Origin of the sequence: Pseudomonas syringae group sp. 247E2 (genome assembly GCF_032587795.1) — a bacterium.
GTDB classification, from domain to species: Bacteria; Pseudomonadota; Gammaproteobacteria; order Pseudomonadales; family Pseudomonadaceae; genus Aquipseudomonas; species Aquipseudomonas amygdali.
Genome location: NZ_JAWHPK010000008.1, coordinates 1 through 382500, shown reverse-complemented (window position 1 = coordinate 382500; position 382500 = coordinate 1). Strand labels below are relative to the sequence as shown.

Genomic DNA, 382500 nt, shown 5'->3' with positions numbered 1-382500 from the left:
TGCCGCAGGAATTGCGCTTCATGATCGAGGTAATCTCTACGGCAGCCGTACCTTCGTCTTTCATGCGCCCCAAACGCAGGCAGCCTTGCAGCGCCAGAGTGATTTCAGTCTGCATGTCCGCCAGCTTTTTCTGGATCAACTGATTGGCCGCCAGCGGACGCCCAAACTGTTGACGGTCGAGGGTGTATTGCCGCGCGGTGTGCCAGCAGAACTCCGCCGCACCCAGCGCGCCCCAGGAAATACCGTAGCGCGCAGAATTGAGACAGGTGAACGGACCTTTCAGACCGCGCACGTCCGGGAAGATGTTTTCTTCAGGCACGAACACGTTATCCATGACGATCTCGCCAGTGATCGACGCACGCAGACCGACCTTGCCATGAATAGCCGGGGCGCTCAGACCTGCCCAGCCTTTTTCGAGAACGAAACCGCGGATATCGCCGGCATCGTCCTTGGCCCACACCACAAACACATCCGCGATCGGACTGTTGGTAATCCACATCTTGCTGCCGCTCAAGCGATAACCACCCTCGACACTCCGGGCACGAGTGATCATCGCCCCTGGGTCTGAACCATGGTTGGGCTCGGTCAGGCCGAAGCAGCCAATCCATTCGCCCGAGGCCAGCTTAGGCAGATATTTCTCTTTCTGGGCCTGCGTACCGAATTCATTGATTGGCACCATGACCAGCGAGGACTGCACACTCATCATTGATCGATAGCCTGAATCGATACGCTCGACTTCACGGGCGATCAGCCCATAACAGACGTAATTCAGGCCACTGCCGCCAAACGCTTCCGGAATCGTTGCACCCAGCAACCCCACTTCGCCCATCTCGCGAAAGATGGCCGGGTCGGTTTTCTCGTGACGGAAGGCTTCAAGCACGCGCGGGGCCAGCTTGCTCTGGGCGAACTGCTCGGCAGTGTCGCGAACCATGCGCTCTTCTTCAGTGAGCTGTTGATCCAGCAGCAATGGGTCGATCCAGTTAAAACTTGCTTTACCGCTCATGCCTGTTCCTCACGTTCAGCTGAAAAATCCTGTAACGATCCTAGTCCTGGTATCCCCGGGCGACAAACGAGGTTTTATCAACCTCTTGTGCTAATTTCTCACTCCAAAAGCCGCCTCAGGCCCGCACAACAAAAAGACCAGTGAGAAGAAAGGATATGAGACGCAAAATACCCAGCACCACTGCACTGGTCAGTTTCGAAGCAGCTGCCCGACACGAAAGCTTTACCAAAGCCGCTCACGAGCTGTCCCTGACACAAGGCGCGGTGTGCCGACAGATTGGCGGGCTTGAGGAGTTTCTCGGCGTTGAGCTGTTCCGGCGCTCTCGACGGGGAGTAAAGCTCACGGAGGCAGGGCTTTCCTATAGCCGCCGCGTGGCCCAGCAACTGGACGCAGTCGAGCGCGACACCCTGTCGGTCATGGGCCAACAAGGCGCCAACGCCATCGAGCTCGCCGTGGTGCCGACGTTCGGCACTCAATGGCTGTTGCCACGCCTTAAGGACTTCCAGCACAAGCACCCCGATGTCACGGTTCACCTGACCAACCGCACGCGCCCTTTTCTGTTTGCTGACACCGACTTCGATGCTGCTATCTATTTCGGCGACGCCGACTGGTCCGGCACCCAGTCGCATCGGCTGATGGGTGAAAACTCCATGCCGGTCTGCAGCCCCTCCTTCCTGAACGGGCGAGACCATCTGCAAGCAAGCGAGCTCGCCGAGCTGCCATTGCTTCAACAAACCACGCGCCCCTATGCGTGGCGCCAATGGTTCAACGCGCAGGGCATGGATGTGGCCCGCGATATGACCGGCCCTCGCTACGAGCTGTTTTCGATGCTCGCGCAGGCAGCCATGCACGACATGGGTGTGGCACTGATCCCACCCTTCCTTATTCAGCGCGAACTGCATGAAAAGCGCCTGGTGATTGCCAACGTCTGTTCGCTGCCCGGCAGCAAGGCCTACCACCTGATGATTCCCGAACGGAAAGTGGAGTCGGCATCACTCAGCGCATTTCGCGTCTGGCTGGTCGCTCAGGCCCGGAATTACCAGCTGCCCCAAGAGCAGATCTGAGCAGAATTTCAGGTAGTCAATGAAAGAAAACACCTACAGATGTAACCTTATGTCGCGTTAAAACAACTTCTCGCTCGCCGCAAAAAAAGGACTTACCCCCTAATAGTTACAGGTCTTTTGTCCTATTTTGGCTTGAATGCGAGATTTTCGAGCAAAAAAATATTAATCACCTTTTTTGTACGGAATAGCGCCAAAACCCATACGGGCAATGGCCTGCATCCACTTACTGCGACAATAGGTCACAGTGTGACTTGTAGTTCACCTATAGTTTCGTTACAGAATGTATTGAAGCCCGCAAACTTCGCCTGCAAAATGCCCCGCCCCTGCTGCAAAGGGGCGTGCTGCCTGGCCATGCCAGATGCACCAGCCGTAGTGCACTGGCCTACACACGAACGATAAAAAATCGCGCAGGAGATTTGTCGTGCACATTGGTGTTCCTCTCGAAACGCAAGCGGGCGAAACCCGGGTAGCTGCTACCCCGGAAACCATCAAAAAGCTGATCAGCCAAGGGCACAGGATTACCGTGCAGAGCGGCGCAGGCATTCAGGCCAGCGTTCCGGACAGCGCTTACGAAGCTGCAGGCGCTGTGATTGGGAGCGCGAACGAAGCGTTTGCGGGCGAGTTGATCCTCAAGGTTGTAGCGCCCGACGATAATGAGCTGAGACTGATCAAAAGCGGCTCGGTGGTCATCGGCATGCTCAACCCCTTCAACAATGAACTCATCGGCAAGATGGCCGCACAGGGCATCACCGCGTTCGCCCTGGAAGCCGCACCGCGCACTTCCCGCGCGCAGAGCCTTGATGTGCTGTCTTCGCAGGCCAATATCGCAGGCTATAAGGCCGTGCTGCTTGCCGCCCACCACTACCCGCGCTTCATGCCCATGCTGATGACCGCTGCCGGCACTGTCAAAGCCGCACGGGTGCTGATCCTGGGCGCAGGCGTTGCCGGTCTGCAGGCCATTGCCACCGCCAAACGGCTGGGTGCAGTGGTTGAGGCGTCGGATGTGCGTCCGGCAGTGAAGGAGCAGATCGAGTCGCTGGGTGCCAAGTTCATTGATGTGCCCTACGAGACCGACGAAGAGCGCGAATGCGCCGAAGGCGTTGGCGGTTACGCCCGCCCGATGCCTGCCAGCTGGATGCAACGCCAGGCCGCAGCCGTTCACGAGCGGGCCAGGCTGGCGGACATCGTCATTACTACCGCCCTGATCCCCGGCCGCAAGGCACCGGTGCTGCTCAGCGCCGAAACCGTGGCGCAGATGAAGCCCGGTTCGGTAGTAATCGACCTGGCCGCTGCACAAGGCGGCAATTGCCCGCTGACTGTGGCAGATCAAGTCGTCGTCGAGCACGGAGTGACCATCGTCGGCCACACCAACTTGCCAGCGCTGGTCGCAGCCGATGCTTCTGCACTCTATGCCCGCAACCTGCTGGACTTCATGAAGCTGCTGTTCGACAAGGACGGCACATTCTCGATCAACCTCGAAGACGACATCGTCGCCGCATGCCTGATGTGCCGCGACGGGCAAGTCGTGCGCAAGAACGGCTGAGGACACACCAATGGAAGAGCTGATTTCCCCCGGCGTCTACAACCTGATCATTTTCGTACTGGCAATTTATGTCGGTTACCACGTGGTCTGGAACGTCACGCCCGCGCTGCATACGCCGCTCATGGCCGTCACCAATGCTATCTCGGCCATCGTCATCGTTGGCGCCATGCTCGCCGCCGCACTCACGGTGACGCCGCTGGGCAAAACCATGGGCACGCTGGCTGTCGCACTGGCAGCGGTGAATGTGTTTGGCGGCTTTCTGGTCACTCGGCGGATGCTGGAGATGTTCAGGAAAAAGGCCCCCAAGGCAAAGGATGAGGCGCCGAAGTCATGAGCATGAATCTGGTCACCCTGCTGTATCTGATCGCGTCGATCTGCTTTATCCAGGCACTCAAAGGCTTGTCACACCCCACCACCTCACGCCGCGGCAATCTGTTCGGCATGCTCGGTATGGGTCTGGCGGTCATCACGACAATCGGGCTGGTGTTCAAACTGGCTGCGCTGTCTACCGCTGAAGGTACCAGTGCGGGCATTGGCTACATTGTGGTCGGCCTGCTGGTGGGCGGGACCGCTGGCTCGATCATGGCCAAGCGGGTTGAAATGACCAAAATGCCTGAGCTGGTCGCGTTCATGCACAGCATGATCGGCCTGGCAGCGGTATTCATCGCCATCGCTGCCGTAGTAGAGCCTCAGTCACTGGGCATCGTTGGTCATCTGGGCGATGCCATCCCCGCGGGTAATCGTCTTGAGCTGTTCCTCGGAGCGGCCATCGGCGCGATCACCTTTTCCGGCTCGGTAATCGCCTTTGGCAAGCTGTCGGGCAAGTACAAATTCCGGCTGTTTCAAGGTGCACCAGTACAGTTTGCCGGACAGCACAAGCTCAACCTGGTGCTTGGTCTGGCCACACTGTTCTTTGGTCTGACCTTCATGTTCACCGGTAGCCTTACTGCCTTTGCGATCATGCTCGCGCTGGCGTTCGTGATCGGTGTACTGTTGATCATCCCGATTGGCGGTGCAGACATGCCGGTGGTGGTCTCGATGCTCAACAGCTATTCAGGCTGGGCAGCGGCCGGGATCGGCTTTTCGCTGAACAACTCGATGCTGATTATCGCGGGCTCGCTGGTCGGTTCTTCGGGCGCGATCCTGTCTTACATCATGTGCAAGGCGATGAACCGCTCGTTCTTCAATGTGATCGGCGGTGGCTTCGGCGGCGCAACGGATTCGGCAGGGCCGGCAGGTAGCAAGGAAGCCCGCCCGGTGAAATCCGGCTCGGCAGACGATGCCACCTTCCTGCTGACCAACGCCGACACCGTGATCATCGTGCCGGGTTACGGGCTGGCAGTCGCGCGCGCGCAGCATGCACTCAAGGAACTGACGGAGAAGCTGGTGCACCGTGGTGTCACGGTGAAGTACGCCATTCACCCGGTGGCCGGGCGCATGCCGGGGCACATGAACGTACTGCTGGCCGAAGCCGAGGTGCCTTACGATCAGGTGTTCGAGATGGACGACATCAACTCCGAGTTCGGTCAGGCCGACGTGGTACTGGTGCTCGGCGCCAACGACGTGGTCAACCCGGCCGCCAAGAACGATCCGAAATCGCCCATTGCCGGGATGCCGATTCTGGAGGCATTCAAGGCCAAAACCATCATCGTCAACAAACGCTCGATGGCCAGTGGTTACGCAGGTCTGGATAACGAACTGTTCTATCTGGATAAAACCATGATGGTATTCGGAGACGCCAAAAAGGTGATCGAGGACATGGTGAAGGCCGTCGAAAACGCCTAGCCTGACCCTGCCACATTAAAGCCCCGGCTCGCTTGGCGACCGGGGCTTTTTACATTCTGCGTAACAGTGTTTTGCGCTGAAAGCCGCCAATTAGAGCCCTCAAATGCGACCTTGGTAGCAGGACGAACCTCGTTCAACGCTCTAGACTTGTCGCTCGCTTCTATCTACGAGACAGAATCCATGTACCGTGACCGTATCCGCCTGCCCTCCCTGATGAGCAAGGTTATGAGCGCAGCCGACGCTGCCGCCTTGATTGAAGACGGCATGACCGTCGGCATGAGTGGCTTCACCCGTGCAGGCGAAGCCAAGGCCGTGCCCCATGCGCTGGCCGAGCGCGCCAAAGTGACACCGCTGAAAATAAGCCTGATGACCGGTGCCAGCCTGGGCAATGATCTGGACAAGCAACTGACCGAGTCCGGCGTGCTGTCCCGGCGCATGCCCTTTCAGGTCGACAGCACACTGCGCAAGGCAATCAACAACGGCACGGTGATGTTCATCGATCAGCACTTGTCCGATACCGTCGAGATGCTGCGCAATCGGCAGATCAAGGCGGTGGACCTGGCGGTGATCGAATGCGTTGCGATCACCGAGGAAGGCCATCTGGTGCTCAGTACCTCTGTCGGCAACTCGGCCAGCTTCGCGATTCTGGCCAAGCAGGTGATCGTGGAAATCAACCTGTCGCAGCCGCTGGAGCTGGAAGGTCTGCACGACATCTATATACCCAGCTACCGGCCGACGCGCCTGCCGATTCCGGTGCTGGAAGCAGACTCGCGCATCGGTAGTCATGCAGTGAAGATAGATCCGGCGAAGATCGTCGGTATTGTCATCAGCAACCAGCCAGATTCACCGTCCACCGTCACGCCACCTGACGCCGACACGCAGGCCATCGCCAATCATCTGGTGGAGTTTTTCAAGAAGGAAGTGCGCGAAGACCGGCTTACCGACAAGCTGATGCCACTACAGGCGGGTATCGGCAATATCGCCAACGCCGTGATGCACGGCCTGCTGGCGTCTCCCTTCACGGACCTGACGATGTACTCCGAAGTGCTGCAGGACTCGACATTCGATCTGTTCGACGCGGGCAAACTGACCTTTGCTTCAGGCAGTTCCATGACGTTGTCGGCGACCAAACACGCGGAAGTCTTTGCCGATTTCAATCGCTACAAGTCCAGGCTGGTACTGCGTCCCCAGGAGATCTCCAATCACCCCGAGGTTATCCGCCGCCTGGGCATCATCGGCATCAACACTGCGCTGGAATTCGACCTGTACGGCAACGTGAATTCTACCCACGTGTGCGGGACGCGCATGATGAATGGCATTGGCGGCTCGGGGGATTTCTCGCGCAATGCGCACCTGGCGATATTCGTCACCAAGTCGATTGCCAAGGCCGGCGCGATTTCCAGCGTTGTGCCGATGGTCAGCCATGTCGACCACACCGAACATGACGTCGACATCCTGGTCACCGAGCAGGGCCTGGCAGATCTGCGCGGCCTGGCCCCTCGCGAACGTGCGCGGGTCATCATCGACAACTGCGTACACCCGGATTACCGCGACGCGCTGAACGCCTATTTCAATGCCGCTTGCGTGCTGGGCGGCCATACCCCGCACATCCTGCGCGAAGCACTGAGTTGGCACATCAACCTGGAAGAAACCGGGCGCATGCTGCCGGGCTGAACAGGACAGTTGGAAGTGAACGAGACCTTTCCCGACTCACTTCCTGCTCGTATTCAACAGCTTCTTGAAAAACTGTACTGCTGTACCGGTCATAAAACTGCCTCAAATCGCCAAAATCACCATAATCGACCACAAAATGCACTCATATGGTGCTGACCGGTACAGTTGCCCCATTTATGAACAAAACAGTGCCCAATCACAGTTAACTGAACCCTCACAATACAGGTGAACTGTGTCTATGGAAGCTGGACGCGTGCGAGGAAAATGGGCACCAGTCAAGCAACTCACTTATCCCGCCACAAGCGGAAGGAAGTCACACCATGGAACGTACAATCAGTTCCGATCTGTTCAGCGAAAGCACCGTTACCACTGCAAAAGCTTCTTTGCCTCTGCGTGTATTCGCCAACCTGATGCTCTGGCAGCGTCGCCTGTCCAGCCGCCATCAACTGGCTCGTCTGGATGCACGCCTGCTGGCTGACGCCGGTATCAGCGAATCCCAGCGTTACGAAGAGCTGAGCAAGCCGTTCTGGCGCTAAATCAGCGCTCGCTGGTCCCAGACCTTAAAGTCTCTCGCCAGCAACCCGAATTGCTTCATACACGACCCGTCTCAGGCAACCGAGACGGGTTTTGTCGTTTTCGGGCAGGTACTTAACAGATTGCCAATAACAGCACAGTTTCAGATAAATCAAAAACGTCAGGTACAGTTACCAAATAATGCAAACTGTGCAAGCTGCAGCCATCGACTGCCATGACAAGCGCGCTATCAGTGGGATAGTCTAGCGCTCTACCTCGGCCCTTCGGCCTCGCAGGCAGCCTGTGCCCTTTTGACCACAATGGAACTCGATCATGTCTCTGCTACGTACCCTCGGCGCTGCCTTCCTGTTGACTGCTGCTGCAGGTGCCAACGCCTCCAGCTTTATTGTGACCACTGACGCAGTGGTCGATGCAGTCAATGCATCGACACGTGCCACGTCCAACATTTCCTCCTCTCTGAAAGATGACAAGATCGTTCTGGCCGCCCGAGACGATGCCGCCAGCTTCGTGGCCAGCTCCGGCGACATCCGTAGCGCTCGCCTCGAAGGTGCGCTGCAACACATCCGCCAGGTTCTGCCTGAACTGCAAGCGACCGACAGCCAACTGGCTCAGGCCATTCTGGCCATCTGACCGTTGTGCCCCGGCCACGTGCCGGGGTAGCTCTGGCCAGAGCATTGCGCTAGCCTTGCTACCTGTTTTGCCGGTTCGTGAAAGTCATGCGTTTACTGCACCTTCTGTTTATCGCACCCGTTGCCAGCCTGATGTGCATCAGTCAGGTTCAAGCGTTCGATACGACCACGCAGGGTATGGTCAAGACCGGCTATGCAACCAGTCAGGTCACAACAGCACCTTTCGATAACAAACTCATGATGGCTGCCAGAGACGACGCTGCTGCGTTCATCGCCAGCGACGGAGATATACGCTGTGCCCGGCTTGAGGCCGCGCTGCACGCCCTGCGTCAGGCAGATGCAAAACTTCGTGCCAGCGACCTTGAACTGGCGCAGGCAATCCTCGTCCAATAGCCACTTTCCCCTCTTTGCGTAACTGGAGACGTCACCACATGCGTACCCCGCTGATTGCTGCTTCCCTTGGCCTGCTATTGCTGGCCGATTTTGCCCAGGCTCAGACCGTTGTAGCCACGAGCAACATCATCGTTCGCGCGTTTGGCCGTACCATTGATTTCACCTCGGACACCACTACATCAATTCGCGACTCAAAAGTCGTGCTCCAGGCCAAGGACGACGCCGCCAGTTACGTTGCCAGCGGCGGTGACATCCACGGTGCCCAGCTGGATGCTGCCTTCGATACACTGCGCACTCGCGTACCAGAAGCACGCGGCGCAAGCGATCAGACCCTGGCTGAAGCAATCCTCGCATTGTGAGGCGATTTCGCGCCTGGCTGCTTGCTGGCGCGCTGTCGCTGGTCGGGACGCATGCCTTTGCCAGCCTGAAGCTGGAACTGCACACGGACGGCCTCGATGCGCCGCAACAGCAAGCCAGCCAGATGCTGCTCGACGAAGCCATGCACGCGCTGCCGCCCAGCTTCGTCGAAGCACTGGACCGAACCGTCGAGGTAAGCTGGTCCAGCGACATGCCGCAAAACGCCTACGGTCAGGCGGCGGGCCCTTATCAGCTATACCTCAACAGCCACTTGCTGGCCTCGTTGACCGACGGTTCGGCAGCCACCGCCCAGACAGGCCGTCCACACGGAACGGTGCGCCAGGAGTTGCTCGCCACCGTCCTGCATGAGCTGACCCACGTCTACGACCGCGCCCGCCTGTGGTCGCCCAGCGAGCGAGCGGCGATTTTTCGCTGCACATCACGTAGCAGTTCACTGGGCAAGGTAGGTCTGCCTGACGACTGCCGCGGCCAGACCGAGCGTCGCTTTACCCTGAGTGACGACCCTCGCCTGCTGGACCTGGCGGGCTGGCAGCAATACGTCGGACGCCGCGGTGAACGCGAGGAACATAACGGCCAGGTCGCCCGCAGCCCGGACATCTACGAAACCACCAGCCCGCTGGAATTCGTGGCCGTGAACATGGAGTATTTCCTCCTCGACCCGGCCTACGCCTGTCGTCGCCCGGCGCTGTATGCGTATTACAAAGAGCGCTTTGGCTGGGCACCCGCAGCACGGGATAAATGCCCCACGTACTACCCTTATCTGAATGCCGGCAGCGACTTCGACCGTGAGCCGCTGGGCAAGCTGGACCCCGAGCGGGTCTACGCGGTGGATTATCTGCTCGCCGAGGCGAATCAGAACTGGGCAAGCCGCTGGGGTCACAGCATGTTACGCCTGGTGATCTGCAAACCTGGTCGTCCTCGCGGGCCGGACTGCCGCCTGGACCTCGACCAGCATCTGGTCCTGTCTTATCGGGCATTCGTCGGCGATGTACAGCTATCGAGCTGGGATGGCCTGATGGGTGCCTACCCGTCACGGCTGTTCGTCTTGCCGCTGGCGCAGGTCATCGATGAATACACCAAGACCGAACTGCGCAGCCTGGCCTCCGTGCCAATCAAGCTGTCGCGTCCGGAAATCGAAGGGCTGGTTCAGCACGCTGCCGAGATGCACTGGAGCTACGACGGCAATTACTACTTCCTCTCGAACAACTGCGCCGTTGAAAACCTCAAACTGCTGCGCGCCGGCACGCACAATCCCAAGCTCGTCGGCCTGGACAGCATTTTGCCCAACGGCCTGCTTGAAGTCCTCAAAGGCCGAGGGCTGGCCGATACCAGTGTGCTGGACGACCCCAGAGAAGCATTGCGTCTGGGCTACCGGTTCGATTCCTACCGTGACCGCTATCAAGCCATGTTCGAGGTTTTGAAGAAGCACCTGCCGATCAAGCAGAACACCGTGGAAGAATGGATGGCCCTGCCAGCCAGTGAGCGCAGCCAGTGGTTCGCTAAGGCCGATCTGCGTACCAGTGCTGCGATTCTGCTGCTGGAGCAGGCCAGCCTGCGCAGGCAACTGCTATTGGCCCAGGACGAAGTGAAGCAGAGCTATCTCGGTGCACGCGAAGTGAAAGATGGCAAGGTCTCCAATGCCACCAAAACGCTACAGGAGATCCTCGCCAGCAGTGGCTTTCTCAGCCGGCCAGCCGAGCTGCTCGGCAGCGGCGGGTACGGTTTGCCACAGGCGGGGGAATGGCAGCGGCTTGAAGCAGAAAGCAGTCAACGCCAGAAACAACTCAAGCGCCTGACCGGCGATCTCGACAAGGAAGTGCGCGCCCTGCTGGAGCCCGAACGCGCCAAGGAAATTGCAGCCAACGAAGCCAACCTCAAACAGGTGTCCGAGCACCTTCGGGCGCTGCACAAGGCGGCAGGCGGGCTGCAACTGCCGTGATCAGGCAGCTTTCTTTTTCGGCTTGAGGTATTTGACCAGGCCCTGGAACCAGATCACCAGGGCCGGGTTGCCCTTGATCTGAATATCCTTGTCCTGAATGCCCTTCATGAACGCCAGCTGCTTGTTCTTCGCCTGGAGGGTGTCAAAGCCAAAGGCTGCATCGCGAAACGAGATGGCAAAGGCTGGCTCTGCAACCACACCGCTGGCACTGCGAATGCGCTGATCGTGCACCACGAAGTGACGCGCGATTTTGCCATCTGCGGTCTGTAACTGAAATGTCAGGTCCTTGCCAGCCAACTGCTGCTGGAACGCGGGGTTGTTACGACTGGCGCGGGCCATCAGCATGCCCAGCATCCACAATAGAAAACGAAACTTCATGCTCGGCCTCTGTACGCACTGGATCCGGTGATCAGGATCGGCGTGGCAGTGTAGCGGTTTATTGGCCCAAAACCTGTAGGACAAGATGAATTTCGAAGGAGATCGGTACAAAAACACTTGTTGGACGCAAGGATGCTGCTTCGCGTGGGAAGCAGCATCACGGCAGCATTAACGAATGCTGTTGATGTTGCCTTTGCTGCCGGTGACCTTTACATCAACCTTCTTGAAGATGAAGTAGTCCTTGATGCTGACTTCATAACGCGGTGCCACGATCAGATCGGCACCGGAAGATTTGACCGCCTTGTAAGCCGCAGCAGCCTTGGTGGTCGATACCGGATCAGGCAGCGCCAGACCCAGGCCGCCACCGCCACTTGCACCACCGTAGGTCACGCCATCGGCGAACTCGTTATCGCCGCCGAAACTCAGGAAATTGAACAACACATTGGTGGACGACTCGCCGCTGATGGTACCGCCTACCTTGACGTCCGCCTTGAGGTCGGTTTTGACCGTGCCTTCCAGCGGTGCGCTTGGCTGGCTGACGTTGTAGCTCACGCAGCCGCTGGTAGCGGCGATCAGAGTTGCAACAGCAGCAAACTTCCATAGCTTTTTCATTCGAGATTTCCCAAGAGTAATTGAAGGGGTGCAGCAAGGGCGGGACTCTAAGGGAATCAGCAATAAGAAAAAGTCAGGCAAAGCCGGGGTTTGAGAAGGCATTCATACGAAATTGAGTAGGACAATTCTCACTGAGCGTTTCTACGAATCATCGGCGGTACAAACGACACAAACAAAAAGCGGGCACCCAGTCTGATTGGTATGCCCGCCTGTGAGTTGCCCGCCTCCCGCCGAGGCGCACAACAGGGTGTCAAGGGTTGACGCTGTCTTTCAGGGCTTTCCCCGGTTTGAAGGCCACTGTGTTGCTTGCCTTGATTTTAACCGGCTCCCCGGTCTGTGGGTTCTTGCCAGTCCGGGCACCGCGATGGCGTTGCAGAAAAGTACCGAAGCCTACCAGCGTGACACTGTCCTTACGGTGCAGTGCGCCAGTAATCTCTTCAAGGATGGCATTGAGAACACGATTGGATTGTTCTTTGGTGAGATCCGCCTTTTCAGCAATGGCGGCTGCAACTTCTGGTTTACGCATATGAAGCCTCTTTTACGGTTTTTTGTTTTTATGTCCCGCGCCGCTTTGTAAAAAACGGCAACAAGGCGCCGCGACGGCTCTACGTAGCGGCAGACAAGACCGAGGATGGCATGCCGAACCAGCCCGCGCCAGTGCGCAGGCGGGGTTTATTGACAAAAATACGTGGTCTATCCGACAAAATGACGCGAAATTATGCCAATAACGCAGGCAAAACCTTGTTCAGTGCGAGTTTTTCCATAACTGCCGCACCGGTCAGCGCATAGCCCAGCAGGTTGCCATCTGCGTCATGACACAGCGCCTTGATATCAGCCCCCTGCCCTTCGACACTCCAGCGGCCGTCGGTGCCACGCGGTGGCGGCGAAACCACCAGCGGGCAGGCTGGCGTCTTTACGGTGATCGGCATGGGGCCATATTTTACGGCCATTGGCGTTCCGGCCAGCGTCTGGGCCAACGCCCGAGCGCAGCTCATCAACGGCATGACATAGAGCAGGTTGAGGCCATCGACTTCAGCGCAGTCACCCAACGCATGGATGTTGGCGTGGGAGGTCTGCAACTGGCGATCCACCAGAATACCGCGCCCCGTCTGCAAGCCCGCGGCAGCGGCCAGATCGATGCGTGGGCGCAGACCAATGGCCGAAACCACCAGGTCGCAGTCCATCACCTGCCCGTCCGACAAATGTGCTTGCAGGCCGTCACCACTGCGATTCAGGCGGGTCAGCACCGGGCCCAGGTGGAAACGTGCACCCAGGCTTTCAAGGCCGGTCTTTACCGCAGCCGCAGCGGCAGGTGGTAACAGGGTTGGCATGACCTGCTCGCACGGCGCGACCAGATCCACTTCATAACCGCCCAGAATCAGATCGTTGGCAAACTCGCAGCCAATAAGCCCGGCCCCCAGAATCAGAACCCGACGCTTTCCCGCCGCAGCCGCTCGAAAACGGGCGTAGTCCTGAAGGTCGTTGATCGGGAAAATCGCATCGCCTGCATCACCTTCCACCGGTACGCGGATGGTTTCAGCCCCCCAGGCCAGCACCAGATCGCGGTAGTGAACCGCTTCTTCACCGATCCACAGACGCTTGTGACCCGGGTCGATCCCGCTGATCCGCGTATGCGTGCGAATTTCAGCCTTGAGCTGATCGGCCATTGCACCGGGCTCGGCCATGCTCAACCCGTCGGCTTCCTTGTTTTTGCCAAAGCCGGTGGAAAGCATCGGTTTGGAATAGGACCGCCCATCATCGGCCGTGATCAATAGCAGCGGCGTGTCTGCGTCCAGTTTGCGAAACTCTCGGGCGAGGTTGTAACCCGCAAGGCCGGTGCCGATGATGACCACAGGTGCGCTCATTGTTCTTCCCTATTCATTATTTTTCTGCTGGCTGCTATCAGCCGATTTCGATCATCTCAAAGTCCATTTTGCCCACACCGCAATCCGGGCACAGCCAGTCTTCCGGCACATCCTGCCAGAGCGTACCAGGCGCAATCCCGTCATCCGGCCAGCCGTCGGCTTCGTTATAGATCAGGCCACAGACGATGCATTGCCACTTCTTCATGTTCGGTTCTCTCGTTTATCAGGCTAAATAGCGTGTGACGGTCGATTGCCGTCTGAACGGGCGTTGTACTGATCGGCAGGCCCGGATGCAAGTCTGATTCTATAACCTGACGTACTACCGGCGGTCGGTCGGGGCCTGCAATCATGCTAAGCTCGCGGCCTCGTTGGCTGCCGGAACTGGCTTACCGTGACCCAGCAATCCCCCGCATTCATTAGCCCGATCTGGCTCAAGCGCGAGCAATTGATCGATGCGCCCGAACCAATAATGCTCGACTGGTTGTTCAATCAGGATTCCCTCACACGCCGGCTGGACCGTTTGTCTGACGGTGGCCTCAGCGTATTTCCGCAATTCGAAGGCTGGCAGGCTTTGCGCCGTGATGAGTGTCTGGCGCTGGGCCTGCCACTTGCCAGCGAAGGCTGGGTGCGCGAGGTGTACTTGTGCGGTAATGACAGCAACTGGGTATTCGCTCGCAGTGTAGCCGCCCGCAGCGCTTTGCAGGACGGTGGCCTGAATATGGATGAGCTGGGCACGCGCTCGCTGGGTGAGTTGCTGTTCAGCGACCCTGCGTTCGCGCGCGGCACCCTTGAAGTGTGTCATTACCCTGAAGCCTGGCTGCCTGACGCTGTTGCAGCTGGCGGACTATGGGCACGCCGCTCGCGATTCAGTCGTGGTGCGTTGAGCATGCTGGTCGCCGAAGTGTTCCTGCCCGCTCTGTGCAATGCGATCCATGACAAGGACCCTGTCTGATGTACCTGTCCCTTCTCAAATCCCTCAATCGTCTTAGCCCCCGCGCCTGGGACTTTATCCAGCTGACACGTATCGACAAGCCCATAGGCATTTACCTGCTGCTGTGGCCAACCCTGTGGGCAGTCTGGATTGCAGGCAAGGGCTCGCCGTCGCTGAAGACAGTGTTCATCTTTGTGGTGGGCGTATTTCTGATGCGCGCGGCAGGCTGCGTGATCAATGACTTCGCCGACCGCAAGGTGGATGGCCACGTCAAACGCACCGAGCAGCGTCCTCTGGTCAGTGGCAAAGTCAGCTCACGGGAAGCGCTGGCGCTGTTTGCGGTGCTGGTCGGCCTGAGCTTTGTGCTGGTGCTGTTTACCAATGCGACAACCATCTGGCTGTCGTTCGGCGGTCTGGCGCTGGCTGCCTGCTATCCATTCATGAAGCGTTACACCTATTACCCGCAAGTGGTGCTGGGTGCTGCGTTTTCGTGGGGCATGCCGATGGCATTTACCGCAGAAACCGGCGACCTGCCAGCTGCGGCCTGGCTGCTGTACATCGCCAACCTGCTATGGACCGTGGGCTACGACACCTATTACGCAATGGTCGATCGTGACGATGACCTGAAAATCGGCGTGAAATCCACTGCCGTACTGTTCGGCGATGCCGACCGGGTGATCATCCTGACCCTGCAAGGTCTGGCGCTGGGTTGCCTGATGCTGGCCGGCGCGCGTTTTGAATTGGGTGCGTGCTTCTACATAGGCCTGCTGGCAGCAGCAGGATGCTTTGCCTGGGAATTCTGGAGCACCCGTCAGCGCGAGCGGGACGCCTGCTTCAAGGCTTTTTTGCACAACCACTGGGCCGGGCTGGCGATATTTTTGGGTATCGTCGCCGACTATGCGGTGCGCTGAAAACAGCCACCGCCAGCCTCTTTCCGACTGAAATAAACGCAGGATCGCGAGGCCCACCGACCTCCCGAAACCTGTCGGCGTGCTAGCCTCAACCACACCTGTCACACGACTGCAATAATTCCGTTATCTAATGCGCCCCAAGACAGTTAAATGACAAGAGGTTCGAGCATGGCTGGCAGGAGCATCCTGATCGTTGACGACGAAGCGCCTATTCGTGAAATGATCGCCGTTGCGTTGGAAATGGCTGGATACGACTGTATTGAAGCCGAAAACTCTCAGCAGGCCCATGCGATTATCGTCGACCGCAAACCTGACCTGATTCTGCTCGACTGGATGCTGCCTGGCACATCCGGCATCGAACTGGCCCGTCGCCTTAAACGTGATGAACTGACCGGGGACATCCCGATCATCATGCTCACTGCAAAGGGTGAAGAGGACAACAAGATCCAGGGCCTGGAAGTCGGCGCTGACGATTACATCACCAAGCCCTTCTCGCCCCGCGAGCTGGTGGCACGTCTCAAGGCCGTGCTGCGTCGTGCCGGCCCGACTGATGGCGAAGCACCTATCGAAGTCGGCGGTCTGCTGCTCGACCCGATCAGCCACCGCGTCACCATCGACGGCAAACCGGCTGAAATGGGCCCCACCGAATACCGTCTGCTGCAATTTTTCATGACCCACCAGGAGCGCGCCTACACCCGTGGCCAGTTGCTGGATCAGGTCTGGGGCGGCAACGTCTACGTCGAAGAGCGTACGGTTGATGTGCACATCCGCCGCCTGCGCAAGGCCTTGGGCGATGCGTATGAAAATCTGGTACAAACCGTGCGCGGCACTGGCTATCGCTTCTCGACAAAGAGCTGACAGGCGTTGCGTCGACGCAGGGCAGTGACCAGACAAGGATTTACCCTTAATTGAATCAAAATTGGCACGGCACCTTGATACGCCACATGTTGTTGCTGGTCACCGCCTGCCTGTTGGTCGGCCTGATCAGTGGACAGTATGGCTGGAGCCTGGCCACCGGACTGGGCCTGTATCTGGCCTGGACCCTCAAACAACTGCTGCGTCTGCATGACTGGCTGAGCAGTCACAAGGCTGACGAGCCGCCTCCGGACGGTTATGGTCTGTGGGGCGAAGTCTTCGACAGCATCTACCACCTGCAACGTCGGGATCAGCGCGTCCGTGGCCGCCTTCAGGCCGTTATTGACCGCGTGCAGGAGTCCACCGCCGCGCTGCGTGATGCAGTGATCATGCTCGACAGCGACGGCAACCTGGAGTGGTGGAACCGTGCCGCTGAAACCCTGCTGGGTTTAAAGACGCCGCAGGACAGTGGTCAGCCCGTGACCAACCTGGTCCGGCATCCGCGCTTCAAAGAGTACTTTGCGCTGGGCGACTACAGCGAGCCGCTGGAGATTCCCTCACCGACCAATGATCGCTTGCGCATTCAGTTGTTGATTACCCGTTACGGCAACAATGAGCACCTGATGCTGGTGCGCGATGTGACGCGCATCCATCAGCTGGAGCAGATGCGCAAAGACTTCGTCGCCAACGTGTCTCATGAGTTGCGCACGCCACTGACGGTGATATTCGGTTATCTGGAAACCCTGCTCGATAACGTGGACGAGGTCAATCCGCGCTGGGTGCGGGCGCTGCAACAGATGCATCAGCAAGGCGGGCGCATGCAGACGCTGCTCAACGACTTGCTGCTGCTGGCCAAGCTCGAGGCTACCGATTACCCATCGGACAATCATCCGGTAATGGTCAGTACCTTGCTCAAAACCATCACCGCCGATGCCAACGCGTTGTCGGGCAGCAAGAACCAGCAGATCCACCTGAGCCTGGAAAGCGATATGCGCCTCAAGGGCAGCGAAAGCGAGCTGCGCAGCGCGTTTTCCAACCTGATCTTCAATGCCGTCAAGTACACCCCGGCAGAAGGCGTCATCCGTATCCGCTGGTGGGCCGACGAGCGGGGCGCGCACCTGAGCGTGCAGGATTCGGGGATCGGCATCGAGACCAAACACCTGCCGCGCCTGACTGAACGTTTCTACCGGGTCGATACCAGCCGCGCGTCGAATACCGGCGGTACAGGGCTCGGTCTGGCCATCGTCAAACATGTGCTGCTGCGCCATCGCGGCAACCTTGAAATCAACAGTGTTCCCGGCAAGGGCAGTGTTTTTACCTGTCACTTTGCCAGCGGCCAACTGTCCAAACCCGTACACGACGATTCAGACTACTAGGCAATCGCGCCTTGAGCCGCTACATTGCCGGGCTCATAGCGTCTTCTCTGGCGTGACATTACCCTCTTCTGTTAATACGGACCCTGCAAAACCCCATCATGGACCCTTCCCCTAGTTTCAACCTGTCTTCACTCTTCGCCGATTTCGGCATGATTCTTTTTGCTTTGTTCCTGGTCCTGCTCAACGGCTTTTTCGTTGCGGCAGAATTCGCCATGGTCAAACTGCGCTCGACCAAGGTTGAAGCCATTGCCGACAAGAACGGCTGGCGCGGGCACATTCTGCGCAAGGTACACGGCCAGCTGGATGCCTACCTTTCAGCCTGCCAGCTGGGTATCACCCTCGCCTCCCTGGGCCTGGGCTGGGTCGGTGAACCGGCGTTCGCGCATCTGCTGGAGCCGTTGCTCGCAGCGCTGGGCGTCGATACTCCGGAGCTGATCAAGGGCGTGTCGTTTTTCACTGCGTTCTTCATCATTTCCTACCTGCACATTGTCATCGGCGAGCTGGCCCCCAAATCCTGGGCGATCCGCAAACCGGAACTGCTGTCGCTGTGGACAGCGGCCCCGTTGTACTTCTTCTATTGGTTGATGTACCCGGCGATCTACCTGCTCAACGCCAGCGCCAACGCCATTTTACGTATTGCAGGCCAGGGTGAACCCGGTCCGCATCACGAACACAGCTACAGCCGCGATGAGCTGAAGCTGATTCTGCACTCCAGCCGTGGCCAGGACCCCAGCGATCAGGGCATGCGCGTGCTGGCGTCTGCTGTCGAAATGGGCGAGCTGGAAGTGGTCGACTGGGCCAACTCCCGCGAAGACATGGTGTCGCTGGACTTCAATGCGCCGCTCAAGGAAATCCTCGCCTTGTTCCGCCGCCACAAATTCAGCCGTTATCCGCTGTATGACGCTGAACGTGGCGAGTTTGTCGGCCTGCTGCACATCAAGGACCTGCTGCTGGAACTGGCAGCGCTGGACCACATCCCGGAGTCGTTCAACCTGGCTGAACTCACCCGCCCGCTGGAGCGTGTTTCGCGACACATGCCGCTTTCGCAGCTGCTGGAGCAGTTCCGCAAGGGCGGCGCGCACTTTGCCGTGGTCGAGGAAGCCGACGGCAAGATCGTCGGCTACCTGACCATGGAGGACGTGCTTGAAGTGTTGGTGGGCGACATCCAGGACGAACATCGCAAGGTGGAGCGCGGCATTCTCGCGTATCAGCCGGGCAAACTGCTGGTACGGGGCGATACACCGTTGTTCAAGATCGAGCGTCTGCTGGGCATCGATCTGGACCACATCGAAGCCGAGACACTGGCCGGTCTGATCTACGACACACTCAAGCGCGTGCCGGAAGAAGAAGAGCAAATGGAAGTCGAAGGCCTGCGCATCATCATCAAGAAGATGAAAGGCCCGAAAATCGTACTCGCCAAGGTGCTGAAGCTGGACTGACCCTATCAGGTCTACCCGTTCAAGAGCGGACGCAAGGTGTTCTACCGGACGCCTATCGTTCCTCACGCTCCAGCGTGGGAATGCCTTGGGTAACGCGCCGCGCCGCATACTCAAAACGGACGCAGAGCGTCCAGAACTGCATACCCACGCGGAGCATGGGCACGATAGGTGCTCTCCCGGACGCCTATCGTTCCTCACGCTCCAGCGTGGGAATGCCTTGGGTGAAGCTCCGCATCACAAATCTGCGCCGCGCCGCATACTCAAAAGCGGACGCAGAGCGTCCAGAACTGCATACCCACGCGGAGCATGGGCACGATAGGTGCTCTCCCGAACGCCTATCGTTCCTCACGCGCCAGCGTGGGAATGCCTTGGGTCACGCTCCGCGTCACAGATCTGCGCCGCGCCGCATACTCAAAGCGGACGCGGAGCGCCCAGAACTGCATACCCACGCGGAGCATGGGCACGATAGGTGCTCTCCGGACGCCTATCGTTCCTCACGCTCCAGCGTGGGAATGCCTTGGGTGACGCTCCGCATACTCAAAGCGGACGCGGAGCGCCCTGAACGGCATACCGACGCGGAGCGTCGGCACGATAGTCAAGAAATGCACGGTCGCCCCAGCAGTCAATTCCCGCCGACGGCGAAGTTGGGCAGGCTCTGCACTGGTCTGGCGAATTCGTAAGGGATCGATACCAGTTCATGGCCCGAATTGCGTTGCACGACAAAGTGCAGATGCGGGCCGGTGCTGTTGCCGGTATTACCCGACCGCGCCAGCGCGGTTCCGACGCTGACCCGCTGACCTTCCCTGACACTCACCGAACCGCGCATCAGGTGCAGGTAGACGCCCATCGTGCCGTCTTCGTGCAGAATCCGTACGAAGTTGCCTGACGCATTTGACCCCCTCCCTGACTGGCTGTTTTCGATCTTTATCACCGTCCCGCCGCGTGCGGCGATGATCGGCGTGCCTTCGGGCATGGCAATGTCCATCGCATAGCGGCCCTTGGCACCGTAATGACTGTATTTACCATTCGGCCCCTGAGTCAGGCGAAACGGTCCGCCAATCCACGGCAATGGGTATTTATAGGCCTGCACCGAACCTTTGGGATCGCCCAGGGTTGAAGTCAGCACCGAGGCGTAGTTCATCGGCTTGCTCCCCACTTTGGGGCTCAGCACCACCACACGTTCATTACTGCGCGCAGGGATCGTGCGGCGCAGCGTTGCTGACGAGCCAGAGACGCCCAGCACGTTGGTTACGCTGGAAAGCTTGAGTTCGACCTCGACCGGGGCGTACAGATCGTTGCGCACGTACAGGCTGTGCACGCCCTTTTCACGTCTGACGCTCAAATGCACCTGGCCGTCGATACGCTCGACCATCCGGTCCCGAAACACCATGACCGATGCGCCAGGTGTTGGCCGATCCGAGAACGACACCACGCCATCGGCATCGGTGAATTTATAGATCGTGACTGCCCCGGCCGACTGCACAGTCAACATCAGGGCAAACAGGATAAGCAAGCGTGCAAGCATCAGAGGCGTTCGGGTTCAAGGGCACTGGGTGCCAAGCCTAGCAGCCTTGCAGACAGAAGAGGACTCGTCGGTATCAATCGGACATGAATAACGCGCCAGACAAGCCACGGACACAGCATGATCAGCGAGGGGGTGATTGCAGCGGGGTGAAGTTATTAGGTAGCTGTGCAGTAGGTATTTGGGGCATGCCAACGCGAACGTCGGCATGCCAGTCAGCAGGAGGCGTGTATCAGGCTCCGGGGATAAAGTGCTTCTGAGCCGTGCCACGTGCGATCAGGCGCGACAGGTAGTCGAGCTTCTGCGCATCCTGATCGACAAAGCGGAAAGTCACTTGCAGCCATTCACTGTCAGGCTTCTGCTCGAACGCGGCAACGGAGTGCAGGTAGCCATTCAGGCGTGCGACCTCGTTGCTCTCGCCTTGCTCAAGGTCCAGTACCGCGCTGTCGAGCACCTGCGGCAGGTTTTCGCTGACGCGTATCACCAGTGTGGCGTCTTTCAGCGTCAAAGCCTTGATCACGCACGACTGAATGCCGTTGGGCAGGCGCAACTGACCCTGTCCACGACCGGCAGGCTCCGGCGATTTGGCTGCTACAGGCGGCGCCTTGGCGATACCGGCAGGCGCGGCAGCTGGCGTGGCGCGAACCACTTCGGCCTTGCCGCCGGTCAATGCACTGAGCGAGTCATTGAGCGGCGAGTTCATGCGTGCCGGAGCTGTGGACATGACCGCATCAAGCTTGCCGACCTTTGCCAGCGCCTTCTTGACCTTGGTCAGCAACTGCTCGTTGGTGAACGGTTTGCCGACAAAATCGGTCACGCCGGCCTGAATAGCCTGCACGACGTTTTCCTTGTCGCCACGGCTGGTCACCATGATGAACGGCACGGTTCTCAGGTAATTGTCTTGCTCACGACACCATGTCAACAGCTCCAGGCCGGACATCTCGGGCATTTCCCAGTCGCACAGAATCAGATCGAACGACTCTTTGCCCAGCAAAGCCTGAGCCTTGCGACCATTGACTGCGTCCTCGGTATGAATCCCGGGAAAATAATTGCGCAGCCCTTTCTTGACCAAGTCGCGAATGAAAGTCGCGTCATCCACCACCAATACACTGACCTTACTCATCGACGCTCCTGCGGGCGTGTTCACCTGGAGGCGAACTGCGGTATGCCAACACGCCCTTTGTTTCGGCAAGCATAGCGTTGACCGGTGGCCAACTGCCATATTGATTGACTGCGCCGCGACATTTAATCCGCAGGCGACGGGAATACTCGTCTGCACAACGAAAAACGCCCAGCGCATGCTGGGCGTTTTTCTCGCAGGCAATCTTACTTATCGTCAGCGTCGCCCGGAACATTAGCGGTTTCGCTCGAGATACCCTGCACTTCTTCCTTCATGCGCTTGAGCCCCATGTGCCGCACGTCGGTGCCACGCACCAGATAAATCACCAGCTCGGAAATGTTGCGAGCATGGTCGCCGATGCGCTCCAGAGAGCGCAGCACCCAGATGACGTCCAGCACGCGGGAGATCGAGCGTGGATCTTCCATCATGTAGGTCGCCAGCTCGCGCAGGGCGGTTTTGTACTCACGGTCGATGGTCTTGTCGTACTGCGCGACCGACAGGGCCAGCTCGGCGTCGAAACGCGCGAACGAGTCCAGGGCATCGCGAACCATGTTGCGCACCTGATCACCGATATGACGGACCTCGACGTAACCGCGTGGCGCCTCGCCCTCTTCGCAGAGTTTGATGGCGCGGCGGGCGATCTTGGTGGCTTCATCACCGATGCGCTCCAGGTCGATCACCGACTTGGAAATGCTGATGATCAGGCGCAGATCGGACGCCGCTGGCTGGCGACGAGCCAGAATGCGCAGGCATTCTTCGTCAATGCTGCGCTCCATCTGATTGATCCGGTCGTCGACCTCGCGAACGCGCTGGGCAAGACCAGAGTCGGCCTCGATCAGTGCCGTGACAGAATCGTTCACCTGCTTCTCGACCAGGCCACCCATTTCGAGCAAATGGCTGCGAACGTCTTCGAGTTCAGCGTTGAACTGTTGGGAAATGTGATGCGTATGGCTGTCTTTGTGGATCATGCTGGGTGTCCTTGGAACGTCCGGTTAATAGCGAAAACGCAGCGGTGGTTCAGGTCTGACGAAGCACGTCCTAGCCGTAACGACCGGTGATGTAGTCTTCTGTCTGTTTTTTTGCCGGGTTGGTGAACAAGGTATCTGTATCACCGAACTCGACAAGTTTGCCCATGTACATAAACGCGGTGTAATCCGACACCCGAGCCGCCTGCTGCATGTTGTGCGTAACGATCACAATGGTGTATTTCGATTTCAGTTCGTAGATCAGTTCTTCAACTTTAAGGGTCGAAATCGGGTCAAGTGCCGAACAGGGTTCGTCGAGCAGCAGCACTTCCGGCTCCACGGCGATCGTTCTGGCAATGACCAGACGCTGCTGCTGCCCCCCGGACAAACCCAATGCCGACTCATGCAGTCGATCCTTGACCTCATCCCAGAGCGCAGAGGCTTTCAGCGCCCACTCGACGGCTTCATCGAGTACGCGCTTCTTGTTGATGCCCTGAATGCGCAGGCCGTAGACCACGTTTTCATAAATCGTCTTGGGGAACGGGTTCGGCTTCTGGAACACCATGCCGACGCGCCGACGCAATTCAGCAACTTCCTCGCCTTTGGTGTAGATGTTGTGACCGTACAGGTTGATTGCGCCTTCAACGCGGCAGCCATCGACCAGATCGTTCATGCGATTGAAACTGCGCAACAGGGTCGACTTGCCACAACCGGACGGACCGATGAACGAGGTCACTTTCTGCTTGGGGATATTCAGGGCAATATCAAACAGCGCCTGCTTGTCGCCATAGAACAGATTCAGACCCGGCACTTCGATGGCCACGGTCTCATCGGCCAGATCCAGGCGTTGCTTGTGACGCCTCAGGGCCGACATGTTCATGCCGTGAGTCGGGCTTTCATGCTGCATGGATTGCTCCTGTGCGAACGATTCGCTTCATCGAACGGCTGCGTTTGCCAAAGGGCGAATTCGGGATCAATTGTCGAGCGCCTTATATTTTTCCCGCAAATGGTTACGGATACTCACAGCCGAGAGATTGAGCAAGGCGATGACCAGCACCAGCAACAGCGCGGTGGCGTAGACCAGCGGGCGCGCCGCCTCGACGTTCGGGCTCTGGAAGCCGACGTCGTAAATGTGGAAACCCAGGTGCATGATCTTCTGATCGAGATGCAGATAAGGATAGTTGCCATCCAGCGGCAGCGACGGGGCCAGTTTGACCACGCCCACCAGCATCAATGGCGCAACTTCCCCAGCGGCACGCGCCACCGCCAGAATCAGGCCGGTCATCATTGCCGGGCTGGCCATTGGCAATACAATCTTCCACAGCGTCTCGGCCTTGGTCGCGCCCAGCGCCAGCGAGCCTTCGCGCAGGGTCAGCGGAATACGCGCCAACCCTTCTTCGGTGGCCACGATCACCACCGGCACGGCCAGCAGCGCCAAGGTCAGCGAGGCCCATAACAGGCCTGGCGTACCAAACGTCGGGGCTGGCAGCGCTTCAGGAAAGAACAGCCGGTCTACCGAGCCGCCGAGCACATAAACGAAAAAACCGAGGCCGAACACGCCGTACACAATCGCCGGCACACCGGCCAGGTTGTTCACCGCAATGCGGATCAGCCGGGTAACCGGCCCCTGACGCGCGTACTCGCGCAGGTAAACCGCTGCCAGCACACCGAACGGCGTCACGATCACTGCCATGATCAGGGTCATCATCACCGTGCCGAAGATAGCCGGGAAAATACCCCCTTCGGTGTTGGCTTCGCGAGGGTCGTCACTGAGAAATTCCCACAGTTTCTGGAAGTAGAAACCCAGCTTGGTAAAGGTGCCCATCGCGTTGGGCTGGTAAGCACGCACCACTTTGCCCAGGCTGAGTTCGATTTCTTTGCCATTGCCATCGCGTGCCGTCAGGCTGTCGCGATCAAAAGCCTCATGCAGGCCGTCCAGACGCCCCTCGATGACCTTGTAACGCGCGTCCAGCTCGGCACGTTCTGCAGCCATGTCAGCTTGCGCAGCGGCATCGAGCCGGCCATTGAGTTCCAGCTTGCGGGCCTGCAGACGCAGGCGCTCAATACCGTGATTGATGGCCCCGATGTCTTTCTTTTCCAGAATATAGAGTTCGTCAGCCAGCTTTTCGACGCGTTTGATGCGCTCTTGCAGGATCGGCCAGGCAGCTTCGCCTTGCGCCACTATCCGGCCATCTTCCTTGACGTTGACCAGATAGCCGTAGAAATTGCCCCACTCCCGGCGCTCCAGTGTCATCAGTTCGGCAGGACGGCTCTGGTCGGTCAGCCAGTCGCCCACAACCCAGGTGAAATCGCTGGGGTTGAGGTCACGGTTGCCAACCTTGAACAGCTCACGGGTCATGAACTCCGGCCCTTGGTCAGGCACCGGCAGACCCGCGCTTTTCAAACGCGCACGAGGAACCTGTTCCTGCTCGACCCGCTCACCGACCAGCACACTCGATTCCTGATTGGGCACCGCATAACGTGCGACCACCAGATCAGCGGGCCAAAAGTGCCCAAGACCCCGCACGGCGATCACTGCCAGCAGGCCGATGGTCATGATGACAGCGATGGATACGGCACCCGCACTCATCCAGACGCCAGGGGCGCCGCTTTTGAACCAGCTCTTGAGGGAGTTCCGCTTCACCAACGCCTACCTTCTTTACAACGCCGAGTATTGCTTGCGCAGTCGCTGACGAATCAACTCTGCGAGGGTGTTCATCACGAAGGTGAACATCAACAGCACCAAGGCCGCCAGAAACAGCACCCGATAATGGCTGCCGCCCACTTCCGACTCCGGCATCTCCACCGCGACATTGGCCGCCAGCGTGCGCATGCCTTCAAACAGATTCATGTCCATGATCGGCGTGTTGCCGGTCGCCATCAGCACAATCATGGTTTCCCCCACGGCCCGGCCCATGCCGATCATCAAGGCCGAAAAAATACCGGGGCTGGCGGTCAGGATGACTACACGCGTCAGGGTCTGCCACGGCGTTGCGCCCAGCGCCAGAGAGCCCAGTGTCAGGCTGCGCGGCACGCTGAACACGGCGTCTTCGGCAATTGAATAGATGTTGGGGATCACCGCGAAACCCATTGCAATGCCGACCACCAACGCGTTGCGCTGATCGTAGGTGATGCCCAGTTGGTCGCGGATCCATGTGCTCATGTCGCCGCCGAAGAACCAGCTCTCCAGGTGCGGACTCATGCTCAGTGAAAACCAGCCCACCAATAGCACAACGGGAATCAGGATCGCGCCTTCCCAGCCATCGGGCACGCGCAGGCGAAGCGAGTCAGGCAGACGGGTCCAGAAAAAGCCTGCCAGCAAAATGCCGATCGGCGTGAGTAGCAGCAAACTGAAGATGCCCGGCAAATGACCTTCCAGGTACGGTGCCAGAAACAATCCGGCAAAGAAACCGAGAATCACCGTCGGCATCGCTTCCATCAATTCAATCACCGGCTTGACCTTGCGGCGCATGCCCGGCGCCATGAAGTAGGCGGTGTAGATCGCGGCAGCCACGGCCAGCGGCGCGGCCAGCAGCATGGCGTAGAAAGCCGCTTTCAGGGTGCCGTAGGTCAACGGTGCCAGGCTCAGCTTCGGCTCGAAGTCGGAGTTGGACGCCGTGGATTGCCAAACGTACTTGGGCTCGTCGTAATTCTCATACCAGACCTTGCCCCATAGCGAGCTCCAGGAGACTTCCGGGTGCGGGTTGTCCAGCGCCAGCGGCAACAGCTTGCCAGCGCTTTCGATCAGAACCCGGTTGGCGCGCGGCGATAACGCCAGAATGCCGGGACCGTCAGTTACCTTGTCGATCAGCAAGGTTCGGTGCGCGGTGCTGTGGAACACGCCAAGCTTTCCCGAGGCGTCCAGAGCAATGAAGCCCTTGCGCCGCTGTTCGGCCTTGATCTGCTCGATAGGTGCGCTGCCCATTTTAAAGTCGCGGATGCGCATCAGGCGCTGCTCGCCGTCAGTGTCCCGGGCCATGAACCACTGGGACATGCTGCCCTTTGAGTTGCCAATGATCAGCGAAATACCGCCGACCAGCTGGGCACTCGCCGTGATCTCGGCGTTACCGTCTTCCAGCAATTTATAGCGACCATTGAGGGTTCGGTCGCGCAGGCTGAACACATCCGCCTGCGCGCGACCATTGATGACATACAACCATTGCTGGCGCGGGTCGATGTAAATCGCTTTAACGGCGGCCGACATCTGCGGTAGCTCGATGCGCGTCTGCTCACGCGTCATCTCGCCGGTCATCATGTTTTCTTTCTGCTCGAGCGAGATAACGTGCAACTGAGTGCCGGTAGACCCTGCCAGCTTGAGGCTGTCGCCATCGGCACTGACGGTCACATGCTCGACTGCGCGACCGGCCTCATCCAGCACCAAAGGCGCTTCGCCGTAGGGCCAGGCCACGCTCGGGGTGATGGTTTTCTGATTGTTCGGATAGGTCGTCAGGTACGAGTGCCTGAACACCAGCACCTGGCCATTGGACAGGCCCAAGGCTATCAATGGCGCGCCGGGCTGATCCTTGCCGATGGAAGCGACGGACACGCCAGCGGGCAGTGGCAAGGCAACCTTATGCAGCTCTGCGCCATCCTTGACGTTGAAAAAGATGACTTCACCCTTGTCGGAAATGCGCATCCCGATCTGGTTCTGCTCTTCGATTGCGATCATCAACGGCGCACCCGCATCCTGCATCCAGGCGGTATTCAGCACGGGTTCGGAGGTGAGGCTTGCGCCTTTGAAGAGCGGCGCGACGACATAGGCCAGATAGAAGAAGATCAGTGTGATCGCCGCCAGAACGGCAAGGCCACCAATAGCGACGTACCAGTGAGTGAGGCGATCCTTGAACGCACGGACACGACGCTTTCTCACCATCGCAGGCGTATTGAAATCAATACGCGCTGGAGGCGAGCTTTGGTCCATCGTCGATTTGAACAGCTCATTCATGCGCACACACCGTAGACGCCTTGTATGACAGAAACATTACAGCAAGGTGACGCAAGAAAGCCCGCTGCCTGCGAAACCGGCGGCGGACTGTTCAATTTGTATGCAGGCCAGTCCATTGAGCCCCGCTCCAACGCGTACGTGACTACTTTACCGCCACGCCGCCCGCGCCCTGCAGGCCAAGATCGGCCAGCGTCTTCTCGACGACACGGGCGGGCAGCGGGATATAACCGTCCTTCATCACCACTTCCTGGCCCTGTCTCGACAGCACCAGTTTTACAAATTCGGCCTCCAGCGGCGCCAAGGGCTGGTTCGGCGCCTTGTTCACGTACACATAAAGGAAGCGCGACAGTGGATAACTGCCGTTCAAGGTATTGGCTTCGCTGTCTTCGACAAACTCGCCCCCTTCCTTCTTCGCCAGCGGCACAGTTCTGACATTGGATGTCTTGTAACCGATTCCCGAATAACCGATGCCGTTAAGCGAATTGCTGATCGCGCTGACCACCGAAGCAGAGCCGGGCTGCTCGTTGACGTTGGCCTTGAAGTCGCCTTTGCACAGGGCTTCTTCCTTGAAGTAACCGTAGGTACCCGACACCGAGTTACGACCGAACAACTGAATCGGCTTGCCTGCCAGGCTGCCGCTCACACCGACATCACCCCAGGTTTTCGCATCCGCCCTGGCACCGCACAGGCGGGTCGCGGAAAAGATCGCGTCCACTTGCTGCAGGGTCAGGCCCTTGATCGGGTTGTCCTTGTGCACGAAAACGGCCAGTGCATCCACCGCGACCGGGATGGCAGTGGGCTTGTAGCCATGCTTCTGCTCGAAAGCCGACAGCTCGCCGTCTTTCATCCTGCGGCTCATCGGGCCCAGATTGGCCGTGCCCTCGGTCAGCGCGGGTGGCGCCGTGGAAGAGCCGGCCGCTTGAATCTGGATGTTCACGCTCGGGTATTCTTTCTTGTAGGCCTCGGCCCACAGGGTCATCAGATTTGCCAGAGTATCGGAGCCGACACTGGAGAGATTGCCCGACACACCGGAGGTCCTGGTATAGGCCTTGATGGCAGGGTCGACGGCAGCCAGCGTATTGGCTGCCGTCGCGCTGGCGGCAACCCATATCAGTGCAGCCATCAAACGCTTGAGTGTCATCCTTGCGCTCCTGGCAGGGTATGTAGGTGTCCACAAGCCTTTTGGGCCAGTCTTGTGACTACTCTATGAATTGATTATGACAATAAGATGAAAAGGCCATCGCCCCTCGCAGGGAGATAGCCTTTCGCTGTAGCGGATACCTTGAGCGTTTTACCAGTGGGTGCTGATCAACGCTTTCTGGTGAGCAAAAACACGCCGATTGCCATACCCAGGCCGCAGAGAATCGCGACATACCAGGCCGGGCCCATCGGGCTGCTCTTGAGCATGAACGTCACCACCATCGGCGTCAGCCCCCCGAAAATGGCGTATGCCAGGTTGTAGGAGAACGACAGCCCGGAGAAACGCACCACGGGCGGGAAAGCCTTGACCATGACATAAGGAACCGCGCCGATAGTGCCGACGAACAGGCCCGTCACGGCATACAGCGGGAACAGCACTTCCGGATGGCTGCCGAGGACGTGATAGAACGTCCAGGAACTGACCAGCAACCCCGCGCTGCCCAGCAGAAACACCCAGCCTGCGCCGAAACGATCCGCCAGCGCGCCAGCAGCGATGCAACCCACGCTCAGGAAGACAATTGCCAGGCTGTTGGCTTTCAGCGCGGTAGCGGCCGGAAAGCCATAGATGGTTTGCAGAATGGTCGGCGTCATCAGGATAACGACGATGATGCCGGCCGAGAGCAACCAGGTCATCAGCATCGACAGCGCAACTGCACCACGATGATCACGCAGCACCGCCTTGAGCGGCACTTCTTCAGCCAGCGCCTTGCGCAGTTGCAGTTCGGCGAACACCGGCGTTTCGTGCAACAGACGGCGCAGATAAACCGACATCAGGCCAAACACGCCGCCCAGCAGGAAAGGGATCCGCCAGGCGTAATCCGACACTTCGACCGGGGTATAAATACTGTTGATCGCCGTGGCGACCAGCGAGCCCAGCAGGATGCCCGCTGTCAGCCCTGCGGTCAGGGTGCCGCAGGCATACCCGACACGCCGTGCAGGCACATGCTCGGACACGAAGACCCAGGCGCCAGGCACTTCACCGCCGATGGCGGCACCTTGAATGACGCGCATCAACAGCAGCAGAATCGGCGCCCACATGCCGATCTGTGCGTAGGTCGGTAGCAGACCCATGATCAGGGTCGGCACCGCCATCATGAAAATGCTCAGCGTGAACATTTTCTTGCGCCCCAGCAGATCGCCGAAGTGCGCCATGATAATGCCGCCCAGGGGCCTCGCCAGATAACCGGCGGCGAAAATGCCGAACGTCTGCATCATGCGCAGCCAGTCGGGCATGTCCACCGGGAAAAACAGCTTGCCGACCACCGCCGCGAAAAACACGAAAATGATGAAGTCGTAGAACTCCAGCGCGCCACCCAAAGCAGACAGCGAAAGGGTTTTGTAATCGCTGCGGGTCAAAGGCCGCGCAGGCTGCGTGGAACTTGAAGGAACAGATGACATGACAAGGCTTCTCTTTACTTGTTCTTTAAAAAGGGGCAAGCGACAGCAACGCTGGCTGCTGCGGGGTGCCGTGCAGAAGCGATTGTCGAGGGCAAAGGCGCAGATAGGCACCAAAATTGCGTGTACAGGCAGTCTTGTCACCTGTAGAGGTCCAGCAAGATAGCAAATTGCTCTTAAAAACACATGTCAAGAACTGCATCATTACAAAATGGAAACCCGACGGTCGTTCTATGACGCAACGCCCGATATACTCGCAAGTCGTCAGCAGCACTGGGAAGTTGTGCGAAAACGTCTGAATCAGCGGGTTTCGCAGAGTTTCTCTATGGGCCACACCGGCACTGAACACACAATGTTCATGCGCATGGTTTTGAATGGCGCCTGTTAACCGCGGCATACAATAATGAGAGTCATGGGTCAGAGGCACCCTAGGCATGATCGAGCTCGAACAAGAAGATCCAACTCCGCAAGGCGACCTTGCACTGCAAATTACCGCCCTTCCCCGCGAAACCAATGGCTTTGGCGACATCTTCGGCGGCTGGCTGGTCTCCCAGATGGACCTGGCGGGTACAGCCATGGCCAGTAAAGTGGCCGGCGGCCGTGTAGCGACCGTGGCGATTGATCGCATGGCGTTTCTGGTCCCGGTCGCAGTTGGCGAGCAGCTTTCCTTTTACACCCGCACCCTGGAAGTCGGACGCACCTCGATCAAGATGATGGTCGAAGTGTGGAGCGATGACCCGCTCACCAGCGAATGGCGCAAGGTCACTGAGGCCGCATTCGTGTTCGTGGCCATAGATTCCAGCGGGCGGACACGCTCGGTTCCCGCACGACGGTAACTGGTTGCTCAACCCAAGGATGGCTGCCCGGTTAAACTCACCTTGCGTGAAGCGGTCTATTTTCGTCACGGTCATTGAGTGAGAACTTTGCATGCCAACATCCCCGGTTGAACCCAACGTTGAATCTGTCCAGTACGACGAACTGAACTGCTGGCGTATTCGCCACGGCGAAGCAGAGCTGCTGGTTGCGCAGCAGGGCGCGCATATCCTCAGCTATCAAGTGGCCGGACAGCAGCCTCTGGTGTGGCTGAATGAAGAGGCGGTTTTCAAGCAAGGCAAACCCATTCGCGCGGGCATGCCCATCTGCTGGCCGTGGTTCGGTAATCTGGAACGCAACCCGCAAAGCGTGCAGGCAATGCGCGACAGCAGCGAACCTGCCAAGGCGCATGGTGAAGTGCGAGCGCTGGATTGGCAGTTGCTGGGGATCGGAGCAGATGGCGACGCACTGCTGGTGGAATTCGTCCTTCCGGAAGCCGAAGGCCACCTGCCAGGCTGGCCGCACAACGTCGCCCTGAAACTCAGCATCCGTCTGGACCATGCTCTGAACGTCAGCCTGGTCAGCTACAACTGCGGCACAGAATCTGTCGTTATCAGCCAGGCGCTGCACACCTATTTCGCCGTCAGCGATGTTCGTCAGGTCAGCGTCGAAGGGCTCGACGGCCTGCGCTACATCGAAACCCTGGCAAACTGGGAAGAACGTGAACAGGCCGGCGACCTGACGTTCACTGGCGAAACCGACCGTATCTACAAGGATACGCCGGGGGTACTCAGCATCGTTGACCCCCAATGGCAGCGCCGCATCCATATCCGCAGTACCGGCTCGAAATCAGCCATCCTGTGGAACCCGTGGATCGAGAAAACCGGCAAATTCACCGACATGGCAGCAGATGGCTGGCAGCGCATGGTCTGCGTCGAAACGGCCAACGTGCTGGACGACGTGGTGACGCTGGCCCCCGACCAGATGCATGTTCTGGGTGTGAGTATCTGGAGCGAGGCGCTCTGATCAGTTATTGATCAAGCCCATCAAAGGTCCGACTCAACCACAACGCGGACCTTTGACGCATCCATCGCATACGCCGCATCAGCCAGATCGTTACTGACCTTCTCGATTTTCAGGGTGCCTTCTACCCACAGTGGTGTGTAGATATCATCCAGTTTCAGGCCTTTGGGGTAACGCACCAGCACCAACTGGTTGGGCGGCGGTGGCGGAACGTGAATGCAGGCGCCTGGATAGGGCACGATGAAGAACAGCGTGCTGTGGCCCTTGGCATCGGTTTCGAGGGGTACAGGGTAACCGCCAAGACGAATGGTCTTGCCGTTCATTGCCGGGACGGTCTTGGTCGAATACATGACCGCTGGCAAACCCTTGCTCTGCTTCAAGCCACCCTTGCTGTCGAACGTGCCCATCGCTTCCGGAGAATTGTGGTCAATCTCGGGCATGGCTTCGAGGGCTTTTTGATCGGACTTGGGCATCAGCTCAAGCCAGTCGGTTTCCGGCAACTGGGCGTGTGCAAGCCCGGACAGCAGCAGAAGAGTCATCAACAAGAAGCGGCGCATGATAAAGCTCGGCAAAGAAGGAAGAGTTGCCGCGCATTCTAGCCCTCTGTACCGCGCAGAACAGAGGGCTGAACATTAAACGTTATTTCTTTTTGATCATGCCGTAGATAACCAGCAGGATGATTGCACCTACCAGCGCGCCGAGGAAACCTGCACCCTCGCCCGCTTGATAGATACCCAGCGCCTGACCACCATAAGTGGCTGCGAGCGAGCCGGCGATACCCAGTACGATGGTCATGATCCAGCCCATGCTGTCGTCGCCCGGCTTCAGGAAGCGAGCCAGCAGACCAACGATCAGGCCGATAAAGATGGTTCCAATGATACCCATGCCATTCCCCTCTGTATTAAGTGAATATGCCTGGGCTAATGAGCAGCCCCGACCTACTGCTATCTGAGAACAGCGGCAGGGAATGGTTCCGGCGCAATGGACAGTTTGCTTCGAGGTGGAGGATTCTTCATGAATGACAGGGCCTGGCGACAGCGCAGAACGGCTAAACAAGGCTGACACCCCGCTAATTCTCGTTCCCACGCTCCGCGTGGTAATGCATTTCGTGACGCGGAGCGTCACCCAATGCATGCCAACGCGGAGCATTGGCACGATAGTCAGTTGGATTTGTGTATTACGTCGAGCGCAGAGCATTGGCACGATAGCCGCGGGCCTGATCAGCCCTTGATCAACGCTTCAACCAGCTTCACCTGACGATCCAGCGTAGCGCGGTCAGCGCTGCGGACCGTAGCGTGCCCTACTTTGCGGCCTGCCTTGAACGCCTTGCCGTAGTGGTGCAGGTGGCAATCTTCGACGGCGATGACCTTGTCCACTGCTGGCACTTCACCGATGAAGTTGAGCATGGCGCTCTCGCCGACCTTGGCTGTGGAGCCCAGCGGCAGACCGGCAACCGCCCGCAGGTGATTTTCAAACTGGCTGCACTCGGCGCCTTCGGTGGTCCAGTGACCGGAGTTGTGTACCCGCGGCGCAATCTCGTTGGCTTTCAGGCCGCCGTCGACCTCAAAGAACTCGAATGCCAGCACGCCCACGTAATCCAGCTGCTTCAGGACACGACCGGCGTAGTCTTCGGCCAGTGCCTGCAATGGGTGATCGGTGCTGGCGATGGACAGGCGCAGGATGCCGCTGTCGTGCGTGTTGTGAACCAGCGGGTAGAACCGGGTCTCGCCATCACGTGCGCGAACGGCGATCAGCGACACTTCGCCAGTGAACGGCACGAAGCCTTCCAGCAGGCAAGGCACGCTGCCCAGCTCGGCGAACGTACCGGTCACATCTGCTGCCGAGCGCAGGACCTTCTGGCCCTTGCCGTCATAACCCAGCGTACGAGTCTTGAGCACGGCCGGCAGGCCAATGCTGGCCACCGCAGCATCCAGATCGGCCTGCGACTGAATATCGGCGAATGCGGGCGTCGGAATGCCCAGATCCTTGAACATGCTTTTTTCAAACCAGCGGTCACGCGCAATGCGCAACGCCTCGGCGCTCGGATAGACCGGTACGAACTGCGACAGAAACGCCACGGTCTCGGCCGGAACGCTTTCGAACTCGAAAGTCACCAGATCGACTTCATCAGCCAACTGACGCAGATGGTCCAGATCGCCGTAATCGGCACGCAGATGCTCGCCAAGTGCAGCAGCACAGGCATCCGGCGCGGGATCGAGAAAGGCGAAGTTCATGCCCAGCGGCGTACCTGCCAATGCCAACATGCGGCCGAGCTGGCCGCCACCGATTACACCGATCTTCATGGAAAAACCTCAGGCGTGGCGTGGGTCTGGATTGTCCAGGACGCTGTCTGTCTGCTCAGCGCGGAATTTCTTCAGCGCTGCGTGGAATTGAGGGTGTTTGGCGCCCAGGATACTGGCCGAAAGCAGCGCAGCGTTGATCGCCCCCGCTTTGCCGATGGCCAGGGTCGCTACCGGAATACCGGCAGGCATCTGCACGATCGACAGCAGGGAGTCGACACCCGACAGCATCGACGACTGTACCGGAACGCCCAGCACAGGCAGGTGGGTCTTGGCGGCACACATACCCGGCAAGTGAGCGGCACCGCCAGCACCGGCGATGATCACTTCAATGCCACGGCCCTCTGCTTCGTCGGCGTACTGGAACAGCAGGTCCGGCGTGCGGTGAGCTGAAACCACCTTGACTTCATAAGGGATGCCGAGCTTTTCCAGCATGTCGGCAGTGTGGCTAAGGGTGGACCAATCGGACTTGGAGCCCATGATCACGCCAACCAGTGCGCTCATCGTCGTGCCTCTCATCGGGCGCCCGCAGGCGCGTCTGAAAACAACAAGCCACGCGGGGGAACCGGCGTGGCTTGTTGTACGAATAGTGACCGATTTAGCCGGCCAAAGGCCGCGCAGTATACCGCAAAGTGGTGAGTTTAAAGCACCTGCGATCACCTTCTGTCAGCAGCACCGCCAGAGATCGACGCAAGCCGTGCCCTGGAGCCGGACACACTGAAATTCCAACACGTTAACCAGCGCGCCTTACAACATGAAAGGCCTTGCCCTACGACGCTAAACGACATAGCAGGACTGTCAGGCCCGGACAGTATTTGTTTAACTGGAAGCGCGACATTGAAGTCGCAATCTAACCTGACTCTCAAGGATGAGAACGTACCAATGAAAAACAAACTGACAGTCTGGCTGTCACTTGCCGTCTTTTTTTACCTGCCATTTGCCAGCGCCGACGGCCCCAATCTGGGACTGTTCGTGATCATGCACGATCAACTGACAAAATATGAACGCGCTGAACTGGGTGACAACTACTTGAATCCCTTTCTCGCTCAGTTGCAGGAAATCACGGGGCGCAGGACAACGGTCACATTCATCAACGACGAACCGGGCCTTACAGACTTCGCCTATCGTGGGGAGGAGGATGAACAGTCGTTATACAGGCTATTTCAGACGAGCACCGCTTACGCAGACGCTAAAAACCTGCCACGCCCGTCCGAGCGCCATAAATACGTGCTGGTGACTTCCAATAAAATCCACGGGACGTTACACGGCGTTGCAGCAACAAGCCATCACGTCGCGATGGCGTCTCTGAAAGATTACAACACGCTGCCGCATGAGATCGGCCACCTGTTTGGCGCTACGCATGAGGCGGCTAGCGGTTTTCCATGCCAGACGACTATGTGGGGATATTCCACCACTTCAATCATCCCCTGCTATTACTTCAGCGATGCCAACAAGGAATTGATTCGCAAATACGTCGATAACATATCTGTTCGCTGAGCAAACGGCCTGTTGTCATGCATCACAACAGGCCGTTTTTATGCTTCGCCCGGCGACGCTGCACTCTCAAGCTTGCGCCACAGCAGGCGCACATTGGCCTTGCGTACCAGAGCGCAACGGTAAAGGCGAATCTCCAGCGGCACATGCCACTGCGGCCCGCCACACACCACCAGTTCACCGCGCGCCAGTTCGGCGCGCACACTCAGTTGCGGAACCCAGGCGATGCCCAGCCCTTCCAGTGCCATGCTTTTCAGGCTATCGGCCATCGCCGTCTCGTAAACCGTCGTGAACCGCAGGTTGCGCTGACGCAGCAGCAGATTCACCGAGCGCCCGAGAAAGGCCCCGGCGCTGTAGGCAAGCAACGGCACACTGCCCTCGCCTTCCATATCGAATAACGGCTGCCCATCGGCATCTGCCGCACAGACCGGCAACATCTCGGTATGGCCCAGATGCAGCGAGGGGAAGATTTCAGCGTCCATTTGCAGCGCGGCGTCAGGATCATAGAACGCCAGCATCAGATCGCAGCCACCTTCACGCAACGCGTGTACGGCATCGCCAACGTTGGTGGCCACCAGCCGGGTGGCAATGTTCAGCCCTTCGTTACGTAGCTGGGCAATCCAGCGCGGAAAGAACCCCAACGCCAGCGAGTGTGCCGCAGCAACCTGCATCACCTCGCCCTGCCCACCTTCCAGATGATGCAGATGGCGCACGACTTCGCCCAGTTGCTCGACCACGGTACGCGCGGTGACCAGAAACAGCTGCCCGGCAGCCGTCAGTTCGATGGGCGTGCGCGAGCGATTGACCAGCGTCAGCCCCAAGGCCGACTCAAGACTGCGGATACGCCGACTGAACGCTGGCTGAGTCACGAAACGACGCTCGGCGGCCTGAGAAAAGCTGCGGGTGGCCGCCAGGGCGCTGAAATCCTCCAGCCATTTGCTTTCCAGATTCATCAGGTCCTCCCGGACAATGGATGACTGCTTCGACAGGCGACTGCGCATGCCCTGCACCCACCCGGCTTGAAGCGACCGCAGTGGGACGACCGGCAATGCGCTGCGGATACATGGCCAGACGGCTCTGGCAAGGCTGCAGAGGCAGCGTCCGGGTGCGACATTTTGCCCCCTTTACGCACTTAACGGAATCCGGGTCACACCCTGATTATGCCGTTATTGCATAGGCCAGCGTTTAACAGCATTGGTCAAGACAGGGTGGGAAGCCCACTATTCGCGGCGTTCCGGCATTGTCCGTGCCTTTTTGAGACTTCTTTTATCATGTCCTCGCCTGCATCATCGCGCATCGAAAAAGACCTGCTTGGTGTTCTCGAAGTACCTGCCAACGCGTATTACGGCATTCAGACCCTGCGAGCGGTGAACAACTTTCACCTCTCAGGCGTGCCGCTTTCGCACTACCCTAAACTGGTTGTGGCCCTGGCCATGGTCAAACAGGCGGCAGCTGATGCAAACCACCAGCTCGGACACCTCAACGATAAAAAGCATGCGGCCATTAGCGAGGCCTGCGCCCGCCTGATCCGTGGCGACTTCCACGATCAGTTCGTGGTCGACATGATTCAGGGCGGTGCCGGCACGTCCACCAACATGAACGCCAACGAAGTCATCGCCAACATCGCCCTGGAAACCATGGGCTTCGAGAAAGGCGAATACAAGCACCTGCACCCCAACAACGATGTAAACATGGCGCAGTCGACCAACGACGCCTACCCGACCGCGATCCGCCTGGGTCTGCTGCTGGGCCATGACGCCCTGCTCGCCAGCCTCTCCAGCCTGATCCAGTCGTTCGCCGCCAAGGGCGAAGAATTCAACCATGTGCTGAAAATGGGTCGTACTCAGTTGCAGGACGCCGTGCCAATGACCCTGGGTCAGGAGTTCCGCGCCTTTGCCACCACGCTGACAGAAGACCTCAACCGCCTGCGCAGCCTGGCACCCGAGCTGTTGACCGAAGTGAACCTGGGCGGTACGGCCATCGGCACCGGCATCAACGCCGACCCTGGCTACCAAAAGCTTGCCGTCGACCGCCTGGCGCTGATCAGCGGCCAGCCGCTGGTGCCGGCAGCCGACCTGATCGAAGCGACCTCCGACATGGGCGCGTTCGTACTGTTCTCGGGCATGCTCAAGCGTACTGCGGTCAAGCTGTCGAAGATCTGCAACGACCTGCGCCTGCTGTCCAGCGGCCCGCGTACCGGGATCAACGAAATCAACCTGCCGGCACGCCAGCCAGGCAGCTCGATCATGCCCGGCAAGGTCAACCCGGTAATCCCGGAAGCGGTCAATCAGGTTGCTTTCGAAATCATCGGCAACGACCTGTCGCTGACCATGGCCGCTGAAGGCGGACAATTGCAGCTCAACGTGATGGAGCCACTGATCGCTTACAAGATTTTCGACTCTATCCGCCTGTTGCAGCGCGCCATGGACATGCTGCGCGAGCACTGCATTGTGGGCATCACGGCCAACGAACAGCGCTGCCGCGAGTTGGTCGAGCATTCGATCGGCCTGGTGACCGCACTGAACCCCTACATCGGTTACGAAAACTCCACCCGTATCGCCCGCATCGCGCTGGAAACCGGCCGCGGCGTGCTGGAACTGGTGCGTGAGGAAGGTCTGCTCGACGATGCCATGCTCGACGACATCCTGCGCCCGGAAAACATGATCGCTCCGCGTCTGGCCCCCTTGAAGGCCTGACAGGAAATGACCTGCGCACCAAGCTCACCAGATTGAGGGCCTAGACACCCCTCAATTTTTTGAGGGTCTGGGAGTGATTCTCCAGACCCTTTTTTTTGCCCGCAGCAAAGGGCTCCGACACTGGACCCAGAGCCTTCGGCACCCCACTTTGGCGGAGTAATCCGTGGAAGTATTCATTCATCGTCGCGAATGAAGAATCAGACGTCCAAGAAAGCGACTACAGACGTAAAAACTTTGCACCGGTATAGTGCGCCCCCTCAAAAGTAGCGAGGAATAACAAAAATGCTGGAAATGATTAACGACTTTCTCTCCGGTAAGGTACTGATCGTACTTATCGTTGGCCTGGGTAGTTACTTCACGATCCGCTCGCGTTTCGTTCAGTTTCGACACTTTTTCCACATGTTCTCGGTTTTTCGCGACAGTCTGCGCAGCAGCGCGGGTCAGTTGAGTTCGTTCCAGGCCCTGATGCTCAGCCTTGCGGGCCGCGTCGGAGCAGGCAACATCGCAGGCGTCGGCATTGCCGTAACGCTGGGCGGTCCGGGCGCCGTATTCTGGATGTGGGTAACCGCACTGGTCGGCATGTCCAGCAGTTTCATCGAGTGTTCACTCGCCCAGCTCTATAAACGCAAGGATTCCGAAGGACAGTTCCGCGGCGGTCCGGCGTTTTACATCCAGCACGGTCTGGGCAAGCGCTGGCTAGGCATGGTCATGGCCGTACTGTTGCTGGTGACCTTCGGTTTTGCCTTCAACGGCCTGCAATCCCACGCCGTGACCGACTCGCTGAAAAGCGCGTTCAACATCGACACCCGAACCACCGGCATCTGTCTGGTCGTGCTGCTGGGTCTGGCCTTCGTCGGCGGCATCAAGCGTATCGCGGCAATTTCCGACCTGCTGGTTCCAGTCAAGACCCTGATCTACATCGCGGTCACCATCTACGTCATCGTTCTGCAGATCGACCACGTTCCCGGCATGCTGATGACCATCGTCAGAAGCGCCTTCGGTCTTGACCCGGTATTCGGCGGCCTGATCGGCAGCGCTATCGTGATGGGCGTCAAGCGTGGCGTGTTTGCCAACGAAGCCGGTCTGGGCAGTGCGCCCAACGTGGCTGCCGTGGCGCATGTAGAGCACCCGGTTGCACAAGGCGTGGTTCAGGCGTTCAGCGTGTTCCTCGACACCTTCGTGATCTGCACCTGCACTGCCTTGCTGATCCTGCTGTCCGGTATCTACGACATCGGTTACGACGGCAACGGCATCGTTCTGGCGCAGAACTCGCTGGCCGCAGTGGTCGGTGACTGGGGCAGAATCTTCATCAGCGTGGCGCTGGCACTGTTCGTCTTCACCTCGATTCTCTACAACTACTACCTGGGTGAAAACAGCCTGCGGTTCCTGTTTGGCGAGAAGATCCAGACCATCATCATCTACCGTATCGCGGTGCTGGTACTGATCATGTGGGGTGCCGTCGTCGACCTGAAAGATGTACTGGCGTTCGCCGACATCACCATGACCATGCTGGCGTTCGTTAACCTGATCGCACTCGCCATGCTGTTCAAAGTCGTCAAGCGCATTCTGAACGACTACGATTCGCAGCGTCGGGCGGGTATCAAGACGCCGGTGTTCGATTCCAGCCAGTTCCCTGATCTGGACCTGGACCGCAACGCATGGCCAGCCAATCCGACCCGTCAGTCGACACAGGACGCCGAAGCGGCCGCCAAGCCTGTACCCGAAGCACGATAACCAACGCGACCTTACGCCGGAGAACAACCATGACTGATCATGCACATAAACCCGCTCAGAGCGTCATGGTTCTTTACACCGGCGGCACCATTGGCATGCAGGCCAGCGCCAACGGCCTGGCACCTGCCTCGGGTTTCGAGGCGCGGATGGCCGGGCAACTGGCCGAGCACCCGGAACTGGTGGTGCCGCAGTGGCGCTTTCGCGAGATGTCGCCGCTGATCGACAGCGCCAACATGACCCCTTCCTACTGGCTGCGCCTGCGTGAGGCGGTGATCGAGGCGGTGGAGGTCGATGGCTGCGATGCTGTTCTGGTGCTGCATGGCACCGACACCCTGGCGTACAGCGCAGCGGCGATGAGCTTCCAGTTGCTGGGGTTCAGCGCACCGGTGCTGTTCACCGGCTCTATGCTGCCTGCCGGCGTGCAGGACAGCGATGCCTGGGAAAACGTCAACGGTGCCCTGCTGGCGCTGGGTTCGGGTCTGGTGTCAGGCGTTCAGCTGTATTTCCACGGGCAACTGATGACGCCTGTGCGCTGCGCGAAAATTCGCAGCTTCGGTCGTCAACCGTTCGCACCGCTGCAACGCTCGCGTGGCGGTCATGCGGTGGTTTCGCTGCCCGATGCACTGAACTACCGGCAGGCGAAGACGCTGGCGGAGGTCGCCGTGTTGCCGCTGTTTCCCGGCGTCGGCGCAGCTCAGCTGGACGGTCTGATCAACAGCGGTATTCGGGGTCTGGTGCTTGAGTGCTTCGGCAGCGGCACCGGGCCAAGTGATGATCCGCAGTTTCTGGCCAGCCTGGAAAATGCACGAGCGCTTGGTATCTGCGTGGTGGCGATTACCCAGTGCCACGAAGGCGGTGTCGAGCTGGATGTCTACGAAGCGGGGAGCCGTCTGCGCGGTGCAGGCGTGCTCTCCGGTGGCGGCATGACCCGTGAGGCAGCGCTTGGCAAACTGCATGCACTGCTGGGGGCAAGCCTGACGACCGAGGAAGTCAGGCGGCTGGTCGAATTGGACCTGTGTGGCGAGCTGCGTTAAGCCGCCGCAATCTCTGCGTTATCCGAGGCGTTCTGCACACGCGCAACGCCTCACCCTCTTTACGAAGCCTTGCTTTCTTCCTGCGCGCCCCTGAGCATCGAATCCAGATTACGCTCGATGTTTTCGCACAAAGCCGTCATCTGAATCTCATGTTCGCTGGCACGGAACGGACTCTGCAGGTCGGTGCCGATCTTTTCGATGGCCAACAGCATGAAACCCACCACGGTTGATGCCAGCGGCGTGAACCAGCCCAGGGTCTCCACCAGGCCAATCGGTACGATCAGGCAGAACAGTGTGATGAACAGACGCGGAAAAGCGACGTACGGATAAGGCAATGGTGTGTTGGCAATACGCTCCATACCGCCCTGGCAATTGGAGATGTCCACCATGGTCGACTCAAGACGCGCCAGACGAATGCTGTCCAGTCGCCCCGCCTGATACTCCTTGGCCAACAGCGCAGCCGACGTATTGAGCAGGTCGTTGGGAAAGTTGTTGGTGTCGTGACGACGTTCGAATTCCTCGCGAGGAATCAGCATCTGAACCTCATCACCACATTTGGCGCCCTTCAGGTGCGCGGACAGGCATTTCACGTAGGCAACATGGCGACGCAACAGCGTGGCCTTGACCGGGTTGATCCCGTCGTCATCCTCGACCAGCGTCAACACCTGCCGAGCGAAGCTGCGCGAACTATTGACCAGCGCGCCCCACAACGTTCGTGCTTCCCACCAGCGGTTGTAGGCGCTGGAATTACGAAAGCTGGTGAGGACCACAAGTGCCGAGCCCAGCAGGGTCAACGGCATGGAAGGCAACGTGATCTTGCGCTCCAGATACAGCATGAAGTCGACCGTGACGATCACATCCCAAATCAACAACCAGAAAAGCGACCAACCCACGTAACCGATGGTCTTGCCGAGAAAACGGATTTTCGAAATGATCGTTTGCTGCAAAAGAACTACCCCATCGAAAAATAAGCGAATCGCAGGCTGACATCTGCCGCATGGCCTTTGAATGCCAAACCGGCAGATGGTTCGCAAACGACCCGCTTTATCTTGGGGTTACAGACTTCCTCAGCAGCCAGTCAGCGTCACTTGCGGGCGTTCGCCAGCAAAGAAAATCGGCCTCAAACGCACGCCGATCACGTTACCGGCGTAGGCTGCAACCAGCCATAGCCAGCCGTGCAGGCTACCCGAGGCAATACCGCTGAAGTACGCGCCGATGTTGCAGCCGTAGGCCAGTCGAGAGCCATAACCCAGCAGCAACCCGCCGATGACCGCAGCAACCAGCGAGCGCGTGGGAATGTCCAGGCTCGGCGCAAAACGGCCGGCCAGCCCTGCCGCCAGCAAGGCACCGAGCATGATGCCGATGTCCATCACACTGGTGACGTCTTCCCACACCGGAGCCGCCAACGCCTTGGCATTCGCCGCGCTCTGCCAGAACACCCAGCTGCCGACGTCCACACCCAGACCACTGGCTACCTTCGCGCCCCATAGCGCAAACGCCGAGGTGATGCCCCACGGACGACCCGCCAGCGCCAGTGTTGCGTAATTGAGCAGCGCCAGCGCGACAGCGCCCCAGACCAGAACCCATGGCCCGCGCAGCACCCGGCTCAACCCACGATGGTCAGTGGTAACCGGCGTTTCAAGCTGTCCATGACGCCGCTTTTCGAGCTTCACGGTTATGAAAGCGATCAAGGCGAACAGAGCGAGATTCACGATCAGCGCAGGCAATACGCCGAAGGTCTTGACCACCGAAACTGCCGGGAACGAAGGCAGGGCAAACCACCAGTCGACGTGATGGGTCGCAATCAACGAACCGAGGATGAAAAACAGCAGCGTCACCAGCATGCGTGCATTGCCGCCACCTGCGGTGAACAACGTACCGGACGCACAGCCACCGCCCAGTTGCATGCCGATACCGAAGATGAACGCCCCCACGACGACCGAAATTCCGACCGGCGCAACCAGTCCGGTAACGGGCTGACCGAACAGCGTGCCAGCACCCAGCGCAGGGAAAAACAGCACCACAGCCACCGCCAGCATGACCATTTGCGCCCGCAAACCCGCACCGCGCCGCTCACGGATAAACACCCGCCACGCCGAGGTGAAGCCGAATGCCGCGTGATACAGCGTCACGCCCAGCGCTGCGCCGACGATCCACAGCATTACCTGGCGGGCGCCGACACTGAGCAGCAGAAACTGGGCGCCCATCAGCAGCAGGAACAGCGCAGCCAGCGGCGCGCCGAACTTGCGTCCGGGTGTTGCAGTAAGAGAGTTGTTCATGGGTATCTCAGGACAAGTAACAGAAAGTGCAGATTATACGCCTGCCAGCGGGACTACTCGGACCAGGCCTTGCGCAGCCTGTTCAATGCAACGGCGATCTCGACCTCGGGCACGGCGGCGAAACCCAAAACCAGCCCGGCGCGGTTATCCACTGGCTCACTGGAGTCGGGCAGCCAGTAATCACTCAAGGCATTCATCTCGACGCCAACGCTACCAGCCTTGGCAATCAGTGCCTGCTCACGCGCGACACTGTCTACCTTGACCATCACATGCAGCCCTGCAACCACCCTGGGCATTGCAGCGCACCCTGCTATGTGGGCAGGCCAGTTATCCAGCAGCGCATTGCGACGACTCAGCGCCGCGCGACGCATACGACGGATGTGTCGTTGGAAATGCCCCGACGCAATGAATTGCGCCATGACCGCCTGCACGCCAATCTCGGTATGGCGCATGTCTACCGCCTTGCGCTGGCTGAACGGGCGGACAAGTTGCTCAGGCAGAACCAGATACCCCAGGCGCAGCGCCGGAAAGGCGACTTTTCCGAATGTGCCGACATAGAGCACTCGACCACTCTGCTCCAACGCAGCCAACGGGGCCAATGGCGAACCGCTGTACCGATACTCCCCATCGTAATCGTCCTCGACAATCCAGCTCTGGTGCCTCTCGGCCCAGGCCAGTAACTCCAGGCGCCGTGCCAGGCTCATGACTACGCCAGTCGGGTACTGATGCGAAGGGGTCACATACGCCAATCTGCAATCGGCCTGCTCAAGCTCGGCGCAACGCATGCCCTCGTTATCCACAGGCACGCCGTGCAATCGCGCACCTGCCAGTGCAAACGCATGACCCGCCGCGCGATAGCCTGGATTTTCCACAGCAACGCCATCGCCCGGCGTCAAAAGCAACTGTGCACAAAGGCTGATTGCATGTTGCGCGCCACTGGTGATCACAATTTGCTCAGCCGTGCAGTGCAACCCACGCGATGAACGAAGATAAACGGCAATCAACTCACGCAGCCGCGAATCTCCCGCAGCGGTGCCGTAACCCAGCTGAGCAAGGTCCGGCTTGCGCCAAAAGGCCGCATACAGCTTGCCCCACAAGGCAAACGGAAAAAGATCGAAGGCTGGAACGCCTACCCGAAAAGCCCGCGGCCTACCCGTCGGCGGCTCGTGCAAATGATGCTTTTCGAGCCGCACGCGTGTCGGGTTGTGGATAACTTCATCGGAACAATTCGACGGCATTTCAGCCGCAATTGTGGACAAACCTGTGTGTAACCCTGTGGATACACCTGTGGGTAAGTTGGTGGATAGTTTTTTACGGCTTGGCCGTCGAGGCGCAGCGCTTCGTTCAGACAGCTGCGCAACATACGTACCGTCGCCAACGCGCCCTTCAATAAAACCCTCGGCATACAGCTGGTCATAGGCCCGTATGACGCTGTTACGGGAGATGCCCAGTGAATGCGCCAAATCGCGACTGGCGGGCAGACGCATGCCGCCACTCAAGCGCCCATCCAGCACTTGCTGGCGCAAAATCTCGTAGAGCTGCTTGCTCAAGCCGTGATTCGGGTCCAGCTCAATGCCGGTAAGCGTGGGTGGAAACGCGACAGGGGCGATGGGCATGAATTGGTCCCATGAAACTTATAAAAAATGGATCTTATATCAGACCAATACCTTGCCTACGATCGCTTCATCAGCCAAGGAACATGACCATGTACATACCTGCTGCCTTCAAGGAAAACGACACGCTCAGCCTGCACGAGCAGATGGATCAAACTCGCCTGGCTATTCTTGTCACACAGGGTGAAGAAGGATTGCACGCGACTCACTTGCCGCTGCTGTTGCGCCGCGATGAAGGTCCGCACGGCACGCTTTACGGGCATCTGGCCAGAGCCAACCCACAGTGGCAGCAGTTGAACTCAGGTGTCGAGGCGCTGGTGATTTTTCCCGGCGGCGATGCCTATGTGAGCCCGTCTTTCTACCCGAGCAAGGCAGAACACGGCAAGGTTGTACCTACCTGGAATTATCTGGCCGTGCATGCCTATGGGCAGGCCACGGTTTTTACCGATGCAGCGCAACTGCACCAATTGCTGGCTGACCTGACCCATCGCTATGAATCCAGCCGCCCGCAACCCTGGTCAATCGAGGATGCACCTGCGGACTACATTGCAAAAATGCTGGGAGCGATTGCAGGGTTTGCAATTCCCGTGCAGCGGCTGCAAGGCAAACGCAAACTCAGCCAGAACCGCAGCGCTTCGGACATGGCCGGTGTACGCGACGGCCTCGCAGCAAGCGAGAATGCAAACGACCAGCAAATCGCTCGTTTGATGAGCGCAGGGAGAACGTTTTGACCGATGTCCGGATTCGCGTCGTTACTGTCAACGACCATAAAGCCTGGTTGCCGCTATGGCAGGCCTATCTGCGCTTCTACAATACCGAGCTGGCCGAAAGTGTCAGCGACGTCACCTGGCAACGCCTTGTGGATTCGCACGAGCCGACCCACTCGGCGCTGGCCTGGCTGGATGGCGAAGCGGTGGGCATGGTGAACTTCATCTACCATCGCTCCAACTGGAGCATCAACAATGCCTGTTACCTGCAGGACCTGATTGTCGCGCCCGAACAACGCGGAACAGGCATTGGCAGGCAACTGATCGAGTTTGTTTACGCCACGGCCAAGGCAGACGGTTGCGACAAGGTGCATTGGCTGACCCACGAAACCAACGCCACGGCCATTCAGTTGTACGAAAGGATTGCCGAACGGCCTGGCCTTATACAATTTCGCAAAGCGCTCTGAAACAGGAAGTGATTGATGTCCGACACTCTGCTGGACTGGCAAGCCGCTGCATTGCCCACAACCAACACACTGACAGGCCGTTTCATTCGCCTGGAAAAACTCGATGCCACACGTCACGCCGATGACTTGTGGGCTGCGCTTCAGGGCCCGAATGCCGACCCGAAACTGTGGGATTACCTGCCTTACGGGCCTTTTATCGAGCGCAGTGCCTTTGATGCATGGCTGTCCGGGCATCAGGCAGCGTCCGACCCATGGTTTTATACGGTCGTCGATCAGCAGACCGGTAAAGCCGAAGGTGTCATCAGCCTGATGTCGATCGTCGCCGCCAATGGGCGTATCGAAATAGGTCATGTCACCTTCAGCGCGGCCATGCAACGAACCCCCAAAGGCACCGAAGCCATTTACCTGCTGGCCAGAGAAGCATTCACGCTGGGCTATCGCCGCCTGGAATGGAAGTGCAACGCCAACAACGCCCGTTCCAAACGCGCAGCCCAACGCTTTGGCTTCAGCTACGAAGGCGCCTTCCGCCAGCACATGGTAGTCAAGGGCCAGAGCAGGGACACAGCGTGGTACTCGATCCTTGACAGCGAATGGCCTGAATTGCAGAAGGCCTTTGAATGCTGGCTGGCTGTGGATAACTTCGCGGACGGGCAGCAGATCAAAGGGCTTGAGGCGTTTCGCTGATCCTTAGGACGCAGAGCGTCGAGAACGGCATTCCCACGCTGGAGCGTGCGCAACGATAGCGGTGACAACCGCGCCCGCCTGCACAGAATAAAAAAAGGGAAGCCACGAGTGCTTCCCTGAGGTAAATCGTTGAATTATCTGTATGTGCCCGGTCAGCCTTCGATCTCGACCAGAACCTCACCCGGATTGACGCGGTCGCCCTTGGCAACGTGAATCGCCACAACCTTGCCCGCGACCGACGCCTGGACCTCGGTTTCCATCTTCATGGCTTCGGTGATCAATACCGCCTGCCCTGCTTTGACCATATCGCCTTCCTTGACCAGCACATCGACGATATTGCCCGGCATGGTGGTGCTGACGTGGCCCGGTGCATGAGCCTGCTTGCGTTTGCTGGCACCGCCGCCGACAAATTCGTTGAGCGGTTCGAACACCACTTCTTCCGGCATGCCATCGATGGACAGGTAGAAGTGGCGCTTGCCCTCGGCCTTGACGCCCACGCCGGTGATGTCGACCCGATAGGTTTCGCCGTGCACATCAATGACGAACTCGGTCGGCACGCCCTCGCCGCCCGCTCTGGCCACGCTTCCGGCTTCGGGAATCGGCAGCAGCGCTTCCGGCGTCAGCGTTCCAGCTGCACGCTCTTCGAGAAACTTGCGGCCGATGTCCGGGAACATGGCAAACGTCAGCACGTCCTCTTCGGATTTGGCCAATGCGCCGATATCGGCACGCAGCTTGGTCATCTCCGGCCTGAGCAGATCGGCCGGACGAACATCGATCAGTTCTTCATTGCCAATGGCCTGACGACGCAGCTTTTCATCTACCGGCCCCGGCGCCTTGCCATAACCGCCCTGTAGATAAAGCTTCACTTCATTGGTGATGGTCTTGTAGCGCTCGCCAGCCAGCACATTGAAGAACGCCTGAGTACCGACGATCTGTGAGGTCGGCGTTACCAGCGGTGGATAACCGAGGTCTTTGCGCACGCGCGGAATTTCAGCCAGCACTTCGCCCATGCGATTGAGCGCGCCCTGCTCCTTGAGCTGATTGGCCAGGTTGGAAATCATCCCGCCAGGCACCTGATTGACCTGCACACGGGTATCGACCGCCGTGAATTCGCTTTCGAACTGGTGATACTTCTTACGCACCGCGTAGAAATACAGACCAATTTCCTGCAACAGCTCCAGGTCCAGCCCGGTGTCGAACTCGCTGCCCTTGAGCGCCGCAACCATCGACTCTGTGCCTGGATGACTGGTGCCCCAGGCAAAGCTGGAGATCGCCGTATCAATATGATCCGCGCCGCTTTCAATGGCCTTGAGCTGGCACATGGCAGCCAGGCCTGCGGTGTCGTGGGAGTGAATGAACACCGGTAGCGACTGTTCGGCTTTCAGCGCCTTGACCAGTTCACCCGTGGCATAGGGAGTCAGCAGACCGGCCATGTCCTTGATCGCCACCGAATCGCAGCCCATCGCTTCCATCTGCCGGGCCTGTGCGACGAACGCTTCGATGGTGTGCACCGGGCTGGTGGTGTAAGCGATGGTGCCCTGCGCATGCTTGCCCGCAGCTTTTACCGCTTCGATGGCAACGCGCAGGTTACGCACGTCGTTCATGGCATCGAAAATACGGAACACATCGATACCATTCACCGCCGCCTTGGCGACGAACGCCTTGACCACGTCATCGCTGTAATGCCGATAGCCCAGCAGGTTCTGGCCGCGCAGGAGCATTTGCAACCGGGTATTGGGCAAGGCCGCGCGCAGTTGACGCAGGCGCTCCCATGGATCTTCCTTGAGAAAACGCACGCAGGCATCGAAGGTCGCGCCGCCCCAGACTTCCAGCGACCAGTAACCGACCTTGTCGAGCTTGTCGCAGATCGGCAGCATGTCCTCGGTACGCATGCGGGTCGCCAGCAATGATTGGTGAGCGTCACGCAGGATGGTGTCGGTTACGAAAATCTTCTTGGACATTTCACTATTCCTTACAGACCGGCGTGTGCGGCAATGGCGGCGGCGATGGCCAGAGCCAGCTCTTCGGGTTTGCGCTTGATCGAATAATTGGTCAGCTCGGGGTGGCTCTCGACAAAGCTGGTGTTGAATTCACCGCTGCGAAATTCCGGGTTACGCAGAATTTCCTGGTAATAGGCAGCCGTGGTCTTCACTCCTTGCAGGCGCATGTCATCCAGCGCACGCAGGCCACGGTCCATCGCCTCCTCCCAGGTCAGCGCCCAGACGATCAGCTTCAGGCACATCGAGTCGTAAAACGGCGGAATGGTGTAGCCGGTGTAAATCGCCGTATCGGTGCGCACGCCTGGTCCTCCGGGCGCGTAATAGCGGGTGATCTTGCCGAAACTGGGCAGGAAATTGTTCTTTGGGTCTTCTGCGTTGATCCGGAATTGCAGGGCAAAACCGCGGTGAATGATGTCTTCCTGCTTGATCGACAGCGGCAGGCCGGACGCAATACGGATCTGCTCGCGAACAATATCGATGCCGGTGATTTCTTCGGTGATGGTGTGCTCGACCTGAACCCGGGTATTCATTTCCATGAAGTACACCTCGCCCTCGGCGAGCAAAAACTCCACGGTCCCTGCGTTCTCGTAACCGACAGCCTTGGCCGCACGCACCGACAGATCACCGATATAAGCACGCTGCTCGGGAGTCAGTTGCGGGCTGGGGGCGATTTCGATGAGCTTCTGGTTACGGCGCTGAATCGAGCAGTCGCGTTCGAACAGATGCACTACATTGCCGAAGCTGTCACCCAGAATCTGCGCTTCGATGTGCTTGGGATTGACGATGCACTTCTCGAGAAACACTTCCGCCGAGCCAAAGGCCTTGGTTGCTTCGGAAATCACCCGGGGGAAGGCCTGCTCGAGTTCTTCGCGGCTGTTGCAGCGGCGTATGCCGCGCCCGCCGCCGCCGGAAGTGGCCTTGAGCATTACCGGGTAACCAATACGCTCGCCTTCGACCAGCGCCTCGTCGATGTCCGCGACGTTGCCTTCGGTGCCGGGCGTAACCGGCACACCGGCCTTGATCATGCTGCGCCGCGCTTCGGTCTTGTCACCCATGCGACGAATCACTTCTGCGGACGGACCGATAAACTTAATGCCACGTTCAGCACAGATGTCGGCCAGCTCGGCGTTCTCCGACAGAAAGCCATAACCGGGATGCAGCGCATCGCAGCCCGTCTCTACCGCCAGATTCACCAGCTTGCGCGGGTTCAGGTAACCGGCCAACGGTTCGGCACCAATGCTATAGGCTTCGTCAGCACGCTTGACATGCAGGGCATGCCGGTCGGCATCGGAAAAGATCGCGACCGAGCGAATACCCATCTCGGCGCAGGCACGCACGATCCGGACGGCAATCTCCCCGCGGTTGGCAATCAGAATTTTTGTTATCACTGGCGTTTTCCTCGACCCGTTTTTGTAACAGGGCATGTGACTGAATGCCGCAGGGACACCCTATGCCGAATCAAGGATTAACAAAAATGAGTAAAAGTTGGGACATGCATAAGTAAAAGCTTATAGTTGAAGCTTCTTGTCGTCTCAGGAAGCTCTTATAAATGCGTAAGTCATTGATGCGTATGACATTGCGTCAGCTGCGTATTTTCAATGAAGTATGTGATCTGCGCTCATACAGCCGTGCAGCCGAAGAGATGTCTCTGACGCAGCCTGCCGTCAGCCTGCAGATTCGCCAGCTTGAGGAGCTGATCGGCCAGCCGCTGTTCGAATACGTCAGCAAAAAGCTCTACCTGACTGAGGCGGCGCAGGCACTGCAACTGGCCAGCCGGGATATTTTCGGACGCCTGGAAAGTCTCGACATGCAGCTTTCGGACATGCAGGGCTCGCTGCAAGGCCAGTTGAAGCTGGCGATTGAATCCAGCTGCAAGTATTTCATCCCTCACCTTTTCGCTGCATTCAAACGCCAGCACCCGGAAGTCAGCCTGAGCCTGATGGTGGTCAATCGTGCACAGATAATCAGACGATTATCGGACAACCGCGATGATCTTGTAGTGATGTCAGCGGTTCCGCTGGATATGGGCCTGGAGTTTCTACCCTTTCTCAACAACCCGATTGTCGCCATAGCACCACCCGACCACCCGCTGAGCAGCCATGCGACGCTGAATTTGAAAGACCTGGAGCCCTGGCCGTTGCTGACCCGGGAAACGGGATCAGGTACACGACGGGCCTGCGAGGAGTACTTCAAAGAGAAACGCGTGCATTTCACGCAGACGCTGGAGGTGTCTTCCAGCGAGGCGCAACGTGAATGCGTGGTCGCCGGACTGGGCCTGGCGATACTGACACGGCATGCGGTCTGCCAGGAACTCGCCACCGGTGCTCTCGTGGAGCTACCCGTGGCGGAGCTGCCGCTGTATCGAAGCTGGTGCGTGGCTCAGGCCCGAGACAAACGCCTTTCACCCGTGGCACATGCCTTTCTTGCGTTCATCCGCACCGAACGTGCGCAGATCAACCAGCTTGTCGAGCGTTTCGACGGTCGACCGCGGGCAACTTGATAGTCTGCCATACAGCGTTGTCGATACCATCCATATAGTCACACAGCTCCTGATTAAGCTGACGCGCTTCACTGTAGCTCTCAATAGCCCGACGAAACTCCATGCGGCGCTGGTCTTCCTGCTGGCGGCGGGTTTTCACGGTGCTGGTAGGTAAATCATCGTAATGCCGAGCCATATCCTGTCTCCCAATACGTTTTGTGGGAGCACCAGAATGGAGCGCGACAGTGACAATCAGGCGGCATGCAGATGACAGATCGATGAATTCCGCTCGGTTGAGCGATCAGTCTTCGTGAGTCTTTATCGACTTCGGCGACAGACGCAAGCCGCGCAGGCTGCGCTTGACGCTCTTGAGGTGATTGACCAGGCTCGGGCCGCGGGCCATTGCCACGCCCATCGCCAGCACATCGATCACCACCAGGTGCGCGATACGGGACGTCAGCGGCGTGTAGATTTCGGTGTCTTCATGTACATCGATGGCCAGATTGACCGATGACAGCTCGGCCAGCGGCGTCTGGCTTGGGCACAAGGTAATCAGCGTCGCGCCGCTCTCGCGGACCAGATTGGCGGTGATCAGCAAGTCCTTGGAGCGCCCCGACTGGGAAATGCATACCGCGACGTCTGTCGGCTTGAGCGTGACCGCCGACATCGCCTGCATGTGCGGGTCGGAATACGCTGCCGCGGTCAGCAGCAAACGAAAGAACTTGTGCTGCGCATCGGCAGCCACTGCACCGGAAGCGCCAAACCCATAAAATTCGACCCGATTGGCCCCGGCCATGGCCGTGACTGCCATCTGCAAAGCATGGGGGTCGAGGTTTTCGCGCACTTCCATCAGCGTGTGCAGGGTAGTGTCGAAAATCTTCAGGCTGTAGTCGGCGACCGAATCGTCTTCGTGAATCGCGAACTGGCCGAAACTCGCACCCGCCGCCAGACTCTGCGCCAGCTTGAGCTTGAGGTCCTGAAACCCGGTGCACCCAATGGCGCGGCAGAAGCGCACGATGGTCGGCTCACTGATGCCGACGCTGTGCGCCAGATCCGCCATGGAACTGTGCATCACAGCCGCAGGGTCAAGCAGCACATGATCGGCAACCTTGAGCTCCGATTTGCGCAGCAAATTACGTGACTGGGCGATGTGTTGCAGCAGATTCAAGGGGCAGACTCGGCAAAAGGAAGATGGGCTGGGTTGTAGCTTTCTTGTAGTTATACTACATGACCTGCAAACCGCCCAGTTAAACGACGCTGAAACCTGTTACACGGGCCCTGAATGGGTGAATCGAAAAAAATTGTGGGAATAATCCTACATTACGCGGAATCCTGCGCCTGGCCTGCGAATGGCCAATCTTCAAGGTCGACTGACCGCGCTCGACCCTGCAACGCTCGACGACCGGTCGTCAGCACCCGGTCATTTTTATTGCCTGACGCAAAGCATGGTTTGCCCGGCATGACGCAGCACCCTAGAATGCGCGGATGCGCGATGATCTCTCTCTTCTTCTGAATTCCCTCAACGATGCCCAACGTCAGGCCGTAGCCGCCTCATTGGGTCGTCAGTTGGTCCTGGCTGGTGCTGGCTCCGGCAAAACCCGTGTGCTGGTGCATCGCATCGCATGGCTGATGCAGGTTGAGCAAGCCTCCCCGCATTCGGTTCTGTCGGTGACGTTCACCAACAAGGCTGCCGCCGAAATGCGCCACCGTATCGAGCAGCTGATGGGCATCAGCCCTGCTGGCATGTGGGTGGGCACCTTCCACGGTCTGGCCCACCGCCTGCTGCGAGCGCACTGGCAGGAAGCCGGGCTGGTGCAGACCTTCCAGATTCTCGACAGCGATGACCAGCAGCGCTTGGTAAAACGCGTGATGCGCGAGCTGGGCCTGGATGAGCAACGCTGGCCTGCACGTCAGGCCCAGTGGTTCATCAACGGCCAGAAAGATGAAGGCCTGCGCCCGAAACATATTCAGGCCAGCGGCGATCTGTTCCTGACCACCATGAAAAGTGTCTACGAAGCCTACGAGGTCGCCTGTCAGCGGGCCGGCGTCATCGACTTCTCCGAACTGCTGCTGCGCGCACTCGACCTGTGGCGCGATAATCCGGGTTTGCTCGCGCATTATCAGCGTCGTTTCCGCCATGTATTGGTGGATGAATTCCAGGACACCAACGCCGTGCAATACGCGTGGCTGCGTCTGCTCGCTCAGGGTGGCGACAGCCTGATGGTGGTCGGCGATGACGATCAGTCCATTTACGGCTGGCGTGGCGCGAAGATCGAGAACATTCACCAGTATTCCTCTGACTTCCCGGACACCGAAGTCATCCGTCTGGAGCAGAATTACCGCTCCACAGCGAGCATCCTCAAGGCTGCCAACGGCTTGATCGTCAATAACAGCGGTCGCCTGGGCAAGGAGCTGTGGACTGACGTCGGCGATGGCGAGCTGATCAACCTGTATGCCGCTTTCAACGAACACGATGAGGCGCGCTATGTGGTCGAGACCATCGAAAGCGCGCTGAAAACCGGCATCTCGCGCAACGACATCGCCATTCTGTACCGTTCCAACGCCCAGTCGCGGGTGCTGGAAGAAGCCCTACTGCGCGAACGTATTCCATATCGCATTTACGGCGGGCAGCGCTTCTTCGAACGCGCCGAAATCAAGAACGCGATGGCGTATATGCGCTTGCTGGAAGGTCGTGGCAACGATGCAGCGCTGGAGCGGGTGATCAACGTTCCGGCTCGCGGCATCGGCGAAAAAACCGTCGAAGCGATTCGCGAGCATGCGCGTCATGCCGACGTCTCCATGTGGGAAGCCATGCGCCTGCTGGTCGCCAACAAGGGCCTGACCGGCCGCGCCGCCACGGCCCTGGGCGGGTTCATCGAGCTGATCGAGAACCTGTCGGCGAAGGTCATGGAGATGCCGCTGCACCTGATGACCCAGACGGTTATCGAGCAGTCCGGGCTGATCACCTATCACGAGCAGGAAAAAGGCGAGAAAGGCCAGGCGCGGGTAGAAAACCTTGAGGAACTGGTCAGCGCGGCCCGTGCTTTCGAGAATCACGAAAGCGAAGAAGGCCTGACGCCACTTGCAGCTTTTTTGGGGCATGCCTCGCTGGAAGCAGGCGACACCCAGGCGCAGGAGCATGAAGACAGCATTCAGCTGATGACCCTGCACAGCGCCAAGGGCCTGGAGTTTCCGCATGTGTTCCTGGTGGGCATGGAGGAAGGGCTGTTCCCGCACAAGATGAGTCTGGAAGAGCCGGGGCGCCTGGAAGAAGAGCGACGTCTGGCTTATGTCGGCATCACCCGCGCCATGAAACAGCTGGTGATGACCTACGCCGAAACGCGTCGTCTGTACGGCAGCGAAACCTACAACAAGGTCTCGCGTTTCGTACGCGAGATTCCGCCGGCGCTGATCCAGGAAGTGCGCCTGTCCAACAGCGTGAGTCGCCCGTTCGGTGGCACTCCGAAGTTCAACAGCAGCAGCCTGTTCAACGGCACCGGCATTCCGGAAACCGAGTTCACCATGGGCCAGCGCGTACAGCATGCGGTGTTCGGCGAAGGCGTGATCCTCAACTTCGAGGGCGCTGGCGCTCAGGCACGGGTGCAGGTCAACTTCGCCGAAGGCAGCAAGTGGCTGATGATGGGCTATGCGAAGCTGGTGCCGTTGTAGCGTTCAGGGGTTGGGCGCGGTGCCAGTTCTTGTTCCCGCGCTCGGCGTCATACATTAGTCCGCTTTTGATTCTGGCCGCAGGCCGTGGGAGCGAGCTTGCTCGCGAAGGCGCTGTTTCAGTCGATGCATTTTCGGCGATTATAAAGACCTTTTCGCGAACAAGTTCGCTCCCACGCCCTTCGGGCAGAAGCACAGGGGCCATTTATTCCGGGCGTTCCAAGACCTGTGTATAACCTCGGTGCGTGGGGCTAATCAAAAGTCTTACGAAGCGCGCTGAAAAGTCCTACGCTATTTATGTAAAAGTCCGAAACACTAACGCGCTGGTCATGTAGTCATCTGCTGTGCAACATGGCGCGCGTGCAATCACAAAACGGGAATACCCTTATGCAACGTTTTTTAAGCATCGCGATGGCGCTGTGCATCGGGCTCACCATGAGCCTGGATGTGAACGCCGCGCGTTTCGGTGGCGGCAAGAGCATGGGCTCGGCGCCTACGCATCAGGCACGCCAGACCGCACCTTCCACTCCGGCGGCTGCACCTAACGCTGCTGGCCGTCCTGCGCCTGCGGCAAGCGGTGCGTCGCGCTGGCTGGGCCCATTGGCCGGTATCGCTGCCGGTGGCCTGCTCGCGTCGATGTTCATGGGTGACGGCTTCAACGGCCTGCAACTGTTCGACATCCTGATCATGGGTCTCATCGCCTTCCTGATCTTCCGCTTCATTGCGCGTCGTCGTCAGCAGCAACAGCCGAAAATGGCCGCTGCCGGTGCACCGTACCAGCGTGAAAGCAGCCAGCCTGTGCAGAACCCGATCTTCGGCAGTTCCTCACCGGCCTCCGCTGCGCCAGTGATCAACGCCCCGGCCTGGTTCAACGAAGAGCGCTTTCTGGAAGCCGCTCGTGGCCACTTCCAGTCGCTGCAGCAGCACTGGGACGCCAACGAAATGGACAAGATCGCCGAGTTCGTTACCCCGCAAATGCTGCAGTTCCTGAAAAAGGAACGTGCGGACCTGGGCGATGGCTTTCAGTCGACCTACATCGACAACCTCCAGGTTCAACTGGACGGTGTGGATGATCGCGCCGACAAGACCATCGCTACCCTGACCTTCTCGGGCGTGTCCAAGTCGTCGCGCTTCGACCAGGGCGAAGTGTTCAGCGAAAGCTGGAATATGGAGCGCCCACAGGGTGATAACCAGCCGTGGCTGGTAGCAGGAATTCGCCAGAACGGTTGAACCAGATTCCTTTCTCGCGTTCAGAACCCCGGACATGTCCGGGGTTTTTGCTTATCCGTTCGGATAGTTATTTTGAGAAAGGCTTTACGCTACTGTATAACCCGCGCCATCAAGTGAGAGGATCTGTGTCGTGGAAGAAGTCATCGAAAAACTGCGTGAAGCAAACGAACCGGTCCCGGTTCCGCTTGAGCTGCCAGACGAAGACCAGCTGGTCGAAATTGAAGAACAACTGTTCATCAATATTCCGTTCGTCTTCAAAGAGTTTCTCCTGACGGTCAGCGATGTGGTGTACGGCAGCCTTGAGCCCGTCACCGTGACCGATCCGCAGTCGCACACCTATTTGCCGGACGTGGCCGCCACGGCCTGGGATCTGGGCGTGCCGCGCGAGCTGATTCCGATCTGCCAGGACGGCGACGACTATTACTGCGTCGAAGAGGACGGCACGGTCGTGCTGTGGTCCGCCGAAGAGGAACTGGTCACCGAGGAAAGCTGGGAGTCAGTCTGGCACTGGGCTCGGGATGTCTGGCTGGAAAGCTGAGACACCCCGTTCGGTAAAGACTGTAAGGTAATCGCCGGGCTCAATGCCCGGACGATTCCTGATTATTGCCCAGCGTCTCCAGCAGCGCGATCTGCATCCGCGTATGCACGCGGATCAGCCAGCGCCAGAGCAGCGCCGCAACCAGAGCGGCAATCAGGGCGATGACCAGCAGCAATTCGTTGGCAGGCAGAATGCTTGCCGACAATGCTGCCAACATCACGAAAATCACCACCAGCGACAACAGCGGAATCACTTCCGCCACGACCTTGCGCACCCGCACGGTATGTCGGCCCGCCATCTCGGGTTTGACGCCCATCTCCGCCAGCAGCATCGACAGCGCCTTGAGCTTGCGATACGCCGCAATCAGAAACGGCAGCGACAGCAGCAACGCCGCGCCGCAGATCCAGGCTTTCTGGTGACTGACATCCGCCACCCATTCGTCCATGTATCCGCCAAGACGCTCGGCAAAGTAACCACCGCTGAAGAAAATCGCCATTACCAGCGCCAGATTGACCCCGACCTGTAGCAGAATCCTCCGGATCATTCCGGCAAGCACTGCACTTTGCCCTTGTGGCTGAATGCTGCGCAGCCATTCACCGTACATGCCGAACACCCGCGCAACCCGCCGGGGCATGATCGACGCCAGCTTGAGTGACAGCGGATCAGCACCGCGAATCAGATAGGGCGTCAGCAAAGTAGTAATGGCTGATACCGCCACTGCCACCGGGTAGAGAAAGTCGCTGGTGACCTGCAGGGTCATGCCCAGCGCCGCGATGATGAAGGAGAACTCGCCAATTTGTGACAGCCCCATCCCCACGCGCAATGAGGTGCGACCGTCATTGCCGGCGATAAACGCCCCAAGGCCGCAAGACAGCATTTTGCCCAGCACCACAGCGACAGTGATAACTGCAATCGGCCAGGCATATTCCAGCAGGATTTTCGGGTCGATCATCAAACCGATGGCGACGAAAAAGATTGCGCTGAACATGTCGCGAACCGGTTCTATCAATCGCTCGATTTTCAGCAGCTCACGCGACTCGGCCATGATAGCGCCGATCAGGAACGCGCCCAGCACCATGCTGTATTCCAGCTTGACCACCAGCAGGCAGAAGCCGAAACACAGGCCCAGCACGGTAATCAACAGCATTTCATTGCTTTCGAACCTGGCGACATAAGACAGCAAACGGGGCACCAGCAGAATCCCGATCACCAGCGCTACGATCATGAACAGCGACAGTTTGCCGACCGTGGAAAACACTTCCCCCGAACTGACGGAGCCGCTGACTGCGATGCCGGACAACAGCGCAATAATGCCGATGCCGAGAATGTCTTCGACGATCAGCACACCGAAGATCAACTGGGCAAAATGCTGGTTCTTCATCTTCAGGTCGTTGAGCGCCTTGACGATGATGGTGGTGGAAGAGATCGCCAGAATCGCGCCGAGAAACAGCGAGTCCATGGTTTTCCAGCCAAAGAACTGGCCGATCTCGTAGCCGATCCAGATCATCAGGGCAATTTCCAGGAAAGCCGCGATGAACGCCGTCGCGCCGACCTTGAACAACTTGCGCAGGCTGAATTCCAGCCCCAGGCAGAACATCAGGAAAATCACTCCCAGCTCGGCCAGAATCTTGATGGTGTCCTCATCGTGAATCAGGCTGACCGGTGGTGTATGCGGACCGATAATGAAGCCCGCCACGATATAACCGAGCACCACTGGCTGCCTGAGACGGTGAAAAAGGATGGTCACCACGCCGGCCACCAGCATGATTACTGCCAGGTCCTGAATGAAATTGATGGCATGCATGGGGGTACGGCTCCTTGTGGGTGATGACTCCCAAAACCGCTGGCGCTGTTCTTGCAACGGCGTCGGCGGGTAATTGCGCCATCAAAATCGGATGAAAGCGTAGGAAAATTCCCGATCCACGGGTTTTTGCAGGTTAACACCGCCCCCTTCGACATAAAGCCGGTGCAATATATGGAAACAGATAGTTATGACGCGTGACGGCCGCCTGCTGGCCAGCGTCCCGATAACTGTCGCAAGCCCCATTGAGCGCCAGCATAGGCGCCCCTTGAACACCTTGACCGTGTGAGTACGCTATGGAACCCGGAAACGCCCAGCTGTCGATGACTGTATTGATGACCCCGGACATGGCCAACTTCTCTGGCAATGTACACGGCGGTACGTTGCTCAAGTACCTGGACGAAGTGGCCTACGCGTGTGCCAGCCGCTACGCCGGACGCTATGTGGTAACGCTGTCGGTGGACCAGGTGATTTTTCGCGAGCCGGTGCATGTCGGCGAACTGGTGACCTTTCTCGCCTCGGTCAATTACACCGGCAACACGTCCATGGAGGTGGGCATCAAGGTGGTCACCGAAAACATCCGCGAGCGCTCGGTACGCCATTCCAACAGTTGCTTCTTCACCATGGTTGCCGTGGACGACAATCGCAAACCCGCCAGCGTACCGCCTTTGGAACCGGAAACCCCGGAAGGCAAGCGTCGTTTCATTCAGGCGCAACAACGCCGCCAGATTCGTCAGGAACTGGAAAAGCGTTACCAGGACATCAAGGAAGAAGCCTTGTAAGGGACAGGCTCAGACATGGATGCTGAGCCCTCGGTTACATCTGAAGGTTACAGACGCACAGCGTCGAACTTCACCCGTGGGTGCGCGATGCGATCCTGGGCGCGCACCAGTTCCAGCTCGTAACTGCCGCAAGCCTGCGTTTCCAGCAACACTTCGTGGACTGCCGCTGCGGTGAATTCGAACGCTGCGACCAAATCGTCGCCCAGTAAAATGCGTGACAGGAACAACCCGGACGTCAGATCCCCCACACCGACCGGCTGGCGTGGAAATGCCAATAGCGGACGGCGCAGATGCCAGCTTGCCTCGGCGGTCACCAACAGCATTTCAAAGCCGTCGGCAGCCTTGCCGGGGTAATCAAGGTGTTTGACGACAACCGCTTTGGGACCCCGCGCCAGCAAGGCCCGCGCCATCGCCAGGCAGTCGGCCAGCGATTCGGGCTTGCGGCCAGAGAAGCTGTCCAGCTCCAGTTGATTGGGACACATGAAATCTGCCATGGCCGCAGCCTCTTCCAGCAGGAAGTCGCTGACTTCAGGCGCAACGATGCAGCCTTTTTCAGGATGGCCCATCACCGGGTCGCACAGGTACAGCGCCTTCGGATTGGCAGCCTTGATGCGCGCCACGCCGGTCAGAATCGCCCTGCCCTGCGCCGCACTGCCCAGATACCCGGACAGCACGGCATCACAGTTGCCCAGCTCGCCGATGGCGGCTATCCCCTCGATCAGCGCGGGAATCTGCTGCGGGGCCAGCACTTCGCCTGTCCACTGCTTGTATTGCGTGTGGTTGGAAAACTGAACCGTATTGAGCGGCCAGACATTGACCCCGATACGCTGCATCGGGAACACCGCTGCGCTGTTGCCGGCGTGGCCGAATACCACATGGGACTGGATAGCGAGCAAGTGAGGCGTACGTTTCATTGGGGGCGGAATCCTGAACACGATGCAAATGCAATAATGAGAAATATAAGTTGCGCAGTATGGCTGTAAATCACTCAGGGCAGTTAAGCTGGTAACTCCTACGCTGGAGCACTCCGTCATGCTGACCCTGGGAAACATCTTCGTGCTGATGCTGTTCGCAAGCGCTGCGGCCTGGTGGTGGCACGCCCATGGTCTGCGAGAGAAAGCGCTGGCGCGCGTCAAGCAGCATTGTGCACGTCTTGAGCTGCAACTGCTGGACGACGCCGTTGCCCTGCGCCGCCTGACCTTTGCCCTCGACGCTCAGGGTCGCAAGCGCCTGGCCCGCGTGTATGGCTTCGAGTTCACCGTGACCGGCGAGCAGCGTCACCCTGGCACGATCACCATGTTCGGCGCGCACACTGCGCAAATCGAACTGGCACCCTACCCGTTTGAAATCAAGACGCCACCACCCAGCGCTGAAATTATTCAAATGAGCGAGTGGCGTCAATCGCATCAGAAATGGAAGCAGTAGCGGCTGGTTAAATGCAAATCGTTGTGGGAGCGAGCTTGCTCGCGAAGAGGGCGTCAAAGCCTCCGAAAAGAGGGCGTTTGAAGGGTCGCCTTCGCGAGCAAGCGGCGCATCACGCCAGACACTCCACCATCTGCGCCTGCAACTTATCCACATCCTGCGGTGTAGAGAAGATCAATTCCAGGCGTGAATCCTGACGCCATTCGCTGATTTGCCAGGCCAGCGGAGCACCGTCGACCACGTTGCCGGAATACCAGCCGCCTTCGCTGTGGATAACCATCTTCGCGCGCCGCCACTCAATGCTTTCCAGCCAGTACAGAATGCGCTGCAGGTCAAAGCGTTGCGAGGGATGCCAGCGCCAGCCGATGCTCCAGCTTTCAGCACTGGCCTGAATCAGGCAGATCGGTACCTTCGGGTCGACCCATAGCGCAGGCAACTGGCCAACGCTGTTGGGCAGCATCAACTTATCCACAGCCTGTTTATCCACAACGGCAGCGGCGTTGAACCCCGGTATTTGGCTCGGGTGCAGCTCCCCGTATCGGGTCCAGATCAAGGCGTGCGGCAGCAACTGTTCGGCCAATGCCAAGCGAGAGACTTCATCCAGCTGCTCGGACTTGTTCATGACCACAAGCCCTGCATCCGCCAGTGCTTCCTGTTGAGTGCTCGGCAACGGTTGTCCGGCGAGCATTGCTTGCGCGTCCAGCACCACCACGCCGGGCTGAACATTCAGGACGCCACGCCAGGGCGCCTCGCGCAATTGCGCCATGAGTTGCGCAGGATGACCCAACCCCGAAGGCTCGATCAGCAGACGATCAGGCCGGGCCTTGCGCAACAACCGCCCCAGACCGATCTGGAACGGCACGCCATTGACGCAACACAGGCAGCCGCCAGCCACTTCGCCAAGTGCGATACCATCGGCATCCGTGGTCAGCAGGGCGGCATCCAGACCGATCTGCCCGAACTCATTGATTAACACGGCCCAGCGTTCATGGGCGGGTTTGTGCGCCAGCAGGCGTTTGATCAGGCTGGTCTTGCCGGCGCCCAGCGGGCCACCGATGACATGCGTCGGTATGTTTTGCAGCATGGGATCACTTTTGACGAATGCGTGGGTCATTGAAGAGCAAGGAAGGGTAATGATGCAAGTGATGTGGCTGCCCGTCCGCCTGGCACTGACGCTGCTGGCGGTGAGTTCGGGTACGGCGTGGGCCGAGGCGTGTCTGGTCCACAGCCAGGCCGAAAGGCTGGATGTGAAAGTCTGCCAGGAAAATATCAATATCCCGGCAGACCTGTTCCACGACAGCTTCTGCAAGCCACAACTGGCCGGGCAGAAGACCGAAACGACCTACTCGCAACAGTGCCCGGCAGGTGCCTTCGGTGTCTGTCGCAATGCGCAGGTCGCCAATCTGCCGTATCGCGAGCACATTCACTATTACGGGGTCGCCCGTGACGCGCTGTACCTCAAGCCCTTCTGTGAAGGCCAGAGCAAGGGGCAATGGGTAACGCCTGAATAAAGCTTCAGTCCAGCCAGTCCAGCGTCAGAATCAACCTGCGCTCGTTACGCAGCAGTTGCGGCGAGCGATGGATCAAACCGAAGCCTTCGTTACCGTGCCAGCGTTCACCCTTGAGCAACGCCACTTCCCCGCTGTTGATCTGCTGGATGTCGGCGGCATTGGTGGGCTCGGCATCGAGGCGACCGAGTTGTTTGCGGTCCATGACGTCTTCATGCAGCCACTGGCTGCCCACCCCGCCGTAAGTGGTGATGAGGCGCACCGGCACATGATCGACATGGAAACGCGGGCACATGGCTTTATCGAGCACCCGCAGGCGCAGGCCAACGCACTCGACACCCAGCAGACAGGCATAAGCGCTGACCAGCCAGGAAACGTCGGCAATGAAGCCCTGATACCCCTGCAAATCGGAATATCCCCGAGCCAGCGTGGTCAGGTCAGGCTCGACTTCACCCCCCCTTACTTGCAGGGGCATGGACTCGGCAAGGGGCTCGCCCATCGACAGCAACAAGGCACCGAAATCTTCGATGTGCGCAGGCAGCTGACGCTGCCAGACCGCAAGGTTGACGTCATCCTGGAGGATCTCGCTCAATACCTCAGGCGTGCCGCCGTGTGCCTGACGAACGGCGTTCTTGTCATTCAAACGATAGGCCAGCATCAGGCAGCCACCTCTTCTTCGTACCAGTCGCCAAAAGGATCGGCCAGCGTGCGCCAGCGCTCGACACCCGCCGCCATCTCGGTATCAGTGAGCAGGCATTTGTCCAGTTCGGCTGTCAGCAGGGCAAAATCAATGTTCTGACCGATGAACACCAGTTCCTGACGGCAGTCACCGGTTTCAGTCGACCAGTTCTCCAGAATGGATTTGACGCTTTCTCTGTCCTCTGGCCAGCTTTCACGGTTCACGAAGCGCCACCAGCGTCCGGCAAAACCGTGGCGCATCAAGCCGCCCGCCTGCGACCAGCTACCTGCATCCTTGTATTTGCTGGCCAGCCAGAAGAAGCCTTTGGAGCGCAGCAGTTTGCCATTGGTCCACGGGCGATTGATGAAATTGAAAAAACGCTCCGGATGGAACGGGCGCCGGGCACGATAGGCAGTTGATGCTATGCCGTACTCTTCGGTTTCCGGCGTGTGTTCGCCGCGCATTTCCTTGAGCCAGCCCGGTGCCTGAGACGCGCGCTGGAAGTCAAAACGCCCGGTGTTGAGAATCGTCGCCAACGGCACCTGGCCCATCACCATCGGCACAATCTCGGCTTCGGGGTTGAGGCGCTTCAGGATCGCCATCAGCTCTTCACGCTCACTGGAGCTGATCAGGTCGATCTTGCTGAGCAGGATGACGTCGGCAAATTCGATCTGCTCGATCAGCAGGTCGGTAATCGAGCGGTCATCGTCTTCACCCAGGCTTTCACCGCGTGTGGACAAGCCGTCCGCCGCTTCGTAGTCGAGCAGAAAATTCACGCCATCGACGACGGTGACCATGGTGTCCAGACGCGCCAGATCCATCAGGCTTTTGCCAGCTTCGTCACGAAAAGTGAAGGTCTCGGCCACTGGCAGTGGTTCGGAGATTCCAGTGGATTCGATCAATAAATAGTCAAAACGACCGTCCTGAGCAAGACGACTGACCTCTTCGAGCAAGTCCTCGCGCAAGGTGCAGCAGATACAGCCATTGCTCATCTCGATCAACTTTTCTTCCGCACGGTTCAGGCTGACATCGCGCTGAACTTCGCTGCCGTCGATATTGATCTCACTCATATCGTTGACTATTACGGCAACCCGCAGGTTTTCACGATTGCGCAGCACATAATTGAGTAAAGTGCTTTTACCGGCCCCTAGAAAACCGGACAGAACGGTAACGGGTAGAAGATTTGCCATCAGGATTCTCCAGGCAGCTGCAAGGCTTGAACCTTGTTCATGTCGGCTGCAACGAATCCCTCAGGCAGCCGGCTCTAATCACACTGAGATGTTATAGTATAACAACACATAATAGCTACGGCGTTGGTGAAGGGATCTTCATGAGACGGGTTTCAACAGGTTTGGTGGCGATGTTGATCAGCGCGCACTTGATGGCAGCACCACCCAGGCCTTCTGCCGACCTCGCCACCTGTACGCGTAGCGCGACGGTGCTGGCGTGCAGCGATGCCCAAGGCAATAGCTACAGCGTGACCACCGCCGGATCGACGACCTGGTTGAAGGGTTACGAGGTACTCGATAAGCGCCGCTGGACGCAGACCAACAGTCGCTATGGTCAGCTGACGTTTTTTACCGGGCTGGCTTCCAATGGCGAAGCCTGGGTAGGCACTGTCCAGCGCGTGGGCTGGACAACAATCACGCGGGTGTCCAGCTCAAGCGGTACGCGTAGCAAGATCACCTGCAGCCGGCTGAACGGCTGCCGTTGACCTGCTCAGACCTGCTCAGACCTGCTGTTCCTGCTTCTGCGCTTGCAGCCAGGCCATGTGCGAATCCACTGGCGGGTTGCGCTGGAAATAGCGCTGCAGGCCATCGAACAAGCCGTCTGCAACGGCCTGCTGATGGCGCGCTGTGACCAGACGCTGACTGTCTCGACTGTTGGAGATAAACCCGGTTTCGACCAGAATCGACGGTACGTCCGGTGACTTGAGCACGGCGAACCCGGCCTGCTCGACACGCTTCTGATGCAACGTGGTAATGCCTTCGAGACTGCCGAGAACGGTGTGGCCCAGTTGCAGGCTGGCTGCAATGGTAGCGTTCATCGACATGTCGAGAATGACCCCGGCGAGCATCGGGTCCTTGTCCTTGAGGTTGAGCAGCGACGAGGCACCCAACAAATCGGCACCGTTTTCCCGCTGCGCCATGAAACGCGCCGTTGCCGAGGTTGCACCGCCTTCGGAAAGGGCAAACACCGAAGCACCAGAGGCCGTCAGACGAGGCGCTGCGTCGGCATGTACGGAGATGAACATGTCGGCGTTGGACTTGTGCGCGAACTCGACGCGCTTGCGCAGTGGTACGAAGAAGTCATCGTTGCGCACCAGACGCACGTCGAAACCCTTCTCGCGCTTCAGGCGTTTGGCCAGCAACTGCGCGATGGAAAGCACCACATCTTTTTCGCGTTCACCCCGAGAACCTACAGCGCCCGGATCCTTGCCGCCATGACCGGCATCGACCACCACCATGATGTCGCGTCCGGTGTGCGCCTTGTTGGTCTGGATCGGGACGGGCACCGGTGGCGGCAGCTCAGCCATCTGCACGGGCGCATGGGCCGTGGAACTCATGTCCAGCACCAACCGGTGTCCCTGCCCACCTTCCGGGCCGAGCAGAAAACTATTGAGTTGCACTGGCACGGTCAGGTCCAGCACGATGCGCGTGTCGTCACCCTGGCCGTAGTGCCCGGAGCGAATGGACTTGATAACGGTACGGTCCAGCGCCAGCTGGCTGAAGTCGCCGGTGAGCCGCGAACCGCTGACATCGATGATCAGGCGGTCGGGGGCGGTAAGCGTGAAGGTTTTGTATTGCACCGGGCCGCTCAGGTCGAGGACCAGTCGCAGCTTGTCGTTGGTACGCCACAGGCGGGCGTTACGAATCTGTGTGGCATACGCACCCAACGGCAACGTCAGGGCCGCGCTGGCCAGCAGCATGTTGAGCAACACTTGGCGTCGGTGCATGGAACATCTCAAAGAGCAAATTGAGCATCCCGGCTCACGAAGGGTTCATCCACATCATTAGTAACAATATAACATGCAGTTACGGACGAAACATGAAGCCCTTCATGAAGATTCCGTCATCTGGCGCCCCGCCAACGTGACAAAAAATCACCGCCTTCAGACAGAGTGTTCCACGTGGAACATAACCCTCTGAATTTGATCAGGTACGCGGGGCGACATTGCCGCACTGTGGCCCCAGCCATACAGCGCGAGTGTCCATGCTGCCATTCTGTTGCTGACCAGTGGCATTGAAAGTACCCACCACATTTGTGGTGAACTCACGATCACTAAGGAACTGCGCCTGCCCGGTGCCCTGAGCTTTCGGGCAGCTAAACTGAAAGTTCCAGGTCTTGCCATTTCGCGCGGTGATTTTTTGCGTGCACCCGGAAGCCGGATCAGTCAGCGGGATGTTATCAGACTGTACCTGAGCCTGTGTCAGGCAGGCTCTCACGCCCTTGCCGCCGAGCGACACGCCCTGCTTCTTCATCATCTGTTCCATCATGGCGCGCTGCTCAGGCGGCAGATTCTGCAATTGCCCCAGCATCAATTGCATGTCCGGCAATTGCTGTCCGTCCACCTTCATATTGCTCGACGTCAGTTCCCACAAGCCGGGTTGCAGCATCTGCGCTTGAGCCAGGGGGGTTGCCAGGCAAAACATCCAGGCCAATATGCGTTTATTCATTTCAAGATTCCTGATGGGCGATTGCAGATGTAAACGGGGCCGGAATCATCCAGCCGGAAGATAAGCCTTAGACGGCACAGGCGTCGCCCAGTTGCATGGGTAATAAAATAGCGACATTCCCGTTCAGCTGTGGTCTGTTAGGCAGCAAAGACGAGGAGCATTGTTCCACATGGATTATCACGACCCGTACTTTTTCGGTTATGTCCTCGGCTTCATTCATTTGCTGGGCACATGCGCCGCTATTCACGCGCTGCTGACGGTGCGTACCTCTCAAGGTGCGATTGCCTGGGCGATGCCGCTGCTGTTCATTCCGTATTTCACCCTGCTGCCTTATCTGGTGTTCGGCAGAAGCTCGTTCGACGCGTACATCAAGGCGCGTCGCCAGGCCAACCAGGAAATGCGCATTGCGATTGGCAGCCTCAACTGGCGGCCGTGGATCGAGGAAGCTGTGGCAGCACGTCGCTCGGATGCCTATGCGGCGTTGCGCGCCATGCCCAAGTTGGGAAACATGCCTGCACTGGCCAACAACAAAGTCAGGTTATTGATTAATGGTGAGGAAACCTTCGGAGCGATCTTCAAAGCCATCCGTGAGGCGAAAAAGACAATCCTGATTCAGTTCTTCATCATTCATGACGACAACCTCGGTCGCCAACTGCAAACACTGCTGCTGGAAAAAGCCGCCGAGGGCGTAGGCATCTTTGTCCTTTATGACCGGATCGGTAGCCACGCACTGCCGGGGGCCTACATCGACAAATTGCGCGACGGTGGCGTGCAGATAAAAGCCTTTGCCACACGTGGCGGCTGGTTGAATCGCTTTCAGATCAACTTCCGCAACCACCGCAAGATCGTCGTCGTCGATGGCCTGAAAGGCTACATGGGCGGGCATAACGTGGGTGACGAATACATGGGGCTGAAGCCGCCGCTGGCTCCCTGGCGCGACACCCATGTAGAAGTCATCGGCCCGGTGGTCGCCTGCCTGCAGGAGTCGTTCGCCGAAGACTGGTTCTGGGCCACCCGCGAGCTGCCACCATTGAGCCTGCCTGATGAGTTTCCCGAGGATGGTGTGCTCTGCCAGTTGCTGACCAGTGGCCCGGCCGATGCGCAGGAAACCTGCTCGCTGTTCTTCGTCGAAGCCATCCACGCTGCCGAAGAGCGCGTATGGATCACCAGCCCTTACTTCATACCTGACGAAGCCGTGACCGCTGCGCTGACCCTGGCGGTACTGCGCGGGGTGGATGTGCGCCTGCTGCTGCCCTCACGGCCTGATCATTATGTGGTCTATGCCGCCTCCAGCCTGTACGCCTTCGATGCCGTGCGTGCCGGCGTGCGGGTATTCCGTTACGAACCAGGCTTCCTGCACCAGAAGGTCGTGCTGGTCGACAACGACATCACTGCCATAGGCAGCGCAAACCTCGACAACCGCTCGTTCCGTCTCAACTTCGAACTGATGCTACTGACGGTCGACAGCGACTTCTCCAGCCAGGTGGAATCCATGCTCACTGCCGACTTCAACCTCGCCCGCGAAATATCCGTGCAGGAAAGCCACGAAACGCGGCGCCTGCATCAACTGGGTATGCGCGTGGCGCGGCTGATTTCGCCGATTCTGTGAAGATTAAGGTGTACTACATTGTTGCACCTCAAACATTGGATAACCCATGAGTTTTCACTAGAATTTTGATAACCACGCGCATTGATGGATTTTACGAGGCTCAAGATGAAGGCGTCACTGCAGCAGGTGTTACAGGCTGATCGAATAGACGACCTGCAAAAGCTAGGAACATTTATTGAAGTGAAGAGAGGCATCGAAACTCAGCTGATGTTGAAGCTCGGGGTCAATGGCTGGGTAGCGTTATTCTCGAAACTGAATGTTCTGAAAACCGCGCTCTTGGCGAGTAAGACCTCCGTCCACATGGCCGCCCATGAAAACACCTTCAGAGAAGCCAAACGCAAACTCTCAAAAAGCCTGGGTTTTCAAATAACGGCACACAATCAAGCAGAGCTCGACCGGCTGATACAAACATGCTCACTGTATGTTCTCGGTCGTACGGTCGACCCGCATGAGCGTTTTGAAGAGAACAAACATAGAAATTTCATTAGCAGTTCGAAACTGGAAGGAATCCACATACCCTTCACCGACGAGAAAACGTCTTTGGAGATGATACTGGCCAAGCACAGAAGATGATCAATGGACAGATACGATGCTTCTCATGACCACTATTGCTATCCCGGCTCATCGGTACTGAAAAACAAGCTGAACATTCAAGACATGGATGACCTTGAAGCAGCAGAGCGAGACATCACTGCCGTTACCGTTAATCGCGTCCAGTACGTCGCACCTCCTTACAGTCTCGACAATTTAAAACAGCTGCATCACCTACTCTTTTCCGACCTCTATGAGTGGGCCGGAAACATCAGAAGTGTCGATATTTCAAAAGGTGGAACTCGCTTTTGTACCTGCGCACGAATTGAGGTGGAGGCGGCTAAAATTTTTGCCAGTCTTCAGAAGAAAAACTGGCTGGGCGCATTGGACAAAGACGATTTTTGCGGAGGCTTGGCAGAGTATTACTGTGAACTCAATATGATTCACCCCTTCCGCGAAGGCAACGGCAGGGTTCAGCGCATTCTCTTTGAGCACCTTGCCTTGTCTGCAGGCTATGAGCTCGATTGGGCAACCGTCAGTCAGGAGGAATGGGTAAGGGCCAATATTGATGGCGTCAACGTGAACTATGGCCCCATGAAAGACATATTCGAGCGCATCGTAACCCTCTGCTAATCGGCCTGCCGAGCACGAACGCCGCCTTGCGTGCTCAAGACACTTAAGACACTTAAGACTCTCAGAGTATCCCGGCCTCGATATTCGTAACTAAAGCTCATCCATAAATATCCTCCCGCGTCAGCGGCAACCCGGTCTTGCCATCGGCAAAGGGCTTCACGGCGAGTATCTGGTGCAGGTTGATCCAGCCCTTGGCGAATCCATAGGCGCAGCCCGCCAGGTACAGACGCCAGATGCGCAGGGTATGTTCGGGCACGATACGGGCGGCTTCGCCGAGCCTTGATTCAAGCCGCGCGCTCCAGTGTTCCAGCGTTCTGGCGTAGTGCGGGCGCAGGCTTTCCACGTCGACTATTTCCAGCCCGGCTTCACTGATATGGGCGCTGATCATGGCCACGTGCGGCAGCTCGCCGTTGGGGAATACATAGCGGTCGATGAACTCCCCGGCACCGCGCCCGACAGGACGCCCATCAGTATGCCGCGCGGTGATCCCGTGATTCATGACCAGGCCGCCCTCCTTCACCGCACCGAACAGGCATTGCGCATACAACGGCAAGTTAGCGTGCCCTACGTGCTCGAACATACCGACGCTGACCACCTTGTCGAAGCGCGCATCCTGCGGCAGGTCGCGGTAGTCGAGCAGTTGCAGGTCGACCTTGTCCTGCAAGCCCTCGGCCTGCACTCGTTGACGGGCCAGCGTCAGTTGTTGCTCGCTGAGCGTGATGCCGAAAACCTTCGCGCCATATTCGCGAGCGGCAAACCGCGCCAGTCCGCCCCAGCCGCACCCCACGTCCAGCAGATACTCACCTGGCTTGAGCCGTAACTTGCGGCACAGGTGGTGGAATTTATCCTGCTGCGCCTGCTCGAGCGATTCGTCACCGGTCTTGAAGTACGCGCAGGAGTAGACCATCTCTTTGTCGAGCCAGAGCTGGTAGAAGTCGTTGGATACGTCGTAATGGTAGGCAATCGACGCGGCGTCAGTGTCCTTGTCATGCTGGACGCGGATCGGGTTGTCGGTGCTGTCGTCATCATCCACAAGGGCATGAGTCAGTTCATCGCAAACCCGGACAACTTCGCTGATCGAACCTTCCAGCTCCAGCCGCCCCTCTACGAAGGCACTGCCGAGCAAGCCCAGGCTGGGGTGGTTGAAATCGGAGACCAGTTGCGGGTCCTTGACCACTATCGTGACGCTGGGCGCAGGCCCCAGGTCCATCTGATGGCCGTCCCAGAGCTTCAGCCGTAACGGCAGATGAAGGTTCTGCAAGGTCGTTGGAAGTTGTGTAAGCATTCAAAATCACCCCCTTATCCAGAAACTCAAAAAGAGTAATCCAGCAAGGGCCCCGCAAAAGGGCCCGCAAAGGCTATTGGCGACGGCAAAACTGCAATGAATCAACTTCGGGGAACAGCCCTGTACCCACTGATTCGAGCCGAAAGACAGCCTGAATTTGGATCACGCACTGAAACACAGCGCTTAATTTGTAACAGAATTCGTCAAAGCTCAAGCCGTTTTAAAGCGCTGATCAGCGCCGCTAGCCTGAGCCTTGTCGTTCACCAAATGCCTAGAGCTTCAGCAATGGCTCCTGAAAGCGCAGCAGACGTCCAGCATTGCCCAACACCAACAAGGTGCTCAGATTGTGCAGGATAGCTGCGACCATCGCGCCGGCAGCGCCGAGCAGACCAAAGGCGGCCAGCGCAACGATGGCCAGCGTCCAGCCCAGTCCGATGATTACGTTGACCTGTAAGGTCTGACGGCACTGACGGCTGAGCCGCACACAGGTGCCCAGACGACGCAGATCGCTGCCGATCAGCACGATATCGGCGGAAGCCAGGGCAATGTCCGCCCCGCCCGCCCCCATCGCGACGCCGACCACGCCTGCTTTTAGAGCCAGCGAATCGTTGACCCCGTCGCCGACCACCATCGGCCGGAAGCCACTGGCGATCTCGCCCATGACACGGTTCAGTTTGTCCTCCGGCAATGCCTGCGCCTGGACGTCTGCTATGCCAATATCGTGTGCCAGGTTGTCGGCCACACTTTGTCGGTCGCCGGTCAACAGCAACTGCCGTCCCATGCCCAGTTCACGTAATTCAAACAGCGCAGCCTGCGCTTCAGGCTTGACGCTGTCGGCCAGCAGCAGCCAGGCCAGGAAAACGCCATCCAGCGACAACCCGGCCAGCGGGCCGTCATGTGCAGGTACGCCGGGGGTGACAATGCCCAACTGCTCGAACAATTCCGGACGACCCAGCGCTGCCTCACCCTGCCCGGTGGACGCCACCACACCCAGTCCCTGCCGCTCACGGGTGTCCAGCAACGGCAACAGCCGAGTGTTATCCACAAGCCCGGCCAATGCACGGCTGACCGGGTGACTGCTGGCCGACCCCAGGCTGGCCGCCAGTTCGAGCAATTGCGGATGCTGCGGCCCTTCAGCCTGCACCGACTGCAAGCGCAGTCGGCCATAGGTCAGGGTGCCGGTTTTATCCACAACCAGTGAGTTCAGGTCAGCCAGTTCTTCGAGAAACGCCGAACTGCGGATCAAAATGCCGTGCCGCGCGGCGACTGCGATACCGGCAATAGCCGTGGCCGGAGCCGAAAGCACCAGTGCGCAGGGACAGGCAGCCACCAGCACCGCCAGCATCGCCTGAGCATCCTGAGTAATAAACCAAGTCAGCGCCGCGATCAGCAAAACCAGCACCATGTAGCTGCCTGCGTAGCGTTCCAGCAGGCGTGTGATCGGCGGCTTGGAACGCTCCGCGCTCTGCATCAGCGCGATGACCTTGCCCAGCGTGGACTCATCGCCGATGCGGGTCACTTCGATACGCAGCAGCCCGTCTAGGTTGATCGCCCCACCAAACACTTCGATGCCGATACTGGCTTCCAGTGGCACCGACTCGCCGGTAATTGATGAAGTGTCCAGACTGGCCTGCCCGGAAAGAACCCGACCATCCGCCGGGACCCGGTCACCCGCACGCACTTCAACCTGATCGCCAGCCTTGAGCGTTGCGTTGTCGACCTCGCGAATATTGCCATCAGGCCCCAGCAAACGTGCCTGGCTGCGGGTCAGACGACCCAGCGCTTCGATGGCTTCCTGCGAGCCGATCACGCTGCGCTCTTCCAGCACATGGCCAAAGATCATGATGATCGGCAGCAAGGCGGCGGTCATCAGATCGCCAGTGGCCCAGGCACCGAGCATCGCCAGCGCGATCAACTGATCGGTGATGCCATGCAGGCTTGGATGCCGCAGGCTGTGCCAACCGGCGCTGATCACAGGTATCGCCACCAGCAGCGAGGCAGCACCCAACAGCAATTGGCTGACACCTGCCTGTTCCGGAGCGAAAAAACGCCAGACCAGACCCAATGCCAACAGGCCCAGCGCCAGCATCGCGAGGGTCAATTGCCGGGCTGCGCTACGCTGCTCTGCGTTGCTCAGCAGACTGCCATCCGCTTGCGGTTTGATGGCGTGATGGGTGTGAACGGCTTCGCCACTCATTGCGGTGCTCCCTGAATAATCAGGCGGGAATCGTCTTTGGGATCGACGGTGGTGACCGAACCTGCCTGATGCAGAATGCCCGGCACACGTTCACGGTAAAGGCGCTGCATGAGGCCAGGATCGCTGCGGTTCTCGGCAGATTGCGTCAGGCTGACGACGGTCGCGGTGGCTGCCTGTGCCTTGGCCAGGCGCTCGGAAGCCTGTGCGTGCGCCACTTGCAGGGTCCGGTCAGCGTATTGATTAGCGGTCTGGGTCAGTTTTTCTGCATCCGTACGTGCGTTGGCCACGGCCTGGTCGGCCTGCTGACTGGCCGTCAGCACGGCATTGAAAGCATTGACCGCCGACGTCGGCAGACTCGACTGCACATCCACCCGAGCGACTTCGACGCCAATGCCCATCCCGGTCGCGTTGAGTTCAGTCAGGCGTTGATTGATACCGCGCACCAGGTCGCCGCGCAGCCGCTCACGGCGCTCTGCTGCCTGGCTGTCAGCGCCGATGAGCTCGGGGCGGGCAACCAGAATGGTGTCCAGGTCTCGCGCTGCAGTCAGCGCCACGGCGCTGCGATTGACCAGCCGGTCCAGTGCGGGCAATACATGATCGCCCTGCAATACGAAGGCGTTGGGGTCAGTCACTTTGTAGAACACGGTGACGTCCAGCTGCACCACACCGGCATCACCGGTCAGCAGAAAACCGGAACCAGCCAGAGCATCGCTCATCGGCGCCGACAGGGTCGCGATTTCATCGGCTTTCAGTGCCGCTGGCGAACGCAGCAAGGTTTCCACCCGTCGCTCGATCACCCGATCAGCCGAGGGCAGCAGCACTACCTGCTCGAACGGCTGCGGCCAGGCGGTCAGCAATCCTGCGTTCTGCACCCGCTCGAGCGCGCCGAAGCGCATGACCACGGCACGGTTCTGCGGATCGATCTGGCGCACGTTGGACGTCGCCCAGGCAAGCGCAGCCAGCAGGGTCACGCCATACAGCCCGATGAACGCCAGTCGGCTCGCCTGCAACCATGGGCTATTGGCAGGCGGTTGTTGCGTTACGGGCTCGTCGACCGGTTGGCTCATGGCTGCGTTCCGCTCTTGCCGTCCAGCGTTGGCGGGCCATCTACCAGCACGCGGAATGGCGCGGCGTCGGTGCGCAGTATCAGGCGAGTACCCGGCGTCACGATGGTGCCCAGCGTGTCCAGCGAGCGCAGCAGGTTGTAGAGCTGCGGCGAACCCGCATAGGCGCGGCCATAGATCTGCGCGGCTTCAACCCGGGATTGCGCTTCGATATCGGCCGCCTTGACCGTGGCATCTGCCTCTACAATGCGCGCGTCACGCTCCGCTGCCGAACGAATCTGCGCCGCTTCACGCTTGCCCACGGCGGTCCGCTCGGTGGCGATGGTCTCGCGCTCGGCGCGCATGCGATCCACGGTGGCGTTGAGCGTCACCGACGGCAAGGTCAGTCGTTCGACGCCTACCTGCAGAACACGAACGCCATAGGTCGCCAGCAGTTGCTGATCGATCTGCTGGCGCAACTGATTTTCGAACGCGGTGATATTCACCTTGTTGGCGTCGGTGTTCACCAGGCTGGACAGGTCGAAACTGCTCGCGGTGGTTTCCAGCGCCGAGCCGACAAAGGTGCGGATCTGCCGGGCTGCTTCGTCGGGCTGGTTCTGTACCGCGCGCATGAAGCGCTGCACGTTGTCGGCATCGCCCTGTACCTGCCACGCCACATAGGCCTGAACGATGATGCGCAAGCCGTCACGGGTGCCGACATCCTGCAAACCGCTGGATGTGGTACGCAGGCGCAGATCCACCGGAATGGTCGCTTCGAACGGTGCGGGCCAGCGCCAGTTAAGGCCCGGGTCGAGCAGAACGCGGGAAGGATTGCCGAAGCGGGTGACGACGGTCGCTTCACCCGAGCGCACCTGCACCAGGCTCGCCGCCGCAATCGCGAAGGCGATCAGCACCGCCGCCAGGCTTGCCCGTCGCCAAGGGAACGCTGCCGGACCGGTCGCGCCATGATGATGGTGATGATGGCCGTGGCCGCCATGACCGTGACTGTCATGGCTATCGTGGTCGGCGTGATCGTGATGATGATGAAACAGACTCAAGGGACGACTCCTTACTGAACGGCTTTACGCGGCGCCGTTGGGTCTGCCGGTGGGGTGAAGGTACGCAGGTCGATGGTCGGCGCGTTGTCGCCGCCCAGACGGTGGTCGAGTATCAGCAGCTTGGCATTGCCCAGGCCTTCGGTCAGTTGCGCCAGGTATTGTTCCAGCAAAAATGCCTGCCCTGCCTTGGCATAGGCCTGGCGCTCGGCACTGAAGCGCAGGTCCGCGCCTTGCGCTGTGGCCAGAACTTCACGGGCTGCAGCGCTGGCCTGATCTCGGGCAACGCTGGCATTGAGTTGCGCCTGGTTGGCCTTGTCACTGGCCGCACCGCGTTCGCGGGAGATCAGCGCCTGTGCGCCGATCTGCGCAGCCTGCACGGCATGATAGGCATTGGCGGCACCTGCTGGCGGATGGATGGCTTCGACCACCGTGGCGAGCAGTTCAACGCCGCTGTCCAGACGCTGCAAGTCAGCCTGCACGGCTTTGCCGATGTCATCGGCCAGCCCGCTGCGCTGTTCGCCGAGCAGCTCGTCCAGCGTGCGCGAGGCAAAGTCATGCACCAGCACGCGGCTGGCCGTGCTGCGGATCAGAGAAGGAATATCGGCGCTGTTATAGGTCGAGGCCATCGCCGCGGCATCTGTCAGGCCGATGCGGTAGACGAACCGCACATCCATATTGACGATCTGAAAGCTCTGCTTGTCGCCGGCACTGCTGGCAATGACCTGGGATTTTTCGTTGATATGGCTGGCATCCCATAGCCGGTTGGCGCTGCCCGGCGGCGGGCCTTCGGCCGGGTCCAGCGTCTGCTCGGCCGCGTCGGCCGCAGAAACACTGGTCGCCAGCTCATGAACCACACCGTTTTCAACCGCCAGGACCCGGCCGAACGGCCAAGGCAAACCGACATGCAGACCCGGTCCGAAGACCTCGACCGGCTTGCCGAACCGCTCGTAAATGCCTCGCCCCTGCATCGGAATTTCATGCACGCCGCTCAGCGCCCACCCCAGCGCCACCACCACCGCCAGCACCGGCAAAAAGGCGCGGCGCATGTAGGTAAAGGCCCAGATCTGGCGCAGATCAATGCCGAAGCGGTTGTGCAGCTCATGCTGCAAGGCGAGCAACGGGCGCGGTGGCCAGCGCAGCAGGTCAGCGATAAAACTGGCGGCCAGCAGGCGCGGCTCGAGACGCGGAGTGCGCGGGCTGAACACCGACAACACAGCCCGCAACAGAAATTCAAGCGCCACACCCAATGGCAGCAGGCCGATCAACACAGCCAGCCGTGCAGGCCAGACGCGATCAGCGCTGGAGAAGAACAGGCACAACGCGCCGACCAGCAGAACGATAAGCGTCATGCGCACCAGCTGCGCCAGCGCCCCGGCCTCTGGCGACTGGCCTTCGGGCTCGCTGCTCAGTTGCCGCTCGATGACCAATAGCCCGAACGCCAACAGCAACAGAATACTGCCCGCCAGATTGCCTGAAGTGGAAAGGTCGGAGCCAGACAACGTCAGGTTCCAGAAGGCGCGGATGACGATCAACGCCAGCACTGCCCACCCGGCAAGCCACAGGGTCGAGCTGCCGATGTGCCGAACCAGTGACTCGCCCGAATCGCTCAGCCGGGTAAGCAGGCGCTCATACCAGCCGGTTTCATCGAGCGCTTGCGCCGTCGCGGGAGAGTCTGCGGCAACAGGTGCAGCCAACGCGCGGGCACGCCACATCGCGACGTGCCTGGCCGACTGCAGGCCCGCAGCGAGCAGTATCAGCGCCGCCGACGCATTGCCCAGCACGGCCATCCACAATGAACCAGGGGAAAACAGATCGATGGACAGCGCCAGCAGCAGCCCGAACGCGCCCACCCCACCGCTCACATACATCAGTCGCCCGAGACGCCGAACCTGCTGCACCGCCATTTGAAAACGCGGCAGGCCTTCGAGGCCATCGTGCTCACCCAAATCAACCCGCATCACTACCCCGGCACCCGCTGATTATTGCCCTGTGGAGAGCCGTGTATCGGCATCCATTAATGCAGCTGCATCATAGCGTTACGATATAACACGCAGAGTGAAACTTTCGTCAGGACTATTGCCTGAACGAATACGATATAGCGGCAAATGATTGGGCTGGATATCGTGCAGATGCTCCGCACCAGCATGCGGTACTGGACGCTCGCCTGCGGCAGGCTGACATTTGCTCAGTTTGCGACCCGGCAAAATGGTTGCTGAATATTGCGCGCATATTCGGGCGCTCTGCGCCAACGCACCCTATCGCCCTGACCGGCGCTGCGCACCCACCTCGCTCGCAAGCCTTGCGCCAAGCGGTGCCGAGCGCATTCAACCCACCCCAACAGGCCTGAAAAACGCCCATTCCTGCCATCTGGATGCCACTTCCATTGAGCACAATCGGCGATTTTTTTTGACTGATTTCCGAACGGGATCTCGTCTTTGTTATCTGTTGTGGGTAGTTTGCGTTCGGCAAGGAGTCGTTGGCGCGCCATTTTTTGTGCAGGACGCACAGAATTACTCAGAGGCTTCACCCTTATGAATCGCAGAAATCTCCTGAAAGCGTCCATGGCGTTGGCCGCTTACGGCAGCGTGTCGGCCTCAGGGCTTTATGCTGCGCGAGCACTGGCCGCCGCAGCCGATGGCGAAATCGAACACTTCGATTTTGCAGAGCTGCAAGCCCATGCCAAGAAGCTCGCAGGCAAAGGCTATGTGAGCAACAAGCAAGTGCTGCCACCCGTCCTGGCAGATATGACGCCGCTGCAATTCAATGCTATTCGCTACGACCCGAACCACTCACTGTGGAAAGACGTCCACGGTCAGCTCGACGTGCATTTCTTCCACGTCGGTATGGGTTTCAAGACGCCGGTGCGCATGTACAGCGTCAACCCGCAGAACAAGCAGGCGCGCGAAGTGCATTTCCGCCATGACCTGTTCAATTACGAAAGCAGCGGCATCGACAAGAATCTGGTCAAGGGCGATCTGGGCTTTGCAGGCTTCAAGTTGTTCAAGGCGCCCGAAATCGCCATCAACGACGTTGTCTCGTTCCTCGGTGCCAGCTACTTCCGGGCCGTAGACAGCAACAAGCAATACGGTTTGTCGGCCCGCGGCCTGGCCATCGACAGTTACGCCAAGCGTCAGGAAGAATTCCCCGACTTCACCAAGTTCTGGTTTGAAACGCCAGATAAAAACGCCACACGCTTTGTGGTTTACGCACTGCTCGACTCACCCAGTGCAACCGGTGCCTACCGCTTCGACATCGACTGTCAGGCTGGCCAGGTAGTCATGGAAATCGACGCGCACATCAATGCCCGTACCGATATCCAGCAACTGGGCATTTCGCCGATGACCAGCATGTTCAGTTGCGGCACTCACGAGCGCCGCATGTGCGACACCATCCACCCGCAAATTCACGATTCGGATCGCCTGTCGATGTGGCGCGGTAATGGTGAGTGGATCTGCCGTCCGCTGAACAACCCGGCCAAACCGCAATTCAGCGCGTTCGCCGACACCGACCCGAAAGGTTTCGGGCTGGTGCAGAGCGATCACGAGTTTTCCAGCTATCAGGACACTGTAGTCTGGTACAGCCGCCGTCCGAGCCTGTGGGTCGAGCCGATTACCGCGTGGGGCGAGGGCGAGGTCAGCCTGCTGGAGCTGCCGACCACGGGCGAAACGATGGACAACATCGTGGTGTTCTGGACACCGAAGACGCCGGTCAAGGCCGGGGATTCGATGAACTACGGCTACAAGCTGTTCTGGAGCCCGTTGCCACCTGTAAGCACGCCGCTGGCGCAGGTCCACGCCACTCGTTCAGGCATGGGCGGCTTCCTCGAAGGCTGGGCACCGGGCGAGCATTACCCGAAAACCTGGGCGCGCCGTTTTGCCGTGGACTTCAACGGCGGCGGTCTGGATCGCTTGCCGGAAGGCACCGGGATCGAGCCTATCGTCACGGTCACGCATGGCAAGGTGCAGGACTTCAACATCCTCGTATTGCCGGACATCAAGGGCTACCGCGTCACCTTCGACTGGGTACCGGACAGCGACTCGGTCGAGCCGGTTGAAATGCGCATGTTCATCCGCACCGCCGACCGTACGCTGAGCGAAACGTGGATGTACCAGTACTTCCCGCCAGCACCGGACAGACGCAAGTACCCGTAGTCCGCAGATAGGTGACGCAGAGCGTCACGAAAGGCATTCCCACGCGGAGCGTGAGGAACGATAGGTGCAACTATCGTGCGACGCTCTGCGTCGCATGCCTTTCTGGACGCTCCGCGTCCGATCCTGAATGTGCAGTGCGGCGCAGAATTGTGACGCGGAGCGTCACGCACTGCTTTCCCACGCTGGAGCGTGAGGAACGATGAGCTCAACTAAGTGCCCGCCAAAACACTATCGTGCCCATGCTCCAGCGTGGGCACGCCGTTCTGGACGCTCCGCGTCCTGTCCCGGGTACTAAGTCCAGCGCATAGCCCTTAATCCTGACTAATTAATTGACAGTTGCCCGAACTGCGACTGATATACGTGTTGTCACGCCGTTGCGAGCGTTCGCTCCAGACCTTTCATCTCCCAGAGCCTTCCTGTGTCGACACATGCCCGTGATCGTCGGGCGGTAGCTTTGTCCGCGCAATTCCCCTGACGCATATCCAGAAGGCAGCCAGCATGGCGTTGACTACTGCGAACAGCGCCGACACCAGGTCGTCGGTGATATCCTTTGATAAATCCACGGTTGTGATGTGGGTCGCCATCAGCCTGATTCTGGTCGAGACCTTCTCCGGAGCCTTGCGCTTCTACTTCGATCAGGCAGGCATCAGCCTCCTGCTCTACACGCCCAAAGCTGCCTGCATCCTGTTGTTTGTGCTTGAGCTGTGCACCTTCAAAGCGGGACGGTTGTTCTGGGCGTTCATGGTGGTGTGGCTGATTTCCGGGCTGCTGGCCATGCTGCATCGCGCCAGCGTCCACAACCTGGCGTTCAGTCTGTTCGCCCTGAGCCCGCTGGTGTTCGGCCTGGTGTGCAGCAAGCACCTGCTCTACCGCCGCACGCTGTTGTACCGCGCCATCGGCTTTTGCCTGCTGGCCTCACTGCTGGGTATGGCTCTGGACAAGTACACCTCGGTGCCCTGGAAGGGCTACAGCTACAGCGTCGGTGAAACCGAACTGAGCGCCAACACCACATGGAGCGCGGACGAGGTAGACCGCATTGCCGGTTTCGCCAGAGTGTCCAACGTGCTGTCGATCATGATCGCCTTCTACACGCTGTACCTGATCATTTTCGTGCGCTCACGCCTGATGATGATGCTGCTCAGTGCCGTGGCGCTTTACGCCATCGTGCTGACCACCAGCAAAGCGCCAGCCGCGGCATTCGCCCTGACCCTCATTCTGCTGTTGCTGCGGCGAATGAGCTGGACCTGCCGAACGCTTTGCATCGTGGTGGTAGGCATCGGGCTGCTGCTACCGACTCTAGGGCTGATTGTGAGCCCCGATGCCTATGCGGTGAGTAGCGGCGGCTCTCTGGCCTCGCTGTATGACCGGATGATCAATACCTGGCCCAACCTGATCAATGCCATGAGCCGCGAAGGCTGGATGATCAGCGGCGCGGGCTTCGGCATGGTCGGCAGCACAATGGGGCTGTTTCCGGTCGAAGGTGCCGGCGTATTTCTCGGCATGGACAGCTCGGCGCTGTATCTGTGGGCGATGCTGGGCGTGCTGGGGCTGTTGCTGTACGCGCTACAGATTCCGCTTTTGTTCCGACTGATCGATGATCAGACCCGCATCGGCCACATGCTGCTGGCGATCAGTTTCTGCTGGTGCCTGATCAGCTGGACCACCGACATGTTCGAGGTCGCTGTCGCCAATCTGTTTATAGGCGTGGCCATTGGTCATGTGATTGCCAGCAGACAATCCGCTGCAAGCCATGCGCTCAGGCTGCCCTCCACTGCCCACTGACGGACCGCCAGATCATTTACCGGCCGCTGCACAGTGCCATTCTCCCTTACGATCATCCACCGGATGGCTTCATCAAATGGACTTCAGAAAAGACATCAATGGGCTGCGCGCCATCGCGGTGGCTGCGGTGCTGCTCTTTCACTTTCAGCCCGCCTGGATGCCTGGTGGTTTCGCAGGGGTGGACGTGTTTTTCGTGATCTCGGGGTATCTGATTACCGGGATCATCCTGCGTGGCTTGAGGAGCGGCAAATTCAGGCTGGCAACGTTCTACACGTCGCGGGCCAGACGCATCGTCCCGGCCCTCGCGGTGCTGTGTCTTGCCTTGCTGCTGCTGGGCTGGTTCTCTTTGCTGCCGCTGGACTACAGCGCGTTGGGCACTCATGTGGCCAGCAGCCTGGGATTCGTTTCCAACGTTGTCTATTGGCGCGAGGCCGGTTATTTCACCGCCAGTGCTCATGAGAAATGGCTGCTGCACACCTGGTCGCTGTCGGTGGAGTGGCAGTTTTACCTGCTGTACCCGATTGCACTGTTGCTCCTCAGTCGCTTTGTCGCGCTGCACAACCTGCGCTGGTGGGTGCTGGGCGCAAGTCTGGCGGGCTTTGTGGTGTGTGTGTTTGCCTCGTCCCGATGGCCAGAAGCTGCGTTTTACCTGCTGCCGACCCGTGCCTGGGAGTTGCTCGCGGGTGGCGTGGCCTGCCTGTTCCCGCTGCAACTCAGGCCCCTACAGCAGCGAGTTCTGGAACAGGTCGGACTGGCGCTGATCGTTGCCGGTTTCTGTCTGCTGTCCGTACAGGATACGTGGCCAGGGTATCTGGTGCTAATGCCGGTGCTGGGGACTTTCGCGGTGATCGAGGCGGCCCGCAATGATTCGCTGCTGACCTGCAACCCACTGTTTCAATGGGCAGGCAAACTGTCGTACTCGTTGTACCTGTGGCACTGGCCGGTGGTGGTGTGGATGAACTACACCGGTTTGCTGGGCGACACCCGCACGGTGCTATTGGGCATCGGCGTGGCTCTGACACTGGGGCTGATCTCATGGCGGTTGATCGAGCGGCCCGCCAGCCCACATCAACCTGACCAGCGCCGGAAATTTGCCATGCCTGGCGCACTGGTCGTTCTGGTCTTCGTGGCGGGGGCGCTGGTGGGTGCGACGCGAGGCGCGGTATCGCCACTTCGCCCGATCAGTGTTTCGGACAAGGCGCATTTCATCCAGGAATACGTTGATCGACAGCACAACCTGTACGAGCCCTACTGGCTGAAATGTGACGCCTTTTCCGCCCTGACCCAGCGTGGCCAGTCGGCCATCGACGAGACCTGCACGCGCAAACAGGGGCCGGGCGGAGTGTTCTTGTGGGGCGATTCTCACGCCCAGGCGTTGTCACTCGGGCTGCGTACCTTGCTGACACGCACGACCCCCTTCTATCAGGTGGCCTCGGCCAGTTGCGTTCCCGACCTGAATGACCACGAGGGACGCGCTTCAGCGACCAGCAAGGCCTGCGACTACTCCAACATGACTGCCCTGCAGAGCATCGAGAGGCTGCGTCCGGACATCGTGGTCATCGCGCAGAAGGATGGCCACGACAAGACCGACTGGAAGCAGATTGCGGCCCGCCTCAAGGGGTTTGGCGTGAAACATATCGTGCTGATCGGTCCGATGCCATCGTGGAGCCCATCGCTGCCCAGTGTCATCGTCAACCGTCACTGGGGGCTGAGCGAGTCGCATATCCGCGATCCGGCGCTGGATCAAAGCGTCATGCGGGTGGATCAGGCAACCCGCGCGCTGGCTGTATCGGCGGGCATCCAGTTTGTGTCGCTGATCGACAAGCTGTGCATCGCCGATGCCTGCCGGGTACGCCTGGAAAACAGCCGCTCATTGCTGCAGATCGACTCGGGACACTTGAGCGCAGAGGGTTCGTTGTACGTGGTACGCAACTACGTATTGCCACAATTGGTGAATGAGTCGAGCAAGCAGCGCGGCGCAGAGTTGTGACGCGGAGCCTCACGCAAGGCGGTCACACGCTGGAGCGCAAGGAACGACAGGTGTGCAGGCGTGGGTTAATCAACGGAGCTCTTTGAGCCGCTCGGCAAACTTGACCAGGTCAGCCAGCGAGTCGGCTTCCATCTTGCGCATGACCGAGCCACGCCGGACCTTGACGGTGATTTCACTCACGTTCAGGCGGGCTGCGATCTGTTTGTTGAGCAAGCCACTGACGACCAGTTCCATCACCTGCTGTTCGCCATGATTCAGGCTGGCGTGACGGCGCTGTAACTCGGCTTCGACGGCTGAGTTGCGGCGACGGCTGCGGTCTCGCTCAAGCCCTTGCTGGAGCGCATCCAGCAAGTCCTGGTCACGGAAGGGTTTGGTCAGAAACTCCACCGCACCGGCCTTCATCGCCCGCACGGACATGGGAATGTCGCCATGCCCGGTGATGAAAATGACCGGCAGAAAAATCCCCGACCTGGCCATGTGCTCCTGAAAATCCAGGCCACTCATGCCGGGCATGCGAATGTCCAGAATCAGACAGCCCGGCGCATCAGGACGAGGGGTGTCCATGAACTCGCGGGTCGAGCCGAACAACATGCTGCGCAAGCCGACTGACGCCAGCAGGTCTTCCAGCGAAGAACGCACCGAGAGGTCGTCATCGATGACAAAGATGACCGGCTCTTCGGCCTGCGGTGCAGTGGCGGCTGTGTTCATCAGGTTTCCATTTTTCCAGTGGGCAGCGTGAAATGAAACGTGGCCCCGATTGAGGGGTTGGGCGTCACCCAGATTCGCCCGCCATGCGCTTCGATGATAGACCGACTGATCGCCAGTCCAATCCCCATGCCTTCCTCTTTGGTGGTGTAGAAAGCGTCGAAAAGCCGGTCGGCTGCTTCCGGCTGAATCCCTACACCGCTGTCGCTGACAGTGAACTCGATTTCCCCGCCTCCGCGCCACTCGGCCCGCACGTCCAGTTGCGCCTGTTCCGGTTCGACTTTCCTCATCGCGTCCATGCCGTTGAGCATCAGGTTCAGCAGCACTTGCTGGATCTGCACCCGGTCAGCCAGCAGCGGTGGCATTCCCTCCGGCACGTCAACCGACAGTGTGACGCCCTGCCCGTCTATCTCGCTGTGCGCCAGCGCGACAATCTCGGCCACCGTGTCCGCCACACTGATCCACTCTTTGTGCGTCGACGAGCGCTTCGCCAGGGCGCGCACGCGCACAATGATATCTCCGGCGCGATTGGCATCACCGATCATGCGCTCGACTGCCTGACGGGCCTTTTCCAGATTGACCGGCTCGGTGGCCAGCCAGCGCTGACAGGCGTTACCGCTGATGACAATCGCCGACAGCGGCTGATTCACCTCATGGGCAATGGACGCAGCAAGCTCACCCAGCTGATTGACCCGAGCGATGTGCGCCAGTTGCGAGCGCGCTTCATGAACCGTGCGGATGGCCCGCGCCATACGCAGCGCCAGCCAGGTGGTCATGGCGATGGCGGCCAGGCTGATGACGCAGTTGATCAGCCCGGATGCCTCGCTGCCTCTGGAGGTGGTCATTTCGTAACTGACCACCGTCAGCAGCATGCACACCGCCGCCATGACAATAACGCCCCTGACCGGCAAAAGCCTGACCGCCAGCAACACCACCGCGATCTGGAACACCCCCACGGCGATCTCCAGATCGGTCAGGGTATCGGCAATCGCGATGACCAGCGCCAGCGCCAGCAAAGCGACCCACCTGACGACCATCGCGGCTCTGCTACAGGATTCTGGCTCGTGCATCTGCACCATCTCGCTCTTCAAAAGGCCTGCCGAGTATGTCGTACAAACCTCAGGACGGGTTATCCAGACTGAACTGATCGGCCAGCTCATCATAAGCGAACAGCTCGGCGTAACGCCCCCATTGCGTAACGACATTCAGGGTCTGCATGGCATCGCTTTCCGACATGAAGTCTTCCAGTTGATCGCGAAAACGCCGCGCCGGTGCCGTGTGCGTGGGGCGATCATCCAGCACTCGCCGAATGTGCGCGACCAGCGGCACGAAGCTCAGCAGGTGCTGTGCAAACAGTTGCTTGCGTTCGTCCACATCCGCCAACGCGTAGCGATTAGCGGCAGGCAGCAGGCGAATATCACCGCCCTTGAGCTCTGCAAAACGCAGCAGTTGCAGGACCTCGGCAATCGGGAACAGCTCATCGGCGTTGTAGTGCAGCGCGCTGGCCAGTTCCGGCAGGTCCGCTTTGAGGCTGTAGGGCGGCGCATGAATGGCTTCGATCAGCCCTGCCAGCGCATTGGTGGACACCTGCGGCAAGACCATGCCCAGCCCGGTGCCTGGAAACACGCCCTGACGTATTTCGCCTGCATCGTTGTCCTGGGTCATCAGCACGTAGATCTCCTCCACCAGCGCCCGGAAGATTGGGTCCTGGCGGTTGCGCGGCTGAGGCAGATCGACCTTGATCTCGCTGATCACCCGACCCGGATTGGAGGAGAACAGCAGAATGCGATCGCACATCAGCACGGCTTCGGCAATGTTGTGCGTCACCATCAGGATCGACTTGATGGGCATGCGCCCTTCGCTCCACATATCCAGCAAGTCGGTGCGCAGGGTTTCGGCCGTCAGCACATCGAGCGCGGAAAACGGCTCGTCCATCAGCAGTACATCAGGGTCGATAACCAGCGCACGTGCCATGCCCACGCGCTGGCGCATGCCGCCTGAAAGCTCTTTGGGGTAAGCACTCTCAAAGCCGTCCAGACCGATCAGGTCGATGGCCGCCAACGCGCGCTTGCGACGCACGGCAGGTGGCACACGTTGCGCTTCAAGCCCGACTTCGACATTTTCCAGCACGGTCAGCCACGGGAACAGGGCAAAGCTCTGAAAAACCATGCCTACCGACATCGCCCGCCCCTGCGCGCGGCGAGGAAAATTCACTTCGCCTTCCGTGGGCACCACCAACCCCGCGATGGAGCGCAGCAGGGTGGACTTGCCCGAGCCGGAGCGACCCAGCAAGCCCACAATTTCGTTCTCATTGAGCGTCAGTGTCACGTCATCCAGCACCAGGCGCTCTTTGCTGCCTTTGCCATACACATGTCGGACTTTCTGAACATCTACCAGGCAACGCGTTTCGACAGCCATCATGATGGCGCCCTCCTCAATCAAAATCACACAAGACTCAGACGCCGCTCGGCAAACCCGTACAGCGGACGCCACAGCAACCGGTTGAACGCGATCACGAAGATCGACATGACAACAATGCCCAACGCAACGCGTGGAAAGTCTCCCGCCTGAGTCGCGTTGGCGATGTAAGAACCCAGCCCTGCCGCTTCCAGATGCTGATCACCCCAGGACACCGCTTCAGCGACGATACTGGCGTTCCACGACCCACCCGATGCGGTCAGCGCCCCGGTGACGTAGTAGGGGAACACCCCCGGCAAGGCCACACGCCGCCACCACTGCCAGCCGCGCATGTTGAATATCGTGGCCGCTTCGCGCAGGTCAGTCGGCAAGGCGCTGGCCCCTGCGATCACGTTGAACAGGATGTACCACTGGGTGCCGAGCACCATCAGCGGCGAAAGCCAGATGTCCGGGTTCAGGTGCAGGCCGACAATCGCAATCACTGCAAAAGGAAACAGTACGTTGGCTGGAAAGGCCGCCATGAACTGCGCTATCGGCTGCAAGCGTTCAGCCCACACGGGGCGCAAGCCGATCCATACACCGACAGGCACCCAGATCAGGCTGGCAATGACGATCAGGACAATCACCCGCACCATTGTTGCCAGCCCCAATCCCAACGCGGTGACCAGGTCGCTCATGCCCAGCGATGTCTCGATGAACCTGAACAGGTAAACACTGCCGGTCAGGCAAGCAGCCATCACCAGGGCCAGCCATAGATAGTCGAGCAACCGGGCAACGCCAGGCGTGAGCTTTACGTTCCACAGCCGGGATACCACGCGCCAGTCGATCAGCATCAGGCATTTGCATGGCGCAGCGAGGATCGAGCCCAGCATCGGTGCCACCCGCGAGCGACCCAGCAGGCTGTACATCCAGGAGCGCGGACGCTTTGACGACGCGGTTTGCTCGAAGCGAAACTTGTCCGCCCATGCCACGATCGGCCTGAACAACAATTGGTCATAGGCCAGGATCACCAGCGCCATTGCGCCCACCGCCCAGGCAATCGCAGCAAGGTTTTTCTGCTCGATGGCCAGCGCCAGCCACGAGCCGATGCCGGGCAAATTGACCGTGGTGTCACCTACCGAAATGGCTTCGCAAGCGACCACAAAAAACCAGCCGCCGGACATCGACATCATCATGTTCCACACCAGCCCCGGTACGGCGAACGGCAGCTCCAGGCGGGTAAAACGCAGCAGTGGAGACAGTCCGAACTGCCAGGTGACTTCATTCAGGTCGCTCGGCACGGTACGCAGTGACTGATAGAAACTGAATGCGAGATTCCATGCCTGGCTGGTGAAGATGGCAAAAATCGCTGCGCATTCGACACCCATTTGCCGACCGGGGAACAGCCCCATGAAAAAGGTCACTGTGAACGTCAGAAACCCCAGTACCGGAACCGATTGAAGAATATCCAGCGCCGGGATAATCACCTGCTCGGCCTTACGGCTTTTGGCCGCCAGCGTGGCCACGACAAACGTGAAAACCAGCGAAGCGGCCAGCGCGATGAACATGCGCAGCGTGGTGCGCAATGCATATTCGGGCAGGCGCGCAGGGTCGAGGCTCATCGGGCTTGAGTTCAGCGCGGCAAGTGGCTGCATCATCTGGCCCACGCCATACAGCACCAGCGCAAGAAACACGGCAATAACGACCAGGCAAATACCATCGGCCCAATAAGGAGTGCGCGCACCGGGTTTTACAAAACGGGGCGTGCGCAGGCTTTTACCGAATTCAAATATCGAATGCATTGTTCACCTCGAATCGGCTGTGCAGGCGCGTACCCGCCAGCGTGATAAACAAACAGGCGGTCGGCGATAACAGAAAAAGGCCGTGAGTTAATAGTTGCCGGACAGTGAGTAAAGCTTATCGAGTTTTGAACAACTGTTAAAACCTGCAAACGTAGGTCATGTTTATCTGTGAGTATGAGTTATATATACCAACGTATATTTGCAGGACTAACGGGTATGCCGTTCTGAATGTTCTGCGCCCGATCGTGAACAGTCGGCGCTGCGTAGATTGGTGACGCGGAGCGTCACACACGGCATTCCTACGCTGGAGCGTGAGGAACGATAATCTAAGCTATCGTGCGACGCTCTGCGTCGCATGCCGTTCTGGACGCTCTGCGTCCTCTTTATGACTTCTTAGCTGGAGCGCAGGGAACGAGAGGTGTCCGAAAGAACACCTCACGCGCCCCGCGCCGCACGGGCACAACAGTGCGCTGGTTCAGACGCGGAAGTGGCTGACCATCGTTTGCAACTGGCCTCCCAGACGCGCCAGTTCGACGCTGGAGGCTGCGGTTTCTTCGCTGGCTTCGGCGGTCTGTTCGGATACGTCGCGAACGTTGACGATGCTGCGGCTGATTTCGTCGGCCACCGAGCTTTGTTGCTCGGCGGCGGCTGCGATCTGCTGGTTCATCGCCTGAATATTCGACACGGTCCGGGTGATGCTTTCCAGTGACGTACCGGCCCTGCGCGTCAACTCGACACTGCTGTCAGTCAGTGTGCGGCTGCCAAGCATGATGCCCGACACCTGACGCGTGCCATTCTGCAATGCCGCCACCAGGCCCTCGATCTCCTCGGTGGACTGCTGGGTCCGTTGCGCCAGGCCGCGGACCTCGTCGGCCACCACGGCAAAACCGCGACCGGCTTCCCCGGCACGCGCGGCCTCAATGGCTGCGTTGAGTGCCAACAGGTTGGTCTGCTCGGCAACCGCCTTGATTACATCCATAACCTTGCCGATCTTGTCGCTTTCCTGCTCCAGCACGTTCATTGCATCGGATGAGCGAACCACCTCGGCGGCCAGTCGCTCGATCTGCTGGATGGCTTCGCCGACGACCTTGTCACCCTCACGGGCCTGCTTGTCGGCATCGGAGGCAGCAACGGACGCCTGCTCGGCATTGCGTGCCACTTCGTGCACGGTGGCCGACATTTCATGCATGGCGGTCGCCACCTGATCGGTCTCGACCTTCTGGCTGTTGACCCCGGCGCTGGTCTGCTCGGTAACCGCCGACAGCTCTTCGGCAGCGCTGGCAATCTGCGTGACGCCGTCACGAATACCGGAAATCAGCTCGCGCAGGGTGGTGCCCATGCGCTGGATGCCCTGCTGCAATACGCCCAGTTCGTCACGTCGGGTGACGGCTTCGGTATGAGTCAGGTCGCCAGCAGCGATGCGCTCGACAATCGCCAGCGTGTCGCGCAGCGGCCGGGTGATCTGCCGGGTAATGACGATGGCCGCAAGAATGCCCAGCAACATGACCAACAGCACGCAACCGATCTGCAGATTACGCGCCTGAGCAGTGTCATCCTTGCCCATCTGCATCTGAATGCCATACAGCTCTTCGCCCAGTTTGACGATGGCAGCCCCTTGGGAAGTCAGGTCCTTACGCACGCTCGCAGCAGTCTGAGTGGTGGCCTTGAAAGCCTCGACCGAGCTGCGGTAGCTACGAAGAGCGCTTTCAAACTGGGCAATTTGTTCGCGGTTGGCAGCGCCAAAAGTGGTTTTGAGCCTGTCCAGATGACTGATCGCCGTATCCAGTTGCTGAAAAGCTGCTGTCTCGGTCTTGTCATTGGGGTTGCTGGTATAACCACGTACTTCATAGCGAACCAGAATCAGGTCTTGCCTGGCGGCAGTCGCCAGTTGGGCCTGATCAAAACGCGCCGGGTCCGCAGGATCGATCTGCGTGACGGCATCGTTCAACGAGTCGACAGCCCGCATGGCAACCATGGCATTGGCGGTCATCTCGTTACGCACTTTGGCGCCAGCCTGAAACGCAGCGCGCATGCTGTTCAACGAGGCTTCATAGTCACGGGTGACATCGGCCAGTTCGCGCAGAGGCTTGAGGTTGAGCGGGTTGTTGAAGCTGATGAGCAGTGATTGCTGCTGCGCCTTGAAGACATCCAGCTTGCTCTGCATGTTTTGTGCGGCGGTTTCATCGCCGTCAGTCAGCATATATTGCAGGCGCGCGACCCGCAGATTGGTCAAGTTGTCACTCAACTCAGTGATGTCGCCGATTCTGTCGGTGCGATTGATGAGTTTATCGAGGCTGGTCCAGCCGACCAAGGCGAGAATGGCAGTGAAAAAAAGAACCGTCCCAAAGCCCAATGCCAACTTCATGTTGACGCTGATATTCGCAAAGCTGCTGTTCATAAAATCTCCTGAAAATGCTTTTTGTGCGCGACGAAAGAGCTGAAGATTTGTTTTTATGGACAGCAAACCCGCGCGCCAGAGCTATCGGCTGCAGAAGAGCAAAACTTGATCAAAAAAAGGCAATCAGCGTTCGAACGCCGATTCGAGAGGAGAATCGGGGGGCTGCAAGCCCCCGATCCGGTCAGGCAGTCAGCTTGAAACGCGCCACGACATTGCGCATGTCGGTGGCAACTCGCGCCAGTTCTTCGGCAGTGACCGCATTGTTGTCGATACCCAGCATCAAGGTCCCGGAGCTGTTGCGGATCTCCATGACATTACGGTTGATGTCTTCGGAAACCGCATGCTGCTGCACCGCGGCGCTGGCGATCTGAGTGTTCATCTCGACGATACGCTCGACGCCCTGGCTGATGCTCGACAGGCTGCCAGAAGCATCGCTGGCGGCACTGATGCACGCTTGAGCCTTTTGCTGGCCGGCCTGCATCTGCTGCACGGCAACCTCGGTGGCACTTTGCAGTTGCTGGATGATGTTGCGGATTTCTTCGGTCGACGCCTGAGTGCGCGAAGCCAGTGTGCGGACTTCATCAGCCACCACAGCAAACCCACGGCCTTGCTCGCCAGCCCGGGCCGCTTCGATGGCAGCATTCAGGGCCAGCAAGTTGGTCTGATCGGCAATCGTACTGATGACCTGAATAACCCCACCAATCGACTGACTGTGCAGGGCCAGCGCCTGGACTTTCTGGGCGCTGACTTCCACTTCTTCAGCCAGAGCCTGAATGGTCGAGTGGGCCTGATGCATGATGCGCAGCCCGTTACGCGAGGCAGTGTTCGCTTCATCAGCAGCCAGCGCAGCACCTTCGGTGTTCTGCGCTACGTCGGCCACGCTTGTGGTCATTTCGTTGATGGCCGTCGCCACTTGCTCGGTTTCAGCCTGTTGCGCGTTCATCGACTGCTTGGCCAGACCGATGGAGGTGCCCAGGCGGGCAGCTACATCAGACAGCTCGTATGACGTGCGGTCCATGTGCGAAATGGAGCTGGCGAATGCTTCGGCCATCAGGTTCAGACCGTTGGCGATGTCAGCCACTTCGTCCTTGCTGCTCACCTGTACACGGGCGCTCAGATCACCGTCGGCCAGGCGACGGGTGACGCCCAGCAGACCATCAATGGTCAGGCGCAGGGCACGGTAGATGCTGAAGAACGCATAGAGCAACAGCAAGCCCATGATTACGCACATGGCAATCACGACTTCGCGTTGCAGCAAGAGCGCGTCGTAACGCGTATCCAGTTCACCTTGAAGCGCACTCTGGATTTCGTCCTGGGCCTTATAAAGCCCGGCTACCACGGCGTTACCGCGCGCGCTCAGCGCCTGCCCCTGCTGCACCGAGAACTCTGTACCTTTAACGTAGGCGTGCAGGTCGTTGCGAAAGCTGTCCATCGTCGAGGTGGCCGAAGCGATAGGGTCGCCAATGCGGGCAGCAAGCTCTGGAGCACGACGCTTGAGCAGTCGAATGCTTTGCTCCAGCTCCGCGCGAAATTGCAGTTCGATCTTCAACAGGCTTTCAAGCGAGCCGCGCATCGGTACGCTTAGCCCCTGACCGGTACTCAAACCGGCTGTGATACCCCGGATCTGACCAGCCACGTTGATTTCTCTGGGCATACGAATGGTGCTCAGGTCGATCAGAAACAGCGACGCATAATCTTCGTCGAGCACCATGCCCGAGGTAGCCGAGACGTAATAGATAAAGTTGAGTGTCTGGGCCAGTTGCTCATTCCACTGTGCAAACACCTCGTCTTGCGAAAGACCAGGCTTGAGACTTTCCATCAGGGAGCGCGCACCTTCGCGAAGACGCTGCACGCGACTCTCGGTCTCCAGCAGACGTCCTTGACGGGCATCCATGTCGGCGAGGTTACCAAGCGCTGTTTCAAGCTGGGTGCGGTTGCTGGCCAGATCCTGGGCAGCGGAGGCATCACCGGCGAGCAAACGGTTGGTTGCTGCACGCTGCAGCATGGAGAGTCGCAGAACGGGTGTCATGACATGCAGGTATTCGCGACCGATACGTTCCTGGGCAACGGTGTCGATGCTCGCATTCAGACTGTTGAAAACCCGAAGACCAAGAACGATCAGCGGGATGACAATGATGATGGCTAAAACGGCAAACTTGGCAGGGAACCGCAGGCGATTGGTAAGGTAAATACCAGGCGAAAGGATGTTCATAGTGGTCTCTATTTTAATTAGGGTGCCCGATCCGGCTGAAAAAGCTCCTTTATTTCTTTGCATCACGGCAGGTGCAAGGTCAGTGGTACCACCTCGAAGGGAATCATCCATTCAGATAGAGGCATAGTGACATCACTTCAGAGCTGTGCCCTATCAGGGAAGTTCAATGAGGCCATAATCTGATACCGGGCTATCGGCAGGGCCACGTAGAACGTGAGGTTGCGGGGATTTGCGGCGGGGAGCGGAAGCGGGGTGTGAGGTGCGGAGCTTGCGATGAACGCTGATCCAAATGAGGTGAATTCAGCTCAGTATGGCGGGAAACGGGTGTCCATCCGGCAGATCTGCCGACCACAGATTTTTCAGCGCGTACACCGTCGTGCGGCATCGTGACGCACGACGGTGAGCTTCATAGCGTTTTGAACGAGGACCTTTCAAGCCCTCGTCCACTCCACGTTCGACAACCCGAGCTTTTCAGCTTGAGGCTTGCTCAGCTTTGGTACCGGGTCGGAACGGTACTTGGGGATCGCACCGAATCCTGCATCCACCGACGCCCAGTGCCAGGCTTCTTTATTGTCCATGACAACCGCTCTTATATAGAACGTCTTGTAACTGCCATGCAGCAGGTAATCGATACGGTAGTGTTTTTCATCAGCCATTGTGGTGCTCCTGCTTTGTCGACTCGCAAAACAGATCGCAGGGTTTTCGAAAAATTCAAAATATTAATGCCATAATGTAAGCGATATCATATAGCCACCCTCACTCATGCCGATAGGGATGGCCGCAAGGCTATGACAACTAATAGACTTTGTTTATAACCCGTCTTTTTTGAATTTTTCGCCAACACAGACGGCTTACGCTCTGAGCATTGCCTGCGGGGCCTCTGAACTAAGAGTGTGTTGTTTTTCAAACATTCAGCGAATAAGAAAATTCTATTGAACCCGGATTTTCAGGCCGTTCATCCCGTTCACTAAATTTATACGCAACGTCTACATCCCCGCTTTCTCATATCCAGTGACTGCGTTGAATAAAACCCATCCAGGTGGGTTGACGCTTCCCAAAAGATCACGCCTGAGGATACGACATGTTTATTCATAACAAGCGGCTTCAATATACCGTGCGGGTAGCTAGACCAAACCCTGGACTGGCCAATCTTCTGCTGGAACAGTTCGGCGGTGCCCAAGGCGAGCTGGCAGCAGCCGGACGTTATTTCACTCAAGGGTTGAGCGAGGAGGATCCAGGCCGTAAAGACCTGCTGATGGACATCGCCACCGAAGAGTTGAGCCACCTGGAAATAGTCGGCTCGATTATTGTCATGCTCAACAAAGGCGCCAAAGGTCAATTGGCTGAAGGCATCGAAGAAGAAGGCGAGCTTTACCGCTCCATCAACGGCAATGGCAACGACTCCCATATCACCAGCCTGCTGTACGGGGCCGGTGCGCCGTTGACCAACTCTGCCGGTGTGCCTTTTACGGCGGCCTACATCGATACCATTGGCGAGCCAACGGCTGACTTCCGCTCCAACATCGCTGCGGAATCCAGAGCGAAGATTGTTTACGAGCGTTTGATGAACGTGACAGATGACCCGGGCGTGAAAGAGGCACTGGGCTTTCTGATGACACGTGAAATCGCTCACCAGTTGTCTTTCGAAAAAGCCCTGCACGCCATCCAGCCCAACTTCCCGCAGGGCAAGCTGCCAGGCATGCCGGAATTCACCAACAAGTACTTCAACATGTCCGGTGAACCCAATGTACGCGGTCCGTGGAACCAGGGCGGTGTCTGGGAGTATGTGGAATCGCCACAACCGGCTGTCGATGGCGGCGATGGCACTGCTTCCGTCACGCTGGATGCCAAGGATGCAGAAGTGCTGGAAATGATGAAGGAGCGGACCCAGTCAGATCCGACTGCCAACCCTATTACCGGTGCGGATCTGGGTTCTGGTTTTGTACAGGGCAAAAATGTTTGAAACGGGTTTAAGCCTGTCTTGTTCAGGAGAACGGAATCATGAAAAAACTTCGCTCCCGTAAATCTCTCCCGTCTCAGGGCGAGTTGGATACTGCGTTGACCGACGTGGTGTTTGTAAAAGGGCTTCGTGCTTTCGAGGCTCAGGCGCTGCTCGCACGTCGGGGTCTTCAGGTGGTGATGGCTATGAAGGTCTTCGGAGTTGGAACCTTGCTTGATAACAACCTGCCAGAACGCTGATCACATTCGGTCATCAATGGCACACGTTCTATAAGGCGAGTCCCCGGGCAGGCTGGACACCAGCCTTGCCTGTGGATAAGTCACTCGGTTACTGAAAAGGGTATAACCATGACTCGTATGACCATAGAAAATTTGTTCATTCACGAACGCTCAGATGTTTGCAGCGCCGAAAGTCATATCATTCAGTGACGTCTCAATAGCCGCATGACGTTACCTCTCGCCAGGAAGATGTCATCATGCGCAATATCCCATCACGTTTTTACAGTTACATCACTTTTTGGCAGCGTCGTCGCCATGCGCAGCAGAAAGTTTTTTCGCATGTTCAAGATGCTGCTCAAGTATTGGTAACGTGGCTTTGGCAAACGCCTTGAGCTCGGGGTCATCACCGTTCTCGGCCTCTTCCTTGTACAGTTTGGTCGCCTGCTCATGCGCAATGACCTGAGTATTGGCATACGCTTGATCAAACGACTTCTTGCGCATTTCCAGAATGGCGGCCTCGGCTTTGTCCATCAGTATGGGGTCCTCGGACAGTTCAAGGTTCTTGCTTTTGGCAATCGCTGCCAGCTTATCGTTAGCAGCCGTGTGGTCTGTGACCATTTGCTGAGCAAACTTCTTCACGTCGGCAGACACACCCTTCTCATCCTGTACAAGCTTGCCGACCAGAACTTCTGCGATCCCTGCTGCAGAAGCATCTTTTACAAAGTCATCAGCGTCCTGCGCAGCGGTAGCCACTTGAGAGCCTAGCGAAAGCACGATGGCAATGGCGCTCATGCGAAAATAATTGTTCATTTTCGATCATCCTTGTGTGGGCTGAATACATCATCGTTATCGACGATATAGACGTTTTGACCCACGCCCAAAACCTGTGTTCAGCCTGTCCGACCGCTTGCAGCAAAAGGCCGATGTCGATGATCCTGAACCCAGCAGGTGAGCCAGCCAGCTTATGTATTCAGACTGAGCAGTCGTAAAACTCGCTCAAGACAGTCATCCATTGATAATTGACTGGTATCAAGACAAAGGGCGGCGCCAGCAGGCGGTTCGTAAGGGGCGCTGATGCCGGTAAAGTCTTTCAACTCGCCTGCCAACGCCCGGCGATAAAGCCCTTTAGGGTCACGCTGAATGCAGGTTTCAAGCGGTGTGCTGATAAACACTTCGATGAAGCGTTCGTGACCAATGATCGAGCGAGCGGCTTCCCGGTCGGCCTCATAGGGCGAAATGAACGACGAGATAACGATCAGGCCTGCGTCATTCATCAACCGGGCGACTTCAGCGATGCGCCTGATGTTCTCCGAACGGTCTGCCGCAGCAAACCCCAGATCCCGGCACAAACCCTGACGTACGTTGTCGCCATCCAGGGTATACGCAAGCCTGCCAAGGTCCATCAACGCTCGCTCCAGTGCAAACGCTATGGTGGACTTTCCGGAGCCGCTGAATCCGGTCAGCCAGACTGTTTTCGGCGTTTGCTTCAAATGCTGCTCACGGTCTGTCGAGGACACTTGGCTGGTTTGCCAGACAAGGTTCTGTACGCCATGTGAGTTGTCCATGATCGCCTGTTCCTGATGTGCACACAGAACGAGAATACATTTTTTCCGCGAGGCATTCGTGCTCATGGAATAACCACATCTGCCACCTATCGGCCCTCGGCAAAATACGCTGAATTTCCCCGTATCACGATACTCACTTATCTACGCTGCATAGAAAACAGAAAGTCTCGCGTGACCGCGTCAATCGTGATTTTCAACTGCCGAGGTACGATTTTCATGACGTCTCTTCAAGTGATGACTGGCAATGCCGTCGTCAAAACCGTCGTTGAAGAAGCCTGTTCAAAAACCGTCTATCAATCATGGATGAGTGAACGTGCTCCAGAATATCAACACGATGCGGTCATGTTTCTGAATCACTGCCTGGCCCAGGCCGAGCGGGAAAACTGCGACCTTCCGGCTCAGCCTGAAGCGCTGGAACACTGGATGGAGCAGAACGTAGGGGGCGTAGCCGATCACTATGCGCTCTACCTTGAACAACGTCGCGCCGGGCAGCCCAGGCGATTTTTCAAGACCAAGGCTCACGCGATGTATTTCATTCAGCAGGTCGCGCCGACCAAGCTGGTTGACGGCGCATGGCTGTATGGCTTGCTGCCGCATTGGGCAGACTACCGTTTTCACGGTCTGATTCGTACTTACCTGGAAGAACTGGGCGACGGCGAACAGGCGCAGAATCATGTCTCCCTTTATCGCAAGTTGCTGGCCGACCTGGACTGCGACACCAGCGCCCCACTGGCAGATGACGCCTATCTGCAAGGCGCCATTCAGCTGTCATTGGGGCAACTGAGCGAGCAGTACCTTCCCGAGGTGATTGGTTACAACCTGGGCTATGAACAGCTGCCGCTGCATTTGCTCATCACATCGTTCGAACTGAATGAACTGGGCATCGACCCTTATTACTTCACGCTGCATGTGACGATCGATAACGCCAGCACCGGCCACGCACGCAAGGCTGCGCAGAGCGTTCTTGAGCTGTTGCCTGTGGGCCAGGAACGCGACGAATTTTATCGCCGTGTTGCCAATGGCTACAGGCTGAACGAGTTGGGCATGGGCTCTACCCAGGTCATCCAGTCGTTCGATCTGGAGCAGGAAGTGATCGCCATGCTGGAGCGCAAGCGGACCTTTGGTCAGCACATGCATTCCGACTATTGCCGTCTGGACGGCAAGACGGTCAACGAGTGGCTTGCCGAGCCCGACCAGATCCCGGAGTTTCTTGCCGTGCTGCAAAACAGGGGCTGGATCAAGCGTCACGAAGACCCTCTCAATAGCCGCTTCTGGAAATTGTTCGAAGGGGTCGGTGCACCGATGTTCGGCGTGTTCAATGGCTACGAAAAGCAATTGGTGCACGACTGGATCGCCGGCGAATGGCTGTCGGATGGCAGCGCTCAGCAGCCTGTCGGCAAGCGGCTGCCGGAAGCATTTCGATCCCGTTTCCGCAATCTGCAAGGCGGCGCTCAGCCATCGCCGGTTCTTGCCGTGCCTGCATCGGCGGATGCTGACCCGGATGTGCGCGAGCTGCACATGAAACTCGAGTCGGCAGCAGCGTCCGAGAAGATGTCCACGTTGATCGAAAGCATGTCCCCGGCAAGGCACGCGACAGCCGCCGGGCTGCATGCCACTCGCCTGTTTGTCAGCAGCATGGCCGAGCGAGTGACAGGAGCCCGCCCATGACTCATTCACTGCCCGACAGCGCCGCGCTGATTGCGCTCGCCCAGCGCCTCAAAACCAGTGGCTATCGTTTCATCACGCCCACGCCGTTGACTCATCAATACGTCAATCAACGCTCGGAAAACCGCATTGCCGCGTCACTGCGGGATGTCTTCGGCTGGAGCCGTACGATACCGGAATCCATGCTTCCGGTTGCAGAGGCTCAAGGGCTTTTGGAAGCCGGTATTCTTCAACGCAGCGAAGACGGCTTGAAGAGCCGGGTGAGATTTTCAAGCCTGAATGACTTGTTGCTGGTGCATTCCGCGTTTCCTACCGGCGATGAAGACTCGGTGTTTTTCGGTCCGGATACCTATCGCTTTGCGCACTCCATCAATCGTCATCTGCAAGGCACTTCACACTCGATCAGCCGTGCTGTCGACATCGGCTGTGGCACCGGCGCTGGTGCCCTGCTGATCGCAGTTGCGCGCCCGCAGGCGCAGGTCTACGCCGTCGACATCAACCCCAAGGCCCTGCATTTCGCTCAGACCAACGCCAGGGTGGCCGGGCTGGAAAACATGCAATGCTGCCACAGCGACATCCTCTCGGGTCTGACGGGCAACTTCGACCTCATCGTTGCCAACCCGCCGTACATGAAAGACGCCAAACGCCGCGCCTACCGCCACGGTGGTGACGCATTGGGCGCGGACCTGTCAGTGCGCATCCTGCGTGAATCACTGGATCGCCTTACCCCGGGCGGCTCGTTGGTGCTCTATACCGGCGTGGCCATGGTGGGCGAGCACGACCCGTTCTTCGAGGCCGTACGCGACGATATCGATCATGCGGCGCTGGCATGGACCTATCGCGAACTGGACCCGGATGTGTTTGGCGAAGAGTTGCTTGAAGAGGGTTACGAAGACGTGGACCGCATTGCAGCGGTGGAGCTGGTGGTGACAAGGCGGGCATAGAAATGCCCCGCAGGCCCACTTCGGTGTCCTTTAATAGTTCAGGCTTATAACGCACATAAGAACCGAGCATTGGTCAGCCCGTCGGCCTCCCGGTAAAACTTGCCACACGCCCTTGATCAACGAGAAGCCGTTGATCAGGGAAGACTTGTCGCAAAACGGAAGGGATGACACCACATGCTACGACTCAACAAAATTATCGAAACGGCGCTCTATGTAGAGAACCTCGCCAAGGCCAGGGACTTTTATTCCGACACCCTTGAACTGGATGTCATGTTTGAAAGCCCGACATTGGTGGCATTCAATGTGGGCGGTGTAAGTACCTTGCTGCTGTTCAAATGCGGAGCTTCACTGCAGACGCAGTATCTGAGCGGCGGAGAAATACCGCCTCATGATGCGCAAGGGCGAATTCATGTGTGCTTCGCTATCAACGCCGACCAGATGCAACCATGGTCTGATCGCCTTGCTCAGGCCAAAGTGGCCATCGAAGGCCGGACTGAATGGCCCCGGGGCGGATCAAGCATTTACTTCCGCGACCCCGATGAAAATCTCGTCGAGCTGCTGACGCCAGGGTGCTGGGCGATTTATTGAGTCGTTATTGATCCGTAATCCCAGCATATTTCTTTGCCGCATGCTGCTCAGCGAGCACGGCGTTCGTGATTTTTTCGATGTAATCAAACACCTCTTCCTGCACTGAATATACGCAATGCTCGCGGCGGTTTTTGGAGACAGTAAATGACCCGGCAGATCCTCCGGATCGAGCGAAACGCCTGGAGGCACGGCCAGGGTTTCGCCGGTTTGCTCAATCCTCGTGACAGGCTGAACCCTTGCCGGTCGATGCAGAGGGAAGCCCGCGAGCTTTAGCGATTCCTGATGCCGGGCATATCCAGCCAGATGCATGGGAAAATCCTTTGTCAGTCTACGCGTCCAGGTTTTTCTTACTCAGCAAAGAAAATCCTGACTTCGAGCGACTGCGCTCGTTTTTTCTTGATTAACCAGTGATAAGCGTAGGTCTTCTCACATCCTTGGAGAAAAACAGACGTGTATATCGCCGCCAAAATGTTATGTTATAACACTAACAAATCATCAAGCGCAGTCCTCCAAAGCGACCCTTCAATCCATGATCAGCCCTCTTTTCCAGTCCCGCCGTGTAGTCACAACCCTCTGCCTGCTGGCCAGCAGCGCAGGTTACGCAAACGCTTCCGAACAGGTCGAGCTTGCCCCGTCCATGATTAAGGCTACGGCCCAGTCGCAAGATGGAGAGCATCTCGATTCAGTTACCCATGCCGGTTCTCGCCTGTCATTGACGGCCTTGCAGACCCCGGCCAGCACCAGCTCGCTGAATGGGGACGAGGTGCGCAGTCGCGGTGACGAAAATGTGCAGCAGGCTGTGGCCCGCAGCCCCGGTATCACGGCGATCGGTACACCCGGCGACGGAGGCACGGCGTTGTCCGCGCGTGGTTTCACAGGTCAGGGCTCGGTGATGCAATTGTATGACGGCAGCCGCATGTACAGCGCCATGGGCACCGTCACCATGCCGGTGGATACCTGGGCAATCGACCGCATTGAAGTGCTGCGCGGCCCGGCCTCCGTGCTCTATGGCGAAGGCGCTACCGGGGCAGTGATCAATGTCATTCCCAAGAAACCTTTTGAAGGCGATATCGAAAACCACCTGCGCCTTGGCTACGGTTCGTACGATAGCCAGCAGACCGCGCTGGACAGCGGCGGCTCGTTAACCGATCAATTGAGTTACCGTTTGAACCTCAATCAGCTGCGCAGCAACGGCTGGATCGATGACGGCGACTCGCAAAGCACGTTCTTCAGTGGTGCCCTGCGCTGGCAGGCCAGCGAAGACCTGACGTTCACCCTCGCCCATGACGGCGGCAATCAGCGCCCGATGAACTACTTCGGCGTGCCGATGATCGATGGCCGTTATCACGAAGGCTTGCGAGACAAGAACTACAACATCGAGAACGACAAGCAACATTACGACGACCAATGGACGCGGCTGACCACCGACTGGCAGATCTCCGACCGGCTCACCTCATCCAACGAGCTTTACTACCTGACCTCGCACCGACGCTGGCAGAACGCCGAAAACTACAACTGGGACGCTGCTACTCAGCAGCTGTCGCGCAGCGGCTATTTCAGCATCAAGCACAATCAGGAGCAGGTGGGAGATCGGCAGACGTTCACCTTCAAACACAGCCTGGGCGGGCTGGATAGCCAGAGTGTGCTGGGAATGGACGTCAACCGTATCCGTTTCAAGCTGACCAACAATTCGCCCTACAACGATGTGAATCCCGCGGGAGACCCCATTGATATCGAACATCCGGCACCGGGCAATTTTCAGAGTGCGTCGCCCTATTCGGAGCTGTTCAAAAGCACGACCCGACAACTATCGGTCTTCGGGGAAAACCGCACGCAGCTGAGCGACCAACTCTCGGTGATCACAGGCGTGCGCCGTGACTACGTGGATATCGAACGCAACGCCCTGCGTGACGACAGCCGCACAGAAAAGGACCTGATCGGCAACAACTGGAAAATCGGACTGGTTTACGCGCTGACGCCGGACAGCTCTGCCTACGCTCAATACTCGACCAGCACCGATGGCGTTGGCAGCCTTGTCTCTCTCAACCCCACACAGCAACAATTCGACCTGGCCACCGCCAGGCAATCGGAGGTGGGTTTCAAACAGTCACTGTGGGACCAGCGCCTGGAGTGGACGCTGGCGGCTTACCATATCGTCAAGAAAAAGCTGCTCACTACCGATGCCGGCAATCCTGACCTCACCCAACAGGTAGGCCAGCAGTCTTCCGATGGACTTGAGGCCAGCATGAAGCTGCAACTGCCGCAGGACTGGGCCCTGACCGCCAACGCGGCCTTCGTTCGTGCGCGCTATGACCAATTTGATCAGAGCGTATCGGGCGTGGCCGTCTCGCGTGACGGCAATACACCCGTCGATGTGCCAAAGCGCACGGCCAACCTGTGGCTCGACAAACAGCTCGGCAGCGCTGTACAGATCGGCGCCGGGCTGCGCTACGTCGACAGCCGATACGCCGATATCGCCAACACCCGCGAACTGCCCGCCTACACCGTGGCGGACGCCAGCCTGTCATGGAAAGCACTGCGCAATACCACGCTCGGCTTGCAGGCGCGCAATCTGTTTGATCGGCAATACGCAGCGAGTCAGTACAACGAAGGCCAGCAATGGATTCTGGGTGAACCCCGCTCGCTGTACGTGACTGCGGACCTGAGTTTCTGATGCTTGCGCTAGAGCGTATCGCGTGGGCGCCGGAACAGGCGTCGGTCTGCGCGCACGAACACTTCGCCCTGAAAGATATCGACCTGCAGATCGCTGCCGGCGAGTTTGTCGGCCTGATCGGTCCCAATGGCAGCGGCAAGACCAGCCTGCTGCGTTGCGCATTCCGCTATAGCCGTCCGCACAGCGGCAAGGTCGCGATCAACGCTCACGATATCTGGTCCCGCAGCCCGCGCTGGTGCGCCCGGCACGTCGCAGTGGTCGCTCAGGAATTCCCCGATGCATTCGGCCTGACGCTGCTGGACGTGACGAGCATGGGCCGCGCGCCTCATCAGGGCTTCTTCGCTGCGGACAGCGCCCACGACCGCGCGATTGTGCAGAGCGCTTTGAACGCCGTAGGGCTGGCGGGCTATGAACAGCATCGGTTCGACACATTGTCCGGCGGCGAGAAACAGCGTTGCCTGCTGGCGCGGGCACTGGTGCAAGAACCTCGGTTGATGGTGCTGGACGAGCCGACCAATCACCTGGACCCGCGCCATCAACTGGAACTGCTGGGACTGGTCAAGCAGCTCGGCGTGGCGACGCTGGCCAGTATCCATGACCTGAACCTGGCGGCGGCATTCTGTGATCGCCTGTGTGTCATTCATCACGGCAGGCTCATTGCGCAAGGCACGCCCCAGGAAGTGCTGACCCCGGAAATGCTGCTCCACGTATTCGGCGCCAAGGCGCTGGTCGACAGCCACCCTCTGCGTGATTACCCGCGCATTACCTGGATACCCTGAAATGAACGCCCTGCTCACCCGCCTGGCTTTGATTACCTTGTTGTGCAGCCCGATGGTGCAAGCGCAACCCAGCGCCTACCCCGTCACCGTGCAAAGCTGCGACCGCTCGGTGACCTTCACGGCTGCGCCGCAGCGTGCAGTCAGCAACGATGTAAACCTCACCAAAATGATGGTTGCCCTGGGTTTGCAATCACACATGGTCGGCTACAGCGGTATCACCGGCTGGAACAAACCTGATCAGGCCCTGCTGCGCGACCTTGGCAACCTGCCCGAGCTGGCCAGCAAATACCCCTCTCTGGAAACACTGCTCAATGCCAACGCCGACTTCTATTTTGCCGGCTGGAACTATGGCATGCGGGTGGGTGGCGACGTCACGCCGCAGAGCCTGGCCCCATTGGGTATTCAGGCCTATGAACTGACCGAGTCCTGCGCGCAGATAATGCCGCGCGCTGAAGCCACACTTGCGGATGTCTACAACGACTTGCTGAACCTGGGCCGGATATTCGACGTGCAGGCGCGCGCAGAGGCGCTGGTTGCGCAAATGCGCCGCAGCGTGAGCGAGGTTCAGGCAAGCGTGGCAGGCAAATCGTCGCCCAGGGTTTTCCTGTATGACAGCGGTGAAGACCGGCCCATGACCGCCGGGCGTCTGGCCATACCCCAGGCACTGATCAGCGCCGCGGGCGGGCAGAATGTCATGGGCGACGTCGCGGCCAGCTGGACCCACGTCAACTGGGAATCGGTTGTGCAAAGCAACCCCGAGGTTATCGTGATCGTCGACTACGGCGAAGTCAGCGCCGCGCAGAAACAGCACTTCCTTGAAAGCAACCCGGCGCTGCAATCCATCGACGCGATCCGCAACCGACGCTATGTCGTGCTGCCCTACGTGGCGGTGACGCCAGGCATCGACAACGTCGCGGCCATCGAGACGCTTGCAGCAGCATTTCATGACGTGACGCGATGACCCTGGCGCAGTGGCTGACCGAGCACCCTCGCCGTTACACGGGTTTGCTGATCACTCTGACGCTCGTGCTGCTGATGTCATGTCTGGTGTGCATCACCTTCGGCGCGGCCCCTGTGCCGTTGAACCGGGTGATGGATATCCTGATGTTCAAGCTGTTCGGCGCCAGCGAAAACCCACCTCTCTGGACCGCGGGACAGGAAACCATCGTCTGGCTGATACGCACGCCCCGCGTGTTACTGGGCGTACTGGCAGGCGCGGGACTGGCTCTGATCGGCAGCGTCCTGCAAGCCGCGACGCGCAACCCGCTGGCAGACCCTCACCTGCTGGGCGCGACCTCGGGCGCGACACTTGGCGCGGTTATCGTGGTCATGCATGTAGGAGAAGTGCTTGGCACGCTGACATTGCCACTGGCTGCGTTTGTCGGCTCGCTGGTCAGCCTGTGCCTGGTGCTGTGGCTGGCCAGCCACAAAGGCCGACTGGACAGCCAACGCCTGCTGCTCGGCGGCGTGGCCGTGTCCTTTGTAATGATGGCGATCGCTAACCTGTCGTTGTTTCTGGGCGATCACCGCGCCAGCTCCTCAGTGCTGTTCTGGATGCTCGGCGGCCTGGGGCTGGCGCGCTGGGAGCTGCTCGTTGTGCCACTGATCACGGTTCTGTCTGGCTGGGTTCTTTTGCAAGGGCTGGGTCGTTCCCTGAACGCATTGATGGGCGGCGATCAGACCGCCACAAGCCTTGGTCTGCAAGTACGCAACGTGCGCCTGCTGGTTTTCCTGATCGCCTCACTGATGACCGGCGTGCTGGTTGCGCTGTGCGGCTCCATAGGTTTCGTCGGCCTGATGGTGCCGCACATCGCCAGACGTCTGGTGGGCTCGGAACATCGACGACTGTTGCCCGTCGCCACGCTTCTGGGTGCTTTATTGATGATCTGGGTGGATGTCGTCTCCCGCACGCTTATCGCGCCAGAGGATCTGCCTATAGGTATTGCGACGGCATTGTTGGGAGGGCTGTTTTTTATTTTCATGATGAAGCGCGGTTGAAGGAACCACTCGATAGGTAGAAGGGTAATTTCTCATGACACTCACGCAGCATCGCACTGAGCCTGACTGTTCACTGGCACTTCTGAACTACCGCACTAGAACCAGGTTTCCATCTGAATGCCAAATTGCCAGACACCACCGGAGTTGAAGTCGGTTTTGCCGAAGTTGCCGGTTGTGCTGTAGCGGTCCAGGTCCGAAGACCAGTTCATGAGGCTTGCGAACACTCGCAATTCGGGACGCGTTAGCAGGTCACCCATGTCCGGCTTGAAGGTCGGCGCAACCGTGAATTTCCAGAAGTTGCCGTCGACTGCATTGCGTTGCAGGTAGCCTTTGGGGTCAAGGTCCATGGTTTGCCAACTCAGCTCGTAGGCCATCTCGAAGTTACTGTTGATCTCGTTGGCCAGGCGCATGTTCAGCGTGAGCCAGCGGTAATCGTCGCCTTTGACGTAGCGGTCTTTGCTCTGCTCGGCCAGCAAGCTGGGACCGATGCGCCACCCCGGCGCAATAGGCGTCTCGCCATACATCGCCAGACGCACCGCGCGGGCGTCGTCGATCAGTTCGCCATCCGCGCCAATGTCCTTGACCTGAGCCCCCAGGCCCTGCCCATAGAGCAACGCCGTCTTGAAGAAGCCTTCCCTGCCGAAAAAGTCTTTCTGGTGATTGGCCAACATGGTGTGCAGGCCTGAATCTGCGGGCGCAAAACCCGCTTGATTGGTGCGCGTGCCGACGTCGTTTTTCTTTGCGCCAATGGCGTTGAACATCCACTGCCACTGACCATTGTCGAAGAATTGGTTGGAGGTCAGGATGTAGCTTTCCACATCGGCATCGACGCCGCCCTCACTGAAATCTCCGTAGTTACGTCCAATCAGGGAATAGTTCGATCGCCAGTCCTTGGTCATCTGCACATCGTAGATACCGCCACCGGTACCGGCCAGGAAGACCACGTCCGAGTCCAGCCAGTGGATATCGAAGTTATCCCTGTCGAATCGCTTGCCGGCCCACAGTGTGGCGTTCTCGAACACCGAATTCCCCTTGAAGGCGGCGATATGGTCGAGTTCGGTAAATACCTGACGCACGTTCAGGCTGCTTTCTTCGGCTGTCCAGTCGTTATAGCTCTCAACGCCATCGGCGATGGAGACCGTGAATTTGGAACGCGTGCCGTTCTGCGCGTAGATTTCTTTCGACAGATCGAAGCGCATGTAGGTGTCGTCTTCGTTACCCAGGCGCCCGACCGCTCCACCGACTGAACCGGCCGGGGTCGTATAAGGCCCACCGCGACCGCCGCCCAAACCGTCGTTGATCAACAGACCGGAGCGAGCGTAGCCCTTGAAGCTGAACCCGTCGGTGAGGTGTCCGGCACTGCCTGGCTTGTCCATGCTTTGCTGGCGGGCTTCGAGTTTTGCCACGCGATCATCCAGGGCGGGTGCTGGACTGGACGCCACAGCCGGGGCGGCAGGCTGCAAAGCGGGGTTGGCGAGTTTGATTTGCTGCAGTTCCCTGGCAAGTGCCTGAGTTTGCTGTTCGGCTGCGGCGGCACGCCGTTCAGCAGCGCTGGCACGAGCTTCAAATGCAGCCATCCGCTCTTCCAGAGTCGCGGCCTGAGAGACGGTTGTCGAGGTGCCGAGTACCCCTGCGAGTAGCCATCTTGATGCGTTCTGCATGTGGACTTCCTGTTTTGTTTTTATTGTTTTCGTGACGTTGGCCGAGCCCTTTTCCTTCAGCACAAAATTGTGCAAATCGGAGAAAAAAGGGTGCTACATCGAAAATACGCTGTTACATTGACGATGTTAACGTTAACTTTTATAAAAACAAAAATAAAGAGGGCTCTATGAAACAGCTGAAATCTCTTCTTCCCGCCGCGCTGCTCACCCTGTCTGCCGGGTTTTCTGCGCTGTCGAACGCAGCCGATCTGACGATCTCGTGCGGGGCCGTCGGCGCTGAATTGCAACTGTGCAAGGAGGCAGTCGATAGCTGGTCAAAACAGACCGGCAACAACGTTCAGGTGGTTTCCACGCCTAACTCGGCAACCGAGCGCCTGTCGTTCTACCAGCAGATCCTCAGCGCCCAGTCCACCGACATCGACATCATTCAAATCGACATGGTGTGGCCGGGGATGCTCGCCAAACACCTGACGGATCTGCGCGAACTGCTTCCGGCAAATGCGACACAAGGCTATTTCCAGGCACAGGTGGACAACGCCACCGTCGACGGCCGGCTGGTGTCGATGCCCTGGTTTACCGACTCGGGGCTGCTGTATTACCGCAAGGATCTGCTCGACAAGTACCAACAGCCGGTCCCCCAGACCTGGGAGGACATGACCGCTACCGCCAAAAAAGTGCAAAAAGCCGAACGCGATGCGGGGAATGCCACTATGTGGGGCTACGTGTTCCAGGGGCGCGCCTATGAAGGCCTGACGTGCAACGCCCTGGAATGGATCAGCAGCCAGCCGGACGGCGGACTGGTCAACCCGCGCGGAGACATCGTGGTCAACAGCCAGGCCTCACGAGTCGCGCTGACCCTGGCAAAAAGCTGGATCGGCGAGATCTCCCCGCCCGGCGTACTTAACTACACCGAGGAAGAAGGCCGTGGCGTATTCCAGTCGGGAAATGCGCTGTTCATGCGCAACTGGCCTTACGTCTGGGCCTTGGTGCAAAGCAAGGACAGCGCGATAAAAGACAAGGTCGGCGTCGCGCCCCTGCCCAGTGGCGGCGCAAACGGCACCCACGCTTCAACGCTCGGAGGCTGGGGCCTGGCGGTTTCGCGCTACAGCCGCAACCCCAAACTGGCGGCAGAACTGGTTGCCTACCTGACCAGCGCCCAGCAGCAAAAACAGCGTGCCCTGGCAGGCGCTTACAACCCGGTTATCGAGTCACTTTATACCGACCCCGAGTTGCTCGCGGCGATGCCTTACTACACCCAGTTGCACGGCATCCTCAGCAATGGGGTCATGCGCCCCGCCGCGATCACGGCCAACGGCTACCCACGCGTCTCCAACGCATTCTTCGATCGGGTGCATAGCGTGCTGGCGGGCGATATTCCGGTCGATCAGGCACTGGTCGAACTGGAACGCGAACTGACCCGCATCAAACGCCGGAACTGGTAAGCCACACGTAAGGAGATCAACATGCCGTCCTCTTCTATCGACTTTCCCGGTGACGACGAACTCGTCACCCGGGAAACGCCTGTACAACGTCGCAGGCTACGCGCCGCCTGGCTGTTTCTGACGCCGATGCTGGTGTGCCTGGTCCTGGTGGCGGCCTGGCCGTTGCTGCGCACATTCTGGTTCAGCCTGACCGATGCCGATCTGTCGGATACCGGCAGTGGCTCATTCGTGGGCCTGAGCAATTATCTGCTCTACGACGGCACCCTCTGGTCAGGCGTGCTGGTCGATCCGCAATGGTGGAACGCGGTGCGCAACACCCTGCACTTCACCGTGGTGTCGGTCGGGCTGGAAATGGTCCTGGGACTGATGGTGGCGTTGCTGTTGAACGTCAAGTTCACCGGCCGCGCGCTGGTCCGTGCGTTGATTCTGATCCCTTGGGCGATTCCGACCATCGTCTCGGCGAAGATCTGGTCATGGATGCTCAATGACCAGTTCGGCATCATCAACCACATGATGCTGAGCCTGGGCCTGATCGACGCGCCGCTGGCCTGGACGGCAGATGCGGACCTGTCGATGTGGGCAGTGATCATCGTCGACGTCTGGAAGACCGTGCCCTTTGTCACCCTGCTTATGCTCGCGGCACTGCAGATGCTGCCAAGCGATTGCTACGAAGCCGCCAGGGTCGACGGCATTCATCCGGTGCGGGTGTTCTGGCGAGTCACCTTGCCGTTGCTGATGCCCGCCTTGTTGGTCGCGGCGATCTTTCGCATCCTCGACTCACTGCGGGTGTTCGACGTCATCTATGTGCTGACCTCCAATTCCTCGAGCACCATGAGCATGTCGGTCTATGCCCGCCAACACCTGGTGGAGTTCCAGGACGTCGGCTACGGCAGCGCCGCCTCGACCCTGCTGTTTCTGGTCGTGGCAGTGATTGCCATGCTTTATCTGTACCTCGGCCGTCGCCAACTGGAGGTGCGTTCATGAACCTGCGCCAACTGAAGAAAGCCCTGCTACGTGTGGGTTTCTGGTGCCTGATCGGGATCTTGCTGCTCTACGCCATATTCCCTTTCTACTATGCCATCGTGACATCGCTGAAGCCGTCCAGTGCCTTGTTTGAAGTGAGCTACTGGATCACCGAAGCCGACTTCTCCAATTACGCAGCGGTCCTCGGTCAGGCGTCATTCCTGCAGGCCATCGCCAACTCGCTGGTGGTTGCGCTGAGTGTGGTAGCGCTGGCGCTGTTCCTGGGCCTGACGGCGTCCTACGCCCTGGGCAGGGTCAAGTTCCGAGGCCGCGGCACGGTGCTGATGATGGTGCTCGGCGTCTCGATGTTTCCTCAGGTCGCGGTGCTCTCGGGGCTGTTTGAAGTGATCCGCGCACTGGGTCTCTATAACACCTCATGGGCACTGATCCTGAGCTACACGATTTTTACCCTGCCCTTCACCGTCTGGGTGCTGACCACGTTCATGGGGCAACTGCCGCATGAGCTGGAAGAAGCGGCAATCATGGACGGCGCATCGCCCTGGGTCACGCTGACCCGCGTGCTGTTGCCGCTGCTGTGGCCCGCACTGGTCACGACCGGCCTGCTGGCTTTTATTGCCGCGTGGAACGAGTTCCTGTTTGCCCTGACCTTCACCCTGACAGACGCGCAACGAACGGTCCCGGTCGCCATCGCCCTGATTTCGGGCGGCAGCTCCCACGAATTGCCCTGGGGCCTGTTGATGGCGGCGTCGGTGCTGGTGACCGTCCCACTGGTGATTCTGGTGCTGATCTTCCAGCGCCGCATCGTTTCCGGCCTCACTGCCGGCGCGTTGAAAGGTTGATGCACACAACTGACAAGGAACAGCATCGTGATGAAATTGAAGCTAGCCAACATCAACAAGCAATTGGGCGGCACGCGCATTCTGCGCGATGTCAGCCTGGAAATCGCTGCGGGTGAGTTCGTTGTGTTCGTTGGCCCTTCGGGCTGCGGAAAGTCGACGCTGCTGCGCTTGATCGCCGGGCTTGATTCGATCTGTGGTGGCGACCTGCTGATCGACGGACGCCGGGTCAATGACCTGGAACCGCGCGAGCGTGGCGTCGGCATGGTCTTTCAGTCTTACGCTCTGTACCCGCACATGAGCGTCTACGACAACATCAGTTTCGGTCTCAAGCTGGCCAAGACTGAAAAAGGCAGCCTGCGCGAACGCGTACTGAAAACCGCACAGATCCTGCAACTGGAAAAACTGCTGCAACGCAAGCCCAGGGAGCTGTCCGGTGGGCAGCGCCAGCGTGTTGCAATGGGCAGAGCCATGGCGCGGGAACCGGACATTTTGTTGTTCGATGAACCACTCTCCAACCTCGATGCCTCGTTGCGGGTGCAGATGCGCAACGAAATCGCCCGGCTCCACAAACGGCTGGGCTCGACCATGATCTACGTCACTCACGATCAGGTAGAGGCCATGACCCTGGCTGACAAGATTGTCGTGCTCAACGGCGGTCAGGTCGAACAGGTTGGCTCACCACGCGAACTCTATGAGCGCCCCGCCAGCCTCTTCGTCGCCGGTTTTCTGGGCTCGCCAAGAATGAATTTTCTGCCAGTCCGCTTGCACGCACCAAGCCGCAACAGCCTGATCGATATCCCGGCACTGGGCATGACATCCCTGCCCTTCGACAGCTCGAACCTGGCCGACGACGCGCAATTGACCCTGGGTGTCCGTCCGGAACACATATCTCTAAGTGCAGCGAACAGTGGCACTGGCGTCACCGTGACCAGTGTCGAATACCTGGGTAGCGAGGTCTACGTGCATCTCGCTACAGACGAGAACGAACCCTTGATCTGCCGTTGCGAGGCAAAAGCCGGATGGCAGGTGGACGACCGGGTCGCGCTGCAGTTCGATACCGAAAATCTGCACGTGTTCGACGCCGATGGCCTGGCCTTGAAACGCCACTCTGACGCCGACCAACACCTGACACACGACACCACGCCGCACTTCGTACAAGCGGGTTCCCTATGAGTTTTTCTGTGAATGCCATGAACGGTCCAATATCCACCGCCCTTGAGCGCGCGCACCATGCATTGAGGGATAGCCTGGCGCAGGTAATCCACGACTATCGACCCGGTTACCACCTGGCCCCGCCTGCGGGCTGGATGAACGACCCTAACGGGGTGGTGTACTTTCGCGGCGAATACCATGTGTTTTATCAGCACCACCCCTTCGATGCGAAATGGGGACCAATGTACTGGGGCCATGCAAAGAGTGCCGATCTGGTCCATTGGCAGCACCTGCCCATTGCGTTGGCACCGGGCGATGACTGCGACCGGGACGGTTGTTTTTCCGGCAGCGCAGTGGTGTGTGGCGACACCCTGGCACTGATCTACACCGGGCACACCTGGCTGGGTGAGGTAGGCGACGAGCTTTTGATCCGTCAGGTGCAGTGCCTGGCCACTAGTCTCGACGGCATCAACTTCGTCAAACACGGCGCCGTCATCGACAGCCCGCCGCAAGACACGATCATTCATTTCCGTGATCCGAAGGTCTGGCAGCAGGATGACCACTGGTACCTGATTGCCGGTGCGCGTCTGGGCGACAGGCCGTTGCTGCCGTTGTATCGGTCTGTGGACCTGCACGCGTGGGAATTCGTGAGCTATGTATCCAGCGGCAACGAAGGCGATGGTTATATGTGGGAGTGCCCTGACCTGTTTCGCCTTGATGGACGCGATGTACTGCTTTACTCCCCCCAAGGCATGCCAGCCCAGGGCTACGAGCGACTGAACAAGTTTCATACCGGCTACCGAGTGGGCCAAATCGACAGCCAATGGCAGTTCAACGGCGGGCCTTTTATCGAACTGGATAACGGCCATGACTTTTATGCTGCGCAGACCCTCGTGGCTGCCGATGGCAGACGTCTGGTGTGGGCGTGGCTCGATATGTGGGAAAGCCCGACCCCCACAGCAACCCATCACTGGCGCGGAATGCTCGGCCTGCCACGCGAACTCGAACTGCGCGACGATCGCCTTTGCGTGTACCCCGCACGCGAACTGACAGCGCTGCGCAACACGCCATTGCCTGGCACTCCCTGGTGGAGCGAAGCGGGCACTCAGTGGCTGACTGACGTACACGGCGATCTGCTCGAAATCCACGTGCACCTGGACCTGCTCGACTGCACCGAAGGTCACCTGGGAGTGGCGTTGCGTTGCAGTTCAGATGGCAAGGAGCAAACTCTGCTTTACTACGATGCGTCGCTAAAACGTTTGATACTGGACCGCGATCAGTCGGGCACCCACGTCAGCGGTCAACGCAGCGTAGCAATACACCCACAACAGGACCGGCTTGAGCTGCGAGTCTTCCTGGATCGCTCGTCCATTGAAGTGTTTGACCAAAACGGCAGCTTCAGCTTCAGTAGTCGCCTTTATCCACAGACCGACAGCCTGGGGGTAAAGCTTATTGCCAACGGAACCGGAGGCCGGGTGTGCATTGCCAATGCCTGGGAACTCTCTTCGGGATGCTTACAGGTAAATCATTGAAGTCGCGAAAAAAATCAGGCCTCTGTAGCATGATAATTATCAGTCAACCTGACAGGCCCCGCCTTGCATGACCTCAGTTAAAGACGTTGCACGATTGGCCGGTGTGTCCCTGATGACGGTATCCCGGGCGCTTAATAATCCGGAAAAACTGAGCCCCGAGACGTATCAGCGAGTCCGTAGCGCGATTGACGAGCTTCAATTCGTACCCAGCCTGTCAGCGCGCAGGATTCGCGGCGACAACTTGCAGACACGAACCATCGGAGTGTTTGCGCTGGACACCGCGACAACGCCGTTTGCGGTAGAGCTGCTGCTGTCCATCGAGCAGACCGCACAGCAGGCAGGCTGGAACGTATTTATCCTCAACCTGCTAAGCAACCCGCCCACCGACCAGAACGTCGACCTGATGCTGTCCCACCGACCTGACGGGTTGATCTTCAGCGCTATGGGGTTGCGCGAAGTGACTATTCCCCAGCGCTTGAAAAGCAAACCGCTGGTGCTCGCCAACTGCGTAGCCGATGACAGCAGCCTCGTCAGTTATGTGCCGGACGACGAAACAGGGCAGTACCGCGCCTTGCACCATGCGTTCAGCCAGGGCTACCGACGTCCGTTGTTTATCAATCTGCCAAAAAAGAGCCTGGCCTGGAAAATTCGCCAGGCGGGTATGCAGCGGGCCTGCCATGCATTCGGCCTGGCTACCGGCGAACTCTTGCAATACGACCTCTCCGAGCATGACGCCTATGGGGAAACCGCAGCCATCCTCGAACGGCACATGATTGAAGGCCGTCCGCAGTTCGATATTCTGATCTGCGGCAATGACCGCATAGCCTTTTGTGCCTACCAACTGCTGCTGGGCCGTGGCCTGAAAATCCCCGGTGATGTCGCCGTGCTGGGCTATGACAATATGATCGGCATCTCCGAACTGTTCATCCCCGCGCTGACCACCGTGCAACTGCCGTATTACGAGATCGGTCGCAATGCCGCCCGGTACTTGATCGATGGCCTCGAAGTCTCGGGCGCCCAGCCGGTAGATTGCCCGCTTGTGGTCAGGGAATCGTTATGAAGGGCTTGCGGTTTCGGTAACGTCAGTTCGAAGCTGGCTTTGTAACCGCCAACATCATCACAGAGCAACTTGATCAGCGATCGGTTGCTATCGACTCGCGTCAACCCCAGCGCTTGACGACCCGACGATGACAATCGGCCGGAGTCAGCACCTTGCCCGCCTTGGAACGTACGGCGATGGTTTCTACTGGCTCCGACAATTCATTGTCGAGCAGCACCGAGTAGCTCTCCCCTGCGTTGAACAAGTAGCGCTCCCCCCACTGGCGCATGCTGACGACGATGGGGAACACCGCGCGGCCCATATCAGTCAGCACATATTCTTTGTAAGCACTGCCGTCGGAGGCCGGCTGAATGTTGAATACGCCCAACTCCACGAGCATTTTGAGCTTGACCGTGAGGATGTTCTTGGCGAGACCAAGACGTTTCTGAAATTCACTGAAGCGGCGAACGTCGTCGAACGCGTCGCGGATGATCATTAAAACCCAGCGATCTCCGATTGCTTCAAGCGTGCGGGCGACAGGGCATTCGCTCTGCGCCAATAATTGCTGTTTGGCCATGGGGCTCCTAGAGGCGAGGTAGCAGGAAATGTAAAAAGTTCTAACGTCAGACGAAAATGTTTTACACATGTGGTTGCATTTAACAACCTCGCTTGTTAAAAGTTCACACAAGGTTTTCTTTTGCAACCACATATTCCAAGGATGGAGCGATGCCGTTCAAGTCTCGTGCCCCGGTAAAGATGGAAATCGAAGCCGAAAAATCGAGCGGTGGGTACACGCAAGCTCCCCAACCCCGGGACACCCCCAAGCTTAGTCGCTATCAAACTTTTCTTTTTGCAATTACCTGCGCCATGGCGGTCGCAAACGTCTACTTCGCCCAGCCTTTGCTGGAATCGATGGCTGCCAGCCTGTCGGTTTCGCCGGGCACGATTGGTGTCGTAGTGACCGCGACACAAGCAGGTTATGCCGTCGGATTGTTGTTCATCGTTCCGCTGGGTGATTTGCTCAATCGCAAGAAACTTATCCTTACACAAATGCTGCTGTCAGCTCTGGCCCTGTGCGCAGTGGGTCTGTCGCAGGATTGGGGCATGTTGCTCGGCTCGATGGTGCTCGTTGGCCTGATGGCAGTCGTGGTGCAGGTGGTGGTTGCCTACGCCGCTTCGCTGGCGAGTCCCGAGCAACGTGGCGAAGCCGTCGGCACCGTGACCAGTGGCGTGGTGCTGGGAATTCTGCTGGCCCGCTTCGTCTCCGGTGCAGTGGCTGATCTGGCCGGCTGGCGCGGCGTTTATTTTGTCTCGGCCGCCCTGATGATCGGCATGGCACTGGTGCTGATGCGCGCCATGCCTGCCTCCACCACGCCACCGGCGAAAGGCAGCTACTGGCAATTGCTGCGATCGGTGTTCCAGTTGTACCTGACCGAACGCACATTGCGTGTCCGGGGCACCTTCGCCCTGCTGATCTTCGCCGCATTCAGTGTGTTGTGGACGTCGATGGTACTGCCGCTCAGCGCACCGCCGTTGTCGCTGTCACACACCCAGATTGGTTTGTTCGGACTCGCCGGTGTGGCCGGTGCGCTGGCAGCGGCACGGGCCGGACGGCTCGCCGACCAAGGGCTCGGCAATCGCACCACGGGCATCGCGCTGGCACTGTTGACCTTGTCCTGGCTGCCGACGGCGTTCGTTGAACACTCATTACTCGCCATGGTGGTGGGTGTGGTGTTACTGGATTTCGCCGTGCAAGCCGTCCATGTCACCAATCAGAGTCTGATCTTTGCCGCACGCCCCGATGCGCAAAGCCGACTGGTGGGTGCCTACATGTGTTTCTACTCGGTAGGCAGTGGTCTGGGTGCCATCGCTGCGACTTATACATATGCACACTTTGGCTGGGTCGCCGTTTGTAGTTTGGGTGCCGCCATCAGCGCAGTTGCCCTGCTGTACTGGACCTACCTGGAACTGACGTCCACATAACGTTCAACCCTAATAAACTTCTCGCGATCGTCAGTTAACGGATGGCGTGAAACAGCGGGAAGCCGGTGGCAAGAACATCATCCCGCTGGGCTGCCGCGTCGCGGACGACCACCTTCACCAAGGCAAATAATCCATGAAACCACTGCACGTAGTGTTGGCTGTATTGATAACGGCAATCTGGGGTGTGAATTTCTCGGTGATCAAACTCGGACTGGCCACCGTCGATCCGCTCATCCTGGCGGGTATACGCTTCAGTCTCTGTGCATTACCGGCGATTTTCTTCATCCGTAAACCCGACGTGCCGTGGCGCTACATCATCGGCTATGGCCTGGTGTTCGGCATTGGTCTGTGGGGCGTGGTCAACCTAGGTATCAAGGCAGGGCTGTCGGCGGGCATCGCGTCCTTGGTGCTTCAGTTCAGCGCGTTCTTCACCATCCTGCTCGGCGGTTGGGTGTTCAAGGAAGCGCTGACCCGCTTCCAGGTGCTGGGCATGTTGATCGCCCTCGCGGGGCTGTTGTGCATCATCAAGATCAGTGACGGTTCGGTGAGCCTCACCGGCGTGTTACTGGTGCTGATGGGCGCGGCATCCTGGAGCGTTGCCAACATCATCAACAAGAAGGCCAGCACCAAGGATGTTTTCGGCTTTCTGGTCTGGTCCAGCGCGTTTGCACCGATTCCGCTGTTCGCCCTCGATTACGCGGTGAACGGCAGCGCCGGCTACACCGCGTTTGTCAGTCAGGTGAATACGACTGCCGTGTTGTCGATCCTGTTTCAGGTCTATCCCAACACGCTGTTCGCTTACTGGATCTGGAACTCGCTGCTCAAAACCTATCCGGTTTCCACAGTGGCGCCGCTGTCTCTGCTGGTGCCTATCTTCGGCATGCTCGGCTCGGTAATGGTGTTCAACGAAAGCGTGCCGGTGAGCAAAGTACTGGCGGTGGTGTTGATCGTACTCGGCCTGGCCGTCGGCCTCTACGGTCAGCGTATGTTCAATGCTATGTTCGCGCGTCGTGCACGCACTTCAATGTGAGCCCAAGGGGCAAGATTTAACAACTCGAACACGACAAGAAAGCGGTTCTGACACAGCACTCTTGTCATGGTCTGTTTTATGTTTTTTGGCCCCTGGGGGATTCAAGCGCAGCGGCCAAGATGCTTGAGCGAAGTCTTGGCCACCGGCCTGCTTCCGTCCCAATGAAACCTCAAGGAGATGAGTGCAATGTCGCGTAAAGTTTTTGTAGCCGGCGCATCCGGCGTAATCGGCAGAGCCCTGCTCAAGCTCTTGGTGGCTGCGGACTACAGCGTGTATGGCGCTACCCGCCGCGCCGAAAAAGTGAAGGACATTGAGGCCACAGGTGCTATAGCAGTAGTGGTCGATGTCTATGACGCCGAGCGTTTAAACGAAGAGCTGGTCCGCATACAGCCATGGGCTGTTATTCATCAACTGACAGATCTGCCTCGTGGCCTAAGTCCTGAGTTGATGGCAAAAGCGGTCGAGAACAACGCACGTATCCGTACAGAAGGAACGCGTAATCTGGTAGCCGCCGCTCGAGCTGCTGGCGCTACCCGTCTGATAGCTCAAAGCATCGCCTGGGCCTACCGTCCAGGCGACACCCCTTATCTCGAAACATGTCCTCTGGACGTGGAGGCACAAGGCAGCCGTGGCATAAGCGTGGGGGGTGTGGCGGCCTTGGAAAAGCAAGTGCTCAGCGAGCCGACATTGAACGGAACCGTCTTGCGCTATGGCCAGTTATACGGGCCCGACACTGGCACTGACGAGCCGACAGGCACCAGCCCTGTGCACGTACAAGCCGCTGCCCGCGCCGCACTGCTGGCGTTGCAAACAGAGCAAAGTGGTGTTTTCAATATCACCCAGGACAGCCCGACCGTCAGCAACGAAAAAGCCAAGCGCATACTGGGGTGGTCGCCTACCGTGGAGGCTTGACGCCCCAACGCAGCTATTCCATACGAAGGCAGGCTTTGTATTTCCAGTCACTTGCCTGCCAAGGTCAACAGATGGCAACTTTCAGACAGGAAGTGTTATGAAACCACTGGACAATGTTTTTCATGAGTTGCACAAGAATGGCCTTTTGATCCTAGCCAATGTCAGCGATGCAGGCGGCGCAAAAGTCGTAGAGTCATTGGGTGCCGCCGCGATCGCCACCAGCAGTGCGGGCATGGCTTGGGCGCATGGTTACGCCGATGGCAATCAGCTTCCCCTGACGCGGCTGGCGGCCAGCGTTGAATCCATGACGCGAATACTGCACGTCCCCCTGACCGTAGACATTGAGGCCGGTTACTCCGACGACCTCCAGCACGTTGCCAGGGTTGTCGAAGCAGTTGTCGCTTCAGGTGCCGTGGGTATCAACATCGAAGACGGTGCCGCACCACCGGAGGTACTTGTGCGCAAAATCGAAGTTGCCCGAGAAGTCGCCAACAAACACGGCGTTAACCTATTCATCAATGCACGCAGTGACGTCTACCTGAAAAGCCTGGTGCCCGCCTCCCAGCGTCTGGATGAAATCATCCGGCGTACAGCGCTTTATGCACAGGCAGGAGCCAACGGCATTTTCGCCGCAGGTATGGTCACACCCGCCGAGATTTCCACACTGTGCAACACCTCCACACTACCGGTGAACCTGCTTGCCCGCGATGGGCTGTCAGCGCCCGAAGAACTGCAGCGCCTAGGCGTTAGACGCCTGAGCGCCGGCTCAAGTATTGCGGAGTTCCTGTACGGCGCGATGGAGGGGCTGGCCCGCTCTTTCATCGAGCGCGGACAGCTGGATACGCAGGCGCTCAAGGGTTTTACGTATGGGAAGTTGAATGGCTTGATGGCGGAGCGTGGATAAAGCGAAAAGCCCATGGGCAGATTGCGCGAAAGTACTCAGAAGCCTAGGGGCCATGACGTTTTCCGCGACATCCCTACTTAAGTAACGCGGCGCGGTGATAGGCCCCTTAAGGCCCATCACCGCGGATGCAGAACACTCCGGACCGGTGCTTTTCAGGGACCTAAGCCAGCGATGTTCATGTATTCAGGGAATCTCGGGGGGAAGGAAAAGCGGCGGCGTGCGAAGGTTCTAATTCACAAATACCACTGTCTCTTTTGAATAAAATTTGTACGTAAAATCGGCTTAAGTCATTGATTTTTCGTACCTACCGAAAGCGATCTTTGGAATAAAGTTTGGACATACGGCTAAATCCTGCCACTGACTATCGCCACCAGCCTTTCTGTAAGCTCCCTAGCGTTTCGCATCCGGCTCTTGGTGTGAGGTGGAGGATTGGAAATAGATACGGCTTTTCGAAAATCAATGGAACGATTACCTGGCATTGGCTGCCCTTTTACATTGATTTGACCGACACCACTTCCACGTATCGATATTTGCCTTGGCTGCTCTAACCGCTTCTTGCTCTGCTAGCAGGGTGCTGAGGGTCATCCTTCAAGGCGGTGACACCTGCTAGATGGCAAAGGATCAGCTAGGATGCCGGGATCTTTCTGGAAACTGCATCGGGAGCTAAAAGTAGAAAAATGGTACAAAGAAAATCTGCGAGAAATCGACGAGAAATCTTTGCCCGAGATCCGTTACCCCAACCGTCAAGCGCAGCTACCCAGTCAGTTCGCTGTGTCACTGGTGCCTGGGATGGGGTCGTGGTGAACGCGCGAGAGGCTTGGTTCAAGCCGACATCTTATGTCGTGGGCACGGCAAGGTACCTTGCTGCCCCGCCTGAAAACGCAGCGCAACCAGTGTGTCGTTCTCGTGTCGATGCGTCGGGCCCATACGCTCATGCCAAATGCCGTGCCTGCGAAAGTATCTTTCCAACTGCACCGTCGTGACCGCCACGACAGTATTGGCCCCCGATGCACCCGCTTCTAACAGCGCATGGCGAAAGAGCGCAGCCCCAACATCAGGACCGGCCTGTTTGGCAGCAGCGAAGCGCGATACTTCCCACACATGTGGATCGACCGGCAACGGAGCATCGCTGATCCACGCAAAAACCTCTCCCAGTAGATAAGGTTTGAGCGTGGGCAATAATCGAGCGCAACTCACGACCTGTCCGTCCTCCAGACCAACGATGTAGCGCGCATGAGGAGTATCGAACTGATCGGTCTCTACGCGGGCCGTCTGCTGATCCAAGGGAAGGCGCCATCGCAATTTACGGATGAAAACCTCGTAGCGAAAACGTATAAGCGATTGGTAGACACTGTCGCCCAGTTCACTCGCGCTGCCCGCCAGAATCTCCATCTGCATCACCCGAAGTTTGAAAGCACGCAATTACCCCATGACCGAGCGATCAACGACAACTACCTCTTCTGGTAGCGCGAGCGTTCAGATCAGATTCAATGCCACGGCGTGTGCGGCCGCGTGTGCCTTGTTGGGCGATCCAAACTTACCGACGATCTTCTTGATATGAAAATTCACCGTGTTATCGGAGATGCACAGGATCTGGGCGATATCACTGACGCATTTGCCGTCTGCAGTCCATCTGAGGATTTCCACTTCCCTGTCGGAAAGGACGCAGCGTTCGACTGCCGACAGGTTCCACCGCGCCAACGCCTGGCGGCTGGCATCGCTCAGGCAACGCAGCTTCACCCCCAGCTCCAGTTGCTCGATCTGACTGACCCGGCCACGGCCTCGAGCAAAAGAGATGACGTGCGTATCACGGCTGGTCGCCAAGGCACTGTAGGTCATTCCATGAACCAGGCCAAACTGAGCGGCCTCGGCGAAGAAACGTCGGTGGCAGCTGGCTTGAACATCACTCCAGTTCAAGACATCCGCTTTGGCCATGCTGTGCTCAATCACAGGATCAATCGCACCATAACTTTGCTCGTCATAGCGCTCCTGCCACTCAAGCGGATAGGTGCCCATGATGAGCGTCTTACGCCGAGTGAAAGGCGTGGGCGCTTGCAAGGCCAGACCAACATGTTCGAAGCCACACTCTATGGCCTCACGGTGCAGGATCGACACCAGATTTTCGATTTCATGAGCCGCCGAAATGTCTCTCATGACGTCGCTATACCACTCCAACATTCCCAATCCCACCGACGAGCCCTCCTGGTCATCCACCGGCTGAACAGTGTAGAGCGCTTTTGCCCGTCTCGCAGCCCCGGTCAGACCACACATCGCTTATACGAATAGACGCCACGATTAATCACCTACCAATTCTTGTAATTTCTTGCATCTGGCCACTGCCCTAGCATCCCTGTTCCCGCCCGCAGCCAGAAGGCAATGCCATGCAATCCGATGAGCGTTCGACTTGCCACACCGCGAAAATCGTATGGTCTGCCGAATCTTGCAGCCCTGCCTCGACCGGTAGAACGTGGCTTGCAATAGCAGATGGCCAACACTGCGATACCCCCGACGGCTGCATTCCGATCGATGCCGACCGGATCGCAGGCAGCGCCCTCGCGGCGGGCGACACTGTGCTGGTGGCTGTATCCGAAACCGAAACCTCTGGCCCATGGCAGCTGGCGCAAAGCCAGTTTGAGTCGATTCATCGCATCATCGCCGCGCTGCTGGCGACGGGCACGCCTCTGAAGCTTTTGCTTTTCAGCGGTATCGCCAACGCCGACGCAGCTGCTGCGCACGGCTTGTTGCAATCCCTGCGCTGCGAAACCGAACAACTGGCTCACACCTGGCTGGAAAGCGATGCGAGCCTGGCACAGTCACTCACCATCTGCGGGCTAATGCAGCAGGAAGGGCTTCGGCGCCTGCGAGTCGAGGGTGGCAAGCGCCTAGTGGCTCATCTGCACCAACAAGTAACGCCGCTCGCGAACGAACCCAGAAGCCAGGACGGGCCGGCGCTGATCATCGGCGGCTTGGGTGGCATCGGCCAGCACCTGCTGGAACATATCGTCGGCCAGCAACCGGTTTTCGTCATGGGCCGCTCGCCCTTGAGCGATGAACGACGCTCGCGCTTGAAAGCGCTGGGTTGCTCAGGCTACTTCCAAGGCGATGCGACGGACACCGAGAGCCTGCGACAGACGCTTTCGACGCTCCATGAACGCTACGGTTGGGTGGACACCGTCTTTCACCTCGCCGGTCATCTGGAAGATGGCCTTTTCCAATCGCAGACGACTCCCTCTTTGGAAAAGGTCATGAAGACCAAGATCGCGCCGGCCCTTGCCCTTGCGCATCTGCAGAACGAGATGGCAATACGCCGCGTGGTCATGTTCGGCTCGCTATCAGCAACCGTCGGTCTGGCCGGACAGACGGCCTACGCATCAGCCAACGCCTACCTGCATGCTCTGGCTGAGCGGCAATGCCTGCAAGGCCATACGGGCTGGTCAACCATCGGCTGGGGTATCTGGGATGTGAGCGGTATGGCGATGGGCCAGGACCGCGGACTGCTGTTGCCTATGGCCCCTGACAAAGCCCTGGCGGCGATGGATGAGCTGCTTGCCGCCCGCTGCGCCGACGCCCTGATTTACGCTGGCAGGCTGCTGACTGAGGCAGCCTCCGGTCGACAAGCGGCGAAAGCCAGTCGCGCGCCAACGCTGGATACTAAGCTGCTGGTGCGCCAAGCCATTGCCAAGTTTACTGGCCTGGAAAATCTCGCAGAGGCTGAAAACGTGCTGGATCACGGCGCTGACTCAGTCGCGGCGATCAGCATTGCCGCAGAGATCGAACGCCGCCTGGCCGAGGCAGGCATGGTCACTAGAGTCCCCCGCTCCATCCTGTTCGAGTACCCGAGTATCTCGAGCCTATCGGCCTACATAGAGGCTCGCGCGGCAACCATTGGACTGCAGCCCGAGCCCGCGGTGGCCCCCCAGTCCCCTCCCGAGCTCACTTGGCGAGCCCCCTCCCCACATGTGCGCGCTCACACCCAGGACGAGCCGCACTGGCGGGCGCAGGATATTGCCATCGTCGGTATGGCGGGCTCTTTTCCAGGTGCTACCAGCATGGAAGAATTGTGGCCGCTGCTGGCAGAAGCGCGATTGGCAGTGCGCCCCGTCCCATCGGAACGCTGGGACTGGCGCGCGTTCTATGACAGCGATGCCAGCGCCGCGGGCCGTAGCTATGCCCGCCATGGCGGCTTCATCGACAATGTCGAGATGTTCGACCCGCTGTTCTTCCAAACCACGTTCAAAGCTGCCGAGCGCATGGACCCAGCCGAGCGCAAACTGCTGCAGACGACTCACCATGCGCTGGAAAACTCAGGATTCTTCGCCGCGCCGACTCCTGACGTAGGGGTTTTCATCGCAGCGATGTACGGACACTACCAGCAATTGGAAGCGTCCCAGCCCATCGACACCTCGTTCTCTGCCCAGGCCAACCGGCTTTCTTATCATTTTGACTTCCGTGGGCCATCGCTGACCTTGGATACCATGTGCTCAGGATCGCTGACGGCCCTCCATCTGGCCATCGCAGCACTGCGCCGCGGCGAGTGCCGGCAGGCAATCGTAGGCGCAGCCAATATCATGGTCAGCCCACATAAATATCGGGTGCTCAGCCAGGGCAAATTCCTCAGCCCGACGGGCCGCTGTCATACCTTCGGGGCACAGGCAGACGGGTATGTCCCAGGTGAAGGGCACGTGGTCTTCGTCCTTCAGCCCTTGCAGGAGGCAATCGATGCCGACGCACGCATCCATGCGGTCATCCATGGTAGCGCGGTTAACGCAGGCGGGCGCAGCAGCGGCTTCACGGTACCCTCGGCAGCAGCGCAAACCAAGGTCATCGAAGCCGCACTGCGCGATGCCGACCGCCAGGCACACGACATCACCTACATCGAGGCGCATGGCACCGGCACTCGCTTAGGAGATCCGATCGAGATCGAAGCGCTGAACGGCATATATGGGGCACGTGATTACGGGCACTGCGCCGTAGGATCGATCAAAAGCAATATCGGCCATCTGGAGCCTGCCGCCGGTCTGGCGGGATTGGCCAAGATCGTGTTGCAACTTCGTCACCGCTCGCTCGCCCCTACGATCGGTTGCGACATCGCCAATCCATTGATACCCGTCGGTGAGGGAACAGTTCGTCCGCAGACCGAACTTGTGCCTTGGAACACACCTGACGGCCAGCGTCGCTACGCCGGTCTAAGCAGCTTCGGCGCTGGTGGTGCCAACGCCCATGTCATCGTGGGCGAATACATGCCGCCGCAGGTGAATGCACCGGCACGACATGACGCCGTACCCATGGCAGTGGCCATCAGCGCGCAAAGTGAAGCGTCGTTGAATGCGCTCAAGGCCGCCATCCTCGACTACCTGCTTAAGCAGGAGGGGCTGTGCCTGGAGGACGTCGCCTACACGTTAAACGTGACCCGTCCGGCAATGCGCTACAGGTTCTGCGCCTTGGTCACCGACCTGGATGACCTGGCCAACGCACTGGCATCGTCGACTGCGCACCAAGCGACCTTCAGCGCTCAGCTCGAGCAGGCAGCCAGCCGCTTTCAGGCAGGGGAAAGCATCGACTGGCGGCACCACAACCCACCGGGCAAGATGCTCGACCTCCCGAGTTATCCTTTCGAGAAAATACCACTGTGGGCCAATGAACTACGTGTATCACACGAACCACAAAGCTTGAATCCACCACCAGAAACCGATGATAGGCTTCTGCTCGCAGTTGCGGACTTCACGTCCAATGCGTCCGAGACAACGCGCACGTTCACCAGCCCCTTCACCTTAATTGTCGATCCGGAGCTGGATCGACAACTCCGAGGCCATGGGCATCGGATCGTCGTGCTGCACCCGGTCGACCCGGCGCCAACATCGTCCTGCGGTGCCCCCCGTACCACCAACCTCGTACAAGCCTGCAAGCGCGCACTCGACGACATCCCGCAAGAGCATCCCATCGTCATTGCCCTAGGCAACACATCGAGTACCCCTATCGCGCAGGAGCCTACCCAACGCGCGCTGCACTGGGCACTGTTCCAAGCCATTGCTCATCTGCAAGGCCCAAGATCACTGATGGTCTGTCTGCCAAACGAACCCGATGCCCAAGCAGGTCTCGTCGGCTTGCTGCGCAGTCTTTGCAAGGAACAACCGCAGCTGAGGATCTTGTCACTGCAGCTCGGCGGTTCGCTGGCGCACCCCAATGTTCTCCAGCAGGCCTTGGCACGCCTAGCGTTCATACCAGTCAGCGGCCACGTGCACGAACGTCTGCAGGGCACGCAAAGCCAACGCCTGCAATGGCGCCCGATAGAGTTGCCAGTCGCACCCCCGACGCTATGGCGTCAGGGCGGACATTACCTGATCGCCGGAGGCTTCGGCGGAATCGGCCAAGCCGTCGCTCGCCGACTGGCGAGTGACTTCGGTGCCCATATCAGCCTGGTAGGACGGCGACCTGACAGCGCGCACATCAGGCATGAGTGCCAACAAATGAGCGCGCAGGGCGGGACGGTTCGCTACTACAGCGCTGACCTGGCAGACGTCGGGGCAGCCAAGGCATTGCTCGCCCAAATGAGCCCACTGAACGGTGTGCTGATCGCGAGCGGCGTGCTGCGCGATGGGGTACTGACCGACAAGGCGTTCGAAGACTTTGAACAAGTCGCACGCAGCAAGATCGAGACCACCCTGGCGCTGGACGAAGCGATCGGCTCGGCCCCGTTGGACCTGTTCATGCTGTTCTCTTCAATCGCTGCGGCATTCGGCAACGCAGGGCAGACCGACTACGCCTACGCTAACGCCTGGCTCGATGGTTTCGCCCAGGCGCGCAGCCGTGCGGTGGCGCTCGGGCAGCGCCATGGCCGCACCCTCAGCGTCGCATGGCCGCTCTGGAAAGACACTGGCATGCAAGTCGATACCCAGACCCTTCAGTTCATGACACATGAAACCGGGCTCGAGCCCCTTGAAGCGAACACTGGGGTAGATCTGGTGCTGCGACTGCCCTCAGCACTGGCCGCAGATGTGTGGGCGGTGGCGGTACTTGGCGGCGATACCGGACGCATCACCGAACGGTTGCTCGCACCACCTCGCCAAGATCCCGCAGGCAATCGGGCTTGCGAGTCGAACTCACCTGATGCATTGCGTGAGGCAGTGAACGAACTGCTCGAGACGCTCACCGCCATTCCTGCGCAGAGGATTGATCCTGAGGCGCGTTGGGGCGAGATGGGGCTCGACTCGGTCGGCCTACAAGAACTGGCGAAAAACGTACAGGCTCGGTTCTCGGTGCCTATGGCCGCCAGCGCCCTGTTTCGCTACAACACCCCGAGTCAGTTGGTCCACTATCTCGACAGCCAACGGGCATCCGACACACAAGACCTGAGCACGAGCAGAGCACCCGACGCCGGCCATCCCGATGAATCGCTCACAGGCTATGCCATCATCGGTATGGCCGCCACGTTGCCAGGTGGGGACACTGTCGAGACATTCTGGGACTCGCTCCTGCATGGGCGCAGCGCCATCGTGCCGATGACGCGCTGGCCCGAGGAGGACCTCTACGGCGGTGCAGTGCGGAATATCGAGCATTTCGATGCACGCTTCTTTGGTCTCTCGGCACGTGAGGCGATGCTGATGGATCCCCAGCATCGACTGTTCCTGCAAACGGCATACAACGCCTGCCTCGACGCGGGCTATCGACCAGGCGACATCACCCGCACCGGTGTCTTCGCGGGCGTGCAGTTCAACGACTACCAGGTGCTGCTGCAGCTGTGGGGTCGCTCAAAACATCCCTTCGCCGCCACGGGCAACGCTCATGCGATGCTCTCCAACCGGGTGTCCTACCAATTCGGTTTCAGTGGCCCCAGCGAAACGGTCGACACCGCTTGCTCGTCAACACTGGTCGCCTTGCATCGCGGCATCAAGGCCCTGCAGGAACAGGAGTGCAATACGGTACTGTGTGGCGGAGTCAGCCTAATGATCGACCCGGTCGTAACCCACGCGGCCGCCAGCATGGGTGTGTTGTCGGCGAGCGCTCGCTGCGCCACGTTCGATGAATCGGCTGATGGCTATGTGCGCGGTGAAGGGTGTGGCGCCTTCCTCATCAAGCGCTACGCCGATGCGGTGCGCGATGGCGACAACATCAGAGCGCGGATCGTCGCCAGCCAGGTCAATCACGGGGGGCGTGCCAATTCGCTGACTTCCCCCAACCCGAACGCCCAGTGTGATCTGTTGCTGGCGGCGTACACGCCCGAGTTGGCAGAGCGCCTGGGCTACATCGAGGCGCATGGCACCGGTACGCGCCTTGGTGACCCGATAGAGCTGCAAGCCCTGAGTGCCTTCATCGCCCAGCAAGCCCCCGCAAAGCCACCGGCAAGCGTGCTGGTCGGAGCGGTCAAGACCAATACGGGCCACCTGGAACCTGCAGCAGCCGTACCGGCCTTGGTCAAGGTCATCAAGGCGATAGAGACCGGCTGGCTGCCTGCCAACTTGAACTTCCGTCAGCAAAATCGGGAAATCGACCTACAGGACACGCCTTTTTCACTGCTCACCGAAAAGCAGCCCTGGCGGTCAAACGACCGTGTCGCAGGCATCAGTTCCTTCGGCTTTGGCGGCACCAATGCGCATGTGGTGCTAACGCAGGCCGATGCACCGACACAACAAGTCACGGCACAACCTGGGCAACTGCACTTGGTAGGCCTGTGCGCCAGAACCAAGGAATCGCTTGAACGCATGCGCGATGAACTGATCGAGCATCTGCGCAGCAACCCGCACCTGCCCCTGGCAGACGTGGCCCGGACCTTGGCAATAGGGCGTGAAAGCTTCGAGCACCGACTGGTGGTAAGCGCCATGGATCTGCCCTCATTGATCGAGCAGTTGAGCAGCGCGGCCTTGCACTACGTCGAGCCCCAAGCCCTCAGGAGTCACGTCAACGAAGGGCCGCTGCTGGAGCTCGACAACAGCGTCGTCACCGAGCTTGCGTCAGCTTACCTGCAGGGCCGCGACACGCTCAGACGCATTTACCTGAAGGGCCCCGGCAGACGCATTTCGCTACCTGGCTATGCCTTCGACAGCAAACCTTACTGGTTCGAAACCGCCGCAGACCTGGAGGCCTCATGACTCACCCTGACGCATTATCGTTATCGGCCCTGCAGAAACTGTTCGCCGATGCGCTGCTCGAAGTCGAGCCGCTCGAAGCAGACGAACCCTACATCGAACGTGGCGTCGATTCGATCCTCGCGGCGCAGCTGGCGAAGGCCATTACCCAACGCTTCGCAGTGCCCTGCCGCACGGCGGACCTGTTTGAGGCCGCCTCGCTGCGCGAGCTATTGAAACTGCTTCAAGTACGCATCGAACCTTCGACCACAACACGGACAACGCCAAAAGAAAACCCTCGCTCCAAGACTGGACGCACACCGGTGATCGTGGGTGCCGCCGGTCGTTTCCCAGGTGCGGCATCGCTCGACGAACTGTGGGCAGTGCTCGAGAGCGGCAAACCGCAAACCGGCGTCATGGGTGAGCACAAACGAACCGGGAGCTTCAAGGGTGGGTTTCTGCGGGACATCGACGCCTTCGACAATGGCTTCTTCCATCTCTCGCCCAACGAGTCGGTCTGCGTCGATCCGCAGCAACGGCTTTCCCTGGAGCAGGCCTGGCACGCCATTGAGTGCAGCGGACTGACCCTGACCGAGCTCAAGACACTGCGTTGCGGCGTATTCGCCACCGGGCTGCCGGGCGACTACCGCCACGTACTCAGCGCACACAGCGAGCAAGCAATCAGTGCTGCGGCTTTCACCGGCAATGCGTTCTCCGCCTTGGCCGGTCGTATCGCCTACTGTTTCGACCTGCCGGGACCTGTGCTTTCGATCGACACCGCCTGCTCATCCTTCCTGGTGGCACTACACCAAGCCGCCATGGCGTTACGCAGTGGCGAGTGCGATGCCGCTATCGTCTGCGCAGCGACGCTGTTCTGCACCGATGAAGTTTTTCGCCTAGCACAGGCAAGCCAGGTGCTCTCTGCCTCCGGGCACTGTCTTGCATTCGACGAACGCGCTGACGGCTTCGCACCCGCCGAGGGCGCCGGAGCGCTGTTGTTGACCACCCAAGAGGTGGCCCAGAACCTGGGGCTGGCAATGCTTGCGCAGCTCGATGGCAGTGCTGTTGGCCACGATGGTCGCAGCAATGGCCTGATGTCGCCGAGTGTGAGCGGGCAAACCGAGGTCATCCGTGCAGCCTGGGAGGATGCGCGACGACAAGGTGGGCAAGGACCTGAGCACATTGCCCTGATCGAGACCCACGGTACAGGAACCCCAGTGGGCGATCCGCTCGAAGCCAAGGCGTTGGCGCAGACCTACGGGGAGCTCGAGGGACAAGGGCTGCGATACCTTGGAGCGAACAAAACGATCTTCGGTCATACCTTGGTCAGTTCTGGGCTACTCAGCGTGCTCAAGGCTCTATTGGCCCTGGACAGGCAGCAGATACCCGGGCCGCTGCTGAGGCCATCCTCTTCTTCGCACTGGCACGACATCATGCCGGTATCATCCCCGCACACCGCACATGCGCTGCCGCCCGGTGCCGGCATCGCCATCAGCGCGTTCGGCTTCACCGGTGTGAACGCCCATGTGTTGTTGCACAAGCCAGGCAGCGCAAGCGCTGTACAGGTCGATATCGAAGGCCTGTGCATCAGCGCCGCCAGTGAGGCCGGACTACAAAGAACGGCACTATTGCTGGCCCGATTTCTCGCCCAAGGCACACTGTCATATGCACAAGTGTGTGCCAGTTGTGCCGCCAGAACGCCTCAGGCCGTGCGGGCGGTGGTCTGCGCGGAGCAGGTCGACCAAGTGGTCGATGCTCTGGCGCGATGGGGGCGCTCGACTCCGACAGGGGTGGTTGTCGCTCGCGACTACCAAGAGCTGCCCGCCAGCACTCGTCGACCCGACGGCGTCGCTGCTCGCTGGCTGCAAGGCATGGCTACCCGCATCGGAGTATCCCAGGCCATCCATGTGCCCCCCTACCCCTTCGCCCGCCGCGCGTTCTGGCCTGGCCTGCCAAGCACAGCCACAGACCAGGACAACGCTGGCGGATCCGCCAACGTGCTGGAGGAACTGCGCCAACGCCTGGCGCAGCTGTGCGGCTACCGACTCGAAGAGGTCGATAGCCAAGCTCCGCTGTCCAGCCTTGGGCTCGACTCCCTGACGGTACTGCAACTGCTGGCACCCTTCCAGAAACGGAGCGGGAAGATAGCTGTCGAACAGGCCTTTGCCGCAAGCACTCTTGCCGAACTGGCCACGCTGATCGAACGTGCGGCGCAGTCGGGCCGGGTAGCTGACCAAGCGGCGACCGACCTGCCACTGGGCCTGCGCCGGCGTCAGACCCGCAGCGGCCTGACAGTGCTGGACCAGGCAGGCAACTTGCCGCCTGTGATACTGGTCAGCCCGCTCAATGCCTCACCCAGAATCTGGGTGCAGCAGTTGCCCATGCTGCGTCGTGATGGCTGGAATCCTTGCATCGTCGAATTGCCGCTGCATGACGCAGTACAGCCCGATACCCCAGAGATCGATCTGGGTAGGGTCGCTGCGCAATTGGCGCAATTGTGCGAGGAACTGTCCGTGACGGGTCAGCCAGTCCCGTGCATCGGCTGGTCGCTTGGAGGCTGCGTGGCACTGCATGCTGCGCTCCAACACTCGCCCTGCGTAGGGCCCATCACGGTGATCAGTGCCGCGCCGTGGTTCGGCGAGACGATCCTGGAAGACACTCTGCAAGCGCAAAGTGAACTGGAGGGGCGCGGCGAGATGTTCGACCAAATTCTACCGGGTAACGGCAGCGTCGCCTCACGGATCGGCGCGGGCCTGAACCTCAGGAGCCTGGGTGCCTACATTAATGCGCTGAGTACATTCGACATCCGCGAGGCATTGGGAGATCTGAACGTGCCGCTGCTGGTCATCCACGGCGCTCAGGACAATGTGATCCAGGCCCAGTGCGTCATGCCGCTGCGACAGCTCGAAAAGGCACGGTTCTTGGAGATTGCCGATGCCGGTCACTTCTCGCCTCTGACACACGCCACGCTCGTCAACCGAACGTTGCTCGACTGGCTACACGTCAGCAAGCCCTCCGCCAACGTCACTCAGGTAGCTTGAATGGACACACTCATTGCCGATTCCCGTCCTGCCACACCAGAAGAAACGCTGATCTGGCACCGCAGCCAGACGCATGCCGGCGATCCGGGACTGATATTGAGCTACCGCTTCGCGCTGGCATCATCGGTGGATGTCCAGCTTCTGGACCATGCACTGTATAGGTTGCTGGCCGGGCCCTTCGCCAGCCTGCGCAATACGTTTTTGCTCAACAACGGCACGCTGCTCAGCAAGCGCCTGGCCCTCAGCCCTGAGGTGCTGGAGTACGATAGTTGCCCGCAACCATTGCAATCCCTGACGCAGGGCCACTCAAGGCACTATCGCTTCGTCCTGCAGACACTTGAGGACGGGCAGTGCTACCTGGACTGCCTCTTCAGCCACCTGGTGATGGACGGCGTGAGTCTACAGCGCTTTCTGGCAGCCCTTAGCGAATGCTACGCCGGCCGCACGCCGGTGCCCTGCCCCGCAGCCGGCCCACGCACACCGGCGCCTGCAGGTTTCTGGAGCGAGCTGCTCGGCGGCTACACCCTTGAGCAATCCCTGCCGATGATGCCGCCTGCCTCAGGCCCCCGGTCAGGTCAGGTCAGGACAGCCACAATGACCTTGAGCCGGGTCACCCCCGATCAGTGCAACACCCTGCAAACCAGCGGATTTCGCCTGACCTGCGCGGCCATGGCACTGACCCTTGCCCGCTACCTGCGGGCTTGGGAGCAGAACGCCAAGATAATGCTGTGCCATACAGTACAAGTGCCTGGCGGCCCCGACGCAGGGACCTGCAGCAACCTTGTTCCTCTGCCTGTCGACGTGGATGCCTGTTCAGACGCTCACACACTGTTGCAACACATTGGCGAAACACGTCGACGCATCCGTCCCTTCCAGCACACACCATGGAACGAGCTGCTGGCTCAGTTCCCGGCGGGGAGCGCAGGCAATGTCGTCATCAATGAGTCGCCTGGGCTGCTTACACCGACCGCCCCAACGATAGGCGAGGTCTGCGAAGTTCGTGCCTTGCCATGCGCAGGTGGACCGTACGATCTGGCCGCCGTGTGCTCGATGGCCGGAGGATGTCTGCAAGTGCGCCTGGAAGCCAGTCACGAACGCAGCACGCCGCGCTGGTTCGCGCAGTTCGCAGAACAGTTTCAACACAGCCTACACGACCTGCTCGAGGACACGCAGCAGCCCTTCGCAGCGCTGGCAACACTGAAGCGACCAGAGCCTGGCGAACGAGGCCAACGAATCCCTCCCGTTTCGCTGGAGCAGATGCTGTGCGCACTGGAACAGGCCGAGGCAGAACGGATTGCGGTAATTGACGACGATGGTGAGCTGACCTACAGCGCACTGCGCAGCAGTATCGATGCCACCGTTGTACGCCTGGCGCAACAAGGAGTCAGCCAAGTCGGGGTCTGCATCGGCCGCAACCGTTGGCTGCCGATCGCACTGCTGGCAGCGCTCAAGCACGGCGTTCGCTTCACCCCACTTGAGGCCGGCCTGCCCGACGAAGCATTGAGCGATCTGATCCACCGAACCCAGATCAGCTACGTACTGTGCGATCGCTCTACCCATGCCCGTCTTGCCCATGCGGCTCCCCAAGCGGTGCTCCTGAACATCGAAACACAGGTGATGTCCGGGGCAGGAACGTCTACATCGTCTTCGCAAGAAATCGACCCCATTGCCTACCAGATGTTTTCCTCAGGCAGTACTGGCGTCCCCAAGGGTATCCAGATCGGCCGTGACAATCTGGCAGCCTTCCTGACGGCCATGGCCGCGATGCCGTTCTGCTATCCGGGTGCGCGCTGGATTGCGCTGACTCCACTCAGCTTTGACATTTCCTTGCTAGAAGCACTGCTACCGCTGTGCAGCAACGGCTGCATCGTGATGGCCGACGACCCTGTACGACGCAGTGGCCGACAACTGATCGATCGTATCGAGCGAGATCGGATCGAAATCCTGCAGCTCACCCCATCCAGCCTGCGTCTGTTGAAAGACTCCGACTGGCAGGCACGACGCCCCATCACCCTACTGTGCGGTGGCGAGCGTCTGAGTCAGGAAATGGCAGACTGGGTCCTGGCTGCAGGCCATACGCTGTTTCATGTCTACGGCCCTACCGAGGCCACCATCTGGGCCAGTTGCCAGCGCGTCACCCGCGGCATGCCGCTCAGCATCGGGCATCCGCTGGACAACACCGCCCTGCAGGTCGTGGACGATCAATTGCAGCCGCTCGCCTTGGGTGTTCCCGGCGAACTGCTCATCAGCGGATCGTTGGTCGGAGCGGGTTACCTGCCGCCGGCCCCGCAGCACAACTTCATCGAGCCATTCAGCGCGCAGAGCAATCGCGCCTACCGCACCGGCGATCGAGCTGTAGCCTGGGGCGAGCAACGTATCGACTACCTCGGTCGGCTGGACTCTCAGGTCAAGATACGCGGCCATCGCGTGGAGCTGTCCGAGGCTGAGGCGCTGATCAGGCGCCTTGCACCCGGTGTGGAGCCTTGCTGTGTGGTGCGCGAGGAGCCTGTCGCCTACCTGTGCGCATTCATTCGACCGGCTCAAGGCCGTCCATTCGACGTGGAAACGCTGCGCGCACAAGTCGAATCTCGGCTACCCGAGCAGCGTTGCCCATCACGCTATGTATTGGTGGACCAGTGGCCGCACACCCCCAACGGCAAGCTCGATTTGCGCAGGCTGATGCAAGCCGAGTTGCAGACGCTGGCTCGCTCGGCGCATGAGCAAGAGAGCGGTCCAAGCCGCGACAGCGAGTCGCAGGGAATCACCGAGCTGCGCAGATTAATTGCCGAAACATTGGGTGTACAGGTCCAAGACCCCAATCAGTCACTGGTCGCTGCGGGTGTGGATTCAATCGGCTTCAACTTGTTGGCAGAGCGCTTGCGCCACGAACTCGCAGTGGATATTGCGCCGCATCGCTTTTACGAACTCAGCAGTCTCACCGCCATCGCCAACGCATTGCATACCGAAACGCCAAGCGAACTTTCCAGTCCCAAACCAGCAGCCCAGTTTGAGGCTGCGCCGCTGGCCATCCTCGGGATGGCAGGCGTCGGCCCGGCAGGGCTGGACATCGATGAACTTTGGCAAGCGATGCTGGAGCAGCGCAATTGCATAGCCCCATGCGTCAGATCCGATTCGCCGAGCATCTTGCCGGGCGGCTACCTGAATGACATCGACAGCTTCGATGCCTCTTTTTTCGGCATTTCGGCCGTTGAGGCTGCGCACATGGACCCACGCCAGCGTCTGCTACTGCAAGAGTGCTGGCGGACGTTCGAAGATGCCGGCCTAGTCCCCGACGACTACCGCGGCGCGCGCGTTGGTTGTTATATCGCGGCCACAGGCTGCGAATACGCCACGGTCGTATCGGCGCGGCAAAAAACGGCCCATGCCTACGACATGACAGGCACCTCGGCGAGCATCCTGGCCAACCGGCTGTCGTACCAATTCGACTGGCGGGGGCCATCGGTGACGATCGACACGGCCTGCTCCAGCGGTCTGACCGTACTCGCCCGAGCTGCGGCCGATCTGCATCAGGGCCGCTGCGACATGGCGTTCGTAGGTGCGGTGAATCTTCTGATCGATTCACGCACAGATGATGCTTTGCGTGCAGGACAGTTCCTCTCACCGAACGGTGTCTGCTCCCCATTTGCCGAAGCTGCGAACGGGTATGTCAGGGGCGAAGGCGTTTTTGCCATGCTGTTGTGTAGGGCCGGAGAGACATTGCCCGGCCTGGGGCCGTGTGCGCTGCTGGCAGCGGTCGAGGACGGCCATTGCGGACGCTCCGCATCCTTGACCGCGCCAAGCGCCAGCGCCCAGGCTGACATGATCGCAAGTATTTATCGCTCCCTTGGCGGCACCTCAGATGTCGGATTCATCGAGACCCACGGAACAGGCACGCGCCTGGGCGACCCCATCGAGGCCGAAGGCATCAGTCGCGCACTGAGCAGCATGCACGTTCGGGGCGACGCACCGATCTGCCTTGGCACGTCCAAGGCCGCCTTCGGCCATCTGGAGGCTGCTGCCGGACTGTTCGGCCTGATCAAGGCGGTTAAGGTCGTCGCCGAAGCCATGGTGCCGGCAAACCCGGAGCGAGGCCCTGAGAACCCGCGGGTGAAACTGGAGGGTGCGGCACTAGCCAAGGCCGGCAACCAGAACTGGCCCAAGGCCGGCGATATTCGCCGGGCCGGGGTCTGCAGTTATGGCTTTGGAGGTTCCGGGGCACACGCGGTGGTGCAAAACGTTCCCTCACGGCCCGCCAGCCACGAACGAATGCAAAACCAAGCCCCCTGCCTTGCAGTGCTCTCGGGATTCGATGCGCCAGCACTCAAGCGTCAGGCCAAGGCTCTGAAAACCTGGCTGACGGAACATCCGGATGCGAGTCTTGCTGCCATTACCAAGACCCTGGGATTGCATCGCACCGCAATGGCCTCGCGCGTTGCCGTGGCGGTGCACGATCACCAGAGCCTGCTTCAGGCCCTGGAATGCATCATCGAAGACCATCCCCTACCTGCAATCGAAGACCTTGCACTGCAACAGGCAGCAAGCAACTACCTGCAGGGGGGCACGCTTGAGCCGTCACTGTTCGACCCCTCGATACTCCCAGTACGCTTGCCAACTTATCGCTTCGATGGCAGCTATCGCTACCCACTGCCATCGACCTTGCAGCTGAACTTGAAGCCCTGCCACGATCGCCCCTCGGAGGTGACCGCACGTCACCCTGTCTTCCAAGACCATCAGGTGAACCGCCAAGGCGTTCTACCCGGCGTATGCGCATTGTATTGGGGGTTACGTCTCGCCCGCCACGATACCTTGCACAGGAGCCTGGTGGACATCACCTGGCGCGTACCGCTCAGCCAGTTCGCCGCCGATAGCGCGCTGGATCTGACCCTTACAGACGATGGCACGTTCAGGTTGCTGGCAGGCGACACACCGTTGGTCAACGGGACGCTCTCGTTCGACCTGCATTACCCGGCTCCGACCAGCCAGGCATTGCAGCGCCTGCGTGAGGTCCAAGGACGCCTGCCGGATGCGCGGCGTATAGATGCTGCCCGTCTTTACGAGGCATTCGATGCCTTGGGTATCGAGTACAGCAGGGATTTTCGCAGCGTCATCTGGGTTGATCGGCAAGGGCCGCTCGCATGCGCACGCCTGATTTGCCACGGCACTGAAGCGATCCAGCAGTGGGGGTTGCTCGACGGGGCATTGCAATCGGGATTGGCCTTGACCCTGGAGAGCCGCAGTACACCCGTATTGCCATTCACCCTGGGCGCACTGGTCTGGAGCGCACCTGTGGACTGCCCGGCCGGCACCTACTACGCCTTGACGGAGAAGACCAGCGACTTCAGGACCCAGATCCTGCTCTGCGATGACCGTTTCCGAGTGATCGCGCAATTCATAGACCTGGGTATCAAGCCTTATTCCGGGAACATTTTGGGAGACGCGCATGAACAGCAACGCTGACACACCAAGCCTTGGCCTCTTCGAGCCTGACTGGCAATTCACCATGACCGCGCATTCGCCCCAAGAATCGGTGCCAGACTGGATTCTGGTGCCAGCAACACAGCCGTCGCTGGCAGAGGAAATGGCAGGACTACTGGGCGAGCAGAGGGTGCGAACCTTTACCGAAGCGCCGCTTGACCTGCCACCCGGTGATCACTACGCAATCATCGTACGCAGCCCTTGGGCACAAGGGGCACAAACGTCGGTGACAGTGGCGGTGCTGAATCTGCTCAAGACTCTGAGCCGGCTACAGCGCGCACGGATCGATGTGGTTGCCTGCCGAGCCCTTGCAGGACCACCCGGGCAGGATGTCCGTTATCCGTTGGATGCGACCTGCCTGGGGCTGGCCCAGACTGCCAGTCGCGAGTATCCCCACCTGAGCATCAATGCCTTCAGCCTGTGCGATTTCGCTGTAGCCACCTTGCACCGCGCGTTCAGCCACCGTCCCACACATGCCCCCGCGACACCGGTGCACATCACTCAGGACGGCTATGCCGTCCGCCACTTCAAACGGGCATCGCTGAACAGCAGCGTATCGGGCCTGGCCCTGCGCAAAGGCGGGCACTATCTGGTGCTGGGTGGCACGGGCGGTCTGGGACGGATGCTTGCCAGCTATCTGGTTGAGCGCCATCAGGCGCGGGTGCACCTGGTCTCGAGGTCTGCGCCCGACTTCGAACTGCATGAACTCATGCGTCATAGCTCCTGCGACATCAGCGTGCCTCAAGCGCTCGAGGCGATCTTCGAAGCGCACGGCCCGTTCGACGCGGTGATTCATTCTGCGATGGATCTGCACGACCAGACCCTAGACACGTTGCAGCCTGCCCAGCTTGAACGCAATCTGCGGCCCAAGCTCCTGGGCAGCTATGGTTTGATTCAAGCACTGCGCCAGCATCCGGTAGATTTCGTGCTGTTCTTTTCCTCGATCCAATCACACCTTGCCAATCCTGGCCAAGGCGCCTACACGGCCGCCTGCGCGGTCAAGGACGCCATGGCCGCCTTGCTTGAGGAGACCTTCCAGATCCCTTCGAAGATCATCAACTGGGGTTATTGGGGCAGTGTCGGCGCGGTGGCCGCGCCTTACTATCGGGAACGCATGGAAAAGGTCGGGGTTGGCTCACTCGAAGCCGAAGACGGCATCGCCACCATCGAAGCCCTGATCAGCAGCGACCAACGCCAGGTGATGGCGCTCAAGGCCAACGCACAAGCCCTGTTGGCCATGGGCTTCGAAACCGCCGACAGCCCAGGCGTCGTGCCAGTCGATGAACTTCAAAGCCTAATCCCCCCGTTTGATGATCAGGCCGAATGGGTCAGACGCAACGAGCAGGCCAGCGTGGCGCTGGATGAATACGCCCGTCGCGCCATTCATCGCATAGGCATTCCCACCAACATCGCAGCTCACCACCAAGCACTGGCCCAGGCACTGAGCGCCATAGAGGATGCGCCCCAGGCGCTGGATCGACACAGCTTGTTGCAGCGCTTTGCCCACCTGCGCGCGCACCTTGATCTGCTGGACGCCTGCATGGCCGACTTCGCCTCGATCCTGCAAGGCAAGACCGATCCGCTAGAGGTGCTGTTCCCCCATGGCAGCTTCGACCGGGTAGAGGGGGTGTACCGTAACAACCCCGTGGCCGACTATTACAACCAGACCATGGCGACCATCGTCGAGCGTCTGGCCGACAGCACTGAACAGCCGCTTCGCGTGCTCGAGATTGGCGCTGGCACAGGTAGCACTACCGAGCAAGTGATGGCGCGCGTGGGCCACAGGCTAGGCCAGTACCGCTTCACCGACCTCTCGCTATCTTTCATCAACCGGGCCAGAAGAACCTTCGACCAGCCCTGCTTCGAGGCCAGCATCTACAACGTGGAACAGCCTCCTCAATGGCTTGGCGCATTCGACATCGTGCTGGCGACCAACGTGATCCACGCCACCCGCGACATCCGCGAGTCACTGCGCAATATTCGTCGCGCATTGCGTCCAGGCGGCGTAATCGTGCTCAACGAGGTGACGGCACTGCAGCACTACGCAACCTTGACGTTCGGCCTGACCAAGGGCTGGTGGCTCAACACCGGCCCCGAGCGAATAGAAGGAAGCCCATTGCTCGACGCGGCCACCTGGCAGCGGCTGTTGCGCGAAACCGGCTTCGAAAACACCGAGCACCACGGCAATCAAACCCAAGGACTGATCGTCGCCCGCGTTCCTGTATCGGCCACGGCAGGCGCGCCAGCCGAAAGGGCCCCTGCCGCCAGCGCCAGCCAAACCTCGGGCGCAGCAGCCGCGAACATCGACGAGGTGCGCTTGAGCTCGGCGATGGCGTTCGCTCGGGACGCGATCGCCTCGGTCATGCACCTGACCCCTTCTGACCTCGACCCCACGCGAGCACTGAAGGACTATGGGATCGACTCCCTGATTGCGTTGGAGTTAGTAAAGCCGTTCAAAGACAAGGTCGGATACGTGCCAGCCACGCTGTTCTTCGAATACCCCACCCTCGCCGACCTGGCGGGCTATCTGGAGCAGTGCCACCCAGAAGCCTTCAAGGTTGCGGACAGCAGCGCCCCTGCAATCGCCTCGCAGCCTGGTGGGGAGTCCGACACCCTGCACTTCGTGCGTGAAAGCATCGCCAAGGTCATGCACATGTCCCTCGACGAACTCGACGATGACGCTGCATTCGCCAGCTACGGCATCGACTCACTGATCAGCCTGGAATTGATCAAGCCGATGCAGGCTCGTTACGGCTATCTGCCCGCGACCTTGCTGTTCGAATACCCAAGCATCGCGCAACTGGCCGGTCATCTGGGCCAGCACGCCACGAGCGCGCAAGCCAAGGTAACAGCTGCGGGTCATGCACACGCCACGACCGGGCAAGGACCACAGCCTGCTGACCTGCGCACCGATCAACCAGCGCAGGCGCAAGCGATCGCCATCATCGGCTACCGCGGACGTTTCCCGGGTGCGGAGGACACCGCACAGCTCTGGGAGCGACTGCTGCAGGACGTGCCTCTGAGCAGTCCGTTACCTCCCGCACGCTGGCCCCGGGAGCACATGCAAACGTCGACCTATGCCGGTGTTGGTGCATTTCTCAGTGACGTCGACAGGTTCGATCACGGGTTCTTCAACATCACACCAATGGACGCAACCCTGATGGATCCCCAGGAACGGTTGTTCCTGGAGACCGCGTACCAGACATTTCTGCATGGTGCTCATCCGGCATCGCGACTCAAGGGCAGCCGAACCGGCGTGTACGTCGGCGTGATGAATACCGGCTATGCCAACCTGACACCGATAGACAGCGACGGCCCGAGGCCGACATCACTGCATTGGTCGATCGCCAATCGGGTGTCATACCACTTTGATCTGCACGGTCCGAGCATGGCGGTCGATACCGCATGCTCTGCCTCCTTGACCGCTCTGCACACTGCGGTGAATGCGTTGCGCCTAGGCGACTGCGACATGGCCCTGGTCGGAGGCGTGAACGTGATCGCACACCCTCGACAGTACGACGACTTGTGCCGCTTGCACATGCTCTCGCTAGAGGGCGTATGCCGACCGTTCGGCGAGGGCGCCGATGGTTTCGTCGACGGCGAAGGGGTGTGCGCCATGCTGCTCAAACCGCTCGACCGGGCTCTGGCGGATGAGGATCCGTTGTACGGGGTGATAGAAGCCTCGGCACTAAATGCCGGAGGCAAATCCAACGGCTACAGCGCACCCAACCCGCAGGCGCAGTCCCGCCTGATTCGCGAGGCCTTGGACAAGGCCAAGTGGGCTCCGACGCAACTGGACTACGTCGAGGCTCACGGCACCGGCACCGCGCTCGGCGATCCGATCGAGTTCAAGAGCCTGGCGGCGGTGCTTGGCGAAGGACGCACGGAGACCTCGCGTCTGCCGATCGGCTCGATAAAGGGCCACATCGGCCACCTGGAGTCGGCAGCCGGACTGGCGGGTGCAGTGAAGATCCTGCTGCAGATGCGTCATCGCACACTGCTCCCGTCGCTGCATGCACACCCGGCCAATCCATTACTGGAGCCTCAGGCGACCGGACTGATGGTCAATCGCCATGCCAGGCCATGGCCTGCACGCGATAACCAACCCTATCGCGCGGCGTTGTCGTCCTTTGGCGCAGGAGGTGCCAACGCACACGTGCTGCTGAGCTCTGCGATCCAGACCTCGAGGCCGGCGAGACATCCAACATCGGCGAGACAGCTGATCATGCTGTCGGCCCATAGTGTTCAGGCACTGGATGCCTCTCGTATCGCGCTATTGCAATGGTTGGAGCAAAACGATGTGCCTCTGCCACGCCTGGCCTCCAGCCTTGCACACCAGCGTGATCACCTACGCCACCGCCTAGCCTTGTGCAGCGACTCGACGCAGGATCTGCGCCGCCAGTTGGCGCTATCGTTGGTAGACCTGCGTGGTAACGGTGAAAGCACTGCGGTGGCGGGTTGTGATGCAAACGCGATGAACTCGATGCGCATGCCGGGCCAGCAGCAAGACATGGACCTGGACAGCGTTCGCCTGGCTTATCTGGGTGGTGCACTGCCAGATTGGCACGCCCTGTTCGCAGCCGATGAACCGCTCGAGCTGCCGGAATATTGCTTCGACGGCACGCCACTCTGGGTGCAGGCTCGGGAGTCGGGTTTCGAAAGCCTTGACACGCTGCTGGCCGACCACAACATCGACGGACAGGCGATAGTACCGGCAGGCTACTACTTGGCACGCCTGCTGGCTGACACTTCAACCGCTGGACTGATGGATGTGCGATTCGAGGCCCGCGCCCAGTCGTTTGATTGCGTCGGCACGGAGCAGACAGCGGATAGGTTTGTAGTGACCATCGCCAACACTACTGTCGCCAGCGCCTCCACCCTGGAGCAGCACAGCCACGACCAGCAGCAGCCTTGGACGCTGGACTCGGGCCATTACCTGCAGCGCACAGCGATCTACCAGAAGTTCGCACGCATGGGCTATTGCTACGGTGACTCACTGCGCCTGCTGCGCTGGGCCTGTGTTGGAGACGACAAGGTGCAGGCGAGTGCGCTGCCCGCGCGCAGCTTCTCTATGCCACTGTCGCCCGCAATCATCGACGCCGGTCTGCAGACCGCGCTACTGCTCGACGACGGGGAGGCAGGTCCGGCCTGGGTACCCTGGATGGCCGAGAAGGTCGAGCGGCTGTCCACTCATGCGGCGATTGCCTACGTGTGCTGCCAGCGACGCGAAAAAACCGCCCGGAGCGTGACCCACGATTTCGAGTTTCTTGCGCAGGACATGAGTCCGGTTCTGCGTATCCAAGGCTTGGTTTCACTGAACCCAACCCATGATGTGGCGCGCGGGCAAAAGCCTGCGGCACGCCCGAAGGTGGTGCTGCATGAACTTTGAACGACCTGGCGCGCTGGCAATCGTCTTTCCTGGCCAAGGCTCGCAATTTCCTGGAATGGGGCTGGAGCTTCTGCCCAGGTTCCGCGAGATGACCGAAATCGCTGAGACACTGCTGGGCCTGCGGCTAGCCGAGTTGCTCGAAGATGCCGGCAGACTTGCCGACACCGCTTTCACGCAGCCTGCCGTATTCGTCGTCAGCGCGATGAGCTTCGAGGCAATGCGCCAGGACCGCGATATAGATCGAGCCGACCTGATGCTTGGCCACAGCCTGGGGCTGTTCGGCGCCATCCACGCCAGCGGCCGGCTCGGTTTCGCAGACACCTTGAAACTGGTGATCGAGCGTGGACAGCTGATGAAGGCTGCCGGGGACGGGGCGATGCTCGCGGTGATGGGCATCGACGCCCAGGGCCTGGAGGCCTGCCTGCTCGAACAGGGGCTGGACAGTCTCGACATTGCCAACGTGAACGGGCCGGAGCAAACCGTGCTCAGCGGTCCGAGCCAGGCCATCGAGCGCGCGGCACACGACCTTCAACAACGCGGCCTGCGCGCGGTGCAGCTGAATGTCAGCGGGGCGTTTCATTCCCGGTACATGGAAACCGCACGCGTAGCCCTGAGTCGCTATGTGGAGCGGGTCACTTTCAGCACCGGGACCTGTCCATTGATTTCCACCACCCATGGCGGACCGGTACCTGACACCCATCTGCTCGAAGAAATCGTTTTCCAGCTGACCAGCCCGGTGCGCTGGCTGCAGACAATCCAAGTGCTGAGGCAACGTTATTCACTGCTCGACTTCATCGAGCCGGGCCCGGGCCAGGTACTTACGCGCCTTATCGCTGCCATAGACGCCCATCACCAATCGAAAGAGGCATCGCGATGAAACCACAACGAATCGCTATCGTTGGTGGCGGGACCGCAGGCGCGACGCTTGCCTGGCATCTCGCCGCGCTGCACCAGGTCACCCTGTTCGAGGCGGGCGAGCAGTTGGGTGGCCACGCTTTCACCCACACCCTGATACATGAGGGCAAGCTAATCCATGCCGACATGGGTGTCGAATACTTCACGGAGCGGCTCGCACCCAATTTGATGGCGCATCTCAAGGCGCTCGATGTGGGAACCTTCGTCGCGCCCTTGTCATTCAGTTGCCTGGACCCCGACGCCTCCGAGCTATGGAGCAACCAGCACACCGGCAAAGCATTGAGTCCGGCGCTGCGACAGGCATTCGATCGGTTTCATCAGGACATGGTTGAGGTCAGCCTCCACCAGGAACGCTACAAGAGCTGGTCGGTGGGAGATTTCGTCAGGGAGCGGGGCTACGACTCCAGCTTTGTCCACCAAGCCTTGCTCCCGCTGTTGACCGTGTACTCCGGATGCAATGGTCCCTCACTGGACTACAGCCTGGTGTACTGCGCGGTCTCCTTCAACATGAACCTGCTGTCGTTCTTCTCACCCGCTTACTGGCGCAAGGCCACAGGCGGGATTGATGGATACCTGAAGATCATGCATCGCGTGCTCGGCCCGCGGGTGCGCCTGAATACCCCAGTGACGGCTGTCCGTCCGCACGAGCGGGGCGTGGAGGTCAGCACGTTTGCAGGATCACAGGATTTCGACCAGGTTGTACTGGCGAACCACGCCGATCAGGCGCTGCGCCTGCTCGAGACGCCCACTCCCGAACAGACAACCCTGCTCGGGGCGTACGAATATGTTCCGGTCGAAGCCATCCTGCACAGTGACAGCGCAGCGGTCGCCCACGGCTCGCCCGAAAGTTACTGCGTCTTCGTCAAAGCCGCAGACGCACCGGCCGAGGCGAACAATGCCTGGGGGACCCTGACCCGAGTAGTCACCCACTTCGAGCCCTCATCCACGCCGCTTTACGTGACGTTCGACCCGAAAATGGTGCTGGACCCATCCAAGGTCATCCTGCGCAAGCAGTGGAAGCTGCCCAAGCTGCGACCACTCGACCTGCATCGGCGCTCCCTGATAAGGGCGATCCAAGGCCGTGAACGAATCTGGTACTGCGGAACCGACTTCTCCTATGGCGGCCATGAAGGCGCCCTGACCTCAGGTCTGGTGCTGGCCCAGCGTTTCGGCGCGTCAGTGGACCAAGGCAGCAATGCCAGTGCACGCATCCAGTTCGAGCTGGTCAAGGACCTGATGGGCGTTGAATCGGCGTCCGGGAAACTGATACGCCAACTGGACCAGCGCCTGCTGCGCATCGCCGAAAAAATGGGCGCCGTCGAGCGTCTCGCACCGCGCGTGATGCGCCATTACTTGCAATGAGGCTTGCATGACATCTTCGATCCCTTCCCGTGCCCATGGCAAAAAAACCCTGATCATTAACAACATGCAAGTCGATCTGCTGCCCATGATCCAGGACGCTAGCCGCGTGCTGGAGCATTGCTGCTGGCTGGCGGAGCTTGCCCAGGAAATCGAGCTGCCCATTGCTCTAGTCTTCCATGAAAAGCTGGGCGCGCTGCCAGCACGACTACGCAAGGCAGCAGGTGTTTGCACAACATTTTCCAAATGCCACTTCAATGTGCTCGATGAACGGGGGATCGACATCTTCCGTACCGCTACGCCCGGCAATCACTGGATTTTCGCGGGTGTGGAAACCCACGTGTGTATCCTGCAATCGGCACTGGCGCTACGCGCACGCGGTGACCAGGTTTCGGTTGTGGTAGACGCAGTGGCGTCCCGCAGCGTCCTGGATCACGAGGTCGCGCTCTCGCGCATGTCACGCCACGGTGTGGAACTGATCACCCGCGAGATGTTGTTCTTCGAAACCATGGCGCAGTCGGAGCGATGCGATTACCTGGCGCTGAGCCAACGCTTTCTCGATGGCCGCTACCTGAGGACCTACGGCGAATGACTCGGATTGCCTCACCTGACACCATGCCCACTCGCACCTTTTTCGCAAGGAGCCAGCCATGACCGCCGTTCTCTCGCAGACACCCGCCACTGCCAAGGCCGCGCCCTTGATCCTGCTGATGATCATTTTCATCGACGGCCTGGGCACGGCATTGCTGCTGCCGATGCTACCGATGCTGCTCGACCCGGGCGACCCTGCGGGGGTGGTTTTCGGCAGCGCACCTACTGCCGCTCGGACCGCCGGGCTCTACGGCGTGCTGTTGGCAGGCTACGCCTTTGCGATGATGGTGGGCGCGCCTCTGCTGGGTGCGCTTTCAGACCGCATCGGGCGGCGCCCAACGCTTCTGCTTGCGGTGACAGGGTCGGTCGCCGGGTATGCCCTGAGCACTTGGGCCGTGAGCGTGGGCAGCGTGGGCTTGCTGATCGCCGGGCGCTTGCTGGGAGGCACCTTCGCCGGTAGCGTCCCGGTAGCACAGGCCATGCTGGTCCAGACCCCCGACAGCGCAATGAAACGCATTGGCTGGGTAATGTTTGCCATGACTGCGGGTTTTTTCACCGGTCCCGCGCTCACGGGCATCCTGCTAGCAGCTCATACACCGGGAGCAAGCCTGCTCCTGCCCTTGCAGGTCGCGCTGACCCTCAGCGTGCTGTGCCTGTTGATGGCCTTCTTGCTGCCCTCTACCCCAGCTCCGGCTGCAACAATGGGCCCATCGCTGATCAGACAGGTCTTGAACGGCTTCACCTCGCCAGCCACGCGCAGACCATTGTTTGCACTGCTCTGGCTGCAAATCGGCTGGAATCTCTTTTACCAGTACTTGCCCTGGATGCTCGCACGCCAGAGCCAGACCGTAGGCAGCATCAGCCTACTGCTAACAGTGGTCGGGATCGGCATGTGCATCGCCTTCATCTGGGTGGCCGGAGCCTTGCAAACCCGGTATCCAGCGCCACAGATCGCGCGCGCAGCCATCCCCGTGCTGGTGGTAAGCTGCGCATTGCTAGCGGCCACGCTCGACAACTCGCTTGCCCTGGTTTTCGGTGCGCTTGCCGCGATCGCCTATGGGGTGGCCTACACTGCTTTGATCGGGCATGCCTTGGCATGCGAGCAGTCAAGCCTGCGTGGCACGGTGCTGGGCATCGCCGCTTCACTAGCTGCCGGCGCCGCAGCCGTCACGGCGTTGCTCGGCGGGATAATCGGCGTCTGGGACAATCTGCTGCTGGCCTCGTTGAGCGTGGCTGCGCTGGCCCTGAGCTGGGTCATCCTGGTTTTGGGAAGAGATCGAGATGAGTAGCGACAACGCCACCTTGATCATCAAAGACCTGACCTTGCGCCTGCCAGACGGCAGGCCGCTGTTCTCGGGGCTCAACGCAACGTTCTCCAGGCAGTTCACCGGCATCGTCGGGCCCAACGGCAGCGGCAAATCGATGTTGGCGCAGATCATGGCGGGTCGCCTGACCGCGAGCGAAGGCAGCGTCCAGTGTGCTGGCAGTGTCGGTTATTTGCCGCAATGGCTCGGGCCTATCGACGGGACCGTTGCCGACCTGCTGGGGGTACATAACGCTTTGCAGGCCTTGGCAGAGGTCGAGGCGGGCGCCTGCGACCCAGCGCTGTTCGACCTGATCGACGACCGCTGGAACCTGCTGGGCGATATCCACGCCTGTCTGACGCGCTTGGGCCTAGCACATCTGCCGCTTGATCGCGCAAGCGAGGCCTTGAGCGGAGGCGAGACTGTACGCCTGATGCTCGCCGGTCTGCGCCTCGGCGGCGCGCGGGTATTGATACTCGACGAGCCCACCAACCATCTGGATCGCCAGGCCCGCGAGCAGTTGAGCAAAGAGCTGCGCCAAGGCAAGGAAACCCGCATTGTCATCTCCCACGACCGGGCGCTGCTGGAACATGCCGATCGTATCCTCGAGCTTCGCAGCGACGCGCTGGTTCAATACAGCGGCGGCTACAACAACTATCGCGAGCAGCGCCAGGCGGAGCAGGACAACGCACAGGCTACACTGGTCAGGGCACGCGCGGCACGCGACAGCGTCGAGCAGCAGATCACCATGGCCCGCCAGCGCGAAGTGCAAAGTGCCAGTCATGGTCGTAAGGTGGCGCGTGCCACAGGCACCCCGGCCATCGTCGCCAATGCGCAGGCAGAGCGCGCCGAGCAGCACAGCGGCCATCAGCGCATCCAGCAGGCGCGTCTGAGCCAAATGGCGCGAGAGCGGGTCGACCAGGCCAATGCGAACGTCGAGCCGGTACGCCCAAGCCAACTGCTCGCCCCGACCGGCCTGGTCGCCAACGCGACCCAAGTGGTCACGCTCGAACACTGCGAGCTCCCCTACGGCCCCCCCGACAGCCGCTTCATCGATCTCACCCTGCACGGCCCGATGCGAGTCGCGGTGATCGGGCCGAACGGCTGCGGAAAATCAACCCTGCTGAAGGTGATAGCCGGGCAACTGGCGCCCGCCAGCGGCATCGCCCGGCATATCTCACGCACTCACCTGATCGACCAGCACGCTCAAACCTTCGACCCCGAGCACAGTATCGAGCAGGTGCTACGCAATGAGCTAGGCACTGTCGAGGAGGGCCGCTTTCGCCAGGTCTTCGCCAACGCCGGGCTCGACGCTCGGCAGATGGCTACGCCATTCGGTCGGCTCAGTGGTGGCGAGCGCCTGCGCGCAACGCTCGCCTGGCTGGCAGGCGGCCCCGAACAGACGCAACTGTTGCTGCTCGACGAAGTGAACAACCATCTCGACATCGCGGCCTTGGAAGCAGTCGAGCAGTTGCTCGGACAATTCAAAGGCGCGCTCATAGTGAGTGCTCACGATCTTGATTTTCTGCAGGCCTTGGAATTGACGCACCAGTTCATCTGGCAACCAACAGGTTGGCGCTACGAGCCGTGGGATGATGGCGGGCAATGAATAGCGAAGGCTGAGTTACGATTCCGGGCATCGACAGGTAAGAAATTCCCGAATCTGAAGCCCGGTGTTATCGCTGATGCAGAATTGACCGATCTGCCGACCTGGCGTTGCCTCATAAGGAGTTACCCCAAAGTCAGACCTGCTAGTCGGTATCTAACAGAGCGAATAGGGTCCGTCACGTCGTCAGCGACACGAACGGACCCCAAGAGGCAAAGAGGCTGTCTAAGTGACGGGGCGAGAAACTATTTTGGAGAAACCTGCGACAGTTTTAATTCTCAAAAATCAAAACCCCCACCCCTGTGGATAACTCACTCCACCGTCACCGACTTCGCCAGGTTCCTCGGCTGGTCAACATCCGTCCCTTTCAACACAGCCACATAATACGAAAGCAGCTGCAGCGGAACGGTGTACAGAATCGGTGCCAAGGCATCGATGATGTGCGGCATGGCGATGACGTGAGTGCCTTCGCCGTTCTTGAGCCCAGCCAGCTCATCCGCGAACACGATTAACTCGCCGCCGCGGGCGCGTACTTCCTGCAGGTTGGATTTGAGTTTCTCCAGCAGCTCGTTGTTCGGCGCGACGGTGACGACCGGCATGTCGGCATCGACCAGCGCCAGCGGGCCGTGTTTGAGTTCGCCGGCCGGGTAGGCTTCGGCGTGGATGTAGGAGATTTCTTTGAGCTTGAGTGCGCCTTCCATTGCTACAGGGAATTGCGCGCCACGACCGAGGAACAGGGTGTGGTGCTTCTCGGCGAACAGCTCGGCGACTTTCTCGATGGTGCCGTCCATTGCCAGGGCTTCGCCGAGTCGGGTTGGCAGGCGGCGCAGTTCCTCGACCAGTTGTGCTTCAACGCCCTCTTCCAACGAACCTTTGACTTGGCCGAGTGACAGGGTCAGCAGCAGCAAGGCGACCAGTTGGGTGGTGAAGGCTTTGGTCGATGCCACGCCGATTTCCGGGCCAGCCTGGGTCAGCAGGGTCAGGTCGGATTCACGTACCAGTGAGCTGATGCCGACGTTGCAGATCGCCAGGCTGGCCAGAAAGCCCAGTTCCTTGGCGTTGCGCAGCGCTGCCAGTGTGTCGGCGGTTTCGCCGGATTGCGAGATCGAGACGAACAAGGTGTCCGGCTGAACCACGACCTTGCGGTAGCGGAACTCGCTGGCCACTTCCACCTGGCAAGGAATGCCGGCCAGACCTTCAAGCCAGTAACGCGCGACCATGCCTGCGTGGTAGCTGGTGCCACACGCCACTATCTGAACGTTGCGTACTTTGGCGAACAGTTCGGCAGCCTGTGGACCAAATGCGTGGACCAGCACTTGCTGTTGCCCCAGGCGACCTTCGAGGGTGCGCTGTACAACCTTGGGCTGCTCGTGGATTTCCTTGAGCATGAAGTGACGGTATTCGCCCTTGTCAGCGGCTTCAGCGCCTTCATGATATTGCACCACTTCACGCTCGACCGACACACCCTCGACGTTCCAGATCTGCACGCTGTCGCGACGGATCTCGGCGATATCGCCTTCTTCCAGGTACATGAAACGGTCGGTCACCTGACGCAGCGCCAGTTGATCGGAGGCCAGGAAGTTTTCACCCAGGCCCATGCCGATCACCAGCGGGCTGCCACTGCGGGCGGCCAGCAGGCGATCCGGTTGTGCAGCGTTGATCACGGCAAGACCATAGGCACCGTGCAATTCTTTCACGGCAGCCTTCAGGGCAACCGCCAGATCTGGCGTGTCCTTTAGCTTGTGGTGCAGCAGGTGAACGATGACTTCGGTGTCGGTATCGGATGCGAAGACGTAACCCAGGCTTTTCAGCTGTTCACGTAGCGCTTCGTGGTTCTCGATGATGCCGTTGTGGACAACTGCCAGTTTATCGGCCGAGAAGTGTGGATGAGCGTTACGTTCACACGGTGCACCGTGGGTCGCCCAACGTGTGTGGGCGATGCCCAGACGGCCGGTCAGCGGCTCGCCTGCCAGTGCCTGTTCCAGCTCACTGACCTTGCCCGAGCGACGACGGCGCTCAAGGGTGCCTTCGTTACTGAAAACAGCAACGCCTGCGCTGTCGTAACCGCGGTACTCAAGACGCTTGAGGCCTTCGAGCAAAATGGCCGTGATATTACGTTCAGCAACGGCGCCGACGATTCCACACATGGTTATCTCCTAGCTGACAGCAGCACAAATCAGATTGATGCCGCGGGCCTGTATCTGATCGCGAGCCTCGCTGGGCAGGCGATCATCAGTAATAAGGGTGTGGATACTGCTCCAGGGCAGCTCCAGATTGGGGATCTTGCGACCGACCTTGTCGGCCTCGACCATGACAACGACTTCCCGGGCGACTTCCGCCATGACCCGGCTTAAACCCAGCAGCTCATTAAACGTGGTGGTGCCACGAGTCAGATCGATGCCGTCGGCACCGATGAACAACTGATCGAAATCGTAGGAGCGCAGTACCTGTTCAGCGACCTGCCCCTGAAAAGACTCCGAGTGCGGATCCCATGTTCCGCCAGTCATCAACAGGACCGGTTCGTGTTCCAGTTCAGTAAGGGCTCGCGCCACATGCAGTGAGTTGGTCATGACCACCAGGCCAGGTTGCTGGCCCAGTTCAGGGATCAACGCAGCCGTGGTGCTGCCACTGTCGACAATAATTCTGGCGTGCTCGCGAATTCGGGAAACCGCAGCGCGGGCAATGGCCTGTTTGTAACGGGAAACCGGCTGGCTGCTTTCGCTGATCAGCTCGTGAGGAAGCGGCACTGCGCCCCCGTAACGGCGCAACAGCAAACCATTGGTTTCAAGGGCTGCCAAATCCTTTCGAATCGTAACTTCAGAAGTTTCAAAGCGTTTGGCCAAATCGTCGACACTGACTTCACCCAGCTCATTGAGCAAAGCAAGAATATTGTGGCGGCGTTGTGGTGTATTGCGCTTCGACATGACAGCCTCAAGTTTCGTTTCGAAAGATAACGAAGGCAATCAAAACCTATTTTTTGGGTTTGGTCAAGGCCAGAGGGTTTGGCAGGGTATTTTCAATGGAACTTTAGGAACGAGATTCCTGTAACTCTCGCTCCAGTGCTCCGCTCTCAGAAGTATGCATAGGCCAGTTGGACCAATCCGGAATGCATTTCGTGGGAGCGGACTCGTCCGCGAAAACTATTTACAAAGATTCCAGGACGGGGGATGGCTTTCGCGTACGAGTCCGCCCCCACAGAACATCATTTTTCCGGGCTGTGGATAACTCAGTCTTTCCTGATTTTTACCGGACGCTTCCAGCCTTCGATGTTGCGTTGGCGGGCGCGAGCCACGCCGAGTTGTTCAGCGGGCACGTTCTGCGTGATGGTCGAACCGGCTGCAGTCGTCGCACCGTCAAAGATATCCACAGGCGCAACCAGTGAGTTGTTAGAACCAATGAACACGTCTGCACCCAACGTGGTCTTGTGCTTGTTGGCCCCATCGTAATTGCAGGTAATCGTCCCGGCACCTATGTTGGTACGTGCGCCGACCTCGGCATCGCCCAGATAGGTCAGGTGGCCAACCTTGGCACCCTCGCCCAAGTTCGCATTCTTGAGTTCGACAAAGTTACCCACATGTGCTTTGGCACCCAGCACACTGCCAGGGCGAAGGCGTGCAAACGGGCCGGCATCGCTGCCCTCGCCCAGAATTGAACCTTCGATGTGGCTGTTGGCTTTGACGATGACCCCCTTGCGCAGGGTGCTGTCTTTGATGACGCAGTTAGGGCCGATGACCACGTTGTCCTCGATGACTACCTTGCCTTCAAGGATCACGTTGATGTCGATCAGCACATCGCGGCCGACGCTGACTTCGCCGCGCACATCGAATCGCGCAGGGTCACGCAGGGTCACACCACCTGCCATCAACCGGCGGGCTTCGCGCAGCTGATAATGGCGCTCCAGCTCGGAGAGCTGTTTGCGATCATTGGCACCCTGCACTTCCATTGCGTCGTAAGGCTGCTCTGTAGCAACAATCAGCCCATCATTGACGGCCATGGCGATTACGTCTGTGAGGTAATACTCGCCTTGGGCGTTGTTGTTCGACAGCCGCCCCAGCCAGTCAGCGAGACGCTTGGCAGGCACCGCGAGAATGCCAGTGTTGCCTTCGGTGATTGCCTTCTGTGCATCGTTCGCATCCTTGTGCTCGACAATCGCGCAGACACGATTCTGCTGGTCGCGAACGATGCGGCCGTAGCCGGTGGGGTCGTCCAGAGTAACGGTCAACAGGCCCAGTTGCTGCGGATTGACGAGTTTGAGCAGGCGCGCAAGCGTCTCCACTTCAATCAACGGCACATCGCCATAAAGAATCAACACGGTCTCAGCCGTAAGTGCAGGCAGCGCCTGAGCAACGGCGTGGCCTGTGCCCAGTTGCTTGTCCTGCATCACGAAATTCAGGTCATCGGCTGCCAGCTGTTCACGAACAGCATCCGCACCGTGTCCGATCACGACGTGTATTCCACTTGGGGATAACTGACGTGCGCTGTGGATAACATGACCAAGCATGGAGTTGCCAGCCACAGGATGCAGGACCTTGGGCAAGGCGGAACGCATCCGGGTACCTTGGCCAGCAGCGAGAATAACGATATCGAGAGACATGATAGGACTACCAACTGAGCGGCAACCGGGCCGAAGGCGGGCTGACTTGAAAGAGGAAATCTGAAAAAAGAAAAAGGGTAGCCGAGGCTACCCTTTTTCTCAATCGCGCATCGAATGCAGCGGGGTTAGCCGCCGAACTTCTTGCGAATTTGCTGAACGGTGCGCAGCTGAGCTGCAGCCTCGGCCAGACGAGCAGTTGCAGAGCCGTAGTCGAAATCTGCGCCTTTCTCGTTCAGAGCCTTCTCGGCAGCCAGTACGGCAGCCTGAGCAGAAGCTTCATCCAGGTCGGCAGCACGTTGCACAGTATCGGCAAGCACCTTGACCATGTTCGGCTGAACCTCAAGGAAACCACCGGAGATGTAAAACACCTCGGCTTCCCCACCCTGCTTGATCAAGCGGATCGGGCCCGGCTTCAGATCAGTGATCAGCGGCGCGTGGCCTGGAGCGATACCGAGATCACCCAGGTTGCCGTGCGCAATCACCATCTCGACCAGACCGGAGAAGATTTCCCCTTCCGCGCTGACGATGTCGCAATGGACTGTCATAGCCATTTGCTTGCCTCAACCTAATTAGCGCCCGTTTCCGGGCGCCGGGATTACAGTTTCTTGGCTTTCTCGATCGCTTCTTCGATGCCGCCGACCATGTAGAACGCTTGTTCTGGCAGGTGGTCGTAGTCACCGTTGAGGATGCCTTTGAAGCCAGCAATGGTGTCTTTCAGGGAAACGTATTTACCCGAAGCACCGGTGAAGACTTCTGCCACGAAGAAAGGCTGGGACAGGAAGCGCTGGATCTTACGAGCACGGTTAACCAACTGTTTGTCGGTCTCCGACAGCTCGTCCATACCCAGAATCGCGATGATGTCTTTCAGCTCTTTGTAACGCTGCAACACATACTGAACGCCGCGAGCGGTGTCGTAGTGTTCCTGGCCAATGACGTTCGGGTCCAGCTGACGCGAAGTCGAGTCCAGTGGGTCTACCGCAGGGTAGATACCCAGGGAAGCGATATCACGGGACAGTACGACGGTGGCGTCCAAGTGGGCAAACGTGGTCGCAGGCGACGGGTCAGTCAAGTCGTCCGCTGGTACGTATACGGCCTGGATCGAGGTGATCGAACCATTCTTGGTGGAAGTGATGCGCTCTTGCAGAGTGCCCATCTCTTCAGCCAGAGTCGGCTGGTAACCTACTGCGGAAGGCATACGGCCCAGCAGTGCGGATACTTCGGTACCGGCCAGGGTGTAACGATAGATGTTGTCGACGAACAGCAGAACGTCGTTACCTTCGTCACGGAACTTCTCGGCCATGGTCAGGCCGGTCAGTGCTACGCGCAGACGGTTACCCGGCGGCTCGTTCATCTGACCGTAAACCAGTGCCACTTTGTCCAGAACGTTGGAATCCTTCATCTCGTGGTAGAAGTCGTTACCCTCACGAGTACGCTCACCCACACCGGCGAACACGGAATAACCGCTGTGCTCGATGGCGATGTTACGGATCAGTTCCATCATGTTTACGGTCTTGCCGACACCGGCACCACCGAACAGACCGACTTTACCGCCTTTGGCGAACGGGCAAACCAGGTCGATAACCTTGATGCCGGTTTCCAGAAGGTCGTTGCCGCCAGCCTGCTCAGCGAAGGACGGTGCAGGACGGTGAATGCCCCAGCGCTCTTCGGTGGCAATCGGGCCAGCTTCGTCGATCGGGTTGCCCAGCACGTCCATGATCCGGCCCAGAGTCGCTTTACCGACCGGTACGGAGATGGCTGCGCCAGAGTCTGTTACTTCCAGACCACGCTTCAAGCCCTCGGTGGAGCCCATCGCAATGGTACGAACCACGCCGTCGCCCAGCTGCTGCTGAACTTCCAGGGTGGTTCCTGCCGCGCTTTGAACTTCCAGCGCGTTGTAGATACTCGGTACGCTATCGCGTGGGAATTCCACGTCGATCACGGCGCCGATGATTTGAACGATACGTCCGCTACTCATTAGCTGGTTCCTCTAATATTTGAACCGTTAAACCGCGGCAGCGCCGCCGACGATTTCCGAGATCTCTTGGGTGATCGCTGCCTGACGCGCCTTGTTGTAGATCAGCTGCAAATCGCTGATCAAATCACCGGCGTTGTCTGTGGCGTTCTTCATCGCGATCATCCGCGCTGCTTGTTCAGCTGCGTTGTTCTCGACCACCGCCTGGTACACCTGCGATTCCACGTAGCGAACCATGAGGCCGTCTAGCAGCTCTTTGGCATCGGGTTCGTAGAGATAGTCCCAGTGGTGCTTGAGCCCTTGATCCGGGGTTGCCACCAGCGGAATCAATTGCTCCACTGTTGGTTGCTGGGTCATGGTGTTGATGAACTTGTTGGATACCACGGACAGGCGATCAATACGGCCATCCAGGTAGGCATCCAGCATCACCTTGACGCTGCCGATCAAGTCGTTGATCGACGGCTCTTCGCCCAGGTGGCTGATCGCAGCGACGACGTTACCGCCGAAGTTGCGGAAAAATGCCGCACCTTTGCTGCCGACCACGCACAGATCGATCTCTACACCGTTTTCACGGTTCACCGCCATGTCCTTGACCAGAGTCTTGAACAGGTTGGTATTCAATCCACCACACAGACCACGGTCACTGCTCACTACGACATAACCGACGCGCTTCACAGGGCGCTCGATCATGAACGGGTGGCGGTACTCCGGGTTGGCGTTTGCCAGATGACCAATCACCTGACGAATGCGCTCCGCGTAAGGACGGCTAGCAGCCATGCGCATTTGAGCCTTGCGCATTTTGCTGACCGCCACTTTTTCCATGGCGCTGGTGATCTTTTGCGTGCTTTTGATGCTCGCAATCTTGCTGCGAATCTCTTTTGCGCCTGCCATGTAACACCTATCAGGTTAGCAAGCGGGAGCCTTGCGGCCCCCGCTGCGGCTTACCAGGTTTGGGTGGCCTTGAACTTCTCGATGCCGGCTTTCATGCCAGAATCGATTTCGTCATTGAAGTCACCCTTCACGTTGATCTTCGCCATCAAATCGGCGTGATCGCGGTTGAAGTAAGCAATCAGCGCTTGTTCAAAGCTGCCAATCTTGGCGATTTCGACGTCAGTCAGGAACCCACGCTCAGCGGCATACAGCGACAGCGCCATGTCAGCGATCGACATTGGTGCGTATTGCTTCTGCTTCATCAGCTCGGTAACGCGCTGACCATGCTCAAGTTGCTTGCGGGTCGCCTCGTCCAGGTCAGAAGCAAACTGGGCGAATGCCGCCAGTTCACGGTACTGAGCCAGAGCGGTACGGATACCACCGGAAAGCTTCTTGATGATCTTGGTCTGAGCGGCACCACCCACACGGGATACCGAAACACCGGCGTTCACAGCCGGACGGATGCCGGAGTTGAACATGGCCGATTCCAGGAAGATCTGACCGTCGGTGATGGAAATCACGTTGGTCGGAACGAACGCGGAAACGTCGCCAGCCTGGGTTTCGATGATCGGCAGTGCGGTCAGCGAGCCGGTTTTGCCGGTCACTGCGCCATTGGTGAACTTCTCTACGTACTCTTCGGAAACACGCGATGCGCGCTCCAGCAGACGGGAGTGGAGATAGAACACGTCGCCTGGGTAAGCTTCACGGCCTGGTGGACGGCGCAGCAGCAGGGAAATCTGGCGGTAAGCCACTGCTTGCTTGGACAGATCGTCATAAACGATCAGCGCGTCTTCACCGCGGTCGCGGAAGAACTCGCCCATGGTGCAACCCGAGTACGGTGCAAGGAATTGCAGCGCAGCGGATTCGGAAGCACTTGCAGCCACGACGATGGTGTTAGCCAGTGCGCCGTTTTCTTCGAGCTTGCGAACAACGTTGGCGATGGTCGATTGCTTCTGACCGATTGCTACGTAGACGCAGAAGATGCCGCTGTTCTTCTGGTTGATGATTGCGTCGATGGCCAGAGCGGTTTTACCGATCTGACGGTCACCGATGATCAGCTCACGCTGGCCACGCCCGACAGGAATCATGGCATCGACAGCCTTGTAGCCAGTCTGTACAGGCTGGTCTACCGACTTACGCCAGATCACGCCTGGAGCAACTTTCTCGACCGCATCGGTCTCGGTGTTGTTCAGCGGACCTTTGCCGTCAACTGGGTTACCCAGTGCATCGACAACGCGACCCAGCAGTTCCTTACCAACCGGAACTTCGAGGATGCGGCCAGTGCACTTGGCGCTCATGCCTTCAGCCAGAGTCGTGTAAGCGCCCAGTACAACGGCACCCACGGAGTCTTGCTCAAGGTTCAGCGCCATACCGTAGACGCCGCCCGGAAACTCGATCATCTCGCCGTACATTACGTCGGCCAGACCGTGAATCCGCACGATACCGTCAGACACGCTGACGACTGTGCCTTCGTTACGGGCTTGGGAGGTTACATCGAGCTTGTCGATGCGACCCTTGATGATTTCACTTATTTCGGAAGGATTGAGTTGCTGCATTGCTCTGCTGCCCCTTCAAACTCAAGATTTCAATGCTTCGGCTAGTTTCGCGATCTTGCCACGAACTGAGCCATCGATAACCAGGTCGCCGGCGCGGATTACGACACCCCCTATGAGAGAGGCATCCTCCGCAGCATGCAGGCGCACTTCCCGGCCGAGCCGTGCACTGAGAACCTTGGCGAGTTTGTCTTGCTGTTCTTGGTTCAATGCGAAAGCACTGGTGACATCCACATCGACCGATTTTTCCTGCTCGGCCTTGTACAGGTCGAACAGTTCGGCGATCTCCGGCAGAAGCGGGAGGCGGTCGTTTTCAGCAACGACGTGAATGAAATTCTGTGCCTTGGCATCGAACTTTTCGCCACACACTTCAATAAAAGTGGTGGCCTTTTGTGCGCTCGTCAGTCGCGGGGCCTTGAGCATGCGCTGCATGGTGTCGTCTTGCGACACCGCAGCAGCCAGGCCGAGCATGGCTGACCAATTGGCCAGCTGCTGGTGGGCCTGCGCGTGCTCGAAGGCCGCCTTCGCGTAAGGTCGGGCCAACGTGGTCAGTTCTGCCATGATCGCCCTCGCTTAAATTTCAGCAGCCAGTTTGTTAACCAGCTCCGCGTGCGCGTTTTGATCGATTGTGGCACCCAGAATCTTCTCTGCGCCATTGACTGCCAGGCTGCCCAACTGGGCGCGCAAGGCGTCTTTGACACCGTTCAGTTCCTGCTCGATCTCGGCCTGAGCCTGGGCCTTCACACGGTCAGCTTCAACGCGTGCCGTTTCACGGGCTTCGTCGACAATCTGAGTACCGCGTTTCTTGGCTTGCTCAATGATTTCAGCTGCTTGAGCCTTAGCTTCGCGCAGTTGTTGACCCGCTTTCTCTTGGGCCAGCTCCAGGTCGCGAGCTGCTCGGGAAGCAGCGTCCAGTCCATCCGCGATCTTCTTCTGACGTTCGTGCAAAGCCGCGATGACCGGAGGCCACACGAACTTCATGCAGAAAATCACAAAAATGAAGAACGCAACGGACTGGCCAATCAGGGTTGCATTAATGTTCACGCCAACACCTCGCTCGTTCGTTGTCCATCACACCAATCAACTCGAAAATTCGAGTGATCAGCCAGCGAGTTGACCAACGAAGGGGTTCGCAAAGGTGAAGAACAGAGCGATACCAACACCGATCATGGTCACGGCGTCGAGCAGGCCCGCAACGATGAACATTTTAACTTGCAGCATTGGAACCATTTCCGGCTGACGCGCAGCGCCTTCCAGGAATTTGCCGCCCAACAGGCCGAAACCGATTGCAGTACCCAGTGCGCCCAGGCCGATCAACAGTGCAACAGCGATAGCGGTTAGACCAACTACAGTTTCCATCTTTCCTCCCGACTTTTACGTCGTATTGGTTAGGTTTTTTTAATTGAAGCGGTAAAACAAAATCGTTTCTACATCAGCCCTTGCGGGCACCGTCCCGCCGATGGCGAGACGGTCATCAGACACGTCCTGAGACGAATCTCAATGGTTATCTTCGTGAGCCATCGACAGGTAGACGATGGTCAGCATCATGAAGATGAACGCTTGCAGGGTGATGATCAGGATGTGGAAAACAGCCCACGCCCACTGCAGCACTACACCCAGACCGCTGAGCCACAACAGACCGCTGCCGAACATCACGGCGATCAGAATGAAGACCAGCTCGCCAGCATACATGTTGCCGAACAGACGCAGAGCCAGAGAAATAGGCTTGGCGATCAGCGTCACGAATTCCAGCAGGAAGTTGACCGGGATCAACAGCGCCTGAACGAACAGGTTCTTGCTGCCGAACGGGTGAAGGGTCAGTTCGCCGATGAAACCGCCGATGCCCTTGACCTTGATGCTGTAGAAAATGATCAGTGCGAACACAGACAGGGCCATGCCCAGCGTGGCGTTCGGGTCAGTAGTCGGAACGGCACGGAACGGAATGTGCTCGTCGCCCGAAATCAGCATCGCCAGCTGCGGAATCCAGTCCACCGGTACCAGGTCGACCGCGTTCATCAGGAAAACCCAGACGAAAATGGTCAGCGCCAGTGGCGCGATAACCGCGCTGCGGCCGTGGAAGCTGTCTTTCACGCTGCCGTCGACGAAATCGACCAGCACTTCGACGAAGTTCTGCAGTGCGCCAGGCTGACCGGAAGTTGCCTTCTTGGCCGCCATGCGGAAGATCAGAACGAAAATCAGACCCAACGCAACCGACCAGCCAAGGGTATCGACGTGGAAGGCCCAGAAACCCATTTCCTTGGCTTCTGCTGCGGTGTGGGCAAAGCCCCATTCGCCATTGGGCAGGTGCCCGAATGTAAGGTTCTGCAAGTGGTGCTGGATATAGCCCGAAGCTGTTTGCTCTGCCATGGTTGCCTCAAACGCCCTAAGGTCTCGAAAGTCTTGTTCTCGTAAGCAGGGGAGCGAACCAGTTGACCACCTGGATCAACATGAACACACCGAATACCGCCAGCGGTGCCAGTGGCTTCACACCTGCGAACGTCAATGCAAAAAGCACTGCCGTGAAAATCAGTTTGCCTGCCTCGCCGGCGTAGAACGACCGCACGATGGCTTGCGCTGCTCTGGCCCCGGAAAACCGGAATGCCTTGTGAGCAAAGTATAAATTGGGTAGCCAGGCTATCAGGCCTCCACAGAGTCCCGAATATCCTGCAACGACTCCTTGCCACTGCCATAGCACCAATGCGGCCATGAGCAGCACGATCAATTGAGCCAGCAATAGCGGAAAAACCGCCAGGCGATAGAACGGCAAGCGGTCTGGCATGCGGGATTCCATCGCAACTGCTCCTTTGATGTCGGTCGCCATAATCAATAACTTGGCATAATTTGTGCCGACAAAATGCGCGCAGAGTATAGGGGCGGTTCAGCCCCTATTCAACAGTCGGGTAGTGATTTCCGACTATACGCTACAGAGCAATTGTTTCAGCGGATGTGAGCGAGCACTCCTTGCAGCTCATCCAGCGAGTTGTATCGGATGACCAATTGGCCTTTGCCCTTCTGTCCGTGGCGAATCTGCACCGCAGAGCCTAAACGCTCGGCCAGACGCTGTTCGAGGCGGCTGATATCAGGGTCGGCCTTGACTGGTTCGGCAGCCTCCGGCTTACCGCTCAGCCACTGCCTGACCAGTGCTTCAGTCTGGCGCACGGTAAGCCCGCGTGCGACAACATGTCGCGCACCTTCGACCTGCCGATCTTCGCTCAGACCGAGCAAGGCGCGTGCATGCCCCATTTCCAGGTCGCCGTGGGACAGCATGGTCTTGATGGCTTCAGGCAAGGCAATCAGGCGCAACAGGTTGGCCACACTGACACGCGACTTGCCGACGGCATCCGCCACCTGCTGCTGGGTCAGTTGAAACTCCTGCTGCAGGCGCTGTAGCGCCATGGCCTCCTCGATAGGGTTGAGGTCTTCGCGCTGAATGTTCTCGATCAACGCCATCGCAATCGCGGTCTCGTCCGGAACATCACGGACCATCGCCGGGATTGTCTCGACACCTGCCTGCTGGCTGGCACGCCAACGGCGTTCACCGGCGATGATTTCAAAGCGGTTGTCGCCGATAGGCCGAATCACGATCGGCTGCATCACACCCTGTGACTTGATCGACTGCGCCAGTTCTTCGAGCGCCTGAGGATCCATGTCGCGGCGCGGCTGATACTTGCCGCGCTGGATAAGGTCCAGCGGCACATGCTGCAACTCACTTGGCGGAGCCTTGACGGCCTGCTCTTCCAGCGAACTGACGGTTGGACTGCTCAGAAGTGCGTCCAACCCACGTCCGAGACCTCGTTTCTTGACGGCCATGGGAATTCCTTAGGTTGGCTGAGCGGTTTTTGCGCCGCGACGTTGACGACGAACCAGTTCACTTGCCAGGGCCAGATAGGCCAGCGCACCGCGAGACGATTTATCATACGCCAGCACCGGCATGCCGAAACTCGGCGCCTCGGCCAGCCTGATGTTCCTCGGGATCACCGTGTCGTACAACTGCTCGCCAAAGTGTTCCTTGAGCTGTGCCGAAACATCGTTGATCAGGCTCAGACGCGGGTCATACATGGTGCGCAGCAAACCTTCGATTTTCAGCTGCGGATTGAGCAGTTCAGCGATGCGCTTGATGTTATCCACAAGGTCGCTGAGACCCTCGAGCGCGAAATACTCGCACTGCATGGGGATAATTACCCCGTCTGCCGCAACCAGCGCGTTCAGGGTCAGCATCGACAACGAAGGTGGGCAGTCGATGAGAATGTAATCGTAATTTTCGCGGATCGGCGCCAGCGCATTGCGCAGACGACTCTCTTTCATCTGCATTTCCAGCAGAACCACTTCACCCGCCGTCAGATCACGGTTGGCCGGAAGCAGTTGATACCCGCCGTGCTCGGAAAACTGCATGGCCTCGCCCAGATCGCATTCGCCGATCAACAGGTCGTAGACGGAGTTTTCCAGGTTATGTTTATCCACACCGCTGCCCATGGTCGCGTTGCCCTGGGGATCGAGATCGATCAGCAGCACACGGCGCTTGGTCGCGACCAGCGATGCGGCGAGGTTGATGCATGTGGTGGTCTTGCCGACCCCACCTTTCTGGTTCGCTATCGCGAATACCTTAGCCATTCTTGCTTGTGTTCCCAGTCATGCCGTGCGGCGCAGTATCAGCAGATGGCGTTGGCCTTGGCAACCCGGAACGGTCAAGGCGTGTGCGCTATCGAGGTGAAAATCCGAGGGCAATGCTACCAGCTCATCGTCAGGATGCAGCCCTTTCATTGCCAGCCAGCGTGTATTCACGTCGCCCATATGGCGAGTCCAGCCCGTGAAGTCTTCAAGGCTGCTGAACGCCCGGGAAATGATCCCGTCGAACGGCGCATCAGGCTGATAGTTTTCTGCACGGCTGTGGATAACTTCAAGATTGTCCAGTTTCAGCTCCAGTTTGACCTGTGTCTGAAACCGGGTCTTCTTGCCGTTGCTGTCCAGCAGCGCCACTTTGCGCTCCGGAAACAGGATGGCCATGGGAATGCCAGGCATCCCACCGCCGCTGCCGACGTCGATCCAGCGTGTACCTTCGATGAAGGGCACCACACTGAGACTGTCGAGCAGATGCCTCGATACCATTTCGTCCGGGTTACGGACTGCAGTCAGGTTGTAGGCCTTGTTCCACTTGATCAACAACGCCAGATACGCCAGCAATTGCTCGTGCTGCGCCGGACTGAGGTCGATCCCCAATTCCCGGGCACCGGTGGATAACTCTTGGGCGTGTTGCGGGGTGACCATAGAACTCAAGCGCTTTGCTCCAACTGACGGCCCGCGCCGCGTTTTTTCAAATGGATCATCAACAGCGAAATAGCCGCCGGCGTAACGCCAGGAATGCGCGAAGCCTGTCCGAGTGTTTCTGGCCGAGTTATCCCCAGCTTGCTCTGGATTTCTTTCGACAGGCCGGATATCGCGGCGTAATCGATGTCTTCCGGCAGACGCGTGTCTTCACTGGCGCGCAGACGGGCGATTTCGTCCTGCTGGCGGTCAATGTAACCGGCGTATTTTGTCTTGATCTCGACCTGCTCGGCTACCTGAGGGTCAGTGCAGCCCTGCCCGGTAAGGGCAATCAGACTGGCATAGTCGATTTCCGGACGGGTCAGCAGGTTGAGCAGATTGTATTCGTGGGTCAGCGGCGTGCCAAAGTGCTCTGCAATCGCATCGCCCTGCGCGGTACCCGGGCGCACCCAGGTACTTTTCAAGCGCTGTTCTTCCAGCTCGATGCTTTCGCGTTTGGTGCAGAACGCAGCCCAGCGGGCATCGTCGACCAGACCCAGTTCGCGGCCTTTTTCGGTGAGTCGCAGGTCCGCGTTGTCTTCACGCAGGATCAACCGGTATTCGGCCCTGGACGTGAACATCCGGTAAGGCTCTTGCGTACCGAGCGTGATCAAGTCGTCGACCAGAACGCCGATGTACGCTTCATCGCGACGCGGGCACCAGCTGTCTCGACCCTGTGCGCGCAGCGCGGCATTGGTCCCGGCCAGCAAACCCTGGGCACCGGCCTCTTCATAACCGGTTGTGCCGTTGATCTGACCGGCAAAGAACAAACCGCCGATAACCTTGGTTTCCAGGCTGTATTTCAGATCACGAGGGTCGAAATAGTCATATTCGATGGCGTAACCAGGACGAACGATGTGTGCATTCTCCATGCCGCGAATCGACTGGACGATCTGCAGTTGCACGTCAAATGGCAACGATGTGGAGATACCGTTCGGATAAAGCTCGTGCGTGGTCAACCCCTCTGGTTCGATGAAGACCTGATGGCTTTCCTTGTCGGCAAACCGGTGGATCTTGTCCTCGATCGAAGGGCAGTAGCGCGGGCCAATCCCCTCGATCACGCCGGAATACATCGGCGATCGATCAAGGTTGGACGCAATGATTTCGTGAGTCCGGGCGTTGGTGTGGGTAATCCAGCAACTGACCTGCGGCGGATGTTGTTCTTTGGAGCCCAGGAACGACATGACCGGAATCGGCGTATCACCCGGTTGCTCGGTCATCACCGAGAAATCGACCGAGCGGCCATCAATGCGTGGCGGCGTCCCGGTTTTCAAGCGACCTACCCGCAGTGGCAGTTCACGTAAGCGGTGAGCCAGTGCGATCGATGGAGGATCGCCTGCGCGTCCGCCAGAGTAGTTCTGCATGCCGATGTGGATAAGTCCACCCAGGAATGTACCGGTGGTCAATACAACCGAATCGGCAAATATGCGCATCCCCATTTGGGTCACTACACCGCGCACCTGGTCCTGTTCGACGATCAGGTCATCACAGGCTTGCTGAAATATCCACAGGTTCGGCTGATTTTCCAGCGTTTCGCGGATGGCTGCCTTGTACAGCACGCGATCTGCCTGAGCACGAGTAGCCCGTACAGCCGGGCCCTTGCGACTGTTCAGCACACGGAACTGGATGCCACCCTTGTCAGTAGCCATGGCCATCGCACCGCCAAGGGCGTCGATTTCCTTGACCAGGTGACTTTTGCCAATGCCACCGATGGCCGGGTTGCAGCTCATCTGGCCGAGCGTTTCCACGTTGTGCGTCAGCAGCAGGGTTTTGACACCCATGCGCGCCGACGCCAGTGCGGCCTCGGTACCGGCATGACCGCCACCGATGACGATCACTTCAAAACGGGAAGGGAAATCCACCACGCACCTCGTGCCTGTTGTCGATGAGAAATTGGGATAGCTGACAAGTATAGGGACTTACCCCACCTGAATGAAACCCGTTGGACAAAATTTAACCAGCTGTGGAAAACTCACGAATAAAGAAAATAAAAAGGAAAGAAAGTTTATAAAGCCTTGTTTTTATGTTTATTCTTACTGAGCATGATTTCTGTGGATAGATCTCTACAAGCCTTTATATTCGATGTGTACAGAGAATCAAAAGTCTGTGTTCATGTAGGGATGAGGGGGTTGGATAACCGACTTGAGCCTGTTGATAAGATAGCCACTTGTCCACAGGGCAGTTTATCTTCAGGTTTGCACCCTGCTTACCCACCGAGCTGAAGGGCAGTTATTCACAGGGCTTAATCTGCATAAAAGCGCCCAGTCAGCAAAAATCAGGCGCAGAAAATCGCTTCGCCGAGGATTTTTGTTAGGCAAATTCAGCATGTGGGGAACGTTAGTGGGGAAATGGCAGACCGTGTGGATAACGACGCGACTAAAAAAGCGTCTTGTGACGCCTGAAAAGGCATGACCCCGGTGCGGGTCACGCCTGACTTCATTCAGCGGTAGTCACTTGCCGATGCAGAAGCTGGAGAAGATTCTGCCAAGCAAGTCGTCGGAGCTGAATGCGCCGGTAATCTCGCCAAGCGCTTGTTGTGCCTGACGAAGGTCTTCGGCCAGTAGCTCTCCAGCGCCTGCCAGGGTGAGTTGAGCCCTGCCGTGCTCCAGCGAGTCGCTGGCATGGCGCAGTGCCTCAAGATGGCGTCGACGTGCGCTAAAGCTGCTCTCCGAGGTTTGCTCATAGCCCATGCAGGCCTTGAGGTGCTCACGCAGCAGTTCAAGCCCCTCGCCCTCTGACCTGGCGCTCAGGCTGATAGTGACGTGGCCATCTACGCTGGTTTGCAGATCAATGTGGTCTCCACTCAAATCTGCCTTGTTGCGGATCAGCGTGACTTTCGCCGGATCCGGACGTTGCTCAAGGAACTCCGGCCACAGAGCAAACGGGTCGGCAGCCTCGGGTGCCGTTGCATCCACAACCAGCAGAATCCGGTCAGCTTCACCGATGGCCTTGAGTGCGCGCTGCACGCCGATCATTTCTACCTGATCCTGGGTATCACGCAGGCCTGCTGTGTCTACGACGTGCAACGGCATCCCGTCGATGTGGATATGTTCACGCAACACATCGCGCGTAGTGCCGGCGATCTCGGTGACGATGGCCGCTTCTCTGCCCGCCAGAGCATTCAGCAAGCTGGATTTGCCTGCATTGGGACGCCCGGCAATCACAACGGTCATCCCGTCGCGTAACAGGGCACCCTGCCCCGCTTCACGCAACACTGTGGATAACTCAGCACGCACGTCATCTAGCATATTCAGGACATGGCCATCGGCAAGGAAGTCGATTTCCTCCTCGGGGAAGTCGATTGCAGCTTCCACATAGATGCGCAAGCTGATCAACTTCTCGGTCAAGTTATCCACACGCCGCGAAAAAGCGCCCTGCAACGAGCGCAGTGCATTGCGCGCTGCCTGTGCAGAACTTGCCTCAATCAAGTCAGCGATGGCTTCTGCCTGGGCAAGATCGAGTTTGTCATTGAGGAACGCACGCTCACTGAATTCTCCCGGCCGTGCCAGGCGGCTACCCAATTGCAGACAGCGCTGCAGCAGCATGTCCAGAACGATGGGGCCGCCGTGGCCCTGAAGCTCAAGTACGTCTTCGCCGGTGAATGAGTTGGGCCCCGGAAAATACAGCGCGATCCCCTCATCGAGGGTCTGTCCGGCTTCGTCGACAAAAGGCCCGTAATGGGCAAATCGTGGCTTTGGCGTCCGGCCAATAATGGCTTCAGCAGCCTTGCTGGCCAAAGGACCTGACACCCGGACGATACCGACACCACCACGCCCTTGGGCTGTGGCAATGGCGGCAATGGTTTCACGAGGAACGTTCATGCTCCGGCTCCCGGACAAATGACGGATAGCAAAACGCCCCACGAGGGGGCGTCTTGTAGAACTTATTCACAGGTTAGATCAGGCAGCTGCTTTCTTGGTAGCCGCTTCGATCTTGCGAGTGATGTAAGCCTGCTGAGCGATCGACAGGGTGTTGTTCACAACCCAGTACAGAACCAGACCGGCAGGGAACCACAGGAAGAAGAACGTGAAAATGATTGGCATCATTTTCATGACCTTGGCCTGCATCGGGTCCGGCGGAGTCGGGTTCAGACGCTGCTGGATGAACATCGTCGCGCCCATGATGATCGGCAGGATGAAGAACGGGTCCTTGATCGACAGGTCGGTTATCCACAGGATCCAGGGAGCCTGACGCATTTCCACACTTTCCAGGAGTACCCAGTACAGCGAAAGGAAAACCGGCATCTGGACAAGAATCGGCAAGCATCCACCCAGCGGGTTGATCTTTTCTTTCTTGTACAGCTCCATCATTGCCTGGGACATCTTCTGGCGATCATCGCCATGTTGTTCCTTCAGCAGTGCAAGCTTGGGAGCCACGGCGCGCATGCGTGCCATCGACTTGTAGCTGGCTGCGGACAACGGGAAGAACAGGCCTTTGATCAGCATGGTCAGAACAATGATCGACCAGCCCCAGTTACCGAGAATGGCGTGGATATGTTGCAGCAGCCAGAAGATAGGCTGGGCAATGAACCACAGGAAACCATAATCGACGGTCAGCTCCAGACCTGGGGATAACTCTTTGAGTACCGCCTGGCTTTTTGGACCTGCATACAGGGTAGCGCTGGTTTCACCTTGTGCACCTGGTGCAACCGACAGAGTCGGGCTGGTGAAGCCGATGATGTAGTTGCCCTGGCTGTCTTTGCGGGTCTGAACAGCGTTGGTGGCGTTGTGATCCGGAATCCACGCAGTCACGAAGTAGTGCTGCAGCCATGCCACCCAACCGCCCTGGACAGTTTCCTTGACCTGACCCTTGTCGATATCTTTCATCGACACTTTCTTGTACGGCTCGGCCGCAGTCCACAGGGCAGCACCCAGATAGGTGGCTGTACCGGTAGCAGTCGTCGAAGAAGGATCGGAGCTGGCGTCACGCTTCAATTGCGCGAACAGATTACCGGCCCAGGGTTGTGCGCTCTGGTTATCCACAACGTAAGTCATGACCAGATCGTACAGACCGCGCTTGAAGGTGAAGCGCTTGATGTAGTTGATGCCGTTTTCCGAGAATTTCAGATCCACGACCATCGTGTCCTGGCCGTCAGCCAGTTGATAAGTCTTTTGTGTGGAGGTGTAAACCGGACGACCGGCAGCGCGTGCATCAGGACCATTGGTCCCGGTCAGGCCGCTTTGTGCCAGAAAAGTACGCTCGCCGCCGTTGTCGAACAACTGAAACGGAACGTCAGGACGATCCTGACGACGCGGGTACAGAGGCAAACGAAGCTGAACGACGTCGCCACCCACCGGATCGATCGCCAGATCGAGCACATCGGTCTTGACGTGGATAAGGTCTTTGCTGGCTACGGCCGGAGTTTCAAGAGGTGCTGCAGCCGTATTGGCCGTAGCGCTTGCGCTTGGAACATCGGCACTTGCAGAACCATTAGTACCAGCGGCCGTGTCCGGAATACCCGGTGCGGTGGTGCTGGCTGCAACATTCTGGGTCGGCATGGCAGCCTGGCCATAGTCTTGGTTCCATTTCAGAACCCCGACGTAGGTCACGATTGCCAGGGCGACGATCAGGATCGTGCGTTTAATATCCATGATTACTCGGCCATCGAAGAAGAACGGGAGGTGGGGACAGCTGGAACCGGGTCATAACCACCGGGATTCCATGGGTGACAGCGACCCAGGCGACGAATTGACAGCCAGCCACCGCGCAAAAGGCCATGATTTTCGATGGCTTCATACGCGTAGCAGGAGCAACTGGGGTAGAAACGACAGTGACTGGCCATCAGCGGGCTAATGGCATAGCGATAAAACTGGATCGGAACGAGTGCCAGTTTACGCATCTGGACTGTCTACCCCTGCAGGTTCGGATTTTTCTTCCGGAATGGGTCGGCTACGCGCCAGACGTTTCCAGAGCTTGCCGAAATGCTGAATCAGTTCAGGGTTTTCTACGTCACCCAAACCTTTACGCGCGACGATAACGATATCCCAACCGACCAAACTGTCTTGGTGTTGGCGAAATGATTCGCGCATCAGGCGTTTCAAGCGATTGCGCTCGACGGAGAGCTTGACGCTCTTTTTACCTATCACCAGCCCCAGACGGGGATGATCAAGGTCGTTGTTGCGCGCAAGGAGCAGGAGATTTTTCCCCGGAACCTTGCCGGTAGGGGAGTCAAAGACTGCCTTGAAATGCCGGGGAGTCAGCAAACGCTTTTCCCGACTGAAGTCTCGACTCACCTCCTGTGCCGATTTATCAAACTGCCAGACGCTTACGGCCTTTGGCACGACGACGCGAAAGGACTGCGCGGCCGTTTTTGGTGGCCATGCGTGCACGGAAACCGTGGGTGCGGGCGCGCTTGATAGTGCTGGGTTGGAAAGTACGTTTCATGGCGTGTTACCTGGTTCGTCCACTACGGGCCGGAATGGCCCCCGTTTTAAGAGACCGGGGATTCTAGAGAAAGCAGGCCCGCAGGTCAATTTCCAACCAGCTTTTCTTCATACGCGTCTTTTATAGGTAATTTCCCGCTGGCACTCGATTTGGAGCAGTCGGGCTCGTGTCAGTTATAGAAATAAAAAGAAGAGAGTATTTAAAGCTTCTTTATAAAGCTTATAACTCTTACGTAGCTGTTTTCTGTGGATAACATCCTATAGCCCTTGTAATTCAATGTGTACAGCGAAAAGAAAGATTGTCCAGAAGCGGTGCTTTGCCTGTGCCACACGGTCGGAAAAGCTGTGCATGGAATGCGGTTTTATCCACAGGCGAGTTATGCACAGAGTTTAACCCTGACTTATGCAATGGGCTGAAGAGGGGTTATCCACAGAGCTCACGATTTGACCGTTTGTCGTGTGACCACTGCATAAATCGTTGATTTATAGCTGCCTGTGAGCAACCTACATGTGGATAAGTCGTCTGCGGATCGTTACAATGGCGGCTGTTTTTGCCTCACCGGCTTTCAACTCAGGGGATATCCGTGTCAGTGGAACTTTGGCAGCAGTGCGTGGAGCTTTTGCGCGATGAGCTGCCTGCCCAGCAATTCAACACTTGGATCCGTCCGCTACAGGTCGAAGCCGAAGGCGACGAGTTGCGTGTGTACGCACCGAATCGTTTTGTTCTCGATTGGGTCAACGAAAAATACCTCGGCCGTTTGCTGGAGCTTCTTGGCGAGCATGGCCAAGGCATGGCGCCTGCCCTTTCCTTATTAATAGGAAGCAAGCGCAGCTCTGCACCGCGTGCCGCTCCGAATGCGCCATTAGCTGCCGCGGCGTCCCAGGCGCTGTCTGCCAATTCGGTCAGCAGCGTCTCGTCGTCTGCACCCGCCATGGCTGCTCCGGCTGCTCCGGCTGCTCCTGTCGCGGTGCCTGCACCGGTTCAGAACGTTGCAGCACACGATGAGCCTTCACGCGACAGCTTCGACCCAATGGCTGGTGCCAGCTCGCAACAGGCACCCGCTCGTGCGGAGCAACGTACCGTGCAGGTCGAAGGCGCGCTCAAGCACACCAGTTACCTGAACCGCACGTTCACGTTCGAGAATTTTGTCGAGGGTAAATCCAACCAGCTGGCACGCGCTGCAGCCTGGCAGGTTGCCGATAATCCCAAGCACGGCTATAACCCGCTGTTCCTTTATGGCGGTGTAGGTCTTGGTAAAACCCACTTGATGCATGCTGTGGGTAACCACCTGCTGAAGAAGAATCCGAACGCCAAGGTTGTTTACCTGCACTCGGAGCGCTTCGTCGCAGACATGGTCAAGGCCTTGCAGCTCAATGCAATCAACGAGTTCAAGCGCTTTTACCGTTCAGTCGATGCATTGCTGATCGATGACATTCAATTTTTTGCTCGCAAGGAACGTTCACAGGAAGAGTTTTTCCACACGTTCAACGCGCTGCTGGAGGGCGGGCAACAGGTCATTCTGACCAGCGACCGCTATCCGAAAGAAATCGAAGGCCTTGAAGAACGACTCAAGTCGCGTTTCGGCTGGGGTCTGACAGTTGCTGTCGAGCCTCCGGAGCTGGAAACCCGCGTGGCTATCCTCATGAAGAAAGCGGATCAGGCCAAGGTCGATCTGCCTCATGACGCGGCGTTCTTCATTGCCCAGCGGATTCGCTCCAACGTTCGAGAGCTGGAGGGCGCGCTCAAGCGTGTCATCGCTCACTCGCACTTCATGGGCCGCGACATCACCATCGAACTGATTCGCGAATCGCTGAAAGATTTGCTGGCGTTGCAGGACAAGCTGGTGAGTGTGGATAACATTCAGCGTACTGTCGCCGAGTACTACAAGATCAAGATCTCCGATCTGCTGTCCAAGCGTCGTTCCCGTTCTGTTGCCCGGCCTCGCCAGGTTGCAATGGCGCTTTCCAAGGAACTCACCAACCACAGTCTCCCGGAAATCGGTGACGTATTTGGTGGTCGGGACCATACGACTGTCTTGCACGCCTGCAGAAAGATCAACGAGCTCAAGGAATCCGATGCGGATATCCGCGAGGACTACAAGAACCTGCTGCGCACTCTGACTACGTGATAACGCCAGTGCAGCTTATTAAGGCAAGGGACTAGACCATGCATTTCACCATTCAACGCGAAGCCCTGTTGAAACCCCTGCAATTGGTCGCCGGCGTGGTAGAACGCCGCCAGACCTTGCCGGTTCTTTCCAATGTGCTTCTGGTCGTCGAAGGTCAGCAACTGTCGCTGACCGGTACGGATCTGGAAGTCGAACTGGTTGGCCGCGTCCAGCTGGAAGAGCCCGCCGAACCTGGAGAAATCACGGTTCCTGCGCGCAAGCTCATGGACATTTGCAAAAGCCTTTCCAATGACGCGCTGATCGATATCAAACTCGATGACTCGAAGCTGATCGTCAAGGCAGGTCGTAGCCGTTTTACTCTGTCCACGTTGCCTGCCAATGATTTCCCGACAGTGGAAGAAGGCCCGGGCTCGTTGACCTTCAATCTGGTGCAGAGCAAGTTGCGCCGCCTGATTGAACGCACCAGCTTTGCGATGGCCCAGCAGGATGTTCGCTACTACCTCAACGGCATGCTGCTTGAAGTGAGTGCCGGTATTTTGCGCGCCGTCGCTACTGACGGTCACCGCCTGGCGATGTGCTCGATGTCTGCCGATATCGAACATGCCGATCGTCATCAGGTGATCGTCCCGCGCAAAGGCATTCTCGAGATGGCGCGCCTGCTGACTGAGCAGGACGGTATGGTCAGCATCGTTCTGGGTCAGCATCACATCCGCGCGACTACCGGCGAGTTCACTTTCACTTCCAAACTGGTCGATGGAAAATTCCCGGATTATGAGCGCGTGTTGCCCAAAGGCGGCGACAAACTGGTGCTGGGTGACCGTCAGGCATTGCGCGAAGCGTTCAGTCGCACCGCAATTCTGTCCAACGAGAAGTACCGCGGTATCCGCCTGCAATTGGCCAGTGGTCAATTGAAAATTCAGGCCAACAACCCAGAGCAGGAAGAGGCAGAGGAAGAAATCAGCGTCGAGTACAACGGCGATTCGCTGGAGATAGGTTTTAACGTGAGCTATCTGCTCGACGTGTTGGGTGTGATGACGACCGAGCAGGTACGTCTGATTCTGTCGGACTCCAATAGCAGCGCCTTGGTGCAAGAGTCGGATAACGACGATTCCGCCTACGTTGTCATGCCGATGCGTCTGTAACTTCATGTCCAGCGCAACCTAGATGTCTCTTAGTCGCGTCTCGGTCACCGGGGTGCGCAATCTGCACCCGGTGACCCTCTCCCCCTCCCCGCGTATCAATATCCTCTACGGCGCAAACGGCAGTGGCAAAACCAGTGTTCTGGAAGCCATCCACCTGCTGGGGATCGCGCGTTCGTTTCGTAGCAGTCGACTGCTTCCTGTCATCCAGTACGAGCAGCCCTCCTGCACCGTCTTCGGACAGGTCGATCTTGCGCAAGGTGGTCACAGCAATCTCGGAGTTTCGCGCGACCGACAAGGCGAATTCCAGATTCGTATTGACGGGCAGAATGCGAGAAGTGCCGCTCAGCTTGCTGAAATATTGCCGCTGCAACTGATCAATCCGGACAGCTTCAGATTGCTGGAAGGTGCTCCGAAGATACGCAGGCAGTTTTTGGATTGGGGAGTGTTCCACGTGGAACCTCGCTTCATGGTCACTTGGCAGCGCCTGCAGAAGGCCCTCAAGCAGCGAAACTCGTGGCTTCGGCATGGTACACTTGACGCCGCTTCACAGGCGGCATGGGACCGAGAGCTGTGCTCGGCAAGTGACGAAATAGATGAATTCCGTCGCGCCTATATCAAGGCATTGAAGCCCGTTTTTGAACAGACTTTGAGCGAACTTGTTGAGCTTGAAGGTTTGACCCTGAGCTATTACCGAGGATGGGACAAGGAAAAAGAGCTGAGTACAGTGCTCGCCTCTTCCCTGCATCGTGATCAGCAAATGGGCCACACCCAGGCTGGACCACAACGAGCTGACCTGCGCCTTAGATTAGGCGCTCATAACGCGGCGGATATATTGTCTCGCGGTCAGCAAAAGTTGGTGGTCTGCGCATTGCGTATTGCTCAGGGACACTTGGTCAGCCAGGTCCGTCGCGGCCAGTGTATTTACCTGGTGGATGACTTGCCCTCCGAACTGGATGACAACCATCGACGCGCGCTTTGCCGCTTGCTGGAAGAATTACGCTGCCAGGTGTTTATCACCTGTGTAGATCAAGAATTTTTGAGGGAAGGCTGGCAGACGGAAACGCCAGTCGCTTTGTTCCACGTGGAACAAGGCCGTATCACCCAGACCCACGACCATCGGGAGTGATTGCATGAGCGAAAACCAAACGTACGACTCGTCCAGCATTAAGGTGCTGAAAGGACTTGATGCCGTACGCAAGCGTCCCGGAATGTACATCGGTGATACAGACGATGGCAGCGGTCTGCACCACATGGTGTTCGAGGTGGTTGATAACTCGATCGACGAAGCATTGGCAGGCCATTGCGACGACATCAGCATCATCATCCATCCAGACGAATCTATCACCGTGCGCGACAACGGCCGCGGTATTCCGGTAGACGTGCATAAAGAAGAAGGCGTGTCGGCAGCCGAGGTCATCATGACCGTGCTCCACGCTGGCGGTAAGTTCGATGACAACTCCTACAAAGTATCCGGCGGCTTGCACGGTGTAGGTGTGTCGGTTGTTAACGCCCTTTCAGAACTTCTGCTGCTGACGGTTCGTCGTAGCGGCAAGATCTGGGAACAGACCTACGTGCATGGTGTTCCACAGGAACCGATGAAAATCGTCGGTGAAAGTGACACCACGGGCACTCAGATCCACTTCAAGCCTTCTGCTGACACGTTCAAGAATATCCACTTCAGCTGGGACATCCTGGCCAAGCGGATTCGCGAACTGTCCTTCCTGAACTCCGGTGTTGGCATTGTCCTCAAGGACGAGCGCAGCGGCAAAGAAGAGCTGTTCAAATACGAAGGCGGTCTGCGTGCCTTCGTTGAATACCTGAACACCAACAAGACGCCGGTCAACGAAGTGTTCCACTTCAACATCCAGCGTGATGATGGAATCGGTGTCGAAATTGCCCTGCAGTGGAACGACAGCTTCAACGAGAACCTGCTGTGCTTCACCAACAACATTCCGCAGCGTGATGGCGGTACTCACTTGGTGGGCTTCCGTTCCGCGTTGACGCGTAACCTGAACAACTACATTGAGCAGGAAGGTCTGGCCAAGAAGCACAAGGTCGCGACCACCGGCGACGATGCGCGTGAAGGTTTGACTGCGATCATTTCGGTCAAAGTACCTGATCCGAAATTCAGCTCGCAGACTAAGGACAAACTGGTTTCGTCCGAAGTCAAAACTGCAGTGGAACAGGAGATGGGCAAGTACTTCTCCGACTTTCTGCTGGAAAACCCGAACGAAGCCAAAGCCGTCGTTGGCAAGATGATCGACGCAGCCCGTGCCCGCGAAGCAGCGCGCAAGGCTCGCGAGATGACTCGCCGCAAAGGTGCACTGGATATCGCTGGCTTGCCGGGCAAGCTTGCCGACTGCCAGGAGAAGGACCCTGCCCTCTCCGAACTGTACCTGGTGGAAGGGGACTCTGCTGGCGGATCAGCCAAGCAGGGGCGTAACCGTAGAACTCAGGCGATCCTGCCACTCAAGGGCAAGATCCTGAACGTTGAAAAAGCGCGTTTCGACAAGATGATCTCTTCCCAGGAAGTGGGCACTTTGATCACCGCGCTGGGCTGTGGCATCGGCCGTGAAGAGTACAACATCGACAAGTTGCGTTATCACAACATCATCATCATGACCGATGCTGACGTCGACGGCTCGCACATCCGTACCCTGCTGCTCACCTTCTTCTTCCGTCAGTTGCCTGAGCTGATCGAGCGTGGCTACATCTACATCGCTCAGCCACCGCTGTACAAGGTCAAGAAAGGCAAGCAGGAGCAGTACATCAAGGACGACGAGGCCATGGAAGAGTACATGACCCAATCGGCCCTCGAAGACGCCAGCCTGCACCTCAGCGAATCGGCACCGGGCATCTCTGGTACTGCGCTGGAGAAACTGGTCAATGACTTCCGCATGGTCATGAAGACTCTCAAGCGTCTGTCGCGTCTTTATCCACAGGAACTGACCGAACACTTCGTCTACCTGCCGCCGATCTCGTTGGAGCAACTTTCCGACCACGAGGGCATGCAGGCCTGGCTGGCACTGTTCGACGCGCGTCTGCGCACCGGCGAGAAATCGGGTCTGGTCTACAAGGCCAGCCTGCGTGAAGACCGTGAACGTAACGTCTGGCTACCAGAGGTAGAACTGATCTCTCATGGTCTGTCGAACTACGTCACCTTCAACCGTGACTTCTTCGGCAGCAATGACTACAAGACCGTTACCGCTCTGGGACTGCAGATCAGCACACTTCTGGAAGAAGGTGCCTATGTACAACGTGGCGAGCGCAAGAAGCCTGTCACCGAGTTCAAGGAAGCCCTCGCCTGGTTGATGGCCGAAAGCACCAAGCGCCACACCATCCAGCGCTACAAAGGACTGGGTGAAATGAACCCGGACCAATTGTGGGAAACCACGATGGACCCAAGTGTGCGCCGTATGCTGAAAGTGACGATCGAAGACGCCATTGGCGCTGACCAGATCTTCAACACCCTCATGGGTGATGCGGTTGAGCCACGTCGTGACTTCATCGAGAGCAATGCGCTGGCAGTGTCCAACCTGGACTTCTGATGGACGTGTAGCTTCACAGAAAAGCTAGCCGTTATCCCTCCATGGTGATTTCGGCTTGATAAGGCCAACCCCAGGGTTGGCCTTTTTCATTTGAGTGTCTTTCAGGCCTATCCTGTGTCGTAACGATCTTATGGACTTGGCCACGATGAACGTTGAATGAATCTGCCGTTTAGAGTGGCCAAAACAGTCGATCCGTACGTTTGCGCGGAGAACTTCAGCGCAGATGATTTCGCTGAGCGATTAACCTGATCAATATCGCAGCCGCTCAAGGCTGCACGTATCACTACGATATTGGCAGGAATAGCAAAAATGCCCGCACCTCTGATCCCCGTCGAGACCTCCCCCAAGCTTCCCTTGGAGGCGGATGTAGTTGTAATTGGCGGCGGCATAATAGGCAGCTTCACCGCCTACTACCTCGCCCTGCGCGGCATGAAGGTCGCTCTGGTTGAAAAAGGCCGTATCGGTGCCGAGCAATCGAGTCGTAATTGGGGGTGGTGCCGGCAGCAGAATCGGGATGCCCGGGAGCTGCCGATGGCAACCAAAAGTCTGGACCTGTGGGAGCAGTTTGCCAAGCAGAGCGGCGAGCAGACAGGCTTCACCCGCTGTGGCCTGCTTTACTTGAGCAACGACGAGAAAGAACTTGCGGGATGGGCGCGCTGGGGAGAATTTGCCCGTACTGTAGGTGTCCAGACTTACATGTTGACCGCCCAGCAGGCCGCTGAACGCGGCAAGGCTACAGGCAAGCAATGGAAGGGCGGAGTCTATGCGCCTACGGATGGTACTGCCGATCCATCTCGTGCAGCACCAGCTGTTGCGCGAGCGATTATGGCGCTTGGCGGCACCGTGCATCAAGGTTGCGCCGCTCGGGGGCTGGAAACCGAAGGTGGGCGATTGTCTGCCGTGGTCACCGAGCACGGCACCATTCGTACCCGGCTCGCGGTACTTGCCGGAGGCGCATGGGCTTCTTCGTTCTGTCGCCAGTACGGTATCAGTTTTCCCCAAGCCACTATTCGCCAGACGGTAATGTCAGTGTCCCCGCCGACCGGTGAGTTGGTGCCAGCATTGCATACTTCAAATGTTTCCATGACTCGCCGTCATGACGGTAGCTACACTCTGGCAATCAGTGGCCGTGGAAGGGTTGATCCTACCCCACAGTTGTTCGGGTTTGCTGCGCAGTTCCTGCCCATGTTTGGGCGCCGTTGGCGCAATCTGGCGCCGGGAGGTCTGGAAGGCTTGCGCTCAGGTCACGAGGGCCGTGGCAAGTGGCGTCTCGACCAACCGACACCTATGGAGAAGATGCGCATACTCGATCCCAAGGTAGATACCTCTGCGGTGGAGTTGACCTACAAGCGCGCGGTGGCGATGGTCCCCGCTCTCAAGCAATCATCGGTCAACGCAGCCTGGGCTGGTTATGTCGACAGCACACCTGATGGTGTGCCCGGGATCGGTGAAATCGCCAGCCTGCCCGGCCTCGTCCTCGCCGCCGGATTCAGCGGCCATGGTTTCGGTATTGGACCAGGAGCAGGTCATCTGATCGCTGACATTGTCAGTGGTGTCGCCCCTATCGTTGATCCTAAACCTTATCACCCAGACCGTTTCCACGGTTCAGCATGGGGTAAGGTGGCAGATTTCTGAGTGAAACGAGGAGCGACGTTCCACAGCGACTGCCGTGCTTACATCGACGTGGTCACCCTCAACAACTGTGTGCGTGTTGAAGCTGAGAAAACTTGCGACCGGTGTTCCACGTGGAACACCACAGCTTTGGGACATTAGTGACTATTCGACGCATTAATGGATCCGGCCACCCTTTTCAATAACGGACCAGGCAACCGCTTAATCCGAGAAGAAACTAACGCTGTGTCCGGAATTAGGTGCCCACTACCCTACACACGTTACGGTCTACATCCCTGAAAGCAGATCTGCTTTCTTTATCAGAAACTCATCTTTTGAGGGAAAGTTGCAGCCAGAGTGAACGGGACATACCCCTTCTGCCCTTTCAGAAATATTGGAGCGGTACGTTGGCCTGACTGAAATCGGCTTCGCCTCGGGCGTTAGCCCACGCAAAAAAAACCGACCTTTTTGAGGTCGGTTTTTGATACATCACCAAAACTTATGCACTTTTTTCCGGTTTTTATAGCCTGAAAAAATATGTATACGAATTAAAGAGTTAGCCAAGCTTTTTGGCGGATTTCAGAAAAACCGTACACAGGTTATCCACAAAATCACGCTGGCACTTTTTCAGGACTTGCTGCTGGTGTAACAGGCGAGCCCATCGCGCGCTGTGCTTCCTCATTCCAGGCCTGTACACGGTCATTCAACGCAGCAATGGCGCGCGGGCCTGTACCTTCTGCGTACATCGGTTCGCCAATCACTACCTGAATAGTGCCTGGCTTTTTCGCCCAGCCATCCCGAGGCCAGTATTTGCCAGCGTTGTGAGCGATAGGCAGGACTGGCAGATCAGCGTTTACCGCCAACGCAGTACCGCCGCGAGAGAATTTTCCGACCTGTCCGTAAGGCACGCGTGTGCCCTCCGGGAAGATCAATACCCAGACGCCATCTTTGAGCAACTCGTCGCCCTTCTTGGCTATTTCCCGCAGTGCGGCTTTAGGGTTATCGCGGTCAATGGCAATGGGGCGCAGCATCGCCATGGCCCAGCCGAAGAACGGCACGTAGAGCAACTCACGCTTGAGGACCTGGCTCAGCGGCTCGAAGTACGCCGACAGGAAGAAGGTCTCCCAGGTGCTCTGATGGTTGGAGATGATTACGCAGGGCGTTTTCGGTACGTTTTCTGCGCCAGTCACTTCAACCTGGATGTTCAGGAACACCTTGGTCAGCCAGATGGCGCAGCGGCACCAATAGACGTTGATGAAGCGATAGCGAGCTTTGAACGGCAGAAAAGGCGCAATGAAAAAGCTCAATGTGCACCACAGCAAAGAGCTGGTGCCCAGCAACAGGTAAAAGACGAAGGTCCTGATTGCCTGCATGATCGACATAGTTACGTTTACCGTACGGGCAGGTGCCCGCTCCTTGAGCGTCCTGAACCTGACTAGCTAACTGTTCAGTGAAGCGCTGTTGTGGATAAGTTCTGCGGCAACCGCCGCCAGATCGTCAAAAATCAACGTGCCTGCCGGCACTCCGCCTTCCATCGTTTTACGACCTTTGCCGGTCATCACCAGCACAGGCTGAGAATCGACGGCCAAAGCGGCCTGTAGGTCACCTTTACTGTCGCCCACGAACCAGAGACCTTTGGGGTCTACTGCGTAATGAGTGACGATGGCCTGCAGCATGCCGGGTTCGGGCTTGCGGCAGCTACAGCCATCGTCTGGCCCATGCGGGCAGTAGACGATCAAACCGACCTCGCCACCCTGCTCTGCCACCAGCTTGCGCAAGCGCTCATGCATGGCGTCCAACGTGGCCAGATCATAATAACCTCGGGCAATGCCCGACTGGTTAGTGGCGACGGCCACCGTCCAGCCGGCCTTGCTCAGATCTGCGATAGCCTTGATCGAGCCGGGAATGGGCACCCACTCCTTCACTGACTTTATGTAAGCATCGGAGTCATGGTTGATGACTCCGTCTCGATCAAGTATCAGCAGTTTCACCATCGACCCCTTCTCAGCCCAGCAGCGAGATATCGGCAACGCCAAGGAACAGGCCGCGCAAACGCGACAACAAGGCATAGCGGTTGGCGCGCACATTGGCGTCTTCCGCGTTGACCATTACCGCTTCGAAGAATGCATCGACCGGCTCACGCAGCATCGCCAGACGCGCCAGCGATTCGCTGTATTGACGCTCGGCAGCCATCGGCTGGACCGCGTGGTCAGCCTGCTGAATAGCCGAGTACAGCGAAAACTCGTTGGCGTTGTCGAAATACTTGGGCTCGACGGTCTGGGCAATACTGCCCTCGGCCTTGCTCAACAGGTTCGATACGCGCTTGTTCACCGCGGCCAGTGCAGCGGCCTGTGGCAGTTTGCGGAAAGCCTGGACCGCCTGAACACGCTGATCGAAATCCAGCGCCGAAGCAGGTTGCAGCGCACGTACCGAGAGGTACACAGCCACATCGACGCCTTCGTCTTCATAACGCGCGCGCAGACGGTCGAAGATAAAGTCGAGTACCTGCTCCGCCAGACCGGCAGGCTTGATCTTCGCGCCAAACTGCGTGACTGCGAATTTCACCGTTTCTACCAGATTCAGGTCGAGCTTCTTCTCGATCAGAATACGCAGGATGCCCAATGCAGCACGACGCAGCGCATAGGGGTCTTTGCTGCCGGTGGGCAGCATGCCGATACCGAAGATACCGACCAGCGTGTCGAGTTTGTCGGCGATGGCCACCGCAGCGCCAGTCAGCGTTGTCGGCAGTTCGGCGCCCGCGCCACGTGGCATGTACTGCTCGTTGAGCGCCAGCGCGACATCTTCAGGCTCGCCGTCCGCCTTGGCGTAGTAGTAACCGGCAATGCCCTGCATTTCCGGGAACTCACCGACCATTTCGCTCGACAGGTCGCACTTGGACAGCAGACCAGCCCGTGCAGCACGCTGGGCGTCGCCGCCGATGCGTGGGGCGATGTAGGCGGCCAGTTTCGAGACACGCTCGGCCTTGTCGAACACGCTACCCAATTGCGCCTGGAACACGACGTTTTTCAGGCGATCGTTGAAGGTTTCCAGCTTCTGCTTCTTGTCCTGCTTGAAGAAGAACTCGGCATCAGTCAGGCGTGGACGAACCACCTTCTCGTTACCGGCAACGATTTGCGCCGGGTCTTTGCTCTCGATGTTGGCCACGGTGATAAAGCGCGGCAGCAACTTGCCTTCGGCATCCAGCAGGCAAAAGTATTTCTGGTTGTCCTGCATGGTGGTAATCAAGGCTTCCTGAGGGACTTCCAGGAAGCGCTCTTCGAATGAACACACCAGCGGAACCGGCCATTCGACCAGACCGGCCACTTCGTCCAGCAGACTTGGGGGCACGATGGCGGTGCCTTCCTGTTGGGTGGCCAGCTCGTCGACGCGCTTGCTGATGATCTGCCGACGTTCATTGAAGTCGGCCAGCACATGCGCGGCGCGCAGGTCGCTGAGGTACCCGGCAGGCGAAGAAATACGCACGTCTTGCGGGTGATGGAAGCGATGACCGCGAGAATGACGACCCGCGCTCTGGGCGAGGATCGTGCAGTCAACCACCTGATCACCGAACAGCATTACCAGCCACTGGGTCGGACGCACGAACTCTTCCTTGCGGGCACCCCAGCGCATGCGCTTGGCAATTGGCAGGTCGTTCAGCGAGTCTTCGACAATGGTTGGCAGCAGCGACGTGGTCGGCTTGCCAAGGATGGTCTGGCTGTAGCGCAGTTTCGGGCCGCTCTGATCGATTTCGCTCAGGTCGACGCCGCACTTCTTGGCGAAGCCCAGTGCTGCCTGCGTCGGGTTGCCGTCCGCATCGAAGGCTGCCTGACGCGGTGGGCCGTCGAGGTTGACGCTGCGATCCGGCTGTTGTGTGGCAAGCGCGGTGATCAGCACTGCCAGGCGACGCGGTGCAGCGTAGACCTGTTTGGCGCTGTAGGTCAGACCTGCGCCCGACAGGCCTTTTTCAATACCGGCCAGAAATGCATCTGCCAGGGAAACGAGGGTCTTGGGTGGCAGTTCTTCAGTGCCCAGTTCAACCAGAAAATCTTGAGCACTCATTGCGCTGCCTCCAGCTTGGCCAACACTTCATCGCGTAGATCGGGCGGCGCCATCGGGAAACCGAGACGGGCGCGGGCCTGCAGGTAGGCCTGAGCCACCGAGCGGGCCAGCGTGCGTACGCGCAGGATGTATTGCTGACGCGCGGTCACGGAAATCGCGCGGCGGGCATCCAGCAGGTTGAAGGTGTGCGAGGCCTTGAGGACCATTTCATAGCCCGGCAACGGCAGCTCCAGCTCGATCAGACGTGCGGCTTCGCTCTCATAGAAATCGAACAGTTCGAACAGTTTGTCGACGTTGGCGTGTTCGAAGTTGTAGGTCGACTGTTCCACCTCGTTTTGATGGAACACGTCGCCGTAAGTCACTTTGCCGAAAGGGCCGTCAGCCCAGACCAGATCGTAGACCGAGTCCACGCCCTGCTGGTACATGGCCAGACGCTCAAGGCCGTAAGTGATTTCGCCGGTAACCGGGTAGCACTCCAGACCGCCGACCTGCTGGAAGTAGGTGAACTGCGAGACTTCCATACCGTTGAGCCAGATCTCCCAGCCCAGACCCCAGGCGCCCAGCGTCGGCGATTCCCAGTTGTCTTCGACGAAGCGCACGTCGTGCACCAGCGGATCGAGGCCGATGTGCTTGAGCGAACCCAGGTACAGTTCCTGGAAGTTGTCCGGGTTGGGCTTGAGAATCACCTGGAACTGATAGTAATGCTGCAGGCGGTTCGGGTTTTCGCCGTAGCGGCCGTCAGTCGGACGACGGCTTGGCTGTACGTAAGCGGCGTTCCAGGTTTCCGGGCCTACGGCGCGCAGAAACGTGGCAGTGTGGAACGTGCCGGCGCCTACTTCCATATCGTAGGGCTGAAGTACCACGCAACCTTGTTCTGCCCAGTATTGCTGGAGGGCGAGGATCAAGTCTTGGAAGGTACGCACGGCTGGCGTAGGCTGGCTCACAAATTTCACCTGTGCTGGGCTGCGATTCAAAGAGCGGGAGTATACCCGATTCGGCCGCACGTCCACTCCTTGGGAGCCCTATGACACGCTGCTTTTGGTGCAACGAAGACCCCCTGTACATCGCTTATCACGATCAGGAGTGGGGAGTGCCGCTGCGCGATGCGCAGAAGCTCTTCGAGTTGCTTTTGCTCGAAGGGTTCCAGGCCGGGTTGTCGTGGATCACGATTCTCAAGCGTCGGGCGCGTTATCGCGAAGTGCTGCACGGCTTTGACGTCGAGCGCCTGGCGCAGCTGAGCGATGCCGAAATAGAGGCGCTGATGCTCGATCCGAGCATTATCCGCAATCGCCTCAAGCTCAAGGCCGTGCGCACCAATGCGCGGGCCTGGCTGGCGCTGCAAGACCCGGTCGGTCTGCTCTGGTCGTTTGTCGGTGGCGAGCCGAAGATCAACCATTTCAAGGATCGCAGCGAAGTTCCGGCGATTACCGCCGAGGCCGAAGCGATGAGCAAGGCGCTGAAAAAGGCCGGCTTCACGTTTGTCGGCCCGACCATCTGTTATGCGTATATGCAGGCCAGCGGTATGGTCATGGATCACACTGTAGATTGTGATCGGTATGCGATCCTGAGCCGCTGACGGTTACACTACCCGCCTCGAGAATCTGGGAGTCATCTGTGGATAAGTTCAAAGGCGCCGTAATGGTCGGGGCGTTGCGATTGTTTGCGCTGTTGCCGTGGCGCGCGGTGCAATGGGCAGGCACTACGATTGGCTGGCTGATGTGGAAGTTGCCCAACCGTTCGCGCGAAGTGGTACGGATCAACCTGTCCAAGTGCTTCCCCGAGTTGAGCGAGCCCGAGCTGGAAAAGCTCGTTGGCCGCAGCCTCATGGACATCGGCAAGACCTTGACCGAAAGCGCTTGTGCGTGGATCTGGCCTGCGCAGAAATCGATCAACCTGGTGCGTGAAGTCGAAGGGCTTGATGTGCTCAAGGACGCGCTGGCGTCCGGCAAGGGCGTGGTTGGCATCACCAGCCACCTGGGCAACTGGGAAGTGCTTAATCACTTCTATTGCAGCCAGTGCAAGCCGATCATTTTCTATCGTCCACCGAAGCTGAAGGCGGTCGACGACCTTTTGCGCAAGCAGCGTGTGCAGTTGGGCAACCGGGTGGCGGCGTCGACCAAGGAAGGCATTCTCAGTGTCATCAAGGAAGTGCGCAAAGGCGGTTCTGTAGGTATTCCGGCCGACCCGGAGCCGGCTGAGTCTGCGGGTATCTTCGTACCCTTTTGCGGCACCCAGGCCCTGACCAGCAAGTTTGTGCCGAACATGCTGGCGGGCGGCAAGGCAGTGGGTGTGTTCCTGCACGCCATGCGCCTGCCGGACGGCTCGGGTTACAAAGTGGTACTCGAAGCGGCCCCTGAAGCCATGTACAGCACCGACACCGAAACCTCGGCAGCGGCGATGAGCAAAGTGGTCGAGAAATACGTGCGGGCCTACCCGAGCCAGTACATGTGGACCATGAAACGCTTCAAGAAACGCCCGGCAGGCGAAGCGCGCTGGTACTAGGAAAGATCGGACGCAGAGCGCCGCACGATAGTCAGGTTATCGTTCCGCACGCTCCAGCGTGGGAATGCCGTGCGTGACGCTCCGCGTCACAGATTTGCGCTGCGCCGCGCATTCAAGATCGGACGCAGAGCGTCCAGAACTGCATGCGACGCGGAGCGCCGCACGATAGTCAGGTTATCGTTCCGCACGCTCCAGCGTGGGAATGCCGTGCGTGACGCTCCGCGTCACAGATTTGCGCTGCGCCGCGCATTCAAGATCGGACGCGGAGCGCCGCACGATAGTGTTTCCCTCAACTGGCCGCCGCAATCAACCCGCGCCGTTCCAGCGCCACTTGCGTCCCCTCCGAACTCATCCGCACCAGGTTCACCGGGATGGATTTGGCCGCAGGGGTGTTGCCGTGTTTATCCCGGTTGGCCAGTGGCAGCAGCCCGTTGGTTTCCGGGTAGTAGGCTGCGCAGCAGCCTTGCGGCACGTCGTAGGGGATGACTTTGAAACCCGGTGCACGCCGCGTCGTGGTCGGGTCGAGCGCTGTCTGAAACTCAATGTAGTCCCCGGCCTTCAGCCCCAGGCGTTCGATGTCCTGTGGGTTGAGCATCACCACCATGCGGTCGCCGTAGATATCCCGATAACGGTCATCGTTGGAATACACCGTGGTATTGAACTGGTCATGGCTGCGGATCGTCATCAACTGCAAATGCTCCGCGCCCGGCGGCGTGTCGTCTTCGTCGTAGACGCCTTCAGGAAAGAGAAAGTTGGCCTTGCCCGACTCGGTGTCCCACTTGCGCTCACTGGCGGCATTGGGCAATCGAAAACCTCCGGGTTCTAGGATGCGCTGATTGAAGTCATAAAACTGCTCGGGCAACACTTCTTCGATCTTGTCGCGAATCCTGGCGTAGTCGCCCACATAACTGTCCCAATCCACCTTGGGATTGGGCGCAAGCGTCGCTTTGGCGATACCGGCGATGATGGCGACTTCGGAAATCAGATGCTTCGACGCAGGCTCGAGCATGCCGGTCGAGCCGTGCACCATCGACATCGCGTCCTCCACCGTAATGGTCTGCGCCACGCCGTTCTGCAGGTCGCGTTCCGAACGCGCCACGCATGGCAGCAGAAAGGCCTTCTGACCATGCACCGTCGCGCTGCGGTTGAGTTTGGTGTTGACCAGCACCGTCATTTTCAAACGGCTGACGGTCGGGCAGATCACATCGGTGTCCGGAATGGCGCGGAATAAATTACCGCCCATGGAAATGAGTGCTTCCACCTCGCCACGCAACAGGGCTTCGCAGGTCTGGGCCACGGCATGGCCTTTTTTTCTGGACGCCTCGAAACCGAACACCTTGCTCATGCTGGCCAGAAACGGTTCGCCGGCCTTTTCATAGATGCCCATCGTCCTGTCGCCCTGTACGTTGGAATGCCCCCGCACCGGGCAAGCCCCCGCACCGAGCTTGCCGATGTTGCCGCGCAATAGCAGTAGGTTGATGATCTGCTGCATCGCATCACCGCCACGCTTGTGCTGAGTGATGCCCATCCCCCAGCAGCAGATGACCCCCTTCGAGCGCTTATAAACCGCAGCCACCTCTTCGATGGCCTGGCGCGTCAGGCCCGAATGGCGCTCGATGATGTCCCAGGGCAACTGTCGGCAATAATTGGCGTACTGCTCAAAACCATGGGTGTGTTCTTCAATGAACGCCACATCAAGGACGCGCGGCAGGTTTTCACGCTGCGCCACGTCGTCGGCTTCGATCACGGCCTTGCAAACGCCTTGCAGGGCGATCATGTCGCCGCCGATTCTCACTTGATGGTACTGCGAGCTGATCTCTACGCCATGAAGGCTGAGCATGTCGCGCGGGTCCTGCGGCGCCGCAAAGCGTACCAGCGCCCTTTCCCGCAGCGGGTTGAACGAGATGATACTGGCACCCCGTTTTGCGGCCGCGTGCAGTTCGGACATCATGCGCGGGCTGTTGCTTCCGGGGTTCTGACCAATGATGAAAATCGCGTCGGCGTTCTCGAAATCTTCCAGCGTCGTGGTGCCCTTGCCGACCCCGATCGACTCGGGCAGCGCCGCAGTGGTGGTTTCATGGCACATGTTCGAGCAGTCAGGGAAGTTGGCCATGCCGTACAGCCGACCGAACAGCTGATACAGAAAGGCGGCTTCGTTCGACGTGCGCCCGGAGGTGTACAGCTCCAGCTTCCACGGATCGCTCAGGCCGCGCAGCTCTGCGCCGATCTCGGCGAACGCTTCGTCCCAGGTGACGGGCAGGTATTTGTCTGTGGCGGCGTCGTAGCGCATCGGCTCGGTGATACGGCCTTCTGCTTCCAGCTCGTGATCGCTCCAGGTCGCCAGTTCGCTGACTGTATGCCGGGCGAAGAACTCAGGCGTCACGCGTTTTTTGGTCGATTCCCAAGCCAGTGCCTTGGCACCGTTCTCGCAGTATTCAAACGTGTGCGGTTTTTTTGGGTCCGGCCAGGAGCAGCTGGGGCAATCAAAGCCGCCGGGCTTGTTCATGGACAGCAGCGTGCGGTTGCCCTTGATCAGCACATGCTGGTGCAACAGGTGCTTGTTGACCGCACTGAGCGCAGGCCAGCCACCCGCAGGTGTGCCGTCGGTCTGTGATCCTTGAAGCGGGGCCCGGGAATTTTCCGATTCGGACATGGGGTGCGTTCTCTCTCATAAAGCCCGTGCAGGCATGAAGCTCGTGTGTCTGAGATGCACGGGCTCAGAGAGAATTCGTCCGAGTCGACGAGCGTTGCCGACCAGACAGGTCGGCAAGAGGTTCAGTCAGGGTCACACCCTGTTCAGGAGCGGTTCAGAAAAAGCTCAGGCCGACCTGAAACAGCCGCTCAACCTCGCGGATGCACTTCTTGTCCACAAGGAACATGATCACATGGTCACCGGATTCGATCACGGTGATGTCATGGGCGATGAGCACTTGTTCGTCGCGGATGATCGCACCGATTGCCGTGCCGGTCGGCAGGTTGATGTCCTTGATGGCGCGACCGACCACTTTGCTGGATTTCGGGTCGCCGTGCGCGACGATCTCGATGGCTTCGGCTGCACCGCGCCGTAACGAGTGCACGCTGACGATATCGCCCCGTCGTACATGAGCCAGCAGCGTGCCGATGGTTGCCAGTTGCGGGCTGACCGCCACATCAATCTCGCCGCCCTGGACCAGATCGACGTAGGCGGGGTTGTTGATCAGGGTCATCACCTTGCGTGCGCCCAGCCGTTTGGCCAGCAGCGACGACATGATGTTGGCTTCATCGTCGTTGGTCAGCGCCAGGAACAGGTCGGTATTGTTGATGTTTTCTTCCATAAGCAAATCACGGTCCGATGAGCTGCCCTGTAGCACCACCGTACTGTCCAGATGCTCCGACAGATAGCGGCAGCGCGCCGGGTTCACTTCGATGATCTTTACCTGATAGCGGCTTTCAATGGCTTCAGCCAGACGCTCGCCGATGTTGCCACCGCCTGCGATGACGATGCGCTTGTAGTTCTCGTCCAGACGCCTCAGCTCACCCATCACCGCACGAATATCGGCCTTGGCGGCGATGAAGAACACCTCGTCGTCGGCTTCGATGACCGTATCGCCGTGGGGCAGGATCGCCCGGTCGCGCCGATAGATCGCCGCGATACGGGTGTCGACATTGGGCATGTGCGCACGTAACTGGCGCAGCTGCTGGCCCACCAAGGCACCGCCGTAATAGGCTTTGACCGCGACCAGTTGTGCCTTGCCTTCAGCGAAATCGATGACCTGTAGCGCGCCGGGGTACTCGATCAGGCGCTTGATGTAATTGGTGACCACCTGTTCCGGGCTGATCAACACGTCGACCGGAATCGCGTTTTTATCGAACAGGCCCGCGCGTGTCAGGTACGCCGCTTCGCGGATGCGCGCGATCTTGGTCGGCGTGTGGAACAGCGTGTGGGCCACTTGGCAGGCGATCATATTGGCTTCGTCGCTGCTGGTCACCGCGACCAGCATGTCGGCGTCGTCCGCGCCCGCCTGGCGCAGGACTGCGGGATAGGAGCCCTTGCCCTGCACGGTACGGATGTCCAGGCGGTCGCCCAGATCGCGTAACCGGTCGCCATCGGTGTCGACCACGGTAATGTCGTTGGCTTCGCCCGCCAGATGCTCGGCCAGCGTACCGCCTACCTGACCTGCACCCAGAATGATGATTTTCACCTGCTTACTCCCGCGCCGCCTCGACCTTGATCCGCGATCTTGATCAGTTTGGCGTAGTAGAAACCGTCGTGGCCGCCTTGCTGGGCAAGCAGCTGGCGACCATGGGCTTGCTTGATACCTGCGGGTGGCTGTCCGGCCTGCCCGGCGATATCCAGTTCTCTGGCCCCGGAGGTACGCGCCAGAAACGCCTCGATGACGTCGGTATTTTCGGTCGGCAGTGTCGAGCAGGTCGCGTACACCAGCATGCCGCCTACCTGCAGCGTAGGCCACAACGCATCGAGCAGCTCGCCCTGCAAGGCCGCCAGCGCGACGATGTCGTCTGCCTGACGAGTCAGTTTGATGTCCGGATGACGACGAATCACGCCGGTCGCCGAGCACGGCGCGTCGAGCAGGATGCGCTGGAACGGCTTGCCGTCCCACCACTGCGCCGTTTCGCGGGCGTCGGCAGCGATCAGCTCGGCGTCCAGCCCCAGACGATCAAGGTTTTCACGCACGCGCACCAGGCGCTTGGCTTCGAGGTCCACCGCGACTACGCCGCTCAATTGCGGCTGCACTTCCAGCAAATGGCAGGTCTTGCCACCTGGCGCGCAGCACGCGTCGAGTACGCGTTGCCCGGGTGCGAGCTCCAGCAGGTCGGCGGCCAGTTGCGCGGCTTCGTCCTGAACGCTGATCCAGCCTTCGGTAAAGCCCGGCAGCGAGCGCACGTCGCAGGGCTCGGCAAGTACGATGCCGTCCTGACTGAAGGTGCACGCGCTGGCTTGCAGCCCGGCAGTGTTCAGCAGCTCAAGGTACTGGTCGCGGCTGTTATGCCGACGGTTGACCCGCAAAATCATCGGCGGATGCGCATTGTTGGCTGCGCAGATCGCTTCCCATTGCTCCGGCCACGCCGCTTTCAGGGCTTTTTGCAGCCAGCGCGGGTGGGCGGTGCGCACCACCGGGTCGTGTTCCAGCTCAATCAACAGCGCTTCGCCATCGCGTTGCGCGTTGCGTAGTACGGCGTTGAGCAAGCCTTTGGCCCACGGTTTTTTCAGCTTGTCAGCGCAGCCAACGGTTTCACCAATGGCCGCATGCGCAGGAATTCGGCTGTAAAACAGCTGGTAAAGACCTACCAGCAGCAACGCCTCGACGTCGGCATCGGCGGCCTTGAAGGGTTTTTGCAACAGTTTGGCCGCCAGTGCCGACAGGCGTGGCTGCCAGCGTGCGGTGCCGAACGCCAGATCCTGAGTCAGGCCGCGATCACGCACCTCGACCTTGTCCAGTTGCGTGGGCAGCGAACTGTTCAGCGATGCCTTGCCGCTGAGCACGGCAGCCAGTGCCTTGGCGGCGGCCAGACGCGGGTTCATTGGCCCAGCACCGTGCCGATGGCGAATTTCTCGCGACGGCTGTTGAACAGATCAGCAAAATTCAGCGGCTTGCCGCCCGGCAGTTGCAGACGGGTCAGGCGCAGGGCGTTCTTGCCGCAGGCGACGATCAGGCCGTCCTTGCTGGCGCTGAGTACAGTTCCCGGTGCGCCCTGCCCTTCGGCCAGATCGGCAGCCAGCACTTTCAGGGTTTCTTCGTTCAACGTGCTGTGGCAGATCGGCCACGGGTTGAAGGCGCGGATCAGACGTTCCAGCTCATCGGCCGGACGTGTCCAGTCGAGACGCGCCTCATCCTTGTTCAATTTGTGAGCGTAATTGGCCAGGCTGTCGTCCTGAACCTCGCCGACCAGCGAACCATCCGCCAGCCCTGCAATGGCCTGCAACACCGCTGGTGGGCCGAGTTCGGCCAGACGGTCATGCAGCGTGCCACCGGTGTCCTGTGCGGTGATCGGGGTGACAGCCTTGAGCAGCATCGGCCCGGTGTCCAGACCAGCTTCCATTTGCATCACGGTCACGCCGCTTTCGGCGTCGCCGGCCTGCACCGCGCGCTGAATCGGCGCAGCTCCGCGCCAGCGTGGCAGCAGTGAGGCATGGCTGTTGATGCAGCCCAGACGCGGAATATCCAGCACCACTTGCGGCAGGATCAAGCCGTAGGCGACCACCACCATCAAATCAGGCTTGAGCGCGGCCAGTTCGGCCTGCGCGTCAGGGGCGCGCAGCGTGGGCGGTTGCATGACCGGGATGTCATGCTGCAGTGCCAGTTGCTTGACCGGGCTGGGCATCAGCTTTTGTCCACGACCGGCCGGGCGATCAGGCTGGGTGTACACGGCGACGATCTGGTAAGGGCTGTCTAGCAGGGCCTTGAGGTGTTCGGCGGCAAATTCCGGGGTGCCGGCGAAGACGATGCGCAGTGGCTCAGTCATGGGCTTCTCGTTCTAAAAAACAAAAAGGCCTTGTGCAGGCCTTTTGGAGGGACGAAGGATCAAGCGTTCAGCTTGTGCTGTTTCTCGAGTTTTTTCTTGATCCGGTCGCGCTTGAGGTTAGAGAGGTAATCAACGAACAGCTTGCCGTTCAGGTGATCGCACTCATGCTGGATGCAGATGGCGAGCAGGCCTTCGGCAACCAGTTCGTAAGGCTTGCCGTCACGGTCCAGCGCCTTGACGCGGACCTTTTGCGGGCGGTCGACGTTCTCGTAGAAACCGGGTACCGACAGGCAGCCTTCCTGATACTGATCCATTTCATCGGTCAGTTTTTCGATTTCAGGGTTGATGAAGACCATCGGTTCGCTGCGGTCTTCGCTCAGGTCCATGACAACCACACGCTTGTGGACATTGACCTGCGTGGCTGCCAGCCCGATGCCGGGCGCTTCGTACATGGTTTCAAACATGTCGTCGACCAACTGGCGAATGCCTTCGTCTACCATCGCCACAGGTTTGGCGATGGTGCGCAGGCGCGAATCGGGAAATTCGAGGATGTTTAGAATGGCCATATACGTAAGAGCTGCACTGTTAAGGTAAAGTCAATGTTGGGTGCCGGGCCCGGGAGTTCAAGGCAGGCAGCCCAGGACAGGACTCTAGGGTTCGCGTGAGGCAACATGATAAAGGGATTCACCGCATGAGGAAATCACTACTCGCCCTGCTGCTGTTGACCGCCAGCGGTCTTGCTCAGGCGCAAGTGCAACTCAGGGAAGGCTATCCGCAGAGCTACACCGTTGTCGCCGGGGACACACTCTGGGACATTTCCGGCAAGTTTTTGCGTGAACCGTGGAAATGGCGCGAGATATGGCGGGCCAATCCGCAAGTCCATGATCCTGACCTGATCTACCCCGGTGACACCCTTGCGCTGACCTGGGTCGATGGTCAGCCGCGCGTGACGCTCAATCGGGGCGAGTCGCGCGGGACCATCAAATTGTCACCGCGTGTGCGCAGTACGCCGATGGTCGAGGCCATTCCGAGCATTCCGCTGGGGGCGATCAACGCATTCCTGATCAGCAATCGCATCGTCGACAATGCCGAGCAGTTCGAAAAGGCCCCCTACATCGTTGCGGGCAATGCCGAGCGCGTGCTTAGCGGTAGCGGTGACCGGGCCTATGCACGGGGCACGCTGGACCCGGCGCACACCGTCTACGGCATTTTCCGACAGGGCAAGACCTACACCGACCCACAGACCAAGGAAGTGCTGGGGATCAACGCGGATGACATCGGCAGCGCTGAGGTGGTTGCCTCCGAGGGAGACGTCTCGACCCTGGTTTTGCAGCGCTCTACGCAGGAAGTGCGCCTGGGCGACCGATTGTTCAGCAGCGAAGAGCGAGCGATCAACTCGACTTTCCTGCCCAGCGCCCCGCAAACGCCGATAGAAGGTTTGATTCTGGATGTGCCACGCGGCGTAACCCAGGTCAGCGTGCTGGATGTGGTCACTCTCAACAAAGGTAAACGTGACGGCCTGGCCGAGGGGAATGTGCTGGCGATCTACAAAACCAGCGAGACAGTGCGCGACCGAATCACCGGTGAACAGGTGAAAATCCCTGACGAACGGTCTGGCCTGCTCATGGTTTTCCGTACGTACGACAAGCTTAGTTACGCCTTGGTCCTGCAAGCCAACCGATCTTTGGCCATCATGGACAAGGTTCGAAATCCTTAAAGGTATGTTTCAGTTCTGCTACGGATTTGTGTGACGAGCCAGACACTTATCAAATTGTTGTCAACAGAGTTATCCACAGGTTTGTGCATCGTCTGAGATGCACAATGGATCAGGGACGATCTCATGCCACTGTTCGAAAATGCCCTCTCTTCGCCAGCAGAGCTGGAAGCCCGTCTGCGTATGCATCGCTTGCCCGAGATCGGACCGAAACGCTTTTCCAGGCTGATGGAAGCCTTCGGTTCTGCGTCGTCTGCGCTGAGCGCACCGGCCAGTGCATGGCGTGCGCTGGGTATTCCAGGTGCCTGCGCCGAGGCGCGTCGAGCCCCTTCCGTCAGGGACGGGGCGAGTGCTGCATTGGCCTGGCTGGAGTGTCCGGCCCAGCATTTGCTGATGTGGGACGACCCTTGCTACCCCGCGCTGCTGGCCGAAATCGCCGACCCTCCGCCGCTGATCTTCATTGCCGGCGATCCTTCAATCCTCGAGCGTCCGCAGTTGGGAATGGTCGGCAGTCGTCGCGCTTCCAGACCCGGTCTGGACACCGCCAGAGCTTTTGCGCGCAGCCTGGCGGGTGCCGGTTTTGTGATCACCAGCGGTCTGGCGCGTGGCATTGACGGAGCCGCGCATCAGGGCGCACTGGATGTCGGTGGGCATACAATCGGTGTGCTGGGCACCGGGCTTGAAAAACTTTATCCACAGCAGCATCGTGCGCTCGCCGCGCAGATGGCGGCACAAGGTGGCGCGGTGATTTCCGAGTTCCCGCTGGACGCTGAACCACAGCCCAGTAACTTCCCGCGGCGCAACCGAATCATCAGCGGCCTATCGCTCGGCGTACTGGTGGTCGAGGCCAGTGTTGCCAGTGGCTCTTTGATTACCGCACGCCTGGCCGCTGAGCAAGGGCGAGAGGTTTATGCGATACCGGGTTCGATTCACCATCCGGGTGCCAAGGGTTGCCACCAGTTGATACGCGATGGCGCAACGCTGGTCGAGACCGTTGAGCACATTCTTGAAGGCTTGCAGCACTGGAAGAGCGTTGCGCCCGCTGCACCGCCCGAGACACCTGCCAAACCGGTGCCTTGCGACCATCCACTTCTGGCGCTGCTGCACGCTGCGCCGCATACCAGCGAGGGGTTATCGGTCTCCAGCGGCTGGCCGTTGCCCAAGGTACTGGCGGGCCTGACCGAGCTGGAACTGGACGGCAGAATAAGCTGTGAAGCGGGACGATGGTTCGCCAGAGCGCCCTGAGGTTAAACTGCCGTCAGGATTTAGCGGAGAGACAAACAATGGTCAGCAGTTGGCGTGTGCAACAAGCCGCTCAGGATATTCGAGCCGGTGCGGTGATTGCTTACCCGACCGAGGCAGTCTGGGGCCTGGGGTGTGATCCATGGGATGAAGAAGCGGTTTATCGTTTGCTGGCGATCAAGTCACGGCCAGTGGAAAAAGGCCTGATCCTGATCGCCGACAACATTCGCCAGTTCGACTTTCTGTTCGAAGACTTCCCCCAATTGTGGCTCGACCGCATGGCCAGCACCTGGCCAGGGCCCAATACCTGGCTGGTGCCGCATCAGAACCTGCTGCCCGAGTGGATTACTGGCATTCATGAAACCGTGGCGCTGCGCGTCACCGACCACCCTACGGTGCGCGAACTGTGCGCGTTGGTCGGCCCGTTGATTTCCACATCGGCCAACCCGGCAGGTCGCCCGGCTGCCCGTTCGCGATTGCGCGTCGAGCAGTACTTCCGGGGTCAGATCGACGGTGTGCTGGGCGGCAGCCTGGGCGGCCGCCGAAACCCCAGCGTGATCCGTGATATCGCGACCGGCCAGGTCATGCGCGCTGGCTGACGCAGGCTCAGGGAATCAGAATGGTCGAGCCAGTGGTGCGCCGAGCGGACAGCTCGGTTTGCGCCTTGGCGGCGTCCTTCAAGGCGTACTGCTGAATGTTGTCGACCTTGAGTTTGCCGCTGGCGAGCATGTCGAACAGCTCGTCAGCCATGGCTTGCAGGTTCTGCGCATTGTTTGCGTAGGTGCCCAGCGTCGGGCGGGTGACATACACCGAGCCCTTTTGCGCCAGAATCCCCAGATTCACACCTGAGACCGGTCCGGACGCATTGCCGAAGCTCACCACCAGCCCACGCGGTGCCACGCTGTCGAGCGAGGTCAGCCAAGTGTCCTGCCCCACGCCGTCGTAGACCACCGGGCACTTCTTGCCGTCGGTGAGCTCCAGCACACGTTTGGCGACGTCTTCGTGGCTGTAGTCGATGGTTTCCCAGGCACCCAGCGCCTTGGCGTGAGCGGCCTTCTCCGGTGAACTGACCGTGCCGATCAGCTTCGCGCCCAATGCCTTGACCCACTGACAGGCCAACGAGCCGACACCACCAGCCGCCGCATGAAACAGAATGATCTCGCCCGGCTTCACCTGATAGGTCTGGCGCAGCAGGTATTGCACGGTCAGGCCCTTGAGCATCAACGCAGCGGCCTGCTCGAAACTGACCGAGTCCGCCAGCTTCACCAGATTCGCCTCAGGCAGCACATGCACGTCGCTGTACGCACCCAGAGGCCCGGTGCCATAGGCGACACGATCACCGACCTTGAAGCGCGTCACCTCATCACCCACCGCCTCGACCACGCCCGCCCCTTCAGCACCAAGCCCGGAAGGCAACTCAGGCGCTGGATACAGCCCGCTACGGTAATAGGTATCAATGAAATTCAGGCCAATGGCCTTGTTGCGCACAACCACCGCCTGCGGCCCTGGAGCCTCCGGCTCGAAATCGACATATTCAAGAACCTCGGGTCCTCCGACAGTGCTGAACTGGATACGCTTTGCCATGTGCTCTCTCCTTGATGGTTAAAACAAGTTCCGAAAGCACCTATCGGACTCCTTCCCCCGGCCTTCGTCAACTGCCAGCCCGCGCTGCCGATGGTATGCTACGCGCCAATTTGCCTGCGCCTCTTTTGCTGCGGGGGCTCAGCCGTTTGACGTCAGCCGTAAGGGATCCTCATGAGTACCCGTACCGAGGCCGTAAAAGCCTACCTGCTCGACCTGCAAGACCGGATCTGCACCGCGCTCGAGCAGGAAGATGGCAACGCACACTTTGTGGAAGATGCCTGGACGCGTCCGGCGGGCGGCGGTGGTCGCACGCGGGTGATCGAGAATGGCGCGGTCATCGAGAAAGGTGGTGTCAACTTTTCCCACGTGTTCGGCAGCAACCTGCCTCCGTCGGCCAGTGCCCACCGGCCTGAGCTGGCCGGGCGTGGTTTCGAGGCGCTGGGCGTGTCGCTGGTGATTCACCCGCACAACCCGCATGTGCCGACGTCCCACGCCAATGTGCGGTTCTTCATTGCCGAGAAAGAAGGCGAGGAGCCGGTCTGGTGGTTTGGTGGCGGTTTCGATTTGACGCCCTACTATGGCGTCGAGGAAGACTGCGTACACTGGCACCGGGTGGCCGAACGCGCCTGTGCGCCCTTCGGCGACGATGTCTACCCGCGCTACAAGGCATGGTGCGACAGTTACTTCCACCTCAAGCATCGTGATGAGCCACGCGGTATCGGTGGTCTGTTTTTCGATGACGTGAACCAATGGGATTTCGATACCAGCTTTGCCTTCATCCGCGCCATCGGTGATGCGTTTATCAATGCCTACCTGCCGATCGTGCGTCGTCGCAAGGCTGCGGCCTATACGGTGCAGCAGCGCGAGTTTCAGGAATTCCGTCGGGGGCGCTACGTCGAGTTCAACCTGGTGTACGACCGCGGCACGCTGTTCGGTCTGCAATCGGGTGGCCGTACCGAATCGATCCTTATGTCGCTGCCGCCGCAAGTGCGCTGGGGTTATGACTGGAAAGCCGCTCCGGGCAGTGAAGAGGCGCGTCTGACCGAATACTTCCTGACTGATCGCGACTGGCTGGCGGACAACTGATGGACCGGTACGTCGTCTTCGGTAACCCCATTGGCCACAGCAAGTCGCCGTTGATTCATCGCCTGTTCGCCGAGCAAACCGGGCAGGCGCTGGATTACCAGACGTCGCTGGCACCTTTGGATGATTTCACCGCATTTGCCCAGGCGTTTTTCCAGACCGGACGTGGTGCCAACGTGACTGTGCCGTTCAAGGAAGAAGCCTATCGCCTCGCTGATAGCCTGACCGAGCGCGGGCAGCGTGCGGGAGCCGTGAACACCTTGAGCAAGCTCGATGACGGTACGCTGCTGGGTGACAACACCGACGGTGCCGGGCTGGTGCGCGACCTGACAGTCAATTGCGGGCGCAGCCTGCGTGGTCAGCGCATTCTGTTGCTGGGTGCGGGTGGTGCTGTGCGTGGCGCGCTGGAGCCGTTGCTGGCGGAGCAACCCGCAGTGCTGGTGATTGCCAATCGCACCGTTGGAAAAGCCGAACGACTGGCTCAGGAATTTGCGGATCTTGGCCCTGTGTTTGCCAGCAGCTTCGATTGGCTTGAAGAACCGGTGGATGTGATCATCAATGCCACCTCTGCCAGTCTGGCCGGAGAGCTGCCACCGATTTCCCCGAGCCTTATCCGGCCCGGTGCGACCTTCTGCTACGACATGATGTACAGCAAAGAGCCCACCGCCTTTTGCCGTTGGGCTACTGAGCATGGTGCGGCACAGTCGGTTGATGGCTTGGGTATGCTGGTGGAGCAGGCGGCAGAAGCTTTCCTGCTATGGCGCGGCGTGCGGCCGGACTCGGCTCCGGTACTGGCCGAGTTGCGCAGGCTGCTGGCGGCTGGTTGACTGAGAGACTATCGTGCCAATGCTCCGCGTTGGCATGCCGTTCTGGACGCTCCGCGTCCTCTTTCGACGCGGAGCGTCGGGACGATGAGTTATGGCTCAATCCTCAAACAGAATCGGGCAGTTCTGCGGCCCTTCCAGCTTATGCAATTCCTCGATCACTTGGGGTCTGGCATTTCGCATTACCAGCACTCGCCCCTGCTGACCCAAGCGCCTGGCTTCCTGATGAAGCATTTCCACGCCTGAGTAATCGATAAAGTTGATCTGCTGCGCATCGATCACTACACGCAGCCCTTCAGTGCGTTGCAGGCGAGTTTGCAGGTAATGGCTGGCACCGAAGAAGATCGAGCCGCCGACCCGCAGCACATCCTCATCGCCTTCGCGCCATTGCTGCACGCGCGGTTGTGAAGTGCGTTTGAGGTAGAAGAACAGCGAGGCCAGCACACCGGCATAAATCGCGGTTTGCAGCTCCAGCAGCAGGGTGGCCAGACAGGTCAGCGCCATCACGAAAAACTCGGCGCGGCTGACACGGAACAGTGCACGAATGCCACGGCGATCCACCAGGCCCCAGCAGATCAGCAGGATCGAGGCGGCCATGGCCGGGATTGGAATGTGCGAGATCAACGAGGCTCCGGCGACCGCGAACAATGCCACCCATAGCGCCGAAAAAACGCCGGCCAACGGCGAACGCGCACCCGCCTCGTAACTCAGCGCCGCACGGGTGAACGAGCCCGCTGACAGGTAGCCGGAAAACAGCGAGCCGACCATATTCGACAGACCTTGCGCACGGACTTCCTGATTGGCGTTGAGCAGCTGCTGCGAACGTGCCGACAGCGAGCGGGCAATCGACAGGCTGTTGACCAGCCCCAGCATGCCCACCGCCACTGCTGTCGGCAGCAGCTTGAGGATCAGCTCAAGGTCCAGCGGTAGCGGGCTGAAAGGCGGTAGATGGCCAACGAAAGCACTGACCACACGGACATGGCCGAACATCGCCGGCCACAGCCACACCAACAGGCTGCTCGATACCAATGCAATCAATAAGGTTGGCCAGCGAGGCACCAGGAGTTTGAGCCCGATGCTCAGCGCCAGGGTCAACAGGCCCAGTGTCAGTGAAGGTAGATCGACCTCTCCAGGATGTTCTAACACGGCGGTCAGGCTTCTAAGGGCGGTGGTCTGACTCGGCAGGTCAATGCCCAGCAGATTGGGCATCTGCCCGAGTGCAATGACTATTGCAGCGCCCAGTGTGAAACCGAGCACCACCGAGTGCGAAACGAAATTCACCAGCGCACCGAAGCGCATCATCCCCAGCAATAGCTGGAATACACCGGCGATGAACGTCAGCAGCAGGATCAACATTATGTAGTCCTGACTGGCCGGAACGGCGAGCGGACTGACACTGGCATACAGCACGATGGAAATAGCCGCAGTCGGCCCACAGATGAGGTGCCAGGACGAGCCCCACAGGCAGGCGATCAGAACAGGAACAATGGCGGCGTACAGACCGTACTCCGGAGGCAGCCCGGCGATCAGTGCGTAAGCGATGGACTGCGGCAGGGCCAGAATGGCACCGCTCAGGCCCACCAGCGCATCACGCCCGACACTGGCGCGGCTCTGCTGCGGCAGCCAGGCTAGAAACGGTAGGAATTTATGGCGATTGAGCCAGCGCATCGGTCCCTCGAGTGAATTGAACGTAGAGGACGCAGAGCGCCCAGAACGGCATACCCACGCGGAGCATGGGGCACGATAGTCGGACACCTATCGTTCCTCACGCGCCAGCGTGGGAATGCCTTGGGTGACGCTCCGCGTCACAGATCTGCGCCACGCCGCGCACTCAAGACTTTACGCCTACAACCTGGCCTTCACCGCCGCCAGCCCATCCTTGCCATCAAACGTCTTCACGCCCTCCAGCCACGTGTCCAGCACTGCGGGATTGGCTTTGATCCAGGCCTTTGCCGCTGCGCTATTGCTGACCTTCTTGTTCGCAACTTCAGCCATGATGCTGTTTTCCATGTCCAGGGTGAAGCTCAGATTGGTCAGCAGCTTGCCGACGTTCGGACAGGCTTGCGCATAACCCTTGCGAGTCAGGGTGAAGACCGAGCCGGTATCGCCAAAGTATTTCTCGCCGCCCTTGAGGTAATGCATACCTTTGATCTGCACGTTCATCGGATGCGGGGTCCAGCCGAGGAAGACCACAAACGCTTTCTTCTTCACATTGCGATTGACCTCGGCGAGCATCGCCGTCTCGCTCGACTCGACCAGCTTCCATTTGCCCAGATCGAATTCATTCTTCTTGATGATCTCCTGCAGCGACAGGTTGGCAGGTGCGCCAGCGCCAATGCCGTAGATCTTCTGGTCGAACTTGTCAGCGAATTTATTCAGGTCGGCAAAATCATGCACGCCGGCGTCCCACACATAGTCCGGCACGGCCAGGGTGAACTCGGTGCCTTCAAGGTTCCTGGCCAATTGCGTTACATCGCCGGTCGCCACGAACTTGTCGTAAAAGCCCTGCTGCGCCGGCATCCAGTTACCCAGAAAAACATCCAGCTTGCCGTCTTTCAGGCCGCCATAGGCAATCGGCACGGCCAAGGTGTCGACCTTGGCCTTGTAGCCCAGACCTTCAAGCACCACGCTGGCGATAGCATTGGTGGCCCCGATGTCACTCCAGCCCGGATCGGCCATTTTCACGGTGCTGCAACTTGCGTCCTCTGCCTGCGCCGCAAGGCTGCCGAACGCCATGACCGCGACCGCAACGGCTGTGGATAACTTCTTCATTGATGTACCCCTTTTGATTTTTTTGGTGTGGGCAGGGTCAAGGTTGCGGAAAACGTGCCTTACGCTCCAGATCGTCCAGATCAATGTGGTTGCGCATGTACTGCTGACTGGCGTCGACCAGTGGCTGGTGATCCCAACTCTTCAGCTTGCCGGTTGCCAGCGATTTGGCGACGAAGCGCCTTCTGCGCTGGCTGGCGAGCACCTGTTGGTGTATCGCCGGTATATCCCACTTGGCTCGAGCTTCAGCCAGGAAGTCATTGAACAGCTTTTCATGGGCGGGTGACTGGCTCAGATCATTCTGCTCTTTCGGGTCCTTCTTCACATCGAAGAGCAGGCACGGGTCCTGCTCCGAATAGATGAATTTGTAAGCGTCGCGACGGATCATCATCAACGGGCTGGTCGTGCCTTCGGCCATGTACTCGCCGAACACCTCATCGTGCCCGCCCTTGCGTTTCAGGTGCGGCATCAGCGAGCGTCCGTCCAGTGGCAACCCGGCGTCCAGTTTGCCGTTGGCCATTTCGACGAAGGTCGGCAGCAAGTCGGCAGTCGACACCGACGCACTGACCCGCCCTGGCTTGAACTGGCCCGGCGAATACACCACCAACGGCACGCGGGCGGCCATTTCGAACCAGTGCATTTTGTACCAGAGGCCCTTCTCGCCCAGCATGTCGCCGTGATCGCCGGAGAACACCACGATGGTGTCTTCCGCCAGTCCGACTTCATCCAGCGTCTGCATCAGCTTGCCGACGTTGAGGTCGATGTAGCTGCACGCGCCAAAGTAGGCGCGGCGCGCATCACGAATCTTGTCGGTCGGCATGGGCTTGTCCCACAGGTCATAGACCTTGAGCAGCCGTTGCGAATGCGGGTCCAGCGCGGCCTGATTGGCGTGCGGCGGCGGCATCGGGATCTCTTCGTCGGCGTACAGGTCCCAGAACGGCTTGGGAATGGTGTACGGATCATGAGGATGAGTCATGGAAACGGTCAGGCAGAAAGGCGCATCACCGTCCTGGCGTACGTAGTCGTACAGATACTGCTGGGACTTAAACAGCACTTCTTCATCGAAATCCAGCTGGTTGGTACGAATGCACGGGCCGGCCTGCAACACTGAGGACATGTTGTGATACCAGCTCGGACGCACATCCGGCTCGTCCCAGTTGACCGACCAGCCATAGTCGGCCGGGTAAATGTCACTGGTCAGGCGCTCTTCGTAACCGTGCAGTTGATCCGGCCCACAGAAATGCATCTTGCCTGCCAGAGCGGTCTTGTAGCCCAGCGCACGCAGATAGTGAGCGTAGGTTGGAATATCAGCCGGGAAGTCGGCTGCGTTGTCGTACGCGCCGATCTTGCTTGGCAGCTGACCGCTGACCAGTGTGAAACGCGATGGTGCGCACAGAGGGCTGTTGCAATACGCTGAATCGAACACCACGCCGTCGGCAGCAAGGCGGCTCAGATTCGGCATCAGGATTGGAGACCGGGAGTAAAACGGCAACATTGGCGCGGCCATTTGATCGGCCATGATGAACAGAATATTTTTGCGCTTCATGTAATCGCTGCATCCCATTGTGAAAAGTTATGCGAAAGTGCTGGGTATGAGGATGAAGTCGTCGTGTTTGATGGTAAAGCCCATGCGCAGCAATGCCTAGGATAAGCACCGCTTATGTTTGAAGCTTTTGGCGACATGTCTCTCGACCTGCTACGTGCCTTTGAAGTCGCGGCTCGCTTGCGCAGCTTCACTGCGGCGGCTATCGAACTGGGCACTACTCAGCCTGCCGTCAGCCAGCAGATCAAGCGCCTTGAAGAACAGCTGGCCACCCGCCTGTTTGACCGGATCTATCGCGGCATCGAGCTTACCGAAGCCGGTGAAATATTGTTCAGCCATGTGCAGGCTGGCCTGCAATCCATCGACAGCGGACTGATAGCGATCACCGAACAGCACCAGCACGAAGTGCTTCAAGTGGCGACCGACTTTGCCTTCGCCGCCTACTGGCTGATGCCGCGTCTGCACCGTTTCCACAAGGTCAACCCGGACGTGGATGTCAGCCTGGTCACCAGCGAGCGTACCCACAGCATGTTACGCGCAGATATCGACGTTGCCGTACTGTTCGGCGACGGGCGCTTCAAGCAAGGCGAAAGCCATTGGCTGTTCAGCGAAGAAGTCTTTCCAGTGTGCAGCCCGCAACTGATCACGGGTCGCCAGACGCCGCTGCCCAACGAGGCACTGCGCGACTTTCCGCTCTTGCACCTGCGCGGCGAAAGCAGCAACAACTGGTTCGACTGGGCGGGCGTATTCCGCGCCCTCGACATCCCCCAGGCTCCTACCCCCGGCCAGCTGCGTTTCGACAACTACACCCTGCTCATCCAGGCTGCGATTGGCGGACAAGGCATCGCCATCGGCTGGAAACACCTGGTCGACGACCTCCTCGACCAAGGCCTGCTCTGCCGCCCCATCGCCGGAGCCGCCATTTCCGGCCAGGGCTATTACGTGGTTTTGCCCCAGCGCAAACGGCGCGTGCAGATCGTTCAGCAGTTCGTGGATTGGCTGGCGAGTGAGCAGGCGTTGAGCGGGGTTTCGCTGGCGGGCAGGCCGTTGCCGTCGATTGCGGTGTAAGCAGGCGTTCATTTTTTGGTCAGGAAGGACTCATACATGCAAGACATCCACGGCTACCACGCCCATATCTATTTCAACGCCCAGACCCTGGACCAGGCCCGAGCCCTGTGCGAAGCCGCGACCGAGAAATTTGCCGTGCAGATGGGCCGCGTTCACCAAAAGCTGGTTGGGCCGCATCCGGACTGGAGTTGCCAGTTGGCGTTCGGGCATGAGCAGTTGGCTGATGTCACTTTATGGCTCGCGCTTAATCGCGATGGATTGGTGGTTTTTCTGCATCCGTTGACGGGCGATGAGCTGCGCGACCATACCGACCATGCCATCTGGATGGGCGCGGTTCGGCCTTTGAATCTGGGCGCTCTAAGTGGCTGATAGCCAGCTTCTCGGCCGTTTTCCTTCAGCAATTACAAGCGCATTCCTCGTCGAAAAGATCGGTGTAAGATAGCTCCGCTGAAAAATGACCAATCGGTCCGTTGCAGCGCAAATTTCAACAAAATGGTCATGCATACGCGTCAACATCGATAAGCCGCCTTTCACGGGCTGCTTGAAATGAATGCTGAAAGACCAGACAGAGGATCATCAGAAATGCCGGATCTACTCATCGACGGTAAGACCCTTCACTACGCTGACCAAGGCACCGGGCCGGTTGTCTTGCTCGGTCACAGTTACCTTTGGGAAAAGGCGATGTGGAGTGCGCAGATCGACACGCTGGCCAGCCGGTATCGGGTGATTGTGCCGGACCTTTGGGGGCATGGAGATTCCAGCGGTTTTCCGGAAGGCACCCGCAATCTCGATGATCTCGCCCGTCATGCGCTGGCGCTGCTGGATCATTTGAATATCGAGCGTTGCAGCATCGTCGGGCTGTCGGTGGGCGGCATGTGGGGTGCGATTGCTGCGCTGCTCGCGCCAGAGCGCATTACCGGGCTGGTGCTGATGGACACTTATCTGGGCAAAGAGTCGGAAGCCAAGAAAGCCTACTATTTCTCGTTGCTCGACAAGCTGGAAGAGGCCGGTGCCTTTCCTGAGCCGCTGTTGGACATTGTGGTGCCGATCTTCTTCCGGCCTGGCATTGACCCGCAGTCGCCGGTGTATCAGGCGTTCCGCTCCGCATTGGCGGGTATGAATGCAGAGCAGTTGCGCCAGACTGTAGTGCCTCTGGGGCGAATGATCTTTGGTCGTGACGATCGGCTTGGGTTGATAGAGCAACTGAATGCAGACACCACGCTGGTGATGTGTGGCGATGCTGACATCCCGCGTCCGCCTGAAGAAACCCGTGAGATGGCCAGCCTGATTGGCTGCCCTTACGTGCTGGTGCCTGAAGCGGGTCATATTGCCAATCTGGAAAACCCGGATTTTGTGTCAGGGGCGCTGATGACGTTTTTGGCGCGGGTTAATCAGCAGCAGGGTTGAGGTGGGCTGGTTTCTGCGCTGGGCCTTCAAGATCGGACGCGGAGCGTCCAGAACGGCATGCGACGCGGAGCGTCGCACGATAGTTGGATGATCGTTCCGCACGCTCCAGCGTGGGAATGCCGTTCGTGACGCTCCGCGTCACAGGTCTGTGTGTCACCGCGTATTCAAGGGCGTCAGCAGACCATCAATTCAACACACCATCCAGAATCGCGTAAACAATTCCCGAACCCACGGCGATCAGTACGACGTCGGTGCCCAGGCGGCGCCATTCGTAGCCGTCATAATGTGGCAGGTATTGCAGCGAGCGGCTGTCCAGGCGTTTACCGTAACCAGGTGGCAACGGACGGCCTTTGGCGATGTGTACACCAGGTGGCAGCGGCTGGCCTCGGCCGATGACGTCGCGGTGCTGCTGGAAGGTCTCGCGTACCGGGCCGAAATCCTGCGGTGGGCGGTTGCCGCCACGGTTGTCCTGATGGGCCTGTCTGCCTGGCTGACTGGCCGGGCCCTTGTCTGGACCCCTGCCGTTATCGTTGCCCGGTCCACGGTCATTGCCACGCTCGTTATGCCCGCCGTTGTTCTGCGGTCCCTGCTGCTGGCCGCCGCGGTTGTCGTCCGGGCCATCACCGCGCTGGTCAGGCGGCGCCGCTTGCAATAGCGGGCTGGCGCTGATCATCAAGATACCCAGCCCGGTGATAAAACGGTTTGGCAGTTTCATGGTGCTTCCTCAGCTTCACTCAATGCAGCAAAAAGGGGTTCATGACATTGGTCATGAACCCCTTGTGTCGTGCTACATAGAACCGCTGATAGCGCTTTGATTCCTCTGTATCAGAAACTTTACCCTCAGCCGATGCGTGCGTTACGTACACCTTCGGCCAATGCGGCGCACAGAGTCAACACGCCATCGATTGCCTTTTCAGGCGACTCAGCAGTGGCGATCTTATCGACGAACGCCGAGCCCACTACAACGCCGTCTGCCAGACGAGCAATGGCCGCTGCCTGCTCGGGTGTGCGGATACCGAAACCGACGCTGATCGGCAGGCTGGTGTGGCGACGCAGGCGTGCGATGGCTTCAGTAACGTGCTCGGTGGTCGCCGAGCCAGCACCAGTTACACCGGCAACCGACACGTAGTAGACAAACCCGGAGCTGCGCTCCAACACACGCGGCAAGCGCGCATCGTCGGTGGTTGGCGTGGTCAGGCGGATGAAGTCGATACCGGATGCCTGTGCAGGCGTTGCCAGTTCGGCGTCGTGCTCGGGAGGCAGGTCAACGATGATCAGACCGTCGACGCCCGCTTCTTTTGCCTGCGCCACGAAGGCTTCGACGCCAAAGCGGTGGATCGGGTTGTAGTAACCCATCAGCACAATCGGCGTGGTCTGATCGTCGACACGGAATTCGCTGACCATCTGCAGGGTTTTCTGCAGGGTCTGGCCCGCGTCCAGAGCGCGTAGCGTAGCGAGCTGAATCGCCACACCGTCTGCCATCGGATCAGTGAACGGCATGCCCAGCTCGATCACGTCAGCACCCGCAGCAGGCAGGCCCTTCAGGACTTGCAGCGAGGTGTCGTAGCCTGGGTCGCCGGCGGTGATGAAAGTGACCAGCGCCGCACGACCTTCGGTTTTCAGCTGGGCGAAACGTTGTTCGAGACGGCTCATACCAGCTTCTCCTGAGTTTTTTCGGCGGCTGCCATATGGTTCATGACGGTTTGCATGTCTTTGTCACCGCGCCCGGACAGGCACACGACCATCAGGTGGTCGTCGCGCAGGTTGGTTGCCCGCTTCATGGCTTCGGCCAGTGCGTGAGCGGTTTCCAGTGCCGGGATGATGCCTTCGAGCAGGCAGCATTGATGGAAGGCATCCAGCGCTTCGTCATCGGTGATGCTGACGTACTCGACGCGTTTCACTTCGTGCAGGAAGGCGTGCTCCGGGCCGATACCCGGATAGTCCAGGCCAGCAGAGATCGAGTGCGCGTCGGTGATCTGCCCGTCGCCATCCTGGAGCAGGTAGGTACGGTTGCCGTGCAGCACGCCCGGTACGCCGCCATTGAGGCTGGCCGCGTGCTTGTCGGTATTCACGCCGTGACCGCCCGCTTCAACGCCGATGATTTCTACGCTGGCGTCATCGAGGAACGGATGGAACAGGCCCATGGCGTTGGAGCCGCCACCCACGCAGGCTATCAGGCTGTCCGGCAGACGACCTTCCTTCTCCTGCATCTGCTCTTTGGTTTCCTTGCCGATGATGGCCTGGAAATCACGCACCATCGCCGGATACGGATGCGGACCTGCCACAGTGCCGATCAGGTAGAAGGTGTCGTCGACGTTGGTCACCCAGTCACGCAGGGCTTCGTTCATCGCATCTTTCAGGGTGCCGGTGCCGGAAGTGACCGGCACGATTTCAGCGCCCAGCAGCTTCATGCGGAACACGTTGGCCTGCTGACGCTCGATGTCGGTCGCGCCCATGTAGATCACGCAAGGCAAGCCAAAGCGCGCCGCGACGGTAGCGGTAGCAACGCCGTGCATGCCCGCGCCGGTTTCCGCAATCAGGCGTTTTTTGCCCATGCGCTTGGCCAGCAATACCTGGCCGATGCAGTTGTTGATCTTGTGCGCGCCGGTGTGGTTCAGCTCTTCGCGCTTGAAGTAGATCTTCGCGCCGCCACAGAATTCGGTCAGGCGCTCGGCGAAGTACAGCGGGTTTGGACGGCCCACGTAATCGCGCTGGAAGTAGGCCATTTCCTTGGCGAACTCCGGGTCGGCCTTGGCGGCTTCGTACTCGCGGTTGAGGTCTAGCACCAGCGGCATCAGGGTTTCAGCCACGTAGCGGCCGCCGAATGAGCCGAACAGGCCGTTGGCGTCGGGGCCGCTGCGGAAGTTGGTCTGGGTCATGAAGTGCTCCAGTTGCAGTATTGGGCGAATGAATTGAGCCGGATCGGCAATGGGTCCACTTTAACCAGCGCACGGCTCGATGAAAACCGATAAGATCGCTGCAACCTGTCAGGAAAACTCACAGATCATGAGCCGCGACCTTCCTCCCCTCAACGCCCTGCGTGCCTTCGAAAGCACCGCCCGACTTGGCAGCGTCAGTCAGGCCGCCGAACAGCTGAACGTGACGCACGGTGCTGTCAGTCGCCAATTGAAAGTGCTTGAAGAGCACTTGGGTGTAAGCCTGTTCAGCAAGGACGGACGAGGCTTGAAACTCACAGATGCAGGCATTCGGTTACGCGATGTGAGTGGCGAAGCATTCGATCGATTGCGCGGCGTATGTGTCGAGCTGAGCAAGGGCAGCGCAGACGCGCCATTCGTGTTGGGATGTTCCGGCAGCCTGCTGGCGCGCTGGTTCATACCGCGTTTGAGCCGTCTTAATGCCGAGTTGCCAGACCTGCGCCTGCACCTGTCGGCAGGTGAAGGCGACCTTGATCCGCGCCGGCCCGGTCTGGATGCATTGCTGGTATTCGCCGAGCCGCCGTGGCCTGCAGACATGCAGGTTTTCGAACTGGCGAGCGAACGAATCGGGCCGGTCTTGAGCCCACGCTTCGCGCGATTCGAAAGTCTGCGCGATGCACCCGCCGCAGCAATGCTCAAAGAATCACTGTTGCAAACCACCTCACGTCCGCAAGCCTGGCCAAGCTGGGCGCAGCACAACGGCATCGATCCGCAGTCATTGCGTTACGGGCAGGGTTTCGAGCATTTGTATTATTTGCTGGAGGCGGCCGTGGCGGGCCTTGGCATTGCAATTGCGCCCGAGCCTCTGGTCATCGATGACCTGAAGGCCGGTCGCCTGGCTGCGCCTTGGGGGTTTAGTGAAACCCCGGCGCAGCTGGCGCTTTGGGTACCCAGACGTGCGGCCGATGGACGGGCGCGACAGCTTGCTCAGTGGTTGAAAAATGAGCTGAAGCGGTCTGAGGACCCGATCAGAATCTGATCAGTTACCACGCTTGAACAGCATGTAGGCAGTGATCAGGCCAATGGCACCTACCGCAACACCAGCGGTGGTCCAAGGGTGCTCCTGAGCATAGTCACGAGTTGCCAGTGCATTTTCGCGGGTTTTCTCTTTAACGTCTTCGTAGACATCGCTGAGCAGGCTGCGCGAATGGCTCAGTGCGCTTTCAGCGTTGGCTTTCAGATTTTTCAGTGTCTTGCGCGACTCGTCGGTAGCGTCGGCTTTCAGGCCCTCGAGGGACTTCAGGAGGCTCTCGATCTCAGCTTCCATACTCTGCAACGAGGCTTTGCGAAGTGACGTAGTAGCCATGGTGTTTCTCCTGCAATGATGAGTGGGCGTGTTGTTTCCGACTCCGGGCTTTTTGGAAAGTGCGATGGGATTTTTGCAAAGCGCTGAACTTTTGCGCGCGTTCTCCTGACAGAAGCAGGGAGCGCGGTCTATATCGCGTCTTTTCCAGACCTTCAGGAGAACTGCCATGACCGATCATCACACGTACAAAAAAGTTGAAATCGTAGGCTCTTCCACTACCACTATCGAAGACGCCATCAACAACGCCCTGGCCGAAGCCAGCAAAAGCCTCGACCTGATGGAATGGTTTGAGGTGACCGAAACCCGCGGCCATATCGAAAACGGCAAAGTCGCGCATTTCCAGGTCACCTTGAAAGTCGGCTTCCGCATTACCAATAGCTGATGCCCTTCTGAACCTTTCGGCTGGCCGATTGCCATAACCTGCGCTACACACACACTGATATGACCACACGGTTGATGTGTGGGCGTGGGGGTTTTCAATGGGCGCCTGTTCCGATGGCGTCTTCATTTGGCCGGACGAGAGGGATTACCCATGAAGAAGTTTTTGTTGGCTGTAGGCTTGCTGAGCATTGCAGGTACTGCCCTCGCGGCAGGCAAGCCATGTGAAGAGTTGAAAAGTGAAATCGACGCTAGACTCCAGGCGAAGGGCGTAACGTCCTACACGCTGGAAGTGGTCGAGAAAGGCAGCGCGTCCGACAAGCAAGTCGTCGGCACCTGCGAAGGCGGCACCAAGGAAGTCGTTTACCAGCGCGGTTGATTGCCAGCCGGGCCTGACTCAGGTCGGTTCGCCCGGCTAATCCCGTTTGCAGGTTTCAAAAACAGCATCGCCCCGGACTGTCATCCAGTCCGGGGCGATGCTGTTTTTGAAGCCCGCGTTGTGACCCGAAAGGTTGCTATCAGCCTTGTGCGACCTGCGCCAGAATCTCGTAGGACCGCAGCCTGTCCTCGTGCTCATACATGTCGCACGTGAAGATCAGTTCATCGGCATCGGTCTGTTCAAGCAGCACATCCAGTTTGGCGCGGATCTTGTCCGGGCCGCCAACCATCGCCAGCCCCAGGAAGCTCGCCACCGCTTCACGTTCATGCGGCAGCCACAGGCCGTCCATGGATTCGACCGGTGGGCGCTGCATCAGACTGTGCCCGCGCATCAGCGCCAGGATGCGCTGGTAAACAGATGTCGCGAGGTATTCGGCGTGCTCGTCGGTGTCTGCTGCGGACAGCGGAACGCCGAGCATCACGTAGGGTTTGTCGAGCACGGCCGATGGCTGGAAGTGATTGCGGTACACGCGAATCGCCTCATGCATATAACGCGGCGCAAAATGCGACGCGAAGGCATACGGCAAACCGCGCATGCCTGCCAGTTGAGCACTGAACAGGCTCGAGCCCAGTAGCCAGATCGGCACGTTGGTGTCTGAGCCAGGAACAGCGATCACTTTTTGATCAGGCGTACGCGGCCCCAGATATTCCATCAGCTCGGTGACGTCATCCGGAAAATCTTCGGCGCTGCCGGAGCGTTCGCGGCGCAAGGCGCGAGCGGTCATCTGATCGGAACCCGGCGCGCGACCCAGCCCCAGATCAATCCGACCGGGATACAGGCTGGCCAGCGTGCCGAACTGCTCGGCAACCACCAGTGGTGCATGGTTGGGCAGCATGATCCCGCCAGCCCCGACACGAATGGTCGACGTGCCGCCTGCCAGGTAGGCGAGCAGCACCGCGGTCGCTGAACTGGCGATGCCGTCCATGTTGTGGTGCTCGGCTACCCAGAAGCGGTTGTAACCCAGCTTTTCAACATGCTGGGCAAGGTTGAGCGAGTTGCGAAGGGAATCGGCGGGCCCTTTGTCGTGGCGCACCGGCACCAGATCAAGGGTGGAAATTTTTACATCTGCCAGACGTTTCATAGGCCGGGGTAGCTCCTCGAATTGTGATGGGCTGGCTGCTAGAGCTGCCCACGATGAAACAGCAGTGCGGGCGCAAGTCTGGCTTTTCAATGGCAGGCGGATAAAAACCTACTTAAACGCTTGGTCTTTCCGACGGTTGAACTTTCCAGAGCCGTCTATCCTCAGAACCTTGTAACAGCATTGATCCAAATTCATCTCAAGAAGGAGCCACCATGAGCATCGTCAAGAAAGCATCCGCCCACTGGGAAGGTGATCTGAAAAACGGTATCGGCAGCATTTCCACGGAAACCGGCGTGTTGAAAGAAGCGCCTTACGGCTTCAAGGCTCGTTTTGAAGGCGGTAAAGGCACCAACCCTGAAGAATTGATCGGCGCGGCCCACGCAGGCTGCTTCTCGATGGCATTGTCCATGATTCTGGGCGGTGCAGGCCTGACTGCTGAGAGCATCGACACTCAGGCTGACGTGACGCTTAACCAGATTGAAGGCGGTTTTGAAATCAGCGCTGTGCATTTGACCCTAAAGGCCAAAGTGCCAGGCGCAACGCAGGAGAAGTTCGACGAACTGACCAAGCAAGCCAAAGAAGGCTGCCCGGTTTCCAAGGTGCTGAACGCCAAGATCACTCTGGATGCTACGTTGTTGAGCTGATCCACAGCGAGCTTTGCGGGAGCGCCTTGTGCGCTCCTTCATCTCCTGTATAAAGCTGGCTTGCTTCATCGGTCATGCGTTCATTGGCGCATGGTTTGATTTTGATCAGGAGTCGAGCATGAAACGTTTTATTCTGGCAGTAACCTGCACCCTGCTGGCAACCAGCGCCCTGGCGGCGCCGAAATCCTGTGAAGAACTCAAGGATGAAATCGAAGCCAAGATCCAGGCCAACAACGTCACGTCCTACACGCTGGAAATTGTTAGCAACGAAGAGGCTTCCGATCCCAGCATGATCGTCGGCAGTTGCGACAACGGTACGAAAAAAATCATCTACCAGCTCAACGGTCGCTGATCAGATGCAGTGCACCCCGCCCTCTTCTTCCTCTTCGGCCACCACCTTGCGCTCTGCATCGTAAAGCCAGGCGTCGACACTGTTCGCCAGTGAGCGTACCTCCAGCACATAACGCTGCCCGGCAGCGAAGTGGTCGTAACGAACACTGACGTAACACGTGATCTCGGTGTACTCGTCGCCGATCATCCCCATGCCGCCCGACCGGTACTCATAGTCATAACGCACCTGTAACTCATGGCTGCCCGGCGTCACCTGAAAATAGCGCCCGTCGTAGGTGTTCTCGCCATCCAGCTTGTCGCCCATGATCAACTGGCCGGTGACGGTGCGCATCTCGACCCACACCATGTCCGGATTGACGGTGGGCAAGGGGCCGGCGCATCCGGCGAGGGTGGCTAGAGTGAGTGCGGTTATCAGTATCAGAAGACGGTTTGGCACCGAGGTGTACCTCTGTTTAAAAAGGTTTAGTGGCAACCGTTGACATGACCTGCTGTTGGCCATTCATCCAGTCTGCAGAAACTGCGCAGCGTGTTTCGGTCAAGCGTTGGATAACGGCAAAATCGCTTCTCAGGTTTCGTGAAAAGATTGGTTCATGATGAGCAATTCGATTTCGAAGCAATCGGATTTGTTCGAGATCAGCCGCGATCTTTGCTCGGTGGGCAGATACAGTGAAGCACTTTTCGAGGTTTGGAAAAAAGCGGTATAGATAAGGAGTCCAGATACGGCCTTCAAACCGTTTTGTGAACATTTTTTCCCAAAAGACGAATTTCAACTCCGCAATAACGGCCCCGGTTGTTCCACATTTCTGTCTGGCTCTTGCAAGCTCTTGTTTTGGCTTGAAAACCGGACCTGTAACATTGGGCAAGCTTTGTTCGAAGCCGGGACTCCAAGGCCACTCGGGGCCGTAAACCGAAGCGATTGCGTCTGCAACACCGTTACGAACAATCACCTCGCACAGGTGTAGCGGTGTAAGGAACGCTGCAGAGACGAGGGCGTTCCAGGCATACAAAGTGATGGCCTCATCAAGACCCCGGCCCACAGCGCGCGCTGCGTTCTCATACGTCGAAATCCGGGCAGAGGAAATGGACAATCTGATTGCCTTTGCGACCTCTAAAGCTGACATTGACGACAACTGCAAATCTCCCTATAGTCTGCCCACTTGCCGAGGGCCTAGCTGGCTTATGCCTCCCCCCACGGACAGATGATATAGCAATACCTAAAGCCCACCTGCACGGTGGGTTTTCTGTTTGTGTCTAATGAAAATAGCTTTTTACACGGGCGCACAGCTTGGTGCGTTCCAGCTCGTCCGTGGTTTGAGTCTCTGTAACCTTCAATCCTCATAACAGTTGCACATCCCCACTCCCCTCCTGCATAACATCACCGTACCCAAGCCACCAAAGCACTTCCTTCATGGCCACATTCTCCCTGCCACGCCTTCGACACCTGCCAGCGCTGACGGCCGTCACGCTGCTTGCCGGCTGCTCCAGCGTTTCTTACTACGGGCAGTTGGCTCAGGGGCAGTGGCAATTGCTGCAGGCTCGCGAACCGGTGGCGAAGATCGTCGCTGACCCGAAGCGGGATGCCGGGTTGCGTGAGCGTCTGGCCCGTTCACAGTTGGCACGGACGTTTGCCAGTGAGCATTTGCATCTGCCGGACAACAAGAGTTACCGCCTGTATTCGGACCTGGGCCGCCCTTATGTGGTGTGGAATGTGTTCGCGACGGATGAGTTCTCGCTGGAGCCTGTTACGCATTGTTTTCCGATTGCCGGCTGTGTCGCGTATCGCGGTTATTACAGCCCTGGCGGGGCGCGTGGTGAGGCGGCGTTGCAGCGTCAGGCGGGCAAGGATGTGTATTTGAGCGGTGTGGAAGCCTATTCGACACTGGGCTGGTTCAATGACCCGATTCTCAGTTCGATGATGGGCTGGGGAGATGAGCGTTTGGCGACGCTGATTTTTCATGAGTTGGCGCATCAGTGGTTTTATGTGAAAGACGACACCGAGTTCAACGAGTCCTACGCCAGCTTCGTCGAACAGGAAGGTACGCGGCAGTGGCGTGCGGCGCGGGGTTTGCCGCCGGAGAGTGTTTCGCAGTCCGCACGGCGTGACCAGTTTATCCGGTTGGTGCTCGACACTCGGGAGCGGCTCAAGGCGTTGTATCGTCAGCCGTTGTCGGCTGAGGTGATGCGCGCGCGCAAGGCTGAAGAGTTCGAGCGGTTGCGCAGTGACTACCGCAAGTTACGCGATGAACAATGGGCAGGCGACAAGCGTTTTGATGCCTGGATCAACAGCCCTATGAACAACGCCAAGCTGCTGCCATTTGGTCTTTATGATCAGTGGGTGCCAGCGTTTGCAGCGTTGTTCAGGCAGGTGAATGGCGATTGGGTGGCGTTTTTCAATGCCGTGGAAAAGCTGGGAGGGCTGCCGGTCGAGGCGCGCAAGGCGGCGTTGCAGCGGTTGATGCCCTGAGTACGATTATCGTTACTACGCTGCGCGTGGTAATGCCTTTCTGGACGCTCTGCGTCCGGTCTCGAGTGAGCGGCGCTGTGCAGATTTGTGACGCAGAGCGTCCCGGGATGCATTCCTACGCTGGAGCGCAGGAACGATAGTCAGGCCTTATCAAACCCCTCCGCCAGATGCTGATCCTTGAGCTTCACGTAGTTAGTGGCGCTGTACGGAAAAAAGGCGATTTCCTTGTCGGTTAATGCACGTACCTGTTTGACCGGACGACCAACGTACAGAAACCCGCTTTCCAGCACTTTGCCCGGTGGCACCAGGCTGCCTGCGCCGATGATGACCTCGTCTTCGACAACCGCGCCGTCCATGATGGTGGTGCCCATGCCGACCAGGATGCGGTTGCCGATTGTGCAGCCATGCAGCATGGCCTTATGGCCGATGGTCACTTCGTCGCCGATCAGCAGCGGGAAACCGTCCGGGTTGAAGGGGCCTGCGTGGGTGATGTGCAGCACGCTGCCGTCCTGCACACTGGTGCGGGCACCGATGCGGATGCGGTGCATGTCGCCGCGTATCACCGTCAGCGGCCAGACGGAGCTGTCGGCTCCGATTTCAACATCGCCGATAACCACCGCTGAATGGTCGACAAAGGCCCGTTCGCCGAGGGCTGGGGTGTGGTCCTGAAACTTGCGAATGGCCACGATAGGCTCCTTCTTTGGCAGTGATAGGCGTGCAGAGCGGGTTTGGTTGCTGCGGTCGGCGTCGATTGTAATTAAGATGGTTGGGTGTTTCTTCCAGCCAAGGTGCAAAACCGTGAGCGCGAACAACCCTCTTCTGCAATCGTACGACCTGCCACCCTTTTCGGCGATTCGTGCCGAACATGTCAAACCTGCTGTTGAAAAAATCCTGGCGGACAACCGTGCCGCGATTGCCGACATCCTCGCTAAACAGGGGTCGACACCGACCTGGGCCGGGCTGGTCCTGACGATGGACGAATTGAATGACCGCCTGGGCGCTGCCTGGAGCCCGGTCAGCCACCTGAACGCCGTGTGCAACAGCGCTGAGCTGCGCGAAGCGTATGAGTCGTGCCTGCCGGCGTTGAGCGCCTACTCCACCGAGATGGGCCAGAATCGCGCACTGTTTCAGGCCTATGAAGCGCTGGCCAACGGTCCTGAAGCCGCCACCTTCGACGTCGGTCAGAAGACCATTCTGGAGCAATCGCTGCGCGATTTTCGCCTGTCCGGCATCGATCTGCCGCCTGAACAGCAGAAGCGTTACGCCGAAGTGCAGAGCAAACTGTCGGAGCTGGGCAGCCAGTTTTCCAACCAGTTGCTCGATGCCACTCAGGCCTGGACCAAGCTGGTTACCGATGAGTCCGCCCTCGCCGGCCTGACCGATTCTGCCAAACAGCAGATGGCTGCCGCCGCCAAGGCCAAGGATCTGGAAGGCTACCTGATCACGCTGGAATTCCCGAGCTACTACGCGGTGATGACCTACGCCGAAGACCGCGCACTGCGTGAAGAAGTCTATGCGGCATACTGCACTCGCGCGTCGGATCAAGGCCCGGATGCGGGCAAGAACGACAATACCCCTGTCATGGAGCAGATCCTCGACCTGCGTCAGGAACTGGCGCAACTGCTTGGCTACGCGAACTTTGCCGAGCTGAGCCTGGCAACCAAGATGGCCGAGTCCAGCGATCAGGTGCTGAGCTTCCTGCGTGACCTGGCCAAGCGCAGCAAGCCTTTCGCGGCCCAGGATCTGGAGCAGCTCAAGGCCTACGCCGCCGAACAGGGTTGCCCGGATCTGCAAAGCTGGGACAGCGGTTTCTACGGCGAGAAGCTGCGCGAACAGCGCTATAGCGTTTCCCAGGAAATCCTGCGTGCCTACTTCCCCATCGATAAAGTGCTCGGCGGTCTGTTCGCTATCGTCCAGCGTCTGTACGGCATCGAGATTGCCGAGCAAAAAGGCTTCGACACCTGGCACCCGGATGTTCGTCTGTTCGAGATCAAGGAAAACGGCCAGCACGTCGGGCGTTTCTTCTTCGATCTGTATGCGCGCGCCAACAAGCGTGGCGGTGCCTGGATGGACGGCGCCCGTGATCGCCGTCGCACGGCTGAAGGCACACTGCAAAGCCCGGTGGCCAATCTGGTGTGCAACTTCACGCCTGCGGTCGCGGGCAAGCCTGCGCTGCTGACCCACGATGAAGTCACCACGCTGTTCCACGAATTCGGTCATGGCCTGCATCATCTGCTGACCCGCATCGATCATGCCGGCGTATCCGGTATCAACGGCGTGGCCTGGGACGCAGTCGAGTTGCCGAGCCAGTTCATGGAAAACTGGTGCTGGGAGCCCGAAGGCCTGGCGCTGATCTCCGGTCATTACGAAACCGGCGAGCCATTGCCGCAGGACCTGCTGGAGAAAATGCTCGCCGCCAAGAACTTCCAGTCCGGCCTGATGATGGTGCGTCAGCTGGAGTTCTCGCTGTTCGACTTTGAATTGCACGCCACCCACGGCGACGGCCGCAGCGTGCTGGAGGTGCTGGAAGGCATTCGTGACGAGGTGTCGGTGATGCGTCCGCCTGCTTACAACCGTTTCCCGAACAGCTTCGCGCACATCTTCGCAGGTGGTTATGCCGCCGGTTATTACAGCTACAAGTGGGCCGAAGTGCTGTCTGCCGATGCGTTCTCGAAATTCGAGGAAGACGGTGTGCTCAACGCCGAAACCGGTCGCGCCTTCCGCGAAGCCATTCTGGCCCGTGGCGGTTCACAGGCACCGATGGTGCTGTTCGTCGACTTCCGCGGACGCGAGCCGTCGATTGACGCACTCTTGCGTCACAGTGGCTTGAGTGAGGATGCGGCAGCATGACCGATACACCGGTAATCATTACCAAGAAACGCTTCATCGCCGGGGCTGTTTGCCCGGCGTGCAGCGAGCCTGACAAGCTCATGATGTGGAGCGAAAACGACGTGCCGCACCGCGAATGCGTGGGTTGCGGCTACAGCGATACGCTCAACGAACAAGGTATTTCGATACCGAAGGAGCTGGGTACACGGGTCAACAAGGTGGTGGTCAAACCGGCAGACCCGAAGGTGCAGGGTGTGCAGTTTTTTCCGAATCCGAAGTTGAAGAAGCCGGTGGATTTGGGTTGATTGATCCATCGCTAAAAAGGGGCGTATAAAACGCCCCTTTGCGCAAGATAGAGGCTGAGGGTCTTCGCACGCACGGCTTTACTGGCTGGAAATTTTCAGTTTTACAAATGCGTTGACCAGACCCAGAACAAGTTCATTATCTGCCTGGCCAACACCTGCTACTCCGTCGACATCAGCACCGCTTTTAACGGTGTCGTAGGGCTTGCCTGATTCTGGTGTAGTAGCATAAGCCGTATGGGATAGTTCACCTTTTTGAGTAACTAAAATCTTGAGCCCAGGAAGCGTGTAGTCGGTGCCTACCGACTTATCAAGGTTCCAGAACTCCACCAAAACCTCAGGAACTCCATCACTTTCAAAATCGTCACTAGAAATTCTGATTTCATAATTAGCCATGTTCTCAATCCTCTTTTATTGATTGAGATGCCAGCACTGCGGACCTTTCCGGCACCTGTAAAAATTAAGGTTTTGCGCCAAGCCTAAGCCAGGCCTTACCAATCCGCCAGCTCAGCGACCTTCTTCCTGAACGCCAACGCCAGAACATGGAGCACTTCCTCATCCCTGCCCAGTTGGCCTCCTATTATTTCGTATCGTCCATGAGGATAAAGTTTTATCAGGGCATGTTCTTGAAGTTCATTATCCTCATAAAACTCAATGGCTATTACAGGATGGTTATGTCGCTTGGTATCTTCAGCCCACAACCGAATCTCGTACTTGACCATCACCCACCTCGTTTTCAGGTAAATGCGCCAGTACCCGCTAGCCGAGTTGGCGTTTCGCTACACTAGGCCTGACGAGAAAGTACGTCTACTGGCAGAAGTAACAGGTGGTTGTTTGTACAGGGAGGAACGTATCTAACGGCGGGCGGTAATAATGCTTATTAGTCTATTGCGGACACGCGGCAGGCGCCACGTGTCCGTCCATATATTGAAGTCTCAGCTTTCTGTCTGCAGCCTGCGTTTCTCTGCCAGACGGCTTCTGCCGTACAGCACCGCAATGGCGATCAGGGCAATGGCCTGTGCGCTCAGCGAGTACAGGTCGGCGTGGATACCCAGCCAGTCGAACTCGAAGAACGGCACGGGTCTAGTACCGAATATGCCCGCTTCCTGTAGCGCCTTGACGCCGTGACCGGCAAACACCACTGACAGCGCGCACAGCAGCGCAGCGTTGATACCGAAGAACAGCGACAGCGGCAGCTTCGCCGAACCGCGCAGGATGACCCATGCCAGGCCCACGAGCAGCACCAGCGCCGTGGCACCACCCGCCAGCACGGCATCGTGCCCGGCGGGTCCTGCCTGCAACCACAGGGTTTCATAGAACAGGATCACTTCGAACAGCTCGCGATACACCGAGAAGAACGCCAGCACCGCGAAGCCGAAACGACCACCGCCGCCGACCAGACTGCTTTTGACATAGTCCTGCCATGCGGCGGCATGACGACGGTCGTGCATCCACACACCAAGCCAGAGCACCATTACGCTGGCAAACAGCGCGGTGGCACCTTCCAGCAATTCACGCTGTGCGCCGCTGACGTCGATGACATAGGCCGCCAGTGCCCAGGTACCCAGCCCTGCCAGCAGCGCCAGACCCCAGCCGATGTTGACGCTGCGTACCGCAGACTGCTGGCCGGTATTGCGCAGAAACGCCAGAATCGCCGCCAGCACCAGAATCGCTTCCAGCCCTTCACGCAGCAGAATCAACAAGCCCGAAACGTAGCTCAGCGACAGGCTCAGACCATCGCTGCCCAACAGCCCCGCCGATTCCTTGAGCTTGCCTTTGGCCGCTTCCAGCTTTTGTGCAACCTGCGCCAGCGGCAGGCTATCCTGCAAGGACTGTCGGTAAGCCATCAGGCTTTTTTCAGTGTCCTTGCGCACATTGGCGTCTACGTTATCCAGCGAGCTTTCGACCAGTTCGAAACCTTCCAGATACGCTGCCACCGACAAATCATAGGCCTGCTCGCGATCACCGGCCTTGTAGGCAGCCAGGCTTTTGTCCAGCGTTACACTGGTGTAATCCAGCAGTTGCGCCGGGCCGCGCTGCACCTGTGGCGGCTGCGCGCGCTGGACACGAAAGGTTGCGCTGGCATCCGGCCCCTCGGCTGTCTGAACTTCGGCAGGTGTCTGACGAGCCAGGTCGGCGATGTTGAAGGTCTTGGCTGGGTTGGCAACCGGTTGCGCACTGAAGCTGGCGATATAGGTCGCGATGTCCCAGCGCTGGCGGTCGTCCAGCTGGTCGGCAAATGCGGGCATATCGGTACCGGCGATGCCCAGCCCGGTCGCGTTGTAGAGATCATAAAGACTCAGGCGATCCAGCCGTGCCGTGTCACGCAGGTTTGAGGGAGGCGGTTCCAGGCCGATGCCTGCCGGGCCATCACCTGCGCCGCTATCGCCATGACAGACCGAGCAATGTTGAGCGTAAAGGGGCGCACCACGGGCCGGGTCCGGAGTAATGGCCGGGGCCTGGCTGACTTCGTAGGCAAGTGCCAGCTTCGCACTCAACTGCCGCGCCTGACGAGCGACCTGCGCACCGTCCTGTCGACCCGCTACGGCGCTTTTCAGCTGCGTCACGGCCCGTTCCAGGTCAGCACGCTCTGCGCGTTGCGGCAGGGCCACGACGAGGCTTTGCAGCGCGGCCAGGTTGTCGACCTGCTGTTGATACTCGGCGCTATTCACGACCTTGCCATCCGCCACAGTGGCCGGATAGTCGGCACCCAGATAATCCAGCAGATGCAACGCCTGGGCTGCGCCCTCGACAGGATCAGCCAGCGTGACGCCGCTGCACAGCGCCAGTAGCGGTATCAGCAGCCAGGCAAGGAAACGAGAACGGAGGGGCATTGCAGAATCTCGACAGGAATGCGATGCGGTGCATTGTTAACGCCGCAAGAGCACTACTCAAGTGTCGAAGTCTGTTTTTGTTACAGAATCTTACATTCGGACTTCATATAGCCTTCGAACAGGACATTAGCCCGTTCAAAGGCTTGAAGAGGTCGACAGGTTTACGCTGTACCGCGATGCAGCGTGGCCAGAAACCCCGCAGCCCCTACGAACAGACTGGCAAACGTACGATTCAGGCGACGCTGCTGGCGAGGTGTCTTCAACATGCGCAGCACCTTCGACGCCAGCCCGGTGTAGCCGGCCATCACGATCAGATCGACCACGACCATGGTCGCCGCGATAATGGCGTACTGGATGAGCAGTGGAGCAGCCGGTTCGATGAATTGCGGCAAAATCGCCAGCATGAAGATCAGAGCCTTGGGGTTGCTGATATTGACCAGAAAACCGCGGATCACCAGCGTCATCGGTTTGCCGACAGGGCGCACGGCAGACTCGTCGCCAAGGTCAGCAGGCAATGCGCGCCATTGCTTGATGCCCAGATAGACCAGGTACGCCACGCCGAACCACTTGATCAACGTGAAGGCCATCTCGGAAGCTGCCAATACCGCGCCGAGCCCGGCAGCAACAATCGCGATCTGCGCCACCAACGCAATTTGCAGCCCCAGGGCATTCCAGTAGCCGCGCAGGAAACCGTATTGCAGGCCGCAGGACATGGAGGCGATAGCGCCTGCGCCAGGGGAAAGGCTGATAATCCAGCAGGCCGCAAAGAAGCCCAGCCACGTTTCAAGCGCCATCACGCACCTCAAGCAAAGTCGAATGCCCGATAAATTAGTGGTTAACGCTTTGGAAGGCTAACTATTTTTAATCCTGCTCGTCAGGCTGCTTCGCAACCACCATCTGTGGAAACAGATCACTGCCGCGCCAGCGCCGGACCGACTTCTGGAAGAACTGGCTGTTGGGCACCTGAACCAACGCGCCACCGGCTTCCGGGGGCTCGATCAGGGTGGTGAACATAAGATTGATAGCGACCACGCGACCTTTTACCCCGGGCTTGTCCAGCGTATCGACCAGCTCGACCATGTCACCGATGCGGAACGGGCCGATGGTGAAGATCAAAATGGCGCAGAGCAGGTTCGACAGCACGCTCCACATGGCGAAGAACGCCACCGCCGCGACGGCTACAAAGCCGGACAGTGCCGTCCACAGCACCGTGGCCGAAACTCCGAGGCGGCCGAGGACGAGAACAAACGCGCTGCCCATGATCAACCAGCGCAAGCCGCCACGCACCGGCACCAGCAGCTCTGGCGGCAACGGATAACGCTCGCCCAGACCGGTCAGAAAACCGCCCACGATGCGTTGCAATACGTAACCGGCCAACAGGATCAGCAGAATCTGCGCACCCACCAGCAGCGGTTCAAGCCAGTACGCGGATACCGGCAGGCCCAACATGTCCATCACTTCCCCGCCTCTCTCACGACAATGCTTCCAGCTCGGCCTGCATGGACTCCAGCAGTTCCAGCGCCTGCATCCAGGCGTCTTCCAGCTCGGACTCACGCACTTTCAGCTTGGCCTGCTCGGCCAGCAGGTCGCGCAGTTTGTCCTTGTTGGCCGCCTCGTAGTTGGTGCTGTCCGCCAGCGCTTCCTCGACCTTGGCGAGTTTTTCATTCACCAGCCCAAGGTCACGCTCCAGCTTGTCGGCTTCACGCTTGTGTGGCGCCAGTTGCTGACGCAAGGCCGCTGCCTGCTGACGTTGGGCTTTCTTGTCAGTCTTGTCGGCGTTGACTGGCGTGGTGCTGACCGGCGCGTTGCGCAGGCGGTAATCGGCCAGCCAGCGCGTGTAGTCATCCAGATCGCCGTCGAACTCCTGTACGCGGCCGTCAGCCACCAGCAGGAAGTCATCGGTGGTGCTCTTGAGCAAGTGCCGATCGTGAGACACCACCAGTACCGCGCCACCGAACTCCTGCAAGGCCATGGTCAGCGCCAGACGCATCTCCAGGTCGAGGTGGTTGGTCGGTTCATCGAGCAGCAACAGGTTAGGCTTTTCCCAGGCAATCAGCGCCAGCGCCAGACGCGCTTTCTCGCCACCGGAGAAATTCAGCACGGGCTCATCCAGACGTGCGCCACGGAAATCGAAGCCGCCGAGGAAGTCGCGCAGCGTCTGTTCACGCTCGGTCGGTGCCAGGCGCTGCAAGTGCAGCAACGGGGTCGCCTTGGCGTCCAGTGAGTCAAGCTGATGCTGGGCGAAGTAGCCGACGGTGAGGTTTTCGCCACGCACCAGCCGACCGCTTTGCGGCTCGAGCTCGCCGGCGAGGTTTTTGATCAGCGTCGACTTGCCTGCGCCGTTCGGACCCAGAAGGCCGATGCGTGCACCGGGCGTGAGTTGCAGCTTGACCTTCTCGAGGATGGTCTTGTCGCCGTAACCCAGACGCGCGTCTGACAGATCCAGCAACGGGCTGGAGATCTTGTCGGACTCACGGAAAACGAAGTTGAACGGCGAATCGACGTGCGCGGCGGACAGCTCTTCCATGCGCTCCAGTGCCTTGATCCGGCTCTGGGCCTGACGGGCCTTGGTGGCCTGGGCCTTGAAGCGCGCGATGTATTTTTCCATGTGCGCGCGTTGCGCCTGCTGCTTCTCGTAGGCCTGTTGCTGCTGGGCCAGACGTTCGGCACGAGCGCGCTCGAAAGCGCTGTAGCCGCCACGGTAAAGCGTGATCTTGCGTTGCTCGACATGGGCGATGTGATCGACCACAGCGTCCAGAAAATCCCGGTCGTGGGAAATCAGCAGCAAGGTGCCAGGGTAGCTTTTGAGCCAGTCTTCAAGCCAAAGAATGGCGTCCAGGTCCAAGTGGTTGGTCGGTTCGTCGAGCAGCAACAGGTCCGATGGGCACATCAGCGCTTGCGCGAGGTTCAGGCGCATACGCCAGCCGCCGGAGAAACTGCCGACCTGACGTTCCATCTGTTCGTTGGTGAAGCCCAACCCTGCCAGCAGCTTGCGTGCCCGCGCATCTGCGGTGTAACCGTCGGCGCTGTCGAGCTCCGAATGCAGACGCGCCTGAGCAGCGCCGTCCTGCGCGGCTTCCGCCTCGGCCAGCAGACGCTGAACCTCGCGCAGGCGCTCGTCGCCGTCGAGTACGTAGTCCACGCCCAGGCGCTCAAGGGTGTCGACCTCCTGACGCATATGCGCGATACGCCAGTCGGCGGGCAGCAGGCAGTCACCCGCATCGGGCGTCAGCTCGCCACGCAGCAAGGCGAACAGGCTGGATTTACCGGCGCCATTGGCACCGATCAGGCCGGCTTTATGGCCGGCGTGCAGGGTCAGCTCGGCGTCTTCTAGCAGACGTTGCGGACCACGCTGTAAGGTAAGGCTTTGAAGTCGAATCATAATGGCGGCGGAGTCTACCAGCTTCGTCCTGAACAGGTGGATCACTATGCCTTCAGCGCTCTGGAGTTTCACCCTCGATTTCTACGCCCGTCCGGGTGTAGAGCAGGCTTGTCTGACGCTGCAAGCCAACGGGGCCAACGTGTGCATGGTGCTTTGCGGGGTCTGGCTCGGCACGCGCGAAGTGGCGTGCAATGCGCAGCGATTAACGCAAATAAGGCAATTGGCGACACCCTGGCACGATGAAGTGGTGCGTCCGCTGCGGGATTTGCGTAACCAATGGCGCAATGCAGCGCTTGAGGACGCGGTGCTGATGACGTTGCGAATGAAGGTCAAGGCGCTGGAGCTGGAGGCCGAACAGAGTCTGATGCTGAAGCTTGAGGCACTGGCTGGAGACTGGCCAGCGGGTGAGGCGAGAAGTGCAGAGGAATGGCTGATCGAGCTCGCTGACGGAGAGGCAGAAAAAAACCGCGATGCGCTGCAGGTGCTGCGCATCGCGGTTGGACATGCCGTCGACCAGACTTAGGAAGCGCTGGTTGGCGTTGCGCCGTTGGCAGGTGTTGCCGGTGCAGCAGATGGCGCGGCAGGTGCAGGCGTCGTCGGCTTGGCAGCGGCAGCAGGCGCTGGCGTAGCCGGTTTGGCGGCGGTCGGCTTCGCTGCTGGCTTGGCCGCAGGTTTTGCGACAGGCTTGGCTGCTGCTTTCACAGGTGCCTTGACTGGTGCTTTGGTCGCGGCCTTCGCGGGCGCTTTTACCGGGGCTTTGGCCGCTGGTTTAGCTACCGGAGTTTTTGCTGCTGCTGGTTTGGCAGCGCTGCTTGCCGTCGTTTTGGCGACAGGTGCCTTGGCCGCAGCCGCTTTGGCAGCCGGCCGGGTGGCGGCAGGTTTAGCCGTAACTGGCTTGGCGGCGGCTGTTTTTGCCGCGGCAGGCTTGGCTGCTGCCGCTGCCCGGGTGGCAGGTTTGGCGGCAGCTTTGACCGGGGCCTTGGTTGCCGCAGGTTTGGCTGCAGGCTTGGCGACCGACGAAGGCTTGGCAGCAGTTTTGGCGACTGGCTTGGCAGCGGCCGCTTTTACTGCGGTTTTTGCAGGTGCTTTTGCTGTAGCGGCAGTCGCTGCTTTGGTGGCGGCTTTAGGGGCAGCAGGCTTGGCATTGCGAGTGGTGAGGATCTTGCCGACCGCCTCTTTCACGCGACCGATACCCTGGGCCAGCTTCAGGCTCTCTTGGGCATCGCGCTTGAGGTGCAGAATGTAGGTGCGGGTTTCGGTCTGGCGATCCTTGAGAGCATCGAGCAACTCTTCCAGCTCGGAAACGGCGTCTTTGGCCTTGGCCTGTGCCTTGGATTTTCCGGCGGTGGCAGCGTCCTGCAGTTTGATGCGGGAGTTGTGCAGTTTTTCCTGCGCCTTGCCGCGTTGTTTCTCAAGCTTGGCGAGCAGTTTCTCGGCATCAGCCAAGGCTTGGGAACAGGCGTCTTCCAGATGTTCAAGCAAGCTGCCCGATAATTGTTGAAGCAAATGCAACGGAGTATTTACTGGCTTCTTTTTGGCCGACATGACTTACCTCCTGGGTGACGAAATTGCGGCTCATACTAGGCTTCTGCGCGCATCGCCGCTAGCGCATCTTGACAGCATCCAGGGGGCGCTGTTGCATACTGCAAAAAATGATTGCCTGACACGATGCACAGGCATTGTGAAATTCACTTGGCAAGACTCGTCACTACACGCGCTGGCGCTGGCATAATCGCTGCCTTCCCAGGCCGGAGAGCATTAATGTCGCGCTACCTGTTAACGTCGTTGTTCCTCTTGCTACCCCTGGCTCAAGCTGCCGAAGCACCACCTGCGGCGGCCGATGATGGTCATGATCTCGCCTACAGCCTGGGTGCAAGCCTGGGTGAACGCTTGCATCAGGAAGTCCCTGACCTTGATCTGAAGGCACTTGTCGACGGTCTGAAACAGGCTTATCAGGGCAAGCCGCTGGCACTCAAGCAGGAGCGTATCGACCAGGTCCTGCGTGAGCATGACGCCGCAATCGCGCAGGCCGAGACCGCAGGCACAGACGCGCCTACCGAAGCAGCCCTGAAGGCAGAGCGCACGTTCATGGACAGCGAGAAGGCCAAGCCGGGTGTGAAGGTATTGGCGGACGGGATTCTCATGACCGAGCTGACACCTGGCACGGGGCCCAAACCTGATGCCAATGGCAGGGTTGAAGTGCGCTATGTGGGTCGTTTGCCGGACGGCACGATCTTCGATCAGAGCACCCAGCCGCAATGGTTCCGGCTCGACAGCGTGATCAGCGGCTGGACCAGCGCATTGCAGACGATGCCGACCGGCGCGAAATGGCGACTGGTGATTCCTTCGGATCAAGCCTACGGCGCTGAGGGTGCTGGCGACCTGATCGATCCGTTCACTCCGCTGGTATTTGAAATCGAGCTGATTGCCGTTTCACAGTAAGCGGATGTAAATCCGGAATCCAGAAACGCGAAAGGGTGCAAAAGCACCCTTGGCGGTTTGTAGCCTCTGCACGCGAGCGGTCACACCTGCGCGGCGATCTCTTCCTTGTGGGAGTTGTGCAGCACTTCAATCAGGCAGTCTTCCAGCTCGAAGCGCTCGTGCAGCAGTTGCCCCAGCTGGTTGAATTCCTTGGCCACCACCGTAGCGTCCGAGCAGTCGCCCTTGTCGCAACGATCATTGAACGTCAACGCGAACTTGGTAATGACGTCCAGGCGCGGGTAGATCGTGTCAGCCAGCTCGAGCCCACGCTCGTCGTTGAACGCGCGGGCTTCATCACCCAGCTGTTCATAGACCTCAAAGTGGCCGGCCGATACGTAATCGACAAGAACTCCACAGAAGTTCTGCAAGCCTTCACGGTCGGCTGCCAGAGCCTGGGGCGTGTCGCCCAGCGCATCGTAGGCTTCGACCAGTTCGAGGCGGCTTTGAAGCCAGCGATCAATCAGCTTATTGACTCCGCCCCAGCGTTCCTGAGCATTCTGACAACTTTCCAGCATGGTCTTCTCTCTTCCCTTCAGGGGCATGCAGTCCTGGGCCGGTCCTGGCGGTTAGCCTGTACCTGGCCTGATAGATGCGCCAGGACAGCATATTTCCAGTGACGCGTGCGGGCCAGATTATGCCCGCTCGACAAGGCCTTCAAGGTACGCAGGAGATAAAGTTCATACAAGCGTTTAATACCTGGCCCGATCTTTGGTCGCCAGCCAGTGGCTGAATTCGCTGAAAAGAGGATACAGGGGTAACAGCGCAAGGCCGGTAAATGCCAGCAGACTCCACTCCGGCAGGCTTATACCGAACAGGGTCCAGGTGATTTCTGCGCAAAACATTGCATCGCTTCGCAGCCGGTCAATGCACATGTCCAGTGAGAGCAGGCTTAACAGATGCTCCAGTCTGGTAATGAAAGGTATCAATTGATCTGCCGAGGCGGTTTGCAGCCATACCTGAGCGCCTGCCGTAACAAGCCCTGTCAGCGCGATCAGCAGAAAGCCCAGGCTGTAGCGCCGCATGCCTGTCGGGCCGGGAGCGTGGCAGGCAGCGCACAATGCCAACACACCGCAGGCGATGATTGCCGCGCGTTGTATCAGGCAAAGGACGCAAGGGTCGAGGCCGAAGGTTTGCTGCAGATAAAAGGCGGTGCCAATGATTGATGCACAGGCCAGCGATGCCAGGAAAAACAGGAAGCGTGTGCGAGCCAGATACATGGCAAATCCGTAACAAAGGACGAGGCGATTACGGTAGAGGAAAGGGTGCGGCGCATTCAAGGTGGCGGCGTGCGGATACGTCGCTGTTTACCTGGGAAAACAAACACACTACTACGTGGTTCTTTTACACATCGGCGTAGGAAGATTCTCACGCACTATTTTCTGATGGTCTTCGAGACAGCATGGAGAGCCCTCGCACGGGGCTCTCCGGCAGCTTTATGCTTTGGTCAGCACAGGCACAGGGCGCGACAGGAAGCGTTCGTCGAGCAGGCCCAGGCCTTCCTGAAACAGCGTATTGCTGCGATCTGTCTCACCCAGTTGGGCCAGCAGACGAGCCAGCTCTGCGCAGGTCTCGGGATTGCGTTCCAGACGCAGGCTGCTCTCCAGATAATCCCGCGCCTTGCCCCACAATCGGCCTTGCAGGCAGATACGCCCCAGGCTCAGCAACAGGCTTGGATCGGCAGGATGATGCTTGAGCCAGCCTTCTGCCGTTTGCAGTTGCTTCAGCGGATCGCTGCCGCGCACCAGGCCATACAGACGCGCCAGATGGCTGTTGTATTCGCGCTTGAGGGCGCTACGCAGCACCTCTTCAGCCTGAGCTTCGGCGCCCAGACGACGCAATTGATCGGCATACGCCAGCACCAGTTGCGGCTCCTGACGCTGTGCGGAGCCGAGTCCTTGCCAGGCGCTTTCCAGCGAAGGCAACCCGGTGGGTGAGCCTTCGATACCATCGCGGTAGGCCGCCAGGGTCAGGTTCTCGCCCCAGGCGCGGCGCTCCAGCTCGGCAAGCTCCTTGGCTGGCAGGACCTTGTCCTTGCGCAGTTCCGGCATCAGACGGACAACATCGGACCAGTCGCCACGTTGCTGATAGAGCCGTTGCAACTGGCGAAGCACCTGAGGGTTATGTGGATGACGCTCTTTCATTGCCAGCAGCGTGGTGAGCGCACCTTCGGTGTCGCCACGATCCTGTTGCAGTTGAGCGTGATTCAGGGCAATTGCCAGCTCGGCTTGCGGCTGACGCTCCAGCGCACGCTCCAGCAAGGCATCGCAGTCTTCGTAACGCCCCTGCTCATTAGCCGCGCGGGCGGCGCCAATGTAGTAAAGCAATGGATGGGCATCGGCTTCGGCCGCCCGTTGCAGATGACGTTGTGCGCTGGCCCAGCGTCCTTCGGCAAGGTCCATCTGGCCATGCTCGATAGCCAGTTGCACACGGCGACGGCGGTTACGACGCGACCATGGGTTGACCACGCGGCCTGACGTCGTCAGCAGCGTGATGACCAGCCTGAGAAGGGCGATCACCAGCAGAACTGCGACCAGCAATGCCAGCGTTGCCCATAGACTCGATTCATAGCGGAAGTTCTGATAGGCGATCAGCACGTAGCCGGAATGCTCGGCGATGGCGACACCAATCAGCGCCGCAGCAGCGATAGCGATGAATAACAGCACATAAAAGCGCTTCATCGGCTGGTCCCCTGTTGCGCCTCGGCTGGCTGGCCCGCGGCATGACGGCGTTCAAGGTAGGCCTGCACCGAGCTCAGGCTCTGCGCAAGATCAGGGGTCTTGACCGACACAGGCTGATTGGCCAGCGCCTCAAGCCCTTGGGCGAGCACTTTGCTCTGAGGGTCGTCCTGATCGAAGTTGGCCTTCAAAACGCTCTGTGCTTCGGTGATGGCCTTGGTATAGACCTGCGGCTCGCCGTTGAGCGCCGCCCATTGCGCTTGCTCCAGCGCCAGGCTCAGGGCAAGGCGCACTTGGGAAAGGCTCTGGCCTGCCAATACCGGGCGTATATCCTTGTCGGCGTTGAAATCGATACGGAAGTAGTGGGAAATTTCGTCCCACCACTGCGTCCACCGGCTTTGTTCAGTCTTGTCGGCGGTCAGGCCCAGAAGAGACTCGCCCTTGTCTTCGTATTCAGGTGCCAGCTTATTGAGCTGCTCAGCCTGTTCGCGTAGGGCGGCCAATTGCAGGAACAGTCCGGTGCGGTCTGGCTGCTCGACGCTGCGCAAGGCGGCAAGGCTCTTGGCCAGTTGCTCGCGGGCGGCAAAGGAGCCGGGATCGTCCTGCTCACGTAGAATTTCGTCGGCACCCTGAACCAGCGCCTGAGCACTGTTGATGTCCTGCAGCGCTGAAAGACGCAGGCTGGCCAGACGCAGCAAATGCTCGGCCTCGGCCAGGCGCCAGTCCTTGCGGCTTGCGCCCAGCACGGTTTCGAGTCGCTGGCTGAGACGCTGCTGATCGCCCTGCAATTGCGCGACCAGCCGTCTGCTGTCTGCCAACTGATCGGCAGGCGGGAATTGCGCAAGGCGTGCGCTCAGCTGCTGATCATTCTGAGCCAGTACCAGCGTCTGCTCGGCGATATCTTCAACCTGGCCGCGCTGCTGTTGGTGGCCGGCTTGCAGCATGCGCAGTTGCCAGACTCCCCAGCCTGCGACCGCGACACCAGCGATACCGAGCAGCAAGGCCAGGAATACCAGGCCACTGCTGCGGCTGCCGGTGCGCTCGGCACGTACTGGGTCAGGCTTGGGTGCAGGCGTTTTCAACACCGATTCTTCGTCTTTAGGCAAGGCTGTTTCGCTCACGTATCCCATCCTTTGCATTTTGGCGTAATAGCGTAAACGACAAGTGTCGATCATTACGCCTTGACGGCAGGCTGAGGTTGATCCCGCAACGCTGCCAGCAATGCCGTGGCGCTGGCGCCACGACAATCAATAACGGTCCGGGCTCCAGCTGCCTGCGCAATGCTGGCCACCCGGGGGCTTGGTACGAACAGTGGCAAATCGGCCAGGTCTGGCCAAGAATCACCCGCCAGCTGAAGCAAATGTTCAAAACCCTGCCCACTGCTGACCACCAGCCCGTTCAAGCGTTCCACCGCAACACGTTGCGGCACGGCGTCGGGGGCATGCTGCGGCAGGTAGCGACGATACAACGGCAGGTAGTCAACTCCCACCCCCAACGCGCGCAATTGCTCGGCCAACAGTTCGCGTCCTTCGTCGCCGCGCATGATCAGCACACGGCTTCCCGGTACGGCAATCGCCTGTTTCAAGCGCGGCAACTCGAGCAAGGCTTCGCTGTCATCGCCCTGCTCCGGCCAGCTCGCATCGAGCCCGTAATCAAGCAGTATCTGCCCGGTTGCTGAACCCACACTGAACCAGGGTTGCATGGGTGGCTGTGGCCACACTTCGTCGATCAGCTCGATGGCCAGCCGCGCCGCAGGTTTGCTGACCACGATCACTGCACAATAATTGAGCAGCTCGAAAATGATCGAACGCTGTGCAGGCGTCAAGGGCAATGGCTCGGTCTCGAGCAAAGGCAGGCTGCTGCTGAAGATACCGGCCTCGGCCAGCACTTTTGCCAGCGCTGCCGATTCTTCGGCCGGGCGGGTCAGCAACAGGCGCCAGGTGCTCATTCGTTGTTGGCCTCGCCATACACCGCTTTCAGAATGTCGGCGGCACCCTGCGCCAGCAGTGCTTCGGCCACCTGCACACCCAGCGCCTGGGCGGATGTCTGTGGCGCGCGGGCTTCGGCGTGCAGCAATACACTCCCGGCCGGGTCGCCCACCAGTCCGCGCAACCAGACGTCATCGCCTTCCAACACGGCGTAACAGGCGATAGGCACCTGGCAGCCACCGTTGAGGTGTTTGTTCAGCGAGCGTTCGGCAATCACGCGCACGGCGGTGTCTTCGTGATGCAGAGGTGCAAGCAAGGCATGAATTTCGGCATCGACGCTGCGGCATTCGATACCCACCGCGCCCTGCCCGCCCGCAGGCAGGCTGTCGTCGACGCTGATTGCCGAGGTGATACGATTTTCAAAGCCCAGGCGGATCAGGCCCGCAGCGGCAAGAATGATGGCGTCGTACTCGCCGGCATCGAGCTTGGCCAGGCGCGTATTGACGTTGCCACGCAGGAAGCGGATCTGCAGATCGGGGCGGCGTGCCAGCAATTGCGCCTGACGGCGCAGGCTGGAGGTGCCGACGATGCTGCCAGCTGGCAGTTCGTCCAGGCTGGCAAAGGTGTTGGACACGAACGCATCGCGTGGGTCTTCGCGCTCGCAGATGCAGAACAGGCCCAGGCCTTGTGGAAAGTCCATCGGCACGTCTTTCATCGAATGCACGGCGATATCGGCGTTGTCTTCCAGAAGCGCTGTTTCCAGCTCCTTGACGAACAGACCTTTGCCGCCGATTTTCGACAGTGGGGAGTCGAGCAGCTTGTCACCACGACTGACCATGGGCACCAGCGTCACGAGCAGGCCGGGATGAGCCTGTTCGAGACGGGCCTTTACGTATTCTGCCTGCCAGAGTGCCAGCGCACTTTTGCGCGTGGCGATGCGGATTTCGCGAGAGGACATTGAACAATCCGTACTGAGTGAATGCGACGGATAATAACAGCTCAATCCCGGTCAGGGCGGCTTCGGCGCTGATTGAAACTTGCGTCAGACACTGAGCCGATCAATCAATCGGCAGTGGCTGAGGGGCGCATGGGAAAGGCTGCGCGTAGGCCAGCCGAAAAGCACATGGAGCCGGAATTCTCTCCCGTTCCATGACTCGGTCTGGGCCCAGAGGCTTCAGAGCGGCGAGGCGCTAGAGCTGCTGCATCATCTTGCGTACACCGGCTACATGGCGGCGACTGACGATCAACGCATCGCCATTAAGCCCTCTGAGAAACAGCTGGAAATGCCCCAGCGGCGTGCGCTGCAACCGTTCTATTCGCTCGCGGGCCACCAGTGCATTGCGGTGAATACGCACGAAACGGTCGCCGAATTCGTCTTCCAGCGCCTTGAGCGGCTCGTCCAGCAGCACTTCGCCACCCTCATGACGCAAGGTCACGTATTTATGATCGGCGATGAAGTAGATCACCTGATCGAGTGGAATCAGTTCGATACCCTTGCGAGTCCGCGCGCTGATATGGCTGCGTGGGCCCGATCCGCTTTCGGCAGCCGGACGGGTCAACGCCGCCAGTTGCACGCGGTTTGGCCGCTCGGCTTTCCTCAATGCTTCGACGAGGTGCTCGGAACGCACAGGCTTGACCAGATAGCCCACTGCACTGACCTGGAAAGCTTCCAGGGCGAATTCATCGTGGGCAGTGCAAAACACCACCGCAGGCGGCGCTTCCCGCTCGCACAGTCGCGCTGCAACCTGCAGGCCATCGAGACCCGGCATGCGGATATCGAGCAGCACCACGTCCGGTTTGTGAGTTTCAATCAGCGCCAAGGCTTCTTCACCATTGGAGGCGCTGGGTTCCAGTACTCGATAACCCTCAATTTCATTGACCATGCGGCTCAATCGCTCGCGGGCCAGGGGTTCGTCATCAACGATCAGGACATTCATATAGCTCTGGCTTCCTGCGTGAGTCTCGCACAAGGATAGCGTAGACAGGTGTAGTGACGACCGTCACGGCGCTCCACGCTCAGACTGGCGTGCGGGCCAAAAAGTGCCGCAATACGTGCGCCTATATTCGTCAGAGCCTGCTGAGTACCGTTGGAAGTCTGCCGATTGGCAACTTCTTCATAGGGATTACTGACGCTCAATATGAACTCTCCCCCTTCATAGTTCGCTTCGACCGTTACAACGCCCCCCTCGACTCGCGGAGCAATGCCATAAATCAAAGCGTTTTCAAGTAATGGCTGCAAGGTTAGCTGGGGAATCGGCAAGTCATCGGGAATTGCACTCACCCTCCAGTCCAACTGTAGACGCTCGCCAAGACGATATTGCTCAATCGATAAATATCGTTTTGCCAATGCCAGCTCTTCGCCCCACGTTACCAGGCTGCCGGGCTTGGCCAGACTGGCGCGAAACAGGTCTGAAAGGTCGAGTACCGCCTGCTCTGCCTTGACCGGGTTGCTGGCAACCAGGCTGGCAATGCTGTTGAGGGTATTGAACAGAAAGTGCGGACGGATTCGCGCCTGCAGCGATTCGATCCTCGCGCGCAGCTCGCCTTGTTGCTGCTTGCGCCACTGACTCTGCAAATAGAAATAGCGCAGCATCAGTGCGGACATGATCAACGCAATTGTCGAGTAGCGCAGGTAGCGCTCGACCATCCCGCCGATCGAGATCCGTCCGGTGAGCTGACAGACATCGGTGACGGCTGTGCACAGCAACGTCAGGCCGACCACCAGCAGGCAACTGAGCATGCCTGCCAGCCCCGGTGTCAGGCGCGCCAACCAGGGCCGCAAACCACACAGCAGCGCTGCGGACAGCAGCACGATCCATTGCACGAACAGTGACATCAGCGCCAGACGTACCCAGTCGAAGCCGGTACGCATCGGTTCTACCAGCACCAGAACCAGCACCAGCAGCTCCGCCAGAACGACAAGCACCAGCAATGCCTGCGGCAGGCACAGTTCGGGGAGGAAAAAGTCTTTGCCGGGCACAGGCCGGGCTTCGTGTTTCACAGGTTCGATTCGCATGCCTCCAGTCTCTGCCCTGGCCTCGTCAGCGGCAAGCTGTGCGGGGATAAAAATGCATCAACCCTGTTATCATCGCAATCGCCCTTGTGCCAGGTAACGGGCACGCCACTTTCTGTTAGCAACGAGCGAATCCATGAGCACCGACAAGACCAATCAGTCCTGGGGCGGCCGCTTCAGTGAACCCGTCGACGCGTTTGTCGCGCGTTTCACTGCCTCCGTCACCTTCGATCAACGTCTGTATCGCCACGACATCATGGGCTCCATCGCCCACGCCACGATGCTGGCCAAGGTGGGCGTTCTGACCGACGCCGAGCGTGATACCATCGTTGACGGCCTGAACACCATCCAGGCCGAGATCGAGGCCGGCAATTTCGAGTGGCGCGTCGATCTGGAAGACGTGCACATGAACATTGAAGCACGCCTGACCGATCGCATTGGTATCACCGGCAAGAAGCTGCACACCGGTCGCAGCCGCAACGATCAGGTCGCCACCGATATCCGTCTGTGGCTGCGCGACGAAATCGACCTGATCCTCAGCGAAATCACGCGTCTGCAGCAAGGCCTGCTGGGCCAGGCCGAGCGCGAAGCTGAAACCATCATGCCCGGTTTCACCCATTTGCAGACCGCCCAGCCCGTTACATTCGGTCATCATATGCTGGCCTGGTTCGAAATGCTCAGCCGCGACTACGAGCGTCTGGTCGACTGCCGCAAGCGTCTCAACCGCATGCCTCTGGGCAGCGCTGCGCTGGCAGGCACCACCTACCCGATCGACCGCGAACTGACCTGCAAACTGCTGGGCTTCGATGTCGTGGGCGGTAATTCGCTGGACGGCGTATCGGATCGCGACTTCGCTATCGAATTCTGCTCGGCCGCGTCCATCGCGATGATGCACTTGTCGCGCTTCTCCGAAGAGCTGGTGCTCTGGACCAGTGCGCAGTTCCAGTTCATTGATCTGCCGGATCGCTTCTGTACCGGCAGCTCGATCATGCCGCAGAAGAAAAACCCTGATGTGCCTGAACTGGTACGTGGCAAGAGCGGCCGTGTGTTCGGTGCCCTGATGGGCCTGCTGACCCTGATGAAAGGCCAGCCTCTGGCCTACAACAAGGACAATCAGGAAGACAAGGAACCACTGTTCGATGCCGCCGACACCCTGCGTGACTCGTTGCGTGCGTTCGCCGACATGATCCCGGCAATCAAACCCAAGCACGCCATCATGCGTGAAGCGGCGCTGCGCGGGTTCTCGACCGCGACCGATCTGGCCGACTATCTGGTCCGTCGTGGTCTGCCGTTCCGTGACTGCCACGAAATCGTCGGCCATGCCGTGAAATATGGTGTGGAAACCGGCAAGGACCTGGCAGAAATGAGCCTGGAAGAACTGCGTCAGTTCAGCAATCAGATTGAGCAGGACGTGTTTGCCGTGCTGACCCTGGAAGGCTCGGTCAACGCCCGTAACCACATCGGCGGCACCGCACCCGAACAGGTCCGCGCCGCCGTGGTCCGCGGTCAGGAACTGCTGGCCGGGCGCTGAATACAACCAAGGCATTCCTGGAGCCTGGGGAACCACAACTCAACTATCGTGCGACGCTCCGCGTCGCATGCCGTTCTGGACGATCCGCGCCCGATCTTGAGTATGCGGCGCCTCTCAGATTTGTGACGCAGAGCGTCACCCACGGCATTCCCACGCTGGAGCGTGAGGAACGATGACCCCTACTATCGTGCGACGCTCCGCGTCGCATGCCGTTCTGAGCGCTCTGCCTCCGCTCTTGAGTGTGCGGCGCAGCGCAGATTTGTGACGCAGAGTGTCACCCACGGCATTCCCACGCTGGAGCGTGAGGAACGATGACCCCTACTATCGTGCGACGCTCCGCGTCGCATGCCGTTCTGGACGCTCTGCGTCCGCTCTTGATTGCGCCGTACGGCTTCCGCCGATTTCCCTCCAGCGCACCTCGCCGCTATCATCGCCGCATCTTGTGAGGGACTTATCCGATGCTCAATGGCCTGTGGCTTGGTTTTTTTGTCGTGGCGACGATTTCCGCGCTGGTGCAGTGGCTGGTGGGAGGCAACGCCGGCATTTTTGCGGCGATGGTCGAAAGTATCTTCGCGATGGCCAAGCTGTCGGTCGAGGTGATGGTGCTGCTGTTCGGCACACTGACGCTGTGGCTGGGCTTTTTGCGCATCGCCGAAAAGGCGGGCATCGTCGACTGGCTGGCCAAGGTTCTCGGCCCGCTGTTTCTGCGCCTGATGCCGGAAGTGCCGCCCGGCCACCCGGCACTGGGGCTGATCACCCTTAACTTCGCCGCCAACGCGCTGGGCCTCGACAACGCCGCCACGCCGATTGGCCTGAAAGCCATGCGCTCGCTACAGGAACTCAACCCGAGCAAGACCGCCGCCAGTAACGCGCAGATCCTGTTTCTGGTGCTCAACGCTTCCTCGCTGACACTGCTGCCGGTAACGATCTTCATGTACCGCGCCCAGCAGGGTGCTCCCGACCCTACCCTGGTATTTCTGCCGATTCTGCTGGCCACCAGCGTCTCGACCATCGTCGGCCTGTTGTCGGTGGCGTTCATGCAGCGCCTGCGGCTTTGGGACCCGGTGGTGCTCGCTTACCTGATCCCCGGCGCCCTGCTGCTGGGTACTTTCATGGCCTTTCTCGGCACACTGTCGGCAGCTGCGCTGGCGGGACTGTCGTCCATTCTGGGCAACCTCACGCTGTTCGGCCTGATCATGATGTTTCTGATCATCGGCTCGCTGCGTAAGGTGCTGGTCTATGAGGCCTTTGTCGAAGGTGCGAAGGAAGGCTTCGACGTCGCCAAGAGCCTGCTGCCTTATCTGGTCGCCATGCTCTGTGCAGTGGGCGTACTGCGCGCATCCGGCGCGCTGGACTTTGGCCTGGAAGGCATTCGGCATGTGGTGCAGTGGCTAGGGCTGGATACACGCTTCGTCGATGCGTTGCCGACCGCGATGGTCAAACCCTTCTCCGGAAGTGCCGCCCGTGCCCTGTTGATCGAAACCATGCAGACCCAAGGCGTCGACAGCTTCGCGGCATTGGCCGCCGCAACGATTCAGGGCAGCACCGAAACCACGTTCTACGTGCTCGCGGTGTACTTCGGCGCCGTGGGCATTCAGCGCGCTCGCCATGCAGTGGGTTGCGCACTGCTGGCCGAGTTTTCCGGTGTCGTGGCCGCGATCTTCGTCTGCTACTGGTTCTTCGGCGCTACCGCGACCTGAAACATTACTGCGCCGGAGCCTGAGGCGCAGACTCCGCGGGGGCTGCTTCGGCAGGCGCAGCCTCCTGCTTCTCCTGCTTCGGCCCATCAGCCGGTGCGGACTCAGGCGTAGTCTCTTCGGCCGAGTCGCCGCCCGGCTTGAGCTTGATTATCCGCCCGGTAGGTCGCTTGACTGCTGGCTGGTCATTGTCAGTGACGACAAAGCGCAGCACGCCGATCATCTGGCCGTCCTCGGTCAGCACCCTCACCTGCCAGCGCCCTGTCACGTCCTCCGGGAAGTTCTGTTTGCGTGTCCAGGCGCGATAGCCTTCCTTGCGTCCGCCGTGAATGTCCAGCGCGATCCGGTCCATCTCTTCGCCTTCATGCCACCACACATGGTAGATACGCTCGTCCAGACCGCGCGGCGCATTGATAGCGGTATACGCATACAGACCGCCGTTGCGCAGCTGTTTGGCGCTGATCAGCGAAATACTGTCGCCTGGTGTGCGGTTCTTGTTATCGAAGTCCGGGCTGACCGCCACTTCGGTCAACCAGAGCGTCGCAGGCGGCACCCAGGAGCGCAGCAACCAGCCCGCCGCGCCGATGGCCAGGATGATGCTGATCACGGCCAGTGCGCTGCGCCAGGTGTTGAGCGGGAAGTTCGACATCAGGCTGGGTGCCGACAGCACCATCGCCACGCCCAGCGCCAGTTTGTAACTCTCGGCGGTGGTCAGGTGCAGGATGATCGGCAGCGCGGTCAGCAGTGCCGCGAACAGTGTCAGAGTGTGCAACGTCATGAACAGCCAGCGTCTGGGCGCCAGCCACTTGTAGTAGAGAGGGTCGATGATCGAGATCAGCCCGGCGGCGCCAAGCACCGCAGTGAATACCGCCTGACCACTGTTCCAGGTGGTGGTGATGAAAAAGAACGGCAACACGAAAAACAGGCTTTCCTGATGGATCATCTGCGTGCCGTAGCGCAGCAAACCCTGCGGAATCTCGCGGCCCAGCGCCTTGTTAAGCAGCCCGACCATGGTGTTTTCGACCATCAGCCACAGCCAACTGATCAGCATCACCACGGCGATCCAGGTGGCCAGCCCTGCCTGGCGGTCGACCAGGATAAAACTGGCGATACCTGAAACGAAACCAAACGCCGCAATGAGCCCCGGATAGCGCTGCATCAAGTTGAGCACGGGCGTCACATAGCGGTTCACGTCAAACATTCGGGGGTTCACTCGGTTCTGTTCATACAAAAAACCGCGCAGCGTAACAAGCGCGGCGCGCAGCCAACACCACCAATGCAGTTCGGCGTCAGAATTCTATTTATTGCGTACACGCCAGCGCCACACGGCCAACAAGGCTATCAGGCCCAGCACCCCGCCAATCAGCCAATACAGGCCGTCATAACTGAACAGAGGCTTTTCAATTCGCATGTAGCCCGGCTGGGCGAGCAGCTGGCGCATGGCCTGACTGGCTGTCTCCAGTTTCACCGCCTTGATGCGTTTGGCCGGGTCCTCAAAGCGCCCGTTTTCGTAATCATTTAGCGCGCTCCAATAATAGTCGGCCAGCGCACTATTGCCCTGTGTGGCCCACGATTGCCGGTCGATGGCGAGCTGTTGCAACCGCGCAAATGTAGCGGGCTGCATACCTTCTTTTTGCAGGCGCTCGACCATATTGCGGATGTCCCGCTCGGCTTCATCGGCATCGTCACGTTCGACATCGGCATTCAGGCTCAAAAACCCGACATCGCCGAACACTTCCCGCTCGGCAGAAGGACCGTACGACAAGCTGTGTTTCAGACGCAGCTCAGTGTAGAGCGTCCAGTCAAGATAGGCTTTGACCAGCTCCCAGGTTTCGTCGTGCTGGTCGTCAAGTTGTGGCTCGGGGTAGATCAGGTGCAGCTTGGCACTCTCGCCCAGCCCGCCGCGCTCAAGCTCGCGTCGCGGCTCGGCTGAACCCGTGCTTTGCGCCAGCGGCGGGTGATCGATGGGGTCGGTGGGTGCCAGTTTGCCGTAAGTGCGCTCCAGATAGGCCGGCAACAGCTTGTCCAGATCGCCAACCATGATCAGCGTCATGTTATTGGGCGCGTACCAGTTGGCGAAGACGTCTTCGATATGGCCCAGCTTGATACCATCCACTTCAGGACGCTCGGCGCATTTGAGGCCCAGCTCCACCGCCAGTTGACTGCTGGCGCTGCGCCCCGAGTCACGCCGGTCAAGCAGGCGCTGCAAGTGTGAAAAGTGCCCGCCGTCTTCTCGTTCTACGACTCGTTTGACGCCGTCCAGTCGTGCCTGGCTGAGCTCGGTTCTGGTCATGATCTCCAGCAGCAGGTCGAGCACCTTGCGCTGGTTTCGCGCGGGCGCTTCGATCACGAAGGTTGTGTCGGCGTTGCTGGTGAAGGCGTTCCACTCGCCGCCCAGTGCCTGCATGCGCTCCTCCAGCCCCCCTTCACCGCTGTCATCCACGCCGCTGAACAGCAAGTGTTCCAGCAGATGCGGCAGTTCCTTGTCCTGGCACGGGAAGTCATCGAAGCCGATACCCACCACCAGGCGGATAGCGACGTGACCCTTTTCGGAGCCGGGCTTGAGAAGGACTTGCAAACCATTGGGCAGCAGATAGCCCTCGACCTGAAGGCGGTCAAGGGCAAACGAAGGGAGTGAACCGAGGAGCAGACAAGCGAACAGCAGGCAACGCATAAAACAGCTTTCCTGGCGGGCCGGTATGTTTAACAGACTTCACCTCGGCCCTTACGTTCATAGTGATCGTTCGGGCTCGCTCTCGCTCGACAAGGCCCCGGTGTCGGCCGTTTCCAGTACCACATAAGCGCTGCTGCAAAACAGTGAGTTCAGGCGTTTCATGTCGGCAATCAGTTCCAGGTGCAGCGAACTGGTCTCGATACTCTGCACAACCTTCTGCCGCAGGCGGCTGACGTGAGCATGCGCCAGACGGCGTTCCTGGGCTCGAAAACGGCGTTTTTCACGCAGTAATTGACGCGCGCTTTCCTCGTCACCGCTGAGGAACACCGAGAGCCCCAGACGCAGGTTCGACTGCAACTGGATATGCAGATCGGCGAGTTCTTCCAGGCCGACTTCCGAGAATGAGCGGCGGTGCGAGGTCTTCTGCTGCTGGATCTTGCGCAGCATGCGTTCGATCAGGCCACTGGCCAGTTCCAGATTGATGGTCAGCTCGATGATCTCGGCCCAGCGCCGGTTATCGTGCTCGCCGAGGTCCTCACGCGGCATCTGCGCCAGGTATAGCTTGATCGCGCTGTAGAGCGCTTCCACGTCATCGTTGAGGCGGCGCACTTCCTGAGTGACCGCCGTCTGCGTGCCGCGCAGCACCGCCAGCATCGAGCCCAGCATGCTCTCGATCAAATCGCCCATGCGCAGGGTTTCTCGCACTGCGTTGGCCAGTGCCAGGCTGGGCGTCGACAGTGCGGTCAGGTCCAGATGGCGAGGTTTGGCAAGGCCACCGACCTCGTTCTGCTGCGGCAGCAAGGCCGCGCACAACCGCGCCATTGGGCCAACGGTAGGCAGCATGATCAGGCAGCGCAACGTGTTGTAGATCAGGTGAAAGCCAATCACCAACTCCTGCGGACGAAAGCCCAGCGTGTCGATCCAGGCAACCAGCGGGTCGAGCACCGGAATGATCAGCAACAGGCCGAACAGTTTGTACAGCAGACTGCCCAAGGCGACTTGCCGGCCAGCGACGTTCTGCATGCTGGTGCTGAGAAACGCCAGCAGGCCGCTGCCGATGTTGGCCCCGATCACCAGGCCGATCGCCACCGGCAAGCCAATGACTTCGGTGCCTGCCAATGTGGCCGTCAGCAGAACTGCCGCGAGGCTGGAATAGGAGATCAGCGCAAACATGGCACCGACCAGCGCATCCAGCAGAAGGTCGCCGGTCAACGAGGCAAACAGCACCTTGACCCCGGCCGCCTGGGTGATCGGTGCAGCCGCTGCGACGATCAATTGCAGCGCCAGCACGATCAGGCCCAGACCGATGCCGACCCGCCCCAACTGACCGGCACGGGTCTGCTTGCGCGACAGAAAGAACACCACGCCAAGGAAAATCAGCAACGGCGACAGCCACGACAGATCGAACGTCAGCACGCGGGACATCAATGCCGTGCCGACATCGGCGCCGAGCATGATCACCAGCGCCGGTGTCAGCGTCATCAGCCCCTGGCCGACAAATGAGGTCACCAGCATGGCAGTGGCATTGCTGCTCTGCACCATGGCTGTCACCAGAATGCCGGCGATGAACGCCAGTGGTCGCTTGGACATGTTCTGGCTGAGTAAGCGACGAAGTTGTGCACCGTAAACACGAAGGATGCCAGTGCGCACGATATGCGTGCCCCAGATCAGCAGGGCGACGGCAGATAGCAAATCGAGCAGGGTCAGCATGCTGAAAGCCCCCTGAGGTTTGCCCGTTCAGGCGATGAATTGAAAGATGTGCATGTAGCGAGCGGGGAAAGGGTGTAACGCTCTACTAAGCTTTTAGTCGGCTATTAGCCTTGGCGCCAGCATCGCACAGGGTGGGATTCATTGAAATAAAAGTGTCATAAATCCGCACCGCAGATGCAAGACCGGACGCGGAGCGTCGCACGATGGCTGAAGAGCTTCGGCACGACAGTTGAGATTATCGTTCCGCACGCTCCAGCGTGGGAATGCCTTGGGTGACGCTCTGCGTCACAAGTCTGCGCCGCACCACAAACTCAAGACCGGACGCGGAGCGTCCAGAACGGCATGCGACGCGGAGCGTCGCACGATGGCTGAAGAGCTTCGGCACGACAGTTGGGATTATCGTTCCGCACGCTCCAGCGTGGGAATGCCGTTCGTGACGCTCTGCGTCACAAGTCTGCGCCGCACCGCAAACGCAAGACCGGACGCGGAGCGTCCAGAACGGCATGCGACGCGGAGCGTCGCACGATGGCTGAAGAACTTCGGCACGACAGTTGAGATTATCGTTCCGCACGCTCCAGCGTGGGAATGCCGTTCGTGACGCTCTGCGTCACAAGTCTGCGCCGCACCACAAACGCAAGACCGGACGCGGAGCGTCCAGAACGGCATGCGACGCGGAGCGTCGCACGATGGCTGAAGAACTTCGGCACGACAGTTGGGATTATCGTTCCGCACGCTCCAGCGTGGGAATGCCGTTCGTGACGCTCTGCGTCACAAGTCTGCGCCGCACCGCAAACGCAAGACCGGACGCGGAGCGTCCAGAACGGCATACCCACGCGGAGCATGGGTACGATGGTGTTCTTGAGAGCACTTATCGCTCTCCGACGCGGAGCATCGGCACGATAGTCGTGAGGCTTCCAGCAGCCATCAACGGAACCGGTCAACCTCGTTACGCAGTTCTGTCGCCAACCCATTCAGCTCCTGAGCGGTGACCGCCAGGTTGGACATCACCTGGCGCTGTTCGCTGTTGGCCATGGCGATGCTTTGCAGGTTGCTGCTGAGCATGGTGGCGGTGCTGCTTTGTTCCTGGGTGGCGGTGGTGATGGCGGCGAACTGGTGACCGGCCGAGCGGCTTTGTTCGTCGATCTGGGCCAGTGCCGAGGCCACTTTGGCGTTAAGCGCCAGGCCTTCCTGCATCAGCGTATTGCCCTGTTGCATGGTGCTGATGGCGTTGCCGGTTTCCTGCTGAATACTGGCGATCATGCCGGAGATTTCGTCCGTCGCTTCACGGGTACGCGAGGCCAGGCTGCGCACTTCATCAGCCACCACGGCAAAGCCACGGCCTTGTTCACCGGCACGTGCGGCCTCGATGGCGGCGTTGAGCGCCAGCAGGTTGGTCTGGTCGGCAATCGAGGTAATTACCCCGACAATGCTGCCGATTTCCTGCGAGCGCTGGCCCAGTGTGTCGATGACCGTTGCCGTGCTGTTCAGCGAGGTTGCGATCTGTTGCAGCGATGAAGACGCCTCGTCCATCGAGGTACGGCCAATGCGCGTTTGCTGCGCATTTTCCTGTGCCAGACGTTCGGTATTGCTCATGTTGTCAGCGATGTTCATCGACGTGGCGCTGAACTCCTCGACGGCACCGGCCATGCTGGTGATCTCGCCGGACTGTTGCTCCATGCCCTCGAACGCGCCGCCGGACAGGCCGGACAACGCGTGGGCGCGCGTGCTGACTTCCTGCGCCGCAGTGCGGATATGCGACACCATTGATGACAGCGCTTCGCTCATCTTGTTGAAGCTGCCCGACAGTTGCCCGATCTCGTCGTTGCTGGTCACATTGAGGCGTACGCTCAGGTCGCCCGCACCCAATGCATCGGCCTGGCGTACCAGTTCGGACAGTGGACGCAGCTTGCTGCGCAGCAGCCAGATCGCGCTGATCACTGCGATCAGCATGGCCAGCACACTGCCGATGGCCAGCTGGGTGCCGACGTTCCAGGTCACTTCACTGATTTCGTCACGCGGCATGCTGGCGATGACGGTCCAGGGGCCACCGGCAAACGGCTGGCCAACGCTGTAGTAGTCGTCATCACCGTCGTTCCAGAACTGCGCCTTGCCGGGTTTGCTGGCCAGGTCGGCAACGGACTTCGCTGCACCGTCCAGAGATTTGACGCCCGCCGGCGGAACCAGCCAGGTGCCTTTCTCGTCCAGCAGTGCCAGCGAGCCGGTAGAGCCAATGCGGAAGCTCTTGAGGTTATCGAACTGGGTTTTCTGTGCGTCGGTGTAATCGAAGCCCACAAACAGCGCCGCAATGATCTTGCCGCTGCTGTCGCGAACCGGGCTGTACTGAGTCATGTAATAGCGATCAAACAATACCGCTTTGCCCACATAGCTCTGACCGGCGATTAAACGCTCGTAGGCTGCGCCCTTGCGATCCAGCACGGTACCGATGGCGCGCGTGCCATCCTGTTTGCTCAGAGAGGTGCTGATACGGACGAAGTCGTCGCCGCTGCGCACGAAAATCGTCGCCACGCCCGCGGTCATCGAGCGGAATTCATCAACCTCGGCGAAGTCGTTGTTCAGTGCGGTATCACGCATAAACAGGCCTGGCGTGGAGGTGCCCGCTACCGTGACCGGTTTGTCGGGTTGCAGGCTCAGGCCACCGGCAAAGCGCTTTTCGAACAGACCACTGAGGCGCTGAGTGCTATCACGCAGTGTGCTGTGGAACGTGCTCAACTGGTCGGCGAGTAATCTGGCTTCGCTCGACATGTGCTCTTCGCGAATGACCAGGTTGGACGCGTCCAGAGACCTTAACGCGAACAGGGTGCTGCCGCTGATAACCACAGCCAGGATCACGGCCAGAGCAATACCGAGTTGCGAGGCAATTCGGGTACGGGGCTTGGACATAGAGACTCCATGCCGAATGATTGGAGTTGCCTGATCCGTGGCTTACCATTCAGCGAACAAATTAATGAGTGTTTTAAGCTGCCTGAACATGCAGTCGTTAAGCAGTGCTTCGGCCACCAGAGTCGTTACTTGAGTAACGGTCGCGACATTAACCAATGATGGCAGTTCAATACTAAACTAATTTTTAATGCAGTACTTCAACTAACGGCAACTCCATAGCGTTGACTTCCGTCTGCAGAAAATCGCTGAGGCGACGCAAACGCTCTGCGCCGGGCCTTGTGCGCGGCCAGACCAGATAATAATTTTCTCCGCTGAATACCGCGGTGCGCCACGGCAGGCTCAGACGGGCCTGCGCCACGTCCTCGGCGACCATAAGTAAGTCGCCCATCGATACGCCGTAACCGCGTGCCGCTGCAATCATTCCCAGCTCAAGCGTATCGAACACCTGCCCGCCTTTGAGCGACACCTGATCGGCCAGCCCCATGCGGTTCAGCCAGGTGCGCCAGTCACGCCGGTCAGGGGTGGGATGCAGCAACTCGGCCTTGGCCAGCCGCTTCACGTCCCATGGCGGGTCCTTCAACAACGTAGGTGCCCCCACCGGAATCAACAGCTCCGGGAACAGCAAAGTGGCTTCCCAGTCCGAGGGGAAATGCCCGTGACTGAGTAAAATCGCGCAGTCGAAAGGCTCCAGAGTAAAGTCCACGGCATCGATATCCATCCAGGCGCTGGTCAGCTGCACCTCGTTGCCTACTTGCAGATGACGGAAGCGACTGAGCCGCGCCAGCAACCAGCGCATGGTCAGCGTCGATGGCGCTTTCATGCGCAGAATGCCTTCGTCGGTCTGCAAGGTGCTGCAGGCTCGCTCAAGCGCCAGAAACCCATCACGCACGCCGGGCAACAGCGCACGCGCTGATTCAGTCAGTTGCAAGTTGCGCCCGTTGCGCTGAAACAAACGACAGGCAAAGTGCTCTTCCAGCGTGCGGATGTGACGGCTTACTGCACTTTGAGTGATCGAAAGCTCCTCGGCCGCCCGCGTGAACGACGTATGCCGCGCCGCAGCTTCAAATGCCCTTAGTGCATAAAGAGGGGGGAGACTGCGAGGCATATGGCGCTTCCTGCTGGCGATGAGTGGCTACTTTACTGCAAATCGCTTCAGATGAGTTTTACTCATGCAGCGCATCAGGTTTATCGTTTTGTGCTTGCGCGTGCAACCGCCCAGAATAGGCGCTCATCCGAACTCCGCCGTAGAGCACCGCCCACATGCAGCCCGCACTTAAAGAACTCTGGATCATCCTGCGCCTTGCCGGGCCGCTGATTGCATCGCAGATGGCGCACATGCTGATGGTGTTCACCGACACGGTGATGATGGGCAAGATCGGTCCGGAGGCGCTGGCAGGCGGTGGCCTGGGTGCGGCCACGTACAGCTTTGTTTCGTTCTTTTGCGTGGGCGTGATGGCTGCGGTCGGCACGCTGGTCGCGATTCGCCATGGTGCAGGTGATACCGAAGGTGCGACGCGCCTGACCCAGGCCGGTCTGTGGCTGGCGTGGGGCATGGCGCTGGTTGCTGCGCTGCTGCTGTGGAACCTCGAGCCCATCCTGTTGCAGTTCGGCCAGGCCGAAGCCAACGTGCATATGGCTGCCCAGTTTCTGATCACCCTGCCCTTTGCCCTGCCGGGCTTGCTCAGCTTCATGGCACTGCGCGGCTTCACCAGTGCACTCGGGCGTGCGGGGCCGGTGATGACCATCAGTCTGGCCGGTGCGGGCGCAAACTTCGTGCTCAATTACGCGATGATTCATCAATGGCTCGGGCTGCCGAATCTGGGGCTGATGGGCATCGGGCTGGTGACCGCGATCGTGACCAACTGCATGGCCCTGGCGCTGGCACTGCACATCAAGCGCCATCCGGCCTACGCGGCGTACCCGATCAGCAAGGGGCTTTCGAAGTTGTCGCGCAGCCATCTGAAAGAACTCTGGCGTCTCGGCCTGCCGATTGGCGGGACCTATGCGGTGGAAGTCGGCCTGTTTACCTTCGCAGCGTTCTGCATGGGGGCAATGGGCAGTACGCAAATGGCCGCGCACCAGATCGCCCTGCAGACAGTGTCCATGGCGTTCATGGTTCCGGTGGGAATGTCCTATGCGGTAACCATGCGTATCGGCCAGCATTATGGCGCGGGCAACCTGTTGATGGTGCGCATGGCGGGCCGTCTGGGCATCGGTTTTGGCGGCTGCGTGATGCTGATGTTCGGGCTGCTGTTCTGGCTGGCGCCTAATGTGGTCATCGGCCTGTTTCTGGATATCAATGACCCGGCCTTTGCCGAGATTGTCGTGCTGGCCGCAAAACTGCTGGCCATTGCGGCCCTGTTCGAGTTCTTCGACGGTACTCAGACGATTGCGATGGGGGCGATTCGCGGGCTCAAGGATGCGCGCACCACGTTCCTGATCGGTCTGGGCTGTTACTGGCTGATTGCCGCGCCTGCCGCCTGGTTGCTCGGCTTTTCTACCGATGCCGGTGCTTCAGGCGTCTGGTGGGGGCTGGCGCTGGGTCTGTTCTGCTCGGCCGTGGCGCTGACCTATGCGTTTGAATGGAAGACGGCTCGCCTGTTGCGTCGGGAGGCAGCCGGGTTGGCGGTGCCGGCCTGATCCGGCGCGCCGTCATCCGGAGTTTGATGCACCCGTATTGGCGGCTTCCGAGCGCAGGTAAGCCACCAGATCCGCTATAGGCAGCGGCCTGCTGATCAGATAACCCTGCACCTGGTCGCAGCCGAAATCGCGCAGCAACTCCAGTTGCCCGGCGGTTTCGACGCCCTCGGCGACCACTTCCAGGTTCAGGTTGTGGGCCAGCTTGATCATGGCGTTGACCAGCTTGCGGTTCTCTTCGCGTAGCTCCATCTGCCCGACAAAGCCCATGTCGATCTTGAGCAGCGCGATGGGCAGGCTGTTGAGGTGCATAAACGATGAATAGCCCGTACCGAAATCATCCAGCGAGAAGCGCACACCCAGCCGCCGCATTGCGTCCATGGTCTGCAGGACCTGATCGCTGCGGCGCATGACGGCAGTTTCGGTCAGTTCGAACTCCAGCCAGTGCGCGTCGACGCTGAGCTCCTCAATCAGGCGACTCAGTGTCGGCAACAACTGGCTGTCCTGAAATTGCCGGAACGACAGGTTGATCGCCATGTGCAATGGCGCAAATCCTTGCTCGCGCAGGGCCTGCATGTCACGCAGGGCGCGGAAGATGACCCAGTATCCGAGCGGCACGATCAGGCCGCTTTGCTCGGCCAATGGCACGAATTCACTGGGCGGCAGCAGCCCGCGCGCCTGGTGGCGCCAGCGTACCAGCGCTTCCAGGCCGACAACGCGCCCGGTCTCCAGGCACAGCCGCGGCTGATAATGCAGTTCCAGTTCATCGCGGCGCAGGGCTCGTCGCAGCTCGCCTTCCAGGTCGGCCAGGCTGCGGGCGTTGCGGTTGATGCGCTCGTCGAACAGATGAAAGGTGCAGCCCTGCATGCTCTTGGCCTGGCGCATGGCGATGTGCGCGTGCCACATCAGCGGGTCTGCTTCGGGCCGGGTTTGTGAATGGGCAATGCCCAGGCTGCAACCCAGCAGTAGGCTTTCGCCATCGACCCAGTAGGGTTCGGACAGCACGTCAGTAATTCGCTCGGCCAGTTGCATGGCGCGTGCAGGTGTTGTGCGGGTGTCAATCAACAGGGCGAATTCGTCGCCGCCCAGGCGTGCAAGCTGATCGCCCGCAGCGAGCTGCTTTTTCAGACGTGCCACGACTTGCAGAATCAGTCGGTCACCGGCCTGATGCCCCAGCGAATCGTTGGCGCGGCGGAAGTTGTCCAGGTCCAGATGCCCCAGCGCCAGGCTGCCACCCTCGGCCAGACGCGCCGTCAACAGCGCCTGAAAACCCTGACGATTGGCGATGCCGGTCAATGGGTCCTGACCGACCAGACGCCGCAGGCTGTCTTCCAGGCGACTGCGTTCATGGACATAGCGCAGGCAGCGGCGCAGCGCATCGCCGGTCAATGCATCGCGCACCAGCCAGTCACTGACGCCACTCGGTCCGACCAGCGGTTCCTTTTCGAGCAGCACCACGGTGGGTAGCAGGCAGGTTCCGGTTCTGGGCTGCAGGTCGGGCGTTGTCAGCAGCACGGTGCTGCGCTCGTTAGCGTACCCGGCGCTGAAAGCGTCCCAGTTCTCGCCATGCAAAAGTATTACGTTGCTGCCCGGCGCAGTAAGGCAATCGCGCAGCAGCGCGTACCAGAAAGGCTCGTGCGCCAATAACAGCAATCGCAAGGGTTCGACAGGTGTAGGCAATCTAACTTCCTAAGTGCAAAGGAAAAACCGGTGGCCGCACTCCCGCTGGAGCGTGACAAATACACGTATCGTTGCGTCGCGGCGCAAATGTAACAAAAACAGAAGAATTAGATAGCGATCACTGTCTGGCTACGATGACCGCTGCACAAACCCGTGGGCCTGTTAAAATGCCCGACCTTTTTTACAGACGACTCTTCATACCGCCATGTCCCGACTCAATCCCCGGCAGCAGGAAGCCGTGAACTACGTCGGCGGCCCTCTTTTGGTGCTCGCCGGTGCCGGTTCCGGCAAGACCAGTGTGATCACCCGCAAGATTGCGCACCTGATCCAGAACTGCGGCATCCGCGCCCAGTACATTGTCGCCATGACCTTTACCAACAAGGCCGCGCGCGAGATGAAGGAGCGCGTCGGTACGCTGCTCCGAGGCGGCGAAGGACGCGGCCTGACGGTCTCGACCTTCCACAACCTGGGTCTGAACATCATCCGCAAGGAACACACGCGGCTGGGCTACAAACCGGGCTTCTCGATCTTCGACGAGACCGACGTCAAGGCCCTGATGACCGACATCATGCAGAAAGAGTATTCGGGCGACGACGGTGTCGACGAAATCAAGAACATGATCGGTTCGTGGAAAAACGACCTCATTCTGCCTGCCGACGCGCTGGAAAACGCCCGCAACCCCAAGGAACAGACCGCCGCCATCGTCTACACCCACTACCAGCGCACGCTCAAGGCGTATAACGCGGTGGACTTCGACGACCTCATTCTGCTGCCGGTCAAGCTGTTCCAGGAACACGCTGACATTCTGGAGAAATGGCAGAACAAGGTGCGCTACCTGCTGGTGGACGAATATCAGGACACCAACGCCAGCCAGTACCTGCTGGTTAAACTGCTGATCGGTTCGCGCCATCAGTTCACCGTGGTGGGCGACGACGACCAGTCGATCTATGCCTGGCGTGGTGCGCGACCGGAAAACCTGATGCTGCTCAAGGACGACTACCCGTCGTTGAAAGTCGTCATGCTGGAGCAGAATTACCGTTCCACCAGCCGCATCCTGCGCTGCGCCAACGTGCTCATCTCCAACAACCCGCACGCCTTCGAAAAGCAGCTGTGGTCCGAGATGGGCCACGGCGACGAAATCCGTGTCATCCGTTGCCGTAACGAAGATGCCGAAGCCGAGCGCGTGGCGATGGAAATCCTTACCCTGCACCTGCGCACCGACCGGCCCTACAGCGACTTCGCCATCCTGTATCGCGGCAACTACCAGGCCAAGCTGATCGAACTCAAATTGCAGCACCACCAGGTGCCGTATCGACTCTCCGGCGGCAACAGCTTCTTCGGTCGCCAGGAAGTGAAAGACCTGATGGCGTATTTTCGTTTGCTGGTGAACCCGGACGACGACAACGCCTTCCTGCGGGTCATCAACGTGCCGCGTCGTGAAATCGGCTCGACCACGCTGGAAAAACTCGGTAATTACGCCACCGAACGCAAGGTCTCGATGTACGCCGCCACCGAAGAAATCGGCCTGGGCGAGCACCTGGACAGCCGTTACACCGACCGTTTGCAGCGCTTCAAGCGCTGGATGGACGGCGTGCGCCAGCAATGCGCGCAGAACGACCCCATTGCCGCGCTACGCAGCATGGTCATGGACATCGACTACGAGAACTGGCTGCGGCAGAACAGCTCCAGCGAAAAGGCCGCTGATTACCGGATGAGTAACGTGTGGTTCCTGATCGAGGCGTTGAAAAACACGCTGGAAAAGGACGAAGAAGGCGGTATGACCATCGAGGAAGCCATCGGCAAGCTGGTCCTGCGCGACATGCTTGAACGTCAGCAGGAAGAGGAAGATGGTGCCGAAGGCGTGCAGATGATGACCTTGCACGCCTCCAAGGGGCTGGAGTTTCCTTACGTGTTCATCATGGGCATGGAAGAAGAGATCCTGCCGCACCGCTCCAGCATCGAAGCCGACACCATCGAAGAAGAACGCCGTCTTGCCTATGTCGGCATTACACGCGCGCGGCAGACTCTGGCCTTCACGTTCGCCGCCAAGCGCAAGCAGTACGGTGAAATCATCGACTGCGCGCCAAGCCGCTTTCTGGATGAGCTGCCCCCGGATGATCTGGCCTGGGAAGGCAATGACGACACTCCGACGGAAGTCAAAGCCGTTCGCGGCAATACCGCGCTTGCCGATATTCGCGCCATGCTGAAACGCTAGTCGACAAACGAAATTGATCATTTATTGCGCAATGGCGCAGTCTAGGAATTGAAGTGGAAGCACTGCACAAGAAGATTCGCGAAGAAGGCATCGTATTGTCCGATCAGGTGCTGAAAGTCGATGCGTTTCTCAACCATCAGATCGATCCGGCCTTGATGAAGGAAATTGGTGACGAATTCGCCCGTCTGTTCGCCGACGCTGGCGTGACCAAAATCGTGACCATCGAAGCTTCCGGCATTGCGCCGGCCGTCATGGCGGGTCTGAACATGGGCGTGCCGGTGATTTTCGCCCGCAAGCACCAGTCCCTGACCCTGACCGAAAACCTGCTGTCGGCGACCGTGTACTCATTCACCAAGCAGGTGGAGAGCACCGTGGCGATCTCGCCGCGTCATCTGAGCAGCGACGATCACGTGCTGATCATCGATGACTTCCTCGCCAACGGCAAAGCCTCGCAGGCGCTGATCTCGATCATCAAACAGGCCGGTGCGACCGTGGCCGGGCTGGGGATCGTGATCGAGAAGTCCTTCCAGGGCGGCCGTGCCGAACTGGATGCACAGGGCTATAGAGTGGAATCGCTGGCGCGGGTTGAATCCCTGGCCGGTGGGGTTGTGACGTTCAAGTAACGTGTTCAAGGGAGGACGCAGAGCGTCCGGAAAGGCATGCGACGCGGAGCGCCGCACGATAGTTGCGATTATCGTTCCTCACGCTCCAGCGCGGGAATGCAGTTCTCGACGCTCTGCGTCGCCAAGAGGACGCGGAGCGTCCAGAAAGGCATGCGACGCGGAGCGCCGTACGATAGTTACGATTATCGTTCCGCACGCTCCAGCGTGGGAATGCAGTTCTCGACGCTCTGCGTCGCCGTGTGCGTGCTTCAGCGCGGAATGCCGAGTGCACGCAAACGTCGATACAGGGTGCGTTCGCTCAGCCCCAGCTCTCTGGCCAGCTCACTGCGCGAGCCGTTGAACACTCGCAGTGCATGGGCGAGTTTCTCCAGGCCGTCGTCCTGCTGGCGGTAAGTCACGCCACCCGCTTCTTCGCCCTGACCGCGCACTTCAGCGGGTAAATCCTGTACGCGAATAACGCCGTCATCGGTAAACAGGCGGGCGCGCTCAAGTATGTTGCGCAGTTCGCGAATGTTGCCGGGGTAGCTGTATAGACTCAGCAGCTTCATGGCCTCGGCGTCGACACGCGGAGCAGCACCTGGCGCGATGCGTTGCAGCAGGCTGTCGATCAGCAACGGCAAGTCCTCGCTGCGTTCGCGCAGGGCGGGCAGACGGATCGGGAAGGCGCTGATGCGGTAGAACAAATCCTGGCGAAAACTGCCGTTGGTGACCATCTCCTTGAGCGGTTTGTGTGTGGCCACCACCAGCCGAAAATCCGAATGCACCGTTCGCAGGCTGCCCACCGGGCGGAAGCTGCCTGATTCGATCAGCCGCAACAGCTTGACCTGCATGGCCAGCGGCACCTCGCCGATTTCATCAAGGAACAACGTGCCGCCATGAGCGGCTTCGGCCAGACCGGTCTTGCGCTGCAACGCGCCGGTGAACGCGCCCTTTTCATAGCCGAACAGCTCGCTCTCCAGCAGGGTTTCCGTAAGCCCGGTGCAATCGACCACCACCAGCGGCCCGGCGGATCTGGCGCTGCTGGCGTGCAGTGCGCGAGCGAACAATTCCTTGCCAGTACCCGACTCGCCCTGCAGCAGCACCGGAATCTGCGCGGGTGCAGCGCGTTGCAAGGCACTCAGGACCTCTTTGAATGCTGCTGAACGACCGACCAGCCCATGCTGCTGCGGCTGAACCGACGCCACGGCCACCGAACTCAGTCGCTCGACGTAGGCGATGACTTCACCCCCGTCATCGAGAATCGGCCGCAGCTCCACATCCACATGCTCAGGGCCGCGAGGCGTATGGTGAATATGCAGCAAACGCTCCGGAAGCCGCGTGTCGTGGGCCTTGCGCATCGGGCAATGTTCACCGGCCTGATCGCACGGCACCGCGAACTGATGCGACACCCGATAACACTTCTCGCCCACATGTGGCGTGCCTTCAACGCCGAACTGACGCTGATAGGCGGTGTTGGCCGCGATAATGTTGTAGTCGGTGTCCAGAACGATGGTCGGTCGCAGGTCATGTTCGAGGTATGACACCAGCGACTGCATGCGACTGCCGGGTAAATCAGTGGCGATGAGGGTCATGCTTGCTCCTGTGGATTGGCCGCAGCTTAACCCATCTCGCTGCCAGCTTATGCCACCGTCTGCCAAGCGACTGCCAGAATGTGGCAGTCAGCGCCTTGGCAACCATCACGCGGGTTTTCCGCAGAATCCCTCAACGCCTTGTATTTACTATGCTCAATGGGTTTTCCGGCCGTTGGCATGGTTATTGAGAAGTCATAGCAACGACTGCCAACCGTCCGGCCTGACCAAACGGGCCTCGAGGCGATTTACAGCCATGGGAATTGCACATGATCATCGGTGAAAAACTTTATGTCGAAGCCCTCTTCGACAGCCATACCTGGACCATCAGCTACCTGGTGATGGACCTGGCCAGCAAGCAGTGCGCGCTGATCGACAGCGTGCTCGATTACGACCCCAAGTCGGGCCGCACCCGGACCGAGTCTGCCGACCGGATGATCGGCCGGGTACAGGCGCTGGGGGCTCCGGTGCAGTGGATTTTCGAAACCCATGTGCATGCTGATCACCTCACGGCTGCGCCGTACCTGAAACAGCAGCTTGGCGGACAAATCGTCATCGGCAGCCACATCACCGCCGTGCAGGAAACCTTTGGCGCGCTGTTCAACGCGCCGTCTGACTTTGCCCGCAATGGCAGCCAGTTCGATGTGCTGCTGGAAGACAACGCCTCGTTTGCCCTTGGAACACTTCAGGTCAAGGCCATGCATACGCCCGGGCATACACCGGCGTGCATGAGTTACCTGGTGCAGGTTGGTGACGCCACGGTCGCGTTTGTGGGCGACACGCTGTTCATGCCCGATTACGGCACCGCCCGTTGCGACTTTCCCGGAGCCGATGCGCGCACCCTGTACCGCTCCATTCACAAACTGCTGGCGTTGCCGCCTGACACCCTGCTGTTCATGTGCCACGACTACCTGCCCAACGGTCGTGAGCTGAAATACATGACCACCGTCGCCGAACAGCGCGCCAGCAACATCCATGTTCATGACGGTGTAGATGAAGACGCGTTCGTCAGCATGCGTGAAGCCCGTGACATGACGCTGGATATGCCTGTGCTGATGCTGCCTTCGGTGCAGGTCAACATGCGCTGCGGGCACTTTCCCGAGCCGGAAGACAACGGCGTCGTCTACCTGAAGATCCCGCTCAATGCTTTTTGACCGCTGCCCGCCTTGGGAAACTCTGTGATGAATGCTTCGATAACTACCTGTCAGATCCTGATCGTTGGTGGTGGTGCTGCCGGTATCGCCACCGCCGCAAGCCTGCTCGCCCGTGATGCTGCCCTGCAGATCACCCTGGTCGACCCTGCCGATACCCACTATTACCAGCCGGGCTGGACCATGGTCGGCGCGGGCATTTTCACGCCGCAGTCGACGGCACGCAGCATGGCGTCGCTGATTCCCAAAGGTGTGCAGTGGATCAAGGCTGCGGTGGCGACCTTCGAACCGCAGCACAATACCCTGACGCTCGCCGACGGGCGTACGCTTGGCTATCAGCAACTGGTGGTCTGCCCCGGCCTGAAGCTGGACTGGGCGGCCATCGACGGGTTGGTCGAGACGCTGGGTGCCAACGGCGTGACCTCCAACTATCGCTATGACCTGGCACCCTATACCTGGAAGCTGGTGCAGGGCTTGAAGCAAGGGCGCGCGCTGTTTACTCAACCGCCCATGCCGATCAAATGCGCCGGTGCGCCACAGAAGGCCATGTACCTGTCTTGTGACCACTGGCTGAAAACCGGCCGTCTGGCGCAGATCAATACGCAGTTCTTCAACGCCGGTGCCGTGCTGTTCGGTGTGGCGGACTATGTACCGGCGCTGATGAAGTACATCGAGCGCTACGCCATCGACCTCAAGTTCAGCCATCGGCTGGTGGCCGTCGACGGGCCGGGCAAGCGTGCTACGTTTGTTTGCACGCAGGCCGATGGCAGCAGCGAAACCGTCGAGCACAGCTTTGAAATGCTGCACGTGGTGCCACCGCAGATTGCACCCGACTTCATTCGCAGCAGCCCGCTGGCCGATGCCGCAGGCTGGGTGGACGTGGATCCTGCCACGCTCCGGCACCGACAGTTCGCCAATGTTCATGGTCTCGGCGATGCCACCAATACCAGCAACGCCAAAACCGCCGCAGCCGCCCGCAAGCAGGCACCGGTGGTGGCCAATAATGTGCTGGTCGCGCTGGGTCGTCTGAGTGAGTCTGTCGTCTATGACGGTTATGGCTCGTGCCCGCTGACCGTCGAGAAAGGCCGGATCGTACTGGCTGAATTCACCTATGGCGGCAAGGTTGCGCCAAGCTTCCCGCGCTGGTTGCTGGATGGCCGTCAACCGACCCGGCTGGCCTGGTGGCTGAAAGAACGCGTGCTGCCCGTACTTTACTGGCATGGCATGCTCAAGGGACGTGAATGGTTGGCCGAACCGGAAAAGGCTGACGCCAGGCATGGATGAGCATCAACTGCTGGGCGTTGGCCTGGGGGCGATCATTGGCGTGGTACTGGCGCTGACAGGCGCGGGCGGCGGCATTCTCGCGGTCCCGCTGCTGGTTTTTGGTCTTGGCCTGTCGATTGTCGAAGCGGCACCTGTCGGCCTGCTGGCCGTCGGGCTGGCGGCGGGAATCGGCGCGGTGCTGGGGCTGCGTCAGGGTATCGTCCGCTATCGCGCTGCCGGGTATATCGCATCCATTGGTGTGCTGATGGCACCTCTTGGCCTGTGGCTCGCCCATCGGCTGCCCAATACACCGCTGGCATTGGTCTTTTCGGTCGTGCTGCTGTACGCCTGCACGCGCATGTTCATCAGGGCCAGCCGCGAATTGCGCCACGGCCAACCGCCGCCGCGCGCAGAAATGCTGCCCTGCGTGCTCAACCCGCTGCAAGGCCGTTTGCGCTGGACCATGCCGTGCCTGCGCGCTTTGACGCTGACGGGCGTGGGTTCAGGGTTATTGTCCGGGCTATTGGGTGTGGGCGGCGGTTTCGTGATCATTCCGGCGTTGACCCGCTACAGCGACCTGGACATGAAGAGTGTCGTGGCGACGTCACTGGCGGTGATCGCCCTGGTCTCGACGGGCAGCGTTATCACCGCCTCCTTGAGCGGGGTGATGCACTGGACGGTGGGTGCGCCTTTTGCACTGGGTGCAGTCATCGGCTTGATAGCTGGCAGACAAGTCGCCCGCTACCTCGCCGGCCCGCGCCTGCAGCAGCTGTTCGCGCTGTGCGGCATTATTGCCGCATTCATGCTCGCGTTGTCAGTGCGCTAACCGCCCGAGGACGCAGAGCGTCCAGAAAGGCATTCCCACGCGGAGCATGGGAACGATGAAAGTCTCAAGATCACTATCGTCCCCATGCGGAGCATGGGAACGATAGTCGGGGGAGTGGGCTTAAAGCTTTTGCCAGACCTTCGGTTTGAAGAACAGTGTCTCGCCCTTGGCCAGGCCTACCAGGCTGTCGTGGTCTTTCACCACTTCGGCCTCGATCAGTTCGCTCTGCCCTTCCACTTTCAGCGTGACCCGTGTTGTCGCGCCCAGCGGGCGGATGTCGCGGACTTCGGCGGCGTGGTGGTCTTCGATTTCCTGACGCGACAGCGACACTTCATGCGGACGGAACAACAGGTGCCCTTCCTCGCCCAGGCTCAGGCGGTTGGAGTCACCCAGAAAGTGGTAGACGAAGTCGTTGGACGGGTTCTCGTAGACCTCGCCCGGCGAGCCGATCTGTTCGATCACGCCCTTATTCATCACCACGATGCGATCAGCCACTTCCATGGCCTCTTCCTGATCGTGGGTCACGAACACCGAGGTCAGGTTAATGTCTTCGTGCAGGCGCGCCAGCCAGCGACGCAGTTCCTTGCGCACCTTGGCGTCCAGTGCGCCGAATGGCTCGTCCAGCAGCAACACTTTGGGCTCGACCGCCAAGGCTCGGGCCAAGGCGATACGCTGACGCTGACCACCGGACAACTGCTCCGGATAACGATCGGCCAGCCAGTCCAGTTGCACCATGTTCAGCAGTTCGTGGACCTTTTCCGCGATGCGCGTTTCGTTCGGACGCTCACGCTTGGGCTTCATGCGCAGGCCGAACGCGACGTTGTCGAACACCGTCATGTGGCGGAACAGCGCGTAATGCTGGAACACAAAGCCGACGTTGCGATCACGCACGTCATGGCCGGAAACATCTTCGCCATGGAACACGATACTGCCGTCATCCGGAGTTTCCAGGCCGGCAATAATGCGCAGCAGGGTGGTCTTGCCGCAGCCTGAAGGGCCGAGCAAAGCCACCAGCTCGCCACTCTGGATATCCAGACTGATGTTGTTCAGGGCCTTGAAGGCGTTGAAGTTCTTGCTGACGTTACGGACTTCGATCGACATGATTATTCCTCCGCCGCGTTATGGCGCAGACGGTTAATGCGGGATTCGCTCCACTGCTTGAGCAGCAGGATGAACAGCGCCAGGATCAGCAACAGGCTCGCCACGGCAAAGGCTGCAACGTGGTTGTACTCGTTGTAGAGAATTTCGACGTGCAGCGGCAGGGTATTGGTGACGCCGCGAATGTGCCCGGAAACCACCGACACCGCGCCAAACTCACCCATCGCCCGCGCAGTACACAGCACTACGCCGTAGATCAGGCCCCATTTGATGTTCGGCACCGTGACGTGCCAGAACATCTGCCAGCCGTTGGCACCCAGCAGCCGCGCCGCCTCTTCTTCCTGAGTACCCTGCTCCTGCATCAGCGGGATCAGTTCGCGCGCAACGAACGGCACAGTGACGAAAATGGTCGCTAGCACGATGCCCGGCAGGGCAAAGACGATCTGGATATCGTGGTCCTGTAACCAGGGACCGAACAGGCCCTGCGCACCGAACATCAGGACGTAGACCAGACCGGCAATGACTGGCGATACCGAGAACGGCAGGTCGATCAGCGTGACCAGAATGCTCTTGCCGCGGAACGAGTATTTACTCACGCACCATGCGGCGCTGACGCCGAATACCAGATTGAGCGGCACCGAGATCAGTACCGCGATGACCGTCAGCTTCAGCGCCGACAGCGCGTCCGGCTCGAGGATCGCGGTAAAGAACGCGCCCAGACCGTTTTTCAGCCCCTGAGACACCACGATGAACAGCGGCAGGCCCAGAAACAGAAAAAACACCAGCCAGCACAGGCCGATCAGAATACGTCGCGACACCGCGCTGCCACGACGGGCGGCGTTGGCAGAGGCGGCGGCTGAAACAGATGAATAAGACATGTTCTGCGCCTCCTCAGGATGGGGTTTCAATACGCCGCTGCAGCAGGTTGATCAGCAGCAGCAGAATGAAGGAAACCACCAGCATCATCACGCCGATAGCGGTCGCGCCGGTGTAGTCGTACTGGTCGAGCTTGACCATGATCAGCAGCGGCAGGATCTCGGTTTTCATCGGCATGTTGCCGGCAATGAAAATCACCGAACCGTACTCGCCCACGCCTCTGGCAAACGCCAGAGCGAAGCCGGTCAGCCAGGCAGGCAACAAGGCCGGAACGAGGATGTGGCGAAACACCTGCAGAGGACGCGCGCCCAGGCAGGCAGCGGCTTCTTCGACTTCCTTGGGGATGTCGGCCAGCACAGGCTGCACGGTGCGCACCACGAATGGCAGGGTGACGAACGTCAGCGCCAGGGTAATACCCAACGGCGTGTAGGCGATCTTGAAGCCCAGGTCGGCGGCGAACTGCCCGACCCAGCCATTGGGCGCGTACAGCGCCGTCAGGGCGATACCGGCCACAGCAGTCGGCAGGGCGAACGGCAGATCGATCATTGCATCGATGATCTTGCGACCGGGGAAGGTGTAACGCACCAGCACCCAGGCCAGCAGCGTGCCGATCACGCCATTGATGAGGGCCGCGTAGAACGCGGTGCCGAAACTCAGCTTGAGTGCCGCGATCACGCGTGGTGCCGTGATGATGGTCCAGAACTGATCCCAGGTCAGCTGCGCGGCATGCACGAACATGGCGGCCAGCGGTATTAGCACAATCAGACTGAGGTACACCAAGGTGTAGCCCAGCGTCAGCCCGAAGCCGGGTATGACGGGGGAGATACGACGCGACATAAAAGTCCTTGGTTTCACTTGCACGAAGCCCGGAGGTTAATCCGGGCTGCTTGACCCAACCTGCAATGCCACTCGCGCGGCATCCTGATTCGGCTTATTGCGCCTGATAAATCTGGTCGAACACGCCGCCGTCATTGAAAAACTTCGGCTGCGCAGTTTTCCAGCCGCCAAAGTCTTTGTCGATAGTCACCAGATCAAGTTTCGGGAATTGCTTCTCGTACTTGGCGGCTACTTCGGCATCACGTGGACGATAGAAGTTTTTCGCAGCAATTTCCTGACCTTCCTTGCTGTACAGGTGCTTCAGGTATTCAGTCGCGATTTCAGTGTTGCCTTTCTTCTCGGCGTTTTTGTCGACTACGGCTACCGGAGGTTCGGCGAGAATCGACAGCGACGGCACGACGATGTCGAACTTGTCTTTGCCACCGTCTTCTTTCAGTGCCAGGAATGCTTCGTTTTCCCACGCCAGCAGCACGTCACCCTGACCGTTGTTGACGAAGGTAATGGTCGAACCACGCGCACCGGTGTCCAGAATCGGCACGTGCTTGAACAGCGTCTGCACGTATTCCTTGGCTTTGGCTTCGTCACCGCCGCCCGCCTTCAGGCCGTAGGCCCAGGCCGCCAGGAAGTTCCAGCGTGCACCACCTGAGGTTTTCGGGTTCGGCGTGATCACCGAGACGTCTTTCTTGATCAGGTCGCCCCAGTCCTTGATGCCTTTGGGGTTGCCCTTGCGCACCAGAAACACGATGGTCGAGGTGTAAGGCGTGCTCGCATCCGGCAGACGGGTCTGCCAGTTTTCGGGCAGGGTCTTGCCCAGCTTGGCGATTTCGTCGATGTCACCGGCCAGTGCCAGGGTCACCACGTCTGCACGCAGACCGTCGATCACGCCACGGGCCTGCTTGCCCGAACCACCGTGGGACTGCTTGATCTCGACCTTGTCGTCTGGATGGGATTTTTTCCAGAAGTTGACGAATTCTGCGTTGTAATCCTGATACAGCTCGCGGGTCGGATCGTAAGACACGTTGAGCAGTTCGTAATCCTTGGCAACAGCCGAACCTGCGAAAACAGCACTGGCGAGAGCGGCCAGAGCAAAACGGCGAATGGACATAGATGAAGCTCCTGGAAATGCGGTGTGTTGGCTTTTTTAATTTCTTCTTGGCGCGTCAGAACGGCATCCGTACGGGCGCGCTGCTTTTTTCAGGGGAGGTATCAGGAGTCAGGATGAAGCCCTCCGGTTGACCAGTCGGGTAATGCCGCTTCAGCTCTGCTTGGCGGCGGGGTTCTGCAAACGAAACTTTTCCTTGCGCTCGATCTGCACCACTTGCGCGTTGTGCACAGTGATTTCGACGGCGCCAAAACGCAGGTCACGCAACGCACTCTGAATCTCACGCAGAATTGCTGCTTCGTCCTGACCGTCAACACTACGTAGAGATGCGCTCATTGTCTTATTCCTTGAAAGATGAGAAGCCGGCCGTCGCGACTGGGGGCGATGGCGTATGGCGGTGAGGCAATAATAGTGAGGTGCGGATATTCTTAAAAAGACTATTTAAGAATGCAGATATAACCAAAAGAAATTTAGCGGTTAGAGATTTCGCCAGGATGCGTTGCACACCCTGGCAAGCCTTGCTCTGGCGGCTTCAGCCGGGCTGCTCGAAGACCGGTGCATGCGTCCAGTCGATAGCCTGCGCGACCATTGGCCGGGCAAACCAGTAGCCCTGGCCCAACTGGCAACCGTTGCCCAGCAGGAACGCAGCCTGATTCGCATGCTCGATGCCTTCAGCCAGCACCCGCATGCCCAGGCTTCCCGCCAGCGCGATGACCGCTCTGACAATCGCGATGTCGTCATCGTCGCCGGGCAGTCCAGCCACAAAACCCTGGTCGATCTTCAGCTTCTGAACCGGCATGCGCTTGAGCCGCAGCAGCGAAGAATAACCCGTACCGAAGTCATCGATGGCCAGGCTCAGGCCCAGTTCGCGCAGGCGATGCAATTGTTCGATGGCCTGTTCGGGGTCTTCCATGACTGCGCTTTCAGTCACTTCCAGCTCCAGAAAGGCAGGCTCAAGCCCGGTCTCATGCAGTGCCTGTGCTACCCGACGGTCGAGGTCGCCATGATTGAACAGGCGGCTGGAGACGTTTACCGCGACGAACTCGACCGGTACACCTTCCGCCAGCCAGGCCTTCATCTGCAGACAGGCGGTTTTCAAGACCCAGGCATCGATATCGGCGATCAGCCCGCTTTGCTCGGCAATCGGAATGAATTCCCCCGGCGAAACCATCCCGCGCTCGGGGTGCTGCCAGCGCACCAGCGCCTCGACACCGCGAATACGGCGGGTGACAAGGTCATGAACCGGCTGATAGAAGACCCGCAGTTGTTCCAGTTCGACGGCCTGACGCAGTTCATAGGCCAGTTGCACGCGCTGTTGGGCGTGGGCGGTCAATTCCTCGGTGTACAACGCATAACACTCACGACCGTCGCCCTTGGCCTTGAACAGCGCCGAGTCTGCATTGCGCAACAGTTGCTCGGCGGTCAGCGCATCGCCGGGGAACAGGCTGATGCCAATGCTGGCAGTGACAAACAGCTGATGCGCGGCAATCGCGAACGGTGCCTTAAGCGCATCGATCACCTGCTGTGCCAGCGCGGCAGCCTGAACCAGCTGCGAGCAGTTCTTGATCAACAGGGCGAACTCGTCGCCGCCCGGACGCGCCAGAGTCATTTCATTGCCGGACACGCTTTTGAGCCGCTCGGCGACGGCCCTGAGCACATCGTCGCCCACGTTGTGGCCAAGGCTGTCATTGATGTTCTTGAAGTGGTCCAGGTCGATCAGCAACAGTGCGCAGCCGCGTTTGCTGGCGCGCGCCGAAGTCAGCGCCTGGCTGATGCGATCAGTCAGCAGCAGGCGATTGGGCAAATCGGTCAGCCCATCGAAGTGGATCAACTGGGCCAGCTCCTGTTCGGAGCGTTTGATAGCTGTAATGTCGGAAAACACCGCTACAAAGTGCCTGGGTTGGCCGTCATCGCCCATAACGCTGCGAATGGTCTGCCATTGCGGATAGATCTCGCCGCTTTTACGCCGATTCCAGATCTCGCCGCTCCACTGGCCCTCGCTGATGATCGAGTGATACATCTGTTTGTAGAACTCCGGGCCGTGTCGGCCGGACTTGAACTTGCTGGGGTTGAGGCCCAGTACTTCTTCGGCCTGATAACCAGTGATATCGACGAAAGCGCGGTTGACGTGAACGATGTGGCCCTGCGCATCGCTGACCAGCACCCCTTCGCGAGTGCTGTCGAACACCGCTTCCGCCAGCCGCAGCCGGTCGTAATCGGCTTGCTGGCGCTGAAAAAGCGCATCGCCACCGATCAGGCTTCTCAATCTGTCACGTGCGATGAAGATCATGACCGCGCTGAGCAACACCCAGCTGTAACCGGCCATCAGTTGCCAGAACGCCAATCGAGCAGGTTCTTTTATGAAAAAGGGCAGCAACAGGTCGCACGTCACAAACCACAAAATGGACAGCAGCCCATACAGGACGGCCGTTCGCAGCGCGCCAAGGGAGTAATCTGACATCGGAAACGAAGAACCTCAGATAAAGCCGGAATTATAAAGCAAGAAACATCCTGCGACTCTTATCTGAAAGGGTGACTGGTTTTCTGTGGGATGTCAGTGATAATGCACGCGTAACTTTTTTCTTCATGAGTATCTTTACGAGGGCCAAACAGCCTATGTGGTACAACGGTTTGCTCGACCTTTCCGTCTGGCAGGTAATAGCAGTCACGCTGGCGATGACCCATGTGACTATTGTCGGCGTCACGGTCTATCTGCACCGCTACTCAGCCCACCGCTCGCTTGAGCTCAATGCGGGGCTGAAACACTTCTTCCGTTTCTGGCTGTGGCTGACCACTGCCCAGAACACCCGCGAGTGGACAGCCATCCACCGCAAACACCACGCAAAATGCGAAACCGTCGACGACCCGCACAGCCCGGTCGTCAAAGGCCTGTCCACCGTGCTGCGCAAAGGCGCCGAGCTGTACCGCGAAGAAGCTCAGAACCAGGACACCCTGCGTATCTACGGCAAGAACTGCCCGGAAGACTGGATCGAGCGCAACCTGTATTCGCGCTACAAGCTGCTGGGTATCGCCCTGATGGCAGTCATCGACGTGGCACTGTTCGGTGCGCTCGGTATCACCGTGTGGGCCGTCCAGATGATGTGGATTCCCTTCTGGGCTGCTGGCGTGGTCAACGGTCTGGGCCATGCCGTCGGCTATCGCAACTTCGAATGCCGTGACGCGGCCACCAATCTGGTGCCGTGGGGCATCGTGATCGGCGGTGAAGAGCTGCACAACAACCACCACACCTATCCCAACTCGGCCAAGCTGTCGGTCAAGCCCTGGGAATTCGACATGGGCTGGGCGTGGATTAAGCTGTTCAGTTTCCTGGGGCTGGCCAAAGTCCAGCGGGTCGCGCCCATCGCCCATCGGGTCGAAGGCAAGGGCCACATGGACATGGACACCGCCATGGCGATCCTAAACAACCGTTTCCAGATCATGGCGCAGTATCGCAAGCTGGTAATTGCGCCGCTGGTTGCCCAGGAACTGGCCAAGGCCGACGAATCGGTGCGTCATCAGTTCAGTCGTGCCAAGCGCCTGTTGTCGCGTGAGACCAGCCTGCTCGATGACAGGCATCACCTGCGCATCCAGACCATGCTGGAACACAGCCATGCGCTGAAAGTGATCTACGAAAAGCGTCTGGCGTTGCAGCAGATCTGGGTCAAGACCAGCAGCAATGGCCATGACATGCTTTCAGCCATCAAAGAGTGGATTCACGAGGCCGAAGCCAGTGGTATTCACTCGCTGCGTGAGTTCGCCGACCAGCTGAAAACCTACTCGCTACGCCCCGCCCACGCCTGATACCGTTGATCGGCGCGCCTCCCGCAGGTGCGCCGGTCCCGGAACTTATCCCCTGCCAATCTATCTCATCAACTTTCCCGCCAAACGGGATAGGGCACGGCACTGGCCGTAACGCTTGAGATGGATCTTATGGAAAAGCAGCCTCCTACCTCCCTACCCGGCACGCCGATCACTGATATGCCCGCAGCCGCAGAAACCCTGTTAGCCCTGATGCACGCCCAGGCAGAAGTTGCCCGCCTGAGCGAGCGCGAACAACTGTTCAGCTCATTGCTGGTGAGTGTGAACGCTGTTCTGTGGGCGTTTGACTGGGAAACCCAGCACATGATTTACGTCAGCCCGGCGTACGAGCGTATCTTCGGCCGCTCGGCGGGCTTGCTGCTGGCCGATTACAGCGAGTGGCGCGACAGTATCTACCCGGATGACCTGAACTACGCCGAGCGCAGCCTCAACGAGGTGATCGAGAAAGGCTCGATCGAGGACCGCGAGTACCGAATCATCCGTGCGGACGGTGAAGTACGCTGGCTCAGCGACAAATGCTTCGTCAGCCATCGCGCCGACGCCAGCCAGCGTCTGATCGTGGTGGGCATCGCCGAAGACATCACCGACAAGAAACACCTCGAGGATGAGCTGCAACGCCTGGCAACCACCGACGTGCTGACCCAGAGCAGCAACCGTCGACACTTTTTCGAATGCGCCCAGCGCGAGTTCGAACTGGCTCGCCTCAACGGCACGCCGCTGGCCTTTCTGCTGCTGGATATCGATGATTTCAAGCTGGTCAACGACACCTACGGCCATCAGGAAGGCGATACCGTGCTGCAACGCATCGCTGAAAGTGGCCGCTCGGCACTGAGGCGTGGTGACCTGTTCGGGCGTATCGGTGGCGAAGAGTTCGCCGCGGTATTCCCAGGCTGCGCGCCGGATATGGCCATGCAGATCGCCGAGCGCCTGCAACGCGAGATTCAGCGCCAGAACTTCCAGTCAGGCGGCACCACCTTCAGCATCACCGCCAGCCAGGGCCTGACTAATCTGGGCCCGGAAGACTCAAGCCTGGAAACCCTCTACGGCCGCGCCGACGCTGCCATGTATCAGGCCAAGCGCCAGGGCAAGAATCAGATCGTGCTGGTCTGAAATGCCTTCTCGACTATAGAAAGCACGACTGGCCCCTTCGCGAGCAAGGCGGATCGCCGCCCGGTCGCTCCCACAAACTCACGGAATAAAGTCCTGTGGCAGTCTGCGGTGCCCCGTAGGAGCGGACTTGTCCGCGAAGAGGGCGGTACAGTCAATGCATTGGCTGCGTTTGGAATATAGCCTTCGCGAGCAAGTGCGCACACGGCACCACACCCTGTGGGCGCGACCGGGGCGGCGATCCGTCTTGCTCGCGAAGGCCTCAGTCAGGTTCTACTTATCGAGCGGGCCCTGAACGGCGCTGGCCGGTTCCTCGATTACAGCAGACTCTTCGGCAGGTGGCTCAGGTGTCAGGTCCAGCAAATCAGGCTCGTCCTCCCCCTCAACCGTCTCGGCAGCCACCTCAGGTTCGGTTGGCAAGGGTTTCAACAGGCTAGGGTCAGTCACGCCGGTCAGTTTCTTGCGCAAACGCTGCAAGTCACCGACGCTCAGCTTCAACAGTTTGGCCGACTTGGTCTTGATCAGCGTGTTGACACTCTCTTCCTCGCCCAGACGTGCCATCTGCCCCGCCAGGTTCATTGCCAACACTTCGCGAGTAAAGATGCCGGTGTTGTACTGATACACCGCAGCGATCAGCTCACGCAGTTCCAGCGGCAAACGCCAGCGGGTGCGCAGAGCGGAACCGAAAGCAGCGGAATATTGCTCCAGCGATTGCTTGATTACGTCTTCATTCAGCTCGCCACCGGCCAGCAGCCACTCTTGCAAACAACCCAGCACAGCAAGATCGCCCAGCGACTGCAGCAGACCGGCACAGAAGCAACGCTCTACATCCAGCTCCAACATGCCGCCCAGAATGCGCGCGTAATCAGCCGTGCGTTGCGACATGGTCCAAAGCTCACTGGCCTGGGCCAGCAACGCGTCGCTGGTCAGCACGGCCATACGTTTCTTGGCCAGGCCTGACGCGATATTTGCGCCCTGCACCGGCCCGAGAATGGCCAGCGCCCCGCCCATGGTCTGCACCGGCTTGCCCAAATGTTGCGCGGCACTGTTGGCGGCGGCGATCAACACGGCAGTGATGTGCGGATCGTTGCGCAGCTCCTGCTCCAGCAAGGCAGCGTCGATGCCGTTGGCGGTCTGGCTGAGTTTTATCGCCGTCGCGACATCGACGAACAGTGGCGCGCCGTCAGCCACGTCACGGCGCTTGTCGAGAAACTTGGTCAGCGTCAAACCCGGCGTCAGCGCGGGCACTGCGCCCGCAACCGGGGCCTGACGTTCCAGCAGCAGGCTTTCCAGGCGCTGGCGTAGCCCTTCGGTATTCAGGGGTTTGGTCAGATAGGCAGTCGGCGCCAGTGGCAAGACCTCACGCACGCTGGCGCTGTCGTTGCGATTGCTGATCAGGATGAACGGGATGGCTGGCTGACGACGCAGGTTGCGTACGCCACGCAACAGGCTCAACCCGTCTATCCCCGGCAGCTCGCGTGCGGCGATGATCAGGTCAGGCAGTTGTTTCTTCATCCACTCGACGGCCTGCTTGCCATCGGTACACATTTCCAGGTCGACGTCCGCTCGCACACCCAACACCAGATCGCTGAGTGTTTCGCGAACCCACGGATCAGACTCAGCAATCAATACGCGAGGTACCGCGGGCAAATCTACAGCAGTCATCATGACTCTCCGACATCGATGCGTTCACCTTAGCCAAAGCCTTCGTCCGGATATAGCAAAAAGAGCGAAATACCCTCCTCCAGACCAAAAAAAACCCGTCGAAACGGGCTTTTTTTGTCTGTTTGGTCATAAATTAATCAATTTACGACTTCACACTTTTTACGCGATTTCAGCGAAGCATTCTTCCAGAATGGCCAGCCCGCGGGTCAGCAATTCGTCTTCGGCGGTCAACGGTACCAGTACGCGCAACACGTTGCCGTAAGTACCGCACGACAGCAGGATCAGACCCTTGTCACGCGCCTTGGCAACCACCTGCGCCACTGCCGCAGCGTTAGGCTTGTGCGAATCGCCGTCTTCGAACAGCTCGACGGCAATCATCGCGCCCAGCGCACGCACTTCGCCGATGACCGGGTACTTGGCCTGAATGCCCTTGAGCGCAGTCACCAGACGCTCGCCGACTGCCTTGCAACGGTCCAGCAGGTGCTCTTCTTCGAAGATATCCAGCACCGCCAGCGCCGCAGCGCAAGCAACCGGGCTACCGGCATAAGTGCCGCCCAGACCGCCCGGTGCGATGGCATCCATGTATTCAGCCTTGCCGCACACGCCCGCTAGCGGGAAGCCACCGGCGATGGATTTGGCGAAGGTGGTCAGGTCGGCCGCAACGCCCATCTGTTCCATCGCGAAGAACGTGCCGGTACGGCCAGCGCCGGTCTGCACTTCGTCTGCGATCAGCAGAATGCCGTGCTTGTCGCACAGCTCGCGCAGACGCAGCATGAACGCCTTCGGTGCCACGTAGAAACCACCTTCGCCCTGAACCGGCTCGATGATGATTGCAGCGATGTCCTTGGGTTCGGCGTCGTTCTTGAAGATGCGCTCGATGCTGGCGATGGAATCGTCAACGCTCACGCCATGCAGCTCGCAAGGGTACAGCGCGCGGAAGATACCGCCCGGCATCAGGCCCATGCCCGCCGAGTAAGGCACAACCTTACCGGTCAGGCCCAGGGTCATCATGGTGCGACCGTGGTAAGCGCCGGTGAAGGCGATCACCCCCGCACGGCCAGTGGCAGCACGCGCGATCTTCACGGCGTTTTCAACCGCTTCGGAACCGGTGGTGACCAGCAGGGTTTTCTTCTCGAAATCACCCGGCACTTTGGCGTTGATTTTCTCGCACAGCTCGACGTAAGGCTCGTAGGCCAGCACCTGGAAGCAGGTATGGCTCAGCTTGGTCAGCTGCTCTTGCACCGCAGCGATGATCTTCGGGTGCAGGTGACCGGTATTCAGAACGGCAATGCCGCCCGCGAAGTCGATGAATTCACGACCTTCCACGTCGGTAACGGTCGCGTTCTTCGCCGAAGCTGCGAAGATCGGGTGGATCTGACCAACGCCACGCGGGACGGCAGCATGGCGGCGTTGCATCAGGGATTCGTTAGTCTTGCTCATGTATTCCTCATTCGCCGCTCATCGGTCGGCGTGGGTCAAGGATCAAGCGGACCGGATCAACTGCGGCAGCATACGATGATCGACTGCTGCAGCCTTCAGGCCACCAGGAAACTACGGTGCAACAAAAGCCGATGACACGTCGCTCTCGCGCGCCATCGGCTGCAATACCTCAACGTCAGTCAGACCGGGTCAGTCAAACCGACAGGCAGAGGTATTTGATTTCCAGATAATCTTCGATGCCGTACTTGGAGCCTTCACGGCCCAGGCCGGACGACTTGATACCACCAAACGGCGCCAGTTCGTTGGAGATCAGGCCGGTGTTGATACCCACCATGCCATATTCCAGCGCCTCGGCAACACGGAACACGCGGCTCATGTTCTGAGCATAGAAGTACGATGCCAGACCGAACTCGGTATCGTTGGCCATCGCAATCACTTCAGCCTCGTCCTTGAAGCGGAACAGCGGGGCCAGCGGACCAAAGGTTTCTTCCCTGGCCACGGCTGCATCTTTCGATACGTTGACCAGAATAGTCGGTTCGAAGAACGAGCCTTCCAGGCTGTTGCCACCGGTCAGTACGGTTGCGCCCTTGCTGACGGCGTCGGCGATATGTTCCTTGACCTTGGCCACGGCCTTGTCGTCGATCAACGGGCCGGTGGTGACGCCGTCTTCCAGACCGTTACCGATCTTCAACTTGCCGACCGCCACCTTGAGCTTCTCGGCGAACGCGTCATACACCGCGTCCTGCACATAGATACGGTTGGCGCACACGCAGGTCTGACCATTGTTGCGGTACTTGGAAATCATCGCGCCTTCGACCGCCTTGTCGAGGTCGGCGTCGTCGAACACGATGAAAGGCGCGTTACCGCCCAGCTCCAGGGAAACCTTCTTGATGTCCTTGGCGCACTCGGCCATCAGCTGGCGACCAATGTCGGTCGAGCCGGTGAAGGACAATTTGCGCACAATCGGGTTGCCGGTCAGCTCAGCACCGATATCGCCTGCGCTGCCGGTCACAACGCTGAACACGCCAGCCGGAATGCCCGCACGTTCGGCCAGCTCAGCCAGCGCCAGTGCAGAAAAAGGCGTTTGCGACGCAGGCTTGAGCACCATGGTGCAGCCCGCCGCCAGTGCCGGACCGGCCTTGCGGGTGATCATTGCCGCCGGGAAGTTCCACGGGGTGATCGCCGCCGTCACACCAATCGGTTGCTTGAGCACGATCAGACGCTTGTCTGGCTGGTGACCGGGGATCACATCGCCATAGACGCGCTTGGCTTCTTCAGCGAACCACTCGATAAACGACGCGGCGTAGGTGATCTCGCCCTTGGCTTCGGCCAGCGGCTTGCCCTGCTCCAGGGTCATCAACAGGCCCAGGTCGTCCTGGTTCTCGATCATCAGCTCGAACCAGCGGCGCAGCTTGCTGCCACGCTCCTTGGCAGTCAGCGCACGCCAGGCCGGCAGCGCCTTGTCAGCCGCCTCAATCGCCCGACGCGTCTCGGCTGCGCCCATTTTTGGCACAGTGCCGAGGATCTCGTTGTTGGCAGGGTTGTTGACCTTGATCGACTGGCCACCGTCCGCGTCCAGCCACTGGCCATTGATGTAGGCTTGCTGGCGGAACAGTGTGGAATCTTTGAGCTGCATGTCGGCCTCCTAAACAGCACCGCCCGATAGGCGACGCGAACAATTGAATATCGATGCACCCCATTTGGAAGCCATCGCCAGGAAAACATTCCATCGGGTTCCAGCGCTGCGCAACGCATGAAGGCAGGAAGACCGAACAAGAGCGTTTGAAATCTCAAACGAATCCTAGGCATTGCGGGGGGAAAGGACAATAGCCCGTTCGAAAAAAAGAACGGGCGTAGGGAGGTGTGTGGTTTTCTGATCAGCGCCGAACCTGACCGCAAGGCAGCCGCAGCGTGATCAGGCAGCGCATAAAAGCCGTGAGCGACCACGGAGCAACCGGCGAAGGTCACGATCAACCTCAAGGCATTGCCGAACGACCCGATCATCGTCCTGGCCGGGCCGTGGCTGATCGAGTTCGACAGCGTCATGACCACCGCGGGGCCCGGCGCAGCTTTTAACGCACGCCTGTAGCGCTATCGATAATCCGGAAGCGTGAAGGACTGAACTGCCGGGGTCAGCGCCTTGGCAGCACGCTTGCTGATGAAGGGTGTTGCCACCAATCGCTGCACGGCGCGAAGGACCTTCACCCCCGTGCGACTGCGAGGATGAACCAGACGCGGCACCAGCTTCGGCACATTCTGCGACTTTTTCACCACAGGCCGCAGCACATATTCGTACGCAGCAAGGGCCCCAGCAATCGTGTCGGTTCTGGTGAGTTCGCCCGCCAGCACATACGCACCGATCAGCGCCAGCGAAGCACCGACCCCACCCAGTGGCGTGACACACCAGGCCGCATCGCCCAGCAACACCACAGGGCCATTCGACCAGCGATCCATCTTCACCTGACGCAGATCATCAAACCAGAAGTCCTCCGCCGCCTCCATCCCCTCCAGCAGACGAGGTACCTCCCATCCCGCGCCTGCAAACGACGCCCGGAGAAACGCCTTCTGCTCGGCAACACTGTTACCGACCGTCAGATGGCTTCGGCCCTGCACATTAAAGAACGCACGCGTCGTACCGCGATTATCCGGACGAACGCCCGCACTGCGCCCTCCCACCGCGTTATACCAACGCGCCGTCTGGCTATCGGTCGGCGCGCGGGGCACAGTAAAGAACGCGCTGGCCAAGTCCATCCTGCGCGGCTGATTCTCGCCGGGGAACACCAGCTCACGCGTACGCGAGCCGACACCTTCGGCAATGATCAGCAGATCAAAACGCTCCTCGCCACCGCTCTCGAACGTGACAGATACGCCCTCATCATCATGCTCGACCGACACAATACGATCACCAAAGCGATAGAACGCATCAGCAGACGACGCCTCATAAAGCAGGCGCGCAAGATCCCCGCGCAACACCTCAAGCTCAGCCGTCGGACCATCGACCTCCAGACCGGACAGATCAATTTGCGCCGCCGTGCGGTTGTCCTCATCGACCCACGCAAGCCCGGTCTCGCCGGTGTTGAGATCCTTCACCGCCTGCTCAAGCCCCATCAAACGCAGAACCTCCCGAGCCGCGCCCCGCACATCCACATTCTGCCCGCCATCACGAAAGGCAGACGCCTGCTCGACAACCGTGACATCACAGTCACGCTGCGCCAGCCACCAGGCCGCGGCACACCCCGCGATACTGGCCCCGGTAATAAGAACGCGGCACGGGCTGCGCTCGATGCTTTTGAACTGATTGATAAGATGCCCTCGGTGAGAACGATCTGGCTGAGTGGTATGGGGAGCATCATGCACCACCACACAGCTGTGCCGAAAGCGCAGGTCTGTCCCTTTGTGGGCGGTAATGGGTATGGGCTGATGGAAAGGCTGTGGCGGGGGCGCGCTGAGTGATTTGTGTCGCACACCGCCCGCAACTGGACGCCCCGTACCCATGTGAGTATCATGGCGCCCGCGTCGCACCAGTAGCTCAGCTGGATAGAGTACTGCCCTCCGAAGGCAGGGGTCGTGGGTTCGAATCCCGCCATCTAATCCAGTATCGCTAAGCGATTGTCAGATCTACATTTTTCGACAATAGCAGGACAGCACAAGCTGGTGGGGCACTTCGCAGTGCTATTAGGTGGGGCATCGCAAAGGTGCCAGCAATGCCAGCTCAACCCTCCTACATCACACTCAACCGTCATCGTACTTACTATTTCCGCATAGTAGTTCCCCTTCGATTGCGCGCTGTATTCGGCCTTCAACGTGAAATTCGTCGCTCTCTTAAAACCGACAGCTTACGGCTGGCGCTTCGCCGCGCTCGGCAATACGCTGCACGCTTCGAAGCTGCTTTTGACAAGGTGCTGGTTGTGGCCGAACAAGATGATTACGAACCCACTGATGAAGATTACGAAATCTATCTGAGCGAAATAGCTAAAGCCGAGGCTCCCGGAATTTGGGCGTCTCGCTCCTTAGATGATCAGAAACCACAAAGCACCCAGTCTTCTCTGTCCGACGAAGAATGGCGCGCCATTGAGGATGAGCAGCGGCGAAACCTGATTACAAAGGCGTTGACCGGGCATATTCACCGGACAATACCCCCAAGTATGGAGAGGCTCGCTGAGGAGCTTCGCGCTCAAGGCAGTGCGTTGCCTTTACCCCATTTCAAAAAACTGTTGCCCGAGCTCATAGAGCGGCTGGCGCTCCGCCCATCCCGAAGCGCCAGCGCATCGTCTGAACTAGTTACGGCAAGTCAGCCTGACGGGCCGACCCTATACAGGCTATGGGAACTGCACTGGGAAACCCTAGCAAAGCTCGCCAAAAACAACAGGAAGTCGGAACGCACTAAAGAGGATGAGCAGGGACATGCTTCTCGGCTGAACATCTTGAGCGGCAATAAACCGATCAATCGCTTAACGGTTGAGGATTTCGAGCGCATCTACTCTCAGATTTTTGATATCCGAGTAAGCCGAGGTGCCAAGCTTCCAAGCCCGGACTCGCCGAGCGACTCTATTCTTGCCAACGACGGCGAGCAGCGTATTGGATCTAAAACAGTCGAAAAAATAACTATTCGGCTAGGAGCCCTCCACAGCTTCGCATTTCGAAAGGGAATGACCACCATTCCCCCAAACTCGCCGGACAAACCGTCCATTAATCATCATCGCGCAGGCGAGAAAGCGGTTGAGAAAGCTTTTTCCAAGAGCGACCTGGAAGAGATCTTCTCAGGCTATCTGTATACCGGCACCGTTCTAGATAGGAGCAACGCCGTCTTTCCGTATCAATTTTGGCTCCCCTTGTTGGGACTGTTCACCGGAGGGCGACTTAACGAGCTTTGTCAGCTCGATACCGAGGACGTGAGCAAAACAGAGGCTGAAGGTATTTGGACCATCAGCATGATGGACGACGAATTAGATCGACCATTACCTAAATCACTGAAGAATCAGTCAAGCCGCAGAATCTTACCTATCCACAGCGAGCTCATTCGCATGGGCTTTCTGACGTTCGTAGAACAAGCGATCACGGAAGGTCGAGAGAAGTTGTTCTCGGATGGCCTTTCCTACAATCCTAAAAAGGGATGGGGTAGCAATGCCACCCATTTCTTCTGTCGGTTCCCTAGCCTAAGCACCCCGGCAGCAGGGTACTTTTTTAAATGTGGAATTCGTGAAAGAGATGCTGACGGCAAGACCGACCGGAAGAACTTTCATAGCTTTCGCCACACATTTACCGATCTTGCCCGCGAGGCAGGGGGAGAGGCATATCTCGTGCTACCAGACCTCACAGGACACTCAAGAGGCAAAGAGGGCCAAGTCGCCAAATACGGTAATGGATTCAGTCAATCGAAAAAGCAGGAAGTTCTGGAAAGTCTGACCATACCTGTCGATCTCTCCAGCATCACATACGAAGACTTTGAGGCGCGCCTTGGATTCAAGCTCAAGCCGTCGATTGAGCGACATCGAGAGGCCTACAACCTTAACCAAAGTGAACGGCCGACGTGATTTCAGTGCGACTTTCCCAAGCCTGTCTTGTACGCTGCGGAAGACTCAACACTCCTACAACCGACAGAAACGACAGAAACGACACATGATTGCCTCAATTCGCAAACAGAAACAGCCCCTGAGACTCATCGTGCAGCCGCAAACTCTGATTCTGTCATCTACTCTTGCGCTTAGCGAGTAATAGACTAGTTAGATTGACAAGGTGCCGAAAAGCTCGGAGACAACGCCAGAGCGCAAGATTCTCCAGGTGATCCAAATTGACTGTAGGCCGCTATGAACATTAGCAGTACCGATACCTTACGACGCCTTGCCGAGATGACAGACGCCGCAGCGTTTGAGCGCGTTGCTGCTGCGGTTCTGCGAGCAGCGAAGCCGAGCATTTACGAAAACATGGCTCATCCAGGGGTGCAGCCTGGCGGAAAAACAATCAAGGCGCCTTTCGACAACGTTGGATGGCTCATTTTGCCAGATGGCAATTCCCGGCTGGTGTGCGCAGCTCATACAACCGAACAGAAGGATCTTGTGGGCAAGTGGCTGCACGACCCCTCGAAGGTTAAAGTAAGGAAAGCAGGGAACAAGCCAACAAAACCTGCCGGAGACTTGATTAAAGGCATCGAAGAAATTGAAAAGTTGCGAGCCAATGATCCTCACCTGACAGTTACGTTCGCACTGACCGCTAACACTGAGACCTCTTTGGAGCTACGCGCCGCAGCTGAGAAAATGGCCGCTGCATCGCGTGTGGAGCTCGACATTTGGTCGGTGTCCAGGATTGCGCACTTCTTGGATATGAATCCCGCAGGCCAATTCATCCGCCGCGTTCATCTTGGTGCTCCAGCTCAACTCCTATCACGCGATTTGCTACTCAAAATTGGATCCCAAAGCATTCAAGATCACACTCAGGAAAACATTCGCCAAGAAAGCATACACCGCGACGACTTTGTACTGGCCCACGGCGACTATCTCGTGGTCGGCGACTCTGGAATGGGCAAGACTACTGCCTGCATTGCAGCCCTCTCTGCGCGTATTGACAGCGGAGCACCGGCTATCGTTGTCAGAACTGAATCCGTTGTCATGGCAGTAACTATTGAGGCGGCGCTAGACACCGAACTAAGGCGGCATGAGCCGAGCCTAGAGCCAGGCATTGGCGAGAGGGCAATCGCACTCTGCACTGCTGATGAGCCGCTGCTAATCCTCTTTGAGGACATTAATCGATCAACTAGCCCAGGTCTTTTGCTGAATAAGATACTCCGCTGGTGCCTGCCATCGACAAGTGCAGGCGACGCAAGTAGATCTTGGCGTGCAGTCTGTCCGATCTGGCCGCGCCATCTCGATGTCATAGAAAACCAAAAGCATACTCTTGCCAAGCTGACCATTCTCAGGATTGACAAATATAGTCAGGCCGAAGCGATTTTGGCATTGATGAAGCGAGCCCAAGTTCTTGGGCTCGCAATGGATCAGGGGAGGGCCGTTGAAATAGCCTCACAACTAGGGTGTGACCCTCTGCTGATTGGTCTCCACAATCTCGAATCCACATCTCCAGCCTCAGCGGTTATTACTTCCTATATTGATGAGCGAATTGGAATTGTTGCTAGCGACGCCCAGTTTACAAGGGCAGAAGCGCGTGAGGCTTTACATCTGTTAGTTCGTAAGGGAATAGAACACCGACGACTAAACCCGAGCTGGAGTGAAGCCCGTTCATGGATTGAAGATAAAGAAGTTATTACTTTGCTCCGCCGTCTTATGCATGAAGGCAGTGTGATCAGGATATCTCAATCTGGACCAGATGAGACTATTGAATTCAGACACGACCGCGTGATGCATAGTCTGTCAAGTGGATCTTTGGCAAACGTTCTAAAGGAGCAATTGCAACCCGACTACGTTATCGATCCATTTTTTGCAGAAATGGTTGGGGGGGCGGCTGTTCAAGCGGAGGTGCCGTTACAAGTTCTGGTCTCCCTTATGGAATCAAGCCCAGCAATAGGTGCACACGCGCTTAAGATCTCCTCCGAAGAGCGGAGCAGCTACGAATATATTGCGGCACAAGCGATTGCAGTGTGGTTGCGTAGACAAGACGCAGCAGACACGACTTTGAACGGCCGCAAATACGTGGTTGCTCGGATCCTTGCAGAGGTTACATCAGACTATCTGCAGGATGTGGTCATAGAATTTTCTGAAAACGAAAAGGCCCTGTGGGTTCCACTGCTAGAAGCACTGTTCAGAAACGGAAATATTCTCGCCGGTTTAGCCCTCCTTTCTCGATATGAATTAGGGACTACCGTTGCTGGAAAACATAGCCTCCTATCCCTCGTTAAGCGAGTGCATGGAGAGCATTTGGTTTCCGCAGTAGACTCGATACTTCGCCGAAATGATCTAGATCAGTGGGCTCAACATGGCCGGAGAACTGGGGCTTTGAGGCTGGCTGGATACATCGGCAGCACCACGCTAGCGAAGTCTATCCGCTTGTGCTGGGAGCAAGACGGCAGTAGCACGCGAGATTTGCGCTCCTACCTGTTTGCAGCCGCACGCTGTTGTGGAACCGAGGATGAAGCAACCTTAGGGCCTATATGCGACGCTTGGGAGCGCCTACCAGACCTACCTGATGCAGAACATGGACAGCCTGTAGAGCGCTTAGCGGCAGACGGTGTTGATTGGGAGTTCGGTAATTATATCCCGCAAGACTCCATAACCTACCTCGTCGATCGGGCAAACTCCTCTGAGAAGCTAAGGTGGCCAATTACCTACATGTTGCGCACGATAGACCATCCTGCAGCTCTAGAGCATATAGTTCGTTACTCTGCATCGTCCTTCTTTATCACAGCGGATAGGTTGAGGAGCCACTGGCGGCGAGACTATAAAAAACCAGCACGGCAGCTGTCATCGGAATCAAGAACTCATCTCTTGCAGATTATCCTTGATCAGGCTGAGCCCGTAAAAGTTCGAGAACAGGCATTCTCATTTTGGGAGCTTTCACTAAACATTAGCGACTTACCAATAATTCGCCAGATTTCCGAAGAGGATCCATTATTTGAGCGCGCACTCTGGGCCCGTGCTAGACGTGGAGATCTTTCAGTCATCCCTCAGATATTGCCTAAGATATCGGAAAGTCCTGAACATTGGCTAGGGATTGGGCGCTACGTCTGGTCAAGCGCTATGACAGATATGCTCGAATCCGTTTTAAACCTAATTACCGATGAGGAAAATGACGGTTGGTCCAATCTCGAATACGCTGTAGCAGATGCGTTGATGGAGGTGGAACCAGCACGACGCATATCAATACTAACATCAAGGTGGGACCAGCTTAAAAGCATCCCCCTTATGGTTCAGACTGCGTTGCTCTCAACCGATCAAGCTGCTACAGCACTCACACGCGAGGCATTTGAAACAGCTCAGAATCCAAGTGACCTTCTTCGATATTACACATCGTCCGTAAGCTACGTTGAAGGAAAACGGAGCTTATCTACGCCAAGCCAAATGTCCAACCTGCTCCCTTACCTAAAATTTTTATCTGATGAGGAGACTCAGGACCTTTGGGATGTATGTACTCAGAAAGGATGGCTAGACTTTCGAACTCGACACATTGAGCCTCGCGTGCGCCAGATGTCCAAGCGCTTTGTATGCTTGCCCGAAGACCCCGTTGATACATCTGACCTGGACAAGGCGCTAACTGCAGAAAATGGTCTGATTGTCAGTCTTCATCGTTGGTTCGAGCGCCCTCACCGCAATGGAATAGCGCGCGAAAAAGTGCTAGCTGCGCTGCTGCAATGGCTCACGGAGAATAAGCAGGATAAAGCTATGCATATTTGTGCAGACATCGTGAGCAATGAGTGCACTAGAAGCGAATTCGTTCTGTTCGAAGCAGCCATTGCGGACAGGCCGAATGCTTCAAGCATTACGGAGGCGGTGCGCTTCCATGTTTTCAATAGAAGGCTAGTTTAACGTCAGTACCTCTACATCCCAGAGCGCAAAAAAATTGTCCGTTAAACCTGATTGGCAGTGCAGCTTTTCCAGTCAAACGCAAATTAAAATACCCCTCTCTCGCCAGTGGGGATAAAAGCAAGCAGCCCGGCCTAGGTAGCTTTAGCCGGTTCCCAGTGCTAACCGACAGGTAGATCCTCTCATTGCGCCATGAGCCAAAGCAAGTTAACGACTCAAGCACATGAACGTTAGCGAGCATCCCTGACCTCTATCAAAGAACTAGACAGGTTTGATAGTCAGCCGACCACTTGTCGCCACCTATCAAAAAACTCTCGTGCATAGCTATATGATCGGATTATCATAGGCCTATCAAATCATAGACTAACGGATAAACGCTAATGCTCGCCCATCTCTACCTTCGCGCATCGACTAAAGATCAAGACGCCAACAGAGCGAAAGCTGCACTCGAAGCCTTCGCCACAGAGAAAGGGCTCATCATCGCGGGCATCTACGCGGAGAACATCAGCGGGACTAAGCTTGATCGCCCTCAGTTGCTCGCCATGCTCGAAGCAGCAGCACCCGGTGACGTCTGTCTCTGTGAATCCGTAGACAGGCTTACTCGCCTCTCTCAGTCTGATTGGAGATCGCTGAAAGCTACGATTGAAGCTAAGGGCTTGCGACTGGTCATAGCTGACCTACCAACTAGCCACTTACTTGCACAGGACAGCGGTATCACCGGCCAGATCATGGAAGTGGTCAACGGCATGCTGATCGACCTAATGGCAACCATGGCTCGTCTCGATCAAGAAAAACGCGTGGAGCGTATCCGCCAAGGTATCCAGAACAAGCAGGCCGCTAACCCTGACTGGAAGCCTACCGGCAAGAGCAAGGATGCGGCCAAGTGGAAGAAGGTTGAAAGCATCCTCGCAAAACATCCGCAGGCGTCTGCTGAAGAGGTCGCCAAGATGGCCGAGTGCGGCGTTGCGACTGTGTACCGCATCAAGCGGGCGCTGACCGCCTGAGCTAGCTGTAAGGTCCCCTAGCCGCCTCGTGCGGGCTTTGTGCTTCTTGGCAATGTGTCAGCGCCCACGGACGAATTTTGTCCGGAGTCGGTAGCGTGAATTTCAGGCGCATGGATCAAGAAACCACGACTTTGAGCCAGCCCAATCTTCCAGTGATAAATGTCGAAAAAACGCTTGCAAATCAACAGGCTATCTGAAATCAAACGATAGACGCTAAGCATTCAACGCCTTATCATCAACCCACTGCTCAATAGAAGCAGATTAACCATTAAACAGACGAGAGACTCACTCATGAACCGCCACCAATACCCTAAACGAAGGATACGCCTCGATGAGTACAATAGAAGAAAACGCTCGTGATTTCCTCAGCAACTCACTCAGTTCATACCGCCGATTAGCGCAACATCTGAACCACAGCAATCCCAGAACCGACGAGGATCGCTGGACGAAAGATTCCGCCTACCATCTTTGCCGTAAGAATGGCATCCGTTCGCCTAGACCGTGCGGGAACCAACCTGCTGCTATCACCCAACGCAACCACGCACGCCAAGCCATCGCTGAGGCTCTTACAGAAGCACTCAGAGCGTCCGGCACCCCGCTCGCCTCGCTAGCTCCCTTTCAGACAAACGATGTCGCCCGCTTGTCCGGCTTTCCGCTTGCCACCGTTACAGGCAACTGGGGCCGACTTCAATGCGAGCTGCTAGCCCTCGCAAAGCTGCCCCCCAAGCCGACTGTCATCCCCGTTCCTGAAGAAGAGGTGTGAGATGCCTGGCAAAAAAACCACACCAGATCAAAGCACTCAGGTCGTCATTCTCCGGGAAGCCGGATACACACTGCCGGTGATTGCGGATCGCCTGGACTTAAGCATTAGCACTGTGCAACGCATCATCAAAACAACTAAAGCTGTCGCTGGCGCGGGAACACAGGCTCTCATCGACAAAGCGAGGGAAGATCTGCTCAGCTCTGCTTTCTCACTCGACGCTGTACAACAGACAGTAGCGACACTGGTAGCTGATGAGCTGGCACTGAGTCATCTGATCAGGACCAAGATCGCTAACGCCTTGGAAGCGCTTGATCCGACGGACCCGGTTGCGTTCAGGGGGCTCGCAGCCGCATCGACGGCGCTCAAGCTAACCCAAGATGTGACCCGACGTTCCCTGCCTATCGAGAAGCTCAATCAGGCGCAGGACATTGAGGAGCTGCCCACACTACAGATTCACATCCTGACGGAAAACGATGTAGCTGAGATGCGCGCAAAACAGCGCCTTGAGGAAGCGGAGATGAATGGAGACGCTCAAGGAATCGAGGATGAAATCGCGAACCTTGAATGGATGGAGCGTCGGAGGCTCGCGAAGTCAGATCAAAGTGATGAAGACGATGATGTGGTGTGTGAAGGCTTTGACCTACACATGACCGGGACGTGAACAGTCAAAGTGTCAAAACCCTAGAAATAGGTGTAAGGACCGAACACCCTGGCGATTCTGCCGGGATGGTGATTTTGAAAATCCAATCTATCGGATCGGTGCAGAGTAAAACCATGACGTACCAGCACACGGACCTCAGCGGGAGCAATTTTGTTGAGGGCGACGCAATCGAGGCGAGCGGCCCTTTTCCAAAAAAAGCTGCCATTACACCCTCAGCAAAAAAGCGCTGCACACCAGCTATCGCGGGGGTCTTGGCCGGTTTCTATACGTCCCGTGTGAAGAACCTAGCAGTATTAGGGGAATTGGACCTTCAGGAAACAAAAGACCAAGCACGCATAGATAGGCTGAAAGCCAATAACGAGCACCTAAACGCAATCGCGCAGAACTACGCTTCTCGTGTATCCCTTCACGACTGGAAAAGGAGATTGTCGGCTGACACAAAGCGAGCGTTTAGCTTTCTAGGATTCTCTCTGCAATCTGACGCTCAGGTAATAAATTTCCGTTTAGGCCACGAGGTAGCTGAAGCCGCCTTGTCAGCCAAGAAAGGACCGACCGACTACCTTTCGGCCCTCCTCAGAACACTCGGCATCGTAGACCTGGTTTTTGTCTTGGAGCTTGCCAGCAGTGACAGCGAAGAGAACCATCCCTTACACCTTCATGGCATCGCCCGCATCCCGGATACGATCTCTACGCAAGATATTCGAGGGCTACTTGCGCCGGAACCAGATCTGGGCGCATCACCTCCGACAAAAGGTTATCGCCAACGCTGGAGCAATAAGGCCATCGCAGTGACTGAGCTTCAAACCCCGGGCACGTGGGTATCCTACAGCGGTAAAGAGTTCGACTTTACCGCCCACAGTTTGCAAGCCAATCCGGGATACGCCAGCCGATCAGCGACCACGGCAGGCAGGGAGCGCTATGAAGCGATTCGAGCTTGGCTGAGTGCCTAGGGTCGTTCGACTGCCGATGCTGACCGATCTTACCGATAAGCTCATCGTAGGCGCCCGCAAGCTCTCACGGGGGCCGGACGACTACTGCCAGTTCCGAAAGCCTACGCCCATCATTGATGTCGTACCGATCGAGCCGGACGTTGTCATATCGTTCGCTCAAATGGCCCGACCCGTTAGCCGAGTCCTTTTAGGATTTCACGGAAGCTGTTCAGGCCAGCCTCAATATTCTCGATGATCTCATCGGCCAGATCGTCTGGCTCCGGCAGGTTGTCCAGATCGTACAGAGATTTGTCCTTTAGCCAGAAGATATCCAGACTGGTCTTGTCGCGGGCAAGGATCTGATCGAGGCTGTATTTGCGCCAGCGGCCTTCGGGGTTCGCCGTCTCGTGCCAGGTTTCGCTGCGATTGTGGCGGTTTTGCGCGTGGTAGCAAGTGATGAAGTCCTGCAGATCCTCGAAGCGCAGCGGCTTTTTCTTAAGCGTGTGGTGGACGTTGGTGCGGTAGTCATAGAACCACACCTCCTTCGTCTGCGTGTCCTTGCTGGCAGGCCGATTATCAAAGAACAGCACGTTAGCTTTCACACCCTGCGCATAGAAAATACCGGTCGGCAGACGCAGGATGGTGTGTAGCTCAGTGAGTTTCAGCAACTCCTGCCGCACTATTTCGCCAGCGCCGCCCTCGAACAGAACGTTGTCCGGTAGCACCACTGCAGCGCGCCCGGTGGTTTTCAGCATGCTGCAGATGTGTTGCAGAAAGTTCAGCTGCTTGTTCGAAGTGGTTACCCAGAAGTCCTGGCGATTGTAGGTCAGGTCGTCCTTTTCCTGCTCACCCTCGGAATTGGTGAAGCTCATCGAGCTTTTTTTACCGAATGGTGGGTTGGCCAGCACATAGTCGACACGCAGGCCGCCGTCGGCGATCAGAGCATCGTTTGGCGAAATCGAGCTGTTGCCGTCGATTTCGCCAATGTTGTGCAGCAGCATGTTCATCAGGCAAAGCCGGCGGGTTCCGGCGACGATCTCGTTGCCGTGAAAGGTATCATTCTTAAGAAAGACCTTCTGGTCTTTGGTCAGTGCCGGATTTACGGCCAGGAAGTCGTAGGCAGCGAGGAAGAAACCACCAGTGCCGCAGGCTGGATCGGCAATGGTCTTGCCTGGTTCAAGCTGCATGCATTCGACCATAGCGCGGATCAGCGCCCGTGGGGTGAAGTACTGTCCAGCACCGGACTTGGTGTCCTCGGCATTCTTCTCCAGCAGTCCTTCGTAGATATCACCCTTCACATCCGCGCCCAGAGTTACCCAGGGAGTCTCGTCAATCATGCTAATCAGGCGGCTGAGCTTGGCCGGGTCCTGGATTTTGTTCTGCGCTTTGGTGAAGATTTGCCCCAGCATCCCCGGCATACCACCCAGTACCCGGAGCAAGGTGACGTAATGCACCTCCAGCTCGGCGCCGCGTTTGCCTTTCAGGCTCTCCCAGTTGTAGCTGGCAGGAATGCCGATATCACGGCGATGCGGCGGCCGGGCGTATTCATCTGCCATCTTTAGGAAGATCAGATAGGTCAACTGTTCCAGATAGTCGCCGTAGCCAACCCCGTCGTCGCGCAGGGTAGTACAGAAACTCCAGACCTTGGAGACTATGGCATGAGTGCTCATGGATGATTCATTCCTGAAAATTAAGATGTGCCTGCCCTATAGCGGTATAGCGGTATAGCGGTCAGACGATAATTTTGAAACCGGCGAAGATGAGGCGTGGACGCTGCATCACGTTCAAGCCGGTGCTCTGGCCCTGCTTCCACGAGCTTTGGCCGGCTTGGCCACACGCTCGGCACAGATGCGCTCCAGCAGTGCGCTGGACGGCTCGTCGTTCGGGTCCTGCGCCACCAGCTTGCCGGAAAAGGCCTTTTTCAGGATCGAATGACGCAGGGTTTCAGATTGTTGCAGAGACTCGACGATGTTTTTTTCGAGTTGATCGAGGTTTGAAAGCTTTTCATCCAGAGCTTGAGAAAGCTGCTTCTGCTCATGCATTCCACAAAGAGGGATGAGTATGTCTCTGCATATTTCTAGGGTGAGGTTGAATTGCCCAGCAGTCGCTTTTGATTTCCTCATGGTGCGGCGAACGGTTGCCTCGCTAGAGAGGAAGACGGAGAGCAGGTTATTCCGAACAAGCTTGCTTCGAAAAATGGCGATTGCCTGATTGATGTTCCACTCGGGATAGGTGTCGGGAACTATCGAAACTTTGCCTAGGGGCGGGCCGACGATATTCATGAGTACGTCGCCAGGGTAGACCTTTGAGCGGCTCAGGAAACCACAGTGGGTTTTTTGATTGACAAAAGTCGGCGAGATCGTGAAATCCAGAGCCCCCGTTTTGGTGAGGTTGTACACCTTGATAAACGGAACCTCTCCTGCGCCATCAAACAACAATTCCCTGCTTGGTGTTGTGCCCTTGGTAATGAAGTCAGTGATCGCTTCAGCTCTGACGTAAACCCACCCTTCAGGCAGCTCAGCCAATTCCGACAGTGCCTCGGCAGTCGGCGGCAGCAGGGTTTTTGGGGCTTTGGGCTTGGCCGGCTTGATGCCGGTCTTGCCGGAAGCTTCCCAAGCTTGCTGTGCTTCTTTCCACTCCTGCAGCTGACTCTGGTAGCGCGCCTCACGCTCCTGTTGGATACGCGTCAAAAGGATTTCAGCGGATTCAAGCTTGTCGGAATTTTGCGCCCGCCAGTCGCTGGTCAGCTTGCCTTCGAAGGCATGTTTGAGCAGCGCCTGACGGTAAACCTTGAGCTGTTGCTGGGCGGTGCGCAGGCTTTCTACACCCTTGTCCAGTTCGGAAAACAATTCTTCGATTTTGCCGACAATGCGTTTTTGCTCGGAAAGAGGAGGTAGCGGTAAAGGAATTTCCGCAATGGTCTTTGAGGATAGGTGCTTGACCGTTACGGAGGAGGTTTCTGCATTGATGGCATTCAGGAAAGGCTGCAGGCAGATAAAAAGAAACTTTCTATCAAAGTTCTGGGACTGCAATAAAATCCTGCAAACTCGCTGATTCAGAAGGCCATCTGGGCCTTTCCACTCGGCCGAGTGGAAATCACCATCCATACCTATCAGGATGTCGCCGCGTCTGACGATGTATTCTTCAAGGCGCTTACCCACATAGAAGTTCTGAGTTGATTCGCTATCAATATCGCGAATACGGATAAGCGGCACGCCGCCTGAAGTCGAAAAAAGCTCGGACTCGAAGGCAAAGCCGTTTTGAACCTCGGCAATGTAAGAGAGCTGTACTCTGCCCCAGTGGGGCGCTTTGATCAGAAGCTGGTGTTTACCGTCTTCAACAATTTCGATTGGTTTGCGAGATAAAGCCATAGTTAAGCCACCAACGCCTCATTGATTTCATCCAGCACCGCCTCGTAGCTTTCGCCGAACTGTTCGTAGAATCCGCCCAGCCCACCGTGGGCATCGAAGGGGGCGAAGTCTAACGCTTCTCTGTCGATATGTATCGAGCCGACGACATGATCGCGGATCATTTGCAGCCAGGGCATCTGTTGCTCAGTAAATTTTTCTCCGGCACCTGAGTGGCGTCTAAAAATCCAGTCTTTAAAGTTGCGGCTGACCGTGTCCTCGAAGGACGTCAGGCTAGCGTCCAGTCCGCAAACGCGCCGAATCAGTGCGATTAGCGCAGTAAGTTCGTTGAGTGGCGCTTGGCCCTGGTAATCGTCCAGCCGGGCGTAGGCCTGCCAGACATTGAGCGGCGCAAGATAGGGACGGTCTGCCTTGAGGGTTTCCAGCACCGCGTGCAGCTGCTCGAAGGTGACTTCGCGGCGCCGTTGCGGCTGGCTGAAGTAGATGCTCAGTGCTTCCAGCTCGTCTGCGTGCTCCCTAAGGTAAGTGGTGAAATCCTGTTCTAAATCCTGGGCCTGCTCCGTGCTCTGCTGCTGCCAGCCTGCAAAGGTGACTTGATCCAGGGTTTCGTGGTCGACCTTCTGCTCCCGGTCGCGGCGTATCTGATCGATTAGTTCGATCAGTTCGCCATTGAGAGTGCAAGCAGCCTGCTTGACCATTTCGGCTTGGGCCTGATCGCGCAAGGCATCTCCAGGGTCGGTGCCGACCAACTGGCCTGCCAGCTCCAGCGCTCGGGCTTCGACAAGGTCGCCGTCTATTGCGTTGAACAGGCGGCTGACCAAGGTATTTAGCGGTACGCCGCCAGTGGCTGTCTCGATCTTTTTGTGCTCAGCCGGTTCGAGCTGCTTTGCCAGCCGTGCCAGCCGACCAGCCAGCGAACTGACGCTGTCGGTGTCACTAGCGCCCAGCATCACGCCCATGGCCAGATCTTTGAGCGACGCGGAGGGCTTGCTGATCAGCGGCTGGCTAGCGGTCTTCAGTGACTTCGTCACGCCTATGGCATCGACTATGACGTAATGGGTCTTGGCAGTTTTGGCTGCCGAGGAAACCTTCTGCAGGTCGTCCTTTTCCAGCGTGCGAGTGCCGCGCCCCTTCATCTGCTCGAAGTAGTTGCGGCTTTTCACGTCACGCATGAACAGCAGGCATTCGAGCGGCTTTACATCTGTACCGGTAGCGATCATATCGACGGTGACGGCAATGCGCGGGTAGTAGGCGTTGCGGAACTGGGCTAGCACCGACTTAGGATCTTCGCCTTTCTCGACGACATTGCCGTCGGCGTCCCTCCGATCCTGGGATACGCGGTAGGTGACCTTCTTGCAGAAGGCATTACCTTCGTCGAATTCCTCGCGCACGCACTGGATGACGTCGTCGGCATGGCTGTCGGTCATGGCGAAAATCAGAGTCTTGGGCACCTGAAAATGATTGTCTTGATCAATACGGTCTGGGAAGATTTCCGGCAGCTTGTCGCGAAATGTGCGGATCACAGTACGGATCTGGTCCGAATTGACAATGTCGCGATTGAGCTGTTTTGCCGTATAGGTCTCATCCTCATCCTGCTCTTCCCAGCGCTTGCGTCGGGTCAGTCGTTCCCGGTGCTCGATGAGTTGCTCGGTCTTGAGCTGTCCACCGCCCTGGGTCACTTCGGTTTCGATCAGATAGATCTCATTGCCGACGTTGACGCCATCAGCCACAGCCTTTTCATGGCTGTAGTCGCTTACTACGTTCTTTTTGAAAAAGCCGTAGGTGCGGTTGTCCGGGGTGGCAGTTAAGCCGATTAGGCTGGCATCGAAGTAGTCGAGTACCTGCTGCCAGAGGTTATAGATGGAGCGGTGGCATTCGTCGATGAAGATAAAGTCAAAGAATTCCGGTGGAATTTTTTCGTTGTATGCTACCGGTAGCGGTGCCTTGGGCTTGGTCAACTGCTCGGCTGGGTTGAGCTCTTCCAAAGTCTCTTCCAGCTCTTCGCTCTTGAGCGTGGCGTACATGCGCTGAATAGTGCTGATACAGACCAAGCTGTCGCTAGCAATATGGGGTGATTTCAGCCGCTGCACCGGGTATAGCTCGGTGAACTTGCGGCTGTCGTCGATCGGCAGGTAACTCATCATTTCCTGTTCGGCCTGTTCGCCCAGATTCTTGGTATCGACCAGAAACAGGATGCGCTTGGCACCGGCATATTTCAGCAGCCGGTAGATGGCGGTGATGGCGGTGTAGGTCTTGCCGGCACCGGTGGCCATCTGGATCAGAGCGCGTGGTTTACCGGCCTTGAACGAGGCTTCCAGTTTACTGATGGCGATTTCCTGGCAGTCACGCAGGCGCAGCTCGCTGGCGGGTAGCTGCTGCGGATTCAGCGGAGGTATGGTCTGCAGTCGAGAGCGCAGGTTGAGTGGCTGGCTCATCCAGTCGCGCAGGGATTCCGGGCGCTGGAAGTTGAAGACCTCACGGGAACGCGGCTTGGGATCGCGGGCATCGGTGAAGCGGGTGATGAGGCCAGTGCTTTCATAGAGAAAGCGCAGATTCTCGTTGGACTTGATCCATTTCAGCTGGGCATTGGCATAACCCTGGGTCTGGACCTCTACCGCAGTAATGCTGTGGCCAATCTCTTCGCGCTTGGCCTCAATGACTCCGACAGGTTTGCCATCGACGAACAGCACATAGTCGGCGGGACCTACGCTTGTTTGGTATTCGCGCACGGCGACACCAAGGCCGGCGCTAAAGTTGATTTTTTTTTGCACTACCCAGCCTGCGGCAGTGAGTTGGGCGTCGATGCGGTCCCGAGCGAGCTGCTCCGGATTCTGATTTAGAGTCATCAAGCTACCTTGCCATTGCGATCCGTATAGGTGGCAAGATGGTACTACCTTTAAGGGTGTTTTTGCTCTCAGAACCTTAGCTTACTAGGACACGAATTTCCTCTGCCGCTAAATCAAGTAGAACTCCTAAATGGTCCGTAGTGCGAGAGCAGAATAAACTGAATTTGAGAGAGGGATCTGCGCGTGTCGAACCAAGGCACAGTGACCATAGCCGCCACAGTCCGCCACGGCTCACAACTCCCCATTCGTTAATTGAGGGCGCCTATTTGTGATATGGGCTGGAATCTGATCGGTCTTGAAAGACCAAATAATCTGAGCTTCCAGCTAGGTTAAAGCCCCTGCTGCGACCCATCACAGGAGCTTCCATTCACAGATAGCGGGTTGTTCCTATCGGCACGAACCAGTCTTCAAGAAGAGAGCGATCTCGTCCACAAAGTCAGTCTGGGCCGTGTAGCTTTGGTCCCGGATCGTTACCTTTACCTTACCACCATCCTGTTTTCCGTAGGCACCGCTCCAGATGTAGCTATGGCCTATGAAGTTCTCACCAAAATAAACGACAAAGCCATCACCATTTCCATACAGACTGCTGGAGTGGACAGGGGGACAACCCGGTCCCTGCATTTCTTGAGCGAGCGACTGGTATACCTCACGGACCGAGCCCTTCACCGCGAGCGTATCGCTTACTGGCGAGTTATCGATCCCCTTCTGAGTAAGACCGTAGCTGCACCCAGTGACCATTGCGGCAGTAGCGATCAGCAACGCAATGCATCTCAGAGATGCGCTAAATGAGAGTCTTCTCGCTCTCCGTGGGCTCATCAAGTTACCCACTTGGCGACCGACAGGTGTTTTATGCCCATTTGAATCAGCGATCATGCGGCGGCCCCCTTACCAAAACCCCTAGCTACCCAAGCGGTGCACCATCCGAAGATATAGAGCAGCGAACATAAAACGATCCAAGCTCCAGCGAGCTGAGCCACAGTAACCGGGCGCTGCCTGCTCACCTTTGCCATGAACTCAGCATGCTGGGCATTGCTCTCTTCGATTCTGGCGAGACGTTCAGAAACCGGGATCTGCATCAGAGCATCACGAACCAAGCGGTTCGAACCATGCGCGGGTTCCTCAATGGTCTTGATATCCGCTAGCTGCTGCTCAATATGTTCCTGATGATCCCGACTCAGCTTTTCATCACTTGGTACGTAGGTGCGATACACATACACCGGAGCAAGGACTAGCGTCATGCAACCTACGACCCAAAGCCTCCGCCAGCCGTTCATACCTGAGCGCCTCGCGCGCTTTCGTTTGATTCCAGTGACGGATCAGGTGCGGAGATAAACCGGACCAATAGTGACTGAACGGTTAGCACATGCAGCTCCTTGCATTTCGATGATTGGAGTTCTGCGAGCAGCGTTGGGTACTGCTCACCCCGAAATGCTAATCATAGTATGTCGAATCATGGTATGCAAAAAGCGAAATTTGGTGAATGCCGATATCACCAAATCAATGCGCACTCGTTGCGATCTTCGCCGCAAATGTCCGGCTCCGACGACTTGAGCTTGGCCTCTCTCAGGAGGCTCTTGCTGAACGTGCCGGGGTCCATAGAACCTACGTGGGAATGCTGGAAAGGAGCGAAAAAAATTGCACGATCTACAACATCGAACGGATCGCCCAAGCGCTTAACGTCGACCCCGAACTACTTTTGAGAAAGTCGTCCTAGCCAAGCGTGGCTTGCACCGTCTCAGTCGTCTGAGTAATGTAGTGAGACATTCACTAGCCCCACCAAGGTGTGACACTGCCTCGAATCAGCCCCCTGCGATCCTGCAACTGGACGCCCCGTACCCATGTGAGTATCATGGCGCCCGCGTCGCACCAGTAGCTCAGCTGGATAGAGTACTGCCCTCCGAAGGCAGGGGTCGTGGGTTCGAATCCCGCCTGGTGCACCATCTTCTATCCCTTGGATTACAAGGGGTTAGCTCCACTGCAAGAAACCTGTCCTAGTCCTGAAAGTCGTTTTTGCCACAAATTTGCCACACTCAAGTGTGGCGGGAATGGTCGAAATGGCAACAATCAGGAATCGCGGCGAGTATCAGTGGGAAGCGCAAATTCGCCGTAAGGGCTATCCAGCCCAGCGAAAAACCTTCGAAACCAAATCCGATGCCCAAGCCTGGGCACGCATGATCGAAAGCGAAATCGACCGGGGCATCTTTGTCTCTCGCGTCGAGGCTGAACGTACCGCCTTTCATCAACTCATTGATCGCTACATCTCCGAGATTGCTCCGAAGCACAAGGGCGCGTATTCGGAAATCAAACGCCTGGAAGCGCTCAAGCGTCATCCGCTGGCTACGCGCATCGTTGCGACCCTCACCTCTTCAGATTTTGCTCGTTATCGTGATGAGCGCTTGAAGATCCGCAACGGCAATACGGTGAAGCGTGAACTCGCATTGCTCCAATGCGTGATCGAGGTCGCTCGCCGCGAGTGGGGTATTCATCTGGCCGAGAATCCAGTCAGTATGATCAGCCGCCCTAGCTACAACGACGAGCGCTCGCGACGGCTCGATCCAATAGAAGAGCAATACATGCTCAGTGCTCTAGAGCTTCGGGAGGGCCGTGCTGACGGCACTTATGCCGATGCGTCACACAATCCCTGGATTCGGCCCATTGTCCAGCTGGCGATTGAGACCGCCATGCGCCGTGGCGAGATATTCGAGTTGCGCTGGAAGCATGTGAACCTGGAACGTAGAACCGCGCACCTACCAGCGACGAAGAACGGACTGCCCAGAACCATCCCGCTTTCGCCGAAGGCTACTCTGTTGCTCAAGGATTTACCGCGCTCGCTGTGCGGGCGAGTCTTCCCCACCACCGCCGATGCACTTAAGAAGGCCTTTGTGCGAGGTCTGGAGCGTGCGAGGCTGAAATACCTGGGAGATTGCGACGTAGCGCAGGTAACGCCTCAGGGAGACTTCCTGATCAATCTGCGCTTTCACGACCTTCGGTATGAAGCGACCTGTCGGCTTGCGACCAAACTGCCGAATTTGATTGAGCTTGCGAGCGTGATGGGGCATCGAGAGGTGAACATGCTGAAGCGGTATTACAACGTTACTGCGGAGGAGCTGGCGGCGAAGCTGGCTTGATCGAACCACACCCGTCTGTAGCTATTGCTCCGACGGGGCTCATTTGCATTCGACTTAGGTAGTCGTTTGCATCGAACTTGACCAGTAAAGTTGAGAATTTCGCCCCGTAGAAGTAAACCCATTGCGATCGTTGATCAACTATAGAAATAGACCCAGAGCGGCCGCTTCAACAATGCTGATTGTCGTCGGTACGATGCTTGCAATCCCGAAGTCTTCAGCACGTCGATAGGATTTTCGTAAAATCGCGACAAAAATCCAGATTTTTACTCCGAGAGCCACTGTGTGCTTGGAGGCTATTACTTTGGTTTGAAAGTCTAACTTTACTGTAGGAGCAGCTCCCCTATCATGGCCTTAATTACGTCCGGATCCTCATGAAAACCATATTTAGATGCATGTGTTTTGTTAGTGTGATGCCCCAAGTAACTACCATAGTAGGCAAAGTAATAATTTCCTATCTTTATGGTCTTTGGCTCTGGACCGCAAAGCAGTGAGTGGAGCTTAAGTAACTGGGCTCTTGTAAAGTAAAAGGGCAAAGGTTTGCTAGGATCAATATCATAAGTCAATTCAAGTTTCAGTCGTGACATAATTCAGCGGCCCAGTTTATGTAATAATTCCCCATAGGATAGCACCTTTTATATCCGGCTGTTGATTCCGAAGCACCAAACTGCTTGTGCAGTTTTAGGTAATGCTGAACTCTATGGTAAGAATTAATTTTTCTATGCTTATCTTGCGCAAGGAAAATTTTTTCAATTTAGGAAGGAGTAAGTGCCGGTTTATTCTCCAGGTAGGTTCCGAACTCTTTCGGTAAACTCCAGAAATTTTAGCACCTTGCGTGGTACATCGACGATTCATACTGTCTGTGCAACGCACGCGTCAAAAAGGCTGACCACCGTAATCCTAAGCGATTCACCCATGAGCAATTGATTCCTGCGCTCTGGAGCGCAATGCCCTGAAGCCTGAATACGCACAGGAAAAGCTTTGGAGTGGAATGTTACGTATGGCGACTTAACCTAAGCGTGATGGAACAGTTTTGGTACAAACACATGGCGTTCTCGTGGGTGCGTGAATTTCGTTTAGCAGTATCCGTTAGAATGGCAGAAGAATCCAGTCGCAGTGCCAGAGTTTGGAGTGTTTATCGAATTCGATCTTGATGTACTAGCTGATAGAATTTACTTAGACTCTTATCTAGTCGAGTCCGATATTGAGGCAGTACGCACCGCGGCAGTATACCGTGGCATTTGGTAATCGGGTTCGGGCTTCGAGTCTTCTTGACAGTCCACGTTACAGATAACAGCTAGACGTCAATATGTAGATAGTGGGACTGGAAACTCAACTCCGGAAGGCAGCTCATCAAAGACAATCCAGCTCCGTAACAAATCCTGATGCTCATGAAGCTACACACTGACTAGCGTCCCGCTCGGTTAGTTAGTTTAAATCCCAGAAATGATTGCGAAATCATTTAAATAGAAAAATGAATTAACCATGCGGGACACTAGCATCAGTCTAGGTGGGTGGCCGACTGAGGACGGACTGTACTCCGATGTCGGCCACGCCCAACTAAGTTTTGCGTTTAAAGCATATCAATGCTTAGCACTTCACCTGTATCATCCAATACATCCCAAACACAGCTAATCTCAGTTTCTGAGCCACAATTTTGGCACTCAATAGTTCCGGAGCCGGAGTACTGCGTGGTATGACTCCCAGATGACTCTGAGTTTTCAACGTCCAAGGCGGACAGATCAAATTCTATATCTTGGCCGCACTCTTCATTGCTGCATGTAGTTGTTGGCATCTAAATATCCTTATTTCCTGCTCAGTAAATATAAGTTTTAATTAAGGAGTAAGCTTTTGCCCGTCCTGCGAGCAGAGCGAGCAACTTGAACCGGCGACAAGCCAAGTGCTGGATTGACTGCAACGCTGACTATACCTCAAGCCGAACTGCTTGTGGGCGTTGAAAACCCTGACAACCTGGGACTTCCAAGCTTAACCGTACCTAGCTGAAGACTTCCCATAGAACGATGGGATACGTTCCACCGGCCTCAAATCTAATGGGTTCTAGAAAAACTTTCCCCCTAGTCGGGGTGCTTCTGATCGGCAACTATGGGTCGAAAGCCGCCGCTTGGAAACGACCGCTTTTGGCCGATAGCCGTCTTCCGCTCCGACAATGGCGCGTCCTGTTCTACTATCCGATCAGACCTCATGCCCTCCAGCTCAAGGGCATTTCGAACACTTTGGCAAGCCGAGCCAGCTTCTCGGCAGATCTGGCAGAGATAGCGAGAGGAGGCTCTTTGATCATGTAGAACAGATGATCGAGTGCGACACCCGCTTCGCCATGCGCGATGTAGTCCAGAACGATTTCTGCCCCATTCTCAAGACCTGACTGTGCCAGTGGATGATCATCAGGCAAGGGGCCAAGCTGCGCATATTCAGCGGACATCAGTGTAGAGACCTCATCCAGCACTTTGAGGAGGTCTTCGCGCAGATCGGGACTCAGCTGATTCATTCCACCTCTATCCATGCTGTCATATGCTCAGTTTGTACCACCATTTGCCGAAGAGTCGCAGCGCTGACTCCACGACGGACAGCTTTCGACCCAAACCAGCCCTCCACGTTTGCCAGCAGTCGAAAGCGATCTAACAGCGCTCCTGCAGAACCTGAGTCGTTCAGATTTTGCGGTGAGTGTAGGTAACCTCATTTCCACAATGATCTGTCACCTCTTAGAAGACAACGTTGTGCCATAGCAGTCTCCAAGCACTGTCAATGTTGAAGCTCTGCAATAAAGCCGAGACACGGATCGGATGCCTACAGCCTGAGGCAGTGCCATGAGGCTGGTATCGACCGGAAATCTATGCTCTGCTACTTGTCGATGATACTGGCCTCTGGCCGCTACTCGCCGGTATCTAATTGGGTTTTTGAACATAAGATAGGATTCGTAATGGAAAACGGACAGAAAAAGCTGAAAGAGTTATTCGATGGTCGAAAAGTGTTCAAAATCCCAGATTACCAGCGGGCGTACGCTTGGGAGGATACCAGGCAGTTGCCAGATTTTATTGAGGACATTGAAAATCAGTCTTTAGAAAGAGATTATTTTCTTGGTACGATTTTATTTCAAGAACAAGGCAACAAACATCAAGGCTACGACGTAATTGACGTAGTCGATGGGCAACAACGGATAACGACGATCATAATATTTATGAAGGCGCTTCTAGCTGAACTATCGACAAGGTTGACTGATGACGAATTCTTGAATCAAGGCCTAGACCTTGTTGTAGAAACCTATATATCGAGCAAAAACCGTTCAAAACTTCATGCGATCTCTCCAGATAACGATTTCTTCCAGAGCTATATAATTGGTGATGGATATGGAAAAGACTATATACAAACACCCTCACAACGACGACTTTTCAAAGCGAAAATCTTTTTTTCAACACAGTTAAAAAACAAGTCGACTGCCGACCTGTTAGATTTCAAGTCGAAACTCGACTCGAACACCAAAGTTCTCACTTACTCTGTAAAGGACACAGCGGAGGCTACGTTAATATTCGAAACCACTAATGATCGAGGTAAAAAGTTAACAAATCTAGAGAAGATCAAAAGTTTTTTGATGTACAAGACATACCTAGCTGCAGGAGAGGATCTAGATATCCATCTATCGTCTATCCAAGATCGCTTTACTGACATATATCGAGAACTGGAAGATTTCGATGAAAAACTGTCCGAGGACGCAGCGTTATCTTATCACTGCGTAGCTTTCGAAAAGTGGACAGACAAATCTGATTACCAACAACCGGTCGAATTCATCAAGCAAAAGATCAACCCGCTAATTGCAAAGGACAAAAAAATTGAAGTACTAGATTTTATTGATCGATTTACCAAGGAGCTTAAAGAAAGCTTTAGGACGATTGGTCAGCTTATGCGATCCGATTGTAACTCGTATAGGGATTTAGTTTGCCTAGAAAGACTTGGAAATTTTTACCCATTGCTACTTAAGACTTATAAGCTTGACACAGCTGGCAAAAAGAAAAATTTTGAATCAGTTTGCAGGTTTTTAGAAATATACAGTTTCAGAGTTTATTCAGTTCAGAAAACACGCTCTAACACTGGCCAAGCAACCTTGTTCACAGCTGCCAGAGATTTTGGAGGAAAGTTTACACCTTTGTTTGACAAGCTATCTTCGCTTATAAAATTAAATAGCCCTGACAAGATATTCAAGGAGCACCTCCAATATACAAATTTTTACGATTTTATGAATCCCAAAGATATTGGCTACCTGTTCTGGAAATACGAAAACTACTTAAGACAGTGCGAACAGCCTATATGCTCCAATATGTCCGAAGCGGAATTTCGCAACTCTTCAAAGCGCACAACTTTAACTGTGGAGCATATTGCCTCGCAGAACCCTAAAGAGATCGGGATCGTAAAACTGGAATCTATTATTCCAGAAATAGATGACGAGTTTTTAGAGGACCACATTCATCGACTCGGCAATCTCACTTTCGATCCCGCATCTGCAAATGCATCGAAGGGAAATAGTAGTATCAATGTTAAAGCCTCTAAATATTTTATGCTTGCTCCATATAAAACTCAGAATGAACTAGACTCTTTTGTGGTTGATGGGCGCTGGGGTGTTCGGTCGATTGATCGTAGAGAGAAAAAGATTGTTAAGTTCTGCATGCAAAACTGGCATCCAGAATATGTTGACTACCAATGAGGTTACGCAATTACTTCACTGAAGTCGTTTTGAAATAATGACACGTAAGGCCAGTACTGTTAGGAACCCTCCGAACAAGTCTGTTGTTCGCTCGAAGAGCCTGCTTGAGCTCATACAATTACAGGGAGCTCAGCAGCTCAAAATGACTTGTTCGGAGGATCCTAGGTCTTCCTTTTGATCGATAGCTATGACCAGCTCAGTAGTTAATGGCTGCTTCAGGTCGTATTCAGTCGATCAATGACACCCAGTATGCTGCTCAAGTCGAATGCAAATCGACGTTCAAGTCCGCGCAATTACCCATCAAGAGATAGGACAAGCTCTCTCGTATCTGAATCGGTTCGCAATCGAGTAGCCGCAGCCTGATCGCGCTCCTGCTGCCTAAGCTGATAGACCTCATAGAAGCACACGACGACCTGCTCCTTGGTCAAATCAGGGAGCGTCGTCCGACGCTTCAGGGTGTTCACTATTTTCCGTGCGCGAAGCTGAGCAGCTTCTCGCTCATACGACCGGAAAGCCAAATCGCGGAAAACCCAGGTGCTAATCCAGCCGCTTGATAACGCCCACAGCATCAAACGCTGGTAGGTCGACCACGCCATACGTGTATGGCCGCTCAAATACCGTCGCAGAATCCGGCCATCTGCTTCTTTGAATCCGTAAACGCCCAACTTCGTCAGTAGCAGCTCCAGCGCAACCCGCGACATCCCAGACTTGCGCAGAATTGCTGAGAAGAGGTACTCAAGCAGATCCACAGGAGCAAGAACGACAAAGTTTCTCCGGCCCGTTTCCTCATGACGTTTCAGTTCACGAAAAACAAGCTGGAAGGCTTCATCCGGGTCGACATCTAAATCAGGAATGTGTGGCTGCATGGGGTCATTCTTTGGCTTATTCGCGCATCTGTCAAAAAGGTGTCCTAGTAAATCCGTAGTCGCATGGAGAAAGCTGGAGGCATTCCATAGCAGCCGAGCGACAGTCACGATGAGCATCGATTACGAAACTATTCAAAAGATTCAGAAGCTAGCAGATGACGTACTGATCGGCGTTGCCGAGGTCGCTGCATTGACAGGCTTCAGCGCTCTGACCGTGCGTCAGCGCAAATTGCTGAGGCTTGAGCCCGTTCCCGGCCTCTCACGCTTGCGATGGCGCCTAGGTGATCTCAGACAGTGGATGCGTACCGGGGCAGTCACATCGGCTCCTCTACTCAAGCAAGCCGCGACCGAAGGACCACATAAAGTCGGGCACCCTACCAAGAAGGCGCAGGTGGAGGCTCGGGGATCACGAACTGGCAAAGCTGGGACCGTATGCATTCGCGGTTTACTGCGTGATCAAATCCGATTGCGATCTCAGAACGGGACTGTCGATTCCTTCAATCCCAACCATTGCTCGCAAAGCTGGGATCAGTCCACGCCAGGCCATGTGCAAGATCAAAACGCTTTAAACCCAGGCTACATCAGCAGGACCCGGCTTGGTAAACATAACGAATAGCCGACGTTTCCCAGCTTAGTGAACCTACTCAGACTTATGGAAAAGCGATGCCTGTTTCTGAGGCCTTTGCTTGGATACGTCCGGCAATGCCAGCTATACGAAACTTCAGACCCACAAAGGCTGCATGCCAGGTCTGGTGTAACCCCAAACACGTGGTACCCCATCCTCTAGAGAAAAGGGCAGATTGTGCTTTCTTAGCGTAGAGAGCAGCCATTCGATTGAATCTGCTCTGAGTTCTATCCACTCAACCTCTGCCACCGGATGGATGTGGTAGTGCCATTCTCCATCCCAGTGTGTGGAGTGATCGCTTGGGGCGAAGACACTGTGCAATCTGAACTCTGGCTTCATGTGCGGAGCGTTAATCATGGCGTTGATCAGCTCAGCCCATTTGGTGTTGTTCATTACCGGAAAAATGGCGCCCGTAGTCAGCAGCCGTCGAATTTTCGTTTTTGTAATCTCGTCGAGTTCAGGTAACTGATGCATAAAATTCGCGCGATGGTGTGAGGTGAGTGCAGTCTAACCCAACATACATTGCATGATTGAATGGGTACGGACGCTGGGCATCGTTTAGAACGAGCGGTATTGTTTCAACTCAATCACAGGCGCAGGAAGCACCATGTTTTGGAAAAGAGACGGCACCCTCAAGGTAGAGCTACTCACTCCGGTTGCTCTGAGCATACCGCCAGCTCCACCGCCACCTGACACGCCAGAACAGTCGGTCGACAAGCGTGCGACCACCAACGCGGAACTGGCCTTCAAACTGATCACCTATGGAACTCTGGCATCGCAGGCAGCGTTGCTGGTTCTCGGGTATTCAATTCTGGTAGGACGTTACGAGCAATTCGGAATCGATACGAACGAGCTAGCGCTAGGAACTCCTTCTCTCCTGCTCAATGGTTATGTTGACCTTTTCTCCAGAGCAATCGACATGGCGAGTCAATCGCCAACCATTGGACCGGGGCTATTGGCGTTCATATTTGTTGCAGTTGCGGCGGTTTTTGTCAGCCTGGTAACGAAGCGCCTCACGACGGCCATTATTGTGGGGCTCTCAGCCTGGATAGGGATGTTCCTATTTGTGGCATTTTTTGTACCGGCACTCGGGGTTCAAAACGGAGTAAATAAAGGCTTAGCGGACTTCAACGAATATACGCATCTGGAAGCCCCATTAGGGCTAGATAAAATTCATACGGTCATCACGGACAAAAATGAACGACTCACCGGCTACCTGATCCTTGCGGATGGTAAAAGTACATTTTTACTTGTCGGAATGAAGGTCTTTAAGCTTGATGGCAGCTCTGGCCGGGTGATCCGAGAAACAGAGCTGAGCGTCAAACAGCCACCTGATGAGCCCAAAAAGTAGACCGCGAGCACGAGCAGTAGCCGGGGCTTTGTACGCCCACGTGCATGCCCGCATAACCGAAGACGGGTAGACCCAACAAATACGGGCCTGCCGACCTCCAGTTCAAACGACGCCTGGGCTTTTGAGAGCGCCTTGTTACCGCTATAAAAAAATACCTAAACCACCACCCCGACGAGTAAAGTACCGCCGCCCGAGACGTGGATCCGGGTTTTCCCATGGAGTTTCACCTTGAAGTCATTTAGCAAAGTCGTAGCCGCAGCAGTATGTGGTCTGGTTCTGGCGGGTTGCACCGGCACCCCTATGAAAACCCCGCAATACGACAGCAGCCAATACACCGTCGTAGGTCACAGTGAAGCAAGCGCCACCGGCCTGATGCTGTTCGGTCTGATCCCGATTCGCCAGAACGACCGTTTCGTTCGTGCGCAGAACAGCGCCATTCAGGCCAAGGGTGGCGATGCGCTGATCAATACCCAAGTGCAGGAGAAGTGGTTCTGGGCCTGGGTCCTGAACGGCTACACCACTACCGTTTCTGGTGACGTGATCAAGCTGAAAACGGCTAAATAAGCACCGCTCGGTTTCAGAAAGCCCGGTTCGCCGGGCTTTTCTGTTTCTGGCTATTGGCGGATGCACTGCCGGGGGTGTTGTAAGAGCAGACACGCATCGTTACCCACCGCCAAAAGGTTTAGCATTCAGCCCTCCTTCGGATGTGAAGTTTTCTGCATGACGGCCTTCTACCTCAAGTTACTCATCACCCCCGCGCTCATGCTGGCCATTTCATTGGCCGCGAGGCGCTGGGGCACTGGTGTGGCGGGGCTTCTTTCTGGTCTGCCGATGACCTCGGCGCTGGTCATGCTGTTTCTCAGTCTTGAGCAAGGTACCCAATTCGCGTCGATGGCGGTGCCCGGCGCACTGGCCGGGCTGGCGGCGATTCAGGCCACTTACCTTTTTTATTTCCTGGTCACTCGACGCGTTTCAGCGGTGGCTGGATGCACCTTGGCGTTGGCTGTGTATGGCGCAACGGCCTTTGTGATGAACCTGTCGGGCTTACTGGCGCTGTCGATCATCTTCACGCTGCTGATGGTTGCGTTGATCATCGTTGCCACCTCGCAACAGACACCGCCGGACGTAGCGTCATACGTGGCGCTGCCGCGCTGGGTCATCCCGATGCGAATGCTGACCGCCACCCTTCTGCTGCTGGCTATTACCGCAAGTGCCACTTGGCTCGGGCCGGTTGTCAGTGGGCTGCTGGCGCCGATCCCGGTGATCGCCTGGCCGCTTGCAGTGTTCGTCCACGTTCAAGGCGGGCGTTATGAACTGGCGGCAATAGTCCGCGGCAATGCCATTGGCGCGGTCGGGGTGGTGAGTTTCTACCTGACCCTCAGGTACTCCATATTGCAATGGGGCGCGCTTGTGTCTATCACGGCTGCCGTTTTGCTGGCTGTTGTGGTGACGGCTGGGTTGGCGCGGTTGTTGGCGAAGCGGTAGGGCTATAGTTGCCCCACAGAAGTCAAAAACACTTCAACCATGCTCCTCAAGGTGCCTTATGAGTTTGATACCCGAACTGAACAGCGAGGCTAACGTGCTGATATGCGGAGCCAGCCGAGGTATCGGCTTGGCACTGTGCGCGGCGTTGCTTGATCGCGATGATGTGGCTCAGGTATGGGCGGTCGCGCGAAAAGCCAGCACTTCCACAGAGCTTGCAACGCTTGCAGAGCAATATGGCCAACGCATCAAACGAGTCGACTGCGACGCGCGTGATGAACAATCCCTTGAAGCACTCGTGAGCGAGACGCTTGAGGGATGTGAGCATCTGCACCTCGTCATTAGTACGCTAGGCATTCTTCATCAGGACGGCGCGAAAGCAGAAAAGGGCTTGGCACAACTGACACTTGCGAGCCTGCAAGCGAGTTTCGCGACCAACACCTTTGCACCGATCCTGCTGCTCAAACACCTGCTCCCGTTATTGCGCAAACAACCTTCAACCTTCGTGGCGCTCTCCGCGAGGGTTGGTTCTATTGGCGATAACCGATTGGGTGGCTGGTACAGCTACAGAGCCAGCAAAGCAGCGCTGAACCAGTTGCTGCACACGGCCAGTATCGAATTGAAACGCCTTAACCCGGCCTCTACTGTCCTGGCAATACACCCAGGCACGACTGACACGGAGCTGTCTCAGCCATTCCAGGCGAACGTACCCGAAGGCCAACTGTTCGAACCGACGTTCTCGGCGGATCGCATTATTGAGGTGGTAGGCGCACATGGACCGGCCGACAGCGGGACCTTCTGGGCCTGGGACGATAAGCCGATTGTCTGGTGACTTGTTTCACTTGTGAGAATGAGATCGCTGTCCGTCCTCACTAGCGGGCTGTTTTGGTCGGAAAGTCCCAGCCGCTTATAACCCCTTCGTCGGATAAGGCCCACTGCTATCAACGAGACGGCATTACTGGCGTCATACCCCACTCCCAGTGGACCAACTGCAAGTAAGGAGCACGGCATGACCCAGGTATTCAACATCAAGGACGCCACCAACCCTACGGCGCTTGGGAATTTGCAGGTCAAAAGCGCCAGTAGCCAGGTCAGTAATAACCCGATCGAACTCATCGTGCAGGGTACTCCTGGCAACGACTACATACGTGGTGGGCTGGCTAATGAACTGCTGATGGGTGGGGGCGGCAACGACCAGCTAGTCAGCGGGGGTGGCAACGATGTGATGGTCTCCAGTGCCGGATACGACGGTATGGACGGCGGCGCCGGTAATGATGTATTCCGCTTCGACCGTATCGGCGACAGCTATATCAATGGCGGAGGCGAGCACACCGATTCCATCAGCCATTTTGACCCCGCCCACGATACCCTCGACGTGTCGGCCCTGGGCTATAGCCATTTAGGCGATGGCTATGGCGATACCTTGCACATCCGTAGCGAGCCTCTGCGCGGCATTTACTTTTTGGAAAGCTACGAGCGAGACGGTAATGGCAAACATTTTGCCGTGCAGTTCCTGGCCAATAGCGGCCTTATTACCGATGCCAACTTCCAGCCGCTGATCAACGGCACTTCGCACAACGATCTGCTCGAAGGCACAGACGCCAGCGAATCCCTGAAAGCCGGCGCTGGCCGCGACAACGTCGAAGCGGGTGCGGGCAATGATCGGCTGTTCGGTGGCACCGGCGGCGACACTCTGAGCGGCGGCGCGGGTGCCGACAGCTTCGTGTATACCCGGCTCAGCGACAGCTACCGCAACGATGCCAGTGGCAGCTACAGCAGCCGCGACCTGATCACCGACTTCAGTGGCAACGGCCATGACATGATCGACGTGTCCGCCTTGGGCTTCACCGGGCTGGGTAACGGCTACAACGGTACGCTGAAGGTGGTCCTCAACCTGGCCGGCGATGCCACCGCGCTTAAATCATTAGAGGCCGATGCCAACGGTAACCGCTTTGAAATTCTGCTCAGTGGCAACCATGTCAATGAGCTCAACGCCAGCACTGTGCTGTTCGCCCCGCCCAGTGATGCGACGGTTGTGACCACTCCGCAGCCGATCACCTCGGTGAGTCTGGTAGGCGGTGACAAGTCCGACACCCTTTATGGTTACTGGGGCAACGATACCCTCGTCGGTGGTGCCGGAAACGACACCCTCGAGGGTAACGCCGGCGACGATGTGCTGACCGGTGGGGTGGGCGCGGACAAGCTCACCGGCGGCACAGGCAACGACCGTTTCGTGTTCACTAGCAGCGCCGACAGCCATGCCGGCAGCAGCGACCTGATCACTGATTTCATCTGGGGCCAGGACAAGCTCGACGTCGCTGCGCTCGGCGTGACCGGTTTTGGCAACGGCCGCGACGGCACCTTGAGCATGACCTACGATGAAAACACCGACCGTACCTACCTGCGCAGTAGCGAGCCAGGCGCCGATGGGCATGCGTTTCAGGTCACGCTAGCAGGGTTCGACTACACGCGAGAGCTCACCAACGCCGACCTGGTGGTTGCCGATACGGCAGACGTGGCGCTCGTGGGTCAAACCGCCGTCGACCTCGCGAGCTGATATCACCTGAACAGCTAGCGTGTGGGCTCCCCTTCCCACCTTTAGTTGCCTGGACGCCTACAAGGCAGGAACAGTGAGCGGTATTGATGCTCACTGCTCCTGCATTTTCAACGCGACCAGGCCTGGTTCGCTGTCAAAGCGCTCGCCTTCCGCGCTTGCTTTTCGCTGGCGCGCAGTCAATAGATGGAGTCGCTGTTTTATTGCGTCAGGAAATAGACCACTCAAAACTGTCCACTGGCTTGCAGAACAGATGGGCAAAAACCGCTGTTAATTCTGTGCGCGAAAAACCGCATTTTTGAAAATAACCGGAAGCCCGGGCAATCCGGCTTATGGCATTGCTCCAACGTATTGAAAGCCAGCCGACCTGCGGAAAATAGGCTGAACTTGTAACGGGCGCTATCTCTCTCAATAACTACGCACACCTGTTTATAAGGAAAACACCATGTCCAAACTCGCAGAATACCGTCAGCTGGAAAAACACCTCGCCGAGCAACTTCAGGCACTGGAAACCATGAAAGGCAACGATGGCCTGAAGAAGGAGATCGAGTTCGAAACCAAGCTGCGCAAGCTGCTTGAGCACTATGGCTTCAGCCTCAAGCATATTGTCAATCTGCTGGACCCACAGAACTCGTCGCGTCGCCAGGTCGCGGATAAACCTGCGGGCACGCGCAAGCCGCGTGAACTCAAGGTGTACAAGAATCCGAAGACCGGTGAAGTGATCGAAACCAAAGGTGGGAATCACAGAGCCTTGAAGGAGTGGAAAGCAGAACACGGTGCTGATGTCGTCGAGAGTTGGCTGAAGAAATAAGCCTTGCGCCATGCAACGGTTGATTGACCGGGGTTGATCTGGAGCATCGGCTAATCACCGTTCGCGCGGTCGAACTGACGATGTCGGGAACGACCCGCTGCGCCAGTACGTCAGACCTCTATCGACTCACTGAAAAGGTACAGCGCAATGGAAAAGACAATCACCGTGGACCAACTGGCTAAAACTGACCTCAGATCAGTTAAAGAGATATGGCTTGGTGATACCCATACTCAGCTATGTCTGTGGCGTGGCGAACAAGTCGTCACACACGACATGCTCAGCGAGGGTACCCACGATCAGAACAATAGTCGCCTGCACTTGCAACTGGTCAACCCTGACGACCGGGCTGCAGTGGCCAGCGTCGAGGTGCTCGTTCGTGAGCGGCTGGAAAGGATGGGAAGCAAGGGTGAGTTTTATCCAGCTGAGAATGCGGACACTCACCAGTAATCACGCTGATTACACGCGATTCTGTAGGGTCATTGGGCTGCGTTGCCAGACTGTAGATGTGTGACGCAGAGCGTCACGAACGGCATGCCAACGCGGAGCATTGGCACGATAGTCAGCTCAACGTCTCATTCAGGCCCCGGCTGCCGAGCCGGCCATAAAGCGAGCCCGCACCTTCGCCAATATCTCGCCAACCGGCATAAAAAACACCGAAATCAGCTTCAGCACTCCAGGCACATCTCTGCGAATGGTCGTAACAGGCTCACTCGCATCATGGACGGCAAGCAAATACCGATACACCCGACGGCTACTCATCGGCAGCAGCCCGATCTGCTCAAGTATCGAAGGGCCCACCTCGCGGACCATGCTGGTGACCATGATCCAGAGCAATATGATTTCGCCACACAGGAAGGTGACAATCACAACCGTGGCGCCTATCGTTCGCCAGTCTTGCAAGGCTTCGAAGATAGCGTCGATGCTGCTGCCCAAGGTCACCATCGTTGTAAATATCGCGGCGATAGTGAAGAGTGCTGCAATGAATCTGCCAGGGTCAGGTAGCCGGAAGAACGCAGCAATACGTGGCCCCATTGTGTCGTGACTGGCCAGTTGCTTGAGCTCCTGACGCTCCTCCCACAGATGTCTAAGCGCCCTCGCTTTATCGACGAGCTCGCCGGGTCCGCAGTTATAGCGTGTGCATAGCCAGTCCTGTTTCAGCTTTAACCTTTCGGAGGGCGTAGTAATTGAAGCGGCGCCCATCCGCTCTGCTCTGATCCGCGCGTACACCTCTCCCAGATGTACTGTGCATATCAGGGAAGTCAGCAGGACTGGCAGCAACGCGGGAACGTAGTCAGTCAGGGTAGGCGCAGGTAAAAATATCAGCGCCCCTGAAAATGCCAATATCAACGCAGCCATCCAGATCAGACAGATACGGGCATCACGCCGACGCCAAGCCTCTTTGAAAGGTGCCCGCTCAAATCGCTGAAAGTGTTCTTCTACATCTTTACGCAGCTGGTTGATGCTCATCGTTTGCTTCCCTTGCATGGCAAACGCACGAGTTTAAGCCGCCTATTGGGTAACATAATTAAACGAATTGTAAAAAGCAGCGTGCCTGCGGGCGTTCTGTCGATGATTGTTTATAACCCGGTTATCCATGATGAGACGGCGCGGATAGGCGCTGGTGAACGGTTACTTAAAGCGTTAACGCGGCTGGAGAGTCTTCAACGCGGCTGAAAAGCCATCAGGATTTTCTGCTACCAAGCTGCCCCCCCGCGCGAAAGATCGAACCGCCACTCCCACGCACACTCGAAAGTGTGTGACCTCAAAAACCAGCCCTTTCCCTCCATCTGGCAATTCCGTGTTCGAAGCCCCGGTACAGCCCTCGCTTCATTGATGAACGCCACATTCCGATACCGCCGATCAGGTGTCGACCATAACGCTCCGGACCTCGCCAGATGGTCAATCCGAATTCAAAAAGAGTAACCCTATGAGACCGCAAACCTCCTTCATCTTTGACCTGGACGGCACGCTGACTGACAGCGTTTATCAAAACGTTGCTGCCTGGAAAGAAGCGCTGGATGCAGAAAATATCCCGCTTGCGATGTGGCGTATTCATCGCAAGATCGGCATGAGCGGCGGGCTGATGTTGAAGTCGTTGTCGCGTGAAACCGGCTTGGATATCAGTGAAGAACAAGCCGAACGACTCAGCGAAAAACACGCTCAGGCGTATGAGCGGCTACAGGGGCAGATCATTGCGCTGCCAGGTGCTGTCGAGCTGCTTGAGACGCTCAATAAGGAAAACCTCAAGTGGTGCATCGCCACGAGCGGCGGGATTGATACGGCGACGATCAATCTCAAGGCTCTGAAACTGGACATCAATGAGATCAACATCGTTACGCGCGATGACGTGAGCTACGGCAAGCCAGACCCGGATCTGTTCCTGGCAGCAGCGAAGAAGATAAACGCGCCTATCGACGAGTGCCTGGTGATTGGCGATGCGATCTGGGACATGCTGGCGGCACGTCGCTGCAAGGCAACCGGCGTCGGCCTACTGTCGGGTGGCTATGACATAGGCGAGCTTGAGCGCGCAGGTGCCTTGAGGGTCTATGAAGACCCGCTGGACCTGCTGAATCATCTGGACGAGATCGCTTCTCGCCCTTGAATGATCGGCTGGCGTGGCAAATGAGGTAATTATTTACCTACATGCCCGCGAAAATCGGGTTCATCATTCCCATATCACTCGCTGCCGTCATTGACCGTAGCGTTGCGAGCCCATAGTGTACGTGCACGCGCTGTATTCTGCGGTGCTCGTCATAGCCAAGGAAAAGGCAATGCACAGTAGCCCGCGCTTGCACTGGCCCGACACACTCCTCTCTGATATTCCAAATTTGCCATGAGCCAAGCCGCGTTCGTTAACCCAAGCATCCTCACGTGGTCCCGCGAGCGGGCAGGCCTGTCTGCCGCCCAGGTCGCCAGAAAGCTGCCTGTGAAACCTGAGCGTATCAAGGAGTGGGAAGCAGGAAAGGCGAGACCAACCTTTTTGCAAGCCCAGAAGTGGGCGAGCGTTGCGCATGTTCCCTTTGGGTTTTTGTTCTTGCCTCAGCCTCCTGTCGAACAGCTGCCGCTACCAGACTTGCGCACAGTCGGTAACTCGGCACCCTTGCGGCCAAGTCTGGAGCTTGTGGACACAGTAAAAGACGCAATTCGCAAACAGGACTGGTATCTGGAATACCTTCACGTACAAGAGCACCAGCCTCTTCCGTTCGTCGGTCGCTTCGACAGCCGGACTCCGGTGAAGACGGTTGTGAGTGATATTCGGCAAACTCTCGGTGTCGATCCGGAAAAGTCCCGCCTTGATTACGATAAATACAGCCGCGCGCTGATTGATGCTGCCGAAGTGGCTGGTGTGCTTGTCATGCGCAGTGGCATCGCGCTGGGCAATACCCATCGCAAACTGGAGGTCAGTGAGTTTCGAGGCTTCGCCATCAGTAATTCGCTGGCTCCAGTGGTGTTTATCAACAGTTCGGATGCTCCGACAGCTCGCTTATTTACGTTAATGCACGAACTCGCTCATCTCTGGATTGGCAGCAGCGGCGTTTCTGACGCGGATACTGCGAATGGTCGAGAGGAAGAGCGATTCTGCAACGCTGTGGCGGGTGAGTTTCTTGTACCCGAAGAGCTTTTTCGAGCTGTATGGAACGCTGGTATTGAATGGGAAAGTAATCTGGCCCCTCTCGCTACGAGGTTTCATGTCAGCAAGCTTGTTATTGGCCGACGCGCGATGGACCTGGGCTACGTTACGCAAGAGCAGTACGGCCTCTATTACCAGAAGGTCCTAAAGGCATTCCGGGAAGAGAAAGGCGGTGCCGGGGATTACTACCGCAATGCAACGGCCAAAAACAGTACGCGGCTGAGTAAGGCTGTACTGACCGAAACCCTGAGTGGGCGGATGCTGTTGCGTGAGGCAGGTAGTCTTCTCGGTGTACAGCCAGCCAAGTTAAGAACGCTGGCGGAAACACTGGCCCGGTGATGTTTCTGATGGACTCCAACACCCTGATTGAAGCCAAGAATCGCTATTACGGCATGACGATTTGTCCGGCTTATTGGCAATGGTTGCTGCTTCAAAACCAGACATTTTTCTTGGCCAGTATCGGTCCTGTTAAAGACGAACTTACCAAAGGCCATGATGAGCTGGCTGACTGGGCAAAAAATAATTCGACTTTTTTCCAAAGCATTTCGGATGAAAAGACTCAGGCCGAATTCGTGAAAGTCGCTACGTTGGTAGCACAAGCGCAAGGCATGAAGACTGGAGCAATGGAGGAGTTTCTTAAGGGGGCCGATCCATGGCTGATCGCCAAGGCCCTGACATCCGGAGCAACCGTAGTTACGCATGAGGTGCGTAATCTGGACGCAAAGCGAAAGTTCATCATCCCCAACCTGTGTGAGCAGCTCAACGTCCCTTACATGAACACGTTTGAGCTGTTACACCACCTCAACGCCAGGTTTGTACTTCCTTAACCCGGCGAAACACCACCACCCTCATCTGCCACGATATCCGGGTCATCCGAATAGACTTCCGGCTCATCGTCTTCGTAGGCCTCGTCATTTTCCGTACGCTTCTTCACTTCATCGCCTTTGGCAGAACCGACGCCGGGCTTGTTCGCGTTCATGGCGAGGACCGGGTCTGCTTCGCGGTCGTATTGGCCGAGTTCCGGGCTGGCGGGGTCTTCTTTGGGCACGCTGTTTGTGAGTATGTGATCGGTTGTCATGTCAGCCACCTTTTTCGTTTGCCAAAGAAAGTGGACGTGGCATTGGGCTGAGGGTTCGATTCAATCGATGAGCGTGGCTGCGCTCAGCCGCCAAACGATGCGTATTGCAAGGGCAGGCCGGTGGTGAACTTGATCTGTTCCATGGCGAAGCTGGAGCTTACGTCGCTGATCCCGGGGATGCTGATCAGTTGTTTGTACACCGCGTCGTACCCTGCGATGTCAGCCACGACGATGCGCAGCATGTAGTCGGTATCGCCTGCCATGCGGTAGCACTCGACCACTTCAGGCAGTTCGCCGACGGCAGCGTGGAACTGTTCAAGCCAGGCGGCGTTGTGCTGGTTGGTGCGGATGGCTGCAAAGACGCTGACCGACACGTTCAGACGTTGCGGATTGAGCAGGGCAACCCGGCGGTCGATGATGCCGGCCTCTTCCAGCTTCTGGATGCGTCGCCAGCACGCGGTGCTGCCCAGGCCGATGCGCTCGGCGATGTCCGCCACCGAGCGAGTGCAGTCGGTTTGCAGGATGTCGAGAATTGCCCGGTCGAATTTGTCCATTAGCGGTTTCCTGCGTTAGTCGCTTTACACTGATCGTTCCTCACGCGTGAGGAACGATCGATGTCTGGGCGATGACTATCGTACCAACGCTCTGCGTTGGCATGCATTTCGTGACGCTCTGCGTCACACAACGGTGAGGAACGAGGGGTGTCTGGATGCGATTCTGCTTCTGAAACAGCATCCTAGGATTTTTAATCGTTTAGATCCAATGAACGCGAATAATTTTTCGCATTGAGCGCTCATACCCGGGTAAATATCAATAAATTTTCGCGTGCGCATCAGTAATCTTTCAAGCAATCGGCCTTGTACCGCCAGCCCTTGATTCTGACTCGATTACAAAAGTGAATTGCCCATGACCACCTCTGCGCTCTACCTGGATTACGCCGCTACCACGCCTGTCGATGAACAGGTTATCGAAGCCATGGTTGCCTGTATGGGCCGCGAAGGTCATTTCGGTAATCCGGCATCCAGCGGGCATGGTTATGGGCAGGTTGCGCGGCAGGCCGTAGAGCAGGCACGGTGTCAGGTGGCCGATGCGGTGGGTGCGCCTGTGGATACCATCGTCTGGACCTCCGGCGCTACCGAGTCCAACAACCTGGCGATCAAGGGCATCGCTCACGACAGCAGCGCGCAGCGTCGGCACATCGTTACCAGTGTTCTGGAGCACAAAGCAGTGCTCGATACCGTCAGCACGCTGGAGCGTCAGGGCTTTCCCGTCACCTGGCTGAAACCGGACGCCCAGGGCCTGATCCAGCCGCAGGCGGTTCAGGCTGCCCTGCGCGAAGATACGCTGCTGGTATCACTGATGCTGGTGAACAACGAGCTGGGCACGCTGACCGATATCGCCAGCATTGGCGCCTTGGTGCGCGAGCACGGCGCGCTGTTTCATGTGGACGCTGCGCAGGGCGTCGGCAAGGTGAAGGTCGATCTGGCGAGTCTGGCCGTCGACCTGATGTCGTTCTCGGCACACAAGGCCTACGGCCCCAAGGGTATTGGCGCGCTGTACGTGGGCCCACGCGCGCATTCGTTGCTGAAAGCGCAGATCCACGGCGGCGGACATGAAGGCGGCTTTCGTTCGGGCACCTTGGCCACCCATCAGATCGTCGGCATGGGTACAGCCTTTGCGTTGGCGATCAGCCAGGCCGAAACTGAAAACCGCCGTATCGAAGAGCTGAGTCGCCACCTGCGCGAAGGCCTGCTGAGCCTGCCGGATGTGCAGCTCAACGGCTGTCCGCAACAACGCATCCCGCACACCCTGAACCTGTGCATCACCCGCAGTGGCTTCACCAGCTCGCAGCTATCCCACAGCCTGGCGTTGTCTTCTACCTCCGCATGCAACTCGGCCAGCAATGCACCCTCGCATGTGCTGCTCGCTCTGGGGATGGATTCAGCCAAGGCCCTGGCCAGCGTGCGTGTCAGCCTTGGCCGCTACACCACGCAGGCAGACGTCGAGCGTGCCATTGAGGTATTCAGCAAGGCGCTCAGCGCACCTGCTGCGTTCTGGTAATTTGCAACGCCTCTCAAGCCGCCCTTTCAGCGGGCGGCTTGCTGCCATTTCTTCCCTTCCCGCCAAAGCTGCTGCCTTGTAGCTCGCCACTTGCAGCGTGCCGCTAAATAAAATGTACCCCTCCAGATACAAAAAGACACAAATTGGCACAGTTCTTTCAAGTGGAACGGTCGTGCCATAAACCATTGGTGCACGCTGCATTCAAGGGGTGCCTACACGCACCAAAGTGCAGTTAACGGACGCCAGAGCGTCCACAAACAGTGCAGGAGGGCAGACCACAAGTCTTTCTCCTCACCAGGAAAGGAATCTAGCCGTGCTCTATCAGTCTTGTGTCAGACCACCGTTACGCTGGCTGCTTACCCCTGAGGCATTGCCTGCCTTGGACGGTGCCTGCCCGGTCGCCTTCGCGTTATCCAGATCTGCATGTTGTTTTTCGACGGCTCTGCACGTCTGGACGTAAGTCATTTTGCGTGTGCCCTTGAATGTTCTGACGATTAATCAGGGCCTTGCAGAACTGTGCGCGCAATAAGGATAAACCCCCTGTTTTTTAATTAACGGGCAACCCACATATAAAGATTGTCCGACACTTTATTTGAGGTGGTTTCATTTGGCCATCATTCGTGCGATGGCTTTTTTCCCTTTAACGGTTACTGATCATATAAACACGGACCCACATGGAGCAGTCCTTTATGAAGTCTTGAGTAACTAGCGCACCAACTTGATCCTCGTTACACAGTATTGGTGCATTCAGGAAAGTGACTAGCAGGTCACGAGTTTCGAACGCGTCTGGCACAGCAGAGGGTACGAATTTGTCTGCTGTTTTGTTTAAGGAGTTCTTCATTCGAATGCCTTCGAAGTCCATGAAATAGGGATTCGATAAATAGTTACATGAATGCGACACCCGCTCTGAATCAACGGTCCCTGCGTGGGCTTTCTGGCACAGCGGTTGCAATGTAAGCATTCAGGAACATCGCTGTACGTCCCCGTACATGACGATAAGAAGCAAGGATCAGCAATGCCAGCGCCCTGATGTACACCGCTTTTCCCTGTTTAAGCCTGCCGTGCGCAGGTACCGCGGTGCGCTGCATATAAACAGTGTGCAGGCCGCCCTCAGACGAATATTCACAAAAATATTCGAACGGATTTTTATTGCCCTTTAACTACCCGAGGGAGCGTTAATGAATGATGCGGTAATAATGAAAGCGGTTCCCTCTCCCTCGCCCGATGACACTTCGACGGCGTGGCAGGGCATTCCTTTCAGCGCCAATACGTCACGACCGGGTGGCCTTAACAAGCCACAAGTAATGGTGTTGATTGCTGCGTCAGTACTTATCCATGGTGTGATCTGGTGGTACATGCAAACTGCCCAGCCAGACCTGCCGGAAGTTGCACCACAAGTTCCGGAAATGACTATTGAGCTGACCAGCCCGACACCTCCCGCCCCGGAACCGCCGCCGCCCGAGCCGCCACCTCCGCCGCCTCCGCCGCCACCACCCGAGCCGGAACAACCGGTCGAGGACCCGGACGCGGTAGAGCCGCCGCCAAAACCGGTGGAGAAGCCAAAGGTCGAGAAGCCCAAGCCGGTCAAGAAAGTCGAGCCGGTGAAAAAGCCGACGCCACCTGCGCCAACGCCTGCTGCCGCGCCGAGCCCGCCTGCGCCGCCAGCACCTGCGCCCGCACCTCCGGCACCTGCCGCGCCACCGGCTCCGGTCAAGGAAAGCGCTGCCGTATCCGGGCTCGCCAGCCTGGGCAACCCGCCGCCGGAATACCCGGGGCTGGCCTTGCGCCGCAGTTGGGAAGGTCGCGTGATTCTGCGCATCAAGGTGCTGCCAAACGGCCGCGCTGGCGCTGTCGAGGTGACCAAATCCAGCGGCAAACCGGTATTGGACGAAGCCGCCGTTGAGGCCGTGCGCAACTGGAAGTTCATTCCGGCCAAACGGGGTGACACGCCGATAGAAGGCTTCGCGACGCAGACCATCGACTTCAAGTTGCCGGAATGATCCGGCACCTGACAACCGACACTTCAATTATTAAAGCTGGTGAGGTTTAAACCATGAACGCATCGCTCTCTTCCATGATTGTCCCGGCCGTGCTCTGGGCATTGATTCTGTTTTCCGTATTGAGTTGGGCACTGTTGCTGATCAAGTCGGCGCAGTACGTGCGTCAGAAATCGCAGAACAAACAGTTCACCAAGGCGTTCTGGAGCGCGCCGGACCTGCTGACCGCCGCCGAGCACTCTGCACAATATCCTGGAGCGCTGGCGCGTATCGCCAACAGCGGCTTCGAAGCCATGGCGGTCGATGAGTCGCCGCGCACTACGCAACAACTGGCGCACACCATCAACCGCTCGGACCGCCTGGAGCGCAACCTGCGCCAGCAGATACAAAAAGAGCGCCGCGCACTGGAAAGTGGTCAGGCAATTCTCGCCAGTATCGGTAGCACCGCGCCCTTCATCGGCCTGTTCGGTACGGTCTGGGGGATCATGGAAGCACTGCAAAGCATCGGCGTGACCGGCTCGGCCAGCCTGGAAGCGGTCGCCGGCCCTATCGGCCATGCGCTGGTCGCCACCGGCGTGGGTATCGCCGTTGCGGTGCCTGCGGTGCTGATTTACAACTTCTTCCTGCGCCGCCTCAAGCTCGCCGTGGCCGACATGGATGACTTCGCCCACGACTTCGACGCCCTCGCCCAGCGCAGCGCCTTCGCGGTCACCCGTCAGCCCATCGCCAGCAAGAATGGCCATGCCGTTCGGGAGGCCAGCTAATGTCTTTCTCCACTCAGGACAGCGATGAAGTACTCAGCGAAATGAACGTCACGCCGCTGGTCGACGTGATGCTTGTGCTGCTGGTGGTGTTCATCGTCACCACGCCGCTGATGACCAACGCGATCAAGGTCAACCTGCCCAAGACTGATGCGGTCGCCCCTGCCGAGAAGAAAAACCCGGTGGTGGTCAGCGTTGATCAGGACGGCAAGTTCTACCTCGCCAAATCGGAAATCGCCCCGGAACTGCTGGAAAAAAGCCTGCAGGACGAAAAGGCCAAGGACCCGGAAATCCGCGTCCAGTTGCAGGCCGATACCGCCGTGAATTATGGCCAGGTGGCCAAGGCCATGGCGTCCATCGAGCGTTCGGGCATTACGAAGATATCCGTCATGACGGCGAAATGACCCTCAGGTGATTTGACGGCTTCGCCGCGCGAAGCCGTTTGACCCGACCCCCGTAAATGCGGTTGTCCGTGGGCTGAAAAGCCTCTGGAGGGGAGCGGCTTGCTGGAAAAAGAAGAAGTGGAACTCCCGCTCGGCACAACCGCGTCGGGAACAGAGGGCTCACAAGGCCATTTCAATAACGTCTGGACCAAGTCGGAACTAACCATGCTGATGAATCTTCCCGGTTGCACCCTCAAACCACTGGCCCTCGCGGTCCGGCGTCATCCACGTGCCCTGCTTTGTGCATTGGCCATGGGCATGAGCGGTGCTCAGGCGGCAGACGCCGTCGATGCGGACACAAGCGGCTCGGCCGTGTCCACCAGCGCAGCGGTTGTGCCTGCCACGACCCAGTTGCAACGTGTAGAAGTGACCGGTTCGGCGATCCGCCGGGTCGATGCCGAAACCGCAGTGCCAATTACCATCCTGCGCGCTGACGACCTGAAGAAACAGGGCGTGACCACCACCCAGGAAATGGTCCAGCGCATCACCGGCAGCCAGTCGATCAACAACAGCGCAGGCTCGGTCGGTGCAGGAACAGGAGGTGCCTCGTTTGCCGATATGCGCGGCATCGGCGCCAACAAGACGCTGGTGCTGCTCAACGGCCGCCGTCTGGCCAATAACGCACTGTCGGGTGTGGGCACGCCTAACGGCAGCGCCATCGACCTGAACATGATCCCGTTTGCCGCCATCGACCGTGTGGAAGTATTGCGTGACGGCGCCTCGGCGCTATACGGCACTGACGCCATTGGCGGTGTGATCAACTTCATCACCAAAAAATCCCTGACCGACGGCAGCCTGACCCTGGGTGGAGAAACCCCGACCGCCAGCGGCGGCGGTGCCACCAAGGACATGAGCGCCAGTTGGGGCTTTGGCGATCTGGAGCAAGACCGCTTCAACGTCATGGGTGTCTTCAACTACAACAAGCAGCAAAACCTGGACGCCAACGACCGCTCGTTTGCCAGAGATTACGTGCCAGGACGCGGGCTCAATCAGACCTCCGGTACGGCCTATCCCGGCAATTACTTCCAGGGTGACAACTCTGCCAACCCGCTGGGCAGAAACTGCAGCGGCCCTAACCTGATCGCCAGCAACGGCATCTGCCGGTTCAGCACCCGTGAATACATCGACCTGATCCCGCAAACCGAAAAGACCTCGTTTTTTGGCAAGGCCACCGGCAAGCTGGCAGACGATCATAACGTCAGCCTCGAATACTTCTGGGCCCGTAACAACAACCATACCGATATCGGGCCAGCGCCTCTCACCGGCCTGTCTCTGGACTCATCGTCGCCTTTTTATCCCGGCAACGGCATCACTCCGGCACCGACCGACTTTACTCTCGACCCGACCCAACCGATCAGCACAGCCTGGCGAGAAACGGCGGCCGGGCCACGCGGGTCCAGCGACCAGAACACCAGCCAGCGTTTTCTGCTGAACTTCGACGGCCTGGTGGGCGGCTGGGACTACAACGTAGGTGCTTCTTACAACCAGAACAAAGTCCTGTCATCGCTCACCAACGGGTATGTCAGTGACGCTGCAATGCTCAACGGCCTGGCCAATGGCACCCTTAACCCGTTCGGCCCGCAGACCACTGCCGGTCAGGCGCTGATCGATGCCAGCGAATATCACGGCCAGTACTCCAGCGCTGTGGGCCGGGTGGCCGGGCTCGATGCGCGCATCAGCCGGGAAATCGGTGACTGGTTCGGTGCAGGCCCTGCGGGTCTGGCGTTGGGCGGCGAATACCGCAAAGAGAAAATGCATCAGCAGTACGAAGCCTACGTCAACGACATCAGCAGCCTGGGCGCAGATGCCGCCGGTAGCGTCGAAGGTGACAGGAGCGTCAAGGCGCAATACGCCGAACTGAATGTCCCCGTGCTGGACAGCCTTGAACTGACCGCCGCCGTTCGTCATGACAAATACAGCGACTTCGGCAGCACCACCAATCCGAAATACTCGTTCCGCTACCAGCCGTTCAAGCAACTGGTGGTCCGCGGTGCCTACAGCGAAGGTTTCCGCGCGCCGTCGCTTTACGAGCTGTATGCCCCGCGCAGTACCACTTTCACTCAGGGCTATTACAACGACCCGGTTCTGTGTGCCGGTGGCGTCGTTCAGCCGGGTGGTAACGCCGGTCGTGATTGCCAGCAGCAGTTCCTCAACAATGGTGGAGGCAACACCGAGCTGGCCCCGGAAAAAGCCCGCAACATGACGCTGGGCTTCGTCTATCAGCCGGTCAACAACCTATCGATGGGCCTGGATTTCTGGTGGATTCACATTTCCAACCAGATCCAGGCGTTCCCCGAGTCGACTGTGTTTGATGATCCGAACACCTACGCCGACCGCTACGTGCGCGCTGCTGATGGTTCGATTGCCAACATCGTTACCGGCAACGCCAACCTGGGTATCGTCAAGACCAGCGGTGTCGACGTAACGCTCGACTATCGCTTTCCGAACACACCTTATGGTCAGTTCGGTCTGGGCATGACCGGCACCTATGTGACCCGTTATGACTTCCAGAACATCATCGACGGCCCGTACACCGACAAGGTCGGCGACTTCCAGGGCGACGGCGTGATCTCGCGCTGGAAACACGTTCTGACCGGCACCTGGGCACTGGGCGATACTCGCGCTTCCATCACCAACCGCTTCACCAGCGGCTACAACGACTACGACCGCACCACCAATGCGCGCGTCGCGTCATATGCGCTGTGGGACATGTCGGTGGGTCATACCTTCGACAAGGTGCTGGATATCGACGCGGGTGTGCGCAACATGTTCGACCGCAACCCGCCGTTCTCCAACCAGGCCTACAACTTCCAGTCCGGCTACGACCCTCGTTACGCCGACCCGCTGGGGCGCACCCTGTTCGCACGCGCGACTTACCACTTCTGAGTGTGACGACGTGGCCCATACACGCTCCTTGGGCCACGTCAGATTGCGAGCTCGCCCCCTCCGGCCCAGGTTTCATCCACCTTCCCCGGCCGGGGGCTTTTTCGCGACTCATCGTCATTCAGTGCGTACGAGGAAAGCCCCATCATGTTGCGTCATACCCGTTTTCTGCGGCGCCTGATTCTGGGTGTTGCGCTGTGCAGTTGCTGGCAGGTCGCTCAGGCCGCCCCGACTCACGCCTTGACCGTCTATGGCGAGGCACCGAAATACCCGGCTGGCTTCCAGCACTTTGACTACGTCAACCCGAACGCCCCCAAAGGCGGTTCACTGACCCGTTCGGCGGAAGAAATCGGCCAGTTCAACTACCTCAACCCTTATGTCGATCAGGGCATCAATGTGGTGCAGGTCGATACCTGGGTTTACTCACCATTGGCCTATCGCTCACTGGATGAGCCGTACACCGTTTATGGATTGATCGCGGAAAAGATGGAGATGGACCCGAACGGTCTGTGGATTCGTTTTTTCCTCAACCCCAAGGCGCGCTTCGAGGACGGCAAGCCCGTCACCGCCGAAGACGTGCGCTACACCTTCGAGCTGATGACCACCAAGGCCAGCTTCAGCTATCGCCCCATGTTCGCCGACGTCAAACAGGTGACCATCGAGGGGCCGCTACAGATTCGCTTCGACTTCAAGAACAACCTCAACCGCATGCTGGCGCTGGACATCGCCAGCCTGCACATTCTGCCCGAGCACTGGTGGAAGACCCGCGACTTCGCCAACGGCGGCGGTTTCGAGCCGCCGCTGGGCAACGGGCCCTACCGGGTCGCCAAGGTCGATGCCGGGCGCAGCGTGGTCTTTGAACGGGTCAAGGACTGGTGGGGCAAGGACCTGCCAGTCAGCCGTGGCCTTTACAACTTCGACACGCTCACCGTGAACTACTACGGCGACACGGAAATCGCCCGCCAGCTGCTGCAGGCCGGGATGTTCGACTACAACCGAGAGTTCTCCTCCTCCGGCTTTGTGGTCGGCTACAGCGGCCCGGCAATCGACGACGGGCGTCTGCAAAAGCGCATTCTCGCCCGGCAACGTCCGGTCGCCGCGCAAGGTTTTGTGTTCAATCTGGACAACCCGATTTTCAAGGACCGCCGCGTGCGTGAGGCGCTGTCATTGCTGTGGGATTTCGACTGGATCAACCGCCGGGTCATGCGCAATTTCTACGTGCGCGAACAAAGCTACTTTCCGAAAAGCGACATGGCCGCCACCGAGCTGCCGACCCCGGCCGAGCTGAAGATTCTCGAACCCTTGCGCGGCCAGGTGCCGGACGAGGTGTTCACCACGGTGTATCAGCCGCCGAAAACCGACGGCAGCGGTTACATCCGTGACAAGCAGTTGCAGGCCCTCAAGCTACTCGCTGAAGCGGGCTGGCACCCGAAGGACAACAAGCTGGTGAACGCCGCTGGCGAGCCGATGGTGTTCAGCTTTCTCGATGGTCAGGGTGGTTTCGATCGCCTGATTCTGCCCTTCAAGCGCACGCTGGCGCAGATCGGCATCACCCTGGATTTCCTGCGCATCGATTCGGCGCAGTACATCAACCGGCTCAATGCGCGGGACTACGACATGATCGTGGTCAGCCTGCCGAAAAACGGTAATCCGATCATTTCTCCTGGCCGTGAGCTGTACAACCTGTACGGCTCGCAAAGCGCCACCGAAGTGGGTAGTTCAAACGCGATGGTGCTGCGCAACCCCGCGGTGGACACGCTGATCGACGGGCTGGTGAGCGCCAATACTCGCAACGATATGGTGCTCTACGCGCGGGCGCTGGACCGGGTCCTGCAATGGGGCTACTACATGATTCCCAACTACTACTCCAAGGGCACGCCACTGGTGTTCGCCAACCGTTTCGGCATGCCTGATGTGGCACCGACCTATGACGTTGGCCTGGAAACCTGGTGGCAGATCAGCCCGACCCCTCTGACCAACGCTCAGGCCGCTGCATTGACCGGCAAGCCCGCCGCTGCCAAGGAGTATTGAGATGCTGGCTTATGTGATTCGACGCCTGCTGCTGATCATTCCCACGCTGCTGGCCATTTTGATCGTCAACTTCCTGATCGTGCAGGCCGCCCCCGGCGGACCGGTCGAGCAGGCCATCGCGCGCATTCAGGGTTTCAGCCCCAATGGCGTTGGTGGCGGTGGTGGCGAAGTAGCCGCAAGCGGCACCGCCAGCCGCAGCACGCGCGGGCTGGACCCGGCGCTGATCGAGCAGATCAAGGAACATTACGGTTTCGACAAACCGATGCACGAACGACTCTGGCTGATGCTCAAGAATTACGCACAGCTGGACTTCGGCACCAGCTTCTTCCGTGGCGCGCCGGTCACCGAACTGATTGCCCAGAAGCTTCCGGTGTCACTGTCACTCGGGCTTTGGGCGACGCTGATCACCTACCTGATTTCCATCCCGCTGGGCATACGCAAAGCGGTGCGGCATGGCAGTGCGTTTGACGTCTGGAGCAGCACGCTGGTGATCATCGGCTACGCCACGCCCGCGTTTCTGTTCGCCATTCTGCTGATTGTGGTGTTCGCCGGAGGCAGTTACCTGAGCTGGTTTCCGGCGCAGGGTTTGTTCTCGGAGAACTTCGACAGCCTGAGCACCTGGGGCAAGGTGAAGGACTATCTGTGGCACCTGGTGTTGCCAGTCAGCTCGCTGGTAATCGGCGGGTTCGCCACGCTGACCATCCTCACCAAGAACAGCTTCCTCAACGAAATCAGCCGTCAGTACGTGGTCACGGCACGCGCCAAGGGCCTGACCGAGCATCGCGTGCTGTACGGCCATGTGTTTCGCAACGCCATGCTGCTGGTCATCGCGGGCATTCCGCAGGCGTTGATCGAAGTGTTTTTCGCCGGCTCGCTGCTGATCGAAACCATCTTCGGCCTCGATGGGCTGGGGCGCATGAGTTACGAGGCGGCGGTCTCGCGGGACTACCCCATCGTGTTCGGCACGCTGTTTCTGTTCACGCTGTTCGGCCTGCTGATCAAACTGATAGGTGACCTGTGTTACACGCTGGTCGACCCACGCATCGACTTTTCCGCGAGGAGCGCCTGATGTTCGAGTTCTCTCCCCAGACCCGGCGCCGCTTCGACCTGTTCAAGGCCAACCGGCGTGGTTGGTGGTCGCTGTGGATCTTCATCGGCCTGATGCTGGTCTGCCTGTGCGGCGAGCTGATCGCCAACGACAAGCCGCTGCTGGTCAGCTACGACGGGCAGATGTATTACCCGGTGTTGCGCACCTACATGGAAACCGATTTCGGCGGCGAACTGCCCTTCGAACCGGACTATTCAAGCGACTACGTGCGCAAGCTGATCGCCGCGAAAAACGGCTGGATGCTGTTCGCGCCGATCCCGTTCAGCTACGACACCATCAACTATGACCTGGACGCGCCCTCGCCCAGCCCGCCCGACGGCACCAACTGGCTAGGCACTGACGAGCAGGCCCGTGACGTGCTGGCGCGTGTGCTGTTCGGCGCGCGGATTTCCATCCTGTTCGCGCTGCTGCTGACCGCGATCAGCACGGTGATCGGCGTCTGTGCCGGGGCGATTCAAGGTTACTACGGCGGCATGACCGACCTGATCGGCCAGCGCATTCAGGAAATATGGTCGGGTTTGCCGGTGCTGTATCTGCTGATCATTCTGTCCGGCTTTGTGTCACCGAGTTTCTGGTGGTTGCTGGGCATCATGGCGCTGTTCTCCTGGCTGTCGCTGGTGGACGTGGTGCGTGCCGAGTTTTTGCGCGGGCGTAATCTTGAATACGTGAAAGCCGCCCGCGCACTGGGCCTGACCGATGCCGCGCTGATGTGGCGGCACATCCTGCCCAACGCGATGACCAGCACCCTGACGTACCTGCCGTTCATCATCACCGGTGCCATCGCCACGCTCACCGCGCTGGACTTTCTCGGCTTCGGCATGCCTGCTGGCAGCGCTTCGCTGGGCGAACTGATCGGCGAGGCCAAGCGCAACCTGCAAGCGCCCTGGCTGGGGCTGACCGCGTTCGTCGCGCTGGCCCTGATTCTTTCTCTGTTGGTGTTCATCGGCGAAGCCTGCCGCGACGCGTTTGATCCTCGGAGCTGACATGCAAGACAACCTGATTGAAATTCGCGACCTGCGGGTCGCCTTCAACGGCCATGAAGTGGTGCATGGCGTCAGCCTCGACATCCGCCGTGGCGAATGCCTGGCGCTGGTCGGCGAATCCGGCTCGGGCAAGTCGGTCACTGCGCATTCGATTCTGCGTCTGTTGCCAGCGAAAACCGTCAGCACCCAAGGCTCGATTCGCTATGACGGGCTTGATCTGGTCCACGCCAGCGACAAGCAATTGCGCAGCCTGCGTGGCAACCGTGTGGCGATGATTTTTCAGGAGCCCATGAGCTCGCTGAACCCGCTGCACACGGTCGAAAAGCAGATCGGCGAAATTCTCGTCACTCACAAGGGCCTCAAAGGCAAGGCCGCGCTGAGCCGCACCCTGGAGTTGCTGGAACTGGTCGGCATTCGTGACCCGCTGTCACGCCTCAAGGCATATCCGCATCAACTGTCGGGTGGGCAGCGCCAGCGCATCATGATTGCCATGGCACTGGCTAACGAGCCCGACTTGCTGATCGCCGACGAGCCGACGACCGCGCTGGACGTGACCGTGCAGGTGAAGATTCTGGAGTTGCTCAAGTCCCTTCAGCAGCGGCTCAACATGTCGTTGTTGCTGATCAGCCACGACCTCAATCTGGTGCGGCGCATCGCTCAGCGGGTCTGCGTGATGCGTGAGGGCGAGATCGTCGAGCAGGCCGATTGCCAGACGCTGTTCGACAATCCGCAGCATCCTTACAGCCGCTTGCTGATCAACGCCGAACCAGACGGCGAGCCGGTGCCGTCCACGCACAGCAACACGCTGTTGTCGGTGCAGGACCTGAAAGTCTGGTTTCCGCTGGGCAAAGCCTGGTTCAAGCGCGAGCCGCAGTATGTGAAGGCGGTGGATGGGGTGAGTTTCGAGCTGCTCAAGGGCAAGACACTCGGGATTGTCGGCGAATCCGGCTCGGGCAAATCGACCCTGGGCCAGGCGATTTTGCGTCTTGTCGACTCAGAGGGCAGCATCCGTTTCGGCACCAAGGAGCTGAGCCTGCACAGTCAGCACCTGATGCGCCCGTTGCGTCGTCAGTTGCAGGTAGTGTTTCAGGACCCGTTCGGCAGCCTCAGCCCGCGCATGACCGTGGAGCAGATCATCGCCGAGGGGTTGGTGACGCACAATATCGGTACGCCGAAAGAGCGTGAGCAGACGGTGATCCGCGTGTTGCAGGAAGTCGGGCTGGACCCGGCAACCCGGCATCGTTACCCGCACGAGTTTTCCGGTGGGCAACGCCAGCGCATTTCCATCGCCCGGGCGTTGGTGCTTGAGCCGGATCTGATCCTGCTCGACGAGCCGACGTCAGCGCTCGACCGTACGGTGCAGAAACAGATCGTCGCCCTGCTGCGTGACCTGCAAATCCGTCATGGCCTGACGTACCTGTTCATCAGCCATGACCTGGCGGTTGTCCATGCGCTGGCGCATGACCTGATTGTGATCAAGGACGGTAAGGTGGTCGAACAAGGCCCGTCCCGCGAGATCTTCGCCGCGCCGCAGCAGGCCTATACTCAGGAACTGCTGCGTTCTTCCGGGCTGGTGTTTGCCTGAGCCTGAATTTTAAAGCCAGGTGCGAAAGCTAGTTGTGGAAGCTCTGGCCCAGCGCCTCCAGGCGTATGGCCAGCGGCGAAAGGCTCTGGCTGCTGGTCGCGAGTACGCCGATATTGGCGGCGGTGTGCTCGGCGATGGTCTGCACCGAACGTAATTGATCGGCGATTTCCCGGCTGGCGGTGGACTGCTGTTCAGTGGTCGTGGCAATCAGGCCGTTAAGCTGGGTGATATGCCCGATACCTTCACCGACTGCGCGCAGGGATTCCGACGCGCGCTGGCTGTTTTCCACACAACGCCCGACGCCTTGCAGGCTGTCGTTCATGGCTGTAGCGGCCTGACGGCTGCCCCTTTGCAGGTCTTCAATGATGGTCTGGATTTCCTTGGTCGACGATGCTGTGCGTTGCGCCAGATTGCGCACCTCGTCGGCCACCACGGCAAAGCCCCGGCCCTGCTCTCCGGCTCGTGCAGCTTCAATCGCTGCGTTCAGCGCCAGCAGGTTGGTCTGCTCGGCAATACTGCCGATCACGTCCAGCACCTTGCCGATCTGCTCTGACTGGTTGGCGAGTGCCTGCACGGTTTCATCGGTGGTGTTGATGCGCGCGGCAAGCTGAGTGATTTCGCTCTGCGCACGGTCGACGCTGTCGCGTCCGTGAGCCACCTGATCGCTTGCATCACCGGCACGCTGCACGGCTTGCGCAACATGGCTGGAGATATCGTTCATTGCATCACCCATGCGCTGCATTGCGCCGGTCATGCGGGCGATCTCGCTGAGTTGATGCTGTGCTCCGGTTTCCAGCGTACCGCTGGCCTTGGCAAGGTCATGACCCAGCTCGCCGAGCCCGCGTGTGTCGCGCACCACGCCGTCGACAAGGCTGGTGATCTGCTCCAGAAACTGCTCGAAACGTTGCGCCAGCGGCACGCGTTTGGCCGAACGCTCGCTTGTCTGGCTATTGGGCGAAAACTGATTGGTGGTGGCCAGCATTCTATCGAGCATGTCCTGATTCTCGACCGCTTCAGCCTGATTCTGCACGGCCAGATAGACCAGAATCGCGCTTTCTACGACGACGTACACCGCATGCACCATCACCATGCTCCAACCGCCGCCGTGGTGCATGACGTAAACCGGGAAGCCTGCATGCTGCAGAGCGTGGAAGCCGACATGGTGGATAGCGATGGTGACGGCAGCGACCAGAATCGGCAGCCAGTCGCGGTAGAAGGTCAGTACAGCTAGAAACACGAAGATGCCGAAATGTATTTCGATCAGCCCGTGCGCCTGATTGATATGCAGCGCGGCCATGACCATCAGGCCTACACCCACACAGCAGCGCATCAATCGGGTGCCGCCGATGGCACGATACAGCCCGGTCAGCACCACCGCGGTGCCGCCACCGACCACGACTGCCTGGGTGAACGTATCAAACCAGAACGCCAACCCGAGCGCGTAGAGGAACAACAGCCAGATCAGGCCCAGCATGATCCGGTCGGCCTTGCGGTAATGGTCCAGGAAACGAGCGGCTACGGGCATCGAACACATCCTTTTGAAATCCATGGCGACAGAGGGCCCTGTCGGTTTTCAGATCTGCACGAGCAAAACCCCGGCCAACGTGCCGCCTGGATAGTAGCCCTATGCCATAATTTCAGAAATATATTATTCGGTCAGTGTTGAGGCGCGACGACCTCTCTGGCTTGAGCAAGCGGCGCTACGCAGATTTTGTGACGCAGAGCGTCACGAAGGGCGTTCCCACGCTGGAGCGTGCGGAACGATAAGTGTCTGGGGGATCGCGGAACGGGCGCCCACGCGGTGGCCGGGCAAACACTATCGTGCCCATGCTCCGCGTGGGTATGCCGTTCTGGACGCTCTGCGTCCTCTCCGGGCTAGAGATTCAATGGCGCAACAGTTTGCGCAGTGGCACGCCGTCTTTCATGACCGGGGATTTGATGACGATGTAGCTGAAGTACTTGGAGATGCCGATGTTCTTGTCCAGCAGCTCTTCGATCACTTCCTGATAGTGCTGAATGCTGCGGGTCATGAAGCGCACCAAGTAGTCGTAGCCGCCGCTGATCAGGTGGCACTCCAGGACTTCGTCAACGTGGCGGATGTTGGCTTCGAATTTGGCGAAGTCTTCGCGCTTGTGGTCGCTGAGGGAGATTTCCGTGAACACTGTGACCGATTCGGTGATCTTGGCCAGATTAAGGTGCGCCTTGTAACTGGAAATGTAACCTGCCGACTCAAGACGTTTGACGCGCTGCAGGCAAGGGCTCGCGGAAAGCCCGACGGCGTCGGCCAGGCTGACGTTGGTCATGCGCCCGTCTTTCTGGAGTTCTACCAGGATATTGATATCAATCCGATCCAGTTTGACCAAGCCTTCCATTACCTACCTCTTGTATTGCCATTCACGGTGCCTACCTTCTAGCAAAATCAGCGCCGTAAAGACAGCTGATGCTGAGCGACCAGATCGGCCATGCTGTTGATGCACAGGTCGGCAGTGCATGGCTGACAGTGTTGCTCACGGCTACGGCGGATCAGACACAGCCCACCGGTGCCTAACGCCGAGGCAGGCGGGCGAGACACAAGAAGCGTTTCACGTGGCTCCAGATCCATCCCGGCGAGCCAGTCCGGATTGTCCAGCGGGTGAGTGGTCAGGGACAGCAGGCTGTCAGGTTCAAGCCCCAGCCGTTCGCACAGGATGCCGCGATCCTGCAGGTCCCGGTCGGCGTACACCAGCAGCCGATAGAACTTGCGCAGGTAGAGCATCGCGCCGGGTGCATCCTCGAACAGCGTCCAGTTCGGCACGGAACGGGCGAAGGTCATACCTTCTTCCCAACTGGCCTTGATGCCAAGGCGCTCGGCCAGTTGCCGGTGCGCAAAGCACAGCAGGCCGCTGAATCCCAATTCGTCGAAGCGCGGATAGAGCGTGCGCACAACATCATTGAATTCGGTCAGGACCGAGTCTTTATCCGGTGTGTTCAGACCGTTTTCCAGCAACGGCTGCAACGCCGCCCAGACACCCGAATCACGGTCCACCAGAACCTCATCACAATCGATCAGCAGTGCGCGGTAATCAATAAGCCCCATGGCAGGCAACGTCTCCATTCAACAATGATCCCCAGCGCGGGTGGTCGCAGCGTCTCGCGACAACCGCGACCACGTCTACGCTCAGCTGGACTTCAATACTCGTGCCAAGGCGGCATCGAGAATGGTCAGTGCTTCATCGATCTGCTGCTCTGTGGTGACCAGCGGTGCGAGGAAACGCAACACGTTGCGGTACACACCACACTTGATCACCAACAGGCCGCCAATGCGTGCCTGATCAATGATCTTCTGATTGAGATCAGCGTCCGGGCTACGTGCGGCGTCGTTCTTGACCAGTTCCATGGCGAGCATGAAGCCGGTGCCGCGCACGTCGCCGATGCAGGTGTAACGGTCCTTGAGCTTGAGCAGACCGGCACGCAAATGTTGGCCCAGCTGCTCGCCACGCGCGAGCAGATTGTCCTGCTCGTACGTGTCGATCACCGCCAGCGCAGCGGCGCACGACAGCGCATTGCCGCCGTAGGTGCCGCCCAGGCCGCCCGGAAGCGGTGCGTCCATGATCTCGGCACGCCCGACCACGCCCGACAGCGGCATGCCGCCCGCGAGGCTCTTGGCCACGGTCACAAGATCAGGCTGGATACCCGAATGCTCGAAACCGAACCATTTGCCGGTACGCCCGAAACCGGACTGGATTTCATCGACAATCAGCACGATGCCATGTTGCTCGGTCAGCGCACGCAAGGCCTTCATGAACTCCACCGGCGCAGTCAGGAAGCCGCCATCGCCCTGCATCGGCTCGATCAGAATCGCCGCCACACGCTCCGGTGCGACCTGGGTGGCCAACAGCTCGTGCAACGCCGCCAGCGCGACTTCGCTGGTCACGCCGCGATACTCGTTCGGGTACGGCGTGTGGAACACTTCGGGGGCCATCGGGCCGAAATTCTGTTTGTACGGCTGGCTCATGCCGGTCAGCGTAGTGCCAAGCAGCGTACGGCCATGAAAACCGCCGCGGAACGAGATAACTGCCGGGCGATTGGTGTGAGCGCGGGCGATTTTCACCGCGTTTTCGACCGCTTCGGCGCCAGAGGTGAAAAGCACGGCCTTGTGATCGATGCCGCTCTGGCCCGCGATGAGATGGCTCAGGCGTTTGGCCAGATCCAGATAGGGCTGATAGGACGCCACCTGGAAGCAGGCGTGGGTGACCTTGGTCAGTTGCGCCTGAATCGCCGCGACCACGTTGGGGTGGTTGTGGCCGATGTTCAACACGCCGATACCGCCGACGAAATCCAGATAGCGCTTGCCATCGACGTCCCACAGTTCAGAACCCTGCGCGCGGTCGATGACCAGCGGGTGGGCCGTGACAATGCCTCGCGGCACGAACTGATCGCGCTGGCGGAGCAGATGAGGTGTTTCGTCGACTTTGCTGTTCATGGTTTTACCTGTCGTGGGCCTGGCAGCCGACGGGGTGGCTGCGATGCTGTTCAGGTTAAGCGTTCAGCGAAATGATCTACGCCGAACTTGCCCTCTCAGATGTCCAGATCAACTGTTTTTCGCCTCGCAAACGGCAGATTCCTTCATGCCTTGCGAGCACCACGCAATCTGCCGGGCAACGCTGCTTTTCAGTCATGCCGGTGCTCTGCAAAAGGCTGTTTCGACAGATCCTGCTTCCGACTTGCGGCATGATGGGGCTCCACTTTCACACTCAGGAAATGCCCATGCCCGCCCTGCTCTACAAAGCCGATCCCGCACGCGCCGAACGCTGGCGTGTCCTGTTTGCCGAGCACGCGCCGGACATTGAATGGCGTGTGTGGCCGGATATCGGCGACCCGGCCGATATCCACTACTTGGGCGCCTGGCTGGCACCTGACGATCTCCAGGAGCTGCTGCCCAACCTGAAGGTGCTGTTCGCCTTTTCTGCGGGCGTCGATCAACTGGACCTGAGCCGTATTCCCGAGTCCTTGCCGGTGGTTCGTCTGCTGGACCCCGGCATCAGTCACGGGATGTGTCAGTACGCGTCTTTGGCGGTACTGAGCCTGCACCGGGAAATGCTGCGTTATCGGCAGCAGCAGGTCGAGGGCGTCTGGAAAGCTCATCCGCTGGTACCGGCGCACAAGCGTCGCGTGGGTGTGATGGGGCTGGGCTTGCAGGCGCAGCATATTCTGTCGACCCTAAAACCATTCGGTTTCGAGCTGTCGGGCTGGGCGCGTAGCGAGCATCAGGTAGAAGGCGTGACGTGTTATGCGGGTGAAGGACAGCTGAGTGCGTTTCTTGGTCAGTGCGACATTCTGCTGTGTGTGTTGCCGCTGACCGGGCAAACCGAAGGCATCCTCAATCGTCAGCTTTTCGAGCGCCTGCCCCAAGGTGCAGCATTGATCAACATGGGCCGTGGCGGGCATCTGGTGGAAGCGGACCTGCTTGAAGCACTGGACAGCGGCCAATTGAGCGCTGCGGTGCTGGATGTACTGCAACAGGAACCGGCACCGGCTGATCATCCGTTCTGGCAACACCCGAAGATCATGCTGACACCGCATGTCGCGGCCATGACCCAACCGGAAAGCGCCTTCCCCGGCCTTCTCGATAACATTCGCCGCTTTGAGCGTGGTGAAGCGATGCAGGGGCAGGTGGATCGGGGCCAGGGTTACTGATGCGTTGGATTATCGTTCCCCACGCTCCGCGTGGGAATGCAGTTCTGGACGCTCCGCGTCCGATCTTGAGCGTGCTGTGCTCTGTGGATTTGTGACGCGGAGCGTCACGACCTGCATTCCCACGCTGGAGCGTGAGGAACGATAATCTCAACTATCGTGCCGACGCTCCGCGTTGGTACGCCGTTCTGAACGCTACAACCCCCCCACATGAAACGCCTTCACTTCCAGGTATTCATCCAGGCCGTAGCTGGAGCCTTCGCGGCCAAGGCCGGATTGTTTGACGCCACCGAAGGGGGCGACTTCCATGGAGATGATGCCGGTGTTGAGGCCGACCATGCCGAACTCCAGCGCCTCGCCGAAACGCCATGAGCGACGCAGGTCCTGGGTGAAGTAGTACGCGCCAAGGCCATAAGGCGTGGCGTTGGCCAGTGCCAGCGCTTCGGCTTCGTCGGTGAAGCGCATCAGTGGCGCAACAGGCCCGAAGGTTTCTTCGTTGGCCAGCAACATGCCCGCATGGGTTTCCCCCAATACCGTTGGCTGGACGAATTGACTGGTGCCATCGGGACGGCCGCCATGCAGCAACTTCGCGCCCTGGCTCAGCGCATCATCAATGTGCCGGGTAACCTTGCTGACCGCCGCCGGGTTGATCAGCGGGCCAATGGTCACGCCCTCTTCCAGGCCGTTGCCGACCTTGAGTTTGCTCACTTCCTCTACCAGCCGTGCAGCAAAACGGTCGTAGATGCCGTCTTGCACCAGAATCCGGTTGGCGCACACGCAGGTCTGCCCGGCGTTGCGGAATTTGCTGAGCATGATGCCCGTCACCGCCTGTTCCAGGTCCGCGTCGTCAAACACGATGAAGGGCGCGTTGCCGCCCAGTTCGAGGCTCAGACGCTTGATGTGTTCGGCGCTCTGGCGCATCAGCAAGCGGCCGACCGGGGTCGAGCCGGTAAAGGAAATCTTGCGCACCACCGGGTTGCCGGTGAGTTCTTCGCCAATGCCTGTGGGCATGCCGGTAATGACGTTGAACACACCGGCAGGAATACCCACGCGTTCGGCCAATACCGCCAGCGCCAGCGCCGACAAAGGCGTGAGGTCCGATGGCTTGACGATGATCGGGCACCCGGCAGCCAAGGCTGGCGCGCACTTGCGGGTGATCATTGCGTTGGGAAAATTCCATGGGGTGATTGCGGCGCACACACCCACCGGCTGCTTGAGGGTCATCAAACGGCGGTCTGCGCTGGGCGCGGGGATGGTTTCACCGTAGGAGCGGCGCGCCTCTTCAGCGAACCATTTGACGAAGCTGGCGCCATAGCGGATCTCGCCGCGTGATTCGTTCAGCGGCTTGCCCTGCTCAAGGGTCATGATCAGCGCCAGGTCTTCGACGTTATCGAGCATCGCCTGATGCCAGCGCTCCAGCAGGGCCGCGCGCTCGGCAGCGGGACGTGCGCGCCAGGCGGGCCATGCACGATCCGCAGCTTCGATGGCGCGACGGGTTTCAGGGCCATTCAGGGCCGGAACCTGCGCGATCATTTCGCCGGTCGCCGGGTCGCTGATGGTCAGGGTTGCACCATCGTCAGCGCTGATCCATTGCCCATCGACGTAGGCGCGGTCTACCAGCAGGCTGGGGTCTTTCAACTGATTCTTGAGCATGGTCGAGTCCTGTTTCGGGATACCTGCCAGTCTAGGCAGGCGCCGCAGTCCAGGATGCTGAAAGCAGGATAACGGCAGCGTCCGATGCTGAAATTTGCTCTCGGACGGCAGCCTCTACTGCTTCAACGAGCCCAGCAGGGTTTGCAGAAAGCGCTCACCCGCGTTCATCTGGCTCTCCTCGATAAACTCGTCCGGCTTGTGTGCCTGCTCGATAGAGCCTGGCCCGCACACCACCACCGGCACGTTGAGCCGCCCGGCGAACAGACCCCCTTCAGTGCCATAGGAGACCTTGATGTGCTGAGTGCCCGGTTCGGCAAATGCGTGCAGCATGCGCACTGCTTCCACACTCGGATGAGTCTCCAGTGCCGGGTACTCGTTCATCACTTCTATTTCGATAGCGGCCACGCCCGACAATTGTTTCGCCTCGCGTACCAGCACTTCGGCGCGCTCGCGCAGTTGCTCCAGCAGCACGTCGGGATTGTCGCCCGGCAGGTTGCGGTATTCGAATTCCATGGTGCACAGGTTGGGCACAATGTTCAGCGCCTTACCGCCATCGATACGGCCGATGTGCACGGTGCTGTAAGGAATGTCGTAACCGTCGTCACGCGCGCCCTGCTGTTCGATCTGCTTCTGGCTCTTGCGCAGCTCGGCGATGAAATCGCTGGCCAGGTGAATCGCGTTGACCGCTCTTGGGGCCAGCGAGGAATGTGCCTCCTGGCCTCGACAGAAGGTGCGATAGGACGCCTTGCCCTTGTGACCGACAGCGAACTGCATCAGGGTCGGCTCGCCAACCACGCACAGGAACGGGCGTACCGGTGCCAGATGCAACACATCCAGCAGCCGCCGCACGCCGACACAGCCGATCTCTTCATCGTGGGACAGCGCCAGTTGCAGCGGACGGATCAGGGTCATGTCCGCGGCATCGAGCATCGCGTCGATGGCCAGGGCAATGAAACCCTTCATGTCGCAGGTGCCACGACCGTAGATGCGCCCGTCGCGCAGGGTCGCCTGAAATGGCGGCATCGTCCACGCCTGGCCAGCAGCAGGAACCACGTCGGTGTGGCCGGACAGCAGCACGCCGGGTACATCACGCGGGCCGGTGCTGGCGAACAGGTTGGCCTTCTTGCCGGTCTCGTCCTTGACGATCAACGACTCGATGCCCTTGCTGGCCAGCAGTTCACGGACGTATTCGATCAGTGCCATGTTCGGCTCCGAAGACACGGTGTCGAAGGCGATCAGGCGTTTGAGAATTTCCAGGGCGCGGGGGCTCATGAGGCTTTACTCGCTTTTTCGGTAACGATTTCAAAACGGCGAATGTCGAACGGGCTGATCGAGGTGCTGGTCTTACCGGTGCTGATCAGTTCAGCCATCACGTCGCCCACGCCCGGACCGAGCTGGAAGCCGTGACCGCAGAAGGCAAATGCATAGAACAGGCCATCGACCTTACCGCTGCGGCCCATCACCGGCAGCGAGTCCGGCGTGTAGCCTTCAATGCCGCTCCACACGCGGATGATGTTCAGGTTGCCGACACCGGGCAACAGCCGACGCATCTGCTGCACCTGATTAATGATGCTGCGCGGTTCGACGTAGGCGCGGCGGTTTACCATGTCCGGCTTGCTGCGAAAACCACCGCCGATGACGATGTTGCCACGCGCGATCTGCCGAAAGTAGATCACTTCGTGAGGGATTTTGGTAAACACGCCGATGACGGTCGGCAGCGCATAAGGCACCGGTTCGGTCACAGCCATCTGCGGGCCATTGGTTTCCAGCGGTACGGGCTCGCCAAACTGCGCGGAGAGTTTTTGCCCCCAGGCACCTGCGGTGATCAATAATTGATCGGCAGTAAAAATGCGCCCGTCAGTGGTGGTGACTTCAAATTCGTTACCGACCTTTTCCACGTGCGCCACTTCGGTACGCTCTTCGATGCGCGCCCCGGCACGAATCGCTGCGCGCGCAAAAGCCGGTGCAGCCAGACGTGGGTTGGCGTGGCCATCGTGCGGCGCGTAGGAGCCGCCCTTTACGTCCGGCCCGAGAAACCCGAAACGCTCGTGCAGTGCCTTGCCGCTGTAGATTTTCAGGTCCAGCTCACGGGCCTCCGGGGCCGCTGCATAAGCTTCCAGCTCAGCGATTTCATCCTCGCGATAGCAGACGCGCATGTGCCCGCTGGGCAGAAACTCCAGGTCTTCGCCGATCAGCTCAGGCAACCGCTGCCACAGTGCTCTGGAGCGGTTGGCCAGTTCCAGCTGACCGAGGTGCCGGCCTTGGCGCCGTACGTTGCCGAAGTTGACGCCGCTGGCGTACTGGCCGATCACGTCGCGCTCCAGCAGGGTCACCGACTTGCCGCGCTGACGCAGAAAGAACGCCGACGCCGAGCCCATGAAGCCGCCACCGACAATCAGCACATCCACTTTCGGTTGTTTCATGAGGCCACCTCGTCCACCAGCATCGACAGCGGTTTGACCGGTGCCTGCCCGCGCTGACGACCGACCTGCTCGACCGGCACACCGGCCTGGGCAGCGATTACTTCGGCACCGGCCTGCGAGCAATAACGGCCTTGGCAACGGCCCATGCCAACGCGACTGAAAGCCTTGGCGCGGTTGACTTCGCATGCGCCTTTTTCACGCACCACGCCGCGCAATTCACCGGCGCTGATCATCTCGCAGCGGCAGACAATCGCCTCATCGGGCAACGCAGCTGCCTGGGCAGCAGGCCAGGGAAACGCTTCGGTCAGCCCGACACGGAAGCGGTCCATGACCTGCAGATTCTTGCGCACCTCTTCGCGGCGCGAGTTATCCACAGGCCGGCCAAGATCGTCCAGCAACGCCATCGCCGCCAATCGCCCTGCCTGTTCGGCAGCATCGGCACCACGGATTTTTGCGCCGTCGCCCGCTGCATAAACGCCGTTCACCGAGGTGCGACCGTCTTCGTCGACCGCCAGCACCCATTGCCCGGACGCGTCGTCGAAACGCAGTTGGCATCCGGCCAGGTCAGCCAGTTGAGTTTCCGGGCGCAGGTGATAACCCAGCGCCAATGCATCGCAATCGACGGTCAGCGAGTTACCGTTGGCGAGCTTCACGCGCACGCCGGTCACACCGTCCTGCTCGCTGCCGATAATTTCTTCGGGCTGCACGCCCAGGTGCACCGGCACTTTAGCGCTGTACAACTGGGCCAGCAGTTTCATGCCGTTGAACAGCAAGCCAGGGCGCGCGAGCAATTTGGGCATCGCGCCGATGCGCTTGCTGAACGGCGAGGTGTCGAGCACAGCGGCCACATCGGCACCGGCTTTGACGTACTGGCTGGCGACCAGGTAAAGCAACGGTCCGCTACCCATGAACACCACCCGACTGCCGATGGACACCGACTGCGACTTGAGCGCGATCTGTGAGCCGCCCAGGCTGTAGGTGCCTGCCAGTTGCCAGCCCTTGATCGGCATCAGCCGGTCGGTGGCCCCGGCACACAGGATCAGTGCGTCGTATTCCACCACGGTATGAACGCCCTGGCTGGCACAGCACAGCTCGCCATGCGTGAGGTTCCAGGCCAGTGTGTCGGGGCGATAGTCGATTTGTGCGCGCAGGCGATCAAAGCTTTCGTGCAGGTCACGCGCCTTGGCTGCTTCGGTGCCATACAACGCTGAATAATCGCGCTTGAAGCCTTCTGGCTGACGGCGATAGATCTGCCCGCCGTCGCGCCGGTTTTCGTCGATCAGAATCGGTTTGATGCCCGCCGCCAGCAAGGTTTCGGCGCAACGGGTGCCCGCTGGGCCAGCGCCAATGATGACGACTCTCGGGCTGGCAGGGTTCTGAACGTCTAACCGTGAAGAAGTGGCCATTTCGCCTCCGGTTGGGTGGTGACGATATCGAGTCCGTCGCGGACTTCGTTGGAGCAGGCGCGCAGGCGCTCGCCGTTGCGGGTCCAGACCCAGCAATCCTGACAGGCGCCCATCAGGCAAAAACCGGCACGACGTCCGGAGTCGAACTCGGACTGGCGCAGCGTGGCTTTGCGGGTCAGCAACGCCACCATCAAGGTGTCGCCCTGCAATGCTTCTATGGGCGCGCCATCGACCATCAGGCTCACAACCGGGCGATCACGTTCGCCCAGTCTCACAAAACGGCCACTCATGCGTAGGCTCCCACGGTCACAGGATTAAGGTTTTCTTGCACGGCCTGCAGCTCGTCGCTGTCGCGATGGCAGAGGATTTCGCTGCCGCCTGCGATCATGCGACGGCTCGGGGCAGTCTTGTTGCACAGGCCTTCGACACGGGCCGGGCAACGGTTGAGAAAGGTGCACAGCTCGGGGTTGTTGGCCGGGGCGCTGATGGGTGGCAGCTTGCCGCTGGTCACACCACAGGTTTCCAGCCAGCCCTGACGCAGTTCTGGCACTGAGTGCACCAGCAGGTCGGTGTACGGATGGAATGGCACACGGCTGAACGCTTCGCGGCTGCCCTCTTCGACCTTGTGGCCGCTGTACATCACCACAATGTCGTCGCACAACGCGCGGACGGTGGAAATGTCATGGCTGATGAACAGGTAGGAAACACCCAGCTTGCGGCGCAGTTCGCCGAGCAGTTCAAGGATGCACGCGCCCACCACGGTATCCAGCGCCGAGGTCACTTCATCACAGAGGATCAGGTCCGGCTTGGCCGCCAACGCGCGGGCCAGGTTGACGCGTTGTTTCTGCCCGCCCGACAGTTCGTTGGGGCGCCGCTCTGCCAGTTCACGGGGCAGGCGCACCAGGTCCATCAGTTCGTCGATGCGATCGCGCAGGGCTTTGCCCTTCAGGCCGAAATACATCTTCAGCGGGCGCGCCAGAATTGCGCTGATGCTGTGCATCGGGTTGAGCGCGGTGTCGGCGTTCTGGAACACCATCTGGATGCGCCGAAATTGCTCTTCGGTGCGTCCCGCCAAGGTGCCGGACAAGTCGGCACCGTCGAATGTCAGGCTGCCGTGCGCCGGGTCCAGAAGACCGGCGACCACACGGGCCAGGGTCGACTTGCCCGAGCCGGACTCACCGATCACGCCAATGGCCTGGCCACGGCGAATGGTCAGGTCGATGTCTTCCAGCACGCGAATCATCGGCATGCCTTGCAGGTTCTTTTTGCCGTAGCCAGCAGTCAGGCCCCTGATGGTCAGCAACGTGCTGTCCTTGACCACCTCGCTGGCCGGTTTCAGTACTTTGTCGGGCCGCGCCGCTGCCAGCAGGCTGCGGGTGTAGGCGTCTTCCGGGCCTTTGAGCAGCGCCGCAGTGCTGCTCTGCTCGATAATCCGCCCGCCATTGAGCACCACGATCTGATCAGCCATCTGCGCCACGACGGCAAGGTCGTGAGAGACATAGACTGCCGTCGCACCGCGCTCGCGCACCACCCGCTTGAAGGCGCGCAGCACGTCGATCTGCGTGGTGACGTCCAGCGCCGTGGTCGGCTCGTCGAGGATCACCAGCAAAGGGTCGCTGATCAGCGCCATGGCTGCCATCACGCGCTGCAACTGACCGCCCGAAACCTGATGCGGGTAACGCTGGCCGATGCTTTCCGGGTTGGGCAAGGCCAGGTCGCGGAACAGTTCTACGGCCTTGGCTTGCAGGTCTGCACGACTGCCCAGACCATGAATCAGCGCGCCTTCGATAACCTGATCAATAAGTTTTTTTGCCGGGTTGAAAGCCGCCGCGGCACTTTGCGCAATGTAGGAAACACGGTTGCCGCGCAGGCCCTGCAACTGGCTTTCGGGCAGGCTGAGCATGTCGTGCTCGCCCACCTGAACCACACCGCCGGCCAGTTTGCAGCCGCGTCTGGCATACCCCAACAGGGCCAGCGCAATAGTCGTCTTGCCCGAGCCGGACTCGCCAATCAACGCCAGCACTTCGCCTTTTTCCAGCGCGAAGCTGACGCCTTTGACGATCTCCAGCTCGCCCTGATCGCCATCGGCAACCACGCGCAGGTCTTGCACACGAATCAACTGGCTCATTTTCAATGCCCTCCCGAGCGGCGACCGCGCCGTGAGGCGAGCCGGTCGATGAACAGGTTGACACCGATGGTCAGCGTGCCGATGGCCAGCGCAGGTATCACGATGGCCGGCGCGCCTTGACTCAGTCCGCCGATGTTCTCGCGTACCAGCGAGCCAAGGTCGGCATCGGGCGGCTGCACACCAAGCCCCAGAAAGCTCATGCCGCTGAGCAGTAACACGATGAAGCCAAAACGCAGCCCCAGGTCGGTCATGACCGGGTTGAGCATGTTCGGCAGAATTTCCCGGCAGGCAATGTAGATACGACCCTCGCCGCGTGTGCGCGCCACTTGCACGTATTCCAGCGCTTCGATATTCACCGCCAGGCTGCGCGCGATACGAAACGCTCCCGGCGTGTAGCTCAATACCGCCGTACAGATCAGCAGCACCTCGGACGAGCCGAACGCCGAGACCATGATCAGCGCCAGCATTTTGCTGGGGATCGAGATGAACGCGTCCATCAGGCGACTGATGATTTCGTCCAGCCATTTTGGCGCGACCACTGACAACAGCGCGCAAAGCGTGCCGATGCCGCTCGCCAGCACCGCCGAAATCAGCGCCAGGCCCACCGTGAAGCGCGCGCCGACCAGCACCCGGCTGAGCATGTCGCGGCCCAGGTAATCAGTGCCGAACGGATAAAGCGCGCTCATGTTTTCAAACATGTTGTCGGAAACCACTTCGCCGACAGCATGCGGCGCAAGCCAAGGACCGAACAGCGCGACCATCAGCCAGATGAAGCACACCGTTGCGCCCAGCAGGCCAAGCCATGAGGTGGGGCGGGACGCTTTTTTGCGCAGCACCGGTGCCGGCGCTTCAGGCGTCGATTTCGCAATGAATTGAGTCATTGGGTTCTCAGCCTCGGATTGGAAAGAATTGCACACAGGTCGGCCATCAGCACCAGACCCAGGTAAGCGGAGCAGAACAGCATGGTGCAGCCTTGAACCAACGCCATGTCACGGTTGGTTACAGCGTCGACCATCAGGCTGGCGATGCCGGGATAGTTGAAGATGGTTTCAACGATAACCACCCCACCCAGCAGGTAGGAAAGGCTCAGCGCCACCGCGTTGACGATGGGCCCGATAGCGTTGGGCAAGGCGTGGCGCAGCACGATACGCACCGGGCTGACGCCCTTGAGGCGGGCCATTTCCACATACGGGCTGTCCAGTTGGTCGATGACCGCAGCGCGGGTCATGCGCGCCATTTGCGCCACGATCACGCAGCACAGCGTCATCACCGGCAACGCGTAAGTGCGCATGAACTGCCACGGCGAGCTGACGTCACCGCCATACGACAACGCCGATAGCCAGCCCAGGTTAACGGCGAAAATCAGCACCGCCAGGGTTGCCACCAGAAATTCGGGCACCGCCACCAGTGTCAGCGTGATGAAACTCAGCGCACCATCAAGGCGGCTGCCGCGGTACATCGCTGCGCCAATGCCCAGTGCCAGCGCTAGCGGTACCGAGACCAGCGCGGTGGTTGCCGACAGCATCAGGGTTTTCGGAAAGCGCCCGGCAATCAGCTCGGACACCGGCATCGCGTTGGACACTGACTCACCGAAGTTGCCGCCGAGCAGGTTGGTCAACCAATGCAGATAACGCACCACACCTGGCTGATCCAGGCCCAGCTTTGTACGCAATGCGGCGACCTGTTCAGGCGTCGCGAATTGCCCAAGGGCCTGTTGTGCCGCGTCTCCAGGCAACACCGCCGTAATGGCGAAGACCACGATGGAAACGATCAACAACGTCACGATCGCCGCGCCGAAGCGCTGCACGATCAACCAGAGTGTGTTGCTATTCATCTGCATCCTCCTGCTCGGTTCAGCGTTGCATTTACGCGTCCAGCCAAACCTGCTCGCTGAACATGTAGCCCATGAAGCCGCCCAGCGGGTTGCTGGAATAGCCCTGAACGCGCTTGTCCACGCCGTCGATGTTGCTGATGAACACGGGGATGCCGATGCCGCAGTTCTGGCTTACCAGGGTCTGCATGTCGCCGTACATTTTGGCGCGCTTGGCGTCGTCGGTTTCCCCGCGGGCCAGCAGCAGCAACTGGTCGAACTGATCGTTTTTCCAGCCGGATTCGTTCCACGGTGCCGAGGACTGGAAGAACTGCGAGAAGATCACGTCGGCGTTCGGTCGCGGGTTGATGTTGCCGAAGCTCAGCGGGTGCTTCATCCAGTGGTTGGACCAGTAGCCATCGCTCGGCAGGCGGTTGACGTTGAGCGTCAGCCCGGCCTGTTTGGCCGACTGTTGCAGCAGCACGGCGATGTCCACCGAACCGGTCGCAGCAGGCGATGCCGCTACGGCCATGGTGATTTTTTCCATGCCGGCTTTCTTGAGCAGGAATTTGGCCTTTTCCGGGTCATAGGCGCGTTGCGGCAGGTCAGCGTTGAAGTAGCGCGAGCCGGGCGCAATCGGGTGGTCGTTACCGACGCGGGCATAGCCACGGAACACTGCCGATTTGACCTGCTCACGGTCCAGCAGGTACTTCATGGCCTCGGTGAATTCCGGGCTCTTGCCGGGCATCTGGTCCTGGCGAATGATCAGGTCGGTGTAGTTGCCGGACGGCGCATCCACAACGCGGTGCTTGGCGCTGGCCGCGATGCGTGTGGTCGAACGCGGGTTGACCTCGTTGATCATGTGCACGTCGCCGGACAGCAGCGCGTTGACCCGCGACGGCTCGTCGGCAATGGCAATGAATTCGATCTCGTCCAGGTACGGCAGGCCTGGCTTCCAGTAGTTAGGGTTGCGCGCACTGACCGAGCGCACGCCAGGGTTGAATTCCTTGACGGTGAACGGGCCGGTACCGATGCCCTTGCTGAAATCAGTGGTGCCTTCGGGCACGATCAGCAGGTGCGAAACCGCGAGGATCGATGGCAATTCGGCGTTTGGCGAGCTGAGGGTGATCTGTACTTCCAGCGGGCCGGTGGCCTTGATCTCGGAAAACTGCGCCATCAGCGGCAGCACTTTCGAGCCGGTGGCCGGGTCCTTGTGGCGCGACAGGGAGAACACCACGTCGCCAGCGGTCAATGCCTTGCCGTTGTGGAAGGTCACGCCCTGGCGCAGGGTTACGGTCCAGACCGTGGCGTTGTCGCTTTCGATCTTTTCGGCCAGCTCCATGTGCGGAACCAGATGGCTGTCGAAACGGGTCAGACCGTTGTAGAACATGAAATGGCGAACGTAGTCGGTAGACAGCGCGCCTTTGGCCGGATCAAGTGTGTCAGCGGTGGAGCTGGACATGCCCGCTACACGAATGCGCCCGCCTGGCTTGCCTTTGACAGGCGCATCGGCGTCATCGGCAAAAACCTTGCCCGCTGCACCGAACAGGCTGGTGGAGCCCGCCGCAACCACACCTGCAACACCCAGCATACGCAGCGCATCGCGCCGCGACAGACCACGATTGAGACCTTCGAAAACACGCAGGCTGTCTTGGCCTGTGATCAGCTGGGAGTCGGTTTTTTTGTCAGCCATATCAGTTCTACCTGTCGAAAAGGGGAAATTCCGAGTTGCTCACGGTTGGCCGGAGCGTCCTTCAAGCACACACGACGGTTAAACAAAAACTCAGTGGCGGCTGTCCTGATAGCGGTAATACGCGCCTACCAGCGGCAGAAACCACGGCTTGCCGAAGTGGCCGGGAATGGCTGGCCAGTTCAGGTCTTTCCAGGGATTGGCCAACGCCTTGCCTTCCATGACCTCAGCCATCACCCTCCCCATGTGCACAGACATCTGCACACCATGGCCGCTGTAGCCCATCGAGTAGAAGACGCCGTTGTGTTCGCCTGCACGCGGCAGACGGTCGGACGTCATGTCCACCAGTCCGCCCCAGCAGTAGTCGACCTTGACGTGCGCCAGTTGCGGAAACATCTGCGCCATCGCCGCTTGCAGCACCTTGCCGCTCTTGGCATCGGAACTGCTATTGGACATGGCGAAGCGTGCCCGCCCGCCGAACAGCAGGCGGTTGTCCGGGGTCAGACGGAAATAGTTGCCGATCAAACGGCTGGTCACGTAAGCGCGCTGGTTGGGAAACAGCTGGTCAATCAGCGCCTGCGGCAACACTTCGGTAACGATGACGAAACTGCCGACCGGCACGATGCGTCGGCGATACCAGCCCAACCCGCCGTGCTGGCAGGCACCGGTCGCCAGTAACACCTGCCCGGCCTGAATGGAGCCTTTCGAGGTGTTGACTACGAAGCCGCCACGGTTGGCTTTCCAGTCCTTCACCGTGGCACCCTGATACACCTTTGCGCCGTGGCGCACGGCTGCATCGGCCAGGCCCAGGCCGAAACGGCCAACGTGCATCTGCACACCGTTGCGCTGCAAAAGGCCGCCGTGGAATTCGTTTGAATCGATTTCGCCGCGCACATCCTCAGCGGACAGCAACTCTACGTCGGCATCCACCTCACGACGAATCAGCTCGCAGGTACGCGCCAGTCCTTCGTAATGTCCTGGCTTGGCCGCCAGCTTGAGCTTGCCGTTACGCTTGATGTCGCAGGCGATGTTTTCCTGCTCGATCACCGTGACCACGCTCTGCACCGCACTTTCATAAGCCTTGTAATACTCGCGGGCCTGATCGGCCCCCAGGGTTGCGCTCAACGATGCGTAGTCCTGAGCCACACCGGTATTGCACTGTCCGCCGTTGCGGCCCGACGCTTCGCCGATCACCCGGCCAGCCTCCAGAACCACCACGCTGGCACCTTTCAAGGCCAATGCACGCGCCGCCGCAAGACCGGTGAAACCGCCACCGACCACCACAACGTCAGCCTGCCCCTCCACTGCGCCGTCCTGCGCGCCGGTAAAGTCTGGAGCCGTATCGAGCCAGTAAGACTCACTGCGCATTCTGTTCCCCTTGTCACTCATAGAAGAGCACCTTGAAAAAATGCCGGTGTTGCGCGAGTTGTCCGGTTTAGAGGCCGACCAGCCCGGCCAGCCCGCCAATGTCCGGGATCTGGTGGTATTCGTAGAAGCTGTTGGCTGGCTGTTCATGACCGCGAGCCACGAATGCCTTGTTCTTGATTTTCATGTCGTGTGCGGAAAACAGGTCGTAACGGAAGCTTGAAGACACATGCAAGATGTCTTCCGGGCCGCAACCCAGGTTGTCGAGCATGAACTCGAACGCAGCCAGACGTGGCTTGTAGACCTTGGCCTGGTCAGCGGTGAACACCTTGTGGAACGGCGCGCCGAGCTTTTCGACGTTGGACATGATCTGGCTGTCGCTGGCGTTGGAGAAAATCACCAACGGGATCTTGTCGGCGATTTTCGACAGACCGGCGGGCACATCGGCGTGTGGGCCCCAGGTCGGCACGGCGTCGTAATACAGCTGGCCTTCTTCGCGGTATTCAACGTTCCAGCGCTTGCAGGTGCGAGCCAGTGCAACCTTGAGAATTTCGTCGTACGGCATCCAGTCACCCATGACCTGATCCAGACGATACGCCGAAAAATCCTTGACGAACTGATCCATCTGTTCGGCCGGTACGCGGTCGGCGAAGAGCTCGCGCGTCATGGTGCCCATGTGGAAATTGGTCAACGTGCCGTAGCAGTCGAACGTAATGAATTTTGGTCGAAGAAAGCTCATTGTGTGCGGTCCTGAAAGTTCGTTGAGGTCATGGCATGACGAGCAATCCGGCCTCATTTCCAAGGGCGGTGATGCACGCTGCAGCACAACCTCATTACAACACCGTGAAATCAGCATATGGCGTTAAAAGTGATGGCTGCTTGATAGAAACCACCGTTTTGAGGTGCGCGCTCAGCAGACTTTGCGGGGCGCTCCAGCCTTGGGCAGAGCCCGGTTTTCGGCGCTTTTTTGACCCTTTTCAGGGCGCTCGGGCTCAAGCACGCGGGTTTGCACCGCAGAAACTGCGCCGCGCCAGTGATCTGCGAGCAGCAAATTCCGGCGGCTATATAAAGAGCCTGAAACCGAAGAAAAACCACAAGCATTTGCTGCCGGGTGCCCACCCGATTTAAGCAGTAACTGTGGTCTGGCGAACGGCGGTTTGTGGAATCTGCCGAATGCTTGCAGACCTCTTGTCAGCGCCCGCATCAGGTGGGATACAGCAAGCTTGCCGCAGCCTTTATTTTGCCGGTGCATCCTTCTGGACGGAGACACGTCATGCTCGCTCAGCAACGCCTCGACTTTGAATTTCGCCCCATGACCGCAGCCGATGTCGGTAACGCTCATGAGTTATCCATTGCCCTGAAGTGGCCGCATCGACTGGAAGACTGGGCCATGCTGCAACGAGTCGCGCAAGGCTTTGTTGCAGTACACAACGGTCGCTTGATCGGCAGTGCCTTCGCCTGCCATCAGGGCGAGTTTTCCACTATCGGTCTGGTGATTGTCAGCGACGACTATCAAGGCAAGGGCATTGGCCGCAAATTGATGGAGCTTGCTGTCGGCTGCGTGCCGCCACGCACCGCCATCCTCAATGCAACACTTGCTGGCGCACCGCTGTACGAGAAAATGGGCTTCGTCAGTTTTGGTGAGGTTCAACAGCGTCAGGGGCAGGCACAACTGCCTGACACAACCGCATTGAAAGCACAGGAAAGCAGTCGCGCGTTGAGCGAGGCTGACCATGCTCGCGTGCTGGAACTGGCCAATGCCGGTTCGGGTATGGACCGTTCGGTAACGCTGGGCGATGTGCTCAATAACCTTGAGCACGCAGTCGGCATCGAACGCGATGGCCAGTTGCAGGCTTTTGCCCTGTTGCGCCCGTTCGGCCGTGGCCTGTGCATCGGCCCTGTCGTCGCCCAGACGGTGGAACAGGCCAGGCACATGATCGAGCAACTGCTGGGCAAAGTGCCTTACGCCTTTGTACGCATTGACATCCCGACCGACTGCGGCCTGGCCGACTGGCTGGACGAAGCCGGCCTCAAGCGTGTCGATAGCGTGACCTGCATGAGCATGGGCGCAGTTCCGCAAGCCAGCCAGGGCGTGCGCCAGTTTGCGCTGATTACCCAGGCGATCGGCTGATCGCCCGGAAAAACATCATCGTGCCAATGCTCTGCGCTCAGCGTTACACAAAAGTGCGGATGAGCTCTAAAAGCGGGGCTGAAACCGCAGTGGCAGGCTGGGCAGAAACCTGCAGTGGGAGCGAACTTGTTCGCGAAGACGGTAATTCAGGCGATATATTTTCGAAGAATATACCGGCCCTTTCGCGAACGAGCGAAGCGTCGCCCGGTCCGCTCCCACAAGAGTTGGGTATAACGCCAAGCGCACCGCGTTGGAACGATCATCGATGAATCATAAATTCTCATCCAGGAGCCCAACCCAATGCCCCACCCCACAGTCCTGCTATTGGCCCGCGCTGACCTCAGCCCGGTAGATACCGAATTCACCACCGGCCCCATTGATGCGCATGACCCGTTCGACAGTGGCCGCCGCACTGCATTTGTCGATGAACAGGGTATTGCGGCTGGCATCGTTGAATTGGGTACGGCGCTCTCGATAGAGGCCTACCCCTACACCGAAATGCTGGTGATGCATCGCGGCAGCGTCACGCTGACCTCTGGCACCGGCAGCATCACCATCAGCACCGGCGAAAGTGCCGTGATCGGTCGTGGCACGCAAGTACGTATCGAAGCGCAACCGGACAGCCTCTGGGCGTTCTGCGTATCCACTCAGGCCAATGGCCCCGACAAACCCGGCATTACCGCTCTGGACCGCCTCGCCATGCTCACACCGTCCTCACCGCCAGACCCGGCGATCATGATCAGCGCGCTGCCGCAGTGCCGCAGCAACAACCTGTTTGAAGACACCGCAAGCACTTTGCGCATCGGCGTCTGGGACTCCACACCCTACGAGCGCATCTCGCGCCCGCACAAAATCCATGAGCTGATGAACCTGATCGAAGGCAGCGTAGTATTGAGCCTGGAAAACGGCCCTAGCCTGACCGTGAACACAGGCGACATCGTATTCGTCGCCCAGGGCGCGCCTTGCAAATGGACCAGCACGGGGTATGTGCGCAAGTTTTATGCAGTGACGTGAAGAAAGCTATTGCGCCCTTCAGTCTTGCAGGGCGCAATATACTTACATGTTTAGCTCTCGCCAGCGCAGTTAATCCAATGCAGCGCTAAAAGACAAGAATAAAAAATATCTTTCGCCAATGCGCCAAGAATCAGAAGTTTCCTACTTGCCTTCCGTGTCGCTTGTGTTAAAAAACAATAACTAATTTCAGCAAGTTAAAATTTGCTCCTGACGGGCCCATCAAGGCATTCATGCGCTTTATGCATCGCTTAACCTTTATCTATCATGTTGACTGGAGATACTTTATCTGATCGACGCATTCACTGTGCGCACGACTTACTAACCCTCCGCGATACTCTATAAGCTGAACGATCCGTATGGGCACGAACGACCGCTACCCCGTTTCGTCTCGCGTTTACCTTATTCAAAATCAATATGAAATTACTCATTTAACTCAAGGATTATTCCCTATGAAAACCAACAAGACCTTATTGGCTTCCCTTGCTTTTGCAACACTGTGCACCAGCGTTACGGCGCAAGCGGGACCCCCGGTCACTGTGACGTTCAAGAATCTTGGAACGGAGGTGGCGGAGTATAAGCCGGTCACTCGCAACGAAATGTCGACTCGGCTTAATGCCAGAACGGCTATTGCTCCGAAAGTCCAAATTGGAGATTCAAATGTTTACTCGGTGCAAAGCACTCTCTCGCCGGATACCAGCTACGCCAGTGTTCGCTACGTCATGGGTTCCAAGGTTTGCGTATTCTCGACCACCTTCATAAAGCTTCCCGGTGCAGGCGGGGCCAAGGTGCCGAAATGGAACCGGACTGCAAACTCTGAAGGCGGCGCAGTCTGCACGGCGACGTCTCGCGCCACCAATCTCTCCACCTACGCGTGGGCTGCTGAATTCACCATGAAATAAGCCCCCGGAGCGTGCGTGTCGCATTTTGATACGCACGCTTTTCAGCGGAAAACTAAAGCGGTGTCTGGCTGGGCCGATATAAAGAGTGAATATAAAGCCATGGATTGGCCTCTGCCGCGAGGACGCAGCATGATTGATACAACATCCCTCACACACCTCACCAATAAAACTGCACTAACGACTGTCGAGAAAAGCACCTCCGCCACGACTTTAAACTCCAGCCTGAAAGAACTTGATTCTGCATCTGCTATTGACGGTGCCACCTTCTCGACATTGTCCAGTCAATTAAGTAGTAGTGCCGCACGAGCTCAGGCTCGCGACAGCAGTCTTGACTTCAAAAGCCTGAGGTCTCTGGCAAACAGTATTAGTGACAAAATTGCAGGCAACAGCTATCACGCCAATAGGAAACTGCACGACGCAGAGATTCCGGATACGGACGACCCTGCGCGGCTCGAAAGAGCGAGGCAGGCGACTTCGTTCAAGAATGGATCAGGCACCAACCCGTTCGCAGGCTTATCTCAGGATCAATTGAGGTTGGTTATGTATGACGAAAGTGGCGACTTCACCATTAATGAGAGAAGCGCGGCTTCGTCCGAAAACCATGTTCAACAGGAAAACTGGAACAGGGCGATGTGTAAACGCTATACCGACGAATACAACGAAACTGGCAAAAGCACTCAAACGCTGGTCATGCTTCTCGCCCACTACGACCAGCTGCCACCCATAGAAAAAGCACAATACCCCGCCAATTACGCCGCGCTCATCACATCGGACGACAGCTCGGCCATGGACATTTTCAACGCGCTGAAAAGCCAGTCAGGTATTCAGGAGGCTTGATTGCAAGACATGAAGAATCGCCGTAACGCTTCCGAGAACTTGAGTGTCGACGAGGAAGACACAATTGCGCGTGCTCAGCGCCGCAAGTCAAGGAGTGCTCCGACGTTCCAGCACTATCTATTGATGGTGCTTTTACTGATGGGGCTGTGCGCTTACGGCCTGTTTCATTACCGGCATTTGCCGAAAACAATCGATGCCGCGCCTGCGCTATCTTCTGCTGTCTTCGATGCCGACGCTTCAGCCGTTGCTCCGCTACCACTACACGAGACGCCGGGCCGCCCCCAAACGCTGTCTGAGTGCATGGGACCGGATAATCTCATCGACGAAACAGTCGCTACCTGTCGATTCGGCAAAGGCCAAGAGACAGTTCGAAATTCAACCGCACAGGGCATGGTGTCTGCGAGCTACATGAGCCACTACAAGGCACAACAGCAAAGGCCGCAGCCAAGGCTCGCAGCGGCGCAATTCGTTGAGTCGGCCGTTGTGTGGCAGTGGGACAGGAAGCGCACCTATCACGCTGAATGGATCGTTACAGATGCTCAAATCGACGGCACCAGCGTGTGCCGTAACTGGCGTAGAGGCTCAATCGAATACCGGGAGTGTCGCAAGGGTGCCAAGGTGTATTTCAAGGAGGAGTGCAAGCGTCTCGCTGAATCCGCCACTCGCCAACGCTATTGCAGTGCGGCGAGCGGGTTTAATCCGTTGGGCTGAGCTGCGGCCACAGCTTTACTCAGGGTTCAAACCCAGCACGTAGAACTTGCTGTCCACCGCAATTAGCGGAAAGCTCGCAGGCAGATCCTCTTTTGCGATCTCCTGGAAACCGTGCCTCTCATAAAATCTATGTGCGGCGAGAAATTTGTCGGTTGTACCCAGAAACACTTCGGTCACGCCTTTGCGAGTCGACTCTTCGATCAAACGGTCCAGCAGCTTGGCTGCAATCGAGAACTCTTTGCCGCGAAACGGCGCGGCAACGAACATCTTGCGCAGCGCTGCCTGCCCTGAGCCGATGTCCTTGAGCGCGATGCTGCCGACGACGTGATCACCTTGCACCGCGACCCAGAAATCGCCGGTGCCGGTCTGGTAAAACTCTGGAATCGCCTTCAGATCAGGCTGATCCTCGGCGGTGATGGGGATACCGAATTCTTCACGCTGGATGGGCAGGATCAATGCCGACACACCTCGCTCATCGTTCGGCACAAAACGACGTACCTGAATTCCGGTCGCTGTCACAAACCACCTCCTTGCCATCGTCACAAATGGAAATGAGTATTCCAGACAAGCAAACGCCCCGACAAGTCGGAGCGTCTTCATGAGCATTTACGGGGTCCGCATGTGGGGGCGGACACGAAGATGTTTAATTACAACATGGCTTCGGCGACCTTACGCCTAAGACGGTTGCCTTTGAATCAGGCGATCAGTCTTGCTTCTCCAACCCCGGCGGTGGACACCTTCCGACACCTGCGATTGATGGCTCGATCAACATCTGCGCCATATCAAGCAAATAGATGACGGTTAACGTTAGGTCTCGGCCCTGCCCATTGAGCTGATCACCGGCCTCATGCGCCGTGGCTGCAGCGCAACGCATCAAGTCGGATATGCGTATAAGCGTTTCTTCAAGATTGGAGGGTGGGTCTGGAGTGAGTTTGACCATGGCTTTGCTCCTACTGTACTGAAAGCCATCTTTCGTTGTTCTCACACAACAAAAAGGTGGCAGCTATGTACAGGGTGAGAAACCGAACAGTAGGCATCCGGCCAGACCGGGGTCTGCCTGCACACAGCCGCCATGAAGCATGCGCCAATAGAAATCGACGATAGCTGGCAGAGTGATGCGCCTACTCAAGGACGGGTTCTCACGCCCGGTCACTGAATGTGCAGTGACGAGACGCAGGCTAGATCCAGGAGAAACCAAGCGCAAGCAGGCTGGATGATCTAGGAAATTTCGCACAAGGGATAGAGAGATGTCCTTCGGATTTGTGACATTTTCACAGGCCTGTCATACCAATGAAAAGAGACCGTCGTTGGCGAAAACAGCGACATCAATACGTAGTGGCGATTAGCTGCCTTTTAGGATTACTATTGGATCCAACTCTCGCTAACGAAGCGGAACGAATCGCCCCAAACGAGGCGCTGTTTAAAAAATGCCCACGAAGGTTGAATAATGAGCACTACCGAAGATATTAATATCAGTCAGATCTCGACTGTAGAGCGAGTGATTTTTCACATAATTGGGCCTGATTTAAAAGCTCCAAAAATCCTTACAGAAGTTGAAGACCCCAGCGTACACTCTGAGTTTTTCATCTCTAGACTCATCGAAACATCGCAAGGCACAAGTTATAACTTCAACCCCGCATCTGGTGTGCAAACTCAAATTCAACAGGCGCTTGATAGTCCTCATGCGTTCGTAGATTGCTCGCAGATTCTCGCAGAACGCTTTCAAAAGCTTTATGAGAGTGATAAACGTCTTATCCCTGGTGTACTCATGTTGCTGCAGATAAAAAGCGATGAAGAGCGGTACGCTGCAATTATAAAATATGATGACATTAAAGTTATTTCGTATAAAACCCTTCAAACCGAAGACGGAAAAACAAAGCCAATCTTAGATTTAATTCTCAATACTTTTGTTCAGGACAAAAAAGCGCTACAGAAATCTGCGCTTATAAAAATAAACGGAGATACTGGGAAGTTGATATGCATTGATCGGAGTGAGAAAAATGGTGATATCACAGAAAAGTTTAAAGCTTTTCTTGACGTGTCACGAGAATTCACGCACGAGACATTGACTGATCGACTATTAACTGCGCTTTCAAACACTGCCAAGTCTAATAAGAACATAGTCCCATCGTCAATAATTAGCAGCTTGAAGATAACAGCTAAAGAAGCTATATCATCTATAAAATTATTCAACCCCGAGCATCCAGAAAACCTATTGACTGCTATGTTTGGAGAGCTTCATTCGGACGAAAAAATATTGTCTAGCTTTACAAAAGAGCTTAAAAAGCAAAAAATTAGTGCCTCGATAATAAAAATACCGGAAAATTATTACCCTAAATCCACAAAAAAGATAAAGGAAACATATGAAGGTGTGAAGATTATATACACCCAAGAACATGTCGATAGCGGCGATATTGAATTTGATGATTCAGACAGTACAAAGAAAATCATTGTCTCCACCCTGCAATATATTGTAGATGACGAATTCAATGGAAGACTTTAACTTATTAACAGCGCGTTCGATCTCATCGACTGAAAGCCATGAGCAAGTTATATTTGAGCTTCCAGCGTTGTCTGCAAGTGATATTTGTATATTAAACGATTTTGCTGACTCATATAAAAAGTTTTTTACGCTTGAATGCAGAACCGAGGAAGGTGAAAAATTCCCTCTGCCCGACGCTAGCGGACAGCTGGTTGGCTCTAGTGCCAATCTCAAAATATCAAAGCTGCCTAGGGGGACTTCTACAGTTTTTTTTACAGTTAGCGGTCTGCGAAGATCGCTAAAAAATGACAAGGTTCAAAGAAGCAATATTATTTATTTGTTTTTTGTATTTTCAGAGTTTTCCTCGCGAAGCTGCAATTTTAAAATATGGAGTGAGGATCAGAGTGCCGATGATATAAGCCATTTGCTTATCGATCCTAGGAATTTTATCCGTGACTCCACAGGTGGTGCATTAGTTGAGCATCTAAAGTTCTGGACTCTTCGTACTAGGCCTGATGTATTAGGTGAAGCTTTTCGCGTTTGGGAGGAAATAGCTATTCCATGCTCAAGCTTAATTTTTTGCACTGAGGTTTGGAAAAAAAACTTAGCTTTGAACTTGGTTTTCTCTGGTCCTCAAAAACTAGAAATAGAATACGACGAAAAAACCGACAAAATTCCGTTTGATACTTTAAAAGTTGTGGAAAGTACAAGTTGGATACTGGATGTCGATCGAGAAGTAGATATACGTCATAACTTTTTTTCTTCCAGGATAGCTAGCGAGCGACGTAGAAAGCTTGAAACTTGGCCTGAGTTTTTTAACCGAGTGGCATCTAGGGTGCTGGAAAATTCAAAAAACGATTACAAGGCTCATTTGCATAGCAAATCATCCGAGACACTAAAAGCCATTGCGGATTTAAGAAAAATTATTGCTGAAGAGTCCTCGAAGATAATTGATCGCACACATGCTCTCACGTCGACGTTATTCAGGGATATAGCTATTGCCATTGGAACTGTAAGTATAAAAATACTTGCGGTGAAGGAAGCGTCAATCGAGTCTAGTTTCCTATTAGTATTTAGTGTTCTTTGGCTGGCGGCGAGCCTATCAATAACAATAAGTACAAATCGCGCCTACATAATATCCCTGACAAGGTCTAGATTTTTGTGGAGTAAAAAAGTTAATTATCTAATTCCGATTTCAGAATTTAAGGATTTATCAACGCGACCCTTTAAAGATGCGGTTAAGGCATATAATCGCTCAAAGTCCTATGCGATCACTATTTATACTTTGACTATGGCTATTATGATTTTAATGGCTATTTCTCAATCAAGGCTGGTTTACGCTACAAAAGAATTTATAACTAGGTTTTTCAGATAAAATAAAACCGCCTTAGTAGGCGGTTTTATTTTCGATATGTTTTATTACAACTTCGGACCCGCAGCCTTGATGGCGTCGCTCACGTCGAACTTCTTGAAGTTCTCCACGAACAGGCCAGCCAGGGCCTTGGCGGCTTCGTCGTAGGCAGCTTTGTCAGCCCAGGTGTTGCGTGGGTTGAGCAGGCCGGTGTCGACGCCGGGTACCGATTTCGGTACGTCGAGGTTGATGGTGTCGAGGTGCTCGGTTTCTGCACCGATCAGTGCGCCGCTCTGGATCGCTGCGATCACGCCACGGGTGGTCGGGATGTTGAAGCGCTTGCCGACGCCGTAGCCACCGCCGGTCCAGCCGGTGTTGACCAGGTAGACCTTGGATTTGAAGCCGCGGATGCGCTTGATCAGCAGTTCAGCGTATTCGCCAGCCGGACGCGGGAAGAATGGGGCGCCGAAGCAGGTGGAGAAGGTGGACTTGATGCCCGAACCCGAACCCATTTCGGTCGAACCGACCAGTGCGGTGTAACCCGACAGGAAGTGGTAGGCAGCCTGTTCTTCACTGAGGATCGACACTGGTGGCAGGACGCCGGTCAGGTCGCAGGTCAGGAAGATCACGGCGTTTGGCTCGCCGCCGAGGTTTTTCGGTGCGCGTTTTTCGATCAGTTCACGCGGGTAGGCCGCACGGCTGTTCTGGGTCAGGCTGCTGTCGGCGTAGTCGGCTTTTTTGGTAACCGGATCGAGTACGACGTTTTCCAGTACGGCGCCGTGCTGAATGGCTTTCCAGATGACCGGCTCGTTCTTCTCGGACAGGTCGATGCACTTGGCATAGCAACCGCCTTCGATGTTGAACACCACGCCTTCGCCCCAGCCGTGCTCATCGTCACCGATCAGGTAACGGCTTTCATCGGCGGACAAGGTGGTCTTGCCGGTGCCGGACAGGCCGAAGAACAGGGTTACATCGCCCTCTTCGCCCATGTTGGCGGCGCAGTGCATCGGCAGTACGTCCGAAGCTGGCAGCAGGAAGTTCTGTACCGAGAACATGGCTTTCTTCATTTCGCCGGCATAACGCATGCCTGCGATCAGAACCTTGCGGGCTGCGAAGTTGATGATCACGGTGCCGTCGGAGTTGGTGCCGTCACGCTCAGGGTCGCAAACGAACCATGGCGCGTTCTGGATTTCCCACTCGTCCTTGCCAGCCGGGTTGTACTGTTCAGGGTTGATGAACAGGCAACGGCCGAACAGGTTGTGCCACGCAGTTTCGGTGGTCATCTTGACGGGCAGGTAGTGCGCAGGATCGGAGCCTACATGAACGTGGGAAACGAAGCGCTCGCGCTCGGCCAGGTATGCACCGACACGGTTCCACAAGGCGTCGAATTTCTCGGCCGGAAACTTGCGGTTGATCGGGCCCCAGGCGATGGCGTCCTGGGTGCTCGGCTCTTCAACAATGAAACGATCGACCGGCGAACGGCCAGTACGATGGCCTGTCTCCACAACCAGTGCGCCAGTGTCGGAAAGTACGCCTTCGTTACGGGCAAGGGCTTCCTTGACCAGTTCGTCGGTGCTCAGATCGGTGTGCACAGCGTTGTTGATTTGCGTCATGAGGTTCCCCGTCGGCCTGTAGCCGAGTGCTCCAAACGGTTTTGTAGTAAAAAAACAACCACTACTACAGCGTAAAAGTGGGCCGGATTATGCCAGAAATGCCCAGAAATGGTAGGACCCTCCTGTCAGAACAGCATTACAAGGGCCCATACCGTATTCTGAGGGGCTTTACGCGTTGATCAATGGCGCGTGTCAGATGGCGAATCGACACCGCCGCCAGCAAACAGCTGTGCAACGTCAGTGGCATCGAACAGGTAGCGCTCGTTGCAGAACTGACAGTCGATCTCGATGCTGCCGTTGTGCTCGATGACCAGTTGCTGCGCGTCCTCCAGGCCAAGACTGACCAGTGCGTTGGCCGAGCGCTCGCGCGAGCAACTGCAGCGGAAACAGATTGGCTGAGCGTCGAACAGGCGCACCGGGTCTTCGTGATACAGGCGATGCAAAATGGTCTGGTTGTCCAGGCCGAGCATTTCTTCGGCAGTCAGGGTGCTGGCGAGGGTAATGACATGTTCCCAGCTGGCATCGCGCTCTTCCGGGTCGGTGATCTGTGCGGCAGGCAGTTGCTGCAGCAGCAGGCCGCGGGCGCGATGACCGTCAGCCTTGAGCCAGAAACGGGTGCCCAACTGCTCGGACATCACGAAGTAGTTAGAGAGGCTTTCCGACAGGTCGACGCCATCCAGCGCCACAACGCCCTGATAGCGCTTGCCCTTGTGCGGGTCGACAGTCAATGCCAGCGAACCATCAGGCATCAGGTCCTGCAGGCCCGCGTCTGGCGTGATGAGCGTTTCGTCATAGCGGGCGATACCGCGCAGCTCACGTTCGCTGGAGCATTCGACCATCAGCAGCGGTACAGCGCCGCTGGAGCGCGCCTGCAAAATCAGCAGTCCGTCGAACTTGAGGGTGCCGACCAGCAGAGCGGCGGCAGCCATCAGTTCTCCCAGCAACTGCGCGACCGGCTCCGGGTACGGGTGCTTGGCGAGTACTTCGGCATAACTGCGTTCAAGGGCTACCAGCTCTCCACGAACGTCGCTTTCGTCGAAGATGAAGCGCTGGGTGAAATCGGTGTCCGGTAAATCATGCATAGGGAAGGTATCTGAAGTAATGACAGTGGATGGCACGCGGCTGAGCAAGCACCGTCCGGCACTCGAAAGCGCCGTGGCCATGCGGATTGACCGGCATTTTAGGAGCTATCCGGTGCGCTTCCAAGCGGGTTGGCCGTTCGGGCTGATCGCCGGAGCCGCCATGCGCTGTTTTCAGTCGTTGTTGTGGCTGGCACGGAAACCAAAAAGCTCCCGGCGTTGCTTCTTGGTGGGCTTTCCGTCGGTAGTTACACCCAGGTTGCCAGCCTTGCGCTGAGCGGCCGCGCGTTCTCTTTTGGCGATGCTGTCCGGTGTCTCGCTATACAGCGTCTGCGCCTCAGGCGCACCCCGGCGAACGGTGGACAACGCCTCGACCACTATCGTGCGCTCATCGAAGCCCATGCGAATCTGAAACTCGTCGCCTGGACGAGGCTCCTTGCCGGGCTTGCAACGTTCGCCGCGACAGTGCACCTTGCCGCTTTCGATAGCTGCTTTGGCCAATGCGCGTGTTTTGAAAAAACGTGCGGCCCACAGCCATTTATCCAGACGGACCTTGTCATCTTCTTCCGGCTTTTGCGCCATTTGAATTCCTCATCAGTGCAGCAGTCTGAACGTTATCGGGCTCATCAGGAAACGCGACTGCGTCGCTCGCCTGATGTGTACATACCCACACGAACATGAAGTAACCGATCCTTGCTTGTCAAAAACAGCTATTCCCCTTTTCATTGCCCGACCCCTACATGGAGCGCGACGTGACAGATTTTCCAACTTCGTTGACCGCCCCCAGAAAAGGGTGCGCGGGATGCACGGGCAGTCCGGAACTGGATTTCTCGTTTGACTACGCGTATCAACCGATCGTGAACCTTCACGACCAGTCGATTTTCGCTCACGAGGCGCTGGTTCGTGGCCCCAATGGTGAAGGTGCGATGTCCGTTCTGAGTCAGGTCAACGACCAGAACCGCTACCGCTTCGATCAGGCCTGTCGGACCACCGCCATCGCCGGTGCCGCGAAACTGGGCATGAACGAGCGTTTATCGATCAACTTTTTGCCCAACGCCGTGTATCGTCCCGAGCTGTGTATCCGCAGCACGCTGGAGGCCGCGAGGCAGCATGACTTTCCTGTCGAGCGTTTGATTTTCGAAACAATCGAAAGCGAGCATGTGGATAACAACGGGCACTTGAGCAATATTCTGCGCGAGTATCGCGAGTTCGGCTTCATGACCGCCATCGATGATTTCGGTGCCGGGTATTCCGGGCTGACGCTGCTCGCGGACTTTCAGCCAGACCTGATAAAGCTCGACATGAACCTGATTCGCGACATTCATCGTGATCGCGCGCGTCAGGCTATTGTTCGGGGTGTTGTCACAATGTGTTCGGACTTGGGGATTAAGCTCATTGCCGAAGGTATAGAGCAGGTTGAGGAGCGGGACTTTCTCGCCGATTGCGGCATTTTCCTGATGCAGGGCTATCTGTTCGCCAAACCTGCATTCAAAGCCCTGGCGCAGATAGCACCTGACGTCTGGCAGAAGTCTTGAGACATACGGAATTGCATTGAAAACATTCGACCATCTGACAGTCATCGGCCTGCGCGAGTGGGTAGCGCTTCCCGACCTGGGGGTGGCGGGCCTGCGGGCAAAAATCGATACCGGTGCGAGCACGTCAAGCCTGCATGCCACCGAAATCGAACCTTTTGAGCGCGATGGCCAGAAATGGGTGCGCTTCAACGCGCATCTGGGCACTGTGGTTCAGTTGCGGCATCGCCGCTGCGAGGCGCAACTGGTTGCCATGAAAACCATTAAAAGCTCCAACGGTCACGCGCAGGTGCGTTACGTCATTCGCACCACGCTGGCCCTGGGTGATCGTATCTGGCCAGTGGAATTCACACTGGCTTGCCGCAAGTCGATGCGTTATCGACTGCTGCTGGGTTCCAAAGCGCTGATCGACGGCCAACTGGTGGTCAATCCGGGCATAACTTACGTACAAGACAAGCCGGTGTTCCCGGCCTCTACTTCCTCAGGTGTTGCATGAAGATCGCTGTGCTTTCGCGTAATCCGCGTCTGTATTCCACCCGTCGTCTGGTCGAAGCTGGCATCGAGCGTGGCCATGAGATGGTGGTGATCGACACCCTGCGCGCCTATATGAACATCGCCAGCCACAAGCCGCAGATCCACTACCGCGGCAAACCTCTGGAGGGCTTCGATGCGGTGATTCCGCGCATCGGTGCCTCGGTGACTTTCTATGGCTGTGCGGTGTTGCGTCAGTTTGAAATGATGGGCGTATTTCCGCTCAATGAGTCGGTCGCCATTGCCCGCTCGCGCGACAAGTTGCGCTCGCTGCAACTGCTGTCACGTCGGGGCATCGGCTTGCCGGTGACAGGCTTTGCCCACTCGCCTGACGATATTCCCGACCTGATCCAGATGGTCAACGGCGCGCCGCTGGTCATCAAGGTGCTGGAAGGCACTCAGGGCATCGGCGTGGTGCTGTGCGAAACCGCCACGGCGGCCGAATCGGTGATTGAAGCCTTCATGGGCCTCAAGCAGGACATCATGGTGCAGGAGTACATCAAGGAAGCGGGCGGTGCCGATATTCGCTGCTTCGTTGTCGGTGACAAGGTCATCGCCTCGATGAAGCGTCAGGCCAAACCGGGCGAGTTTCGCTCCAACCTGCACCGTGGCGGCAGTGCCAGCCTGATCAAGATCACCCCGGAAGAACGCATGACTGCATTGCGTGCAGCCAAGGTCATGGGCTTGAGTGTGGCGGGTGTGGATATTCTGCGCTCCAATCACGGCCCGCTGGTGATGGAGGTCAACTCGTCACCTGGCCTGGAAGGCATTGAAGTCACCACCAGCAAGGATGTGGCCGGGATGATTATCGAGTATCTGGAGAAAAACAGCGGCCCGCACATGACCCGCACCAAAGGAAAAGGCTGACAGGGCGGCGACTCGACTCAATCGCTCAGGCCATGAGCTTGTCTGCGGATAAGCTGGCCTGGGCACTTCACTACCGTACATCTGTTAAATGCGCCGAGTAATCGATTCAGCAGCGCTATCTTCTTTCTGCAAACCCGCTTCTCTCCATCAGGCCGAAGACGACGTTTTAGCCACCTTCGCGCCGAATCGCCCTCTCGCCTCGCGACATAAATCAACACATTTCTGCTTATTTGTATGCCGATTGAGCATGAGGTAGTCGTTTACGGCATTAGACGTATGCGCGTGCCATGGGAATAGTTGCGACTTTTTTCGCCTGCTACAGAGCCGGGATGCTCGTCTGCGGTGACCTTCTCGGGACATTTCCAAAGGGATCCCCTGCCCTGAAACTGCTTTGAAAAGCACGCTCGGCGCATCGGTCTTGGACTTGCCCAAGCCACTTTGAACAAGGGTAATAATATGAAGAAGGCAAAGCTGAGTCTGGCTTGGCAGATTCTTATCGGACTGGTACTGGGTATCGCGGTGGGTGCGCTGCTCAACCATTTCAGCGCCGAGAAGGCCTGGTGGATCACCAATCTCCTGCAGCCTGCGGGCGATATCTTCATTCGTCTGATCAAGATGATCGTTATCCCTATCGTTGTCGCATCGCTGATTGTAGGCATCGCGGGTGTGGGCGACGCCAAGAAACTGGGGCGCATCGGTCTGAAGACCATCCTCTATTTCGAAGTCGTGACCACCATCGCCATTCTGGTGGGCCTGGTGCTGGCCAATGTGTTCCATCCGGGCACGGGTATCGACATGAGCACGCTGGGTACGGTGGATATCTCCAAATACCAGCAGACAACGGCCGAAGTTCAGCATGATCACGCGTTTATCGCGACCATTCTCAACCTGATCCCGTCCAACATCTTTGCTGCCATGGCGCGTGGCGAGATGCTGCCGATCATCTTCTTTTCAGTGCTGTTCGGTCTCGGGCTTTCCAGCCTGCAGGCAGAGGTCCGTGAGCCTCTGGTGAAGCTGTTTCAGGGCGTCTCGGAAACCATGTTCAAGGTCACGCACATGATCATGAACTACGCGCCGATCGGCGTGTTCGCGCTGATTGCGGTGACCGTCGCCAACTTCGGTTTCGCCTCCCTGTTGCCGCTCGCCAAGCTGGTGATTCTGGTGTACGTGGCCATCGCCTTCTTTGCCTTCGTGGTGCTGGGGCTGATCGCTCGGGCGTTCGGCTTCTCGGTGATCAGGCTGATGCGCATCTTCAAGGACGAGCTGATTCTGTCCTACTCCACCGCCAGCTCCGAAACCGTACTGCCACGCGTGATCCAGAAGATGGAAGCGTATGGCGCGCCGAAGGCGATCTGCAGCTTCGTGGTGCCGACGGGTTATTCGTTCAACCTCGATGGTTCTACGCTTTATCAGAGCATTGCGGCGATCTTCATTGCCCAGCTGTATGGCATTGACCTGTCGATTGGCGCGCAACTGATGCTGGTTCTGACCCTGATGGTCACGTCCAAAGGTATCGCGGGTGTGCCGGGTGTTTCCTTCGTGGTACTGCTGGCAACGTTGGGCAGCGCCGGTATCCCGCTGGAAGGCCTGGCGTTTATTGCCGGTGTCGACCGGATCATGGACATGGCGCGTACGGCCCTGAATGTGATCGGCAACGCGCTGGCCGTACTGGTCATCTCGCGCTGGGAAGGCATGTACGACGATGAAAAGGGCGAGCGCTACTGGAACTCCCTGCCGCACTGGCGCAGCAAGGAACCTGTACCGATGGGCCAGCCGACGGCTGACTGATCTTCGCCAATGTGCTGACAAACCCCGGACCTCCGGGGTTTGTTGTTTTCAGGTCGCCGGTTAGACTGCCTGCCTTACCAGAGGAATGAACATGAACGACGCACTCGACAATGACGAAGAAGAATTTGCCGCCTCGACCCTGATCGAAGCCATCGAGAACCAGATCGAATCCGGTAATCCGCCAGCGGCCAAGGCTGTTTTCAACATGCTTACCCTGGTTAAGTACGAGCGTGAAGACATTCTCGAAATGATGGCGCACGTCCTGGCCATCGAAATCGACGCCTTGCTGGAGCAGGACCGTCCGTTCGATACGCAATGGTACGAAGCAGCGCTGCGGGCCCTGCCCGATCTGCCCCCGGAAAAGTAACCTTGCGGTCAGGTCGTGCCAGCAAGATATATGCTGCAAACACTCCAGACGCTGACTACACTGCAAATGCCCCGCTGCCGCATGATCCTCCGGGGCTGCCACGCCAAACCGGCTTCAACGGTCATCCAGAACCGACGAGCGCAGATTGGACACGTCGATTCCAGAGCGCACCCGCCAGCCGGCGAGGTCGTACTACTACAAAAAGTCTGGAGTACCTATGTCGTATACCCCTGAGTTGGTTGCCGAACTGGAAATCCTTGCATTGTTCAATCTGGGAAACACCCAGGAAGGCCTGAAAGTCCACCATGTAGCGGCACCCACTGCCGTTGCAGCAGCAAAAAGACTCTTCGATAAAGGACTGACGACCCAGGTCGATGGCGGTTATCTGACCAGCCTCGGGCTTGAGGCCGCTCAACATGCCCAATCACTGTTGACCATCCTCAACGTTTCCAAACAAGCTGCCTGACAGGCGCAGGGCCTGCGCACAAAAAAGCGTGGCAGGCCCTTCACTTATCTGAACGCCGGTCGATACAGGATTCTGGCGTCAGAATAACAACCCGACTGAATCCTTTTCTCTCGGCTGCAAACCTTCTCCGCCATCTTTGCTCAGTAATTCCACGCCTGCACAGGCCAGATGCCTTGAGTTGCGATGACGCGTAATCCTGAAATTCGCCCCGACCTGGATGAGGGCATCGACCGCAAGGTTCTCAGCCAGTTGCGTAACCGGTTCCTGTCGCTCAATGACGGGCGATATGCGCGTGCCCTCGAAGGCATGTCGACCCGCCAGCAAAGCGTTCTGACCCTGCTGCCGCTGTTCTTTCACGTCAACCACCCTCTGCTGCCCGGTTACGTTTCCGGTGGCACGCCTGCTGGCGTCTCGCAGTACGAACCGGACACGCTGGCGCTGGCCGAAGCGCAACGCCTGACACGCTCCTTCTCTTACAAGGTCCGGCGTGGTAACGCTCCTCAGCCGATTCACGGCCTGTTCCTGATGGGCAGCCTCGGTACGCTGGCCCAGGCTGAACAAAGCGACATGGACGTATGGGTCTGTCACGACAGCGAACTGGAGCCGGAGGCCATCGCCGAACTGCGCAGGAAATGCCAGGCCCTTGAAGCCTGGGCCGCCACTATGGGGGCAGAGGCGCACTTTTTCCTGATCGACCCGCAACGTTTCAAGCGTGGGGACCGCGACTCGCAGCTCAGCTCTGACGACTGCGGCACTACCCAGCATTACCTGTTGCTCGATGAGTTTTATCGCACGGCGATCTGGCTCGCAGGGCGCACCCCGATGTGGTGGCTGGTGCCAGTCTATGAAGAGCAGAACTATGAGGATTACACCCATACCCTGCTGAGCAAACGCTTCATTCGCGCCAGCGAAGTGCTCGACCTCGGGCCGATGTCGCACATTCCTGCGGCGGAATTTATTGGTGCCGGCTTGTGGCAGTTGTTCAAGGGTATCGAGTCGCCCTACAAGTCTGTTCTCAAGCTGCTGCTGATCGAGGTTTACTCCAGTGAACATCCCCGCGTGCAGTGCCTGAGCCTGCGTTTCAAGCAAGCGGTGTTTGCCAACCAACTGGACCTGGATGAGCTGGACCCGTACGTGGTTGTGTACCGGCGTATCGAAGAGCACCTGCAGGCACGCAACGAGCAAGAGCGCCTCGAACTGGTGCGGCGCAGCCTGTACCTGAAGGTCAACAAAAAGCTCACCGGCTCGAGCCGTCAGCGCAACACCGGTTGGCAACGCCTGCTGCTGGAGCGCCTGACCTCTGAGTGGGGCTGGGATGATCGACAACTGGCGCTGCTCGACAGCCGCAGCCAGTGGAAAGTGCGCCAGGTGGCCAGCGAGCGTCGTGCACTGGTTAACGAGCTCAATTACAGCTATCGCTTCCAGACCCGGTTCGCCAGAACGCAAAGCACCGCCGACGCGCTCAATGCTCGTGACCTGACCATACTCGGTCGGCGCCTGTATGCCGCTTTCGAGCGCAAGGCGGGCAAGGTCGAGTTCATCAATCCGGGCATCGCTCCGGACCTCGCAGAAGATACGCTGACGCTGGTGCATTCCCCTGATAAACGCGAGCCAGGCAAGCATCAGTGGGCCCTGTACAACGGCAACCTGGGTATTCACGAGTGGCCGAACTTTTCGCCGATCAAGCGCAGCCGGGAATTGCTCGAGCTGCTGACCTGGTGCCACCGCAACAACGTGATCGACACCACGACCCGCGTGGCGCTGCATCCGGGCACCAGTGACTTGAGCGAGTTCGAGTTGTTCAACCTGCTCGGTGCCTTGCAGCAGAGTATTGAACTGCCGCTGCCCGAGGTCAGCGACGATGAGCTGCTCATGCCCAGTACACCCAGCGAGATACTGTTGCTGGTCAATGTCGGTGTCGACCCGCTCAGGCATCACCGCGACCTTAATATTCTGATGACCACCGAGCGCACCGACTCGCTCAGTTATGCGGGTGTCCGGGAGAATCTGGTGCTGACGCTGGACCAGATCACCCTCAATACCTGGAACGAAACGCTGGTCAGCCGCTATGACGGCCCGCATGCCCTGCTCGACTGCATGAGCGAACTGCTCGGCAGCCTGCCGCAGAGCGGTAAGCAGCCGCAGATTCGCGTGCGCTGCTTCTGTCATAACCGGGCACCTGCCATCGCTCAGCGGGTTGAAGAACTGATCAGCACGGCCCGGTTATTACTCGCCAGGCGGTTGAACCATCGTTATCTGATTCAAGTGCAGCAGCAGTATCACGTGCTGGAGATCAAACCCGGCCAGGTCGGTCATGTAGTGGTCAACAGCCTGCCAGGCCTTTTCAATTATCTGGGTGAAGAGCTGCCGTTGTACAGCCCTTTGCATCTGGACCCACAGGCACTCGATGGCCACGATCTGGCCCTGATCCTGCCACTTGGTCAGCCTGAATGCATTCAGGTGTTCTACCGAATCAACGAGCCGGATGCCGACGTGTACGTGCTGGACGAACACAATTCGCTCTGGCACCAGCGCCTGCCGTATCACGACGAACAAAGCCTGCTGACGCCACTGCAGCGTTTTCTTCACTCGCTGGTTTATCGCCGAGGCGCGTCATTGCCGCTGGACGACCCGTCCGAGCCGGTTTCGCTGGAAACCCTTTATTACCAAGTGCTGCCTTCTGGCCCTGGGCTTGCCCGGCGTGTCGAACATCGGTTGGCACCGACTGCGGCGGACAAGGCGTTTTATGACGTGCAGGCAATCATCGAAGAAACCTCGCCCGGACAGCTGAGCGCCACGCTGTACTGCGATAACTGCGAGTTTTCCGAGCTGGAATATGGCGATCAGCTGTATGCCGCCGTTGCCCGGCAAATTCTCGGCAAACGCCTGGAACCCCAGCGCTATCGCTGTTACATCACCGACCTGGACCTGTCCGGGCTGCTGGATGACCGGCATGGACAAAGCATCCTCTTCCTGCATCACAAGGCCGAGCTGGAAAAGCTGTTGAACGAGGCGATGGACCAGGCCTGACGTACGCTTGTCCTGCCCCGCGCGCCTAACGTTCCAACGCCGAGCACTGGCACGATAGGTGTTCTGCGCGCCGCCTCTCGTTCCGCACGCTCCAGCGTGGAAATGCCGTTCTGGACGCTCTGCGTCCGCTCTTGAATGCGGAGGCGCTTTACGGATGCAGCGCCTTCGATTACTCGTACTCGCCCGCTGCTTCCGGCTGATACTCCACCGCCAGCAAGGTCAGCTTGAGGGTCTTGCCGCCCGGTGCTGGCCAGTCGATGTGCTGGCCGACCTGCAAACCCAGCAACGCCGAGCCCATTGGCGCGAGGACCGAGACGGTGCCGTCTGCGCCTGCATCCTGGGGATAAACCAGCTTGAGGTGATAGTCCTTGCCGCTGACTTCTTCACGGCAATGCACACGCGAATTCATGGTCACAACGCCCGCAGGCACTTCATCGTGGCCCACTACCTGATCGGCGCGGTCCAGTTCGGCCTGCAACGCCTGGATGCCCGGCGTGTCTTCGTCCTGGCTGGCGATAAAACTCTCGAGACGCTGTACGTCGAGGCGGGTGAGGATGATCGAAGGTGCTGTGGTCATGGTCTGGGCAGACTCCTTTATTCTCCATGAATAAAACAAAACCCCGCCGGGGTGGGCGGGGTTCTACGGGCCTCTCAATCTGGAGAAGCAGAGTCCGACACTAACACAGCGCAGTAAATACACAACCCGACGCGGCATCAGCCTGCGGTCTGGCCCGCAGTGGCTCGACGCTGGTCCGCTTCATGGCGAATCTGTCGACGACGATGGTCATCGGCCGAGCGCCATTCGCGGATGTCTTCGACATGACGGAAGCACCCGAGGCAAACCTTCTGCTCATCGAGCCGGCACAGGCTGATACAGGGCGACGGTACAGCCGGGCTGACGTTGCTGAAAAGCGGTTTGGGCGGTCGAACGGGGGACTGGCTCACGATCAGATCTCGTCGAAATCCAGTTCGACACCGGCTTGCTCAAGGGTGATGCGCGCAAGCATTTCGCTGAGCAGCTCATCACTGGTGTCGCATGCCCAACGGCTGTTCTCTTCGTCATAATCGAAATGGAAACCGCCGGAGCGGGCTGCCAGCCACAGCTGACGAAGCGGCTCCTGACGACTGAAGATCAGTTGCGAGCCGTTTTCGAACTTGACGGTGAGGACGCCGGCCGAGTTTTCCAGGTCGACATCCAGGCCGCTCTCGTCGAAAACATCTTCCAGCACCTGCTGCGTCGCATCGACGAGGTCGTGAAAACGGGCTTCGGTCAAACTCATTGCGGGAACCTCGATAAGTGTCTGCAAATAGCGCAGAGGGGCAAGATACGGACGCAGCCAGGCAAATGCAAAGCTTACTCATCATTGACGATGCACGAGCACTTTAATCCCGATCAACCACCGCTCTGCTGCGGCTTTCACGTCAAAGGCACGCCAGACGGGAGGCCGCTCGCATAGGCAAGGTGCCGGGTGGTCGGTATACTCGGGCGCAATTAATGCTTTTACAAAGGATTTCGCCATGAAGCGCCTGATCTCTTCGCTTGCTGCGCTTGTCGCGGTCGCTTGTCTTGTTACAGCCTGCGGCCAGAAAGGCCCGCTGTATCTGCCGGATGACACCAAAACTCCGGATGAACAAGCCAAATCGCAATCGCACAAGCACCTTTAAGGGAATTCAATGGACGCCTTCAACTACCGCGACGGTGAGCTGTTCGCGGAAGGGGTAGCATTGTCTGCCATTGCCGAGCGCTTCGGCACGCCGACCTATGTCTACTCGCGCGCTCATATAGAGGCGCAATACCGTGCCTACGCCGATGCGCTGAGCGGCATGCCGCATATGGTCTGCTTCGCCGTAAAAGCCAACTCCAATCTGGGCGTGCTAAATGTCCTGGCGCGTCTTGGCGCCGGTTTCGACATTGTTTCGCGCGGCGAACTGGAGCGTGTGCTGGCCGCAGGCGGCAAAGCCGAGAAGATCGTGTTTTCCGGCGTCGGCAAGACCCGTGAAGACATGCGTCGCGCTCTTGAAGTTGGTGTGCACTGCTTCAATGTCGAATCCACCGACGAGCTTGAGCGCCTGCAGGAAGTGGCTGCCGAGCTTGACGTTCGTGCGCCGATATCGCTGCGGGTCAACCCGGATGTGGATGCAGGCACTCACCCTTACATCTCCACCGGCCTTAAAGAAAACAAATTCGGCATCGCCATTGCAGATGCCGAAGACGTTTACATTCGCGCCTCGCAACTGCCAAACCTGGAAGTGATCGGGGTCGACTGCCATATTGGCTCGCAACTGACCACGCTCGAGCCGTTCATTGATGCGCTGGATCGCCTGCTGGACCTGGTTGATCGCCTGGGCGATTGCGGCATTCACCTGCACCATATCGATCTGGGTGGCGGTCTTGGTGTGCGTTATCGCGACGAAGAGCCTCCGCTGGCGGCCGACTACATCAAAGCCGTGCGTGAGCGACTGGCTGGTCGTGATCTGGGGCTGTTGTTCGAGCCGGGGCGCTTCATCGTGGCCAACGCAGGCGCGCTGCTGACCCGCGTCGAATACCTCAAGCACACCGAGCACAAGGATTTCGCCATCGTCGATGCGGCGATGAACGATCTGATCCGCCCAGCGCTTTATCAGGCGTGGATGGACGTCACCGCGGTACGCCCGCGCGACGGCGAACCTCGTGCGTACGACATCGTCGGGCCGATCTGCGAGACCGGCGACTTCCTCGCCAAAGGGCGCGAGCTGGCGCTGGCCGAAGGCGATCTGCTGGCGGTCCATTCGGCCGGTGCCTATGGCTTCGTCATGAGTTCGAACTACAACACCCGTGGCCGTGCTGCTGAGGTACTGGTCGACGGTTCCCAGGCTTTTGAAGTGCGTCGTCGCGAAACCGTGGCCGAGCTGTTCGCTGGCGAAAGCCTGCTGCCGGAGTAATCCCATGCTGCTGCGTTTTACCAAGATGCACGGGCTGGGTAACGACTTCATGGTCCTGGACCTTGTGAGTCAGCACGCGCACATCTTGCCCAAGCATGCCAAACAATGGGGCGACCGCCACACCGGTATCGGTTTCGATCAGCTTTTGCTGGTCGAGGCGCCGAACAATCCGGATGTGGACTTTCGCTACCGAATCTTCAACTCCGATGGTTCCGAAGTCGAACAGTGCGGCAACGGCGCGCGCTGCTTTGCCCGTTTCGTACTCGACAAGCGCCTGACGGCCAAGAAGCAGATACGCGTCGAGACCAAGAGCGGCATCATTGAGCTGGATATCCGGAGCGACGGGCAGATCAGCGTCGATATGGGGCCACCCAGGTTTGTCCCGGAAGAAATACCTTTCGAGGCCGCAGAGCAGGCCACCCGTTACAACGTCGAGGTAGACGGGCAGAATATCGAACTGGCTGCTGTGTCCATGGGCAACCCGCATGCCGTACTGCGTGTCGATGACATCAATAACGCGCCGGTCCACGAGCTGGGGCCAAAGATCGAGCATCACCCGCGCTTTCCGGCACGGGTCAATGTGGGCTTTCTCCACGTGGTGGATCGTCAGCGTGCGCAGTTGCGTGTCTGGGAGCGTGGTGCCGGGGAAACCCAGGCCTGTGGCACCGGCGCCTGTGCGGCGGCGGTTGCTGCCATCAGCCAGGGCTGGATGGATTCGCCGCTGCTGATCGACCTGCCCGGAGGTCGCCTGTCCATCGAATGGGCTGGGCCGGGACATTCTGTCATGATGACCGGCCCCGCCGTCAGGGTTTATGAAGGCCAAGTTCGTCTTTGAGTGAGTAACTGCCATGACCGATCAACCTCCCGCTTCAACAGGCACCCCCTGCGAATCGCCTGTCGATAGCGCAGCGCCAGACCTTGAAGCAGAGGCGGTCATCGCCTTCCTGCTTGAGCACCCGGACTTTTTCGCCGAGCACGACGAGCTGCTGGTGTCGATGCGCATCCCGCACCAGCGTGGCAATACCGTTTCGCTGGTCGAGCGTCAGCTAAAGCTGCTGCGCGAGCGCAACATCGAAATGCGTCATCGCCTGTCGCAGCTGATGGACGTCGCACGGGACAACGACCGCCTGTTCGAAAAGACCCGACGCCTGAACCTCGCCCTGATGGATGCCACCAGCCTGGACGAGCTGGTCATCGCTGTCGAAGACAGCATGCGTCAGGATTTTCAGGTGCCCTTCGTCAGCCTGATCCTGTTCAGTGACAGCCCGATGCAAGTGGGGCGATGGGTCAGCAGCGCCGAAGCACAGAAAGCAATCGGCGGCCTGATTGGCGAGAAGATCATCTGCGGCGCGTTGCGTGAGCATGAACTGGCGTTCCTGTTTGGCGCAGAGCAAGGCAAGGAAGTGGGCTCTACCGCCATCGCCAGCCTCAATCACATGGGCCTGCATGGCGTGCTGGCCATCGGCAGTCGTGATCCGCAGCATTACAAAAGCTCGGTCGGCACTCTGTTCCTCAGTTACATCGCCGACGTCCTGAGCCGCCTGCTGCCGCGTTTCGCTCACTCTTTACGCTCGGTTCGCTAGCCATGGAACAGCATCTGGACGCCTACTGCATGCACCTGCGCAGTGAGCGCCAGGTGTCGCCTCATACGCTTGAAGCCTACCGGCGCGATCTGGGCAAGGTTCTGGCATATTGCCAGAAGGCGCAACTGTCGAGCTGGAATGATCTGGATATCCAGCACCTGCGCAGCTTTACCGCCCGCCAGCACCAACAGGGCCAGTCTTCACGCAGTCTGGCCCGCATGCTGTCGGCGGTGCGCGGTTTCTACAAATACCTCAATCGCGAAGGCATCTGCCAGCACGACCCGGCAAACGGCCTGTCACCGCCCAAGGGCGAGCGGCGTCTGCCCAAGACGCTGGACACCGACCGCACCGCGCAATTACTGGACGGTGGCGTTGAAGATGATTTTCTGGCTCATCGCGATCAAGCCATTCTGGAACTGCTTTACTCATCAGGGTTGCGCCTGTCCGAACTGACGGGCCTGAACCTGGACCAACTGGACCTGCGCGACGGTCTGGTGCAGGTCCTGGGCAAAGGCAGCAAGACCCGCGTACTGCCGGTCGGCAGCAAGGCTCGCCAGGCGCTGGAAATATGGTTGCCGCTGCGTGCCCTGACCAATCCGCAGGACGACGCCGTGTTCGTCAGCCAGCAAGGCAAGCGCCTCGGCCCGCGCACAATTCAAGTGCGGCTCAAGGCGGCTGGTGAGAGGGAGTTAGGGCAGAACCTGCATCCGCACATGCTGCGTCACTCGTTCGCCAGCCACCTGCTGGAGTCGTCACAGGACTTGCGCGCCGTGCAGGAGCTGCTGGGTCATGCGGACATCAAGACCACGCAGATATATACGCACCTGGACTTCCAGCATTTGGCTACTGTTTATGACAGCGCCCATCCCCGAGCCAAACGTAAAGGAGCTGCAGATGATTAAGCTGGTGACGTTTGATCTTGACGACACGCTCTGGGACACCGCCCCTGCCATTGCCGGTGCCGAAGTCACACTGCGTGACTGGCTGGCCGAACACGCGCCAAAGCTGGGGGCGATTCCTGTCGAGCACCTGTGGGAAATTCGCTCGCGCCTTGTGGCTGAAGACCCGTCCTTCAAGCACCGCATCAGCGCCTTGCGACGCCGCGTGCTGTTCCATGCGCTCGAAGATGCCGGCTACGACCCGGACGAGGCGCAGGACCTTGCCGACCGCGGCTTTGAAGTCTTCCTGCATGGCCGCCATCAGGTGCAGATTTTCCCTGAGGTGCAACCCATGCTGGAAATTCTCGCCAAGACCTTCACGCTGGGCGTGATTACCAATGGCAATGCCGATGTGCGTCGTTTGGGGCTGGCTGACTATTTTGCCTTCGCGCTGTGCGCCGAGGACCTGGGTATCGGTAAGCCCGACCCCGCACCGTTTGTGGAAGCGTTACGGCGCGCAAAAGTCGATGCCAGCGCAGCCGTGCACGTAGGCGATCACCCGAAGGACGATATCGCAGGTGCCCAACAGGCGGGCATGCGCGCCATCTGGTACAACCCGCAAGGCAAGGCCTGGGACGCAGACCGGCTGCCGGATGCCGAGATCCACAACCTGTCGCAGCTGCCGGAAGTCCTGGCACGCTGGGCCTGAAAACGGTCTGATGTTCGCTCAATAGAAAAAGCCCGCAGCGACGGCGGGCTTTTTCTCATACAGCGTCTGCAGCCTTAAATCGGGCGGCTACCGTATTTGTTGTCAGGCTTCTTGGGCGGATCGGCGACCACGTTGGCCTCCACTTCCTGCACCTTGCCACCACGCGCCAGGAACTCTTCCATGGCACGCGCCAGAGCATCGCGCTCTTTGTTCTTGGCTTCTACGCTAGGCAGTTCATCGACCGAGACAGCGGCCTTGGCCTTGCCTTTTGCGGGTGCTGCCGGAACGTCGGAATCGTCTGGCTCGGCTGCGTCGTCTTCCGGGGAGGCTGCTGCAAGCTCCTCACCGTCTTCGCCTTCCAGGTCGTCTACCAGATCGTCGTTAGTATCGTCGTCGTCGCTCATGTTCTACCTCATGACTTGCGAAAGCTGATTAGTTATAGCCCAACCGCCCGGAAATGCTAAGGCGATCGGAAAAATTCCATAACCGCTGACTCCAGCGGTTATATCCACTCACCCTGAAGGGTGGCGAGGACGTTACGAGACCCACCAGCGTCTCGATGTTCGCCCAGGTAAATACCTTGCCAGGTGCCCAGCGCCAGTCGCCCTGCCGTCACCGGCAGAACCAACTGGCAGCCCAGCAGACTGGCCTTGAAATGCGCTGGCAAGTCATCAGGGCCTTCGTCGTCATGTTCGTAGCCGTCCACGCCCTGGGGCACCAGACGGTTGAAAAAACGCTCAAAGTCACGACGTACCGCCGGATCGGCATTTTCGTTGACGGTCAACGAAGCCGAGGTATGTTGCAGCCATACATGCAGTAGCCCGACACGACAATCGCGTAATGCGGGCAAACCCGCGACTATTTCGTCAGTCACCAGATGGAACCCGCGGGGCCTGGCCCGCAAGGCAATTCTGGATTGATGCCACATACCGTTCTCCGCACCTTCGGCGCGCATTCTAACTCGACTGAGAAAAAAGCAAAGCGCGCAATAAACCGGCTTCCCTGCAAGTTGACGAAGACTGTCGATACATCGTTACCTGCGCTGCGTCACGGTGCCGAAATCATTGACGCGGGCAAAGTCAATGACAGCAAAAAACCGCGGTATATCCGCAAACGTCAGACAAAAAAAATGCCCGGAGACCGGGCATTCTTTTTTGCATCTGCGGCTGCTTACAAGTTGTAGCCACGCTCGTTGTGTTGCGCAAGGTCCAGACCGACAGACTCTTCCTCGTCGGTAACCCGCAGACCCATTACAGCATCCAGGACTTTAAGGATGATGAAGGTTACGATTGCGGTGTAGACGACGGTGAACGCGACGCCCTTGAACTGAATCCAGACCTGGGCACCGATGTCAGTCACAGTGCCGAAGCCGCCCAGTGCAGGTGCCGCGAACACGCCGGTCAGGATCGCGCCGACGATACCGCCGATACCGTGAACGCCGAACGCATCCAGGGAGTCGTCGTAGCCAAGCTTGCGCTTGAGGCTGGTAGCGCAGAAGAAGCAGATCACGCCTGCCGCCAGACCGATGATCAGAGCGCCCATCGGGCCGACTGTACCGGCAGCCGGGGTAATAGCGACCAGACCGGCAACCACGCCCGACGCGATGCCCAGAGCGCTTGGCTTGCCGTGGGTCAGCCACTCGGCGAACATCCAGCCCAGTGCGGCGGCAGCGGTAGCGATTTGAGTCACCAGCATCGCCATACCGGCAGTGCCGTTGGCCGCAGCGGCGGAACCGGCGTTGAAACCAAACCAGCCGACCCAGAGCATTGCTGCGCCGATCAGGGTGTAACCCAAATTGTGCGGTGCCATCGGCGTGGTCGGGAAGCCTTTGCGCTTGCCCAGTACCAGGCAGGCCACCAGACCGGCTACACCGGCGTTGATGTGCACCACGGTGCCACCAGCGAAGTCGAGAACGCCCCAGTCCCACATCAGGCCACCGACGCCACCCCAGACCATGTGAGCGATTGGCGCGTAGACCAGAGTGAACCAGATACCCATGAACACCAGCATTGCGGAGAACTTCATGCGTTCTGCGAAAGCGCCGACAATCAGGGCAGGGGTAATGATCGCGAAGGTCATCTGGAAGGTGACGAACACCGCCTCAGGGAACAACGCAGCAGGACCGGTAACGCTTGCTGGCGTGATGCCTGCCAGGAACGCTTTACCCATACCGCCAAAAAAGGAATTGAAGTTGACGACGCCCGCTTCCATGCCGGTTGTATCGAACGCAATGCTGTAGCCGTACACGACCCACAGGATGCTGATCAGACCGGTGATGGCGAAACACTGCATCATCACGGACAGAATATTCTTCGAGCGAACCATACCGCCGTAGAACAGCGCGAGACCGGGGATGGTCATGAACAGGACCAGAGCGGTCGAGGTCAGCATCCATGCGGTGTCGCCAGAGTTCAGCACCGGCTCGGCCACTGGGTCAGCCGCCAGGGCAAGACCAGGTAATGCGAGGGACAACAGGGCACCGAGCCCTGCGAATTGACGCAGAGTCATATTGTTTTCTCCTGGGGCGTTGGGTTTGGCGGCTTAAATAGCGTCTGTATCGGTCTCGCCGGTACGGATGCGAATGGCCTGTTCCAGATTGACCACGAAAATCTTGCCGTCACCGATCTTGCCGGTGTTGGCGGCCTTGGTTATGGCTTCGATGACACGATCCAGATCCTTGTCATCAATGGCGACATCGATCTTCACTTTGGGAAGGAAGTCGACGACGTATTCAGCACCGCGATAAAGCTCAGTGTGACCCTTCTGACGCCCGAAGCCTTTGACTTCAGTGACGGTGATGCCCTGCACGCCGATTTCAGACAACGACTCGCGAACGTCATCCAGTTTGAACGGCTTGATGATGGCAGTGACTAGCTTCATGAAAACTTTCTCCCGAATTTGGTGGACTTGCCCCAGGAAAACAAACCCGACTCAAGTCTAAGCGCAGTGCCTGGCTTTGTAACGTGTCGGCCGCCTGATCAGGCCAGGCCAACTCCAGAAAACCGCTTCTGACGAAACACTTCCCCGCTCCGCCTGCCGCACTGCATTCGTCACAGCGACTGCATCAGTGCATGGGTCATAAGCCACTAAGCAGAAAGCTTGCCATCTCGTGAATATTCATTGAATACAGGCTCTTGGGCAGGTTTTGCCGGGTCAAACCGGCTTCGCGACCAAGGTAATGCACACTAATGGTGCTCATGTGCACGCCGCAGCGCTCCATAAGCGTGCGACTCGCCCCGTCAAATTGACTATAGACACTGCGTGTTACACTGCCGGCTTCTGATTCAGGAAAATCATCATGCTCGCGCCCAAAGCCTTTCTTGACGCCCTCAGCGGCCACGCTTCCCGTCTTTTCAACGGCGAAACGCCAGTACCCCGCAGCGAATTCGAAGCCCAGTTCAAGGCCCTGCTGCAAAGCGGCTTCAGCAAACTGGACCTGGTCAGCCGTGAAGAATTCGATAGCCAGATGGCCGTCCTCGCCCGCACCCGCGCCCGCCTGGAAGCGCTGGAGGCCAAGATGGCCGAGCTGGAAGAGAAGGCTGGCGGTGTTGAAAAGGCCGAGTAATTCCTGGCCTGATATCTTCGCCGGTCGTCAGGCCATTGCGATCAGGCGATCTCGCTTCTGATCGCTTGTACCACCATGCTCGACAATCGCTCGGTCAGAGGATTGGGATTCGCCTCGTGCCTGTGCAACGTCAGGGCTATCGAAGGCAGAGCCGGCAAACCCCGGTCTTCGATATTCAGAAGCTCAGTGCCCGATTGAAGACCAAGAGCCGTTCTGATGGTGTAGCCCAATCCAGCCTCGGTGGCCGCAGACAGACCATTGAGACTCGAGCTGGTAAAGGAAAGATGCCAAGGGATCCCGGCAAGGTTCAATGCGTCAGTGGCCTTTGAATGGAAGGGACAAGGCGCATCAAATGCAATCACAGGAAGTGGGTTGCCTGACTCGACACGCCAGTCCAGATACCGGTGTGACGATCCGATCCATTGCATGGGCAGCTCTACGATCGTTTCTTGGTACCCATTCTTTTTTACACCCCCCCACGCCACCGCAAGATCGAGAGAACCATTTTCGATGCGGTTCAACAGATCTGCATTACGTGCAATACGTGCCTCGACTCGAACATCGGGGTGGGCTCTGGCGAATCGTCCAAGCACTGTCGGCAGGAAACTGCCCAGGTCTTCCTGAAGCCCGAGGCGTACCCAGCCTTTGAGTTTGAGCTCCGACACTGCCGTTATGGTCTCGTCGTTAAGGCTCAAGAGGCGCTTGGAATAGTTAAGTAACACCTCCCCGGTGTCCGTCAACGCCAGCTTGCGTCCGGCTTTCTTGAAGAGTGGAGAGCCTGCCTGAGCTTCCAGTTTTTTCAATTGGGCACTAATGGCTGACGTAGAGCGGGCAAGTTTCTGCGCGGCCTTGGCAAAACTGCCCAATTCGACCCCTGTTACAAAACTGCGCATGACATCCAAATCGAAATTCACCGGTCTCATAACAATCCTGCTTTTTGGGACGAACACGCAAAATAATTTGATATTCGAGACGATACTCTCATGAGAATCTTGCGACCCACAACCAATTAAATAGTGGGATTCTTATGACTGTCGATAACGGTCACCGTTGGAAAGTGCTTGGCGTCGGCGTGGCCGCCAATGCGAGCTTTTCAAGCGTCGTAGGGGGGCTGCCCGCGACGGCGGTCTATATGCGTGCCACCTACCAGTTGGATAACAGCGAGCTGGGGCTTGTACTCGGCGTTTTAGGATTGGGTATCGCCATCAGCGAGATCCCGTGGGGTCTGCTGACTGACCGCTGGGGAGACCGTCCCGTACTGCTGACTGGCCTGCTCAGTTCGGGGATTGCATTGCTGATATTGGCCATGCTGGCCTCTTACGCACCGACGGTCGTATTGCTGGCGTTGGGCCTGTTCGTAGTGGGCCTGCTTGGCAGCAGCGTCAACGGAGCCAGTGGGCGAGCGATCATGGCCTGGTTCAAAGAGGGTGAACGGGGGTTGGCCATGAGCATTCGCCAGACGGCCGTTCCGGGCGGTTACGCCTTGGGGGCCATCGTGCTGCCCTATCTCGCTTATACCTACGGGTTTGTAGAGGTCTTTACTGCATCAGCCTTGTTCTGCCTGATAGCGGCGTTGTTCGCCGGGTTCTGGCTCTATGAACCCGACTTCTCCAGCAGCGCTGCAAAAAAACAGAGCATGGAGACAAGTGCGAGCCCGTTAAAGGATCTGAGGGTCTGGCGCATCGTATTAGCCATCGGTCTGTTATGCGCGCCTCAATTCGCGATCCTCACCTATGCGGCGGTGTTCTTCCATGATTTCAGCAAGATGGACATCACGCTGATTTCAACCACGTTGGCGATTATCCAGGTCGGCGCGATTGTCAGCAGAATATGGAGCGGACGCTGGACCGACAAAAACAAAAACCGACGTGCCTACCTCAAGACGTGTGCCTGGTTAAGCACCCTGACTTTTTTGGCGCTGGGCACCGTGGTGTCGGCAGCGGGGTTCTATGGCTTGAGTGAAACTGCGCTGGCCAGCGGTCTGATTATCGGCGTCATGATCATTGCTGGAATCAGCGTGTCCGCCTGGCACGGTGTCGCCTATACCGAACTTGCCACACTGGCGGGTGCGAGTCGGGCGGGTACAGCCTTGGCCATGGGCAATACCTGCGTGTTTGTGGTGCTGTTCGCAACGCCCATCGCTGCATCCTCTCTCATGACTCACTTTTCCTGGGGAGTGGTGTGGCTGGCAGCAGCCTTCTGCGCGCTGTTGACGGTGCCGTTGTTCCCGCGCGTTGAAAAAAGCTATGCACTGGCACCCCGTTCAACCTGAGACCGATTCCCCTGCTGACCGCTGTTGTAAACCGTGTTGCCAACTAGTTTGAGCAGCACGCCCTCGCACTGACGATAGACGCCACCGGCCTGACGCTTTCTTAATTGAACTGAACTCTTTCCATGGAGGAGAGGCATGATCCCGCTATTTACTTTTGAGCCTGAAGAGAAAGCACACCTGCTGAATCTTCTGGAACCGCTAGATTTATCCCCCTATAAAAGCTACACAGGTTTCTCGGAAGGAATACGGCGCTTGCACTCCGATGTGCCCGCTCGTTTCCTGAGTGCCTGTCAGATTATCCGCAGCGAAAGAGCGAATCATCAGCAAAAGATTCACGTTATTCGCAACTGCCCTATGGACAGGTTGATTCCCGAGCTTGATCCGGAGGATCCGGTAAAGGATAAACACGTCAAGAAAACACAGTTTGTCAGTGAGGCCTTTCTTGAACTGTTTGCGCAACTTACCGGCACACCGTTACTGTCTTATGAGACCAGAAATGAAGGTGATTTCTTCACCGATGTTATTGCCATCAAGAAGTACAGCGGGCAATTGACCGGCTTCAGTGACAGTGAACTGGTGTTCCACAATGATCGTACCGCGCATAAAGTCAGGGCCGACTACATCACGTTGCTGGGTATGCGTTGCCCGGAAGATGACCTGATCTATACCGGTTATATCGATGGTGTCGACATCGTCAGAAACCTGGAGCCCCGGCACATTGCCTGCTTGCGTGAGCCGCATTTCTATACCGTGTTCGATATCTTTTCCCGTGACATGAACAAGCAACTCAGCACCTCTGAAAAACATGCCATTCTGAGCAACGACCATTCCATCCGCTTTCTCGACACCATGACCTGCGTTGCCGAACAAGCCCCTGTCGAAGCACGCGATGCCTTCATCGCATTCAAAAGTGCAATGACACGTTCGCACTGCAAGCGCCACCGCATACTGACTGGCGTCATTTTATGGATCTGCCCCTTTTTGACTTCGAGGCTCGCACCCTCCTGTGGACAAGGCTTTGCACAGACCGCACGCGAACTGCTGCGCCCATTCAGGCTGAAGGCGGTGCCAGTTCGATGGTTCGGCAGTAATCCATAAACAGGCGAGTGGCGCGGGTTGGCTGGTTGTTGCGCAGGTAGGCCATGACCAGCGTGGAGGCGGGCATGTCGTCTTCGATATCGAGCTGCACCAGCAGCTCGCCGTCGTAGGTCATGTTGGTTCTGGGGCGCGTGACCAGCACCGAAAACCCCAGGCCCTGGCCGACCATACAGCGCACCATTTCGATTGATGGTGAACTGTACGCGACCACCGGCGCGTAGCCCTTTTCCGTGAAGATATCGATGAAGTAGGTCCTGCTGGGCACGGCGTCGAGCAGGATCATCGGTTCGTGGCTCAGCTCCAGCAAGGTCACGGTTTTTTTCTTCGCCAGAGGGTGGGCTGCTGGCAGCAGCGCATAGGGCTTGTGCGGTGCATTCAATTCCTCCTTGTTGATCGTGGTTCCCAGTTCCAGGTCGTACAGAAACGCCAGATCGAAGCGCCCACGGTGCAGCCCGTGCATCAGTTCATGTTGCTCGCCGTCATAGAGCTGAATAGTGACGTCCGGGTATAAACGCTTGAAACCGGCCACCAGTCTGGGCATGTAAAGCGGGGCGGCCGATTCAAAACAGCCAATGGCGATAGTGCCGGAGACGTGTTTGTTTTCGGCCCGGGAGTTTTGTTCAAGCTCTTCGGAAAGTCGCAGCAACTCTTTGGCTTTCTCATACACTTTCCCGCCACCGGAAGTTAGCGAAACACCTTGAGCGTGGTGACGCACAAACAGCGGCTGATTGAAGGCTTCTTCGAGGTTCTTGATGGCGACGGAGATGGAAGGCTGTGAAATATGCAACTGCCGTGAGGCTTCGGCAATGCTGTCCACTTCGACGGCTGTCACGAAATACTTGAGCTGTTTCAATGTGAAGTGAGCCACGTGATACCTCGTGATGAGCAAATGCTGAACGGCTGCATTTGAATAGCTTTTACCTATGCTTAGCGAGGAGCGTGCCAGCCGCCCGCGCCTTGGCGGATTCACCGGGCGCGCTGCTGGCCATGGTCACTCAGTAACACCCGCAAATAATAGACGCTTGCCAGAAAAGCCCGAAAACCCGGGCTGCGCACCTATTGCGAGCGCTTATCGCTGCCGCTTTATTCAATCGCCCTAAAAGTGTGCAATCAATCCGCTGTGACACTAAAGCACAACTAACCCGTTTTAACGCGGCGCGGCCCTGAAGATGAATACCGGCGTCTCTGCTTAGGATTTTCCTATGCTGCGGGCCAAAACTTACTATTTGTCTGGCAGACCTGGCATCAATCATGATGGTTTCAGAAGGGCAAACGGACAGCGTCCCGTTTCAACTTCAACAGGACGTCGCCCATCACTATTCAATTTGCCGAGCGAGCCGACAATGACGTTTGATTGGAAATACATGTTTGGCCTGTTCAGCGATACGGAATTCTGGATGGCCACCTGGACGGTCATTCAACTCAGTGTACTGACCTGGGTTATCAGTATTGTTCTGGGTTTTGTTCTGGCGCTGGCCAAACAATCATCGTTGCCGCTGATCAACTTGCCGGCCAAAGCCTATATCTGGTTATTTCGCAGTTTGCCGTTACTGGTACTGCTGATCTTTGTCTACAACTTGCCGCAAGCAGTGCCCGCCACTTCTGCGGTACTGGCCAATCCGTTCTGGGCCGGCCTGATTGCCATGGTGATGTGCGAAACAGCCTACGTTGCGGAGATTCATCGCGGCGGCCTGCTGTCTATCGCCAAGGGCCAGACCGAAGCTGCCCGGGCATTGGGCCTGCGTTTCGTCGGTACGCAATGGCGGATCGTGATCCCGCAGGCGCTGCGTGTGGCGCTGCCGTCGCTGACCAACGAATACATCTCCATCGTCAAACTCAGTTCACTGGTTTCAGTGATCTCGCTGACCGAGATCCTGATGGTCGGTCAGCGCCTGTATTCGCAGAACTTTCTGGTGATGGAAACCATGGCGGCCGTGGCGTTCTATTACGTGCTGATCGTGACCGTATTCGACTTCCTGCTCAAACGCCTGGAGCGCTATCTGGATGTCACGCAGCACAAGGTCACTCGGACACCGGACGCCGAAATGCTCGAGCTGGCCAGGCGCAAATCGGCGGTTGTCGCTCGTCCTGTCATCGATTTCGAAGGGCCGGCACTGCAAGCGACACGACTGCACAAGGCGTACAACGACATCGAAGTGCTTGGTGCGGTCAGCCTGCAGATCAATTCCGGCGAGGTGGTGTCGGTGATCGGCCCATCAGGCTCGGGCAAAACCACGCTGATCCGGCTGCTCAATGGCCTTGAGCAGATCGACAACGGCGACATCAAGATCAACGGCCAGCCATTCATTCACCTGGTTCGCCAGGGCGCGCAAAAGCCGCGTTACGTGGAGAACGCCGCCTACCGCCTGAACATCGGCATGGTGTTTCAGAGCTTCAACCTGTTTCCGCACCTGACGGTGTTGAACAACCTGCTGCTGGCCCCGCGTTATCACCGCTTGGCGCCGGTACCCGAGCTCAAGCAGCAGGCCTACGAATTGCTGAACAAGGTCGGGATGCTGGAGCACGCCTGGAAATACCCGCATCAGTTGTCGGGTGGCCAGCAGCAACGTGTCGCCATCGCTCGCGCCCTGATGATGCGCCCGCAAATCATGCTGTTCGACGAACCCACCTCGGCGCTGGACCCGGAGAAGGTCAACGAGGTGTTGCAGGTCATTGAAACCCTGGCCCAGGAAGGCATCACGATGGTCATCGTGACCCATGAAATGAACTTCGCCTTCAAGGTCTCTGACCGCATCGTCTTTATGGAGAAGGGACGCGTGATCTGCGATGACAAACCCCAGGCGCTACGCGACGGCCAGCACCCGCGCGTTGAAGCCTTTCTTAAAGATGTCTCACTGGCCTGAGGCCTTGTTGAAGAGGAGAGGAACATGATCGAGCAATGGCAGATTGACCAGTTTCACGAGCAGGGTTTTCTGGTAGTGGAGGGCGTGCTGGCAGCCGATGAAGTGGCAGCGCTTCAACAGGACTTCGACCAGTGGGTCGACGACAGCCGCAGTCAGAATCAGGCGTGGGGGCAGACTCAGGACGGGCGTCCGCGCTTCGACATCGAAAGCGATCATCGGCCTGATCACCCGTCGCTGCGCCGCGTGGCTTCGCCCACGGAGATCTCGCCGGCCTACCAGCACGCAGCGTTCCAGTCCCGGATGGCAGCCATCGCGGCGCAGCTGATCGGCGGCAATGGCACCCGTTTTCATCACAGCAAGATCAACTCCAAGCTGCCGCACACCGCGACTCAGGTGAAGTGGCATCAGGACTTCCTCTTCACACCTCACAGCAACGATGACCTGGTTACCGCGTTGCTGATGATCAGCGATGTGACCCCTGAAAACGGCCCGCTGAACGTGGCGCCGGGCAGCCATAAGCAGGCGCTTTGGTCGCATTGGCAGAACGAGCGTTTCACCGGTGCCGTGGAAGATGCGGTGGTTGAACAGCATTGCCAGCAACCGGTCGCCTGCTATGGCCCGTCGGGCTCGGTGTGCTTCATGCACACACGCCTGCTGCATGCTTCAAGTCCCAATGAAACCGAGTTCCCGCGCACGCTGTTCATCAGCGTCTATGCGGCTGAAGACGCATTGCCGTTCGGTGAGAACCCTTTGCCCAGCGAGCATGCCGGGTTGATGGTCGCAGGCCAGGAGAGCGGTCTGGTACGTAGCACCGAGAACCATATCCGCCTGCCGCAGAAACCCAAGGGTGCTTCATTTTTTGTGCAGCAAGCCGGAAAAGACGCCGCCGTTGCCTGATCTCCATGACCCCACGAGGAATACCTATGAAGCTGTCAGCTCTGATTGTTCGTCCCGTAGCCCTGGCTTTGCTGGGCGCGGTGGTTGCCATGTCCTCGTCTGCCGCTTCGGCTTTCCAGCAGCCTGGCAAGATCATCGCCGGCTCGGACATGACGTTCTTCCCCTATGAATACATGGACAAAAACCGTCCAGCCGGTTTCGACATCGAGTTTCTCGACGGCCTGGCAAAGGTCATGGGGCTCAAGGCCGAGAACATCGACACGCGCTTTCCCAATCTGATCGGCGGGCTGCAGGGCGGACGTTTCGACATCACCAACTCGTCGATGTACATCACCGCCGACCGCCTGAAAGTCATCGACATGATTCCTTACCTGAAAAGCGGTGAGGCGATTCTGTCGGTCAAGGGCAGCGACTATCAGCCCAAGACGCCAGAGGACTTCTGTGGCCACAAGATCGGCTCCATGGCGGCCACTTCCTGGCTGCAACAACTGCAGAAACTCTCGACCGACTACTGCGTGAAAAACGGTCTGCAACCGATTGCCATCAGCGAGTACGGTACCGACCCACAGACCACCCAGGCCATGCTGGCCCATGCCGTCGAAGCGCAGATCACTGACGCAGCAGTCGCACGCGGCGTGGTCGAAAAGTTGGGTAACCGGGTGGTGATTTCTTCTGAAACGCTGATTTACCCGGTGCTCAACGGCTTTGGCGTGAAGAAGGGCAACGATGTGGTCCGCAAGGCCCTGGAAGACGGTCTTGAGAAGTACAGCAAGACCCCGGAATACGCCGCGTTGCTGGAGAAATACAAGTTCCAGGCACCGACAGCCGATGACATCGCCGCCCTGATGCCCAAGCCCTGACAACCAAAGGACGTGCCTGGCAGGTTCGGCAGGCACGCTCGATCGGAGAGCAATTAGCATGGCCCTTAATTTCGAAGAGCAGACGCGCATAGACCTGGCCGCGACGTTCCGCATCATCGCCCATCTGGGTATGCATGAAGCGGTCGCCAACCACTTCAGCGCGGCTATTTCGGCGGATGGCAAACAGTTTTTACTCAACCCGAAGTGGAAACACTTCTCGCGCGTGCGCGCCAGCGATCTGTTGCTGCTCGACGCCGATGATGCCGACGCGGCGCATCGCCCTGATGTCGATGCGACGGCCTGGTCGATTCACGGCCAGGTCCACCAGCGTCTTCCCGATGCGCGTGTGGTGCTGCACTTGCACCCGGTCTACACCACAGCCGTGGCGTGCCTGGCCAAGCCGCATATTCCGCCCATCGATCAGAACACCGCGCGCTACTTCAAACGCATCGCGGTAGACGAGCTTTACGGCGGCATGGCCGACACGACCGCCGAGGGCGCTCGACTGGCCGGTTTGCTGGAGGACAAGAGCCGTTTGCTGATGGGCAACCACGGCGTGATCGTCACCGCGCCCACCGTTGGCGAAGCCTTCGATGACATCTGGACCCTGGAGCGCGCCTGCCAGATTCTGGTGACGGCCTGGTCCACCGGCCAGCCGCTCAAGGTGCTGGCGGACGATGTTGCCGAGAAGACCGCTCGTGACTGGCAGAAGATTACGGATTTCTCTCATCAGCACTTCGAGGAAATGAAACTGCTGATGATTCAGGCTGACCCCTCTTTGGTCGACTGATCGCCCCTGCTACTGACTGGATGCGCGTCTGCGGATGGCGTAGGGCTTTTTGCGCCCGCGCATCGACGTTTCAACACTTTTCATTACGTCCAACAGGTCGTAAGCCACCTGTCGAGGGATGCCGAGATGACAGAAAAAATCATAGAAATCGATACGCTCGTCGTAGGTGCAGGACAGGCCGGAGTGGCCACCAGCGAACACCTGAGCCGTCTTGGCATCGAGCACCTGGTGCTTGAAAAACACCGCGTTGCCGAGGCGTGGCGCAGTGGCCGCTGGGACTCGCTGGTAGCCAACGGTCCGGCCTGGCATGACCGGTTTCCCGGCCTTGAATTCGCCATGGATCAGGACGGGTTCGCGGGCAAGGAGCAAGTGGCCGAGTACTTCGAGCGCTATGCCCGCAAATTCAATGCGCCGATCAAGACCGGCGTCGAGGTCAAGCGCGTTACCCGCAATACCGGGCGTGCAGGCTTTACCGTCGAAACCAGTGCCGGCACCTATGTGGTCAATCATCTGGTCTCGGCGACAGGGCCGTTCCAGAAGCCGGTCATCCCGCCGATTGCGCCAGTTAATGAGGCACTTCATCAGATCCACTCGGCGCACTATTTCAATCCGCAACAACTGCCCGAGGGCGGCGTACTGGTGGTCGGCGCTGGTTCCTCGGGTGTGCAAATCGCCGAGGAGCTGCTGCTCTCGGGTCGCAAAGTGTACTTGTCGGTCGGCCCTCACGACCGTCCGCCGCGCGCCTATCGCGGCCGGGATTTCTGCTGGTGGATGGGTGTGCTGGGGTTGTGGGACAGCGAAACCATGCAGCCCGGCAAGGAGCACGTGACCATCGCGGTCAGTGGTGCAAGGGGCGGCTACACGGTCGACTTTCGCCGGCTGGCCCAGGCCGGAATGAACCTCGTGGGCCTGACCGAAAGCTTCGTCGGCAACAAGGTGCGCTTCCAGAACGATCTGGTGAGCAACCTCGACAGTGGCGACGCGAATTACCTGTCGCTGCTCGATGCCGCTGATGCCTACGCCGCACGCAACGGCCTGGACCTGCCGCTGGAGCCGTCGGCCCGTGAACGCGTGGCGGATGCGCCGTGCATCATCCATCCGCTCAGCGAGCTGGACCTGATCGAGTCAGGCGTCACGTCGATCATCTGGGCCACCGGCTACGCCCTGGATTACAGCTGGCTGCAGGTCGATGCCTTCGACAGCAAAGGCAAACCTTGTCACCAGCGTGGCGTGTCCTGCGAGCAAGGCCTGTACTTCGTTGGCCTGCCATGGCTGTCACGCCGCGGCTCCGCGTTTATCTGGGGCGTATGGCACGACGCCAGACACGTCGCCGATCAGATCGCCACGCAGCACAAATACCGTTCCTATGACGCCGGCAAACGTGCGGCTCCCGTCGTGCCGTTGCGCAACGTCAACGGTTGATCATCGCGCTCAATGCCCCTAGGAGTTACCCATGACTACGCCGACTCATACTCGTATCCGCATGTTCAACACCAAGGACACCTACCCCAATCAAAGCCTGAACAACGACCTGTGTCAGGCGGTGCGCGCGGGCAATACCGTGTACGTCAGGGGCCAGGTCGGCACCGATTTCGACGGCAATCTGGTCGGCCTCGGTGACCCTGCTGCACAGGCGCAGCAGGCGATGAAAAACGTCAAACAATTGCTCGAAGAGGCGGGCAGTGACCTGTCGCACATCGTCAAGACCACCACTTACATCACCGACCCGCGCTACCGCGAGCCGGTCTATCACGAAGTGGGCAAGTGGCTGAAAGGCGTGTTCCCGATCTCCACCGGGCTGGTGGTGTCGGCGCTGGGGCAGCCGCAATGGCTGATGGAAATCGACGTGATCGCCGTGATCCCTGAATAAGGACTGTTGCCCATGACTTTTTCCATTGCCGCCCGCTGTGCCAAAACCGGCCAGATGGGCATTGCCATCAGCTCGTCGAGCATTGCCGTAGGCGCGCGTTGCCCCTGGCTGCGTGCGGGTGTCGGCGCGGTGTCGTCGCAGAACATCACACTGCCGGCCCTGGGACCGCAAACGCTGGACCTGATGGCGCAGGGCATGTCTGCCTCTCAAGCGCTGGACCAGGTCATGAACGCCAGCCCGTTCAGCGAGTATCGGCAGATCACGGCGATTGATCATCAGGGGCGAGTCGCGCATTTCAGCGGCAGCGAAACACTGGGCATCAACAACGCGGGCAGCGGCGATCAGTGCGTGGTGGCTGGCAACATGCTGGCCAGCCAGGCCGTCATCGACGCGATGATTCAATCCTTCGAGCAGGCAACCGGGCACCTGGCAGAGCGTTTGTTACAGGCGATGCAGGCCGGTCTGGCAGCAGGCGGCGAAGCAGGGCCGGTCCATTCGGCGGCGCTGAAAGTCGTGGGCGAGCAGTCCTGGCCCATCGTCGATCTGCGCGTCGACTGGGCCGAGCACGACCCGCTAGGCGAGCTGAAAAGTCTTTGGCAGGCCTACCAGCCGCAAATGCAGGATTACCTCGACCGCGCCCTGAACCCGGCTGGCGCACCAGGCTACGGCGTGCCGGGAGACGAGCGATGAGCTCCAGCCGCGAGCTGTTGGCGCGGCTGGTGGCCTTCGACACCACCAGTCGCGAATCGAATCTGGCCCTGATCGACTTCGTGGGTGATTACCTCGAACGCTTCGGCGTCTCCTGCGAGTTGATCTACAACGCGCAGAAAACCAAGGCCAATCTGTTCGCCACCATCGGCCCGGCTGACGTGCCAGGCATCGTGTTGTCCGGCCACACTGACGTAGTGCCGGTTGACGGCCAACCATGGACGTTTCCGCCGTTCGAACTGAGCGAAGCGGATGGCAAACTCTACGGCCGTGGCACTGCGGACATGAAAGGCTACATTGCCTGCGTGCTGGCGCTGGTTCCGGCGCTGACCCAGGCATCTCTGCACATGCCGGTGCATATCGCGCTGTCCTACGACGAGGAAGTGGGTTGCCTGGGCGTACGCTCGTTACTGGCATCGCTGCGGTCGCGGCCGGTGAAGCCGATGCTATGCGTGATTGGCGAACCCACGGAGCTGAAGCCGGTACTCGGCCACAAAGGCAAGGTCGCGATGCGCTGCGATGTACAGGGTGCCGCCTGCCACTCGGCCCACGCGCCCAGCGGCGTTAACGCCATTGAATATGCGGCGCAGTTGATCGGCGAACTGGTTCGCCTGGGCGAGGCGTTACGGGTGGCTGATGCCCTTGACGAGCGCTTTGATCCGCCGTTTTCGACCATTCAGACCGGCGTGATCAGCGGCGGCACGGCGTTGAACATCGTGCCCGAACAGTGCCGTTTCGATTTCGAAGTGCGTGCGCTCCCCACCCTGGACCCGCAGCAGATCGTCACTGCCATGCACGCCTACGCCGCGCAAAAACTGTTGCTGGCCATGCAGGCGGTCAGTGCCCGGAGCGAGATTCGCTTCACTGAATTGTCGAGCTATCCGGGACTGGATATTCCCCTGCACAGCCAGGCTGCGGAATTGATTGCCGGTTTTTGCGGCTCCCGGGCGTTCGGCACGGTTGCCTTCGGAACCGAAGGCGGGTTGTTCGACCAGTCAGGCATTCCGGCAGTGGTCTGCGGGCCGGGCAGCATGGAGCAGGGGCACAAGCCGGACGAATTCATCAGCGTCGAGCAACTTGACGCCTGTGACGAGATGCTCAAACGTGTACTGGCGTTCGCGTCGCAGCCATGAATCGCCCCTGATTTCAGTGATACAGTTGCGCGCCGAAATACGCTAACGACTCGGCGCGCCAGTCATGGACTGGCCACTCTTCCCGGCTATTCGAACGTTCTATGGATGGAAGCATGACTGACAAACTTCCCCTTACTCGCTGGTCCCTGGCCGCAACTCTATTGCTGTGTGTTGGCACGTCGGTTTTCGCTCAGGACTCGGCACTGCATTCCGGCAAATACGAGCAGTTGATGCTGGCCGTAACGCCCGAGCATCAGGTCGAGGGTTATTACTTGGAGACGCGCGGCGAGGCATTCAGCTGTGCGTTCTATCTGCAAGGCAAGGTCGAGGCCGGGAAGGGCGCAGCGGTGTCGTCCTGGCTTGATGACGTCTACCCAGGAACACTGAAGGCCTCGGCTGATGGCGTGGTTCTAACGATAGAGCAAGGCCGGCAGCACCCTGGCTGCATGAACGTGTTGGTACCGGACATCGCCACCGGCATGGATCTGACCCGGACCGCCAGCAAACAGTGGGTAGGTCTGGTGACCGTCACCGCGGACAAGGCCTGGCTGCAGAAAACGCCGAATGCCAAAGCCACCCGAGGCGCCTATATCGTCAAGGATGACGTTGTCGGGGTTTTGGCATTCAAGGATGGCGCGGCTCAGGTCGAGTTCATCAATGCGGATGATCGTTCGTTCATCGGGTGGATCAGTCAGGAGCAGTATGCGCGTTTGGCCGCGCCCGGACGCTGATTGCAGACAGCACCAGACACGTTGGCGAACCTGGCCCACTCCCGGTTAAGAGGGTTGCAAAAGCGGCTACCACTTCCAGGCTTTTTCGGTGAATTCCGCAGTTGGGGGCAGTACGGTGTGTAGAAACGCGAGGTATTTGTTGAACAGCAGCTCATGCTGGAATCGGGCCTCAAAGCCCAGTGTGACATCCGTGCGGTGCGTGACGATCATCAGGCGTTTACGGTCGACGGTCACAAAGTTGTATTCATCCCAGGGCAGGCTTTGTTCATGGTGAATGGGGTTTTCCCAGCTCAGCAGCTTGAGGGCTGCGACACATGCGATGGCTGCCGGGCCGATCAGGAAGAGCAGTGAGCCGGTGAGTGCGGCTATGAAGACGAACATCAGGATGACGGCTATGGCAATGCCCTTGAAGAAGGACGAGGCGAAGTCGGGGTAATGGAGGTAGTACTCCAGGTGGGCGCAGTGGGTTTTTATGGTGTAGTTGTAGATGGTTTTTTGACGGATGAGTAGGCATATGAAGTAAGCCAGAACCCCTCCAAGGGCAAGTATCAAGCCCACCAGTAGAGGTGGATTTTTTAAAAATACTTTCCAGCCACCTCAAATAAAAAGTGAACTCCCGGTCAGATGAATTGCGGCAAATATGGACTGCGCTATCATGATTTCTTTAGGTGATTTAGCAAACGTTTTTATTTTCCAGTTTAGAATGTCTCGGGCTTTTAGCAGGCATGGGGAGGGCTTCTGTTGAGTCACAAAGGAGTACTCTCTGCGATTTCCAAATTCAGGGTGCCAATTCTGCTTGATGCTTTTACTTCAAGCGGCACAGCAGCCAAACCATCAATAGCGGTATCGCCCCTTGTGCCAAGCTCCATCTGAAACAGATAGCCTCGGTCCTCCTCGCCAGGATGTATCAGATCACTCGGGTACCAGATTTGTAGCTCGAGATACGCTGCGTCCTTGTCGAGCGGCACCCAGGTTTCCCAGATGAGGTCTTCGTTTTCGGGCGGCATCAACGGGTAGGTGAAGTCTTCACTCGCCTTGCCAGCAGGCTTGTTGGTTAGCGTTCCGAAATGTTTGGCCTTCCTGAATTGTCCCCTTTCCAGAAAGTCTTCATGTACTGGACGATCGATTTTATCTACCGGCAGCCCACCACGATCGTTTGTTGCTGATGACGTTGAAATGCACAGATTGCCCGCGCAGAGTGGCATCAACCCTGATGCCAGTTAGTGGCTTTTTCGATGTATTGAGCGTTCGCTGGAAGTGCCTTGCGCAGGAACG

Annotated in this window: 327 protein-coding genes, 1 tRNA gene and 5 pseudogenes (1 of these 333 only partly in view); 162 read left to right on the top strand and 171 right to left on the bottom strand. The window is 58.4% G+C overall.

Annotated elements, in window-relative coordinates; all coding sequences use genetic code 11:
• Positions 1-1003 carry the 5' portion of an acyl-CoA dehydrogenase gene (locus tag RYC18_RS08960; protein WP_004659038.1) on the bottom strand. It extends 179 nt beyond the left edge of the window, so 1003 of the gene's 1182 nt are visible here — the first part of the coding sequence; the start codon lies at positions 1001-1003; the stop codon falls past the left edge of the window.
• Between the two features lie 155 nt (positions 1004-1158).
• On the opposite strand from RYC18_RS08960, the gene RYC18_RS08955 reads away from it, so the two are divergent.
• From RYC18_RS08955 to RYC18_RS08910, 10 genes are all read left to right on the top strand, one after another.
• On the top strand, positions 1159-2067 hold the full coding sequence (locus RYC18_RS08955; protein ID WP_316885347.1) for a LysR family transcriptional regulator: 909 nt from the start codon (positions 1159-1161) through the stop codon (positions 2065-2067).
• Positions 2068-2488: 421 nt separating this feature from the next.
• The gene (locus tag RYC18_RS08950; protein WP_316885345.1) at positions 2489-3610 is read left to right on the top strand and encodes a Re/Si-specific NAD(P)(+) transhydrogenase subunit alpha; all 1122 of its coding nucleotides are present in this window, start codon (positions 2489-2491) and stop codon (positions 3608-3610) included.
• A 10-nt stretch (positions 3611-3620) separates the two neighbouring features.
• A complete protein-coding gene (locus RYC18_RS08945; RefSeq protein ID WP_002555867.1) occupies positions 3621-3944 on the top strand; it encodes an NAD(P) transhydrogenase subunit alpha in 324 nt (107 codons plus the stop codon).
• Complete coding sequence (locus RYC18_RS08940) at positions 3941-5395, top strand: NAD(P)(+) transhydrogenase (Re/Si-specific) subunit beta (protein WP_002555868.1); 1455 nt, start codon at positions 3941-3943, stop codon at positions 5393-5395. Before RYC18_RS08945 ends, RYC18_RS08940 begins: the two co-directional genes overlap by 4 nt.
• A gap of 180 nt (positions 5396-5575) precedes the next feature.
• Complete coding sequence (locus RYC18_RS08935; protein WP_005744870.1) at positions 5576-7069, top strand: acetyl-CoA hydrolase/transferase family protein; 1494 nt, start codon at positions 5576-5578, stop codon at positions 7067-7069.
• Positions 7070-7389: 320 nt separating this feature from the next.
• Positions 7390-7605: a DUF1127 domain-containing protein gene (locus RYC18_RS08930; RefSeq protein ID WP_002555870.1), complete on the top strand. Its 216-nt coding sequence runs from the start codon at positions 7390-7392 to the stop codon at positions 7603-7605.
• Positions 7606-7915: 310 nt separating this feature from the next.
• Positions 7916-8233, top strand: a complete 318-nt coding sequence (locus RYC18_RS08925) for a DUF2388 domain-containing protein (protein ID WP_002555871.1) — start codon at positions 7916-7918, stop codon at positions 8231-8233.
• Between the two features lie 86 nt (positions 8234-8319).
• The gene (locus RYC18_RS08920; protein WP_316885315.1) at positions 8320-8625 is read left to right on the top strand and encodes a DUF2388 domain-containing protein; all 306 of its coding nucleotides are present in this window, start codon (positions 8320-8322) and stop codon (positions 8623-8625) included.
• A 38-nt stretch (positions 8626-8663) separates the two neighbouring features.
• Positions 8664-8984: a DUF2388 domain-containing protein gene (locus RYC18_RS08915; RefSeq protein WP_002555873.1), complete on the top strand. Its 321-nt coding sequence runs from the start codon at positions 8664-8666 to the stop codon at positions 8982-8984.
• Entirely contained in the window at positions 8981-10942 is a 1962-nt protein-coding gene (locus RYC18_RS08910; protein WP_316885312.1) for a DUF4105 domain-containing protein, read from the top strand. The genes RYC18_RS08915 and RYC18_RS08910 overlap by 4 nt, the downstream gene beginning before the upstream one ends.
• On the opposite strand, the gene RYC18_RS08905 is transcribed toward RYC18_RS08910, so the two are convergent.
• The 5 genes from RYC18_RS08905 to RYC18_RS08885 all read right to left on the bottom strand — a co-directional run bounded on the left by RYC18_RS08905 (position 10943) and on the right by RYC18_RS08885 (position 14002).
• The gene (locus tag RYC18_RS08905) at positions 10943-11320 is read right to left on the bottom strand and encodes an SCP2 sterol-binding domain-containing protein (protein ID WP_316885310.1); all 378 of its coding nucleotides are present in this window, start codon (positions 11318-11320) and stop codon (positions 10943-10945) included.
• Between the two features lie 168 nt (positions 11321-11488).
• Positions 11489-11932 (bottom strand): hypothetical protein, encoded by a 444-nt coding sequence (locus RYC18_RS08900; RefSeq protein ID WP_316885308.1) that lies wholly within the window; start codon positions 11930-11932, stop codon positions 11489-11491.
• Between the two features lie 250 nt (positions 11933-12182).
• A complete protein-coding gene (locus tag RYC18_RS08895; protein WP_002555877.1) occupies positions 12183-12458 on the bottom strand; it encodes an HU family DNA-binding protein in 276 nt (91 codons plus the stop codon).
• A 190-nt stretch (positions 12459-12648) separates the two neighbouring features.
• Complete coding sequence (locus tag RYC18_RS08890; RefSeq protein ID WP_005744875.1) at positions 12649-13797, bottom strand: NAD(P)/FAD-dependent oxidoreductase; 1149 nt, start codon at positions 13795-13797, stop codon at positions 12649-12651.
• 37 nt (positions 13798-13834) lie between these two features.
• Positions 13835-14002, bottom strand: coding sequence for a rubredoxin (locus tag RYC18_RS08885; RefSeq protein WP_002555879.1), 168 nt, complete (start codon positions 14000-14002; stop codon positions 13835-13837).
• 186 nt (positions 14003-14188) lie between these two features.
• On the opposite strand from RYC18_RS08885, the gene RYC18_RS08880 reads away from it, so the two are divergent.
• From RYC18_RS08880 to RYC18_RS08860, 5 genes are all read left to right on the top strand, one after another.
• Entirely contained in the window at positions 14189-14749 is a 561-nt protein-coding gene (locus tag RYC18_RS08880) for a chorismate--pyruvate lyase family protein (protein WP_316885306.1), read from the top strand.
• Positions 14749-15639, top strand: coding sequence for a 4-hydroxybenzoate octaprenyltransferase (gene ubiA / locus RYC18_RS08875; protein ID WP_016980650.1), 891 nt, complete (start codon positions 14749-14751; stop codon positions 15637-15639). Before RYC18_RS08880 ends, ubiA begins: the two co-directional genes overlap by 1 nt.
• Positions 15640-15807: 168 nt before the next feature.
• Positions 15808-16497 carry a phosphate regulon transcriptional regulator PhoB gene (phoB, locus tag RYC18_RS08870; RefSeq protein ID WP_002555882.1) on the top strand — a complete coding sequence of 230 codons (690 nt, stop codon included), beginning with the start codon at positions 15808-15810 and terminating at the stop codon, positions 16495-16497.
• Between the two features lie 50 nt (positions 16498-16547).
• Positions 16548-17870, top strand: coding sequence for a phosphate regulon sensor histidine kinase PhoR (gene phoR, locus RYC18_RS08865; RefSeq protein WP_005744878.1), 1323 nt, complete (start codon positions 16548-16550; stop codon positions 17868-17870).
• A gap of 98 nt (positions 17871-17968) precedes the next feature.
• A complete protein-coding gene (locus RYC18_RS08860) occupies positions 17969-19309 on the top strand; it encodes a hemolysin family protein (protein ID WP_002555884.1) in 1341 nt (446 codons plus the stop codon).
• A gap of 622 nt (positions 19310-19931) precedes the next feature.
• Here RYC18_RS08860 and RYC18_RS08855 read toward each other — a convergent pair.
• The 8 genes from RYC18_RS08855 to RYC18_RS08820 form a co-directional block, all read right to left on the bottom strand.
• Positions 19932-20834 carry a peptidoglycan DD-metalloendopeptidase family protein gene (locus tag RYC18_RS08855; protein WP_004659063.1) on the bottom strand — a complete coding sequence of 301 codons (903 nt, stop codon included), beginning with the start codon at positions 20832-20834 and terminating at the stop codon, positions 19932-19934.
• Positions 20835-21063: 229 nt separating this feature from the next.
• Positions 21064-21954 carry a response regulator gene (locus RYC18_RS08850; RefSeq protein WP_002555886.1) on the bottom strand — a complete coding sequence of 297 codons (891 nt, stop codon included), beginning with the start codon at positions 21952-21954 and terminating at the stop codon, positions 21064-21066.
• Positions 21955-22157: 203 nt separating this feature from the next.
• Complete coding sequence (gene phoU, locus RYC18_RS08845) at positions 22158-22919, bottom strand: phosphate signaling complex protein PhoU (RefSeq protein ID WP_002555887.1); 762 nt, start codon at positions 22917-22919, stop codon at positions 22158-22160.
• A 70-nt stretch (positions 22920-22989) separates the two neighbouring features.
• Positions 22990-23823, bottom strand: coding sequence for a phosphate ABC transporter ATP-binding protein PstB (pstB, locus tag RYC18_RS08840; protein WP_005734982.1), 834 nt, complete (start codon positions 23821-23823; stop codon positions 22990-22992).
• 66 nt (positions 23824-23889) lie between these two features.
• The gene (gene pstA / locus RYC18_RS08835) at positions 23890-25506 is read right to left on the bottom strand and encodes a phosphate ABC transporter permease PstA (protein ID WP_316886133.1); all 1617 of its coding nucleotides are present in this window, start codon (positions 25504-25506) and stop codon (positions 23890-23892) included.
• Between the two features lie 69 nt (positions 25507-25575).
• Positions 25576-27861, bottom strand: a complete 2286-nt coding sequence (locus RYC18_RS08830) for an ABC transporter permease subunit (RefSeq protein ID WP_005757015.1) — start codon at positions 27859-27861, stop codon at positions 25576-25578.
• 142 nt (positions 27862-28003) lie between these two features.
• Positions 28004-29002, bottom strand: a complete 999-nt coding sequence (locus RYC18_RS08825; RefSeq protein ID WP_005744881.1) for a phosphate ABC transporter substrate-binding protein PstS family protein — start codon at positions 29000-29002, stop codon at positions 28004-28006.
• 167 nt (positions 29003-29169) lie between these two features.
• Positions 29170-30459, bottom strand: a complete 1290-nt coding sequence (locus RYC18_RS08820; protein WP_122259287.1) for an MFS transporter — start codon at positions 30457-30459, stop codon at positions 29170-29172.
• A gap of 431 nt (positions 30460-30890) precedes the next feature.
• Between RYC18_RS08820 and RYC18_RS08815 the strand changes: the two genes are divergently transcribed.
• Positions 30891-31292 (top strand): acyl-CoA thioesterase, encoded by a 402-nt coding sequence (locus RYC18_RS08815; protein WP_002555893.1) that lies wholly within the window; start codon positions 30891-30893, stop codon positions 31290-31292.
• 91 nt (positions 31293-31383) lie between these two features.
• Positions 31384-32295: a D-hexose-6-phosphate mutarotase gene (locus tag RYC18_RS08810; protein WP_004666602.1), complete on the top strand. Its 912-nt coding sequence runs from the start codon at positions 31384-31386 to the stop codon at positions 32293-32295.
• Positions 32296-32315: 20 nt separating this feature from the next.
• Here the strand turns inward: RYC18_RS08810 and RYC18_RS08805 are convergent, their stop codons facing one another.
• The 4 genes from RYC18_RS08805 to purE form a co-directional block, all read right to left on the bottom strand.
• Positions 32316-32849, bottom strand: a complete 534-nt coding sequence (locus RYC18_RS08805) for a DUF3299 domain-containing protein (RefSeq protein ID WP_002555895.1) — start codon at positions 32847-32849, stop codon at positions 32316-32318.
• Between the two features lie 82 nt (positions 32850-32931).
• Positions 32932-33177, bottom strand: a complete 246-nt coding sequence (locus RYC18_RS08800; protein WP_002555896.1) for a GlsB/YeaQ/YmgE family stress response membrane protein — start codon at positions 33175-33177, stop codon at positions 32932-32934.
• A 335-nt stretch (positions 33178-33512) separates the two neighbouring features.
• Complete coding sequence (locus tag RYC18_RS08795; RefSeq protein ID WP_005734973.1) at positions 33513-34595, bottom strand: 5-(carboxyamino)imidazole ribonucleotide synthase; 1083 nt, start codon at positions 34593-34595, stop codon at positions 33513-33515.
• 9 nt (positions 34596-34604) lie between these two features.
• On the bottom strand, positions 34605-35096 hold the full coding sequence (gene purE / locus RYC18_RS08790) for a 5-(carboxyamino)imidazole ribonucleotide mutase (protein ID WP_002555898.1): 492 nt from the start codon (positions 35094-35096) through the stop codon (positions 34605-34607).
• A 378-nt stretch (positions 35097-35474) separates the two neighbouring features.
• On the opposite strand from purE, the gene RYC18_RS08785 reads away from it, so the two are divergent.
• A complete protein-coding gene (locus RYC18_RS08785; RefSeq protein WP_005781454.1) occupies positions 35475-36089 on the top strand; it encodes a reprolysin-like metallopeptidase in 615 nt (204 codons plus the stop codon).
• Between the two features lie 38 nt (positions 36090-36127).
• Here the strand turns inward: RYC18_RS08785 and RYC18_RS08780 are convergent, their stop codons facing one another.
• Positions 36128-37039 (bottom strand): LysR substrate-binding domain-containing protein, encoded by a 912-nt coding sequence (locus RYC18_RS08780; protein WP_002555901.1) that lies wholly within the window; start codon positions 37037-37039, stop codon positions 36128-36130.
• A 318-nt stretch (positions 37040-37357) separates the two neighbouring features.
• Between RYC18_RS08780 and aspA the strand changes: the two genes are divergently transcribed.
• The 3 genes from aspA (at position 37358) to RYC18_RS08765 (ending at position 41550) form a co-directional block, all read left to right on the top strand.
• On the top strand, positions 37358-38782 hold the full coding sequence (aspA, locus tag RYC18_RS08775; protein WP_002555902.1) for an aspartate ammonia-lyase: 1425 nt from the start codon (positions 37358-37360) through the stop codon (positions 38780-38782).
• 282 nt (positions 38783-39064) lie between these two features.
• Positions 39065-40516 carry an alanine/glycine:cation symporter family protein gene (locus tag RYC18_RS08770; protein WP_005744886.1) on the top strand — a complete coding sequence of 484 codons (1452 nt, stop codon included), beginning with the start codon at positions 39065-39067 and terminating at the stop codon, positions 40514-40516.
• 29 nt (positions 40517-40545) lie between these two features.
• Positions 40546-41550 carry an asparaginase gene (locus RYC18_RS08765; protein WP_010199727.1) on the top strand — a complete coding sequence of 335 codons (1005 nt, stop codon included), beginning with the start codon at positions 40546-40548 and terminating at the stop codon, positions 41548-41550.
• 59 nt (positions 41551-41609) lie between these two features.
• Here the strand turns inward: RYC18_RS08765 and RYC18_RS08760 are convergent, their stop codons facing one another.
• The 3 genes from RYC18_RS08760 to RYC18_RS08750 all read right to left on the bottom strand — a co-directional run bounded on the left by RYC18_RS08760 (position 41610) and on the right by RYC18_RS08750 (position 45445).
• Positions 41610-42497: a bestrophin family protein gene (locus RYC18_RS08760; protein ID WP_004659096.1), complete on the bottom strand. Its 888-nt coding sequence runs from the start codon at positions 42495-42497 to the stop codon at positions 41610-41612.
• Positions 42498-42617: 120 nt separating this feature from the next.
• The gene (locus tag RYC18_RS08755; RefSeq protein WP_005781451.1) at positions 42618-43829 is read right to left on the bottom strand and encodes a YeeE/YedE family protein; all 1212 of its coding nucleotides are present in this window, start codon (positions 43827-43829) and stop codon (positions 42618-42620) included.
• Between the two features lie 53 nt (positions 43830-43882).
• Positions 43883-45445 carry a PLP-dependent aminotransferase family protein gene (locus tag RYC18_RS08750; RefSeq protein WP_316885274.1) on the bottom strand — a complete coding sequence of 521 codons (1563 nt, stop codon included), beginning with the start codon at positions 45443-45445 and terminating at the stop codon, positions 43883-43885.
• Between the two features lie 89 nt (positions 45446-45534).
• Between RYC18_RS08750 and RYC18_RS08745 the strand changes: the two genes are divergently transcribed.
• The 3 genes from RYC18_RS08745 to RYC18_RS08735 are packed head-to-tail and all read left to right on the top strand — an operon-like array spanning position 45535 to position 47300.
• A complete protein-coding gene (locus RYC18_RS08745) occupies positions 45535-46173 on the top strand; it encodes an FMN-binding negative transcriptional regulator (protein WP_316885272.1) in 639 nt (212 codons plus the stop codon).
• On the top strand, positions 46170-46616 hold the full coding sequence (locus tag RYC18_RS08740; protein ID WP_005756992.1) for a GNAT family N-acetyltransferase: 447 nt from the start codon (positions 46170-46172) through the stop codon (positions 46614-46616). The genes RYC18_RS08745 and RYC18_RS08740 overlap by 4 nt, the downstream gene beginning before the upstream one ends.
• A gap of 15 nt (positions 46617-46631) precedes the next feature.
• Positions 46632-47300 carry a GNAT family protein gene (locus RYC18_RS08735; protein ID WP_316885269.1) on the top strand — a complete coding sequence of 223 codons (669 nt, stop codon included), beginning with the start codon at positions 46632-46634 and terminating at the stop codon, positions 47298-47300.
• A 152-nt stretch (positions 47301-47452) separates the two neighbouring features.
• Here RYC18_RS08735 and oadA read toward each other — a convergent pair whose 3' ends face one another.
• Complete coding sequence (gene oadA, locus RYC18_RS08730; RefSeq protein WP_004667159.1) at positions 47453-49261, bottom strand: sodium-extruding oxaloacetate decarboxylase subunit alpha; 1809 nt, start codon at positions 49259-49261, stop codon at positions 47453-47455.
• Positions 49262-49272: 11 nt separating this feature from the next.
• Complete coding sequence (locus tag RYC18_RS08725) at positions 49273-50688, bottom strand: acetyl-CoA carboxylase biotin carboxylase subunit (RefSeq protein ID WP_002555912.1); 1416 nt, start codon at positions 50686-50688, stop codon at positions 49273-49275.
• 161 nt (positions 50689-50849) lie between these two features.
• Here RYC18_RS08725 and RYC18_RS08720 point away from each other — a divergent pair, with 161 nt between their 5' ends.
• Positions 50850-51800 carry a LysR family transcriptional regulator gene (locus RYC18_RS08720; protein WP_016982142.1) on the top strand — a complete coding sequence of 317 codons (951 nt, stop codon included), beginning with the start codon at positions 50850-50852 and terminating at the stop codon, positions 51798-51800.
• Here RYC18_RS08720 and RYC18_RS08715 read toward each other — a convergent pair.
• Both RYC18_RS08715 and hexR read right to left on the bottom strand, forming a co-directional pair.
• Positions 51754-51939 (bottom strand): PA3496 family putative envelope integrity protein, encoded by a 186-nt coding sequence (locus tag RYC18_RS08715; RefSeq protein ID WP_004659112.1) that lies wholly within the window; start codon positions 51937-51939, stop codon positions 51754-51756. The two genes, RYC18_RS08720 and RYC18_RS08715, sit on opposite strands and share 47 nt — an antisense overlap.
• A gap of 141 nt (positions 51940-52080) precedes the next feature.
• On the bottom strand, positions 52081-52947 hold the full coding sequence (gene hexR / locus RYC18_RS08710; RefSeq protein ID WP_002555915.1) for a transcriptional regulator HexR: 867 nt from the start codon (positions 52945-52947) through the stop codon (positions 52081-52083).
• A 317-nt stretch (positions 52948-53264) separates the two neighbouring features.
• On the opposite strand from hexR, the gene uvrD reads away from it, so the two are divergent.
• From uvrD to RYC18_RS08695, 3 genes are all read left to right on the top strand, one after another.
• Positions 53265-55448, top strand: a complete 2184-nt coding sequence (gene uvrD, locus RYC18_RS08705; RefSeq protein ID WP_316885262.1) for a DNA helicase II — start codon at positions 53265-53267, stop codon at positions 55446-55448.
• A gap of 384 nt (positions 55449-55832) precedes the next feature.
• Positions 55833-56675: a Tim44 domain-containing protein gene (locus tag RYC18_RS08700; protein ID WP_054077402.1), complete on the top strand. Its 843-nt coding sequence runs from the start codon at positions 55833-55835 to the stop codon at positions 56673-56675.
• Positions 56676-56805: 130 nt separating this feature from the next.
• The gene (locus RYC18_RS08695) at positions 56806-57213 is read left to right on the top strand and encodes an SMI1/KNR4 family protein (protein ID WP_316885258.1); all 408 of its coding nucleotides are present in this window, start codon (positions 56806-56808) and stop codon (positions 57211-57213) included.
• 40 nt (positions 57214-57253) lie between these two features.
• Here the strand turns inward: RYC18_RS08695 and RYC18_RS08690 are convergent, their stop codons facing one another.
• On the bottom strand, positions 57254-59017 hold the full coding sequence (locus tag RYC18_RS08690; RefSeq protein WP_011169911.1) for a cation:proton antiporter: 1764 nt from the start codon (positions 59015-59017) through the stop codon (positions 57254-57256).
• 293 nt (positions 59018-59310) lie between these two features.
• Between RYC18_RS08690 and RYC18_RS08685 the strand changes: the two genes are divergently transcribed.
• Positions 59311-59796 carry an acyl-CoA thioesterase gene (locus RYC18_RS08685; RefSeq protein ID WP_002555921.1) on the top strand — a complete coding sequence of 162 codons (486 nt, stop codon included), beginning with the start codon at positions 59311-59313 and terminating at the stop codon, positions 59794-59796.
• Between the two features lie 47 nt (positions 59797-59843).
• Here the strand turns inward: RYC18_RS08685 and pdxY are convergent, their stop codons facing one another.
• Positions 59844-60710: a pyridoxal kinase PdxY gene (gene pdxY, locus RYC18_RS08680; RefSeq protein ID WP_005781432.1), complete on the bottom strand. Its 867-nt coding sequence runs from the start codon at positions 60708-60710 to the stop codon at positions 59844-59846.
• Positions 60711-60828: 118 nt separating this feature from the next.
• On the opposite strand from pdxY, the gene RYC18_RS08675 reads away from it, so the two are divergent.
• Positions 60829-61221: a DUF3301 domain-containing protein gene (locus RYC18_RS08675; protein ID WP_004659125.1), complete on the top strand. Its 393-nt coding sequence runs from the start codon at positions 60829-60831 to the stop codon at positions 61219-61221.
• 109 nt (positions 61222-61330) lie between these two features.
• On the opposite strand, the gene RYC18_RS08670 is transcribed toward RYC18_RS08675, so the two are convergent.
• The gene (locus RYC18_RS08670) at positions 61331-62302 is read right to left on the bottom strand and encodes a CobW family GTP-binding protein (RefSeq protein WP_005781430.1); all 972 of its coding nucleotides are present in this window, start codon (positions 62300-62302) and stop codon (positions 61331-61333) included.
• Between the two features lie 52 nt (positions 62303-62354).
• On the opposite strand from RYC18_RS08670, the gene RYC18_RS08665 reads away from it, so the two are divergent.
• Complete coding sequence (locus tag RYC18_RS08665; protein WP_004667160.1) at positions 62355-62729, top strand: hypothetical protein; 375 nt, start codon at positions 62355-62357, stop codon at positions 62727-62729.
• Positions 62730-62733: 4 nt separating this feature from the next.
• On the opposite strand, the gene RYC18_RS08660 is transcribed toward RYC18_RS08665, so the two are convergent.
• Positions 62734-63384, bottom strand: a complete 651-nt coding sequence (locus RYC18_RS08660) for a DUF1826 domain-containing protein (protein WP_316885248.1) — start codon at positions 63382-63384, stop codon at positions 62734-62736.
• Positions 63384-64595, bottom strand: a complete 1212-nt coding sequence (zigA, locus tag RYC18_RS08655) for a zinc metallochaperone GTPase ZigA (RefSeq protein ID WP_005781428.1) — start codon at positions 64593-64595, stop codon at positions 63384-63386. Before zigA ends, RYC18_RS08660 begins: the two co-directional genes overlap by 1 nt.
• A 140-nt stretch (positions 64596-64735) precedes the next feature.
• Here zigA and RYC18_RS08650 point away from each other — a divergent pair, with 140 nt between their 5' ends.
• A complete protein-coding gene (locus tag RYC18_RS08650) occupies positions 64736-65119 on the top strand; it encodes a hypothetical protein (protein ID WP_016982157.1) in 384 nt (127 codons plus the stop codon).
• 15 nt (positions 65120-65134) lie between these two features.
• Here the strand turns inward: RYC18_RS08650 and RYC18_RS08645 are convergent, their stop codons facing one another.
• Both RYC18_RS08645 and RYC18_RS08640 read right to left on the bottom strand, forming a co-directional pair.
• Positions 65135-66361: an N-acetylmuramoyl-L-alanine amidase gene (locus tag RYC18_RS08645; protein WP_316885231.1), complete on the bottom strand. Its 1227-nt coding sequence runs from the start codon at positions 66359-66361 to the stop codon at positions 65135-65137.
• A 199-nt stretch (positions 66362-66560) separates the two neighbouring features.
• Entirely contained in the window at positions 66561-67082 is a 522-nt protein-coding gene (locus RYC18_RS08640; RefSeq protein WP_002555930.1) for a DUF3617 domain-containing protein, read from the bottom strand.
• A gap of 169 nt (positions 67083-67251) precedes the next feature.
• Between RYC18_RS08640 and cls the strand changes: the two genes are divergently transcribed.
• From cls to RYC18_RS08625, 3 genes are all read left to right on the top strand, one after another.
• On the top strand, positions 67252-68691 hold the full coding sequence (gene cls / locus RYC18_RS08635; protein ID WP_005781422.1) for a cardiolipin synthase: 1440 nt from the start codon (positions 67252-67254) through the stop codon (positions 68689-68691).
• A 105-nt stretch (positions 68692-68796) separates the two neighbouring features.
• Positions 68797-69264 (top strand): hypothetical protein, encoded by a 468-nt coding sequence (locus tag RYC18_RS08630; RefSeq protein WP_029241025.1) that lies wholly within the window; start codon positions 68797-68799, stop codon positions 69262-69264.
• A gap of 3 nt (positions 69265-69267) precedes the next feature.
• On the top strand, positions 69268-69855 hold the full coding sequence (locus tag RYC18_RS08625) for a putative adenosine monophosphate-protein transferase Fic (RefSeq protein WP_316885225.1): 588 nt from the start codon (positions 69268-69270) through the stop codon (positions 69853-69855).
• A 97-nt stretch (positions 69856-69952) separates the two neighbouring features.
• Here the strand turns inward: RYC18_RS08625 and cfaB are convergent, their stop codons facing one another.
• The 5 genes from cfaB to hflK (RYC18_RS08600) form a co-directional block, all read right to left on the bottom strand.
• Positions 69953-71140 (bottom strand): C17 cyclopropane fatty acid synthase CfaB, encoded by a 1188-nt coding sequence (gene cfaB / locus RYC18_RS08620; protein ID WP_004659139.1) that lies wholly within the window; start codon positions 71138-71140, stop codon positions 69953-69955.
• Between the two features lie 271 nt (positions 71141-71411).
• Complete coding sequence (locus tag RYC18_RS08615; protein ID WP_010199680.1) at positions 71412-73337, bottom strand: cation-translocating P-type ATPase; 1926 nt, start codon at positions 73335-73337, stop codon at positions 71412-71414.
• Entirely contained in the window at positions 73334-74404 is a 1071-nt protein-coding gene (hflK, locus tag RYC18_RS08610; RefSeq protein ID WP_057454194.1) for a protease modulator HflK, read from the bottom strand. The genes RYC18_RS08615 and hflK (RYC18_RS08610) overlap by 4 nt, the downstream gene beginning before the upstream one ends.
• Positions 74401-75438 (bottom strand): protease modulator HflC, encoded by a 1038-nt coding sequence (hflC, locus tag RYC18_RS08605; protein WP_002555935.1) that lies wholly within the window; start codon positions 75436-75438, stop codon positions 74401-74403. The genes hflK (RYC18_RS08610) and hflC overlap by 4 nt, the downstream gene beginning before the upstream one ends.
• 11 nt (positions 75439-75449) lie before the next feature.
• The gene (gene hflK / locus RYC18_RS08600; protein ID WP_010199678.1) at positions 75450-77396 is read right to left on the bottom strand and encodes a protease modulator HflK; all 1947 of its coding nucleotides are present in this window, start codon (positions 77394-77396) and stop codon (positions 75450-75452) included.
• Positions 77397-77969: 573 nt separating this feature from the next.
• Here hflK (RYC18_RS08600) and RYC18_RS08595 point away from each other — a divergent pair.
• From RYC18_RS08595 to RYC18_RS08585, 3 genes are all read left to right on the top strand, one after another.
• Positions 77970-79589, top strand: a complete 1620-nt coding sequence (locus RYC18_RS08595) for a glucan biosynthesis protein D (RefSeq protein WP_005781408.1) — start codon at positions 77970-77972, stop codon at positions 79587-79589.
• Positions 79590-80087: 498 nt separating this feature from the next.
• Positions 80088-81371 carry a membrane protein gene (locus RYC18_RS08590; RefSeq protein ID WP_005781406.1) on the top strand — a complete coding sequence of 428 codons (1284 nt, stop codon included), beginning with the start codon at positions 80088-80090 and terminating at the stop codon, positions 81369-81371.
• Positions 81372-81447: 76 nt separating this feature from the next.
• Positions 81448-83361 (top strand): acyltransferase family protein, encoded by a 1914-nt coding sequence (locus tag RYC18_RS08585; RefSeq protein ID WP_316885211.1) that lies wholly within the window; start codon positions 81448-81450, stop codon positions 83359-83361.
• 69 nt (positions 83362-83430) lie between these two features.
• Here RYC18_RS08585 and RYC18_RS08580 read toward each other — a convergent pair whose 3' ends face one another.
• From RYC18_RS08580 to RYC18_RS08550, 9 genes and pseudogenes are all read right to left on the bottom strand, one after another.
• Positions 83431-84069, bottom strand: coding sequence for a response regulator transcription factor (locus RYC18_RS08580; RefSeq protein WP_004660659.1), 639 nt, complete (start codon positions 84067-84069; stop codon positions 83431-83433).
• Entirely contained in the window at positions 84069-85136 is a 1068-nt protein-coding gene (locus RYC18_RS08575; RefSeq protein ID WP_029241026.1) for a sensor histidine kinase, read from the bottom strand. The genes RYC18_RS08580 and RYC18_RS08575 overlap by 1 nt, the downstream gene beginning before the upstream one ends.
• Positions 85137-85185: 49 nt before the next feature.
• Positions 85186-86490: a nitrate/sulfonate/bicarbonate ABC transporter ATP-binding protein gene (locus RYC18_RS08570; protein ID WP_316886132.1), complete on the bottom strand. Its 1305-nt coding sequence runs from the start codon at positions 86488-86490 to the stop codon at positions 85186-85188.
• A 20-nt stretch (positions 86491-86510) separates the two neighbouring features.
• Positions 86511-88265 (bottom strand): ABC transporter permease subunit, encoded by a 1755-nt coding sequence (locus tag RYC18_RS08565; RefSeq protein ID WP_316885206.1) that lies wholly within the window; start codon positions 88263-88265, stop codon positions 86511-86513.
• 475 nt (positions 88266-88740) lie between these two features.
• Positions 88741-89445 carry a methyl-accepting chemotaxis protein gene (locus RYC18_RS26385; protein WP_370684024.1) on the bottom strand — a complete coding sequence of 235 codons (705 nt, stop codon included), beginning with the start codon at positions 89443-89445 and terminating at the stop codon, positions 88741-88743.
• 198 nt (positions 89446-89643) lie between these two features.
• Positions 89644-90630, bottom strand: a pseudogene (locus tag RYC18_RS26380) (methyl-accepting chemotaxis protein); the annotation flags it as partial.
• Between the two features lie 214 nt (positions 90631-90844).
• Positions 90845-91555 carry a methyl-accepting chemotaxis protein gene (locus RYC18_RS26375; RefSeq protein WP_394342716.1) on the bottom strand — a complete coding sequence of 237 codons (711 nt, stop codon included), beginning with the start codon at positions 91553-91555 and terminating at the stop codon, positions 90845-90847.
• Between the two features lie 159 nt (positions 91556-91714).
• Positions 91715-91882 (bottom strand): annotated as a pseudogene (locus tag RYC18_RS26370) (HAMP domain-containing protein); the annotation flags it as partial.
• Positions 91883-93306: 1424 nt separating this feature from the next.
• Positions 93307-93531, bottom strand: coding sequence for a DUF6555 family protein (locus RYC18_RS08550; RefSeq protein ID WP_002555969.1), 225 nt, complete (start codon positions 93529-93531; stop codon positions 93307-93309).
• Positions 93532-93956: 425 nt separating this feature from the next.
• On the opposite strand from RYC18_RS08550, the gene RYC18_RS08545 reads away from it, so the two are divergent.
• Together RYC18_RS08545 and RYC18_RS08540 are read left to right on the top strand one after the other, a co-directional pair.
• The gene (locus tag RYC18_RS08545; protein ID WP_002555970.1) at positions 93957-94838 is read left to right on the top strand and encodes a manganese catalase family protein; all 882 of its coding nucleotides are present in this window, start codon (positions 93957-93959) and stop codon (positions 94836-94838) included.
• A 38-nt stretch (positions 94839-94876) separates the two neighbouring features.
• A complete protein-coding gene (locus RYC18_RS08540) occupies positions 94877-95074 on the top strand; it encodes a hypothetical protein (RefSeq protein WP_005744917.1) in 198 nt (65 codons plus the stop codon).
• Positions 95075-95344: 270 nt separating this feature from the next.
• Here RYC18_RS08540 and RYC18_RS08535 read toward each other — a convergent pair whose 3' ends face one another.
• Positions 95345-95863 (bottom strand): DUF4142 domain-containing protein, encoded by a 519-nt coding sequence (locus tag RYC18_RS08535; RefSeq protein WP_316885195.1) that lies wholly within the window; start codon positions 95861-95863, stop codon positions 95345-95347.
• Positions 95864-96015: 152 nt separating this feature from the next.
• Positions 96016-96618, bottom strand: a complete 603-nt coding sequence (gene cysC, locus RYC18_RS08530) for an adenylyl-sulfate kinase (RefSeq protein ID WP_016982183.1) — start codon at positions 96616-96618, stop codon at positions 96016-96018.
• Positions 96619-96834: 216 nt separating this feature from the next.
• Here cysC and RYC18_RS08525 point away from each other — a divergent pair, with 216 nt between their 5' ends.
• The 7 genes from RYC18_RS08525 (at position 96835) to RYC18_RS08495 (ending at position 105266) form a co-directional block, all read left to right on the top strand.
• Complete coding sequence (locus tag RYC18_RS08525; protein ID WP_029241028.1) at positions 96835-98286, top strand: iron-containing redox enzyme family protein; 1452 nt, start codon at positions 96835-96837, stop codon at positions 98284-98286.
• Entirely contained in the window at positions 98283-99227 is a 945-nt protein-coding gene (locus tag RYC18_RS08520) for a class I SAM-dependent methyltransferase (RefSeq protein ID WP_316885189.1), read from the top strand. Before RYC18_RS08525 ends, RYC18_RS08520 begins: the two co-directional genes overlap by 4 nt.
• 174 nt (positions 99228-99401) lie before the next feature.
• Positions 99402-99815: a VOC family protein gene (locus RYC18_RS08515; protein ID WP_057404171.1), complete on the top strand. Its 414-nt coding sequence runs from the start codon at positions 99402-99404 to the stop codon at positions 99813-99815.
• Between the two features lie 529 nt (positions 99816-100344).
• Positions 100345-102489: a TonB-dependent receptor gene (locus RYC18_RS08510; protein ID WP_316885185.1), complete on the top strand. Its 2145-nt coding sequence runs from the start codon at positions 100345-100347 to the stop codon at positions 102487-102489.
• Positions 102489-103268: an ABC transporter ATP-binding protein gene (locus tag RYC18_RS08505; RefSeq protein ID WP_316885183.1), complete on the top strand. Its 780-nt coding sequence runs from the start codon at positions 102489-102491 to the stop codon at positions 103266-103268. The genes RYC18_RS08510 and RYC18_RS08505 overlap by 1 nt, the downstream gene beginning before the upstream one ends.
• A 1-nt stretch (position 103269) precedes the next feature.
• Positions 103270-104229, top strand: coding sequence for an ABC transporter substrate-binding protein (locus tag RYC18_RS08500; protein ID WP_316885181.1), 960 nt, complete (start codon positions 103270-103272; stop codon positions 104227-104229).
• Positions 104226-105266, top strand: coding sequence for a FecCD family ABC transporter permease (locus RYC18_RS08495; RefSeq protein WP_004667166.1), 1041 nt, complete (start codon positions 104226-104228; stop codon positions 105264-105266). The genes RYC18_RS08500 and RYC18_RS08495 overlap by 4 nt, the downstream gene beginning before the upstream one ends.
• A 95-nt stretch (positions 105267-105361) precedes the next feature.
• Here RYC18_RS08495 and RYC18_RS08490 read toward each other — a convergent pair whose 3' ends face one another.
• Positions 105362-106927: a carbohydrate porin gene (locus tag RYC18_RS08490; RefSeq protein ID WP_316885179.1), complete on the bottom strand. Its 1566-nt coding sequence runs from the start codon at positions 106925-106927 to the stop codon at positions 105362-105364.
• Positions 106928-107094: 167 nt separating this feature from the next.
• Here RYC18_RS08490 and RYC18_RS08485 point away from each other — a divergent pair, with 167 nt between their 5' ends.
• From RYC18_RS08485 to RYC18_RS08460, 6 genes are all read left to right on the top strand, one after another.
• Positions 107095-108369 (top strand): ABC transporter substrate-binding protein, encoded by a 1275-nt coding sequence (locus RYC18_RS08485; protein WP_316885177.1) that lies wholly within the window; start codon positions 107095-107097, stop codon positions 108367-108369.
• 21 nt (positions 108370-108390) lie between these two features.
• Complete coding sequence (locus RYC18_RS08480; protein WP_316885175.1) at positions 108391-109353, top strand: sugar ABC transporter permease; 963 nt, start codon at positions 108391-108393, stop codon at positions 109351-109353.
• Entirely contained in the window at positions 109350-110192 is an 843-nt protein-coding gene (locus RYC18_RS08475; protein WP_004666631.1) for a carbohydrate ABC transporter permease, read from the top strand. Before RYC18_RS08480 ends, RYC18_RS08475 begins: the two co-directional genes overlap by 4 nt.
• Before the next feature lie 27 nt (positions 110193-110219).
• Positions 110220-111365 (top strand): sn-glycerol-3-phosphate ABC transporter ATP-binding protein UgpC, encoded by a 1146-nt coding sequence (locus RYC18_RS08470; RefSeq protein ID WP_316885171.1) that lies wholly within the window; start codon positions 110220-110222, stop codon positions 111363-111365.
• Positions 111362-112876 carry a glycoside hydrolase family 32 protein gene (locus RYC18_RS08465; RefSeq protein WP_316885169.1) on the top strand — a complete coding sequence of 505 codons (1515 nt, stop codon included), beginning with the start codon at positions 111362-111364 and terminating at the stop codon, positions 112874-112876. Before RYC18_RS08470 ends, RYC18_RS08465 begins: the two co-directional genes overlap by 4 nt.
• Positions 112877-112943: 67 nt before the next feature.
• Entirely contained in the window at positions 112944-113936 is a 993-nt protein-coding gene (locus tag RYC18_RS08460; RefSeq protein ID WP_316885167.1) for a LacI family DNA-binding transcriptional regulator, read from the top strand.
• A gap of 100 nt (positions 113937-114036) precedes the next feature.
• Here RYC18_RS08460 and RYC18_RS08455 read toward each other — a convergent pair whose 3' ends face one another.
• Entirely contained in the window at positions 114037-114492 is a 456-nt protein-coding gene (locus RYC18_RS08455; RefSeq protein ID WP_005744937.1) for a winged helix-turn-helix transcriptional regulator, read from the bottom strand.
• 149 nt (positions 114493-114641) lie between these two features.
• On the opposite strand from RYC18_RS08455, the gene RYC18_RS08450 reads away from it, so the two are divergent.
• The 4 genes from RYC18_RS08450 (at position 114642) to RYC18_RS08435 (ending at position 118744) form a co-directional block, all read left to right on the top strand.
• Positions 114642-115898, top strand: a complete 1257-nt coding sequence (locus RYC18_RS08450; protein WP_046832882.1) for an MFS transporter — start codon at positions 114642-114644, stop codon at positions 115896-115898.
• A gap of 133 nt (positions 115899-116031) precedes the next feature.
• Positions 116032-116928 carry an EamA family transporter gene (locus RYC18_RS08445; RefSeq protein ID WP_010199635.1) on the top strand — a complete coding sequence of 299 codons (897 nt, stop codon included), beginning with the start codon at positions 116032-116034 and terminating at the stop codon, positions 116926-116928.
• Between the two features lie 186 nt (positions 116929-117114).
• Positions 117115-117840 (top strand): NAD(P)-dependent oxidoreductase, encoded by a 726-nt coding sequence (locus RYC18_RS08440; RefSeq protein ID WP_316885159.1) that lies wholly within the window; start codon positions 117115-117117, stop codon positions 117838-117840.
• A 97-nt stretch (positions 117841-117937) separates the two neighbouring features.
• The gene (locus RYC18_RS08435) at positions 117938-118744 is read left to right on the top strand and encodes an isocitrate lyase/phosphoenolpyruvate mutase family protein (RefSeq protein WP_316885157.1); all 807 of its coding nucleotides are present in this window, start codon (positions 117938-117940) and stop codon (positions 118742-118744) included.
• An 822-nt stretch (positions 118745-119566) separates the two neighbouring features.
• On the opposite strand, the gene RYC18_RS08430 is transcribed toward RYC18_RS08435, so the two are convergent.
• Together RYC18_RS08430 and RYC18_RS08425 are read right to left on the bottom strand one after the other, a co-directional pair.
• Positions 119567-120136, bottom strand: a complete 570-nt coding sequence (locus RYC18_RS08430; RefSeq protein WP_316885155.1) for an acyl-homoserine-lactone synthase — start codon at positions 120134-120136, stop codon at positions 119567-119569.
• 84 nt (positions 120137-120220) lie between these two features.
• On the bottom strand, positions 120221-121015 hold the full coding sequence (locus tag RYC18_RS08425) for an autoinducer binding domain-containing protein (protein ID WP_316885153.1): 795 nt from the start codon (positions 121013-121015) through the stop codon (positions 120221-120223).
• A 110-nt stretch (positions 121016-121125) separates the two neighbouring features.
• Between RYC18_RS08425 and RYC18_RS08420 the strand changes: the two genes are divergently transcribed.
• From RYC18_RS08420 to RYC18_RS08380, 9 genes are read left to right on the top strand one after another with little or no spacing between them, the layout of a single operon-like run.
• A complete protein-coding gene (locus RYC18_RS08420; protein ID WP_316885151.1) occupies positions 121126-127830 on the top strand; it encodes an SDR family NAD(P)-dependent oxidoreductase in 6705 nt (2234 codons plus the stop codon).
• Complete coding sequence (locus RYC18_RS08415) at positions 127827-130847, top strand: alpha/beta fold hydrolase (RefSeq protein WP_316885149.1); 3021 nt, start codon at positions 127827-127829, stop codon at positions 130845-130847. The genes RYC18_RS08420 and RYC18_RS08415 overlap by 4 nt, the downstream gene beginning before the upstream one ends.
• A complete protein-coding gene (locus RYC18_RS08410) occupies positions 130848-136304 on the top strand; it encodes a beta-ketoacyl synthase N-terminal-like domain-containing protein (protein ID WP_316885147.1) in 5457 nt (1818 codons plus the stop codon). It abuts the gene before it with no gap.
• Positions 136288-141711, top strand: coding sequence for a beta-ketoacyl synthase N-terminal-like domain-containing protein (locus RYC18_RS08405; protein WP_316885145.1), 5424 nt, complete (start codon positions 136288-136290; stop codon positions 141709-141711). Before RYC18_RS08410 ends, RYC18_RS08405 begins: the two co-directional genes overlap by 17 nt.
• Complete coding sequence (locus RYC18_RS08400; protein WP_316885143.1) at positions 141701-142588, top strand: ACP S-malonyltransferase; 888 nt, start codon at positions 141701-141703, stop codon at positions 142586-142588. The genes RYC18_RS08405 and RYC18_RS08400 overlap by 11 nt, the downstream gene beginning before the upstream one ends.
• On the top strand, positions 142585-143988 hold the full coding sequence (locus RYC18_RS08395; protein WP_024684159.1) for an FAD-dependent oxidoreductase: 1404 nt from the start codon (positions 142585-142587) through the stop codon (positions 143986-143988). The genes RYC18_RS08400 and RYC18_RS08395 overlap by 4 nt, the downstream gene beginning before the upstream one ends.
• Positions 143989-143995: 7 nt before the next feature.
• Entirely contained in the window at positions 143996-144577 is a 582-nt protein-coding gene (locus tag RYC18_RS08390) for an isochorismatase family protein (protein WP_316885140.1), read from the top strand.
• A 58-nt stretch (positions 144578-144635) separates the two neighbouring features.
• Positions 144636-145865: an MFS transporter gene (locus RYC18_RS08385; RefSeq protein ID WP_316885138.1), complete on the top strand. Its 1230-nt coding sequence runs from the start codon at positions 144636-144638 to the stop codon at positions 145863-145865.
• Positions 145858-147489 carry an ATP-binding cassette domain-containing protein gene (locus RYC18_RS08380; protein WP_316885136.1) on the top strand — a complete coding sequence of 544 codons (1632 nt, stop codon included), beginning with the start codon at positions 145858-145860 and terminating at the stop codon, positions 147487-147489. The genes RYC18_RS08385 and RYC18_RS08380 overlap by 8 nt, the downstream gene beginning before the upstream one ends.
• Before the next feature lie 308 nt (positions 147490-147797).
• On the opposite strand, the gene glmS is transcribed toward RYC18_RS08380, so the two are convergent.
• The 21 genes from glmS to rpmH form a co-directional block, all read right to left on the bottom strand.
• Positions 147798-149633 (bottom strand): glutamine--fructose-6-phosphate transaminase (isomerizing), encoded by a 1836-nt coding sequence (glmS, locus tag RYC18_RS08375; RefSeq protein ID WP_057404163.1) that lies wholly within the window; start codon positions 149631-149633, stop codon positions 147798-147800.
• A gap of 9 nt (positions 149634-149642) precedes the next feature.
• Positions 149643-150410 (bottom strand): DeoR/GlpR family DNA-binding transcription regulator, encoded by a 768-nt coding sequence (locus RYC18_RS08370; RefSeq protein WP_002555979.1) that lies wholly within the window; start codon positions 150408-150410, stop codon positions 149643-149645.
• A gap of 302 nt (positions 150411-150712) precedes the next feature.
• Positions 150713-152080: a bifunctional UDP-N-acetylglucosamine diphosphorylase/glucosamine-1-phosphate N-acetyltransferase GlmU gene (gene glmU / locus RYC18_RS08365; protein ID WP_316885132.1), complete on the bottom strand. Its 1368-nt coding sequence runs from the start codon at positions 152078-152080 to the stop codon at positions 150713-150715.
• A 125-nt stretch (positions 152081-152205) separates the two neighbouring features.
• On the bottom strand, positions 152206-152631 hold the full coding sequence (locus RYC18_RS08360) for a F0F1 ATP synthase subunit epsilon (RefSeq protein WP_002555981.1): 426 nt from the start codon (positions 152629-152631) through the stop codon (positions 152206-152208).
• Between the two features lie 44 nt (positions 152632-152675).
• On the bottom strand, positions 152676-154055 hold the full coding sequence (gene atpD, locus RYC18_RS08355) for a F0F1 ATP synthase subunit beta (protein ID WP_002555982.1): 1380 nt from the start codon (positions 154053-154055) through the stop codon (positions 152676-152678).
• Between the two features lie 27 nt (positions 154056-154082).
• Positions 154083-154943 (bottom strand): F0F1 ATP synthase subunit gamma, encoded by an 861-nt coding sequence (gene atpG / locus RYC18_RS08350; protein ID WP_003367855.1) that lies wholly within the window; start codon positions 154941-154943, stop codon positions 154083-154085.
• A 50-nt stretch (positions 154944-154993) separates the two neighbouring features.
• Positions 154994-156538 carry a F0F1 ATP synthase subunit alpha gene (gene atpA / locus RYC18_RS08345; protein WP_002555984.1) on the bottom strand — a complete coding sequence of 515 codons (1545 nt, stop codon included), beginning with the start codon at positions 156536-156538 and terminating at the stop codon, positions 154994-154996.
• A 21-nt stretch (positions 156539-156559) separates the two neighbouring features.
• A complete protein-coding gene (locus tag RYC18_RS08340) occupies positions 156560-157096 on the bottom strand; it encodes a F0F1 ATP synthase subunit delta (protein WP_003315956.1) in 537 nt (178 codons plus the stop codon).
• Positions 157097-157108: 12 nt separating this feature from the next.
• The gene (locus RYC18_RS08335) at positions 157109-157579 is read right to left on the bottom strand and encodes a F0F1 ATP synthase subunit B (protein ID WP_002555986.1); all 471 of its coding nucleotides are present in this window, start codon (positions 157577-157579) and stop codon (positions 157109-157111) included.
• Positions 157580-157636: 57 nt separating this feature from the next.
• On the bottom strand, positions 157637-157894 hold the full coding sequence (gene atpE / locus RYC18_RS08330; protein WP_002555987.1) for a F0F1 ATP synthase subunit C: 258 nt from the start codon (positions 157892-157894) through the stop codon (positions 157637-157639).
• Between the two features lie 138 nt (positions 157895-158032).
• On the bottom strand, positions 158033-158902 hold the full coding sequence (atpB, locus tag RYC18_RS08325; protein ID WP_002555988.1) for a F0F1 ATP synthase subunit A: 870 nt from the start codon (positions 158900-158902) through the stop codon (positions 158033-158035).
• 16 nt (positions 158903-158918) lie between these two features.
• Positions 158919-159326, bottom strand: coding sequence for a F0F1 ATP synthase subunit I (locus RYC18_RS08320; protein ID WP_002555989.1), 408 nt, complete (start codon positions 159324-159326; stop codon positions 158919-158921).
• Between the two features lie 146 nt (positions 159327-159472).
• Positions 159473-160345, bottom strand: coding sequence for a ParB/RepB/Spo0J family partition protein (locus tag RYC18_RS08315; RefSeq protein ID WP_002555990.1), 873 nt, complete (start codon positions 160343-160345; stop codon positions 159473-159475).
• Positions 160346-160354: 9 nt separating this feature from the next.
• Entirely contained in the window at positions 160355-161146 is a 792-nt protein-coding gene (locus RYC18_RS08310; protein WP_002555991.1) for a ParA family protein, read from the bottom strand.
• An 18-nt stretch (positions 161147-161164) separates the two neighbouring features.
• Positions 161165-161809: a 16S rRNA (guanine(527)-N(7))-methyltransferase RsmG gene (gene rsmG, locus RYC18_RS08305; RefSeq protein ID WP_316885116.1), complete on the bottom strand. Its 645-nt coding sequence runs from the start codon at positions 161807-161809 to the stop codon at positions 161165-161167.
• The gene (gene mnmG, locus RYC18_RS08300; RefSeq protein WP_005756465.1) at positions 161806-163698 is read right to left on the bottom strand and encodes a tRNA uridine-5-carboxymethylaminomethyl(34) synthesis enzyme MnmG; all 1893 of its coding nucleotides are present in this window, start codon (positions 163696-163698) and stop codon (positions 161806-161808) included. Before mnmG ends, rsmG begins: the two co-directional genes overlap by 4 nt.
• A 588-nt stretch (positions 163699-164286) precedes the next feature.
• Entirely contained in the window at positions 164287-165657 is a 1371-nt protein-coding gene (gene mnmE, locus RYC18_RS08295) for a tRNA uridine-5-carboxymethylaminomethyl(34) synthesis GTPase MnmE (RefSeq protein ID WP_016981474.1), read from the bottom strand.
• 78 nt (positions 165658-165735) lie between these two features.
• Positions 165736-167427 (bottom strand): membrane protein insertase YidC, encoded by a 1692-nt coding sequence (gene yidC / locus RYC18_RS08290; protein ID WP_005781340.1) that lies wholly within the window; start codon positions 167425-167427, stop codon positions 165736-165738.
• A gap of 2 nt (positions 167428-167429) precedes the next feature.
• Positions 167430-167675, bottom strand: coding sequence for a membrane protein insertion efficiency factor YidD (yidD, locus tag RYC18_RS08285; RefSeq protein ID WP_002551313.1), 246 nt, complete (start codon positions 167673-167675; stop codon positions 167430-167432).
• Positions 167668-168069, bottom strand: a complete 402-nt coding sequence (gene rnpA / locus RYC18_RS08280) for a ribonuclease P protein component (protein WP_002551314.1) — start codon at positions 168067-168069, stop codon at positions 167668-167670. The genes yidD and rnpA overlap by 8 nt, the downstream gene beginning before the upstream one ends.
• A 16-nt stretch (positions 168070-168085) precedes the next feature.
• Positions 168086-168220 (bottom strand): 50S ribosomal protein L34, encoded by a 135-nt coding sequence (rpmH, locus tag RYC18_RS08275; protein WP_002551315.1) that lies wholly within the window; start codon positions 168218-168220, stop codon positions 168086-168088.
• Between the two features lie 583 nt (positions 168221-168803).
• On the opposite strand from rpmH, the gene dnaA reads away from it, so the two are divergent.
• The 5 genes from dnaA to RYC18_RS08250 all read left to right on the top strand — a co-directional run bounded on the left by dnaA (position 168804) and on the right by RYC18_RS08250 (position 176673).
• On the top strand, positions 168804-170348 hold the full coding sequence (gene dnaA, locus RYC18_RS08270) for a chromosomal replication initiator protein DnaA (protein WP_016981473.1): 1545 nt from the start codon (positions 168804-168806) through the stop codon (positions 170346-170348).
• Positions 170349-170386: 38 nt separating this feature from the next.
• A complete protein-coding gene (gene dnaN, locus RYC18_RS08265; protein ID WP_003367826.1) occupies positions 170387-171490 on the top strand; it encodes a DNA polymerase III subunit beta in 1104 nt (367 codons plus the stop codon).
• 22 nt (positions 171491-171512) lie between these two features.
• A complete protein-coding gene (recF, locus tag RYC18_RS08260; RefSeq protein ID WP_005730098.1) occupies positions 171513-172616 on the top strand; it encodes a DNA replication/repair protein RecF in 1104 nt (367 codons plus the stop codon).
• 4 nt (positions 172617-172620) lie between these two features.
• Complete coding sequence (gyrB, locus tag RYC18_RS08255) at positions 172621-175038, top strand: DNA topoisomerase (ATP-hydrolyzing) subunit B (RefSeq protein ID WP_010199585.1); 2418 nt, start codon at positions 172621-172623, stop codon at positions 175036-175038.
• 309 nt (positions 175039-175347) lie between these two features.
• Entirely contained in the window at positions 175348-176673 is a 1326-nt protein-coding gene (locus tag RYC18_RS08250) for an NAD(P)/FAD-dependent oxidoreductase (RefSeq protein ID WP_005743955.1), read from the top strand.
• Positions 176674-177260: 587 nt separating this feature from the next.
• Here RYC18_RS08250 and RYC18_RS08245 read toward each other — a convergent pair.
• Genes RYC18_RS08245 through glyQ form a run of 4 tightly spaced genes read right to left on the bottom strand, consistent with a single transcriptional unit; the run spans position 177261 to position 181652 of the window.
• Entirely contained in the window at positions 177261-178031 is a 771-nt protein-coding gene (locus RYC18_RS08245; protein ID WP_005743954.1) for a lysophospholipid acyltransferase family protein, read from the bottom strand.
• Positions 178032-178088: 57 nt separating this feature from the next.
• Entirely contained in the window at positions 178089-178643 is a 555-nt protein-coding gene (gmhB, locus tag RYC18_RS08240) for a D-glycero-beta-D-manno-heptose 1,7-bisphosphate 7-phosphatase (RefSeq protein ID WP_005743953.1), read from the bottom strand.
• Between the two features lie 10 nt (positions 178644-178653).
• Positions 178654-180708: a glycine--tRNA ligase subunit beta gene (gene glyS, locus RYC18_RS08235; protein ID WP_002551325.1), complete on the bottom strand. Its 2055-nt coding sequence runs from the start codon at positions 180706-180708 to the stop codon at positions 178654-178656.
• The gene (gene glyQ / locus RYC18_RS08230) at positions 180705-181652 is read right to left on the bottom strand and encodes a glycine--tRNA ligase subunit alpha (protein ID WP_002551326.1); all 948 of its coding nucleotides are present in this window, start codon (positions 181650-181652) and stop codon (positions 180705-180707) included. The genes glyS and glyQ overlap by 4 nt, the downstream gene beginning before the upstream one ends.
• 80 nt (positions 181653-181732) lie before the next feature.
• On the opposite strand from glyQ, the gene RYC18_RS08225 reads away from it, so the two are divergent.
• Positions 181733-182284: a DNA-3-methyladenine glycosylase I gene (locus RYC18_RS08225; protein WP_005743950.1), complete on the top strand. Its 552-nt coding sequence runs from the start codon at positions 181733-181735 to the stop codon at positions 182282-182284.
• A gap of 38 nt (positions 182285-182322) precedes the next feature.
• A complete protein-coding gene (locus RYC18_RS08220; protein ID WP_005743949.1) occupies positions 182323-183210 on the top strand; it encodes a lysophospholipid acyltransferase in 888 nt (295 codons plus the stop codon).
• Between the two features lie 289 nt (positions 183211-183499).
• Here RYC18_RS08220 and RYC18_RS08215 read toward each other — a convergent pair whose 3' ends face one another.
• The 5 genes from RYC18_RS08215 to def form a co-directional block, all read right to left on the bottom strand.
• Positions 183500-185863, bottom strand: coding sequence for an FdhF/YdeP family oxidoreductase (locus tag RYC18_RS08215; RefSeq protein WP_010199574.1), 2364 nt, complete (start codon positions 185861-185863; stop codon positions 183500-183502).
• Positions 185864-186017: 154 nt separating this feature from the next.
• Positions 186018-187391, bottom strand: a complete 1374-nt coding sequence (gene trkA / locus RYC18_RS08210; protein ID WP_005732751.1) for a Trk system potassium transporter TrkA — start codon at positions 187389-187391, stop codon at positions 186018-186020.
• A complete protein-coding gene (gene rsmB, locus RYC18_RS08205) occupies positions 187388-188734 on the bottom strand; it encodes a 16S rRNA (cytosine(967)-C(5))-methyltransferase RsmB (RefSeq protein ID WP_005743946.1) in 1347 nt (448 codons plus the stop codon). Before rsmB ends, trkA begins: the two co-directional genes overlap by 4 nt.
• A complete protein-coding gene (gene fmt / locus RYC18_RS08200) occupies positions 188731-189675 on the bottom strand; it encodes a methionyl-tRNA formyltransferase (RefSeq protein ID WP_316885071.1) in 945 nt (314 codons plus the stop codon). Before fmt ends, rsmB begins: the two co-directional genes overlap by 4 nt.
• Before the next feature lie 59 nt (positions 189676-189734).
• Entirely contained in the window at positions 189735-190241 is a 507-nt protein-coding gene (gene def, locus RYC18_RS08195) for a peptide deformylase (RefSeq protein WP_005732754.1), read from the bottom strand.
• 125 nt (positions 190242-190366) lie between these two features.
• Here def and RYC18_RS08190 point away from each other — a divergent pair, with 125 nt between their 5' ends.
• From RYC18_RS08190 to RYC18_RS08180, 3 genes are all read left to right on the top strand, one after another.
• A complete protein-coding gene (locus RYC18_RS08190; RefSeq protein ID WP_002551334.1) occupies positions 190367-191392 on the top strand; it encodes a LysM peptidoglycan-binding domain-containing protein in 1026 nt (341 codons plus the stop codon).
• A gap of 123 nt (positions 191393-191515) precedes the next feature.
• Positions 191516-192634 (top strand): DNA-processing protein DprA, encoded by a 1119-nt coding sequence (gene dprA, locus RYC18_RS08185; protein ID WP_005743943.1) that lies wholly within the window; start codon positions 191516-191518, stop codon positions 192632-192634.
• Between the two features lie 38 nt (positions 192635-192672).
• Entirely contained in the window at positions 192673-193230 is a 558-nt protein-coding gene (locus tag RYC18_RS08180) for an L-threonylcarbamoyladenylate synthase (protein ID WP_004662860.1), read from the top strand.
• 7 nt (positions 193231-193237) lie between these two features.
• Here the strand turns inward: RYC18_RS08180 and RYC18_RS08175 are convergent, their stop codons facing one another.
• The gene (locus tag RYC18_RS08175; RefSeq protein WP_046834920.1) at positions 193238-194215 is read right to left on the bottom strand and encodes an NADPH:quinone reductase; all 978 of its coding nucleotides are present in this window, start codon (positions 194213-194215) and stop codon (positions 193238-193240) included.
• A gap of 171 nt (positions 194216-194386) precedes the next feature.
• Here RYC18_RS08175 and hemF point away from each other — a divergent pair, with 171 nt between their 5' ends.
• Together hemF and aroE are read left to right on the top strand one after the other, a co-directional pair.
• The gene (gene hemF / locus RYC18_RS08170; protein WP_002551339.1) at positions 194387-195301 is read left to right on the top strand and encodes an oxygen-dependent coproporphyrinogen oxidase; all 915 of its coding nucleotides are present in this window, start codon (positions 194387-194389) and stop codon (positions 195299-195301) included.
• Positions 195301-196125, top strand: a complete 825-nt coding sequence (gene aroE, locus RYC18_RS08165; RefSeq protein WP_316885059.1) for a shikimate dehydrogenase — start codon at positions 195301-195303, stop codon at positions 196123-196125. The genes hemF and aroE overlap by 1 nt, the downstream gene beginning before the upstream one ends.
• 96 nt (positions 196126-196221) lie before the next feature.
• On the opposite strand, the gene RYC18_RS08160 is transcribed toward aroE, so the two are convergent.
• From RYC18_RS08160 to betC, 3 genes are all read right to left on the bottom strand, one after another.
• On the bottom strand, positions 196222-197790 hold the full coding sequence (locus RYC18_RS08160) for a SulP family inorganic anion transporter (protein WP_316885057.1): 1569 nt from the start codon (positions 197788-197790) through the stop codon (positions 196222-196224).
• Positions 197791-197967: 177 nt separating this feature from the next.
• A complete protein-coding gene (locus RYC18_RS08155; protein WP_316885055.1) occupies positions 197968-198894 on the bottom strand; it encodes a choline ABC transporter substrate-binding protein in 927 nt (308 codons plus the stop codon).
• Between the two features lie 37 nt (positions 198895-198931).
• The gene (betC, locus tag RYC18_RS08150; protein ID WP_016980478.1) at positions 198932-200437 is read right to left on the bottom strand and encodes a choline-sulfatase; all 1506 of its coding nucleotides are present in this window, start codon (positions 200435-200437) and stop codon (positions 198932-198934) included.
• Between the two features lie 114 nt (positions 200438-200551).
• Between betC and RYC18_RS08145 the strand changes: the two genes are divergently transcribed.
• The 3 genes from RYC18_RS08145 (at position 200552) to RYC18_RS08135 (ending at position 202909) form a co-directional block, all read left to right on the top strand.
• Complete coding sequence (locus tag RYC18_RS08145) at positions 200552-201502, top strand: choline sulfate utilization transcriptional regulator (protein WP_057405198.1); 951 nt, start codon at positions 200552-200554, stop codon at positions 201500-201502.
• Positions 201503-201538: 36 nt separating this feature from the next.
• Positions 201539-201871, top strand: coding sequence for a DOPA 4,5-dioxygenase family protein (locus RYC18_RS08140; RefSeq protein ID WP_316885052.1), 333 nt, complete (start codon positions 201539-201541; stop codon positions 201869-201871).
• Positions 201872-202084: 213 nt separating this feature from the next.
• A complete protein-coding gene (locus RYC18_RS08135; RefSeq protein ID WP_316885050.1) occupies positions 202085-202909 on the top strand; it encodes an alpha/beta fold hydrolase in 825 nt (274 codons plus the stop codon).
• A 184-nt stretch (positions 202910-203093) separates the two neighbouring features.
• Here RYC18_RS08135 and RYC18_RS08130 read toward each other — a convergent pair whose 3' ends face one another.
• From RYC18_RS08130 to trpB, 3 genes are all read right to left on the bottom strand, one after another.
• Positions 203094-203624 (bottom strand): anti-virulence regulator CigR family protein, encoded by a 531-nt coding sequence (locus RYC18_RS08130; RefSeq protein ID WP_004662871.1) that lies wholly within the window; start codon positions 203622-203624, stop codon positions 203094-203096.
• A gap of 125 nt (positions 203625-203749) precedes the next feature.
• Positions 203750-204562 carry a tryptophan synthase subunit alpha gene (gene trpA / locus RYC18_RS08125; protein WP_004660359.1) on the bottom strand — a complete coding sequence of 271 codons (813 nt, stop codon included), beginning with the start codon at positions 204560-204562 and terminating at the stop codon, positions 203750-203752.
• Entirely contained in the window at positions 204559-205788 is a 1230-nt protein-coding gene (gene trpB / locus RYC18_RS08120; RefSeq protein ID WP_219170690.1) for a tryptophan synthase subunit beta, read from the bottom strand. Before trpB ends, trpA begins: the two co-directional genes overlap by 4 nt.
• 79 nt (positions 205789-205867) lie before the next feature.
• On the opposite strand from trpB, the gene RYC18_RS08115 reads away from it, so the two are divergent.
• Positions 205868-206824 (top strand): LysR family transcriptional regulator, encoded by a 957-nt coding sequence (locus RYC18_RS08115; protein ID WP_316885044.1) that lies wholly within the window; start codon positions 205868-205870, stop codon positions 206822-206824.
• Here the strand turns inward: RYC18_RS08115 and RYC18_RS08110 are convergent, their stop codons facing one another.
• Positions 206825-207151 carry a YqjD family protein gene (locus RYC18_RS08110; RefSeq protein ID WP_002551349.1) on the bottom strand — a complete coding sequence of 109 codons (327 nt, stop codon included), beginning with the start codon at positions 207149-207151 and terminating at the stop codon, positions 206825-206827.
• Positions 207152-207317: 166 nt separating this feature from the next.
• Here RYC18_RS08110 and RYC18_RS08105 point away from each other — a divergent pair, with 166 nt between their 5' ends.
• Together RYC18_RS08105 and RYC18_RS08100 are read left to right on the top strand one after the other, a co-directional pair.
• Complete coding sequence (locus RYC18_RS08105; protein WP_002551350.1) at positions 207318-207533, top strand: dodecin; 216 nt, start codon at positions 207318-207320, stop codon at positions 207531-207533.
• 150 nt (positions 207534-207683) lie between these two features.
• Positions 207684-207908, top strand: coding sequence for a DUF1161 domain-containing protein (locus RYC18_RS08100; RefSeq protein ID WP_002551351.1), 225 nt, complete (start codon positions 207684-207686; stop codon positions 207906-207908).
• Positions 207909-208047: 139 nt separating this feature from the next.
• Here the strand turns inward: RYC18_RS08100 and RYC18_RS08095 are convergent, their stop codons facing one another.
• Positions 208048-209049: an LLM class flavin-dependent oxidoreductase gene (locus tag RYC18_RS08095; protein WP_316885037.1), complete on the bottom strand. Its 1002-nt coding sequence runs from the start codon at positions 209047-209049 to the stop codon at positions 208048-208050.
• Positions 209050-209261: 212 nt separating this feature from the next.
• On the opposite strand from RYC18_RS08095, the gene RYC18_RS08090 reads away from it, so the two are divergent.
• Complete coding sequence (locus tag RYC18_RS08090; protein ID WP_002551353.1) at positions 209262-209693, top strand: OsmC family protein; 432 nt, start codon at positions 209262-209264, stop codon at positions 209691-209693.
• A gap of 118 nt (positions 209694-209811) precedes the next feature.
• Positions 209812-210045 carry a DUF1161 domain-containing protein gene (locus RYC18_RS08085; RefSeq protein WP_011167298.1) on the top strand — a complete coding sequence of 78 codons (234 nt, stop codon included), beginning with the start codon at positions 209812-209814 and terminating at the stop codon, positions 210043-210045.
• Here the strand turns inward: RYC18_RS08085 and RYC18_RS08080 are convergent, their stop codons facing one another.
• On the bottom strand, positions 210046-210411 hold the full coding sequence (locus RYC18_RS08080) for a hypothetical protein (protein WP_316886131.1): 366 nt from the start codon (positions 210409-210411) through the stop codon (positions 210046-210048).
• Between the two features lie 85 nt (positions 210412-210496).
• Positions 210497-211165: a hypothetical protein gene (locus tag RYC18_RS08075; RefSeq protein ID WP_054994651.1), complete on the bottom strand. Its 669-nt coding sequence runs from the start codon at positions 211163-211165 to the stop codon at positions 210497-210499.
• 287 nt (positions 211166-211452) lie between these two features.
• On the opposite strand from RYC18_RS08075, the gene RYC18_RS08070 reads away from it, so the two are divergent.
• Entirely contained in the window at positions 211453-212508 is a 1056-nt protein-coding gene (locus tag RYC18_RS08070; RefSeq protein ID WP_316885030.1) for an aminopeptidase, read from the top strand.
• 140 nt (positions 212509-212648) lie between these two features.
• Here the strand turns inward: RYC18_RS08070 and RYC18_RS08065 are convergent, their stop codons facing one another.
• Positions 212649-213194 (bottom strand): gamma carbonic anhydrase family protein, encoded by a 546-nt coding sequence (locus RYC18_RS08065; protein ID WP_002551357.1) that lies wholly within the window; start codon positions 213192-213194, stop codon positions 212649-212651.
• A 112-nt stretch (positions 213195-213306) separates the two neighbouring features.
• Between RYC18_RS08065 and prlC the strand changes: the two genes are divergently transcribed.
• Positions 213307-215358, top strand: a complete 2052-nt coding sequence (prlC, locus tag RYC18_RS08060; protein WP_316885028.1) for an oligopeptidase A — start codon at positions 213307-213309, stop codon at positions 215356-215358.
• Entirely contained in the window at positions 215355-215642 is a 288-nt protein-coding gene (locus RYC18_RS08055) for a YheV family putative zinc ribbon protein (protein WP_005743922.1), read from the top strand. The genes prlC and RYC18_RS08055 overlap by 4 nt, the downstream gene beginning before the upstream one ends.
• A gap of 78 nt (positions 215643-215720) precedes the next feature.
• Here RYC18_RS08055 and RYC18_RS08050 read toward each other — a convergent pair whose 3' ends face one another.
• The 6 genes from RYC18_RS08050 to abc-f all read right to left on the bottom strand — a co-directional run bounded on the left by RYC18_RS08050 (position 215721) and on the right by abc-f (position 221855).
• Positions 215721-216035 (bottom strand): hypothetical protein, encoded by a 315-nt coding sequence (locus tag RYC18_RS08050; protein ID WP_057405712.1) that lies wholly within the window; start codon positions 216033-216035, stop codon positions 215721-215723.
• Positions 216036-216130: 95 nt separating this feature from the next.
• The gene (locus RYC18_RS08045) at positions 216131-216361 is read right to left on the bottom strand and encodes a hypothetical protein (protein WP_005743920.1); all 231 of its coding nucleotides are present in this window, start codon (positions 216359-216361) and stop codon (positions 216131-216133) included.
• Positions 216362-216574: 213 nt separating this feature from the next.
• Entirely contained in the window at positions 216575-218473 is a 1899-nt protein-coding gene (locus tag RYC18_RS08040; protein ID WP_316885022.1) for a cytochrome c/FTR1 family iron permease, read from the bottom strand.
• A 161-nt stretch (positions 218474-218634) separates the two neighbouring features.
• A complete protein-coding gene (locus RYC18_RS08035; protein WP_002551362.1) occupies positions 218635-219267 on the bottom strand; it encodes a LysE family transporter in 633 nt (210 codons plus the stop codon).
• Positions 219268-219334: 67 nt separating this feature from the next.
• On the bottom strand, positions 219335-219928 hold the full coding sequence (locus RYC18_RS08030; protein WP_316885018.1) for a mechanosensitive ion channel family protein: 594 nt from the start codon (positions 219926-219928) through the stop codon (positions 219335-219337).
• Positions 219929-219944: 16 nt separating this feature from the next.
• Positions 219945-221855 (bottom strand): ribosomal protection-like ABC-F family protein, encoded by a 1911-nt coding sequence (gene abc-f, locus RYC18_RS08025; protein ID WP_005743916.1) that lies wholly within the window; start codon positions 221853-221855, stop codon positions 219945-219947.
• A gap of 46 nt (positions 221856-221901) precedes the next feature.
• On the opposite strand from abc-f, the gene RYC18_RS08020 reads away from it, so the two are divergent.
• Complete coding sequence (locus tag RYC18_RS08020; RefSeq protein ID WP_316885015.1) at positions 221902-222378, top strand: TIGR02444 family protein; 477 nt, start codon at positions 221902-221904, stop codon at positions 222376-222378.
• Here RYC18_RS08020 and RYC18_RS08015 read toward each other — a convergent pair.
• Positions 222375-223400, bottom strand: coding sequence for an AlgP family protein (locus RYC18_RS08015; RefSeq protein ID WP_316885013.1), 1026 nt, complete (start codon positions 223398-223400; stop codon positions 222375-222377). The two genes, RYC18_RS08020 and RYC18_RS08015, sit on opposite strands and share 4 nt — an antisense overlap.
• Before the next feature lie 216 nt (positions 223401-223616).
• Here RYC18_RS08015 and RYC18_RS08010 point away from each other — a divergent pair, with 216 nt between their 5' ends.
• On the top strand, positions 223617-224297 hold the full coding sequence (locus RYC18_RS08010; protein WP_002551367.1) for an FKBP-type peptidyl-prolyl cis-trans isomerase: 681 nt from the start codon (positions 223617-223619) through the stop codon (positions 224295-224297).
• A gap of 80 nt (positions 224298-224377) precedes the next feature.
• Here RYC18_RS08010 and RYC18_RS08005 read toward each other — a convergent pair whose 3' ends face one another.
• The 8 genes from RYC18_RS08005 to RYC18_RS07970 form a co-directional block, all read right to left on the bottom strand.
• A complete protein-coding gene (locus tag RYC18_RS08005) occupies positions 224378-224851 on the bottom strand; it encodes an Rsd/AlgQ family anti-sigma factor (protein ID WP_002551368.1) in 474 nt (157 codons plus the stop codon).
• 174 nt (positions 224852-225025) lie between these two features.
• On the bottom strand, positions 225026-225553 hold the full coding sequence (locus tag RYC18_RS08000) for a disulfide bond formation protein B (protein WP_005732781.1): 528 nt from the start codon (positions 225551-225553) through the stop codon (positions 225026-225028).
• Between the two features lie 216 nt (positions 225554-225769).
• A complete protein-coding gene (locus tag RYC18_RS07995; RefSeq protein WP_004667181.1) occupies positions 225770-227014 on the bottom strand; it encodes a heme biosynthesis protein HemY in 1245 nt (414 codons plus the stop codon).
• On the bottom strand, positions 227011-228132 hold the full coding sequence (locus RYC18_RS07990; RefSeq protein ID WP_004662896.1) for a uroporphyrinogen-III C-methyltransferase: 1122 nt from the start codon (positions 228130-228132) through the stop codon (positions 227011-227013). Before RYC18_RS07990 ends, RYC18_RS07995 begins: the two co-directional genes overlap by 4 nt.
• A gap of 53 nt (positions 228133-228185) precedes the next feature.
• Positions 228186-228959: a uroporphyrinogen-III synthase gene (locus tag RYC18_RS07985; protein ID WP_002551372.1), complete on the bottom strand. Its 774-nt coding sequence runs from the start codon at positions 228957-228959 to the stop codon at positions 228186-228188.
• On the bottom strand, positions 228956-229897 hold the full coding sequence (gene hemC / locus RYC18_RS07980; RefSeq protein ID WP_002551373.1) for a hydroxymethylbilane synthase: 942 nt from the start codon (positions 229895-229897) through the stop codon (positions 228956-228958). The genes RYC18_RS07985 and hemC overlap by 4 nt, the downstream gene beginning before the upstream one ends.
• Before the next feature lie 232 nt (positions 229898-230129).
• Entirely contained in the window at positions 230130-230876 is a 747-nt protein-coding gene (locus RYC18_RS07975) for a LytR/AlgR family response regulator transcription factor (protein ID WP_002551374.1), read from the bottom strand.
• Positions 230873-231955: a sensor histidine kinase gene (locus RYC18_RS07970; RefSeq protein WP_002551375.1), complete on the bottom strand. Its 1083-nt coding sequence runs from the start codon at positions 231953-231955 to the stop codon at positions 230873-230875. The genes RYC18_RS07975 and RYC18_RS07970 overlap by 4 nt, the downstream gene beginning before the upstream one ends.
• A 133-nt stretch (positions 231956-232088) precedes the next feature.
• Between RYC18_RS07970 and argH the strand changes: the two genes are divergently transcribed.
• Together argH and RYC18_RS07960 are read left to right on the top strand one after the other, a co-directional pair.
• Entirely contained in the window at positions 232089-233483 is a 1395-nt protein-coding gene (gene argH / locus RYC18_RS07965) for an argininosuccinate lyase (protein WP_016980491.1), read from the top strand.
• Between the two features lie 458 nt (positions 233484-233941).
• Positions 233942-235183: a nucleoside recognition domain-containing protein gene (locus RYC18_RS07960; RefSeq protein ID WP_316884997.1), complete on the top strand. Its 1242-nt coding sequence runs from the start codon at positions 233942-233944 to the stop codon at positions 235181-235183.
• A 4-nt stretch (positions 235184-235187) separates the two neighbouring features.
• Here the strand turns inward: RYC18_RS07960 and RYC18_RS07955 are convergent, their stop codons facing one another.
• The 5 genes from RYC18_RS07955 to RYC18_RS07935 all read right to left on the bottom strand — a co-directional run bounded on the left by RYC18_RS07955 (position 235188) and on the right by RYC18_RS07935 (position 243570).
• Positions 235188-236381: a DUF5924 family protein gene (locus RYC18_RS07955; protein WP_004660044.1), complete on the bottom strand. Its 1194-nt coding sequence runs from the start codon at positions 236379-236381 to the stop codon at positions 235188-235190.
• A 96-nt stretch (positions 236382-236477) separates the two neighbouring features.
• Positions 236478-237854 carry a pitrilysin family protein gene (locus tag RYC18_RS07950; RefSeq protein ID WP_316884992.1) on the bottom strand — a complete coding sequence of 459 codons (1377 nt, stop codon included), beginning with the start codon at positions 237852-237854 and terminating at the stop codon, positions 236478-236480.
• Between the two features lie 57 nt (positions 237855-237911).
• Positions 237912-239564 (bottom strand): Na/Pi cotransporter family protein, encoded by a 1653-nt coding sequence (locus tag RYC18_RS07945; RefSeq protein ID WP_057453311.1) that lies wholly within the window; start codon positions 239562-239564, stop codon positions 237912-237914.
• Between the two features lie 924 nt (positions 239565-240488).
• Complete coding sequence (locus RYC18_RS07940; RefSeq protein WP_010193774.1) at positions 240489-242465, bottom strand: methyl-accepting chemotaxis protein; 1977 nt, start codon at positions 242463-242465, stop codon at positions 240489-240491.
• 184 nt (positions 242466-242649) lie between these two features.
• Positions 242650-243570: a LysR substrate-binding domain-containing protein gene (locus RYC18_RS07935; protein ID WP_002551384.1), complete on the bottom strand. Its 921-nt coding sequence runs from the start codon at positions 243568-243570 to the stop codon at positions 242650-242652.
• 155 nt (positions 243571-243725) lie between these two features.
• Here RYC18_RS07935 and RYC18_RS07930 point away from each other — a divergent pair, with 155 nt between their 5' ends.
• Positions 243726-245105, top strand: coding sequence for a NorM family multidrug efflux MATE transporter (locus tag RYC18_RS07930; RefSeq protein ID WP_005782439.1), 1380 nt, complete (start codon positions 243726-243728; stop codon positions 245103-245105).
• A gap of 12 nt (positions 245106-245117) precedes the next feature.
• Here RYC18_RS07930 and RYC18_RS07925 read toward each other — a convergent pair whose 3' ends face one another.
• Complete coding sequence (locus tag RYC18_RS07925) at positions 245118-246782, bottom strand: bifunctional diguanylate cyclase/phosphodiesterase (RefSeq protein WP_316884986.1); 1665 nt, start codon at positions 246780-246782, stop codon at positions 245118-245120.
• A gap of 205 nt (positions 246783-246987) precedes the next feature.
• Between RYC18_RS07925 and rep the strand changes: the two genes are divergently transcribed.
• Together rep and RYC18_RS07915 are read left to right on the top strand one after the other, a co-directional pair.
• Positions 246988-248997, top strand: a complete 2010-nt coding sequence (gene rep / locus RYC18_RS07920; protein WP_004660029.1) for a DNA helicase Rep — start codon at positions 246988-246990, stop codon at positions 248995-248997.
• Positions 248998-249050: 53 nt separating this feature from the next.
• Positions 249051-249620: a xanthine phosphoribosyltransferase gene (locus RYC18_RS07915; RefSeq protein ID WP_002551388.1), complete on the top strand. Its 570-nt coding sequence runs from the start codon at positions 249051-249053 to the stop codon at positions 249618-249620.
• 248 nt (positions 249621-249868) lie between these two features.
• On the opposite strand, the gene RYC18_RS07910 is transcribed toward RYC18_RS07915, so the two are convergent.
• On the bottom strand, positions 249869-251191 hold the full coding sequence (locus RYC18_RS07910; protein ID WP_004662911.1) for a sigma-54 interaction domain-containing protein: 1323 nt from the start codon (positions 251189-251191) through the stop codon (positions 249869-249871).
• A 266-nt stretch (positions 251192-251457) separates the two neighbouring features.
• Between RYC18_RS07910 and RYC18_RS07905 the strand changes: the two genes are divergently transcribed.
• Genes RYC18_RS07905 through RYC18_RS07895 form a run of 3 tightly spaced genes read left to right on the top strand, consistent with a single transcriptional unit; the run spans position 251458 to position 254428 of the window.
• Positions 251458-252342: an MBL fold metallo-hydrolase gene (locus RYC18_RS07905; RefSeq protein WP_316884980.1), complete on the top strand. Its 885-nt coding sequence runs from the start codon at positions 251458-251460 to the stop codon at positions 252340-252342.
• A 27-nt stretch (positions 252343-252369) separates the two neighbouring features.
• A complete protein-coding gene (locus RYC18_RS07900) occupies positions 252370-253623 on the top strand; it encodes an FAD/NAD(P)-binding oxidoreductase (RefSeq protein ID WP_316884978.1) in 1254 nt (417 codons plus the stop codon).
• Positions 253616-254428 (top strand): sulfite exporter TauE/SafE family protein, encoded by an 813-nt coding sequence (locus tag RYC18_RS07895; protein WP_316884977.1) that lies wholly within the window; start codon positions 253616-253618, stop codon positions 254426-254428. The genes RYC18_RS07900 and RYC18_RS07895 overlap by 8 nt, the downstream gene beginning before the upstream one ends.
• A 120-nt stretch (positions 254429-254548) precedes the next feature.
• On the opposite strand, the gene RYC18_RS07890 is transcribed toward RYC18_RS07895, so the two are convergent.
• From RYC18_RS07890 to dibA, 6 genes are all read right to left on the bottom strand, one after another.
• Entirely contained in the window at positions 254549-255529 is a 981-nt protein-coding gene (locus RYC18_RS07890) for a sulfate/molybdate ABC transporter ATP-binding protein (protein ID WP_002551393.1), read from the bottom strand.
• A gap of 2 nt (positions 255530-255531) precedes the next feature.
• Positions 255532-256404, bottom strand: coding sequence for a sulfate ABC transporter permease subunit CysW (gene cysW / locus RYC18_RS07885; RefSeq protein ID WP_004662918.1), 873 nt, complete (start codon positions 256402-256404; stop codon positions 255532-255534).
• A 13-nt stretch (positions 256405-256417) separates the two neighbouring features.
• Positions 256418-257239 carry a sulfate ABC transporter permease subunit CysT gene (gene cysT, locus RYC18_RS07880; protein ID WP_002551395.1) on the bottom strand — a complete coding sequence of 274 codons (822 nt, stop codon included), beginning with the start codon at positions 257237-257239 and terminating at the stop codon, positions 256418-256420.
• Between the two features lie 94 nt (positions 257240-257333).
• Entirely contained in the window at positions 257334-258344 is a 1011-nt protein-coding gene (locus RYC18_RS07875) for a sulfate ABC transporter substrate-binding protein (RefSeq protein WP_002551396.1), read from the bottom strand.
• 150 nt (positions 258345-258494) lie between these two features.
• On the bottom strand, positions 258495-258677 hold the full coding sequence (gene oscA / locus RYC18_RS07870; RefSeq protein WP_002551397.1) for a sulfur starvation response protein OscA: 183 nt from the start codon (positions 258675-258677) through the stop codon (positions 258495-258497).
• A gap of 196 nt (positions 258678-258873) precedes the next feature.
• Positions 258874-260802: a phosphodiesterase DibA gene (gene dibA, locus RYC18_RS07865; protein ID WP_002551398.1), complete on the bottom strand. Its 1929-nt coding sequence runs from the start codon at positions 260800-260802 to the stop codon at positions 258874-258876.
• A gap of 155 nt (positions 260803-260957) precedes the next feature.
• Between dibA and desA the strand changes: the two genes are divergently transcribed.
• A complete protein-coding gene (gene desA / locus RYC18_RS07860; protein ID WP_005782427.1) occupies positions 260958-262142 on the top strand; it encodes a delta-9 fatty acid desaturase DesA in 1185 nt (394 codons plus the stop codon).
• Between the two features lie 129 nt (positions 262143-262271).
• Positions 262272-263270, top strand: a complete 999-nt coding sequence (locus RYC18_RS07855; RefSeq protein WP_002551400.1) for a GGDEF domain-containing protein — start codon at positions 262272-262274, stop codon at positions 263268-263270.
• Positions 263271-263540: 270 nt separating this feature from the next.
• Here RYC18_RS07855 and RYC18_RS07850 read toward each other — a convergent pair whose 3' ends face one another.
• The 5 genes and pseudogenes from RYC18_RS07850 to RYC18_RS07830 form a co-directional block, all read right to left on the bottom strand.
• Entirely contained in the window at positions 263541-264935 is a 1395-nt protein-coding gene (locus tag RYC18_RS07850; protein WP_316884935.1) for a response regulator, read from the bottom strand.
• 156 nt (positions 264936-265091) lie between these two features.
• On the bottom strand, positions 265092-266372 hold the full coding sequence (gabT, locus tag RYC18_RS07845) for a 4-aminobutyrate--2-oxoglutarate transaminase (RefSeq protein ID WP_005782423.1): 1281 nt from the start codon (positions 266370-266372) through the stop codon (positions 265092-265094).
• A 193-nt stretch (positions 266373-266565) separates the two neighbouring features.
• The gene (gabD, locus tag RYC18_RS07840) at positions 266566-268008 is read right to left on the bottom strand and encodes an NADP-dependent succinate-semialdehyde dehydrogenase (RefSeq protein ID WP_316884932.1); all 1443 of its coding nucleotides are present in this window, start codon (positions 268006-268008) and stop codon (positions 266566-266568) included.
• A 329-nt stretch (positions 268009-268337) separates the two neighbouring features.
• Positions 268338-268418: pseudogene (locus RYC18_RS07835) on the bottom strand (LysE family translocator); the annotation flags it as partial.
• A gap of 45 nt (positions 268419-268463) precedes the next feature.
• Entirely contained in the window at positions 268464-269732 is a 1269-nt protein-coding gene (locus tag RYC18_RS07830; RefSeq protein ID WP_316886130.1) for an FAD-dependent monooxygenase, read from the bottom strand.
• A 344-nt stretch (positions 269733-270076) separates the two neighbouring features.
• On the opposite strand from RYC18_RS07830, the gene RYC18_RS07825 reads away from it, so the two are divergent.
• The 5 genes from RYC18_RS07825 to RYC18_RS07805 all read left to right on the top strand — a co-directional run bounded on the left by RYC18_RS07825 (position 270077) and on the right by RYC18_RS07805 (position 279217).
• Complete coding sequence (locus tag RYC18_RS07825) at positions 270077-271906, top strand: site-specific integrase (RefSeq protein ID WP_316884930.1); 1830 nt, start codon at positions 270077-270079, stop codon at positions 271904-271906.
• 273 nt (positions 271907-272179) lie between these two features.
• The gene (locus tag RYC18_RS07820; RefSeq protein WP_316884928.1) at positions 272180-275842 is read left to right on the top strand and encodes a hypothetical protein; all 3663 of its coding nucleotides are present in this window, start codon (positions 272180-272182) and stop codon (positions 275840-275842) included.
• 377 nt (positions 275843-276219) lie between these two features.
• Entirely contained in the window at positions 276220-276843 is a 624-nt protein-coding gene (locus RYC18_RS07815) for a recombinase family protein (protein ID WP_316884926.1), read from the top strand.
• A gap of 764 nt (positions 276844-277607) precedes the next feature.
• On the top strand, positions 277608-278267 hold the full coding sequence (locus tag RYC18_RS07810; RefSeq protein WP_316884923.1) for a helix-turn-helix domain-containing protein: 660 nt from the start codon (positions 277608-277610) through the stop codon (positions 278265-278267).
• Positions 278264-279217, top strand: a complete 954-nt coding sequence (locus RYC18_RS07805; RefSeq protein ID WP_257215675.1) for a hypothetical protein — start codon at positions 278264-278266, stop codon at positions 279215-279217. Before RYC18_RS07810 ends, RYC18_RS07805 begins: the two co-directional genes overlap by 4 nt.
• A gap of 173 nt (positions 279218-279390) precedes the next feature.
• Here RYC18_RS07805 and RYC18_RS07800 read toward each other — a convergent pair whose 3' ends face one another.
• From RYC18_RS07800 to RYC18_RS07785, 4 genes are all read right to left on the bottom strand, one after another.
• Entirely contained in the window at positions 279391-280866 is a 1476-nt protein-coding gene (locus RYC18_RS07800; protein WP_099315367.1) for a class I SAM-dependent DNA methyltransferase, read from the bottom strand.
• Positions 280867-280980: 114 nt separating this feature from the next.
• Positions 280981-282567 carry a restriction endonuclease subunit S gene (locus RYC18_RS07795; RefSeq protein ID WP_099315368.1) on the bottom strand — a complete coding sequence of 529 codons (1587 nt, stop codon included), beginning with the start codon at positions 282565-282567 and terminating at the stop codon, positions 280981-280983.
• Between the two features lie 2 nt (positions 282568-282569).
• Entirely contained in the window at positions 282570-285410 is a 2841-nt protein-coding gene (locus RYC18_RS07790; protein ID WP_316884918.1) for a DEAD/DEAH box helicase family protein, read from the bottom strand.
• A gap of 869 nt (positions 285411-286279) precedes the next feature.
• Complete coding sequence (locus tag RYC18_RS07785) at positions 286280-286684, bottom strand: hypothetical protein (RefSeq protein WP_316884916.1); 405 nt, start codon at positions 286682-286684, stop codon at positions 286280-286282.
• Positions 286685-286890: 206 nt separating this feature from the next.
• Between RYC18_RS07785 and RYC18_RS07780 the strand changes: the two genes are divergently transcribed.
• The 3 genes from RYC18_RS07780 (at position 286891) to RYC18_RS07770 (ending at position 288538) form a co-directional block, all read left to right on the top strand.
• Positions 286891-287124, top strand: coding sequence for a helix-turn-helix domain-containing protein (locus tag RYC18_RS07780; RefSeq protein WP_099315372.1), 234 nt, complete (start codon positions 286891-286893; stop codon positions 287122-287124).
• A gap of 149 nt (positions 287125-287273) precedes the next feature.
• Positions 287274-287350, top strand: a tRNA-Arg gene (locus RYC18_RS07775).
• Positions 287351-287455: 105 nt separating this feature from the next.
• Entirely contained in the window at positions 287456-288538 is a 1083-nt protein-coding gene (locus RYC18_RS07770; RefSeq protein ID WP_316884913.1) for a site-specific integrase, read from the top strand.
• Positions 288539-290735: 2197 nt separating this feature from the next.
• Here the strand turns inward: RYC18_RS07770 and RYC18_RS07765 are convergent.
• Positions 290736-291041, bottom strand: coding sequence for a hypothetical protein (locus RYC18_RS07765; protein WP_316884911.1), 306 nt, complete (start codon positions 291039-291041; stop codon positions 290736-290738).
• Positions 291042-291473: 432 nt separating this feature from the next.
• Between RYC18_RS07765 and RYC18_RS07760 the strand changes: the two genes are divergently transcribed.
• Positions 291474-293249: a DUF262 domain-containing HNH endonuclease family protein gene (locus RYC18_RS07760; RefSeq protein WP_316884909.1), complete on the top strand. Its 1776-nt coding sequence runs from the start codon at positions 291474-291476 to the stop codon at positions 293247-293249.
• Positions 293250-293542: 293 nt separating this feature from the next.
• Here RYC18_RS07760 and RYC18_RS07755 read toward each other — a convergent pair whose 3' ends face one another.
• Both RYC18_RS07755 and RYC18_RS07750 read right to left on the bottom strand, forming a co-directional pair.
• Complete coding sequence (locus RYC18_RS07755; RefSeq protein WP_316884907.1) at positions 293543-294115, bottom strand: hypothetical protein; 573 nt, start codon at positions 294113-294115, stop codon at positions 293543-293545.
• A 721-nt stretch (positions 294116-294836) separates the two neighbouring features.
• Complete coding sequence (locus RYC18_RS07750; RefSeq protein WP_316884905.1) at positions 294837-295214, bottom strand: DUF6678 family protein; 378 nt, start codon at positions 295212-295214, stop codon at positions 294837-294839.
• Positions 295215-295347: 133 nt separating this feature from the next.
• On the opposite strand from RYC18_RS07750, the gene RYC18_RS07745 reads away from it, so the two are divergent.
• From RYC18_RS07745 to RYC18_RS07715, 7 genes are all read left to right on the top strand, one after another.
• Positions 295348-296091: a hypothetical protein gene (locus RYC18_RS07745; RefSeq protein WP_316884903.1), complete on the top strand. Its 744-nt coding sequence runs from the start codon at positions 295348-295350 to the stop codon at positions 296089-296091.
• A gap of 228 nt (positions 296092-296319) precedes the next feature.
• A complete protein-coding gene (locus RYC18_RS07740; RefSeq protein ID WP_005745763.1) occupies positions 296320-296655 on the top strand; it encodes a hypothetical protein in 336 nt (111 codons plus the stop codon).
• Between the two features lie 156 nt (positions 296656-296811).
• On the top strand, positions 296812-297576 hold the full coding sequence (locus tag RYC18_RS07735; protein ID WP_316884900.1) for a hypothetical protein: 765 nt from the start codon (positions 296812-296814) through the stop codon (positions 297574-297576).
• A 58-nt stretch (positions 297577-297634) separates the two neighbouring features.
• Entirely contained in the window at positions 297635-298405 is a 771-nt protein-coding gene (locus RYC18_RS07730; protein WP_316884898.1) for an SDR family NAD(P)-dependent oxidoreductase, read from the top strand.
• A 177-nt stretch (positions 298406-298582) separates the two neighbouring features.
• Positions 298583-300130, top strand: a complete 1548-nt coding sequence (locus RYC18_RS07725; protein WP_316884896.1) for a M10 family metallopeptidase C-terminal domain-containing protein — start codon at positions 298583-298585, stop codon at positions 300128-300130.
• 442 nt (positions 300131-300572) lie between these two features.
• The gene (locus tag RYC18_RS07720; protein ID WP_316884895.1) at positions 300573-300938 is read left to right on the top strand and encodes a histone-like nucleoid-structuring protein, MvaT/MvaU family; all 366 of its coding nucleotides are present in this window, start codon (positions 300573-300575) and stop codon (positions 300936-300938) included.
• A gap of 147 nt (positions 300939-301085) precedes the next feature.
• Positions 301086-301385, top strand: a complete 300-nt coding sequence (locus RYC18_RS07715) for a hypothetical protein (RefSeq protein ID WP_004659550.1) — start codon at positions 301086-301088, stop codon at positions 301383-301385.
• Between the two features lie 129 nt (positions 301386-301514).
• On the opposite strand, the gene RYC18_RS07710 is transcribed toward RYC18_RS07715, so the two are convergent.
• Positions 301515-302405: a hypothetical protein gene (locus tag RYC18_RS07710; RefSeq protein ID WP_005782399.1), complete on the bottom strand. Its 891-nt coding sequence runs from the start codon at positions 302403-302405 to the stop codon at positions 301515-301517.
• A gap of 460 nt (positions 302406-302865) precedes the next feature.
• Here RYC18_RS07710 and RYC18_RS07705 point away from each other — a divergent pair, with 460 nt between their 5' ends.
• The 3 genes from RYC18_RS07705 to RYC18_RS07695 all read left to right on the top strand — a co-directional run bounded on the left by RYC18_RS07705 (position 302866) and on the right by RYC18_RS07695 (position 305396).
• Positions 302866-303540, top strand: a complete 675-nt coding sequence (locus tag RYC18_RS07705; protein ID WP_002555838.1) for an HAD family hydrolase — start codon at positions 302866-302868, stop codon at positions 303538-303540.
• Between the two features lie 231 nt (positions 303541-303771).
• The gene (locus tag RYC18_RS07700; RefSeq protein WP_316884889.1) at positions 303772-304908 is read left to right on the top strand and encodes an ImmA/IrrE family metallo-endopeptidase; all 1137 of its coding nucleotides are present in this window, start codon (positions 303772-303774) and stop codon (positions 304906-304908) included.
• Positions 304908-305396, top strand: a complete 489-nt coding sequence (locus RYC18_RS07695) for a DUF4411 family protein (protein WP_005745753.1) — start codon at positions 304908-304910, stop codon at positions 305394-305396. Before RYC18_RS07700 ends, RYC18_RS07695 begins: the two co-directional genes overlap by 1 nt.
• Here RYC18_RS07695 and RYC18_RS07690 read toward each other — a convergent pair.
• Both RYC18_RS07690 and RYC18_RS07685 read right to left on the bottom strand, forming a co-directional pair.
• On the bottom strand, positions 305393-305647 hold the full coding sequence (locus tag RYC18_RS07690) for a hypothetical protein (protein ID WP_005745752.1): 255 nt from the start codon (positions 305645-305647) through the stop codon (positions 305393-305395). The genes RYC18_RS07695 and RYC18_RS07690 overlap by 4 nt on opposite strands.
• An 83-nt stretch (positions 305648-305730) precedes the next feature.
• On the bottom strand, positions 305731-306201 hold the full coding sequence (locus tag RYC18_RS07685) for an Lrp/AsnC family transcriptional regulator (protein WP_002555835.1): 471 nt from the start codon (positions 306199-306201) through the stop codon (positions 305731-305733).
• A 352-nt stretch (positions 306202-306553) separates the two neighbouring features.
• On the opposite strand from RYC18_RS07685, the gene RYC18_RS07680 reads away from it, so the two are divergent.
• The 9 genes from RYC18_RS07680 (at position 306554) to RYC18_RS07640 (ending at position 319499) form a co-directional block, all read left to right on the top strand.
• The gene (locus RYC18_RS07680) at positions 306554-307708 is read left to right on the top strand and encodes a cysteine desulfurase family protein (RefSeq protein ID WP_316884877.1); all 1155 of its coding nucleotides are present in this window, start codon (positions 306554-306556) and stop codon (positions 307706-307708) included.
• 1178 nt (positions 307709-308886) lie between these two features.
• A complete protein-coding gene (locus tag RYC18_RS07675; RefSeq protein WP_080899293.1) occupies positions 308887-309708 on the top strand; it encodes an energy transducer TonB in 822 nt (273 codons plus the stop codon).
• 74 nt (positions 309709-309782) lie between these two features.
• Positions 309783-310469, top strand: a complete 687-nt coding sequence (locus tag RYC18_RS07670) for a MotA/TolQ/ExbB proton channel family protein (protein WP_003435083.1) — start codon at positions 309783-309785, stop codon at positions 310467-310469.
• A complete protein-coding gene (locus RYC18_RS07665; protein WP_002555939.1) occupies positions 310469-310870 on the top strand; it encodes an ExbD/TolR family protein in 402 nt (133 codons plus the stop codon). Before RYC18_RS07670 ends, RYC18_RS07665 begins: the two co-directional genes overlap by 1 nt.
• A gap of 99 nt (positions 310871-310969) precedes the next feature.
• Positions 310970-313795 (top strand): TonB-dependent receptor, encoded by a 2826-nt coding sequence (locus RYC18_RS07660; RefSeq protein ID WP_004663145.1) that lies wholly within the window; start codon positions 310970-310972, stop codon positions 313793-313795.
• A 144-nt stretch (positions 313796-313939) separates the two neighbouring features.
• On the top strand, positions 313940-315823 hold the full coding sequence (locus RYC18_RS07655; RefSeq protein ID WP_316884862.1) for an extracellular solute-binding protein: 1884 nt from the start codon (positions 313940-313942) through the stop codon (positions 315821-315823).
• A gap of 1 nt (position 315824) precedes the next feature.
• A complete protein-coding gene (locus tag RYC18_RS07650; RefSeq protein ID WP_005745742.1) occupies positions 315825-316892 on the top strand; it encodes a microcin C ABC transporter permease YejB in 1068 nt (355 codons plus the stop codon).
• A complete protein-coding gene (locus RYC18_RS07645) occupies positions 316892-317914 on the top strand; it encodes an ABC transporter permease (protein WP_005758998.1) in 1023 nt (340 codons plus the stop codon). The genes RYC18_RS07650 and RYC18_RS07645 overlap by 1 nt, the downstream gene beginning before the upstream one ends.
• A 1-nt stretch (position 317915) precedes the next feature.
• A complete protein-coding gene (locus RYC18_RS07640) occupies positions 317916-319499 on the top strand; it encodes an ABC transporter ATP-binding protein (RefSeq protein ID WP_019740537.1) in 1584 nt (527 codons plus the stop codon).
• Positions 319500-319527: 28 nt separating this feature from the next.
• Here RYC18_RS07640 and RYC18_RS07635 read toward each other — a convergent pair whose 3' ends face one another.
• The 4 genes from RYC18_RS07635 to gabT (RYC18_RS07620) form a co-directional block, all read right to left on the bottom strand.
• A complete protein-coding gene (locus tag RYC18_RS07635) occupies positions 319528-321024 on the bottom strand; it encodes a methyl-accepting chemotaxis protein (protein ID WP_316884851.1) in 1497 nt (498 codons plus the stop codon).
• A 358-nt stretch (positions 321025-321382) separates the two neighbouring features.
• Complete coding sequence (locus RYC18_RS07630) at positions 321383-321871, bottom strand: Lrp/AsnC family transcriptional regulator (protein ID WP_002555947.1); 489 nt, start codon at positions 321869-321871, stop codon at positions 321383-321385.
• Between the two features lie 47 nt (positions 321872-321918).
• The gene (locus RYC18_RS07625) at positions 321919-322575 is read right to left on the bottom strand and encodes an HAD family hydrolase (RefSeq protein WP_054097791.1); all 657 of its coding nucleotides are present in this window, start codon (positions 322573-322575) and stop codon (positions 321919-321921) included.
• An 81-nt stretch (positions 322576-322656) separates the two neighbouring features.
• Complete coding sequence (gene gabT, locus RYC18_RS07620; protein ID WP_316884826.1) at positions 322657-323961, bottom strand: 4-aminobutyrate--2-oxoglutarate transaminase; 1305 nt, start codon at positions 323959-323961, stop codon at positions 322657-322659.
• A gap of 284 nt (positions 323962-324245) precedes the next feature.
• Here gabT (RYC18_RS07620) and RYC18_RS07615 point away from each other — a divergent pair, with 284 nt between their 5' ends.
• The gene (locus RYC18_RS07615) at positions 324246-325175 is read left to right on the top strand and encodes a glyoxylate/hydroxypyruvate reductase A (protein ID WP_316884825.1); all 930 of its coding nucleotides are present in this window, start codon (positions 324246-324248) and stop codon (positions 325173-325175) included.
• A gap of 192 nt (positions 325176-325367) precedes the next feature.
• Here the strand turns inward: RYC18_RS07615 and RYC18_RS07610 are convergent, their stop codons facing one another.
• The 12 genes from RYC18_RS07610 to RYC18_RS07555 form a co-directional block, all read right to left on the bottom strand.
• The gene (locus RYC18_RS07610) at positions 325368-326825 is read right to left on the bottom strand and encodes an NAD-dependent succinate-semialdehyde dehydrogenase (RefSeq protein WP_316884823.1); all 1458 of its coding nucleotides are present in this window, start codon (positions 326823-326825) and stop codon (positions 325368-325370) included.
• Between the two features lie 114 nt (positions 326826-326939).
• The gene (gene argE, locus RYC18_RS07605; RefSeq protein ID WP_316884820.1) at positions 326940-328097 is read right to left on the bottom strand and encodes an acetylornithine deacetylase; all 1158 of its coding nucleotides are present in this window, start codon (positions 328095-328097) and stop codon (positions 326940-326942) included.
• Positions 328094-329248, bottom strand: coding sequence for an FAD-binding oxidoreductase (locus RYC18_RS07600; RefSeq protein WP_316884817.1), 1155 nt, complete (start codon positions 329246-329248; stop codon positions 328094-328096). Before RYC18_RS07600 ends, argE (RYC18_RS07605) begins: the two co-directional genes overlap by 4 nt.
• Positions 329245-330654, bottom strand: coding sequence for an NAD(P)/FAD-dependent oxidoreductase (locus tag RYC18_RS07595; protein ID WP_004663167.1), 1410 nt, complete (start codon positions 330652-330654; stop codon positions 329245-329247). Before RYC18_RS07595 ends, RYC18_RS07600 begins: the two co-directional genes overlap by 4 nt.
• Positions 330633-330944: a (2Fe-2S)-binding protein gene (locus RYC18_RS07590; RefSeq protein WP_002555955.1), complete on the bottom strand. Its 312-nt coding sequence runs from the start codon at positions 330942-330944 to the stop codon at positions 330633-330635. Before RYC18_RS07590 ends, RYC18_RS07595 begins: the two co-directional genes overlap by 22 nt.
• The gene (locus RYC18_RS07585; RefSeq protein ID WP_044295764.1) at positions 330941-332782 is read right to left on the bottom strand and encodes an ABC transporter ATP-binding protein; all 1842 of its coding nucleotides are present in this window, start codon (positions 332780-332782) and stop codon (positions 330941-330943) included. The genes RYC18_RS07590 and RYC18_RS07585 overlap by 4 nt, the downstream gene beginning before the upstream one ends.
• A 2-nt stretch (positions 332783-332784) precedes the next feature.
• On the bottom strand, positions 332785-333663 hold the full coding sequence (locus RYC18_RS07580) for an ABC transporter permease (protein ID WP_004659576.1): 879 nt from the start codon (positions 333661-333663) through the stop codon (positions 332785-332787).
• Entirely contained in the window at positions 333660-334616 is a 957-nt protein-coding gene (locus tag RYC18_RS07575; RefSeq protein ID WP_002555958.1) for an ABC transporter permease, read from the bottom strand. The genes RYC18_RS07580 and RYC18_RS07575 overlap by 4 nt, the downstream gene beginning before the upstream one ends.
• A gap of 31 nt (positions 334617-334647) precedes the next feature.
• Positions 334648-336285 (bottom strand): ABC transporter substrate-binding protein, encoded by a 1638-nt coding sequence (locus RYC18_RS07570; RefSeq protein WP_010193869.1) that lies wholly within the window; start codon positions 336283-336285, stop codon positions 334648-334650.
• A 90-nt stretch (positions 336286-336375) separates the two neighbouring features.
• Positions 336376-337650 (bottom strand): NAD(P)/FAD-dependent oxidoreductase, encoded by a 1275-nt coding sequence (locus RYC18_RS07565; RefSeq protein WP_005745726.1) that lies wholly within the window; start codon positions 337648-337650, stop codon positions 336376-336378.
• A gap of 67 nt (positions 337651-337717) precedes the next feature.
• A complete protein-coding gene (locus RYC18_RS07560) occupies positions 337718-338386 on the bottom strand; it encodes a haloacid dehalogenase type II (protein WP_002555961.1) in 669 nt (222 codons plus the stop codon).
• 171 nt (positions 338387-338557) lie between these two features.
• Positions 338558-338989 carry a hypothetical protein gene (locus tag RYC18_RS07555; RefSeq protein ID WP_183134533.1) on the bottom strand — a complete coding sequence of 144 codons (432 nt, stop codon included), beginning with the start codon at positions 338987-338989 and terminating at the stop codon, positions 338558-338560.
• Between RYC18_RS07555 and RYC18_RS07550 the strand changes: the two genes are divergently transcribed.
• From RYC18_RS07550 to RYC18_RS07530, 5 genes are all read left to right on the top strand, one after another.
• Complete coding sequence (locus RYC18_RS07550; RefSeq protein WP_057405252.1) at positions 338921-339778, top strand: GNAT family N-acetyltransferase; 858 nt, start codon at positions 338921-338923, stop codon at positions 339776-339778. The two genes, RYC18_RS07555 and RYC18_RS07550, sit on opposite strands and share 69 nt — an antisense overlap.
• Before the next feature lie 300 nt (positions 339779-340078).
• Positions 340079-340792, top strand: coding sequence for a cupin domain-containing protein (locus tag RYC18_RS07545; RefSeq protein WP_316884797.1), 714 nt, complete (start codon positions 340079-340081; stop codon positions 340790-340792).
• Between the two features lie 449 nt (positions 340793-341241).
• Positions 341242-341691, top strand: a complete 450-nt coding sequence (locus RYC18_RS07540; protein ID WP_316884795.1) for a hypothetical protein — start codon at positions 341242-341244, stop codon at positions 341689-341691.
• 129 nt (positions 341692-341820) lie between these two features.
• The gene (locus tag RYC18_RS07535; protein WP_316886129.1) at positions 341821-342528 is read left to right on the top strand and encodes a hypothetical protein; all 708 of its coding nucleotides are present in this window, start codon (positions 341821-341823) and stop codon (positions 342526-342528) included.
• 138 nt (positions 342529-342666) lie between these two features.
• Complete coding sequence (locus tag RYC18_RS07530; protein WP_316886128.1) at positions 342667-343239, top strand: hypothetical protein; 573 nt, start codon at positions 342667-342669, stop codon at positions 343237-343239.
• A 15-nt stretch (positions 343240-343254) separates the two neighbouring features.
• Here RYC18_RS07530 and RYC18_RS07525 read toward each other — a convergent pair whose 3' ends face one another.
• Positions 343255-343758, bottom strand: coding sequence for a GNAT family N-acetyltransferase (locus RYC18_RS07525; protein ID WP_316884793.1), 504 nt, complete (start codon positions 343756-343758; stop codon positions 343255-343257).
• A gap of 184 nt (positions 343759-343942) precedes the next feature.
• Positions 343943-344179, bottom strand: a complete 237-nt coding sequence (locus RYC18_RS07520; RefSeq protein WP_057401471.1) for a DUF6124 family protein — start codon at positions 344177-344179, stop codon at positions 343943-343945.
• 507 nt (positions 344180-344686) lie between these two features.
• Between RYC18_RS07520 and RYC18_RS07515 the strand changes: the two genes are divergently transcribed.
• Together RYC18_RS07515 and RYC18_RS07510 are read left to right on the top strand one after the other, a co-directional pair.
• The gene (locus RYC18_RS07515; protein ID WP_057401472.1) at positions 344687-345742 is read left to right on the top strand and encodes a nucleoid-associated protein; all 1056 of its coding nucleotides are present in this window, start codon (positions 344687-344689) and stop codon (positions 345740-345742) included.
• Entirely contained in the window at positions 345729-347096 is a 1368-nt protein-coding gene (locus RYC18_RS07510) for a hypothetical protein (protein ID WP_316884787.1), read from the top strand. Before RYC18_RS07515 ends, RYC18_RS07510 begins: the two co-directional genes overlap by 14 nt.
• A gap of 44 nt (positions 347097-347140) precedes the next feature.
• Here the strand turns inward: RYC18_RS07510 and RYC18_RS07505 are convergent, their stop codons facing one another.
• The 3 genes from RYC18_RS07505 to RYC18_RS07495 form a co-directional block, all read right to left on the bottom strand.
• Positions 347141-348685: a phosphoenolpyruvate carboxykinase gene (locus tag RYC18_RS07505; RefSeq protein WP_005743163.1), complete on the bottom strand. Its 1545-nt coding sequence runs from the start codon at positions 348683-348685 to the stop codon at positions 347141-347143.
• Positions 348686-348864: 179 nt separating this feature from the next.
• Positions 348865-349767 carry an Hsp33 family molecular chaperone HslO gene (gene hslO / locus RYC18_RS07500; RefSeq protein ID WP_316884785.1) on the bottom strand — a complete coding sequence of 301 codons (903 nt, stop codon included), beginning with the start codon at positions 349765-349767 and terminating at the stop codon, positions 348865-348867.
• Positions 349768-349938: 171 nt separating this feature from the next.
• Positions 349939-350346 (bottom strand): RNA-binding S4 domain-containing protein, encoded by a 408-nt coding sequence (locus RYC18_RS07495; RefSeq protein WP_316884784.1) that lies wholly within the window; start codon positions 350344-350346, stop codon positions 349939-349941.
• Positions 350347-350516: 170 nt separating this feature from the next.
• Here RYC18_RS07495 and RYC18_RS07490 point away from each other — a divergent pair, with 170 nt between their 5' ends.
• The 7 genes from RYC18_RS07490 to RYC18_RS07460 all read left to right on the top strand — a co-directional run bounded on the left by RYC18_RS07490 (position 350517) and on the right by RYC18_RS07460 (position 358345).
• Positions 350517-351299 (top strand): EAL domain-containing protein, encoded by a 783-nt coding sequence (locus RYC18_RS07490; RefSeq protein WP_002555827.1) that lies wholly within the window; start codon positions 350517-350519, stop codon positions 351297-351299.
• A 49-nt stretch (positions 351300-351348) separates the two neighbouring features.
• Complete coding sequence (locus RYC18_RS07485; protein WP_170947379.1) at positions 351349-351792, top strand: ATP-dependent zinc protease; 444 nt, start codon at positions 351349-351351, stop codon at positions 351790-351792.
• The gene (rimK, locus tag RYC18_RS07480; protein ID WP_003318100.1) at positions 351789-352694 is read left to right on the top strand and encodes a 30S ribosomal protein S6--L-glutamate ligase; all 906 of its coding nucleotides are present in this window, start codon (positions 351789-351791) and stop codon (positions 352692-352694) included. Before RYC18_RS07485 ends, rimK begins: the two co-directional genes overlap by 4 nt.
• A gap of 456 nt (positions 352695-353150) precedes the next feature.
• Positions 353151-354482 (top strand): glutamate/aspartate:proton symporter GltP, encoded by a 1332-nt coding sequence (gene gltP, locus RYC18_RS07475; RefSeq protein WP_002555824.1) that lies wholly within the window; start codon positions 353151-353153, stop codon positions 354480-354482.
• A 91-nt stretch (positions 354483-354573) separates the two neighbouring features.
• Positions 354574-354849, top strand: a complete 276-nt coding sequence (locus tag RYC18_RS07470; RefSeq protein WP_005743165.1) for a hypothetical protein — start codon at positions 354574-354576, stop codon at positions 354847-354849.
• Positions 354850-355066: 217 nt separating this feature from the next.
• Positions 355067-355315, top strand: a complete 249-nt coding sequence (locus RYC18_RS07465) for a TIGR02647 family protein (protein ID WP_002555822.1) — start codon at positions 355067-355069, stop codon at positions 355313-355315.
• 183 nt (positions 355316-355498) lie between these two features.
• Positions 355499-358345 (top strand): class I adenylate cyclase, encoded by a 2847-nt coding sequence (locus RYC18_RS07460; protein WP_316884765.1) that lies wholly within the window; start codon positions 355499-355501, stop codon positions 358343-358345.
• Between the two features lie 169 nt (positions 358346-358514).
• Here the strand turns inward: RYC18_RS07460 and rnk are convergent, their stop codons facing one another.
• The 3 genes from rnk to cyaY form a co-directional block, all read right to left on the bottom strand.
• Positions 358515-358922, bottom strand: coding sequence for a nucleoside diphosphate kinase regulator (rnk, locus tag RYC18_RS07455; RefSeq protein ID WP_005743168.1), 408 nt, complete (start codon positions 358920-358922; stop codon positions 358515-358517).
• A gap of 137 nt (positions 358923-359059) precedes the next feature.
• Positions 359060-359290, bottom strand: a complete 231-nt coding sequence (locus RYC18_RS07450) for a DUF1289 domain-containing protein (protein ID WP_044295754.1) — start codon at positions 359288-359290, stop codon at positions 359060-359062.
• 2 nt (positions 359291-359292) lie between these two features.
• On the bottom strand, positions 359293-359625 hold the full coding sequence (cyaY, locus tag RYC18_RS07445) for an iron donor protein CyaY (RefSeq protein ID WP_002555818.1): 333 nt from the start codon (positions 359623-359625) through the stop codon (positions 359293-359295).
• A 238-nt stretch (positions 359626-359863) separates the two neighbouring features.
• Between cyaY and lptM the strand changes: the two genes are divergently transcribed.
• From lptM to RYC18_RS07415, 6 genes are read left to right on the top strand one after another with little or no spacing between them, the layout of a single operon-like run.
• Positions 359864-360010 (top strand): LPS translocon maturation chaperone LptM, encoded by a 147-nt coding sequence (gene lptM / locus RYC18_RS07440; RefSeq protein ID WP_002555817.1) that lies wholly within the window; start codon positions 359864-359866, stop codon positions 360008-360010.
• Between the two features lie 9 nt (positions 360011-360019).
• Positions 360020-361267 carry a diaminopimelate decarboxylase gene (lysA, locus tag RYC18_RS07435; protein ID WP_004659605.1) on the top strand — a complete coding sequence of 416 codons (1248 nt, stop codon included), beginning with the start codon at positions 360020-360022 and terminating at the stop codon, positions 361265-361267.
• 4 nt (positions 361268-361271) lie between these two features.
• Entirely contained in the window at positions 361272-362102 is an 831-nt protein-coding gene (gene dapF, locus RYC18_RS07430) for a diaminopimelate epimerase (RefSeq protein ID WP_004659606.1), read from the top strand.
• Positions 362103-362115: 13 nt separating this feature from the next.
• On the top strand, positions 362116-362850 hold the full coding sequence (locus RYC18_RS07425; RefSeq protein WP_316884756.1) for a DUF484 family protein: 735 nt from the start codon (positions 362116-362118) through the stop codon (positions 362848-362850).
• A gap of 2 nt (positions 362851-362852) precedes the next feature.
• A complete protein-coding gene (gene xerC / locus RYC18_RS07420) occupies positions 362853-363752 on the top strand; it encodes a tyrosine recombinase XerC (protein WP_002555813.1) in 900 nt (299 codons plus the stop codon).
• Positions 363745-364437: an HAD family hydrolase gene (locus RYC18_RS07415; protein WP_004659608.1), complete on the top strand. Its 693-nt coding sequence runs from the start codon at positions 363745-363747 to the stop codon at positions 364435-364437. The genes xerC and RYC18_RS07415 overlap by 8 nt, the downstream gene beginning before the upstream one ends.
• A gap of 74 nt (positions 364438-364511) precedes the next feature.
• Here the strand turns inward: RYC18_RS07415 and sutA are convergent, their stop codons facing one another.
• From sutA to RYC18_RS07390, 5 genes are all read right to left on the bottom strand, one after another.
• Entirely contained in the window at positions 364512-364841 is a 330-nt protein-coding gene (gene sutA / locus RYC18_RS07410; protein ID WP_002555811.1) for a transcriptional regulator SutA, read from the bottom strand.
• 98 nt (positions 364842-364939) lie between these two features.
• Positions 364940-365365: a secondary thiamine-phosphate synthase enzyme YjbQ gene (locus RYC18_RS07405; RefSeq protein ID WP_005743175.1), complete on the bottom strand. Its 426-nt coding sequence runs from the start codon at positions 365363-365365 to the stop codon at positions 364940-364942.
• 242 nt (positions 365366-365607) lie between these two features.
• On the bottom strand, positions 365608-366945 hold the full coding sequence (locus RYC18_RS07400) for an ammonium transporter (RefSeq protein WP_046835106.1): 1338 nt from the start codon (positions 366943-366945) through the stop codon (positions 365608-365610).
• Positions 366946-366978: 33 nt separating this feature from the next.
• A complete protein-coding gene (gene glnK, locus RYC18_RS07395; protein WP_002555808.1) occupies positions 366979-367317 on the bottom strand; it encodes a P-II family nitrogen regulator in 339 nt (112 codons plus the stop codon).
• 196 nt (positions 367318-367513) lie between these two features.
• Positions 367514-367636, bottom strand: a complete 123-nt coding sequence (locus RYC18_RS07390) for a hypothetical protein (protein ID WP_255872753.1) — start codon at positions 367634-367636, stop codon at positions 367514-367516.
• Positions 367637-367735: 99 nt separating this feature from the next.
• On the opposite strand from RYC18_RS07390, the gene RYC18_RS07385 reads away from it, so the two are divergent.
• Positions 367736-368002 (top strand): accessory factor UbiK family protein, encoded by a 267-nt coding sequence (locus RYC18_RS07385; RefSeq protein WP_002555806.1) that lies wholly within the window; start codon positions 367736-367738, stop codon positions 368000-368002.
• A gap of 41 nt (positions 368003-368043) precedes the next feature.
• Here RYC18_RS07385 and RYC18_RS07380 read toward each other — a convergent pair whose 3' ends face one another.
• Positions 368044-368925: a LysR substrate-binding domain-containing protein gene (locus RYC18_RS07380; protein WP_005743179.1), complete on the bottom strand. Its 882-nt coding sequence runs from the start codon at positions 368923-368925 to the stop codon at positions 368044-368046.
• A 104-nt stretch (positions 368926-369029) separates the two neighbouring features.
• Here RYC18_RS07380 and RYC18_RS07375 point away from each other — a divergent pair, with 104 nt between their 5' ends.
• A complete protein-coding gene (locus RYC18_RS07375; RefSeq protein WP_046835107.1) occupies positions 369030-370274 on the top strand; it encodes an MFS transporter in 1245 nt (414 codons plus the stop codon).
• 135 nt (positions 370275-370409) lie between these two features.
• Entirely contained in the window at positions 370410-371372 is a 963-nt protein-coding gene (locus RYC18_RS07370) for a taurine catabolism dioxygenase TauD (protein WP_225231557.1), read from the top strand.
• Here RYC18_RS07370 and RYC18_RS07365 read toward each other — a convergent pair.
• Positions 371326-372240 carry a LysR family transcriptional regulator gene (locus RYC18_RS07365; protein ID WP_057405247.1) on the bottom strand — a complete coding sequence of 305 codons (915 nt, stop codon included), beginning with the start codon at positions 372238-372240 and terminating at the stop codon, positions 371326-371328. The genes RYC18_RS07370 and RYC18_RS07365 overlap by 47 nt on opposite strands.
• 475 nt (positions 372241-372715) lie before the next feature.
• Here RYC18_RS07365 and RYC18_RS07360 point away from each other — a divergent pair, with 475 nt between their 5' ends.
• The 9 genes from RYC18_RS07360 (at position 372716) to RYC18_RS07320 (ending at position 381225) form a co-directional block, all read left to right on the top strand.
• Entirely contained in the window at positions 372716-374236 is a 1521-nt protein-coding gene (locus tag RYC18_RS07360; RefSeq protein WP_046835109.1) for an amino acid ABC transporter permease/ATP-binding protein, read from the top strand.
• Positions 374237-374260: 24 nt separating this feature from the next.
• On the top strand, positions 374261-375133 hold the full coding sequence (locus tag RYC18_RS07355) for a phytanoyl-CoA dioxygenase family protein (protein ID WP_044295729.1): 873 nt from the start codon (positions 374261-374263) through the stop codon (positions 375131-375133).
• Positions 375134-375159: 26 nt separating this feature from the next.
• On the top strand, positions 375160-375993 hold the full coding sequence (locus RYC18_RS07350) for a transporter substrate-binding domain-containing protein (RefSeq protein ID WP_057401489.1): 834 nt from the start codon (positions 375160-375162) through the stop codon (positions 375991-375993).
• Positions 375994-376051: 58 nt separating this feature from the next.
• Complete coding sequence (locus RYC18_RS07345; RefSeq protein ID WP_316884734.1) at positions 376052-376783, top strand: class II aldolase and adducin N-terminal domain-containing protein; 732 nt, start codon at positions 376052-376054, stop codon at positions 376781-376783.
• A 126-nt stretch (positions 376784-376909) separates the two neighbouring features.
• Positions 376910-378205, top strand: coding sequence for an NAD(P)/FAD-dependent oxidoreductase (locus tag RYC18_RS07340; protein WP_316884732.1), 1296 nt, complete (start codon positions 376910-376912; stop codon positions 378203-378205).
• A gap of 31 nt (positions 378206-378236) precedes the next feature.
• Entirely contained in the window at positions 378237-378653 is a 417-nt protein-coding gene (locus RYC18_RS07335) for a RidA family protein (RefSeq protein WP_003408344.1), read from the top strand.
• A gap of 12 nt (positions 378654-378665) precedes the next feature.
• A complete protein-coding gene (locus RYC18_RS07330; RefSeq protein ID WP_316884729.1) occupies positions 378666-379343 on the top strand; it encodes a DUF1028 domain-containing protein in 678 nt (225 codons plus the stop codon).
• A complete protein-coding gene (argE, locus tag RYC18_RS07325; protein ID WP_316884727.1) occupies positions 379340-380494 on the top strand; it encodes an acetylornithine deacetylase in 1155 nt (384 codons plus the stop codon). The genes RYC18_RS07330 and argE (RYC18_RS07325) overlap by 4 nt, the downstream gene beginning before the upstream one ends.
• 113 nt (positions 380495-380607) lie before the next feature.
• Positions 380608-381225, top strand: coding sequence for a hypothetical protein (locus RYC18_RS07320; protein ID WP_316884725.1), 618 nt, complete (start codon positions 380608-380610; stop codon positions 381223-381225).
• Positions 381226-381291: 66 nt separating this feature from the next.
• Here the strand turns inward: RYC18_RS07320 and RYC18_RS07315 are convergent.
• A pseudogene (locus tag RYC18_RS07315) lies at positions 381292-381975 on the bottom strand (permease).
• Positions 381972-382428 (bottom strand): annotated as a pseudogene (locus RYC18_RS07310) (hypothetical protein); the annotation flags it as partial. The pseudogenes RYC18_RS07310 and RYC18_RS07315, both read right to left, overlap by 4 nt.
• Between the last annotated feature and the right edge of the window lie 72 nt (positions 382429-382500).

Coding starts and splice junctions, on each gene's coding strand:
- RYC18_RS08685 (WP_002555921.1), top strand. CDS start 59,311: ATGGAACCCGGAAACGCCCAGCTGTCGATGACTGTATTGATGACCCCG.
- RYC18_RS07340 (WP_316884732.1), top strand. CDS start 376,910: ATGACAGAAAAAATCATAGAAATCGATACGCTCGTCGTAGGTGCAGGA.
- atpD (WP_002555982.1), bottom strand. CDS start 154,055: ATGAGTAGCGGACGTATCGTTCAAATCATCGGCGCCGTGATCGACGTG.
- RYC18_RS07820 (WP_316884928.1), top strand. CDS start 272,180: ATGAACATTAGCAGTACCGATACCTTACGACGCCTTGCCGAGATGACA.
- RYC18_RS08890 (WP_005744875.1), bottom strand. CDS start 13,797: ATGAGCGCACCTGTGGTCATCATCGGCACCGGCCTTGCGGGTTACAAC.
- RYC18_RS08935 (WP_005744870.1), top strand. CDS start 5,576: ATGTACCGTGACCGTATCCGCCTGCCCTCCCTGATGAGCAAGGTTATG.
- RYC18_RS08340 (WP_003315956.1), bottom strand. CDS start 157,096: ATGGCAGAACTGACCACGTTGGCCCGACCTTACGCGAAGGCGGCCTTC.
- RYC18_RS07650 (WP_005745742.1), top strand. CDS start 315,825: ATGCTGGCTTATGTGATTCGACGCCTGCTGCTGATCATTCCCACGCTG.
- RYC18_RS08565 (WP_316885206.1), bottom strand. CDS start 88,265: ATGCATTCGATATTTGAATTCGGTAAAAGCCTGCGCACGCCCCGTTTT.
- RYC18_RS08525 (WP_029241028.1), top strand. CDS start 96,835: ATGACGTCTCTTCAAGTGATGACTGGCAATGCCGTCGTCAAAACCGTC.
- RYC18_RS08045 (WP_005743920.1), bottom strand. CDS start 216,361: ATGGTCAAGTACGAGATTCGGTTGTGGGCTGAAGATACCAAGCGACAT.
- RYC18_RS08390 (WP_316885140.1), top strand. CDS start 143,996: ATGACATCTTCGATCCCTTCCCGTGCCCATGGCAAAAAAACCCTGATC.
- yidD (WP_002551313.1), bottom strand. CDS start 167,675: ATGCGTAAACTGGCACTCGTTCCGATCCAGTTTTATCGCTATGCCATT.
- RYC18_RS08115 (WP_316885044.1), top strand. CDS start 205,868: ATGAAAACCGATAAGATCGCTGCAACCTGTCAGGAAAACTCACAGATC.
- oadA (WP_004667159.1), bottom strand. CDS start 49,261: ATGTCCAAGAAGATTTTCGTAACCGACACCATCCTGCGTGACGCTCAC.
- lptM (WP_002555817.1), top strand. CDS start 359,864: ATGAAGCGCCTGATCTCTTCGCTTGCTGCGCTTGTCGCGGTCGCTTGT.
- fmt (WP_316885071.1), bottom strand. CDS start 189,675: ATGACTGAGCCACTGCGCATCGTCTTCGCCGGCACCCCGGAATTTGCC.
- atpG (WP_003367855.1), bottom strand. CDS start 154,943: ATGGCAGGCGCAAAAGAGATTCGCAGCAAGATTGCGAGCATCAAAAGC.
- RYC18_RS07950 (WP_316884992.1), bottom strand. CDS start 237,854: ATGCGTTGCCTGCTGTTCGCTTGTCTGCTCCTCGGTTCACTCCCTTCG.
- argE (WP_316884727.1), top strand. CDS start 379,340: ATGAGCTCCAGCCGCGAGCTGTTGGCGCGGCTGGTGGCCTTCGACACC.
- RYC18_RS08490 (WP_316885179.1), bottom strand. CDS start 106,927: ATGCAGAACGCATCAAGATGGCTACTCGCAGGGGTACTCGGCACCTCG.
- aroE (WP_316885059.1), top strand. CDS start 195,301: ATGGACCGGTACGTCGTCTTCGGTAACCCCATTGGCCACAGCAAGTCG.
- RYC18_RS08665 (WP_004667160.1), top strand. CDS start 62,355: ATGCAAGTGATGTGGCTGCCCGTCCGCCTGGCACTGACGCTGCTGGCG.
- RYC18_RS07715 (WP_004659550.1), top strand. CDS start 301,086: ATGGAAAAGACAATCACCGTGGACCAACTGGCTAAAACTGACCTCAGA.
- RYC18_RS08585 (WP_316885211.1), top strand. CDS start 81,448: ATGGACTTCAGAAAAGACATCAATGGGCTGCGCGCCATCGCGGTGGCT.
- atpE (WP_002555987.1), bottom strand. CDS start 157,894: ATGGAAACTGTAGTTGGTCTAACCGCTATCGCTGTTGCACTGTTGATC.
- recF (WP_005730098.1), top strand. CDS start 171,513: ATGTCTCTTAGTCGCGTCTCGGTCACCGGGGTGCGCAATCTGCACCCG.
- RYC18_RS08810 (WP_004666602.1), top strand. CDS start 31,384: ATGCCAACATCCCCGGTTGAACCCAACGTTGAATCTGTCCAGTACGAC.
- RYC18_RS07625 (WP_054097791.1), bottom strand. CDS start 322,575: ATGGGGCTTATTGATTACCGCGCACTGCTGATCGATTGTGATGAGGTT.
- RYC18_RS07585 (WP_044295764.1), bottom strand. CDS start 332,782: ATGAGCCAGTTGATTCGTGTGCAAGACCTGCGCGTGGTTGCCGATGGC.
- RYC18_RS07555 (WP_183134533.1), bottom strand. CDS start 338,989: ATGAGCGTTACCGACATCGGCTGCGGTCATGGGGCGAAATTCAAAGTC.
- RYC18_RS07540 (WP_316884795.1), top strand. CDS start 341,242: ATGAAAACCAACAAGACCTTATTGGCTTCCCTTGCTTTTGCAACACTG.
- uvrD (WP_316885262.1), top strand. CDS start 53,265: ATGCGCGATGATCTCTCTCTTCTTCTGAATTCCCTCAACGATGCCCAA.
- RYC18_RS07910 (WP_004662911.1), bottom strand. CDS start 251,191: ATGACCCTCATCGCCACTGATTTACCCGGCAGTCGCATGCAGTCGCTG.
- RYC18_RS07600 (WP_316884817.1), bottom strand. CDS start 329,248: ATGAAACAACCGAAAGTGGATGTGCTGATTGTCGGTGGCGGCTTCATG.
- RYC18_RS08575 (WP_029241026.1), bottom strand. CDS start 85,136: ATGCACGAGCCAGAATCCTGTAGCAGAGCCGCGATGGTCGTCAGGTGG.
- RYC18_RS08545 (WP_002555970.1), top strand. CDS start 93,957: ATGTTTATTCATAACAAGCGGCTTCAATATACCGTGCGGGTAGCTAGA.
- RYC18_RS08520 (WP_316885189.1), top strand. CDS start 98,283: ATGACTCATTCACTGCCCGACAGCGCCGCGCTGATTGCGCTCGCCCAG.
- RYC18_RS07415 (WP_004659608.1), top strand. CDS start 363,745: ATGATTAAGCTGGTGACGTTTGATCTTGACGACACGCTCTGGGACACC.
- RYC18_RS08495 (WP_004667166.1), top strand. CDS start 104,226: ATGACCCTGGCGCAGTGGCTGACCGAGCACCCTCGCCGTTACACGGGT.
- RYC18_RS08310 (WP_002555991.1), bottom strand. CDS start 161,146: ATGGCTAAGGTATTCGCGATAGCGAACCAGAAAGGTGGGGTCGGCAAG.
- RYC18_RS07595 (WP_004663167.1), bottom strand. CDS start 330,654: ATGGCCACTTCTTCACGGTTAGACGTTCAGAACCCTGCCAGCCCGAGA.
- RYC18_RS07360 (WP_046835109.1), top strand. CDS start 372,716: ATGACGTTTGATTGGAAATACATGTTTGGCCTGTTCAGCGATACGGAA.
- RYC18_RS07825 (WP_316884930.1), top strand. CDS start 270,077: ATGCCAGCTCAACCCTCCTACATCACACTCAACCGTCATCGTACTTAC.
- RYC18_RS08630 (WP_029241025.1), top strand. CDS start 68,797: ATGAAGGCGTCACTGCAGCAGGTGTTACAGGCTGATCGAATAGACGAC.
- RYC18_RS08095 (WP_316885037.1), bottom strand. CDS start 209,049: ATGAAACGTCTGGCAGATGTAAAAATTTCCACCCTTGATCTGGTGCCG.
- rsmB (WP_005743946.1), bottom strand. CDS start 188,734: ATGAACCCGCGTCTGGCCGCCGCCAAGGCACTGGCTGCCGTGCTCAGC.
- RYC18_RS08450 (WP_046832882.1), top strand. CDS start 114,642: ATGCCGTTCAAGTCTCGTGCCCCGGTAAAGATGGAAATCGAAGCCGAA.
- RYC18_RS08155 (WP_316885055.1), bottom strand. CDS start 198,894: ATGAAGAAGTTATCCACAGCCGTTGCGGTCGCGGTCATGGCGTTCGGC.
- RYC18_RS07745 (WP_316884903.1), top strand. CDS start 295,348: ATGTTTTGGAAAAGAGACGGCACCCTCAAGGTAGAGCTACTCACTCCG.
- RYC18_RS07320 (WP_316884725.1), top strand. CDS start 380,608: ATGACTGACAAACTTCCCCTTACTCGCTGGTCCCTGGCCGCAACTCTA.
- hflK (WP_010199678.1), bottom strand. CDS start 77,396: ATGCGGGTTGATTTGGGTGAGCACGATGGCCTCGAAGGCCTGCCGCGT.
- RYC18_RS08855 (WP_004659063.1), bottom strand. CDS start 20,834: ATGCTTGCACGCTTGCTTATCCTGTTTGCCCTGATGTTGACTGTGCAG.
- RYC18_RS08860 (WP_002555884.1), top strand. CDS start 17,969: ATGGACCCTTCCCCTAGTTTCAACCTGTCTTCACTCTTCGCCGATTTC.
- dapF (WP_004659606.1), top strand. CDS start 361,272: ATGCTGCTGCGTTTTACCAAGATGCACGGGCTGGGTAACGACTTCATG.
- RYC18_RS08380 (WP_316885136.1), top strand. CDS start 145,858: ATGAGTAGCGACAACGCCACCTTGATCATCAAAGACCTGACCTTGCGC.
- RYC18_RS08590 (WP_005781406.1), top strand. CDS start 80,088: ATGGCGTTGACTACTGCGAACAGCGCCGACACCAGGTCGTCGGTGATA.
- RYC18_RS07510 (WP_316884787.1), top strand. CDS start 345,729: ATGGAAGACTTTAACTTATTAACAGCGCGTTCGATCTCATCGACTGAA.
- dibA (WP_002551398.1), bottom strand. CDS start 260,802: ATGTCAGATTACTCCCTTGGCGCGCTGCGAACGGCCGTCCTGTATGGG.
- RYC18_RS08475 (WP_004666631.1), top strand. CDS start 109,350: ATGAACCTGCGCCAACTGAAGAAAGCCCTGCTACGTGTGGGTTTCTGG.
- RYC18_RS08515 (WP_057404171.1), top strand. CDS start 99,402: ATGCTACGACTCAACAAAATTATCGAAACGGCGCTCTATGTAGAGAAC.
- RYC18_RS07645 (WP_005758998.1), top strand. CDS start 316,892: ATGTTCGAGTTCTCTCCCCAGACCCGGCGCCGCTTCGACCTGTTCAAG.
- RYC18_RS08905 (WP_316885310.1), bottom strand. CDS start 11,320: ATGAAGTTTCGTTTTCTATTGTGGATGCTGGGCATGCTGATGGCCCGC.
- RYC18_RS08765 (WP_010199727.1), top strand. CDS start 40,546: ATGACTGATCATGCACATAAACCCGCTCAGAGCGTCATGGTTCTTTAC.
- RYC18_RS26385 (WP_370684024.1), bottom strand. CDS start 89,445: ATGTCGGCCACCGTGCACGAAGTGGCACGCAATGCCGAGCAGGCGTCC.
- atpB (WP_002555988.1), bottom strand. CDS start 158,902: ATGGCAGAGCAAACAGCTTCGGGCTATATCCAGCACCACTTGCAGAAC.
- phoB (WP_002555882.1), top strand. CDS start 15,808: ATGGCTGGCAGGAGCATCCTGATCGTTGACGACGAAGCGCCTATTCGT.
- yidC (WP_005781340.1), bottom strand. CDS start 167,427: ATGGATATTAAACGCACGATCCTGATCGTCGCCCTGGCAATCGTGACC.
- purE (WP_002555898.1), bottom strand. CDS start 35,096: ATGAGCGCACTGGTTGGCGTGATCATGGGCTCCAAGTCCGATTGGTCC.
- RYC18_RS08510 (WP_316885185.1), top strand. CDS start 100,345: ATGATCAGCCCTCTTTTCCAGTCCCGCCGTGTAGTCACAACCCTCTGC.
- RYC18_RS08915 (WP_002555873.1), top strand. CDS start 8,664: ATGCGTACCCCGCTGATTGCTGCTTCCCTTGGCCTGCTATTGCTGGCC.
- RYC18_RS08660 (WP_316885248.1), bottom strand. CDS start 63,384: ATGCTGGCCTATCGTTTGAATGACAAGAACGCCGTTCGTCAGGCACAC.
- RYC18_RS08500 (WP_316885181.1), top strand. CDS start 103,270: ATGAACGCCCTGCTCACCCGCCTGGCTTTGATTACCTTGTTGTGCAGC.
- RYC18_RS08770 (WP_005744886.1), top strand. CDS start 39,065: ATGCTGGAAATGATTAACGACTTTCTCTCCGGTAAGGTACTGATCGTA.
- glmU (WP_316885132.1), bottom strand. CDS start 152,080: ATGTCTCTCGATATCGTTATTCTCGCTGCTGGCCAAGGTACCCGGATG.
- RYC18_RS08145 (WP_057405198.1), top strand. CDS start 200,552: ATGTTTGAAGCTTTTGGCGACATGTCTCTCGACCTGCTACGTGCCTTT.
- RYC18_RS07770 (WP_316884913.1), top strand. CDS start 287,456: ATGGTCGAAATGGCAACAATCAGGAATCGCGGCGAGTATCAGTGGGAA.
- gyrB (WP_010199585.1), top strand. CDS start 172,621: ATGAGCGAAAACCAAACGTACGACTCGTCCAGCATTAAGGTGCTGAAA.
- RYC18_RS07970 (WP_002551375.1), bottom strand. CDS start 231,955: ATGCGAATCGAACCTGTGAAACACGAAGCCCGGCCTGTGCCCGGCAAA.
- RYC18_RS08900 (WP_316885308.1), bottom strand. CDS start 11,932: ATGAAAAAGCTATGGAAGTTTGCTGCTGTTGCAACTCTGATCGCCGCT.
- RYC18_RS07900 (WP_316884978.1), top strand. CDS start 252,370: ATGAATGCTTCGATAACTACCTGTCAGATCCTGATCGTTGGTGGTGGT.
- RYC18_RS07405 (WP_005743175.1), bottom strand. CDS start 365,365: ATGTGGCATCAATCCAGAATTGCCTTGCGGGCCAGGCCCCGCGGGTTC.
- RYC18_RS08050 (WP_057405712.1), bottom strand. CDS start 216,035: ATGGCTAATTATGAAATCAGAATTTCTAGTGACGATTTTGAAAGTGAT.
- RYC18_RS07580 (WP_004659576.1), bottom strand. CDS start 333,663: ATGACTCAATTCATTGCGAAATCGACGCCTGAAGCGCCGGCACCGGTG.
- RYC18_RS07730 (WP_316884898.1), top strand. CDS start 297,635: ATGAGTTTGATACCCGAACTGAACAGCGAGGCTAACGTGCTGATATGC.
- RYC18_RS08085 (WP_011167298.1), top strand. CDS start 209,812: ATGAAACGTTTTATTCTGGCAGTAACCTGCACCCTGCTGGCAACCAGC.
- argE (WP_316884820.1), bottom strand. CDS start 328,097: ATGAGCCCCCGCGCCCTGGAAATTCTCAAACGCCTGATCGCCTTCGAC.
- RYC18_RS08110 (WP_002551349.1), bottom strand. CDS start 207,151: ATGGCTACTACGTCACTTCGCAAAGCCTCGTTGCAGAGTATGGAAGCT.
- RYC18_RS08885 (WP_002555879.1), bottom strand. CDS start 14,002: ATGAAGAAGTGGCAATGCATCGTCTGTGGCCTGATCTATAACGAAGCC.
- RYC18_RS07505 (WP_005743163.1), bottom strand. CDS start 348,685: ATGACGCAAATCAACAACGCTGTGCACACCGATCTGAGCACCGACGAA.
- RYC18_RS07670 (WP_003435083.1), top strand. CDS start 309,783: ATGATTGTCCCGGCCGTGCTCTGGGCATTGATTCTGTTTTCCGTATTG.
- RYC18_RS07460 (WP_316884765.1), top strand. CDS start 355,499: ATGACGCGTAATCCTGAAATTCGCCCCGACCTGGATGAGGGCATCGAC.
- RYC18_RS07390 (WP_255872753.1), bottom strand. CDS start 367,636: ATGAGCACCATTAGTGTGCATTACCTTGGTCGCGAAGCCGGTTTGACC.
- RYC18_RS08245 (WP_005743954.1), bottom strand. CDS start 178,031: ATGTCGATCATGCAGGCAATCAGGACCTTCGTCTTTTACCTGTTGCTG.
- RYC18_RS08625 (WP_316885225.1), top strand. CDS start 69,268: ATGGACAGATACGATGCTTCTCATGACCACTATTGCTATCCCGGCTCA.
- gabT (WP_316884826.1), bottom strand. CDS start 323,961: ATGAACAGCAAAGTCGACGAAACACCTCATCTGCTCCGCCAGCGCGAT.
- RYC18_RS07515 (WP_057401472.1), top strand. CDS start 344,687: ATGAGCACTACCGAAGATATTAATATCAGTCAGATCTCGACTGTAGAG.
- RYC18_RS07655 (WP_316884862.1), top strand. CDS start 313,940: ATGTTGCGTCATACCCGTTTTCTGCGGCGCCTGATTCTGGGTGTTGCG.
- pstA (WP_316886133.1), bottom strand. CDS start 25,506: ATGAGTGCGGGTGCCGTATCCATCGCTGTCATCATGACCATCGGCCTG.
- RYC18_RS08000 (WP_005732781.1), bottom strand. CDS start 225,553: ATGTATCTGGCTCGCACACGCTTCCTGTTTTTCCTGGCATCGCTGGCC.
- RYC18_RS08395 (WP_024684159.1), top strand. CDS start 142,585: ATGAAACCACAACGAATCGCTATCGTTGGTGGCGGGACCGCAGGCGCG.
- RYC18_RS07710 (WP_005782399.1), bottom strand. CDS start 302,405: ATGAGCATCAACCAGCTGCGTAAAGATGTAGAAGAACACTTTCAGCGA.
- RYC18_RS07385 (WP_002555806.1), top strand. CDS start 367,736: ATGCTCGCGCCCAAAGCCTTTCTTGACGCCCTCAGCGGCCACGCTTCC.
- betC (WP_016980478.1), bottom strand. CDS start 200,437: ATGAAGCGCAAAAATATTCTGTTCATCATGGCCGATCAAATGGCCGCG.
- RYC18_RS07955 (WP_004660044.1), bottom strand. CDS start 236,381: ATGTTTGACGTGAACCGCTATGTGACGCCCGTGCTCAACTTGATGCAG.
- RYC18_RS07425 (WP_316884756.1), top strand. CDS start 362,116: ATGACCGATCAACCTCCCGCTTCAACAGGCACCCCCTGCGAATCGCCT.
- RYC18_RS08480 (WP_316885175.1), top strand. CDS start 108,391: ATGCCGTCCTCTTCTATCGACTTTCCCGGTGACGACGAACTCGTCACC.
- RYC18_RS07495 (WP_316884784.1), bottom strand. CDS start 350,346: ATGGCGCAAAAGCCGGAAGAAGATGACAAGGTCCGTCTGGATAAATGG.
- RYC18_RS08645 (WP_316885231.1), bottom strand. CDS start 66,361: ATGCACCGACGCCAAGTGTTGCTCAACATGCTGCTGGCCAGCGCGGCC.
- RYC18_RS08805 (WP_002555895.1), bottom strand. CDS start 32,849: ATGCGCCGCTTCTTGTTGATGACTCTTCTGCTGCTGTCCGGGCTTGCA.
- RYC18_RS08615 (WP_010199680.1), bottom strand. CDS start 73,337: ATGAGTGGCGAAGCCGTTCACACCCATCACGCCATCAAACCGCAAGCG.
- RYC18_RS07640 (WP_019740537.1), top strand. CDS start 317,916: ATGCAAGACAACCTGATTGAAATTCGCGACCTGCGGGTCGCCTTCAAC.
- RYC18_RS08550 (WP_002555969.1), bottom strand. CDS start 93,531: ATGGCTGATGAAAAACACTACCGTATCGATTACCTGCTGCATGGCAGT.
- RYC18_RS08055 (WP_005743922.1), top strand. CDS start 215,355: ATGACCGATACACCGGTAATCATTACCAAGAAACGCTTCATCGCCGGG.
- RYC18_RS08465 (WP_316885169.1), top strand. CDS start 111,362: ATGAGTTTTTCTGTGAATGCCATGAACGGTCCAATATCCACCGCCCTT.
- RYC18_RS07895 (WP_316884977.1), top strand. CDS start 253,616: ATGGATGAGCATCAACTGCTGGGCGTTGGCCTGGGGGCGATCATTGGC.
- RYC18_RS08410 (WP_316885147.1), top strand. CDS start 130,848: ATGGACACACTCATTGCCGATTCCCGTCCTGCCACACCAGAAGAAACG.
- RYC18_RS08430 (WP_316885155.1), bottom strand. CDS start 120,136: ATGGAGATTCTGGCGGGCAGCGCGAGTGAACTGGGCGACAGTGTCTAC.
- RYC18_RS08175 (WP_046834920.1), bottom strand. CDS start 194,215: ATGGCAAAGCGTATCCAGTTCAGCACTGTCGGAGGACCCGAGGTTCTT.
- RYC18_RS08320 (WP_002555989.1), bottom strand. CDS start 159,326: ATGGAATCCCGCATGCCAGACCGCTTGCCGTTCTATCGCCTGGCGGTT.
- RYC18_RS07890 (WP_002551393.1), bottom strand. CDS start 255,529: ATGTCGATCGAAGTCCGTAACGTCAGCAAGAACTTCAACGCCTTCAAG.
- RYC18_RS07335 (WP_003408344.1), top strand. CDS start 378,237: ATGACTACGCCGACTCATACTCGTATCCGCATGTTCAACACCAAGGAC.
- RYC18_RS07535 (WP_316886129.1), top strand. CDS start 341,821: ATGATTGATACAACATCCCTCACACACCTCACCAATAAAACTGCACTA.
- RYC18_RS07800 (WP_099315367.1), bottom strand. CDS start 280,866: ATGAGCACTCATGCCATAGTCTCCAAGGTCTGGAGTTTCTGTACTACC.
- RYC18_RS08920 (WP_316885315.1), top strand. CDS start 8,320: ATGCGTTTACTGCACCTTCTGTTTATCGCACCCGTTGCCAGCCTGATG.
- RYC18_RS08135 (WP_316885050.1), top strand. CDS start 202,085: ATGCCGGATCTACTCATCGACGGTAAGACCCTTCACTACGCTGACCAA.
- aspA (WP_002555902.1), top strand. CDS start 37,358: ATGTCCTCGCCTGCATCATCGCGCATCGAAAAAGACCTGCTTGGTGTT.
- gltP (WP_002555824.1), top strand. CDS start 353,151: ATGAAGAAGGCAAAGCTGAGTCTGGCTTGGCAGATTCTTATCGGACTG.
- RYC18_RS08385 (WP_316885138.1), top strand. CDS start 144,636: ATGACCGCCGTTCTCTCGCAGACACCCGCCACTGCCAAGGCCGCGCCC.
- RYC18_RS08130 (WP_004662871.1), bottom strand. CDS start 203,624: ATGAAACTGCCAAACCGTTTTATCACCGGGCTGGGTATCTTGATGATC.
- RYC18_RS07465 (WP_002555822.1), top strand. CDS start 355,067: ATGTCGTATACCCCTGAGTTGGTTGCCGAACTGGAAATCCTTGCATTG.
- RYC18_RS08670 (WP_005781430.1), bottom strand. CDS start 62,302: ATGCTGCAAAACATACCGACGCATGTCATCGGTGGCCCGCTGGGCGCC.
- RYC18_RS07765 (WP_316884911.1), bottom strand. CDS start 291,041: ATGAATCAGCTGAGTCCCGATCTGCGCGAAGACCTCCTCAAAGTGCTG.
- rnk (WP_005743168.1), bottom strand. CDS start 358,922: ATGACCACAGCACCTTCGATCATCCTCACCCGCCTCGACGTACAGCGT.
- RYC18_RS08955 (WP_316885347.1), top strand. CDS start 1,159: ATGAGACGCAAAATACCCAGCACCACTGCACTGGTCAGTTTCGAAGCA.
- RYC18_RS08090 (WP_002551353.1), top strand. CDS start 209,262: ATGAGCATCGTCAAGAAAGCATCCGCCCACTGGGAAGGTGATCTGAAA.
- RYC18_RS08850 (WP_002555886.1), bottom strand. CDS start 21,954: ATGAGTAAGGTCAGTGTATTGGTGGTGGATGACGCGACTTTCATTCGC.
- RYC18_RS08105 (WP_002551350.1), top strand. CDS start 207,318: ATGACCGATCATCACACGTACAAAAAAGTTGAAATCGTAGGCTCTTCC.
- RYC18_RS08415 (WP_316885149.1), top strand. CDS start 127,827: ATGACTCACCCTGACGCATTATCGTTATCGGCCCTGCAGAAACTGTTC.
- RYC18_RS07795 (WP_099315368.1), bottom strand. CDS start 282,567: ATGGCTTTATCTCGCAAACCAATCGAAATTGTTGAAGACGGTAAACAC.
- RYC18_RS07855 (WP_002551400.1), top strand. CDS start 262,272: ATGGAAAAGCAGCCTCCTACCTCCCTACCCGGCACGCCGATCACTGAT.
- RYC18_RS07400 (WP_046835106.1), bottom strand. CDS start 366,945: ATGACTCTGCGTCAATTCGCAGGGCTCGGTGCCCTGTTGTCCCTCGCA.
- RYC18_RS08825 (WP_005744881.1), bottom strand. CDS start 29,002: ATGACACTCAAGCGTTTGATGGCTGCACTGATATGGGTTGCCGCCAGC.
- RYC18_RS08795 (WP_005734973.1), bottom strand. CDS start 34,595: ATGAAGATCGGTGTAATCGGTGGCGGCCAGCTCGGCCGCATGTTGGCA.
- RYC18_RS07330 (WP_316884729.1), top strand. CDS start 378,666: ATGACTTTTTCCATTGCCGCCCGCTGTGCCAAAACCGGCCAGATGGGC.
- RYC18_RS07785 (WP_316884916.1), bottom strand. CDS start 286,684: ATGAACGGCTGGCGGAGGCTTTGGGTCGTAGGTTGCATGACGCTAGTC.
- mnmE (WP_016981474.1), bottom strand. CDS start 165,657: ATGAACGTTCCTCGTGAAACCATTGCCGCCATTGCCACAGCCCAAGGG.
- RYC18_RS08780 (WP_002555901.1), bottom strand. CDS start 37,039: ATGAATCTGGAAAGCAAATGGCTGGAGGATTTCAGCGCCCTGGCGGCC.
- RYC18_RS07695 (WP_005745753.1), top strand. CDS start 304,908: ATGTTTCTGATGGACTCCAACACCCTGATTGAAGCCAAGAATCGCTAT.
- RYC18_RS08370 (WP_002555979.1), bottom strand. CDS start 150,410: ATGTCGAAGCGCAATACACCACAACGCCGCCACAATATTCTTGCTTTG.
- pstB (WP_005734982.1), bottom strand. CDS start 23,823: ATGCAGCATGAAAGCCCGACTCACGGCATGAACATGTCGGCCCTGAGG.
- RYC18_RS07940 (WP_010193774.1), bottom strand. CDS start 242,465: ATGTCCAAGCCCCGTACCCGAATTGCCTCGCAACTCGGTATTGCTCTG.
- RYC18_RS08640 (WP_002555930.1), bottom strand. CDS start 67,082: ATGAATAAACGCATATTGGCCTGGATGTTTTGCCTGGCAACCCCCCTG.
- RYC18_RS08180 (WP_004662860.1), top strand. CDS start 192,673: ATGGTCAGCAGTTGGCGTGTGCAACAAGCCGCTCAGGATATTCGAGCC.
- RYC18_RS08895 (WP_002555877.1), bottom strand. CDS start 12,458: ATGCGTAAACCAGAAGTTGCAGCCGCCATTGCTGAAAAGGCGGATCTC.
- rep (WP_004660029.1), top strand. CDS start 246,988: ATGTCCCGACTCAATCCCCGGCAGCAGGAAGCCGTGAACTACGTCGGC.
- RYC18_RS08750 (WP_316885274.1), bottom strand. CDS start 45,445: ATGCCCATCGCCCCTGTCGCGTTTCCACCCACGCTTACCGGCATTGAG.
- RYC18_RS07905 (WP_316884980.1), top strand. CDS start 251,458: ATGATCATCGGTGAAAAACTTTATGTCGAAGCCCTCTTCGACAGCCAT.
- RYC18_RS08400 (WP_316885143.1), top strand. CDS start 141,701: ATGAACTTTGAACGACCTGGCGCGCTGGCAATCGTCTTTCCTGGCCAA.
- RYC18_RS08940 (WP_002555868.1), top strand. CDS start 3,941: ATGAGCATGAATCTGGTCACCCTGCTGTATCTGATCGCGTCGATCTGC.
- RYC18_RS08535 (WP_316885195.1), bottom strand. CDS start 95,863: ATGAACAATTATTTTCGCATGAGCGCCATTGCCATCGTGCTTTCGCTA.
- gabT (WP_005782423.1), bottom strand. CDS start 266,372: ATGAGCAAGACTAACGAATCCCTGATGCAACGCCGCCATGCTGCCGTC.
- def (WP_005732754.1), bottom strand. CDS start 190,241: ATGGCCATTCTAAACATCCTCGAATTTCCCGATTCGCGCCTGCGCACC.
- trpB (WP_219170690.1), bottom strand. CDS start 205,788: ATGACCCAGACCAACTTCCGCAGCGGCCCCGACGCCAACGGCCTGTTC.
- RYC18_RS08800 (WP_002555896.1), bottom strand. CDS start 33,177: ATGGGTATCATTGGAACCATCTTTATCGGCCTGATCGTTGGTCTGCTG.
- cysT (WP_002551395.1), bottom strand. CDS start 257,239: ATGTCGCGTCGTATCTCCCCCGTCATACCCGGCTTCGGGCTGACGCTG.
- RYC18_RS08100 (WP_002551351.1), top strand. CDS start 207,684: ATGAAGAAGTTTTTGTTGGCTGTAGGCTTGCTGAGCATTGCAGGTACT.
- RYC18_RS07690 (WP_005745752.1), bottom strand. CDS start 305,647: ATGACAACCGATCACATACTCACAAACAGCGTGCCCAAAGAAGACCCC.
- pdxY (WP_005781432.1), bottom strand. CDS start 60,710: ATGAAACGTACGCCTCACTTGCTCGCTATCCAGTCCCATGTGGTATTC.
- RYC18_RS07810 (WP_316884923.1), top strand. CDS start 277,608: ATGCCTGGCAAAAAAACCACACCAGATCAAAGCACTCAGGTCGTCATT.
- RYC18_RS08700 (WP_054077402.1), top strand. CDS start 55,833: ATGCAACGTTTTTTAAGCATCGCGATGGCGCTGTGCATCGGGCTCACC.
- cysC (WP_016982183.1), bottom strand. CDS start 96,618: ATGGACAACTCACATGGCGTACAGAACCTTGTCTGGCAAACCAGCCAA.
- RYC18_RS07750 (WP_316884905.1), bottom strand. CDS start 295,214: ATGCATCAGTTACCTGAACTCGACGAGATTACAAAAACGAAAATTCGA.
- hemF (WP_002551339.1), top strand. CDS start 194,387: ATGAGTACCCGTACCGAGGCCGTAAAAGCCTACCTGCTCGACCTGCAA.
- RYC18_RS07960 (WP_316884997.1), top strand. CDS start 233,942: ATGCTCAATGGCCTGTGGCTTGGTTTTTTTGTCGTGGCGACGATTTCC.
- abc-f (WP_005743916.1), bottom strand. CDS start 221,855: ATGATTCGACTTCAAAGCCTTACCTTACAGCGTGGTCCGCAACGTCTG.
- RYC18_RS08405 (WP_316885145.1), top strand. CDS start 136,288: ATGAACAGCAACGCTGACACACCAAGCCTTGGCCTCTTCGAGCCTGAC.
- RYC18_RS08815 (WP_002555893.1), top strand. CDS start 30,891: ATGATCGAGCTCGAACAAGAAGATCCAACTCCGCAAGGCGACCTTGCA.
- RYC18_RS07635 (WP_316884851.1), bottom strand. CDS start 321,024: ATGCCCGTAGCCGCTCGTTTCCTGGACCATTACCGCAAGGCCGACCGG.
- RYC18_RS08420 (WP_316885151.1), top strand. CDS start 121,126: ATGCAATCCGATGAGCGTTCGACTTGCCACACCGCGAAAATCGTATGG.
- rimK (WP_003318100.1), top strand. CDS start 351,789: ATGAAGATCGCTGTGCTTTCGCGTAATCCGCGTCTGTATTCCACCCGT.
- gabD (WP_316884932.1), bottom strand. CDS start 268,008: ATGCAGCTCAAAGATTCCACACTGTTCCGCCAGCAAGCCTACATCAAT.
- RYC18_RS08945 (WP_002555867.1), top strand. CDS start 3,621: ATGGAAGAGCTGATTTCCCCCGGCGTCTACAACCTGATCATTTTCGTA.
- RYC18_RS08015 (WP_316885013.1), bottom strand. CDS start 223,400: ATGTCGGCCAAAAAGAAGCCAGTAAATACTCCGTTGCATTTGCTTCAA.
- RYC18_RS07760 (WP_316884909.1), top strand. CDS start 291,474: ATGGAAAACGGACAGAAAAAGCTGAAAGAGTTATTCGATGGTCGAAAA.
- sutA (WP_002555811.1), bottom strand. CDS start 364,841: ATGAGCGACGACGACGATACTAACGACGATCTGGTAGACGACCTGGAA.
- RYC18_RS08540 (WP_005744917.1), top strand. CDS start 94,877: ATGAAAAAACTTCGCTCCCGTAAATCTCTCCCGTCTCAGGGCGAGTTG.
- RYC18_RS07545 (WP_316884797.1), top strand. CDS start 340,079: ATGCCCCACCCCACAGTCCTGCTATTGGCCCGCGCTGACCTCAGCCCG.
- cysW (WP_004662918.1), bottom strand. CDS start 256,404: ATGTCTTATTCATCTGTTTCAGCCGCCGCCTCTGCCAACGCCGCCCGT.
- RYC18_RS08455 (WP_005744937.1), bottom strand. CDS start 114,492: ATGGCCAAACAGCAATTATTGGCGCAGAGCGAATGCCCTGTCGCCCGC.
- RYC18_RS07945 (WP_057453311.1), bottom strand. CDS start 239,564: ATGCTGACCCTGCTCGATTTGCTATCTGCCGTCGCCCTGCTGATCTGG.
- desA (WP_005782427.1), top strand. CDS start 260,958: ATGTGGTACAACGGTTTGCTCGACCTTTCCGTCTGGCAGGTAATAGCA.
- RYC18_RS08745 (WP_316885272.1), top strand. CDS start 45,535: ATGTACATACCTGCTGCCTTCAAGGAAAACGACACGCTCAGCCTGCAC.
- RYC18_RS08225 (WP_005743950.1), top strand. CDS start 181,733: ATGACACGCTGCTTTTGGTGCAACGAAGACCCCCTGTACATCGCTTAT.
- RYC18_RS07560 (WP_002555961.1), bottom strand. CDS start 338,386: ATGAGCTTTCTTCGACCAAAATTCATTACGTTCGACTGCTACGGCACG.
- RYC18_RS07930 (WP_005782439.1), top strand. CDS start 243,726: ATGCAGCCCGCACTTAAAGAACTCTGGATCATCCTGCGCCTTGCCGGG.
- RYC18_RS07985 (WP_002551372.1), bottom strand. CDS start 228,959: ATGAGCACCTGGCGCCTGTTGCTGACCCGCCCGGCCGAAGAATCGGCA.
- RYC18_RS07565 (WP_005745726.1), bottom strand. CDS start 337,650: ATGCGCAGTGAGTCTTACTGGCTCGATACGGCTCCAGACTTTACCGGC.
- glnK (WP_002555808.1), bottom strand. CDS start 367,317: ATGAAGCTAGTCACTGCCATCATCAAGCCGTTCAAACTGGATGACGTT.
- RYC18_RS08035 (WP_002551362.1), bottom strand. CDS start 219,267: ATGGCGCTTGAAACGTGGCTGGGCTTCTTTGCGGCCTGCTGGATTATC.
- RYC18_RS07570 (WP_010193869.1), bottom strand. CDS start 336,285: ATGGCTGACAAAAAAACCGACTCCCAGCTGATCACAGGCCAAGACAGC.
- RYC18_RS07780 (WP_099315372.1), top strand. CDS start 286,891: ATGCCGATATCACCAAATCAATGCGCACTCGTTGCGATCTTCGCCGCA.
- dnaN (WP_003367826.1), top strand. CDS start 170,387: ATGCATTTCACCATTCAACGCGAAGCCCTGTTGAAACCCCTGCAATTG.
- RYC18_RS08460 (WP_316885167.1), top strand. CDS start 112,944: ATGACCTCAGTTAAAGACGTTGCACGATTGGCCGGTGTGTCCCTGATG.
- RYC18_RS07615 (WP_316884825.1), top strand. CDS start 324,246: ATGCCCGCCCTGCTCTACAAAGCCGATCCCGCACGCGCCGAACGCTGG.
- RYC18_RS08925 (WP_002555871.1), top strand. CDS start 7,916: ATGTCTCTGCTACGTACCCTCGGCGCTGCCTTCCTGTTGACTGCTGCT.
- RYC18_RS08435 (WP_316885157.1), top strand. CDS start 117,938: ATGAAACCACTGGACAATGTTTTTCATGAGTTGCACAAGAATGGCCTT.
- trpA (WP_004660359.1), bottom strand. CDS start 204,562: ATGAGCCGTCTCGAACAACGTTTCGCCCAGCTGAAAACCGAAGGTCGT.
- dprA (WP_005743943.1), top strand. CDS start 191,516: ATGCCACTGTTCGAAAATGCCCTCTCTTCGCCAGCAGAGCTGGAAGCC.
- cls (WP_005781422.1), top strand. CDS start 67,252: ATGGATTATCACGACCCGTACTTTTTCGGTTATGTCCTCGGCTTCATT.
- RYC18_RS08580 (WP_004660659.1), bottom strand. CDS start 84,069: ATGAACACAGCCGCCACTGCACCGCAGGCCGAAGAGCCGGTCATCTTT.
- RYC18_RS08160 (WP_316885057.1), bottom strand. CDS start 197,790: ATGCGCTGGCTCAATCGCCATAAATTCCTACCGTTTCTAGCCTGGCTG.
- glyS (WP_002551325.1), bottom strand. CDS start 180,708: ATGAGTGCTCAAGATTTTCTGGTTGAACTGGGCACTGAAGAACTGCCA.
- RYC18_RS08030 (WP_316885018.1), bottom strand. CDS start 219,928: ATGGACATGTTGGGCCTGCCGGTATCCGCGTACTGGCTTGAACCGCTG.
- xerC (WP_002555813.1), top strand. CDS start 362,853: ATGGAACAGCATCTGGACGCCTACTGCATGCACCTGCGCAGTGAGCGC.
- RYC18_RS26375 (WP_394342716.1), bottom strand. CDS start 91,555: ATGACCACAAGCGTGGCCGACGTAGCGCAGAACACCGAAGGTGCTGCG.
- gmhB (WP_005743953.1), bottom strand. CDS start 178,643: ATGGTGAAACTGCTGATACTTGATCGAGACGGAGTCATCAACCATGAC.
- argH (WP_016980491.1), top strand. CDS start 232,089: ATGAGCACCGACAAGACCAATCAGTCCTGGGGCGGCCGCTTCAGTGAA.
- RYC18_RS07575 (WP_002555958.1), bottom strand. CDS start 334,616: ATGAATAGCAACACACTCTGGTTGATCGTGCAGCGCTTCGGCGCGGCG.
- oscA (WP_002551397.1), bottom strand. CDS start 258,677: ATGAGCGCATCTCTACGTAGTGTTGACGGTCAGGACGAAGCAGCAATT.
- RYC18_RS07610 (WP_316884823.1), bottom strand. CDS start 326,825: ATGCTCAAGAATCAGTTGAAAGACCCCAGCCTGCTGGTAGACCGCGCC.
- RYC18_RS07350 (WP_057401489.1), top strand. CDS start 375,160: ATGAAGCTGTCAGCTCTGATTGTTCGTCCCGTAGCCCTGGCTTTGCTG.
- RYC18_RS07550 (WP_057405252.1), top strand. CDS start 338,921: ATGCTCGCTCAGCAACGCCTCGACTTTGAATTTCGCCCCATGACCGCA.
- RYC18_RS08250 (WP_005743955.1), top strand. CDS start 175,348: ATGCCCGCACCTCTGATCCCCGTCGAGACCTCCCCCAAGCTTCCCTTG.
- RYC18_RS08215 (WP_010199574.1), bottom strand. CDS start 185,863: ATGTCCGAATCGGAAAATTCCCGGGCCCCGCTTCAAGGATCACAGACC.
- RYC18_RS07355 (WP_044295729.1), top strand. CDS start 374,261: ATGATCGAGCAATGGCAGATTGACCAGTTTCACGAGCAGGGTTTTCTG.
- RYC18_RS08315 (WP_002555990.1), bottom strand. CDS start 160,345: ATGGCCGTCAAGAAACGAGGTCTCGGACGTGGGTTGGACGCACTTCTG.
- RYC18_RS08010 (WP_002551367.1), top strand. CDS start 223,617: ATGTCGCGCTACCTGTTAACGTCGTTGTTCCTCTTGCTACCCCTGGCT.
- hemC (WP_002551373.1), bottom strand. CDS start 229,897: ATGTCCTCTCGCGAAATCCGCATCGCCACGCGCAAAAGTGCGCTGGCA.
- RYC18_RS08140 (WP_316885052.1), top strand. CDS start 201,539: ATGCAAGACATCCACGGCTACCACGCCCATATCTATTTCAACGCCCAG.
- RYC18_RS08075 (WP_054994651.1), bottom strand. CDS start 211,165: ATGTCAGCTTTAGAGGTCGCAAAGGCAATCAGATTGTCCATTTCCTCT.
- RYC18_RS07935 (WP_002551384.1), bottom strand. CDS start 243,570: ATGCCTCGCAGTCTCCCCCCTCTTTATGCACTAAGGGCATTTGAAGCT.
- RYC18_RS07700 (WP_316884889.1), top strand. CDS start 303,772: ATGAGCCAAGCCGCGTTCGTTAACCCAAGCATCCTCACGTGGTCCCGC.
- RYC18_RS08070 (WP_316885030.1), top strand. CDS start 211,453: ATGGCCACATTCTCCCTGCCACGCCTTCGACACCTGCCAGCGCTGACG.
- RYC18_RS08820 (WP_122259287.1), bottom strand. CDS start 30,459: ATGTCATCTGTTCCTTCAAGTTCCACGCAGCCTGCGCGGCCTTTGACC.
- RYC18_RS08040 (WP_316885022.1), bottom strand. CDS start 218,473: ATGCCCCTCCGTTCTCGTTTCCTTGCCTGGCTGCTGATACCGCTACTG.
- RYC18_RS07725 (WP_316884896.1), top strand. CDS start 298,583: ATGACCCAGGTATTCAACATCAAGGACGCCACCAACCCTACGGCGCTT.
- RYC18_RS08930 (WP_002555870.1), top strand. CDS start 7,390: ATGGAACGTACAATCAGTTCCGATCTGTTCAGCGAAAGCACCGTTACC.
- RYC18_RS08735 (WP_316885269.1), top strand. CDS start 46,632: ATGTCCGACACTCTGCTGGACTGGCAAGCCGCTGCATTGCCCACAACC.
- RYC18_RS08675 (WP_004659125.1), top strand. CDS start 60,829: ATGCTGACCCTGGGAAACATCTTCGTGCTGATGCTGTTCGCAAGCGCT.
- RYC18_RS08650 (WP_016982157.1), top strand. CDS start 64,736: ATGAGACGGGTTTCAACAGGTTTGGTGGCGATGTTGATCAGCGCGCAC.
- RYC18_RS07735 (WP_316884900.1), top strand. CDS start 296,812: ATGACGGCCTTCTACCTCAAGTTACTCATCACCCCCGCGCTCATGCTG.
- RYC18_RS07590 (WP_002555955.1), bottom strand. CDS start 330,944: ATGAGTGGCCGTTTTGTGAGACTGGGCGAACGTGATCGCCCGGTTGTG.
- RYC18_RS08485 (WP_316885177.1), top strand. CDS start 107,095: ATGAAACAGCTGAAATCTCTTCTTCCCGCCGCGCTGCTCACCCTGTCT.
- ubiA (WP_016980650.1), top strand. CDS start 14,749: ATGTACCTGTCCCTTCTCAAATCCCTCAATCGTCTTAGCCCCCGCGCC.
- glmS (WP_057404163.1), bottom strand. CDS start 149,633: ATGTGTGGAATCGTCGGCGCCGTTGCTGAACGTAATATCACGGCCATT.
- hflK (WP_057454194.1), bottom strand. CDS start 74,404: ATGAGCCAACCGGTCGACGAGCCCGTAACGCAACAACCGCCTGCCAAT.
- RYC18_RS07850 (WP_316884935.1), bottom strand. CDS start 264,935: ATGATGACTGCTGTAGATTTGCCCGCGGTACCTCGCGTATTGATTGCT.
- RYC18_RS08690 (WP_011169911.1), bottom strand. CDS start 59,017: ATGCATGCCATCAATTTCATTCAGGACCTGGCAGTAATCATGCTGGTG.
- RYC18_RS07530 (WP_316886128.1), top strand. CDS start 342,667: ATGGGGCTGTGCGCTTACGGCCTGTTTCATTACCGGCATTTGCCGAAA.
- RYC18_RS07630 (WP_002555947.1), bottom strand. CDS start 321,871: ATGGAAGGCTTGGTCAAACTGGATCGGATTGATATCAATATCCTGGTA.
- RYC18_RS07755 (WP_316884907.1), bottom strand. CDS start 294,115: ATGCAGCCACACATTCCTGATTTAGATGTCGACCCGGATGAAGCCTTC.
- RYC18_RS08425 (WP_316885153.1), bottom strand. CDS start 121,015: ATGTGTGGTCTGACCGGGGCTGCGAGACGGGCAAAAGCGCTCTACACT.
- RYC18_RS07375 (WP_046835107.1), top strand. CDS start 369,030: ATGACTGTCGATAACGGTCACCGTTGGAAAGTGCTTGGCGTCGGCGTG.
- lysA (WP_004659605.1), top strand. CDS start 360,020: ATGGACGCCTTCAACTACCGCGACGGTGAGCTGTTCGCGGAAGGGGTA.
- zigA (WP_005781428.1), bottom strand. CDS start 64,595: ATGGCAAATCTTCTACCCGTTACCGTTCTGTCCGGTTTTCTAGGGGCC.
- RYC18_RS07665 (WP_002555939.1), top strand. CDS start 310,469: ATGTCTTTCTCCACTCAGGACAGCGATGAAGTACTCAGCGAAATGAAC.
- RYC18_RS07345 (WP_316884734.1), top strand. CDS start 376,052: ATGGCCCTTAATTTCGAAGAGCAGACGCGCATAGACCTGGCCGCGACG.
- RYC18_RS07680 (WP_316884877.1), top strand. CDS start 306,554: ATGACCACCTCTGCGCTCTACCTGGATTACGCCGCTACCACGCCTGTC.
- RYC18_RS07370 (WP_225231557.1), top strand. CDS start 370,410: ATGATCCCGCTATTTACTTTTGAGCCTGAAGAGAAAGCACACCTGCTG.
- RYC18_RS08445 (WP_010199635.1), top strand. CDS start 116,032: ATGAAACCACTGCACGTAGTGTTGGCTGTATTGATAACGGCAATCTGG.
- RYC18_RS08830 (WP_005757015.1), bottom strand. CDS start 27,861: ATGAATGAGCTGTTCAAATCGACGATGGACCAAAGCTCGCCTCCAGCG.
- RYC18_RS07685 (WP_002555835.1), bottom strand. CDS start 306,201: ATGGACAAATTCGACCGGGCAATTCTCGACATCCTGCAAACCGACTGC.
- RYC18_RS08440 (WP_316885159.1), top strand. CDS start 117,115: ATGTCGCGTAAAGTTTTTGTAGCCGGCGCATCCGGCGTAATCGGCAGA.
- atpA (WP_002555984.1), bottom strand. CDS start 156,538: ATGCAGCAACTCAATCCTTCCGAAATAAGTGAAATCATCAAGGGTCGC.
- RYC18_RS08785 (WP_005781454.1), top strand. CDS start 35,475: ATGAAAAACAAACTGACAGTCTGGCTGTCACTTGCCGTCTTTTTTTAC.
- RYC18_RS07520 (WP_057401471.1), bottom strand. CDS start 344,179: ATGGTCAAACTCACTCCAGACCCACCCTCCAATCTTGAAGAAACGCTT.
- RYC18_RS07815 (WP_316884926.1), top strand. CDS start 276,220: ATGCTCGCCCATCTCTACCTTCGCGCATCGACTAAAGATCAAGACGCC.
- RYC18_RS07720 (WP_316884895.1), top strand. CDS start 300,573: ATGTCCAAACTCGCAGAATACCGTCAGCTGGAAAAACACCTCGCCGAG.
- RYC18_RS08720 (WP_016982142.1), top strand. CDS start 50,850: ATGCGTAAGTCATTGATGCGTATGACATTGCGTCAGCTGCGTATTTTC.
- hslO (WP_316884785.1), bottom strand. CDS start 349,767: ATGCATGATTTACCGGACACCGATTTCACCCAGCGCTTCATCTTCGAC.
- RYC18_RS08505 (WP_316885183.1), top strand. CDS start 102,489: ATGCTTGCGCTAGAGCGTATCGCGTGGGCGCCGGAACAGGCGTCGGTC.
- RYC18_RS08005 (WP_002551368.1), bottom strand. CDS start 224,851: ATGCTGGAAAGTTGTCAGAATGCTCAGGAACGCTGGGGCGGAGTCAAT.
- cyaY (WP_002555818.1), bottom strand. CDS start 359,625: ATGAGTTTGACCGAAGCCCGTTTTCACGACCTCGTCGATGCGACGCAG.
- rpmH (WP_002551315.1), bottom strand. CDS start 168,220: ATGAAACGTACTTTCCAACCCAGCACTATCAAGCGCGCCCGCACCCAC.
- RYC18_RS08755 (WP_005781451.1), bottom strand. CDS start 43,829: ATGAACAACTCTCTTACTGCAACACCCGGACGCAAGTTCGGCGCGCCG.
- RYC18_RS07995 (WP_004667181.1), bottom strand. CDS start 227,014: ATGAAGCGCTTTTATGTGCTGTTATTCATCGCTATCGCTGCTGCGGCG.
- RYC18_RS07675 (WP_080899293.1), top strand. CDS start 308,887: ATGAATGATGCGGTAATAATGAAAGCGGTTCCCTCTCCCTCGCCCGAT.
- RYC18_RS07470 (WP_005743165.1), top strand. CDS start 354,574: ATGAACGACGCACTCGACAATGACGAAGAAGAATTTGCCGCCTCGACC.
- RYC18_RS07790 (WP_316884918.1), bottom strand. CDS start 285,410: ATGACTCTAAATCAGAATCCGGAGCAGCTCGCTCGGGACCGCATCGAC.
- RYC18_RS07705 (WP_002555838.1), top strand. CDS start 302,866: ATGAGACCGCAAACCTCCTTCATCTTTGACCTGGACGGCACGCTGACT.
- RYC18_RS08020 (WP_316885015.1), top strand. CDS start 221,902: ATGCCTTCAGCGCTCTGGAGTTTCACCCTCGATTTCTACGCCCGTCCG.
- RYC18_RS08360 (WP_002555981.1), bottom strand. CDS start 152,631: ATGGCTATGACAGTCCATTGCGACATCGTCAGCGCGGAAGGGGAAATC.
- RYC18_RS07380 (WP_005743179.1), bottom strand. CDS start 368,925: ATGAGACCGGTGAATTTCGATTTGGATGTCATGCGCAGTTTTGTAACA.
- RYC18_RS08595 (WP_005781408.1), top strand. CDS start 77,970: ATGAATCGCAGAAATCTCCTGAAAGCGTCCATGGCGTTGGCCGCTTAC.
- RYC18_RS07975 (WP_002551374.1), bottom strand. CDS start 230,876: ATGAATGTCCTGATCGTTGATGACGAACCCCTGGCCCGCGAGCGATTG.
- cfaB (WP_004659139.1), bottom strand. CDS start 71,140: ATGCTTACACAACTTCCAACGACCTTGCAGAACCTTCATCTGCCGTTA.
- RYC18_RS08190 (WP_002551334.1), top strand. CDS start 190,367: ATGAGGAAATCACTACTCGCCCTGCTGCTGTTGACCGCCAGCGGTCTT.
- phoU (WP_002555887.1), bottom strand. CDS start 22,919: ATGATCCACAAAGACAGCCATACGCATCACATTTCCCAACAGTTCAAC.
- RYC18_RS07875 (WP_002551396.1), bottom strand. CDS start 258,344: ATGTCCATTCGCCGTTTTGCTCTGGCCGCTCTCGCCAGTGCTGTTTTC.